The following is a 377,384-nucleotide window of genomic DNA, read 5'->3' on the forward strand; positions in this document are numbered from 1 at the left end:
GCCATCGCCAGGCAAGCCGAGGCCGAACGCGAACGGCGAGCCAAAGTCATCAACGCCGAGGGCGAGCAGCAAGCTGCTCAGAAATTGCTAGAGGCCGCCCATATCCTGGGGCAGCGGCCTGAAGCCATGCAACTGCGTTATCTCAGCACGCTGAATGTGATCGCCAATGAGAAGAATTCAACGATCGTGTTTCCATTCCCGATAGAACTCGGCGAGTTCTTCAAGGTTGCGGCAACTAAATCCAGATAGCGGTGTACAAGTGAACCGCGCCAATGCGAACGACCGTATTTGTTTGGCGAGCAGCCATAGTGGCATCGATCGTCAGGAGTTTTCTGGCGGAGGCAATAAGAGTGACCATTTTGGGTTTGCGGACCGCAACATGCCATTGCGGACGCTTGTCACAACGTGATTATGGCGGGCGGATAGCGTAGTCGCGAATGCGTTCCTGCGCTGCGAAATCCGAAGCATCTGCACCGATTATAGAGATCCATAGAATAATCAGCGACTTCGCCACCGTCGTCGAGATCTCAGTACCAGGTCCGCCTTTCTTGTAGTGTAGCAATCCAGTCTATGGCCATGACTCCTCCATTCAACCCGTAGATTTTACGGGAGATAACGGAGAAACCGTCAAGCGGCGCCGCCGTCATTTTCTCACCGTGATACCTATCGGAGAATGGGACTTTCTCCATTTGTAAATGCCGACGGAGTTTGCTGTCTGGATAGCGTGTTCCTATCGCTATGGAATTAAACGCCCCAATAAGGCACGTATTTCGCATTTCGTTTTCCCTGCTCTGGATCCGCAGGGGCTATACGTCCGAGTTTAATCGACTCTGAAGGCGATTCCTTTATCAGCTTTAGCCCGGGAAACAGTCCGAATGGCTCGGTTCTACTTCGCCATTTCCAATGGCCGTGCATCGGGCTTTAACTTGGTCTCGGCGGTTTGATATCCGCAACGGGAGCATGGACCGAAATGAACTGTGTCATGCGGAGTGTGCCAGTTTGAGCAAGGAAGGTTACGGCGTCGACGAAAACGCGAATCACGAGAACAATCCCGGCGGCCCGTCTGGTGGTCCTGTGCAAGAGCCGAGAGCTTCAGCCAAGCTAATCGTAGATCATCATCAGCAGGTTTGTTACGATTATCAAACCGATGGCTGTAAGCGACATAAAGGCAATGAGGTCATTCATCGACGGCACCCTCCGTGGAGGCGGATACGATGTAATTATAGACCTTTACGGCAATCTGGAGAAATGGTCTTTTGTCGCTGCGGCTCAAGTCGCAGTCCTGATAAAAGCCTGGCCAGATATAGATCCAAATTTGGTGTGAGATAAGGCTGGTAGTCTTTCCTGGAACTGATTCCATCACGCTTCCGTGGCAGGTCAAGATGCCAAATATCATTCGGCGAAGGCCGCTTGCGACGAAGACGTCTTGGAGTGGCTCAGCCGACCGTAGCGAAAATGCTGAAGCGGCTGGCTGTGGACGGCTATATTCAACAGCGCCGATATCGTGGCGTCTTTCTGACGGATATCGGCAAACAGCTCGCGGAACAGAGCCGTGAGCGCCATCACATAGTTGAATCATTTCTATGCGCTATTGGCATCAGTATTGAGACGGCAAGAATTGATGCAGAAGGCATCGAGCACCATGTCAGTCCGGAAACCTTGGAAGCCTTCAAGCGATTTGTCACGCGGACCATCGCTTTCTCTTGAGCCGTCTGATGGTGGAAGGTTGATGCCTTGAAGGGAATAATCCCAAGACCAGTTTGCGCGATCCGCTCGAACTGATCCGTAGGCTCAAACGGCAGTTGCAGCGGTCTCCGTGACAGCAAGCGGGACATGTGGGCAACCGAACCGAGGCACTGTTGCAATTGCGCCTCTCATTCGTCGTTGACTTCGCAGGTTATCAGAGGAGAATGTCTTTTTATGCCTCACCACGCAACATGAGGGGCGCCTACGATGACAATCGCAACGAAACTCCGGAACTATATCGACGGGCAGGGTATCGCCTACGACACCGTCGCTCATCACCGTACAGCAACAACCAGCCAGTCGGCGCGGGCGGCACGTGTTCCAGGCAGCAGGCTGGCCAAATCGGTGGTCGTGCATCACGAAATGGGGTACGTACTAGCCGTTGTTCCGAGCACGCACCGGATCGAGCTCTCCACATTGCAGGATGTGGTGGACAGGCGCCTTGGCCTCGCCTCGGAGGAGGAGGTCAGTTCGCTCTTCGCCGATTGCGACATTGGCGCGGTGCCCCCAATCGGGTCGGCCTACGATGTGCCGGTGATCCTCGACGAAAGCCTCGGCGACGCCAGCGACGTCTATTTCGAGGGCGGTGACCACAAGACACTGGTGCACGTCAGTGGACCGAACTTTCGCAGCCTCATGAAGGATGCGCGGGTCGCCCGCTTCAGCCACCTATCGTAGATGTGCGATCTTGGTCGCGCCTCGGCCGCCGACGTGGAGTTAACGCCTGTGGCGGGCCCGGGCCCGCCCAACCATTTGATCATGCCAGAAGAAGCTTGAGCGACAACGGTGGTTGCAATGATCTTGGCGCGGATCAGCGATGGTCCGCACCCAAAAGTGCGCATCAAACCACGCGTATCAGATGTCCTGAGTCCGGACACACCGTGCCAGCGACGACATAGTTGTGATGGCATTGCATGTGGTGCGTCGCCGTCGTACCGTGCAGTAGCGGAAAGTGCTCAGTACGGCCGGAGCCAAAGTCCGGTCGCGCGTTTCAACCCCGTTGAATAAGTAGTCGCGGATCATGGAACTTATCGTCGCCCTTGGCCTGATTGCCTTCAAGGTCGCGTTGTTGATTGCGATCCTCCTGCTGCTGCCCTTGCCGCTAACCTGGCTGGAACGCAAGATTGCCGGGCGCATGCAGCAGCGGATGGGGCCGATGCGGGTGGGGTGGCACGGCCTGCTGCAGCCGGTGGCGGACGGAATCAAGCTGTTAACCAAAGAGGACCACATCCCGGCAGAGGCCGACCGCTTCCTGTTCAAACTGGCGCCAATCTTGGCTCTCACCCCGCCTTTTGTGGTGTTCGTCGCGATCCCATTCGGCGAAACCGTCTCGGTCCTCGGCGCCGAGATCACACTCTACGTCTCAAACATGAATGTGGCGCTCCTTTTCGTCTTCGCGGTGATCGGGCTCGAGGTCTATGGCGTTATCTTCGGCGGCTGGGCCGCTAACAGCAAATACGCTGTCCTGGGCAGCCTCAGGACCTGCGCTCAGATGATCAGCTACGAGATCCCGATGGGATTCGCGGTCATCGGCGTGGTAATGTTGGCGCAATCCATGAGCCTCCTCGAGATCGTGCGGGCGCAAGCCGATGTCTGGAATGTCGTCTACCAACCGGTCGGCTTCTTCGTGTTCTTCGTCGCCGGACTGGCCGAAGCGCAGCGCATTCCCTTCGACCTGGCGGAAGCGGAAGGCGATCTGGGGGCCGGCTTCCATACCGAATACAGCGGTATCCGCTTTGCGTTCTTCATGGTCAGCGAATATGCCATCGTGTTGCTGGTGTCTGTCCTGGTGGTGATCCTGTTCTTCGGCGGCTGGAACGGCATACTGGTCCCCCTGCCACCGCTCCTCTGGTTTCTGCTCAAGGTCGCGTTCTTCGTCTATTTGTTTATCTGGTTCCGCTTCACTTTCCCGCGCTACCGCTACGACCAACTGATGGCGATCGGATGGAAAGTCTTGCTTCCTTTGTCGATGGCGAACATAATCATAACCGGTGTTGCTTTAGGGGCCGTAGCGGCTCCGTAGCGAGGCGGCGATGTCGCTTGCACGGGACAGAGTTGGAACATGGATCGGATGGGCGTTCTTCGCCGATCTGGCGAGCGCGTTGGCTTTGACCTTCGGCTACATGTTCTCCAGATCCGTGACCATGCAGTATCCGGACAAGGAAAAATGGTTGCCCTACCCGCGTTACCGCGGGCATCACTTCCTCACGCGCGACGACGAGGGCGAGATCAAATGCGTGGCCTGCGAACTTTGCGCACGGATTTGCCCCTGCGACTGCATCGAAGTCATTCCCTATGAGGACGACAAGGGCAGCCGGCACCCGGCAAAGTTCGAGATCGACATGGCCCGGTGCCTATTTTGCGGGCTGTGCGAGGACGCCTGCCCGGCCGACGCGATCGCGCTTGGCCAACAGTATGAGTTTTCGAGTTTTTCCTCGCGTGACCTAGTAGTCGGGCGGGACGATCTGCTCGGCAAGCCGGGCAAGGCGAGGACCGGTGGCGGTGTGGTCGCTGCGCGCCTGAACACCGAGCAAGATGTTCTCGTCGAGACGAGCGAGCGGCGGGGATACAACTGGTGGCGGAATATCCGGCGAACGTAACCGCGCGCCGCCAATCAAGCCGGAGCGCGCAAAGAGGAGGCTTAGATGCACGTCTGCCAAATCTTGAAGAGTAAGTCTCCCGAGCTCATTTCGGTCACACCAGATGAGCCGATGGTAGAAGTCCTGCGGCTGTTTCGAGACAATAACATCGGTTTCGTGGTCGTCAGCCGTTCGCCCGGGGAATGCCTGGGCACTCTGTCGGAGCGAGACTGCTGCAATGCGGTGGCTGAATACGGAACCGAGGCACCCATAATGCGGGTCGCCGACATCATGAACCGCAGTGTGGCGACCTGTTCGACAGAGGATTTTCTGCCCTTTGTGATGGCGATCATGACTGAGCGGCGCACGCGCCATGTATTGGTCATGGATGGCGGCGCCGCTGTTGGTGTGGTGAGCATCGGCGACGTGGTCAAGCACCGCCTCGACGAAGCGCTTCGCAACGAGCAGGCGCTACATGAATACATTGCCGGGACCGCTCATCACTGACGTCCCCGGCTTGAGGTTCAGACGCCGGGCACGTGTCAGTGAGCCCCGTAGTGCCTCAGCTCAGATCCCGGGTCCCGCCCCGACACCGACGACGGTGGCGATCTCGAAGGCTGCGTGCGCCTTTTGAACGTTCACCGGGCATGGATATTCGCCCCGCCGCATCAGTCCGTTGAGACGCAGGGCTCTGTAATTTTCGGGAACGAACACGAGGCCCGTGGGGAAACGCTTGTTGACCTTTAGCTGCGCGGTCAGCTCGCTTTGGGCGGATCGCACGACCACTTGATCGCCATCCGAAAGGCCTAGCTTCACGGCATCCCGCGCGCTCATCTCGACATAGGGGTCATCCGCGACCGTATTCAGGATTTCCGAGTGTTCGGACAGATATCCGTTGTGGAACAGGCAGTTGCCGGTGATCAACATGAGCCTGTCGGTTGCAATGGGGGCAAGCGGCGGGGCGAAGAACTCGCCAACTGGCGGCACACGGGACGCCTTGGTGAATGCTCCGTCAGCGCCAAGCCGGTCCTGCGTTAGCCCCTCGTAGGCCGGAACCAGCCGAGCAATCTCGTCGAAAATCTCGCGTTGAACCGATGGGCGCAACGCTTGGTTGCGAAGCGCCGCGACGAAGTCGAAGATCGCCAGATTGCCGCGCGAATCGAGGGGGGGGTCGCGGAACTTGCAGACCTTCTGGATCCGGCCTTCGTTGTTAGTGAAAGTGCCGGATTCCTCGCCATAACTCGCAGCTGGAAGCACCACATCGGCCACGCCCGCAGTATCGGTGAGGAAAGCGTCCTGTACGATCAGGAGATCGGCGGCACGAAGCGCCCGCTGCACGAATTCCCGGTCAGGATAGGACATCAGGGGGTCGCTTCCGGCGATATAGAGCGCGCCTATTCGCCCCGTGTCACAGAGCTCCAGCATGGCGTCGAAATCCGCTCCCGGTTCGGACGGGATCTCGGCGCCCCAGGCCCGCTCGAGCGTCGCGCGCGCCGCATCATCGGTGACCGCGCACAGCCCCGGCAGCACCGCCGGCAGAACTCCCATATCCCAGGCGCCCAGCTGATTGACACGGTCGAAGAGGAACTGCATCGCAAGTCCCTTGCCCAGTACGCGGAGAACCTGCAAAAGGTTGTTGAGCTGTTGCAACGTCGCGCGCGCTAGTGACGACCTCAGAAGGTCGGCGCTGACAAGCACCGTAACGCTCCGGCCCTCCAGCAGCGCTCTGGCCAGGCGGTCCGTTTCGTCACTGTTGGTGGCCGCTGTGGTCGCGCCGATCTTCGCAAGCATCTCGCCTGGCATGGCCTCACCAGCCGCCTCCACGAGACCGACCACCACCGCGGCAAGCCTCGCAGCCTCACCGCCTGGCGAAGCGCGAACAACTGCCCGGGCGTCTGCATCCAGGCGGGATGGCCGCGCAGACAGCATGAGCAACCCGGACTGCCGCCGCCGAGCGCCATCCCGCAGCAGGTATTCGGTGACCGGGTTTTCGTCGGTCACGTTGCCGCCGATGACAAGCACGCAGTCGTTGCCGATCACTTCCTCCAGCGGCGCGCGGGTGTAGAAACCCGCCACCAGTGGGCCGAGCGCATCGAAAGGCGTGGACCAGCGCGACGCGCAGTCTATGTTGTTCGTCCGGAATACCGTTCGCATCATTTTCTGGAACTGATAAAGCATCTCGTTGGGAAGGCGCGACGAGGCCAGCCCGCCCGCAGGCTTTCCCTCGACGACCGACAAGCGCTTCTGCAGGTAGTCCCCCGCTTCTTCCCAGGAAACCGGAACGAGGGTGCCATCACGACGGACCATCGGCCGCTTGATCCGATCCTGGCTCGCGACGAAATCGAGGCCGAAGCGCCCGCGCACGCAGAGGGTTTCGCGATTGACCCCGTGCTCCGCTTTCGAGCGGACCCGCATGAACTCACCCTTGCGCGTGCCGACTGTCAACTGACAGCCGGTGCCGCAATGCGGGCAGACGGTGTCGGTCTCGGCCAGATCCCAGGGCCGCGCTTTGTAGCGATAAGGAAAGCTCATCAGTGCGCCAACCGGACAGACCTCGACGCAATTGCCGCATTGGTCGCAACTCGCGAGACTGCCCTCGAAGCCGGTCACGGCGGTATCCATGCCTTTTTCAACCGTGCCCAAGGCGACCGCGCCGACCACCTCCTCGCACATTCGGACACAGCGCTGGCACTGTATGCAGCGGTTGACGTTCATGATGATGACCGGGCTGAGGCGGATGTCCTCCGAGTGGAACACACGTTTGGCATCGCGGAAGCGGCTTTCGCGGGGCCCGTACGCCATCACCATGTCCTGGAGCTCGCACTCGCCGCCCTTGTCGCAGATCGGGCAGTCGAGGGGGTGGTTGGCCAGCAGCATGTCGAGCATGGACGAGCGTGTTTCATCAATCAGCGGCGTATTCGTCCGCACGACCATTCCGTCAGTGACGGCGGTGGCGCAGGAAGGCTGCAGCCGCCGCTGGCCCTCGATCTCCACGAGGCACATGCGGCATGAGGCCAGCGCCGGCAGCCGCTTCAGATAGCAGAAGGTCGGGATGTCGATGCCTAAGCGCTCGGCAGCCTGCAGCACCGTAGAGCCCGTCTCCACTTCCAGCGTTTGTTCATTTATCGTGACACGAACCATGACTTTCTTACCGCCTTCTCCCCTGCTCTTCAGTGAAACGGGCACCTGTGCTCCTCGATATGGGCGACGAACTCATGCTCGAAATGCGTCAGTGCCGCCCGCAAACCCATAGCCGCGCCGTCGCCCAGAGCGCAGAACGTGTTGCCGAAAATGCCCTTGCAGAGCGCCTCCAGCTGTTCCAGATCGCCCGGCACCCCCTGCCCCGCCTCGACCCGGCGCAGCACTTTCACAACCCAATTCAGTCCTTCGCGGCACGGGGTACACTTGCCACAGGACTCATGGTGGAAGAATTCGATGATCCGGGTGGCGACCTTGACCATACAGGTCGAGTCGTCGATCACGATTACCCCGGCCGAGCCGAGCATCGAACCGGCGGCTGCCAGCGAATCGAAGTCCATCCCAACATCCAGCCCGTGCGCCGGAATCAGCGGCGCCGAGACCCCGCCGGGGATCACTGCCTTGATTTTGCGACCCGGCAGCGGCCCGCCGCCGCTATCTTCGATCAGTTCTCGCAGCGGTGTACCCATTGGCAGCTCGTAAAGGCCCGGCTTCCGCACCTGCCCGCTGAGACAATAGAGCTTCGGGCCGGGGCTTTTGTCGGGACCGATGTTGCGGAACCAGCCTGCCCCCCGCAGCACGATATGCGGGACGCAGGCCAATGTCTCGACGTTGTTGATCACTGTCGGGCTTGCGTAGAGCCCTTCGACTGCCGGAAACGGCGGTTTCAGGCGCGGCTGCGCTCGCTTGCCTTCGAGCGAGTCGAGCATTGCGGTCTCCTCGCCGCAGATATAAGCGCCGGCACCGCAATGGATGTGCACGACGAAATTGAAATCCGAGCCCCTAATCCGCGTTCCCAGATAACCCTTCGCATGGGCCTCAGCGATCGCCTGCTCCAGCCGCTGGATTGCCAGCGTGTATTCCCCGCGGATGTAGACATAGGCGGTTTCAGCACCGATCGCGTAGCCACTGATCGCCAGACCCTCGATCAGCTGATGCGGGTCGCGTTCCATGATGATCCGGTCCTTGAAGGTGCCCGGCTCGCCCTCATCGGCATTGCAGCACAGGTATTTCGGCTTGCCGGCACGCTTCGGCACAAAGCTCCATTTCAGTCCGGTTGGAAATCCGGCCCCACCGCGACCCCGCAGGTTGGATTCTTTGACGAGACTGATGATCTCGTCAGGCGTGTGTTCATCAAGCGCTTTCGCCAGCGCCTGGTAACCGCCGCCGGCCCTGTAGGTGGCGAGCAAATGGCCGTCCGGCACGTCCACGTTCCTCAGAAGGATCGGTTCGAACATGGCGCTACTCTCCCGGCGGCACTGTGGCGGCGAGATCAGCACCAGTCGCTTGCCCCACTGTCGCCCGCAACCTGTCCAACAACGCGTCGATCCGCGCGATGTCGAGATCGCCTTGATAGTCGTCACCGACCTGCATCACCGGGGCCATTTCGCAAGCGCCGAGGCATTCGACGGTCGAAAGTGTGAACAGCCCGTCCGGGGTGGTACCGCCCTTCGTGATTCCCAGCACTTCCTCCAGATGCCTCAGCAAATCCTCGGCGCCACGCAGCATGCAGGATACATTGTCGCAGAGTTGCAGGTGGAACACCCCCACCGGTTCGGTATGGAAGAGGGTGTAGAAAGTCGCCAGCTCGTAAACCCAGATCCGCTCGACATCGAGGATATCCGCGACCTCTTCCAACACGGGGCCGGGCAGGTGGCCATGTTCCTTCTGCGCGATCAGTAGCGCGGGCATGATCGCCGAGCGCTGGTCCGGATACCGCGCCGCCGCTGCCTTGATCTTTTCGCGCATGTTCATCGCGTCAGAATCCCTGCTACTTGTCGACCTCGCCCATCACCGGGTCGAAGCTGCCCAGCACGGCGATCATGTCCGCCAGGTACTGCGCATTGCTTGCCACAAACAGTCCCTGAAGGTTGACGAACGACGGTGCCCGCACCTTCATGCGGAACGGCTTTTCCGAACCGTCGCTGATGATGTAAAATCCGAGTTCGCCCTTTGGCGACTCGATTGCCGAATAGACCTCGCCTTTCGGCACCTTGAAGCCATAGGCCGACAGGTCGAAGTGCTGAATCAGCGCCTCCATCGAGCAATGCACCTTGTCCTTGTCCACCGGGAAAGCGATCGTCGGCATGTCGATCTGGAACGGCCCCTCGGGCATCTGGTCGAAGCATTGTTCGATGATGCGGATGCTCTCGCGCATCTCCTCGACCCGGCATTGCCACCGGGCATAACAATCGCCCTCATTGCGGGTGATGACGTTGAAGTCGAGCCGGTCGTAGATCTCATAAGGCTCGTCGCGGCGGATGTCCCAGTCGACGCCCGAAGCTCGCAGGTTCGGGCCGCTCAGGCCGAGATCGATGCCGTCCTCGGCGGAGATCACGCCAATCCCCTGCGTACGGTTCAGGAATACCCTGTTGTTTTCCACGAGCCGTTCATAGTCGCGGATCCGGTTCGGGAAGATGTCGCAGAACTCTCTGATCTTGGGGACAAAACCGTCCGGCAGGTCCTCGCGCACACCGCCGACCCGGCAGAACGAGGTGTGCATCCGTGCGCCACTGATCATCTCAAGCAGGTCCATGATCATTTCACGCTCGCGCATGGCGTAGAGCAATGCGGTCATTGCGCCGAGGTCCAGCGGCAGCGCGCCAGTGATCAGGAGATGACCGGAGATTCGCGCCAGCTCAGCCATCATCACGCGGATATATTGCGCGCGGATCGGCGCCTCGATGCCCAGGAGCTTCTCCACAGCCAGCGCGAAGGCCAGGTTGTTCGACGGCGGGCAGAGGTAATCGAGCCGATCTGTCAGCGGAAAAATCTGGGTATAGGTGAAGCTCTCCGCCAGTTTTTCGGTACCGCGGTGGAGATAGCCGATATGCGGGTCCACCCGCTTGACATATTCGCCTTCCAGTTCAAGGACAAGCCGCAGCACCCCATGCGTGCTGGGATGCTGCGGCCCGAGGTTGAGAAGCACCTCCCTGGTGTCGAGCGCTTCGCCTTCCGGCCTGCTCAGTTCCGTGACTTCGGTCATCTCAAGTTCCCGGTGAAGCGGCCTCCTTATGGAATGTTCTTGGTGGCGAGGTCGGGCTGCGTCGGCGGCGGGCCTTCGGCACCAAATGGATTCAGCTTGTCCTTGTAACCCCGGAGCGGAAAGTCCTTGCGCTGCGGAAAGCCCTCGAAGCCTTCCCACATGTAGATCCGACGCAAGTCGGGGTGGCCGTCGAACCTTATTCCGTACATGTCCCAGGCTTCACGCTCATGCCAGTTAGCAGTCCGCCAGACCGCTATCACCGACGGGACGCGCGGCGGATCGCCGAGGCGGCACTTGATGCGAACGCGCCATTTGTTCGGCAGCGAATAGAGATGGTACACGGCCTCGAAGCGCGGCATCTCAGGGTAATGATCGACTCCGCAGATGTCTGACAGGAAATTGAACCGCAGCGCCGGGTGCTCCTTGAGAAACCGGCTAAGCTCGACGATCATTTCAGGCGGAGCGGCGAAGGAATGAACACCATGTGCAAAACCAAGATCATCGATTGCCTCGCCGAAACGCTCCGTGATCGGGGCGCGATCGAGGGGCACCTCCATGCTCATCGCGCCGCAACCCTTTCCAGAGGAGTCCCCGCTAACGCCCGGGTTTTCTTGATCTTCTCCTGAAGCAAAAGGAAGCCGTGCATAAGCGCCTCCGGCCGCGGGGGGCAGCCGGGCACATGCACGTCGACCGGCACGAAGGTCTCCGCCCCCTGCACCACGGCGTAGGTGTTGTAGACTCCGCCCGATATAGCGCACGTACCCATCGCGATAACCCAGCGCGGTTCCGGCATCTGGTCATAGAGACGGAGCACGACGGGGGCGAATTTCCGCGTCACGGTGCCGGCAATAATCATCACGTCGGATTGGCGCGGCGACGGCCGGAACACCACGCCAAACCGGTCGAGATCGTAGCGCGAACAACCCGCCGCAATCATTTCGATTGCGCAGCAGGCGATACCGAACGTCTCGGGCCACAGCGCCGACCTTCGGCTCCAGCTGATGACGCTGTCGGCCGTGGTGAACAGCACGCTGTCGCGGATTGTATTGTTTACGCCTCCCATTCCAGCGCTCCCTTCAGCCATGCGTATGCGAAGCCCACGACGAGCAGCAACATGAAGACGAACATCTCGACATAACCGACCAGCCCGATGTCTTTCAGGACAACGGCCCAGGGGAACAAGAACATCGTCTCGACATCGAAGACCACCAACAGGATCGCGAGGATGAAGAACTGAACTCTGAAACGGCCTCCGGCTGCGTCGCCCGCCGGGTCCATCCCACATTCGTAGGGCATGTTCTTCGCGGGATAGGGATTGGACGGACGCAGTAGCGAGGAAACAAAAAGCGTCACGCCCGCCACCAGAACAATTCCAGCGACCATGAAAAGAACTGGCAGGAATTCCATTGCAGCTGTCATATCGCATCGCCCCGGTCATCCACCGAGGGCTTTGCTCAGGCCGCGACCGAATCCGCTCTGGACCGGTAATGCGGTCGCCCCGGGAAGTAACTTGGGCAGTCCTTTCCTGAATTGAAAGTGTATTCCGTCGGGCAGTTCATTGCAAATCCAATCGATCAGCCGCCAAATACCGACTGTTGAGCGAGTCTCAAAAACCACGCCGGGAATAGGCCAATGCCGATCGTGCCGGCGGCGGTGAAGGCGAGCGCGGCGCGGACCAATGGCGTCAGTGCCGGGTCGAACGCCCTCCCCGGCTCGCGCATGTAGATCACCATGACAATGCGGATGTAGAAATAAGCGGCGACGGCGCTCAGTAGCACTGCGATCACCGCGAGAATGACGAAGCCTCGCTCGACGAGCGCGACCAGCACGTAGAACTTGGCGAAGAACCCGGCCGTCGGCGGGATGCCGGCCAGCGAGAACAGATAGAGTAGCATCAGAAGCGCCAGCCCGGGATGCGGCTTGGCGAAACCGGAGTAGTCTTCAATAACCTCGCCGGAGATATTGCCGTTCCGCATCATGATGACGATGCCGAAAATGCCGAGATTCATGAAGGTGTAGATCAGCAGGTAAAGCATCACGCTGGCGATCCCATCCGCACCGCCAGCCACCACGCCGAAAATGGCGAATCCGGCATGGGCAATGCTTGAATAGGCCAGGAGGCGCTTGAAATTATCCTGCACCAGCGCCACGAAACTGCCGAGCGCCATCGTCACGACGGCAACGACCGCGACGACGATCCAAACGTCCGTTGCTGCGACCAGCGGGTTGAGGAACACCCGCAGGATCACCGCGAACGCCGCCGCCTTGGGGCCCACTGACATAAAGGCGGTGACCGTCGTCGGCGCGCCTTCGTAGACGTCCGGCACCCACATATGAAACGGCACCGCGCCAACCTTGAAGACCAGCCCGGCGACGATGAAGACCACGGCCAGCAGCAATCCGGGATCGAGCGGGTCGCCGGCCGCAGCCGCTGCCATTCCATCCAGCTGCGTGGTGCCCGTAAGCCCATAGACCAGCGACACACCGTAGAGGAAAATCCCCGTCGAGACCGCACCAAGGATCACGTATTTCAGCGCCGCTTCGTTCGACCGCCGCTGCTGTCTCAGATAGCCGGTCAGCACATAGGTGCACAGCACCATCAGTTCGAGGCCCACATAGATCGACAGGAGATCTGTCGCCGAAGCCATGATCATCATTCCCGAAAGCGCAAAAAGCAGCAGGACATAGTATTCGCTGCTGCCGATTCCTTCGACATCGGCGTATTTGGGCGAAAGGAGGAATGTCAGAACGGTCGCCAGGTAGAACACGACCTTGAAGAAGGCCGCGAAGCGGTCGGCAATGAACATGCCCGTGTAGGCTGGCCGCACCTCACTCGCCAGCATAAGCGTCCCTACGGCGGCAATCAGCACGATCGCGACAGAAGCCCAGACAAGGAAATGTTCCTGCCCTTTCCGCACAAACTGCCCCAGGATCAGCAGGATGCAGGCGCCAGTGACCACCACGATCTCGGGCAGGCTCGCAAGGATCGACTGAAGGAGGTCGGCGGCGGTCATTGGCCGCCCCCTTTGGCGTGCACCTGCGCCAGCAAATGCTTCACCGAGGCGTCGATGATGTTGAGAAAGGGTTTGGGATAGAGCCCGACCCAAAGCACGAAGACTGCCAGCGGCAGGATCGCAGTCATCTCGCGGGCGTTCACGTCGCGTATCTTGAACCGGGCGCCGACACTGGCCGGACCGAGCGCGACTTTCCTGTACATGCCGAGCAGATAAGCGGCGCCCAGCAATGCGCCCAAAACGGCAGCCGCACCGACGGCCAGGTTGGCAGCAAATCCTCCCGACAGCACCAGCAACTCGCCGACGAATGAATTCGTACCCGGCAGCGCCATCGACGACAGCGTGAACAGCGCAAGAAACGTCGTGTAAACCGGGGCCGCCTTCATCAACCCGCCATAATCGGCCATGCTGCGCGTATGTGTGCGCTCATAGATCAGGCCGACGAACAGGAACAACGCGCCCGTCGTCACGCCATGATTGAACATTTGCAGGATGCCGCCCTCGAGCCCGCGGAAGTTCAGCGCAAAAATCCCCAGCGTCACGAAGCCCATGTGACTAATGCTCGAATAGGCCACCAGCTTCTTCAGATCGTCCTGCGCCAGCGCAAGCAACCCGCCATAGACGATCGCAAGCGCCGACAGTACCAGCATCAGCGTCGAGTAATGCACCGACGCCTCCGGCAGCATCGGCAGCGAGAACCGCAGGAATCCGTAGGCGCCCATCTTCAGGAGCACGCCGGCGAGGATGATGCTACCCGCCGTCGGGGCCTGCACATGGGCGTCGGGCAGCCAGGTATGGACCGGGACCATCGGTACCTTGACCGCGAAGGCGATCAGGAAGGCGAAGAATAGCCAGGCCTGGACCTGGAATGGCAAATCCTGCGCTGTCAAGGCGAGTATGTCGAAGGTCTCGCCGCCGTGGAAATAGAGTACGATGACACCGATGAGGAACAGCAGGCTGCCCGCCAGTGTGTAGAGGAAGAATTTGAAGGCCGCATACACCCGGCCTTCGCCTCCCCAGACACCGATGATCAGATACATCGGGATTAGCGTCGCCTCCCAGAAGACGTAAAACAGGAACAGGTCGAGCGCGCAGAACACCCCCAGCATCAGCGCCTGCATGACCAACAGACTGATCATGAACTCCTTGACCTTTCGGTCAATCGCGACCCATGAGGCGAGCACGCAAATCCAACCTAGCAGCCCGGTCAGGAACACGAAGAGCGCGCTGATTCCGTCGATGCCGAGCGCATATGTGATCCCGAGCGCGGGCACCCACGGCCGCGTCTCGGTGAACTGCATTGCGTGGGTAGCGGTGTCAAAGCGGGCCAGCATAAGGATGCAGAGCGCGAGGTCGATGACGGTGACGGCCAGTGCCGTCCACCGCATCGCATTGTCGCTGCGCAGAAAGATCAGAAACGCTGCCCCCGCGGCGGGCGTGAAAACGATGAGACTAAGCAGCGGGAACCCCATTGCCCCCCCTACCGCCACGCCACGGCGAAGACGACGATGGCTGCGATCAACCCGACGATCATCGCCAGCACATAGTGGGTCACGACGCCGGTCTGGAGTCGTCGCAGTGCCCCGCCACCACCCAGGATCGAGCGGGCGACGCCGTTCACGACGGCGTCCACGCCGGCGATATCGATCCGCAGTCCCGTTCGTGCCGCCCCATGCAGGAAGGGCAGGACCGCGGTCTCGGATACATTGCTCACGGCTTTCTCGTAGCGCGCCAGCGGCTTCTCCGCGAGCCACATGAAATACTTCGCTCCCTTGCGGTAGAACCAGTCAGTGTCGATGCTGATTGTGTTCTCGGGGTCGAGGGACTTGAGGAAAAGCACGAACCCCAAGGCGGTGAACATCAGCAAGCCGAGGCTCTCGGTAATATGGACGCCCGTATAGGGTTGGAAATCAACCGGATAGGGCAGCAATGCATAGAGCGGCTGGGGGAACACGCCAATCGCAATGCAGAGCACCGCCGCCATGCCCATCGCAACCAACATGTTGCGGGGAGGTTCCCGCGCCTCCAGCTTCTGGTCCGAGCCGAAGAACATGTAGTACGGTAGCTTGAGTCCGGTGTGCAGGAACGTTCCCGACGACGCCATCGTCAGTGCCAGCACCACCAGCGCGCGGTGATCCTGTCCGGCCGCAGCCACCACCATCGACTTCGTGACGAAGCCCGAGAAGAATGGAAATGCCGAAATCGCGAAGGCGCCGACCATGTAGAGCGCGACAGTAAGCGGCATGGTCCTGTAGAGTCCGCCGAGCTCGGTGAGCTTTCGCCGCCCGGTGACATAGATCACCGCCCCCGCCCCCATGAACAGCAGCGACTTGTATAGGATATGCGCGAAGGCATGGCTTGCGGCCCCGTTCACCGCCATCTCGGTCCCGATCCCGATCCCCGCCACCATGTAGCCCACCTGGCTGACGATGTGATAGGCCAGGAGCCGTCGGCAGTCGTTTTCCAGCACCGCGTAGATGACACCGTAGAGCGCCATGACGGCACCGAGCCAAACCAACAGCTCGGTCCCCGGAAACGCCCGCGCCAGTACATAGACGGCGGTCTTCGTGGTAAAGGCGCTCATGAACACGGCCCCGGTGACGGTCGCCTCCGGGTAGGCGTCCGTTAGCCATGCGTTGAGCGGCGGCACTGCGGCGTTGAGGGTGAACCCGGCAAGGATCAGGTAGGCGGCGGCGCCCATTTCGCCCTCAATCGGGCCGAAGAGCAGCAAACCGGTGGCGACCCCGTGGAGAATGATGCCACCAAGCAGAACGACGCCGCCGGTGATGTGGACCATGAGGTAGCGGAAGCCGGCGGCGACCGCCTTCCGGCCGCCTTGGGCGAAGACCAGATAGGCAGAGGCAAACGCCATACCTTCCCAGAACAGGAACAGTGTCAGGTAGTCACCGGCGAATACCACGCCGAGTGCACTGCCGACGTAGATGAATGCAGCCACATGCTGCCCGGCATGCGTCAGATGCAACGCGTAGACCATCCCGATCAGCGCCATGATGGTGAAAACGGTAGCGAAGACGATACTCAGCTTGTCCACCTTCGCGACCAGGATTTCCTGCCCGATGATTTGCGCAGCGCCGTAGTTGCCCGGCTGCATCGTGAGCACGACGACGATGGCCAGCGTCGGGATCAAAAGCAGGTACGCCTTGCCGATTGGCCCTCTCAGGAAGGGGATCGGCAAGGCGCCGAGAATAAACAGCAGCGTGGGATGGACAAAGTCAGTCATAGTAGTCCTCGCGCCGCATAATCCCACCCTGATGGCCAAGGAACTTGGAAACGAAAATCAGCAGCACACAGGAGCCGAAGCCGTAGACCGCCGACCAGCCCGGCAAGCGGTCCCACAGGTATTCGGCATGTTCGCGGGGGACCAGAAAATCGGCGATGACGACCAGAACGAGCACCAGATAGAACAGCCGGCGTCGCTGGCTCGCGTATCTTTCGTCACCAAAGAAATCAACCACGCGCTCTATCATCTGACAACTCCTTGCGCTAGGGCGAGAAAATAGTCGGGGAAGACGCCCATCAACACCGACAGGATGGCCGTCGCGACCAGCGGGACCGTCATCATCGGAATTTCGCGAACAGTCGCCGGGCTTTCCTGAGACGACGTCCCGAAAAAAGCGACATAGCTGACCGGCAGAAAGTAGGCGGCGTTCAGGACCGAGCTCACCAGGATCACGATCAGGAACGCAATATCCCCCGCCTCCACAGAACCCAGCGCCAGATACCACTTGCTGACGAAGCCGGCGGTCGGCGGCACTCCAATCATGCTGAGGGAGCCGACAAAGAACGCCCCCATCGTCCAGGGCAGCCTTCGGCCAATACCGGCCATGTCGCTGATGTTCCGCTTGCCAGACGCGCAGTAGATCGACCCGGCACAGAAAAAGAGCGTGATCTTGGAAAACGCATGAGCTGCAATGTGGAGGATCCCGCCGACCATCGCGACCGGTGACAGGAGAACCGCGCCCAACACGATGTAGGAGAGCTGGCTGACCGTCGAATAGGCGAGCCTCGCCTTCAGGTCGTCGCGCGTCAGGGCGTAGATCGATGCCATCAGGATTGTGAACGATACAAGATAGGCCGTGGCGATGCCGAGGCCGAGCCCGTCCACGAGCCCTGTGCCAAAGATGTGAAACACCACGCGAAGCACGCAGAACACGCCCATCTTGACAACTGCAACCGCATGCAGGAGCGCACTGACCGGCGTCGGCGCCACCATCGCGGCAGGCAGCCAGGCATGCATCGGCATCACCGCAGCCTTGGCGAAGCCAAAGAGATAGCAGAAATAAACGACCGTCAACAGTGCCGGCGAGGCATCGACGCCAGCCAGCAGCCCGCCGGCAACAAAGTCGAGCGACCCCGCAATGTGGTAGGTCAGCGCCAGCGCGGCGAGAAGCACGCTCTTCGACGCCCCCATCAAATAGACGAGGTATTTGCGGCTGCCCGCCCATCCTTCTTCGTCTTCGTGGTGGTAAACGAGCGGATAGGTAACGAGGCTGAGCACCTCGTAGAAGATCACCAGCGTGAAAAGGTTGGCGGAGAAGGCACCCCCGACGGCCGCCGCGAGGCTGGTGGCAAAGCAAGCGAAGAATCGGGTTTGTGCGTGCTCGTTCAAGTGCCGCATGTAGCCGATGGAATAGATCGCTGCCACGATCCACAGCAGCGACGAGACCGTGGCGAACACCATGCCAAGCGCATCGACCCGGAAGGCGAAGTCTATCCCCGGCAGAATCTCGAACAGGCGTAAATCGACCGTCCCACCTGCCAGCACGGTGGGCGCCATCGAGACAACAATCGCGAACATGGCAATCGCGGCCAATGGCGAGACGACATCGCGGAGTTTCTCGCGGTTGTTCAGAAGGAGAATTGCAAGGGCCGCCAGACCTGCGACAGCGACGGCAAGCAACGGCCGGATGGATGTCACCGGGTCCAAGCCGCTATCCTTTCATCATGGTCACGTCGTCGACCTTGAGGGTGGACTTGTTCCTCACGAGGGCGACCAGGATGCCGAGGGCGACGGCAACCTCCGCCGCGGTGATTGCGATGACGAAGATCGCGAAGATCTGTCCGCGGAAATCGTGGTAGTAACGCCCGAAAGCGATGAAGTTGATGTTGACCGAATTGAGCAGCAATTCGAGCGACATCAGGACGACGAGAATATTGCGCCTGAGCAGCACGCCCGCTGCTCCTATCACGAACAGGACCACTCCGAGCAAAATGTACCACCAGAGCGGAACCATTACCCCGACTCCTTCCGTGCCAGCACGATGGCGCCGACCAGAGCCGCCAGCAGGATGACGGAGGCAACTTCAAACGGCAGGAGATAGTCGGCGAAAAGTGTTGTGCTGAGCTGCCTGATATTATCGCCGTCGCCCATAGCTGCAGGCTCCGCGACCGCAAAGCGGTCACTCCAGAGCACCAGGGCAACCATCTCGCACCCAAGCAAGGCGACCAGCACCAGAGCCGGCAGGTTGCCGCCCGGCACGAACCGTTGCAACACGGCTTCGCGCACATCGATCATCATGATCACGAACAGGAACAAGACCATGATCGCGCCGACATAGACGAAGATCTGGATGACCGCGAGAAACGGCGCTTCAAGCAGGACGAAGATTGCCGATATCTGCAGGAAGCACGCCATCAGCGCCAATGCGCTGTGAACCGGATTCCGCGCCAAGACCACCGCCAGGGCCGTCATCACGGACACCGTAGCGAACAGAAGAAAGAACCCCTGATCCATCGACGCCGAGCCTCCAACACGAACTGTTCACTCGGCGCGAGACGGGCGTATTTGAAACAGCGCCGCACTTCGGATGTGTTCACAAATTGTGCCCTAGTATCGGATTTTTCACAAGATTATTGTCATCGGCGGAGTAAATGGCCGACCTAAAGCGCAAGCTTTGCCCTGACTTCAAGAGCTCGTAAGAAGCGTCTGGTAGTCGTAGATGAAACGAACCCATCGATCGGAGGTCTTGTCGCCTAGAACGGCGGGGAGCAGAAGTGCTGCAATGAGAGCTACAAACGCGCCACCAAGAACTCGGCCTGGATTAGTTTTTGGGATCATACGTTCTTCCTAACTTCCATTTGTAAATTCTTTCTCGCGCCATGTACGACTCGTCGTCGAACACTTTCGGCATTTTTTTGAGGAATAGTTTCTTGCCAGTCATCGGAAGAGCGAAATCGAAGCATGTCAGATGTTGCCCCAAACGTTGCCTCAGAATTCCAGGACAACAAAAAAGCTCAGCAATTTCTCGCCAAGCCTTTGAAATTGTTGGTGGGCCCGGAGGGACTCGAACCCCCAACCAAGCGGTTATGAGCCGCCGGCTCTAACCAATTGAGCTACAGGCCCCACCTGAAATCAGACGCAGTGGAACTGGCCGCGCGTCTCCCGCGATCAATAACGGGAAAAATCGCGAATGCAATCCCTGACGTGGGTTACCCGGCACTCTTGTTTTGATTTCCAACGGAAATTGCAAGCAAAAGCTCAACCCTTTTCCTGTTCGGCGAGCACCAGCAAGCGGCGGGCACTTTCCTCATCGGTGATGAACACTGTCGGACGAACGAGGGCCATCGCGCCATAAAGCGCCCTGATCTTTTCCTTGCCGCCAGACGTTAATACCCGCGCCGGCACGCGTTGCACCGTGTCGATGCCTACGGACATGACGAGGTCATGGATGGGATGGTCCACCAGCCGACCGTGTTTGTCGTAAAAATGGAACAGAAGATCGCCAACGGCACCGCGTTCCGCCAGAGAAGATTGGTGGCCCTGATTAAGGAAGCCGATGTGGTAGGGCGTGCTGGAGGCCGTTTCGATAGCGCCGACACTGAGCAGAACGAGATCAAGGTCCTCGGCCATCTCGAACACGCTTTTGAGGCCGCAGCGTTCAATCAAGGCGGTTTTCGTCTCGATACTGTCCACCATGGCAGGAGCGGGAATGAGATAGCCATCGCCCTGGAACAACTGTGCGAATTGCCAGGCAAATTCCGCCGGATTAAAGCGCCGCGGCTGGCTGATTCCGCCAAGCAGCGAGATAACCGTAAAGTTCTCAAGCGCCCGTGCTTCGAGATAGGACAATGTGTTGAGAAGCGTCCGCCCCCAACCAACGCCGACGCGCATGCCATTGCTAACAATCCCGGACAGATAATCTCCCGTGGCAGCCGCTATCGCGGGGATCGGGTCGTTGTCCGGATGGGACAGTGGCGCGATGATCACCTTGTCGAGACCGAACTGTTTCTCCACCTGCCTTTCCAGTGCGACGAGATCCGAAAGATAGCCCTGGATTCCGATCTTGACTTCGTTGCGCGCCCGAGCCTCGGCCAGCATGCGCACAATGGTCACACGTCCGACGCCGAGGATTTCGGCGATCTCGTTCTGCGTCATCTGCTCGATATAGTACATCCAGGCGGCGCGCATGCGCATCCGGCTGATTTTGGTGTCCGGCTGCCCCACATCCAGAGGAGTCTTTTGGAGGCTCTTCGTCGTACCATTCGTTCGCTTGCGTCGATCGCTCAATCATCCCCCCTTTGATCGCTCCCGTTCCTTCAAAGCAGCAATGCTGCATCAAGCCAGGGCGACCTTCACACTACATCTCACGAGAATGTTGTTTAGCAGGCCAAGAAAAAAAGGTACAAACGATTATCCACCTGCGCGCAAAGGTACGCCATCATGATCCGGGATATTTCAAGCGAGATTGTCGTCAGTTTGAAAGACCGCTTGCGCGATGTACGCCACCTGATCAGGGCAAGTCGGCAAGATCGCCAGCCCGTGCCTCAGGATCTGCCCGATATCTTGTTCGGTAAGGCCGCCCGCGCCATGGACAAGGCTTTGACTGCCGCAGAGACAATTTCGATCTCCCTGGTTTCACAGGATCCGGCTGCCCATTCGACGACCATCGAAGCGCGCAGTCTCGATGTCTATTTTCCCGCTGATGCCGGCAAAGGTGAGGCGCTGTTCCGGCGCGACGTATATTACCTGACGAAGCGTATCTTGAGCGTTTTGGGATCGCATAATGCGCTCATTCACGAATCAACATTCGCATCCGTCCATGCAGCGGTGATTCGCCGTCATGCGGCTTTGTTGTTCGGCGCAAAGGACGGCGATCTGAATAACATTGCAGAGGTATGCGCCTGGCTGGCGATCGAGTTGCAATCGCAATATCAATCGGCGCATTTGCCATTGCCCGGATATGGCGGGCAGCAGCCGGATCTGGACACCCAGTATTCGTGCTTTTCCGCAATCGCCCTCGCGATCGGTCTTGCCACCTATGCGGATCATGAACCGGACGATGAAAGATTGGTCGAGAGCGCGTTGTTGGCTCTACAAGCCCGCGGGGACAAATTCGATCAGGCAATCGGCGCATCGGATAAGATAAAAGCCTTGTCCGATCTATTCGCCTTTTTGATTCCCCACCTGCCCTAGAGCAAGTTTTGTCTATTTAGAGTCGTTCTGCCGGGTGAATTCGGGCCAAATCCATGGGGCTTCGGCATCGTCCGATGGATAAACATCGGCCTCGCCAAACCCCTTGACCTTGTCCCGAATTCTCTCCGGCAGAACGACTCTAAATAGACAAAACTTGCTCTAGTTCCCAAACGCATTTTTTTGCGCGTTGAATGGATGCCGGACTCATGCTGAGTTCCGTCAGCCCCATATTGACGAATGCCGGGATGAGATCAGCGCGGCCTGCGGCTTCGCCGCACATACCGACCATGATTCCAGCCTCGACACCAGCTTTCGCCGTAAGTTCGATCGCTGCCATCACGGCCGGATGCGTCACGTCATTCAACTTTGCGACAGTCGGGTTGAGGCGATCAGCCGCCATGATGTATTGGGTCAGGTCATTGGTACCGATGGAAAAGAACGCAACCTCTTTGGCCAGCATGGGTGCAATCATGACGGCTGCTGGTGTCTCGACCATGACACCGAGGTCGAAATTCGCGTAGTCCCTCCCCTCTGCTTTGAGTTCTGCGGCACACTCGTCGATCAGGCTGCGCGTAGCGCGAACTTCGCCAAGATCCGAGACCATCGGCAACATGACCTTGATGTTGCCATGCACGGCGGCACGCAGCAGCGCACGCAATTGCGGTTTGAAAACATCCGGGCGGTCCAGGCACATCCGAATACCGCGCCAGCCCAGGAACGGGTTTTCTTCATCCGGAAAATCAATACCGGATATCGGCTTGTCGCCGCCAATATCCAGCGTACGAACGATCACAGGGTGTGGCGCGAATGCTTTGGCAAGCGTCGCGTAGGTTTCGGTCTGCAAATCTTCCGATGGCAGGTGAATGTGCCGCATGAACAGCAGTTCGGTGCGAAACAGGCCAACGCCCATGGCACCGGCTTCCTGCGCCGCTTCGATCTCCTCCAGGGAGCCGAGGTTGGCTGCGATCTCGATGATAGTGCCGTCAGCACGCCTCGGTACGATATCCTTATAAGCTTTCAACGCCTGCCTTTCCGTTTCCGCCACGCCGATTTGCGCATGGAAACGATCGGTCGTCATCTGGTCAGGATCGGGAAAGACATCACCATTATTGCCATCCAGCGCCACGCTCTTGACTTGCTGCAATTCCTGCACGGAATGTCCAAGCCCGAGAACCGCGGGGATTCCGTGCGCACGGGCAATGATCGCGACATGCGATGTAGCGCCACCATGGCCGCATATCACACCGGCAATGCGCTTCAAAGGCGCGCGGGCCAGATCCCACGCGCCGATATCGTCGGCGATCAGAATTGCACCGTTAGGGATGGCCTCGAGATTGGCATCGTCCTGCCCCAGTAGCGCGAGGCAAATCTGACGCCCGACTGCATTCACGTCGTCAGCTCGGGCATTAAGGTAAGGATCATCCATTGAAGCGAAATCCGCCGCAATTCTTGACGTAGCGCCAATGACGGCAGAAACAGCATCCATGCCTTCCTTCACCAGCGCTTCCGCAGCCTGTGTGAGTTCATCGTCACAGGCAATATCCTTGAGAGCAGCGATAATACCGCGGTCGCTTTCTGCGAGATCCGTCGCGGCCAATGACATATCCATGCGATGCTGTACGGTCGCAAAAGCCTGGGTCAGCCGGCCGGCTTCTGCCGGTATTTCGTCCGCTGCCAGCAGGCGGTTTTCATGTTTGATTTCCCCCGGGAAAAAGCCGAAGGCTGGCCCGATGGCAAAGCCTTCACTGGCAGCAACCCCGCGCAATTTGCCCGTGGCTGAGGTATTGGAATTTGTCGAGTAGGCCTTGAGCTGAACAAGCGCAGGTTCGGCAGATGCTTTTTCAGCTCGTTCCTCTTCCGCCGTGCCTGCATGCGGATCTTCAAGGTATCCGATCAGTGCCTCGATTGCCTCGATCTCATCCGCACCACTCGCCCTTACGGTAACTGTCTCGTTTTCTTTGACGCCTAGCAGCATCAACTTCACGGAACTCTTGGCACTAACGGATTTGTCGGCCTTGATCAGCTCGATATCTGATTCGAAACCCTTTGCGAGTTTGACAAATCTTGTGGCTGGCCGCGCATGCAATCCGTCATGCACCCGCACTATTGTCGAGCGTTCCATTCAAATCTCTCTTCGATAATTCATTACCCGATGGTAATCGTCGTTCCAACTTTCAACGCCGATACCAATTCAGCCGTATCGATTTCCGATGCGCAAATTTCGCCTGGGCGTTCAACTTGATCGGACCCATTGAACGTAATGACCACATGTCCAATATCTTTGACCTTCTGCCAGGCATAGTCGCCAATACCGGTGATGCTGGCAGATACATCGCCAATATGGATTACGGCCCCTACTGGCGGTGTCTCGTCAGAAGGCTGACCCTCGACAGCATGCAGGATCGAAACCTCTGCAAGCTCAGGCGGCGCGCCATCCGCAAACAGGATGACGACGCCTCCCTCGGCAAGATCCGCCACCTCAGGTCCGACGGCTATTACCCGTGTTTTCAATAGGACTGACATATGGCGAACCTCTTTTTCTTCTTATTGAACTCAAAATACGATCAGGCTGACGACCCAGGCGATAACGACAGATACAGGCCCCATGATCTGGCGACTGATCAGAACCGCCGGCACACCGATTTCGATCGTCTTGGGCTTGGCTTCACCGAGCGCCAGACCAACCGGGACAAAGTCACAACCTACCTGCGTATTATAGGCGAACAGTGCAGGCAGAGCCATTGCCGGTGAAATCGTGCCGTTGGCAATCTGCGGTCCGATAATCGCCACACCGATAACCTGAGCGATAACCGCGCCCGGTCCCAAAATCGGCGACAGGAAAGGCAGGCCGCAGATGGCTGAAAGGATCAGCAACCCGACGATATTGTTGGCAAGCGGTCCCATTGGTTGCGCCAGCACATCGCCAATCCCGGTGTAAAGGATGAAGCCGATGAGCATGGTCACAAACGCCATGAACGGCAGAACGTTGCGCACGACCTGATCGATGGTACGGCGACCGGCATTGAAGAAAATGCCGACCACGCGGCCCATGGCTCGCCCGATGGTGCTGATAAAGCCTATCAACCCACCCTCGCCTGCGTCCGACGCTGCAGACCGGCTTGCCATGGATGCGGCAAGTTCTGCGGGCGTGGGCGGCGAGTCCTGGGACGATCTTGCTCCTGCAACTGCTGCCGGTTGTGATCCATCGGCAAGTTCGATATTGGCCTCTTTTACGCCTGAAACGTAGATATCTTCCGTAATGAACTGCGCCAGGGGCCCTGCTTGGCCGACCGGCGTCAGATTGACGGTCGGAATACGTTTGCGTGGATAAACACCGCAGCGGGCCGTACCGCCGCAGTCGACGACAACTACGCCCATCTCTCCTTCAACCGGGGGCGCCTTGAAACCATCAACCGCCTCTCCGCCCGTGAGTTCTGCAATGCGGCGCGCGACAGGATGAATGCCGCCACCGGTGACGGACACGACCTTGTTACGCTCAGGCGTCAGCTGAATGACAAGCGGGCCGCCCCAACCATTACTGCCTCTGGAAATTTTTACTGCCTTATAGGTCTTTGACATTTTACTTCTCCCGCCCCGACTTAAAGTTCAATGCCCTGACGGCGTGCCATGATGGCGGTAATGCGCTCGGTCAGCATGCCCTTGAGCAGGATGACAACCAGACCAACGAGCGCGTACCAGATGGCGACGTTGATGTGATAGCCGACGGGAACCGCGCCTTTTTTCTCAAGTTCGAGAAGCGCGACGAGAATACCGCCCCAAACGAAATATTCGCCCGGGTTAATGTGCGGGAACAGACCAAGCGGCGGATGCACATAGGATACGGCTGCATCGTAGAATGCCGGCTTGTGCTTTTCTTCGAGGAACGAACCGAACGTATAAGCCATCGGGTTTGTAAGGAAGAACACGGAGAGCACGGGCAAGACGGTGTAGCGCGTCAGTGCAATACGACCCGCACCCCGGGCGATGCCATGCACGCGTTCTTCGCCGACAAGCTCCGTCAAAGCGTAGAATGCGGTCATCAGCACGACAAGCGTCGGGATGATGCCTGTGACAAATCCGGCGAAGACCTCGCCGCCCTTCTGGAAGATACCGATGAAGTATTTACCGATGTGGGTCAGCCAGCCGAGCTGCTCCTCCTGCTGGACATTCTTCAGCTTGTCCTTGAATTCCTCGACAGTGATATCACCCGTCGATTGCGCAAGCACGACAAGATCGTTGCCCGCATGCGTGATAGCTTGCTTGCCGTGGAGCGCCGCATCCGAGACCATCGATCCCGCCACCGAAATATGGTGCGCGGCGATGTCGGCATGTTGCGCCAGCATTGTTAAAATTGACATGTTCCCTCCTCCTTATCGACCGTTTTCCAAACGGCCGTCCCTATGCGTTGACTGGCTTGATCCCGATTAGACCGGGCCGTTTCGGCTCTGCCCTGGCCTTGTCTATCTGTTCGATTGCACGCTCCGCCGCCTTGGCGATATTCGGCTCTCCTAGACCTGTAATCACAGGATCGGTGCGCAATGCGTTCAGCGAGATACCCTCAAACTCCTCGCGCCGCTTGAATTTCGCAAAAACCGATCTGCCGCTCATCACGAGAAAACGTTGAACCACGAGGTCCGGCGTAACGAGAATGAGAACGATCACGCCCTTGCCAAAACGGCCGCGAACATTGCCCGCGCCAACAAAACCATCATTGTATTTGGAAGTGATGCCCTTCATCACATCGCTGTAGTGGCGCATCTGGTACCAGACGCCCAGTGATTGCAGCGCCCACAAAATCCCTAGGGCCAGCAATCCCCATTGCCACATTGCCATGTCTTCAACCTCCCAACGCCCGACCGCAAACATATGCTATGATCGAACGAAAAAATATAGAACATTTGTTTTTTGTAATGTCAATATGTATGATTTCGGTTCTGTTAAAACTTGGCTTGTGCTGCATCACAGCGTATGACGTGATACAATGAATTTAAAGGTGAGAAGGCATGGATTTTCTGTTCAGAGACGAATTGGTCCATATGCCGGATTTACGGCACCGGCTTCGCCAACTGCGTTGGTTTCGCATGGCTTTTCGCAAGAATGCCGCGTTGATTGCGGAACACTACGGTTATCAATTTGCCATCGATGAAACCAGACTGACGAAGGCTTTTCTCAACTGGGTCGAGACGGTTGAACAACAAAAGTCCTATGCGCAGATTGATCGCAAGGATTTCATCATTTTTGCTGCGGGCCTTGTGCTCAAAGAGCTTATCACCATAGGACCGGCAACAGTCCGAAGCTATCCCAAGCAGAGCAATTCGCAGCTGACAGAAATGCAGGAGATTATCGCGTTTTGGCCTGAAGGGTTCCTCTATACCAATTACTGTGTCGGCGCGATCGCGGCAATCTGCGAACAGGAATTCGGCATCGCTCCGAAGATCGACGCATGCGCTGACGATCTGCGCACATGGTGGTCGTACCGCGAGAACGTCCGCGAGATTCCAGATCAAGCGATCGCCTTTCTCGACAAGTTCCTTGGCACTGAGCCCAACTGGATCATGCCCAATCTGGCTTCGGCTCGCAGTGCCATTCAGCGCGCGCTCGTTTCGCCGAAACCAAGTAACGCTACGCTACCGAACGGCTGACTTCGGCCAGTATCCGCATGATCTTTTCACGCTGTTCGAGCTGCGGCATGTGTCCGGTCCCGGCAAAGAGATGCACAGCGATCTCACCCGGCAACCCGGTGGCGTGTGTCGCCGGGATAACCCGATCAGCTGCTCCGAAAATCACACGGACCGGAATGGTCAGGTTGGCAAGGGTCTGCCTGACATCGATGACCTGCGTTCCGTCAGCGAAAAAACGGTCGGCAACGAGCTGCTGAGCGTCGCGCAAAGCCACATTCTGCGATTGAGCCAGCGTTGCGCTGACAAATGGCTTGGTCAAAAGACTTTCATCCTGAACCAGCTGCTTCATCCACGCGACGAGGCTCGGCTCCGTACGGGCCCGGACGAACCCCGACAGAAATGCACCATTGATTTCAGCTCCAAGTCCGGCCGATGCCATCAGGACCAGCGCACGAATGTCGAGATGGCTTCGGGCAGCCACTTCGGTTGCGACCGCGCCGCCAAACGAGTGCGCCACCAGGATGATTGGTCCGGAGTGATAGGCAGCAACGGTTTGTTCAACTAATTCGGCAATCGCATGCAGATCATCCGGGATGGTGTGCGGCGAAGCGCCATGACCGGGCAGATCGATGGCAAGGATCGGATTATCCAGTGTGCCACCCCCCAGCATCGGCCTCCAGCTGTTGAGATCGGAGCCGAACCCATGAATCAGGACAAGCGGCGCCAACGCCGAATTTTTGCCTTCACGCAGCCATGCCGCGTGAAGCGGAGCACCGGCTTGAATGGCAGGTTCGCGAACCTGTACAACTGGCTTCGCAACGGCCGCACCCTGCGCAACGCCATTTTCGACATCCTTCTTCTGGATGCGTCCCTTCGGTCCAGACCCTGAAACCGACGTCAGATCAATGCCGGCTTCCTTGGCAACCCGCCGGGCAAGCGGTGTTGCACGAACTCCGTCAGCTTTGTCAGCGGTCGTTGCCGTCGTTGCAGGCGCGGTTTCTTTTGATACAGCCGCAGGCTTTGCCTCTGGCGCAACAACTGCCGGTGCATCTGCAGTGTTTGTTGGTGCCGCAGCCGCGTAGGTCTCACCTTCGGCAAAGATCCACGCTACGGCCTGGCCCACAGGAACTGTCGTCCCCTCCACCGCCGTGACATTGCGCAGAATGCCCGACGACGGTGCATCCACTTCCATCGCTGCCTTGTCAGTCTCGATTTCGAACAGCACTTGCCCTTTGGTGACAGCATCGCCATCCTTGGCGTACCAGCGCGAAATCTGGCCGCTTTCCATATCCATATCGACCTTGGGCAGGATCACCTCGACGGGCATGGCTTAACGTATCCCTTTAACGAGATCGCGAGCGCTCTTCAGAATACCGGGCACTTGCGGCACCGTCGCCTTCTCGAGCTCCGGATTATAGGGAATAGGCGTTTCCGCACCACCCAGACGAACGATCGGCGCATCGAGATAATCGAAGGCTTCGCTTTCGGCGATCATCGCGCTGACTTCTGCTCCAATGCCGAGCGTCTTCACGCCTTCATAGACGCACATCAGCTTCGATGTCTTTTTGACGCTGGCGATGATGGTTTCCTTGTCCATCGGACGTACGGTGCGCAAATCGACGACCTCGACATTGATGCCTTCTTTCTCGAGCTCACGCGCCGCTTCCAGCGCCTTGTGCACCATGATGGCCGAAGCAACGATGGTCAGGTCAGTTCCCTCGCGTACGACAGCAGCCTTGCCGATCGGCACGGTATAATGCCCCTCCGGGACGTGACCCTTCATCTTGTAGAGCAGCTTGTGCTCGAAAATCATGACGGGATCCGGGTCTTCGATGGCCGCGAGCAACATGCCCTTGGCATCATACGGCGTTGACGGCTGGATAACCTTCAGGCCAGGTACGTGACCAAACCACGCTTCAAGGCTTTGGCTGTGTTGCGCCGCCGCCCCTGTACCGGAGCCGGCGGGAAAGCGCATCACCAGAGGCACCGAGACAGCGCCGCCGAGCATATAGCGAATCTTGGCCGCCTGATTGACAATCTGTTCCATCGCCAGCGCGGCGAAATCCGAAAACTGGAACTCGAAGATCGGCCGCATTCCGGTCAAGGCCGCACCAACGGCAACGCCCGCACCGCCAAGCTCGGAGATGGGCGTATCCATCACCCGATCTTCACCGAAACGATGCACGAGGTCACCCGTCACCTGAAAAGCGCCGCCGTAGACGCCGATATCCTCGCCCATCAGAAACACGCGGTCATCGGCCTCCATGGCAATGGCCATGGCTTCCTGGATTGCCTGCGAATAGCTCAGCTCGCGGATTATCTCGTCCATTAAATTTCAACCGTGTAAACGTCGCGTGTCAGATTATCGAGCGTAGGTGATGGACTGTTCCTGGCGAATTCGATGGCCTCGGCAATCTCCGCCTCGGCGCTTGTCCGGATCGCGTCGATGTCGGCGTCGTTGACGAAACCGAATTCCTTGAGCTGATCTTCGAACAGTTGGATCGGATCGCGATTGCTGATCCAGTCTTCGATCTCTTCTTTTGTCCGGTAGCGGTTGCGGTCGCTCTTCGAATGACCACGATGACGATAGGTCTTGCACTCGATGAGGGTCGGCCCCTCACCCCGGCGCGCCCGTTCTACCGCATCGTGCGAGGCTTCGGCGACATCGGAGAGATTGTTGCCATCGACGACAACGCCCGGCATGTTGTAGGCGACCGCGCGATCAGCAACATTGGCAACAGCCGTTGAACGTTTGGTCGATGTGGACATGCCATAGCCATTGTTCTCACAGACGAAAACCACCGGCAGCTTCCAGATTGAAGCCATGTTGAGCGCTTCGTGAAATGCGCCCTCATTGTTGGCGCCGTCGCCGAAATAGGAGATGACGACCTTGCCGTTCTTCTGCTTCTTTGCGGACAGAGCGGCGCCTACGGCAATAGGGATACCGCCACCGACGATGCCATTCGCACCGAGATTGCCCTTGGAGACGTCGGCGATATGCATGGAGCCGCCACGGCCCTTGCAGTATCCGGTTTCCTTGCCGAAAAACTCGGCGAACATTTTCGAAACTTCCGCGCCCTTGGCGATGCAATGACCATGACCGCGATGCGTCGAGGTGATCATGTCATCTTCGGCGAGCGGCATGGAAATGCCGACGGCACTCGCTTCCTGACCGATGGACAGGTGCATGGTGCCGTGGATAAGACCGCGCGTATAGGACTCCTCAGCGCCCTCTTCGAAGCGGCGTATCAGATACATCTTGCGCAGTGCTTCCTTCAGCTGCTCCGGCGGATAATGCCGAAACGCGAAGGGAAGGTTGCTACCATCGTCATGGCGCTTGGCGCTTGAATTTCTGGCGGCTGCCATATCGGCACTCCCTGTCTGATTTTAGAGGCGCTTTCGAGGCTTACGCCCCATAAACCAGTTTGTCCTGGCGGGCGCGCAGTTCAACGATCTTGGAGCCTTGCGCGGGGGCGGCGTTGGCGCTGGTGATGAGCTCGCCCTTCCTGATGGCTTTCGTGACGCTGCCGCCCTGCAACAGGCCGCAGGGGATGGCACCGGCGACGCGCGCTTCGCCCGCCGCCATGATCCACGCGCGGTAGCAATATTCGCCAATCGCATCGAGCCTGTCGCCGGGTTTCAAATCCTTCTTGGCCACGGCGCAGACCTCGGCAACCGGTTTGGCCAGCGGCACCATGTCGGCCTTGCCGTAAAGCACGACGCGGGCGCAAGTCAGCGGCACTTCGAGCGAAGTCAGGTGATAGGGCCGGTGGAAGGTGAAATACGGACCCTTGCCCATCTTCAGGTCTTCCATGCGCTCCGATATGCGCGGATGCGACATGTCGGCAACGACGAACACGCCCGGGGCCACACCCTTGCCGATCGAATAGTCGACGACACCAACCCTTGAGAGCACACCGCCGTCCTTTTCCGGCACGAGCACCTTCGACAGCTGGTCGAGCGTTGCCGCTGGGCCATGCATGCCCGGCTTGTCGGGCACGAGCCCGGTGGCATTGGCGATCGCCGCCATCTCCACCATGGTCTTCGAGCCATCGACGAATTCGACCAGCATGCGCACATTCATGTGGCGGCGCCTGGCTTCTTCCTCGTAATCGTCGGGTATCGCATCGATGTTGAGCGGGTTGTTCTTGCCCTTGCCCGCGGCAACGATCGGATGGCCCATGGCCGAGACGAATTCGATCAGCTCCATGCACGAGGAAGGCTCGTCGCCGGCCCCCAGCGAATAAGTGACGCCGAGCCGGTCGGCCTCGCTCTTGAGGTACGCGCCGATGGTCACATCCGCCTCGACATTCATCATGACGAGATGCTTGCCGTGTTCCATTGCTTTCAAGCCGATCTCGGCCCCGACCGCCGGCACCCCGGTCGCATCGATGACCACATCGATCAGGTCATTCTCAAGGATCAGATCGGCATCATTGGTGACGGCGATCTTGCCGGCTTCCATCGCCGCGGTAAGCGCCGACGCATTCGACACCTCGCGCGAATGGCCTTCTTCCTGATAGGCGATGTCGACGGCCTTGATCGCGTTGGGCAAATTGAGTTCGGAAATCGCCCCGATCTCGATGCCGGGCATATGCGCCACACGCGTGACGATATCGGTGCCCATCTCGCCCGAACCGATCAGCCCGATGCGGATCGGAGGGCCCGTATCCGCCCGCGCCTGCATATCCCGCGCCAATCCCGTCAATGCAACATTCGTAGCCATCAATGCCTCCCTGTGCCGGCCTCTGATGGGGACTTCGAGGCTGGTCAATCAAGACATCGAATATTGAACATTTGTATTTTAGTCAAGACCTATGTGCAGAATGAGAACAGGAATACCGCAGGCGGATTCGACCCTCGCGGGCGCCGGTCACTCGAAGCGGTGCCCTTCCCGTTCCGGATCGCGTGCAATCTCCGCCTCCTCATCATCGTCGGGCAAGGCCTCGTCGCTTTCCTGGTATGGATTATCGTCATCTTCCTCCGAAAGTCCTGCATCTTCCGGGTCCACCTGCCGTTCACCCAGAATGGCAAGCTCATCGTCGGCTTGCATCTCCGCTTCGCCGGTTCCGATATCGTCTAAGTCCGGCGTTTCGATGGGCATATTCGATGCCGGTTCCCGGGGCTCAATACGTTCAGGACTGTTTTTGGGTTCTCTACCAGACATGTCATGCTCCTTTAGTTGCAAAGGAAACGCCTCAGAAACTGTTTGGATGCATAAAATGCATAGGTCTTCGAATGTTTTGCCTTTTGCCCTAATCCACCCATAATCACCTGCGACGCAGCAGCTCCATCTTATTCGGGGAGATATCCATGACATCGAAATTTCTGAGCCTGGCTTTTGCGACAACCGCAATGATGGCAGTGCCGTTCGCCGCATTGGCCGACGAAACACCGCGTCCACGCATTGTCGTTACTGGCGAGGGCCAAGCAGCATCAGCGCCGGACATGGCCATTATTTCATTGGTGGTGCTGCAGGAGAAGCCTACCGCGCGCGAAGCGCTGACGGCTAACAATGAAGCCATGGCCAAGGTACTCGACGCAATGAAGAAGGCAGGCATCGCCGAACGCGACCTGCAGACGTCAGGCTTCAATATCGAGCCTCGTTATGTCTACCCGGACAACAAGGATAATACACAACCGCCGGAAGCGCCGAAGATTGTTGGCTACGCTGTTTCCAACTCATTGACTGTACGCGTACGTGATCTGAAGAAGGTTGGCGACATTCTCGATCAGTCCGTGACGCTTGGCGTCAATCAGGGCGGCAACCTCACCTTCACCAATGACAAACCCGAGGCAATTGTAGAAGAAGCTCGAAAGAACGCCGTTGCAAACGCATTGGCCAAGGCGAAGACCCTGACGGAAGCTGCAGGTGTTGGTCTCGGCAAAGTGCTCGAGATCAGCGAGCAGTCATACAGCCCTCGCCCGATGCCGATGGGCCAAGCCAAGATGATGGCGGCCGCACCCGCGGATTCAGTTCCTGTGGCTGCGGGCGAAAACACCTACAATGTGAATGTCAACGTCACGTTCGAATTGAAGAATTGACCTGATCAATTCTTGGAAATGAAAAAGGGTGCCAGTCGGCACCCTTTTTGCTTATTGGCAAATACCTTACCGAATGATCGGGCAGCCTGGTGCACGGGCGAATACAACGGCAGTGCGTAGACCCCGCTTCCATCCAGTTACACGAACAACGTTGCGATTAACAACTACCCGTGGGTTGCGGATCCCCATGCGGCTTGCCTTGCTGGCAGCCTGACCCGGAGTGCAAACGCGATATGGGCGATGGCCATAGCGATATTGGACATCGACGAGTGGCGCGGAAGTTGTGCCATGCTGGACCCCGATCGGTGAGGCAAAGGCTGGTGCCGCGAACGATGTGTTTGCGCCGAGGATGGCACCGATGCTGATTGCAGCACCGACTGCAAGCAACTTGAGTGAAAGACTAGCCATATGAGCGTTCTCCTGTTTGATTGTCCGGGAATTGGGGAAGTGTTTTCAGACATTCTGAAAACCGGACAGGCGCCCTTTGTTCCACAGACGATCTGAACAAATCCTCAACGCCTCATTCACACAGCGTTCACTTGGAAATCGCTCAGGATGGCAATTTTTCCCGCATCATATGATCAAAATAATCTTCGTCCTCTTTCATTTCGTGATCGAACGCGGTGATCTTGCCACGCACCGAGATCCCGGCTTCATGGACTGTTTCGGGGTTCCCTGAAACAAGCGGATGCCACCAATAAAGATCCTTCCCCTCATCGATCAGACGGTAACCACACGTCTCCGGCAACCAATCGACTGTCCGGACGATCTCCGGTGTCAGGAATACGCAATCCGGCACCTTCTTCTTGCGATGTATATAGTCTGAACACTGGCACGTACCGGCATCCAGCAAGGTGCAAGCCACTGTTGTGAAATAGATTTCTTCTGTATCCTCGTCTTCCAGCTTATGCAGGCAGCAGCGTCCGCAGCCATCGCACAGGCTCTCCCATTGCGAGCGGTTCAGCTCGTCCAGAGTCTTCGTTTTCCAGAACGGTTCTTGAGGCATGCGGCTCAAATACATCCCGGACGCCGCCGCGTCCACGTTTTAAACATGAACGCGGGATGAACAGCGTCTTCACTTGAGATACAGGCTGCCCCTGCAATCCTTCATTCATTGCTAATCGGGATCGCACCGGACAAACGGTTGCCACAAACGGGAACAAGGTTGCGATCACAAACATTTGACGTGTTTCAACGACAAGAAACGCGAGACAGGGATGAACATGAAACGGACAGCACTCTTTTTTGCATCGACGGCGATTCTCTTTTCCTCACCGGCGGCAATGGCTGAACAAGCCCCGATTAACCGGCCCTTCATCTACTCAAACAGCAATGTACCCTCGCTAATGCTGGCACAGGCGGAAGAGACCGCGCCTCAGGCGGGAGAACCTGTCGAGGAGCTGAAAAAACACAAGGGCGGCGACCACCAGGCAGAAGAAGCAAAGAAACGTGCCGCTGATGAAACAGAAGCCGCAGCGAAGGAACAGCGGAAGGCTGAAGAGCAGGCGAAACATCAGGCCGATCAAGCCGCCAAGGCTGCCGAAAAGGAAAATGAACAGAAGGCCGAAGAGGCAAAGCGCGCTGCAAATGCGGAAGCTGACAAAGCCGCGAAACAACAAAACGCGATAGAAGAAGAAGCCAAACAGAAAGCCGCTGAAGAAGCCAAGTCTGCAAAAGCTGCCGAAAAGGAAGCGGCGCAGCAGGCCGAAAAAGCAAGAAAGGCTACCGAAGCAGAATCCGACAAAGCTGCCAAACAGCAAAAAGCTGTAGAAGAGGACGCGCGAAAGAAGGCAGCGGCAGAGTCCGATGCCGCAAAGGCGGCCGAGAAGCAAACAGCCAAGGAGGCGGAAAAGGTCAAGAAAACGACCGAGCAGGAAGCGGACAAGGCTGCTGAAGCGCAAAAAGCCGCCGAGGAAGAAGCTCGCAAGAAGACCGATAGTGCTCAGAAAGCGGCGGACAAGCAAACCGACAAGGCTGCCGAAGAAGCGAAGAAGGCAACTGATAAGGCTGCCAAGGAAACGCCGGCAGCTCCTGCACCCGATTCGCCCGCTACCGCTGAACAGCCTTCTCAGGCGGCGCCTGCAGAGCCGACCACCAAGGAAGCCAAGCCTGTCGATCCAGCTACCGGCAAAGCTGCGCAGCAGGAAGCTTCACCGTTACCGGAAAACGCTGCTCCAGCACTCGATAGCGCAAAACGGGCACCCGCGGGCGAGACTCCCGATAAACCCAAGCAAGGGCAAACAGCCGAAACACCGGCGGATCAAAAACCCGTTGCCGGGCAGCCTGCCGTCGCAGCGGCCCCGCCGAAGAATGATGCGGATGTTCAACAGGAGCTTGCTCCCGTCAAGATCGATTCCGTCCTCACCGAAAAAGGTACCCGCACCAAGGACCGCAGGCCTGATGAGCGTCCAGGAGATGTACAGGTAGTCAAGAAATTTGGAGACCGGACGGTCGTCAATATCGACAATAACGTCTATGTCGAGAGCTCCGACCGGCCACGTATGTCGCGCGACTCGAAGGACATTTATTACGAAGACTTGCCTCGTAACCGTACGAGAGAGATCATCGTTCGCGACAATGGCGTGCAGATTGTCACGATCCGCAATCGCTATGGCGATGTGATCCGACGCTCTCGCGTCATGCCGGACGGCCACGAGGTGGTGTTGACATATACGCCCGACTACGACCGCGAGGAGCGTCAGGAATGGCGTGATCCAGGTGATGACCTGCCGCCGCTCGCACTGAACATTCCCGTTCGCGAGTATATCTTGGACGCGGAAGAGGCACCTCAGGAAGAGGTGTACGATTTTTTCGAGCAGCCGCCTGTGGAACGGGTCGAACGCATCTATTCGATCGACGAGGTCAAGCGCTCGGCACGCATCCGCGACAAGGTTCGCCGCGTCGATCTCGATACAATCACCTTCCAGTTCGGCTCTGCGGATGTCGGCGAAGACCAGATCAGCCACATTGAAAGCGTTGCAAAGGCCATGGCACAAATCCTCAAGAAGAACCCGGCCGAGACTTTCCTGATCGAGGGTCACACCGACGCAGTCGGGTCCGACCAGGCAAACCTTGTCCTTTCGGACAGGCGGGCGGAATCCGTGGCCCAGGCTCTGACGAATGTCTTCGATATTCCGCCGGAAAACATGGCTACTCAGGGCTATGGTGAGCAATATCTCAAGATCAAAGCCGACGGCCCGGAACAAGAAAACCGCCGCGTCGCCATTCGCCGCATTACACCGCTGGTTGCCCCGGTAGCCAGCAACTGACACCGGCCCTCCAACGAAAAACCCGGACTTTGATCCGGGTTTTTTATGTTAGTTGCTTGAGTTAAGCTCCGTCCTGCCTATTTGTTGAGCTGAGCCCGATTGTTCAACCGGACCCTTATTTTATGAAACGTCTTGAAATCTTCGTCGAAAACATCATCCTCGCTTCGCGCTGGCTCCTGGTCGTCTTCTACCTTGGCCTTGCCGCAGCGCTTGCAATCTACGCTTTTTCTTTCGCCGGCAAGCTGGTGGACTTCGTATCCAAAGTCACCACCCTCAATGAAACCGATACTATCCTCAAAATGCTCAGCCTGATCGATGCAGCGCTGGTCGCCAGCCTCGTCGTCATGGTCATCATTTCAGGCTATGAGAATTTCGTCAGTCGCTTCGATCAAGCCGATGAAGTTCACTGGCTTGGAACAATCGATGCGGGATCGCTTAAGATCAAGGTCGCATCGACCATTGTCGCCATATCGTCGATCCATTTGCTGCAGGTCTTTCTGAATCTGACCCAGTTCAGTACCGAACAGCTGACATGGTTCACCGTGATCCACCTCGCCTTCGTGTTCTCGGCGCTGTTTCTCGCCTATATCGACAAGCTGATGGTGAAGGACAAGGGCGACAAGAAGGCCGAAGAGCCATCGCTCTGAACGAACTGCATAACAAAAAGCCCGGCACTTGGCCGGGCTTTTTATTTACAATCACACTTCAGAATATCAGCTGTCGAGGAACGAACGCAGCTTTCTGGAGCGGCTCGGATGCTTCAGCTTGCGCAGTGCCTTGGCTTCGATCTGACGAATACGCTCGCGGGTCACCGAGAACTGCTGGCCAACTTCTTCCAGCGTGTGATCGGTGTTCATGCCGATGCCGAAACGCATGCGCAGCACGCGTTCTTCACGCGGTGTCAATGAAGCCAGTACCCGCGTTGTCGTATCGCGCAAATTGGCCTGAATGGCAGCGTCGATTGGCAGAAGCGCATTCTTGTCCTCGATAAAATCGCCGAGATGCGAATCTTCCTCGTCGCCAACCGGCGTTTCGAGCGAGATCGGTTCCTTGGCGATCTTCAGCACCTTGCGCACTTTCTCAAGCGGCATGGCGAGCTTTTCAGCCAGCTCCTCAGGTGTCGGTTCACGGCCGATTTCATGCAGCATCTGGCGCGATGTCCGAACAATCTTGTTGATCGTCTCGATCATATGCACCGGAATACGGATGGTGCGCGCCTGATCGGCGATCGAACGGGTGATCGCCTGACGAATCCACCAGGTCGCATAGGTCGAGAACTTGTAGCCACGACGGTATTCGAACTTGTCGACCGCCTTCATGAGGCCAATATTGCCCTCCTGGATCAGATCGAGGAACTGCAAACCGCGGTTGGTATATTTCTTGGCAATGGAAATAACGAGACGCAGATTTGCCTCGACCATTTCCTTCTTGGCGAGCGCGGCTTCACGTTCGCCTTTCTGCACCTGATTGACGATGCGGCGGAATTCCGAGATCGAAATGGCGGTTTCCTGCGCCATGTTCTGAATTTCCGTACGCAGGTTCTTGATCGTCTCTTTTTCGTTCTTGGTATATTCTTTCCAGCCGCGCGTCGTCAGATTTGAAACAGCCTTCAACCAGTTCGGATCGAGCTCGTTGCCCTGATATTCCTTGAGGAAGTCCTCGCGACGTACCCCGTAAGATTCGGCCAGACGCAGCAGGCGCCCTTCGTTCTGAACGAGACGCTTGTTAATGTCGTAGAGCTGGGCGACCAGTGCTTCGATACGGTTCTGGTTCAGTGATAGCGACTTGACCGCCTTGATCAGCTGATCCTTGAGTTCCTTGTAGCGGCGCTCCTGGCTCGGCGACAGCGATCCGGAAGCAGCGAGGCGGTTCTCCACCTGCTGATCCTGCAATTTGCGCAGCTTCTTGTAAGTATCGGCAATAACGTCGAGCGTTTCCATGACCTGCGGACGCAGTTCGGCTTCCATCGCGGCAAGCGACAGATTTGCCTCATCATCCTCGTCATCATCTTCTTCGATGGGCGTGTCACCGCCAACATTGGTGATATCGTCATCGTCGCGGCGGCTGCGCATCCGGTCATTGGCCGCAGCAGGCTTTTCCTCCTCGACGCGCTCGATCACCGGAGCCTGTTTGGCTTCGGGACCCGCATAGGTCGTTTCAAGGTCGATGATTTCACGCAGCAGGATCTTCGACTCGTTCAGATCCTCGCGCCAGATAATGATTGCCTGGAAGGTCAGCGGGCTTTCGCAAAGACCCGAGATCATGGTTTCGCGACCAGCCTCGATGCGCTTGGCAATGGCGATTTCGCCTTCGCGCGACAACAGTTCGACCGTGCCCATCTCGCGTAGATACATGCGGACGGGATCGTCGGTGCGATCGGTCGGTTCTTTCTTGGTCGTTGTCGGCGCTACGGCAGTACCAGTCGACTCAGCGAGCTCACGGGCATCGCTTTCCTCGTCGGCGCTGTTGTCTGTTTCTTCAGCGTCCGCGTCCTGCTCGTCATCTTCGACAACGTTGATGCCCATGTCACTCAGCATGGCCATGGTGTCTTCGATCTGTTCGGAAGTGACCTCTTCGGATGGCAGAACTGCATTGAGTTCGTCCATCGTTACATAGCCGCGTTTTTTCGCGAGCTTGATCATCTTCTTGACAGCGTCATCGGAAAGGTCGAGAAGCGGTCCGTCTGGCGCGCCTTCGCGCTCGACTTCTACTTCTTCGTTTTCCTTTGCCTTCGTTGCCATATTCTATATCTCCAAGCGGTGTTCGCTTTGTTCCCCTGACGGGCGCTTTGTTCATGCATGAAAACAACGAGCGCGGCAGCGCACCGGTTCCCCTACACCATCAAGGTATAAATGATCGACTAGCCGAAATCCTGTTAATGGCGGATTAACCTTGTTATTCCGTCACGCTACATATCTGCCGAATTTGCCGGTTTTTTCGCTTTACCCGCAAACATCGACGAAATATCTTTAATTCGCGCACTCTGATTCCGTCATTATTGACCCACGTCAACCCCGACTCAACTGATTCGTGGGAAAAAAGCGAATCAATTCGGTCAAAACCCCTTGCCCGATCGCCCTGACGGTATTCCGAACCCTTCGATCAGCGCTTCAGTTGCCTGCGCATTGCGAATATCGTTCTGAATATCGAGGAGCCGGTTAAGGTTTTCATCGGTGGCTTCGCTCGCCAAGGCGGTTTCAGCTACTTTCAGCTCTTTATGTAGTGTGCTTGCGCGTTGATGCAAGTGAATCGCCTGCTTTAGCGCCTCCAAAGCGTCTTCTTCTGCCGCTTCCGCCGTCGCGGTCCACATGCGCGCACGCCGCGTCAATGCTTCCAGCGCTTCAATCAAGGCGCCATGATTGGTGTCGACCATCGCCTTGCGCATCTCTGTCCCGTTGGCGACATGATGCTCGGCCATCGCGTTGAGCATGGCCGCATGAAAGCGCTTGAGATCCGGATGGCTGAATTCAAGCCGTACCACGGTTTCGAAATCTTCCTCGATCAACCGCGGGTGATTGAACAATGTCATCAGGATAGCGGTCTCGCGTAAGGGAGGCGCTGCCGATGTGGTCTTGACCAAAACGGAACGCGCCAGACTGTCCGAGACTGCAAAACGGCCATTGGCTGCGCCGCCCCTGCCCCGTTGGCCATAACCATTCTGCTGGCCGAAACTGTTCTGGTTATTATTGCGTGGGTTGTTGTTACTGCGCTGGTTCGAACCGAAGAACTGCTGGATACGCTCACGCACATCCTGCGCATAGTGGCGCCGTACGTTTTCATCACCGATCAGCGCCGTCATCTGTTTGAGCCGCGCTTCAAGTTCGGCGCGCCGCTCCGGCGTGTCGAAGACGCCGCTCGCCGTTTCGCGCGTCCACAGCATGTCGGCAAGCGGTCGTGCATCATCGAGTACAGCCTGGAAAGCTTGCGGGCCGGAATTCTTGACCAGATCGTCAGGGTCCTTGCCTTCCGGCAGCACAGCAAAACGCAAGGAGAAGCCGGGCTTCAACACGGGCAGCGCCAAATCGATCGCGCGGTGTGCAGCCTTGATGCCCGCATTGTCGCCATCGAAACAAAGTATGGGCTCCGGCGACATGCGCCAGAGGAGATCGAGCTGATCTTCCGTCAATGCGGTCCCCAGCGGCGCGACGGCCTGGGTGAAACCGGCCTGAGCCAGGGCAATCACATCCATATAACCTTCGACGGCAATGACAGCCTTTGCCGGTTGGCCGGCCTGCGGTTGCGCCGCCTTTCTGGCACGCAAAGCGTTGAAGAGAATTTTGCCCTTGTGGAAGAGTTCGGTCTCGTTGGAATTCATGTATTTCGCGATGGCATTGGGTGCCAGCGCTCTCCCGCCAAATGCGATGATACGACCCCGCAAATCCTCGATCGGAAACATGATGCGATCACGGAAACGATCAAACGACACCGGCTTGTCATCGCCATAGACCACCAGTCCGCAGGCTTCGATCTGCTCCTTGGTGGCATTCTTCGATGCCAGGTGTTCCTTCAGCGCGTTGCGGCTCTCGGGCGCATAACCCAGACGATAGGAATGCTGCGTCGCAGCGCTCAAGCCCCGCTCTCGCAGATAAGCACGGGCCTTGGCTCCGCCAGCCGCCTGCAGCTGCTCCTCGAAGAACTTTGTCGCCATCTCCATGACGTCGTAGAGCGTGGCACGTTTCGCCTCGCGTATTTCCATTTCGGCGTCACGCGCCGGCATCGGTATGCCAGCCATATCGGCAACACGCTGCACGGCCTCGGGGAAACTCAACCCCTCGAGCTCGGTCAAAAAACGGAAATGATCGCCGGTAACGCCGCAGCCGAAACAGTGATAACGGCCCTTGCGATCCTCACAGTGGAAGCTCGGTGATTTTTCGCCATGAAACGGACAGCAGGCCCAGAAGTCACCCTTCGGCGCGTTGGTCTTTTTCCGGTCGAACGAAACGCGCGTCCCGATCACGCTGGAGATCGGTACACGCTCCCTGATCTCATCGAGAAAGGACGGCGGAAATCGCATGCGGCTCTTCGTTCTTCAAAATTGGCGCTTCGGAAGTCAGTTGGTCGGCCTGGAACTCTATCTATCAGGCTTGAACCATATTGCATTAAATAAGAACGCGGCGGAAGTCCGGCAAGCCCGTCATCCCCTGTTCATCGCGTAGAATCGCTTCTCGATGGACTCCGAGCTTTTACAAGCCGGCAAACGATTATTTGGCTGATACAAAACTGTCATAAAATTGTTACAATATGCCAAAAACGACACATTTTTTCTTAGCCGGAACATAATTTTTTCCCTTTTTGATTGATATGTTATCTTAATGAATCGCAACTAAAATCGCGTAGTTGCATTACCGTGTTTTCCGTACTCGACAGGATCATCAAAAGTGAACGGTTCCGCAATTTTGTTGCATCTGGCAGGCGCAGTAGCGCTCTTGCTGTGGGCGACACGCATGGTTCGCACCGGCGTCGAGCGGGCCTATGGCGAGCGCATGCGCCAAAGCTTGCGGGGCGTACTGCACAATCCCGTTCTCGCGGTCCTGTGGGGGCTGATGCTTTCCATCGCTCTGCAAAGCTCGACGGCCGTTAGTCTTCTGGTTGGCTCCTTTGTCGGTTCCGGCTTTGTCAGCGGTATTGCCGGACTCATGGCCGTGAGGGGCGCCGAGGTTGGATCAGCGCTTGTCGTCAAGATCCTGAGCTTCGACCTGACATTGCTGGTACCACTCTGCCTGGTGGCAGGGACCGTTATCTTCATGTCGACCGAACGAAGCAACTGGCGGCAGGTGGGCCGTATCCTCGTCGGCATCGGCCTTCTCGTGCTTTCGCTCGAAATGACCGGCCAGGCAACAGAACCTTTGCGCAACAGTGAATTACTGCCGGTGATCGTCGGATATTTGAATACCGATCCCGTTACCGCATTCCTGATTGCAGCGCTGATGACGTGGCTGTTCCATTCCAGCATCGCCGCCGTGCTGCTGCTGGTGACATTTGCCTCGCGCGGCCTCATCCAGCCGGAACTCGGGATCGTGATGATTTTTGGCGTGAACCTCGGGTCGTCCTTCATCGCACCGCTTTTGACCCGCAATGCTGCCCCGCAGACGCGTATTGTGCCGATGGGCAATCTGCTGATGCGCGGGGCTGGTTCCATCGTTATCCTGATCCTTTATCTGACTTTCAAGCCATCTGTGGCCTTCCTCGGCTCCGCACCGGCCGATCAGGTCATCAATGGCCACATCCTCTTCAACATCATCATCCTGCTTGCTGGCGTTCCCCTCTCCGCGCTTGTCCTTAAGGTTACCAAGGCTGTCGTCGCGCTCAATGTCCCAGTCGAACAACCAAAATCGCTCGATCACGCGGAACTCAGCGCTCTCGACGAAAGCGTGCTCGACACACCAAGCCTTGCGCTGGCCAATGCCACCCGCGAGACCGTGCGCGTTTGTGAGACAGTGGAGATCATGCTGCGCGGGATCATCGGGCTCTACGAGAACCCCGTTCAGGAGCGTATCGACGAATTGTCCGCCCTTGATGACAAGGTCGACCGCAAGCACGCGGCCATCAAACTCTACCTTGCCAAGCTGACGACCAAACCTCTGAGCGACTTTGAAGTCGCACGCGCTCGGGAGCTGCTTGGCGCCTGCGTGAAGCTGGAACAGGTCGGCGACATCATCGTACGCAACATGCTGGCGCTGGTGCAGAAGAAGATGGACCGGAAACTCAAATTCACCGACGAGGGCTGGCTGGAACTCAGCAACTTCCACGCCAAGGTGCTTACCAACGCGCGTATGGCGTTCAATGTTCTCGTCTCACGTGATCGGGAAACGGCCCATCAACTGGTGCTTGAAAAAGACCACTTGCGCGACCTTGAAAAGCAGAGCAGCGAGCGGCACTTCCGCCGCCTTCGTGAAGGCACGATCCGCAGCGTCGAGACGAGCTCGATTCACCTCGACACGATCCGCGATCTGAAACAGGTCAATTCGCTGCTGGCCGCCATGGCGTATCCCGTCCTCGAAGAACAGGGTCTTTTGAACACCACACGTTTGCGCGCTTTGCACAGCTGACCGTTTATGGCGTCGAGCCATCGGCGCTATCCAAAACGAAAAGGCCGTCTCACTTGTGCCAGTGTATTTCGTGTTCAATAGTCGCGATGAATGTGATTGTTGGACCCAATAAAAGCGCCCATGGCGGTACCGATCAGTAGTCCAAGAAGTACATTGCCCATGATTGCTTCGCCAACACCCGCGCCGACTGATAATCCAGCAAGCATTCCAATAATGGTAGACCAGGTTTGTTCTTTCATTTTAGCCTCCGTTTTTATTATCAATGAACGCCGCAAAGTCATTCGAGTTCCAGCGGAGCGCTGAACTAAAAATCAACAAAACGGGAAATGAACGTGATGATTTCGTTAAGATCGATGCGTGCCGATGAATACTCGGCTTATCTGGATTATTTCATTCCTGACTACGCGGCGGAAATAGCAGCCAACTACCACCTTTCACCTGTCGAATCCCGTTTACAGGCCTTGCGGGAGATTGGTGAGGATTTGCCGCAGGGTGTGGAAACGTCGGGCCAGGTGCTGCTGTGTATAATCGACAGCCTTCTAGGTGACGACAGTTTAGTCGGGTATTTCCGGTATCGGCCGGATATCCCGGCACGTTCGATCTACATAAGCGATTTCCATATTTTCGCCGCGCATCAGGGAAAAGGCTACGGCAAGGAGGCCTTGGCCGCTCTGGAATTGGGACTGTCTAAAACGGGGTTCACGCAAATCAAGTTGCGCGTGGCTGAAGACAACAAACGGGCAAAACATGTTTATGATGTTTCTGGATTTCGCGTGACAGGCGTCAATATGAGCAAAGCGATCGGATAAAAGAATGACCAATGTCGAAGAAGTGAAAAAAGGCCTGTGGGATACCGAACGAAAGCTGCTTCACCATCTAAGGGCAATTCGCCGGCGGGATCGCGACATCAAGCCTGCCGATCTCGAAAATCAGCTCACACGCGGACAAAAGATCGCCGACAAAGTTGCCGCAACGATGGGATCCTGGTCATTCATCATCATCCAGACGACAATCCTCTTTTTCTGGATTGTGCTCAACGTCACCGCCTATGTGCGGGAATGGGATCCCTATCCTTTCATACTTCTTAACCTGGCTCTGTCGTTCCAGGCCGCCTACGCCGCGCCGTTCATCATGATGAGCCAGAACCGCCAGCAGGATATCGATCGGAAGGAGGCGGAAAACGACTATCGCATCAATATCAAAGCAGAGCTCGAAATCGAATTGCTACATGAAAAGATCGAACTTCTTCACCAGAAGATCGACCAGATGCGGGAAAAGGAAGTGGTTACCCTCACGGAGGCAGTCGAGGAACTGGCAACCCAGAAGCAACCGCCTGAAGAGGCCGGTGGTACTTCCAAATAAAAAGGACCGCTGCGGGAGGAGGTGCAGCGGTCCTGATTGTAAATGTACCGCGGGAGGAGGTGCAGTACATTCATGTTGGGGTATCTGGGAGGAGAAGAACCCAACATCAATAATTTAGCACCGCACAAAAATCTGGCAACTTACAAAAATGCATAATAGCTATGCAAATTGTCGCATTGACCAGATTGATGCCGACTCACCTGTAAGAACCGCACTACGTCGAATTTCGAATTTTGCGGCGTTAGCCAGCGACTGCCGCGAAAGGCGGCCTTGGGTCAACAGTTTTTGATTTCCGCTGCTGCCAACCCTTTATGCTAGTGTTCAGGCCCGGTCATGAATTCCATGGAGGATAGTGATGGATGCAAAATCGAAACCCACCTGCCGTATTGTCAAACCCCACCACACCTATGGCGGCAAACAGGGGCTCGACTATTTCGAGGGTATCGCGGCGGAGACGGTCGGATCCACAAGCATCTGCATGCATCTTCTGACTATCCCGCCTGGCACGCGCGCCAAGGCGCATCTGCACGAGGCTCACGAAACAGCGATCTATATGCTGTCCGGCGAGGCGCATACCTGGTACGGCGATCGACTGGAGGAGCATGTCGTCGTGCACGCCGGGGAGCTTTTCTACATTCCGGCCGGCGTTCCGCATCTGCCGGCCAATCTCAGCAGTACGCCTTGCACCGCGATCATTGCCCGCAGCGACCCGAACGAGCAGGAAAGCGTTGTACTGCTGCCGGAACTGGATGCATTGGTGCCGGCTTAAGCCAACTGCGTCAAGGTTTTCCGAGGTGAAGTGTCAGGACACGGCAAGAATTTGGTCGATTGCCGCATCGAATTTTTTTGCGATCTTCTTTGACGCTTTTTCGTTTGGGTGAAGTTCATCATGCCAATTGCCCTGGCAGCAATTTCTTGCATCGACAAGATGCACCTTTGCGGACGAATCCGCGACTCCCGCCAGCAATTCATAAAACCTGTCGACGGAGTACTTCACGATCTCTTTGGCGATATCGCTGTCCCAGGCGTATCCAAGTGCCTTAAACGGTTTGCCCAGCCATGGCCCGTTGTTGCGCGGATGCGCATAGTCATATCCCTGCAGCAGGACATGGGTGTAGCCGCTTGACCAGACGTTGACGTTTTTCACCATCTGTCTGTATCCGGCTTTGAGCCCGTTCAAGATTTGTTTGAATTCGCTATCCTTGATGTAGTCACGCGGATCACTTGAGCCTCCGCCTTGAGAAAAGCGCTTGACGTACTTGGCCAGACTCCCGCCTCCAAGGAAGTCGTTGCCGCCACCTGAAAATATGAAAAACTGCCTTTGTCCCCCCGAAATCGGTTGTTTGTATTGGGGCGGATTTCTTGTAATTTCCGCGAACGTATCGCCCGGAAAACCAATATTAAGTGTGTCGTACTTTGCGGTATCTTTTGCGAGGGCGTTAACAAAGGTCATTTCGTATCCCAACGCGCTTGACTCGGGCCAGAGGATGTTGATCCAAGAATCTCCCTCGGCAAGAATCTTTATCCTGCCTCCCACCGACATTGTTGTTACGAGCTGCTCCGCAAGCGTTATGCGCCGCATTGTCCTAACGGCATCAGATGCCGAAACGCCCTTCCGCGGCGTGATCTTGAACACGAGAGCATTTTTTGGATCTGGCTCCATCTTGAAAGCCGACTTGAAATCAAGATGAGCAGCGGTTTTAGCCATGATAGTCTCCCCAAAAGCTGGCGCACCAATGACAATCCGAGGTGGACGATATGCCGTCACGGACCATTCCGCCATAACCACAACGGAAATTGAGTGAAGCTAAAGGCAAGAAGGACGATATATTGGGCTTCTCTTAGTGTCTGCAGATTCCCGAAACGCTCAAACCTTTGGTCTGCGCCGAGCATAATTCCCGCTTCACGGCATCATGAACAAAATGCCACATTTTCCTGACAATATACCTGATTGAAACAAGGTTGAGTGACCATGAAGCGCAAGTCAAAATCCCCGGAAAGCCCCCTGGACAAACACACTGTGGAAGAGCTGGAATTTCAGGAGCGTCTGATTATCAAGTACATGAAGGAGGGCATGACGCGCGAGGAAGCGGCAATGCAGGCGCTCGCCGATTTGCGGGAGAAAATGGATCGGCGCTGAACCAACGTATATTGTGACCGACTTGCTGAACCTATGTTAGGATAGCTTTCAACTATTTTGAGCCTCCAATTCAGGAGCAAACGATGAGAAAATCAGGAACAATCTTATTAACGTTGGCTTTGGCCGCTATGTTGGCGTCCGGCTCGGCAACCATATCGATGGCGCACGGCAAAACTTATGGCGCTCACAAATACCACGTGCATCGCGTTGACGGCCTCTGGCGTGCGAATGGTTATTGGTACCCACAATTTAAAGACTGCTATTTCCCGTACCGCTACGATCTTCCCGTCTATTGCGACGAATCCACTCAACGCTTTTCGAAGCGGAACGAGTGGGGACGGGGCACAAGGTTTATCAGAAAGTAAGGTAGAGCCGATTGGGTCGGCAGTTCATCGCCTTCGGATCGTACACCAGCAAGTGTCACACGAGGCGATGAACTTGCCTATTGCAGAATCTCTTTCACGATGCTGCTGGCTTTGCTGAAATCCATCTGGCCGGCATATCGTTCCTTGAGCACGTTAGGCGATTTCAGGAGGATTGAAATAGACTGCATCCTTGCTAGACAGGCTATTTTTGACCTGTTTGGTGAAGTCATCCACGAGCACTTCATCACTGTTCGTTTCGACACCGATCAACGCAGCTTCAGCCACCTCATTTGGATGGATTTTTTTCATCTCAAACCCATGGGTCATGCCGGTATCCATAAAACTGACGTGAACCCCGACAACCGCCGTTTTTTGACCTTTCAGTTCAATGCGCAAGGCATTGGTGAAGCTCCATGCCGCGGATTTTGAAGCGGAGTATGCAGCGAGCAGAGGGCGGGAGAACCATGCAGAATCGGACAAGACATTCACGATCGCACCACCGCCATTCGTGGCGAGGATGGGTGCAAATGCCTGGGTGACGGCTATCATTCCATAAAAGTTGATTTCGAAGATTTCTCGCACGTCCGTGATCATTTGAGGATCGAGGACGCTGTTGGTCAGACGAGCGATACCCGCGTTGTTTATCAGCAACGTTGTATCTTCGCAGCGCTTTGCCGCCGCCGCTATCGAAGCGCTATCCGTGACGTCGAGTTTGATCTGAATAATGTCTGGCGTGTCGGTATCAGCCGGAGTGCGGACGCCAGCATAAACTTTCTTTGCGCCGAGCCTGAGCGCCTCCGTAGCGAAAGCCAAACCAAGACCACGGTTAGCCCCAGTTACAAAAACAACGGAATCTTTGATGCGCATTTCTTGTCTCCCTGGCTTATAAAACTGAAGTCAGCACATGGCGCGAAATCTGGTCATTTCATGCAAATCTTCCGGCAACGGCAGGACGAACCCTGCAGACAAGAGGTGAGTGCTAGGGTTGGATGCCTGAAGGTGCGGGCCGTGATGCTGCTAGTTACCCGGTCTGAGCGGCATGGGCGGCACCATGGTCCCGGAAATGGCAAAGGGCAAGCGTGTTACGGTAATAGCCCTATTGCTTTCCAGTACGAGATGCCATGGACCTGTCTACTGCAGGATCTCTTTGACGATGCTGCTGGCTTTGCTGAAATCCATCTGGCCGGCATATCTTTCTTTCAGCACATTCATGCTCTTGCCCATGTCGCGCAGGCCGCTTGCACCGATTTCATCGACAACCTGCTTGGCCACATGGCGGATCTCCGCATCGCTCAACTGCTTCGGCATGAAGTCGCGAATGATCTCGATTTCCGCACGTTCCTGCGTGGCGAGTTCCGAACGATTGCCCTCTTCATAAAGCTTTGCCGACTCTTCGCGCTGCTTGATCATTTTGGCAAGAATGGAGCTTATATCGTCATTGGTTGCGGGTTCCTTGCCCGAACCCCGGTTGAGAATATCGCGATCCTTGATGGCGGACATGATCAGGCGCAGCGTCGGCACGCGGCGCTTGTCTTGTGCTTTGATGGCTGTGGTCAGTGCCGCTGCGATGGTATCGCGCATATCTAAAGCCTCCTGGTTCCGCGCACCCTAATGTTGACGGCGAACAAAGACAATGATCGCGAAATACCGATGCTGGCATGATTCCGCGAAGAGTCCTTGTGTCGCAATTGACGTTGAGCGCGGCTTTGTTTATGGACTGGGTCTTAGCCAGACATTTTGTTGTTGCTGCGGTGGGGAGCCAAGTCACCACCGCGTTCAGCCATGTCATATGGAACGTTGGACGGCGTTTTTCAACGCCGTCAACGACGCAAGCCCACGTTCAGGAGTGCCGCATGACCACCAACACAACGACAGACGCCGGTACATCGTCAAAGACCGCGGGCTGGACTGAATTCAAGCCGACGGCATTGCTGGTTCTGGCCGATGGCACCGTCATCGAAGGCAAGGGCCTTGGCGCGACTGGCAGCTGCGAAGCGGAAGTCTGCTTCAACACCGCGCTTACCGGCTACGAAGAAATTCTCACCGATCCGTCCTATGCCGGCCAGATCGTTACCTTCACCTTTCCTCATATCGGCAATGTCGGCACCAACAAGGAAGACATCGAGGATCTGACGCCGGCCAATCGCGCCGGTGCGGTTGGCGCAATCTTCAAGGCCGACGTTACCGCGCCTTCGAGCTATCGCGCTGCCGACCACCTGGATCATTGGCTGAAAGCGCGCGGCGTTATTGCTCTGGCTGGCGTCGACACGCGTGCCCTGACAGTTCTCATCCGCGAGAAGGGGATGCCGAACGCGGTGATTGCCCATGATCCGGACGGCACGTTCGATATTCCAGCGCTGAAAAAGCGCGCCGCAGCGTGGCATGGCCTGCTTGACCTCGATCTCGCCAAAGATGTCACGTCGGGGCAGAGTTCCGTTTGGACCGAGAAGCCATGGGTGTGGAACGAAGGTTTTGACGAGCAGACGGCACCGGAATTCCACGTTGTCGCCATCGACTACGGCATCAAGCGCAATATCCTGCGGCTCATCGCCGGTCTTGGTGCAAAAGTCACTATTCTCCCGGCTTCGGCAACCGCCGAAGACGTTCTGGCCCATAAACCGGATGGCATCTTCCTCTCCAATGGACCAGGTGATCCGGCGGCGACCGGCAAATACGCGGTTCCTGCCATCAAGGAGCTTATCAAGACCGACATTCCGGTCTTCGGCATCTGCCTCGGTCACCAGATGCTGGCGCTCGCCCTTGGCGGCGATACCAAGAAGATGCACCAGGGCCATCACGGCGCCAACCATCCGGTGCGAGACGACACGACGGGCAAGGTCGAGATCGTTTCGATGAACCACGGCTTTGCCGTCGATGCCGAATCCTTTCCGGATGGCGTCGAGGAAACCCACATCTCACTGTTCGACGGCAGCAATTGCGGCCTGCGTGTTGTCGGTCGTCCGGTCTTTTCAGTGCAGCATCACCCCGAAGCGTCACCCGGTCCGCAGGACTCGCATTATCTGTTCCGTCGGTTCTTCAACCTGATCCGGGAGAGCAAGGGCATGGAGACACTGCCCGAACGCGATCACGCCGCCTGATCAGGCGACGTCGTGACCGGTACTGGCCTTTAAAATCGCAAACCACTGCTGGCGATCGAGCTCGATATCCAGCGCAGATCTCATCGCGGTCAGCCGCTCGACCTTGAGACTGCCAAGAACCGGGATCAGCCGCGCTGGATGGCGCAACAGCCATGCGATCGCTATCGCCGATATGTCGGCTCCGCCGATTTCGTCTGCAACTGCATTCAAAGCCTCACGCACGCGTTGTTCCTGCACCCCATCGCCCGTGAACAGACTACCGCCACCCAGCGGAGACCAGATCATCGGCACATAGCGCAGGCGTTGTGCGTGATCGAGACCGCCGTCCGAAAGCGGCATGGTATTCAGGACTGACATCTCGATCTGGTTGGTAACCAAGGGGAAGGGCAATCGCGAAGCCAGCAGATCGAACTGCGAAGGCGAAAAATTGGAGACGCCGACTGCTCTCACCTTTCCCGCCTTGACGATAGCCTCAAGCGCTGCCGCTGTTGCATCCGCATACATCAACGGATCGGGACGATGGATAAGCAATAGATCGATATAGTCCGTATGCAGGTTCGTGAGTGAACGATCCACTGAGGCTTTGATATGTGCGGCACTCGTATCGTAGTGCTTGATCCGGTTATCGGGCCGTGCATCCGACTTCAGCATGATATCGCATTTGGTAACGAGTTCGAATGCTTCGCGCTTGCCGGCCCAGCGCTTGAGGCCGGCACCGAACGCTTCCTCAACACCGTAATTTCCATAAATATCCGCGTGATCGAAACTCGTCATGCCAAGATCGATCGCCGCAGCGATCAGCCTCGCCACGCCGCCCGCGTCGGGCTTTTCCGGTTCGTTCAGCAGGCGCCAGGCACCTAGAACCAGCCGGGACAGGGTCAGGCCGCGGGCATTGAGTGCAATACGCTTTTCATAGGACATGGAAAAAACACCTCGGTTGGAATAATCATTGCCTCGATCAGTTACGTGCGACGCACGGAACGTAAAAATGAGGAGTATCGACCATGTCGGAACAGCGCCCGCCCCTACCTCCATTTACGCACGAAACCGCGGTGCAAAAAGTCCGTGGCGCGGAGGACGGCTGGAACAGCCGCAGCCCCGAACGCGTATCGCTGGCATATACGATCGACAGCTATTGGCGCAATCGTGCAGAGTTTGTCGAGGGACGCGAGGCAATTGTGGCTTTCCTCACGCGCAAGTGGAATCGTGAACTCGATTACCGGCTGATCAAGGAGCTTTGGGCATTCACTGACAACCGAATCGCCGTTCGCTTCGCTTACGAATACCACGATGATTCCGGCAATTGGTTTCGCGCCTACGGTAATGAAAACTGGGAATTCGACGAAAACGGCCTGATGCAAAAACGGTTTGCTTGCATCAACGACCTCCCGATCAAGGAATCCGAACGCAAGTTTCATTGGGACCGCTCCGGACCACGTCCAGCCGATCATCCCGGCCTGTCAGACCTCGGACTATAAAACTGCTTATCCGGCCTCGTTCTGGGCCAACGCACCCGGAACGAGAACCTCGTCTTTGGCCAGCGATGGCTTTTCGACGCGCAGCACGAAAACAATCAGGGCGATCAGCACAAAAATCCCGCCAAGTACGTAGGGCGCGCCGCTAAAGGTGATGGATGCGCCTGGCGCGGTGAAGATCGCGAATATCTGCGTGAAGATCAGCGGCCCGATGATATTCGTTATGCTGAAGAGGCTCGTCATCGCCCCCTGCAACTCGCCCTGCTCCGATGCGGGCACTTTTGCGGAGGCGATACTGCGCATGGCCGGGTCAGCGACGCCTTCAAGGCAGGTCGCAACAATCACCACATAGACCAGCCACCCCTGCCAGGCGCTGGCATAACCGAAGAAACCGAGTGCAGCGAAGGCGAGGCCGATGACGGCCGTTCGCCATTCGCCAAATCTCGACACGATGCGAGGCAAGACGAGCCCCATCACGATTGCCGCACACAGGCCGTAGATGCCAAGTGATATGCCGATATCGCTTTCGCTCCAGCCATAGCGGTAGCTGCCGACATAGGCCCATACCGCCGGATACGACATGTGTCCGAGGGTCAACATGAAAAACACGAGCCCGAGCCACAGAATGCCTGTGTGATTGCGCATCTGTTTCAGGGCGCCAAGCGGATTGGACCGCTTCCATTCGAATTTCCGGCGATCCTTCACGGCGAGCGTTTCGGGCAAAAGGAAATAAGCGGCGACAAAATTCAGGAACGAGATCAGCGCCGCCCCGTAAAACGGTATGCGGGGCCCAAACTCGCCGAGGAAGCCGCCGATGATCGGTCCAAGAATAAAACCAATGCCGAATGCAATGCCAAGCAGGCCGAAATTCTTTGCGCGGTTTTCGTCCGTGCTGACATCGGCGATATAGGCGGAGGCCGTGGAGTAACTGCCGCCGCTGATACCTGAAAGGATTCGGCCAATCAGCAGGATGGCGAAGTTTGGCGCGAGCGCGCAAATCAGATTGTCCAATGCGAAGGTGATAACCGACGTCAGCAATATTGGCCTGCGGCCGAACCGATCGCTCAGATTCCCGATCAGCGGCGCAAAAACAAACTGCATTCCGGCATAGGCGAAAAGCAGCCACCCGCCGTAAATTGCTGCATTCCCCACATCCGTGCCGGTCAGTTCCTCAAGATACTCGGGCAGAACTGGAACGATGATACCGATGCCGATGATATCCAGCAGCAGGATCATGAAGACGAGCGTCAGGCCGCGTTTGGCCAGGATAGGGTCAATCATCGGAAAACTCGCAACTGGCGTTTATGTCCGCGATTGCGCGGAAAATCGTTGTATTGCATAGGATAACGCGAAACAATCCGTGAACATGATCAGGAAATCCGCCATTCCGCCACCAGAAAGTGCATTCTGGGCAAAATCCTCCTGACAAACCCTGTCAGATTGTGCGCAATCAGAGGCTGGGGACTCAGGTCAGGCCGCGCCAAAAATGGTGGCTTTCGAGAACCGGTGCGGAGCATACAGTATGTGAGCACCGGAAGCGGAGAAAGACGCCTTTTGCAGGCCGGCATCACCTAAATCTAGCGGGCATAGTGCGTTGGGACCGCGGTCGTGGCTTTCAATGTTTCCATCGAAACGGAGGCGGATATATCGAAGAACTCGACCTTCTCCACAAGCGCCTTATAGATGTCGTCATAGGCTTCGACGCGTGGCAGTACCAGCTTCAGGATATAGTCGATCGTCCCGGTCATGCGATGCACTTCGACGATTTCGGGAATGTCGATGATCGCCGCGCGAAACTGTTCGAGCCAACCAGCGGAATGCCGGGCTGTACGCACGATCACGAACATCGTCGTCGGCAGGCCGGCATGTGCCCGATCCAGAAGCACAACGCGCCTGGCGATATAACCCTCGTCCTCCAGACGCTGAATGCGCCGCGAACAGGCCGAGATCGAAAGGCTTACCCTATCGGCCAGATCAGAAACGGCAAGCGACGCATTTTCCTGCAGCAAATTGAGAATCTTGCGATCACGATCATCGAGCATCTCGCCTCTCCAGCAATTTCTAAGCGCATTTAGTGAATTATACGCCCGGTTTTTGTCTGCCGGCAAGGAACTTCCACAAACTTTGCGGACACTCCGCGCCCATGCCGATTTATTATCCTGCCAGTAAATCAACTCAGGGAACTTGCAATGCGTACTATCGGACTGATCGGCGGAATGAGCTGGGAGAGCACGGCGGTCTATTACCGTCAGATCAACGAAATGGTCCGGACACGTGTGGGCGGTCTTGCCTCAGCCAAAATCGCCGTGCAATCGCTGGATTTCGCCGAAGTCGTCGCGTTGCAGAAAAGCGACCGCTGGGATGAAGCGGCAGCCCTTCTCGCCGACGCAGCGAAGCGACTTGAAGGCGCCGGTGCGGACTGCGTCCTAATCTGTACCAATACCATGCATCTGGTGGCCGATGCGGTTGCGGCGTCCGTCAATGTTCCGCTCATCGATATCAGGCATGAAACCGGCCGCACCCTGAAGGCATCCGGCAAAAAGCGGCCCCTGCTTCTCGCGACGCGCTACACAATGGAACACGGTTTTTACGCCGATTACATGCGGGACCATTTCGATATAGAGTTGATCGTGCCCAATGAGATTGACCGCGCCAAGGTGCATTCGGTGATCTTCGACGAACTTTGCTGCGGTGTCGTCAAGGATGATTCCCGTCACGCGTTGGAAAAGATCGTCCAGCGCGGCAAGGATGCCGGTGCCGACTGCGTCATTCTCGGTTGCACGGAAATCTGTCTGTCCCTGACCGACGACAATCTCGCTCTGCCGGTGTTCGATTCAACGACTATTCACTCAAACGCCGCCGTGGCGCATGCGTTAGGTTTGGATTTCATGAGTGAGCAGGACGCGGGCTAACGCTCTTATCTCCCCCCTTGTGGGGGAGAAAGCGATTTCAGCATCTTAGCCCTTGCTAAGTGCTAGAAATCGCCAGAGAGGGGATTTGCTTCACTGAATTACCCCCTCACTTGGATTTTCCAAGGATTTAGCAAGGAGGCTAAATCCAGGAAAATCCTTTCTCTCCCGCAAGGGGAGAGATAATCTTGCTGTTGAGGCTCATGCGAGCTCAAATATTTCCACTAAAAGTATCGCAGCTCTCGAGCTTGCCGCTGTCGAAACCGCGTTTGAACCAGTTGGCGCGTTGAGCTGACGTGCCGTGGTTGAAACTTTCCGGCACGACATAGCCCTGCGTCCTCCGCTGGATATTGTCATCACCGATCTGCTGGGCGGCATTGAGTGCCTCTTCAAGATCGCCAGCTTCAAGTATGCCTTGCTGCTTGGTGAAATGCCCCCAGATACCGGCGAAGCAATCCGCCTGAAGCTCGACGCGCACAGACATGGAATTCGCGTCGGCTTGGCTCATGTTCTGCCGCATCGCGTTGAATTTCGGCAGGACGCCGATGAGGTTCTGTACGTGGTGCCCTACTTCGTGCGCCAAGACATAGGCCTGCGCGAAATCCCCGGAAGCGCCGAATTTCTGTTCGAGTTCGTCATAGAAGCTCAAGTCGATATAGAGCTTCTTGTCGCCGGGGCAGTAGAATGGTCCCGACGCAGCGCTTGCAAAGCCACAGGCGGAGCGGACTTGGCCGCTGAACAACACCATGGTCGGAGCCGGATAAGTCTGCCCTTCGGCTTGGAAGATGCCACTCCAGACGTCCTCGGTTTCGGCAAGAACAGTGCGTGCGAACTGCGTCATTTGATCGTCGTTCTTGACCGATGTGTCGCCGCTTGGCGCTTGACTCTGGCCGGGCACCAGCTGGCCGCCGCCTTCACCGACCAGTATCTGCATCGGATCGATGCTCGTGCAGAATTTCAGGAAGAGGAAAATCGCGGCAAGTATGACGATACCGGAAAAGCCTCCCCCGCGCGCTGTGCGAAAGCCGGAACCACCTGGAAGTCGAAAGCCACCACCGCGGCCAATACCGCCGGGAAAACCACCGCCCTCGCCGCGTTGATCTTCAACATTGTCACTCTGCCTGCGGCCCTGCCAACGCATTTCCTGTCTCCCGGTTCTTGCATCGGCACAGACGTCGATGCGCTGTAGTTCCAACAGTATAGTGCGATATTTGTTTCACGCACGGTGCTATTTTTCAACGTGTAGCTGCAGTCGATAGATAATCAATTTTCGTGACTGATTAATGCACACGATATATCTGGCCGAAAACTGCTGCGAAAAACCGCAAAATCGCGCGTTTTTGGGGTTACACAATGCGCTTCCTTTGCCTATAAGGCAGCCTTAGCCTCGCATTTGGAATTATATGCCTGCCCGTACGGTCAAAACCGTGCGGTTTTTTGTGCAGACCGCTATTGATAGGAACCGAACATGCCAAAACGCACCGACATCAAATCTATTCTGATCATCGGCGCAGGTCCGATCATCATCGGTCAGGCATGCGAATTCGATTATTCCGGCACACAGGCCTGCAAAGCACTGAAGGAAGAGGGTTATCGCGTTATCCTCGTCAACTCCAATCCGGCAACGATCATGACCGATCCGGAATTGGCGGACGCGACTTACATCGAGCCGATCACCCCGGAAGTTGTTGCCAAAATCATCGCGAAGGAGCGCCCGGACGCGCTGCTGCCGACGATGGGCGGACAGACTGCGCTCAACACCGCACTGTCGCTTCGTCGCATGGGCGTACTTGATCGCTACAATGTCGAGATGATCGGCGCCAATGCCGAGGCTATTGATAAGGCCGAGGACCGCGCGCTTTTCCGCGAGGCGATGGCCAAGATCGGTCTCGAAACGCCTAAATCCATGTTGGCCAATGCCACCGAAGTCAAGGACCACGACCGCAAGTTGCACCAGGAGCAGCGCGAAGCCGTGAAAGCCAGATATTCCGGCGCCGAACTCGACGCGGCTTTGGACAAGCTTGAGACCGAGTGGCAGCTCGGCGAAGGCGACCGCAAGCAGCGCTATGTTTCCCATGCGCTGGGCATGGCCGGTGCGGCGCTCGATCACGTCGGGCTTCCCGCCATCATCCGCCCGTCCTTCACCATGGGCGGTACCGGTGGCGGCATCGCCTATAATCGCACCGAGTTCTACGAGATTATTGGCAGCGGACTCGATGCGTCGCCGACGACTGAAGTTCTGATCGAAGAATCCGTCCTTGGCTGGAAGGAATATGAGATGGAGGTTGTCCGCGACAAGGCGGATAACTGCATCATCATCTGCTCCATCGAAAACATCGATCCGATGGGCGTCCATACCGGCGACTCCATCACCGTCGCCCCTGCCTTGACCCTGACGGACAAGGAATACCAGATCATGCGCAACGCCTCGATCGCGGTGCTACGCGAGATTGGCGTTGAAACCGGCGGCTCGAATGTACAGTTCGCAGTCAATCCGGAAAATGGCCGTCTGATCGTCATCGAAATGAACCCGCGCGTGTCACGTTCATCGGCGTTGGCGTCAAAGGCAACAGGCTTCCCGATCGCCAAGATCGCGGCGAAACTTGCCGTCGGTTACACGCTCGACGAGCTCGACAACGACATTACCGGCGGAGCCACCCCTGCTTCGTTCGAGCCTTCCATTGACTATGTCGTCACCAAGATCCCGCGCTTCGCTTTCGAAAAGTTCCCCGGCGCCGAACCGACGCTGACGACTGCGATGAAATCGGTCGGCGAAGTCATGGCCATTGGCCGCACCTTCAAGGAATCGCTGCAAAAAGCGCTACGCGGTCTTGAGACTGGTCTCACGGGTCTCGATGAAATTGCTATCCCCGGTCTTGGCGAAGGCAATGACAACAATGCCATCCGTGCCGCCATCGGTGTGCCGACACCGGACCGCCTGCGTATGGTCGGCCAGGCCCTGCGTCTTGGTCTCTCTGTCGAGGAAGTTCACGAAGGCTGCAAGATCGATTCATGGTTCCTGGAACAGATGGCGGAGATTGTCGCGACGGAAGAACGCGTGCGGGAACATGGCCTGCCGCAGGATGCGCAGAACCTGCGTATGTTGAAAGGCATGGGCTTTTCCGATGCGCGCCTTGCCAGCCTTGCCAGAATCGAACCCAGCGAAGTCACCAAGCTGCGCCACAAGCTCGATGTTCATCCGGTCTTCAAGCGTATTGACACCTGCGCCGCCGAATTTGCTTCACCGACCGCCTACATGTACTCGACCTATGAAGTGCCGTTCGCCGGAGCGCTCGCCTCCGAAGCGCAAGTCTCCGATCGAAAGAAAGTTGTCATCCTTGGCGGCGGCCCGAACCGCATTGGCCAGGGCATCGAGTTCGACTATTGCTGCTGCCATGCCGCATTTGCCCTGCGTGATGCAGGCTACGAAGCCATCATGATCAACTGCAATCCGGAGACTGTCTCAACGGATTACGATACGTCGGACCGGCTCTATTTCGAACCGCTGACAGCCGAAGATGTACTGGAGATCCTGCGCGCCGAACAGACGGCTGGAACGCTGCACGGTGTCATCGTCCAGTTTGGCGGTCAGACTCCGCTGAAGCTTGCGGATGCCCTTGAGAAAGCCGGCATCCCGATCCTCGGCACCTCCCCCGATGCGATCGATCTTGCTGAAGATCGCGACCGGTTCCAGAAGCTCCTGATCAAACTCGACCTTGCCCAGCCGAAAAATGGCATCGCCTATTCTGTTGAACAGGCCCGCACCATTGCCGGCGAGCTCGGCTTTCCGCTCGTCGTTCGCCCGTCCTATGTTTTGGGCGGCCGCGCCATGCAGATCATCCACGACGAACGCGGCCTGCAGAGTTACCTCCTCGATACGGTGCCGGAACTCGTGCCCGAGGATATCAAGCAGAAATATCCGAACGACAAGACCGGCCAGATCAACACGCTGCTCGGCAAAAACCCGCTTCTTTTCGACCGTTACCTGAGCGAAGCAATCGAGGTCGATGTCGACTGCCTCTGCGACGGCAAGAATACGTGGATTTCCGGAATCATGGAGCATATCGAAGAGGCCGGTATCCATTCGGGCGACAGCGCCTGTTCGCTTCCGGTGCACTCGCTTTCGGCAGAAACTGTTGCCGAACTCGAAAAGCAAACCGCTGCGCTCGCCAAATCGCTCAATGTCGTCGGCCTGATGAATGTGCAATACGCCATCAAGAACGGCACGATCTATGTGCTCGAAGTCAATCCGCGTGCCTCACGCACAGTGCCGTTCGTCGCCAAGACCATCGGCACGCCGATTGCCAAGGTTGCGGCGCGTATCATGGCTGGCGAAACATTGGACCAAGCACTGGCCAATTATGGCGGCAAGCCTTCGACCACGGCGCGCAAACACATCGCGGTAAAAGAAGCCGTGTTCCCTTTCGCGCGTTTCCCCGGCGTCGACACATTGCTCGGACCGGAAATGCGCTCGACCGGCGAAGTCATGGGGCTCGACTACGATTATGCCTTGGCCTTCGCCAAGTCACAGCTTGGTGCCGGTGTCGACCTGCCGCGCGACGGAACGCTGTTCGTATCGGTGCGTGACGAGGACAAGCAACGCATTCTCGCGCCCGTAAAACGTCTGGCGGCGTTGGGGTTCAAAATTCTCGCCACCGGCGGCACAGCCCGCTTCCTCGGCGAAAACGGTGTCGAAGCCCAAAAAATCAACAAGGTGCAGGAAGGCCGCCCGCATGTGGAGGATGCCATCCGCAACCGTCAGGTGCAATTGGTTTTCAACACTACCGACAGTGCCAAGGCGATCTCGGATTCGAAGTCGCTGCGCCGTGCAACGTTGATGCAGAAGGTGCCCTATTACACAACGCTGTCGGGAGCCGATGCCGTCGCCGAAGCCATCGCCGCGCTGAAGGCCGGATCGCTGGAGGTCAGACCGCTGCAGGATTATTTCCGCTGATCGTGCAGTCCGGGCGCAGTTTACGGGCCTAGACGCTGAGTAAGCTGGCCTCCGCGGTGATTGAACACGACCAAACGGCTGTGGTCAAACGCCTGCAATACCCTCTTCTTCCAGTCCATGGCCGGATGGATCGCTGACGAAATGCAGCACCTTGGAGAAGACATGGTCGTTTTTGTCCTCGCGCCCGATATGGACAACTGTTGATTTGGCCAGGTCATCGCGCAGCACAGCGGTAACCCGTTCGTAGGCGTCCTTCTCCATACCATCCAGCGCCTCATCGATTACGACCCAGGTCGGTTTATGCAGTTTGAGCCGCGCGAAAGCGAGAGACTGCTGTTCATCGTCACTCAATTCCCTGTCCCAGCGTGCCTTGAAGTCGAGCATCGGTTCGAGACGGGTCAAGCCCAGCTCGTGTAGCGCCGAAACTAGTTCCTCATCGGAAAATCCATCTTTACCGACAGGGTAGGACATCGCCTCACGCAGGCTGCCCGGAGGGAAATACGGCAGGCGCGGCATGAAAAGGATGTTGGTGTTGCCGGGCAGACTGACTGTGCCTGCCCCCCACGGCCAGAGGCCCGCCATGGCACGAAAGAGCAGGGTTCTGTCGATCCCGGGTTCGCTCGTGATCAACACACGCTCGCCCTCCTTGACCACGGCCTTCTTCTCCTTCAGGCGAACCGTCTCGCGCGGGGCGGTGATCTTCAGTTTGTCAAGGACGATCTGGTTTGTCTCTGACTGCGTGAACTTGATCCGTTGTTCGACGCTGTTGTTGATGTCGGTCGCCTGCACGGCCTGCCGGAACGAGGTCACGCGCAACAGCGTGGCACGCCAGTCGGCGATGGCGCCGAAATTATTGACGAACCATTTCAAGGCATCATGCACCTGGTTGAACGCGCCGATTGCCGCCATCAAACCGCCAAAGGACAGGTTTCCAGCAAAGTAGACAGGTGCTGCCACGAGAATGGGCGCGACAATGGTGATCCAGCCATAACCGGACGTGACCCAGGTCAGCTGTGTCAGCGCCGTAACCAGCAAGCGGATTGCCGCGAGGAGGCTGTCGATATCAAAGCCAATCCGGCGATTCTCGTCAGCCTCTCCCCTATAAAGCGAGATGGCATCGATATGCTCGTTGACTCGCATCAGCGAGAAACGCAGCTCGGACTCTTTCTGGTAGCGGTCCGCATTGTACCGGATCAATTTACGTCCGACGAGCCAGCTCAGCCACGATGCAGAGGCGGCATAAAGGATAGCTGCCCAAACCATGTAACCAGGGATGGAAAAGCTATAACCATAGACATTGAACACGAAACCACTGGAAAACGTCCATAGCACGCCGATGAAGCTCACCAGCAATATCGTGGCCTGCAACAATCCAAACCCGAGATCAGTCGACATTTCCGAAAGATGCCGCGCATCTTCATGCAGACGCTGGTCGGGGTTGACGCCAATTGGTCCAGAATTTGAAAGTTTGAACGCCCGGCGCGGTTCCAGCCATTCACCGACCAGATCGCGGGTCAGTCCCTCGCGCAGCTTCAACCGCGTCATCTGGTTCAGCCAGGTTTGTGCGACGTTGAAAACGAGAAGAACCGAAGCGATTGCGAAAAACACCATCAGCTGGTCGACAAATGCCGGGAAATCACGTCGCGACAATGAATCGTAAAAAGGGACATTCCAGCGGTTCAGCAGTACCTGGCCCGCTGATGTGACGATGATGATACTGACGACGCCGAGAATCATCAGAATCAGCCGATTACGGACCGGCGATATCCAGTAGATATCCAAAATCACGCGCAACTGGGAGAGCAGCCCTGCTTCCACTTCGCCCGCGACGGAGGTAGCTGTGGATCGGCTTGGTTTCTGCTCCGCCATGAGTCACCCCCCGTGGACGACCGCGATTCGGCCAGTTCACATTAGCATCTACTATGAAAACACGTCGGACAGTGTGCTGAAATTCAACAAGGAATGTAGGGCCAAAATTTGCCTATGCAACCCGCCGCACTTAACCCTGACGATAAACCCATTCCAATATGGCTTGTTTTGGGGCAAATTCTGTCATATGTAATCCGCATCGATTTTATCGGTCGAGTGACTTTGCGACCTGCGTAACCTGTTGCGCTTCCTGATGAACTCCATTGCATAGGTTCGATTCCCTGGGCCGCAAATGTGCTTGCTGCCTGTCTTATATATCTGAAAGGAATTTCCCATGGCTACGGGAACAGTGAAATGGTTCAACGGCACCAAGGGCTACGGTTTCATCCAGCCTGATACTGGCGGTGCAGACGTATTCGTCCATATCTCCGCTGTTGAACGCGCAGGTTTGCGCGGTCTCAATGATGGCCAGAAGGTCAATTACGAGATCGTACAGGACCGTCGTTCGGGCAAGTCGTCCGCTGACAACCTTAGCGTTGCTGGCTAATCCACATACGGGAATCGTCTGATTTCTGAACGCACAAGAGTTTAAAAGGCGGGATTTATCCCGCCTTTTTCGTTTTCAGTCTGGCAGCCATGTGATCGGAACGTGGCCCTCGTCGCCCGCGACGCGGCTCAGCCATTTTGCCACGGATGGATAGGCGGCGAGGTCGTATCCGCCGCGATTGGCTTCGTGGGTATAGGCATAGAGTGCTATATCGGCGAGGCTGATATGACTGCCTGTGAAATACGGCGTCTTCTGCAGTTGGTTTTCCATTACAAGCAATGCCTTGTTGCCGCCTTCCAGTGTTGCCGCCAGGCGCTCGGGCGTCGCATCCTTTGCCCGCTCCGGATAGACTAGCAACGCCCGGCGAACGGCGATATTCGGCTCATGCGTGTATTGTTCGAAGAACAGCCATTGATACATCAAGGCGCGCTCGTACGAATCCTCGGGAACAAAGCGACTGCCTTCCGCCAAATGAAGCAGAATGGCATTCGATTCTGCAAGAAACCGTCCGTCGTCGAACTCGAGCAACGGCACCTTGCCGTTTGGATTCTTCGCCATGAATTCAGGTTTTCGGGTTGAACCATCGGTTGAAGAAATCGAAATGTGCTCGAAAGGCATCGCCAATTTCGCCATCAAAAGCCGCGGCTTGTAGCAGTTTCCTGAATCAGGCTGTGAATAAAGTCTTGGCATGGTAGCGGTCTCCTGAGAGCGTCGGTGCGGGCACACAAATGACGGCTTGGTTGGCGGGCGACTATTCCCACGACGAGCCGATATGTCCAATCATTTTGATTGAAGCATCCTTCAAACATTGCTGATGTATTCGGCATTCGATGCCACACCCTGCACAGAAACTGCATAATGTGAAGTCCCGCAAGTATGCTTTTGCTTGCGATTCGGCCGCCATTGCGACATAGCAGGCCCGCAAACCCGTTTCAGGAGAACGATACCATGGCATTCCTCGCAGACGCCCTTTCCCGTGTGAAGATTTCCGCAACCATTGCGATCACCCAGAAAGCACGCGATCTGAAAGCCGAGGGCCGTGACGTCATCTCGCTGTCCGTTGGTGAGCCGGATTTCGACACCCCTGACAATGTCAAGGACGCTGCCATCGCAGCCATTCGGCGCGGCGAGACCAAGTACACCCCGGTATCCGGCATTCCCCAATTGCGCGAAGCAATTGCCCGCAAGTTCAAGCGCGAAAACGAGCTCGACTACAAGGCAAGCCAGACGATCGTTTCGACCGGCGGCAAACACGTCATCTACAACGCATTGCTCGCTACGCTGAATCCCGGCGATGAGGTGATCTGCGTCGCGCCCTACTGGGTAAGCTACCCGGAAATGGTTTCGCTATGCGGCGGAACGCCTGTCATCGTCTCCGCCATTCAGGCCAACGAGTTCAAGTTGCAGCCGGAAGATCTGGAGCGTGCCATCACGCCGAAGACCAAATGGATTATCATGAACTCACCTTCCAACCCATCCGGCGCAGCCTATAGCTGGGACGAAATGAAGAAGCTTACCGATGTCCTCGTGCGTCATCCGCATGTTTGGGTCTTGACCGACGACATGTACGAGCACCTGACCTATGGCGACTTCAAGTTCGTGACGCCAGTACAGGTTGAACCAAATCTCTATGACCGCACGCTGACAATGAACGGCGTGTCGAAAGCCTATGCTATGACCGGCTGGCGTATCGGCTATGCGGCCGGCCCGATCGAGCTGATCAAGGCCATGGATATGGTGCAGGGCCAGCAGACTTCCGGTACAAGCTCGATCTCGCAATGGGCAGCGGTAGAAGCCCTCGACGGAACACAGGCGCATTTGCCGGTCTTCAAAAAGGCATTCGAAGGCCGTCGCGATCTCATCGTTTCGATGCTCAACCAGACCAACTTCCTCGAATGCCCAAAGCCGGAGGGTGCATTCTACGTCTATCCCTCTTGCGCGGCTGCGATCGGCAAGACGGCGCCATCCGGCAAGGTCATAGAGAACGATGAGGATTTCGTCAGCGAACTGCTTTCAACGGAAGCCGTGGCTGCCGTGCATGGATCGGCATTTGGCCTCGGACCGAATTTCCGCATCTCCTACGCTACCTCTGACGCCAATCTCGAAGAAGCCGGAAAACGGATCCAGCGTTTCTGCGCCAACCTTCGCTAAGAAGATCACCAGATAAAATCGAGGGGCCTGATGGCCCCCTTTTTTTAACATTGGCAACGTGCGGGATACCGCGATAGAGCGTATCCGTCGTCGACGTAGCAGCCTGCAATTTTTTAAACATACCCCAGAAAAGAAAAGAGGCCGGACAATTGCCCGGCCTTAAGTTTTGAAGGTGCCGTTTCCGGCTATACCTCCAGAGGGGAACACTTGCGGGCGCGCAATGGGAGGAGGAGACGCACCGGCAAGTGATGTGGATATGAGCCCTTTACGCTGTCTCGCAACATCCAATTGTGCATCGCACCCATGCGTTTGGTGCATACCGGCGAAATCAAGGGAAATGTTGGAATTGCAGGTGTGAAATGTCGGTGACGCGGGCAAAATCATGCTGCAAAGCAGCACGAGATTGGAAAGAAAAACTTTTCGGAAAATGTCGAAATAGCTGGTCTAATAGGACCACGTACGCGCTTTCGAGAAAAGAAAATCTCGAAACACGTGCAATTTAGCGGCGTTTTTGATTCCCTCGGGATAGCAAAAGAACGTGTCGAAGGATGGCAATTCCATCTCCGGCAAGAGCCGGACCAGCGTTGAATCCTTTTCCACCATATAGTCAGGCAGCACGCCGATGCCGACGCCCTTTTGTATGGCGCGCTTGATCGACAGGAGGTTGTTGATCTGCAGGACAGCGGGTCTCAGATTGCCATCCGTCCGACCGATCACCTCCAGCCAGTTGAGATTGGTGAGATAGGACGGCGCAGGCTCACCGAAACTGACAATGCGATGGGTATCGATTTCCTCGATACTTTCGATCTTGCCATACTTGGCGATATAGGCCGGTGAAGCATAGACATGCATGTGCACGGTAAAGAGCCGCCGCTGGATCAGGTCCGGCTGCTGCGGCTGACGCAGGCGAATAGCGCAATCCGCGTGACGCATCGTCAGATCAAGCTCTTCGTTGTCAAAAAGCAACTGCAGTTGAACTTCCGGATAAAGCTCGATGAATTCCTGCACGCGCTCGATAAGCCAGCCCGAACCAAGGCCGACCGTTGTCGTCACGCGCAATTTGCCCGACGGCCTGTCCTTGCTCTCTGTCAGGCGAGAGCGGACATTCTCCAGCTTCATAAGGACTTCATGGGCGGTACGGTAGAGCACTTCGCCCTGCTCAGTCAGGATAAGACCGCGAGCATGACGGTGGAACAGCGGAACGCCAACATCCTGCTCAAGCGCACTGACTTGACGGGAAATAGCCGATTGCGACAGATGCAGCGTCTCGGCGGCATGGGTAAAGGACCCCGCCTCCGCTGCAGCATGGAATATTCGCAATTTGTCCCAATCAAGCGACATCGCGCAGTCTCTCCCCCATTCCGGCCACGCACATCGAGACCGGCTCTAAATTAACGGCTGCTATTCGGCAGCTTGACGCACTGGTTCCTGCGCAGCCAGCCAACGCTCGGCCTCAAGAGCTGCCATGCAGCCCATGCCCGCAGCGGTGACCGCCTGACGATAAATGTCATCCGTAACGTCACCGGCTGCGAAGACGCCCGGTACATCCGTTGCGGTAGAATCGGCTGCGGTCCAGAGATAGCCATTCGGCTTATGTTTGAGTTGCCCCTTGAAAAGCTCAACCGCCGGCGCGTGACCAATGGCGACGAAAACGCCATGGGTTGCCAATTCCGTGGTCTCGCCCGTTTTCACATTCTTCAGGCGTATGCCCGACACCGATGCAGGCATCGGCGCCTGGGCTACTGTTCCCGTAATTTCGTCTACGACGTTATCCCAGATGATTTTGACATTTTCTTTGGCGAACAGGCGGTCCTGCAGAATTTTCTCCGCGCGAAAATGATCGCGGCGATGCACGATCGTGACCGATTTGGCAAGGTTTGCGAGATAAAGCGCTTCCTCGACAGCGGTATTACCCCCGCCAACGACCACCACGTCCTTGTTGCGGTAGAAGAAGCCATCGCAGGTGGCACAGGCAGATACGCCGAATCCCATGAAGGTCTGCTCCGTTGGAATGCCTAGCCATTTCGCTTGCGCACCCGTCGCGATGATCAGCGCATCGCATGTGTATTGCGTGCCGCCGTCACCGATAAGCCGGAACGGCCGCACGGAGAGATCCACTTCCGTGATGATGTCGTGGACAATCTCGGTGCCAACATGTTCGGCCTGGATGCGCATCTGCTCCATCATCCATGGGCCTTGCACCGTATCGGCATAGCCCGGATAATTTTCCACGTCGGTCGTGATCATCAACTGGCCACCCTGCTGCAGGCCGGCGACGATGACGGGCTTCAGGTTTGCACGAGCCGCATAGATCGCCGCGGTATAACCCGCGGGACCGGAACCGATGATAAGAACGGGCACATGGCGCTGTGACATGACTAGACCTTGAAGTAATATGTGTTCGACATACAAGAGATGGCACGACCACCATGCTCTTTCAATGACTATAAAGTAGTGGTTCAGCACCCTTTGTTGCAAGGTCTTCGCTCAACATAGACGGGTTAGCCACAGCTTGTGGCGGAAGAGCGGCGTTTCTAGGAGATTTGTGGAACCTGTTTGCAACCGTAACGGGATGTGATTACACAGCATGGGGAATCGCCTATGGTGACCGCAATTCTCTTGGGACAGGATGGAATATGCCTTTGAAGGCGGATCTCGACGCGATCGACTGGAAAATCCTGAAACAATTGCAGGACAATGGCCGCATCACCAATGTGGAACTGGCGGAGCGTGTCGGCATATCGGCACCGCCGTGCCTGCGCCGTGTTCGCAAGCTCGAAGAAGCCGGCATCATCCAGGGTTATCGCGCGATCTTGAACGGCGCGATCCTCGGCCAGGATATCGTCGCATTCTGCATGATCCGCCTGCACCGCCAGTCTGATGCCGATCTGAAGAACTTCGCCGAAAAGACCAAGCATTGGACACTGGTGCGCCGCGCCTGGATGGTTTCCGGCGAGTCGGACTTCCTGCTGCATTGCGTCTCGAGTGATCTGAGTACGTTCCAGAATTTCGTCATCGAAGAATTGACTTCGACGCCCAACGTCGATTCCGTGCGCACATCCCTGACGATCCGTTCGGTCAAGAACGAACCGTTGATGGTGCTTTAACGGCGTAGCTTGTCGTAGAGGTAAAGCGTCGCGCGATACCAGGGGCGCAGGATTTCCCGCTTCAGCCTGCCAGCAAAAGTCTTGTTCTTGCCCTGAACGACCGACCCGCCGAGATCGAAATCGATCTCGCGAATGGTGATTGGCCGCGCTGACAATACGCGGACGGGATGGAGCCAGCGCATCTGGATCGTCGTATCGACAGGCCGGTCAAATCGTTCCGTTGCCGCAAGAAGCGCAATCGCCGCCTCACGTCCGACGAGTTGCATCTGCATCCCCAGTCCGGGAAGTTCCGGTTCCATGATGCTGTTGGCGCCAACGCGCGCGATTTCAATCCCCGCCTCACCTCTCGGCCAGCGGGGAAAGCGGATGTAGTCGGCCGGCTGCAACCGGTCGATCGCCAGTTGCAACTGTGCCGCGAAACCGGCATCCACCTCGACATCGTCCTCGATGATGAGACCTGCGTCGAGCTTGCGATCAACAATTGCAGCCCAAGCTTTGCGATGCGACAGAAAACAGGCGACCTCGGATTTCCGCAGTTCGAACGGGTAGTACGGACTGTGCAGCGAGCGGGCATAGACGGCGGCAATATCACCCTCGCCCATTGCGAGCGCGTCCACCGCATCGACGATCTCCGCCTTCACCGGCAAGCGCTCGACCAGTCCGCGGACATGCTCGCCGCGCTGTGCCGCGCGCTCGAGATGGATGATGAAAGCCGTAACACTCACGATTTCAACCCGGCAGCGAAAAGCTGCTCGTAGACTTCGCCGATACGGCCGGCCTCCTTCTGCAGCGGAAAGTTCTGGCGAACATGGGCAAGCGCCAGCTTCCCCGCCTCTTCACACATCTCCGGATCGGCGAGGTAAGGTGCGATCGCCTGTTCCAGCGCGAGCCCGTCACCCGCCGCAACGACAGTTCCCGTCTCCGGTTCGATCATCTCGGCATAGGCCCCGGCATCACTCGCAACCACCGCGGTCTGCGAGGCCATCGCCTCAAGCGGTGTCAAGCCGAAGCCCTCATTGCGGGATGGCGCAACGTAGAGGGTCATCCTGCGATACCAAAGGCGCACATCGGGAACCTCTCCCAGAAACAGGATACGATCGCCAAGCCCGGCTTTCGTAATCTTGTCACGGAGTGCCTGTTCAAAACTCTTGTACTCCGCAGTCGTGCGGCCAGTCATGACCGCCGTCCATTGCGGGTGCTGCGGAAGCAAATTGATCATTGCATCAACGAAGAGATCTGTGCCCTTCGAAGGCCGGATGCGGCCCGAACAACCGACCAGAAATTGCCCCGGAAGGCCCGAAGCTGCAAATCTGTCCTGATTGTCCTGCGGTGGATGAAACAGTTCGGTATCGATACCGTGCATTATGACGGCGTGGGGCACCTTCAGGAAACTACCGGACTTTCCGCTCGTGGCGATGACTGCGTCCATTCGCCGGATCAGCCATTTGGTAAAAGGCTGATGATCGCGCTGGGCGGCGGATGTAAACAACAGCCGCAACTTCATGCGCAGGACATGGCGCATGAGAATGCCGGCGATCATTTCATTGTTGCGGCGCGCGTGCCAGATACGAAATGGTCTCGTCCTCGGCTTGAACCAGAGCCCGGGGAGCGACGTCCAGCCAATGCTCGGCAGCTCCGCGGGCAATCCGGGGCCCATGGTGACAATGTTGAGACCATTGGCCCGCTGTAGCGGGATCAGTTGAATGATCGTCGAAGTGACTCCGGAAAGCTTTCGCTTGAAATTCGGAGCGATCACTTCGACGCTGCTTAGGGGCTCCTGCACGAAGTCTAGAGGAACCTGAAGCCGATGATTTCGTAAGACCGGGCACCACCGGGTGCGTTGACTTCGATCGTCTCGCCTTCGCTCTTGCCGATCAGCGCGCGTGCGATGGGCGAGGAAATGGAGATGCGGCCAGCCTTGGGGTCCGCTTCCTGATCGCCGACGATCTGATATACCTTTTTCTCTTCGGTATCCTCATCGATCAGCTGGATCGTGGCGCCAAACTTGATCTTGTCGCCTGACAGCTTGGAAATATCGATGATTTCGGCGCGTGCCGTATAATCCTCGAGCTCGCCGACCCGGCCCTCATTGTGGCTCTGGGCTTCCTTGGCGGCGTGATATTCGGCGTTTTCCGAAAGGTCGCCATGGGCGCGCGCTTCCGAGATTGCCGCAATAATACGTGGACGTTCTTCCTGCTGGCGCCAGCGCAGCTCCTCCTTGAGCTTGTCGAATCCAGCCTGAGTCATCGGGACCTTTTCCATGCCCTCTCCTTTCGTAGTCAATGTCGAACGGCGATCGATCGATGCCCCTCGACACAAAAAGAAAACGGTCGCCGAAGCTCAAGACTTCGGAACCGTTCAGTCATTCGTCCCTTAATATAGCACCGATTCCGGCGAATTCACGTAGAAAGTGGAAAATGTCGCACGTCGGGAATTTGCGCAGGCAAATCAATCTCAGAGACGCGACAATTCACGTCACTGTGAGACGACCGGATTGGCGAACTATGCACAAAATGAGTTCATATCTCGAACGACAAGGAGGATCGCCATTAATGAAACAAGGACCAAAAATTGCTGCTGCGGGTCTGTTTGCCGTCTTGATGTCGATGCCCCTGACCGCTCTCGCCAAGGATTTCAAGACTGAAACGGTGACGCTCTCTGCCGAGACGATTGCAGATGGACTTGATCATCCTTGGGGCCTCGCCTTCCTGCCCGATGGCGCGCTCATCGTGACGGAGCGCGGTGGTACCATGCGGATCGTCAAAGATGGTAAAGTATCCAAGCCCGTCGCCAATGTTCCCAAGGTCGTCGTTAGAGGCGAAGGTGGTCTGCTTGATGTCGCGCTTGCGCCGGACTTTGCCAAGAGTGGAAACATCTATTTCAGCTATGCCGAACCCCGCCAGAATGGTACCGGCACCGTCATGGCGCGCGCGAGACTCGTTCGCAATGGCGACGGGGCCGAACTCGAAAATGTCTCGGTTCTGCTATCTGTAAAGCAAAGCACCAAGGGATCGGCGCATTTTGGCTCGCGTATTCTTGTTGCACCCGATGGCAAGCTTTTCGTTACGATCGGCGACCAGGGTACAATGAAGCGCTCACAAAATTTCAGGGATGAGGCGGGCTCCATACTCCGCATCAATGCGGACGGCACCATTCCGGCGGATAATCCATTCGCTGACGGCAAAAAAGGCCTGCCGCAAATCTGGTCCAAGGGCCATCGTAATCCGCAAGGGGCTGTCTGGGATCCCGTCACGGATTCATTGTTGACCGTGGAACATGGCGCCAGGGGCGGCGATGAAGTCAATCAGCCTCAGGCGGGCAAGAATTACGGCTGGCCGGTCATAACCTACGGCAAGGACTACTCGGGCGCGAAAATCGGCGTCGGAACCCGTGCGAAGGGCTATGAGCAACCGCTCTACTACTGGGACCCTTCGATCGCGCCCTCCGGGCTCGCCGTATATGAAGGATCGATGTTCCCCGAGTGGAAGGGTGACCTTCTGGCGGGTGCCCTCAAGTTCCAGATGCTCGTTCGCCTGGACCGAGATGAGAAAGGCGCAATCAAGGGTGAGGAACGGATGCTCAAGGGCGAGTTTGGCCGCGTCCGCGATGTGCGCGTAGCGTCCGATGGCTCAATTTACCTGCTCACCGATGAGGGCGATGGGAAAATCATACGGCTGACACGCGCATAACGTTTGTAGCACCCTTGCCGCCATGAACTGCAATCGCTAGACAGCGATCAAGGCGGACCTTTGATGACCGCTCCATTTCGCAGGATTCTCATGACGCATGGACGCGCCAACACTTTGCTGCTTCTTGCCGGAGCGATCTGGGGCTTCGGCTTCGTCGCCCAGTCCAGCGCAATGGGCAGCGTCGGGCCGTTCATGTTTGTTACGCTGCGTTTTTTCCTCGCCGCCCTGACCATCATGCCGCTGGCCGTTCGCGAGGCGAAGGCTGCGCCGGTGAAATTGACGCGCGCCGATTATTACGGCTTCTTTTTCATCGGTGTTCTGCTCTTTTCCGGGGCCGCGCTCCAGCAGGTCGGCATGCAGACAACGTCCGTCACCAATGCCGGCTTTCTGACCGGCCTATATGTAGTCATGGTGCCATTCCTTGGCGTCATTCTGTTTTGGCAGTGGCCCCATCCGGTTGTCTGGCCCTGCGCCTTGACGGCGCTTGCCGGCATTTATCTGTTGTCCGGAGGACATCTCGAAGGGCTGACGGCCGGTGATTTGCTCATCGTAGCCTGCGCCATATTCTGGGCGTTGCAGATTATCTTTATCAATCGCATCGGCATGAAAAGCGGCAGACCCATAAAGTTGTCGTTGGTTCAGTTCATGGTCTGCGGCTTGCTTGGCCTCGTGGCGACATTGTCCACCGAGCGCACCGAACTTTTCTCGATCCTGGCGGCCGCGCCGGAAATCCTCTTTGCGGGGGTGATCTCGTCCGGCATCGGCTTCACGCTTCAGGTGGTTGGACAGCGCTTCACTACGGCTCCGCAAGCAGCAATCATGCTGTCTTCCGAGGCACTTTTTGCGGCGCTTTTCGGCGCAATATTGTTGGGTGAGCGCATGTCGCTTCAGGGTGTGGCAGGCTGCGCCCTCATCTTCTTCGCCATGATCGCCGTCGAACTGATACCTGCTTTGCGCAAGCGGGCCGGGGTCAGGACTCAATAATCTCAAGCCTTGAAGATCAGGGTTGCGCCGCCGGCTATCAACACAAAACCGGCTACGTGCTGCCAGGTGAAGGATTCCTTCAGGTAAAATACTGAAAACAGGCTGAACACGACCAGCGTGATGACTTCCTGCATCGTTTTCAGCTCGGCCGTCGTATAAACCGTGTGACCGATGCGGTTGGCAGGAATGGCCAGCCAATATTCCATAAGCGCAATACCCCAGCTGATGAAAACCACCAGCGTGAGCGGCGCCATCGGATATTTCAAATGGCCGTACCAGGCAAAAGTCATGAACACATTCGACGCCGCAAGCAGGAAAATCGGCATGAGGTAGGGTGAAAACAGAGATGTCATGGATGGTTTCCGGGGAGGAAGGAGAAGGAAAGACAGTTGCCGCGGTGATTGCAGCAAAATCAAGCCGGGATCAACCAGCATCGGATCACATTTTCGACGCAGGTCTTAAGAGCGACGCTGACCTTTCCTTTACAATTTGCCTCTATTTTTAGCTGCATCCGCCTGCGTAAGGGGCAAAGGGGATGTGGTGACATGAGTATTGCGTTGTCGTCCGCCGTGCGTTTTAGGCACCTTTCGATCATGCTTGTCCTTTTCGCGTCGACAGCGCTGAGCAGTTGCGGCATGGGCGATGTGCGGCGACCCATGGCGGATGTTGGCAGCGGGGACACGTCAGTTGCCAGCCAATCGCTTGCAAGCGAGGAAAGCACGCAGGTCGCTCCGGAGGAAATCCAGCAGCAAGCCGCCCCGCAGTCGGGCGAATTCGCCACACAGCAGCCCGAAGTCCTTTCCGTACCGGACGCCGAACAGCAACCGGATACATCGGATAGAATTATCGTACCGGAGGCCCCGCAAGTCGCAGAGCCGAAGCCCTACTCACTGCCGGAATCCGAACCGGCCTCCGATGACGCCGAAAGCTACGGCTATGCGGGCGGGATCAGGGATCCTATTGCGCGCAGCGAAAGTGCGCTCGCCATGTCGGGCAGTGACATTGCCTGTCGCACCCAGCTTAAACAACTTGGCGTTGTGTTTCAGGAGCGGGAACCCATCAATGACGGGGGCGTCTGCAAGATCGACCACCCGCTGACCGTGAGTGGATTCGCCAGTGGACGCATCAGGCTCAAGCCGAGTGCCACGCTGAATTGCCAGATGACACTTGCTTTCGCACGTTGGGTCAAAGGCGATCTCGCACCCTCAACGCGCCTGCGTTATCTTTCCGGTATCAACACGATTCATCAGGCATCAAGCTATTCCTGCCGCACGATGAGCAACCAGCGCGGGAGAAGCATGTCGGAACATTCCAAGGGGAATGCGCTCGACATTTCGAAAATCACGCTCAACAATGGCAAGGATATCCAGGTGCAAAAGCCCGGCTGGTTCTCATTCCGCCAGCGCGGGCTGCTCAACACGGTACGCTCGGATGCCTGCGACTACTTCTCGACGGTTCTTGGTCCCGGCTACGACCGGTTCCATCGCACGCATTTCCATTTCGATCTGATGCAACGCCGGAGCGGACATCGCGCCTGCCGCTAGTGATGAACAGGGCTGTCGGCCTTCACCTGGCCAAAATACTCCCAGATCGTGACGATGATCAGAATGCCAGTGGTGAGGGAGCCGAGCACCAATGGCGACAGCCCCCCAGCAAAAAAGGCGAGTATCACGCACAGTCCCAGACCGATCATATGAGACAGTGGCGGTCTTCCCGCGATATAGAACTTGAACAGCAGATTCCCGACCAGATAAAGCGCCGTACCACCAATTGACGTCCAGATCGTTGCGGCGTCCGAATGACCCGTCGGATGCGCGAGGATAAGCTCATCCGATACGGCAACGACGATGATACCGGCCACAAGCAGAACGTGAACATAGGTGTAGGCCATCCGGGCGATCCTGCCGGGATCGTCAGTCGCCGCAATCTTGTGATGGCCGGCCGATTGGCCGACATTGAAATAGACCAGCCACATGGCAACAGATGCAACGAAGGTCGTCAGAAATGCTGAAAAGGAGATGAAATTCCATTCCTGATCGGCGAAAGTCGCGCCGGAAACGAGGATGGACTCTCCAAGTGCGATAATGACAAACAGCGCGGCCCGCTCCGCCATGTATTCACCGTCGACATCCCACTCTCCTGTCGAAGAGGCCCCGAGGCCGAATGCCCAGAAACCAAGAGCTGGGCCCACCACTTCTATTCCCAGAGCTATTGCCCAAAAGACAAGCCGATATTCCGGTTCGGCGAAACCGCCGGCAATCCAGAATGAGCCCGACACGGCGAGCCAGATCGTGATCCGCAGGTAGTTGCGGTAATTGGCCCGATTGTGGTGTCGGAGCACCCACACCATGAAAACCGACCTGCCGAGCTGCATGAAGACGAAAGCGCAGGCGAACACCAATCCGCGGGCCTCGAAGGCAGTGGGGATCGACGTCGAAAGCACAAGCCCGGCCAGCATCAGCACGAACAACATTGTGCGCACCGGCGGTGTCGCCGGATCGAGCCAATTGGTGCACCACATCGTATAGACCCAGACCCACCAGACTGCCAAAAGGAGCAGCGCGCTTTCGACGAGCCCCTTGAGGCTGAGATCATGCAGCAGCAAGTGCGATATCTGTGTGATGGCGAAGACGAATACGAGATCGAAAAAGAGTTCGACGAAGTCGACTTTCGCGCTGTTCGCATCGCCGCGCTTGCGGGAGTAGTCTTGAATTGCTCCGAAAAAAGCCACGTTTCTGCCCCAATTTTTCATACGCTTTTTGCTCAAAATGGAATGCTTTTTACCAAAAATGGAATGCTTTTTTCCCGAAGCGGCGCAGGAATTTGATCGCCACTTAATCGCATCAGAATGAATCTGTCATCCGGTAATTGAGGAGAACGTCGCGGGAATAAGTTCTCAGCTGAGAACTTATTCCTATTCTCTCTCCTGACAAAAGGGCCTTGCCAATGTCTTTTGCGTCCCTGTTTAATGCGGTGACTCACAAAGTTGCAGGATGAAGAAAATGGCTTTCATGGACCGCTATCCGATCATCGTCACGCCACGAAAGGAAGCCTGCCGCGATTTCTGGATCCGGCACCTGGGCTTCGTCAGTGGGTTCGATAGCACCTGGTTTTGCTTGCTTTTGGCGGAAGACCAGTCCGCTTCCATCGCCTTCATGACGCCTGATCACCCCTCTGCACCACCCGGTTCCGAGAGCTTCAGCGGTATGGGCATGTGCTTTGAATTGCAGGTAGAGGATGCCAGAGCAACGTTTGAAAAAATGAACGCTACCGGTCTGAAAATCGAATATCCGTTGACGGACGAGCCTTTCGGGCAACGCCGTTTCGGGTTTCATGATCCCTCCGGTCTGTGGATCGACGTGGTCGAACAGATCGAATCAGAAGCCGGTTTCTGGGACAAATATATGATCGGCGGCTAGCGTTCGCCCGGCACTGGCGTCGGGTTGCCCTCCTTGTCGAGGGCAACCATCACGAAATCGGCGTGCGTAACGCGTTCCATCAGATCCGAGAGATAGCGTTGCGCCCAAGCCTCGACCTTCAACGTAATCGAGGTGCGTCCGACGCGGTCGATATGAGTATAGACGCACAAAGTGTCACCGATCTTGACCGGTTTTGCGAAGGCCATTTCCTTGACCGCAGCGGTCACCACCCTCCCCCTTGCCCGCTCTGCAGCCCTGATACCGCAGGACAAATCCATCTGTGCCATGACCCAGCCGCCGAAAATGTCGCCAGCTGCGTTCGCATCGGCCGGCATCGCCAGTGTACGCAGCGTCAATTCGCCGATAGGTTTGGTTTGTTCGCTCAACTGCTGCCTCCATCGATCAATGCGGATTTGCCCGCATGATGCTTTGCAGCGGCAGATTTGGAAAGGGGCCACCGCAAGAACTGTCGGAAACCCGACAGTGTGGGTCGTTGCGCGGTTTCGGCATTACACATGCTCGGGCCTAGTCTGATCGATAGTGAGCGTCCGGAGGGATCATGAAAATCACAGATGTCAAAACCTTCGTGGTTGGCAATCCGCCACCTTCTTTTGGCGGGACATGGTTTCTCTTTGTCAAACTCACGACCGATTCAGGTGTAGTCGGCTATGGCGAGGCTTACAATTCGACCATCACTCCGCAAGTAATGCGGAAGGTCGTCGAAGACGTAGCCGAGCGCTGGCTCATCGGCGAGGACCCGCACCATATCGAACGGTTCTTTCGCCGCGCCTATTCCGCCGGTTTTACCCAGCGCCCCGATGTGACGATCATGGGTGCGGTGTCGGCGCTTGAAATGGCCTGCTGGGATATCATCGGCAAGGAGGCCGACAAGCCTGTGTACGAACTGCTCGGTGGCAAGGTGCATGAACGGCTCCGCAGCTATACCTACATCTATCCCAAGCCGGAACTGGGTGAGACTTCGGCCATTTACTGGGACGCCGAAGCCTCTGCCGAGCGGGCGGCAGAATACGTCGCGCAAGGCTATACGGCGGTGAAGTTCGATCCGGTCGCCCCTTATACGTCGTTCGACCCGCGTCAACTGTCGCTGGAACAGCTTGATCTTGGTGAGAAATTCGCGCGGCTGGTTCGTGAAGCCGTCGGTTCCAAGGCCGATCTTTTGTTTGGAACTCATGGTCAGATGACCCCAACCAGCGCTGTCCGGCTGGCAAAACGTCTGGAACCGTATGATCCCCTATGGCTGGAAGAGCCAGTACCGCCGGATATGCCGGAGAATATGGGCTATGTGCAGCAGCATACGTCGATCCCGATTGCTTCCGGTGAGCGCCTGACAACGAAGTATGAGTTTCAGCGCCTGCTGGTGAACCAGGCTGCAAACATCCTGCAAATGAATCTTGGCCGCGTCGGCGGCATACTGGAAGCAAAGAAAATCGCCGGGATGGCAGAAACCTTCCACGCTCAGATTGCGCCGCACCTCTATTGCGGCCCGATCGTCGGTGCCGCCAACATTCAGATATCAACCTGCAGCCCAAACTTTCTTATTCTCGAATGCATCCAGGCTTTCGGCGGCTTCCACGCCGATATTCTGAAGAAACCGATTCAATGGGAAGACGGATATGTCGTTCCGTCGTCGGAACCGGGCCTCGGCGTGGAACTGGATGAAAAGGTGGCGGCGGCCCATGCCTATGAAGGCCACGAACTGCATCTGAACATGGGGCGTGATCCATTGATCGTATAGTCGGGACCAGGGCACGAATATTTATGTGAAACGATCGCGTCGGAACATGATTCCGCTATATTTCTCAAGCGAATATCGCCAATTATAATCTAGATCCGTTCCTCTGAAAGTTTTACCCGTGCCAATCTACATCGAGCTTGTTGGTAGCCTCGCTGCCGCGATCACAACACTGTGCTGGATCCCCCAGATCATCAAAATTGTCCGGCACCGCCAGACGGACAGCATTTCTCTCGTCACCAACGTTTCTCTCGCCCTCGGCGTTCTGCTCTGGCTGTTTTACGGAATGATGATCAGTTCATGGCCGGTCATGGCAGCAAATGGGATAACCCTCCTGCTTATTCTCACAATCCTTGGCCTTAAGCTCCGTTACGGCTGAAAGGTTGCCATTTCAGATTGAGCTGAAACCGAAAAATACAATTTCGGGTGCGTTTCGCTTACTGCAGGATATCGCCATGTTGAACAAACCACGGTTTCAACAGGCAAATCCCGGCTAAATGCACGCAATATTTCAAATCAAACTGACAGACGAAGAAGCTGCCCCAGGAGGCCACGACCGACGCTATCGTTTCCGCGACAAGTATCTCAAGATTGTTCGCGACGCGCTGGACGACTGGATCATATACTACCAACCCGCACCTCGCGCAGGTACGCGCGTTATTGGGTCGACGGGATATTTTGCGACAGCGCGAGTCACGTCCGTATATCTGTTGGCGGGTAGCCCCGGATATTACGAAGCATCGCTTGAACAATATCTCGAACTTGAAGAGACGGTGCCGTTCAGCGTCCCTGGTTTCCAGCTCGACAAGAAATTCTATTTCGAAAAGAGCATGGTGCAGTCTGACGGCAGGATGAATTCACATACGATCCAGCAGCAAGTTCGCGCCCTCTCCAATGAAGAATATAAAAAAATCGAGAGAACTGGCTTCAGAAAGAACTGGAGCGAAGAAGAAGAAGAGCTAGTGGGGACGCCTTCCTATGGTTTTGCCGAAGACCCACCGGAATCTGTCGACCGCGACCGCATACTGACATCCCGCACCTTCCGTGACCGCGTATTTCGGCAGCTTGTTGGCAAGGCCTACAATATGAGATGTGCAATGACCGGAATATCGATGCAGGCACCTGACGGCAGTTGTGAAATCGAATGCGCTCACATCCGACCCGTAAAACACCTCGGTCCAGACTCCATCAACAACGGCATTGCGCTTCTCCAATCGATTCACTGGATGTTCGATAATGGTCTGATTTCCATAGGCCCGGACTACGAAATTCTGAAATCGTCCCGCTGCAATGAACCCAAAATCGCCGGCCTGATCAACGAATCAGGAAAGATTGCTCTTCCAAAAAATAGCAGCCATTTCCCCCATCCGGAATTTCTGCGCTACCATCGCGAGCATATATTCCTCCCATAAATCTGCATTGCTCATGACAGCCTGCTGTCAGGAGAAATTTGGAAAATCCAGTTTTCATCACTCGGGTCTTTCCATTTTGCCGGACTCCCACCATATTCAACCTATGGTTAAATCTCCCGACAGATATAACGCCGACGGTTTCGGCGAAGCGCCGCAGTCTGAGCTGGAAGGCACCCCGCTTGCCGGTTCCGTCAGCGATTGGGCAAAGCAGATCACCGATGAGACAGCAAAAGCTGTATCTAAGGGAACCAAGACAAAGAAGCCGGCAAGCAAAGAGTCCAGCGCATCGCGTACGTCTCGTGGGACGTCGATTGGGGGATCGACAGACCCCAGGACGCGCGCTGCTGCGGGCCTCAACCCAGTGGCCGGACTGGATATCAATCTGGAAGACGCAGCCAGCATCATGCCTGGAGGCGCGACGGCTACCGTCGCTGCTCTATCCGCCCTGATCGAAAGTGGCAATCCGCTTTTCAAGAATGGAACCGCGTGGCAACCACACCGCCCAGCCCGGCCGGATAAATCCGAAGGTGGCATCGCCATTCGGATGGAAACGGAATTCAAGCCGTCTGGAGATCAGCCAACGGCCATCAAGGATCTGGTTTCTGGCGTCAGGGACTCTGATCAGACCCAGGTTTTGCTCGGCGTCACCGGTTCCGGCAAGACCTTCACCATGGCGAAAGTCATTGAGGAAACACAACGTCCTGCTTTGATATTGGCTCCCAACAAAACGTTGGCCGCCCAGCTTTACGGCGAATTCAAATCGTTCTTTCCGAACAATGCGGTAGAGTATTTCGTTTCCTATTACGACTACTACCAGCCGGAAGCCTATGTGCCCCGCTCCGACACCTATATCGAGAAGGAATCCTCGATCAACGAGCAGATCGACCGGATGCGCCACTCCGCCACCCGATCGCTGCTTGAACGCGACGATGTGATCATCGTCGCCTCGGTGTCGTGCATATACGGTATCGGTTCGGTCGAAACCTATACGGCGATGACCTTCGAAATGAAGATCGGCGACCGTCTGGACCAACGAGCGCTGCTCGCCGATCTCGTCGCGCAGCAGTATAAACGGCGCGACATGGATTTTACTCGAGGCTCATTCCGTGTGCGTGGCGATACGATCGAACTTTTTCCTGCCCACTTGGAGGATCGCGCCTGGCGCATTTCCATGTTCGGCGATGAGATCGAGGCAATCACTGAGTTCGATCCGCTGACGGGCCAGAAGACCGGCGACCTGCGGTCGGTCAAGATTTACGCGAACTCGCACTATGTGACGCCGCGCCCGACGCTCAATCAGGCGATAAAATCCATCAAGGAAGAACTCAAACATCGTCTGGTGGAGTTGAATGCCGCTGGCAGACTGCTCGAAGCGCAACGGCTTGAGCAACGTTGTACTTTTGACGTGGAAATGTTGGAGGCAACCGGCTCTTGCGCCGGTATTGAAAACTATTCGCGCTACCTGACCGGTCGCAAGCCTGGGGAGCCGCCGCCCACGCTGTTCGAGTATATTCCTGATAATGCCTTGGTTTTCATCGATGAGAGCCATGTAACGGTTCCGCAGATCGGTGCGATGTACAAAGGCGATTTTCGGCGCAAGGCAACGCTGGCCGAGTACGGCTTCCGCCTGCCCTCGTGCATGGACAATCGCCCGTTGCGGTTTGAGGAATGGGACGCCATGCGCCCACTGACTGTTGCGGTCTCGGCAACGCCGAGCAAATGGGAGATGGAAGAATCCGGCGGCGTCTTCGCCGAGCAGGTCATTCGCCCAACCGGCCTTATCGATCCCCCAGTCGAGGTCCGTCCAGCCAAATCCCAGGTTGACGATGTTCTTGGAGAAATTCGCGAAACGTCGGCGAAGGGCTACCGCACGCTTGTAACGGTCCTCACCAAACGCATGGCCGAAGATCTGACGGAGTATCTGCACGAACAGGGCATCCGCGTCCGCTATATGCACTCCGACATCGACACGCTGGAGCGTATCGAGATTTTGCGGGACTTGCGCCTTGGGACATTTGACGTGCTCGTGGGCATCAACCTTTTGCGTGAAGGTCTCGATATCCCAGAATGCGGCTTTGTCGCCATCCTCGATGCGGACAAGGAAGGCTTTTTGCGCTCGGAAACCTCGTTAATCCAGACGATTGGGCGTGCTGCGCGTAACATCGACGGCAAGGTCATTCTCTATGCCGACCATGTCACCGGCTCGATGGAGCGGGCGATGGCGGAAACCAATCGCCGCCGCGAGAAGCAGGAAGCCTATAACACCGAGCACGGCATTACGCCTGCCAGCATCAAGAAAAATATCGGCGACATCCTCAACAGTGTCTACGAGCGTGACCACGTTCGCGCCGATATTTCCGATTTCACCGATTCCGGCGCAATGATGGGTAACAATCTGAAGGCTCATCTCGAACATCTGATGAAACAGATGCGCGATGCCGCCGACGATCTCGATTTCGAAGTCGCTGCTCGCCTGCGCGACGAGATCAAGCGTCTGCGCGAGATGGAGTTGGCAATTTCGGACGACCCAATGGCACGGGAGGTCGAGATGGAAAGCCCGGTCACCGGCCGCACCAAGGGCAGGCACAATGCCGGGCGTGCGATGCACCGTGTGGTTACGGACGAGGGCGACAAGAATTCGCCGCTGTTCCACAAACCGCACCTCGACGAAATGGGCGGAGACACGACCCGTCACCTAGCACCCGGCGTCTTCCGCAAGAATTCGCTGGATGAGATGACCGTTGGGCGTACCGAGAAGCCGGTTATCGGCAATGTTCCTGAAAAGCCTGCCTTTACCGGTACGAACCGCAATGACCAGAAGATTATTCGCCGCGAGCGAACAGGTGCTGGTTCATATGAGGACGCTAACGATCGCAAGAAGCGACGTCCGGGCAAGACAGGACGTCCGGGGCGTTAACTCAGATTTCGTCTGCAGGTTTGCCAGAGCCAAAGAAAGCCTGGCCCGCGTCGAGAATCTCGTCGGCAAATTCCGGGTCATCCACCGCCCGCGACAAGACAACCGCACCAATGAGACCGGCCATCGTGGCCAGGGCTTTCTGGCGTTTTTTGGCTTTTGATCGGCCAGGAACCAAATCCGACAATATTTCCAGCAGCCTTTTGGTGCCCTCGGTAAATCGGGTCTGGACTGCTCCTCCTTGCCGGGCAATATCCGGCGCAAGCAACGCCATAGTACAGCTGTTTGCCAAGTCACCCTTGTGATTCTTGGCAAGATAGGACGACGTGATCGCGGCAAGCGCAACATCAGGTCCCTCTTGTGCAATTGCAGACCATTTTTCCGCCGACCGCTTCATTGCAGCGTCGCAGGATTGAGCAATAAGATCATCTTTCGATGCAAAATGGCCATAGAAGCCGCCATGGGTTAGGCCGGCATTCTTCATCACATCAGCAACCCCAATCCCGTCAAAACCTTTCTGACGAAATTGTTGACTGGCAACTTCAATGATGCGGGCGCGGTTTTCCGCTGCCTGATCTCTGCTGACACGCATGTGCAGTATCCCCGAAAAGACTATTGACAATTTATATGATTGTCATCATCAATAGTCAATAATGATGATGATCATCATCTAACTCGTGCGGATTCCCAGTTCCCGAAAGACAGCCCATGATCTCCTCCTCGCTCGCCGCTTCGCTTGCCCGCCGCAATATCCATTATAGCTGGGTCGTCATAGCCGTAACGTTTCTAACGATGCTTGTCACTGCCGCCGCCGTTGGAGCGCCCGGTGTACTGATCGTTCCGCTGGAAAAAGAATTCGGCTGGGAAACCGAGCAAATAGCCACTGCCTTTTCGATCAGGCTCTTGCTGTTTGGCTTCATGGGGCCGTTCGCAGCGGCCTTCATGAATTATTTTGGTGTAAGGAAAGTGGTTTGCGTGGCGCTGGTGCTGATCACAGCCGGCCTGTTCGCCTCCTTGGCGATGACGGAAATCTGGCAACTAATTCTCTTGTGGGGCGTCGTCGTCGGCTTCGGTACCGGATTGACCGCCATGGTTCTGGGTGCCACCGTCGCGGCCCGCTGGTTTACTGCGCGCCGGGGATTGGCTTTGGGGATGCTGACAGCAAGCTCGGCTACCGGACAGCTGGCGTTCATGCCGCTCATGGCTTCTCTCAGTGAAAACTACGGTTGGCGCACGGCGATCATGCTAATTTGCGCTCTATTGTTAATCGCCGTCACGGCAGTCTTCTTCCTTATGCGTGACCGACCTGCCGATATCGGCCTGCCCGCCTATGGAGACAAGGAGATCACGCCCGTTCCGCCAATCACAGGCGGGCTAATATCCCTCATCACCATGCCACTGCTCGCTTTGAAGGAAGCGTCGCGCTCGAGCACGTTCTGGGTGCTTTTCGCTACGTTTTTCGTTTGCGGTGCGAGTACCAACGGTCTTGTAGGCACCCATTTCGTCGCCATGTGCGGAGACTTCGGCATGGTCCCTGTAGTGGCCGCCAGCGTCTTGGCTATGATGGGATTCTTCGATTTTTTCGGCACCATTGGTTCAGGCTGGCTCTCGGACCGTGTAGACAACCGTTGGCTGCTTTTTTGGTACTATGGACTGCGCGGCCTCTCGCTGCTGTATTTGCCCTACTCCAATTTTTCTTTTTACGGCCTGTCCCTGTTTGCCATGTTCTATGGTCTCGACTGGATTGCCACAGTGCCGCCGACGGTGAAATTGGCAACCGATCGTTTCGGACGTGAAAAGGCCGGATTGATATTCGGCTGGGTTTTTGCCGGACACCAGTTGGGTGCAGCCTCGGCAGCCTATGGTGGCGGCTTTGCCCGCACCGAATACCAAACTTATATGCCTGCATTTTTCGTTGCGGGAATTCTCTGCCTGATTGCTGCGCTGCTGGTGCTGACGCTGAGTAAGCACGGCAAGGCAAACATGCTGCCAGAGCCGGTGCCAGCCGAATAGCCGATCAATTCACCTGTGAGTTTTCCAACGACGGAGCACATATCCTCCACGCGGCATGGCAAACAATGCTAAGTGATTTTGCGCATTATATCGCGCGCAGAATCACTTGAACGCTGGAGAGATGATGAAGGTCGATATCGACATGGGAGCGGCGTCAGCCGGCGCAAAAGCCATGCTCGATCTGGAAGAGCTGCTGGCAACTCGCCTGCTCGTCCAGGGCAATTCGGGTTCAGGCAAATCGCATTTGCTGCGCCGCCTGCTCGAACAAAGCGCGCAGTGGGTACAGCAATGCGTCGTCGATCCGGAGGGCGATTTCGTTACGCTGGCCGATAGATATGGCCATGTGGTCGTCGATGGTGCACGGACCGAAAGCGAACTCACCCGCATCGCAGCCCGAATTCGCCAGCATCGCGTTTCCGTCGTCCTTGATCTCGAAGGACTGGATGTTGAACAGCAGATGCGCTGTGCCGCGGCCTTTCTCGGTGGCCTATTCGACGCAGAACGCGACTACTGGTACCCGATGCTCGTCGTGGTCGACGAAGCGCAGCTTTTTGCACCGGCGGTTGCCGGAGAGGTTTCAGACGAGGCCCGCAAACTATCGCTCGGCGCCATGACCAACTTGATGTGCCGTGGCCGCAAACGTGGTCTTGCCGGTGTCATCGCCACACAGCGCCTCGCCAAACTCGCAAAGAATGTTGCGGCTGAGGCATCGAATTTCCTGATGGGCCGAACTTTCCTCGATATCGACATGGCCCGTGCCGCGGATCTTCTTGGCATGGAACGGCGGCAGGCCGAACAGTTTCGTGATCTCGCACGTGGCCATTTCGTTGCGCTCGGCCCGGCCTTGTCGCGTCGTCCATTGGCTGTGACCATTGGACCAGTAGAGACATCTGCTCGTTCGGCGAGCCCGAAGCTCACTCCGCTACCGCAGGCGGGCGAAGATGCGCGCGATTTGATTTTTACACCGCCGCCCGAAGAGCGCCGGGTGGTTGTTCGGCGCGCAGTGGCGCCCCCCACCTCCACACCGACAGCCGATATTTTGAGCCAGCTCACCCAGACCAAATTTGTGTCTGCGGCAGAAACGCCAGCACCGACACTGTTTCCCGAGATTGACGAGGCCGAGCGCAATGGCATGATCAACACGATTATGCATGAAATGCTCAACGACCCCGATGCATCTTTTCGCACGGATGCGGTCCTCTACCAGGATTTTCTCGTTCGTTGCCGCATTCGCCGCGTCCCGGGTGACCCCCTTTCTCTGCCGGCATTTCGCCGCAATCTTGCGGTCGCACGAGCTGGAATCGACGGAGAGACCGCGCAAGGTGAGCCGTGGCAGCAGGCACTTGAACTTTCAAAGAGCCTGCCGGATGACGTTCAAGGCGTTTTCTTTATCGTCGCGCAGGCCGCAGTCACGGGTAACCCTTGCCCCTCCGACGCAACATTGGCCCGCGCCTACGGCACCCATTCGGCACGCCGAGCGCGACGGCTCCTCACCTATTTCGAAGAACAGGGGCTCGTTGTAGTGCGCACCGATTTTACCGGCAATCGTATGGTTGCGTTTCCCGATCTTGGCTGTGAGACCGGCCCAGGCGATCCGAACGGTCCGGATGAAGGCGCGCAGGAACAACACGCCGCTGAATAATCAGCCAATCTCCGTCAGAAGCGGCGGCAACTCACCCAAATGTGCAATCTGACGGAAGCGAGGGGCGCCAATTGGCGTTTCGACATGTTCAAGCGCCCAGGTCAGCTCATGCGGAACGAACACGCCCCAGCTGCCTGCTTCGATTGCCGGGACAACATCCGATTTTAGCGAGTTACCGATCATCATACTCCGGGTCGCACCATCTCCGTGGCGCTTGAATATTCGCTCATAGGTGGTGGTATCCTTGCTGCTTACAATTTCAACCGCATCGAAAAAATCACCAAGGCCCGATTGCGCCAGTTTGCGCTCCTGATCGAACAAATCTCCTTTGGTTATCAGGACGAGCCTGTATCGCTCAGTTAGTTGCGCAAGAGTTTCCTGAACATGGGGCAAGGTCTCTACCGGATGACGCAGCATCTCCCGGCCTGCCGCCAGAATTTCTGCGATAACTGAGGCCGGCACGTTGCCTTCGGAGACTTCAACCGCCGTTTCGACCAGGGAAAGGGTGAACCCCTTGATGCCGAAACCATAGAGATCAAGATTTCGCTTTTCCACCGCGAGCAACCGGTTGGAAAGGTCGGTCGTGTCTACATGGGGCGCCAATAGACTGGCAAACTGATTCTCGGAGGTTCGGAAGAACTGTTCGTTTTGCCAGAGCGTATCGTCAGCGTCGAAACCGATTGTGGTGATGGAGAGAGGCATGGGGCGTGTTCACTTGTTCTTCGTCGTCATCGTCATGAATGTTTACCGGATTATGAAATCAATGGCGGGTGTCTTTTGCTAGAAATAAGGCCGTGCATTATGCCAATATGCTAACGTATCAAGGGGATCGGCAACAGGGTGTATTGCTTCAAACAACTCGGCATCGTTGCAGCATTCCTGCTACTGACATCGCTAAGGGCATTGTCAGCTGATAATCCGTCGGTTTCAGTGCCGGCGAAACCGCCAACACCAACTGTGGCCCAGATTTGCGCAGCCATAGCGACCAATGCTGATAGTCATGGCGTTCCGCGTGACTTCTTCGCCAGACTCATCTGGAAAGAGAGCCGTTTCGACGCCCAGGCAACAAGTCCGGTTGGCGCGCAGGGCATCGCACAGTTCATGCCCGGTACCGCAAAGGAGCGAAATCTCGACGATCCGTTCGACTTTGCAAAGGCTCTTCCTGCTTCTGCGGCGCTGCTGAAGGATCTGCGAACGGCATTCGGCAACTGGGGGCTCGCCGCAGCAGCCTATAATGCGGGGCCAACGCGAGTGTCAAAATGGCTATCAAGCGGTGGCTTCCTCCCTCTCGAAACCGAAGAGTATGTACTGGATATAACCGGAAAGTCGGCTGACGACTTTGCCGCGGGTACCGAAATATCGGCGCATCCGTTAAACGCTAAACTGACCTTTGATGCGGCTTGCCGGAAGCTCCCGATTGTTCGCTTTGCGACAGTTGCGATGGCCCAAATCAAGCCGAAGCCTTGGGGAATCCAGATTGCTGGCAACTTCCGTCGCGCAGCAGCCGTGGGACAGCTTCAACGCCTACGCCGCGCCTTTCCGGCCATCCTCGACAAGCATGAGGCTGTGATCAGCCGAAACCGCACAGCCATGGGGCGGCGCGGCATCTATGCGGTGCGTATAGGCGCCGACAATCGCGGCGAGGCCAACCAGATCTGTTCGCAGCTCCACAGCGCTGGTGGTGCGTGTATCGTGCTGCGTAATCGATAAAGCTGAAAGAAAAGCGGCGATTTCAACTTGCATGTCGTGATCACAAGAGGTGCTAGCGGACGAATGCCAAACGAAATTTCCTACCCCCAAGTATGTAGGTTGCAAAGCCGTTCGATATAGTCGCCTAAATGGTAGAAAAACTTTTGCTTGCCAAAAAACACTTATTCTAGCAGTCTCAAAGCGTTCGGGCATTTGCGAACACTGGAAGACTGGAAGAACGGCGCGCCGGAACCGCAAGAATACCGGGCCGGGAGTAATCCCGGCAATGATCGGCTCCTTTCCTGAATTCGAGAACTGCCTGCATGATCTCCGTTGAATGTATCTTACTGAAAACGGCACTACCAATCCCGCAAACCCGGAGGGGAACGCGGTAAGTAAGGAAAAGGAACTGAGCATGGCACAGACCGGTACGGTCAAATTCTTCAACAGTGAAAAAGGCTTTGGCTTTATCAAGCCGGATGATGGCGCAGCGGATATTTTCGTTCATATTTCCGCCGTTCAGGCATCCGGACTCACAGGTCTCGCAGACAATCAGAAGGTCTCCTTCGATACGGAGCCTGATCGTCGTGGCAAAGGACCAAAGGCCGTAAACATCGCGGTCACTGAATAATTCTAGCGGCTGGAGCCGCCACCGATCCCCGGCAGAAGTCGGGGGTTTTGCTTGGATATGCCGCGGCAGGGTCCACTTTGCCGTCCAGTGGAGTGCGCACACCTCCATGTGGTGCTTGTAATTGTAATCGTGCCTTTTTCCCGCCTCGGATTTGCTAAAATTATGTGTGCTTCTCCACTCGTCAGAATGGCGGTGGAACCATTTCGTATGAGTGCCGTTCAGCTTGCATTCATTCTGAAGCTATTAAAACAGACCTACTGCTGGAGCTCCCATGGATTCCAGCCGATATCGATCAGGCGACGCCGAAAAGCACTCGCCAAGGATGCTTCAAAGGAGGCACAAATGAACAAAGGTATGAAAATTGCCATTCTTGCTACCGCTGCATTTGCGACGGTCGCGGTTCCTCTGACATCGGCGTCCGCCGACAGCTGGCGTGGCGATCGGTACCGTCATCGCTATCATGACAATAACAGCGACGCATGGGCGGCCGGCGCTGTTGGCCTTGCAGCAGGCGCTTTGCTTGGCAGCGCACTTGCCCAACCGGCTGAGCCGATATATCGGGATTATGATGACGGCTACTACCGCCGCCCTGTGCGGGTCTATCGTGAAGTGGCCCCTCGTTACTACGGCGGCGCACAGCCCTGGTCACCTTCATGGTATCGCTATTGCGCCGACCGCTATCGCTCGTTCAATCCTGAGACGGGTACATTTCGCGGCTATGACGGACGCGATTATTTCTGCAACGCCAACTGATTTGCAATCATCCGCGTTTGACGAGCCGCCGGTCATCCGGCGGCCTTTTTATGCGTCATTCAAGAATGGGTTGGTGCGGCGTTCTTCGCCAAAGCGGCCTCCGGGGCCATGTCCGCAGATGAAACCGATGTCGTCACCGAGTGGCAAGAGCTTGGTCTTGATGGAGTTGATCAGCGCGGCATGATCGCCGCCTTCAAGGTCTGTTCGCCCCACCGAACCATTGAAGAGCACATCGCCAACATGTGCAAATTTCGCCGCCCTGTTAAAATAAACGACATGGCCGGGTGCATGACCCGGACAATGCAATACTTCAAAGATATGCGACCCGAAAGATACTGTATCACCATCGTTCAACCAGCGATCCGGCACACAATTGCGGACCTTGTCCGTGATGCCATATTTCAGTGCCTTGGATACAAGGCTGTCCAACAGAAACCGATCGGCTTCATTTGGCCCGACAATATCGACCCCAAGCGCATCCTTCATATCCATTGCACCCGCAGCGTGATCGATGTGCCCATGTGTAATCCAGATTGCCTCAATCGTGATGCCGTTTGAACGGATGGCATTCAATATTTGATCGCTGTCGCCGCCCGGATCAACGAGCACGCCATGCTTGTCCTCGCTGTCAAAAAGGATCGTGCAATTCTGCTGGAAGGCCGTGACGGGAATAATACCGGCCTGTAATTGTCCCATTTTACCAAAATCCTATGCGATACATTACTTGGAACAATATGTAGGACAATAAATACTCAAATGAAAAGGGCGGCCGTGTGCCGCCCTTGAAAACAGTTGATTTCGTTGTTGATGATATCGATCAGGCCTTTGCCATCGAATTCTTGATGAAGCCGACGATTGCAGTCAAGATGATACCACCGACACCACCGCCGGCTACCTGACCGATGATCGATCCGATATCAAGCCCGGAGGACGCCGCTGCATTTGCTACCACCTCGGCACCGCCTGCGCCAAGGAATTGCGTCAGGTAACCACCAACAAGGCCGCCGATACCACCAGCAACTGTGTTTCCGGTCGTACCGAGACTCAGGTTTTTTAGAAGACCGCCGACAATATTTCCGCCGACACCACCCGAGATAAGCTGGATAATAATAGGAAGAAGCGCTTCCATGATTGTACCCCGTCAACGTTTCAAGCCAGACTCATGCCTGACATGCAACATGATGACTAAGTTTTAATCAATGTCAAACAACTTGATACCTCATAGAGCAGGTATCAAGTTCACTTCTTCGTTTTATCCAGCTGTTACTCAGCAGCAGCTTTCTTTGGCATTACTTCTGCTGCATAATCATTCATCAGATTAGCTGCAATCTCACCAACGGTGAAACGGTAAGGACCAATTTCCGCCACCGGCGTAACTTCTGCGGCTGTCCCCGTCAGGAAGCACTGCTCGAAAGTCTCCAGTTCTTCCGGCATGATGGCGCGTTCGACAACTTCATAACCACGGCGCTTGGCCAAATCGATGACCGTCCGGCGTGTGATACCGTCGAGGAAGCAATCTGGCGTCGGTGTGTGAAGAACTCCATCCTTGACGAAAAACACGTTCGCGCCAGTCGCTTCGGCGACCTGTCCACGCCAATCGAGCATCAGTGCGTCAGCATATCCTTTTGCCTCTGCCGCATGCTTGGAGATCGTGCATATCATATATAGACCCGCTGCCTTGGACTTCGATGGCGCGGTTCTTGGGTCAGGACGGCGATATTCCGCGAGATCCAGGCGGATCCCCTTGAGTTTCTGGGCCGGGTCGAAATAACTCGGCCACTGCCAGATAGAGATGGCGACGTTGATCTTGTTTGCTTGGGCAGAAACGCCCATTGACTCGCTACCGCGCCAGGCTACGGGCCGGACATAGGCATCCTGAAAGCCTTGTTTGGCCAATAGTTTGCGGCTCGCGTCATTCAGTTCTTCAACGGTATAAGGTATTTTGAAGCCAAGAATGCGGGCAGACTCATGCAGGCGCTCAGTGTGCTCGTTGAGTTTGAATATTTCACCGCCATAAGCCCGCTCACCCTCAAAAACCGAACTGGCGTAATGCAAGCCATGGGTAAGCACATGGACCTTTGCGTCCGCCCAGCGAACGAATTCGCCGTTCATCCAGATATAACCTTCAAGCTGGTCGAATGGAACGGATGCCATGTTTTCCTCCAGGCGTTTGATTCCTGATAATTTTGCGGGTCTGATGTGTCCGCCAACTGGTCCCGATTACCAATTGGTGTACCATTGCCCACCAACACAATAAGCGGTTGAATGAGAAAAATGTCTCAGACACGCCTATTGGCTTTGCGTTTAATTCAAAATGGAGCCAACAGCTTGTCAAAAATTATCAGCAGTCTAAAATTAAGTCAACAAGACTGACGTATTTTTCAACAAGAGCGGGAACACTGTATGAAATCTTATACACCAGAGCGGCATATTGAGACAGCCCTGACCCAAAAAGATGCAAGCCAACTCGATATTATCGAGCTGTTTTTCTTCGCCTATCGCGACTTCACCGCTGATCCCGACATGATACTGGAAAAGCTTGAATTTGGCCGCGCGCATCACCGCGTGCTGTATTTCATCAATCGTAAGCCGGGGATGACCGTCGCGGAATTGCTGGATGTTTTGCAGATCACCAAGCAAAGCCTTGCCCGCGTGCTCAAGCAACTGATCGATACGGATCATGTGGTTCAGATTACCGGACCTCGCGACAGGCGCCAGCGCGAGCTCTATCCAACACCAAAGGGTCGCGAACTGGCGCTGGAACTAGCTGCACCGCAATCACGCCGTATTACCAGTGCATTGGAGCAGATCCGTGATTCCGACCGGTCAGTGATCGAGCATTTCCTTAAGGCGATGGTGAATCCCGCTCAATGGCAACAGATCGACAGTCTGCCGAAGGCAGGATAAAACAAGTTTTACGAAAAGGGAGGACGAATGTCCGCGAGAAAAGAGGAATACATTGGTGAGTGACGAACTGCTGCTTTCAGACGATGCACCGCACCTGCTCATTGTCGATGACGACACCCGAATTCGAAATCTACTGTCGCAATATCTTACTGGCAGCGGTTTTCGCATTACGGTGGCTGCCAATGCCGATGAGGCTCGGCGCAAGCTGGCCGGGATCGACTATGATCTTCTGATCCTCGACGTGATGATGCCAGGAGAAAGCGGCGTCGCCCTGACCCAGTCGCTGCGTCAGGAAAAGAACGTACCAATACTCATGCTCACGGCGCTCTCGGAGACCGACAGCCGTATTACCGGTCTGGAAGCAGGCGCCGACGATTACCTGCCAAAGCCTTTTGATCCGCGAGAGCTGATCCTGCGGATCAACAACATCCTTCGGCGTGGCGCCCCGGCTACACAAGCGAAGATCGAGCAGATTGTCTTTGGTCCCTACACATTCGTCATTGCGAAGCGTGAACTCAAGCGCTCAGGTGAAATGATCCGACTGACAGACCGTGAGCAGGATATAATGGCAATTTTCGCTGCACGCGCCGGTGAAACCGTCCCGCGTCACGAATTGACCGGACAGGAAGGCGATGTGGGCGAGCGGACGATCGACGTCCAGATAAACCGCCTGCGCCGCAAGATTGAAAATGATCCGGCAAACCCAGTTTGGTTGCAGACGGTGCGGGGCGTCGGCTATAAACTAAGCGTGGAGTAGCGATCCGCCCATTTCAATGCGCAAGCGGATACTGGATAGATGGCACCGACGGATACCGCGAAACGCGCATTGGCAGTCAGGAAGCGCCACTGGCGGCGTCGACGAAGCACATTGCTGGGCCCTTGGCGAAAGTTCACGCGCTGGTTAGCGCACTGGATGCCCAAGCGGCTCTACGCACGCTCACTGATTATCATCATCGCCCCCATGGTCTTGTTGCAATCGCTAATCGCCTTTGTCTTCATGGAGCGCCACTGGCAGACGGTGACACAACGCCTTTCGACGGCCGTTGTGCGCGACATTGCCGGTATCATCGATCTCATGGAGACTTATCCTCAAGATCCAGCCTATGAAAACCTGATCCGCATTTCGCGTGAAAGATTATCGCTCAATATTTCAATCCTGCCCGCCGATCCGCTGCCCGCACCTGGCCCCAAACCCTTCTTCTCAATTCTCGATAGTATTCTGAGCGAAGAGATCACCAAGCAGATCAACCGCCCGTTCTGGATCGACACGATCGGCGATTCCGATCTGGTGGAAATCCGCATCCAGCTCGACAACAAAGTCCTGCGGGTCTTTGCACGCCGCAGCCAAGCCTATGCATCCAACACGCTGATATTCCTTGTCTGGATGGCGGGTTCCGCCCTCGTTTTGCTTGCCATCGCTATCCTTTTCCTGCGTAACCAGATCAAGCCAATTCAACAGCTTGCCACCGCCGCCGATAGTTTCGGCAAGGGCCGTGCCGGCCCCCCAGATTTCAAACCGCGCGGTGCGGAAGAGGTACGCAGGGCCGGCGCAGCTTTTATCGTCATGCGCGAGCGTATTGAGCGGCAAATCGAGCAGCGCACAACGATGTTGAGCGGCGTCAGCCATGACCTGCGCACGATCCTGACCCGCTTCAAGCTCCAGCTCGCTCTCGTCAGCAACAGGGTCGACACGGAAGCTATGGAGCAGGACATCGAAGATATGCAGTCGATGCTGGAGGGCTATCTCGCCTTTGCTCGCAGCGAGGCAGAGGAAGAGACCGGCAACTTCAATCTGGAGCGGTTATTTGGCAAGCTGAAGGAAGAAGGAATCCTTCTCGAACGCGGCTTCACATCGAAAATCCGCGGTGAGCCGGAAATACAGGTTAGGCCGAATGCGTTCTCCCGCCTGATTTCCAATCTGGTATCGAATTCATTCCGCTACGCGAAAAACGTCTCCGTTGCTGCGGATCACCGTGACGGATGGCTGACCATAACGATCGACGACGATGGGCCAGGGATACGGAGGGAAATGCGTGATGAGGTGTTCAAGCCATTCTTCCGGCTAGATGAAGCACGTAATCAGGATTCAAGCGGAACAGGACTGGGCCTCGCAATAGCACTGGATATCGCCCGCAGTCATGGCGGGGACATTATCCTCGATGACAGCCCCGCCGGTGGCTTGAGGGCAGTTGTCAGGATTCCCGCCTAGGCAGCATGTTCGCCAATGAGCGTTTGGTTCTTCCCAACTACTGTTTCCGCGCACGTCTGCACACCGCGAAGATAGAGCGCGCATGTGGTGCGAAGCATCGAGGCAAAATTCGGAATCTCTCCTTGCGCCTGCAGAGCCTCGTCATAAAGAGTGGAGATGAACCGCGGTGTGGTCATATTCTGGCTCTCGGCAATCTCATCGAGTAGTTTCCAGAACGTTGCCTCGAGTTGAATGCTCGTCGAATGTCCGCCAATGCGTACAGAACGATTGATCTGCCGATAGCCTTGCGGATCCTGTTCTGCAAATACTTTACACATTCCAAGAACCTCCCTTCCATAGCGCCTGATGATGCTCGCCACTGATGCGCAAAGGTGGTATTTTGCGCATCAGTGCATCAGGGGCGAAAATTATTCCGCTCGTATCGCGGTGTGGTAGCCGATTGCCACCACTTCTGTTCTCCCAAGCTCATAATCGCCGACAAGCCCTGACACTGCAACAATAGTTTTCGGGCGGCGTATCGTTCGTTAGGAGGAGCTATTGGCAAAAGCCATTCATTCCATGATCCGTGTTCTCGACGAAGAGAAGTCGAGATCGTTCTATAAGTCTGCATTCAGTCTGGACGTAGCGGACAGGCTCGAGTTCGACAATTTCACCCTGGTCTATTTGCGCAACAGCGAGACGGATTTCGAACTTGAACTGACCATCAACAAGGGGCGCACCGAGCCCTACGATCTTGGCGATGGCTATGGCCATCTGGCCTTTAGCGTCGATGATCTAGACGCCGAGCACGTTCGCATGAAGGCACAGCAACTCAAGATACGCGATATCGTGGAATTCAAGCGCGAAGGCACAATGCTGGCTCGGTTCTTTTTCGTCGAAGATCCGGATGGCTACAAGATCGAGGTTTTGGAACGACAAGGCCGGTATTTGTAATACCGGCCAATGGCGTTGGAGGAACGCCATCAGCCAGCAAGGGCATCTGACGGAAATTCCCGCCGGAATGCCGATAGCAAGCAAGGGAGGAAGTCCATGGTTACCATCTTCAACCGCAAGGCGGCGGCACCGGATACGCCGGAACCAATTGAAAAACAAGGATTATCGCGACGTGATCTGTTGAAAGGCGGTACGGTCAGCCTCGGCGCCATTCTCGTCATCAGCGGCAGTTCGATTATCCATCCACAATTCGCCTGGGGTCTCGAGACATCCAATCTCAAACCAGAAACAATGGCGACTCTGATCCAGCTGGCGCGCGATATCTATCCGCACGACCATATTCCGGACCGCTTCTATGCCATCGCAGTCAAGCCCTACGACGCCAAGACAGGAGAGGACCCCAAAACCAAGAAGATGATCGAGGACGGCATTGCCGATCTCGACAAGCGGGCCGGTAAAGACGGCTATATCGGTCTCGGATGGGAAGATGACCGGCTGGCGATCCTTCGAAAAGTCGAAGACACGCCTTTCTTTCAAACAGTTCGCGGCGGACTTGTCACTGGCCTCTACAATCAGGAGGAGATCTGGCCGCTGTTTGGCTATGAGGGCGAGTCCTATTCGAAGGGCGGCTACATCGCCCGCGGCTTCGGTGACATCGAATGGCTGTGAACAGCACGCGCAATCAAAGAACTTTCAAGCTAATGGGAGGAAACCATGGCTGCACCTTTTGATCTTAAGGACGACAGTGTCGTCGTCATCATAGGTTCTGGCGCGGGCGGCGGAACGCTCGGCAACGAACTTGCACAAAAAGGCATTGATGTCGTTATTCTAGAGGCTGGTGCCCGCCACGAATATGAAGACTTCACCAACAATGAGTGGGACAGTTTCGGTCAGCTTGCCTGGGTCGACAAACGGACTACTTCCGGGGATTGGCGTGTCGCCAAGGATTTTCCCAATCTTCCCGCGTGGATCGTCAAATCCGTCGGCGGATCGACGACCCACTGGGCTGGTGCTTCTCTGCGTTTTCAAGACCATGAATTCAAAGCGCTTACCCACTATGGCAAAGTAAAAGGCGCAAGCCTGCTCGATTGGCCTGTCACCTTGGCAGAGCTTGAGCCTTACTATGCCAAAGCGGAAGACAAGATGGGCGTAACCCGCACCAACGGGATTGCAGGTCTGCCAGGCAACAATAATTTCAAAGTACTCAAAGCCGGTGCTGACAAGCTTGGCTATAAGGAGTGCCATACGGGCAATATGGCGATCAACTCCGCCGAGCGCGACGATCGCATGTCGTGCCAGCAAACCGGATTCTGCTTCCAGGGCTGCAAGTGGGGCGCAAAGTGGTCGACACTCTATACGGAAATTCCAAAAGGCGAAAAGACCGGCAAGCTTGAAGTTCGTCCTAATTCCATGGCCCAGAAGATCGAACACGACAAGAGCGGCAAGGTGACTGGCGTTCTCTACACAGATAAAGATGGCAAGCAGCAATTGCAGAAGGCTCGTATCGTCGCCGTTGCCGGCAATTCGATAGAAAGCCCACGCCTGCTACTCAATTCCGAATCAAACATGTTCCCCAACGGTCTTGCCAATTCATCCGGTCAGGTGGGGCGGAATTATATGCGCCATACGACCGGATCGGTATACGGCATATTCGAAAAACCGGTTCACATGTATCGCGGGACGACCATGGCAGGCATTATTCGCGATGAGGCCCGCCACGATCCTTCACGGGGATTTGTCGGCGGTTATGAAATGGAAACATTGTCGCTTGGCCTCCCGTTCATGGCAGCCTTTCTCGATCCCGGTGGTTGGGGACGCTCTTTCACTTCAGCGCTCGACCAATACGTCAATATGGCCGGTCTATGGATCGTTGGTGAGGACATGCCGCAGGAAGACAACCGGATCACCTTGCACAAGGACGAGAAGGACAAGTACGGCCTGCCCATCGCCAATGTGAACTTCAGTGATCACTCGAACGACATTGCCATGCGGAATCACGCTTATGAACAGGGTAAGGCTCTATATGAGGCTATTGGCGCAACCCGCGTCTTCCCGACGCCGCCTTACCCGTCGACGCATAATCTTGGAACAAATCGCATGAGCGAAAAAGCGAAAGATGGAGTGGTAAACAAGCACGGCCAAAGTCACGACATCAAGAATCTGTTCGTGTCCGATGGCAGCCAGTTCACTACAGGCGGTGCCGAAAACCCGACGCTTACGATTGTCAGTCTTGCAATTCGCCAAGCAGACTACATTGCCAAGGAGATGGCCGCGAAAACGATCTAGCGTAGAATCCTCCCGGCGGCATGACCGCTGAACCATACCATCGCATTCCGTGCGATGGTATGGTTCTCTATTGTCTAAAAGAGCTTGCCGCCGTTCGGCACGGGTTTGCTGATTGCGGCAAGGACGACGGCACCTTCTTCATCCGGAAAACCCAGCGTCAACACTTCGGACATGAACGGCCCGATTTGGCGCGGCGGGAAATTGACCACCGCAATAACCTGTCGGCCCTTGAGCTCTTCCAATGGGTAGTGCTTGGTGATTTGAGCTGATGATTTTTTGATCCCGATCTCGGGACCAAAATCGATCTTCAGCTTGAATGCGGGCTTGCGTGCTTCGGGAAAGGTTTCGGCTTCAACGATTGTACCGATGCGGATATCCACTTTCTCGAAATCATCAAAGGTAATTGTGGCCACGCTGTTCATCCTGAATGATTGTCTCAGGCCGAGCCTACTGTCTCGAACAGGATGCTGTCGAGCGATTCCCGGGCCGTCGAACCAGACCAGACAACGAACTGGAATGCTTGGAAATAGGTTTCGCAGGCATCGAGCGCACTGGAAAGCAGCACTTCGACCTGTTTGCTCGTGGGCTCGGCACCACCAGACAACAGCAGCGACTGACGATACATAACCGCGCCCTCCTGCCGCCAAAGATCAAAATGCCCCATGAGAAGCTGTTCGTTGATCAACGACAGCAAACGCATCACTTCATTGACCCGCGGCTCGCTGATCGCGATGTCGAAGGCGCAGGCCAAATGGAGCGCCTCGAAATCTTCCATCCACGAGAAGGAAATCTGATAATCGGTCCAGCTTCCCTCTACCGTTATGGCAATCTCGTCTTCTCCAGTGCGCTCGAATGCCCACTCATTGGCATGGGCCACATGCTCGATCACATCAACTGGATGTAAATCGCGCGCAATCTCTATTTCCAGAAGGCTCATTGCCATTACCTGCTAAATCGAATCTCGTATGAAGCTGCGGGGACACAGCGAACCAACCCAGAGGACACCAAACGCTTAGACCCAATGAACAGGCAGAACGCGCCAGCCGGGCCGCGGCAACAAACCTTGATAACCGCTACATGATCGCCGAAACGAATCATGCTGTAATTTCAGTGTATTGATGCTGAGTCTGAGCGCCAGTCCCCTTTTGGTCGAATGGTGGGAATGGATGTGGACAGAAGTTCGGAAAAAGATTCACGAGCTGCCTTTAACTGACTCTAAGACAACGATTTTCGGCGATTTCCACCTGTTGATAAATACTTAAGATTTATTTTGGGGATAGGCACAAGGAGCATCGAAATATCGGGTAAAGGGCAACCTGATCCCAACGTCGTTCCGCCGGCAAGCATCGAGCCTGTCGTCAAGCGTTCGTCATATCTCCGATATCCACATCATCTAGATTACCTATACCGTGTAACGCAACAGGAGGTGGCGATGACAAGCGAGCCAAATACGAAGGTAACCGCAACTCAGAAAAATGATGATGGACGGTGGTATTATGTGATTACCATCGATCAAGAAGAGGGAAACAAAGTGGGGCCCTACGACACCCAAGAAGCCGCGATCGCTGCAGGCGAGCAAAAATTGGCGGAAAGCGGTAACGCCTAAAGCACTGGATTGAAACTAAACCCGCAATTGCCGTTAGGATACCGAACAAGCTTCGTGCTTGTTCGGTATCAGGCTTTCTTCGTACGACCAGAAGCCGCTGGTTTTTCAGGAGTATCGCTCGACGCCTTGCCCTTCTGGCCTACAAGCGCCTCCAGCGCCTCGATGCGCGCAAGTAGTGCAGTGTTTTCCGCCCTCGCCCGGATAGCCATCTCGCGCACAGCTTCAAAGTCTTCGCGCTGAACGACATCCATCGTGTTGAGCAAGCGTTCGGCTTGACCGCGGAATGCGGTCTCGACTTCGCGCCGCACACCCTGAGCAGCACCCGCTGCATCGGTCACGAGCTTTGCCAGTTCATCAAGAACGCGGTTTGATCCATTGGTCATCGGCGGACACCTTTCTCGTTTCCCAATCAAATAATCGCCGCGCCTGGCGATTGCAAGCAAGTTGGCATTGGATCGGCGACGCACAAATGTTACCGGAGGAGAAACTTGACGCTGTTCTTGCCCTCGCGCATGGTCCCGCCAAATTGAATCGCGACTATGGAGTGCCTTGTGAGCGAAATACTTCTACCGACATTTGCCGCGATCGCATTTCCCAACATCGATCCCGTAATATTCACCTTGGGCCCGCTATCGGTGCACTGGTACGGCCTCGGCTATGTGGCCGGCATTCTATTTGCCTGGTGGTACGCCAAGAAGCTCATCAGCAAGCCTCGGCTTTGGGCAAACAATACACCACCGATGAAGCCTGCGGACCTAGACGATTTCGTCCTGTGGGCAGCGCTCGGTGTCGTTCTTGGCGGACGCATCGGCTATATATTGTTCTACGATTTTGCCCGTTATATTGCTCATCCGCTCGACATGTTCAAAGTCTGGGAAGGCGGCATGTCGTTCCATGGTGGCATGCTCGGCACTATTCTCGCCATGGTGCTCTTTGCCCGCTCACGCCGGATCAACGTCTACAGCATGCTCGATACGATTGCCGCAGGCGTGCCTGTCGGTCTGGGGCTTGTACGCGTTGCCAATTTCATCAACAGCGAGTTATGGGGCCGGCCGACCGATGTTCCCTGGGGCATGGTCTTCCCGACAGGCGGTCCGTTCGTGCGCCATCCGAGCCAACTCTATGAAGCAGGACTTGAGGGAATCGTATTGTTCACGGTTTTGGCTCTATTGATCTTCTATGGCCGCAAACTGAAAAGCCCGCGATTTATCGGCGGAACATTCGTTACGCTCTACGGGCTATCGCGCATTTTCGTCGAGTTTTTCCGGGAGCCAGATGCGCAACTTGGTTACCTTTATGGCAGCTGGCTAACGATGGGGATGGTGCTTTCCGTTCCTATGGTCCTCGTCGGGCTGGCATTCATCTTGTCTGCCCGCAACCCCGAGGTGGCGACCGGGCGATGAATCTCGGGCAACGCATCATCAGGCAAATCGAGGCCAATGGCCCGATGAGCGTCGCTGACTATATGGCCATGTGTCTGTTCGATCGCGACGCGGGGTATTACACAACGCGCGAACCATTCGGCAAAGATGGCGATTTCATCACGGCGCCCGAGATTAGCCAGATGTTCGGCGAACTCGTGGGTGTCTGGTGTGTCAACGCTTGGCAAGCGCTTGGGTCGCCCGAAGATTTCGTTCTCTGCGAATTTGGGCCTGGACGCGGCACACTTATGAAAGATCTCATCCGCACGGCCGACAAGATCGCACCGGATTTTATCGCTGCCGCTAAAATCCATATGGTGGAAATCAGCGAGCGGTTGACCCGGATTCAGCAAGAGACGCTAGGAAAGCACAGCGGTGCGATCGTCTGGGAAAAGAACTTTAGCGGTATAACATCCGGCCCGCTAATTACCATCGCCAATGAGCTTTTCGATGCCATCCCCTCACGTCAATATGTGAAGACGAAAGGGCGTTTTGTCGAACGCGTGCTTGCGCTCGATGCAGAGCAAAACCTTGTCTTTGCTGCCGGTTCCGGCTCGATTGAGGCAGCGCTGCTTCCGCCGGGCAATGACATCGCTCCGGAAGGGAGTATTTTCGAGATTGCTCCGGCCCGCAATGCCCTCATGCAGGAAATTGCAGCGCGTATTCATCATGAACGAGGCGCAGCGCTGTTGTTCGACTACGGACATTTGCAACCGGGCTTTGGCGATACGTTGCAAGCGCTGAGCCACCATAACTCTGTCGATGTCCTGCATATTCCCGGCGCAGCCGACCTCACCACCCATGTGGATTTTCGTGCTCTCGCGCTGGCCGCCCGCAGTGAAGGTTGTAAGACCAGTGCGATGACGCAAGGCGATTTTTTGCTGGCCATGGGTTTGCTTGATCGCGCCGGAGCGCTTGGCCAACATAAGTCGGTGGAGGTCCAGGAACAAATTGGGGTAGACGTTGAACGTTTAGTGAGCCCGGAACAGATGGGAACATTGTTCAAGGTGCTGTGTTTAAGCGATCCCGCAACACATGTTTTCCCATTCGAAGCGAAATAAATTCTGGCAATTGACTTCAATCGATTGCTCAACCACCATCCGCTCCCTTGAAAGGCATTCGGTATGACAACGTCAGACAAACCAGCACCGCTACGTTCCTCCTTGCTGGGATCCCCTGAAAAAGACCGAATCGCTCATGGTTTCTTTACTCGCAAAGGCGGCGTGTCGGACGGCATCTATCGCGGCCTGAATGTAGGCAGCGGTTCAAATGACGATCAGGATCGCGTCAAGGAGAATCGCAGGCGCGTGGCTGAATCGCTCGGCGCTCCCCTATCACAGCTTGTCACCGTCCATCAGGTTCATTCATCCGATGTCATCACCGTGACGACACCGCTAAATGGGGACAGACCCAAGGCCGACGCCATTGTGACCGCCACACCCGGCATCGTCATTGGTGCTCTTTCTGCTGATTGCGGTCCCATCCTTTTTGCCGACACCGAGGCAAAAGTGGTGGCCGCAGCGCATGCCGGCTGGCGCGGAGCCATCGACGGCATTCTCGAAAACACTGTTGACGCGATGATTGCCCTGGGCGCACATCGCGACCGGATCCAGGCTGTTCTCGGCCCAACGATCGGGCCCGACAATTACGAAGTGGGAGGAGAGTTCTATGACCAGTTCGTTGGAACTGAACCCTCTTATCGAAGGTTTTTCCGCGACTCGGCCAATAATGGTCACAAGATGTTTGACCTATGGGCCTTTATCACCACGCGGCTGGAACGTGCCGGGGTAGAAGCCTCCGGGCTTCAACAGTGCACCTACGCGGATGAGGAGCAGTTTTTCTCCTACCGCCGGACGACCCACCGCAAGGAAGCTGACTACGGCCGGCAGATATCAGCGATTACGATCACGGAGTAAGAGTATGGCCCTCCATTTCGAACCGGAAGAATTTGCTGCGCGCCGTGACCGGCTCATGATGGTCATGACCGAGCAGAAGCTTGATGCGGTCTTGCTGTTTGCCCAAGAAAGTATGTACTGGCTCACCGGCTACGACACCTTTGGCTTCTGTTTCTTCCAATGTCTGGTCGTCAAGGCAGATGGCAGCAACGTGTTGATGACCCGTTCTGCGGATTTGAGACAAGCGCGGCAAACTTCGAACATCGAAAATATCATAGTATGGGCAGACCGCGACAACGCTAATCCCGCAGCCGATTTGCGCGAACTTCTCAATGATCTCGATCTGCTTGGTTGCCGTATTGGTATCGAATACCAGACTCATGGACTCACCGCCGCCAACGGCCGGAAGCTTGACGAACAGCTAACAGCATTCGGGCAACTCGTCGACATATCAGGCATTGTCGACAAGTTGCGCGTGCTCAAAAGCCCAGCCGAAATCGTCTTTAGCCGCAGAGCCGCGGAACTGAGCGACGAAGCGCTCAATGCAGCGCTCAAACTGGTGAAAGCCGGTGCAGATGAAGGCGTGATACTTGCTGCCATGCAATCGGCAATCTTTGCAGGCGGCGGCGATTATCCGGCCAACGAGTTCATCATTGGCTCGGGTGAAGACGCGCTTCTCTGCCGTTACAAGTCCGGGCGACGCAAGCTGACCAAAAATGATCAACTGACTTTGGAATGGGCCGGCGTCTATCGCCACTACCACGCCCCGATGATGCGCACGATATTAACCGGCAAGGCATCGAAACGGCACCAGGAGCTTTATGACGCGGCACACGAAGCGCTTGAAGCTGTAGAAGCTGCGATGACGCCTGATTTCACTTTTGGCGATGTGTTCGATGCTCACGCCAAGGTGATGGAGGCGCATGAATTGACCCGCCATCGTCTCAACGCCTGCGGCTATTCGGTTGGTGCCCGCTTCACACCTTCCTGGATGGACATGCCGATGTTTTATTCCGGAAATCCCGAACGTATCCATCCCGATATGACACTGTTTGCTCACATGATCATCATGGACTCCGATAGCAATACAGCCATGACGCTGGGCCGTACCTACCTTACGACGAATGGTCAGGCGGAGCCGCTTTCCCGCCAATCTCTTGACTTGATCGTAAAATAAAACTTTTGTCTGTTTTTGCTTGCAAATGAGCACATTGGTGACTCATGACGGGGTTTGAGTAAATGAAGTCTCGCAACTCACTGACATGTGTATTCGCAGTCCTGGCCGGTCTCACACTTGCAGCGTGTAATAGTTCAGAGTCCCCTATTGGCGTCACCAAAGCTGATCTACCCCCAGCACAGGGAAGCCAGACAACACCACCCGCGCCGGGAGCCACCGCAATACCAGGCGCTTCAGCGGGCATAAATGCACAAGCAACGGCCACACCGGGCACCGGTCCCGCAACCTCGAACACAACCACAACGGCATCTGGGGCCACCCAGACCGGGAAGCCGAGCGCCCAGCCCACGGCAAAGTTGCGGTTTGCACCCATTGTTGGCGCACCTATCGCTGCGGCTACGCCACTATCGCAACGTCTGTCGGCACTTGCCAAGGAAAAAGGCATCACGCTCGGCACAGCCGGCGACACCGACAACACGCACATCATGAAGGGCTACTTTTCTGCTCTCCCCGATGGCAACCAGACGACGATCATCTACGTATGGGATGTACTTGATCCAGCCGGCACACGTCTGCACCGGATACAGGGTCAAGAAAAGGTACCTGGAGGAGGAACTGACCCGTGGAGCACCGTCCCCCCGAAGGTTATGGAAGGCATCGCTGACAAGGCTATCCAAGGTTATATGACATGGGTATCAGGCGCCAAGACGTGACATATTTACACGTTTAAGGCGATATTCTCGCTGAATTGTGTATGAATCTAGCGTGCCCGCTTGCAATGTGCGTCAGGGGCAGTAAAAGGCCCGCCATACCCTTTACTTTGGCTGCGCTCTGAAAAAGACGTGGAGAAAATACGGCATGAAACTCTTCGCGGGCAATTCCAATCGGGTTCTTGCCGAATCTGTCGCCAAATATCTCAATATCCCTCTTGGCAAGGCCAGCGTCCGCCGTTTCGCCGACCAAGAGATTTTCGTCGAGATTCAGGAGAACGTTCGAGGCGAGGACGTCTTCGTCATGCAGTCGACTTCTTTTCCGGCAAACGATCATTTGATGGAATTGCTGATCATGATCGATGCGTTCCGCCGTTCGTCGGCAAAACGTATCACAGCCGTTCTTCCGTATTTCGGCTATGCCCGTCAGGATCGTAAGCCTGGCCCACGCACGCCGATTTCCGCAAAACTAGTGGCAAATCTGATCACCGAAGCAGGTGCAAATCGCGTCCTCACACTTGATCTGCACGCTGGCCAGATTCAAGGCTTCTTCGATATCCCGACCGACAATCTCTATGCTGTTCCGGTCTTTGCCCGTGATGTTCGCGCACATTACGGCAAGTCGAATGTCATGGTCGTTTCGCCCGATGTCGGCGGTGTTGTACGCGCCCGGTCTCTGGCAAAACGCATCGATGCACAGCTCGCCATCGTCGATAAGCGACGCGATCGTCCCGGCGAGTCCGAAGTCATGAATGTCATCGGTGATGTGCGCGGCAAGGATTGCCTGTTGTTCGACGATATTGTCGATTCTGGCGGCACGCTATGCAACGCGGCCGAAGCGCTTCTTGCAAAGGGCGCGACCAGCGTCACCGCCTATATCACGCACGGCGTACTATCTGGCGGGGCCGCCGCCCGTATCGCCAGTTCGAAGCTCAAGGAATTAGTCATTACCGATTCCATTCAGCCAACCCCTGCCATTGAAGCTGCACCCAATATTCGCGTGCTGTCGATTTCCGACCTGATCGGCGAAGCCGTCTCGCGAACGGCCTCGGAAGAGTCCGTTTCCAGCCTTTTCGATTAATCTTCCGGAACTGTCTGCCCCTCAGCAAGCAACAAACTTGCACATCTGTCGCCTTTCCGTTATAGAGCCGCCATCCGCGTAGACACCCTTGGAGGCAACGCGGAATGGAGCGGTCATTTCATCCGGTTGCGGGTGAGCGTGCGACCGCTTCATGTTTTTTGAACAGCCATCCACTGGCCTCAAAAAACACTCCAGATTTGAACCTCGAAAGGAATTGCCATGAGCGAAGCATACGAGCTCAAGGCCGAGGCGCGCGAACGGGTTGGTAAGGGGTCCTCCCGGGAAATTCGCCGCAACGGTAAAGTGCCAGCTGTCATCTATGGTGACAAGCAGGCGCCAGTCTCTATTACCCTCGACTACAAGACGCTGTACTACAAGATTCACGGCGGCGGTTTCAAGACGACAATTGCCAACATCCTTCTGGACGGCAAGTCGATTCAAGTCCTTCCCAAGGACTTCCAGCTTGATCCTGTCAGTGACAAGCCAGTACACGTCGACTTCCTGCGCGTATCGGCCAAGTCCATGGTGAACGTGCATGTACCGATCCACTTCCTCCACGAGGAAGCTTCGCCTGGTATCAAGCGCGGTGGCGTACTCAACATCGTTCGTCACGATATTGAACTTCATGCCCCAGCCAACGCTATTCCAGATGCGATTGAAATCGACCTCACTGGCACGCAGATCGGCGACTCGATCCATATTTCTGCTGTTACTCTGCCTAAGGGTGTGACATCGGTTATTCATGATCGCGACTTCACCATCGCGACGATTGCAGCTCCGGCTGTTCTCGCCGCTGAGGAAGAAACGACTGAAGCCGCACCAGCGGAAACCACTGAAACGGCGGAAAAAGAAGGCGAGTAATCGTCTTGTTTATTGGGAGCTAGGCACGTGCTGCTTATCGCAGGTCTTGGCAATCCGGGCTCCCAATATGCTGCCAATCGGCATAACATTGGTTTTATGGCGGCGGATGAAATACACCGCCGCCATAGTTTTTCTCCTTGGACCAAGAAGTTTCAGGCGCTGATCGCCGATGGTACCATCGAAGGCGAAAAGACTATCCTGATCAAACCCCAGACATTCATGAATTTGTCCGGCCAAGCCGTTGGCGAGGCGATGCGTTTCTACAAACTGGCTTTAAGCGATCTCGTCGTCATCTATGACGAGCTTGATCTGACCGCCGGCAAGGTACGTGTGAAGACCGGTGGCGGCTCAGGTGGTCACAATGGCATCAAATCCATTGATGCACACTGTGGCAAGGATTATCGCCGCGTGCGCCTCGGTATTGGTCATCCCGGCGTTAAAGAAATGGTTAGCAATCATGTACTCGGCAACTTTGCCAAAGCGGACAGTGAATGGGTCGAACCATTGCTCGACGCGATTGCAACGAATGCAGGTCTACTCGCAAAAAAGGACGACGCCGGTTTTATGAACCGCGTTTCTCTGGCTCTCGGCGGAGGGAGCAAGATTGAGCGGGAAACGGGAGAAAAGCCTGTTGCAAAACCTGTCGGCCAAAGTCATATCCGGCAGGCTCGCCAGCAAAAGCCTGCTGTGAACATTCCAAAATCTGGCCCCATGGCGGATATGCTGAACAAGCTCTTCGGCAAGAAAGAATAAGGATAGCGAATTATGGGTTTCAAATGCGGCATCGTTGGTCTGCCCAATGTCGGCAAGTCGACGCTTTTCAACGCGCTGACCAAAACAGCAGCTGCCCAGGCTGCGAACTATCCGTTCTGCACGATCGAGCCCAATACGGGCGAAGTTGCAGTACCCGATCCGCGCCTGCAGGCAATCGCCAAGATCGGTAAATCGGCAAATATCGTGCCGACGCGTATCAGCTTCGTTGACATCGCCGGCCTCGTGCGTGGTGCGTCGAAGGGCGAAGGCCTCGGCAACCAGTTCTTGGCCAATATTCGCGAAGTCGACGCAATCGTCCATGTACTGCGCTGTTTCGAGGACGACGATATCACGCATGTTGAGGGACGGATTGACCCCGTGTCCGATGCCGAGACGGTCGAAACAGAGCTGATGCTTTCGGATCTCGAAAGCCTCGAGCGTCGTATCGTTCAGTTCCGCAAGCGAGCGAGCAGCAAGGACAAGGAGGCACTGACCGTTCTGCCCGTCATGGAGCAGGCGCTGGCGCTCTTGCAGGAAGGGCAGCCGGTTCGCTTTATGTTGAACGGTATTGCCTCAGAAGATTTGGTTATTCTCCAAGGATTGAACCTCCTGACATCAAAACCAGTGCTTTATGTCTGCAATGTTGGCGAAGAAGATGCAGCCACAGGCAATGAATATACGGAAGCCGTTGAGGAGATGGCGACGGGCCAAGGCGCTGAAACGGTTACTATTTCTGCTGCCATAGAAGCAGAAGTGGCGCAATTGCCGGAAGAGGAAGCGAAGGAATATCTGGACGCCATGAACCTTGACGAGCCCGGCCTCGACCGTCTCATACAGGCCGGATACAAACTCCTACACCTCATCACCTATTTCACGGTTGGGCCGAAGGAAGCCCGCGCATGGACGGTTCACCGCGGCTCGAAAGCACCGCAGGCGGCCGGTGTCATCCATACGGATTTCGAACGGGGCTTCATTCGGGCCCAGACGATCGCCTATAATGATTTCGTATCCCTTGGGGGCGAGGTGCCGGCAAAGGAAGCCGGCAAGGCGCGCGATGAAGGCAAGGAATATATCGTGCAAGACGGCGACATTATGCTGTTCAGGTTCAATACGTAAACTTCAGGCAGAAGATGAGCGAATACTCTCCCCGATACGCCTATGAGGATTTCACGATTGGCAGCGAATGGCCACTCGGATCGAAAATCGTAACGGCAGAGGAAATTATCGACTTCGCCAGCCAGTTCGACCCGCAACCTTTTCATCTCGATGAGGCGGCGGGCAAGGCGAGTATCCTGGGGGGCTTGGCTGCGTCCGGCTGGCATACCGTCTCGATGTTCATGCGCATGCTGTGCGACGCATACCTTCTCGATTCCACATCCCAGGGCGCTCCAGGAATTGACTATGTAAAGTGGACGCAGCCGGTTCTTGCTGGCGACACACTCACTGGAAAGACTACCATTCTCGACCGGCGCGTATCGAATTCGAAGCCCTCTTTAGGCTTCGTCAAGCTGCATCATTCGGTCTTCAACCAGGATGGTCTGGTTGTTTGCGAGCTCGAACATACCGCAATGTTCTCGCTAAGGGAGCCAGCCAAATGAACAGGATGGAACAGTTGGCAGGCGTCGAGCGCGACCTTGGAACACATACATTCGAGGCGGGCGAAATCATTGCATTCGCGACCAAGTATGATCCCCAGCGTTTCCACGTTGATCCGGAAGCCGCCAAGAAAAGCAACTTTGGCGGGCTCTGCGCTTCTGGTTGGCATACTACCGCCGTTTGGATGCGGTTGAACGTCGAGGACATCAGGAACGAGGTTAAATCTGCAATCGCGCGCGGCGAACAGCCTCCACAATTTGGCCCCTCGCCCGGCTTTGAAAACCTTAAATGGCTGAAGCCTGTCTATGCTGGCGATACAATCCGCTTCACACGAACAATCAACAATATTCGCGCCCTGAAATCGCGTCCAGGCTGGTCGATGATGCAGATGTCGTCAGCCGCCTACAACCAGGCGGGCGATAAAGTACTCGAATTCGACAGCGCTGCGCTCATAGCCCTGCCTGAATAGCTCTAGTGCCCTTCGAAAGCGATCAACGTCCGGACATTGACGCCAAGCGCTTCGAGCTTCCTGCGCCCCCCGAGATCCGGCAAATCGATAATGAAACAAGCGCTGACAATATCAGCGCCCATTTGCTGCAATAGTTTCACAGCGGCCTCAGCAGTACCGCCGGTGGCAATCAGATCATCAACCAATATGACCTTATCACCCGGCACGATCGCGTCGCGATGCATCTCCATCTCGTCGACGCCATATTCGAGGCTATAGGCGATACGTACGGTGTCGTGCGGCAGCTTACCCTTTTTACGAATCGGCACGAAGCCGGAAGAAAGCTGGTGTGCCATGGCGCCGCCGACAATGAAGCCTCGCGCCTCAATGCCAGCCACCTGATCGACCTTGCCACCCGCATAGGGATGGACGAGTTCATCCACAGCTCGCCGGAAGGCACGCGCATTGCCAAGCAATGTGGTGATATCGCGGAACATCACCCCTGGCTTAGGATAGTCAGGAATGCTGCGGATGGCCTCGACCAGCGTCTGCTTCAGTGGTGAATCCATCGTGTATTCCTCGTGCTGTCCGCAGCGTGCAGACAATCTACCGCCCTGCACTCAAAAGAAAAGGGCGCAGCGCGCCCTTTCAGAATCCATTGTCTTCATCGCTCAATGTTCAACGTCGGCCCAAATCCTGCGTTTGGCTACATAGACCAGACCGGCGAAGAGAACGAGAAAGACCATGACGCGGAAACCGGTCTTCTTGCGCTCTTCAAGATGCGGTTCTGCAGCCCACATTAGGAACGCGGAAATATCCTGCGAGTACTGAGACAGAGTCTGCGGCGAACCGTCATCGTAAGTCACCTGGCCGTCCTGCAGCGGCGGCGCCATTGCAAGCGACTTTGCGGAAATGAAGTATGGGTTGTAGTGCGTGCCTTCCGGGATTTGCATACCCTCCGGCGGCGTCTCGCCAAACCCGGTAAGCAGCGCATGGATATAATCCGGACCGCCTTCCTGATACTGTGTGGCGATATCGAATACGAAGCGAGGGAAGCCGCGTTCCACCGCACGCGCCTTGGCAATCAGTGAGAAATCGGGTGGTGCAGCACCATTATTGGCGGCAGCTGCAGCCTGAGCATTAGGAAAAGGCGACGGGAAGTAGTCGGAGGGCAATGCCTTGCGGGTGAACATCTCACCTTCAGCATTAGGGCCATCCTGCACTTCGTACTCTGCGGCGAACGCCTTTACCTGTGCTTCCGTATAGCCCAGTTCTTCTAGCGAGCGGAATGCAACCAGGTGCATGGAATGGCAAGCTGAACACACTTCCTTGTAGATTTTCAGACCGCGCTGCAGCTGCTGCTTGTCATAGTGACCGAACGGACCAGCGAAGGACCAGTTTACCTCGGCTGGCTCCTTGATCGGAAAGTGCGTTGGCTCAGCAGCATTGTGGGCTTCTTCGGCGGCATTGGCGGTACCGAATGCAAGCATGGTACCAAGACCGGCAGCTGCGAGACCGAGGAGGATTTTTTTCATGTTTGAGCCCTTCACGATTCTCAAGCCCTGGTTTCCGGAGCGGCAGCGACACCAGCCGGCTGGCCGCCACTCTTGGTTTTCGCAAGCACAGCTTCGGTGATCGAATTCGGCAATCGGCGTGGCGTCTCGATCAGACCAAGCAAGGGCATGATAACGATGAAGAAGCCGAAGTAATAAGCCGTTCCGAACTGCGAAAACAGTGTGTACAAGCCCTCAGCCGGACGCGATCCAAGCCAGCCAAGCATGATTGCGTTGGCAACGAAGAGCCAAAAGAAGAGCTTGTACCAGGGCCGGTAGACAGCCGAACGGACCTTCGATGTGTCGAGCCAAGGTACAATAAACAGAATGGCAATCGAGCCGAACATTGTCAGAACGCCACCGAGCTTGGAATTGATCGGCCCAATGTTAAAGGTGATGGCCCGCAGCATTGCGTAGAATGGCAGGAAGTACCATTCCGGAACGATATGGGCCGGTGTCTTCAACGAGTCTGCCTGAATGTAATTGTCCGGGTGGCCCATAAAATTCGGCAGATAGAAGACGAAATACGCGAAGAGGATAAGGAACAACACCAGTCCGAATGCATCCTTGACCGTCGCATAAGGGGTAAAGGCAACAGTATCTGTCTTCGATTTGACTTCGATGCCGGTCGGATTCGTTTGTCCGGCAACATGCAATGCCCAAACGTGCAGGACAACGACGCCTGCAATCATGAACGGCAATAGATAGTGCAGTGAGAAGAAACGATTAAGCGTAGGATTATCGACGGCAAAACCACCGAGCAACAACTGCTGGATCGGGTCGCCAATGATGGGGAATGCCGTAAAGAAGCCTGTAATGACGGTAGCACCCCAGAAGGACATCTGTCCCCATGGCAACACGTATCCCATGAAGGCGGTCGCCATCATCAAGAGAAGAATGATTACGCCGAGAATCCACAGAAGCTCGCGCGGCGCCTTGTAGGAGCCATAGTAAAGCCCGCGGAATATATGCACGTAGACGGCGAGGAAGAACATCGATGCGCCGTTCGAGTGCAGATAGCGCAGCATCCAGCCGGAATTGACGTCGCGCATGATCTTTTCAACGGAGTTGAAGGCGAGGCCTGTGTCGGCAGCGTAATGCATTGCCAGAACAACACCGGTCAAGATTTGCGAAACCAGCATGATCGCCAGTATGCCGCCAAACGCATAGGCGTAGTTCAGATTGCGTGGCACCGGATAGGCGACGAAAGAATCATAGACCAAACGCGGCAATGGTAGTCGCGCGTCGATCCATTTTTCGATGCCAGTGCTCGGCGTATAGGATGAATGTCCACCGCTCATGTCGTGTCTCCCCGTGGAACCTTAGCCGATCTTGATGACGGTGTCGGAAGTGAAAGTAAGTGGCGGGATAGGTAGATTTTCCGGTGCAGGACCTGAACGAATGCGCCCGGCAGTGTCGTACACCGAACCATGGCAGGGGCAAAACCAGCCGCCGAACTCGCCCTGCTGACCAAGAGGAATGCAGCCGAGATGAGTGCAAACACCGATCATGACCAGCCAATTTTCCTTGTCCTTTGCCGCGGCGCGATCCGTGTCAGTCGCCTGGGCATCGCTTGGCAGATTGGCATTGCGCGCAACCGGATCCTTCAGTTGGCTCAATTGGACATTCTTGGCGTCTTCGATTTCTTTCGGCGTCCTGTTACGGATGAAAACCGGCTTGCCGCGCCATTTGACCGTCAGGGACATGCCTGGCTGAACAGCAGAAACATCAACTTCGATCGACGAGACTGCCAACGTCGACGCGTCCGGTCGCATCTGGTCAATAAAGGGCCAAGCAAAAGCCCCCGCACCGACCACACCGGCCATACCTGTCGCAATATAGAGGAAGTCACGCCGTGTCGGCTCGGTCGTATCGTGTGCGCTCACGGGGCCTGTTCCTTTCCGAATAACAACGCAGCGGGAGAGTCCACATTGTCAGCACAATAGAAGACTGGCCCAAGAGCTGAGCCATGAGGAATCCCCAACATATGGCGTGGTTTCTAAGCATGTCGCTTGAGCTTGTCCAGTGAGACAGCGTCACAAGGGCAGGATGTCGCAGGGATAGACCTTGATCTTGTTCGCACCCTATAAAAACTCCTGATTGCCTCATCCAAGCCCACCGCAAATGCCGCCAGCTATGGCGAGATCGCCTTGGGCTAATTTGTCGTCGTTGGTGTTATTCTGCAGCTTCCTGATCGTCGAGACCAAGGAAACCGCCTGACTGACGTGCCCACAATCCGGCATAGATACCGTCGGCCGCAATCAACTGTTCATGACTGCCGCTTTCGACAATTTGTCCCTTGTCCAAGAGGATAAGCCGGTCGAGCGCCGCAATGGTCGACAGCCGGTGCGCGATGGCAATAACGGTCTTCCCCTGCATCAAACGATAGAGGTTGTCCTGTATCGCTGCTTCGACCTCTGAATCGAGCGCCGAGGTTGCCTCGTCCATGATGAGAATAGGAGCATCCTTCAGCATGACACGTGCAATTGCGATACGCTGGCGTTGCCCGCCAGACAGCTTGACCCCACGCTCGCCGACATGGGCGTCGAAACCGCGCCGGCCTTTGGGGTCCGATAGGTCTTCGATGAAGCTATCGGCCTGGGCATTTCTCACAGCTTGAAGCATCATCTCTTCCGACGCATCGGGACGACCGTAAAGCACGTTATCCCGAACCGAGCGATGCAAAAGCGATGTGTCCTGCGTCACCATCCCGATTTGTGCACGTAAGGAGTCTTGCGAGACCTTGGATATATCTTGACCATCGATAAGTATCCGGCCGCTTTCGAGATCGTAAAATCGCAACAGCAAATTGACTAGTGTCGATTTGCCGGCTCCGGATCGTCCAACAAGGCCGATCTTTTCGCCTGGACGTATATCCAGAGATAGACGATCTATAATGCCTGCGCCTTTTCCGTAGTGAAAGCCGATCGAATCGAAGCTGATCGCCCCTGCAGTGACTTCGAGCTCCGGCGCGTTGGGGACATCGGGTACAAGTCGCGGCAGGGAAATGGACGTGATGCCGTCTTCGACGGTGCCGATATTTTCGAACAGCGCTGACATTTCCCACATGATCCACTGCGACATGCCATTAAGGCGGAGCACAAGGCCAATGCCCACCGCTACAGCACCTACGGAGATCGCCGATCCAAGCCACAGCCAGATGGCAATTGCGCCTACCGAGAAAAGCAGCAGGCAATTCATCGCATAGAGCGAGAAGTGAAAACTGGTCACCAGCCGCATCTGCCCGTGGACCGTGTTCAAAAAGTTCTCCAATCCTTCGCGCGCATAACTCTCTTCGCGTTTCGAATGTGAGAAGAGCTTGACCGTGGCGATATTCGTGTAGCTGTCGACGATCCGTCCGGTCATCGTCGAACGTGCATCAGCCTGTCGCTCGGAAATGACTCGGATTTTCGGAATGAAATAGCGAAGCAGTCCGATATAGATAGCGAGCCAGACAAGGAAAGGCAGCATGAGCCGCAAATCCGCCGCTGCCGCGATGATCAATGTTCCGGTGAAATAGACGATGACATAGTTTAGCACGTCAAGAAGCTTCATAACCGTTTCGCGCACGGCAAGCGAGGTCTGCATAAGCTTGGTGGAAACCCGCCCGGCAAACTCGTCCTGGAAGAAGGTCATCGATTGGCGAATGAGATAGCGATGCACCATCCAGCGGATGCGCATGGGATAGTTGCCAAGCAAGGTCTGATGGATGATGAGCGAATCCACGAGTACGATGCCGGGCATGACAATCAACACGACACCGGCAATCAGCGCCAGCTTCCACCCTTCATCGGAAAGGAAGGTTTCGCGCGAATGATTGGACAGCCAGTCGACGATATTGCCCATGAAGGCGAACATGGACACTTCGAGTACAGCGATCAGCGCTGTGCAAACAGCCATAACGGCAATCCATGGCCAAGCGCCTTGGGTATAATGCAGGCAAAACGCGACGAGCGATTTCGGCGGCTCAGCGGGTTCAGCCGTCGGAAATGGTTCGAGCCTCTCTTCAAACCAGCGAAACATTGTTAAACCTCATTCATCGTCACTCCACGCCGACTCATGGAAGGCATCTCGTTGACCGAACCATATACCGACTTACGCATTGCACTCTACCAGCCAGATATTCCTGGCAATGCTGGAACCATTCTGCGCATGGCAGCGTGTTTTGGCGTCGGCGTTGATATCATCGAGCCTGCCGGATTCGATATTTCCGATCGCGCGCTGAAACGCGCCGGAATGGATTACCTCGAACAAGCCGCCCTGACACGTCATCCCAATTGGACACAGTTTCAGGAATGGCGGCTTCGGGAAAAACGCCGGGTTCTGCTTTTCTCCACCAAGGCGGCTGAGCCCTATACTCGCTTCAAGTTCGCACCCGGTGACATTTTGATGTTCGGCCGCGAATCTGCCGGTGTTCCCGATGAAGTTCATCAGGCTGCCGACGCCAGACTCATCATTCCAATGGTGTCTGGCGCCCGTTCGCTCAATCTGGCGCTCTCCGCAGCTATCGCAACCGCTGAAGCGCAACGACAGTTTTCGTTCTTTCGCTAATCTCCGCCGGCCAACTCGGCCGGCGAATTAGCAGTCGACAGTTCTGGTCAGTCGATTTGGGTCGCCTTGCCGCCTTCCCACTTGTAGAAGACGAACGCAGGCGTGTTCAGATCTCCCGTGCTGGAATAGCTGAGATCACCTGCTACCGTGGGGAATGCGTCGCCCGACTTGATCTTTGCCGCAACCTCGGATGGTTCAGCAGAGCCAGCCTTTTCAATACCTCCGGCGATCACTTGCAATGCGGCATAAGCGTTGAGTGTGAATGCTTCAGCCGGAATGTTTTTGGCCTGAAGTGCTTCCACAACCTTTGCCGCGGCAGGATTCTTGGTCGGATCGGCACTGTTGGTGAACAGTGTACCCTCTGCTGCGTCGCCGCCAATTGCCCAATATTCGGTGTTCGACAAGCCATCGGGACCGATGATCTGGGCCTTGATTCCCTGATCGTTCAACTGGCGGGCGATAAGACCACCCTCGGCATGATAACCGCCGAAGTAGATCACGTCAGCTTTTTCAGACTTGATGCGGGTGATAAGTGCGCTGTAGTCCTTTTCGCCGGCATTGATACCTTCGAAGACGACTTCGGTAACACCGCCCTTGTTAAGTACAGCCTTCAGACCGTTGGCAATACCAGTACCATACGGCGTTTTGTCGTAGACGATAGCGATGCGCTTGTCCTTGAACTTGTCGAGCATGTACTTGCCGGCAACATCAGCCTGCTGGTCATCACGGCCGCAGGTGCGAAACACAGTTTCGAGACCGCGTGTCGTGAGATCGGGAGTGGTGGCCGTAGGCGTGACCATGACGATACCGTTTTCGGCCAGAACATCCGATACAGGCATGGCGACGCCGGACGTCACCGGACCCACGACGAACTTGATGCCCTCACCAACGACCTGGTTGGCAACCGATACACCCTGCTTGGGTTCGCCCGCATCGTCGAAGATCTTCGTTACAATCTTTTCGCCCTTGATGCCGCCCGCCGCGTTGATGGCTTCGGCAGCACTCTCGACGCCATTCTTTACCTGCAAGCCATAAGCCGCGACGGGGCCGGTCACAGGTGCGATAATTCCGACGACGATGTCGGCTTTGGCAAACGACGTCATCGCCATAACGGCTGCCAACGCCACGCCAGAGATCAACGATAAGCGCATTATTTCCTCCTTGGATTTTCTTATGCGTCCGGAACGTTCTCCGGTGCTGGCAGAGTTCTACTGTCTTTGGAAATGGCTGTCAGCTGCGATCACTCGAAATTCCGCATAAATGGAAGAAAATCTGAAGAATTTTCAAAAATTGGAGTCGTTTTCGGCCGAAACAATCAAATATTTGAAAAAGAACATCAATTTTATTGTTGAATCGAGGATTTTTCGCATTTTCAATCCGCGTTCGGCAAGCGGCGCATCGTGAATTCGATGATGTCGCCAGGACGTTCATACCAGCTCTCAATTTCAGTCCAGTAAGCGGCTTTCGGATATTGCTCGAACCATTCGCGTGCCTTTTCGCGCGCCGCCAGACGCGGCAGTTTAAAGCTCTCGCGAACAAATGCACCGCGTTGCTGGCTGGGAGCTTCGCGGCTTTCCTTCAGTCTCTTTCGCAAACCGTCAAGCGGCGGTTTTGGATATTGCGATCGGGGCGCTTTGGAGACCATCTCGTATCCCTCACTGAACCCTACAATAATAAGAGTAGGTGCAGCAAAGCCGGAAAACGAGTCATTTTTTTATGGATAGGCTGAATGAACGGCAGCAACTTCCTTTTGGCTTCAAGTGGATGTGATAATGTCCAGGCGAAAAAGGATTCTTTGCCATGGACCGTCCAGATATCCCCGCCGTACTTCCCGAAGCGCTCGATGAAAAGAAAGCTGAGGCTACCGCTTGGTTTATGGAATTGCGCGACAAGATTTGCGCGAGTTTCGAGCAGTTGGAGGACGAGCTGGACGGACCGCTCTCGGACCGCACGCCGGGTCGCTTCAAGCAGACCCCATGGCAACGCGATGATGGCAAGGGCGGCGGTGGCGTTATGTCGGTCATGCACGGCCGCGTCTTCGAAAAGGTCGGCGTCCACACATCAACGGTCCATGGCGAATTTTCGCAGGAGTTTCGCAAGCAGATACCCGGAGCGGACGAAGATCCCCGTTTTTGGGCATCGGGAATCTCATTGATCGCACATCCTCAAAGTCCGTTTGTCCCTGCTGTACATATGAACACGCGCATGGTTGTAACGACGAGGCAATGGTTCGGCGGTGGTGCTGATCTCACGCCGGTTCTTGATCGCAAGCGAACGCAGGACGATCCGGATACACTGGCGTTCCACAAAGCGATGAAATTCGTTTGCGACAAGCATTCAGCCGTCGCCGATCATGAGAAGTTCAAGACATGGTGCGACGAGTACTTTTATCTTCCTCATCGCAAGGAGCCGCGCGGAACCGGTGGTATTTTCTATGACTGGCTACACTCCTCCGAAGAAAATGGCGGCTATACGGCCGATTTCAATTTCACGCGCGACGTAGGCCGCGCCTTTTCCGTAGTTTACCCCTATCTCGTGCGGCAGAATTTCAATCATGACTGGACGGATGCCGATCGTCAGGAACAACTTGTCCGCCGTGGCCGCTATGTCGAATTCAATCTGCTCTATGATCGAGGCACGATCTTCGGCTTGAAGACCGGCGGGAACGTCGATTCAATTCTCTCTTCGATGCCACCTACGGTCAAATGGCCGTGAGATAGATATTTAAGGGATCAATCCACCGCTTCATGCGTTATGCTAACCGCTGTGCGGCAAAAGCAGCCGCGCTCCTATGGGACAGAGCACGTATTCTTGCGTCCTACAACAGGGAGAGAAAGCATGAAAGAACTTCATTGCATTGTTCCCGGTTGCCAGTGGCATACACGTCACGACACCGAAGCTGAAATTATTCGCCGCGCTGCTGAGCATCTGCGTGAAACGCATGGTGAAACGGTTATCCGTGAATCAATGCTTGAAACGATCAAAGCGAATATCCAGCCGTCTAAAGGCCAGGCAGCCTGATCAAGCTTTTCCTGCATATTCAGGAATTTTGGCAAGCAATGTATCGCGCTCGAGGGTAAAGCCCGAATTAATCCAGTCATCCTCTAGCGCGCGCTGTACCTTGCCGATTTCTGGTCCTTTTTCGAGACCCGCAGCGAGCAGATCGCCGCCGCATACGGGAAACTTCGGCCGCTCGTAGCTATCGAGATATTCGAGCAATTTGGATAGATGCCCGGCTCTCATCATCGCGGCGTTATCATTGATCGCCTCGGCACGTGCAGAAACCAGGGCCAGACTGAGTCGATCACGCATGCCTTGCTGATCACTGCGATAAAGTTGTTTCGCAAATCCGCTTTCGGAAATTTCCGGTTGCGGCATTGCCGTTTCAGCCCAAGTCTCCAACCGTGCTCGCTCATTGTTGGAAAGTTTCAGCCGCGACGCCATTTCGGCGATGCGGCCGCTTTGCGGGGGTATCATGCTTGCCAGACGCAAAAGTGAATCGACCTCCCAATGAAGGTCCTGTTCGGTCTTTACCAAGGAGTGGATCGTGTCGATGCCCCACTTCTCGCTTTCGGGCAAAACTGCCGTCAGGACGCCGGCTTGCCGCATCCATAACAACGCACGCGAGGGATCCGGCGCACTCAGCAATCTCTTGAGCTCCGACCAGATGCGCTCAGCCGAGAGCCGTGTCAGTCCATCTTTCAGACGGGCGCAAGCCTTCAGCCCTTCGCTTTCAGGTCTGCCCTTCCCATACCATGCAAAAAACCGGAAAAACCGTAATATACGCAGATAGTCCTCGCGGATACGCTGCTCCGGATCGCCGATGAAGCGCAGCGTGCGGGTTTCAACATCCGCAAGCCCACCAACGAGATCGACGATGGTGCCATCCGCCTCAACATATAAGGCATTCATGGTGAAGTCGCGCCGGTTTGCATCCACCTGCCAATCGCGGCCATAGGCAACTTCAGCATGCCGTCCATCTGTCTCGATATCAGCGCGCAAAGTCGTCACTTCGAACGGTCTGCCATGCGCAATGACCGTGATCGTGCCATGGTCTATGCCGGTCGGAACAGCCTTGAATCCGGCCCCAATCGCACGCCGCAAAGTCTCCTCCGGCAAGCAGGTCGTTGCGATATCAATATCGCTGATCTTTTGACCCAGAAGCGTATTCCTTACCGCACCGCCGACAACACGCGCCCCCTCACCATCGGTAGCAAGTACGGCGAGCAGCCTTTGCAAGGACTCGTCTTTAAGCCACGAAGCATTGTCGGCAATGGAAACAGTCGCACTCAAGAATAGAGCCTCTCATAGAGTGTCCGGATGATGCCCGCAGTTACGCCCCATATGAAGCGGTCACCGAATGGCATCGTATAGTAGAACCGTTCCTTCTCCTGCCATATCCGACTTTCGCGACGATGATTGCCGGGATCCATCAGGAAAGACAAAGGCACCTCGAACACGTCGGCGACTTCAGCGGGGTTCGGTGTGAGTTCAAATGGTGGATGGACCAGCCCTAGTACCGGCGTGATCGAATAGCCGGTCGTGGTCAAGTATCGAGGCAGCCGCCCGATGACCTCCACATGGCGACCCTCAAGCCCGATTTCCTCATGCGCCTCACGTAGCGCTGCTTTCTCCGGCTCGTAATCGTCTTCCGGATCAATCGCACCACCTGGAAAAGCTACCTGCCCCGAATGCTTGCGCATATTGGCGTTGCGCAGGGTGAGGAGCACGCTTGCCTCATCGCCACGATCCACAATTGGCACGAGGACAGCGGCGTCGCGCAGGGGATTTGCTGCGATAAGCGCATCGAGTTCAGGATTGAGCAAATGATCGCCGTGATCCTGATCCAAGGTCTCATTGCCCTTCAGCGCCACACGTTGTGAGAATGCCCGGGCGGAAAAACCCTCATGCAGCGATTTGGTCAGACTCATCGGCTCAGCTTTTCCAGTTCACCCGACGGCATGATTGGGAACACACTTCCCTTTGATCGTACCGCGAACATAGGCTTTCCGTCGATGATGACTTCCTCTCCATAGCTGACCAGCTCATACATCACCGGCCGCGCCAGAAGCGCTTCGAGACGGCCTCGCACCAAGAGGTAAGGCTTTAGTCCACCGTTGACTTTATCGATAACAAACCGCAACGGATTGCCGGCGCTTACCTCGACGATATCACCAACATTTGTGCGTAGCGTCATGACCCGCGCATCCCCTTCGCCTGCCACATCAAGTTCAACCGCCAGAAAAGGTGCATCCTCGACGCGGATCCCCACCTTTTCGACTGGTGTCACGAGATAGGTCCGTCCGTCGGCGTCCTTGCGCAGGACCGTGGAGAAAAGACGCACAAGCGGCTGTCGACCAATTGGAGTGCCCATATAGAACCAGGTACCATCGGCCTTGATCTCCATATCGAGATCACCGCAAAAATCGGGATTCCATTTGTCGACAGGTGGCAGGCCCCTGCCCGGTGCAGCGGCACGCGAGATCAGCGCTTCGAGCCCTGCTGTATCCCGTAGAGTGTCCTCTGATCCTGCCATGGCCTGCCTTTTTTCCATATACGTCACGAAATAGTCAACGTTGGACCGCTTGTCAGCATGTCATAGTGACTTAGAGTCGTTTTACGCTAGAGTCATTTAAGAGAGACTCTGTGCAGATACCAGCGGTGAGGTGACCCATGACCATGATTAAACCTGAGGTACCATCCGATCCCAAGGCAATGATTGCCGAGGCTGAGAAAGCGCTGGCAGACATCTCACGGATAAAGACGGGCATCGGCACTGTCATCTTTGGACAGGAGAGTGTCATCGAACGAACCTTGGTGGCGCTGCTGGCAGGCGGACATGCACTTCTTGTCGGCGTCCCTGGCCTTGCCAAAACAAAGCTGGTGGAAACACTGGGGACTGTTCTCGGTCTTGACGACCGCCGCATTCAATTCACGCCGGACCTTATGCCTTCAGATATCCTGGGCTCTGAAGTCATGGAACAGGATGACAATGGCAAACGTTATTTTCGCTATGTCAGAGGCCCTATTTTCGCTCAATTGCTCATGGCGGACGAAATAAATCGCGCCTCACCTCGGACACAGTCGGCGCTCTTGCAGGCCATGCAGGAGTACCACGTTACGATTGCAGGCGAGCGGCACGATTTGCCACAACCGTTTCATGTATTGGCAACGCAGAACCCACTTGAACAGGAAGGGACCTATCCGCTACCGGAGGCGCAGCTCGATCGGTTTTTGATGCAGATCGATATTCTCTACCCGGAACTCGAGGCAGAACGCAGGGTGCTTCTGGAGACCACCGGTATTTCAGATGTTAGAGCGGAAAAGACAATCGATGCGGAGCGCCTGCGCGACATGCAGCACCTTATCCGCCGGATGCCGGTACCGGAAGGTGTGGTCGATGCCATTCTCAAGCTCGTCCGTTCTGCTCGTCCGGGCGCAGACAACGACATTGCAAAAAAATTCATCTCCTGGGGCCCTGGTCCTCGCGCTAGCCAGGCCCTGATGCTCTGCGCTCGGGCACGCGCGCTCTATGATGGACGGCTCGCTCCGTCGGTAGACGACGTAAAGGCTCTTGCAGAACCAGTATTGCAGCACCGGATGGCGTTGACATTTGCTGCGCGCGCCGACGGTATGAATGTACGCGATGTTATTGGCAACCTTACAAAAGTTGCTTTCTAATGGCAGCAATTGGCGCGCAGGTAACACGGGCTGACACAGGGGATGCGCTTGCGCGTGCCCGCCAGCGTGCCGCTCTGCTACCAGACCTACTCGTCGAAGCGCGTCGTATTCTCAATACCGTCAACACCGGCTGGCATGGCCGGCGGAAAAGCGGCGTTGGCGAAACTTTCTGGCAATTTCGGCCCTACGCTCAGGGTGAGGCTATCTCCCGTATCGACTGGCGCCGCTCTGCCCGCGATGATCGTACTTATATCCGCGATCAGGAATGGGAAGCAGCTCATACGGTGTGGTTATGGGCCGATCCTTCGCCTTCCATGCTCTACAAGTCCGAACAAGCCCACGTGTCGAAAGAATCGCGCGCGCTGGTCCTCGTTCTGGCACTGGACGAACTTTTATCACGCAGTGGTGAGCGGATCGGCTTCCCTGGCGTGGCGGACCCTATATCCGCCCGAAACGGTGCGGAACGCCTCGCAACCCTACTCGCCCACACGACGAACCTGCCTGCCAAGCCTGATCTGAGCAGAGTGCGGCGCTTTTCCGATGTAGTTCTCGTCAGTGATTTCCTAGAGCCCGTGGAAGATACGCTGGCCCTTCTTCAACAACTCGTTCAAGCTGGCGCCCGTGCGCACCTGATCGAGGTCTATGATCCAGCCGAAGAGGATTTTCCCTACAAGCGGCGCACCGAATTCGTTGATCCCGAAACCGGCGCGTCTCTAACATTCGGGCGTGCAGAGGATTACGCCGACGATTATCGCCGATTGTTCTATGCGCGCCGTGATGTCCTCAGCGATTTTTGCCGGCGGATTGGCTGGAGTTACACCACCAATCGTACCGATCGCCTTGCCTCCGACGCGCTCGTGTCGGTTCACATGAACATGACCGCCAATATTGGCTACGAGGGGAACGGCGCATGAATGCACTCCCTTTGGCCTTTGGTGCGCCTGCCATCCTTGCCGGACTCATCGTTCTTCCAGTCATCTGGTGGCTTTTGCGGGTGACCCCTCCCCGTCCTGTCACGGAAATATTCCCCCCGCTGAAAATCCTTGCTCAACTCCTGAAGAAGGAAGAGACACCCAACAAAAGCCCTTGGTGGTTGACGCTCCTGCGGCTGTTGCTCGCGGCGTTCGTTATTCTCGCACTGGCGGAACCTGTATGGAATCCCCGAGCTGAAACGCTGACAGGCAAGGACCCGGTTGCAATAGTCCTCGACAATGGCTGGTCGTCGAACGAGGAATGGAGTGCACGCAAGGATACAGCCGAGCGCCTGATTTCCGATGCGGAGAATTCCGGAGCGCTGATCTACATTTTGGGTACGGCCGAAAAAGCCAATACCGATATCGGACCATTCGATGCCAACGCCGCGCTAGAACGGCTCCGGGCTATGGCCGTGCGCCCAATCCCGGTTGACCGGCCGGCTGCGTTTGCGCGGTTAAAAACGGCGATTGCGAACGCTTCCGGCACGAGGCTTGCCTATCTCAACGATGGTGTCGACACGCCGCAGGCTGCGGAAGCAGTCAAGTCGCTCGAAGGTTCAGGTATCGCATCCATTATCTGGTACCAACCATCGATAACATCGCTGGTCGCTCTTCGTCAGGCCGTCAACAACGCGAATGGTCTGACTGTTCGTGCGGTACGGCCAAGCAATGATCGTGGGCAGAACGGAATTACCGTAGGCGCATTTGATGAGAAGGGCCGGCGTATTGCTGAAACCGGTTTGGTCTTTACGGCGGGCGAGAGCATAGGCGAAGCCGTCATCAACGCGCCTTACGAATTGCGCAATGACTTCCACACATTGCGGATTGACGGCGCTGCGCAGGCAGGGGCCACCTACCTCATCGATGACAACAACAAGCGAAGGCGCGTTGCGTTACTTTCCGGTTCTGACGCAGACCTTTCGCAGCCGCTGCTCTCGCCACTTTACTATATATCGCGTGCGCTCGAACCGTTTGCCGATCTGTTGCGCCCTCGTAACCCGGAACTTGTGCGCGCCGTCCCCGAACTCCTCGAACAGAAGCCCTCGGTTTTCATCATGGCGGATATCGGCAAACTACCGCCGGAGACTGAGCAAACACTTTCAGATTGGGTCAATAAGGGCGGTACGCTGATCCGTTTTGCTGGACCGCGCCTCGCAGGTAACAGTGACCAGGATCCATTGCTGCCCGTTACCTTGCGTAAAGGCGAGCGGTCCCTCGGCGGCACGTTATCATGGAAGGAATCGCAACCTGTTGCGGCCTTCCCGGAGAACGGGCCCTTCGCCGGCTTGCCAACTCCGCAAGATGTGACCGTGACGCGGCAGGTTCTGGCGGAGCCATCTTCCGACTTGTACGACAAGAGCTGGGCCAATCTGGCAGATGGTACGCCGCTCGTAACCGGCGAGACACGTGCGCGCGGTCAGCTCGTACTGTTCCACGTAACACCTGAAGCCACATGGTCAAACCTGCCGATCAGCGGCAGTTTTGTAGATATGCTGCACCGTCTCGTCTCATTGTCCAACGCGGCCGGACCATTGGCGAACGATAATGGCGCGAGTGGCTCGCGTGTCCTTCCACCCTATCTGACTTTGAATGCCGAAGGTTCGCTAGTCCCACCCAACGGCGACACCAGACCGCTCCTAATCGCGACTGGTGCTAGCCCACAGGTGAGTTTCGATAATCCTCCTGGCTTCTACGGCGTTGAGGATGCCATGACGGCCCTCAACCTTTTCAAGCCTGACGGCGAAATCAAGCCGCTGATTCGACCCGACCTAGCATTTCCGGTAACGACAGCACGCTACGCCGTGGACGAATCCTTGCCACTGCGTGGACCGCTCTTGGCAATTGCAGCACTGTTACTGGCACTGGATGCCATTGCCGTACTTTGGCTCGGCGGCCATCTGCGTCGCCGTTATCGTACGGCTGCGGCAGCATCGCTGGCCATCCTCCTGTTACCGGCCATACTTGCCCTTGGCCCTACTCCCGCGTCTGCCCAGCAGAACGACAGCAAGCCCGGTGACCAAGCGATTCTCGAGGCCGTCAATGCCACGCATCTCGCCTACGTTATAACTGGTGATGGTGCTGTGGACGATGTCAGCAAGGCGGGTCTGCTTGGCCTGTCGAAAGCTCTCTCCGACAGCACAGCTCTCGAGCCTGGTGAACCAATCGGCGTCAATCCTGCGACTGATGAACTCGCCTTCTATCCTTTGATCTATTGGCCTGTTGATGCTGCGGCAAAAATGCCGGCGCCAGAGGCGATCGCCAAGATCGATGCCTATATGCAACAGGGCGGAACGGTGTTGTTCGACACCCGCGATCAGGATGCGGCCGCGATCAATTTTGACAACTCGACAACGCCCGCCAATCAGAGGTTGCGTGACATTCTTGCCGGCCTCAACATACCACCGCTCGAGCCAGTACCGAGCGATCACGTGTTGACCAAATCCTTTTACATTCTGCAGGATTTCCCTGGCCGCTATCGCGGTAGTCCCCTGTGGGTGCAGGCTTCACTCTCGACCGAGACCCGCTCCGACCGGCCTGTGCGGGCAGGAGACGGTGTCACGCCCATCATGATAACCGGCAATGATTTTGCAGGCGCCTGGGCGACGAATGCCGAAGGATCTCCACTCTACCCGACGATCCCCAACGATCCGATGCAACGCGTTTACGCCTACCGCGCCGGTATCAACATTGTCATGTATATGCTGACCGGAAATTACAAATCCGATCAGGTGCATGTGCCTGACCTTTTGCAGCGGTTGGGGAATTAGGTCATGTATCTGTCATTGGATTTCCAGCCGCTTGTTTCAAACACGCTTCTCGCGCTTTTGCTGGTACCGCTGTTCATTCTTACGCTGGCCGGAATCTATTTTCGCCAACGCGGCAGCCTGATCCGGCTGTTGGCCGTTGCAGCATTTGCCATGGCACTCTTCAATCCGATTGTCGTGAATGAGGAACGCGAGCCGCTGAAAAGCGTCGTTGCAGTCGTCGCTGACCGCAGCCAGAGTCAGGATATCGGCAACCGCACCGCAGATACCGATGCAGCTTTGAAACAGGTTCAGGCAGAACTCGGCCGGCTACCCCAATTCGAGGTCAGGACGGTTGAAACTGGTCAAGCAACCGAAAATGATGACGCAACCTCAACACGTTTGTTCCAGGCGCTGAATGGCATTTTCCGTGATGTGCCGCCGGCTCGTATCGGCGGCGCGATCATGATCACGGACGGCCAGATTCATGATATCCCGGCCAATATGGCCGGTCTTGGTTTCAATGCCCCGGTGCATGGGCTAATCACCGGCACGCCCGGCGAGATCGACCGCCGTATCCAATTTGTCCGTGCACCGCGTTTCGGCTTGACTGGCAAGCCGCAAGAAATGACATACAAGGTGACAGCGTCGGGCGAGCCGCAAGGCGGCCGCGCGCGTGTTAGCGTGCGCGTGAACGGTGACGAGGTGAGCAATCAGGATGCTATTATCGGTCAGGAAATGCCGCTGGAGGTCACGCTACCGCGAGCAGGCGTGAACATTGTCGAAATTGTCGTCGATGCCGTTCCGAACGAACTCACGGAGGTGAACAACCGGGCAGTTGCCATGGTTGATGGCATTCGCGAAAATCTGCGTGTCCTGCTGGTTTCCGGCGAACCGCACAATGGCGAGCGCACGTGGCGCAATCTCTTAAAATCCGACGCATCTGTCGACCTTGTGCACTTCACGATTTTGCGGCCGCCCGAGAAGCAGGATTCAACCCCTATCAACGAGCTTTCGCTGATCGCTTTCCCGACCCGGGAACTTTTCGTCGACAAGATCGAGCAGTTTGACCTTATCATTTTCGATCGCTACCAGCACCGCGATGTGCTGCCGCTGCTCTATTATGACTACATCAACGATTACGTCCAAAAGGGTGGCGCACTTCTCATCGCCGCTGGTCCCGAATACGCGGGCAACATGTCGATCGCCAATACACCGCTCCTCTCGGTCCTGCCTGCGACGCCGACGGGGAACATCGAAGAAAAAGCGTTCTATCCCCGACTGAGCGACCAAGGGAAACGTCATCCGGTAACACGTGGCCTTGAGGGCAGCACGCAGGAACCCCCGCACTGGAGCCGCTGGTTCCGCGTTATTGACGTCAATCAACCCGAAGGCACAACGGTCATGGATGCAGGCGATAAGCCATTGCTGGTGCTCAATCATGTTGGAGAAGGCCGTGTAGGCATGTTCCTTTCCGACCAGGGCTGGCTCTGGGCGCGCGGCTTCGAAGGCGGCGGTCCGCATGCCGCGCTCTACCGGCGCATCGCCCACTGGCTTATGAAAGAGCCGGAACTGGAAGAAGAAGCACTGACAGCAACCGGTAGCGGCCGCAATCTGGAGATCCGCCGGCAGACCATGCAGAAGACTGCCAACCCTGCGAGCATCATCACGCCATCGGGCAAGACGAGGTCCATTCCCCTGACGGAAACCGAGCCCGGAGTCTTTACAGCTTCAGTGACGACCGATGAAATCGGCCTCTATCAGGTGGCCAATGGTGATCTGACGACGCTTGCCCATGTCGGACCGGTCGACGCACCGGAATTCAGCGATAATGTTTCCACGACCGCCAAGCTCGACCCGTTGGCACGCGAAACCGGTGGCGGAACCCGCCGGCTGCGGCCAGCCGCTGACCAAAGTGCAATCGAGGTTCCAAACATCGTTGCATCGCGCGGTATGGCGAGCGCGAGTGGCGACAACTGGATCGGGTTGCGCCCGACCAACGAAACGATCCTCAAGAGTGTCAATCGCCTGCCGCTGTTTTCAGGCTTCCTCGGGCTCGCGGCAATGATCCTGGTGCTGGGCGGCATGTGGTACCGCGAAGGCAAATAGCGCTTAATCTTGGCTTGACGCAGCGTGGTGGCGTACCCGCCCCTGCACGTCCTCCAGGGCGCGCGGCTTGAGTTCGCAGGCAAGAAACCGGGTCGGTTCCACGGGCGCGGGCATTTCGATCAGATGACGTGGTATCTGGCGAAAGCCAAAAGGCGCATAGTAAGGCTCATCGCCGACAAGGATAACCAGATGGTGGCCAGCGACGCGCGCCGCTTCCATACTGGTGCGCATCAGCGCAGCCCCGATGCCCTGATTTTTCCATGCAGGACGTACGGCCAAGGGGCCGAGAAGCAAAGCCGAAGTCGTGCCAATATGGATTGGCGTTAGCCGGACCGATGCTACCACGTGCTCTCCGTTCAACGCGACGAAGGAAAGCGCGCGATCGTGCGGGCCACCTTCACGAATCCGGTATGCGGCACGAGCGAACCGCCCCGGTCCGAAAGCTTCCTTGTTGATGTCTTCAATGGCAGCGTCATGCACCGGGTCCTCCGGGGCGTAAGTCACGACTTGGGTCAGCATGCTGAGTGTCTTTTTGAAAGGAGTGGATACGCGCCTCGAACCCTTTCGGTTGTTGGCCAATACTGGAATTCTCCGTCGCTTGGAAAGCGCCGGTCCGGGTATCATCGTCGGATGAATAGAATTCCTGCCACAAAAGTCTCCTTTTCCGTCCGCGTAACATCAAAAGAAACGGCCGTAAACCGAAAATCCGGTTTGTCCGGCAAAAAGTGACACTCTGTTCACCGGTTTGGTCATGGAACCGAGAGGAATTGAGCTTAACTGTGAGGAACAACCGAATACTGAAATCAACCAGCGCGCGGCGTGGTTCCAGGAGATGAGATGGGTTTATTGATTGATGGCGTGTGGCACAACCAGTGGTACGATACAAAGGACACTGGCGGCCGTTTCATCCGGACCGAGTCACAGTTTCGCAATTGGGTGACTGCTGATGGTAGCGCGGGACCATCAGGCAAGGCCGGATTCAAGGCCGAACCTGGTCGCTATCATTTGTATGTTTCCTATGCTTGTCCCTGGGCGCACCGCACGCTGATTTTCCGTGCACTCAAACAACTGCAGGACGTAATTTCGTTGTCAGTCGTCGACCATTACATGGGAGCGGAAGGCTGGACATTCTACGAAAAGGATGGCGCAACACCCGACCACCTCTTCGGCTATAAGCGCCTGCACGAAATCTACACGCGCGCCGATCCCAATTATTCGGGCCGCGTGACCGTGCCGGTCCTCTGGGACAAACAGCAGAAGACCATCGTTTCCAATGAATCGTCAGAGATCATTCGGATGCTCAATTCCGCTTTCAACGACTTCGGCGATGCCTCCCTCGATTTTTATCCCGAAACACTGCGCGGCGAGATCGATGAGATCAACGCGCTGGTCTATCCGAATATCAACAACGGCGTTTATCGGGCAGGCTTTGCCACGACACAAGAAGCTTATGAAGAGGCGTTTGCGCAATTGTTCAATGCGCTTGACCACGTGGAGGAACGGCTGTCCCGTCAGCGTTATCTCGTCGGCAATCGGCTGACGGAAGCCGACTGGCGCCTGTTTACCACTTTGCTACGCTTCGATCCCGTCTATGTGGGTCATTTCAAATGCAATCGCCAGCGCATTGCCGACTATCCGAACCTGTCGAACTACACGCGCGAACTGTATCAGGTGCAGGGCGTCACCCCGACAGTGAACTTGAAACACATCAAGGCGCACTACTACGGCAGTCACAAGACAATCAATCCAAGCGGTATCATTCCTGTTGGACCGAAAATCGACTATACAGTCCCGCACGATCGCGACCGTTTCTGATCGCTACCAGTCAAGCGGAACGTCTGCGCCGTCTAAAATCTCGGCAAGCCGGCGCCGGGTGGACGGTGTAGTATCCTGTGGCAGGGCTCCGAGTTTGAAAAACCCCGCTTCGGCAATCTCGCGATTGGCGATGAACGGTGTTACCTGCCGGAAAGAGCGGCAAACATAAAGCGCAACGTGATCGCGTCTTGACGCGTGCGCATTGTGATAGATGGCGAAAAGCTGCGGCCGGCCCGTCAGCTCGATATTGCCTTCCTCCATCAGTTCCTTCTTGAGCGTCTCTTCAACCGTATGGCCCGTTTCCACCCCGCCGCCCGGAAATTGCCAGCCGGGAACATAAGTGTGGCGAATGAGAAATACCGATTTCTCCTTGTCATCCAGTACAACACCGCGGGCACCAAGGGTCATGGGTCGACGAAGCAGAAAGTAGGTATGGAACAGGCGATGACGCCATTTTGAACGTTTTTCAACCATTCTGCCTGACCTTGGCCGGAACTGCTCCGGTGTGCGACGGTTGTATCACTGGATTTCGCGCCAATACTCTCATAAAGCTGAGTTGATGTTCCACCTCGCTCATATCTCCGACATACATCTGTCGCCTTTACCCGCGCTGACTTTGCGTGAACTGATCTCCAAGCGCATTACTGGCTATATCAATTGGCGATCGAACCGCAAGGGCTCGATGACAAGCGGTACACTGGATGTTCTTGTGGCCGATATGAAGGCACAGTCCCCGGATCATATCGCCGTCACCGGCGATCTCGTGAACTTGGCTCTAGATGAGGAACTGGAGACGGCACAGCGCTGGCTTAAAACACTGGGAGATCCCACTGACATCTCGGTTGTTCCCGGCAATCATGACGCGTACGTACCGGGCGCGCTGAAAAAGACACGCCGCTTTTGGCAACCATGGATGCGAGGGGACGCTCAGGCAGCGGCAAACAGCCCTGTGGAGTTCCCCTATCTTCGCGTTCGCGGCGACGTAGCGCTTATTGGCGTTTCCTCAGCGCGCGCCACCGCTCCCTTCATGGCGACCGGCGATATTCGCGAGCGGCAAGCTCGAAAACTGGGCGAACTTCTCGATGAGACAGGTAAACGCGGCCTGTTTCGGGTAATTTTGATCCACCATCCGCCGGTGCGCGGCGCCGCGCCTTCTTACAAGCGCCTGCTTGGCATCGGTCTTTTTCAGCGCACAGTTCGCGAACATGGCGGTGAATTGGTTCTCCATGGTCATACGCACTTGGCAACACGCTACGAGATTGAAGGTCCGAGTTGGAAAATACCAGTGATATGCGTCCCGTCGGCAAGCCAGAGTTTTGGTGGAAATCACAAGCCTCCCGCGGCGTTCAATCTGTTTTCCATTGCCAAAACCAATATCGGCTGGTCGTGTCATATGATTGAGCGCGGAATTGTCGACGAACAGATGAGCATCCGGACTATCCGCGAACATGACCTTCAAGTCGGCGCTGTACTTGCCCCGGTGTGACTTAAAAGTAAGGCGATAAGCGATCCCAGAAAAATGCCAGGAGCGCACCTGCACCGGCCAGGCCGCCGATGGCGAACCAGGTCAATACAGTGATCAGTTCTCTCACAACCGATCGGGAGCGACGCGTTGCGGTGGAAGAAACTACGGGCGGCCGAACCAATGTATGTTCAGTTGGCCCAGAGTTCTCATCTTCCTGATAAATGACGGCGGAGCGAAGATTGATCCTCTCCCCCTCCATCAGGCGCTGACGCTCGACGATCCGCTCGGCGATATAATTGGTAACCGCATCTGAAATCGGCTGCACGTCGGGCGATTCCGCCACCACGATCCGTCCAAGCCTCGTGTCCCGGACAAAACGATATGTCCGCCGATCACGGCCCATCATGACGTGCGACGTAGGATCGATCCACAATCTCGGCTGCTGCCCTTTGGAAATTGCGAAATCCCATTGCAGATCGTCCACAGGCACATCATCGAATACCGGCTTCAAATCATGGGCAAGAATTTCGATCCTGGCGAGGTCCGCCTCCTTCATATCGACGACGACATCGCCGCGATCGGCAGCAGCAATTTGCGCACCCCGAACGGCGTCGGCAAGTTTTCGCCGGTCATCAACGGCGGTGATCTTTTCTCGCATCTCACTCATAAGCATTTCCGGCACGAGCTAGGGTTAGAACATCATTAACCATGTGTCGCGGCCATTGCATCAGAAACTTGTCCGGAATGACTTTCGTTCCCCCGTATAAAATGAAAGGCCCCGAAGGGCCCTTCATCACTTTGCGATTATCCGGTTTGCCGCCGAGACAATGCCCTCAAGTGAGGCAGTCACAATGTTCTTGTTAATGCCCGCACCAAAAATTTTACCATCAGGATGTTCTATTTCCATATAGCTGATCGCGGCTGCATCGGAACCGTGCTGGAGCGAGTGTTCCGAATAATTCACAACCGATAATTTAATGCCGAGATAGTGCGAAAGAGCGTCAATGAATCCATCGACCGGGCCGGTGCCCCTTCCCTCAATCCGTTTCGTTTCACCATGATCGGTGATCTCCGCAGAAAGCACACGCACACCCTTGCGCTCAGTATCGGGATAGGTGTGGTGGTCGACGAATTTCAACCGCGCATCCGGCTGTTCGACATAGAGTTCCTGGAAGCGATCGTAGATTCGCTTGGACGGCATTTCCTTGCCCTCCTCGTCCGTGATCTGCTGGATGTCTTCGCGAAACTCCACTTGCATGCCGCGCGGCAAGTTCAGGCCGTAGTCGGCTTGAAGAATATAGGCAATCCCGCCCTTACCGGACTGTGAGTTGATGCGGATGATTGCTTCGTAGCTACGCCCGACATCTTGTGGATCAATCGGCAAATAAGGCACTTCCCAGAGCATCTTGTTGGCTTGTTTGATTGCTTTCATGCCCTTGTTGATCGCGTCCTGATGCGATCCGGAAAAGGCTGTATAAACTAACTCGCCGACGTAGGGGTGACGCTCCGGGATAACAAGCTGGTTGGAATACTCGTACACCTCCTTCATCCGGTTGATGTCGGAGCAGTCGAGTTCGGGATCGACGCCTTGCGTAAACATGTTCAGAGCCAAGGTAACGATATCGACATTGCCGGTGCGCTCGCCATTGCCAAACAAGGTTCCTTCGACGCGGTCGGCACCAGCCATCAGGCCGAGCTCGGTGGTTGCAACGCCAGTGCCACGATCATTGTGCGGATGCAGCGAGATGATCAGATTTTCGCGATTGTCGAGCTGACGGCACATCCATTCGATGCGATCCGCATAAATGTTTGGCGTAGACATCTCCACCGTCGAAGGCAAATTGATGATCAACTTGTTGTCGGGTGTCGGCTTGACGATTTCCGTGACCGCATTGCAGATTTCCAGTGCGACTTCGAGTTCGGTGCCCGTAAAGCTTTCAGGAGAGTATTCAAAACGATAGCCTCCGCCTGCCCTTGCCGCCATATCCGTGATCATTTTGGCGGCGTCTGTGGCAATCGTCTTGATGCCGTGAACGTCCTTGTTGAACACGACACGCCGCTGCAACTCACTGGTTGAGTTGTAGAAATGTACTATCGGTTTATGCGCGCCTTCCAACGACTCGAAGGTACGGGTAATCAACTCCGGACGGCACTGCACCAGCACCTGCAGGGAAACATCCATACCAGCGTTGCCCTCCTCCACGCACCAGCGCGCAAAGTCGAAATCTGTTTGCGAGGCTGAAGGAAAACCGATCTCAATTTCCTTGAATCCCATCTCGAGCAGCAGCGCGAACATGCGCACTTTCCTGTCGTGCCCCATCGGATCGATCAGTGCCTGGTTACCGTCGCGCAAATCGACGGAACACCAGATGGGTGCCTTCTCGATACGTTTGGAAGGCCATTGGCGATCTTTCAGATCGACCATGGGATAAGGTTCGTATTTCTTGGCCGCATAGGGCATGCCCATGTTCCGTTGGATCATGTCGGTCATTTGTTTCTCGTTTCCGGCCGATGCGCATCAAATCTGGCGCGATCTCGGCACTCTTCTTAAGTGTTACAGTTATCTTGTAAAGGAATAAGGAGCGATTGCCTGGCGGCTAATTCGACCGCCGGACGCTCCTCTTAACGAGCCCGGCGATCGCCAGTAAGGTTAAGAAGAAGCGGAAGGAGAAATGCGCGATTGGTCACGCCCGCGGAAGCGGACTGAGCAAATGACTTTGAGGTCGGGCGCGTTTTCATGGCCGAACAATTAAACGACTGTCAGGCCGGATGCAAGAGGAATGCTAGTTCTTCTTCAGCTCAGCCGTCGCACCACCAGCCAGCCATTCACTGACGACTCTCACATCGTCCTTGCCCAATCCATGATCGGACTTGATCGAACGTGCTTCCACGCGAGCACCGTGCGAGCGGAGCAAGTCCTCAAGGGCAGGCGCATAGGGTGCATAGAGCTGATCGGAAGCGCCGGAAACGGTCAACACGCGGGCATTGGCAAGATTAGCCTCGATTGTCCCCGTCAGGACCGGCATAGAACGTAAGAGTACTGCCTGTTTCACCAAATCCGGGTAGAGCATCATCACGGCATTGACCAAATTGGCGCCGTTGGAATACCCGAGAAACGTCGTGCGATTGGGATCGAATTTGTATTCCCGCGTGACCTGCTTCAGAAACTCAGCAAAAGCCTTTGCTTCAGATCGAATACCCTGCTGGTCGAAACTGATGGGTGTTAGCCGGCGATACCAGCGGTTCGAACCATCCTGCACTACACGCCCCCGCACGGCGAGCAGAAGAGCATTCGGTGCGATCTTGGAAGCAAAGGAAACGAGGCTCGTCTCGTCCTGGCCTGAGCCATGCAGGAGAACCATTGTATCTCCGCTCTGAACCTCCGGACGGTAGATTCGGTACTTGAAAGTAAGATCCTCATGGAGCGCACCTTCACTCTGGGGGAGAATGTCACCCTTGGTCGCTTTCTTCACAATAGTTCCACTGCCTGTTGCTCCGAGGCTAATCGGCACCGCTTTTACCGGTGTCTGCGAATTTGCCTGACCCTTCTGCGGGCAGGCGTCTCCGGTGCTATTTTTATCGACGTCGGGCTGTGGATCAATCGTATTTAACAACACTTCCGCTTTACCGGACTGCAGCTTGTCGCAATCTGCAGTATTGCGCGCGCTAGCCGGATACGCGGCAACGATCATCGAGAGCCCGGCTAATAGTCCATAAAGATAAGGTTTACCCATAAGTTAATCCTGGCAGTTAAAGGTTAACTAAGATTGTAAACAGCCGCGGTCATCCGCTCGGCGCTGCCATGCGCTTTGGCCGCTCGATCCTCAAAGGGAACTGATGCGTATCGCCAAAATTTACGGTCCCCAGACGTACGCCCCCGGCGTCGCATCGAATACGGAGAATTGCATTGCTGGGAGACATGTCACCCGGCAGCGCTTCTATGTCAACAGAATTGTAACGAAATCATGACCGACTGAAATAATCCGTTACAAAATGTTGCAGGACTGCATCGAACCATCGTCCGAGACTGAACTGAAAGTTCGTCATGGGGTGACGAAAATGGTGATTTTCGAGCACCGAAGCGCAGCGTACATTTGGGTACGTGAGCATCGGAGCACAGAAAAGCACCATTTGCAGCCCGCCATGGCGAATTTACGGTCAGTCTCTCAGGCGAAAGGAACGGCCACCGTCCCGATAGGCAGTTTCGCCTCGTCTTCGGGTTCAACATGGATGACCACACTGGCGTCCGGGATCTCTGCCATCAATGCGTTTTCGATACGGTCGCAAATGATGTGTGCATCGCCAACGCTCATGTTCGCCTCAACCACCAGATGAAATTCAATAAAGGTTACTCGCCCGGCGATGCGTGTCTTCAGATCATGAACCTCTAGAGCACCGCCGGCATTGGACGAAATGACATCGCGGATGCGCATCGTCTCTTCCGTCGCCACGCCGACATCCATCAGGCCTTGCACGGAATTGCCGACTACACTCCATCCCTGCCAAAGGATATTGAGCGCAACGATCACCGCAAGTATCGGATCGAGGACCGTCCAACCAGTCAGGATGGCGCCAACAAGACCAGCAAAAACACCAACGGAGGTCACCACATCGGTCATGATGTGCTTTCCATCCGCCTGCAATGCTGGGGATTTGTGTTTGCGCCCGCGGTTGATAAGCAAAGAAGCCCAGAACGCGTTGATGATCGATGCACCGCCGTTGATCGCAAGACCAAGCCATGGCTGTTCCAACGTCCGGGGTGTCTCCCAGGCGACCCAAACTTCGCGTAGGATCAGCAAGGCAGCGACGACAATCAGTACCCCCTCAAGCACCGCCGAGAAATACTCGGCCTTATGGTGCCCGAAGGGATGATTCTGATCGGCGGGCTTGTAGCTGACACGGATCGCCCACCAGGCGGCGATCGCAGCCACCACATTGACGATCGATTCCAGCGCGTCCGAATAAAGTGCGACAGAACCGGTCACATAATAGGCAGCGTATTTCAGCGCCAGCACGGTGATCCCGATGAAAATCGACCAGAACGCAATGCGCTGAACTGTGGTGTTTTCCGTCATGCTGCTCGTATCTTTGCCCGGCGCGGCAGGTGCGCCACGACATTCTCGATCATCCGCATACCAGCGTTATGACCGAGTGTCATGATCGATTCCGGATGAAATTGCACCGCCGCAATCGGTTCGCTTTTATGCTCGAACGCCATGATGACACCGTCCTCCGTTTCTGCGGTAACGATGAACTCGTCCGGCAGGCGAACCGGATCGGCGAAGATCGAGTGATAGCGGCCCACCGTGACTTCCTTGGGCAGGCCCGAGAAAATCTTGCCTTGCTTGGTAATGCGAATGCGCGAGGGTTTGCCGTGCATCGGAACATGCAGCTGTCGCAGCGATCCGCCATAGGCCTCGGCAAGCGCCTGCAAACCGAGGCAAACGCCGAAGATAGGAAGTTCACGCTTGCGGGCTTTCTTGATCGTCGCCTTGCAATCAAAATCTTCCGGCGTCCCGGGTCCAGGTGACAGAACCACCAGATCCGGCTTGATCCTGTCAAATATCTCCTCTGCAACCGGCGTGCGCACGGTTGTCACGCTTGCACCGGTCTGTCGAAAATAATTCGCCAAGGTGTGGACGAAAGAATCCTCATGATCGACGAGAAGAATTGACAACCCCTCTCCTACTCGAGCGACAGCGCGTTCCTCGGGCAGGACATTACTCTTGTGCGCGTCCCGCACCGCCGCAATCATCGCCGACGCCTTGAGTTCGGTCTCCGCCTCCTCCTCCTCGGGAACTGAATCATACAGCAAGGTAGCGCCTGCACGAACCTGCGCGATGCCGTCCTTGATGCGGATCGTGCGCAAAGTCAGGCCCGTGTTCATGTCGCCGTTGAAATTGACCATGCCGATGGCACCACCATACCAGGCGCGCGGGCTACGCTCGTTTTCTTCGATGAAACGCATAGCCCAGAGTTTTGGCGCGCCGGTCACGGTCACAGCCCAAGCGTGCGACAGGAATCCGTCAAATGCGTCCATATCCTCACGCAAGCGGCCCTCGATGTGATCGACGGTATGGATCAGCCGTGAATACATTTCGATCTGGCGACGCCCGATGACACGGACCGACCCTGGCTCACACACGCGACTCTTATCGTTGCGATCGACATCCGAGCACATGGTGAGCTCGGACTCATCTTTTTTTGAATTCAGGAGCTTGATTATTTGCTCGCTATCGGCGATTGCGTCTTCGCCGCGCTTGATCGTTCCTGAAATCGGGCAGGTCTCGATGCGCCGACCAACCACGCGCACGAACATTTCCGGCGAAGCGCCGACCAGATATTCGTTATCGCCCAGGTTGATATAAAACGAATAGGGCGATGGGTTGATGGCTTTCAGCCGGCGCGAAATAACCGACGGTTTGGTTTCGCAGCGCTCATAGAATGTCTGCCCCGGTACGACTTCAAAGAGATCGCCACGCATGAAGCTTTCCTTGGCCTTCTTGACCAGTTCAGCATATTCGCCTGGATTGTAATCGCCGCGTCCGGGTATCTTGTCTGTCGGCTTGAATGGCTTTGCCGCCGTATCCCGCGGGAGACCCTCGGTTGAAGCGCCGGCGAACGCATAGTCATAGCGATCGAGCCATGCCTTGGCAGCATGATGGTCGACCACTAGGATCTCATCCGGCAGATATAGGACGATATCACGCTGGTCGTCCGGACGTTTCAACTTGTACTGGACTGTATCGAACTGGAACGCCAGATCGTAACCGAACGCGCCATAAAGACCGAGATTGGCATCGTCTTCGGTAAAGAACAGACCAACAATGCCGCGCAGCACTGTGAACACGGAAGGTATGCGTGAACGCTCTTCTTCGGTGAATTGGCGGCTGGGTAGCGCAATCTCAAGTTCAAGCCTGGTCGCACTTGTACCTGTAACGAACACTTCCTCAAGCGCTTCGATAGCTTGCTTGATTGGAGCCAAAAGAACTTCGCCGCGCTTGTTCAACGCTTCAATAGTCATGTGACGACCGTTCGATGTGATCACCACCGGCGGGTCCACAATTGCCGTATCCCAACGCGTATATCGGCCCGGATATTCATAGTTTGACGAGAAGACGGCGCCGCGCCGCTCGTCGAGAGCATCTACATAGCTGTCGATAGCGCTGGCATAGGCCGTTGCTATGCGGGACCGCGTGATCGTGACACCGCCTTTGGTATCGAATATTTCCACATCGCCTTCAATTCTGTGCATCATGAATTCCCTTGTTGCATCTGGCGTTGCGGGCTTCGGCGGTCAAACAAAAAGGCCGCCCGGAAAACCCGTCGCGGCCCTGTTCCCTTTTCACAAACATGCAAAAGGCTTTAGTGGCCGCTATCAGCGAGCCCACCACCAGCCATTTGAAAGAATGCGCGTATCCATGCGGTGATTGTTAGCGTTACATTGCAGCGCTTGCAACAGCAAAAATCAGGGCTTGGACCAACGTCTAAAAGAGCCCTTCTATCAAACCATCACCATTCAGATGAATCCGTTCGGCCGAGGGAGATTTCGGCAAGCCCGGCATGGTCATGATTTCTCCGCAGATGGCCACAACGAAGCCGGCTCCGGCGGAAAGACGAACTTCCCGTACGTGCACGACATGGTTTACCGGCGCCCCCCGCAGATGCGGGTTCGTCGAGAATGAATATTGGGTCTTAGCCATGCAAACCGGAAGATTGCCATAACCAGCCTCCTCCCACTGCAGCAATTGTTCGCGCACGCTCGTATCCGCATCCGCTTCTGCGCCGCGATAGATGCGCTTGACGATAGTTTCGATCTTGTCGAACAGCGAAAGCTCATCCTCGTAGAGCGGCGAGAACTGTGCCGAACCGCTTTCAGCCAATGCAACGACCCTGTTCGCAAGCTCTTCGATCCCGGCAGAGCCTTGGGCCCAATGCCTGCATAGAACCGCCTCTGCGCCATGCGCCGCGACAAAAGCCTTTACGGCTGCAATCTCCGCATCCGTATCGGCAGTAAAATGATTGATCGCAACCACCACAGGCACACCAAACTGGCGGACATTTTCCATATGACGTCCGAGATTTGCGCAACCAGATTTGACGGCAGCGACGTTCTCTTGACCCAGATCTTCCTTTGCCACACCGCCATGCATCTTCATGGCACGGACCGTTGCGACGATCACTGCCGCCGCCGGCTTTAAACCAGCCTTTCGGCATTTTATGTCGAAGAATTTCTCGGCGCCAAGATCCGCACCAAAACCTGCCTCGGTGACCACATAGTCTGCAAGTTTCAGCGCAGTTGTCGTCGCAACGACCGAATTGCAGCCATGAGCAATATTTGCAAACGGGCCGCCGTGCACGAAGGCTGGATTGTTCTCGAGAGTCTGCACCAGGTTGGGCTGCATGGCATCCTTGAGAAGCACGGCCATGGCCTTGTCCGCCTTCAGGTCGCGGGCATAAACAGGGGTCTTGTTGAAGCGGTAGCCAATGATGATTTCGCCGAGCCTCTGTTCCAGGTCCTTCAGATCATTGGCAAGGCAAAGAATAGCCATCACCTCCGAGGCAACTGTAATATCGAAGCCGGATTCACGCGGAAAACCGTTCGCCACGCCGCCAAGTGATGACGCGATATCGCGCAAGGCCCGGTCGTTCATGTCCATGACCCGCCGCCAGGTGATACGGCGCGTATCGAGATTGAGCTCGTTGCCCCAATAGACGTGGTTGTCGATCATCGCCGCCAGCAAATTGTGAGCGGAGGTGATGGCATGAAAATCACCTGTAAAGTGCAGGTTGATGTCCTCCATCGGGATGACCTGCGCATAGCCGCCACCCGCAGCACCGCCCTTGGTGCCGAAGCATGGACCAAGTGATGCTTCACGAATGCAGACGATAGCCTTTTTCCCGATCCGATTGAGCCCGTCGCCAAGACCGACTGTCGTCGTCGTCTTGCCCTCGCCCGCCGGCGTCGGGCTGACGGCAGTCACGAGAATGAGCTTGCCATCCTTGGCACCACGCTTGGATCGGATGAACTCCGCCGAGAGTTTGGCCTTGTCATGGCCGTAGGGGGCAAGATGTTCCGGCGGAATACCGATCTTGGCGCCGATCTCCAGCACCGGCTTTTTCACCGCGGAGCGCGCAATCTCAATATCGGATTTGACGATAGCCATCGACGTCTCCTCAATGCTTCAAGAACGTCAAATAGCATCGTGTAAGCGAAATGGGGATAGCCAGAAGGGACTATCCCCAGTTGCTGAGGCCAAGAGTCTCTATTCGCCCATGGCAATCAGACTTGCATTGCCACCTGCCGCCGCCGTGTTCACGGAAACAACCTGCTCGAGTGCAAATCGTGCCAGATAGGCCGGTCCGCCCGCCTTTGGTCCTGTGCCGGAAAGGCCGGAACCACCGAAAGGTTGCGTGCCGACGACAGCGCCGATCGTATTGCGGTTGACGTAGACATTACCAATATCGAGCCGGTCGATGACCTTGGTTACTGTCGCTTCGATGCGGGTGTGCAAACCAAACGTCAAGCCGTAGCCGGTCGACGCAATCTGGTCGAGCACCTTGTCGAGGTCCTTGGCCTTCCAGCGAACAACATGCAAGACCGGGCCAAATACCTCGCGCTCCAGCGCCTCCGCCCGGTTGAGCTCTACGATATGCGGCGCGAAAAACAGGCCATCCTTCGGCGCCTCGCCCGCAAAGCGCACTTTTTGTGACTTCCGCATCGCCGCGATATGATCTGTCAGCATATCGCGCTGTGCCTGATCGATGATAGGCCCGACGTCAGTCGAAGGCAAAGAAGGATCTCCCAAGGTGAGCTCCTTTGCTGCACCCTCGATCATTTCAAGCATGTTGTCGGCGATGTCTTCCTGCAGATAGAGAATGCGCAGAGCAGAGCAACGCTGGCCGGCCGATCGGAAGGCCGACATCACAACGTCATCGGCGACCTGTTCGGAAAGGGCTGTCGCATCGACGATCATCGCGTTGAGGCCTCCTGTCTCGGCGATCAGTGGAACAATCGGACCCTTCTTCGCTGCCAGCGTGCGGTTGATCGCCCAGGCCGTGTCTGTCGAGCCGGTAAAGGCGACACCGGCGATTTCCGGATGTGAGGTCAACGCTGCCCCAACGGAACCATCGCCTGGCACATAGAGGACTGCATCTTTCGGAACACCTGCCTCATGCAGGGCGCGAATTGCCTCGTAGGCAATAAGTGGCGTCTGTTCTGCCGGCTTGGCCAAGACAGTATTGCCGGCGGCGAGCGCTGCCGTTACCTGACCCAGGAAAATCGCCAACGGGAAATTCCATGGGCTGATACAGACGAACGCGCCGCGGCCTCGATGCCGCAACTTGTTGTCCTCGCCGGTAGGCCCCGGCATGACTTTGTCCACGCCAAACTGTCTGCGGGCTTCGGCGGCGTAGTAACGGCAGAAATCCACGGCTTCGCGGATTTCGGCAATGCCATCATCGATCGTCTTGCCCGCTTCACGCGAAAGAAGATCGAGAAGGCGGTCCCGATTGGCCTCCAGAAGATCTCCCGCCTTTTCCAACGCTTTTGCCCGTGTTTCCACCGGGACACGCGACCAGGATGAGAAACCCTTGCGCGCAACACTGACGGCTTTGGCCGCCTCTTCAGCGGTCGCAAAAACCACAGTACCAACCGTCGAACCATTCACCGGAGAGACTACATCCTGCGTCTTGCCGGATGGCTTCACGCCTTCGATCAAGGGGACCGCTTTGACAGTTGTCGACGCCTTGGCAATTCCCGAGACGAGTGCAGCCAATTCCTTGCGATCACCAAGCTCGACACCGGCTGAATTGGTGCGTTTGCCATAGAGCTTTAGCGGCAACGGGATGTTCGGATGGCGATAGCCCTTGCCATCGTTCAGTTTCTCGGCCGGCCTTATCAACAACTCCGAAATCGGTATATTGTTGTCGCCAACCACAGAGACAAACGACGAGTTTGCACCGTTTTCGAGAAGACGGCGCACGAGATAGGCGAGAAGATCGCGATAGCCGCCCACGGGCGCATATATCCGGCAGGCGATCTTGTCGTTCTTCTCCGTGATCTGCTTGTAAAGACTCTCGCCCATGCCGTGCAGGCGCTGGAATTCGAAGCCACTCTTGTCGGCGCCCGCCATTTCCAGAATCATGGCCACGGTCAACGCATTGTGCGTAGCGAATTGCGGGAAGATACGCGGTCGTGCATCGAGCATGCGCTTGGCACATGCGAGATAGGACGCATCGGTCGCTGGTTTGCGGGTAAAAACCGGATAGTCGGCCAGCCCGCGCTCCTGCGCCCGCTTCACCTCGGTGTCCCAATAAGCCCCCTTGACCAGACGTACCATCATCTTGCGGTTGTGCCGCGCCGCGAGCCTGTCGATGTGATCGATCACATCAAGAGCCCGCTTCTGATAAGCCTGAATGGCAAGGCCGAATCCGTCCCAGCCATCCAGCGAAGGATCCGCAAACACCCGGTCGATCACATCGAGTGATAGTTCAAGCCTGTCAGCCTCTTCCGCGTCGACAGTGAAATTAAGATCGTAAGATTTCGCCTTTTGCGCAAGAGCCAGAAGATCGGGTACCAGTTCCGCCATGACCTGATCATGATGCGTGGCCAGATATCGCGGATGCAGCGCCGAGAGCTTGACCGAAATCCCCATGCGATCCGGTAGCTTCTTGTTGCCGGTGGCGCGGCCAATCGCGTCGATGGCGTCCGCATAGGATTTGAAATAGCCCTGCGCATCCTTCCGTGTACGAGCTCCTTCCCCCAGCATGTCGAAGGAATGGCGATAACCCTTGGCCTCATTGGTGCTGGCGCGTTTCAGCGCATCCTTGATCGTTTCACCCAGGACGAAGTGGTGTCCGAGATAGCGCATGGCCTGCTTGGTGGCGGTACGGACAGTCGGCAGGCCAATCCGTTTGACCAGCGAGGAAAGCACGCCCTCCGGAGTTTCACCCGGTTTGATGACCTTCGCTGAGAGACCCAGCGCCCAAGCGGAAGCGGACACAAACCACGTATCGCCGCTTGGCTCGTGCTCCGACCAATGACCTTGCTTCAGTTTATCCTCGATCAGCTTGTCCTGCGTTGCCGCATCCGGCACGCGCAGCAAGGCTTCCGCCAGCACCATCAGCGCCAGACCCTCGCGGGTCGACAAACCATATTCCCGCAGGAAATCCTCGACCCCACCGATACCGCTCGCTTCCTTGCGGATCGTCGTGATATATTTGCTGGCACGGGCATCGATGCGACGGTTGACATCTTCCGGCAATGTTATGGACTTAAGCAACGAGGCAACCAACGCCTGATCATCGACGGCATAAGGTGCAGAAAAATCATTGGTAGATGGCAATGGTGCGGTCATCAGGCTTCCCCTTATTGATTTTTCCCATATAATCCAAATCTACTCAGTTATTCTCACCAATGAATGTGGGAGATTACGTGTAAAAAACTACAAATGGGGAATATTTTAGCGATGAAAAATTTGGACAGCCTCGATCGCAGAATATTGCGCGAGCTGCAAAAGGATGGACGCCTGACCAACACAGAATTGTCCGAGCGGATCAGCCTGTCGCAAACCGCAACGACCGAACGGGTAAAGCGCCTGTCCCGCGACGGCTACATCCTTGGATACACGGCAAAATTGTCGCCCAAAAAGCTCGATCGCGCAATGCTTGTATTCGTCGAGATCAAACTAGATCGCACCACGCCGGACGTCTTCGCAACATTTGCCGCAGCCACGCGCCGTAACCCGGACGTGATGGAATGCCATATGGTAGCCGGCGGCTTCGACTATCTGATCAAGGCCCGCGTTGCCGACATGGAGCATTACCGGCGCTTTCTCTCCGATATGCTGCTTTCACTGCCAGGCGTCCGCGAAAGCCACACCTACGCCGTGATGGAAGAGGTCAAGGAAACGTCAAGCTTGCCGGTTTGAGCCAAAATCCTCAAACTAGCAGATCGTCAAATTGCAACCGGTGACACCACGTCATGCAACTGCACATTCGTTGCTGATCCAGACAAACAGCGTCATGAAGGCAAGGTTAGGGTGAAATCACCAGCACCGGGCCAGCGGTGTATCGGGGGAGATTGGCTGCTCCGACTGCGGCATCAGCCTTGCCAATAACTTGGAGGTGACGTGATGTGGTCTAAACCGCTGAGCATCACCCTCATTATAAAAAGAACCCGGGCTAGCTGGCAAGTTACGCTCCGGGTTCATTTTATTAGATGAGGAACGGGGGCGGGCGAACGCTCGTCCCTACTCCAATAAGAAATATATCATGTTGTGAACCCAAGTCCACTACTGCTGCAGCACCTGTTTGATATCGATCAGGTTTGAACGGACACGCAAAATATAAAAGCCCATCGTCGTCAGGTGGTTGGGCAACAGCCAGCCGCCTTCGCTGCCATTAGCGATGATCCAGGGCTTGATGTTCAAGGCCGAACGAAGCTGTCCATCCATACCATCCCACAGCGGCGTCAGGTGCTTTTCATCGAGCACCTGTTTGAAATCCAACTGAGCGGCATTCATCAGACCGTAATAGGCATAGAGCTGGCCGTAGGCGAACCAGAAACGGTCATCGGCACGCGTATCGAACCAGCCATAATTGTTGTTTTCCGAACGATCTTTCAAAATCGCTGAAGTCGCGCCGATGTCGTTGGCGATACGGTCGATGAACTGGATGAGATTGTCCGCACGCGCATCGAAGATGGCATTGCAGGACTCAAGCTTGGTGTTGAACGTACGCAAATCCTTGACCGCCGAACGATAATAACTCGGCGTCGGCGTCTTCGGACCAAATGGATTGAGGCCAAAATACCAGGCGTCTTCGGTAAATTGCAGGTTGCCGCGGGCCTTCTGCAAGTCGGCGTCGATCTGCGAGGTCCCGCGAACACGCCCAAGTGTATCGACGAGTTCAACCGCCGTACGGCGCACTGCCGAATTGATGCCGCGCTGGAACGACGCCTTGTTATCGAGGAAAGGCGTATTGTCCCAATCCACGCCGAAGAACCCGAGCTTGTACAGGAGCATGGAGGAAATCCACGCGTTTTGGTTGACGTTGAAATCTGTAAGGTCTGCGGTTACCTGCACGATGGCCGAGCGCGCGCAGGTCTTCGCTGCGCCCGTATCGGCAGCTTGCGTTGGCGAAGGAACCGGCTCTCCGACCGGAACAGTCAGGTTTTTGAAATTGTAGGACGTGATGTAATCGGGGTTGAAATTCTTCCAGACCTGCGTGTTGTAGAAGAAATAGCCGTAGAGACCGAGCCAGACCAGCACTACCAGACCGAGAACTGCCTTGAGAATAATGCCGCGCTGGCCGTACCAACGACCGGCCCAAATGAACGGCAAGAGAATGATGCCGATGACGAAGCCGATACCGCGCCCAATATAGTAGAAAATCCGGCTGAAAAAATTGATCACGGGCTCGAGCATCCTGTTCCTCGTTACTGTTCAAGTCCACAAAGCCGCTGGCGCAGCCCTTACCTGTCACTCACATAGGTTGTTTCGAGAAAATCGACAACGTGTTCCTGCGAGATAGGGAACCGGCCTGTAGAATCGGTCCAAAAGTTCCGCCTTCGCAGCAAAGAGCCGAACGCTAATTGACGAGTAGCGACAATTTTCGCCCCCACTCTACTTTACGCCAACCCATACAGCCTCTTCCTCAACCCTTCCTTATCCTTCAAATAAATTGTCTTCAGTGTCTCGACGACATGTTGCTGATAGGGAGGGCTCCAGCCTTGATAGTCCGCATAGAATGCCGGCTTGTTGAAGACATAACGCGACAGGAAATCCCACGGCACGAAATCGCTGATGAGGTGGTTGACCAGCCAGGCGTCCGGATGTCTTGGCAGGGCGCGTATGACAAGAAACCGGCGCCTCGGATCGATTTCCGCCATGTTGAGCTGCCCGGTCTGGCCGATCTCGCGCTTGACTGCATTGAGGAATGGCCATGTGCCGTCATGGTTGATCAGGCTGGCATTGGCGTGAATCCACGTCTGCAGCCAGATACGGTCGATATTGGTCAGGTCCCGCTCCGGCTCCAGTGACTGGATCAAATGGCGGATGATCATCTCGCCGCGATTTTCCAGATAGCCCGATTGCTCGATCCATGAGGCGCGCGGAATTTCAATGCGGGAAGTGGTGCTGAGAAACTGAAAGACCTGCTCGGCATCCTTGATGGAAATATAATTGACCTGCCACGGCCGCGAACGCCGGAATCCCGGCGCGGACGGATCGCCAATGACTGTCGTCGTATTGTCATCGACAAAGATGAAAACACCGCCGAAATGGCTGGTCCAGAAGGCGCGATGCCGGAATATCACCTTATCCGGCACCAGCGAATTTTCCCGGATATCACCGGTGACCTTGGCGAGTTCCACCATGCGGTTGATGAGCTCGTTGTTGCGCCAGGCGTCTGGCTCGTCTTCCAGCCTGTCGACCAGCAGCCGCAATTCCGCCGCTTGCCCCATGACGTTCTCGGCGGAAAGCACCCGGAACTCAACCTGGTTGATCGACAGAAGGTCCTCGATGTCATTGACGACCGAAACGCTATCCTCGATCTCGCCGTAGAGTACATCCTTGATCGTCAGCGCATTGATGGCGCGGGAATTGCTGGTGAAAAACTCGTACATCAGTTGCGAAGTGTTGGAAAATTGCGTGTGCACCACCGGCAAATCCGCCTGCGCGGGTGTCAAAATGATAAATCGCCGGTTGACGCCATTTGGATCGAGATAAGACGGATCCTTCAGCTCCTTGGCGATTTCTGGCGAAAAGCCGGTCCTGTCGACATTGAATTTCTTGAGTTTCGTCGTAGGAAAACCGAAGGATTTCAGCGCGCGATTATAACGCTCTATCAGGTGCGGCTGGTCGATCGTCAGCAAGCGTCCATAAATCAGCTCGTTTTCGTAGAGGAGGTCCATCAGAGGTCCCACTGCCCCTTGGCCTTGAGCGCTTCGACTTCCCGCACTGCCCGCTCGCGCAATCTCGCGTCCCGCACCATCTTGTCCACGGCCGCATCGTCGGATTTGTCGGCGTAACGGAATTCCGAATCCGCGTATCGGTTGGTTTCCTGCAGCACTATCTCCATGGTGAATGGCTTGCGCAGTGCCTCGATCATCGCCTTCTTTTCATCATAGGCCTTGTGCATGAACGTATCGGGCTTTTCGAACCATTCATCCGGAAGTTCCACATCCATCGCACGCATCTTGATTGCGTCGGTGACGTTCTTGATGGCGCGGCCAGTGAAACGTGGCTCGCGCTCCTTGATCATGTGCAGATAGGTGCCGATGTCGGACAGGGTTTTTGGCTCGCCATTGTCCTTGATGAAGCGATCAAAGACCACTTTGAGCCCCTCCTCCTGCGGCTCCGACAGTTCTTCATAGGCTGTCTCGACCGCCCGTTCGATCTGTTGCGCTTCATAAAGCTTGTGGTCGCCGAGCGGTATCTTGTGGTTTTTGCCTGCCAGCAGCGCGAAGATATCGATATAATCGTCGCGTGTCTGCGGCCCGTCGACCAGCCAGCGCGCCCCTGCCCTCTGCCTCAACGCATCGTCAACATTCTCCGGGTAGTTGGAGAACATGCCGAACGAGCAATTCCCGCGAACAACAGTGGAAGCGCCTGAAAAAGCTTCCATCAGCACGCCGGTGATCTCGTGCTGGCCCGAGGATGCCCTATCATCCGAACGCTTTGCCGCCACCTGGTCGATGTCGTCGATCGTACCGAAGCCGATCACGCGCGGATTGAGCACATTCGTCACGAATTGCTTGCAGTTCTGTCCGGACTTGCCCTGATACGACGATATCTGATCCACACCGAAGTTCTCATAGTGAAAGGCGTAACCCGCGACCTGGCAATAATCATTGAGCAGCCCGGCGATCATCTGGATCAGCGTGGTCTTGCCCGTGCCCGGCGCACCATCACCAATGAACGTGAACAGGAACCCGCCCAACTCGACAAACGGATTGAGCTGCCGGTCGAAATCATAAGCCATCAGCATTTTGGAGAGCTTCAGGGCCTGAAACTTGGCGATGTGGTTGCCGACGACTTCGTTCGGTTTCTTGAATGTCATCACCAGCGGTGCGCTTTTCTTCGATGGCGCAACATCGAACCCGTCCAGCGTGAAGTCGTCGCTGTCGAGCCGTAGATGCGTATCCTCGAAACTGCCAAGCCCGTCGAACCGTCCCTTGCGCTGCAAAAGCCCTTCGATGGCAAGCGCGGAAAAGGCCTTGGCGCGCGCCAGCATCACCTGCTCATCGCTCGCGCCGGAAATTGCGCGATCGAGACCGGCAATCACCGATTTCAACACGTCTTGCGCCGTATCGAAGACGAAATCCGACTCCCTGATATCATTGGCTGGCTCTGAATCAGCCTCGATCAATTGCGCGAGATAGGCGGCAAAGGCGAAAGCGCCAACGTAAGCCGCGGCTGACAGAAGCCGTTTGAAATGACTAGCCTCTTCGCCCTGTAACGGAGCGGAAGCATTGCGCGCCATCAGGCTTTCAAGATCACTTTGCCGGCCGAAAACATCGGCGACGGCCAGTGCTATCGCTACACCACGACGAGCCCGAAACAGCAGCGTGTGTTGGGCAATGGAAAGCATCTGATCGTCGGCACGCACAGACTGGATCGTTTTTGCAAGCTCCACCTCACGCGTCTTGCGCAATCCGCCCGTTGAAACGGTCGAAACAAAACGTCTGCCGGTACCGGCAATTTCGGTACCGGACTTTTCGCCGCTATCGAGCGAGACAAATCGCGTCACCATTGCCTGTGCGACGGCAAGATGCTTGGAGATGTCCTTCTCTTCAAGCGTGGTCAGACCGACATCCATGATCGTTCCCTCCTCATATCCCGCTAACCACTTGGCCGTTTGACAGAATGTGCGTCTGAAACCCCTTGAAGATCCCTGCCGCTTCCCCCGATGCGTACAACGCCTGATAGGCCTCATGCGGCACCAGAGCATGCTGCTCGTAATGACTGACGCCCTGCCTCGCCGCTTCGAGGTCATCAGTATTGATGTGAAACTCTTCACGCGATGGCTCCGACGACCAAAGGCCACGTTTGCCGGGTTTCTCCGCCTTGGAAAAAACTTCCTGCAAGGTCCAGGTCAGGAGCCAAGCGTCCTCCGGCTTGCGTACCCGCTCAAGAACGTCGGCAACTTTCTGATTATGCTCGGTAATTCCGGCAGTGTAGAATGGCCCGAGAACAAGCCGGCGTAGCTGCTTGGGGTGCAGTTCCGGAAAATCCTGATCGAGTGCCGTAGCGATGGTAACTGGCGACAGCGAATAGGCCGAGTTCTTCGCGGCGAAATCGTCGAAGCGGCGTGCGAGATCCGGATTGAGAAGACCGCCGACCGGCAGAGGAATCCTGACCTTGCTGTTGAGCTTGCCCTCGACCACTAGCGTCTCCACCATATCTTCGGATGAGTCCTCGATGATCGCCATGTAGATCAATGGCAAGTTCGAGGCTCCGTCGAATGCGCCCCAATGCACCACGTAAAAGGGGCGCATGGTTTTCGGGTTAACAGAAACCCGGATGGTGGTCGGGAGCAGGAAGGGGGAGAATATCTCGCCTTTGTCGACGACTTCCAGATATACCCGTTCCGCCATGGACCTTTGCAGGTCGCGCGGAAACTCGCGATTGCGCAGAATGAAATCCGCCATCTCGCCCCGAAGTGCATCCGCCGGCGGAATGGCAGCAAGCCGCACCGATGCGTCCTTCTTGTCATTTTCAAGTTCCAGAACATTCTGGAAGACAGGAAAGCCGCTCTCGGCCTTGGATATGCGAAAGCGCTCGGCAAACCCGAGCCTGTTGCGCCAGCATTCGAACGAAGCATCAAGGCGCTGCAGATATTCAGACAAAGTCTGTGCAACCAGATCATGTTTGTAGAGCGGCGAATCCTGGTTGTTCAGAAAGACCTCGAGCCCATCGAGCGCGGCGCGAATAGCGCCAAAATAGCGCTCAGCCGCCGCAAGATCCGCATCACCATTCATCGATCAGCTCTTCACGTAGTCAGCAGAGTTGTGCTTCTTCAGGACCTCTGAAAACCGCCGGGAGAAAGCATCGTCGGCCAGCTTCTTGCGACGCTGGATATCCTGCGAACTGACCATGTTCCTCTCGTGCATTTCGAGAAGATCGCCAATGTGCTTCTGCGCCGCTGCACCGACACCGGCCATGGTCTCTTCAGCTGCCGTATCCACCTTGCTACCAAGCGTATTGATCTTGTGCGCCACATCCTGTTGCGCAGCCGTTTTCAAAGAATCCTCCAGCGCTTTGTAAAGAACGATGCGCTGCTCGGTGTCGATCGACAGTTTGTTGATCAACGTACTCTGCGCCGCGATCTGGTTATTGAGTGAATCGACGAAAGTCTGGAACATCGAGGTATAGCGTTCCAGCGTCTGGCTTTCCGCAAGAAGCTCCTGTTCCTTGGCCTGGCGCTCATTATATTCTGTCGCAAGTTTCGACCGCTGACCTTCAAGCTCGGTGCGTGCGCCCTGATCTGTCGATGCCGCAATCTTGTTTTCAATATCCAGCAAGAGCGGGTTTAGTTCCTCGATTCGCTTTTGCGTCGCTTCGAGGTTGGCGATGGTGGACTTGCGCCGTTCTATGACAGTCGCAAGGCTCGCTTCAGAGGTCTTGTAGCGCTCGTCCAGAACACCTTTCTGCTCTTTCAGAATACCGACAATCCGGTCGGACTTGGAAAGAAGTTCCTGAAGATTTCCCGCAAGTGACATATTGCGGACGCGGTCTGAACGCAGGCGCTGCATCTTCTGCTTGGAGAAGATGCCGATAAACTTTTCCCAGCCGGAATAGCCTTTCATGCTTTCGAATTCGGAACCGAAAACATTGGTGGCATCCTCCAGCCCGATGATCAGCTCGGCGATATTGCCTTCCATTACCTTTTGCTGGCGTAAAACGTCGTCAATACGCGCATTTTCAATATCGAAATCGGAAGCGCCGATCTTCTCATCAGCTTTGGCGAATTTGTCGAGGACTATTGTGGACTGATCGATTTTCGTCCGCATATCGTTGACCATTGTTCTGGTCTTCTCGATCTCGGAATCGAAGTGCTGCAGACTCGCCATTTACGTATTCCCCTGATTGCCAAAATCGCCTCTCGCGACGACCGAATATAGACACGGTACATTGCGAAAAAAAGCCTACGGGAAAATGACAGGTCTCAAGGTAAACTTGCAAGCAGAGATTCGCCGCTTAAGACTTATGGACGTCCCGTTTCCTCTTCCCAATGTTTGCGGCACAGCGAGACGTATACGGATTTTTCGATTGCCACCTGGTCGCCCTCAAGCAGCGCCTCCCCTTTCGGTCCGTGACGAACAACCATTGTCGCCTTGGCGCCGCAGTGACAGATGGTGCGGATTTCCCGCAATGTATCGGCAATGGCGAGCAATTCCGCGGAACCGGGAAAGAGTTTACCCTGAAAATCCGTGCGCAGACCAAAACACAAGACCGGCAGGTTAAGGCGGTCGACCACGCGCGCCAGCTGCCAGACCTGCTCCTTGGTCAGGAACTGCGCTTCGTCGACAAACACGCAACTCAGCGCGCTTTCACCGTGGGCCTTGGCGATAAGCGCAAAAAGATCGTCTTGATCGCGATAAAGCAGCGCTTCGGCGCTGACACCCAGACGTGGGGTGATCCTTCCGACACCGTCTTCGGCATAGTGCGCAGCCGTGAACAGCATCGTCCGCATGCCGCGTTCCTGATAGTTGTAGGAAGCTTGCAAAAGCAGCGTCGATTTTCCGGCATTCATAGCCGAGTAACTGAAATAGAGTTTTGCCATCTCCCGCTTTAATCAGAGTTGGCTCTCCGCATGAACCCTTACAATCCACTCCCTTGCAACTTTTGTCGGAATATCAACAACTGTCGCTATTTGACCGGATTTATGCGCGCCTATGCTTGAATGCGTTTCCGTTTGGTGCTTGGTTCATGACATTGAAAATCCGGTAAAAACCGGAAGGGGAGAACTATCTATGAAAGTACTATCCAAACTCACCATTTCCTTGGCTTTGGTCCTTTCCGCAGGTACGGCATTCGCTGCGGAACCCGAATCCTGCAAGACAGTCCGATTCGCCGATGTCGGCTGGACTGACATCACAGCCACCACGGCTGCGACGAGCGAAGTGTTGAAGGCCCTGGGTTATTCGACCGACACGAAGGTTCTCTCCGTGCCGGTGACCTATGCTTCGCTTGGCAAGAAAGACATTGACGTGTTCCTGGGCAACTGGATGCCGACCATGTCTGCGGACGTCAAGCCATATCTCGACAACAAGACTGTCGAAGACCTCGGCCCTAATCTGACAGGAGCGAAATACACGCTCGCAGTTCCGCAATATCTCTATGACAAGGGTCTGAAAGACTTCAAGGACATAGCCAAGTTCAAGGATGATCTCGGCGGCAAGATCTACGGCATCGAGCCCGGGAATGATGGCAACCGCTTGATTCTCGACATGATTTCCAAGGACACCTTCGGTTTGAAGGGTTTTGAACTTGCTGAATCGTCCGAGCAGGGCATGCTCGCGCAGGTCGCCAAGCAGACAAAAAGCGAAAAACCCATCGTCTTCCTCGGTTGGGAGCCGCACCCGATGAACTCGAATTTCAAGCTCGCTTATCTTTCGGGCGGCGATGATGTTTTCGGCAAGGACTTCGGCGGCGCAATCATTCATACCAATGTTCGTGCTGGGTACACCACCGAATGCCCGAATATCGGCAAGCTTCTGGCCAATCTCAAATTCAATCTGCAGATGGAAAATGAGATCATGGGCAAGATTCTCGATGACGGTGAAGACGGTGCCAAGGCCGCAACCGAGTGGCTGAAAGCCAACCCGGCGATTCTGGATACGTGGCTGGCAGGTGTTACAACCTTCGACGGCAAGGAAGGCCTCCCCGCGGTCAAGGCATCGCTGGGCCTATAACAATCGCTGTCCCTGACGGGATAAGAGACCAAAGAACATGAGCTGCCCGGTGCACTGGTCGGGCTGCTCCTTTCACTTACTCTTTGTGGGGATGGTTTTGGTTTGGATTGGTTAACGCAAGACAAGATTCCGGTTGGCAGGACAGCGAAAGCGGCCGTCGATTGGCTCACCACCAATTTTGCCGGATTTTTCGATGGACTTGCCGCTGTCATGCAGGCTTTCATCGACGGCCTGATGTTTGTGCTGAAATATCCACATCCCCTGATCATGGTCGCGATTTTCGCCGCCATCGCTTACGCCCTGCGCCGGTCCATAGCGGTCACGCTTCTCACCATTCTCGGCTTTCTGTTCATCCTCAACCAGGGATACTGGCAAGAAACAATGGAGACACTGACCCTGGTGCTCTCCTCGTGCATCCTGTGCATGGGCATCGGCGTGCCCATCGGCATTATCGCCGCGCACCGGCCGAAGTTCTATGCCGCGATACGTCCTGTACTCGACCTCATGCAGACCTTACCCACCTTCGTCTATCTCATCCCCGCCATCGTCTTTTTCGGCATAGGTATGGTGCCCGGCCTGATTGCAACCGCAATCTTTGTTTTGCCAGCACCCATCCGCCTCACCCATCTCGGCGTTTCCTCGACACCCCGGCACCTGATCGAAGCGGGCGAGGCATTCGGTGCATCTTCCCGCCAACTGCTCTGGAAGATCGAACTGCCCTACGCTATGCCGCAAATCCTGGCTGGACTTACCCAGACGATAATGCTGTCGCTCTCCATGGTGGTCATCGCCGCTCTGGTCGGAGCCGATGGCCTTGGCGTTCCAGTCGTGCGCGCGCTGAACTCGGTTAACACGGCCTTGGGCTTCGAAGCAGGCCTCGTCATTGTGGTCGTCGCCATCATACTCGACCGCATATTCCGCCCCGGCAAGGAGCCAGGTGAATGACCGCAATCACACTGGATAATGTCTGTATTATTTTTGGCAAGAAGACTGACGGTTCCTTGTTTTTGGCCGACCAGGGCAAAAGCCGCTCGGATATCCAGGCTGAAACAGGCCATGTGCTTGGCGTTCACAATTGCACTCTCACTGTCGCCGAAGGGGAAATAGTCGTGTTGATGGGGCTCTCGGGCTCCGGGAAGTCGACGCTCCTGCGCGCCATCAATCGCCTTAATCCTATCTCGCGCGGCTCCGTCGTCGTTCACAACAAAGGGCGGTCCATCGATGTCGGCAAGGCTGACAAGACAACCTTGCGGGATCTGCGCAAGCACCTTGTTTCGATGGTCTTCCAGCAGTTCGGTCTCCTGCCCTGGCGTACCGTTGAAGAGAATGTCGGGTTCGGACTTGAGCTCTCGGGTGTTCCGAAAGAAGAGCGCGCGAAAGCCGTGCAGCAGCAGCTGGAACTGGTTAATCTCAAGGACTGGGCCAAGCGTAAAGTCGGCGAGCTCTCCGGTGGCATGCAGCAGCGTGTCGGCCTTGCGCGCGCTTTCGCGACAGGTGCACCGATCCTGCTGATGGATGAGCCCTTTTCAGCGCTTGACCCGCTTATTCGAACCCGCCTGCAAGATGAGCTTCTCAGTCTGCAGGAGCGCCTGAAGAAGACGATCGTTTTCGTCAGCCACGATCTCGACGAGGCCATGAAAATTGGCAATCGGATCGCCATTATGGAAGGCGGACGGATCATCCAGTGCGGTACGGCTCAAGACATCCTGCTTAATCCGGTCGATGAATATGTTGCGGATTTTGTCGCCAACATGAATCCACTTGGTGTCCTCACTGCCGCCGATATCATGGTTCCCCTTGATCGCACGCGTCCCGCCAGCAGGCCGTTTGCGGCTACGGCGCGTCCGGAAACGCCGGTACGTGAAATCATGCAAGCAATCGCGAAGAATAGTGGCGATGTGGGCGTCGTGGAAAACGGCGCATTTCTCGGGATGATCTCCGCCGATGACATCGTGCGCGGCCTGTTAAAGCACCAGAAGCACTAGTTCAGGCTACTCTTCTTCGGCATCCTCGTCGCCGGATTTCCCGGCTGGCTGCCAAGAATGAGGCACGACTTTTTTCTGCGTATTTGAATCCGTGAATATCCACCAGCCGGCATCCGTTTCGTCCCACTGACCACCCGTGGCCTTCAAGCGATCCAGCGAACGATATTGCCCGATGGACTCATTTTCCTGTCCGTCCTCGTCGGTCCAGAACACCTGAACCTTGCTGCCATCTTTCGGCGCAGTGGAGATCGGCTGCTTTTTGGTCATGTCATGCGGCCTTCTTCTTGGCCAAGCGTGCCCTGATGCTTTCTACATCGGACTTCGGCGTCGCTGCAAACAGCGTCTTCGTATAGCTGTGCTGCGGGTTGGCAAACACTTCCTCCCGCGTACCGTATTCAACGACTTCGCCGTAGTACATCACCATGACTTCGTCGGCGATGTAGCGCACCACAGAAAGATCGTGGCTGATGAAGACGTAGGTAAGATTGAACTCGTCCTGCAGATCGGCCAACAGATTAAGAACCTGTGCTTGTACCGAGAGATCCAGCGCCGAGACCGGTTCATCCAAGACAAGCAAACTTGGACTTAACATAAGCGCACGCGCAATCGCGATACGCTGGCGCTGACCTCCGGAGAACATGTGCGGATAGCGATTGTAGTGTTCAGGCCCAAGACCGACCTTCACCAGCATCTGCATCGCCAGATCGCGCCGCTCTGCAGCCGTCTTGTTGGTGTTCAACAACAAGGGTTCGCCCAGAACTTCACCAATCTTCTGGCGCGGATTAAGCGAACCATAGGGATTCTGGAAGATGATCTGCACCTTGCGGCGCATCTCCGCCGTGACGCGATCCTTGGCGATATTGATAGGCTTGCCGTCGATCAAAAGTTCGCCGGAAGTTTGCGGATCGATCAGCGTCAGTATCCGGCCGAGCGTTGACTTTCCGCAACCGCTCTCGCCCACGATGGCAAGGGTTTTGCCCTTTTCCAAAGTAAAGCTGACGCCCTTGACCGCGTGCACGGTCTTCTGCTTGCCAAACAGGCCGCCGCCGACATGATAGTCGCGGACGATATTGCGGCCTTCGAGTACGACCTCGCTCATGGCGCCACTCCTGCATTGGCGGCTTCATTCTTCATGAAATCTGCAACCGTTGACAGACGGTCGCCAGTCGCATTCTCCGGCAAGGCAGACAGAAGCGCGCGGGTGTAGGGGCTTTTGGGCGACTCGAACAGCGAGAGCACGTCGGCCTCCTCCATCTTGCGGCCCTTGTATTGAACAATCACGCGATCAGCCGTTTCCGCGACCACACCCATATCGTGGGTAATCATGATCAGGCCCATGCCATGCTTCACCTGCAGGCTGACAAGCAGATCAAGAATTTGCTTCTGGATCGTCACGTCCAGCGCTGTCGTCGGCTCATCAGCGATCAGCAGTTTCGGATTGCAGGCAATGGCAATGGCGATCATCACACGCTGGCATTGACCGCCGGACATCTGGTGCGGGAAGGAGTTCAACCGCTCTTCCGGCGCCGGGATACCCACTTGCTTGAAGAGTTCGATCGCACGCTTGCGCCGTGTCGGACCATCCATCTTCATATGGAAGCGCAGCACCTCTTCCAGCTGGAAACCGACTGTGAAGCAGGGATTGAGGCTCGCCATCGGTTCCTGGAAGATCATGGCGACGTCGCGGCCGACGATTTCTCGCCTCTGCTTGCCGGTCATGGTCAACATGTTGTGGCCGTCGAATGTCATGCTGTCGGCGGTGACGGTAGCTGTCTTCGGCAAAAGGCCCATCACGGCCAGCATGGCAACAGACTTGCCCGAACCGGATTCACCGACAATCGCCAGAACCTCACGATTATCAACCGAAAGATCGATGCCTTGCACAGCCATGAAAAGGCCAGCGTTGGTATCAAAGCCGACAGAGAGATTCTTGATTTCAAGCAGCGCCATACCTCAGCTCCTTTTCAACTTAGGATCGAGGGCGTCGCGCAGACCATCTCCAACGAGATTGATCGCGAGGACTGTAATCAGGATTGCCAGACCCGGGAATGTCACGACCCACCAGGCACGCAGGATGAATTCGCGGGCCTCTGCCAGCATCGTTCCCCATTCCGGTGTTGGCGGCTGGGCACCCATGCCGAGGAACCCGAGTGCCGCCGCCTCGAGAATAGCATTCGAGAACGACAGAGTTCCCTGCACGATCAGCGGCGCGAGACAATTCGGCAGGATCGTTTTGAACATCAAGCGAAGGTGGCCAGCACCTGCCAGTTTCGACGCAATAACGTATTCGCGGTTCTTCTCGCTCATGACCGCCGCACGCGTAAGCCGGGCAAAGTGCGGTTGCAGAACGAGAGCAATAGCGATCATCGCATTGAATAGGCCAGGCCCCAGAATAGCCACCAGCACGAGTGCGAGCAGCAGCGGCGGAAAGGCCAGGATGATGTCCATGATGCGCATGATCAGCGTATCGACCCAACCACGGAAATAGCCAGCCAACACACCGAGAATAACGCCAGTGATCATCGCGAACGTCACGACGATCAAGCCGATGAACAACGAATAACGCGCGCCGTAGATCAGGCGGGATAGCAGGTCCCGGCCCACGGCATCGGTGCCAAGCAAAAACTGCTCCTTGCCGCCCACCTGCCATGATGGCGGCGTTAGCAAAGCATCACGGTACTGTTGGTAGGGAGCATGCGGCGCGATGAGCGGACCGAATATGGCGATCAGCACCAGAAGGACGAGAACGGCAAAACCTATCACCGCGCCCTTGTTGACGCTGAAATAGAACCAGAATTCCGAAAACCGCGCCATACGGCCCGAAGTCTGGGATGAGGCGAGCGGTACGGGCGGGGAAACTTCGTTGGTCACGGGTTCCTCACTTTACGCGAATGCGCGGGTTGATAACCGCATAGAGCAGATCAACAATCAGATTGACGACCATGACGATCAGCGCCACGAGCATAAGGCCTCCCTGCACGACGACATAATCGCGGCGGGAGATGGCATCGATCATCCACTTGCCGATGCCCGGCCAGGAAAAGATGGTCTCGGTCAGGATTGCACCGGCCATGAGCAGCCCCATCTGCAAACCGATCGTCGTGATGACCGGGATCATCGCATTGCGCAGAGCATGCACGCCAATGACGCGCTTGGGTTCGAGGCCTTTTGCCCGGGCTGTGCGCACGTAGTCTTCACCCAATACCTCCAGCATCGCTGAACGAGTCTGACGGGCAATGACAGCGAGCGGGATCGTTCCAAGCACGATTGTCGGCAGAATCAGATGCGAAACAGCCGATTTGAATGCGCCTTTGCCACCTGAAATCAGGCTATCTATCAGCATGAAGCCTGTGGTCGGCTTGAAGAAATAGATGAGGTCCATGCGCCCTGACACTGGTGTCCAATGCAGTATGCCGGCGAAAAGGATTATAAGGAGAATACCCCACCAGAAGATCGGCATCGAATAACCAACGAGCGCGATGCCCATGCTCAACTGATCGAATATCGAACCGCGCTTGACTGCAGCGAAGATACCCGCCGGGATGCCGATGATAACGGCAAAGAGCATGGCGCAGATACTTAGCTCCAGTGTCGCCGGAAAAAGCGCCCGGAAATCCGCCAGTACGGGCCGCTTGCTGGCAATCGACGTGCCAAAATCTCCATGGAAAATACCCCATAAGAACGAGAAATACTGTTCCCATATGGGCCTGTTGAAGCCGAACTGGTCCATCAGCAATTGATGCCGTTCCGGCGTCATGCCGCGTTCCCCCGCAAGTGCGATAACTGGGTCGCCGGGCAACAAACGAATGAAAATGAAGGCCACAAAACTGATACCGATAAACGTCGGAATCAGCAGCAGCACTCTGGACGCGATATAGCGAAACATGGTGACCTGATAAAAATGCGGTACCGGCCGAAGCCGGTACCGCTGGAGTAAATTTACTCTGCGACGTCGACGCTGGCGAAGTTATGAACACCGAGCGGGCTCGGCACATAGCCAGATACGTTCTTCGTCATAGCTGTCGTAACGAGCGAGTGAGCAAGCGTTGCCCAAGGTGCTTCACGCTTGAATACAACCTGCGCTTCTTCATAGAGCTTGGTGCGCTCTGCCGGATCGGAGACGACAGCCGCCTTGTTGATCAAATCCGTGAATTCCTGGTTGCACCATGCAGCGCGGTTGGATGTATTAACCGCCTGGCAGGACAACAGGGTTGCGAGGAAGTTGTCCGGATCACCATTGTCGCCGGTCCAGCCGATAATGACGGCACCATCGTGCTTTGGATCGGAAGCCTGCTTCAGGTATTCCTGCCAATCGAAGGTAACAATCTCGGCCTTCACACCAACCTTGGCAAAATCCGACTGGATCAGTTCGGCAGTGCGACGGCCGTTTGGCATGTACGGACGTGCAACCGGCATAGCCCAGATCTTCATCGACAGATCTTTTACGCCAGCCTTTTCGAGTGCTGCCTTTGCCGCTTCAGGATTGTATTCGTCATCCTTGATCGACTTGTTGTAGGACCACATCGTTGGCGGGATCGGGTTGATCGCCGGTGTACCCTGACCGAGATAAACGGCGTCGACGATGGCCTTCTTGTCGATTGCCTGGTTGAGTGCCTTGCGCACTTCCGGCTTATCGAACGGCGCCTGCGTTGTGTTGTAGGCAAGCGTCGAAACGTTCAGGCCTTCTTCCTGGATGACATTCAGGTTTGTATCAGCCTTCAGGCCTTCCACATCTGCCGGATCCGGATAAATCGTCAGCTGGCATTCACCGGCCTTGAGCTTCTGCACGCGAACAGCCGCATCAGGCGTAACCGCGAAGATAAGGCTGTCGAGCTTGACCTTGCCTTTGTAGTAGTCAGGATTGGCTTCGTAGCGGATAGCAGTGTTGAGCTGATAGTCCACGAACTGGAATGGGCCCGTACCAACCGGCTGTTCGTTGAGCTTTCCCGGTGTTCCGTCAGCCATCAGCTTGTCAGCATATTCCTTGGAAACAATGGACGAAAAGTCCATGGCAAGGTTGGCAAGCATTGGTGCGTTGGGCTTGGTCAGCGTGACCTTCACAGTCAGGTCGTCGACTTTTTCCACTGACTTGATCAGCTTCGGGAAGTCCATGCCCTCAAAATATTCGTAGGAAGCGCCGTCGACATACTTGGCCCAAGGGCTGCCTTCCTTCTGGCGTTCAAAGGAAAACACCACATCGTCGGCATTTAGCTCACGCGATGGCGTGAAATAGCTTGTCGTCTGAAACTTGACGCCTGGATGAAGTTTGAACGTGTATTCCAGACCATCATCGGAGATCGTCCAGCTATCAGCGAGAGCTGGTTCAACTTCCGACGTTCCTGGCTTGAATTCCACCAGTTTGTTGAAGACGGCTTGTCCTGTCGCATCGAGTGTCTCACCACCCGTATAAAGCGCCGGATCAAAACCGCCTGGGGCAGCTTCCGAGCAAAAGACTAACGTCTTGGCTGCGGCTCCACCTGCCATCAGCCCACCTGTCAGCATTGCGAGCGCGGTCGCCGCAAGGAGTTTCTTGTAGGTATTCATCTTTTCCACCTTCAGAGGTTTTTTTGTGTTGCAGGCCCCCATGCCTACAACGAAGGTTGCATGGAAGCCTTTGCCATGTCGCAATGCAAGCAGATTTATTCGCAGTCAACCCACCGAAACGCCGATAATACTGGATTCTGGAGAATCTCTGCCTTCATGCCAAAAAAAAAGTGAAAATCCCTAAAAATCCGTCCACTGGCTTTTACTATGACGTGTCGCAGGGGGCCTCATACTTGTGCGGCAAGGAACGATTTTGACGGCAGGAAACAGTGAAACGGCTGGATAACCGACCACACCCATGCGAGAAGGCAGGAACGAGCATCGGAGACGATCATGGATACGAATGGACATGTGGCAATTGTAACAGGTGGTGGCTCGGGTTTGGGAGCAGCGACGGCCCGCGCGCTGGCGGCAAAAGGTGCGAAAGTTGCCCTTTTCGACATCAATCTTGACGCCGCGCAGAGCGTCGCAAATGAGATCGGCGGCTTGGCATTGAGTTGCAATGTGTCGAGTGCAGGTGATGCCGAGAAGGCCGTTGCGCGAGTGATCGACGAACTCGGAACGCCGCGTATTCTCGTCAACTGCGCCGGTATAGCCAATGCGGGGCGCATCGTTGGTCGTGATGGCCCACACGATCTCGATCTTTATCGGCGCGTGATCGAGGTCAATCTCATCGGTTCGTTCAATATGCTTCGGCTTGTCAGCGATGCCGCTTCAAAGCTCGATCCGCTCGAAACGGGCGAGCGCGGTGTTATCATCTCCACCGCATCCGTCGCCGCTTTTGACGGCCAGATCGGTCAGGCCGCCTATGCGTCTTCCAAAGCCGGCATAGCCGGCCTGACCCTACCCGCTGCGCGCGAACTCGCGCGTTTCGGCATTCGCGTCATGGCTATTGCGCCCGGCATTTTCGGAACACCTATGCTGCTCGCCATGCCGCAAGAGGTTCAGGATTCCCTTGCCGCCTCCATTCCCTTCCCGTCGAGACTTGGCAAGCCGGAGGAGTATGCGGCCCTGGCCTTGCATATCATTGAAAATCCGATGCTTAACGGCGAAACTATCCGTCTTGATGGCGCAATCCGGATGGCTCCAAAATGAAGAGGCAAGTTGACGCATAAATCGAATTGTGGGTTGCAACTTTTACGCGCCGGCGATGTTCTGTTAACGTCGGTCATCTAGAATCCTTGGCAGTAGTTGTCATAGGTCGCTGACACCGATTATACCCGACGAGAAAAGGTTGCAGATGTCCGTTATCAATCGTCTGGTCGTATTATTACCAGGCTTTGAGCATATGCCTGTAGAGGCCCATCATCGCCGCTTTACTCGCGAAGCGGCCAAGACAGCCCCTGTTTACGACATGTCCTTGACCCAGTCTGAACCGCTGCGCGTTTCCTCGACTGATGGCGGGATCGCGACCGGCGAATTCAGTCTGCATACTTCAGGCGAAGGCTGGTCGGCCAATACGGATTTCATCCTCTACGGACTAGGCGACATCACCCTTTTCTACGCGTCCAGAAATCCCCTAAGGCGGTTGCTAAGTGGAATTATCGCCCTGCTTGATTTTATCCTCACCGGGACGTTCTTCCGGTTTGTTGCGACGAGTTGGCGCTATGCCCTGTTTTTCGTTTATCCATTGTTGATCTGCTTTGTCATACTGGGTGCATCCTACGGCACCGGGCGTCTTGCCGCGTTGTACAACCAAACCAGCGTACCGGTCGCGCCGGCGATAGCTTTGACTACCGCCATCCTGTTGTTCTGGCTCGCTGCCTCGAAGCTCCATTTCCTGCTCCTCATGGATGACTGGACGTTCGCCCGTGATATGGCACGAGGCAAACGTCCGGATGTGATGCGGAAACTGGATCGCGTCATCGCCGATGCAGCCAATCGTATAAGCAATGCTCCACCCGGCACAGAAATCGTTGTTGCAGCTCATAGCCTTGGCGCGGTTTGCGCAATTCCGATTCTCGATGCCGCCCTTCGCCGCGAGGGTTCTCGGCGATATGGCCTGCTCACTGTTGGATCCAGTCTGTTGAAGGTAGCATTGCATCCTGCTGCTCGCACGCTGCGCGAAAGTGTCGAGACCGTTGCAAATAGCAAAACGGTCTGGATCGATGTGCAATCGCTGACGGATCCAATGAATTTCTACCAATCTGATCCCGTACGGGACTTAAAGATAAAAGATGGAAAATCGCCCATCCTGGTGAGAGTGCGTTTCCGCAACCAACTTTGCGATGAGGCATATAAATCTATTCGACGGGATTTCTTTCGCGTGCATCGCCAGTTTGTTTTCGGCGTCGAAAAACGCACCCATTACTCATGGCATGCCATTTTATGTGGCCCGGAACAATTCGCCGATGTCGCCGCATTAGGTGGCCTGCGCTGTGATCAGAACACACCTTCCCCGGCAAAACTCAATATTGCTGGAACTGCCACCACATGATCTCTCTTGTTTCTGCCGGCAAGGTCTTGTGGGTCCTTCATGTCGTTGCCTGGTATGCGCTGCGCCGTCCATTCGATCGACGCGCGCGCAAGGTGAACCTCACGGTCGATCGGCGGAAAGGCGCCGATACGGCCAGACTTGCGGTTTCCCTCACCGGCCTCGGTATCATTCCGGCAATCTACGTTGTGACAGACCAGCCACATTTTGCATCCTACCCGGCAAGCCCTACACTTTTCCTGCTTGGTATTGCCTCCGGAATTCTCTCCTTGATCATGTTCCGTCTCACGCACAAGGCGCTGGGAAAAATGTGGTCCGTATCGCTGCAGTTGAAGCAGGACCATAAGCTGATCACCACGGGCATTTACAAATATCTCCGTCACCCGATGTATACGGCGTTCTGGCTCATGGCATTGACCCAGGCGTTGCTCCTCCCGAACTATGTCGCCGGTCTGGCTGGCATTGTTGGCTTCGGCTATCTGTTTTTCTCTCGGATAGGCCCTGAAGAAGCGATGCTGCAGGAAGCATTTGGAGAGGAATATAGCCGATACCGCGCGCGCACGTGGCGTGTCCTGCCCTATGTTTACTGACAAACCGACAAAAGGTTAATCGTGCCTCCAGTATCGTTCAAAGCAATCATCGCCAGCATCGCCGTAGTTTCCCTCACAGCCTGTCAGTCAGTCCCCCAATCCACCAGCGCGATTACGGTATCGGCCTACGCTCCTGAAACACCGCAGCTCAGCTGCGCTCCGCACGGCAATCCCAATGGCTCACCGGCGAAACTGACGGCCAATCGCACGAGAATCGGTGATCCCGCCTATATCGAGTTCCGCCAGCGTTTCTCCCCCGGCATACCGAGCGGTCATCTTTACGTGGTTTTTGGACGACTGGACGCCAAAGGCAATCCGGTGACCCGCCTTTATACCGGCCTCTTCCCAAAAGGCAGCCTTGCTGGATTGTATGCCGGCGCGCTTGTCCCTATGCCCGCGGATCTGGTGCCGAGCTATGCTGACTGCCATCTCACGCCAAACGCGGCGTATCGCGTATCGCTGACCGAAAGTCAGTATCAGCAATTGCTTGGCAAAGTGCAGGAAGATCTTGCCAATCCGCCCATGTGGCGCATGTTCGGCTACAACTGCAACAACTACGCGGCGTCACTCGGTAGCGTTGCAGGATTGGTCGAGCCCGCCAATCGCGCGCAGCCGTCGTTTTCCTATATATATGCCTATATCGATGCGAACGGCGATGGGGGACAAAAAGCGGCCAGTTGACGGCGGAACCCACTGCCATTTTGTTCAGGCCAGGGGGGCTTTCATAATTTAGTCCCAATCCGGTTGGTATCAATACCGCGCCGGGACAAGTACCTACGACTCGTCCTTTGCGATCACACGATGAAAGCCGCCTACGATGAGAATAATAAGCGCCATGCTCTTGGTGTCGGCCGCCTTGGCAAGTCCGGCACGCGCTATGGACAATGGCGCTGCGGAAGAGCTGAAGCGGCTGGACCCGCAAACGCGGCTCGAACAGCGCTGTGATCTCGAGGCAATGGAGCGCATCCACAAGGATCCGGCCAAACTGGTAGCGGACGAACTGGTCGCCTATGCTTTTGAAGAACCGAAGATCAAAGGTGACAAGATCCGTTCAGGCGGCGCAGCTTTCCGGAGCAAGGGCGAATGGTACCATCTGTCCTACACCTGCGCCACGTCTCCGGACCACATGACGGTGTTGTCTTTCCAATACGCCATAGGACAAGTTATTCCCCATAGCGAATGGGCTCACCACTATTTGGTGTCCGAATAGTTCACGTGGAAATCAGTTGAGGGTGCTTGGACGATCCTGCGCCAAAAGCATCTGGCCGATCGCGTCTGCCTTCTTTGCGGTTGGCGCTTCATAGGCTAGTGCACTGGTCTGCAGAGTTCCCTCCGCCGTCGCGGCTGGCATCGTTACCGGTTGTGGAGCCGTGTACTCCATTGCCTGCGCCGGAGGATCGACTGGCACTGCTACCTTGTCGCTGGCAAATGCCATTTGGGGTGGCAAGGGAAGATCAGCCTGAGCAACAACGATCGGCTGTTGGCTGGTATCCTTCACAACACGACCTGAAGTCGCTGTGGACGTCGTTGTGGTACTCGGCGCAGCGCTGGCCATCTGCACATTGCCCCCTGCCATTCTGGTGCTGGCAATATAGGCGTTGGCAATTGCACGGCTGGCATCATTCGAAGCTATATCGGCTGAATGATAACGGTCACGCTTTTCGTAGAACGCGTTGCCGCCCGCGACGACAGTGTAATGCATGTTCTTGTAAGGGAACCGAAGACCCGCGGTATGGAAATACATAGCGTTCTTCACTTTGGGATTGCGCTCACCCTTGAGCACGGCATCCGCAGCAGCTTGCACGTCGGGCATTGCCACAGAACGCATGGGCCGAGATAGCACGCCCGGCGCGAACTGGTTTTTCTGACCAACCACACCGCAGATTGAATTTCCCCATTTGCCCGAATCGAGACGGTTCATCACCACGGTACCGACCGCGAGCAAACCTTCCTTGCTCGAGCGGTTGGACTCGAAGAACATCGCCCGTTCAAGGCATTCCTTGTCCTTCGGCGTATAGGCGTAAGAAGTAGTTTTGGTACCCGAATGCGTCGTCAGACCGGCGGATAATTTGCCTGAATTCTGGCTCGTCGTACAACCGGTGACAAGACCGGCCGCCGCAACAATGCCTATAACAGAGTGGAGTTTTCCCCTACCGACGCCGTTCACGAAGCATTTCTCATCGCTGTTAATCCTGCTGGTGAAGTTGCTGACAGATTGATGCGATTTAGGGCCAAACAATGGCAGTGATGACTATTGTGATATACGACATTACCATCCATTTGAAAATATGCAGTTATTTTATTCATTTCAACAGCAAAAAAATTTCAATAATGGCAAAATTAAGAACTTGTTTACCACATTTGCCCTAAACTTTGTGCATCTGCCCAAGCTCGTAAGGCACGCTATGCGCAATCATTCAGTCCGCTACGATACTCGCGAATCGCTTATGGCAGCGCTTGTCGAACTTATGGCGTTGCAAATTCCGGTTGAAGATGTTGCCCCGGTTTTGTGCACGATCGGACCGGTCGATCTCGATCTGCTCGCCGATTGCATGAACGATATTGGCCTTAACGACAATCGGGCGATCGCAGCCTGACATTCCCGGTCCATCCTCGCTACCTGTCTGCACAGGGCTTGTTCCAATCCGTGTGACAAACTATCAATCGGCAAGATGACCGGTTTGAGGGATGACACGTGAGCGAAAAGAAAGACGTCCTCCGCGAGATTGACGACAATGCAATACGCCTTGCGCGCACGTTGATGCGTACCGCGCGCCATGCCGTGATTGCGACGCTCGATCCGCAGTCCGGCGCTCCGATCGCCACGCGCGTGGGCATCTCGACAGATCATGATGGCGCACCAATCATCCTTGTTTCGGCCCTCGCCGCACACACACCGGCACTGCTGGCCGATCCTCGGTGCTCGCTTTTGGTCGGCGAACCGGGCAAAGGCGACCCACTCGCCCATCCACGCATGACGATAACCGCCAAGGCGCGAGAGATTGCCCGCGATACGCCGGAACACACCCGAATTGCATGGCGCTATCTTTCCCACTTGCCCAAGGCCAAGCTCTATGTAGGCCTCGGTGATTTTCGCTTTTTCCGGCTGGAACCTGAAAGCGCCAAGCTGAATGGCGGCTTTGGTCAGGCTTATCAATTGTCACCAAATGATTGGCTTAGCCTCAGTGCGGTCGGAGAGGAACTCGCCGCCGCGGAACAGGGCGCCGTCGACCATATGAACGAAGACCATTCCGATGCGATCGCGCTTTATGCCCGCTTTTATGCCAAGGCACCCAATGGCAAGTGGCGCATGACAGGTGTTGACGCCGATGGCTTCGATCTGGCCGAGGGTGACGACGTCCTGCGTGTCTTTTTCAAGGAGCCCCTGACGTCTGCCAAGGACATGCACATGACGCTCGTGTGGATGGCTGGCGAGGCCCGCGCCGGGCTTGCATCGCAGTCGTGAAAACACTGGTCCCGGAAGAGCCCGACTGGCTGCAACATCGGGTAACCCGCATCGACGATGCTGAGGATGACCGGCTTGCGCCTTACCGGAATGTGCGTGAACGGGATCTCGTCGGGCGCGAGGGCCGATTCATCGCCGAGGGAAAGGTTGTCCTCAATGTCATGTTGTCCAACCCGGCTTTCGCGGTGGAATCGCTCCTCATACTTGAAAACCGGCTTGCCGGACTGACCCAGCAGCTCAAGCTTTGCCCGCCTGATGTACCGATCTATTGCGTGTCCCGCGAGGTCATGGATGCAATTGCCGGCTTTCCCATGCATCGCGGCATCCTCGCTGTCGGCGGCCGCAACGCGCCGCATTCCATCGATGCGTTGATCGATGGAATGCCAGACAAGGCATTGGCGGTCGTTTTGTGCGGCATTTCAAATCACGACAACATGGGATCGATCTTTCGCAACGCCGCCGCTTTCGAAGCGGATTGCATTTTTATGGACGAAACCAGTTGCGATCCACTTTACCGCAAGGCCATCCGCGTATCGGTCGGCGCGGCATTGAAAGTCCCCTTTGCCAGGGAAGGATCGATCGAAACCATCGTGGCCAAACTGCAAACTGCCGGATTCGACATTTTTGCCCTCAGCCCCGCCGGCATAACCGATATTTACGATGCCAAGCCCTCGCGGCGCGTTGCGCTGCTTCTGGGCACAGAAGGCGAAGGGCTACCAAAGCTACTCTTGGAAAAACTGAAAACAGTGAAAATCCCCATGTCCGGGAGCTTCGACAGCCTGAACGTTGCGACAGCTTCGGGCATCGCACTATCGCGTTTCAGCCGTTTTTCTGGTCTCTGAAGCCGCAGTCTGCAAAGCCCGAATGCGATCGGCCAGGCTCACGATGATTTCGCCGTTTTCGCCATGGACCGGAGACATTTCGCTCTCGGCTTTCGCCAGCAGTTCGTTGACCATCGAGGTTGGCCCCTCAAGCCGCGCGACCATGGCAACAACCTGCGCTGCAAGTGTATTCATCTCTTCGCGCAAGCGCTCGGTCTCCTGCGCCTGAACCAGCGCCTGCTTGCCGCGCGGCGTGTCCAGCACAGAAGATCCCTCCTTGCGCCCTTCGGCGAGCACCTTGCGCAAACGTTCATTGATCCGTTCGATTTCCTTCTCGCGCCTTGAAAGCTTGGCCTCGCTATCGGAAATTTGCCTGAGCAGGGCATTGGAGCGCTTCTCAAGTTCGGCGCTTCGCTTGGTTTCCTGCGCCAGCGAATGCTGCACTTCCTTTATCTCTGCTTCGGCTCGTAGTCTCAGGTTGTCGCTGTCGCGCTTGTCCTGCCGGACCTCTTTCAGGTCATCTAAAAGATTGTCGATTCGGGCCGATTGCGCTGCGACTTCGATTTGAAAACTATCCGCATTCATCGCGACGCTGGACACGCGGCGATGCACGAGTTCGAGTTCAGCCGACTTTTGCTCGATCAATCGCTCATGCCCTATGATCATGGCTGCGGCTTTCTCCAGTTCCTGTTCACGATCGGCAAATGACGATCGTGACTCGGCAATCGCCGCATCGCGCGTCGCAAGTTCAGAGGTGAGGTTGCGTATGAGACGCTCTGTCTCACCGAGTTCAGCCAACTGCAGTGCAGCTTTTTCGCGGGAGCTTTCCAGCATCAACTCAAGCTTGCGCTCGGCGATCGCATGTTCGGCGCGCAGGCCATCCCGCTGGGCTTGTATCTCGTTGAGCGTCAGCGGAATCTCCGCCTCGACACGCTTGCGTGTGAGCAGTGTCGCCCGGCGCCAGATGGGCGGCGCAACCAAAAGCGCCAGCAGCACGGCGCTCAGGAATCCGAAAGCAAAATATAGTGCAGACTGGATCACGATCAGGGTCCTGTTGGATATCTATCTTGGCACAAGGTGTACTAGAGCCTTTCGTGCCTAAATAGAAGCAGTTCTGTTTCTTGGATGGCGAGACAATCCACGCGGAAGGTGGCGAGGCCGATGTTTATCCATCGCCCGATGCCGCCTGACAAAGTGGTTGGCCGCCAGCCGGAAACCCGAAGGGCCGGCAAATTCGGGCCAAATCCATCGGGCTTCGGCATCGTCCGATGGAAAGGCATCGGCCTCGCCCAACCCCTTGACCTTGTCCACGAATTCCCTCCGGCAGAACGGTACTATTTAGGCATGCAAGGCTCTACAGTCAGGCCCTGAAACGCAAAGACGCGAACTGAGAAGCTCGCGTCCCAAATGCGATACGGTTTATTTTATCAGAAAGGATTCCACGTCGCCGTCTGGGTAATCTTCAGGTAACCCACATTGACACCCAGACGTGCACCGACGCCCGTCCTGATCGGAACAAGCAGGACTTGATTCCGCTTGAGCACATTGAAACCGACCCCGGCGAAAAGATAGGCGGAACCGGCAACACCAACAAAGCGGCCGTAGAGGTTCTGCACATCATCGAGATTGTAGACGAGCATCATGACGCGCGAACCCTGTCCGCCGAAATCCCAACCGATCGATGGTCCTTGCCAAAAGGTTTTGTGATCCCCGGCATTCTTGGTGTAGAGCGAACCTTCACCGTAGGTCAGGCCGCCGATGAGAGCGCCAGATCCTTCCTCCCCGAGAACATAGCCGTTGGGCAGGCCGTAACTCTGGAAGACTTTTTCGACAGCCGTGGCGAGCCCACCTGAAGTCGATCCGAAGAACCGCTGGCCGGAATTGACGATTTCTTCCATCGTATAGGTTTCTTGCGCACGCGCCGTCTGCGCCTGGGCGACAACGAGTGACACAAGTGTCAAAATGAGGAGAAAGCCGCGGTTCAAAGACAAGAGTAGAGACGCCATCATAATTCCTTTTGGCTGTTCGCTTCTTTGCCTGACGCCTGATGCAAGGATGAGCAGATCTTGCGCCTGCTTTTAAAATCGAATTCATTTTAAGGCGCTAAACCTTGTATAAAAGTTTATGAATCGATCTTGGCATTTCAATGACTTGCAAAGAATGGCAAAAACCTTGAAATTTCAACATTTGCAGGCTCCGGCCAAGACGTTCTTGCCGATCATGATCGAGCTATGTATCCAAATAGGCCAGAAATCGGAGTGATTCGCGTGTTACTGATTCGCGGCGGCCTCTGAACCACCAGCCAATCTTCAGGAGATTTTCCCCATGACATTGCCCGTTATTCTCTCGGCAACGGACCTCGGAGCGCTCCTGAGCAGCCGCATCTGCCACGATATCATTTCACCCGTTGGCGCCATCAACAATGGGTTGGAATTGCTCGAAGAAGGCGGTTCCGATGAAGACGCGATGAGCCTCATCAAATCCAGCGCACGCAGCGCGTCTGCTCGCCTGCAGTTCGCGCGCATTGCTTTCGGCGCCGCCGGTTCCGCCGGGGTCCAGATCGATACGGGTGACGCGCAGAATGTCGCCAATGAATATATGAAGGGCGAAAAAGCCGAATTGAGCTGGGAAGGCACCCGGGTTCTGCTGCCCAAGAACAAGGTGAAGCTCTTGCTCAATCTGGTCCTGATCGCAAATGCAGCCCTGCCTCGCGGTGGCACATTGTCTGTCGCGCTGCAAACCCCGGAAACACAGCCGCGTTTTGTCCTGACATCACGTGGTCCAATGCTGCGCGTACCACCGAAATTCCTTGAACTGCACAGCGGCAAGGTTCCCGAAGAGCCGATCGATGCCCACGGCGTTCAACCTTACTATACGTTGCTGCTGGCCCAGGAAGCCGGCATGACCATCTCGATCCATGCCAGCCCCGAAGAGATTGTCTTCACCGCGGCATAGCCCATCGCGCAAGTTGTCCTAAAAATTTACCATCAACCTTGGGTATTTATTCACCCAACGGCTGGTAGTCTTGGTCATGGGGACAAACGCAACTCGGCTTTTGCGGGGAGTTTTTCAATTGCTACGCTGCATGATTGTGGATGGATCTCCTGTAGTCAGGAAGGTTGCACGGAGGCTCATCGCCAACGAAACGACCGTCGTGACGACCGCCGATACCGGCTATCAGACGATTGCCGCGTGTAGCGTTGAAATGCCCGACATCATCATCCTCGACGACGCGCTATCCGACATGCCAGCGCCGGAGATCATCAGTCAGGTGCGTGCCTTGCCGGGCGGTGAGAACAGCAAGATCTATCTTTGCCTGCCTGAGGTTGACCTAAGCCGGATCATGCGGGCAAAACGTGCTGGTGCAGCCGGATATCTGCTGAAACCATTCAATCGCGTTTCGATCACCGAAATCTTGCCGCCGGTGCCGGTCGAGGGCTGATAGCAACATTGTTGCGACGGCTTCTAGTCGAGCTTGAATCTTACGACAAAATAAAAAAGCTCCGTTCACACGGAGCCTTTTCGTTTCTCGATGTTGTCCTGGATCAGGCGATTTCACGCAGATCCGACGCATCCGGCTCACGCAGCACGTAGCCGCGGCCCCAGACCGTTTCGATATAGTTGATACCGCCGGATGCATTGTCGAGCTTCTTGCGCAGCTTGCAGATGAAGACATCGATGATCTTGAGTTCTGGCTCGTCCATACCGCCGTAGAGGTGGTTGAGGAACATTTCCTTGGTGAGCGTCGTACCCTTGCGGAGCGAAAGCAGCTCCAGCATCTGATATTCCTTGCCCGTCAGGTGAACGCGCTGGCCGGTGACTTCCACCGTCTTGGCATCCAGATTGACGATAAGGTCGCCGGTGGTGATGACCGACTGGGCATGACCCTTGGAACGGCGCACGATCGCATGGATACGGGCAACCAGTTCGTCCTTATGGAAGGGCTTGGTCATATAGTCGTCCGCGCCGAAACCGAGGCCACGAACCTTGTCCTCGATGCCGGCCATGCCGGAAAGGATCAGGATCGGTGTTTTCACCTTCGACAGACGCAGGGTCCTCAGGACTTCATAACCGGACATGTCCGGCAGGTTGAGGTCGAGGAGGATGATATCGTAGTCGTAGAGCTTGCCGAGATCGACACCCTCTTCGCCCAGATCCGTCGTATAAACATTGAAGCTTTCCGACTTGAGCATCAGTTCGATGCTCTGGGCCGTTGCACTATCGTCTTCGATTAAAAGAACCCGCATATCATTCCCCTTTTCCCGCCGCTGAAATGGGTTGCCCAAGAAACCTCGATCAGGGCAATCCCGAAGTCAGGTCGCGAAACAAGCCGTTTCCATAACGTTAAGATTGCCACCGAATGGTTAACAAAATCTAATTCCGCTTTGCAAGTGTCTTTGACTCTTGAATTAAAAATCATTGGCACCGCATTGATTCATAAGGTCAACTTACCGGTCAAAAATCATAAGGCGCAGCATCAGGTTCTGGCCTTAAGCGATTCATTCGACTCAATAAAATCGCCGTCTAAAAACTTGCCGCACTGATTTACAGAGCTTTAAGTCTTAAGGCGTATGATTAATGCTGAACGTAAAGGAAAGGTTACCAGACAGGGCAACCTTTAAGTTTTTGTTTCATTTTTCCGAAGTGATTCGGGGTGAAACGGCGCCGGATGATCGATCGCCAGCGTTTTGGCAGGATCAGAGTACTGGCTTTTGGCAGGTGTTGAGGGGGTAGTGAGTATGAAGTCGCATGAAGGTTTGGTTCGGCTGAAGCTCTTTCAGGTCAAGGAAAAGCGCCGTCAACTCGGCCAGCTTGATTTGATGATGGGCGAGTTCGAACGCATGGCTGCCGAATTGGACGCGCAGATACTATCCGAGGAAAAAAAGGCCGGCATCACCGACACCACGCATTTTGCCTATCCGACTTTTGCCAAGGCCGCCCGTCAGCGCCGCGACAATCTGTTTGATTCAATTCGCGACCTGAAGACCCAGAAGGATGATGCCGAAGCGGCTCTTACCGAATCGGAAGCAGAACTTGCCAAAGCTGAGGCACTTGAGCAGCGCGATGGCAAGCCGCGTGATATCGAAGACATTCCTGTCACCGACAAGCGGGCAATGATCGGATAGTCAGAAGACTTTTTGAGAAATCAGCTCCTGTGGGCATAGAGTTCCCAAAAGGCCTTATCTCTGCTGAACGACGTCCGCCCACTCCTCGTGCCTGAGCGATTGAGCGCGCATGAATGGGCAAAGCGGAATGATCTTCCATCCGCCCGCCCGTGCATCTTCTACCGCATGCAACGCCAGGGCCTGCCCCACACCTTGGCCACGTAACGCATCCGGCACTGCCGTATGATCGATGATGATCAGATGCGGGCTGGCGCGTGAAAAAGCCATCTCGGCCTCGTGTCCCGATACCACCGCCACATAGCGTCCGCCGCTGCCCGTTTCCTGTTTATCGATACTGATTTGATCTGCCATGCTGCACCATTCGTCATGTTTAGAGCCAGCACTCAACGCTGGCACCAATAATCAATTGTTCTTTGCCGATTTTACTTTGGTAAGGTCTGCGGCATCGCTGAGAATATGCACCGTCTCATCCAAGAGAACGTCCTTTGCATCCTTCAGCGCCTTTTCGCTCGCTATGTCTGCGCTCAAGCTGCGCTCATTGGCCTGCAGTCCGTCTTCCTGAAATACAAGATCTGCCTGTGACACGGAACCCTTGCCGTCTGCTGCCTCGCGCGCCTTCAGGCGGTTGACCTGACGCTCCCTCTCGGCACGCCGTTCGGTTTCGTTGAGTGAGATAATCCGCTTGTTGCGCAAATCATCGAGCTCATTCACGTCTTCAACGAGATCCTTGAAATCCTTGTCCGTTTTGGCGCGGGCGTCGTGACGACTCTGCAGCTCCGGCAGAACCGTTTTGATATCACCAAGGGGTTTGTAGTTCGCAGGTTTGATCTGCAGCCATGGCAGCGCATTGTCATAGCTCGACTCCCCCAGTTTCTCTTCGTCTGAGAATCCCGGCAGGACGATATCCGGCGTCACTCCGCGAAGCTGGGTGGTGCCGCCATTGATGCGGAAGAACTGCGCGACAGTCATTTTCAGCTCGCCGAATTCCGGCTTTGGATTGCGTGCTTCCTCGTCCAGATCGACCACTGTTTGCACAGTGCCCTTGCCGAAACTCGGTTCGCCAATAATGACGCCCCGGCCATAGTCTTGTATTGCAGCAGCGAAAATCTCAGAAGCCGAAGCGGAACCACGATTGATGAGCACAGCAAGCGGTCCCGTCCAGAGGGCCGTTGCGCGCTTATTGCCATTTACCCTGATCTCGCCATCTCCGTTGCGCTGCTGCAGAACTGGTCCTTTGCCTACGAAAAAGCCGGTCAGTTCGATTGCTTGCGGCAAAGAACCTCCGCCATTGTTGCGTAGATCGATGACGACGCCGTCTACCTTTTCTTTTTCGAGTTCCGCCAACAGTTTGGCGACATCGCGGCTTGCGCTCCGGTAGTCCTTGTCACCGCGCCGCCGCGCATCGAAATCTTCATAGAACGTGGGTAACGAGATCACGCCGATTTTGCGCGAGATATCGCCGTCCTTGACGATCTGAACGCTTTTTTTGGCCGCCTGCTTGTCCAGACTGATATTGTCTCGCACCAGGGTGACGAGGCGATGCTTGCCGTCAAGTCCCGCATCGGATGGCAAGATATCCAGCCGTACGACAGTATCCTTCTCGCCGCGTATCAGCTTTACGACTTCGTTAACGCGGGTGCCAACAACGTCCACCAGCGTGCCATCCTTGCCCTGGGCAACGCCGACAATTCTGTCGCCCACCGCCAGCTGGCCGGACAGCTGAGCCGGCCCCCCCGGCACCAGCTCGCGTATGGTCGTATATTCGTCGCGCTCCTGCAGTACGGCGCCGATGCCGACGAGCGAGAGTTTCATCGAAATGTCGAAATCCGATGCCGCAGCAACACCCAGATAGTCGGTATGGGGTTCGATCGAGTTCGTGTAAGCGGTCATGAATGTCTGAAAGACATCGTCACTCTTGTACTTGTAGGCCCGGGCCAGTGAGTTTCCATACCGCTTGCCAAGTGTTTCGCGTATCGTCGCCTCAGGCGTACCCGCCAGTTTCAGGCGCAGCCAATCGTTTTTCACGCGCTTGCGCCAGAGGTCCTGGCTCTCCGCCGTTGTTTTCGGCCAAGGCTCCTTGTCGCGGATGAGCGTGAACTCTTCGTTCTTACTGAAATCGAAACCAGTCTTGAGCAATTCACGCGCGTATGTAAGGCGCTCGACATAGCGCTGCTCGTAAACGTTGAAGATAGCGAACGGAATGCTCAGATCGTCGCTAAAGATGGCATCATCGATTTTGTCCCGGTTGGTCATGAATTGATCAATATCGGACTGAAGGAAAAAGAAGCGCTCCGGGTCGAGTAATTCTATGTACCGGTTCATTATTTTTTCAGACAAGGCGTCGTCCAGCGGCACCTTCTTGTAGTGGTAGTATGTCAGCACCTGCGCGCTCAAATGCGCAGCCTTGGCCTGCTCCTCCTCTGGAGCGAGCGGTGGCGGGGAGCCGGCCTCCAGCGCCTGGGCCGAGGAAACAAAGGCCAGGAAAACAAGCAGCAGTCCGAATTTTGTACGCATAAGGTGCATCAATCCAATGTTCGATCAAATCATCAAGAATCTAAATACTCTTGGTTACGGCCATCAGTTCGCCGGTACTATGTACCCTAACTATGGAGACCAGTCATGGGAAGCGTCAATCGGGTACAAGCGAATGTGATCCGGTGTGTCTTGTCGTCGCCCATGCTTGACGGGTGCCATGCATTTCCTTCATGCGTAACTGGGTTAGCCTTGGTTCGGGATCAGCATGTCGGCAAGATCGTTCATTCCCATCTTTCTCTTCATCGCCACGTTTTCGCTGGCACTGGGGATGACCATGCCGTTGATGAATGTCAGCAGGCTGTATTTCTTCGACGAGAACCCTTCGCTCCTGGGCATAATTCGATCGCTCTGGACGGGCGGCGACTGGTTGCTGGCGTCTGTCGTCGGGCTCTTTTCGGTCATTCTTCCAGTCACAAAGCTCGCCGTCGCACAATTGGCGGCAGCTCGAGTACCCGCTGCCGCTCATGTTCTGCACCGATGGATCGGCTTCTTGTCAAAATGGTCGATGCTGGACGTATTGCTGGTCGCTCTGGTGATTTTCGGCGCAAAGACGAGCGGGCTTGCCACGGCCATCGCCCAGCCGGGACTCTGGTTCTTCACCGCATCGGCAATTCTGTCGGCACTGGCAACGCACTTGATCGTGCGTGAAGAAACGATTGCATAAGCGAAGGGGCTGGCCTCGCGGCCAGCCCCTTCTATTCATGCACCATCATCTAATGACGATATTGCTGTATCCGGGTCGTTCTGAGACCAGCCAGCCCATGATCGGAGATCGAGGACTGCCAGGACAGGAACTCTTCCACCGTCAAAGTATAGCGATGGCAAGCCTCCTCAAGACTAAGAAGACCACCGCGCACAGCGGCAACCACCTCAGCCTTGCGGCGAATAACCCAACGCCGCGTGTTCGCGGGTGGAAGATCGGCGATGGTCAGCGGGCTGCCATCCGGGCCGATTACGTATTTTACTCTCGGTCGAACAAGATCGGTCATTGTACTCTCTACACTAAACTTCAAGACCTATCGCACCTGACATTACAGTCAGGGCTTTAATAATTGCCTAAACCTCGAGTCATTCTCTGGTAACTTCGGTTAATGGATCGGTCGTATTTTCGTTAAACTTTGGCCTAACTTCCAGAATTTTCGGGTTTTGACACGACCGTTACGCAAAAATCTTGTCTCAAGAAAAATTTCTCCCAAGCCACTTCTCAGAGATCGTTTGGAAAGTCGCTGCGGCGAGGCATATGATGCGGTTTTTGGGGTCGCCCTTGCGACGAGCGCAGCGTACTATTGTACGAGAGCACCGGAAGCGCAGAAAATCGCGTCAGATGGCCGTCGCAGTAGAGTTTCAAACGGTCTCTTATTGGCAAGTCCGGGTCGATGCCCTATATAGATCCGACAAAGCGCTGCGCTTATATGCCGCGACGAAAACGGATCCGCTTATGACACTGAATAATCTCGATCTGCCGGGAAGACCGGAAGACACTCGTATCGTCGTTGCCATGTCTGGCGGCGTGGATTCTTCTGTTGTGGCAGGCATCCTCAAACGCCAGGGCTATGATGTTGTTGGTGTCACCTTGCAGCTCTATGATCATGGCGCATCGACCCATCGGGCCGGTTCCTGCTGCGCCGGTCAGGATATCGAGGACGCGCGCCGCGTGTCGGAGCGCCTTGGCATTCCGCACTATGTACTCGACTACGAAGCACGCTTCCGCGAAGCCGTGATCGATCCCTTTGCCGCGAGCTATGTCAGCGGCGAGACACCGATCCCCTGCGTTTCCTGCAACCAGACCGTAAAATTCGCGGATCTGCTGCAGACCGCCCGCGATCTTGGCGCTGACGCCTTGGCGACTGGTCACTATATTCGCAGCAGTGCAAACGGAGCGCATCGTGCCCTGTTCCGTCCTGTCGATACCGACAAGGACCAGAGCTATTTCCTTTTTGCCACCACGCAGGAACAGATCGATTATCTGCGCTTCCCGCTCGGTGGTCTGACGAAACCGGAAACCCGTGCTATCGCCGAGGAGCTTGGCCTTACTGTCGCAAACAAACAGGACAGCCAGGACATCTGCTTCGTACCGCAGGGCAAATACTCGGACATCATTTCGAAACTGAAGCCGGAAGCGGCCAATCCCGGCGATATCGTCCATATCGATGGACGCGTCCTCGGCCGTCATGAAGGCATTGTGCACTACACAATCGGCCAGCGCCGCGGCATTGGCGTCGCCACCGGCGATCCGCTCTATGTCGTCCATCTCGATGCGGCCAATGCCCGTGTCATAGTCGGCCCACGCGAAGCGCTTGAAACCCGTAAGGTTTTCCTGCGCAACGTTAACTGGCTGGGTGACGACGCATTGGAAGATATTCCGGCAGGCGGCGTCGAGGTCTACGCCAAGGTTCGCTCCACACGCCCGCCGCGCCCGGCCGTCCTGCATCATCAGGCAGGCGAGACATGGGTCGAACTCGTCGATGGCGAGAGCGGTATCGCACCTGGTCAGGCCTGCGTGCTTTATTCAGACGACAGCAATACTGCCCGCGTCTTCGGCGGCGGCTTCATTGGCCGCTCCGAACGCGCCCCGCAGGCGGAAGCCATGCTGAAGCGCCTCGCCCAGCAAGGCCAGCACGCCTGATCAGATCAGTTCGATGTTGAAGGAAATGGGGGCCGTCAGGCCCCTTTTTCATGGAACTCGCGGATCGTGCCGATAATCCGGTCCTGGTCATCAGTGCTCAGATATGGATGCATGGGCAGGCACAGAATGTTCTTCGGCAATGTTTCTGAAACCGGCAAACCGCCCGGCGCGCGCATATAATGCGCATAAGCTTCCTGCAGATGCAGCGGCTTCACATAATAAATCACCGACGGAATGCCATTTGCCTGCAGGTGCGCCTTCAATACATCGCGATTCTTCGTCTCGATCGCATATTGGGCCCAGGCCGAGCGCGAACCTTCCGGCATCAATGCCACTTTGACGACATCCTTGAGGCCATTGGCATAGCGCCTGGCTATCACCTGCCGCGCTTCCATCTCGTCTTCGAGAATGGCGAGCTTTTCGATAAGTATTGCCGCCTGGATAGTATCGAGGCGCGAATTCAGGCCGATGCGCACATTGTCATATTGCGTTTCGCCCTTGCCGTGGAACAACACCGAACGCAGCAAATCAGCGAACGCCGCATCATTGGTGAACATGGCACCGCCATCGCCATAGCAGCCGAGCGGCTTGGCGGGATAGAAACTCGTCGCTCCCACATCGCCGAAGGCACCACACATGGCATTATCGCGCTTGCCACCGATAGATTGTGCCGCATCCTCGATGACGAAAAGGCTCTCGCGGGCCGCCACTGCAGACAGCGACGTATAGTCGGCGGCCAGCCCAAACAGATCGACGGGAATGATCGCTTTCGGCGCAAGTCGGCCTTCCGCGCGCACAGCGTCAATAGCGGCTTCGAGCTGCTTCACATCGATGTTGTAGGTGTCGGGATCGACATCGACAAAAACCGGCTCTGCGCCGGCCAAGGCCACCACTTCGGCAGTTGCTGCAAAGGTGAAACTCGGACAGAACACCGCATCGCCGGGACCGATCCCCTTGGCCATCAGCGGAATAAGCAGCGCGTCCGTGCCATTGGCGCAGGCGACAACGTGCTCGACACCGATATATTCGGCCAGACGTTTTTCAAACTCGGCAACTTCCGGCCCGAGAATGTATTTACCCTCACGCACAACCTTGGCGATTGCCGCGTCGAGTTTGCCGCTAATCCGTTCACGCTGCGCGCCGAGATCGATGAACTGCATCATTGCTCCATTATCAATGTCTCCGCGAATCTGCGCCGGGGAAACTGTTCGGCTACTCTATAGAAGGGCGGAGGGAGGTTCGCGAGAGTGCGCCATTTCAAAGTTTGTGCGGCCTTGTAACAACGCTTTACGTCGAGAGCAATGCGATTGCATATCGTTAATGCGTGGTTCGACAAGCTCACCATGAGGGAGGTGTGTGTGTTGCAAAGATAATCACCACCGTTGCGAAACGTGGCTCCCTGCAATCAACCCACCTCCCTCATGGTGAGCTTGTCGAACCACGCACGATCTTGATGCTGTCAGCTTTTATTATGCGCCACAGTTCCCGCGGTCAAAATCCGCAAGACGCGGATGGCTTCCTCGCCGTCCGTTTTCGGTTGCTTGCGCGTCTGGATGCTCTCGATAAAATTCTGGCACTCGCGCGTCAGCGGCATGCCCTGTGCAACCTTGACATATGTCGGCTCTTCCGTCGTCGAGGCCCACTGGCCGTCATCCTGCCAGATCGAATGCTTGTAGACGGCAAGCTTCTTGTCCCATTGCTCCATGTCGTCGAACACCGCCATCGCTTTGGTACCGACCACGGTCAGGCGGCGTTCGCGATAAGGGTTGAGCCGCGAGGCAAACAAATGACCGCGTACATTATCCGGAAAACGCAAATGCAGATGTGCGAAATCGCTTAAGTGGTCCAGCACGGCGGCACCCTCACCGCGCACCTCCAGCGGCTCGGTTTCCGTGATCGCCAGGATCATCGACAGGTCGTGCGGCGCGAGATCCCACAGCGCATCGTTCTCGGTATGGAACTTCCCGAGACCAAGCCGGTGCGAGTGGATATAGCGCACCTTGCCGAGATCGCCGGCCTTGATAAGATCGAGCAGCTTCTCGAACGCAGGATGAAACCGCAAAACGTGGCCGACCATGAAGATGCGGCCGTTGTCATGCGCCGCCTTCACGGCAGCTTCCGCGTCCGGTACCGTCAGGGCGATCGGTTTCTCGACCAGCACATCCTTGCCATTGGTGACGGCACGAATAGCCGCTTCCGCATGGAACTGCGGCGGCAGGGCCATGACGATGGCGTCGACATCCGGATGGGTGAAAAGGTCCTCGACCTCTATGTGCAAAACGTCCTGCTCGGCGGCAAAGCCGGCAGCACGATCGCTGTTCTGGTCGGAGACGGCATAAAGAGCGCCGAGGCTCTTCAATGTACGGATATGGTTGCTCCCCCAGTAACCGCAACCCAGCACTGCAATCCGTGGAGCCATCTTTTCAGCCTTGTTCATGTCGGCATCCAATATCCGTACGACGAAAAGATGACAAGTGCTGGAAGGCGTACTTCCGAGGGAATCGCCTTTCAACGTTGCATTGCTGCTGTGCGTGGTTCGACAAGCTCACCATGAGGGAGGCGAGCTGGTTGCAGAATGATCCCCAAGGTCGCAGCCGTGCTCTCTGCAATCTCCTTCTTCCCTCATGGTGAGCTTGTCGAACCACGCACAGCAGCAATGCAACCCGATGTGGTCGTTTACCGTATTCGCTGCAATTGCTCCACAAGATTGCTTGACAGCTTGTTGCCACCCCCATATATCCCGCCCCGTCCCTGTCGATTTGACAGCGCGGCCTCCCGGTTCCTTTTGCAGGCAAACCATCTATGGGCCGCGAGACATATGGGGCGAAGTAGCTCAGTAGGTTAGAGCAGAGGAATCATAATCCTTGTGTCGGGGGTTCGAATCCCTCCTTCGCTACCATTTTCCCATCGATAACTGTAGCTTTTCGCGACTTCTAATTTTTTGACAGCAGTATGGTCGACCAATTCAAGCCCGAAGGCTTGATAGAACGATGGAAGCACCCACCGATGAAAATTGTAGAGCAATCCAGGGCAGTATGAAATTGTTTTGCCGATTGGATTTGCTTAAAAACAGATGTTGAGGCGCTGCAATCGCCGCCCTTATATTTTTGATGCTGAAGGTTCAGTATGCGATCAATTGAGCCGCTCACATTCCGATGCTGATTTGTCAGAGAAGCGTCGAGACCCGGCTAACAGGCCTCAACGCAAGCTTTGACTACTACCTGCTAGCTCGTTCAAAGAATAAAGTCACTCAAACCCACTAGGTCTGACGAGTTGTGCCCGAATGTAATTCGGACGTCCACTTGACCATCACCATTTGTGTCTGCAATCAGTGAACCTAAATTGTGTGCTCCACGCCCAACGAACACCAATTCACCGATAAGCGGTTGATAGCCGCTCTGGAACTCCGTAACGACAAATGACGTAAACGTCTGCTTACCAGCTTGGTTTACGTCGGCATCAATAGCGGAGAGGTCAATTTTATCGAATTCGTCGGGGGCACCCGTATAGTGGAAATCATCTATGTTGATTGATCGAGTATCGCTCCCAAAAATAAAGACGTCGTCGCCGTATGCGCCGGGCAACTCCCCTCCTCCATACATGGTGGTCGATCCAGCGCCGGCGATAATTCTATCATTCCCAAGACCACCGTCGAGGATGTTTATTCCGGCGCCGCCAATCAACGTATCATCGCCACCCATACCCTTAAGTACGTTGTTGCCGCCAAGGCCGATGAGGATGTTGTTACCGGCATTGCCGGTGATCGTGTCATTCAGGTTGGTGCCGACAACATTCTCGAAGCCGCCGAGGATGACATCGGCTCCGGCACCACTATTACCGGCACTGAATGAAGCGCCGCCACTGGCGCTGAGCGTCAGCGTGATGCCGGCTCCCGTGGTTGCTGTCGACGATGCGTAGCTTACCGTGTCCATTCCTGCGCCACCGGTCAATCTGTCGGCACCGCCACCACCATCGATATAATCATTGCCGTTGTCGCCGTTGATGGTGTTGATGCCGGCCCCGCCATAAATCTGGTCGCTGCCGTCGCCGCCATCGAAGCGGCTTGCAACACCAAAGCCACGGCCGTCGATGAAATCATTGCCACTCAAACCGTTGACCCTGAGATTCAGATTGATACCAGCGGACAACGTGATCTCGTCATTCCCGCTGTTTGGAACCCTGGGATCGAATTCGGTGCCATTGATAACAGGCAGCAGCGGATTAATGTTCAGGTGTGACCACGTTCCGTTGTAAATGCCTAGAAGTGAAAATAATGCGGGATCCAATGCCATGATCATACACTCCCCTTCGGGCTGCACGAGCCGGTATCTCCCCCGAGGCCTGCTACCCTGCAGCCAACGCGAAATAGCCTACGCCTTTATGATGAGAACACAACCAGACCCTAGCGAAGAATACTTAATCAAAACGGATTAGATGGGCGAAATCGCGGCACTGCTTCTCTAGGCGTTTCAGTTCATCATCCGGCCACGGGCAGCTTTTTTCTGGATTGATCCTTGCCCTCGCAGCCTCATCTCTGTTTAAGGGAAGATGTTTGGGCGGCGTATGCAACATTGTTTAGGCATTCTGGGCGATTACTGGAATTAGACTGATCAAAAGAGCTATCGGGCTGTAAAAATCCAGCTAGACTTTGCCACTCGCTTGCTTCAATACTATCGCAGCGAGGGACGATGACTAAAACTTCTGGGATCCTTAATGATGCTGGAGCCGCACTCATGGTGCTGGCATCGCTTGGCGGCCTCGTCGTTTCGATCTTCAACTACTTCAATCCCGATAGCGGTATCGCCGGTGAGCCAGGAACGCTTCTGGTGATTGCGTCCACCATTCTGCTGGCCCTGTTCGGTCTGGCGCTTGCCAAGTTGAACGCTGGCTTCCTCCGGTCGTTCTTCATTGTCTCTTCTATCCTCAATATCGCCGGCACATCCTTCGCCGGATATCTCCTGCATAGTCAAACACTTGTGATCCTTATGCTCGTCAGCCTTCTTGGCTGGATTCTTCACGTGTTCAGACGGCGTCGCGCGTTTGCCTGAACCAAGCTTTTGCAATGGTGACCGACGTGATGTGGACAAAGTATCTATTGTCGGCGTTGTCTGTTGTGGCGTTGGCGGCAACTTGTGGCGAACTCCGGGCCCAGAGCGTCGAATGGAGCACCTATAATGGTGACCTTGCGGCACAAAAATTCTCGCCCCTGAAGCAGATAACCCCGCAGAATGTGGGCAATCTCGCCGTTGCCTGGCGCACGCATACTGGCGACGTTTCATCCGGCGGACCGCCTCCCGCCGGGATGCACAATCGCCCGCCAGCCTCTGGTCCGCAGGCCGATCTTCCGCCAACAGTGTGGTCGGCGACGCCGCTTTTCGTTAATGACACAGTTTATCTTGGCACGCCCTTTTACCGGATTTTTGCACTTGAACCCGATACGGGAAAGGTGAAGTGGAGCTATGATACCAATGCTGTTCTTGAAGCGCTGACGCAGCCTGACCTCAAGAACCGCGGCGTTGCTTACTGGCAGGCAGATGCCCCTGACGCTTCGCAGGCGTGCCAGAAACGCATCTATATTGGTACGATGGACGCGAAGCTGCATTCCGTTGATGCAGACACGGGCAAGCCCTGCGCCGATTTCGGCAAGGGCGGCGTCGTGGACATCAACCAGTGGAATGTTGAAAACGCCAAATGGCCACTTTCCATTCTCCAGCCTCCGACCGTCTACAAGGATTTCCTCTTCGTTGGCTGGGCCGGCAAGGACTGGGCCGACGCTGTCGATCCTCCCGGCACTGTTTTTGCGCTGGATGCACGGACGGGCGCCCTGCGTTGGACGTTCCATGCTCTGGACGCAGTGGACGCCGCGAAGAGCGGCACCGCAAACGTCTGGGCAAGCATGGCTGTCGATCGTGACCGCAACCTTTTGTTTTTGCCGGTCAGTTCGCCCAGTCCAAACTTTTTCGGCGGCAACAGGCTGGACGCGATCTCGCTCGGGACGTCTGTCACTGCGCTTGATGTGAACACGGGCAAAGTCGTCTGGTCTAGGCAACTCGTGCATCACGATATCTGGGATCTCGACACCAATTCTGCACCGACGCTGATCGATATCCAGAAGGATGGAGCGACAATTCCGGCGCTTGTGCAAACGTCCAAGCAGGGTTTCCTCTATGTCCTCAACCGCGAGACCGGCGAGCCAGTCTATCCGATCGAGGAACGTCCCTTCCCGGCTTCAACGGTACCCGGAGAGACGGCAGCGCCGACGCAGCCCTATGTGCCGCTGCCGAAAGCTGTCGTGGGAGACAAGTGGCCGGGTGTCTTTGGCTTGGCGGACATCGTGAGCTTCGGCTATTGCAGCCGCGCCGCCGCGACGTTGCGCGACGAGGGCAGGTTTACACCGCCCAGCCTTGAAGGCTCGCTGGTTTATCCGGGTACTATTGGAGGCATCGAATGGGGTGGCGGAGCGGTCGACCCGTCGACTGGCACCTTCGTCGTCAACTATTCGAGTGCAGTGCAGATCTATAAGCTGATCCCGCGCGCTGATTATGACAAGGCGGCGACTGCCGGGGGCCTGGAAACCGGCGGTTTCTTTCCGATGACCGGCGCACCTTACGGAGTCCAGCTGACGACATTCCTCAATCCTCTGGGGATGCCCTGCTGGAAGCCTCCCTATGGTTCAATTGCTGCCTACGATCTTAAAACCGGCAAGCAGCTTTGGGACGTGCCGTTCGGCCAGGTTCAGCAATACGGCTTCTATATGCCTGAGTCGTGGGGATCGATCACCCTGGGAGGCCCCGTCATTACCGCGAGCGGCTTGATCTTCATCGGCGCTTCCATGGACTCGATGGTACGTGCACTTGATCTTGCAACCGGCAAGGTGTTGTGGAAGTCTCTTGTGGCAGCTCCGGCCGTCGCGCTTCCGGCGGTTTATGAATATAAGGGCAAACAATATGTCGTGTTTGCAGCGGGGGGTAATTCGATCCTCACTCCAAAGGTCAGCGACGAAATCATCGCGTTCGCCCTGCCGAACTGACACGCCGTGCCATTGCAGCTTGGAACCGGGTTGGCAAAAGGGGCTTCGTTGATGAGACAATCCGGTTACTGGTCATTACGTCATGTCTGACGTAGCGGGCTCTTACTGGCGCAGCGGCGTTCTTGACCCGCAGGGACCGGTTGGCGCCGCACAGAATACGATTTTGCTGAACGCGACAACGATCATGCTGGCAGTGGTCATTCCGGTCATTGTGCTCACTCTCGGGTTCGCCTGGTGGTTTCGGCACAGCAACGCGCGGGCGCGTTATATGCCTGACTGGTCCTATTCGGGCCGCATCGAATTGATCGTCTGGTCGATACCCGCGATGGTGGTGCTTTTCCTCGGCGGAATCGCCTGGGTCGGCTCCCACGATCTCGATCCGGGCAAGCATATCGCTGCCAATGCCGCTCCGATCAATGTGCAGGTGGTCTCCCTCGATTGGAAATGGCTCTTCATTTATCCCGATCTGGGCGTCGCAAGCGTAAACAGCCTCGTGGTGCCGGCAGGTGTTCCGATACGCTTTCAGCTTACGTCGGCAACTGTCATGAACAGCTTTTTCGTGCCCCAGCTCGGCAGCCAGATTTATACGATGGAGGGCATGACGACGCGGCTCAATCTGCTCGCAGACAAGCCGGGAAGGTACCCGGGACTTTCGGCGCAATTCAGCGGTGAAGGCTTTTCGGATATGCGCTTTGTGGTCGATGCAATGCCCCAGCAAGCCTTCGACCAGTGGACCGCAAACACGCGCGCCGCTGGCGGGAATTTGGACAAGGCCAGCTATGCGCAGCTGGCGCGTCCGAGTTCCGCGGTAGCACCGTCCACCTTTGGGCAGGTCGAGCAAAACTTGTTCAATGATATCGTGAATGCAAACAACCCCGCATCCGGCACATCCCCCAACGGGCACCATTCGGCACCCTCAATCTCTGACGGAACCTGACATGCTTGGAAAGCTCAGCTGGGCCGCCATACCCTTTGACCAGCCCATTCCCATGATCGCATCCCTGATGGTCATATTCGCGATCTCGGCGGTGTTGCTGCTTGTCATGTGGAAAGGCTGGTGGCCTTATCTCTGGTCCGAATGGATCACCAGCGTCGATCACAAGCGCATAGGTGTCATGTATATCCTGCTTGCGCTGGTCATGCTCGTCCGGGGCTTTACCGATGCGATCATGATGCGCTCTCAACTGGCGCTGGCTGCTGGCGGCGCGCAGGGTTATCTGCCGCCGGAGCATTACAATCAGATCTTCTCGGCCCATGGCACGATCATGATCTTTTTTGTGGCGATGACCTTCATGGTCGGCCTGATGAACTTCGTCGTGCCTCTCCAACTCGGTATCCGCGATGTGGCGTTTCCCGTGTTGAACTCGGTCAGCTTCTGGTTGACGGCGGCAGGTGTGCTGCTTGTAAACATGTCACTCGTCGTCGGTGAGTTCGCGAGAACAGGGTGGCTGGTCTACCCGCCCCTTTCGGAATTGGCCTATTCGCCCGGGGTTGGCGTCGATTATTACCTCTGGGCGCTGCAGATATCCGGCGTGGGCACGCTTTTGTCAGGCATAAATCTCACCACGACCATCCTGAAGCTGCGAGCACCCGGCATGGGCTATATGAGGATGCCGATCTTCTGCTGGACAGCACTCGCTTCCAATCTACTGATCGTTGCGGCTTTCCCGATCCTGACCGCGACCTTCGCGATGCTCCTCCTCGATCGCTATCTCGGATTCCATTTCTTCACGAACGAGGCCGGCGGTAACGCCATGATGTATATCAACCTCATCTGGGCCTGGGGTCATCCTGAGGTCTATATCCTGATCCTGCCCGCATTCGGAGTTTTCTCCGAGGTCATCGCTACCTTTTCCGGCAAGTCGCTGTTCGGTTATCGCTCCATGGTCATCGCCACCATGGCAATATGCGTGCTCTCGTTCATGGTATGGTTGCATCACTTCTTCACGATGGGCGCAGGCGCGGACATCAACGGCTTTTTCGGGATCATGACGATGATCATCGCGGTGCCGACCGGCGTGAAAGTCTTCAACTGGTTGTTCACGCTTTATGGAGGCCGTCTCCGTTTCGATGCGCCGGTCTATTGGGCGCTGGGCTTCATGGTGACCTTTGTCGTTGGCGGCATGACGGGCGTGCTACTTGCAATTCCACCTGCCGATTTCGTCCTGCACAACAGCCTTTTTCTCGTGGCGCATTTCCATAATGTGATCATCGGAGGCGTGCTCTTTGGAGCTTTCGCCGGATATACGTTCTGGTTCCCGAAAGCGTTCGGCTTTAAACTGGACGAGCGTATCGGCAAGGCAATTTTCTGGTGCTGGTTCATTGGTTTTTATCTGGCCTTCATGCCGCTCTACATCCTTGGCCTGATGGGCGCGACGCGGCGGATGCAGCACTACGATGTTGCCGGGTGGCAGCCTCTGATGCTGGTCGCACTGGTTGGCGCAATCGTCATCCTCACCGGTATCGTCCTCACCGGCGTTCAACTCGTCGTCAGCATCCGCACACGCGACCAGCGACGCGATCTTACCGGCGATCCATGGGATGGGCGCACACTCGAATGGTCCACACCTTCTCCGCCTCCCGCCTGGAACTATTCCGTCTTGCCATCGGTAGACGGCCTCGATCCCTTCTGGGAAGCAAAGAAAAGTCCCAAATCCCGCCGTCAAGATGGTCCCTATCCGGAAACAATCGCAGTTCCACGCAACAGCCCCATCGGGTTCGTACTGGCATTCTTTGCCGTCATGGCCGGCTTTGCCCTGATCTGGCATATCTGGTGGATGGCTATCGCCGGATTGATAGGGGCTCTCATGACCATTCTTGCCCACGCTTGGCGCGTTTCGGACGAGGTCGAGTACATCGTTGAGAGCGAAGTGTCGCGAGCGGCCATATGAGTGCAAGTTCATCGACTCACTCAGAGGTTCGCGAGATTCCACTATCGGAACGCGGCCCCGCGCCGAGAAATGTGGTGGTCAGCTTCGGCTTTTGGCTGTTTCTCCTGAGCGACATCGTCATATTTGCGGCGTTGTTCGCGGCGTTTGCGGTGTTGTCGCATGAGACGGCGGGTGGACCTTCGGGGGACGATCTCTTCGATCGCAGCCGCGTCCTTCTGGAAACTGCTATTCTGCTCGCGTCAAGCTTCACCTGCGGACTGATGTCGTTGGCCGTCGAACAACGCAAACTCATCCCGGCCGCGAGCTGGGGCGCGGTCACATTCTTGCTCGGTGCGACCTTTGTCGGCATGGAACTGTCTGAATTCCATGGCATGATTGAGAGCGGTGCCGGACCCGATCGCAGCGCCTTCCTCTCCGCCTTCTTCACTCTGGTGGGCACACATGGCCTGCATGTGTCGGCGGGGTTGTTCTGGTTGCTGGTGATGTTCGCGCAGGTGCTGACGCTCGGTTTCCGTCCGATGGTCCTGCGGCGGCTACGCTGTTTCAGCCTCTTCTGGCACGCACTCGACATTGTCTGGATAGGTGTTTTCACAATCGTTTATCTTGGAGCCCACTAATGGCAGAACCCATTGAAACGACCGAGGATCAAGAGGCCGGTGCACCGCGCGTGGCCGGGGGAAGTTGGCAGGGTTACCTTATCGGGCTGGTCTTTGCGATCATATTGACGCTGGCTTCATTCTGGGTTGCAGGAACCGACATGATCTGGGGACCGGGTGTGCCGATCCTGCTTGCCGTATTGGCGATTGCCCAGATGGGCGTCCACCTCGTCTTCTTTCTTCACATTTCGAGCGCACCCGACAGCCTCAACAACATCCTTGCGCTGGCCTTTGGCGTCTTTGTCGTTGCCCTTGTTGTGTTCGGCTCAATGATCATCATGGCTAATCTCAATGCGAACATGATGTCGATGCCGGAACTGATGAATATGCAACGCTAGCCAAGGTCGGATGTAGCGCTCTTGCGCGGTATGAGATACTAGGATCGCGGGCGCGACTGCCATTAGCTTTAGAATGGGGTCGGGCGGGCGATTGACGTCTACCTCGCTGCCACGAACGAACGTGACCGCCCTCCTTTCTCAGAGCCCGTTTGGAAAGTCGCTGCGGCGAAGGCATATGGCGTGGTTTTCGAGAACCGGAGCGCAGCGTACATTAAGTACGTGAGCACCGGAAGCGCAGAAAACCGCGTCAGATGACCGCCGCGGTAGAGTTTCAAAATGGCTTTCAATCGAACGAGCTACTTTCCGGCACATGCGCAGCCAGTATCTTCGGGGTGCTGCTCGTCCATGGGGTGATTCGAGCAGAGCATAGGGGGACGAATGCTGACTGTTTCGTTGTTCTTGGGCGTATATCTGGCGGGAACCAGGGTTGAACAGGGTGATGCCGTCATGCAGGCCCAATTCGATCTGATGAAATTATCCTACGCCTGCAGTGACCCTCTCTACAGGACGAAGAGGGATTCCGTCAGACGCTGGGTGAGGAAGTTCGATACGGACACGACTTTCAAGGATGAGGACGTATCCAGTCTGGACAGTGGCTTGAAGAATGCCACGACCCGGCTGAGCAAGCCCATCAACAAGGGTGATTGTATCACGCTCCTCACCGAGGCGCAGGCAAAGGTAGACCAGCTGTTCGAGGAATTCAGCCGCTAGAACCTTTCAGGTTCTGTCTGAAATGCGCCTCCCTCTCCGTCCTCGGATCAAGCCCGAGGATGACGGAGAGGTCGGTCCCGTTTCTCAAACGCCATTGTGAATTGACCATGCGCGCCCCAGCGTGCAGTTTTTAGCATCGCCACTAGGGAAACCAAAACAGCGCTCCCGGCCCCCTTTATACGTCTGTTGAAAAGGCCGCGCTTTTGGAGGCAAAGATGCGACTATTCTTGATGCTCGTTCTAATGGCCTTGAGCGGCTGTGTGTCCAATGGCTCTCCGCCGGACAATGATGCCATACCACGCCGGCCGTCCTGGGCCGGAAATAACTAACAGCCAAAGTCGGCGTGACCCTCAAACTCCAAGCATCATCGTAACGTGATCGGCAAGGCGCAAGGTCAGGGCGACGATCGTCAGCGTCGGCATATCGTTGCCGCATGTCGGGAAGACCGAACTGCCGGCGATGTGCAAATTATGCATACCGTGGACTTTGCAATTCTGATCCACCACGCCAAGACGCGGATCCACGTGCATGCGCGTCGTTCCCATGTGGTGATTGCACCCGATGATGGGATGCTGCTGTCCTTCGTCCTCCTGCTCCATATCGACACGCGCCATACCCGAACCTTCGAGCTGCTCCTTCATCAATCCCAGCATGCGCCGGTGCGTGCGCTTCTCAAGATCGCCCACCCGCCAGTTCAGTTCCGCCCGGTTCAGGCCGAGACTGTCGCGTTGCCGGGAGAGTGTGACACGGCTCTCGCGATCCGGAACCGGCTCGACAACACTCTCGATCTGAAAATGATCCGATTTCGCGGCAAGCTTCAGCCTGCGATAGATCAAGGACGCCATCAGGTTGGGACTGCCACGCGCCACAGTGGCGAAGGTTCGCAACTTGATGTCCCGGTAGTTTCTCCGTTGAATTGCGCTATAGAGTTCATGAAAGCGTTCGGTGACATCGCTGTTTTCGCCTGCCCGGCACGCGCGGAAATAAGTTCGGCACTGGACCAGCTTTTCCTCCCGCTGCACGTGCTCGGCAAGGCCGAAATGGGCGCTGGCGCTGGTGCCATCCACGGCAAGCTCGGGATTGTGATACGTGTGACGCGCATCGTAAAAACGGAACGCCGCCGCGGTGCTGGACGGCATCACCTGCCCTTGGCGGATACGCGGATGTTCCATGAAATAGCGGCCCACCACATCGTGCTCGTTGCCAAGCCCAGCCGACGCCACCTTGTTCGAAAGAAGCATGAGTCGGGCGTTCTCGACACCGCCTGCAGCCAGGATAGTCCGCTTTGCCCGGACGAAAAACGGCTTCTGCGCTGACGACACAACATGGACACCCGTCACAACGGAAGCGTCATCATTGGTGGCGATCTCGGTTACGTTGGCGTTGAGAAGCACCTTGGTCGTCCTGGCAGCGGCCAAAGAAGCGCGGTAGTCGCGTCCAAACCGCGTCGGAGGGCTGAACTTGCTGACGATCGTCTCGAGCGATCCATCGTTCAACTCCAGTAACTGAACCTGTTTGGGAGAAAGGTGCTCGCGCCAGAACTGCGGTTCAAAGCTATGGTCATTGACCTTAACGAGATCGTTCGCACGGTGATAGTAGCGTTCCACTTCGGTTAGATCGATTGGCCAGCCGCTGTTTGGAACCCAATCCCTTCGCTCGAAATCGATGTCTATGAAGGGCCGTATCCACCCGCCCCAACAATTGGAGCTGCCGCCCAATTGCCGCGTCCTGGTGGCGTGAAGATCATAGTCAAGACCAACATTTTCGCTGCGATAGAGCGCTTGCGACTGAGCGTTGAACTTGAGTCCGCCGCCTTCAAGGACGCATGTTTCTATGCCGCGCCGCGCAAATTCCAAAGCAAGCGTTATACCTGCCACCCCGCCGCCGATAATGCAGATTTCCGTATGGAGTACAGATCCGCATGGAAGTTCTCTCGCATCGATAAACATACGCTTACAAGGCCCCCGTTCCCCCTGGAGTACTCTTGTGATTATACCGTTAGAATTAGCTTGAGAAAAATGCGCCACGACGGGTGAACGGCGTAGTCTCTTTGGTGGATACCCCCGTCGTTTGATTGCTTGCGATGCTCCAAAGGTGGGGCGTCTTCGCCGCCTCGATGGCGCAGTCATACTGCGACGTCCGCCCCGCCTCACAGAACCAGGAAATCCTTGGCGGGTTCGAATAATGTCGCCAAAAGTACCTCCGAATGGGGCGCTTTTGAATCTTTCCAGCGTCTGTTACACTGTTCCCATAATCAATAAAATACGGGGAACCACCATGCATCGCGGTCTGAGGTGCGGAGTTTTTCTAGCAGGGGTTGTATTTTGCGCTTTTGCAGGTGCGGTCGCCGCGGACGACAGCAATGACATCGCGACGGGGGAACGGCTGGCTGCGTTCCTGCGTGCTGGTCGCACTGTGATTTCCGGCCACCAAAAACTGATCAACGACGCATCGATAGGCGACAAGCATCTGACGGGGCAACGTGTTGCTGACGAGACGCTTGAAATCTTCGCCAAGGGAAAACCTGCGCCAGAAGACAGTTTCGATGCGGACGACAAAAAGCTTTTTGATGCCCAGGTCGCTGCCTTGCGCGAAGTCGTCGATGAGCATCAAAAGATGATCGATGTAGAGGGCGTGGGTTTCAAGGGCTTTATTCCCGCCACGTTTGCCCGCCTCGTCAATGAACGCTTCGGGGAAAAAGTCGGTGATCAGGCAAAGATGAAGGTGACAGCTCCAAAGGAACTCGTGCGCAATCGCAAAGCCCTGCCCGACCAGTGGGAGCAGCAGGTCATCGAACAGAAATTCATGTCCGCCGATTGGCCAAAAGGCAAACCCTTCGTCGAAGAGGTTCCCATGAACGGCCGTCCTGCGTTTCGCATGCTCATTCCCGAATATTATTCCGCTTCGTGCCTCAGTTGCCACGGAACACCAAAGGGGGAGATGGATATCTCCGGCTATCCGAAAGAAGGCGGTGCAGAAGGCGATCTGGGCGGTGCAATGAGCATCACACTGTTCAAATGAGCGCTTTCAATGCCATTCGGTCCCGCATCGGCCGGCTCCTGGAACGGAAGATACCACTGCGCCTCGCCTGCCTTTCGGCGGCCCTGTTGGGAGCGCTTCTTCTCAGCGTCGCCTTCATGGCCCATGACCTTCTCGACAATCAACGGCGTGTCCAGGTGGCAAACGCGCGTTTTCACATGTTCAGCGAGGCCGCCAAGGCACACAGGCATTTTGGTGAAATGCGCTATTGGCTGACCGATCTGTCGGTGAGCCTCCTGACGCTGTCGGAGCGTCGCGCCGAAACCGCAAGAACTGCCCTCGATGCGGATTTGGCGCGTATCAGGGAGTTTGCTCCCGACGCCGCCGATATGATCCAGAAGGGGGCAAAGTCCTATTACGATCAGGCGATGGAAGCCGTCGATGCCTACACCAACGACAACCGCGTCGTCGGCAACACGCGCCTCGCCGCAGCAAGAAGTTACAGCGACGAAATAGACGGCGTACTGACGGCGCTTGAAACGCGCCTCGAAACTGAAGCCGATGGTGCGCGCGATATGGCCGTCAAGACGATGCGGAATACCTTTAACCGCGCCATGATTGCCGTCAGTGCCATTACCATCGCCGGCGCGATCATGACGTGGCTGGTGCTTCGGTCCATCCTTGTTCCACTGGGCCGCGTCGACAGGGCCATGGCTCAGCTTACCGAGGGACGCGAGGATGTCGAATTGCCTCCCGAGGGTCGCGACGAGTTTGGCCGGCTCGCGACGACATTGCGTCTGTTGCGCGATGGGCAAGCAGAACGGCGCGTGCTCGAAGCCGCTGCAGAGCACCAGCGCAACACTGTCCGGACTGCGATCGAAACCATTCCCGATGGCTTTGCCTTATTCGACGCCGACGACAAGCTTGTCCTCGTGAACCAGCGGTATCTGGAGATTTTCCCCGAGACAGCGGACCTTATGACACCCGGAACCAGCTTCGAAGAAATCATGCGCGCGCAAGCGGAGCGTGGCCGGACCGAAATAGATCGTGCCGAGCGGGAGGCTTGGCTCAAGGAGGCAATGCGCCGCCAGCGGGACCCGCAAGGTACAATGGAACGGCAGTTTGCCAACGGCACCTGGATACGCGTTGCCAAGCGCAAGACGCCGGAAGGCGGTACGGTCGCGGTCTATACCGACATCACTGATCTGAAGCACCGTCAGACGGAGCTTGAGGAAGCAAAGCGCGGCGCGGAAGTCGCCAGCCAGGAAAAGAGCCGTTTCCTCGCCTCGATGAGCCACGAATTGCGCACACCCCTCAATGCAATCATTGGCTATAGCGAAATGCTGATGGAGGATGCCAGCGACTGGGGCAAGCCAGGTTTTGTTGCCGATCTCGGCAAGATCATGGGATCGGGCCGTCACCTTCTCGCATTGATCAATGATGTGCTCGATCTTTCGAAGATCGAGGCGGGCAAGATGGAGCTCTACATCGAGCCTGTCAGCCTGAAACAGCTCCTGGTCGATGTCGAAAGCACCGTTGCTCCACTGATCGCCAAAAAAGGCAATCGCCTGACGGTAACCGTATCGGTCGAGCCCGACGAAATCGAAACAGACAAGACCAAGCTGCGGCAAAACCTTTTCAATCTGCTCTCAAATGCCGCCAAGTTTACCGAGAACGATGAGATCCGGCTGTCGGTCCGGCGCTATCACGACGACGAGCGTGGCGATCTGGTGGAGTTCGCTGTCAGCGACAACGGTATTGGCATGACAAAGGAGCAACAGGCAAAGCTCTTCCAAGCGTTCGTACAGGTCGACGCATCCACCACACGCAACTATGGCGGAACCGGCCTCGGCCTCGCCATCACCCAGCACTTCATCAAGATGATGGGCGGTGCGATCGAGGTGGAAAGCAAATTCGGCGAAGGCTCGACCTTCCGGTTCACAATACCGGCAAACGGCACCATACCCCTCGCCGAGGAAACCGCTCCGCAGGCGGAGCTGCCTGATAACGCGCGGCGCGGAACCGTTCTCGTCATCGACGACGAAGCGCGGGCGCGCAAGTTCATTTCTGACACTGTCCGCAGCGCGGGCTTCAACGTCATCGAAGCCGCCGGTGGCGAAGAGGGCATGGCAAAGATGCGCAAATCGCGCCCTGACGCGATCATTCTGGATGTTATCATGCCCGGTCAGGACGGCTGGTCGGTGCTGCGCGAGATCAAGTCGGACAAGGCGCTGCGCGATATCCCTGTGATCCTTGCAACCGTCGTCGCGGATCGGGAGATGGGGTTGGCCTTCGGTGCGGCGGGCCATCTGGTCAAGCCTATCGATCCGCGTCAGCTCGTTGAAATGTTGAACGCTGTGGCAGGCGCCGGGCAGCACGACGTGCTCATTGTAGATGATGACCCGGCAACGCGGGAACTTTTCCGGCGGGTCCTCGTTCGTGAAGGCTGGCGGGTTCGGGAGGCCATCGATGGCCAGCGCGGGCTGGCGGAGCTTGAGGCAGGACGCCCCACGGTAATGGTCCTCGATTTGATGATGCCCAACATGGACGGTTTCGCGCTGCTACGGGCTATTCAGGACCGGACGGACCTCGTCGATATTCCCGTCGTCGTCGTCACATCGAAGGACCTTACCCGCGACGAACTGAATTGGCTCAATACGCGTGCGAGTGAAGTTGTCAGAAAGGGAACCAAAGGCCGCGCCGATCTGATCGCTGCCTTGAAGCGGCACGTGCCGCTCGGTGAAGATGCTTGAGGAGTTGGAATATGGTCAAGATTCTTCTCGTCGAAGACAATGAGATGAACCGCGACATGCTTTCGCGCCGGTTGGAGCGGCGGGGATATGAGGTGATTATCGCAACTGACGGCCTCGCCGGCGTCGAAGCGGCGGTGAGCAACAAGCCTGATCTTGTTCTTATGGACATGAGCCTGCCGGTCATCGACGGCTGGGAAGCTACACGGCGGATCAAGGGAAATCCCGTCACTGCCGCCATTCCTGTTATCGCCCTCACCGCCCACGCCATGGCCGGGGACCGGGAAAAAGCCATGGAAGCAGGCTGCGATGATTACGACACTAAACCAATCGAATTGCCGGCGCTCCTCGACAAGATCGCCAGACTGACCGGAGGTTGAGCGCCGGTGTCCGTTCCCAATGACATCGGCCGCCGCGCCTATATTGCCCGCCTTGTGCAGAAGATCGCCGATCCCGCACAGGCTATCCTTGGTTATCAGGAACTGGTGATCGAAGCGGTATTGGAAAACGGGCCCGCCGAAGCATTGCCCGATCTCGAGAAGGTGCTTGGCGCTGCTCGCGACCTGAACTTGCTTATCAAGCGGCTTTTGGAGATGGAAGCGTCGCAAACTGCCGGAATATTCACCGTCGATAGTGAATTGCGGCACGATTTGCGAACGCCGATGAACGCCATTCTCGGCTATTCGGAAATGGTCATAGAGGATTTCTCGGATGTTCTCGCCGCAAGCATCGTTGATGATATTGCGAAGATCATCGAGGAAAGTCGGTTCTTGCTGGAGCAGATTGATGGAAGGCTCGATGTTTTCTCCGATGATCCCGACGAAAAGCTGACAGACCATATTGACGTCACCATAGCAGCCGATCTCGCGCGGACCATTGCCGCCCGCGTGGCTCCCTCGTCCGACGAAACGGGCCGTATCCTCGTTGTCGACGACACCGCCTCGAACCGCGATCTTCTGAACCGGCGCCTCACCCGCGACGGCCATCTCGTCACTGTCGCCAGTTCCGGCGAAGAAGCGCTGCGCATCCTGGAGACGCAGGAATTCGATTTGGCCCTGGCCGATATCCTGATGCCCGACATGAACGGCATTGAACTCCTCAGCCGGCTCAAATCGCACGAACGCCTGCGCGAGATACCCGTCATCATGATTTCGGGCCTGAAAGACGATGACGCCATTATCCGTTGCATCGAGGCAGGAGCCGAGGACTATCTCCACAAGCCGATCGATCCGGTGCTGTTGCGTGCGCGCATAACCGCCTGTCTTGAACGCAGCCGTTGGCGCGAGCGCGAAAGGCGCTATCTGGCGCAGATCGAATTCGAGAAGGAGCGCGCCGACACGCTCCTTGATGCAATTTTGCCGAGACAGGTGGTGAAGCGGCTCGCCGATGGGGAAAAAGTGATCGCCGATCGCATCGATATGGCGACGATCGTCTTCGCGGATATCGTCAATTTCACGGAATTCGCGGCGCGCACCCCGCCTATCACACTGGTCCAAAGACTTGGAGAGCTGTTTTCGCGTTTTGACGAATTGGCGGATCAGCACGGTATCGAGAAGATCAAGACCATAGGTGACGCCTATATGGCTGCGGCCGGGTTGCCCGACCCGCGTCCGGACCATGCCCAGGCAGCCGTGGCATTTGCAAGGGCCATGCTGGCCGAGACGTGCCAGATGACAGGTGAGCGTCGGCTCAGCCTGCGAATTGGAATAAACTCCGGCCCCGTAATCGCCGGTCTGATTGGTCGAAAACGGTTTGTCTACGATGTCTGGGGGCACACGGTGAACGTTGCCAGCCGCATGGAATCCTGCGGGACGCCCGGACGTATCCAGATATCCCAAAGCACTTTCGACGCGCTCGGCCCGGACTTCGGCGAGTGCCACCGGGAGATCCGGGATATTCATGGGATTGGCAAGTATCCCACATACCTGCTTTTGTAACGCCGTCGCGCAGGACACCACATTCCACAGGAATCAGATGTTTGAGAAAGAAGTGAGAAGATATTTCGTCTTACCGTTCAGTGTCGCAGTTGTTTCTTTCATAACAGGTGCCGTTCTAGCGTTTGCCATCGGACGGTCAGGTGGATTTCCTGCTGGTCAGTTGCATGGCTTGCTCTTTGACTACCAGCACCCGAAGATGCTCTTCATCCGGTTTCTATTCGTGACGGCATTTTTCACTTTGGGGTCAGCATACCGTGTCTGGGCCAACGACGCGCTATTCGAGAAATACAAAGATGAACCCCAAGAGCAGCTAAAGTTGGCCTATATCGCACGCATTGTCAGTTCCGCGTCAATCGTTATCTGCACTGGGTTTATGCTGGGAGTTCTCGATGCATCTTATGCATTTTTCAAACTGCAAGCGAACTAGTCCTTTAGCCCGCGCTGGTGGGCATGCCGGGAGGAACGCTCTGTAATGTTATCCGCTCCCTCAGCCTCGGCACGGCAAAATCCATAAACGCCCGCAGTTTCAGCGGCATCAACCCCTGTCCCACGTAGATCAGGCTCACCGGCCACGGCTCTGGTTCGAATGCCTCGAGTACGATCTGCAGCTCGCCTGCCGCAAGAGCGCGGGTGGCCTGGTAAGACAAAAGCCGCGTCACGCCGAGACCCGCAACCGCCGCATCGATTGCCGCGTCGGCCGTGCTGACGCTCAGTCGCGAGTGGACCGGCACAACGACCTCCTTCTTGCCATCCATGAAAGTCCAGCTTCGCGGGGAATTCAGCCCCTCGAAGGTGATGCACTCATGGCCATGGAGGTCCTCAGGGCGCTCCGGTACGCCACGTTGCGCAAGATAGGCAGGGCTCGCATAGGCCGCACGCCGGATCCAGCCGACCGTCGTCGCGACAAGATTGCTGTCCGGCAGGTTGCCAATGCGGAGCGCGAGATCGATATGGTCTTCCACCAGATTGACTTGCCGGTCGCTGAGACTGAGCCTCAAATTGATTTCCGGATAAATCTTGAGGAATTCGATCACGACGGGGAGCACGTGAAGCCGGCCAAATACCACCGGCGCGCTCATCGCCAGATCACCCCTCGGCGTTGTGTATTCGCCCGCTGCAGTGCGTTCCGCCTCATCGACCTGCTCCAGAATGGCCTTGCTCGCCTCGACATAGGCGCGGCCGGCATCGGTCAGCGAGACATGGCGGCTCGAACGGATAAGCAAACGCGTCTTCAGATGCGCCTCAAGGTCGGAGATTTTGCGACTGACCGTGGCAAGCGGAATCCCAAGGCGGCGCGAAGCAGCGGATAGGCTTCCGGCCTCTATAACAGCAAGAAGCACGGCCATTGCATCCAGACGATCCATTCAAACCCTTCCACTTTTCGGAATGAAAACTCCAATAACCGATGTCTACAGCAATTTCATGGAAGAAACTATGTTACGCGTTCACTTATCTCAATCCTTCCGAGGAGTTGGTCATGTCATCTGGACACGCCTTTTCCAGCGACGTCGCTTTCACGCCGACCGTCAAAGCAATTCAGTCCCGCAAGGGGTCCCGCCATGGCTATGAAAGCATGGAGCAGCGTGGCTCATGGCAGACGCGTATCACGCCCGATTTGGCAGATTTCATCCACAGCCAGACCAGTATCTTCTTCGGCACGGCAAATGACGAAGGCCAGCCCTACATCCAGCACCGCGGCGGCCCGCCCGGCTTTCTGCGCGTCATCGACGATACGACCATCGCGTTCGCGGATTTTGCCGGCAACCGTCAGTACATAACCTCCGGCAACCTCGCGGATAACCCCAAGGCTTTCCTGTTTCTCATCGATTACCGCAACCGCCAGCGGGTGAAACTATGGGGTGAAGCGCGGACTGTCGAAGACGACCCAGATCTCATGCTACAGCTGATGCCGGAGGGCTACCGCGCACGGCCTGAGCAGGCGATCCTGTTCACAGTTACGGCGTGGGACATGAACTGCCCGCAGCATATCCCCATGCGTTTCGAGGCCAGCGACGTGGCCGCGTTGTTGGCCGAGCGCGACGAACGCATCAAGTCACTCGAAGCGGAGATTGCCCGCTTGCAGCCAGCTTGACGCGCACCACGTTTCCGCAAGCGCATTTAGTTTGCCAAATGGAATAGCTTTGTCTATAGTTCTCCATATGGAGAACTATTACGCGCCTCTTGATGCAGCCTTTCACGCCCTCGCTGATCCAACGAGACGGGCAGTCGTCAGTCGCCTTGTCAAGGGTCCCGCGCCGGTTAAGGAACTGGCGGAGCCATTCGACATGGGACTGCCGTCGTTCATGAAACACCTCCGAATTCTTGAGAACGACGGACTGATCAGTTCGCAAAAGGTCGGCCGCGTCCGCACCTGCTGGGTGAATACCGAGAGGCTGGCGGCCGCCGAATCCTGGCTCTCGGAACAACGTGAGCTTTGGCAGGCCAGAACGGACCGGCTTGCTGAGTATGTCGAAACCCAAATGTCCAGGAGTGTTGAAGATGCCGGCTGAAAAATTCGAACTGACCATTGCGCGTTTCATCAATGCGCCGCCAGCGGTCGTCTGGAAAGCGTGGATCACGCCTGAGCATCTGGCGAAATGGTGGATACCCGCACCCGTTGAATGCGAGGTGGTCAAGCTGGACGTCCGCCCGGGTGGTGCATTCGAGACGCGCATGCGCGAGGGTGGCGGTGAATTCCAACCGCATGTCGACGGTTGCTTTTTGGAGATTGTTCCTGAAGCCCGCCTGGTCTTTACGACGGTCCTGACGGAGGGTTGGAAGCCGGCAGAGCCTTGGCTCGCATTGACCGCGATAATATCATTTGAGGCAGAGCGCAGCGGTACCCGATACGCCGCCCGCGTGTTGCACAAAAACGCCGCGGACTCTCGAAAGCATGACGAAATGGGATTCCACGATGGCTGGGGAACTGCAATCGACCAGCTTTCAAAATTCGCCGAGCGATCGAAGTGAACCTGCGGCCGGTTCGCTACAGTACGCCATGTCTGGCGGCACGCCGGACATGGCCGCCAAGCTGCCATGCCGCTGGCTTAATTATACAGCGCTGGATTTCCCGTCTTCAAGCACTCGATCCGGCTTGCCAGGAGCGACGAGAATTGCGAATTCCCGACCCTCGAACCAATCTCGGCGATTTCGTCGAAGTCGACGTCGAGCAACAAGCCGCGTGCACTCAGCAAGGACATCACGCCTGTAACGAGCGTGCGTTCCACTGCGTAGTCCATATTGAGTTGTGCTATTTCGTCTGATTGTTCTTTGAGAATGCTAAAAAGCTGCCCCAGTTTTTCGTTCATTATTCGGTGCCCACCACGTAACCCCTGCCTGAATCATTCCAAGATTCTTGACGGAAACGTAATAGACCGTACGAGCTATTTCAGCGCCAGACCTCTAACCAATGTGGACTAGAGCTTCGGGCGACGAGCTATTTTTTCACTGTCCCGGGATCATAGTGCTGGCAATGCTTCCTTCGACATAGATATCCGCTTCCTTGGCTGCCTCGATGAACACGGACCGCGCCATGTCGCCGGTCGCACTTCCGTCCATGGCTTCTAGACACGCCAGTTGTGCGAGACCATGCAGCCGTCCGCGTTTGCCGGGCCATTCGTTCAAGAGAAATTCTGCAGCTTCCGCGACGGAGGCGATCGTGCGGAGCCTGTCGGGAAAAAGCGACTCTACTGTGACCGACCTGAAGTGAACGTTTTCCATAATGCTAGAACGCAAGGGCTCAAATTTAGGTTCCCGTTTCAAAACTTGCATCCTTGTAGCTAGTTGAACTTCGCCGTGCATTGCCTGTTTACTTCGGCGACCATGTGCTAAGTTCGCTGAAATCAAATTGGATACATTCGCCTGGTTCGCGCGGCGAATAGGCGAAAACCTTCAAATCACGACCAAGGGAGAAACGCGATGGGCCTTCGCATCAACGACACTGCACCGGATTTCACTGCTGAAACCACGCAGGGCGAAATCCATTTCCATGACTGGATCGGCGGTAGCTATGCCGTGTTGTTCAGTCATCCGAAGAATTTCACGCCGGTCTGCACGACCGAGCTTGGCTACATGGCCGGACTTGCTCCGGAGTTCGCCAAACGCAATGCCAAGATCATCGGCATTTCGGTCGATCCTGTCGAAAATCACGACAAGTGGAAGGCGGATATCAAGACGGCGACCGGGCATGAGGTCGACTACCCCCTCATCGGCGACAGGGATCTGAAGGTTGCAAAACTGTATGACATGCTGCCTGCGGAAGCTGGCGATACGTCCGAGGGCCGCACACCCGCCGACAACGCCACCGTGCGCTCCGTCTTCGTTATCGGTCCGGACAAGAAGGTGAAGATGACCCTCACCTATCCGATGACCACAGGCCGCAACTTCGACGAGATCCTGCGCGCAATCGACAGCATCCAGCTCACCGCGAAACACCAGGTTGCAACGCCGGCCCAGTGGAAGCAGGGTGAGGATGTCATCATCACCGCAGCGGTTTCGGATGAGGACGCCAACCAGCGTTTCGGCGGCTTCGAGCGCGTGTTGCCCTATCTGCGCAAGACCAAGCAGCCAAGCGCCTGAACGATACAACATGAGACCCGCCCTAACCGGCGGGTTTCATTTTTCTATCACGTTGTTCCTATTGTAATCCGCAACTCGCTAGCTGCGCGGCATAGGTACCTGCCACTGTGGCTGTTCGCCGTGCGGTGCGATCGATGCCCGGCTTGCTCCGCCACGCACCACGCGCATAGTCATTCGGACCGGCGTAGTAAGCGGCATAGAGATTGTAGGCATCGTTGAGCGGAATGCCATTCATCTGATGGCTTCTTGCGTGGTACCAGCCAATGAAACGAATAGCATCGCTGAAATCTGTACGCCGGGCTGCCCAGCGTCCTGTCTCGCGCTGATAGTCCGCCCATGTCCCATCCAGGGCCTGGGAATACCCATATGCGGTGGATGGCCGTGACCACGGAATAAAGCCAAACAATTTTGTACGCGGCGGCTTGACCCGGGCCTGATAGCCGGATTCCGTATAGATCGTCGCCATGAGGATGGGAACCGGCACGCCATATTCCGTCTCAACGCTCTTGGCCTGCTTGTACCAATTATTGAAGAAGCCGTCTCTCTGATCGAATACGGCACAGACATTGTTGGTCTGGGTTGGCGCTGTGGCGCAGCCTGTGAGCAACAACAACGCAATGAACATGATGCGGCGCATGGGCAAGTCCTTGTCTAGAGCCTTTCACCTATTCCGCAATTCCTAACGACTGGTTACCGGTTAATTGATTCGTAATCTCCTCCTTAAAATTTGATTAAAGATCGATTTAGCGCTGCGAACCTTCGCCTCTTGACCCATCCATTAATACCGTCATACAATACTACGATGAGCGACAAACATCGCTAGCGGTCTCCACCCATGCTAAAGCGGAACAATTACCATGAGCGATTTGATGCCCACTCAAACGATAGGCTTTGCAGAAACCCGCGACGGGATAAGGCTTTCCTATCGCATCGTCCCCGGGAGCGGCGAAGGCCGCTGCGTTCTCATTCATTCGCTGGCAATGGACAAGTTTTTCTGGGAGCCAACCGCGGCGGCACTCGCCGGTGCATCCGAGGTTCTCATTTATGACTGCCGCGGTCACGGCGTTTCCGGCAAGCCGGCAGGCCCCTACAGCACTGCACAATTCGCCGATGATCTCGCCGATCTCATGAACCATGTCGGCTGGTCGTCGGCCGTCGTCGCCGGTGCGTCGATGGGCGGCTGCATCGCCCTTGCCTTTGCCGCAGCCTATCCTGAGCGTGTCGACGCTCTCGGCCTCTTCGACACCACCGCCTGGTATGGGGAAAACGCGCCCGCAGCCTGGGCTGAGCGTGCGGAAAAGGCACAAAACGAAGGTCTGAAAGCGCTTGTCGGTTTCCAGAAGACCCGCTGGTTCAGCGATGGCTTTCGCGAGGCAAATCCGGACGTGGTGGAAGCCGCTGTCTCGACCTTCCTCGCCAATGAAATCGACGCCTATGTCGCGACCTGCAACATGCTCGGTGCAGCCGACCTGCGCGAAGCATTGCCGAAGTTTGACTTCCCGTGCCGCGTTCTTGTCGGAACCGAGGATTATGCGACGCCGCCGGAAATGGCACGCGTGCTCGCAGATAACATTCCCGGCGCCACGCTGACGATCCTCGAGGGCGCTCGCCATTTTACCCCGCTGGAAGTACCGGCCACCATAGCCGGCAATCTGCAGCTGCTGATCGAGGCCGCCAAGGCCTGAGGTATATAACAAGGGACGGCGCGATCACTCGCGCCGTCTGTCTTATTCCGCCGCCTTTTGGCTGGCACCACGCGGCAGATTGTACATGCCGCGTGGAAGTCCCGACAGAAACTCGACGACTTCGCCGCTGTCGATCACGTCGGCATACTTGGCGTTCATGTCGCACAGCGTCATCGCGTGGCTCGCCTCGGAACGCTCGAAGCAGCCGTCTTCGACCATCGTCACCCGCAAATTGTAGCTGAAGGCATCGACCACCGTCGCGCGCACGCAGCCACTGGTTGCGGTTCCAGCAACGATGACGCTGTCACACCCGAGCAGCGTCAAATAGCTGATGAGATTGGTACCATGGAAAGCGCTGGGCTTCTGCTTGTAGATGACGATATCGCTCGGTTCGGGCGCGATCTGCGGCATGATCTCGTTGCCTTCGCGGTTGCTGCCACCCGGTTTTTCGCCGCTGCGCTCATTCTTCCAGGCCCAACTGCCCGCGTCCCAATTGTCGGAGCGTCGCACTCCGGTTGTATAGATCACTGGCACTTCGCGGTCGCGGGCTGTTCCAATCAGGTTCTGCAGAACAGGCAGGGCATCCCAGGCGGCTTCGCCACCCGACTGGCGCCAGCGCTTGACAGATTCCAGCAGGGGCTCGCGCTTGTCGCCGCAAAACGCGTAGTTGACGTCGACGATCAGCAGTGCCGGTCGCTTGCCAAAGCCTGCCCGCGCGCCATATCCGGCAAGTTTGAACACTTCCTTGTCGCGCTCCGTCAGAAACTTGTCCCAAATTCGCTCTGCCATTGAATCTATCCTCCATCCTCTGAAAATCACGGGAAAACCATGCCATGCCGTCGCCGATCGGATGAAAACACGCTTCGTGTACCCTCCTTCCGACAAAAAGATGCCTTGGCGACTTGACTTCTCCCACAAATTTGTTTGTATGGCAAACATACATTATAACAGAATGACAAGAGAAATTAAGCTAACTGCATTTGCGTGAATGCCCGGCACGGGCGCCCTTGGAGGAGGAACTCATGATTCACAAGTCTCTTAAAACCCGTTTTGCCTGCGCTTTCGCCGGCGTAATCCTTGCATCCACCGCAATGACTTCAATAGCCAGCGCTCAAGAGGCGTGGCGCCACGGCATTGTTGAAGCCAAAGGCGATTCCGGCTTCCTCTTTCAGGCCGCAGAAGGTGGCTTCGATGACAAGCACGGCATCAACATCGACATGGTGCAATTCACCGGCGGGCCAACCGCGCTGAAGGCGCTCATCGCCGGCGATCTCGATAGTTTCGAGGCGAGCCCCGTCATTGCGCTCTCTGCATTGCATCAGGGCGCTGACGTCAAGATCATTGGCTGCGACTGGCCAGGCATGACCTATACGGTCTTTTCCGGCAAGGACATCGCGAGCGCGGCTGATCTCAAAGGCAAGACGGTCGGCGTTTCTGCACCTGGCTCGCTTCCCGATATTTTCACCCGCCTCGCGCTTGAAGCATCCGGCCTTGCCAATACGGATGTAACGTTTGCCAATGCCGGCGGCAGCGCCGATCGCGTCAAGGCAGTTGGCGGCGGCGTCGTTGCCGCTGCTGCCAGCTCAAGCGAATTCGCCGTCGATGCAGACGCCTTGAACGTCAAGCCGCTTTTGAAGGGTGTCGAGGTTACACCACAATTCCTCAAGGTCTGCATCATGACCACAGGCAAGAAGATCGCCGAGCGCCGCGAAGCGATGACCAATTTCCTCGCCGCAGAGATGGAAGGCCTCGCTCATGCGATCGCCAACAAGGATGCGATGCTCGAGGTTGCACGCAAGGTCGGTCACCTGCCCGAGGACGACAAGACCGCCGAGTTCATCTACAATGAAGCTATCGAGTACAAGGCGATCAATGCGGATCTGGCCATCCCATTGGATAAGCTGCAGTGGGTTGACGATGAAATGGTCAAGCTCAAGTTCCTCGACGGCAATGCCGATACCAAGAAGTTCGTCGATGACAGCGTACGCACCGAGGCTCTCGCACGCGTCAAGAAATAACTGGAAAAGAACATGGCCCATCTGGAAGTACAGAACATTACCAAGTCCTTTGGCACGCATCATGCCCTGGACGGTGTCTCCTTCAATGTCGAAAAGGGTGACGTCGTTGCCCTGATTGGCCCGAGCGGATGCGGCAAGACAACCGCCCTGCGCATCATCATGGGCCTGGAGACAGCCACGTCAGGTCAGGTCAAAGTCGCAGGGCGTCCTGTCTCCGGCTGTGGCCACGACCGCGGCATGGTGTTCCAGCATGCCGAATTGCTGCCATGGCGCAATACGCTCAGCAATATCGGCTATGGGCTGGAGATGAAGGGCATGAAGGAGCCTGAACTTTCCCGCACGGCGATGCACTATCTGGAACTGGTGGGCCTGACCCTGGCAAAGGACAGACGCCCGCACCAGCTTTCCGGCGGTATGAAACAGCGCGTGGGTATTGCCCGCGCCCTGGCGATCGATCCGGAAGTCCTTCTCATGGACGAACCCTTCGGCGCGCTGGATTCGCAGACACGTGAGGGGCTGCACGGCGAATTGCTTTCCATCCATGCCAAGACCCAGAAGACCATCATTTTCGTGACCCATGATCTCGACGAAGCGGTGATGCTCGCAGACCGCGTTGCGGTCATGCATGCTGGCAAGATAAGCCAGATCATTCCGATCGAACTGGAGCGCCCGCGCCTTGATATGCGCGCCATCCGCACTTCGGCGGAATATTCCAAGAAACGCACGCTGATCTGGGAAGCCCTGCACGATGCGGGCGTTTCGGCTGCAGCCTAAGGAAGAACGATGACGACAGACACAGAAATACAGGCGCCGGCCCGCGTGGAGCGCCGCGCAGGTCAGGCAAGCTGGACAAGCACTGTACCGGCATGGGTGATCACCACCATATCGGTCGCCGTAGCGACTGGTCTTTGGGAGTTCTTCGGCCGCGACGTCAATCCGTTGCTTGGTACCTACCCGAGCGCCATCATCAAGGCATTCTTCTCGATGCTGCAGACTGGCCGCCTGCAGGACGCGCTCATTCAGAGCAGCCAGCCATTCATCGTCGGTTATATCGTTGCCGCGATTGTCGGTATCCCGGTCGGGCTGTTGCTCGGCCGATACCGTATCCTCGAATCCGCCCTGGGCATCTATGTCACCGCTGGCTATGCCACCCCGCTGATTGCCCTCGTTCCCTTGCTGATCCTGTGGTTCGGTCTTGGCTTCATGGTCAAGGCCGTTGTGGTTTTTCTCCTCTCCTTCTTCCCGATCTGCATCAACACGTGGTTCGGTGTGAAGGCCGTGCCGAAAACCATGATCGAGGTCGGCACCGCCTTCTGCGCCTCGCAGACGGCCATCATGCGCGGCATCATCCTGCCGGCAACAATCCCCTACATCATGGCCGGTCTGCGTCTCGGTATCGGCAAGGCGGTCATCGGCATCGTCATCGCCGAGTTTCTCACAGCGATCTCTGGCCTCGGCGGTATCATCATCACCTCGGCGAATAGTTTCCGCACTGCCGAGATGTTCGTGCCCGTCATTCTGATCATGGTGCTCGCCGTGGCCTTGACCGCACTGGTTGGCTGGCTGGAAAAGTACGTTGCCCCATGGCAGAGCGAAATCACCGGTCACGACAGCGTCTGAAACCGCCAGCATCAGTAAACAAACCGCCGTGGGCAACCGCGGCGGTTCTTGCGTCAAAATCCTATGTTCGTCAGATATGTCGATAGAATTTGATTTCGTCGACATATTGATGCAGCGTGTCGACCCAATCGACATGTCGAAATGATGCGTCGATAAATGCGGGAAGCAGGAGTTGCCAAGAGGCAAACGGCCTCTACCTATCTGAAAGCACTCGTAGAAATAGATGTGCTTCGGGAAATCAAATCAGGACGCGAAAACCTTTTCATCAATCCAGCAATGCTAGACCTCCTGTCCGAAGGCAGTGGATCGAACGGAGCATAGTTCCGGTAGCATGATCTATCATTATTCGATCAAAGTGCCGCCGAGGTTTTCCACGGCACGGCGGGTCACGACCCCGACAAGATGCGCGCGGTAATCGGCAGGTGCGTGCATGTCGCCCATAAGATCGTTCTCATCTGGCAGCAAGCCTTTCACCGCATCCGGCTCGAACCGCGCCTGCAGCGCTTCCTCGGCTTCCATCCAGCGAAAGACGCCGGCGTTTCCGGCCCCCGTGATCGCCACATGGATATTGCCGTCGCGATGACGGGCAACGAACGCAGCTGCCAGGGCATAACGTGACGCCGGATTGCGAAACTTGGCATACCCGGCAATCTCGGGCACCTTGAACTCGATACGGACTAGAATTTCACCAGGCTCCAGCGCCGTAGTGTACAGCCCGGCGAAATATTCGGAAGCCGGGATGCTGCGCCGGTCCGTATGCAACGTCGCATCGAGCGCCAGCACGGCCGACGGGTAGTCCGCTGCCGGGTCATTATTGGCAACCGAGCCGCCGATCGTGCCGACGTGCCTGACCTGAACGTCACCGATCGAACCGGCAAGACCGCAGAGCGACGGTATGAGCGATCTGATCTTTTCCGATGCGGCGACAGTCGCATGCGTGGTTGCGGCACCGATTATGATGCGATCGGGACCAACGGTAATCCCCGAAAGTTCGGGAATGCGACGGACATCGATCAGATGGGCAGGAGCCGCCAGCCTTCCCTTCATCGTGGGGATCAGCGTATGCCCGCCGGAGAGGTAAGCGGCTTCTTCGACTTCGGAGAAAAGACTGACTGCTTCCTGCAGCGTTCCTGGCTTATGATAGGTTGTTTCATACATAGGCGTTTGCCTTCTTCATTCCGCCGCGACGGCGTGCGCCGTGCGGTGCTTTTCAGCGGCGGAGAGCACCGCCTTGATGATGTTGTGATATCCAGTGCAGCGGCAAAGATTGCCCTCGAGCTCGTGGCGAACCGTTGCTTCGTCGAGGACGCCGTCGTGACGCTCGATCATGTTGACCGATGCCATGATCATGCCGGGCGTGCAGAAACCGCACTGCAATCCGTGATGCTCATGAAAGGCCGCCTGCACATCGTGCAGCTTTTCGCCATCGGCCAGACCTTCGACCGTGGAAACCGATGCGCCCTCGATGGACGCCGCAAGTATCGTGCAGGATTTGACGGCCTTGCCATCGACGATGACCGTGCAGGCGCCGCACTGCGTCGTGTCGCAGCCGACATGTGTTCCGGTCAGGCCAAGATGATCGCGCAGGAACTGGACGAGCAACGTACGGTCTTCGACTTCCTTCGTGTGGAGTGTGCCGTTGACGGTGATGGCGACGTTGGACATGGGTTGGATACCTCTGACTATCTGGAGAACCAGCGGGCCTTGGGGCGTTCCGCTGGTGTTTCAATCGCTGCCGCCACAGCGTCAGCAGGTGCGGCGCGGGCCGCGAGGCTGGCGAAGAACTCGTCTGCGAGCTTTTTGGCCGTTGAATCGATGAGCCGGGAACCGAGCTGTGCCAGCTTGCCGCCAACCTGCGCCTTGGCGACATAGGTCAGGACGGTTTCGCCATCGACATCGGCAAGGTTGACGTCGGCGCCGCCCTTGGCGAAACCGGCGATGCCGCCCTTGCCAGCTCCAGAGATGGTATAGCTCTCAGGCGCTACAACGTTGCTCAGGGTGACTTCACCTTCAAATGTCGCTTTGACCGGGCCGATCTTGGTGGTCACGCGGGCGGTAAACCCATCCTCCAGCGAGCCTTCAAGACTGTTGCAACCGGGGATACATTCGCGCAGCGCCTGCGGGTCATTGATCAGCGCCCAGACATGTTCACGCGGCGCAGCGATGCGATATTCGCCCTTGAGATCCATCAAACTTCTCCTCTCAGTTTGCGCCGGTCACGGCCTCGTAGTGCGACAGGTCCAGATATCTCGCCGGATCGGTCAGTGGTGCCCCGGCTATGCCGTAGCGCGAGCGCAATTCGAGCACGCGCTTCATGCCTTCCGGAATAATTTTCGCATCCGGTGTCAGGCCCGATTTTGCCGACAGCAGGCTGTTCATGACAGACTGCAACGCAGCGGGCTGGATTTCCGGCATCTTCGCCTGCAAAAGCTGTTCAGCCGCCTCGCGATTTGCCGGATCAAGCGTCCAGGCAAGGCCCTTCAGGTAACCGCGGATGAACGCGCGGATAGCGTCTGGATTTTCCGCTGCCCAGGCGCGCCGCGCCGTAACCACGCCGCCCTGATAGCTGTCGTAGATCCGGGTCGACACGTCGAGCACGTTGAAGCCCGAACGACGGGCAATGCTGGTGAATGGCTCGATGGTCAAGGTCGCAGCGTGCTCTCCGCCCTTCACCGATTGCCAACGCTGCGGCGTGGCTCCAACGGGCGCGTAAGTTGCATCGTCCCGCTTCAGTCCGCCATCTTCGAACATATCGAACAGCACAAACGCAAACCCCGTCGAAAGTGCATCGAGCGCGACGGATTTGCCTTTGAGATCCGCATATTCCTTGATCTCGGGCGCCGTAACGATCGCAAGCTCGAGCTGTGTCCCGCCCATGAGCACGACATAGCCCGGATCGACCCCGGCGCCAGCAGCTCCCTGCCCCTCGCCATAAGCCACGACATTATCGAATGCGGTAAAGACGATATCGAATTCACCCGCGGCAGTCCGCTGCGCCTGCTCGACCGAGCTCCCTGTCAAAGTCAGGTCGACCGACAGGTTCTCATCGGCGAAGAACCCCTGTTCCACCGCTGCGAATGTCGGCAGGTTAGGAGCGCCCGGAAAAGCGATGATGCGGATATTGGTCTTGGTTTCGGCAGTCATTTGCGAGAAATCCTCCTAGGACGCACGAGCATCGCGCTCGCCTTTCGATTGATGAATGGCTCGCCACACCGCATGCGGCGTGACCGGCATATCGATATCGGTGACGCCGTAGTCCTTGAGCGCGTCGAGCACGGCGTTGACGACTGTCGCAAGCGCTGGCGTTGTTCCGCCTTCGCCGCCGGCCTTGATACCAAGCGGATTGGTCGGAGAAATCACTTCGGCAATCTCACACTTGAACGAAGGCATGTTATCGGAGCGCGGCATGCCATAGTCCATGAACGATCCGGCGAGCGGCTGGCCCGACGAGGCATCGACGGCGCAGAGCTCCCACATCGCCTGCCCAACCCCTTGCGCAATGCCGCCATGGGTCTGGCCATGAACGATCAGCGGATTGATGCAGCGGCCCACGTCGTCCACGGTCGCGTAGCTGGTGATGAGCACGTGTCCGGTTTCCGGATCCACTTCGACTTCGCAGATCGCTGCGCCGTTCGGAAACACCGGCGTGTGCATCTCATTGTCACGTGCCACCCGCAACGGCCCATCCTTCTCACGCGTCAGATCACCAAGCGTGAAGATATCGATCGTCTGGTTGGTACCGCGCAGCTTGAAATGACCGCTTTCGAAATCGATGGCGTCGAAATCTGCGCCGAAATGGTCCGCCGCCCGCCGGCGACCTTCCTTCAGGAGGTCCGCAGACGCCATGGCCATGACGGTTCCCGCATGGCGCATTGAACGGCCCGAATGCGACCCGCCGCCGACGCTGACGATGTCGGTATCGCCAAGGATAATCCATACCTTTTCGACAGGCACCTGGATCATGTCAGCGACCACTTGCGCGAAACTCGTTTCATGACCTTGGCCGCTCGGCTGGGTACCGATGACGACCTCGACCGTGCCATCTTGCTTGATTTCGATCTCGGCACGTTCCTTCGGTGAGCCGATGGACGACTCGACGTAGTTGGCAAAACCCCGGCCCAGCAATTTGCCGCGGCTGGCCGCTTCCTCGGCGCGCACCTCGAAGCTGTCCCAGTCGGCGAGCTCGAGCGCGCGGTCCATGTTCTTTTCGTATTCGCCGCTGTCATAGATCGAGCCGACGGCGTTGGTGTAAGGCATCATGTCCGGCGAAACGAGGTTCTTGCGGCGCAGCTCGAGCTTGTCGAAACCGAGTTCGCGCGCGGCCTTCTCGACAAGACGCTCGATCGCGTAGGTTACTTCTGGCCGGCCGGAACTGCGGTAGGCCTGTGTGCACATCGTATTGGTAAAGACGGCGCGGGCGCGCAGCGTCGCCACCGGAATGTGATAGGAGCCGGTGATGAGACCGGATCCCTTGCTAAGCGGCGAGAGCGACACGCAGCGGCCACCGACATTGCTCAGATTGTCCGCCCGCATCGCCAAGAACGTGCCTTCGCGATCAAGCGCCAGTTCAACCTTGGTGATGAGGTCTCGGCCCTGATAGTCCGTAAGAAATGCCTCGGAACGTGTTGCCGTGTATTTGACCGGCCGCCCGATCTTCTTCGATGCCCAAAGCACCAGACCGAATTCCACATAGACGCGATTGCGCGCGCCGAAATTTCCGCCGACATCGTATGAAAGCACGCGCAGATTCTTCGGCTCGATACCGAGAACCTTGGAAAGCTCACCCTTCTGGCGCACGGCGCCGCCGCTGCCGGCATAAAGCGTATAGCGCCCGGTCTCCTCGTCGAAATGACCGAGCGACGAGCGCGGCTCGATCGGTACGGCGGTCACGCGGCCGATACGGAATTCGGCTGTAACCACGTGATCAGCCGCCGCGAAGGCTGCTGCTGTCCCCGCTTCGTCGCCAAAGCTCGAGTCGATGAAGACATTGTCCGGCACCTCGTTCCACACAGCGGGTGCGCCGGGCAGCGCAGCTTTTGCGGTTTCGGTGACGTGCGGCAATTCCTCATAGTCGACAAACACCTTTTCAGCCGCATCCGCAGCCTGGGCCGCCGTCTCGGCGACCACCACGGCGACAGCTTCGCCCACATGGCGGGCCTTGTCGGCCGGGAGCAGATAATGCGGGCCCGTGAAGGGTGTACCGCCACCGGCAGCCGTCAGCTTCACGTCGAATTTCGTTGAGGGAACCGGGTTGTGCGGGATGGGTTCAAGCCCGTCGGCCAACAGATCGGCGCCGGTCAAGACTACCAGAACGCCGGGACTGGCCAGCGCTTCCGACGTGTCGATGCCGAGGATCCGCGCATGCGGGTATGGCGAGCGGACCATCGCAGCGAATGTCTGCCCGGGCAGGCTAAAATCGTCGGAAAACCGGCCCTTGCCGGTAATGAGCCGCCCGTCTTCCTTGCGCGGAAGCGGCTTTCCGACATGGCGGAACAACGCATCACGCACAAGCTTCATTTCCGGCGACAGATCAGCCGGCTCAGGCTTTTCCAGTACCGCTGTTCTATGTCCGCTCGTGCTTTTATGAAGTGGGCTTCCCATAAATCCTCTACCCTTGGCGGCTGAAATTACGCCGACGACATTCTGTTGCTCTTCGTATTAATGTATGACAGTATGTCGGAGTAATGCAATCGAAAAGATGCAATATCTTTCTGATTGGGCGGATCGCCCCTATGATTATGAGTGGGTTTTGCGCTTTTCACCTCGCCTGCACGGCATTGGAGAGACGCATCTTCGGGAGAATGAGACTTACATGACGACGCACAAGCGCAAGGCTCCATTGGACCTGCAAGAACATCTGGAACGGCTGGAAGAACGCGGCCTGCTGACGCGAATTCAGGTGCCGATCGACAAGGATAGCGAACTGCATCCGCTGGCGCGCTGGCAGTTCCAGGGCGGTCTGCCCGAATCGCAACGGCGCGGCTTTCTTTTCACCGACGTGAAAGATGCGAAGGGCGAGAAATACGATATCCCGGTTGCAGTCGGGGTCCTCGCCGCTTCGCCGGAAATCTATGCCATCGGTCTTGGCGTTCCCGAGAGCGAGATCGGCGATGTCTGGGTCAACGCCATGGAAAACCCCATCGACCCTGTCATGGTCGAGGACGCGCCATGCCAGGAAGTCGTCATCACGGGCGATGATCTCAAGCTTGAAGGCCGAGGCCTCGGCAGCTTACCGGTTCCGGTATCGACACCGGGCTTCGACAGCGCGCCCTATTTCACCGCAACGCTTTGCGTCACGCGTGATCCGGAAAATGGTATCCGCAACATGGGCACCTATCGCGCCGCGCTGAAAGCCGAAGACCGGCTCGGCGTGCGCATGGCGAGCCGCCTGTCCGGTGCCGGCGGGTATCAGCATTGGCTGAAGTACCAGAAGCGCGGCGAACCCATGCCCTGCGCCATCGTTATCGGCTGTGCCCCTGCCGTGCTGTTCACCGGACCGCAGAAGCTGCCGATTGATCAGGACGAACTTGGCGTTGCCGGCGGTCTCATCGGCGAGGCCGTTCGTATCGTCAAGTGCAAGACCATCGATCTCGAAGTACCGGCCGACGCTGAAATCGTCATTGAAGGCTTGATCGACACGGAACTCCTTGAGCCGGAAGGGCCCTTTGGCGAAAGCCATGGCCACGTCGCGCTCGAAGATTTCAACATGTCGATGCGCGTGACGGCGATCACCCGCAAGCGCAAACCCGTGCTTGTCTCGATTGTCAGTCAGGTCACGCCCAGCGAATCGAGCGTTCTCAAGCGCGTTGCCTATGAGCCGCTGTTCTTCAACCATCTGAAGAAAGTGCTCAACATCAAGGGCATCAAACGCGTTGTCATGCATGAGCCTTTGACCAACATACGCAAGGTGATCTTCCTCGAATTCGACCGCAGCGCGCCGCAATCCGAGATCTGGCGTGGCCTGCAGGGTGCCGCGATGCTTCAGGCGCAGTGCGGCAAGATCGTCATCGCCGTCTCCGACGATATCGACGCCCGCAATGCCGACGCCGTGTTCTGGTCGCTCGCCTACCGCGCCAATATGATCGATGACGTGCATGTAACGCCCTATCGCTCGGGCGGGCATGGACCGAAATCAGCAAACAAGAATGCCGAGGGCACACTTCTCATCGACGCCACGTTGAAAGCACCCATGCCGCCGCTCGCCCTGCCGGCGGAACCCTATATGGTGCGGGCCCGCGAGATATGGGAAAATCTGCAATTGCCGCCGCTCTCGCCGCAGCCGCCATGGCACGGTTATTCGCTCGGCGACTGGAGCGATGTCTGGAGTAACTTTGCCGATAAGGCTGTCAGCGGCGACTGGCGCGCCAATGGCGAAAACACTTTCTCCCGGCGTAAAGGTGGTATGAAACCCGAAACACCGGCGCGCGATATTGAAAAGAAAGCATAATCAGGCGACTATCGCCCGATTCTGATATAGTTTCAGCGCCGGCGGGGGTCGGCGCTGAGGGACAGGCAACACAACGCAGGCAGCAGCATTGCGAGGGATAAAATGAACGATCCGGTCATGGAACCATTCGGTCCGCTTACACATGAGTCTGCGCCGCTGAGAAACAAGATCACGAAGTCGCTGCGGCGCGCAATCGAGACAGGATTGCTGGAGCCGGGCACGCGTCTTGTGGAGAAAGATCTGTGCCAGCAGCTCAACGTCAGCCGCACATCGCTGCGTGAAGCGCTGCGCCAGTTGCAATCGGAAGGCATTCTTACCGACCTCAACAATCGCGGCCTTGCCGTGGTCACCGTGACGTCGGAGGACGCGGAGAATATTTATCGCATCCGCGGCGTGCTCGAACCGTTGATCGTAGAACAGTTCATCGAGAATGCGCCTGATGCAGAGGTCGAAGCCTTGAAAGCCCATTTCCTGCGTTTGAAGGAAGCTTATTTGCACGGCAATGCCGAGGAAATCGTCGCCAGCAAACGCGATTTCTATGACCGTATCTGCACCGGAGCGCGCAATCCGATTGCCTTCGGTGTCCTGAGCAAGTTGACTGTTCTTACGTCCCCGCTGCGCCGGCGTTCCGTCGTGCGTCCCGAGCGGCGCGTCCAGAGCATCGCCGAAATCGAGAAAATCGTCACTTCCATCGCCAAACGCGACAAGGCCGCTGCAAAAGCTGCTGCAGAGGAGCATGTTGCCCACTCCGCCCGCTCGGCGCTGCATGCTTCAGAGTCGGCGAACTAGTCATGCGCCGTCTCATCATCGCCATAACCGGGGCCTCCGGGGTCATTTATGGCGTTCGCGCGTTGCAACTCCTGCGCGATGTCGAAGACGTCGAGACGCACGCGATCGTCTCGCCATCGGCACTGCGCACCGCCGCCGACGAACTCGACATGAGTGCCGAGGAAATCCGCAGCCTGGGCGACAAGCTTTACAACTACCGCGATATTGGCGCCGCCATCTCGTCGGGGTCCTTCCGCACCGCCGGTATGCTCGTTGCGCCCTGTTCCGTGAAGACCTTGAGTGGCATCGCCAATTGCTACAATGACGAATTGATCGTGCGCGCTGCCGATGTCTGCCTCAAGGAGCGTCGCCGCGTCGTTCTACTGGTCCGTGAAACGCCGCTGCATGCCGGGCACATCGCGCTGATGGATCAGGCCACGCGCAATGGCGCCATCATCATGCCGCCCGTTCCGGCATTTTACAGCAAGCCAAAGACCATCGACGACATGGTCAACCAGACCGTCGGTCGCGCATTGGACCTGTTCGATATCAATCTGCCGCTCGTCAAGCGCTGGAAAGAAGACGAAACCGGCCAGCATTCGTAGGTCAGAACGGTCCTACTTGGACAAAATTTGCTCTATTGCCCGTTCCACTATTGCGATGGACTTGCGCGCTTCGGAATCCAGCGTCGAACCATGATAATAACGCACGACGAGTGGCAGGTTCTCATCGGTCGAACGGTTGCTATCGTCTGAAATCGTCGCGAGTGCCAGCCCCGCCGTTTCAAGTTCCATAAGCTCGATGCGTTCCGCGGAAAGTTCGGCAGCTTTCACGGCCTCGCGCAGGGTTTCCGTGTGTTTGTCAGGTCCCGGTTTTGGTCCGGTCTTCATGCGCTGGCGGATGGCACGCAATGGGGCAACGACATCATCGCGCCATTCGTCGACCAGCCCGATAATCTGCACTGTCTTTGCCGGAGAAAGTGCGATGGAACCATGCTTGAGCCAGGCAGCGAACAACAGCACAGGCACATCGACGCCATTGCGTTCCTGCAATGCCAGGCATGCATCGGCGACGTCGGGGGCTTTGTAAAGGCGCAGTGCGAAGTCCCATAGCCCGATATTCATGTCCTGCATGCTTTCCCTCATCGCAATTGCGGGGCCGGATGACTTGATCCGGCCCCGCTTTACCAGTTTCGCGAGCATGAAGGAAGGCAAACCCGACAATGTTGCTCGTCGGGTTCAAGCGCTCTAGGCCGTTTGCGTTGCACAAGCCTCGCAGATCGCCGCAACGTGGCGATGGTCCGTCCCGCAGCAGCCCCCAAGGATACGCATCTGCGGAAATGATCTGGTCAGCCCGTTGTACCACCGCCCGAGATCGACAGGATCTCCGGCGTCGAGCGTAACCGAATCATCGAGTTCCGCATGGCTCTTGGTCGAAGCATTCGCCTTGATGCCGCGCACGCGGTCGAGCCACGCCTCGCCCTTCTCCAGTGCATCGACGAAATGGCTCGGATGCGCGCAGTTGATCATATAGTAGGCTGGCGAACCTCCAGTTGCATCGTCCACCCGGTTGATCGCATCGCCGAGCGATAAACCGGTCACCAGTTTTCCGTCGGTCTCTACCGTGAACGAGATCACGCAGGGTACGGCATGGGTCTTGGCAGCTTTTGCAATGCCGATTGCCTCATTGTAATTTGTCAACGTATAGGCCGCGACCATGTCCGCTTCGGTTTGTGCGAAACTCTCGATCTGCGCCGCATGGTATGTTTCAGCCTCGTTGGCATTCATGTTGCCAGCCTTGTAGCCATCGCCGCGCGGTCCAATGACCCCGTCGATCACGCAAGGTGTCGCGGCGGTTTCAAACTCCCTGCGAAGTTCAAGCAGCAGATCGACCGAATCCCGGTTGATTGCGCGCAGGCCCTCGGCGTCGTAGCCGAGCTTGGCGCCCCAATCGGGGTTTGCCCGCCATGTCGGCGTATCGAGGATGAAGCCGGTGCCGTTCTCGCGGGCAATTTTGAGATAGCTGATGTAGTAGTCTTTCAGTCGCTGTCTGCCTTCCGGTGTCGCCATCAATACGAAGGATGCGAATTCGGGAAGGTCGATCCCGTCGTGAAAAATAAATGTCGTCTCCATGCCACCGTCACTGAGGAAAGTGGTCCCCTCGAGTTGCGGCAGGTTTTTGCGGTACTTGGCCATGATTATCGTCCCTTCCAAGAGTGACCGGTATGGGCTGTTTGCCTCTCCTCCCGGCATGTTCTGTTTTGCGCCTTTCAGTTGACGCAATCTAGAAACCTCATGGTCGGGTTGTTTCATATATGGAAAAAAACGAGTAAATTCAGCCGGATAGGCGATATCGTGGCGACAGAACCCTCCCCCGTGCTACACTCAAACAGCTGAAACAGTACCGGAGGTACAGTATTCCGGGGGGACAACATCATGCGCAAGGGAGACGAAACCCGCGAACGTATTCTGGAAATCGCCGAGATGTCAGTGCTGGCCAAGGGCTTCGCCGCGACCTCGATAGAGGAGATTATCGCTGAAGCGGGCATTACGAAAAGCGGGTTCTTCTATCACTTCAAGGACAAGAACGAACTCGCGCACATCATGCTGAAACGCTACGTCTGCGCCAATGACCGGGTGTTCGACGATGTTATCGAGCGCGGGCACCAACTATCGGATGATCCGCTCCAGGCGTTCCTGATCAGCCTGAAGCTCCTCGCCGAGGTCATGTCCGATCTGCCGAATGGCCACCCCGGCTGTCTTATCGCTTGCATTTGCTATCAGGAGCGTCAGTTCGACCGTGAAGTCCTGAACCTGACGGCGCGGTCAGTTGAAGCATGGAACGCCAGGTTCCGCGCCATTCTCGACAATATCGCTCTCGAGCATCCTCCGCGCGACCCGATTGATTTCGACGATGTGGCGGACATGCTCTCGTGTGTCGTTGATGGCAGCATCATCATGTCGAAGGCACTGAATGACCCTTCAAGGATCGAGCGGCAGGTCATGGCCTTCCGCAGTTTCATAAAACTGCTGTTTTCATCAACCCCGCAAATAAGGGTCCCATTGCCGAATTCCACGGGGGTCTCGGGCACGGTCAACTGATCGGGGTAGAGCTTACGCGTCGACTGTTCGCTTCAGAAAAAGCCGGCCCTCCTGATCGACCTGCGTATGCAAATCTTGATAGTCGTGAATGGTCGTATGCGCAGTCTCGATAGGGTGCTTGTGTGTGGCCGTGATCACCATCACATCGGCGCCGGCGGCGTCACCTGCCAGAATGCCCGGTACGGCATCCTCGAAGACGAGACAATCTTTCGCGTCAACGCCAAGCTTGCGCGCCGCCAGCAGGTAGCAGTCCGGATTGGGCTTGCCGACCTTGACGTCTTCGGCCGTGACGAGATTGTCCGGCACGGGAATCCCCGCTGCGGCCAACCGGCGTTTCGCCAGTTCGAGCGGCGATGAGGTGACAATCGTCCATTTTTCCGGCGGCAACGCCTTGAGGAACTCGGCTGCACCAGGCAACGGGACGATGCCCTCTACATCCAGGATTTCGGCATCGGTGATCTTGGTGGCTTCCGTTTCGGGATCGACGCCGGGCAAACCCAGCCGGCGCACCGTATCGACAGCGCGAGCGCCATGCATCGTCGGCAGGAATGTCTTGACGTCGAGCCCCTGTTCTTCCGCCCATCTTGCCCAGACGCGTTCTGCCGCCGCTGTGGAATTGATGAGCGTACCATCCATATCAAACAGGAACGCGGCGTATTTCTTGTCGAAGGCAGATGATGTTGTCGGCACGATATTTTCTTTCATCAGAGGGATGGCGACACGCCGTTAGACATTTTTGGATCTTGCCGACCCCCAGCGAAGCCCATCCATCAGCAGCGCGACAAGGCGGCGGGATCGGTCGCGCCAATCGGGCGTATCCGGCGCTGAATAAATCCCCGACAATGCCTGGGAAATATCCGATATATCGATATCGCTGCGGACGGAACCGTCGGCCACGGCAGCATCGACGAGACGCTGCAGAGCCGATGCAATCATACCGGACGTATTGGCAAATACCTCGGAATTCGCATCGAAAAGGATACGCAGGCTGTTTGCCATGCCGCGCTTTGCTGCGATGTAGTCGACGAAGCGCTGCATCCATTCGGCCAAGGCAACATCCGGAGCATTGTGCTGTGCGAGTTCTTCCGCGGCAGCGCAAAGCACCTCGACCTCCCGGCGGTACACCACTTCGACGAGATGTTCGCGTGTTGGAAAATGCCGGTAAAGCGTGCCTATACCAACGCCGGCCTTGCGCGCTATCTCTTCCAGCGAGGCGCTGCCGCCGCGCTCGGCAAATTCAATTGCAGCAATCCCGATGAGCTTTTCCCGATTTCGGCTGGCATCCGCCCGCAACCGCTTCGCGGGTGCCGATGGTTTCGCTTCCTTCAATTCGGGCAGCTCCTTATGATGCAATATTTCGGCTCCAGAGGCGATTGGGGCTTGAACCCGCTTGGCCAAGCCGCTATGTTCAAGAAACGGAGGCGCCTCCGATTATTTTGTTACCTCCGGACTAATACCCTATTTGGGGCCTGCATGTCATGTTTTTTGCGCCTTGAACGCAACTGAACGCTGGCGGCCCCGTTGGACTCTTCCCAAGCATAAGGTCGTAAACTGATAAATCTGATGGAAATGGTATGAGGTCATCTTTTCGGATACAAGGAGCAAGGGCGATGGAAATGTTTATCCATTTTCAAGTCCCTTGCGACGATGTTGCCGGGAAGATGGACCATATCCTCCGGACGCCAAAACGGCTGCAAGCTGCAATGTCGAACCGCTCGGCCAGGGGAAAGACCCCGCCCTTCGCGTCTCTCCTCGCATCTTTTTGCCGTTTCAGGCGCCATTTTCACCAGATTTATCAGTTTACGACCTAAGGAGCAGGACTCCCATGAGCAATCAAACCACCATCAATCTCGAAATCAATGGCCAGGCACATACCCTCGCCGTCGAACCGCGCGTGACACTTCTCGATGCGCTGCGCGATCATCTCGAACTCACCGGCACCAAGAAAGGCTGCGATCAGGGCCAATGCGGTGCCTGCACTGTTCATGTCGACGGCGAGCGTGTGCTTTCCTGTCTGACGCTGGCAGTTCAGGTCGAAGGCCGCGCGGTCACCACCATCGAAGGGCTGTCCGATCCCGGAGCCGAACTCCACCCCGTCCAGTCCGCCTTCCTCGAACATGACGCCTTCCAGTGCGGCTACTGCACGCCGGGCCAGATCATGTCCGCCGTTTCCTGCATCCGCGAAGGCCATGCGGGCTCCGACGATGAAATCCGCGAATATATGTCGGGCAATCTCTGCCGCTGCGGCGCCTATCCGCACATTGTCGAGGCGGTCCGCGAAGCTGCAAAGGTGATGTCATGAGAGATTTCTCCTATCTGCGCGCCGGCTCGGTCGACGAAGCGCTGAGCGCTGCGGCCATGCCCGCAACCATGCTGCTCGCCGGCGGCACCACTTTGCTCGATCTCGCCAAATGCGGTGTCAACGCGCCTGAACGGGTTGTCGATGTCACCCACCTCAAAGGTCTCGATACCATCCGTGTCGATGCCGAAGGCGCTTTCATCGGCGCCCTCGCAAAAATGAGCCGCGTCGCTGCCGATCCCGCAATCCTTGCCGGGTTTCCCGCGGTATCGGAAGCGCTCTGGCAGGCGGCTTCGGCGCAGATCCGCAACATGGCGACAATCGGAGGCAATCTTCTGCAGCGCACGCGCTGTGCCTATTTCCGCGACCCGGCAAGCTTTCCCGCCTGCAACAAACGCGTCCCGGGTAGCGGCTGCTCCGCCATGGAAGGCGTCAATCGCGGCCATGCGGTTCTCGGCACAAGCGACGCCTGCATCGCAACCTATCCGGGTGACCTCGCCGCTGCGCTCGTCGCCTTCGATGCCGTCGTGCATCTTGGCGAACGCAAGGTTCCCATCGACGATTTCTTCCTCTTGCCCGGCACCACACCGCACAAGGAACACGCCATGCAGCCAGGCGAGATGATCACTACGATCACCATCCCCGCCTCAGCTGCCGCGCGGCACTCCACTTACCTGAAGGTGCGCGACCGCCAATCCTATGAGTTCGCCGCCGCAAGCGCTGCTGTTGGCATCGAGTTCGAGGCGGATCACGAGACCATTCGCGATATCCGGATCGGTCTCGGCGGTGTTGCAACCAAACCCTGGCGCGCCCGCGCCGTCGAAGATGCGCTTCGCGGCAAGGTCGTCGAGCCGGAAACCGTCAAGAGCGCGAGCCGTCTCGCCGTCGAGGGCGCCGTTGCCCATGGCGGCAATCACTACAAGATCGAGCTCGCCCCCCGCGTCGTTGAACGCGCCATCCTGAAATCGGGAGCTTTGGCATGACCATAGTCGACACCAAAATGAAACGCGGCGACGCCTCCGACGGGTTGCTCGGCGGACGTCTTGCCCGCATCGACGGCCCGGCCAAGATCACAGGCGCCGCTGATTATGCGATGGAACACTCTCCGGAAGGCATGGTCTACGCAGTCATCGTTGACAGCACGATCGCTTCCGGCCGCGTCGTCGCTATCGATACGAGCGCTGCCGAGGCCTATCCCGGCGTTCTCGTCGTTCTGACACCGGACAACGCCTTGCCGATCAAGACCGCGACCGACTGGACTGGCGCACCGCCGCCGGCTGTTCCCTACGAGCCGCTGGCACGCGAGATCACTTTCGCCGGCCAGCACATTGCCGCTGTCATCGCCGAGACCTTCGAGCAGGCGACGGCTGCCGCAGCACTCGTCAAGGTCACGTATGAAGAGACCGCACCGATTTCGAGTTTCGATGATCCGCGGTCCGGCGAGGGCTATCCGATCGACATGATGACCAAGGAATGGGGCGACGCTGACGCTGCGCTCGCCATTGCTCCAGTCCGCATCGAGCAGGAGTACAAGACACCGCGCGAATACAACGTGCCCATCGAGCCGCACGGCCTGATTGCTCATTGGGAAGGCGATATGCTGACCCTGTGGGAGCCCAGCCAATGGATCGACGGCATGTCCCGCACCTATGCAGAATGGTTCAGCATTCCATTCGAGAACGTGCGTATGTTGTCACCCTATATCGGCGGCGGTTTCGGTTCGAAGGCGTTGCCCACGCGCTACGGCGCGGTTGCGGCCATCGCCGCAAAAATGCTCGACCGTCCCGTCAAGCTTGCCATCACGCGGCCGCAGACGTTCACCGCTTTCGGTGGCCGGCCCGCGACACGGCAGACCATCGCACTCGGTGCTACCCGCGAAGGCAAGCTGCTGTCGATCGTGCATCGCAGTGCCAACGAGACGTCGATGGACGACGTCGCGATCGAACCCTTGGGCTCGGTCACCTCGATCATGTATGCGGTTCCGAATTTTTCGTCGCGCCAGAACATCGTGCCGGTAAATACGGTCAAGCCCGGAGCCTTGCGCGCGCCCGGTGAAAACCCCAGCGCCTTCGGCATCGAATGCGCCATCGACGAACTGGCCTACGAGGTCGGCATCGATCCGCTCGATATCCGCCTGCTCAATTATGCCGAAGAGGACCCGCACGCCAAAAAGCCGTGGTCGACGCGCCGCTTGCGTGAAGCCTATGCTGCGGGCGCTGAAGCTTTCGGCTGGGCCAAACGCAGCCCAAGCGTCCGCTCCATGCGCGAAGGCAAGCAGCTGATCGGCTACGGCGTTGCCGCGGGCACGTACCCGGTTCGCCGCACGCCGGGCGAAGCCATGGTCCGCATCCTCAGCAATGGCACCATCGAGGTCGCCAGCAGCGGCATCGACATGGGTCAGGGCACCTATACGATCCTCGCGCAGACGGCGGCCGAGGCGATCGGTGTTCCCGTCGAGACAGTCGTGGTCAAGCTCGGCGACTCTTCACTGCCGCGCGCCCCTGTTGCCGGTGGTTCACAACTTGCCAACCTGATGACCGGCGCGGTGCACGTAGCAGCTCTTGCCGCCCGCGACGAACTGATCGGTCTTGCCATCAACGATCCGAATTCGCCGTTCCGCGATCTGCAGGCCAATACGCTGACCATCGAGGGCGGGCAGATGTCGTCGCCGCGTGATGCGGGTTCAAGTGTTGCCATCGCCGAGGTGATGCGACGCACAGGGCGAAATAGTATCGAGGCTCTGCGCAACACGCTGCCGGAAAACCTGCGCAACAAGGATGACCATTTCCGCAACTTCACGACGATCTCGACCATGCTTTCACCGACCGAGGGCGACTACTCCATGCACAGCTGGTGCGTGCATTTCGTCGAGGTGCGGGTCGATGTGGATTTCGGCACGGTCCGCGTTTCCCGCATGGTGTCGGCACTGGATTCGGGCCGGCTCTACAATCCCAAGCTGGCCGAAAGTCAGTGGAAGGGCGGGATCATCATGGGCATCGGTCAGGCCCTCCTCGAGGAAGGCCTTGTCGATCAGCGCAATGGCCACGTGATGAACAATAACCTCGGCGACTACCTCGTCCCGACCAATGCGGACATCCCTCATCTCGAGGTCATCTCGGTCGGCATCCCGGATACAAACGCTTCGATTCTCGGCGGCAAGGCCGTAGGTGAACTCGCCATCGTCGGCGTCGCGCCGGCCATCGCCAATGCGGTCTACCATGCCACCGGCATACGTGTCCGCGATCTGCCGATCACGCTCGAAAAGCTGATCTAGCATCCCTTCTCGGAAAAAGAAAACCCGGCACTCGTGCCGGGTTTTCTTTGTCGAACATCTTACGTTTGAGATTATGAAACGTCGGTAGTGCGGGAGACCGTTTGAGAATTCAGCCTGATGAGCGAGCTGGTGTGGTTTTCGAGACCCGGAGCGCAGCGGACTTATTGGTCCGTGAGCACCGGAAGCGGAGAAAACTGCATCAGATGGCTATCAGGCTGAAGTAATCAAATGGTCTCCTAGGCGGCGTCCTGAATGGCTGCCAGCTTCCAGTCCGAGTTGGGCTTGCGCACGAACGTCCAGACCTCGGTCGTCTGCGACGGCTGCTCTTCATCGCCCTTGACGACGCGTCCGGTCTGCCTGTCCACCATCGAATCGACGCTCTCATAGCGCATGGCGGTCGTCGCGTATTGCGCGTCGCCTTCGGCCCAGGCTTCGGCGATATCGGCCTGCAGGAGCTTCACATCGGAGACGCTGTTGCGCAGCCCGTCCGTCGCATTCTGGCCGAGCTCTTCCGCGAGGTAGGACATGGCTTCCGGCGTGGTAAGATTGCGCAGCGTGGCGTAATCCTCTTTGCCATAGGCCGTCTGCACCTCGGTCAGAAGTTTCTCGAACGCGTCGAGATCATCCTGCTTGAGGCCGATTTCATCCGATGCCGCAGCAAGGCCCGCCGAAGCATAGCCATGACTGTTACCTGCAGGAGCCTGCCCCGCCGTATTCTGGTTCGAGGCAGAACCTATCGTCGGTACGCGCATCGGCGAGACGTTCGATGGCTCTTCATCATAGGCGTTGCGTCCAAAACCTTGCGTCGGACCGGCTGCCGCCGGCGAAGACTGGCGCGAACGGAAGAAGCGCATGGCGAGCATGACCGCTCCGATCACCAATGCGATCTGCAAAAGCATGCCAAGCATGCCGGCAGCTCCACCGAAGCCATATCCGAGGAACGCGCCGAGCAGGCCGCCCAGCAGCAGGCCACCCAGCAGCGAACGGCCCATGCCGCCGAACAATCCCGGACGTTGCTGCGCCGCCGTCGGCGCCGTCGCGCCCGGCTGGTTTTGCGGCCTCGGCGTCATCGAACGCTCGATCGGCGCAGCCGGTGCCGGTGCCGTGCGCGTTGGCGCAGGTGCCTGGAAGGTACGCGAGCCGCGGCTGCCGAAACCACCGCCACCAAAACCGCCGGCGCGCCGGGCATCGGCCTCATAGACAGCGCTGAACGATACCGCCAATCCTATGACGAGTATCGCGGCTATCCGGCCAAGGCGAGAAAGGTAAAGCGGCATGCAATTGATCTCCTCTATGCGTGTCATGTGACACTTCGTCCACGCATATGGTGACCGCCAAGGTCGATTTGAAGGATCGAACGCAAATTTTGGATGAGTCTCGTTCCGATCTCACTTAACAATATCGACAATGCTGTTGTGCGTGGTTCGACGGGGCTCACCATGAGGGAGGTTGGGGATTGTATGTAGGGAGGTTGAGGATTGTATGGATGGCTACCAACCTTTGAGAGGTTGATCCCTTGCCACGCAAATCTTGGCTTCTTGCTAGGCAAATTGTGGCTCCCTGCAACCAAATCACCTCCCTCATGGTGAGCTTGTCGAACCACGCACAGCAGCATCGCAAACCTGCTCAAGCACAAAGGATCGCAGAAAACTGCATCAGATGGCCATCGGGATGAATAAATCGAAAGGTTTTAAATGCCGGCGTACCACTCGTAACCCCGATCCTCCCAAAAGCCGCCCTTGCCTCCCGCGAGGTTCTTGAAACTGTCCACGAGCTCAATTCCCATGACGTATTTGGCGTGCTTGTAGCCGAGCTGACGTTCGACGCGCAGCCGCAGCGGCGCGCCATGGGCGACTTCGAGGTCCTTGCCATTCATGCCGTAGGCAAGGATCGTCTGCGGATGCCAGGCATCGACGAGATCGATGCTTTCATAATACCGGCCGCTGCCGTCGAGTGATGGTTCTAGGTCATCGGCACAATGGAACACCGCGTAGCGGGCGCCGGGTGCAAGGCCAGCCTTTTCCAGCACGAGGCCGAGCGGCACGCCGGTCCACTTGCCGATAGCACTCCAGCCTTCCACGCAGTCGTGCCGGGTGATCTGGGTGCGCGACGGCATCGCCTTGAGGTCGGCCAGCGACAGGTTCAGCGGCGTTTTCACCATGCCGTTCACGACGAGCTTCCAGTCGGCGAAATTGTTTTCCGTCATGCGCGCATAGTCCTCGCTGTCGGGTTGCGAAGTGCCATTTGCCTTGAAGACCGGGGACAGATCAGCCTCGGAAAATTCACGTGCCAAAGTCTGCTGCGACATCAGCAATCGCTGCGCGCCCATCGTTAGCGACTCGGCTTTTTGCAGGATGTCGTTGACGGTCGTGCTTTGCACCATCGCATCACAGCCTGTGAGCAGCCCTGTTGCCGCGACACTCGAGCCGATCAGGAAACGGCGGCGGGTGAGATCGAAGCTCATTTCGACACCTCGTCTTTTTGTTCAAATTTCAGCGCGTAGTAGCCGGTGATCATCGATCGCAAATTGTTCCAGACGCCGGAAACCAGCACCATGACGATATGAACGATAACGAAGATGACGATGAGCGACGCGCTGATGAAATGGAGGGTACGGGCCGACTGCCGGCCGCCGAAGACGTCGAGCAGCCAGGGGAAGATCGCATTGAAGCCCGGCGACATGGTCAGCCCGGTAAGCACCATCAACGGCAGGATGATGAAGATAATTGCCATATAGGTCAGCTTCTGCAGGGAATTATAATGCCGCGCTTTCTCGCCCTTGGGAAACTTCAGCCGGGCATGGTCTGCTATCTCCTGCGCCAGATGGCTTGGCGTCAATTGATCCTTGGTTGGTACGATATCGCGGCGGAAATGCCGGCCGATCAGGCCATAAAGCAGATAGACCAGACCATTGATGACGAAGAACCAGGCGAAGAAGAAGTGCCAGCGACGGCCCGTCGCAAGATCTTGATAGCTTGGGATGGTGATCCAGGCGGGGAAAGCACGCGGGCTCAGTTCACCGTCCTCGGTCGAGGCGCCGAGCACACCGGTCGTATTCACTGAAAGCGAACCGATGCGTGTCACGCCCTTGATCGTATTGCCATCCTCGACAGCACCGATGGAAATGAACGAAGGGTCGGGAAGCGCATCGGCGCCGTATTGGCCCCAATAAAGATTTGGATGGGCGTTGAAGATTTGCAGGCCGCTCATAAGGAGGAAGCTCAGGCACAAGACGTTCAGCCAGTGGGTGATGCGCACCGCCACGGAATGGCGGTAGAACAAAACCTTCTTCGGCTTGGCGGTGTCGGTGACACCTGATGTGACGCTTGCCATTCGAGCCTCCATGGTACTGGAAATTGGTTGTACGTGGTTCACCCTTTGACGAGCTTGCCGCTTGTAGAACGGCGAACCACGCATAACCCAATCAAATATTAGTTTGTCGTCTTCTTCTTCGGAGCCATCGTGCCCATGGCATCAGGCTTCATCGCATCCTTTTTCGTCATGGTGCTTTTCGTCATTGTATCCTTTTTCATCGCCATTGTGTCGCATTCCTTCATCATGGAATCCTTCTTCATGGCGTCTTTTTCCATGCCGGCATGTTTCATGCAGTCAGCCTTGTTCATGGGCTTCATGGCGTCTTCGGCCTGGGCAATGCTGGCTCCAGCAAATGCTGTTGTCAAAGCGAAAGCCGAAAGCGCGATGCTGCGTGTGAGAATGTTCATGGATGTTCTCCCTTGGTTTGAATGAGACACGAATGCAAGTGTCTTCGAGTTTCAGATGCCCTTTGACATCCGCGTGATCCTGGGAACACCAGGAATGCTTGATTTATTCGGTAGCGGCGGCGAGTATCGGCCCGCCATTCGGTGTCTGTATGAGAACGGCTGTCCGCAGCCCCGGCTTGGTAGCGGGAAAAGTCACCGTCTGCGGCTTGCCGCTCCAGCTACCGACTTTGGTCAGGCTATGAACGACGTTTTTATGGGGAAGCGTGTGGCCGCTATTCTCGCCGCTTCTAACCGGCACGTTTACGGTCTGGTCATTATAGGTGACGAGCCAGATATCCGCATTGCCGCCGGGCGCCTTGCCTTCGCCGATCGTCAGGGAATGACTTTTCAAGTCCAGTCGCGGCGCGCTGAGGGTCCCTTGCGTCTTGATGAGCTGGTCCACTTCGGAAATCCTGTTGCCGACAACATCGGCGCGCCCGTTAACCACCATTTGCGGCGTGAAAGGTCCATCGCGGCCAAGCGGCGTCTCGTAGACTTCCTGGCGGTCCGTATATTCTGGCTTGGCAAAAATATCCTTCCACCCGAGACGGTCCCAATAGGTCACTCCAAAGCTTAGGGCTAGGATACCCGGGCGCTTGCTAAGCTCGATCAGATTGGCATTTGCCGGCGGGCAGGAAGAACAGCCTTGGCTGGTGAAGAGTTCGACCACGGTGAGCGGCCGCGAGGTGTCGGCATAGGCTCCACCGCCCGCGCCAAGCATGACAGTTGCGGCGGTCAATGCGATGGACACCATATGAGAGCGCTTTGGCTGAATTCCCATCATCAACTCCTGAAAACTGTGAATGATCGGTCATGTGTGCCGGTCACATCAGGGAATACGAAGGGAACCAGAAATAGGTTACAGCGATCACGGTTTGGTGATCATTCTTTGGTGGAATCCTGTTTCAAGCATTGACGTTCCGCCATGTTCCATCTCATCTGTAACCTTTATCCCGCATCGCGCGAATAAGGATTGAAACGGAGTGAATCCGGTCGAAACGCGGTTGAAAGAACTGATGCTCGCGAGCCTCGATGGCGATGCGCGGAGCTATGGCATTCTCCTGAATGACCTTGCCAGGCATCTGCGCTTCTATTTCCTCCGCCGGTTGTCGGATGCGCACAAAGGCGACGCCGACGACCTCGTGCAGGAAACCCTGATGTCGCTGCATACACGGCGCGCGACATATGAGACCGACCGGCCTTTTACAGCGTGGCTGCATGCGATCGCACGCTACAAGCTGATCGATCATTTCAGGCGAAACCGTATTCGCGCAACGGTTCCGCTCGACGATGCGGAGGATCTGTTCGCTGTTGACCAGTCCGACGCCGCAGCCGATCGCATGGATGTGGAGCGGCTACTGCAATCGGTGCCGGAAAAATCGCGGGACCTGATCTACAGGACGAAGATCGAAGGCCAGTCTATCGCCGAGGTTGCGCAAAGCACCGGACTTTCGGAAGCTTCGGTCAAGGTAGGGATACACAGAGGAATCAAGGCGATTGCAGCGAAGTTGAAAGGACGGGCAGATGACGACCGATGACCTGATCGCCCGCCTGACCGGCGAGTTGAAGCCGGTATCGCGCTTGGCCGTTCTATGGCGGGTCGTGATCGGCCTCGGCATTAGCCTCCTTGTCTCGTCCGCCATGATGTACTTCTGGCTCGGCATGCGACCCGACATGATGACGGCGGCGGGAACGATGATGTTCTGGACCAAGTTCGCCTATACGCTGATACTCGCTGTAGCTGGTGTCTGGGCGGTCAAGCGCATCGCTTATCCGCTCGGCAGCATCCGGGTCAGTCTCGCTCTGATGGCCGCGACGATCGTGGTGATGATCGTTCTCGCCATGGCGAAACTGGCGATGACACCACCTGATCAACATATGGCGATGATGACGGGCCATACGGTTGCTGTTTGTACCCGCAACATCGTCATGCTGTCACTGCCCTTGCTGGTCGGCGCGTTCTGGGTGCTGCGCGGGCTGGCGCCGACGCGCCTGACCGTTGCAGGTGCTGCGGCGGGTCTTGCCGCCGGCGCCATTGCTTCACTGGTTTACTCGTTCCACTGCGATGAAAGCGCCATGCCGTTCATTGCGGTCTGGTACACGCTCGGCATTCTGATCCCCGGCCTGATCGGCGCCATTGCCGGGCGTTTCGTGCTGCGGTGGTAGCTCTGGCTATTACCCTTGCGGAGCTTATTTTGCTACCAGCCATTCATGCTCGACCGCATTGTGGAATTTCCACGTGCGCTTTGGTCCTGCCATGACGTTGAGATAATAGAGATCGTAGCCGTGGCAGGCGGCGCAGGGGTGATAACCCTTGGGGACCATCACCACATCGCCGTCCTCGATAGCCATGGCCTCGTCCAGCGCGCGGTCATCCGTATAGACCCGCTGAAAGCCAAAGCCCTGGCGAGGGTTGAAGCGGTGATAATAGGTCTCTTCCAGATAGGACTCTGCGGGAAGGTTGTCTTGGTCGTGCTTGTGCGGCGGGTAGCTCGACGTATGGCCGCCCGGTGTGATCACCTCCACGACCAAGAGCGAATCCGCAGGCTCGTTCTCCGGCAGAATATTGGTGACGTAGCGTGTATTGGTACCCTTGCCGCGTGTCTCTTGACTGAGACCCTCCGGCGAAATTATCCTCACCGGCAATCCACCGCCAAGCCCCGGCGCCGAACAGACCGCAATTTCGACATCCGTCTCCGCGGAGACCCACCAATCGGATCCCTCCGGCAGATACACTGACCAAGGCTTGCCTTCGAAGGGCGACATGCGGTCTCCGAGCAGCCCGAGGTCCTCGCCATTGGCCGTGACTTTGCCCTTGCCCGTCACGAAGACCAGGCAGACTTCCTTGTCTTCCGTTTTTCCGCAAACCGACTGGCCGGCATCCAGCTTGTGCAAATCGAAACCGACATAGGTCCAGCCCGCTATTTCAGGCGTCACGTGAGCCACATGGCCCGGGCCTTGCATGGCCTTCAAAAGCAGTTTCGACATGGTTTACTCCTTATCGGTGCCAGCGTCTTCCGACTTGACAGTTTCCGCCGGCTCAATGGGTTCGGATGCATCGAAGATGATGAAGAACTGCCAGATCCCGTAGGCGGCGAAAGCCAAAACGATGATGCCCCAGAACGGCGTACCGGTCGCGAACTCGAAGATCGACCAGGCGATGCAGAACGCCACAACTGCAACGCGCCGCCAGAGCGGGCGAAACCAGGGGTGATTACTGTCTTTGTTCATGTTTAACCCACTTTTCAACCCTTGGGGAAACCCTGAGTCTCGACCGTATAGCCGGCGGCACTCATAACCCGCATCAGTTCCTTATAACCGACTTGCGCCATCTTGAGCGGTGGATTTTTCTTCGGATCCTGTTCGGCCTCGACCACGAACCAGCCCTCATAGCCGTAATCGGCAAACTTTTGGACGATTGCACCGAAATCCAGCGAGCCGTCACCCGGTACGGTGAAGGCGCCGAGGGCAACCGCGTCGAGGAAGGACTGCCTCGAGCGGTCCAGACCGTCGATCACCGGCATGCGGACATCCTTGACATGCACGTGGTTGATCCGCCGGTGATGATTGTCGATTGCGCGCAGTACATCGCCGCCAGCGAAGGCCAGATGGCCGGCATCCAGCAGGAGCGGAATACCCTCGCCCGAATATTTCATGAAGGCGTCGAGCTCCGGTTCGGTTTCGACGACTGCGGCCATGTGGTGATGGTAGGAGAGCGGCATCCCCTGCTGTGCGCACCATTCACCGAACTCGGTGACCTTGCGAGCATAGGCCTTCATCTCCTCGTCGCCGAGTTTCGGTTTGGTAGCCAGGGGCCTGGATCGATCGCCCTGGATCGAGCGGCCGACCTCGCCGTAGACGATGCAGGGCGCATTCACGGCCTTGAAAAGGTCGATCATCGGCTGGATGCGGTCCTTGTTCTTCGCCAGATCCTCGTCAACCAGCGTGCCCGAGAACCAACCGCCGCACAGCGTAACATCCGCCTCCCGCAGGATCGGCAGCATCACATCTGGATCGTTGGGAAATCGGCGGCCCATTTCCATGCCGGTAAAGCCCGCAGAACGCGATTGGCGAAGGCACTCCTCCAGCGAGACGTCGTCACTGAGCTCCGCGAGATCATCGTTCCACCATGCGATCGGGGACATGCCCAGTTTTGCCTTCACGTCATTCTCCATTCCGAATTGAGGTTTTGTTTTTGCCAGTCGAGAACCAGCCGTCATCACCCGGCTCTATAACCTGTCACCCCCTCTGGCCAGAGGGGTACGATCATTCGCCACGACATTTAGTTGCCGACCGACCTCAGCTTGATCGCTTCCTCATAGGCCTTGCGCTTGGCATTGACCTCGCTGCGCTGGCTGACCTCAGGCACAGCGACATCCCACCATGCACCGCCCTCTTCCGTCGAAACCAGCGGATCGGTATCGATCACCACAACCGTCGTGCGATCGTTCTGCTTGGCCCGTGCGAGAGCGCTTTCGAGTTCTGCAATCGACGCTACCTTCTCGGATATCGCGCCAAGGCTGCGGGCGTGTGCAGCGAAATCTATCTCCAGCAGGACCTCGTGTTTCGTGTCCCGAAAGAGATTGTTGAAGTTCGCCCCGCCTGTGCCCATCTGCAGCCGGTTGATACAGCCATAGCCACGATTGTCGAGCAGTACGATGTTGATCTTCTGGCCGAGCATCACCGATGTGGCGATCTCCGAATTCAGCATCATGTAGGAGCCATCGCCAATCATGACCACAACCTCATCGTCAGGCTTGGCCATCTTGGCGCCGAGCCCACCCGCGATCTCATAACCCATGCAGGAGAAACCATATTCGGCATGGTACGAGCCGGGTGCGCCTGCCTGCCAGAGCTTGTGCATTTCGCCCGGCAAGCCTCCTGCCGCGTGCAGGACAGTGGCTTCGCTGCCCATGGTTCGTTGAACGGCACCTATGACCTGCGCGTCAGAAGGCAGCGATACATTTGTCGGGCCTGTGACCTTTGCCGCAGCTCTCTGCCATTCCGCCTTGCCATTTTCGGCTTTCTCGGTCCAGCGTTTCGGAGCGCGATAGTTCTTGAGCCCGGCGGCAAGTTCGATCAGGCCCTCCCGTGCATCACCCACCAGCGGCAACGCCCGGTGCTTGGCCGCATCGAACGGCTGGATGTTGAGGCCGATAAAGGTCTTCTCGGTATTCTGGAACAATGCCCACGAGCCGGTGGTGAAGTCCTGGAGCCGCGTTCCGACCGCGAGGATGACATCGGCCTCCTGCGCCAGCCGGTTGGCTGCTGACGTCCCGGTGACGCCGACAGCCGCCATGTTGAGCGGGTGCCTGTCCGGCAGCGAGGATTTGCCGCCCTGGGTCTCGCAGACCGGAATACCGGCCGCCTCGACGAAATCGGCGAGTTCGCGGGAGGCTTCGGAATAGATGACACCGCCGCCGGCGATCACCAGCGGCTTTTCCGCCGAACGCAGCGCGCCGATTGCGGCGGCGAGCTCGCCGACATCGGGCCGCGGGCGTCTCGGTGCCCAAAGCCGCTCCTCGAAGAAGCTTTCCGGATAGTCATAGGCTTCGGCCTGCACATCCTGGCACAGGGCGAGCGTTACCGGCCCGCATTCGGCAGGGTCGGTGAGCACGGTCATTGTTCGTTGCAGCGCAGGGATGATCTGTTCCGGCCGCGTGATACGATCGAAATAGCGCGACACCGGCCGAAAGCAATCATTGGCGGAAACTGTGCCATCGCCAAAAGATTCCACCTGCTGCAGCACAGGATCCGGAACACGGTTGGCGAAGACATCGCCAGGCAAGAGCAAAAGCGGCAGGCGGTTGACATGCGCCAGCGCGGCAGCCGTCACCATGTTCGTTGCACCGGGCCCAACGGAACTCGTCACCGCCATCATGCGGCGGCGGAAAGTCGCCTTGGCAAAGGCAATAGCGGCATGGGCCATCGCCTGTTCGTTATGGGCGCGATAGGTCGGTAGTTCTTCGCGGACCTGATAAAGCGCCTCGCCGAGACCGGCGACATTGCCATGGCCGAAAATGGCCCAGACGCCCGCAAAGACAGGTACTTTCTTGCCGTCGATCACCGTCATCTGCTGGCTCAGAAACCGCGTCAGGGCCTGTGCCATGGTCAGGCGTATTGTCTTCGTCATGTCAGTCTCCTCCCGGGCTATATGCTATGCCGCTTGTTTGTTGCGGCTGGCAAGCCAGGCCTTGGTCAATTTTTCAAAACGATCGGCCATATCGTCGATCGCCGCCTCATCTGAGAGTTTGCCCGACAACCAGCCTTCCGCCGCGTCCATGAACAATGTCCGGCCGACGGCAAAGCCCTTGACAATGGGCGCCCCAGCGGTCGCGGCAAATGCTGCCTCGAGCTCGTCATGTGGCGCTTCCAGCCCAAGCAGCACGACACCGCGGCACCAGGGATCATGCTTTTCGATCACTGCCTCGATGTTCTTCCAGGCCGTCGTCGAGGCCTGCGGCTCGAGCTTCCACCAGTCCGGTTTGATACCCAGCGTATAGAGTTCTTCCAGCGCTCGCGGAATGGTGTTGTCGTCGAGCTTGCCGTGCTTGCCGGCGATGATTTCGATCAGCAGTTCGCGTCCGACCTTGCGCGCCGCTTCGAACAGCGTGCGCAACTTCTGCTGCTGTTCCAGCTTCAAATCGGCCGGATCGTCCGGGTGGTAGAAGCACAGGCACTTGATGCAATGGTCCACAGGCCATTCCGCCAGTTGCGAGCCGATATCCTGTGAAAACTCGAAGCGCAGCGGACGCGACCCAGGCAATTCCACCGGCCGTCCGAGCCAGTCGAAATTATGACGGGCGAATTCGAACATCGCCTCGCGCCCGAACTTCTCGTCAAGCAGCATTCCATAACCGTCACGGCCATCGGCGACCTTCGCCGCCGCCTTTACTGCCAGCTCCTTGAATGCGCGGATTTTGGCAGCGTCGGCACCGACCTTTTGCGCGAGATCTTCCAGCTGCACGCGATGATCGATGGCAAAGGTCATCATCGACGGTATTTCGCGCCGCCGCGTCGTCGCCCAATGCACATGGTTGATTGCCTCGTCCTTGCGCAGGGCGTGAAATTTGCTGCCATGCTTGAGGAAATATTGCAGTTCCTCGAAGGTCGGAATCTCGGGTGCGCAGAGCAGTCGCGACACCGCGAACGCACCGCATGCATTGGCCCAGGTTGCCGCTGTCGCCAGCGGTTCGCCGCCGAGCCAGCCGCGCAGGAAGCCCGACATGAAGGCATCTCCCGCGCCGAGAACGTTGAACACTTCAATCGGAAAGCCCTTGCCGACAATGCCATCCTCGAGATCGTCGGAAATCGCGCCTTCGTAAACGATGCAGCCCATCGGGCCGCGCTTCAATACGATCGTTCCGCTCGATAGCGCCCGAATGGTTTTCAACGCGCTGAGAAGATCCTCTTCACCCGACGCAATCAGCACTTCCTCTTCCGTGCCGACGATCAGGTCGCAATCGGCAAGGACGGTCTTCAGGTGGCTGGATACGGCGTCGGAGGCGATGTAGCGGCTATCGCCCTCGCTGTGTCCTGCCAGTCCCCACAAATTGGGGCGATAGTCGATATCGAACACAACCTTCCCGCCCGCTTCTTTCATCAGACGAATGGCCTTGCGTTGCGCCGCATCGGGCTTTGGCTTGGAAAAATGCGTGCCAGTGACCACGACGGCGCGCGCCGAACGTATGAATTCAGGATCGACATCGCCCTCGTCAAGCGCCATGTCGGCGCAGTTCTCACGGTAGAATATCAGCGGAAAACTCTTGTCGTTCTCGACCGAGAGGATAACAAGGGCCGACAGCCGCTCCGCATCTGTGATGATTCCGTCCGTCGCGACGCCTTCGCGTACCATCTGCTCGCGTATATACCGGCCGATCTGCTCGTCCCCCACGCGGGACAACAGCGCCGAGCGCAGACCGAGGCGCGCCGTACCGATCGCTATATTGGCAGGGCATCCACCGACCGACTTGGCGAAGGAAGTGATATCCTCGAGCCGGGAGCCGATCTGCTGGCCGTAAAGGTCGACGGACGAGCGGCCGATGGTAATGACATCGAGCGCGTGGCCCGTATCAGCTCTGTCCATGATATCCTCCCGATAGACTGATAAACTCCGGCACACGCAGGCCAGGAATTTTCCTATATGAAATAATAATTCTATCGAATCGTCAATATGGAATGTCTGTTCTTTTTCATATTCTACTACTAGACGAGACCCAGTGGCGTTGAAAATGCCCGATGCAATGTGTATATTTTGGAAGAACCATACACATCGGAGCTACCATGCGTACCAATATCGATCTGGACGATGAATTGCTTACCAAGGCCATGAAGGTGACAGGACTTTCCACCAAGAAGGCAACGGTCGAGGAAGCCTTGCGCATACTCGTGAAAAGACATGATCTGAAAAAGGTCATCGATGATCTCGCCGGCATCGGCTGGGAAGGCAATCTCGATGAAATGCGAGAAGGCCGTTTTTGGGACGATGATGGTCGTTTGGATAAATGATCGTCGTCGACAGTTCGGTCTGGATCGCCCACTATCGCAATATCGATATCGAACCTGTAAGGCGCTTCAGAGCGCTGATTGAGGTCGAGACGGTGATTATGGGCGACCTTATTCTTCTAGAACTGCTACAGGGTGCCCGCAGCGAAGCTGAGGCTGGACGGCTTGAGAGGGGCTTGCGGCAATTCGGCGTCCAATCCATGTTGTCTGCCGACACGGCAGTTCAAGCCGCGCGCAATTATCGGCATCTGCGTCGGCACGGTATAACCATTCGCAAGTCCATTGACATTGTCATTGCCACCTTTTGCATTGAAGGTGGGCACCAGCTTCTCCATCATGACCGCGACTTCAATCCGATGGCCGAACGCCTCGGACTGCAAGTTTTCTAACCTAGAAACTCCGCCGTTTCTCCGCCACGCTGACCGTCAGCGCCATGGCGAGTGCCATAGTCCCGGATAGCGACCGGAACCCGGAAAAATCCCCTTCCGCCGCCTCAAACCACACCTTGGCAGACTGGGCGAGCGGCGAGAACGCACTGTCGGTAATGGCGACGACGGGCACATTGCGTGCTGCCAGCGCCGCTGCGTGCTCGATTGTTGCCGAGGCATAGGGTGAAAAGCTGATGGCGATGGCGGCGTCGGTCGGCTGGGCAAAGGACAGGATTTCCGGATCGATACCAGCTGTCGATTCGATCAACTGGTTGCGGATTTTCAGCTTGCCGAAGGCGTAGGCCATATAGGCGGTGATCGGATAGGAACGGCGCCGCGCCAGCAGATAGATCGTCTCGGCTCCCGCCAGGATATCCACTGCGCTGGCCAACACATCCTCTTCGACATTATGCGAAATCGTCTCGATTGAATGGCTGGCCGCAGTCAAAAATCCGTTGAGGATGACGCGGTTCTTCGAAAGGCCATGCGTATCACCGCGCAGGGCTGACAGCCGCTCTTCATAGGAAACCTGCCGCTCGCGCAGCCGTTCCCGGAATACCGATTGCAGGCTGGTGAAACCGTCGAATCCGAGATGCTGGGCAAAGCGGATCAACGTCGAAGGCTGGACGCCTGCTGTCTGTGCAATGCTTGCCGCCGTACCAAAGGCAATCTCGTCGGGATTGCTTAGGGCATAGGCCGCGATCTGCGCCAGACGCTTCGGCAGCATCTCGCGACGATCGAGGATCATCGTACGCAGCGCATCGAAATCCCGCGGTAACGATACTTCATTGTCCATACTTTCCACCCGCAGAGTTTCCTCGTTGCTGCTCCTGGTCCGAGCAAAATATTTATATCAAGACGGATCAGTTATTCCATTTTCTCCTGTTATAGATTATTTCAATCGAGAACTGCAAGCGATGGGAGCAAGCGATGCTGGGTGTAGGACTGATCGGAACGGGCTTTATGGGGAAATGCCATGCACTGGCGTGGAATTCGGTTCGCGCCGTCTTCGGTGATGTGCCGGCAGTGCAGCTCGTGCATCTCGGCGAAACCAACACAGAGCTTGCCGTGCGCCGCGCCAATGAGTTCGGTTTCCAGAAAGCCTCGGGCGATTGGCGCGCGGTCATCGACGACCCGCAAGTCGATGTGGTCTCCATCGCCACCCCCAACCAATTTCACCCGGAAATGGCGATTGCGGCGCTGAAAGCCGGCAAGCATGTCTGGTGTGAGAAGCCCATGGCGCCAACATTCAGCGACGCGGAAGCCATGCTCGCCGCGGCGAAACAGTCCGGCAAGGTCGCTGCCCTCGGCTACAACTATATCCAGGGCCCGGCCATCCGTCATATCCGCAAGCTGCTTGCCGAAAAGATCATCGGCGACATCAACCATCTGCGCATCGAGATGGATGAGGATTTCATGGCCGATCCCAATGCCCTCTTCAACTGGAAGCACGAGGCCACGTCCGGATACGGTGCGCTGGATGATTTTGCTGTCCATCCCCTGTCGTTGCTGTTCACGCTGTTTGGCCGGGTTTCCCGCGTCATGTGCGATATGTCGAAGCCCTACGCCACCCGCAAGACGGCCAATGGCACGGACCGCGCGGTCGAAACCTATGACAGCGCCAGCGTCCTCATGCGTATGGAAAACGGCGTTGCCGGCACCTTGCAGGCCAATCGCTCCGCCTGGGGCCGCAAGGGCCGCATCGCTCTGCAGATTTTCGGCTCGAAGGGCTCGATTCTGTTCGATCAGGAACGCGCCAACGAGTTCCAGCTCTACGTTACCGCAGACCGCGCCACCGAACAGGGCTACCGCACCATTCTTACGGCGCCGCATCATGAGCCCTACGGCCAGTTTATCCCGGCCCCGGGCCATGGCCTCGGCTTCAACGACCTCAAGATCATCGAGTGCCGCGAGTTGATCAAGCGCATCAACGGCCAGCCCGCTCATCTGATCGAATTCGCCGACGGGCTCGAAATCGAGCGCACCGTCCATGCCATGGCGCGTTCCTATCAGGAGCAGCGCTGGGTGGATGTGCGGTAGTCTATTCTAGCGTATGAACACCGGCCTATGATGCCGATTATGTCCCCCTGTGGGAAGAAAGCGATTTCAGCATGTTGAGCCCATTGCTCAAATACTAGAAATCGCAAGAGAGGTATTGAGAGCGTTTCAGGTTTGACTGCAATACACGCCTCTCTCTCCGTCATCCTCGGGCTTGACCCGAGAACCCATTGGGATGTTCAAATCACAGCGCTTCGTTCGCTCATGCGTAGTTTAGGCTGCACTCTGGGCCCGATGATAAGCAACTAGAGCATTAGCGTGGCCATGACCCATCTTGTGCTCTGATTTTAGCGTGGAAACCATCTCCATGTGCTTCTTTTCCTTCATTTCATCCAGCATCTTCAGCCAGTGATCTATTGGCTTACCGTATGTCTTCTCAATAGAAGGAAAGTACGAAGCAGGGCCCTTCAGCTTCTTCTCTGCCGACATCTAAACCAACTCCTATCTTTGTAATCACGTTCACGCTTCTAAGACATCTAAAAGTCCGCCAGCGAAGAGATATCGGAGAGAACTCAAACCCTGATCGTCTTGCCTTCCTTCACCGACCTCACCGCTGCGTCGGCAAGCGCCAGTGCAATCAATCCATCTTCCCCGCTCGGCGCCGCCTTCGTGCCCTTCGCAATCGCGCTGATAAACGCGGCGATCTCGTTGGCGTAGGCTTCCGTATAGCGCGTCATGAAGAAATCATGCAGCGGCGGGCGGGTATAACCGCTGCCGTTGGCGATCTCGATCGACACCGGCCGCTGGTTTTCCGCCGCGACCATGCCCTTTGAGCCATGCACTTCGATGCGCTGGTCATAGCCATAGGTCGCGCGGCGTGAATTGGAGATCACACACTGCTTGCCCGAGGCCGTCGACAGGATGACGCTGACGCTGTCGTAATCGCCGAGCTCGCCGATCTTCTTGTCCACCAGCACCGACGCATGCGCGGTTACCGCAACCGGATCTTCGCCTAGCAGAAACCGCGCCATGTCGAAATCATGGATCGTCATGTCGCGGAATATGCCGCCGGAACGGCTGATATATTCCGCAGGCGGCGCGCCCGGATCGCGCGAGGTGATCGTCACCATCTCGACATCACCGATCTGACCGTCGTCGATTGCCTTGCGTACCGCAGCGAAATGCGGATCGAAACGGCGGTTGAACCCGACCATGAGCGTCGCGCCGGTTTCTCTGACAACGGCAAGGCATTCTTCGACACGCTTCACATCGAGGTCGATCGGCTTCTCGCAGAAGATCGCCTTGCCGGCCCGGGCGAACCGTTCGATCAGGTCCGCATGCGTATCGGTCGGCGTACAGATGATGACGGCATCGATATCCGAGGCTTTCTCGATCTCGTCGATGGTGCGGATTTCACAGCCATGCGCAGCGGAAAGATCCTTGGCCGCCTGTTCAAAGGCGTCGGCGACGGCAACGAGCTTCGCCTCTGGGTTCGACGTCACGGCTTTCGCGTGAACCTTGCCGATACGGCCTGCACCGAGCAGGCCAAAACGTACAGTCATTTCTTACCTCATTAAAGAAGCCCGGTGGGGGTCCCGGGCGTTATTGATTGATTTGGGCAGCAGATCCATTGTGCGTGGTTCGACGGGGCTCACCATGAGGGAGGTGAGTTGATTGCAGGGAGTCAAGACTTTGATGTTGGCCGTTACGGCCGCAACCGTTCCTGCCTTGGCGCCCTGCAAAACTCAAGTCCCCTCATGGTGAGCCTGTCGAACCACGCACATGGTCATGCACGCCTGGCTAGTATCGAGAGCACTGTCAGACTTTGCGCTTCTTCTGGCGGTATACATCCACGATAACTGCGGCAACGATGATCACGCCTTTGATGATTTCCTGGTAATAAGCATCGACCCGCAGGAACGTAAAGCCAGAGATCATGATGCCAAGAATGATCGCGCCGATCACCGTGCCGGTAATGCGCCCGACGCCGCCGGCGAGCGAGGTGCCGCCGATGACGGCCGCCGCGATTGCGTCGAGTTCATAATTGACGCCCATGCCAGCCTGCGCGGTCTGGGCCCGGGCAGCGGTAACGATGCCGGCAAGTCCAGCCAGCAATCCGGCAATGGCATACACCTTGATGAGATGTTTCTCGACATTGATGCCGGAAACCCGCGCCGCCTGCACATTGGCACCGATGGCGTAGGTGAACTTGCCATAGCGCGTATAGCGCAAGGCGATATGGAAAACGAGCGCCACCACGAGAAACACGACCACAGGCCAGATGCTCGTGCCGATGAAGTTGAACTGGTCAGTCAGGCCTGAAACCGGCGAGCCCTTGGTGTACCATTTTGCTATGCCGCGTGCCGACACCATCATGCCGAGCGTGGCGATGAACGGCGGTATCTTTGTATAGGCGATCAGCCAGCCATTGATGATACCGGCGAGGAGGCCGATGCCTAGGCCGATGCCTATCGGGATGAAAAACGGCAGGTCCGTCAAGGCGGGATAGACCGGCCGCGCCCAGGTGGAGGCCTGCGCGAAACTTGCCGCAATCATAGCCGTCATGCCCACCACCGAGCCGGAGGAAAGATCGATGCCGCCGGTGATGATCACCTGCGTGACGCCCACCGCAATGATGCCGATGACGGAGACCTGCAGGATGATGATCCGCAGGCGCTGCACATTCATCAGGAAGCTCTGGCCGGCAAAAATCCAGCCGAGTATTTCGAAAACCAGCGCAATACCGATCAGCACCAAAAGGATATTGACCTCGGGCGGCATACGCCGGCGGTGCTTGCGCCCGAGTGCCGGTGTTGTTGCCTTGGCCGTCACCTGCTCGCTTGTCATAATAAATTCCTCCAAATATTCCAGGCAGCGCTAAACAACCGTTTAAGAATTCAGCCTGACGAGTAGGCTGGTGCGGTTTTTGAGGACCGGAGCGCAGCGGACGTTGAAGTCCGTGAGCACCGGAAGCGCAAAAAATCGCATCAGTGAACCGTCAGGGTGGATTATCAAATGGTTGTTCATTTCGATGCCAGCTCCATCACCTTGACCTGCGTGGCTTCGGCGCGATCGAGGAAACCGGTAACCCGGCCCTCATGCATCACCATGACCCGGTCGCTCATCCCGAGCACTTCCGGCATTTCCGACGAGATCATGATCACGGCGACGCCCTGTTTGGCGAGTTGCGATACGAGGCGGTGAATCTCCGCCTTGGCACCGACATCGATGCCGCGTGTCGGTTCGTCGAGAATGAGGATCTTTGGATTGGTCAGAAGCCACCGGCCGATCAACACCTTCTGCTGGTTACCGCCGGAAAGGTTCTCGACCCTTTCCTCCATGTTCGGAGTCTTGACCCGCAACGTCTCGCTCATCTTGGTGCATGCTGCAGTAATGCCCTTCTCCTGGACAAACCCGTACTTGACGAAACGGTCCTGCAGCACCGCGATCTGCATGTTTTCGAGGACGTCGAGAATAAGCAGGCAGCCCGTTTCCTTGCGGTCTTCGGTGATGAAAGCCATGCCGTGGCTGATGGCCTGCGTCGGCGAAGTCATCTTGACCACCTCGCCTTTGATCTCGATGGTTCCGCTCGTCGCCGGCGTCACGCCGAAAATCGTCTCGGCAACGTTCGAGCGGCCGGAACCGACCAGTCCGGCAACGCCGAGGATTTCGCCCGCGCGTACGTCGAACGACACATTGTGGAAAACGTTTTTCAGCGAAAGGTCTTTTACCGAAAGCACCACATCGCCGATCGGCACCTCTTCTTTCGGAAACATCTGCGTGATCTCGCGCCCGACCATCATCTTGATGATATCGTCGCGCGTCACATCGGTGGAAAGATGCGTGCCGATATAACGGCCGTCGCGGAACACCGAGAACTCGTCCGCGATCTCGAAAAGCTCGTTCATCTTGTGGGTGATATAAACGATGCCGATGCCCTGTTCGCGCAGACTACGGATAATCTCGAACAGATGCGCCACCTCGCGCTCGGTCAGAGCCGACGTCGGCTCATCCATGATCAAAACATCGGATTCGTATGAAACCGCCTTGGCGATTTCTACCATCTGCCGGTTGGCGACGCTCAAATCCCGCACCTGGCTTTCCGGATCGAGTTTGATGTTCAGCCGCTCAAACAGCTCTGCGGTCATGTCGTACATCTTGCCGTGATCGACGAAGCCGAAGCCGTTCTTCGGTTCGCGCCGGATCCAGATATTCTCCGCCACCGTCATGAAGGGCATCAAATTGAGCTCCTGATGGATCATGGCGATACCATTTTCCAGCGCATCGAGCGGCGATTTCAGGCGGATCGGCAGGCCTTTCAGATGAACCTCGCCCTGATCTGGAATATATATTCCAGCAAGGATCTTCATCAGCGTGGATTTACCGGCGCCGTTCTCGCCCATCAGCGCATGCACAGTGCCGCGCTTGAGCCGGAACTGCACATTGTCCAGCGCCAGAACGCCAGGAAATTCCTTGCGGATGTTTTCGACGTTCAAGAGATATTCCGATTGCGGTATGGCGCCACTGGCGCGCACCGCTGCCATGGTCGAGGGACTGACTGCCATGATCATCTCCTCCCAGAGAGGCTCTCGTTTCAATCATACGCCAAACGTTGACGCATTCCCTCCCCCTTGTGGGGAGGGTCGGACCGCAGGTCCGGGGCGGGGTCTTTCTTGCAACGAGTAAGGCGTAGTGCGCCATCGCAAGAATGAAGGCTCAAAGGCCCCTCCCCGTCGCTTCGCTCCGTCCCTCCCCACAAGGGGGAGGGTAAAGCTCGGCGTGGTTGAAACAGAAGTCTCAATTAGACTTCTGATACTTCGACAGGTTCTCCGGCGTCACCAGTTCGAACGGCACATAGACCTTGGTCTCGACCTTTTCGCCCTTGGAGAGCTTCAGCGCCGCATCGACCGAACCCTTGCCCTGACCGGCAGCGTTCTGGAAAACTGTCACGTCGAGGTCGCCGGCAGCCATGGCGGCAAGCGCGTCCTGCGTTGCATCGACGCCGCCGATAACGACGCTGTCCATCGAGCGGCCTGCAGCCTTCAGGGCCTGGATCGCACCGATGGCCATTTCGTCATTGTTGGAGACGACCGCATCGAATTCGAGACCCGCTGAAAGCCAGTTCGTCATCAGGTCGGAGCCTTCGGTGCGCGACCAGTTGGCGGTCTGCTCTTCGACGATTTCAAGCCCCTTGCACTCGTCGGTTGCAATCACATCATGCACGTCCTTGGTGCGCTGGCGGGCGGCCTGATTGGAGAGTTCGCCCATCATCACGACGATCTTGCCCTTGCCCTTGAGCAGGCGGCAGACTTCCTTGGTTTCCAGCGTACCGGATTCAACTTCGTTCGAAGCAACGAAAGCCTGCTTTTCCGGCAAGCTGTCGACATTTGCCGGCTCGCGGTTGACATAGACCAACGGAATGCCGGCATCAGCGGCAATCTTCGACATGGCGCCGGTAGCGTCCGTGTCGACCGGATTGACGATGATCGCATCAACCTTCGAAGCGATGAAATTCTGGATCTGGCTCTGCTGTTTGGCAACGTCGTTCTGCGCGTCCTCGACCTGCAGGTTCACGCCATCAAGCGTTTTGGCATAGTCCTGCATACCATTGCGCAGGACGGTCAGGAAGTTATCGTCGAACTTCGCCATCGAGACGCCAATATTCGCGGCCGAAGCCGAACCAGCCATCAATGCTGAAACAGCCACTCCAAGCAAAAACTTTTTCATGTCTTCTCCTCCACAAATGGTGCCCCGGCTGCACCTGTTTTAATCCGGAACCCTTCATACCCCGATCCTGCCAACCCACCTTGTCCCTGGCTGGCAATATCTTGACATGAAGCGTGCGCGGCGTTTGCGCGCAAATCTTAATCTGAACACCCATTACGGAATATACGGACCGTTATGCCCAGCTTCTGAAATATTTATTCCATTTTATGCAAGGAGCGTCAAGCGGGATTTGAGAGCTATAGACCAATTAATGAGAGGCTTTAGGTTGCACTGCTGTGCAGTCTGGAAGCGGAACCTTCTGGGCGACACGCGGTTTTACTCCGTAACCGGAGACAGTCACATGCGCGTTCAAACATGGATATCGACGGCTGTTATTATCGTCCTGGCGGTCGCTGCATTTCTTTGGCTATACCCGGCCGACGATCAAACACCCGGCCAACCTGCTCCGCATGCTCTGGATCAGTCCAATTAGAGCAATTCCAGGAAAAGTATGAAGCGGTTTTCCGTAGGGAATTGCGTAAAAACAAAGAACTAGGACAATTCCGTGATACGAAGAAAAACAGAATCGTTCCAGTTCCAACACACAAAGGATCAAATAGTGAATCGCAATGGCCTGTATCTGATTATTGGAGCGCTTCTCGTCGCTGTTATCGGTCTCGGTGTCTACGCCTACCGGGAGGAAACAAAGCCCGCAGGCGTCGAACTGAAAATCGGAGAGGGCGGCGTGTCCATCCAGGAGAACTGATTCCCCGGGAATCTAAGGTCAAACCAACCCGGCTTTGATCGTGTCCATGCTGGAAGCCAGCGCTTCGGAAGGGTTTTCCAATTCCTGCACTTCCCGTGCGAACGGCTCGAATGAAAACAAGCCGGTATAACCCTGATCGATCAGTTCGCGCATCTGGCGGACATTGCCGAGCCGGTCATCCGCATCGACCAGCACCCGGTGCGGATCGCGCATTTCGCCAACCGCAAGATCAGGGTCGGCGACCCCTGAAATATGAACCATCCCAGTCATTGCCGGAAACAACTCGGGCTCGCCGGCAAGGTGGTGATGGAACGTGTCATGCACGAGTTTGAACCGGTCACGGCCGCCGACAGCCTCGATCGCTTCCACCGCCTCGCGCTTTGAACGCAGCGAACAAATCTCGAAGCCAAGCGGTTCGACGAAACCCATGAGGCCACGCTGTTCAAGGATAGGCTTCAGTGCCGTCAATGCGGTGCGCAGGTTCGCCTGACGCTCGCCATCTGTCTGGCCGGAACCATCATTGACCGGGACAAGAACCAGCGCGCTCGCACCCACATCGCGCGCGTAATCGGCAAGCTCGATCGCCTCCCGTTCGCGCTCCGGCGTCCACTGGTTGAAGCGCTGCAGCGCGTTGATCGTAGCGATGCGAACGCCTGCCGATTCAGCCATTGCCCGGACCTCTGCCGCCGGCGTCCCGTCGACGATGGCATTGCCGCCAAGGTCGTTACGGATCTCGACATCGCTGAGGCCGAGCGACTTCGCCAGCTGGAAGAATTCCGCCGGGGTCATGTTCGGCGCGGCGATATGATTGATCGCAAAGACAGGGTGAGAAATCGTGTCGCTCATCTGAATAATACTCCCGGTGGTACTTAACGCGGTCTGCGCCCATGGGTTGCCAAGAGCCCGTTTGGAAAGTCGCTGCGGCGAGACATATGGCGTGGTTTTCGAGAACCGGAGCGCAGCGTACTTAAAGTACGTGAGCACCGGAAGCGCAGAAAATCGCGTCAGATGGCCGCCGCAGTAGAGTTTGCGAACGGGCTCTAGCCGGCGCAACAATCTGTCGAAGCCGTCATTCCGTCAATCGCAGTTGTGATTAAAAAACTATCATTTCTGATAGATTCCGATGCCTGAGAAAAAGAGAGCAAGGTTTGCGGGATCCGGCGGAACTTTTGCGCAAGAATGTCCGGATTTGGCGCAAGAACATGCGAAAATGGAACATGAATCCTCGATTCCGCCGCAGGAATTTCAACCGGCGCGGGCAATTTGATTGTAGCCGCGTGTAAATGCCGCTCAGATGTTCTCTGGCAGGTAGATATCGAACGGCAAAAAGGTCTGGCCCGGAGCGTTGGCCGCGCCGCTTTCGATGGCGTGACCCATGAGCTCCGTGAGTTCCCGGCAGAGCCTTGGCAAGGGAGTTGCGATGACCATGGTGACGATTTTGTCGGCCAGCGCCGCCCGCGATTCCGGGGTGATTTCATTGACGATCATCACCGGCGGCTGTTCCAATTGCGCCTCACGAATCGCAGTGATCCCGCCTTCCATTCCACCGCCCGCCACATAGCAGCCGGCAAGGTCCGGATGGCGGCGCAGCAGCTCCGACATCGCCTCATTGGTAATCTGGCGCGTCTCCAGATTGACCATCGTGTCAAGCACGGTGAACTCCGGCGCCTCTTCACGAAAGAAGGCACGGAAACCGATTTCGCGCAGTTCATGGCCGTGAAAACGATGACTTCCAACAAAAATCGCAACTTTTCCGGATTTTTTGGCGGCTTTGGTAATCATCCAGGCTGCCGTGCGCCCGACCTTGCGGTTGTTGACGCCGACATAGCCTTCGCGAATTCCAGCGGCATGGTCTGAAAGCAGCGAAAAAACCGGGATATTCTTTGCCTTCAATTCATCGACAGCGGCCGTGATGGACGGGTGGTCCGGCGCGACCAGGCCGATCGAACGGCAGCGACCCGCCAGCGATTTCAGCTTGGCGACGATCTCGTCCGGCGCCTGTGATGCGCAAAACTCTATCGCAGGAACGCCGCGGAAATGCGACGCCTGACCGACAGCATTCTCGATCTCCCGCGCAAACTCCTGATAAAAATAATGTCCGGGTTTCTGCAAGAGAAAGCCCAGCCGGTATTCCGGCAGTTCCTGCCGCATACGCTGGCGGATCAACCCCGCCGCATGGTACCCGATGCTGTTGGCCGCCTCATATACCCGCCGCGCCGTTTCTTCGCGCACCGGCAGCCGTCCGTTCAGCACCCTGTCGACTGTCGCGACGCCCACCCCCGCAGCACGCGCCAGATCGGAGATTGTCGGCCTATTTGCCACCTCATGCGCTCCCTGATAGAATCTATCAGTCATTTATACCAATCTCTGATTGAAAATGATAGAATTTCATCATTTCAGATTGAGGCAGGTTGTTGCAACGCGTATCTTCTTCCGACTGATTGAGGGAGGTCTCATATGCAAGCAGCATCGCTCGTCATGCCGACAAGGCGGGATTACAGCCTTATCGGCCGTGACTCGCAATTGGCTGTGGAGTCGGGCCTTGCCGCGGCCGAATGGTATCACACCGACATCCCCCGCAAGCAGATGAAAGAGCTGATGAAGCGCTCTGATGGCCCGGCGATCCGCGACACTGCGATCTGGCTCGGCAGCATGCTGATTTTCGCCGGCCTTGGCGTCTATTTCTGGGGCACCTGGCTTTGCGTGCCGTTTTTCCTTGCTTATGGCGTTCTGTATGGTTCCGCCTCGGACAGCCGCTGGCATGAATGCGGCCACGGTACGGCGTTCAAGACACGCTGGATGAATGATGTCGTCTATCAGATCGCCTGCTTCATGATCATGCGCAATCCCGTCACCTGGCGCTGGAGCCATACGCGGCATCACACGGACACGGTCATCGTCGGACGCGATCCGGAAATCGCGGTCATGCGCCCACCCGATCTGTTGCGCGTCGCATTGAATTTCTTCGGTATTTTGGATGTGTGGCACGCCATGGGCGACCTCATCCGCAACGCCTTGGGAATTGTCAGCGCCGAGGAAAAGACCTTCATTCCGGAGCAGGAACAGCCAAGGGTCGTCCGTATCGCCCGCATATGGGCCGCGATTTACGTCGCCACGATTGGACTTTCGTTGTATCTCGGATCGATCCTGCCGCTGGTGCTGATCGGTTTGCCGCGACTGTATGGGGCGTGGCATCATGTCTTGACTGGACTGTTGCAGCATGGCGGGCTTGCCGACAATGTCACCGATCACCGTTTGAACAGCCGTACTGTCCTTATGAACCCGATCAGCCGGTTCATCTACTGGAACATGAACTATCACGTCGAACACCACATGTTCCCGATGGTGCCGCATCACGCGCTGCCGCAGCTGCATGCGATGATCAAGCATGATCTGCCGGCGGCAAACCCGTCCATCCTGCACGCGTACCGCGAGATGGTGCCTGCATTCCTGCGGCAGCTGCGCAACGAGGACTACTTTCTCAAGCGGGAATTGCCCCCGACAGCAAAGCCCTATCGCGACGAATTCCATAGCGAATCTGTCGCGGCAGCAGCCGAATAATAGTCCATAAACGACCGGGAGGATCGAACGATGAGCAACTGGGTGGAAGCCTGCACTTCAGACGACATTGACGAAGAAGACGTCATGCGTTTCGACCATGCGGGAAAGACCTTTGCAGTCTACCGCAGCCCCGACGATAAGTTTTTTGCGACGGACGGTCTGTGCACTCATGAACACATCCATCTCGCCGATGGGCTTGTGATGGACGAGATCATCGAGTGCCCCAAGCATAACGGCCGCTTCAACTACAAGACCGGAGAAGCCAAGGGAGCGCCGGTCTGCATCAATCTTAAGACCTATCCAGTCAAAGTAGAGGCTGGCAAAGTATTGATTCAGCTGGGATAATCGTCATGGACAGTGGAATGGTCATCATTGGCGCTGGCGAATGCGGCGTGCGCGCGGCTTTTGCCTTACGGGAAAACGGCTATGACGGCCCGGTCACTTTGATCGGCACGGAAAAACACCTCCCCTATGAGCGCCCGCCTCTTTCCAAGGAAGCGATGGTCTCGGAAGATCATCCGGCCCCGCGCACGATAGCCGCCGAATCCCTGTTTACCGAAAAGAACATCGACTTCGTGGGCAATTCAACGGCGACGTCAATCGACCGGGAAGAAAAGCGCGTCACACTGGAGGATGGCCGGAAAATCCCCTATGCGCGTCTTCTGTTTGCGACAGGTGCCATTCCGCGCCCTCTGCCCCTCGCAGCGGGCAGCAAACATTGCACCACCCTGCGCAGTTTTGAGGACGCGGTTGCCATCCGGGCAAGGTTTCAGCCGGGAGCACGCATCGTCATTGTCGGCGGCGGATTCATCGGGCTTGAACTTGCGGCCAGCGCTCGCAAGCGCGGCGCGACGGTCACTGTGATCGAGGCGCAAAGCCGCATCATGATGCGCGGCGTCCCGGAGGAAATCGCCAGGGTCATCGATACACGCCATCGCGACGAGGGCGTGACCATTCTATGCGACACCGGAATAGTCTCCTTTGCCGACGCTGCAGACAATGTTGCGATCACGCTTTCGACAGGAAACGTCATCGTGGCGGACCTCGCGATCATCGGCATAGGCGCGACGCCGGTCGCCGCGCTGGCCGAAGCGTCAGGCCTCGAAACCGGCAACGGTGTTGTGGTCAATGACTGGTTGCAGACCAGCGATCCGGATATTTATGCCGCTGGCGACTGCTGTATCTTCCCGCTCGCTGTCTACGGCGGGCGCCGGGTGCGGCTCGAAGCATGGCGCAATGCCCAGGAGCAAGGGGAGCTGGCCGCGCGCAACATGCTCGGGGCACAGGAGCCGCATCAAGCGGTACCCTGGTTCTGGTCGGATCAGTATGAACTCGGTCTGCAGGTTGCTGGCCTCGCGGACGAGGGCGTTCGAACGATCCGGCGCGACCTCGGCGATGGCGCCTTCATTCTGTTCCACCTTGCTGCCGATGGCCGTCTTGTCGCCGCGAGCGGTATTGGCCCCGGCAATTCGGTAGCGAAGGACATAAGGCTCGCCGAGATGTTGATTGCTCGCGGCGCGAGACCAGATTCGGGCCAGCTCGCTACAGCGGACGTCAAACTCAAGTCACTGCTTGCAGCCTAAGATGACCATGAAAAACCAACGACCCACCGTCGCCGACATCCTCGCGCTGAAGGGTCGGCGTCAATTGACTATGCTGCGCGTGGAAACGTTGGAGGAAGCACAGGCGGCCGAACGCGCCGGCGTAGATATGCTATCTGTCCCGCCATCACTGCTTACGCCCGAGTTTCGCGAGGCTGCGCCCTCAGTGTTCGCGGTGCCCGGGTTGGAGTATGGTGATTTCGTAACCGCAGAAGAGTACATCCGCGCGGCGTTCAAGGCGCTTAGGGCGGGCGGCGATGCGGTTTATTGCGCCGCAAGCCTCGCCACCGTACGTCGCATGCGTAACGAAGGGATCCCTGTTTGCGGTCACGTAGGGCTAATCCCGTCGCAGGCGACTTGGACCGGCGGTTTCAAAGCTGTAGGGAAAACGGCCGAAAGCGCATTCGAGGTATGGCGACAGACCAAAGCGTTGGAAGATGCTGGCGCATTCGCAGCAGAAATAGAAGTTGTGCCTGTTCCGATTGCGACAGCAATTTCCGAGCGCACATCGCTGTTCATGATTTCAATGGGCGCCGGCGCGGGCTGTGATGCGCAGTACCTGTTCGCGCAAGATGTTCTTGGCTCGAATCGCGGCCATTATCCACGTCACGCCAAGGTCTATCGGAACTTCAGCGCCGAATATGACCGCCTGCAGCAGGAAAGGGTCGCAGCCTTTGCGGAGTTTGTCGCCGATGTTCAATCGCAAGTTTATCCCGGCCCGGAACATACCGTCGGAATCCCGCAAGACGAGTTGAATCGGTTTCTAAAAGAGCTTTCAAGCAGTTAAAGGCGTTTCAAGCCTCAATTTCAACATTGCCGAGTGGCTTGGAACAGCACGCAAGCACATAGCCCTCGTCGATCTCATCGTCGAGAATACCGCCATTGTGGTCCATGTCGACCTCGCCGGAAATTTTCATAACCTTGCAGGTGCCGCAGAGCCCCGATTCACACGCCGCGGCAATGCGTATCCCCGCACCGCGTGCGGCCTTCAGGATCGTTTCGCCCGGCGCACATGCCACTTCCATGCCCGACATGGAAAAGCTGACCATCGCCGATCTCTCAACGGCCTCTGTCGATATCGCATCCATCATCGGCAACACCGGTTCGGCAGCCGGTCCGAAACTCTCCTGGTGATATCGCTTCATGTCGAAGCCGGATGCTTCGAGCATTGTGCGAACGTCGCGCATGAAGCTTTCTGGCCCGCAACAGAAGATCGTCCTGTCCTTGAAGTCCGGCGAAAGCAACGGCAACCTTGCCTCTTCAAAACGGCCGCGAATACCGGTCCACACCTGCCCCATCTCGTGTTCCTTTATAAGGAAGGCAAGCTTCAGGTTCGGCATGCAGCTGGTCAGATATTCAAGCTCCCTGCGGAAAATAATGTCGCTCGGCCGGCGTGCGCAGGTCACGAAATTGATGTCGCTTTGCGGGGCGCAATCGTGCATCCAGCGTGTCATCGACATCATCGGCGTGATGCCCGAACCCGCCGAGATAAACAGGTATTTCTCGCCCGGATGCTTGCGCATGGAGAAATCGCCAAGCGGCCCGAATGCCTTCAACCGCGCACCCGGTGTCAGATGATCTAGCATCCACCGCGCACCGATACTGCCATCCTGGGCTTTCGCCGTCACGGCAATGGTGAATGGCCGCGATGGGCTGGAAGACAATGTAAATGTGCGCAAGACGGCTTCCGGCTGCACCGGCAATTCGAACGTCATGAACTGGCCTGGCTCGTAGCGAAACCAGTTCTGATTGTCCGATTTGAACGTGAAAGTCTTCACATTGGGCGCTTCCTCGATGACCGACAGGCACTCCAGCAGATGCAGCCGATCATTCCATGGCTGCATCTGATCGAGGTGCGGATAGGTCTGAGGAAGCGTCATATTCATCATGCTACCTTGCTGAGCTTGTTATTGCCGGAAAGCCTTGTTTCCATGGAGTTGCTGTACCATTCGAGGAACTGCAGCACGCCACCTTCGTGTTCGACAGAGTATGGACCCGGTTCATAGGCAGGCGAGCGGATACCGAATGCATTTTCTTCAACGATACGGCGGTCCTGATTGTTGGTCTCGAGCCAGACATGGGTCAGTTCTTCGAGATTGTAATCGACACCTTCGACCGCGTCCTTGTGGACGAGCCACTTCGTCGTGACCTCGGTCTCGTTCGGTCCAAGCGGAAGCACGCGAAAAGAAATCGCCTGGTCGCCGAGAACATGGTTCCACGTGGTCGGGTAATGATAGAGCAGCAGCGAACCGATCTGCTGCGCGTTGACGTCATCACTGAGTTGCCTGCCGACTGCGCGCTTGCCACTGATCGTGTAGCTCTCGGCACCACTAAGCAGCGGCACGCGTGTGGCACGATACTGGCCGTCTTCTGCGATACGGAATACACTGGGGAGGCCGACTGCCTCGCACTTCTCCCAATGCGCGACCATTTCAGGATCCTCTTTGGAGCCCTGGATCCCGGTAGCGCTTGGCGCTTCCGGGAAGGTCTTGCACAGTTCCGGGTGGTTGGCGACGCAGTGGTAGCATTCGCGATTGTTTTCCCAGACGAGCTTCCAGTTGCCTTTTTCGACAATCGAACTCTGGAACGCCACCTTGGTCTCGGTCAGGCGATGCGGCGCGAGATAGGGTTCGAGCAGGGCGCGTGTCGGGCCGAAATCCGGAGCGACGGGCGCGAGGCAAATGAAGATGTAGCCGCCGACACTTTCGCAATGCACCGTTTTCAGGCTGTGCTGGCTGGCGTCGAAATCATCGCCCATCTGGCGGGCGAACAGCAAGCGGCCGTCCAGTTCATAGGTCCATTGATGGTAGGGGCAGACGAGCTTCGCCGCTGTACCCCTTTCAGCAGCACAAACGCGCGAGCCGCGATGGCGGCAGGAATTGTGGAAAGCTCTGATCTGTTTTTGGCGGTCGCGCACGATGACGATCGGATAGTCGCCAACCTGAGCCGTGAAGTAGTTGCCCGGCTTGGCCACCTCGCAATCATGGCCGATGAACAGCCAATCGCGATAGAAAATATTTTCCATGTCGAGACGGTAATAATCCGGATCGGAATAGAATGCCTGTTCAAGTCCGTATCCTGGTTTCCGGTTCCTTAGATTCCGGAGCAGTTCGTTCGTTAAGTCCATGTCGTGTCCTCGCCCTTATAGCCCGCGAAAGAACTGACTGGTGGTGAAGGAGGACCTCCGCGCAAGTCAAACGTCGCCTGCACAAAATCATGCTCCTTGATCGCCCACCGCGATCAGTCGGTTTATCTTCCTCAAGGCTGGTTTCCGGGCTCTGGAGTTGCCGTTTCCGGCTTCACGGCGCCTTCCCGGGATATCTCCCAGTGGCTGTTTTGCCGTGGTTCACTCCACTACCGTTGCGGGGGCAGCGCCGGGTTCAAACCGGCTTCCCAATTCTCCGCTCTCTCCCTGGAAAGCGGCACCTCAAGTGTCTCGATAAGAGCACTCGGCAGAACAAAAGAATAGGCGCGGAAACGACATCGCATTTACGCAAGACGACACGGCGCAATTCCGTACCGCAAAGCCCTTGTGCGTGGTTCGACGGGGCTCACCATGAGGGAGGGTGGGTTGATTGCATGAGCAAGTCGAACGAGGTGGGCACTCGTCGGCTGCTGCAGTCCTCAACCTCCCTCATGGTGAGCCCTGTCGAACCACGCACAGCAGTCTTGCCAACAGAAATCCGCTTTTAGGCTTTGTACAAATACTGCCTGATCGACTCCGGCTTCATCTCGATTGAGAAGCCCGGCAGTACCGGCGGCATATAGGCGGCATTCTGGATGTTGCACGGGTCGACGAAATGTTCATGCAGATGGTCGACATATTCGATGACTCTGCCCTCCTTCGTGCCCGACACCGCGACATAGTCGATCATCGACAGATGCTGCACATATTCGCAAAGGCCAACCCCGCCCGCGTGCGGCCAGACCGGCAGATTATATTTCGCCGCGATCAACAGCACCGCCAGCACCTCGTTGAGACCGCCCATGCGGCATGAATCGATCTGCACCACGTCGATCGCGCCCTCGGCAATGAACTGCTTGAACATAATGCGGTTCTGGCACATCTCGCCTGTGGCAACCTTCACCGGGCGAATGGCCTGCCGAATCTTGCGATGCCCGGCAACATCGTCCGGACTCGTCGGCTCCTCGATGAAGAACGGCTTGACGAAAGCGAGCCTGTTTACCCAGTCGATAGCCTCGTTGACCTCCCACACCTGATTGGCATCGATCATGAGAATGCGGTCGTCGCCGATCACCTCGCGGGCAATCGTCAAGCGGCGGATGTCATCGTCGAGATCGCGGCCGACTTTCATCTTGATGTGATTGAAACCGGCGTCGACGGCTTCCTGGCAAAGGCGTCGCAGCTTGTCATCCGAATAGCCAAGCCAGCCCGCCGAGGTTGTATAGCAAGGATAACCTGTTGCTTTCAGATCAGCGATCCGGTCTTGCTTGCCCTTCTCCGCCTTGCGCAGAATTTCAAGTGCCTCGTCGCGCGTCAGCACGTCGGTCACATAACGGAAATCGACAATATTGACGATTTCTTCAGGCGTCATCTCGCCCACCAACTGCCACACCGGTTTCCCGGCTTCCTTTGCCAGCAAGTCCCACACGGCGTTTACGACAGCACCGGTTGCGAGGTGCATCGCGCCCTTGTCCGGTCCGATCCAGCGGAGCTGGCTGTCGCCTGTGACGAAATGCCAGAAGCGGCCAGGATTTTCCTTCACCCAATCCAGTTCCAGGCCGATGACAAGGTGCTTCAGCGCCTCGATTGCGAGACAGACGATTTCATTGCCGCGCCCGATGGTGAAGGTCAGGCCATGGCCGGCAAGTCCATCCGCATCTGTGTCGAGGACGACATAGGCCGCCGAATAGTCTGGGTCCGGGTTCATCGCATCCGATCCATCGAGGCTTTGCGACGTGGGAAACCGGATATCGAAAACGCGAAGATCGGTAATGCGGGTCATAATATTACTCCTGTGGAGACCTCTAGACGGTCCAACCACCATCGATGTTGTAAGCTTGACCCGTGGTGTATGTCGCGCCGGCGAGATAGACGGCAAGGTCAGCGATCTCTTCCGGCAAGCCGAGACGCCCCATCGGCTGGCGCGCGATGAAAGCTGCCCGCGTCGCGTCATAATCGCCGCCAGCACGCATGCGCTGTTCTAGCGACGGGCTTTCGACCGTACCCGGGCAGATGGCGTTGCAGCGGATGCCCTGCGTGATGTAGTCGGCGGCCACAGCCTTGGTCAGGCCCAAGACAGCAGCTTTGGTCACACCATAGGCAAAGCGGTTCGGCACGCCCTTAACGCTGCTGGCGACAGACGACATATTGACGATCGCGCCATCCTTGCGCTCGATCATGCCCGGCAGGACGGCCCTGATCGTGCGGATCATGGCGCGGACATTGAGGTCCAGCGCGAAGTCCAGGTCCGCGTCCGGCATTTCGAGAATCGAGCCACCGTGCACAAAACCGGCACAGTTGAACAGCACGTCGATTGCACCAAGTTCGCCGATCACCTGATTGACTTCGTCCGTCTTCAACACGTCGAGCTTGCGCGGCTTGATCCCCGCCTCTTTCGGCAGCGCATCCAGCAGTTGCTGATTGATATCCGTCGCGTGCACGATTGCGCCTTCGCGGGCGAACGCAAGCACCGAGGCGCGGCCAATGCCCTGCCCTGCGGCTGTGATCAAAACCCGCTTGCCTTCAAGTTTACCGGTCATTGCAAATCTCCAATCGCTTTATGTCGCCTTGCTCTTGCGCTCGGCTATGAGAATATGGTCGGCGGCAAGCACGACCTCGTCACGTTGATTGATGACCTCGCAGCGCTCAACGACGCGTCCGCTGCCGGACCGCTTCGGGTCATCATCCTTGGCGCTGATTGTTACGCGTGTGCGGATCGTATCGCCAATGAAAACCGGCCGGACGAAGCGCAGGCGATCATAGCCATAAGAAAACGCCACAGGGTTGATCAGGCTTGCGGTCAGCCCAACGCCGATTGAAAAGATCATCGTGCCATGGGCAACGCGCTGACCAAAGGGGGTGGTCTTCGCAAATTCCGCGTCCATGTGATGCGGGAAGAAATCGCCCGTATGGCCGGCGTGGACCACGAAATCAGTCTCGGTAATTGTGCGACCGGTTGTGACACGCACATGGCCGAGTTCATAGTCCTCGAAATAGATGGCTTGTTCGGACATTCAGGCCTCCGTCTTCTGTGCGAGCGGCGTCGCCGGCGTCGCGCTGGATTGGTAGGCTGCTTCGACCAGCGCCATCGTGTGCCATGCGTCCTCGACGGAACTGACGAGTTCCTGGTCCTCGCCGCTGGCGAAGCGTTGCAGGTTTGCCATCCTTCCAACAAAAGCGTCGGGAAACCAAGCACCCTGCAAGGGGACGTTGATCCAATCGGAACCGCCCTTCGGATAAATCATCAGTTCGTCCGGCTCACCCCGCGGGTAATCGAGATTGACGCCGAGCTTTACGTAGGCCGCGCCCTCCGTGCCACTGATGCGGAATTCGCAGGCCTGGAACCTGCGCCCGAATTTGTGGTCGTGATTGACCGACAGCGCGCAGCGCACCTTGTCGCCATAGTCGAGGATCGCGCTCGTTCGCGTCTGCGCGACTTTATGGTTGGGATGGCCCAATGTCTTGGCATGGACACCAAGCGGGTTCCCGAGGATCTGCCGGATCAGGTCGATATAGTGAATCGAGTGCATGGCGATCTCGACGCGCGGCAAGCCGTCCAAAAATGGCCACAGAGACCATGGCGTATCCAGCGCGAGCCACGCATCGAAATCGATCACTTCACCAAGCCAGCCCTGCCGGATTGCGTCCTTAAGTGCGAGCATCATCGGAGCGAAACGCAACTGGAAATTGACCGCTGCGGTGATATTGCGCTCGCGGCAGATGCGAAGGATTTCGGAAGCTTCCGCAAGATCGCTGCCCATCGGTTTCTGAATCAACGCAAAGGAACCCTCCGGCAGGGCCTTCAGTATATCGGCATGACGTGAAGGTGGCGTAGCAAGATCGAAGATCGCATCCTCGACGGCGGCGGCTTGGGTAACAGAAGCATAGGCGGTGACGCCCCATTCATCGGCCAGCTTTTTTGCCTTCGCTTGATCCGGATCGAACAGCCCGGCGATCGGAAATCCGCCTTTTCTATAAGCTGGATAGTGCGCATCGCCGACGATGCTACCCGCGCCGAAGGTCACGATCGGGCGTGGTTTCGCCGCAAGCGGCCAGTTCTGCTGCAAGGTTGCGGGGTCAAAACTCATCATGCGGTCCTTCAATCGAGATGGAACACTTCTTCCATCATCGCCCACCACTCGCCTTCGGCCCGCGAATCGAGCGGCTCCTGGCACGGCATGCACACAGCCCACCATTCCTTGTTCTTCGGATTGGCAGCCATCCTGGCCATATCTGCCGCGAAATCCGTGCCGTGATATTCCCAAGTTCCAAACAAGATGTTTTCCGGCTCGCGCAGGAAGATCGTGTAGTTGCGGATGTTGCAGCTCGAGATCAGCTCGAGGATTTCCGGCCACACCGCTGCATGCAGCCGCTTGTACTCAGCGACCTTGTCCGCGTTCAGCCCGATCATCATACCCATGCGTTGCATCATGAGACCCTTATCTCGGTGGTGAATTCGTCGACGCTTCGACCTTTGACCGCATCCCAGTCCCAATCTATACCTATGCCAGGCTCTGACGGCGCAATCGCGTAGCCATTTTCGATGTGCATCTGTGTCTGGGTAAGGTCATCGAGCTGCGGAATATACTCGACATATTTGCCGTTTTGCACAGCGCAGGTCAGGCTTACATGCAGCTCCATCAGGAAATGCGGACAGACCGGCATGTCGAACGCCTCTGCCGCATGCGCCACCTTCAGCCAGGGCGTAATGCCACCGATGCGGCCGACATCGACCTGCACGATCGAGCAGGCACGCTTCTGCATGTATTCGCGGAAATGCCGGATTGAATAGAGCGACTCGCCGACGGCAATCGGCGTCTGTGTTGCCGACGAAAGCCGCACGTGACCGTCAATGTCATCTGCAGGTAGCGGCTCTTCAAGCCAGGCAAGATCGATGTCGCGCAGCACCTGTGAGCGGCGAATGGCCTCATCCAACGTGAAACCCTGATTGGCGTCGGTCATGATCTCGAAATCGGAACCAACCGCGTCACGAACTGCCGATAGCCGGTCCAGATCCTCGGAACCATGCGGGCGGCCGATCTTGACCTTGGCGCCCTTGAAGCCCTTGGCTTGCGCTTGTAGTGCGTCGTCGACAAGCGCCTGCTTCTCGATATGAAGCCAGCCACCTTCGGTAGTATAAAGCGGGCAGCGATCCTTCGCGCCACCTGCCAGTTTCCATAGCGGCAGATTCTGTTTCTTCGCGCGCAAATCCCAGAGCGCTATGTCGACGGCGGCAAGGGCAATCGCCGTGATGGCACCGATGGTCGTCGCATGGGTTGAAAATTCGAGATCGCGCCAGATCGCTTCGATCTGGTCGGCATCCTTGCCGATGAGACGCGGAGCAAGGTGATCGGACAGCAGGCGCATGACAGAAGAGCCGCCGGTGCCTATTGTATAGCTGTAGCCTGTCCCCACCGCGCCATCGCTGTCTGTAATCGTGACGATGGGGGTCTCCTGGCTGACGAAGCTCTGGATCGCGTCGGTGCGCAGCACCTTCGGCGGCAGATCCACCATGCGCAATTCGACTTTTTCGATCTTGGCCATACTACTATCCCCGCAACGTTTTGCCGGATTCAGGCGAGAACAGATGCGCCTGCGACAGGTCGAAACTGAATTTTACCACTTCACCGGCACCCATGGGACGTGGATTGAGCATGCGCGACACCCATTCACGCTGCGCCATGGTGATGAACAGCAACGTCTCGTTGCCAAGCGGTTCGGTGATTGACACCGGCAACTGCATCTCGTGCACGTCTGTCGCTTCGCCGGAATTGATGCCATGCCCGGTCGGGTAAATATCATCAGGGCGCAGGCCGAAAATCACTTTGTCGCCCGCCGCGACCTTGCTGCGGAACTCGGCCGGTAGCGGCAGGCTCTCGCCGCCGGCAAAAACCAACTTTCCGCTATCCACAGTCGCTTCATTGAGATTCATCGGCGGAGAGCCGATAAACCCGGCGACGAACCGCGTGGCCGGCCGTTTGAACACTTCCTCGGGCGTACCGACCTGTTCGATATGTCCATCGCGCATGATAACGATGCGATCGGATAGCGTCATCGCTTCAACCTGATCATGCGTCACATAGATCATCGTCGCCTGCACCCTTGCATGCAGACGCTTGATCTCGGTACGCACCTGCGTGCGCAATTTCGCATCGAGGTTGGAGAGCGGTTCGTCGAACAGGAATACGTCCGGCTTGCGAACGATCGCCCGGCCCATGGCCACGCGCTGGCGCTGACCGCCGGAGAGTTGCGACGGGCGGCGGTCCATATACTTGTCGAGATCGAGGATCGCCGCAGCCTCGTTGACCCGCGTATCGATTTCGGCTTGCGCGACTTTACCGATCTTGAGCGAGAAGCCCATGTTCTCGCGCACCGTCATATGCGGGTAGAGCGCGTAGGACTGAAAGACCATCGAAATGTTGCGTGCACGCGGCGGCAGATCGTTCACAGGCTTGCCGCCAATTTCAACGACGCCGCCGCTGATATCCTCGAGCCCGGCGATCATGCGCAATGTGGTGGATTTTCCGCAGCCGGACGGACCAACCAGCGCGATAAATTCGCGATCCTTGACCTCAAGGTCGATGCCATGGACCACATCGACATTGCCATAACTCTTGACGAGCTTTTTGAGTGTTACGGGAGCCATAACAAGTTAACCTTTCACCGCGCCGAACGTCAGTCCGGATACGAGATGCTTCTGAATGATAAACGTTAAAGTGAGCGCCGGAATAATCATGACTACCGCAAGCGCGCACATGCCGCGCCAGTCAATGGTGAACTCTGAGGTATAGTCGAGAAGGCCGACGGGCAGCGTCTTCGAGTTCACCGACCGGGTGATTTGCGATGCCAGCGCATATTCATTCCAGGAGGTAAGGAAGGCGAAGATGCCTGCCGACGCAATGCCGGGGGCGGCCAATGGAAACTCCACCTGCCAGAAAGCCTGCCAGCGCGTGCAGCCATCGATCTGCGCGGCTTCCGCCAGATCCTTCGGCACCTGCCGGAAGAAACCATCGATCAGCCAGATCGTGAACGGCACGTTCAGCGCCACGTAGATGAGGATCATTGCGAAATGCGTGTCGATGATGCCGACGCGGGCAAAAATCATGAACAGTGGCAGTGACAGTGCAATACCGGGCACAGCGCGCGTCAGCATGAAGCCCAGGAACACACCAGACTTTCCCTTGAACTTGTAACGGGCAAAAGCATATCCGCCCGCCATTCCGACGATCAGCGCAATAATTGTCGACGTGATTGAAATGATCAGGGAATTGCGGAAATATTCCCATACCGGTATGCCGCCCTGCCCTGCACCGCCAAACATGGCGCGATAGGCATCGAGCGAGATGTCGCGTGGTATCCACACTGGTGGCTTTGCCATGATCTCGACTGTCGGTCGTAGCGAACTCAAGACGATCCACAGGCCCGGCAAACAGATGACCAGCATCGCCAGGAACAGGCCGATAAAATGCGCAACTTTGAGCCAACGGCGTTTCAGACGATGAGAACTGTTCTTGTCCATCTTACCACTCCGCTCCGATTTGCTGGCGCGCGGCAGCGAGTTTTCTGAAGAAATACACGGTGAACAGGATCGAGAGCAGGATCGAGATATATGCCATCGCATTGGCGAGACCCATGCGCGCGTCGCTATAGGCCGTGCGTCCGACCAGCGTCCACAGGAGTTCGGTGCGTTTGGCCGGCCCGCCATCGGTCATGATCTTGACGATGTCATAGGCACGCGCCACGTCCAGCGATCGGATCGTCATGGCGATAAAGGCAAAAGGCATCAGATATGGCCAGGTGACGTAGCGGAATGTCTGCCACGGCGTGCAGCCATCGACCCGCGCCGCTTCCACCGGTTCCTGCGGCATCGCCAGAAGTCCAGCCAGGATCAGGATGGCGAAGACGGACGTTGAAGACCAGACCTCGGCAATGATGATTGAAAACAGCGCAAGATTGCCGTCGATCAGCCAGGGTATCGCATTGGTGGTCAGCCCCAGTGACTGCAGCGCATTGTTGACGAAACCGATATTGTCGTTGAACAGGAACTTGAACTGGAAGCCGACGAGCACCGGCGAAAACATCATCGGGAACATCATCAATGTACGCAAAATTCGCTGGCCGCGTGTCGCCTTGTTGACCAGCATGGCAAGGCCAAGGCCGAGGAACATCTCGGCGTTTAGTGCGATGGTGAGGAGCAGGACCGTACGGCCAAATGCCGCCCAGAACTCATAGTTGGTCAGAACGCTGACGTAGTTACGAACGCCGATGAATACCCAGATCGATTCCGGCTTTGTCAGCCTGAATGGCGTGAAGCTCGAATAGAGCGAAAACAACAACGGCAGCACGATAACAGCGGCAAGAACAATGATGGCAGGCAGCAGCAGAAGCGTTGGCGCTGATAGTTTGGGAAATTTCATCTGAAATATTGGCCTTCTGGACTCTGCATTTCCGCTTCGGCCCTCCCCTTGTGGGGAAGGTGGCTGCAAAGCAGCCGGGAGGGATACTACCCGTTTCTCATGTCGTGCTGATCGAAATGCCTCTTCCCGGACCTGCGGTCCCTCGCTCCCCACAAGAGAGAGGGACCGCAGTGCTTGCCACTAAAGCTTGCCGGCATCCTGAAGGATTTCCGTCGCCTTTTTGGCCGCTGTGTCGAGTGCTTCCTTCGATGTCTTGTCGCCGAGGATGGCCGATTGCAGTTCCGGATAGACGGCGTTGGAAATCTCGATCCATTCGGCCAATGGCGGAACCGGGAATGCGTTCTTTGCTTCTTCCTGGAATGCGTTAAGCACCTCGGTCTTGTAAGGATCGCCCTTGGCCTGCTCGATGTCCCATTCCCATACCGCCGTGCGCGTCGGCAAGGGGCCGGCTTTCGCCTCAAGCTTCTGGCTGTCTTCGTTGGTAAGCCACCAGACGAGCGAGGCCGCAGCGTCCTTGTGGGCGCAGGCTTCCGTCACCGAGAAGCCATGATGACCCGACCAGCCAGTGCGTTTGCCGGAAGAACCCGCGGGCGCCACCTTCACGCCAACATTGCCGGCAACTTTCGAGGATTTGGGATCGTTGAAGAAGCTTGCCCAACCCGGCCAGTCGAGATTGATGGCGATCGAGCCCGATGCAAAACCCTGGCCGAGATCGTCCCAGAGGTAATTGGTCGTGCCTGCCGGAACAGCTTTCGCCTTGTAGAGGTTGACGAACCAGTCGAGCGCCTTGACACCGGCTTCGGAGTTGAAGGCCGGCTTGCCGTCCTTGTCGATATATTCGCCGCCGTCTGCGATCAGCATTTCGTAGAAACGGCCGTTGATTGCCTCTTCCTTGCCGGCAAACTGCGTGCCGTAGAAATCCGGCGCCTTGGTGAAGAAGATGGCCTGATCGCTGACCTGCTGCCACGTATCGGGCGGCGTCAGATCATAACCGTACTTTTCCTTGAAGGCCTTCTTGTTGGCCTCATCGGCATAAATACTCTTCTGGTAATAGAGTGCGGAAACGTCGAACTGTGCGCGCGGCAGCATGACCAGTTTGCCGTCCAGCGTTGATGACTTGATGTTCGTCGGGACGAAAGCGGCGATTTCTTCCGCAGGAAGCAGCTTGTTCAGGTCGGTATAAATATCAGGATACTGCGGCGCAAATGATGAGTGGTTTGAGCCAACGCACCAGTTCAGACTGCCTGAAGCGATATCTGACTTTATCTCTTTATCGAGTTCGAAATGGTTCTTCTTCGACAGGATGTTAACCTTGGCGCCGGTCAGCTTTTCCCATTCGCCGATACGCTCGTAGAGCGGCTCATATTGCTGTCCGCCGATAAGCTTGGCGTCGATCGTTACACCGTCGAACTTTCCCGGCAGATCTGCACCAAGTGCAGCTTGCGCGCTGAAAATTGCGATGACGCCAGCCGAAACACTGACCAACAGATTTTTCATGGTTCCCTCCCGTAATCGAGTGGCCGCTCCCCGGCTCTCGCAACACCCACATATGAGCGTTTCATTCATATACAAACATTTATGCGCTTGACCGTCAAGCATGGAAACTGCTTTCCTACGAATATCGTCTTCGTATATGAGTAGGGAGCGAGGGGAGACTTGGCCATGATAGAGGACGACGACAGCGATCGTTATCGCGCGCCTGCGCTTGATAAGGGTTTGGACATTCTTGAGCTTCTTTCCGGTATCGATGGTGGCCTCACGCAAGCGGAAATCGCCAAATTCCTCGGCCGCAGCCCCAATGAATTCTATCGCATGCTCGATCGCCTCGTACGCCGCGGATATGTGACGCGGCTTGAGGGCGATCGCTATTCGTTGACGTTGAAACTGTTCGGGCTTGCCCAGTTGCACGCGCCTGTCCGCCGCCTTGCTTCCTATGCGACGCCGCTGATGCGCGAACTCGCGGTGATGTCCAAACAAGCCAATCAGCTCAGCGTTTTCGACCGCGGCGCAGCCGTTGTCGTCGCCCAGCAGGAGGCACCGGATTATTGGGGCATTTCGATTCGTGTCGGTTCCCATATCAGCCTGTTCAACACCGGTTCCGGTCATGTGCTTCTGGCATTCCGCTCCAATGAAGAGCGCGCCTTGATGATCGCCGAGTACGAGCAGCATGCGGACGATATCGCCCAACCGCCTGATTTCCGCGAACGGCTCAACCAGATCCGCGAGCGCGGCTACGAGATCATGCCGAGCGCGCAGACGGCAGGGGTCTTCAACGTTTCAGCACCTGTACTCGGCCCGGACGGAAGGGCGATTGCCGCGTTGACCTGTCCCTATATTCAGTTGCTGAATATCCCGGATGCGCCGGGCGTCGAGGATGCCCGCAAAATGCTGGTAGCCACGGCGCAGAAACTCTCGGAGCTTGCCGGGGCGGATGTCGTCCATTCGAGTGTTCTGCGCCCGGCATGAAAGGAAGCAAGCAATGCCACACATGCCGATAATCGACACCCATCTGCATCTCATTGACCAATCGGTATTGTCTTACCCTTGGTTGTCCGGCACCGAAGCGCTGAACCGTAATTTTCTTTATGAGAAATATGCAGTTCAGGCCCATCGTGTCGGAATTACTCATGCGTTGCATATGGAGGTCGATGTCGCTCCGACGGACATACAGGCGGAGACGGATTACATTGTCGGTCTCGCGAAGCGCGGCGACAGCATCATAGCCGGTGCAATTTCGGCCTGCCGTCCGGAGGAACATGGCTTCAGGGTGTTTCTAGAGCGCCAACAGATCAACCCTCTGGTAAAGGGCTTCCGCCGCGTGCTGCATGTCATGCCCGACAACCTTTCGGAAGATCCGCTTTTCCGTGAAAATATACAAAAGCTTGGCGGCACGGGGCTTACGTTCGATCTGTGTGTCTTGCCGAGACAAATTGACAAGGCGATTGCCCTCGTCGATCTAGCGCCGGACGTGCAATTCATCCTCGACCATTGCGGCGTTCCGGACATCAAGGCCGGGGCCCTCGACGAATGGCGCGGCAAGATCAGCGATATTGCCAAGCGTCCGAATGTCACCGCCAAGATTTCCGGGGTAGTGGCCTATGCGGATGCAGAGACCTGGCGCGTCGAAACGCTGGCGCCTTACGTCAATCACGTCATAGAATCGTTCGGCTGGGATAGATTAGTGTGGGGCAGCGACTGGCCCGTCTGTACGCTTGGTGGAGGCCTCGCCACCTGGGTCGCAGCAACCCATGCTCTGCTTTCAGGCTGCAGCCAGGACGAAAAGACCAAGCTGTTTTCGGGAAATGCCCGCCGGATCTGGAATTTGAACTAGCGTCCCGTCTGAATAAGCTTGCCTGTCGTATCCTCGCGCTTTACCTCTGAAACTCACGATCAAGCTTGAGATGCGGAGAACCAATGGCGGCGGAAATAAGCGGACCTGACCTTCTAAGTGTAGTCGTGCTGCTTGGGGCTGGCGTCGTCGCCGTGCCGCTGTTCAAGCGGCTCGGGCTCGGTTCTGTTCTCGGCTACCTCGCCGCCGGTCTGGTTATAGGCCCGTTCGGCCTCAAGTTCTTCTCCGATCCGCAGACTATTCTGCATGTCGCGGAACTCGGCGTTGTCATGTTCCTCTTTCTCATCGGCCTCGAAATGCAGCCGTCCCGGTTGTGGGGACTGCGCAAGAGCATTTTCGGCCTCGGCGCGCTGCAGGTCGGCGTTTGCGCACTGCTTCTTACTGGCCTTGGCATTGCCACGGGCTTTCCGGTTGCCCAGTCGTTCGTCGCGGGCGCCGGTTTCGTCCTGACCTCCACGGCAATCGTCATGCAATTGCTGGAAGAGCGCGGCGAAATCGCCACACCGCAGGGCCAGCGCATGGTTTCGATCCTGTTGTTTGAAGACCTCACCATCGTTCCGCTTTTGGCATTGGTAGCGTTCCTTGCGCCAATGAGCGCCGAAACGGCTGGAGGATTGCGCTGGACCAACATCGGCATAGGCATCGGCGCGATTGCTGGCATCATTCTCGCCGGCAAATACCTGCTCAATCCGCTATTCAGGTTCCTCGCGCAGTCGCGCGCCCGTGAAGTCATGACTGCAGCTGCTCTGCTGGTCGTTCTCGGCGCTGCCCTGATCATGCAGTTCAGCGGCCTCTCCATGGCTATGGGGGCATTTCTCGCCGGTGTGCTTCTCTCCGAATCGACCTTCCGCCACCAGCTCGAAGCCGACATCGAACCTTTCCGCGGCATTCTGCTGGGGTTGTTCTTTCTTGCCGTCGGCATGTCGCTTGATCTAAGCGTCGTCGCAGCCAACTGGAAGATGGTGCTGTTTTACGTCGTTGCATTCAAGCTGGTTAAGGGTACCGGGATATATATCGTCGCCCGGCTGCTCAGCTCGTCCAATCGGGAGGCGCTGGAGCGCGCGGTCATCATGGCGCAAGGCGGCGAATTTGCCTTCGTCCTCTACGCCGCTGCCACGGCAGTCGGCATACTCGATGGCGAAGCCAATGCCATTTTGACGGCGATCATCATCTTCTCGATGGTGCTGACGCCGCTTCTCCTTGTCGCCTTGCGATATCTCGTGCCCGAGGAAAAACAGGACCTCCAGGAGGTCGACATTGCGGAGGGCCTTACCGGCAATGCCCTCATCATCGGCTTTGGCCGGTTCGGACAGATTTCCTGCCAGCCTCTGCTGATACGGGGCGTCGACATCTCCATCATCGACAATGACGTGGAGATGATCCAGGCTGCATCACAGTTCGGGTTCAAGGTCTATTATGGTGACGGCACGCGGCTCGATATTCTCCACGCGGCAGGTGCCGGGCGAGCGCAGGCGGTGCTGATCTGCGTCGACAAGGCCGAAACAATCCTGACAATCGCCAATCTGGTCAAGGCGGAGTTCCCGATGGTCCAGATCTATGCACGGGCCTATGATCGCGGCAATACCATCGAACTCATCAAACTCGGCGTCGATTTCCAGATGCGCGAGACGTTCGAATCCGCATTGATCTTCGGCGAAAATACCTTGGTGGGCCTGGGTGTAGACCCGCAGGAGGCGGCGGACATTACGGCAGACGTACGCCGCCGCGACGCCGAGCGTCTTGACCTGCAGCTTGCCGGCGGCATTCGCGCCGGCGCCGATTTGATGAGGGGCAACGCGCCGGTTCCGGGGCCATTGATCAAGCCGCGCCAGACCGGCCGCGCGCTCAACGAAGAGACTGCGAGCGTGCTGCCCGCCGCACAAAATGCCGACGCCAACTAAGACGGGGGAAACAGTCATGCCTGAGATCGAACAAACGGCCATCACCGGCATCGTCAATTTCTGGCGTGAAGCGGGTGAAGACAAGTGGTACGTCAAAGACGAGGAATTCGACGAGATTTGCCGCGAGCGCTTTCTCCAAGATCATTTCGCCGCCGCGCGCCGCGAATATGAAGGCTGGGTCGAAACGCCCGAAGGTGCGCTGGCCCTCATGATCCTGCTCGACCAGTTCCCGCGCAATTTCTTCCGCAACACCGGGCACATGTACGCGACCGACACGCTTGCCCGCCTTTATGCAGGCCGCGCCTTGGAAAAGGGGCACGACCTGTCATTCGAGCCGAAACTGCGCGCCTTCTTCTATCTGCCGTATATGCATTCCGAGAATGTCGATGACCAGCGCCGTTCGGTAGAGCTATGCCGTGAAGGTGCCCCTGACAATCTGGAATATGCCGACCACCATTATGACATCATCCGTCGCTTCGGCCGCTTCCCGCATCGCAATGCCATTCTCGGCCGCACCACCACCGAGGAAGAACAGGCCTTCCTCGATGGCGGCGGATTTTCGGGGTAGAGGCGGCGCTGGACGCCGCCCCTATTGCATTTCCGCTTAGAGGATGAAGAATTGTTGGGTCGGATCTCCGAATAAATTGCTCACATAGAAGGAAAAATTGCCTCCCTCTTCGTCGCCGTTCACATCGCCAAAAATGACACTGTAACCCTCCAAATCTCCCCCTCCGGGGAGGAAAGCCAGCTCGCCGGGTGCGCCGGTGAGGTCCTCTACGGATTCAACCCAAACAAATGCGTTGCTGCCTTCTGTGGTGGTGTCGGCATCAATCCGGGAGAGATCGATAATATCGCCATCGCCCCGGACAAAATCTTGTATGAACGTGCGCGCGGACGACAACTCTTCAACGGAAGCGAACACAAATTGATCCGCCCCTAATCCCCCATAAAGAGTTTCATTCCCACCGGCACCAAACCCGGCATACAGCAAATCATCGCCGTCGCCACCCACGAGGGTGTCGTTGCCACCGCCACCGAAGAGTTGGTCGTTTCCGCCGCGACCGTCGAGAAGATCATTACCGTCACCACCGAATAGTACGTGATCATTTGAATCGTCGATAAGACTATCGTCGAACGCCGTCAGGCTGTATCTCTCTATACTGGACACGTTGTAGAGCCGCTCCTCACCGTCGAACGTGTACCGCATTTGGCTTGTGCTCGCAGCAGTGGCTGCAAGCGACGCGGTTCCGTCCGTTAGTTCAATGTCTACTTTGTCAGAGCGCTCATGCATGTCCATGTGGTCGTACTCTTCGACATCGCCTTCGGCGACGTTAAATAATGCGCCTTCGCCGCCTTTAATTGAAGAACCACTAGCGCCGAAACCTTCGGTGTCACTCGCAACGTAACTGTTGATGCCAGGGCCGCCATCATATTCGTTGAGTCCTTCACTCGCGTACAGAGTATCGTCTCCCTCGCCGCCAAACGACCTATCGTCGCCAGGCCCGCACTTGATAGTGTCATTGCCGGCGCCGCCTTCGATAACATCATTGCCATCGCCGCCGTCCATGAAGTCATTGCCGCCACCGCCAGACATGAGATCGTTTCCAGCGTCGCCAAACGCAATATCGTTATCATCGCTGCCGAGGAAAACGTCATTCCCATCGTTGCCATGGGTCATACTGGTTTCGTCCTGAAGTGCAGCAAAACCGGCAACCGCAGCTGCACCGCCAATGCTCAAATGATCATCGCCATGGCCGCCGATCATCGTGTCCGCGCCGCCGCCGCCATCGGCGGTAAAGCCGGCAATACTGGCCGAGCCGTCGATGACGTCAGCGCCAGCGGTGCCGACGAATTTCTCGATAGATTTGAAAGTATCACCCGCCGCATCGCCGCCGCTGCTGACCCCGCCAAGCAAGAGATGCACCGGACTTGCACTGGTGGAATAATCGGCGGTATCCAAGCCATCGCCTCCGTAGAGCTCATCTGCGCCAGCGCCACCAATCAGAACGTCGTTACCGCCCATTCCGTACAGCTTGTCGTTGTCGGCAAGTCCCGCCAGGACATTCCTGTGAATGTTGCCGGTGAGCGTATCGTGAAAATTCGAGCCGACGACATTCTCAAATCCATTGATGGAATCGCCCTGCGCATGGTTGCCCGGGCCGGAACCAGAGCCGGAGGTTGTGCCGCCACCGCTATCGTTGAGTGTCACCTTCACGCTTGAACCCGATTGCGAATAGCCGAGCGTATCGCTGCCTGTAGTGCCATCTGGCTCGTTACCACCATTCATCGCGTCACCGCCGGCGCCACCTTCGATATAGTCATTGCCGGCTTGGCCATTGAGCGAGTCGCCGCCCGAGCCGCCCTCAACAATATCCGAGCCGCCACCGGCGTTGATCGAATCGCCGCCGCCGTTGCCGAGAATATGCTCGTTGGCATTTGTACCGCTGAAGGAATCGCCCCCCGGACCAAGCGGAATTTCGATCGTGCTTGGGTCTATGCCGAGAAGTTTCAGCAAATTGTTTGTAAGAGTGATAGCCATGATAGTCCTCCCGTTCGCGCTGTGCGGGGAAGACCATCGTTTCGGGGCCCCTCACCCCTCACAACTGCGGACTACATCATACGCCTTACTGTGGATTAAATAAAGATACTTACAGAAATTGCTCTTACTCGAAATATGTAATGCAAAAGAACTATATTCCCTTAGAGAAAGACTATACGTTAACTATTGAAAACGTTGCCGTTTTGGAACTATTACACGTAAGGCTACGAATGATCGCTAAAGGCAAGTTCTGATCCGCCTCTTGAATGGCAGCCTCCAGACTGTCATTATACACGTATCTGGCACCTTTCAATTTTCACAATGACAGCCAGTCAAACAGGGACTGACCGCGCATCAATGCCGGACGATCAATCTGAAGAGCCTCCAAGTCCGGACTTGCGAAGCATGCTGACCCTGCATGCGCAGTGTCAGCAAAAAGTTCCTGCGATTTCCCCATCCCGTCATTTTGCCTGCGCCGCAGCGTCATCCGCTTGCGCCGCTGCACGCTAGATCTATTTAAGGACCCGACAGCCCTATGGACTGGACACTGGACTGGATTGCCGACCCCAACGCCTGGATTGGCCTTGCCACGCTTATCGTGCTGGAGATCGTGCTTGGCATCGACAATCTCGTTTTCATAGCGATCCTCGCCGACAAACTGCCGCCGCATCAGCGCAACCGTGCCCGACTTGTTGGCCTCTCGCTGGCCCTGATCATGCGGCTGCTGCTGCTCGCCTCAATTTCGTGGGTCATCCAGCTGACCAAGCCACTGTTCAGCGTCGCTGGACTGGATTTTGCCGGGCGCGATATCATCCTCATTCTCGGCGGCGTCTTCCTGCTGTTCAAGGGCACGATGGAGCTGCACGAACGGCTGGAAGGTCATATGTCGGCCAAGGAAACCAATGTGGCGCATGCGGTGTTCTGGCAGGTCATTGCCCAGATCGTCGTCCTCGATGCCGTTTTCTCGCTCGATAGTGTCATCACAGCGGTGGGTATGGTGAAATATCTCGAGGTCATGATGATCGCGGTCGTCATTGCCGTTGGCGTCATGATGCTGGCAGCGAAACCGTTGATGATCTTCGTCAACAAGCATCCGACCGTCGTCATTCTCTGCCTCGGCTTCCTGATGATGATCGGTTTCAGCCTGATCGTCGAAGGCTTCGGCTTCCATATTCCGAAGGGTTACCTCTATGCCGCCATCGGCTTCTCGGTCCTTGTCGAGGCCGCCAACCAGATCGGCCGCCACAATCGCGAAAAGCGTATCACCACGATGGATCTGCGCGATCGCACGGCAGGCGCGGTCCTGCGGCTGCTCGGCGGCGGACGTAGCGATGCCCCGCACTCTGATACTTTGGATGTCATTGCTGAACACAGCGCAGCGGGAGATGTCTTCCATCCGGAAGAAAAGGAAATGATCCGCGGCGTGCTCGATCTCGTTGAGCGCCCGGTCCGTTCGATCATGTCGCCACGCAATGAAGTGGAATGGCTGGATCTCGACGAGACCAACGAAGAGCTGCTCGCCGAAATCCGCACCCTCGCCCACAGCCGTGTTGTGCTTGCCCGCGGCCGCGTCGATGAATTCGTCGGCGTTGCGCTCACCAAGGATCTGCTTTTCGCCATTCTCGACGGTGGCAAGATCGATTGGGAAAAGGTGACCCGGCAGCCGCTCATCTTCCATGAAAACGCCAATGTGCTTCGCGTCATGGAACAGTTGCGGGGTTCATCGGTGCAGATGGGCGTGATCCTCGATGAGCATGGCTCGTTCGAAGGGGTGGTCACGCCAACGGATATCCTCGAAGCCATCGCCGGCGACTTCCCCGAAGAGGGTGAGGAAAGCCCGATCCTTGAGCGTTCGGAAGATGGCAGCATGGTGGTTGACGCCTATATCGACATTCGCCGTCTTGGCGGGCTTATAGATCGTGATCTGGTCGATGACGGAGACCGCTATACGACGCTCGCCGGCTATATTTTATGGAACCTCGGTCACATACCGGCCGAAGGTGAGAGGCTCACCGTCGACGATCTCGAATATGAGATCGTCGAGATGGATGGCCGCAATATCGGCAAGGTACGGATTTCGCCCACGCAAACGGCAGCGTTCATTTAGGCATCAGTTTTCCACTGTAAAACATATTTGTTGACGCCATTTTAACATCGTATACCATATCTAGTGTTCGAGGTTCTTTTGATTCTCTCGCAGGGTCAAAAGCTAAGACGGGAATACGGTGCGTTGAACCTAGCGGTTTGGCAAAGCCGGAGCTGCCCCCGCAACTGTATGCGGCGAGCATTTGTTCGATAACGCCACTGAAATGCGCCATTTCGGGAAGGCTGAGCAAATGCAACGACCCGCAAGCCAGGAGACCTGCCTCGATCGAAAGAGTCCACCGGCGGGGTGCCGGGAAGGTCGCGATCATGTGACGGAATATATCCGGCATGCCGCTTCCCCTGAACCTCTCCAATGAGTCAACCACGGGGTGAAACCATGTTCAGGCTTTTGAATATATTGAAGCGCGAGTAGTCGGACGGCGGAAGCCCTCTGAAGCATCAGCAAGTATCCCCTTTCCGATCGATATTAACGGGCAATGGCTGTTGTCCGGCCACCCTTTCTATGTCTGAAAACAACGAGGAAATCATGCACATCATCGTTTACAGCAAACCCGCCTGCGTCCAGTGCACAGCGACGACCCGGGCCCTTGATCGTCAGGGCATGGAATATGATGTCGTCGACGTGTCGGCGGACATGGCAGCATTCGAACTGGTTCAGAGCCTCGGGTACCGTCAGGTGCCTGTGGTGATCGCCGGCGAAACTCACTGGGCCGGGTTTCGCCCCGACATGATCAGCGCGCTCGTATAGGCCTATGGGCGGAATCATCTATTTCTCGAGCCAGTCGGGAAACACCCATCGCTTTGTCAGCAAGCTCGGTCTGCCCTCGACGCAGATTCCTGTCAGCCCCAAGTGCGGTGAGTGCGTGACCCGGGAACCATTTGTCCTGATCGTTCCGACCTATTCGGGTGAGGGCGGCAAGGGGGCGGTTCCCAAACAGGTGATCCGGTTCCTTAATAGTGTCGAGAACCGTTCGAACCTTCGCGGCGTCATCGCCGCGGGCAATAGCAACTTCGGTGCGACCTTCGGGATCGCAGGCAACATCATCTCTGCAAAATGCCAGGTACCCTACCTCTACAGGTTCGAGCTTCTGGGTACCGAGGACGATGTCAACAATGTCAGACACGGATTGGAACGATTTTGGACACGCTCACACTCGACTATGCTTTGAAGGGTGCTGCCGAAACAACGCTGGACTACCATGCGCTGAACGCGATGCTGAACCTCTATGACGAGGATGGAAAAATTCAGCTCGACAAGGACAGGCTGGCGGCAAAACAGTATTTTCTGCAACATGTGAACCAGAACACTGTCTTCTTCCATAATTTGCGGGAGAAGCTCGATTATCTGGTGACCGAGGGATATTATGAGCGTGAGGTGCTGGACCAGTATTCGTTCAACTTTGTCCGCGATCTCGTCGACCATGCCTATGCCAGGAAGTTTCGTTTCCCGACTTTCCTCGGCGCTTTCGAATATTACACCAGCTATACGCTGAAGACGTTCGACGGGAAGCGCTATCTTGAGCGCTATGAAGACCGCGTCTGCATGGTGGCCTTGGCATTGGCGCAAGGTAGTGAACAACTTGCCCAGGATATGGTCGATGAGATCATCTCCGGCCGCTTCCAGCCGGCAACGCCCACCTTTCTCAACGCAGGAAAGAAGCAGCGTGGCGAGCTCGTGTCCTGCTTCCTGCTTAGGGTCGAGGACAATATGGAGTCGATCGCAAGAGGCATCAATTCCGCCTTGCAGCTGTCAAAGCGCGGCGGCGGCGTTGCCCTGTCGCTCACCAATATCCGCGAGGCAGGTGCGCCGATCAAGCAGATCGAAAACCAGTCTTCCGGCATCATTCCGGTGATGAAGCTCCTGGAAGACAGTTTCTCCTATGCCAACCAGCTTGGTGCGCGGCAGGGCGCAGGCGCCGTTTATCTCAACGCGCACCATCCCGACATCATGCGCTTCCTCGACACCAAGCGCGAAAACGCTGACGAGAAGATCCGCATTAAGACGCTGTCGCTCGGCGTGGTGGTTCCAGACATTACCTTCGAACTGGCAAAGAACAATGAGGATATGTACCTCTTCTCGCCCTACGATGTGGAACGTGTCTACGGGGCGAGCTTCACTGAAACCTCGGTCACGGAAAAATACCGGGAGATGGTCGCGGACAGCCGCATCCGCAAGAAAAAGATTAAGGCGCGGGAATTCTTCCAGGTGCTGGCCGAAATCCAGTTTGAGAGCGGCTATCCCTACATCATGTTCGAGGACACGGTGAACCGCGCAAACCCGATTGCCGGACGTATCACCATGAGCAATCTCTGCTCGGAAATCCTGCAGGTGAGCGAGGCCAGCGAATATAATGATGATCTTTCCTACAAACATATGGGCAAGGATATTTCCTGCAATCTTGGCTCGCTGAACATCGCCGCCACGATGGATTCAGCCGATTTCGGCAAGACCATTGAAACGTCGATAAGGGCGCTGACCGCCGTTTCAGATATGAGCCATATTGCGTCGGTTCCTTCGGTGGAAAAGGGTAACGATGACAGCCATGCGATCGGGCTCGGACAGATGAACTTGCACGGGTATCTCGCCCGCGAACGCATCTATTACGGCTCTGAAGAAGGTGTGGATTTCACCAACATCTATTTCTACACAGTGACCTATCATGCGATCCGCGCATCGAACCGCATCGCTGTCGAGCGCGGCACGAGCTTCAAAGGCTTTGAAAACTCGAAATATGCCGCCGGCGATTACTTCGAAAAATATACCCTGAAGGAATGGCTGCCCTTGACCGAGCGGGTACGTGAACTGTTCGAGACCGCAGGCATTCACATCCCGACGAAGGAAGACTGGCTGGCATTGAAGGAAGCCGTGATGACGTCCGGTCTCTATAACCAGAACCTGCAGGCGGTACCGCCGACAGGATCGATCTCCTATATCAACCATTCGACGTCTTCGATCCACCCTATCGTTTCCAAGATCGAGATTCGCAAGGAAGGCAAGATCGGCAGGGTCTACTATCCTGCCTCGTTCATGACCAATGACAATCTCGACTACTACCAGGACGCCTATGAGATCGGGCCGGAAAAGATCATCGACACCTATGCGGCTGCGACGCAGCATGTGGACCAGGGTCTTTCTCTGACTTTGTTCTTCCGCGATACGGCCACGACGCGCGACATCAACCGGGCTCAGATTTATGCCTGGAAGAAGGGCATCAAGACTATTTACTACATCCGACTTCGGCAGATGGCGTTGTCCGGCACGGAAGTGCAGGGCTGCGTATCCTGCGCACTTTGATATTCGGGGGAACGAAATGAACATTCAAATAAAGACCAAGGCTCCCAAGACTTCCGCATCGGTGCGCGCGATCAACTGGAACCGCATCGACGACGACAAGGATCTTGAGGTCTGGAACAGGCTGACGGGAAATTTCTGGCTACCGGAAAAGGTCCCGCTATCGAATGACATCCCGTCCTGGGCGGCGCTCAAGCCGGAAGAGCAGCAACTGACTATTCGCGTCTTTACCGGATTGACGCTGCTCGACACAATCCAGACCAGCATCGGCGCGCCGAAGCTGATGGAAGATTCAATCACGCCCCACGAGGAGGCAGTCTATTCCAACATCTCCTTCATGGAGGCGGTGCACGCCCGCTCCTATTCATCGATCTTCTCGACATTGTGCTCGACCTCCGATGTCGACGACGCCTATCGCTGGTCGGAGCAAAACGAGCATCTGCAGAAAAAATCGGCGCTTATTCTCGAGCAATACAGCGATCCCGATCCTCTGAAATGCAAGATCGCCAGCGTTTTCCTTGAAAGCTTCCTGTTCTATTCCGGTTTCTATCTGCCGATGTTCTGGTCGAGCCGGGCAAAGCTCACAAATACAGCCGACATGATCCGCCTGATCATCCGCGACGAGGCTGTCCATGGGTACTATATCGGCTACAAATTCCAGCGTGGGCTGGCGCGCTTGAGCGACGAGCGCCAGCAAGCGATGAAAGAGTTCGCCTTCGAATTGCTGCTGGAGCTTTATGACAACGAGGCCAAATATACCGAAGCGCTCTATGATGGCGTCGGGCTGACCGAGGATGTTAAGAAGTTCCTGCACTACAACGCCAACAAGGCACTGATGAACCTCGGTTACGAAGCCCTGTTCCCGCCTGAGGCCTGCAGGGTCAATCCGGCGATCTTGTCGGCGTTGTCGCCCAATGCCGACGAAAACCATGACTTCTTCTCGGGTTCCGGCTCGTCCTACGTCATCGGTAAAGCTATCGCAACCGAAGACGAGGACTGGGATTTCTAGAAAAGAACGCGATCCGAGCCGCCGATTGTTCGACGGCTCGGATCGGCTTTTTCAGCCAGCCTGCATTGGCCGCCTTGGGTTTTATCCTCGGAGGCCTCTTTGGCGCTTTGAATTGATTATGGTACCGATTCACTGAAAAGCTGCGAACCAACGTGCTGCCCGCAAAAAGCCGAGATGTTATCTCTTATTCGCATCTTTCGGGGTTCGAGCCAGCAAGCGATGCTGGGCATGACCTGATATCCTCGAAAGGTGTCGACACAGATGCGCCTGTTACTGATCGAAGATGACGTGATCCTTGGATCGTCGTTGAAGAAAGCGCTGGAGAAACATGCCTATGGCGTGGATTGGATACAGGACGGGGAATCCGGGCTTGCCGCGCTTGAGGACCTGATCTTCAGCGTCGTCGTACTCGATGTCAATTTGCCGAAGCTCGACGGAATCAATGTGCTGAGAGCAGCGCGGCAAAAAAAGAACATGGTTCCGATCCTGCTGCTGACGGCGCGGGATACTCCGCTACAGAAGGTTGAAGGCCTTGATAGCGGCGCTGACGATTATCTCGTCAAGCCCTTTGATCTCGATGAGCTGCTAGCACGGCTTCGAGCGCTGATAAGGCGGCGGGACGGACGTCCGGATGTGGTCCTGAAGTGCAGAGATGTTGAAGTCGATCCTGCCGCCATGGTGGTGCGCAGCACATCGGGGCAAGTCGCGATGACCGCCAAGGAGTTTCAGATGCTGAAGCTCCTCATGGAACGCGCCGGCAAGTACGTTACGAAGAGCGATATCGAATATGCGCTTTATAGCGCTGAAAGCGCTGTAGAAAGCAATACGACGGAAGTCGTGATCTACAATCTGCGGAAGAAGCTTGGCAGCGACTTCATCAAGTCGATCCGCGGCGTGGGATACATGGTCGAGCAATGATCAGATCGACGCTGACGCGCAAACTGTTTTTCAGGATTGCGCCAACAATTTTGATTACTATCGCCCTGATCGGGGCGTTCGCCTTCCGCAGCGCCACGCGCGAAATCAACAATATCTATGACGCACAATTGATCAACGACGCGAATGTTCTTTGGACGCTGCTGGAACGCCAGGTTGAAAAGCCTGGCATTCATAAATCCAAGCAGGTCAATGATATTGATTTGGCGATGGGCAACCAGCTCGCAATGAACGAGGATGCGGATGACTATGCCGACGCCCATATGTTCCGTGCATGGAAGGACGGGGAGATTGAGGTTTTCTCGAGCACCGCATTCCCGAAGACGGTTCCCGAGCAGCGAGCGGGTTTTACAGACGTGAATTACGGCGGCGAAGACTGGCGGGTGTACGCGCTGCCAATTCCGCAAACGACGATTACCGTGGAAGTTGGAGAAAAGCTTGCCCTTCGCAAATCGCTTGTGTCAAATATTCTCCTGAACCTGTCTTTTCCATTGCTGGTCCTCTTCCCGCTCATCGCAGTCTTGATCTGGTTCGGGATCAGGAGCGGGCTCAGCGCGATGCACGGATTGGTGCGCCAAATCCGCAGTCGTTCCCCGGATGACCTGTCTGTCATTCCCGTCGATACGTTGCCGAGGGATCTTTCTCCCCTCGGCAGATCGATAAATCAGCTTCTCGGCAAGCTTGACCGCTCACTGACGGCGGAGAGGCGTTTCGCCGATCACGCTGCCCATCAACTGCGAACTCCTCAGACATCTCTCAAGTTGTTGCTCCAAATGCTGGCGAATGCCGAGAGTGAGCAGGAACGCAAGGCTATCATCGGCGACCTCGTGGCGAGTAATGAACAGGCGATGCACCTGATCGAGCAACTGCTTCGCGCCGCTCGTGTTAGCCATCAGCCGATGCTGTTGAAAAGCGTTTCGTTGTATAACACCGTGGCTTCGGTCATAGGCGAGTTCGGCAACATGATTCATCTCAAGAGACTTGAGGTTTCGCTGCACGGCGATGAAAATGCGCAGGTCAATGCGGACGAGCCTCTCCTTCGCCTGATGATTGCCAACCTCGTAGACAATGCAATCAAATACTCCCCCGTCGGCGGAACCATCGAAGCATCGATCACACCCAAGAACGAGTCTTGGCTGCTATCCATCAGCGACAGCGGGCCAGGAATAGCGGCGCAACATCGCGAAGCCGTGTTTCGGCGCTTCTACCGGGTCGATACGCCACAGGCCGAGGGATCGGGATTGGGATTGGCGATCGTTGCCGACATAATTGACCGTTTCTCCGCCACTATCGCACTGAACGCTGCAGGATCAGGCAAAGGTTTGAGCGTAGACGTGCTGATGCCGAGAGCATAGCGCGCGTCTTCAGGCGATTTCAGTTTCATTTCATTTTGGCATAATTCTGCACTCAGGCACGGCTGATAGAACCCCCGCACGATTGTGCAAGGAGTTTTTTGAATGCACGTGTTTTGCGATTTCGATGGAACGATTTCGGTCGAGGATGCGACCGATTTTGTGCTCTCAAACTTGGCCGATCCCGCATGGCAAGCCATAGAACAAGAATGGCTGGACGGCGAGATCGGTTCTGCCGAATGCATGCGCCGCCAGGTCGCTCTGATTCGCGCCAAGCAGCATGAACTCGATGATGTGCTTGAAGATGTCGTTATTGACCCGACGTTTCCCGCCTTCGCAGATTTCTGCAGCCGACACGCTATGCCGCTTACGATCGTGAGTGACGGCGTCGATTATTTCATCAAACAAATTCTCGTGCGCACCAACCTCAGCCATATTCCGGTGATCGCCAACAAGCTGACGATCGTCAATCCGGAAGGAAAGCCATCCTACCATCTGGCTTCTCCCCACGCCGATCCGGATTGTTTGTCAGCAGCGGGGGTTTGCAAATGCAGATCGCTGACACCGCGTGACTTGCGGGTCTACGTCGGTGACGGCCGCTCGGATTTCTGCGTTTCACATCAACCGGAGTTGGTCTTCGCAAAGGGGGAACTGGCTGACTACTGTTTTGCCGAGGATATCCCCTTCATTGCGTACGAGACCTTTGCCGATCTCACCCACAGCCTCAAGAGCGCTGTTCCAGGCCTGTCGGCCAATGCTCTCAGCACACCGCGCCACGCCGCCGCATAACCAACAAGCGAGAACCTGAATGAACACAAATTTTATCCTGAAGCAGCCCGAGCTCGTATCTCCGCTGCCGAACTCGGAACTCGAATTGCGTCTGCTTGAGGAAACCTATTGTTCTCACGGCGATACGGTCCATTACGCCCAGGAGCCGAGCTTTTTCGAATCGTGCGAAGGCTCGTACCTTTACGACAGCAAGGGTACGCCGTTCCTTGATCTGCAGATGTGGTATTCGGCGGTTAATTTTGGTTACCGCAACCCGCGCCTGAACGCCGCCGCACATCGGCAGCTGGACACGCTGCCTCAGGTGGCATCGCAATATCTGCACAGGGAAAAGGTCGAACTAGCGGCCATGATTGCTCAAGACGCAGAACGGAAATTCGGCACGAAAGGACGGGTTCATTTCAATGTCGGCGGCTCGCAGGCCATCGAGGATTCGCTGAAACTCGTGCGCAACTATTCAGGCGGAAAGAGCCTGATGTTCGCCTTCGAGGGCGGCTATCACGGGCGCACGCTTGGTGCCTCGGCGATCACGTCGAGCTATCGCTATCGGCGTCGTTACGGGCACTTCGGCGAGCGCGCGCAGTTTATTGAATTTCCCTATCATTTCCGTGGCCCGAAAGGCATGAGCAAAGAAGAATACGGCCACCAATGCGTGCAGAAGTTCGCCCGCCTGTTCGAGAGCGAATATAACGGCGTCTGGGATCCCAAGGCGGGCAAGGCGGAGTTTGCCGCCTTCTATGTCGAACCCATCCAGGGCACTGGCGGCTATGTCATTCCTCCCATGAACTTCTTCAAGGAGCTCAAGCAGGTGCTCGATCAGCATGGGATCATGCTTGTGGTCGATGAAATCCAGATGGGCGTCTACCGGACGGGCAAGATGTGGTCGATCGAACATTTCGGTGTCAGCCCGGACATCCTCGTCTTCGGCAAGGCAATCACCAATGGTCTCAATCCGCTTTCGGGCGTCTGGGCGAAGGAAGAAATAATCAACCCAGGTATTTTCCCTCCAGGTTCAACGCATTCTACCTTCGCCAGCAACCCGATGGGAACCGCCGTAGCACTGGAAACCATGAAAATGCTCAAGGAAGAGGATTTCGGTGCGACTATCATCGAGAAAGGCGCTTACTTTCTCGACGGACTGAAGGAGCTGCAGAAACGCCACCGGATCATCGGCGATGTGGATGGCCTCGGCCTCGCCTTGCGTGTCGAAATATGCACTGAGGATGGGTTCACCCCGGACAAGTCGACGATGGACTGGCTTTGCGACGAGGGGATGAAGGGTGATCTAAGTGTCGGCACGAACATGTACGGTCTCGTGCTGGATGTTGGCGGTTACCACAAGAATGTCATCACCCTTGCCCCCAACCTCCTGATCAGCCGCGAAGAGATAGATCTTGCCCTGACGCTGCTGGATCAGCTTTTTATCAGGGCTTCGAAACGATAGGCCGATGCAACTTCTGCTCCTCCATCTCGATGATGCGCTTGAGTTGCAGCCCGACTTCATCCGCGCCTGCCTGAACGCTGGCGCGTACGAGTTACAGGCTGAGAATGAAGGGCGGGCGATCAGGCTTTGGGGCAAAAACCCTGATTTGCATGCCGTTCGGACCAAGCTCGCGCGCAGGATGCTGCGGAGAAAGGATGCGCACCTGTGTTTCATGGGGTCGGGTGATTTTCATCACGTCACTGCGCTGCTGCTCGACGTTGCCCTCGAAAAGGATGGAAAGCCGGCCACGGTAATCCATTTCGACAACCATCCCGATTGGGTTCATTTCAAGGATGGCATCCATTGCGGCTCATGGGTCAACAGGGCATTGGAACATTCCCAGGTTCGCAAGGTCATCACTGTCGGCGTATGCAGCGATGACCTGAAGAAGCCTGAACGGAAGGGAGCAAATCTTTCGCTGCTCAAAAAAGGCAAGCTTGAGCTCTATCCCTACGATCACCCACCGAGCAGGGTCAAAAAGGAATATGGGTCGGGGTCGAGCTACCAGCAGGATTCCGGCTCGCTCAGCTGGAACACCATTGCCGCTATTGGTGAGCAAAATTTCGTCGATCGCCTCTTGTCACGGATTGAGACTGAAGCCGTCTATCTGACGATCGACAAGGATGTGCTGGCTCACACTGATGCGGTCACAAACTGGGATCAAGGCAGCATGAGGCTGCCATATCTTCTGAATTTGATAAGTGAGATAGGCTGCCGCCACCGCATTGTCGGTGCAGATGTCACCGGCGACTACTCATTTCCCGCTTATGGCGGCGGGTTATGGACGATGCTGATGAAGCACGGCGAGATTCTGCTGGATCAGCCCCGACGCCCCTCGGATGCGCGTCTTGCGACCAACATCAACTCCGCAGGCAATCACGCCCTTCTCGAAATTCTTTCGCAGGCCATGTCATGAGCGGCACCCTGACCCTGCCAATGGTGGCGCTGATCAGTTTTTGCATTGTTGCGGAAATGGCGCGTGAGGTCTGTTTCAAACAGGCCGCGCACGCTTCGACGCTTCGTCAGGCACTGGTGAAACCCGCCACCTGGGTGGGAATTGTCTTTTGGGCAGTGGAGCTGTTCGCATGGATGATGGTGCTCGAACACGTGCCGCTGTCCATCGCCTTTCCAATGATGGCGCTGAGCTATGTCGTCATCGTTGTCGCCGGAGCCTGCTTTTTCAAGGAACACGTCAATCTGCGTCACGCGGCTGGAGTTCTTCTCATCACGGCCGGCGTGACGTGCGTTGGAGCAACAGGACTATGAAACTCTTCAAACACACCAAATGGGATGCCGCTCCCGTTATCGCGGCAGTCGCTCACCTATTCTTCAATATCTACCTCATCGCCGGATTTCACAGCCGCCCGCTGTGGTTGTCCTTAGTTCTGGGGTGCGTCTACGCTGTCTCGATCTCGTGGAATATCAACAGCATCTCCCACAATTTCATTCACACACCCTATTTTGCCGCGCGCCAGCTGAACTATGCCTTCAGTCTGCTGGAATCGATCACGATCGGTTTTTCGCAGACCTACTATCACTGGATCCATATGCGCCATCATTCCGGCAACAGCGACAAGCCGAATGAAAAGGGTGAGACAATCGATTGGTTGTCGATTTACAGACACGGCAAAAACGGCGAACCGGAGAACGTTTGGAGCTACACATTCCTCAGCTTTTTTCGCGACGATATCGGCGACATTCACAGAGGCATTGCCCGCACTCGGCCGTTCGACGCGAAATGGGGCCGCTTCGAGCTTTACGCGTTCTTTGGCGTGGTCGGTCTCGCTTTGATCTATGACTGGCGGGCTGTCCTGTTCTTCGTGCCATTCTACTATTTTGGCAATTGCCTGTCGTCGCTCAACGGCTATTACGAGCATCTTCACGGCGATCCGGAAGAACCGATAGCGTGGGGGGTCAGCAGTCACAATCGTTTCTACAACTGGCTGTGGTTCGGCAACGGTTACCACGCCGAGCATCATTATCGTCCGCGCACACATTGGACAAAACTCCGCTCCTTCCACGAACAGATCGCGGACCAGCAAGAAGAAGCCGGGGTCCACGTCATCAGCACGTGCCACGCGCTGGGATTCATGGCTAAGGAAAACCGCGAGTTGGAAATATCGAATGCAGATCGCTGACCCTTTTGGATATTTCATGGAGGGCACCAACGGTAAAGGCGTCCTTCTTGTGCATGGTCTGACTGGTGCACCCACGGAAATGCGGCTTGTGGCGCGACAACTGAATCGTCGGGGCTATACGGTCTATGCACCGCTTCTCGCCGGTCATGGTGGCGATGTCTACAGGTTGCGCGGCACGCGTTGGCAGGATTGGCTGGGAAGTGTCGAGCAGGCCGTGGAGCAGTTGACCGCCTATACGAACGAGATATTTGCTGCCGGCATCTGCGTCGGTGGCAAGCTGGCGCTTCTGGCTGCCCACGAGCAGCCCGGAATGCTCAAGGCCGTGGCGATTTACTCTCCATGCTTCCTCTATGACGGCTGGAATGTGCCGTTCTATTACCCGTTGCTGTCGCGCAACATCACCTGGTTGGCACATGTCCCATTCTTGGATCGCCTGAATTTCAACGAGACTTCGGCACTCGGCGTCAAAGACCAGCGTATGCGCCGGATGATGGAAAACATGTCCAAAGAGGGCGTAATCGAGAAATTCCCCGGCAAAGGCCTGGTCGAGATGTATCGCCTCGGAAGAGCGCTCAAGCGCGAGCTGCCGCATATGATGACGCCAACGCTCATCCTGCATTCAAGGGAGGATGATCTCAGCAGCCCTGCCCATGCCCGCTATATCAGTGACCATATCGGGGCCCCGAACGAGCTTCGCTGGATCAATGACAGCTATCACATGATCCATCTCGATCGGCAGCACAGGCAGGTCGCGAATCTTACTGCCGATTATTTTGGAGTGAGCCATGTTTCAGACCGTCTCTGAATCGACGCTCCGCGGGACAAGGTTACCGGCGAAAGACAACCCGCTCGTACAAACGCGCGTTGTGAATTCCATCCGGGAAGTCGGCAAGGAAGCGTGGAATGCCTGTTTCGAAGATGAGGTCGAAGATTTCGATTGCCTTCTCGCAATCGAAGAGGCCGGGATCGAAGGTTTCGCCTGGCGCTATGTAACGGTAATTGAGAACGGGATAGTGGTCGCCGCCATGCCGGCGTTCATTACCAGTTACCAGCTTGAGACGACGTTGGAAGCAGGACCTGTGCGCCGTTTCATTCGTCGGATGCGAGGCTTCCTTCCCGGTATCCTCACGTTGAAGCTCGCGTGTCTTGGCTCGCCCTGTACGGAAACTGGCAAGCCAGGCTTTTGTGCCAACGTTCCTCCGGAACGCCAGCCTGATTTGTTGGCAAGACTTATTGCCGGGTTCGAGAAGCACGCGGACGATGAAGGTTGTTCCCTGCGGGGCGTAAAGGATATTCCTGAACCGTGTGCGCCGGCGTTTGCGCCGGTATTCGCGCAATCAGGTTTCGCTTCCATTCCCGGGCTTCCGACAGCTTGTCTTGATGTCGATTTTCACTCCATCGAAAGCTATCTGAGCCGCTTGTCCTCTGGAACCCGCAAGGACATGCGCCGGAAACTGAAATCGTTTGATCGCATCAGGATCGAGACACGAACCGAACTGGCAGACGTCATGCCGCGTGTCTTGGCTCTTTATAATGCGACACGAAACCGGAGTGAATGGCAGTTCGAAGCTCTCACCGCGGCGTATTTTGCCGGCATTCTCGACCGTATGTCCGGGAAGTCATTCTGCACCTTGTATTTTGCAGAAGACAAGCTGCTGGCGGCTAACATTCTCGTTCACAACGAAAGCACGCTGATCGACAAGTTCTTCTGCATGGACGGAGAGGAAGGGCGTGCCTACGATCTTTATTATCTAAGCTGGTTCGCCAATCTGCGGTATTGCATCGACCACCGCGTTGCCCGCTATCAGAGCGGTCAGGCCTACTACGAAAACAAACTGCGGCTCGGCAGCAGGCTCACTGCAAACACAATGTATTTCAAGCATCGGAACAGGGCCGTCCAATGGTTGCTCACACTTGTATCGCCGATGTTTGGCGTAGACGAGCCTAAGGGAGCGTCTTCATGAACGGCCAGCGCCTTTCCTGGTTCGCCATTCCGGTGCTGAACACGTTGTTTCAGATTTTCATCAAGCTTGCTGCCGATGCAGTGAGTGGTCATGCCAGCGGTTGGTTTTCCGGATCGCTTGCATCGCCCTGGCTCCTTGCGGCCATTGCAGTTGAAATCGTTTGTTTCCTGATCTGGATGCAGGTGCTGTCGGAGCTTGATCTGAGCAAGGCGTTTCCGCTTTCTGCTTTAAGTTACGTGCTGGTCCTCCTGTCGAGTTGGCTTTATTTCCGGGAACAGATCATTGTGCTTCAGTTGATTGGAAGCGCGCTCATACTTGGCGGTGTGTGGCTGATCGGGACAGCCTCCGGACGCAGCAGCCCTCAGCAAAACACGCAACAAATCAAGTTCCCGCCAGTTACGACAATGCGAGCCAGACGATGACCCAGGTCCAGTTCCAAAACTCCACTTCCGGCAGGCACACAACGCCATCGGCACTTGCCGATCGTGCATTGCATGCTGCGCTTCTTCGCATCGTCAGCACAGGTCGCCTGACTGTCACGACTTCGAAGAACAAAAGATTGTCATTCGGAGATGGCAGCGGGCCCGCGGTATCGGTGAGGTTTACCGATAGCCGGGCACAGTGGGCCCTTTTGGCCGACGCAGATATGCGGCTTGGCGAGCTTTTCATGGATGGCCGTCTTATCGTCGATGAGGGCTCCATCTATGACTTCATCGCACTGCTGTTGCGTGAAGCCCAGAACACCACTCATCCTTGGCCAGCGCGTTTCATAGACGCTCTGCGCGCCAGGTTCCGCAAGCTGAAGCAGCCCAACTTGCCCGGCCGTTCGAAGCGCAATGTCGCACATCACTATGATCTCGACGGTCGGCTTTACGAGCTGTTTCTTGACGTGGACCGTCAATATTCCTGCGCCTATTTCGAACATCCCGATCAGTCGCTTGAGGAAGCACAATTGGCGAAGAAGCGGCATCTGGCGGCTAAACTCCTGCCCGAACCGCATCAGCGGGTTCTGGATATCGGCTGCGGTTGGGGCGGTCTTGCGCGGCATATCGGTGCAAGGGTGACGAACGGCGAAGTACTGGGAATAACCCTGTCCGAAGAACAGCTTGCATATGCGCGATCATCGTTGGACCAGATGGACGATCGTGTTTCATTCGAGCTGCAGGACTATCGCCACCTGAAAGGCCGGTTCGACAGAATTGTTTCGGTCGGCATGTTCGAACATGTCGGCGCCGCGTCATACGCGACATTCTTCAAAACATGCGCAAGACTGCTTGATGATGATGGCGTCATGGTTCTCCACACGATCGGCTGTTCGTCCACGCCAGGCTTCACCACACCGTGGCTGAGCAAGTACATTTTCCCGGGCGGGTATATTCCCTCGCTCTCCGAAATTGTTCCGCACATCGAAAAAGCCGGATTGATCGTCACCGACGTGGAGGTACTGAGGCTCCACTATGCCTCCACGCTCAAAATCTGGCGGGAGCGTTTCATGGCGAAGCGCGAGGCAGCCAAAGCGCTTTATGACGAACGGTTCTGCCGGATGTGGGAGTTTTATCTGGCTGCGGCCGAGGCAGCGTTCCGATATGAGGATCTTGTCGTATTCCAGATTCAGATAGCCAAGCGCAATACTGCTGTTCCCATAACGAGGAACTACATTCGTGACGACGAGTTAAATGCAGCGAGGAATCTTCAAGCGCTTTTCCCGGCACCGTGACCCAGGATCAAAATCCGATATGGAAGGAACGGCTCAGAACAATGCCGATCGTATTCTGATTAGGCGATCCAATGTCGGTAACAATCGGGCTGTCAGCAGCATCACCGACCAGCCTGTCGAATTTATCGTAGACCAGCAAACTCGTTTTGGGATTGATCTGATAGGTCGCACCAACAACAAAGCCAACGGATTTGAACCCTGCGTCCGGCGAGAATGCGCTCAGGCTACCGTTATCCAGTGCTTCGGCACTACTTACGCGGAAACTGTTTTCCATGTACGTCGCATCGGCGAACGAGGCCCGGGGACCTGCCGAGAGCAGAAACTTGTCGCCAACCGGCTGGAACCAATCGACCGCAAAATCCGCGACAAAACCGTCATCGCTCTGAACGCCCTGCCGGGCTTCGGCTCGTATTCGCAGCCGGTTGTCGATAAGCCAATATTGTCCAAAGGCACCTACGTCGACGCTCCAGTCGATTTCGTGCACGCCGTGCACATCTGTGTGGGAACGGCTGCCTCTGATATTGGCGGCGGGTCCAAGTTCAAGCCCGCCAAGCTCTATCAAGGAGAAATCGATGCTGTCGTCTGGAGCGCTCAAACCCGCTGGTTCGTTGGCCCGGCGGATATCGAAATTCGGTACAAAGCTAAAGTCATTGTCTCCCGACCCCTCAAACGTCGGCCCGTATTCGGTTCCGGCACCCAAGGTTACAATCCAGCCCGGGTTCTCTTCGACCGTCGTGACTGCCGGCTTGTCCGCAGCGATGGACGCCGTGGCGGACGAGAGTGTTGCTAACAGACCAAACTGCAGCGTCCTTGTCAGCCACCTGACGCGCGCTCGATCGACAGGTAGCGTCATTGTACCTTCCCCATCCGACATGCTTCGCCCCACGAATTTGCATCCGACGAGACTTTAGTGTCACTAACAGACGAACGCGTCAAGATTGGCAATGATGCGGCAGTTGCCGTCGTTAGTTAGCTGCCGAGAATGGCCTTTTTGAACGTCGCGATATTGTGGTGCATCATGTCGATATAAGTTGCTGCACCTTCGTCAGGCTTGGAAAGCGCATCCGAGAACAGCGTACCGCCGACGTTTAGTTTGGTTTCGCTGGCGATCTGCTCGATCAGACGCGGATTGGTGATGTTCTCGACGAAGATTGCCGATGCCTTGTCTTCCTTGACCTGTTTGATCAGTGCAACGATATCTGCAGCCGATGCTTCCGAGTCAGTCGAAATTCCCTCGGGAGCCAGGAATTTCAGGCCATATTCATGCTGGAAATAGCCGAATGCGTCATGCGACGTGATAATCAGGCGTTTTGACTCCGGGATCGAGGCAATAGCCGCCTTTACTTCCGCCTCTGTGGCGTCGAGCTTCTTTGTATAAGCCGCCGCATTGGCCTTGTAGCTGTCGCAGTCGGTTGCGTCCGCCGTGCAGAAAGCGTCAACGATATTCTGGACATAGATCTTGGCATTGCGGATCGACTGGAAGGCGTGCGGGTCGTATGCGCCGTGCTCCTCGGTTGCCGAAGCTTCACCGGCCCCGTGATCATGATCCTCCTCGGCGCTCTTGATTGGCTCGACGCCCTTGGTCAGTTCGACGATGGGAGCCTTGGTGGCGCTCGCCTCAACGAGGCGCGGCAAGAAGCCTTCGAAATGCAGGCCGTTTACCAATACCACATCTGCCCCGGCCACCGCCACCGCATCGGACGGCTTCGGTTCATAGACGTGGGCGTCGCCGTCCGGCCCAACCAGCGTCGTCAGTGAAATCTTGTCGCCGCCAACATTTTTGGCAAAGTCGGATATGACCGTGAAACTGGAGACAACCTTCAAGGCTTCCGCCGATGCCTGGGAGTAACTGGCGGTCAGTAATAGTATAACGTTCAATCCCGTGGCGAGTTTAAGGGCCTTCATCATAGCGTTTTCCTTCTGTGCTAAGCTGTTCTGTGGCGATAGGGGCGCAGCCGGCTGTTGACGATGCCGCGTGTCCCGACGAGAATCGATCCGAGATAGATGGCCCCGGCGGACAGGATGATGGCCGGCCCGGAAGGCACGGAATAGTGGTAGGAGATTAGCAGCCCGCCTACGCAGGATACGCAGCCAATGACGATGGCCAGCGCGCACATCGGCCCGACCCGCGACGTCCAGAAACGCGCTGCTGCAGCGGGGAGCATCATCAGCCCGACGGCAAGCAATGTACCAAGGGCCTGGAACCCGCCAACGAGGTTGATCACCACCAGCGCCAGAAAGATGAAGTGCACGGGCGTGCCAATGCGGCTGACAGAGCGCAGGAACAACGGGTCGAGACATTCCGCGACAAGCCCGCGCCAGAAGATCGCGAGGGTAACTACACTGATCGCCGAGATCATGCCGATCAGGCTCAACGCCTCATTGTTGAGCGCGAGAACGGTCCCGAACAGCACATGCATCAGATCGACATTCGATCCGCGCAGCGACACGATTAAAACGCCGAGCGCCAGCGATATCAGGTAGAAAGCGGCCATGGAGGCGTCTTCCTTCTGGATCGTGAAGCGCGATACCGCACCCGCGCCTAGTGCGACGATGACACCGGCGACCAGTCCGCCAATGGTCATGGGCACGATCTGCAGCCCATAAAGCAAAAAACCCACCGCCGCGCCCGGCAGGATGGCATGCGCCATCGCATCGCCGGTCAAGCTCATGCGCCGCAGCATCAGGAAAACGCCAACCGGACAGGAACCGAGCGACAGTGCCAGCGAGCCAACAAGCGCGCGTTGCATGAAGCTGTAGTCGACAAAGGGCGCGATGAGATACTCATACATGGTCTAAGCGGCGCCCCTCTTGAGAGATGTCTGGGCCGCGGTATGATGATCGTCGGCGTGATGATGACCAACATGCGGATGAGCGTGATCGTGCGCATGACCATGGGCAGCATCATTCTCGCACCAGGGCGCGCCCTCTTCCCAAGCCTCGTGAAATTGTCTGGCCTGCAACAAATTGTCGGCGCGGAGCGTCTCGCGTGACGCACCCCAGGCGATCGGCTTGCGCGCCAGAAGCAGCGTCTCCGGGAAATGCTCACGAACAAGATCGAGATCATGTACAACGACCATGATCGTACGGTTCTCGCCGTGCCAGCGCTTGATCAGATCGATCAGGTCGCTAACGGTCTTGGCATCGATCGCATTGAATGGCTCATCAAGCAGAATAAGATCCGCATCCTGCACCAGCACCCGCGCAAACAATGCGCGCTGCAACTGCCCACCAGACAGCGTGTCAACCGGACGTTTTTCGAAGCCCGCCAATCCAACACTCATCAGCGCCTTCGAGACATTCTCGCGGTCTTCCGCTGTAAATCTGCCGAGCAGGCCACGCTTCGGCCACAAGCCAAGCGAGACGAGATCGATCACGCGCGCCGGGAAAGACCGGTCGAGTTCGGATTGTTGCGGCAGGTAGGCGATCCGCACATCTTTTTCGACAACGCATGAGCCGGACATCGGCTTGAGAACGCCGACAATTCCCTTCATCAGCGTCGACTTGCCCGATCCGTTCGAGCCGACGACCGCTGTCAGGGAGCCGCGGCGAACGCCGCCGCTTAAGTGATGAACGGCTGGATGCCTGTGATAGCCAAGCGTCAGATCGTGAAAGGTCAGGCAAGATTCAGTCATCGGACAGCCACATCTTGAAGTTGAGCATTTCGATATGTGATGTTATTACATTTGTCAACAATGGCGAATTCGAGAAGATGGGAAAATTAATGTATCCACTGGCGGAAAAGACAAATCTTTCCTATGTGTTATGGATCAACGAGGAGCCAATCGGGCAATGACCGCTACGCAAGAGCTGACAAAAAACCAATCGCTGGTTTTCAACGCGTTGGCTCGCGCCGATGGGCCGCTTAGCGCCTATACGATCCTCGACCAGCTGCGAAATGATGGCTTCCGCGCCCCGCTGCAGGTCTATCGCGCGCTAGACAAGTTGCTCGACTACGGCATGATTCACCGGCTCGAGAGCATCAACGCATTCGTCGCCTGTGCGCATCCTCATACCCATAGCCACGGCCACGGGATGATCGCCTTTGCCATTTGCGAGAAATGCGGCCAGGTCTCGGAATTCTCGGATGATATAATCACCGGCCGCGTCCGCGAATGGACTAACAGCAATGGTTTCAAGCAGTCAAAGACGACGATTGAAATCCGTGGCGTCTGTGCCAATTGCGGCACGGCATAACGAGATTACTGTTTCTTGTAGGCCTTGAGGAACATATCGACGCCAGACGTTACGGTCTTGCGTATCTGCTCCTCCGATGGCGGATTATCCATGCATCCAAACAGCCGGCGTCTCAGCATACCTGTTACCATCAGGTCGGATAGCTGGTAGGTAGCAAGCTCGGTATCTTCAATATCGAGATCGCCCGCAGCAACATGTTTGTCAAGAAACGCCCTCAAAAGAGCCTGTCCCCGCTTTGGACCATTCTCATAAAAGCTCTGGCTCATCGAGGGCATGCGCTCGGCAACGCTGATGACCACCCGTTGCGCCCGAATGACAACATCGGACGTGACCTTGAGTGACAATGCCGTACCAAAAGCAATAAGCGCGTCACGCAAGTCATGGTGGTCTTCCAGCGCAGAATAAATGCCGCTGAACAGCTTGTCGCGATAGGCAAAGCAGAGCTCCATGAAAAGTTCTTCCTTGCTATCGAAATAGACATAAATCGTCCCCTTCGACACGCCTGCTTCACGCGTTATATCGTTCATGCTCGCGGCATCGAAGCCCATCTGCGAGAAAACGCGGTCGGCGCCTTCAAGGATTTGCTGGCGCTTGGCTGGATCTTGACCAGCTGCCAATCGTCCCTGCCGCTCGTCCACAGGTATCACCGCTTCCAAGGCAGAAGCCTTTATCGATGACACGTGGGACGCCTTCGTAGATGACATTTTAATCTCGTTTCCTCATTTTCGATTCTTTTTCGAACCAATCGGTTCGATGCACTTGATATGCTCTCTCATTTGCGCTATGTCAATCATCGAACCGATTGGTTCTATCACTTTCCAGAGTGAACATCCGTAGAAAGAGCCTCATATGTCTGCGTCGAACGCCAAGAATGAAGCTGAAATCCGTCAGTTTCCAGCCCCGGCTCCTGCTTCAAAAGCGGAAGCACCAGCAAAGCCCGATGCTCCTGTAACAGAAGCACCGCAGCCTGAAGTTGCCGCCCAAGCGCCCGTCAAACCCAAGCGTTCGGCCAAGCGCTTCATATTGCCCATATTGATTGTCGCGGCAATAGGCGCTGGCGGCTGGTATGGTTATGAATACTGGACCACAGGCCGCTTCATGGTTTCGACCGATGACGCATATATCCAGGGTGACATAACGGCGATTGCTCCGAAAGTCACCGGCTATATCGACAGAATCGATGTGGTTGCCAATCAGCGCGTGAAGGCTGGCGATCCGCTGGTAACGCTGGATAATGGCGACTATACGATCGCCGAAGAGCAGGCTGAGGCTCAAATCGCGACGGAAAAGCTCTCACTCGATCGCATCAATGCGCAGATCGTTGCCGCCAAAGCTTCGCTGCAGCAGGCGCAGGCCGGCAAGCTCAATGCGCAAGCCGTCTTGACCAATGCGCAGGCAGGGTCTGTGCGCGCCAAGCAACTCCATGCCACAAGCTTTGCCTCGCAGTCTCAACTCGATGATGCAACAGCGGCTCTTGATCAGGCAAAGGCAAATATCGCCTCCGCCGATGCACAGATTGCAGCCGCTGATGCCAATGTCGGCGTGCTCGAGGCCCAGTACAAGGAAGCCGAAGGTTCCATTCGGTCGCTTGAACTTGCCAAGGACAAAGCTGCCCGCGATCTTGGCTTTACCGTCATCCGCGCTCCTGTCGATGGGGTTATCGGCAATCTCGCAGCCAAGACAGGCGATCTCGTCAGCCCCGGCCAGCGTCTCGCCGCTCTTGTTCCGGTAAACGCGCTCTATATCGACGCGAACTACAAGGAAACGCAGCTGCGTGACATCGTTGTTGGCCAGAAAGTTCAGGTAACGGTCGATGCCCTGTCCGGTGATAAATTCGAAGGCACTGTCGCCTCCATCGCCCCGGCTTCAGGCGCTGTCTTCTCGCTGCTCCCACCGGAAAACGCTACGGGTAACTTCACCAAAGTCGTTCAGCGCGTGCCGGTTCGTATCGCCCTGCCCGCCGATGCCCTGTCAAGTGGCAAGCTTCAGGCCGGCCTGAGCGTGGTCGTCGATGTTGATACCCGCACGACACCCAAGCAGTAATCCGAACTCCTGACGGGTCGAAGATCATGTCGAAAGCCACAACGATCGGAGGTCCCGGGGCACCCGCTGTTCCGGACGAACATATCGATCCGAAGAAAGCCATCGCCTTTCTGGCGATGGTGTTCGGCATGTTCATGGCCATTCTCGATATCCAGATCGTCTCGGCGTCGCTTGCCGAGATCCAGGCAGGGTTGAGCGCAAGTTCCGACGAGATCTCGTGGGTTCAGACATCCTATCTGATCGCCGAAGTCATCATGATCCCCTTGTCTGGCTTCCTCGGCCGACTGGTTTCGACACGCATCCTCTTTTCCGTTTCGGCGGCTGGTTTCACTGCCGCCAGCGTGCTTTGTGCCACGGCAACGAACATCGATCAGATGATTGTCTACCGCGCCATTCAAGGCTTCATCGGCGGTGGCATGATCCCAAGCGTCTTTGCCGCCGCTTTCACGATCTTCCCGCCATCGAAACGCTCGATCGTCTCGCCGATGATCGGCCTCGTAGCAACGCTCGCCCCGACCATCGGACCGACGGTTGGTGGCTATCTGAGCAACGCCTTCTCTTGGCACTGGCTCTTTCTCGTCAATGTTATCCCCGGCATCATTGTGGCGATTGCCGCATGGAAGTTGATCGATTTCGACAAGGGCGACCGCTCGCTTCTCAACAAGTTCGACTGGTGGGGCCTTGCCGCCATGGCAGCCTTTCTTGGCTCGCTCGAATACGTTCTCGAAGAAGGCCCACGCAATGACTGGCTGCAGGACAACGCTGTTTATTATTGCGCCATCGTCATGGTGCTCGGTGGCATCACCTTCTTCTACCGCGCCTTTACGGCGGAACAGCCGATCGTCGATCTCTTTGCGTTCAAGAACCTCAACTTTGCCTTCGGTTCGGCTTTTTCGTTCGTGCTTGGCATTGGCCTTTATGGATTGACCTATGTCTATCCGGTCTATCTCGGCCAGGTCAGGGGCTACGATGCCCTGATGATCGGTGAAGCGCTCTTCGTCAGCGGTCTCTGCATGTTCCTGACAGCACCAGTGGCCGGCTTCCTCTCCAGCCGCATGGATCCGCGTATCATGATCATGATCGGCTTCCTTGGCTTTGGCGCAGGCACCTGGACCATGACCCATCTGACGGCGGACTGGGATTTCTACGAACTGCTGATTCCGCAAATCTTCCGCGGCGTGTCATTGATGCTGTGCATGGTGCCTATCAACAACCTTGCACTCGGAACTCTGCCCCCTGCCCGGCTGAAGAATGCCTCTGGCCTGTTCAATTTGATGCGCAACCTCGGCGGTGCCGTGGGCCTCGCGGTCATCAACCAGATTCTGACCGACCGCGGTGCCATGCATTATGCCCGTCTTTCTGAAAGCGTGCATTGGGGCAATCCGGAAGCGGAAGACATGATGGCGTCGATGAGCAAGAATTTCGCATCGCATGGGCTTGATGGCAGTGCGACGGCCCTTGCCAAGATTTCCGGCATGGTTCACTTGCAGGCATCGCTGCTCTCGTTCATGGATGTTTTCTACATCCTGACCATATTGTTTGCTTCGCTCGCGGTCTTCGCTGTGATGATGCGGAAGCCGGGCGCTCCAGCTGGAGGCGGTGGTGGCGGTCACTAAGGATGCGCCGCCGCTCGTCGTAGTCATTCTGCAAGATTCTGCCCGAAACGCTTAGCCCCCTAATCTCTATCGTATTCCTCGACGTTCGGCCTTCCAGACAGCAATGTCGCAGCTTGAAAAATGCGACAGCTGTTATCCGCCGAGCTGGCGCGGCCAACTCTATTTTTGTCGTTATTGGGCCAATGGCTGTCACCGTTGCACTCGCTGCAGATTTACCATTTGGTTGAATTGCTAAGCCGCCAAAAAAGTGGTTCACTTGGCCTTACTGCTCAGGAAAAGTCTGTTCATCAGCACGTCACGTGTCTGTCATCCAACTGACACGAGACACCTATATCGGGGTTGCTGAACGTCGAAACAGAGCCAATGACGTATCGCTCAATAGGGGTTTTCAAAATGGTTGGTTACTCAAAACGCTTGCTTGCGCTGTCGACAGCTGTGCTGTTCGCGAGCACGACAATTTCATTCGCGGACGCACCGGCCGAGCTGGTTGCTGCTGCAAAGAAAGAAGGCTCACTGACAACGATCGCGCTGCCACATGACTGGTGCGCTTACGGCGATGTCGTAGCTGGTTTCAAGGCCAAGTATGGCCTTGAGGTAAACGAACTCAATCCTGATGCCGGTTCTGGCGACGAGATCGAAGCAATCAAGGCAAACAAGGACAACAAGGGCCCACAAGCGCCTGACGTTATCGATGTTGGCTTTGCTTTCGGTCCATCGGCCAAGAAAGACGGCCTGACGATGCCTTACAAGGTATCGACCTGGGACTCGATCCCGGACAACGTCAAGGATGCCGACGGCCATTGGTATGGCGACTATTATGGTGTTCTGTCGTTCCAGGTAAACACGGATATCGTCAAGAACGTACCGAAGGATTGGGCTGACCTGCTCAAGCCGGAATATGCAAACACCGTTGCTCTCGCAGGTGATCCCCGCGCATCGAACCAGGCCATTCTTGCCGTTGCGGCTGCTGGTGCATCGACTGGTGCCAAGGCTGGCGCCGATGCTGGAACCGCCGGCTTGAAGTATTTCGCAGACATGAACAAGGCCGGTAATTTTGTTCCGGTCATTGGCAAGTCCGGTACGCTTGCCCAGGGTGCAACCCCGATCATAATCAATTGGGATTACAACGCACTTTCGGGCCGCGACACGCTGAAGGGCAATCCTCCGGTTGAGGTTATCGTACCTGCATCCGGCGTTGTCGCCGGTGTCTACGTTCAGGCGATCAGTGCTTTTGCACCGCATCCAAATGCGGCAAAGCTCTGGATGGAATATCTCTACTCGGATGAAGGTCAGCTGACCTGGCTCAAGGGTTACTGCCACCCGATCCGCTTCAACGATCTTGCCAAGAACAACAAGATCCCGAAGGAACTGCTCGACAAGCTGCCTCCTGCAGCTGCCTATGAAAAGGCGATCTTCCCGACCCTCGATGAACAGGCTGCCGCCAAGGAAGTCATCACCAAGGATTGGGACAAGGTTGTTGGCGCCAACGTGAAGTAAATCCTGACCGATCGGATCCCCGTGGCACTCGCCGCGGGGATTTGGTTCTGTCAAAGCGCATTGCGCGCAATAAAATTTACGACGTGACGTGACAAGCCGCTTCCGGATTGATTGCCTGGCAGTTTGCCGGCGGCAGCTATATCTTACCCAAGAATGCGGTAACGAAAACGATGAGTGCGATTTCAGAACCCGGCGCATTGCCTCCGGTCCCCGTCCCGGCAATCGAGCGCAGACGCATGTCGCTCGACTGGCTCGGCGTTATGCCGTTCATTATCTTCGCCGTGTTGTTTTTGATATGGCCGACGATCTATCTCATCGCAGGCGCGTTTCAAGACAATGAGGGTAACCTCACCCTCGCCAACATCGCCAATCTTTTCCAGCCGTCGATCATGGCGGCCTACTGGATATCGATCAAGATTTCGCTCGCCTCGGCTCTGCTCGGTGCATTGATCGGCTTTTGCATCGCGGCTGCAATCACGCTTGGTGGACTTCCGGCTTGGATCCGTTCGCCGTTGATGACGTTTTCCGGCGTGGCATCAAACTTTGCCGGCGTTCCTTTGGCCTTTGCCTTCCTCGCCACCCTTGGACGCACCGGCCTTGTCACCTCGTTCCTGTTCAATGTGTTCGGCTTCAACCTTTACGCCCACGGCTTCAATCTTCTGAGTTTTTGGGGCCTGACCATCACATATCTCTACTTCCAGATTCCCTTGATGATCCTGATCATCACGCCAGCGCTCGATGGGCTCAAGCGCGAATGGAAAGAGGCTGCACTCATTCTCGGCGCTACCGGCCCGCAATATTGGCGCATGGTCGCCTTCCCGATCCTGTGGCCGGCATTGCTCGGAACAATCCTTCTGCTTTTTGCAAATTCCTTCGGTGCCATCGCGACAGCCTACGCGCTGACAGGATCGTCTCTCAGCATCGTTCCCATTGTGCTCTTCGCGCAAATCCGCGGTGATGTGCTGCAAGATCCACACCTCGGCTATGCACTTGCCTTCGGCATGATCGTCATTACCGGCGTTTCCAACGCAATCTACATCTGGATGCGCGCCCGCAGCGAGAAGTGGCTAAAATGAAAACGAACCGAATCTGGTCCTGGCTCGCACTCGCTTTCGGCATCATCTATTTTGTCGTACCGCTGCTCGGCACGCTTGAATTCTCTTTGCGCATGCGGCGCGGCGCCTATTCGCTCGATGCCTATTGGGTGATCCTCAGTGATCCGCGTTTCCAGCAGACGTTCGGCTATTCGATCGTCATGGCGATCGTGACGATCATCATCGGTATCGTTCTTGTTGTACCGACTGCTTATTGGGTGCGCCTCCGCCTGCCGGCATGGCGTCCCGTTCTTGAATTCATCACCCTGCTTCCGCTGGTCATTCCGGCCATCGTTGTCGTGTTCGGCTATATCCGCCTTTACAATACCGCCTCCATCCTGCCGTTGACCGGTTCGGCCATGGGAACGAATATCCTGCTCGCTTTCGGTTATACGATGCTGGCACTGCCTTACATGTACCGGGCGGTGGACACCGGCCTGGGCTCGATCGATATCAGAACCTTGACGGAAGCTGCGGAAAGTCTTGGTGCGAGCCGCGTCACCATCATGGCAAACATCATCCTTCCTAATGTCCTCGTGGCAGTGCTCTCCGGCGCATTCCTGACATTCGCGATCGTCATCGGCGAATTTACCATGGCCGCTCTGCTCAACAGGCCCGCGTTCGGTCCGTTCCTGCAGCTTATCGGGGCCAACCGCGCCTATGAGCCTGCGGCTCTGGCCGTCATCGCCTTCGCCATTACCTGGATTTGCATGGGCCTGATCCAGGTCGTTACCCGCTTCAACAAATCACTCGCCGCGACCAAGCGCTGAACGGAAGTCATACAATGTCATTCTTAACCATCAGCCATTTGAAAAAGAGCTTCGGCGCCACGACCGTTGTTCATGATTTCAACCTGAACATCGAGAAGGGCGAGTTCATCTCGTTTCTCGGACCCAGCGGCTGCGGGAAGACAACTGTGCTGCGCATGGTAGCCGGCTTCGAAACGCCGACTTCCGGCGTGATCAGCATCGGCGGAAAGGACGTTGTCAATCTCAAGCCGAACCAGCGCAATATCGGCATGGTTTTCCAGGCATACGCGCTGTTTCCCAATATGACCGTCGCGCAGAATGTTGCCTTTGGCCTCAAGGTGGCAAAGCGGCCACAAGCCGAAATCGACGCGACGGTGCATGAAATGCTGTCGCTGATCAAACTGGACCACCTTGCCGAGCGCTATCCGTACCAGCTCTCGGGCGGTCAGCAACAGCGCGTGGCGCTTGCACGAGCACTGGCCACGAAGCCGCAAGTGCTGCTGCTCGATGAACCGCTCTCCGCCCTCGACGCGAAGATCCGTGTATCGTTGCGCGAAGAAATCCGGGCGATCCAGCGCAAACTTGGCATCACCACGATTTTCGTCACCCATGACCAGGAAGAGGCACTGTCGATATCCGACCGCATAGTTGTGATGTATGAGGGCAACGCCGAGCAGGTTGGCGCCCCCTTCGAGATTTACAATCAACCAGCTTCGCGTTTCGTGGCCTCGTTCGTTGGAACACTCAATACGCTCGACGCCGTTGTTCGCGATGCAGGGTCAGGCACGATTACGATTGATGGCAAGGACATTGCAATCGACCGGACACGCCTTAACGGCCACAAGACCGGCGACAAGATTTCGCTCGCGGTTCGCCCGGAGGCTGTCAGCCTTGGCGAAGCCACTGACAAGCGCGAAACGACACTCGACGGCAAGATCAACAGCGTGCATTTTCTCGGCTCGGTCATCCGCATCCGGGCCTCGTTAGGCGAGAACACCGTGTCGTTCGACACATTCAACAATCCGAGCGCCCCGCCACCGTCTCCGGGCGAGAACGTCAAGGTTAGCCTGGCAGCCAAGGACCTGCTGGTTCTGGGGCATTAGCCGCTGCGATCATGCATCTAACGAGAAGGGGCGCCGTTAAAGCGCCCTTTTTCGTTCGGTCAGGGCTACAGGAACTACCCTGCAATCGCTTCGTTCAGTAGCTTCAACGCTGCCTTCTTGGTCAGTTTCACCGGATTGCCGCCCGCAGTCGGGTCAACGATAGCCATGTCGGCAATCAGTTCCTTCTGCTTCTTCGTCATGTCAAGGTCGGTGATCAGCCCTGGCAGCGTGTGCGGCACCTTCAGCTCCTTGCGCAGCTTGAGCACAGCTTTGGCGAAACCGTCGAAACCGCCCTTGATACCGATATAGCTGGCAAGTCTCGCGATACGCTCCTCCACCGCATCGCGGTTGAAAGCCAGCACATAGGGCATGAACACTGCATTGGTCATGCCGTGATGCGTGTCATAGATCGCGCCGATCGGATGCGACAGGGAATGGATCGCGCCGAGACCTTTTTGAAACGCGGTCGCACCCATTGCGGCTGCGCTCATCATATGGGCTCGCGCCGTCAGATCCTTGCCATTGGCATAGGCTTTAGGCAGGTTCTCGAACACCAGCCGGACCCCTTCAACAGCAATGCCGTCCGCCATCGGATGATAGCCAGGCGCGCAATAGGCTTCCAGGCAATGCGCGAGAGCATCCATTCCCGTACCCGCCGTTATGAAAGCCGGCATGCCGACTGAAAGCTCCGGGTCGGCGATGACAATCGCCGGCAAGAGTTTCGGATGAAAGATTACCTTCTTCGTGTGGGTTTCCTCATTGGTGATGACCCCGGCGCGGCCGACTTCCGAGCCTGTGCCGGCTGTGGTCGGCACGGCGATGATCGGCGCGATGGCGGCACTATTGGCGCGGGTCCACCAGTCACCGACATCCTCGAAATCCCACACCGGGCGCGTCTGACCCGCTTGAAACGCGATCAGCTTGCCGAGATCTAGAGCAGAACCACCACCGAAAGCGATGACGCCATCGTGCTTGCCCTCTTTGAAGATCGCAATACCAGCCGTCAGATTGGACTCGACGGGATTGGGCTTTACTTCAGAGAACACGCCGTACGGCACTTTGGCATCGTCGAGGATTTTCAACGTACTCGCCACCACCGGCAGCTTGGCGAGGCCGGGATCGGTGACGAACAGCGGGTTCTTGATCCCCGTCGCTTCCAGAACTTCCGGCAATTCCTTGATGCGGCCCGCCCCGAAGCGGACAGTGGTCGGATAGTTCCATTTTGAAATAAGCTGGCTCATGTCATGTCTCTTTTAAAGCTCTAGAAAGGTTGAAACTACTACTGTGCGTGGTTCGACAAGCTCACCATGAGGGAGGTAGAGTGTTGTAACGGCAATCGCCAACGTTGCAGATCTTGACATCTTGCGATCCACCACTTCCCTCATGGTGAGCTTGTCGAACCACGCACAACAGTCATGCTGATCGTTAAATCTCTTCACGCAGATGAAAGGATTTCGGCCTAGTCAAATTGCCATAGCCGATAGCCGACATCGCCGCGCCCTTGCCGGTCTCTTTGACGCCGGTCCAGACCAGCGCCGGGTCGATGTAGTCGCAACGGTTCATGAATACCGTGCCCGTCTCGATCCGGTCGCCGATATCCGCTGCGTGATCCGTGTCGGTCGTCCACAACGAGGCCGTCAGCCCGTACTGGCTGTCGTTCATCAGGGCCACCGCCTCCTCGTCATTGCGCACCTTCATGATGCCGACGATCGGACCAAAGCTTTCCTCGCGCATCACGCTCATCTGGTGATCGACACCCGTAAGCACCTCCGGCGCAAGGTAGGGTGAACCGGCCTTGTCATTGGCAACGCTCATGTTCACATGCGCTTTTGCCCCCTTGCGCAGGGCTTCCGCCTTCTGCTCGCGCACGAGATCGGCAAAGCGGGTCTGCGCCATCGGTCCCATCGTCGTTGCCGCATCGAGCGGGTTGCCGACGACATATTGCTTGGTGAGATCGATGAACCCATCGACAAACCGGTCATAAACATTCTCGTGGACATAGATGCGTTCGATGCCGCAACAGCACTGGCCGGAATTGAAGAAGGCCCCATCGACGAGATTGGCAACCGCATGGTCGAGGTTGACGTTTGGCAGTACATAGGCCGGGTCCTTGCCGCCCAGCTCAAGTCCAAGCGTCATGAATGTACCGGCCGCCGCCTTTTCGATAGCGCGTCCGCCGCCGACAGAACCCGTGAAATTCACGTGATCGATCTTCCCCGAAGCCAGCAGTTTTTCGGTTTGGGCGTGACTGAGAACGATGTTCTGGAAGACACCTTTCGGCAGGCCCGCCTTGACAAAGGCCTGGGCGAAACGCTCGCCGACGAGCAACGTCTGCGCCGCATGCTTGAGGATCACGCTGTTGCCCGCCATCAGTGCCGGAATGATCGTGTTGACCGCCGTGAGATAGGGGTAGTTCCACGGCGCGATGACCATGACGACGCCGAGCGGCACGTGCTTGATATAGCGGCGAAAGCCCGGCCTGTCGTTTTCTACGACTGGAGCCAGCGCCGTTTCAGCAATCTTGACCATGTAGCGCGTGCGTTCTTCCACGCCACCCTTTTCGCCGCTATAGCGTACCGGACGGCCCATCTGCCAGGCGATCTCCGGCACAATCTCGTCATTCATGGCGAGCAATGCGTCAAGCGCCGCCAGGCACAAGCGGCCCCGTTCTGCAATGCTCGTCTGGGCCCAGTCCGCCTGCGCTTGCTTTGCGGATTCAACAGCCGCGTCTATAGCCTTATCGGTAGCGACAGGACGTTCGGCATAGACGGAACCGTCGATCGGGGTAATCAATTTGACCGTCTCGGTCATGGCAAAACCTCTGTGTCTTGATCTTAAGGGTCTTCAATACCGTTCGAAGCCGCGATGCAACTCCCAGTCGGTCACCCGGCGATCATATTCGAATTGTTCCCACTTGGCCGTGTGCACATAGTGCTCAACCACGTCTTCACCGAGCGCTTCTTTCAGCATTTTAGAGCGACCGAGCGTATCTGTTGCCTCGCGCAGCGTCTTCGGGATTTCCCTTAAGCGCGCCCCGCCATAGGCATCGCCCTGGAATGGCTTACCCAATTCCAGCTTTTCGTCAATTCCGGCAAGACCTGAAGCGATCAGGCCGGCAAACGCGAGATAGGGGTTGAGATCGGCGCCGCCGATGCGGCATTCAATGCGGATGCCTTTGGTGCCTTCGCCGCAGAGACGGAAACCGGCGGTGCGATTATCAAGACTCCACACATTCTTGGTCGGGGCGAAAGTGCCCGCCTGAAAGCGCTTGTAGGAGTTGATGTACGGTGCGAGGAAATAGGTGAAGTCGTCGGCATATTTCAGCTGGCCCGCCACCCACTGCCGCATCAGGGGCGACATCGTGTGTTCCGCCTTCTTGTCATAGAACAGCGGCGTCTTGCCATCGGCGCTCCACAGGGAGTTGTGGACATGGCTGGAGCTTCCTGCCAGTGAATAATCGTACTTCGCCATGAAGGTGATCGCCTTGCCCATCTGAGTGGCGATCTCCTTGCAGCCGTTCTTCATGACGACATGGCGGTCCGCCATTTCCAGCGCCTCCGCATAGCGCACATTGATCTCTTCCTGACCGGGTCCCCATTCGCCCTTGGAATTCTCGACGGGAATACCGGCATCGAACAGCCCGTTGCGGATAGCCCGCATTACTGCGTCTTCCTTGGTGGTCATCTGGATCACATAATCCTGGATATAGGGCGACGCCGTATTCATGCCCTTCCAGTGCTTGCCACGGGCGGTCTCATAGGTCTCGTCAAAGAGATAGAATTCGAGCTCGGAGGCAAAGTAGGCGAGATAGCCGCGCTCCTTCAGCCGGGCGAGCTGGCGCTTCAGGATGCTGCGTGGCGAATGCGCCAGGTCCTCATGGTGATGGTGGTCGAGAATATCGCACAGCACCAGCGCGCATTTCTCCAGCCATGGAATATGGCGGATCGTGGAAAGATCCGGCTTGATGACGAAATCGCCATAGCCCTGTTTCCAGCTCGCCGCCTTGTAGCCCGGCACCGGCTCCATATCGATATCGTTGGCGAGCAGGTAGTTGCAGCCATGAGTCTCGTCGTGGGCCGACTCGACGAAATAGGAGGCGTGAAATCGCTTGCCGATCAGCCGGCCCTGCATGTCGACGAAACAGGCCAGAACGGTATCAATCTCGCCATTGTTCACACGGCGCTTTAGGTCGTCGAAACTCCAGTGTCCGGGCATATTTTTTCCTTTGAAATATCACTGCGGGTCAAAATAAAAGGGGCGACCGGCGCCAAACCGGTCGCCCCTATTCCTGAAATCAGCCTTTTTCGCCGACCGCCTTTTCCGCGGCCGCAATCACGGCTTGGCGCTTGGCGATGATGTCGCCGAGCGGCGGCCCCTGGAAGCGGCGCTTTTCGAAACCGAACCAGATAACGGCCGTCAGAATGAAGAAGCCTACGGTGATGTAGAGCGCCCAGTCGTTAGGCGGCTGGATGCCGATGATGAAGATCAGGATCATCGAAAGGATCGAGAGGATCGCAAACAGCGTGAAGATGGCGCGCCCCATGTTCCATGGACCCATCTTGTCCCATTTCGGAGTTCCCCACGCCAGGAGACCAAGCACGATCGGCACGGTGAAGGAAAGGAACAGGAAGATGACCGTGCAGGATACGACGATCGTATAGGCCGAGGTTCCTGCTACCGATACCAGCGACGAACCCCAGACGAACAGGACTGAAAGGACTGCCGATGTCCAGATCGCGGCGACCGGCGTACGGTATGTGGGGCTGACCTTGGCGAGGGCCGAGGAACCGGGCAATCCGCCGTCGCGCGAGAAGGCGAAGATCATGCGCGAGGCTGATGTCACCGTTGCGAGACCGCAGAGCAGCTGCGCAAGGAAGACGACGACATAGACGAATTCCTTGAGGCCAGTCCCGACTCGCTGATCGAATGCCCAGAAGAACACGTTCCAGCCCTGCTTGGCGGCTTCGTCCATGTTCGGGATCATCAGAACGAATGATGCAAGGAACAGGTAGCCGAAGATTGCTGACCACACGACCGACATGACCATGGCGCGCGGCACAGAATGAGCCGCCTTGATGGTTTCTTCCGACGTATGGGCTGAAGCGTCATAGCCGGTAATTGTATAAATCGGCAGCAACAGGCCAAGTGCGAACACCCACCAGTTCGAAACGGCCGGCCAGACATTGCCACCCGCCTCGCCGGAATAGTTCTGGAAGGTAAAGAGCCGGCCGAAATCCCAGGTCTCTGCCGCGAACAGGCAGACAACTGCAATCAGGATCGACCCGAAGAAGATCAGGTAACCGGAAAAGTCCGTGAGCTTGGCGGTCAGCTTGATCCCAAGGTGATTTATCAGTGCCTGAGCGCCGGTAATGATAATCAGAAAGATCGTCTGGGTCGTGATCGTGTTCTCAATGCCGAGCGTTGCACCAAACGCGCCGACAAAAAACGTCCACGTGCCGACATTGATGGCACCAAGCACGGTAATGAGGCCAAGCAGATTGAGCCAGGCAGTGACCCAGCCGGTGCCGCGATTACCGAGGATCGATCCCCAGTGATAAAGGCCGCCAGCAGTCGGATAGGCCGAACTGATCTGCGACATGGCGACCGCGAAGGTCAGCGAGACGAAACACCCCACCAGCCAGCCGATGCCGATGCCTGCCCCGCCAGCGCCAGAGGTTGCCTGCGCCAGCGAGTTGATGCCGCCGGAAAGGATGCAGATGATCGAGAAGGATACGGCGAAGTTCGAAAAGCGGCTGAGCCGCCGCTCCAGTTCCTGGGCATAACCCATGCTGTGGAGGACCTTTATGTCCTCCGATTTGTCTGTCTCAGTATAGTCTTGCTGTGTCATCACGTTCCCCTATTATTCTGGTAAGTTGCAACGTCAGATACTCGCGAGAGCGTTACTCCGTAGTTTTGTTTATGCAGTCCCCTTCTTGGCGAACCCATTGCTTTCGAACGCGATGGGTTCCACGTTCTCCCTTAGCAGCCTGGAAAGCATGACGCCCCACGCCTGTTCTTCTGATGGTGTGGTGATCAGATCGTTTCGAATCTCGATCATCACAGCCGGCAATCCAAAGGCAGAAGCGTGTCGCTCCAGTGTGTAATAGACACGGTCTGCTGGTGAATAAGGTTGGTTGATGCCGACATTGAACTCACTCAACGCCTGCAGCCCGGCAATCAATGGCGCGGCAACCCTGTCATCGGCATCATGGATGATGCCGATGTGCCAGGGGCGCTTAACTCCGCGATAGACCGGCGTGTAGGAGTGCACCGCCACGTAGATCGGATCAGGCATGCTTTTGCTTGCCCGCTCATCTGCCAGCTTCTCGATGGCCGCGTGATATGGCTTGTGCGAAAGCGCTACCCGCTGCGATTTAGCTGCTTCATCCAGATCCACATTGCCGGGAATCGTCGTCACTTCACTCAACGACGGCACGAGGTCCGGCGCGTTGAGCGGCCGGTTGCAATCGATGATGAGGCGCGACACGCAGGATTCGACCAGCGGCGCGTCGAGCTCCCGGCTCATCACCTGGCTAACGCCCAGTGCGCCGGGGTCCCAAGCGATATGTTTCTGCAAGTCGTCCGGATCGAGGCCAAGCGAGCCGAAGCCATCAGGGATGTAGTTGGAGGCATGGTCGCAAAGGATGACAAACTGTGAGCGCCCGTCGGGGTTCGATACCCGGACTGGATTCCAGTCATCCGCCACTGTCCGCGGCGTCCTTTGAGAAAGGCGTTGGCCCATCTTGCCCTCTTCGGCAACTGTATCTTACGTTACATTTTCTGTTTTTATTTCCACTCTCGTATGGTTTGATACATAACAGGCAAGATTGTCAAATCCGAAAACCGGATTTCGTGGGGAAACATCGATGACGACCAGCATTTCCGAGCTGATAGCCGAGAAAATCGACGCGATGCCCGCTTCGGAGCGCAAAGCTGCGCAGACACTGATCGCCAATTATCCATTGATAGGCTTGCGCACTGTGGCCGAGTTTTCGACTCAGGCCGGCGTCAGCTCGCCAACGATTCTCCGTTTTGTTTCCCGTCTTGGCTTCCAGAGCTACCCGGATTTCCAGGGAGCGCTGCAGGAGGAACTGGCCGCCCAGGTGCAATCGCCATGGAACCGCGCGAGCACGATCCAGACCGCGAAAGACGGCCCGGTATTCCCTCTCATGGAAGCTGCAATCGAGAATATTCGTGAGACCTTCCAGCATCTCTCGGCACAACAACTGGATGATGTGACCGATGCAATCAGCCGCAACCGCGCCCGCATCTATCTTCTGGGAGGCCGCTTCACCGATCCGATTGCCCGCTATATGGCCGCGCATCTCAAGATCACCCGACCGGGCGTGACCCATCTCACTGGCCAGGAAAGCCACTGGCGCGACCACCTCATTGACATGGGAAAGAAGGATGTCCTCGTCATCTTCGATATCCGCCGCTACCAGCAGAGCCTGATCCGCTTCGCCGAAAAGGCACAGGCACGCGGAGTGGAGATTGTCCTGATAACCGATCAATGGCTTTCGCCCATCGCCCGCTTTGCCCGTCATGTCATCGCCGGCCGCACGGCCGTACCCTCGCCCTGGGATTCGTCTGCGACGCTCTTCCTTGTGGCCGAGACCTTGATCGCAGAAGTCACGCGCAAACTGGAAAAGAGCAGTGCGGATCGTATTCGCGATATGGAAAAGCTGCGTGATAATTAGATTGTGAACACAACTAGCCATTGCCGCCGGTGCTCGTTGATATACAAATGCTCATCCCGGACCGAAGCCGTCCCTCGGACCTGAGCATCGAAATAAGCAAGGACCAAAATCATGCAGCAAGCTGACATCGGATTGATCGGCCTTGGCGTCATGGGCGCCAATCTGGCGCTCAATATCGCTGAGAACGGTTATCGCGTCGCGGTTTTCAACAGGACAGTGGCAAAGACTCACGAGTTCTACGAAGAGACTGGTAGCCTGAAAGACCAGATCATCCCTTGCGAAACATTGGAAGATCTCGCGAAGAATATCCGCGCACCGCGGCCGATCATCTTGATGGTCAAAGCCGGAGAAGCCGTCGACGAGCAGATAGCCGCGCTGAAGCCGTTCCTTGCAAAGGAAGACATCATCATCGATGCCGGCAATGCCAATTTCCACGATACGGTACGCCGTCTTGCCGAACTCGGACCAAACGATCCGACGTTCGTTGGCATGGGCGTTTCCGGCGGCGAAGAAGGCGCGCGGCATGGCCCGTCGATCATGGTCGGCGGCACACCTGAATCCTACGCCCGCATAGAGCCGGTGCTGACAGCAATTTCTGCGAAGTACCAGGGTGAATCCTGCTCCGCCCTGCTCGGTCCTGATGGTGCCGGGCATTTCGTCAAGACCATCCACAACGGCATCGAATATGCCGACATGCAGATGATTGCAGAGGTCTACGGTGTGCTGCGCGATGGCCTCGGCCTCGCTCCTGATGCCATCGGCAAAATTTTCGAGAAGTGGAATGCCGGCCCGCTGAATTCCTACCTCATCGAGATCACTGCGAAGGTCTTGGCTGCGACCGACAAGAAGACTGGCAAACCCGCAGTCGACGTCATCCTCGATAGCGCGGGCCAAAAGGGAACCGGGCGCTGGGCTGCCATCGAGGCGCAGATGCTCGGCATCCCGGCCACCGGCATTGAAGCAGCAGTGGCTGCGCGATCAATCTCGTCGCTGGTCAAGGAGCGGAGCGAAGCGTCAAAAGCCTATCGCGATCTCGGCACCGCAAAACTCGCGGATGGCGGTCAAGCGTTCATCGACGCGCTGGAAGACGGTTTGCTCGCCGGCAAGATCGCAGCCTACGCCCAAGGATTCGATGTCATGGCCGGCGCGTCGAAGGAACATGGCTGGAATATTCCGCTCGCCACCACCGCCCGTATCTGGCGCGCCGGCTGTATCATCCGCTCGCAATTCCTCGACCAGATCGCTGCCGCCTTTGAAGGCAGCGAAGGTAAAAATCTGCTGCTCGCGCCGGCCTTCGTCGAACGGATGAAAACCGGATCGCAATCGTTGCGCAAGATCGTCGCTGAGGCCGCTCTCGCAGGCCTGCCGACGCCGGCGCTGGCGGCTGCGCTAAGCTATTTTGATAGCTTCCGGCAGGCGCGCGGCACAGCTAACCTCATCCAGGCTCAGCGCGATTTCTTCGGTGCGCATGGCTTCAAACGGATCGGCGAGGAAGGCGATTTTCATGGTCCCTGGTCGGAAGCAAATTAATCATCAATCGGATTGTCTATGAGACAGCGACAGTGCATCAAGCGGGAGCCGGGTTTAACCACCCTGGCTCCCTCCACATCTGTGGGGCATGCAAACCCAACCAAATAGCCAAGCGGACGAAGACGCCGCACTGAAAGGTTAGACATGTCGACCAACGCGTACCAACATCGTTTATATTCTGCTGAACGGCCGGGAAGCCCGTTGCTTTTCGTATTCCATGGCACCGGCGGTGACGAAAACCAGTTCTTCGATTTTGGCAGACAATTGCTGCCGGAAGCTGGAATTGTTTCGCCCCGCGGCGATGTCTCCGAGCATGGCGCCGCACGCTTCTTTCGCCGGACACGCGAAGGCGTCTACGATATGGACGACCTTGCCGCACGCACCAGCGCCATGGCGAAGTTCATTCGCGCGCACAAAGACAAGGCGAAGCCATCGAAAACGGTGGCACTTGGCTATTCCAACGGAGCAAATATGATCGCCTCCGTGATGCTGTCCCGTCCCGAGCTTTTTGATGAAGCCGTCTTGATGCATCCGCTTGTTCCATGGACGCCTGAGCCGCAGCTCGGCCTTGCTGGCAAGCGCGCTCTGATCACAGCAGGAAGGTTGGACACGATCTGTCCGCCGGTTCTGACGCAGACCTTCGCAGATTATCTGATAGAGCAAGGGGTTGAGACCGATCTCGTCTGGCATTCCGGCGGCCACGAAATCCAGCAAAGCGAAGTCGCTGCCATCGAACGTTTCGTCCGCGCTACGGTGTTAAAATGAAAACCGGCCCGAAAGGGCCGGCTTTTGTCTATCGCGAGAACCGTAGCGAAACCGGCAATACCCTCATCGCATGCGATGAGCGGCGACCCCTTGGGGTCAGCAACCCATGGCACCCTTCAAGGTGGCCCGCCTTCAATTCCAGCGCCAGAAAGCGCCGGCGTTCAACCGGACCCGGCATGGCAAGGTCTGCTGTCTTCGCACCGCTGAAGCCGAAGCGTTCGTAATATTCCGGATCGCCCACCAGAATGACGGCACCATGGCCGAGCCGTGCAGCCTCTGCTGTTGCGTGCCGCATCAATGCCACGCCAATGCCCTTGCCCTTGAGTGAAGGTTCGACCGCAAGCGGTCCAAGCAGCAGCGCTCGCACGGGCTTGCCTGTCGCATCATGTCCAGCCTGGATATCCCAAAGCCGCACCGTGCCGAGCAGCGCACCATTGATCCCGCGTGCGACGAATGCCAGGCCCTCGGAGGGGAGCCGGCCGCGGCGCAGCTTTTCCGACGACTTTCGGCGGCGTCCCTCGCCCATGGCGCGGTCGAGCAAAGCTTCGCGGGCACGTTCGTCCAGCGCCGTCTCATTGCGTATGATAAAGGCCTGCGATCCGTCCGGATGCAGATTTTGTTCGATGAATTCTACTGCGCTCATTGTCTTGACCAATCAATCATAAGGGTGCGTCATCGCTGTCCGGCGAGCCGGACAACAGTCCACAACCGGGAAAGCCCGGTTAGATGACGTATGATCGGAGCGGTTCAAACCCGTTGAAAGCGACGGCAGAATACGTAGTGGTATAAGCACCTGTTCCCTCGATCAGCACCTCGTCGCCAATGGTCAGCGAGATCGGCAGCGGATAGGGGTTCTTTTCGTACATCACGTCGGCGCTGTCGCAGGTCGGGCCCGCAAGAACGCAAGGCTCGGCGAGGTCGCCATCGCGCGGCGTGGTGATCTGGTAGCGGATCGCCTCGTCCATCGTCTCGGCAAGACCGCCGAACTTGCCGATGTCGAGATAGACCCAGCGTACATTATCATTCGCGGCCTTCTTCGAGACGAGCACGACTTCAGCCTTGATGACACCGGCATTGCCGACCATGCCGCGGCCTGGCTCGATGATGGTTTCGGGCAGGCGATTGCCGAAATGCTTGCTCAATGCCTGGAAAATCGCCTGGCCATAGGCCTGGGCGGTTGGCACGTCCTTGAGGTAACGGGTCGGGAAACCGCCGCCCATATTGACCATCTTCAACGTGATGCCTTCCATGGCGAGCTTGTCGAAGACGTACTTCGCATCGCCGAGAGCACGGTCCCAAGCAGCAAGGTCCGTCTGCTGCGAACCCACGTGGAACGACACGCCATAGCTGTCGAGGCCAAGCTTCTGCGCGGCAAGAAGAACATCCACAGCCATCGCAGGCACGCAGCCAAACTTGCGCGACAGCGGCCATTCGGCACCGGCACCGTCGGTGAGGACACGGCAGAATACACGGGAACCGGGGGCAGCGCGGGCTACTTTCTCGACTTCCTCGACACAATCGACAGCGAACAGGCGAATGCCGAGCTCGAAAGCGCGCGCGATATCGCGCTCCTTCTTGATCGTATTGCCGAAAGAGATACGGTCAGCCGTCGCGCCGGCGTCAAGCGCCATTTCGGCTTCGGCGACAGAGGCCGTATCGAAATTGGAGCCGAGCGAAGCGAGCAGGCGCAGGATTTCCGGCGCAGGATTGGCCTTCACCGCATAGAAAATCTTCGATTCCGGCAAAGCCATCTCGAAATTATGATAATTCTCACGCACCACTTCCAGATCGAGCACCATGCAAGGGCCGTTCGGACGTCGGGTGTTGATGAAGTCGAGAATGCGCTGCGTAGCCATGTTAAGCTCCAATTCCATAGCGGCTGGTATGGCCGCTCAAGCGATCGCGATTTCACGGGACGCACCCTGAAAAATCGCAAGGACAAAGTGCATGAATCCGTCCCTCGTGAAGCCAGCCTTTGGAGATGCTGGTACACGCGAATGGTCATGCGGCGATGGATCAACGCTAAAGTCAGCGTCAGTCCGCTTTGTCTGCCTTGGCTTGGATGAACCCATCCGCACTACCGGCAATGAAGGTGTGCCTCTTCAGTAATTCCGGCTTATGGACAGCCGAAAGACACCAGAAAGGCCCGCACCGTCGTTGCTTCAGATGTCCTCAGCTTGGCAGTAGGCCGACAAACTGACTGGAGGGGTTAGTTCCAGGTACCATACCGTTTCCTCACCATAATGAAGATCGGCGGACACCCATGGGCACGTGCGACTTTGGGCAAGGGGCATATAAGAGGAAAGTTGTGTCCAATCAATGAAAATAATGCGGCAGGGCAAAATTTTTTATTCATTGAACAACGGGGGATAAATGCCCTAGAATCATTGAACGATGAGCACAATTCCCCCGCTAAATGCCCTTCTTGATTTACCCTTGGTTAACCTTTCGTCGGGCGATGGCCCGCTGAACGGCGAAACACTCGGCGTCAAAGACATATTTGACGTTGCCGGCATGCGTACCGGTTGCGGAAATCCGCAAAAATATGACGAATCACTGCCTCCAAGCCGGACCGCCCCTGCAGTTCAGAGCCTGTTCGATGCGGGTGCTCGCTTCATCGGCAAGACCCAGACCGACGAGCTTGCCTTCTCGATGATGGGCCAGAACACGCATTTTCCCTATCCGGTCAACCCAAAGGCTCCTGACCGCGTGACAGGTGGCTCGTCTTCAGGTTCCGTCTCGGCGGTAGCGGGCGGTCTTGCCACCATTGCCGTGGGTTCCGACACGGGCGGATCGATCCGTGCTCCCGCAAGCTTCTGCGGCCTCGTTGGTCTTCGCACGACCCACGGACGCATCTCCCTCGAAGGAACCATGCCGCTCGCGCATTCGCTGGATACGTTCGGCTGGTTCGCCAAGGACATTGCGCTCTATGAGAAGGTCGGCGCCGTTTTGCTTGGCCCGGACACTTCTGATTTCAAACTCAATCGACCGATCTTCTTTCCGCTGCTCGAACACCTCCTGCTTGGCGAAGCGGAAGATACGGCCTACCGGAACATGTATGCGATCGTCAGCGGCCATCTCGGCCATGCTCGCTCGGCGCGTCAGCCGACCGCATCCATGGACGATCTCTATTTGTGTTTGCGCCAGGTCCAGGCGTTTGAAGCGTGGAGCGAACATGGCGCATGGATTTCGGCGAAAGAGCGCAATCTCGGTCCTGCCGTCAAGGAACGTTTCGATTATGGCTCGACCATCGATCTCGAAACCTACCAGCGGCAAATGACGCGCCGCGATCTTTTTCGCAGGGAGTTGGCCGACCTTTTGAAGGATGACGGCATCATGGTCCTGCCGACAGTCCCGGGTGCGGCCCCGCTTGTCAGCACGTCTTTTGAAGACAGTCAGGCCTATCGCGAGCGCTGCGTGCGGCTATTCTGTCTTTCCGGCCTTTCCGGTTTTCCTCAGATCACCCTGCCGCTCGGCGAAGTACATGGCGCACCCTTCGGCATTTCGTTGATTGGGCCGAAAGGCAGTGACCGTGCGCTCCTCAAGCTTGGCAGAACGATTCTTCAATCGGCTGAAAGGGTCTGATGGACACGCTCACCCGCATGCGCGCTTTTATCGACGTCGTGGAAGCGGAAGGTTTTTCCGCCGCAGCGCGGAAGATCGGGCGGTCCAAGGCTCTCCTGTCCAAATATGTGCGCGAACTGGAAGATGAACTCGGAGCATTGCTCCTCAACCGCACCACGAGGCAGTTTTCGCTGACCGAAGCGGGCCACACCTACTATCAGCGCGCCAGTGAAATCCTGCGTGAGGTCGAGAGCCTGCAGGAAACGGTGCGCGAATCGAGCAGCGATATCAGAGGCCGCATCAAGATCTCGGCCTCGCGATCCTTTGCTGATGCGGACATCGGCCAATGCCTCATCGATTTCTGCGCCGAGCAGCCCGATATCATTCTCGATGTGCGGCTGGATGACCGCTTTGTCGACCTCGTCGAGGAAGGTTTCGACCTCGCCATACGCATCACCCGCATGCAGGACTCGTCCCTCATTGCCAAGCGCCTTGCCCCCTTTCGGGTCATCGCCTGCGGCACGCGTGAATTGATCGAGCGCGTTGGAAAACCTGAACGGCCGGAGCAGTTGTCCTCCCTGCCATGTATCGTGGATACCAACAATCGCTCCCGCAATACCTGGCAGTTCCAAAGAGAGAATGGGCCGTCGATTTCCGTCCAGTTATCCGGTCCAATGGAAATCAACAGCCCGCTCGCAACCCGGCGCGCGGCGCTCGCCGGGTTGGGCTTTGCCCTGCTGCCTGATTTCATTGCGCAGCCAGATATCGAAAGCGGCAAGCTGGTTTCCATCCTCGACGAATTCGTAATGCATGACGCCGGGATTTATGCGGTCTATCCGCATCGTCGTTACCTGCCGGCGAAAGTGCGGGTTCTTGTCGACTATCTGACCAAGTGGTTCAAGGACAACCGCCGCGTCTAAGCAATCATGCTGTAATAATATATCGTCCCAATTTCGCCAATTTCGCATAGTCCTCTGCGCTAACCACTAAGGGCAACTCCATGCACCAACGATTCGGGGTTTTCATCGGCGCACTGGCGGCGGGATTGACCTTCGCCACGCCGGCCTACGTGCACCCGCATGTCTTTGCCGAAGCTCGTCTGGATATCACCATCAAGCCGGACGGCACCGTCGAGAAGCTCGGTCATGTCTGGCGTTTCGACGATTTGTTCTCCAGCACTGTCCTCGTCGAATTCGACAAGAACGGCGATCTGAAACTGGATGACAAGGAACTCGCCGATCTTGCCAGCACTATCAACGAGTCGGTCTCCGAGTTCGATTATTTCCAGACCGTGCAGCTCAATGGCAAGACCATTGTCATGGCAGCGCCCGACCGTCTGATCGCCGATTTCCAGAACAACCAATTGCTGATCATCTTCGAAAGCAAGCCGAAACAGCCGCTTAAGCTCGGCAAGAAGACAAGTTTCGGCGTCTATGACCCGACATTCTACACCGCCATCGACTATGTGAATGACAGCGACATCCACGTTACCAGCGTCCCGGAAGGCTGCACCCAGAAGGTTGTGCGGCCCGATCCAGATCAGGCGATCGCCCAAAACCAGGCAACGCTGACCGATAGTTTTTTCAACGATCCCACCGGCACCAACATGTCGAAGATATTCGCCACGCGGCTTGAAATCGAATGCCCGGCGAAGAGCTAGAGCGGAGAACGTCCAAATGGAACCAGTTCTGTTTCGCGGATGGCGAGACAATCCACGCGGAAGGTGGCGAGGCCGATGTTTATCCATCGGACGACGCCGCATGACAAAGTGGTTGGCCGCCAGCCGGAAACCCGAAGGGCCGGGTGAATTTGCTCCAAATCCTTCGGGCTTCGGCTTCGTCCGATGGATAAACATCGGCCTCGCCAAACCCCTTGCCCTTGAATCAAATTCCCTCCGGCAGAACGATTCCATTTGGATGTTCTCCGCTCTAGGACGATAACATGCGGAAAAGAACCCTGTTCGGCGCACTTGCCCTCGCATTATTTTTCAGTGGCCATGCGCTGGCGCAGAAAACTTCGCTTGGCATCGGTATGAACGAGGTTGCCATGCAACCGACGGGTCCGTTCGCGGAAATCATCCTCTGGATCAACATGCAACAGCGCAGTTTCTACCTCGCCATGACGCATGCACTCAAAGGCATGCGCGAAGACCCATGGCAGGCGTCGATCCTCGTCGGCCTGTCGTTCCTTTATGGTATTCTGCATGCTGTCGGCCCCGGCCATGGCAAGGCGGTAATTTCGTCCTACATGCTGGCCAATGAAACGACGCTGAAGCGTGGCATCGTCCTCTCTTTCGCGTCGTCGATGCTGCAGGCTTTCACCGCGATCTTCGTCATCGGCCTCACCTTCCTCGTGCTACGCGGCACGACTGTCTCGATGGACGACGCCACGCATTATATGGAAATGGCGAGCTTCGTTCTGATCATCGCCTTTGGCCTGTCGCTGCTATGGCGCAAGGTGCCGGTGCTTTTCCGCCCGCGTGTCGCGCATCTGATGCCTGAAAAGATCGTGGCGGGTCACGATCACCATCACCATCATGACCACGACCACGACCACGACCACGACCATCACGATCACGGTCATTCGCACGGCGTCCACAGCCATGATCACCATGACCACGGCCATCATCACAATCACGCGGCGGGTGAGGTCTGCGAAACCTGCGGCCATTCGCATGCGCCGGATCCTGCGATGATCGCCGGTGATTTCAACTGGAAAACAGCTTGGTCGGCAATTATCGCCGTTGGCCTTCGCCCCTGCTCCGGCGCACTGATCGTCCTAACCTTCTCACTGCTGAATGGCCTCGTCCTCGGCGGCGTTCTCTCGGTCTTCGCCATGGCGCTCGGCACATTCATCACCGTCGCCATACTGGCAACGCTGGCTGTCACAGCAAAGAATGTTGCGCTACGCGTTTCCGGCGCTTCCGCGCTTTCAGGCCGCGTTCAAAACATCATCGAGATTGGCGGCGCACTGTTCATCGTGCTCTTTGGCGTCTTGCTGCTGACCGCCTCGCTGCAATATTAAGGCTGGTCATTCTCATGCTGTTTTCTGGCGCGCAGCCAGAAGACGAAAAAGAAACCCGCGACAAAGACCACGGCAAAAATCCCTGCCGCAAGTGTTGATCGTTCGCCGAGCGCCAGCATGAGCGTTGGCATCCAATAGGCGACGAAGCCAAAGCCAAGCATGATACAGGCGGCGGCGATGGCCGCATTACGGGTTTTCGGATCGGTCACGCTTGATTGGCCCTTGTTCAATGCACTCAGTGCGTTGTAGCCGCGTGGCGGTTTTATGCAAGTGCAGGGGTATTTTGAATGCAACACCATTGTGCGTGGTTCGACAGGCTCACCATGAGGGAGGTGGTGGGCTTCATCTTAATTACTAACGGTGTAGAGCCTGGCTCCCTGCAATCCACCAGTTCCCTCATGGTGAGCCTGTCGAACCACGCACAATGGTCGCGCCAGCCAATTAGGCGCTGACGACCCGAAACTCTTCTAGCCGCTTGATCTGTTTGCCATTGGCATCGAAATTATCCGGCGAAAGCCAGGCCTCGTAAGCAGCCTTCAGCGCGGGCCATTCACTATCGATGACCGAATACCACGCCGTGTCGCGGTTCTTGCCCTTCTGCACCATGTGCTGACGGAAAATGCCTTCGAACTTGAAACCGAACCGCTCCGCCGCGCGCTTCGACGGCTCGTTGGCATTGTTGCATTTCCACTCATAACGCCGGTATCCGAGCTCAAAGGCATATTTCATGAACAGGAACTGCGCTTCCGTCGCTGCAGGTTTACGCGAAATCAACGGTCCCCAATAGATATTGCCAATCTCGATCACGCCGAAAGCCGGGTCGATACGCATCAGCGTCTGACGTCCGGCCACCTTGCCGCTCGCCTTGTCGATGACAGCGAAAAACAGCGGATCCTTGCTCGCCTCGACCTTTTCCAGCCACGCCGCAAATGCTTCGCGGTCCTCCGCCGGATTTTCAAACAGGAACCTGAATCGGTCGTCCGCATCTGCAACCGACGATGCCTCGTAGAGCCCGTCGCCATGTTTCGCGGCATCGAGTGGCTCCAGCCGCACGTAGCGGCCCTCGAGCGGTTCGCGGGCCGGGAGTGGGCGTGGCGTCCAGTCTTTCAGATCGGTCATGGTGAAATCTGCTCGCTGAAATTGAGAGTATTTGACTTGTTATGCCACTCCGCACACAAAGCAGAAGTTGAAAATTGTATGTGAGACAAGAAAATGTTGCGGACCATTGCTGGTTTTGATCGTATCGGCGAGGAAAATGCCTTTGCCGTCCTCGCCCGGGCTACCGCTCTCGCCGCCGAGGGCAAGGACATCATCAATCTCGGCATTGGTCAGCCGGATTTCAAAACACCCGGCCACATCGTGGAGGCGGCGATCAAGGCGCTGAGGGACGGCCATCATGGTTATACGCCGGCGAACGGCCTGCTTGCCGCCCGCGAGGCGGTGGCGCGCCGCACACTCACGACGACAGGCGTCGAGGTCTCGCCGGAAAACGTCATGATCGTTCCCGGCGGCAAGGTCACGATGTTCGCCGCGATCCTCATCTTTGGCGAACCGGGCGCTGAAATCCTCTATCCGGATCCCGGCTTTCCGATCTACCGCTCGATGATCGAATTTACGGGTGCCAAGCCAATCCCTGTACCCATCCGGGAAGAAAATGGCTTTGCCTTCTCAGCGGAAGAGACCCTTGCGTTGATCACACCGAAGACACGGCTCCTGATCCTGAATTCCCCTGCCAATCCGACCGGCGGCGTCACGCCGAAATCCGAGATCGAAAAGCTGGTGAAAGGTCTCGAAGCCCATCCGCATGTGGCGATCATGTCCGACGAGATCTACGACGTCATGACCTACGATGGTGAGGAGCATTGCTCGCTCCTCAGCTTTCCGGAAATCCGCGACCGGTTGATCATTCTCAATGGCTGGTCAAAGACCTGGGCGATGACCGGCTGGCGCATGGGCTGGTCGATCTGGCCAAATCAGCTCTATGACAAGGTGCGCAAGCTCGCAGTCAATTGCTGGTCCTGCGTCAATGCGCCGAGCCAGTTCGCCGGTATCGCCGCCATCGACGGCCCGCAGGATGATGTGATCAAAATGTGCAAAGCTTTCGACAACCGCCGCAAGGTCGTCGTCGATGGCCTCAACAGCCTGCCCGGTATCAGCTGCGCCACGCCAAAGGGTGCGTTCTATGCCTTTCCCAACGTCAAGGAGACTGGCTGGGCGGCAAAGCAACTCGCTACGGCGTTACTGGACGAGACAGGCGTTGCGCTGATCGGCGGACCTGATTTCGGCATTCTTGGCGAAGGCTATATCCGGTTGTCTTACGCCAACTCGGAGGAAAACATCCTCCGCGCCATCGAACGTATGGATAAGTTCCTGACTAAGTAGTCGGTAGGAGACGCTATGGCAGGAATTCTTGAGCGCGGTCGCGGCAGGTTCCTGAAGCTTGAGCGACCGAGCCCCGGTTCCATACGTCTTGAGGCAACGGAGATTTGATCCCGCGCAATAAATTGCTGCTTGACCCGCGAGCGTCGAGGATTAGATAGGTCCTCATCGTTATTCCTATCTGCGCCGAACGCCGATCCTTGAGTCGCGCCGTTTGGTCTGAAAGCCATCCATGACAGAGCAAACTACCCGTCGCGCGCCCGTTGTAGTCGCGATCATGGCAAGCATGGCGATGATCGCCATCGAAGCGACGATCGTTTCAACGGCGATGCCGCAAATCGCCGCCCAGTTGGGGCAAATCAATCTTTATTCCTGGGTTTTTTCCTCGTTCTTGCTGACCCTGACCGCGACAACCGTGGTATTCGGAAAGCTGGCTGATATTTATGGTCGCAAGCCTGTGATACTCGTCGGCATTGCACTGTTTTTGTTCGCCTCGGTACTTGCCGGCTTCGCGTGGTCGATGCCGTCGATGATCGCTTTCAGGCTGCTGCAGGGTATCGGTGCTGGGGCAATTCAACCCGTCGCCATGACAGTGGTTGCCGATCTTTTTCCCGGGAACCAACGTGGCAAGGTGCAGGGCTATTTGGCAAGCGTATGGGCTTTGTCGGCCGTCGTTGGACCGCTGCTTGGCAGCATCATCATCCACAACCTTCCCTGGGCGTGGATATTCTGGATCAACGTTCCGGTCGGGCTTTTCGCAGCACTGGGGTTCATCCTTTACCTCCACGAGGAAAAGCGGGCTCGGGTCGTCTCCATCGATGTACTTGGCGCCGCACTTTTTGCCATTTCTATTTCCTCGCTGATGATTGCCTTGACCGAGATGGAAAGCGCAGTATCCGGCGAGGCTATCGCCGCGCTGTTGGTCTTCTTTGTCACGCTTGTAGCCTTCATCTGGCAGGAACGGCGTGCCGAAGCACCTATGGTTGCCCCCGACCTGTGGCTGAAACGGCCGATTGCATTCGCAAACCTGGCGGTCTTTTTCGCCAGCATGTCGATAATGGGCCTGACGACCTTCCTGCCAATGTACGTACAAACGGTGCTTAACCGCTCGCCGCTCGTCGCGGGGTTCGCGTTGACGATGCTGTTGTTGGGCTGGCCGCTGGGCGCGACGATCGCCTCACGACAGTTCGCACGCCTCGGTCTGCGACCCCTCATGGTCGCCGGCAGCCTATGCATTCCGGCCGGGACATGTCTTTTCGTCCTGCTGAACCCCTCAAGTTCAGCCGTATTGGCCGGGGCCGGTTCCCTTGTCATGGGTTTCGGCATGGGCCTGCTCAATATCGGCGCATTGATCCTGACACAGGAAAGTGTAAGCGCGCATGAGCGCGGCAGTGCTACCGCCTCGAATGTCTTTTCGCGCAACTTGGGCAGCACGCTCGGCGCAGCATTGCTTGGTGCAGTACTCTCTTACGGCCTGGCCCATACCACCAGCGGCCATTCGATAACGCCAGAGCAGCTGCGGGGCCTTTTGAATGGCACGAGTGCCGTCGCCAGTGACGCGGAAGAGATCCGTCTTGCCCTCCAGCACGCGCTGCACGCGACCTTCATCGCGATGCTTCTCATCGCCATGTTGATCGTGCCAGCCTGCCTGCTTGTGCCACGCCCCCAAGTGCATCGGGAGACCCAGGAAGCGTGAACTGCCGCCGGCGCGGCTTGGGGCTCCGGTTCCCCACACTATGCCGTGGGGACTGTTTTCGCGAGTGACATCACCCTGCGCAAGGCAAGCTGGTAACCTTCCGTCCCACATCCCACGATCACTCCATCCGCACGCACGGAAATATACGAATGGTGCCGGAAACTTTCGCGCTTGTGGATGTTTGAAATATGAACTTCGATGACGGTTCCCTCGAAGGTGTTCAAGGCGTCCAGAATTGCGATCGAAGTATGCGTGAATGCTCCAGCATTGATTATAATACCGGCTGCCTTGCCACGCGCTTCATGAATCCAATCAATAATTTCATATTCACGGTTGCTCTGGAGAAAACGGATTGACCCACCCAATTCGGTGGCGAGTTCCACGCATTGTGTTTCAACATCTGAAAGCGTTTCGAACCCATAAATCTCCGGTTGACGCTTTCCGAGCAAATTCAAGTTAGGTCCATTGATGATGTAGATGGTTTTCACGGAGATCTCCTTGGGCCAACAAATCGGGGCTATGCGTGAGGCATTCCTGCCGGACGCAAATACTTTCGAAGTGCTGCAATCCGGAAAATGGCATTTGCGGCTCCATAGCCTCGATAGCCCGTTCGCTGCACGATCTCAAAGAAGAACCCTTCCCCATAGGTCGGGCTGTAAAGCTGGAAATACTCGCCGTTTTCGTCGCGGTCGTAGAGAATATTGTGACCTTTGAGCCGGTCGGTCATGTCCGGGTCGAGACCGAAACGCGCCTCCAGATCGTCATAGTAATTGGGCGAGATACTAAGTGGTACGAAGCCATTTGCCTTGAGAGCTTCTGCAGTCGCAAAGATATCGTCAGTGGTAAAAGCCAGATGCTGAATACCGGACCCTAACGTCTCCGTTATGAAATGTCCGGCCAGAGTATTTTTGTTCTCTGCTCCGTTGAGAGTGATCCGAAGAGATCCCGCATCATTCTCCACGACCTGGCTGCGCACGATGCCGGCGGGGTCGATAATGTCGACCATAGGCGTCTTGTGGGCTTGCAATATTGACGTATAGAAGAGGAGCCATGTAGGCAGTTCTTCATACCTCATTGTCTGCGCTATATGATCGAAAGTTCGTAGGCCTGCTGACTGGGTGGGATCACCCTCAACCTGGTTGAATTCGATTTCCCAGATACGGTCGAGCGGTGACTTGTGATCAAGGAAATAGACAATGCCACCGCCGACTCCGCGAACGGCCGGCATCTCGATCTCGCCGGTATCAAGCGGCTGTTCGAACGGTTCGGCGCCCAGCGCTATGGCACGCTCTACAACGGCACGTGCATCGTCGACCATCAGTCCCATGGCGTAGGCCGACGTGCCGTGAACCGCATAGGAAGAGCTGGCAAAGCCCTTCTTCTCGGTGTTGATGACAAGGTTGATATCCCCCTGCCGAAAAACCGACACCTGTTTGGTTTTGTGTTTTGCAACTTCCTTGAAGCCGAGACATGCAATCAATGCCTGAAGCTGCGGTGCTTCTGCGCTGTCGATCGTGAATTCCACAAAGGCCACGCGTTCCACCACGCCACGTGGTGGCATCATAGGGACGGCTGACTTCTTTTCTGGCTCAGCACGTTTCACCTGGTCTTCCAGGTAGACAAGGGACCGGCGGCCATCGACAGCAATTGCTCTTGGGGAACCGCCGCGAAATTGATCGTTGAAAATTTCAAGCGACAGATACCCGTCATATCCAGTGGCGGCGACTGCTTTCATAAATTCGAGCACGGGTAGATCACCCTCACCCGGCATGTTTCGGAAATGTCGGCTCCAATAAAGCAAATCCATGTCTATCAGCGGCGCATCGGCCAGTTGAACGATGAAAATCTTCTCCTTGGGGATTGAGCGGATCGAATTGACATCAATTTTGCGGGAAAGCGTATGGAAGCTGTCGAGGATAAGGCCGATGTTCGGGTGATCGGTCCGGCGCACGATTTCCCAGGCATCACGGTGATCGTTGATGTGGCGGCCCCAGGCAAGCGCTTCATAGCCAACGCGCAGCCCGCGTTTTGCTGCTCTCTCGCCCAGCTCATGAAAATCGGCGGCAGCACGATCCAGTCCGCCAATTGCAACAGATGAAACATTCGAACAAACAAGCACGAGATCGGTGCCCATTTCCTGCATGATATCGAATTTGCGCTCGGCACGATCGAATGTGCGCGACCGAAGAGGTTCAGGCATGCCTTCGAAATCGCGAAACGGCTGAAAGAGGGTGATTTCCAACCCATGTTCCCGGATCATTTGGCCAACCTGGGCCGGACTTTCATCGAATGCCAGGAAATCGTTTTCGAAAATTTCCACCCCGTCGAACCCGGCGGCCGCGATCGCCTCAAGCTTTTGTTTCAAGTCTCCGCTGAGTGACACTGTTGCAATGGATGTCTTCATCACGAACCTCCTTTATCTGTGTGCCCGGGCCCCGATTTTATGTTCAGGCGAAAAATCCTGGCCGGTGGAACCTGATGCAACCCTGCGCCGAGCCGAATGACGCCCGCTCAACGCGCCGAACACGATGGCCGGGCCGATGGTGATACCAGGTCCGGGATATGCGCCGCCCATGATCGACTGCAGGTCATTGCCACAAGCATAGAGGCCTTCGATGACCGACCCGTCACGGCGCAGAAGACGTCCATGCTCATCCCCCACCAAACCGGTTGCCGAGCCGATGTCACCCGGCCAGAGCCGGATGGCGTAGAAGGGAGGTGCGTCCAGCGCACCAAGGCTGGGATTGGGGCCATGCGCCGGATCGCCATTGGCCTTTTCATAGACCGTCGTGCCGCGCGCGAAATCGGTATCGGCACCCGTTTTCCCGTACGAACTCATGCGCGCCAGGCTGTCCTTGAGACCTTCGGCATCGATGCCAAGCTTGGCGGCCAGCTCTTCCGGCGTTTTTCCTTCGGTGAGATAGCCGTCCGCCAGGAAAGGCCGGATACCTGCACCGCCCGGCCGGATCATACCCAATCCATATGTCTTCAGCGCTCGCGCATCTGCAACCAGATAGACCGGTATGTGGCTACCTTCCTTGTTGATGGCATACATGGCCGAAACAAAGCGGTGATAGCTCGTGCTTTCATTGACGAACCGGCGGCCGTCACGCCCGACGGAAATGATGCCGGGCTTCGATCGATCAAAGACGAAATGCGGGAAGACTGCCATCGAACCGTCCTTGCGGCGGCGGCGCGAAACCGGAGCCCAGAAGCACGGCTGCGACGCGGTCTCGCCATGAAAAGCTCCGGCCGCGAAGGCCAGGTCATGCAAAGCGCCGGTACTGCCTGGAGCGGACGGCGAGAATTCCGGTAGTGGACGCGGCAGTTTTTCCGGCCGCAACCTCTTGTGCTGGGCAAAACCGCCGGATGCCAGGATGACGCCGCCCGCAACGTCAATTTGCCGCTCGATGCCCTTCTGCCGCAATCTCACTCCGGTCACACTGGTTCCACTCATGACAAGCGAAGTCGTTTCGGTCTCCGTCAGGATGGTCACGTCGAGTTTCAGGGCCGCCATCAACATCCGCCCGATCAACGCATTGCCCATGACGAGCCTGGTGCCGCGACCATGGCGCATCTTTCCGAGGTAATAACGGGCGATCAGCTTCGCCGAATAGGCCGCCGACGTGACGGATTTCCCGAGTTTCATCAGATGGGCGATGTCATCGCGATCAACCATCATGCCGCCAAGCACAGTGAATTCCGGGATCGGCGGGCGGATCAACTTCAGGTCATCGCCAAGCGCCGCCGCCTCGAACGGCAATGGCTCCAGCGCACGTCCGAAACTCGAAGCCCCCTCCAGTTCGTACATGTAATCCGGGTGAAAGGGGCGAGCACGAAACTTTACGTCGGTCTTGTCTTCGAGAGTATCAATAACGCCAGGCCCGGCGGCAAGAAATGCATTGCGGAGCACCGCCGAACTTTGATTTCCGACAGCACGCTCCAGAAACCGCGACACTTTTTCATAACTGTCGTTTGCGCCAAGCGCGACCGAATGGCGTGTCAGAGGTATCCATGTCGTTCCCGCGGAAAAGGCAGCTGTGCCTCCAAGATGCGCGCACCTTTCGACCAGGAGCACCCGCGCGCCTTCAAGCGCCGCCGAGATCGCCGCCGACAGCCCTCCTGCGCCCGCCCCGAGGACAGCCACGTCATACGTCCGACTGGATTCGCTCAATGTCCGGTGCATGCGATTATCTCCCGCGTTTTCAGGCGGCGGATACTCAGTGATGGGCCAGAATTTCACCAAGAAACGCCCGTGTCCGCTGATGCTTGGGGGCACGGAAAAAGTTCTCGGGATCGTTCTCTTCGACAATCTCGCCGTCAGCCATGAAGATCACGCGATCGGCAACCTGGCGCGCAAAGCCCATTTCGTGGGTCACGCAGATCATCGTCATTCCGTCGCGGGCGAGCGATACCATGGTGTCGAGAACTTCCTTGACCATTTCCGGATCCAGGGCCGAGGTAGGTTCATCGAAAAGCATGGCCTTTGGCTCCATGCAGAGTGCCCGGGCGATCGCCACGCGCTGTTGCTGGCCGCCGGAAAGCTGCGCCGGGTATTTGTCTGCCTGATCGCCGATGCGAACCCGCTCGAGATATTTGCGGGCCGTGGCTTCAGCTTCGGCTCGCGACAACTTTCGCACACGCATCGGGGCGAGAATGCAGTTTTCCAAAACCGTCTTGTGCGGAAACAGGTTGAATTGCTGAAACACCATACCGACCACGCGACGCACGGCGTCGATGGCTTTTTGGTCGTTATGCAGGCTGTGCCCTGCCACGACGATCTCACCGCCATGGCTGACTTCCAGCGCATTGATGCAGCGGATCAACGTCGACTTTCCTGACCCGGATGGCCCGCAAAGCACGATCTTTTCGCCCTTTGCAACTGTCAGATTGATGTTCTTGAGCGCGTGAAAAGTGCCGTAATATTTTTCCACGTCGCGCATCATTACCATGGGCTGGGCGGTTTTGGTCTCGTTCGGATGTGTCACGGTTCTTTTCCTTTCTACCTGGAGACGCCGGCTGACATGCGCCGCTCGATGTTTCGACCCCACAGCGACAGTGGCCAGCACATGGCGAAATACATCGCACCCACAACTCCGAAGACGAGAAGCGGCCTGTAAATCTGATTGGAGACGATCGATCCGGCGCGGGTCAGTTCGATAAAGCCGACAATCGCCGCAAGCGAAGTCCCTTTCAGGAGTTGCACCAGGAATCCGACCGTCGCCGGGAGGGAGAGTTTGAATGCTTGCGGCATGATCACGTCGATCATGAGGCTGCGGGTATGAAGGCCAAGTGCCATGGCTGCCTCCGTTTGGCCCCTTGGAACGGCCTGTATTGCGCCGCGCCAGATATCACCGAGGAAGGCCGATGCGTGCGCGGTAAGCGCGATGCCGACGGCGGCCCAGGCCGGTAGGTTGAAGCCGAGCAAAGGCAGACCGAAATAGGCGACGAACAGCTGCATCAGCAGCGGCGTGCCCTGGAAAAGACCGATCCAGCCGATCGCAATCAAGCGGATCCACGTCACCGACGATACACGCATAAGTGCTACAATAACGCCGAATGCGATCCCGCCAACAAATCCCATGGCTGTCAGGACGAGCGTCCAGGCGAGGCCTTGTAACAGGTAGGCAAACTCTTGCGGTCCCATCTCGTATCCTCCTCAACGTTGCGGGTAATTGAAGGCGCGGCGGCCTATTTCAGCCAGTAGCCACATCGTGGCCAGCGAGATGACCAGATAGATCCCCGTCAGCGTGAAATAGGTTTCAAAACTGCGGAAGGTTTCCGCCTCGATACGCTGCCCGACGGAGGTCAGCTCGTAAGCGGAGATCGAAGTGCAAATCGAGGTTGTCAACGTCAGCAGGATGAACTGGCTGGACAGCGACGGATAGATCGCGCGAATTGCGGGCTTCAGAACGATGAAGCGGAAGACTTCATGTTTGTGCAGGCCGAGTGCAAGTCCAGCTTCCGTCTGCCCCGTGGGTATGCTTTCGACGCCCCCACGAATGATTTCTATGGCGTAGGCGCCGCCGTTCAAGCCGAGGGCGAGGATAGCAGTAATGGTAGGATTGAGCCTGACGCCGGCAAGAGGCAGGGCGAAGAAAATGAAGTAAATCTGGACCAGGAACGGCGTGTTGCGGATAACCTCGACAAACGCCGTTACCAGAAAGGACGGCACACGCATCTGGGCTCTGAGGATCGCAACGCCCAGCACACCGATGACTGTAGCAATGGACATGCCGGCGATGGCGAGGAACAGGGTTCCTAACGCCCCGAACGCCAGACTTTGCCACGCATCGGTGACCACGCTGAAATCAAGTGTCATTCTCTACCTCCCTGCGTTGCGCCTCAGTCCCAATCGGGTTCCCAATCGAAGCGGGTATAACGTTCGCCACGAGCAAGGCCGTGGATGGCGGCCATATCTTCGGGCGATAGTTCGAAATCGAAAATGTCCCGATTGGCGATAATGTTCTCAAGCTTGGAAGAGCGCGGAATTGCCCCGACATTTTTCTGCTGGATATGCCATCGCAGTGTGATCTGGCTCGCCGACTTGCCGTATCTGCGGCCAAGATCATTGAGGAGATCCGACGCAAAGACCTTGCCGCGCGCTATCGGCTGATAGGCATTCAGCAGCATGTCGGCCCGGCGCATGCGTGCGAGCAGTTTCTCCTGCGACAGAAACGGATGATACTCGACCTGATTGCAGAACAGCTCTGCCTTGTGCACGTCGAGTGCTTCGTCCAGAAGCGCGATGGTAAAATTGCTGACACCGATCAGCCGGGTCTTTCCCTGTGCCTTCGCGTCGGTAAATGCGGCAAGTGTCTCGCCAAGCGGAATGTCCTTGGCGGGCCAGTGAACCAGAAGCAGATCGACCTGATCGAAGCCGAGCCTGTCCAGGCTTTCATCGACACGGCGCGCGACTGTTTCCGGCGCCAAATCGTCGAACCAGATCTTGGTCGTGACAAAGAGTTCCTTTCTTGGCACGCCGCTGGCCCGCACGGCGCGGCCGACTTCTACCTCGTTGCCGTAACGGATTGCCGTGTCGATCTGGCGATAGCCGAGTTCTATCGCTGTGCGGATCGCGGCCTCACCTTCTGGGCCCTTCAGCTCGAATGTGCCGAAGCCGAGCACCGGTACCGTTTCGCCTTGAATTGTTTTGGTCATCAGATCGCTCATCGGGCACTCTCGGCAAATACGGGTTTCAGGACATTCAGTGAGGCCTGCTTCGCCCGTTCCGCCCAAACGCCGGCGACAAACCGGCCGACTGGTGACAGCTTCCTCGTCATGCCGCGGCCCTGCCCTCAGCCAGCATTTCCGAAAGTGTCACCGTTCGGTCCTCACGTGCTGCCACATCGACCGCGAGGGTCGCGGCAAGCGTCGACATGCCATCGCGGGCGGTGATAAGCGGTTGCGCCTCGCCGCGAATGACAGCGACGAAATGGGCGAGCTGGTTCACATAGGTCAGCGATCCATCGCCCGGGCGATGTTCGCGAACCAGCGGATGCTGCCAGTGATCGTTCTCGTTGGCATGGCGCCAGAGATACATGTCAGAGACCGAAAGAGCGGCCTTACGTCCTGCCAGGAACAGGCAAGGTCCGGGCTGCGTCGGATGATAGAGCGCCTGGCCCGACGTATATTCCCAGGCCCAGGGGCTGACCGCCCCGTCCGAAATCAGGAATGTGCCAAGGACGCCGTTGACGAAGCGGATCGAGATACTGGCCGTATCCTCAACCTCGAAGCCGCGCCGCGCGGACGAGGTGAAAGCGCGGATGCTTTCGATCTCGCCGACGAGATACCGCAGGACGTCTATGTCGTGAATCAGATTGATGAGAAGCACGCCGCCACCAATCTTCCTTCGCCATTCCGTGTTGAAATAATCGTCGGGCTTGTCGAACAGCGTCATACCGTTGACAGCAACGAGCGGGCCGAGTTCACCCGCATCGATTGCGCGTTTCGCGGCGCGGATGTCGGGGCTGTGGCGACGCTGATGGCCAACCAGAACCGGAACGCCTGACCGTTCCGAAGCCTCAACGATGCGGGCAGCGGCCGAAAGGCTTTCCGCAATCGGCTTCTCGATCAAGCTGGGCACGCCGCGCTCGATGCAGGCCAGTGCCGCCGGCGCATGGAGGTGGTTCGGCAGCGCTATGATCGCGCCGTCGGGTTTGGCTTCGTCCAGCATAGTGTTGTAGTCGACCCAGTGGGGAACGGACAGGCGAGCGGCCAGCTGCGCCGCTTCCGGCGACGGATCGCAGATCGCTGCAATCTGCGCGGTCGAATTCGATACCAGCAGTTCGGCATGCTCGCGGCCGATGAGGCCGGCACCCATCAGGGCAATGCGTGTCATGTTGTCATCTCCGCTATGGCGCGCAAAGCGAGTCGGTAACCGTAGGCACCGAAGCCGGCCATCACAGCCGTCGCAGTCGTCGATACAAGCGACTTGTGATAGATTGCTTCGCGCTGATGTATGTTAGAAATATGCAGCTCGATCTTTGGACCGGCGAAGGTCTTCAATGCATCGAGGATGGCAATCGACGAAAAGCTGAAACCGGCAGGGTTGATGATGATCCCGGCGGCCTCATGACGGGCCGAATGGATCGACTCGATGATTTCGCCTTCAAAGTTCGACTGGCGAAAGTCGATGGTCAGTCCGAGTTCGGCCGCATCCGCCATGCACCAGCTGCGGATATCGTCCAGCGTGGTATGGCCGTATATATCGGGCTCGCGCTCACCGAGAAGGTTGAGATTCGGCCCATTCAGAATGAAAATATTACGCATATCGAAGTTCCCTGCGGCTGATCGGGAGCGCGGCTGCGTAGAGCGGCCGCGCTCCCATTGCGTCATCACGTCAATGAAGATCGTTGCAGCCGTTATTGTACGGTGAACGGAACACCCTCTAGCTTTTCAGGGAAGTTCGGCAAATCCTCACCGAGCCACTTCTTGTTGATGGCCGCCAGACGGCCGTCAGCGCGGATCTTGTCGATGAACTGGTTGAGCCAGTCATTGATTTCCTTGTCGCCGAGCTTGGTAGTGACGCCCATCCACTGCTCGTTGAAAACGACCTTCTGCTCGAAATCATTGCCAGGAGCGGCCTTGTCCAGGTTGATCTTGTAGGTGGTGTTGCCGCCGATGGCGTCGACCTGTCCGGATACAAGCGCCTGCATATTGGAGCTGTCATCGTCGAAGCGGCGGATATTCGGAACATCGCCGAGCGCTGCCGTAATCGCCTTGTCCTGCGCTGCGCCGCGCGGCACGCCTATACGAAGGTCCTTGGCGTCCTCGATGGTCGTGATCTTGTTCTTTGCGCTGGACAAAAGAATGATCTTCAACCCGGCATAGGGCTTTGTGAACTGTACCGCCTTGGCGCGATCGGGATACATGCCCATGACGGCCATCTGCAGGTCGACCTTGCCGGTCAGAAGGTTTGGAATACGGGCAGCAACGGCGTTCGGTACGAATTCGACCTTCACGCCCATTTCTTCCCCGATGAGATTTGCCACGTCGACATCGTAGCCGATGTTTTTGCCGCCGGCATCGATGGAGCCCCAGGGCGCCTGTTCACCCATGACGCCGACGCGGATGACACCGGCTTCCTTGATCTTTTCCAGCGCCTGCGCATGGGCGTTGGATGCAGCGAGCGCCATGGTGACCCCTGCCACCATCGCAAGTGCTGTGGTCCGAAATGAAAAATTACCCAACATGAAAAGTCCTCCTCTTGTTGCCGTTGGTCAAATTTTTTGGAGCGGCAAAACTCCTCTTTTGCCATTTGGCGTCGCCAAAGGCGTCTTTCGAAGCGTCGACCCGCTCGATCTCTATATTTCTAATTCGGCCCTCGGGTTCACCTATGTGTCCAACCGCCTCAAGACGATGACGGGGATGATACTGCGATATCTTGCTCCGGATGGGCATCAGGACCTCGCTGCCATCGACCGATAGTGAGAAACAGTATGCGAAATGCCTTCGCGGAGCGGCGTAAAAGGCATTGCTCCAAGCAGCGTACGATTGTCGGTCGGAGCGATGTCTGGCGCCATCGGAACGGCCGGTCCGGCGAAATCGATCCTTGCTCCCGGAACTTCGTCCACGATCGCCGCGATCACATCGGGCACATCTTCCGTAGCGCCGCCCAATGAAATCGCGTGGGCGCCTTCAAATGACCGGGTTGCCGCTGCGGCAAAGGCGGCCGCCACGTCTGCGACAAAAACCAGATCCTGCGGACCGGAATAGCCGATCGTATAGGCATTGCCCAAAACTGCTTCGCGGCAGGCGATCGTCGGTCCGGCTGTAAGCCCAACCTCGCGGCCGGGGCCATAAACGACCGTAGGGCGCAGCCCGATGCTGGCGATGCCGGCATCGTGCCAATAGGCGCGCGCGCTGCCCTCACAGGCAAGCTTGAAGGCTCCATAGTGCGTGACTGGATAAGGTGCGGCGCCGTCATCGGGACCGAACACCGCCGCACTGCTGGCATAGGCAACACGCCGGATTCCATTGGTCTTAGCCGCTTCGAAGACGTTCAGCGTCCCGATCAGATTGACCTTGGCGCCAAGAATGGGATCGTTCTTGCAAGCCGGGGTAAGCAGTGCCGCCAGGTGAATAATGGATGAACAATCACGTGCTGCCTCGTTCAGGGCATCGCCATCGGTGATGTCGCCCTGGAACCACTCGACGCGATCCGCCTGCTCGCCGGCAATCTCCCGCAGGATCCGGCGGTCGACCGCGCGGTCGAAGATGCGGACCGCATGACCCTGCGCGGTCAGCGCCTTGAGGATCCAGCCGCCCAGGAAACCCGCACCGCCGGTGACTAATATCCGCGTCATGAGCGAGCCCTCATGTCTTCAGCCGTGAGGGAAAATGCCGTTTCATAGATATTGCTGACGGGGCCGGCCAAAACGCCGGTGGCAAGCGCCAGCCGCTCGGCCTCGGGCAAGGCGGAGTGCAAACCTGGGCTGGACGAGCCCTCGATCAGGATCACGACATCAAATCCCGTCTCGCGCATTTCCTTGCGCAACTCGGTTTCGCGTGTGCGCACGCTGGAAACCTCGTTGCGGGAAACACCGATGTGAACGCTGGAGACGCCACGCACGGCGAGAATGGCTTCGGCAAGCAACTGCGCCTTTGCCTTCAACTGCTTTTCGGCATCATTGCCCGCAAGGTCGAAGCGGATCGTCGCCATGCTGCCGCCATCGCCGTTGCCCACTGTCGCGATCGTCTCGCAGGCAACGCGCAGGAAATTCTGGAAGCTTGGCGCAATAGCTGTTGTCCAGGGCGTCGGGTTGTTGAGGCGCTCGAGATAGTCGGGTGATCGGAAGGTTTCGAGGCTTTCGCCCGCATAGATCGTACCGAAGGCGTAGCGGGACGCATTGGGCGCGTGCAAGCGCTTGCCCGTGGTGAAACCAGGAATGGACAAGCGTTCCGGCATATGTTCGCGCGTATGCCATTCAATGTAGTCCATGACAGCGCCCTCGGCGATGTCATGCCACATCACGAGAAAGGCAGAGCCCTTCAGTCCCATTCTTTTTCTCCTCCCATTCGCCTTGTCCGTTGCTGCTCCCGCTTGACAAGCAGGCCGTTTCCGACCCATGTAGGCTACTAGAATGTTAGTATGTTGCAAATGTCAAGCGCCACTTTTTGGCAAACAGACGTTCAGGGACAAGATTGGGAGACCAAATGACGGAAAAAGAAACACCACGCGTCGCAATCGTAACGGGAGGAGCAGGCGGTCTCGGATTTCCGATCGCAGCACGTCTGGCAGCGAAGGGCCACAAGGTCGCCCTCTGGGATATCAATCGCGAGAGCGTCGAGGAAGCGGCAGCAAAACTGCCCGGCGCGAAAGGTTATGTCGTCGACGTGACGGACGCAGCGGCCGTCGATGCGGCAATGAAAGAAGTCGTGGCCGACATGGGGCCGCTTGGCATTCTCGTCACCGGCGCGGGCCATAACGGCCCAGTCGAAAGCTTCGCGAAATACCCATTGGACGGCTGGCGGTTTGTCATGTCACTCAACCTCGACGCGGTTTTCATCTGCTGCCAGGCAGCGGTCCGCGAAATGCTGAAGACCGGCTATGGCCGGATCGTCAACATTGCCTCGATTGCCGGCAAGGAGGGCAATCCCAATGCAGTGGCCTATTCCGCATCGAAGGGAGGCGTCATCGCCCTGACCAAATCGGTCGGCAAGGAACTCGCAACCACCGAGATCCGGGTGAACTGCGTCACGCCTGCGGCAATCGAAACCGAGATGATGAACCAGCTGACGCCGGAATTCCGGGCCTATGTGACCGCGAAAATTCCTGTCGGCCGACTGGGCCAGGCCGATGAGGTTGCAGCGCTCGTCTCGTGGCTGGCTTCGGAGGAATGTTCGTTCTCCACGGGGGCAGTCTTCGACGTCTCCGGCGGCCGTGCGACCTATTGAGGCCTGACATGTACAAGCAGTATCCACTTTCACTCGCCTTCCTGACCGTACAGGGCTGCCCGCCACTCGAGCACGTGAAGGCAGCCGCCGGGTCCGGCTACGATATGGCCGGGCTGCGCCTGATCGCTCCGCATGGCCTGGAACTCGCCCATCCGATCGTCGGAAACACGTCCCTGATCCGGGAAATCAAAACAACGGCCGCGGATCTCGGGATATCCTTCTACGACGGCGAAGTGTTCACGCTGTTGCCGGGGACCGATGTCGAAAGCTGGTTGCCGGTGATCGAGGTAGCAGCTGAATTTGGCATGCCGGTGATGCAGATCACCTGTGAAGACCCTGACCTTTCCCGGGCGGGCGACAGGCTTGGCCGGATTGCCGACACCGCAGCACAGCACGGCATGAAGATGGCCATCGAATTCATGCGTTGGCGCTCCACCGCAACGATCCAGGATGCTGGCCGCCTTGTGGCAGCATCGGGACGCGACAATGTGGGGATTCTCCTCGACGCCTTGCACCTGTCGCGGTCCGGTGGAAGTCCTGCCGATGTCGCTGCTTTGCCGGCGGGCCAGGTTCTTTACCTTCAGCTCTGCGATGCCCCTGCCCTGCAGCCAGCCGACAATGCCGCCTGTATCGCGGAAGCAAGAACCGGGCGAATGTTTCCAGGCGACGGCGGACTGTGGCTGAACGAGCTGATGTCCGTCCTGCCGCGCGACATTACCATCAGTGTCGAGACGCCCCACAAGGGCGATTCGACATTGAGTTTCGCCGAGCGGGCCGAAAAGGGAATGGCGGCCACACGCCGTTTTCTTGACGCGCTCGAGAGCTGATGGCAACGGAGTTATTGAAGACTATTGCTTTCGTCGCGGCCTGCGTCATAGAGGACTAGCATTGCTCTGCACGATGGATGGGTACCGGCGAACATTAGGAGGACCGTAGGAATGGATCAAAGGCCACGATCCTCGCTGGGCGTTCGGGTAACCGAGAGATTGCGGCGGGCTATCCTCGATGGTGAAATCGAACTGGGCGACGCCTTGTCCGAAGACAAGCTGGCTACCACTCTCGGCGTCAGCAGAAGCCCGGTCAAAGAGGCCTTTGCGACGCTCGAACAGGAGGGATTGCTCGATGTTCGTCCCCAAAGAGGCAGCTTCGTCTTCCTGCCGACGCATGAGGACACGGTGAACCTCTGCGAATTCCGCAAGATGATTGAAATCGAGGCACTGCGGCTCGCAATGCAGAGCCGGCGCGACGAAACCCTGACAGCCATGCGTACCGCAGCGGACGACATGAATGCCGCCTGTGAAGCCGGCGACGACCTGAACAGCGCGCGCGCCGACGGGCGCTTCCACGACGCTTCGCTCGAGCATTGCGGAAATCCCTACCTCATCAATGCCTACCGGCTCGTATCGAGCAAAGTAGCCGCACTACGCTCACACCGCTCGACGCTCCCAACGCGCAAACAGGCGAGTGGCGAACATCTTGCCATTGTCGCAATGCTGGAGGCCGGAGATATGGTAAAGGCACTCGAATTGCTCAGCACGCATATTCTGATGATGTCGAAGCGATACGGCATAGGGACAGAGCCTGCGCGAAGCTCGGGAAGCCGGTCCGCCCGCAGCCCGACACTGGACCATATCGGACCGCTTATCGACTGAGCGGCCGTTGGGGTTCATCGACCGCCGCAGCGGTTCCAGCCCCGCCCCGCGTCGCCGAAAGCTTCGTAGCCGTCCGCCGTTACCGCAACCGTGTCTTCCAGCTTTATGAAACCGAGTCGCGGATGCTGCCAGGTCGTTTCGATCGACAACACCATTCCCGTCTCAAGTGCCAGACCACGATGCGTCGCTGGATACGGGATCGGCCCGTCATCGAGAAGCCGCGGTGCCTCGTGGGAAACCAGTCCCATCCCATGTGCAACGAAACTCATGCGTCCGTCCCGTTTCGCTGACATGAGCGGCGCGGTTGCCGCGAAGATATCCTGGCCGATGGCCCCACTGCGTATCGGTCGTCTGGCTGCTTGCTGTATCTCTTCGATGACTGCCAGCGCATCTTCTAGCTCTGGCGAAGGCTGGCCGAGGATGCCCATGCGACAAAGATCGCCGATGTAGCCGCGATAGTTTCCGCCAGAATCGAGCGATACGATATCGCCTTCCTGCAAACGTTGATCCGAGGGGGCACGGTTCTGGCTGGTTCCCGCGGTGATCAGGCAATACTCGAACACCAGGTCGCGTTGCACCTCCTCCCGGCGCAGAATCTCGACGATATCCTGCTTGGTCTGGCCCGGCTCTATACGGGAAAACGTCGCCGTAATGGCGTCGACCACGCGCTCCGATGCCTGCCTGAGATCAGCGAGTTCTGCGGAGGTCTTCACCGCCCGCAGCGATTCCAGAGTTTCGACGCAATCCGAAATGTCAGCATGCGGCAAACCCGCGCGAAGCACCTGAAATGCGTCGGCCGGCAGGAAACCCAGTTCCACTCCGATTGAGGATACCGGAATTCCGGAAGCCTCTATACGTTCGAGGCAGTAGTGCATCGAATCGACAGACCCCCGTGCCTTCAGGTCGAGGGTGCCCGGCCAGAAACGGCCGAGATCACGCTCGTAACCTTCGTTGGGATTGCCTATATAGGCGGCAAGATCGGGACGACCTTTGGGATAGATCAGGATTGGTAGATAGCGGCTGAGGCCGGTCGCATCCATGTAGTCGAACATGAAAAAGCGATAGCCGCCGAGCAGGTACTGAACATTGTGCTTCGACGACACGAGAAGCACGTCGAGCCCGCTCTCCTGCATCAACCGATCAAGCAATGCCGTGTCGAAAGGCGGCGCCGCTGTCGTCCGTGAAGCAATCATCGTTTCCTCCATCTTCACGCCTGGACGACCCGCAATATGGCGGCTTCAACCTGCTGCGCGTGTGGGCCGGGTCGTTCGTGCAGCGTCCAATTCGTCCATGAATGCCCGGCAGGTTTCCAGTGTCAGCTTGCTCCACTCCGATGGTCCCATGGCCGCAAGCCTGGAATGACTCGGCACCTCGACACTGACGATCAGGTTGTCGGGCAGCGCCGCTATGATGCCAGCGACATCGACGCCGCCCTCGCCCGGCAACAGCCGCTCCTGCCTTGCGGTGAACAGCAGCTCCTCCCGGCTCGCGGGAATTCCCGGCGGCGCATCACAAATCTGGAAATAGCTCATGCGGGTGGGATCGATCGCGGCGATGTCGGCAAGCGTTGTCTTGGAGCGTGCCACATGGATGAGATCGATCAGCATCTCGCCGTTTGCGCGCGCGGCCTCTGTGACGATACGGCTCGCCGTGGCCGCATTGTTCAGAGTCGTCCAGGGCGTGAATTCAAGATTGATCGTCAGGCCGAATGGCGCCGCAGCGTCGCAAAGCAAACCATAAGTTTCGGTCATCCGCGCCCCATCCGGATCGTCGCCAGCAACAACGATGGTGCGGGCACCGACTTTTGCCGACGCCTCCAGCATGGGAAGCCAAAGCTCGACCCCCGACACTCCATCAATGCGGGCAATCTCGACATCCAGTACCTTGACGCCTGTGTCGTCGATGCGCAGCAGCGTTTCGCGAAGCATGGCTGGATCGTTCATCAACGGAAAGGCTTGGCCGCCCGGCAGAGTAGGCATCATGCGGATGCCGGCCAGATCGTATCCTGCCTCGGCAGCGAATTCGATCATCTTTGGCGGGCTGGTCTCGAGCGTCATGTACGAAAGCGAATACAGCCTGCCCATGCATTTAATCCCTTGATTGTCGTCTACGAACGGTTCCAGCGGTTGAACATGCTGCCCGCACGCCACCGCATCTCTCGATACTGTTGACATACAGTACCTCATTTGACAAGCATTCCATGCAACAGGTTTGGAGGACAATTCAATGAAGGCACTGGGGTTTCTGGGAAAGGGAAGCATGGATTATGACGATGTTTCCAGCATCGACCGTGGGGAGGTCGATGCCACGAAACTAGTGCTGCCGAATTGATGGCTTGGTTTCCGATTTTTTCTGAATCCAAGACCTCCAGCCGACCACTGGACGCCCGCGGTATTTAGGGTACAACAAAACCATGAGCGAACAGGAACACGCAGGCATCAAGGCCAACAAGAACATCAACCCGATGAAGAAGAGCCCGATCAGCCGGCAGCAGTCGCTTGCCGCTATCGTGGCCGATCGGCTCAAGGCATCGATTCTCAATCGCGAACTGTCACTTGGCGAGGCACTTTCGGAGGAAAAGATTGCCGCCGCCATGGATGTCAGCCGCACGCCTGTACGCGAGGCGTTGACGATTCTGCAGTTGCAAGGATTGATTGTCATCCTGGCGCGCCGCGGCAGCTTCGTCTTCAAGCCGAACCGCGATGAACTTCATTCACTCGTGGAATATCGCCTCCATCTCGAGATGTTGGCGGCCGGCTTGGCCGTTGAACGGGCGCCCAAGGCGCTGTACGGCGCAATGATGGATGCGATCGCCGTGATGGGGAAAGCCCGCGCAGCCGACGATGCGTTGGCCTATGCCGAGGCCGATACCCGCTTCCACGACGCCATGTTCGAACACTGCGGCAACCCCCTGTTTGCCGAAGCTTTCGAAATCGCCGCTGGTCGCATCGCGGCCCTTCGCGCCCATCTCTCCGAGCAGCTTGGACTGCATCGGCAGAAAACCTTCGAAGAGCATCAGCAGATGGCGGAGGCGGTCAAACGGCAGGATATCTCGACCTTACGCGAGCTGCTCCAAGCGCATATCCAGGCGATGGAACCGAACTACGCCAGCGCGCTGGCAATCCTATAGCCGTAGCGGCGGACCGACACCGGACGTGTGGTCGGCCAGAAATGGCCTCCACAATCGCCCGGAACCGCTTCCGAAAGGTCTCAGGCGGGCGATGTAACCTTCACGTCGGCCACAGTCGCTTCGATATGATCGATGAGATTGTCCGGCAGTTTCAGGCGCCCGGCAAGCAGATCGAGATAGCCGCGCTCGGCCCGCGTTTGCGGATCGATAGCCAGACGCGAAGCGGTATAGAGTTCGACCTTCTGCGCATCGGTAACCGCCGCCGCGACCAGTCCGTCGACATCGACAGGCGAGGACAGCTCGTTTTTGAGAAACTCCTGCGTATCGCTGTTGATGCCGGAGAGTGACAGTTTCTCGATGATGCGCGCCTTTTCGGTCTCGTCCACCATGCCATCGGCACGGGCTGCTGCGATCATGGCGCGTACCAGCACCAGTGCAAACTCATGTTCACCCTGTGGCGCTGTTTCGGGGCGGAAGCTTGAATCGTCCGGCGGCGGCGCAAGCTCGCCAGTCGAAGCTTGCGTTGCTTCAGCGGGAGCCTTGCCCGACTGGTAGTTCTGATAAGCCTTGTAGGCGAGCCCGGCGACAGCCGCGAGACCGCCAAGTTTCAGGGCACTGCCAGCCACCTCACGGCCAGTGCCGGTGCCGAGAAGAATCGCAGCTAGCGCGCCAGTGGCGAGCGGATTGTCCTTGGCAAGTTGCGTCGCCTTGCCGGCCGTGTCGCGAACCGATGTTCCAACTCCGGGAACATTGCTTCCCAGGAAATCATCGAGAATCTTCTTCGGATCAAGCATGCGTCTCTCCTCATGGCTGCATGAATTGGCTCCGCTTAGTTAGGACCCGGTTCATGGCATTGCAATGACAGCAGAGGAATTTGTCAGACGCTCAGGAACCTATGTGAGCCTTCTCGCCACGCTCTTTGGCCAAGCGCACCTGCTTCTGCCGCTCGGCAAAACGGGCACGATCTTCGTCCGTGCGCTCGTGGTAGCAATTCGGACAGGAGACACCCTCTTCGAACAGCGGCGAGAGCTTGTCCTCCGGCGCAATCGGATTGCGGCAGGCGTGGCAAAGTTCCGCCTCACCCTCGATGAGACCATGGCCAACAGATACCCGCTCGTCAAAGACGAAACATTCGCCCTCCCAGCGACTTTCCTCAGCGGGCACATCCTCGAGATATTTGAGGATACCGCCCTTCAGATGAAATACGTCATCGAAGCCGAGGCCTTTGACATAGGCCGTCGCCTTCTCGCATCGAATACCGCCAGTGCAGAACATGGCGATCTTCTTGCCTTCCAGTTCCTCGCGGTGGCTCTCCACCCACTGCGGAAACTCGCGAAACGTCTTGGTCTGCGGATCGACGGCACCTTGAAACGTCCCGATCGCCGTCTCGTAATCGTTACGCGTGTCGATGACGATCGTGCCCGGATCGGAGATCAGCGCATTCCAGTCGGTCGCCGGCACATAGGTCCCGACGCTTTGCAGCGGGTCGATATCATCGACGCCCATGGTGACGATTTCCTTTTTCAGCCGTACCTTCATGCGCTTGAAAGGCATCTCGCTCGCGTATGAGTACTTCAGCTCCATCCCGGCAATGGCCGGTTCGGCCTCGAGGAAATCAACGAGCATCTTGATCGCCGCAGGCGTTCCGGCAACAGTGCCGTTGATACCCTCTGCGGCCAAAAGCAGTGTACCCTTGATCCCCTGCCCGCAGCAAAGCTTCGCCAGCGGCTCCTGCAGCGACTGGTAGTGATCCAGCCGGGCAAAGCGATAGAGTGCTGCCACCGTAAAGGGCATGTTTGAGGTATGGTCTGTCATGATCGCATCCAACTACTGCGCTAAAGCGTTAAATTCAAGGGTTTTGGGAGGAGACCGTAAGAGGCACATTTATTGTGCGTGGTTCGACAGGCTCACCATGACGGAGGCTGTTGGCTGCAAAGGTAACCACCAACGAGGCAAATTTTGACGCCCTGCAATCAACCCCACTCCCTCATGGTGAGCTTGTCGAACCACGCACTGCTGAAATGCCTGATCCAGAAAAGGTAGACAAACCGGATGCACACTACTAAATCGATTGAAGTTCCAGTCAGCGGAGAATTGAAATGACCCAGAAGACCGATCTGCTCTTACCCGTCCTCAAGGGCCAGCCGGTTATTCCGGTCATTCTCATTCAAAATCTTGCCGATGCCGTTCCATTGGCGCGGGCGCTTGCCAAGGGTGGATTGCCGGCAATCGAGATCACGTTGCGCACTGCTGCTGCTCTCGATGCCATCCGTGCCGTCGCCAATGAAGTGCCGGAGGCCATCGTCGGCGCCGGAACCATTCTCAATGCCCGTCAGTATGACGAGGCCGTCAACGCGGGTTCTCGTTTCATCGTCAGCCCCGGAGCGACACCGCAGCTCATCGAAGCCGCGCGCGACAGCAAGGTACCGCTGCTTCCAGGCGCCATCACGCCGGGCGAGATCATGTCCTTGCGCGAAGAAGGCTACACGATGCTGAAGTTTTTCCCCGCCGAACAGGCCGGCGGCGCGGCCTTCCTGAAATCCTTGTCGTCGCCGCTGGCCGGCACGCTGTTCTGCCCGACCGGTGGCGTCAGCATCGCCAACGCCAAAACCTATCTCAACCTGCCGAATGTCGTCTGCGTGGGTGGCTCGTGGGTTGCCCCGGAAGACCTGGTAAAGGCCGGAAAGTGGGACGAGATCACCAAGCTCGCAGCCGAGGCAGTGAAGCTCGCAGGTTAACGCCGGTTATGGGAGTACCGGGATGAGGCGCATTTGCAGCGCGGCCTCGATTTCGAGGTAGACTGCCTCTTCAGAAAAAATGACATCGCTGTTATCGAAGCGAGTTACGTGGAAGCCCTGACCGCGCAAAAATGTATCACGGTCCTGATCGTGCTGGATACCACTGGCTGTTGCATGCGTATCGCCGTCTACCTCAATGATAATACGTGCGGATAGCCAGGCAAAATCAGCGACATATGGCCCGATTGGTGTCTCCCGGCGAAATCGGGCCCCGCGACCGCGGAAACACCGCAGTATGTCCCACATACGCCGTTCCGCCATGGTCAACTCGCGGCGGAGCGTTTTCGCCCGCATCCTGGTTTTTGGCTAAACGTTGCTATGTGGCATGAAGAGACCCCTCCCCGTCGCTTCGCTCCGTCCCTCCCCACGAGGGGGAGGGTAAGGCGCTCAATTCTGCAGTATTTTCAAACGCCGGAATATAGGACTTTAGCGTAACGACAGGCGCGACGGTCTTACCCTCCCCCTTGTGGGGAGGGAGGCTGCGTAGCAGCAGGGAGGGGTTTTTCTTGCCGCCGTTACGATCCGTGCGTCGGATTGAACTTGGCGATCTGCAGGAATGTAACCGCCTTGCCAGTAAACTTGTTGGCGTTGGCGACCGGCAGGCTCTGCTGGAAGCCGGCCGTATAGACCGTCGTCGGGGCCGTTCGCATTTCTGCATTGCGCAGGACTGCCGGTGTCACTGCCGGTGCCGTCTCCGCGACCTGCTCGGTCGAGAGGGCGCGGTCCGGAACGTCCGAGGAAACCTGGATCGCTTTCGGAGTCTGGCCCTGTGCGGCCTGCTTGCGCGGCTTGGCGCCCTTGGCCGTCGTGATCACGCCATTGTTGAGCGCGGCAACCGGATCACCAGAGCCTTGAGCATCGAGCATCGTCCGGCGCAGTGATGGCTGCGTTTCAATCGACGCCATTTGTGTATTCTGCTGTGCAGCCGGTTTCACACGACCACCAGTTGTTCCCGGTAATGTCGGCATCTCGGGCGTCGGCTGCGAAGCGGAAACGACATTTCCATGCTCGCTATCGGCCTGCTTGATAAGCGCCTGCAGATCATCCTCCGGAGCCGGAATAACCTCTTCTTCGGCCGCCGCAGTGGCCTGAATTGCTTCGGTGACGGGACGCTGATCAGGCACAAGCGATGCAACCATCATGTCATTGCGCTTGGGCTTGTCGAAGGGTACCGGCACGAGCGCATTGGCCATTTCGGGCTGCGCCGTATCGGCAGTCGCGTTGTTGGGATTGGCCGCAATCATCTCACGAATAGCGCTGGCGCTATCCTGCGGCTGCGGTCGCGGCATCGGCAAGGCGGCGATGACAGTCGATTGATCCTCGGCAAGCGCATTGAGCGTTGACGGATCTCCCGGTGCCGGCGTCGGCGAATAGTCGGGACGGCGCAGCGGCACGGGAATCGCAAAGGCCAAGGCCCGGTTGTCTTCCGGCGATGTCGCAAGTGGCGCGTCAGGTCGCGGCGCGGTCAAAGGCGCAGGTGCACCGCGCACCGGCAGGTCCGGAGCGATCTGTTGCTCTTCGGGTTGAGGCTGGGCACGCGTTGCGACAGCCGGCGCGGCCGGTGCAGCGGTCTCACCTCCATCGGCGTCTTCGGCTATCGCGGCTGGCTTGGTCGACAGCGTCTTCGAAGGCTTGGAAGCAGTAGCGACAGCAACTTTGCTCTCACTGGTATCCTCTTCCTCATCGGCGCCACCGCCAAAGATCATGCCGAACAGTGTCTTACCACTGCGGCTCGAACTTGAGGAAGCACTCGCGACCTGAATTGCACTGCCACCATTGCGCCTGCGCGATTCATAGGCGGCGACTGCCTGGTCATAGCCGGGTAACGGCTTGCCATCGGAAGGAATATGCATGGTCTTGCCGTCGGGGAACACGGCCAGCAGTTCCCTGCGGCTCATGCGTGGCCAGTGACGGACATTGCCGACGTCGGTATGGACGAAAGGAGAGCCGGAGGTCGGATAGTAGCCAACGCCGCCAGCCTGGAATTTCATCGCTGTAACGCGAAGTGTGGAAAGCTTTACACCCGGCAGATACCAGTCCATGGCCTTGCCCAGCATGTGCTGGCTTGTCTTCGCCACACCGCGCGAACGGGAACGCAGCATGGAATTTGTGGTAGGAGAGCGATAGGCAGATACCACATTGATGTAGTCCCTGCCGCCGACATTCTGATAAATCTGCCAGACCAGATCGAAGAGGCGGGGGTCCATCTTCGTCGGCTCGTTGCGGCGCCAGTCACGCAGGAACTTGTTGAGCTTGTTCAGCCCATCCTGCTGATAACGGCCATTTCTCTTGAACGTAATCTCGGCACGTTCCTTGGTATGGATGAAATAAAGCCTGAGAGTCCTCGTCTCGGCGGAAGCCTGTGCGGATGCGAACAACATCGGCACAAAGACCATGAGGAACACAAACCAGCCGGCGCGCATAATAGAACTCGCCCACGATCTGTTGTTCTGTGCATGAATCATGTTTGACAATTTCGTCCCCAACCTTGACCGTCTTTTCCAACCCCCGAATAGCTGGATTGTCCGATTTAATGGTTAATGGTCGCTTTACTGAAGAACAAATACGTTGAGAGCATGGCGAAAACGCATATCGAATCCAGTGTTTTGTGACATGGTCAACGGGTTGTTAACAGCAGGATTAAGGCTTTTTTTCAAATGAATCCACCCCTCAAAAGTCTAAAAGTTGCTACAAAGTGGGACAAGCAAGACGGAACTGGATCAATTGCCAACCGACTCTTAAGGTTTAGCTCCTTTATCGAGGGCCTCTGATTCGCCCTCCAAACTTCAATATTCTGGTGCCAAAATGCGTTCAAAAATCAACAAATACTCGCTTGATACCGTGGTCACGGCTCCCTCCAAATCGGGCAGCACTGCTGCCGTGAAAGCCGATCAGGCAGCGCTCGGCCTGCTACCCGAATGGAACCTTGCCGATCTCTACCCGTCCACAGAAAGCAGCGAGCTCAAGGCCGATCTCAAAAAGGCTGACGAACTCGCCGTCGAATTCGAGAAACGCTGGAAGGGCAATCTCGCCGCCGAGGCGGCCGAACCGAAAGGCGGAGAGTTTGCCCAATCGATCCAAGAATTCGAAGCCCTGGAAGAACTCATCGGCAAGATCGTCTCCTTCGCCGGGCTGGTCTATGCCGGCGATACGTCCGATCCCAAACGCGCCAAACTTTACGGCGATATCCAGCAGAAGATGACCGATGCGAGCACGCATCTGATCTTCTACAGCCTGGAACTCAACCGCATCGATGACGCGATCATCGAAAAAGCCATGGCCGAAAACCCGGCCATCGCCCACTATCGCCCATGGTTGGTAGACCTGCGCAAGGACAAGCCCTACCAGCTCGACGACAAGATCGAGCAGCTTTTCCACGAAAAGTCGATTACCGGACGCGGCGCCTGGAACCGTCTGTTTGACGAAACCATGACGGCGCTGCGCTTTGAAGTGAATGGCGAGGAATTGCCGCTCGAACCGACCTTGAATCTCTTGCAGGATGCAGATGCCTCCCTGCGCAAAGCCGGTTTTGAAGCACTGGCCAAGACCTTCAAGGAAAACCTCCGTGTTTTCACGCTGATCACCAATACGCTGGCCAAGGACAAGGAAATCTCCGATCGCTGGCGTGGCTTTGAGGACATCGCCGATAGCCGCCACTTGGCCAACCGCGTCGAGCGCGAGGTGGTCGACGCCCTTTCCGAGGCCGTGCAGGACGCCTATCCGCGCCTGTCGCATCGATATTACGCGCTCAAGGCCAAATGGCTTGGCCTTGAATATCTGAACAATTGGGACCGCAATGCCCCCCTGCCGGAAACGCCGCAGGCTGTCATTTCATGGACGGACGCGCGCGAAACCGTGCTTTCCGCCTATAGTGGCTTTGCGCCGGAAATGGCCGAAATCGCCAAGGCTTTCTTCGACAAAAACTGGATCGATGCGCCGACCCGCCCCGGCAAATCGCCCGGCGCCTTCGCCCACCCGACCGTTCCCTCGGTGCATCCCTATGTGCTCCTGAACTACATGGGCAAGCCGCGCGATGTGATGACCCTCGCGCACGAACTTGGCCACGGCGTGCATCAGGTGCTTGCCGGCGATCAGGGCGCACTCATGGCTTCGACGCCGCTGACTCTCGCCGAAACTGCTTCCGTCTTCGGCGAAATGCTCACTTTCCGCTCGCTGCTTGAAAAGACCCGCGACAAACGCGAGCGCAAGGCCATGCTGGCGCAAAAAGCCGAAGACATGATCAACACGGTGGTACGGCAGATCGCATTCTACCAGTTCGAGCGCCGGGTTCACGCCGAGCGCAACAACGGCGAACTCACCTCGGACCGTATCGGTGAGATCTGGTTGGATGTGCAGAAGGAAAGCCTCGGACCAGCGGTACATTTCGGTGCCGGCTACGAAACCTTCTGGACCTATATCCCGCACTTCATCCACTCGCCGTTCTATGTCTACGCCTATGCCTTCGGCGATTGCTTGGTGAACTCGCTCTATGCGGTCTATCAGAACGCCGAAGCAGGATTTCAGGAGAAATATTTCGACATGTTGAAGGCCGGCGGCACCAAGCATCATTCCGAATTGCTTGCGCCCTTCGGCCTCGATGCGACGGACCCAGCCTTTTGGCAAAAGGGCCTTTCCGTCATCGAGGGCATCATCGACGAGCTGGAGGCGATGGACGCCGCATAATGACGACCTCCGCCCCCGTGCACACGCCCTATGATGGCTCGGCGCAACCCTTCACCATAGGGTTGCAGCAGCTCGACCTGAAAGACTGGATCGAGATCGACGACAATCTTCTCGCCTATCTCGCTGAGAAAGAACGGCTTTTTGCGCTCTACGGCGACAGGATTTTAGTCGAGGAGTCCGGAACAGGAGATGCCCAAAAGGAAGTGCTGGAACTCCTCAGCACCCATCTCGTCGAGCACTATCCTGAGATCTACTCCATCGACGGCGGGAACGTCAAAATTGCGGGATGGAACAAACCCATATCGCTCGGTGAAACGGCTATCCCCCACCTGCATCGCGCCGCAAGCCTAGTTCAGGAGGACCTTGTGTTGATGCGCAAGGACGAGACGCGCGGCTGGCATCTCGCCGCCGCCTCGCTATCGTTTCCGTCCTCCTGGACGCTTCTGGAAAAATTCGGGCGCTCCATGGACGATATCCACGCTCCTGTGCCCGATTTTGGTGCAGGCACCCGCAATGCCGGGCTGATCACCCGCATGTTCGACAATCTGCGCCCGGATCGCTCGGTCCAGCGCATGAACTGGTCGCTGCAGCCCGACGGCAATCTCTATCATCCGCTCGCCAGCCACCAGAAGGGCGCGCGCTACACTGACGAGGATATTGCAGCCCAAAGCTATGTTCGCGTCGAGCGGCAGACGCTGCGCAAACTGCCCGTATCGGGCGATATTCTTTTTACCATCCGCATTTATCTCGATCCTATAAGTGCCCTTAAGAAACACCCCGAATGCCGTAATTTAGCGGAAGCTTTTGCACGCCAGCTCGAAGCGCTAAATCCTGCGCAACTGCACTACAAAGGTATTATGACAATCCGCGACCGGCTTATCGACGCGCTGAAACGCCTATAGCCGCGTTTTAATTAACAGTAGTTCGGAATTTCACCATAAAAGAGCAACTGGTTGTTTGCTCTTTGTCACGTCTATGCTCTATGGTTTCTTTGAAGCCGCTTTCTGACGGCTGTACTCATTGATGGAGATCAAAATTAGGAGCAACAAAAAAATGGCGAAGGCTCAATGGCCTGTACATGGAGAAATTACCGGTCCGATCGTGATGATTGGTTTCGGGTCCATCGGACGGGGTACCCTGCCCCTCATCGAACGCCACTTCAAATACGATAAATCCCGCCTGATCGTTGTCGATCCCAGCGATGCCAACAAGAAACTGCTCGACGAGCGCGGCATCCGCTTCATCCAGGAAGCAGTCACAAAAGAAAATTACAAGACGCTGCTCAAGCCGCTTCTCACCGAAGGCGGCGGACAAGGCTTCTGCGTCAATCTTTCCGTCGATACCTCATCGGTCGATATTCTGCGCCTGTGCCGCAAAGTCGGCGCGCTCTATATCGATACGGTCATCGAGCCTTGGCCGGGCTTCTATTATGCCAACGACCTCGACAACGCCGACCGAACCAATTACGCCCTGCGCCAGACACTGCTTGCCGAGAAGAAGAAGCATCCAGGCGGTCCAACCGCGGTTTCGTGCTGCGGCGCCAATCCGGGCATGGTCTCGTGGTTCGTCAAGCAGGCTGTGCTTAACCTTGCCAGAGACCTGAACGTCGACCACAAGGAGCCCGCCCGCACGGATCGCGAGAACTGGGCCCGCCTGATGGACAAGGTCGGCGTCAAGGGCATCCATATTGCCGAGCGCGATACGCAGCGCGCCGGCGAGCCGAAGCCTTTTGGCGCCTTCTGGAACACGTGGTCTGTCGAAGGTTTCATTTCCGAAGGCCTGCAACCGGCCGAACTCGGCTGGGGTACCCACGAAAAGTGGATGCCGAAAAATGCCCGCAAGCAGAAGAAGGGCAACAAGGCCGCGATCTTTCTCGAACAGCCCGGCGCCGATACCCGCATCCGTACCTGGTGCCCGACAGAAGGCGCACAATTTGGCCTGCTTGTCACGCACAATGAGGCGATCTCGATCGCGGATTTCTTTACGGTGTTGGACAAGAAGGGCAAGGCCGCCTACCGGCCCACATGCCACTACGCCTACCACCCTGCCAATGTCGCGACCCTGTCGCTCGACGAAATGTTCGGGGCAGCCGGTCAGCCGCAGGCGATCCAGCACGTACTCGACGAATCCGAGATCGTCGACGGCGCGGATGAACTCGGCGTGCTGCTCTATGGCCACGACAAGAATGCCTATTGGTATGGTTCGCAGCTGACGATCGAGGAAGCCCGCAAGCTGGCTCCCTATCAGAATGCTACAGGTCTGCAGGTCTCGTCTGCGGTCATGGCAGGCATGGTCTGGGCGCTGGAAAATCCCGATGCGGGTATTGTCGAAACCGACGAGATGGATTTCCGCCGCTGCCTTGAAGTCCAGACACCCTATCTTGGTCCGCTCAAGGGTCACTACACAGACTGGACTCCCCTGGAGAACCGGCCGGGCCTGTTCAAGGAAAATCTCGATCTTGAGGACCCCTGGCAGTTCCGCAACATCCTGGTGCGGTAATATCGGAATTTAATTAGAACGGCAGCCTCTCTTGGCTGCCGTTGTTTATTTTAACCATTTCACCATCGGTTGAGCGCTCATCCCGGCCCATAATTCCGGATCTCCACTATCCTCATATCCGTGCGCCAGATAAAATCGATGAGCTGTTTGAGTGCTCGACAGGAAGCTCTTTTTGTTTCCTTGCGCACACACGTAGTTCTCGAGATATTGCATCAACTCCAGACTGACACTCTCAAACCGGGCATCTGGTGAAACATAGTTCAGCAGAATTTCCCCCTTGGCAGATGCAGATCCTACTCCGATAATTTCGCCGCCGCGTTCGGCGACAAGCACTTTCTGGTCGGCCGATTCAATCCACGCGCGAACATTTTCGACCGTTTTGTTGGCGAGCCACTGATCGAGTGTCGCCTGATCGCCTTCGTGATCGGCGATACATAGCTCCAAGATCGACCGTCGCAGCACTATACATGCCCGTTCCGTATCAGACACTGTTGCAACCCGCACAAGCATAGACTTCCCTCTAGATTCCCACATCTACCCGCGCACCAGGTATTCCAACAGACATTAGCCGGTAGAGCAAACACCCTGTACTTCGAATTTACAATTAAACTTAGGTCTTGTTTTTGCTTGATTTTCACGGCATTTAAAGAGCGAGATCCACTGGGAGATTGTCTGGATGAAACGCTTTTCGGTTGCCACCGGCACAGCAACACTGGCCCTGATCCTTTCCGGCTGTATGAGCGGCGGTGTTCAGGAGGGTGGTCCTGCGCAGACGACTCGTCCAACTGACGCCGTGCAGGGTCAATGGTTCGACACGTCGGGAGTTGCTTTCTCCAATTTCAATAACGGGGCGTTCGAAACGCGCGCCAACGATACCAAGGAAAAGCTGGCCGAGGGCAATTATCGTTTCGCCTCTGCAAATCTGATCGAGATCAACCTCCGTTCGCTCGCCCGTGGCACCCAGTCCAAGGTCAATTGTGCCCTTGTCAACGCCGCTCAGCTCAATTGCACCTCGTCATCGGGTCAGCAATTCTCGCTGACGCGCCGCTCCCCGCAAGTGGGTTAATCCAGGCAGTCGCACTCTCCTTTTTCGCCACCCTCAGGCTTGACTCGGACGGCGGCATTCCCGTGAAGTGATGAAACCATTGCCTTGTCACAATGGCGCCAAGTAGCCATGACAGCATCACGCTCAAAACGACGGAGCTCTCCATGCCAAGAATAATAGCCACCATTCTGCTAGCGACCTCAACCCTTGGCATGACAGCGGGCGCGGCGATGGCCGATTACACGCTGAATATCCTGCATATCAACGACCAGCATTCGCGCATCGAGCCGATCAACAAATATGATTCCACCTGCTCGGCCGAGGAAGAGAGCAAGAACGAGTGTTTCGGCGGCATTGCCCGGGTCAAGGCCAAGATCGATGAGCGTCGCGCCGCTCTGTCCAAGGATGGCGGCAATGTCATCGTGCTTGATGCAGGCGACGAGTTCCAGGGCTCGCTGTTCTATACGACCTACAAGGGCGATGACACGGCCGAGTTCATGAACGGCATCGGCTTCGATGTCATGGCGCTCGGCAATCACGAGTTCGACGATACGCCGGTCACGTTGGCCAAGTTCCTCGACAAGGTGAAATTCCCGGTCATTTCCAGCAACACGGAAGCTGCGGCGGATTCGCCTATCGCCGGCAAGTACAAGCCCTATATCGTCAAGGAAATCGGCGGCCAGAAGATCGGCATCATCTCGGCTCTGACCACCGATACGGCGGAAATCTCCAGCCCCGGCCCGAGCGTCAAATTTGCCGATGAGATCGAAACCTTGAGAAAACAAGCGGAGGCGCTGAAGGCCGAAGGGGTCAACAAGATCATCGCGCTCAACCACGACGGCTATCTGAAGGACAAGGAGATCGCGGCCAAAGTCGATGGCATCGATGTGATTGTCGGCGGCCACAGCCATACGCTTCTGTCCAACACCGATCCGGAAGCGCTTGGCCCCTACCCGACACTGGTCAAAAATCCTTCCGGCCGCGATGTACCCATCGTCCAGGCGAAGTCCTACTCGAAATATCTCGGCGAGCTCAAAGTGACCTTTGACGATGATGGCAATGTGACGAAGAGCGAGGGCGCGCCGATCCTGCTCGATTCCTCCGTCACACCCGACCCGGCCTTCGTTGCCCGCGTCAAGGAACTTGCCAAGCCCCTCGAAGAACTGAAGTCTCGCAAAGTAGGCGAATCCACCGGCGTGCTCGAAGCGGCGCGTGAGGTTTGCCGCTTCAAGGAATGCAGCATGGGCGATGCTGTCGCCGATGCCATGCTGGACCGCGTCAAGGGACAAGGCGTCACCATCGCCATCATCAATGGCGGCGGCTTGCGCGCTTCGATCGATGCAGGCGACGTCACGATGGGCGAAGTGCTGACGGTACTGCCGTTCCAGAACACACTCGCGACGTTTCAGTTGCGAGGCTCCGATGTCGTCGCAGCTCTGGAAAACGGCGTGAGCCAGATCGATCAGGGCGCCGGGCGCTTCCCGCAGGTTGCAGGGTTGAAATATGCCTTCGACGTCTCGAAACCGGTGGGCAGCCGCATATCCGATGTTCGGGTGATGCAGGGTGAAAGCTGGCGGCCGATCGATGTCGAGGCCACCTATGGCGTGGTCTCCAACAATTACATGCGCGCTGGCGGCGACGGCTACAAGATTTTCTCGACGAACGCCGTCAACGCTTACGACTACGGTCCGGGTCTCGAACTCGTCCTTGCCGATTATCTGGGCAAGCATACACCGTACAAGCCCTACACCGACGGCCGTATTACAGTTCTGGCACACGGCGCTTCGGCTGAAGCCAAATCTTCGGAACCCGCAACAGCTCCGAAGACTCCGGAAGCCGCCAAGCCTGCTGAAACAGCGGCTGCCGCTTCAGCAGCCAACCACCATCCTGATTCCTATACGATCAAGCGCGGGGACAATTTCTGGGACATTGCCGAAGAGATCTACGGCAAAGGTAGCGAATGGAAGAAGCTCGCCGAAGCCAATCCGGACATGAAGGCAATGAAGCTGCCGATCGGCGCCCAAATGAAAGTACCAGCGATCTAGAGCCAGTAGTTCGCACAGCCATACCGCCTATCTCCCCCCTTGTGGGGGGCGAAGGCGGGCGAGACCCGTGGCTCGCCCCCTCACCCTTCGCTCAGGCGTTGGCCACGACCGGCACCGCGCCAAGCACCTTGCGCATCAGCCCATAGTGCACGGCACCACCCGCCACAGCACCGAGCAGCCAGCCCCAATCGCCGCCATTGGGAATCATGCCGGTCGCACCAAGCACCGAAAGCCCGATCGAGAATACACTGGAGATCGCCAGAGCGATCAGCGCCCTGCTGTTCCAGCCGCCGTCGAAATAGAGCGACCCTTCCGGAGACATGGTATAGAGGTCCTCGAGCACGACCTGCTGCCGCTTCACCAGGTAATAATCGGCAATCATGATGCCAAAGATCGGACCGAGCACCGCGCCGAAAATGCTGACGAAAATGGTGATCGCGTGGGGACTGGATACGAAGAGCCAGGGGCAGACCAGCACCGAAAGGATCGAGGTAATCAATCCCCCGAGACGAAAGTTGATCTTCTCGGGAAAGAGATTGGCGATATCGTAGGCAGGTGAGACAAAATTGGCGACGATATTGATGCCCATTGTTGCGACGATAAAGGTAATCGAGCCAAGAATGACAACCCACGGATTGTTGATGCGCTCGACAATCGCCACTGGATCGAGGATCGCTTCGCCGAAGACCTGCACCGTTCCTGCAGTGACAATCACGACGATGATGGCGAACACGATGAAGTTTACCGGAAGTCCAAGGAAATTGCCGACCTTCATGGCCCTTTCGTCCCGCGAGAACCGGGAAAAGTCACCGAAGTTAAGCAGCAGAGCCGCAAAATATGCCACGATCAGCATCGACGCATTCGCCATGTGGGTGAGCGATGAGCCCTCGGCTGGTGGAGCAAGCTGCAGCGAAAGACTGGAAAACCCGGTTTGTGAAAGGATCCAGAGTGCGAGCGCGAACATCACAACATAGACGACAGGTCCGCAGAAATCGATAAACTTGCGGATTGACTCCATACCTCGCAGAAATATCAGAAGCTGGAATATCCACATGAACAGGAAGCTGAGCCAACCGAGTGTTGATAGGCCGAATATGTCGTTGTGCGTATAATCCGCAGCCGCGGGGTAAAGCGTTATCGCCAATGCCTGGACCGCCTTGGAGGCAAAATAGGTCTGCACGCCGTACCAGACGATTCCGACTATCCCGCGCAAGACGGCAGCAAGATTTGCACCCATGACGCCAAAGGACATGCGCGCTGCAACCGGGAACGGGATACCGTATTTCAGCGATGGCCGTCCTATGAGGTTCATAAGGAAATAAACTGCGGTAATGCCGACGATCATCGAAATGAGTACCTCCCAGCCGGTCAATCCGAGGAAGAACAGGCTGGCGGCAAACGTGTAACCACCAACGGAATGGACGTCCGACATCCACATCGCGAAGAGGCTGAAGGCGCCCCAAGTGCGCCCTTCCGGTGCTGTCGGCGCCAGATCCTGGCTGTAGAGCTGCGGGTGAGCGCCTGTGATGACGAGGGTGGGGGGTGTCGCATGCGGATTGCTGGCCATGGAAATCGCTTCCTTCGTCTGATGAACAAGAACGAATAATTCAACGCAAGTTCCGTGCCAGTTGAAAGCGCTGTCGGTGAGCCGGCAAAGAAGTCAAAAGTGCTGTCCTTGTGCCTGCGAAATCAGCATATTGCTGTTTTGGTGACTTATTCTTGAAAAAGACTACTCGACATGTGGCCTTTCGCACTCTTGCAATCAGCCTCGTCCTGATTAGGTTCTGTTGAGATTCGAGGTCAGGGCGCGCCGAAAATGATGATTTTCGAGAACCGGAGCGGAGTGAACTTTTGGGTTCATGAGCACCGGATCGTAGAAAAGCGCCATTTGCAGGCCGTCATGGCACGAATATCAACAGAACCTGGGTTCCACGCCCAGAAGTGGAGTGTTGCACATGGCAATTTCGGGAGGTGATCTGTCGGCGGTGGAAAAGCCGGAAGACCATCCGCGCATCGAAACATCGAAGATCGGCGTTCTCCTTGTCAATCTCGGCACGCCGGATGGCACCGACAAGACGTCGATGCGGCGCTATCTGAAGGAATTTCTTTCGGACAAGCGCGTCATCGAGTGGCCTCGCGCCATCTGGCTGCCGGTGCTCTATGGCATTGTGCTCAACACCCGCCCGAAGAAATCCGGCGCACTCTATGACAAGATCTGGAACCGCGAGCGCAATGAATCCCCCTTGCGCACCTACACCCGCTCGCAGGGTGAAAAGCTCGGCGTCGCGCTTGCCTCGCAGTCTGAGATCGTCGTCGATTGGGGGATGCGCTATGGCCAGCCTTCGATCGAACAGGCGCTGGAGCGGTTGGACAAGCAGGGCTGCAAGCGCATCCTGATGTTTCCGCTTTACCCGCAATATTCGGCAACGACGACAGCGACGGTCAATGACAAGTTTTTCGAAGCGCTCATCAAGATGCGCTTCATGCCCGCAACGCGCACTGTCCCCTCCTATCAAGACGAAGCCGTCTATATCGATGCCCTCGCGACCTCCATCGAAAAGCACTACGCGACGCTTGATTTCGAACCGGAAGTGCTGATCGCCTCCTATCACGGCATACCGCAAAGCTATTTCAAGCGCGGCGATCCCTACCCCTGCCATTGCTGGAAGACGACGCGGCTATTGCGCGAACGGCTCGGCTGGAGCGAGGACAAGCTGATCACCTGTTTCCAGTCGCGTTTCGGCCCGGAAGAATGGATGCAGCCCTACGCGGACAAGACATTGGAGAAACTCGCCAGGGAAGGCGTCAAATCCGTTGCCGTCTTCAACCCGGGTTTCGTTTCGGATTGTCTTGAAACGCTCGAGGAAATCGCGGTCGCAGGCGCCGAAATCTTCCATCACAATGGCGGCGTCAACTTCACCCATATCCCCTGCCTCAACGACAGTGAGGAAGGCATGAAGGTCATCGAGACGCTTGTCCGCCGCGAACTGCAAGGCTGGGTCTAACCTCCAAAACATTGGTTCCGCAAACCCTCGCGAGAATCAGAACTATCGTCTATCGTGCACGCGCCGGCGAGTTGTGATTATTGAAGCTGCCCATAAGGTCAGCCAGGGGAGGCCATAGATGAGCGGTTTTGACTTCACGATACCAGTACTTGTCGTTCTTGTGCTTGTGGTTCTGTTTGCGGGCGTCAAGACAGTGCCGCAAGGCTACAACTATACGATCGAGCGCTTCGGCAAATACACGCGCACCCTTGCTCCCGGCCTCAATCTCATCGTGCCGTTCTTCGATCGCATCGGCGCCAAGCTGAACATGATGGAGCAGGTGCTGAACGTTCCGACCCAGGAAGTCATCACCAAGGACAACGCGAACATCGCCGTCGATGGCATCGCCTTTTACCAGATCCTCAATGCGCCGCAGGCGGCCTATCAGGTCAGCGGGCTGCAAAATGCCATTCTGAACCTGACCATGACCAATATCCGTACCGTCATGGGCTCCATGGTTCTCGACGAACTCCTGTCGAACCGCGATACGATCAATGATCGCCTGTTGCGCGTCGTGGACGAGGCCGCGCATTCCTGGGGCATCAAGATGACCCGCGTCGAGATCAAGGATATCAATCCGCCGCAGGACCTCCTCGACTCGATGGGCCGCCAGATGAAAGCGGAGCGCGACAAACGCGCCGTCGTTCTGGAAGCCGAGGGCACAAGGGCAGCGCAGATCCTGCGCGCCGAAGGTCTCAAGCAGGCTCAGATCCTCGAAGCCGAGGGCAGGCGCGAGGCGGCATTCCGCGAAGCCGAAGGCCGCGAGCGTCTGGCCGAGGCCGAAGCCAAGGCGACGGAATTCGTTTCTGCGGCAATCAGCGGCGGCAATGTGCAGGCGCTCAACTATTTCGTGGCACAGAAATACACCGAGGCATTTGGCAAGTTCGCGACCAGCCCCAACCAGAAGGTCATCCTGATGCCGATGGAGGCGTCCGCTCTCATCGGCTCGCTCGGCGGTATCGGCGCGATTGCCCGTGAGGTGTTTGGCGACAACGCTGCGACAAACCCCACCACCCCGTCGACACCACCCGCACGCGGCCGCAGCGTTCCGGGCACTGGGTCAAATTCATGATCCTGGCGAGAGGAGGCGCTTAGATGCTGGAACGCCTGTTTTCCGAGCTTGGACCCTGGAACTGGGTGGTCCTCGGGCTGGTCCTGATGATCCTTGAAGTAGCAGCGCCGGGGATATTCTTCCTGTGGTTCGGTATCGCCGCGCTCATCGTTGGCGGGATCGCCATCCTGTTTGGCGATACCGCATGGATGCACTGGCAAATTCAGGTCATCCTGTTCCTGATCCTCTCCGTCATAGCCGTTTTCATCGGCCGCAGGCTGATCGGCGCAACCGATGTGGAATCGGACGAACCGCTGCTCAACCGGCGCGGCGAACAGCTGATCGGCCAGGTGGTGACACTGGAAGAGGCGACGGTCAACGGCCGTGGCCGGGCCCGCGTCGGCGATAGTCTGTGGCGCGTGACGGGACCCGACCTCGCAGCGGGAACGCGCGTGCGCATCACCGGCATCGATCGTGGAACGCTCGTGGTGGAGGCGGCCTGAATGGCCACGGCTCCGTTGATACCTAAGCTGCCCCTATCCTGAGCAAATCATGGAAATGCACGATCCCGACCGGAACGTTCTTTTCGGTCACGATCAGCGCGCCGATATTGTGATCGTTGAGCAGCGCCAGCGCCGCGCTTGCCAGCATCGTCGGCGGCACGGTCTTGGGTTGCCGAGTCATGATCTCGTCGACGGTCATCGTCGCCAGATTGCGGTGCAGATTGCGTGAAAGGTCGCCATCAGTGATGATCCCCGCAAGTGTCCCCTCGTCATCGAGCACGGCCACGCAGCCAAAGCGCTTGTCTGCCAGCACCTTCATCGCCTCGGGCATCGGCATTCCGAGTGGCACCAGCGGCAGCTGATCTCCACGATGCATGATCTCGCGCACATGGGTGAGACTTGCGCCGAGCGATCCGCCCGGGTGGAATGTTTTGAAATCGCCTGCCGTGAAGCCCCGCGCCTCGAGCAGCGCCACTGCCACCGCATCACCCATGGCAAGCTGCATCAGCGTCGAAGTCGTCGGCGCCAGGCCGTGCGGACATGCTTCCGTCACCCGCGGCATCAAAAGCACCACGTCGGCAGCTGTTGCCAGCGCTGAATTCTCGCCTGCGGTCACTGCGATCAAGGGAATGCGGAACCGCCGCGAATAGCTGACGATACCCTTGAGCTCCGCCGTGTCTCCAGACCAGGAAATGGCGAGAATGGCATCGTCGACGGCAATCATGCCGAGATCGCCGTGATTGGCCTCGGAGGGGTGCACGAAGAAAGCCGGCGTGCCGGTCGAAGCGAAGGTCGCAGCTATTTTCGAGCCGATATGGCCGCTCTTGCCGACGCCGGTGACGATGATGCGCCCGCGCACTCCGGCAATCATTTCGATCGCCTTGCAAAAAGCCTCGGCCAAAGGACCTTCCAGCGCACTGCTCAGCGCGGCCAGCCCGTCCGTCTCGGTTGAAATCGTCCGCTTGGCCGAATCGACGGCTGCGGTTTTGTCCAGTTCGGTATCGTTTATTGCCTGCATGGCCGCAACCGTTAACGCCTCCGCTCGCCGCTGTCCAATATTTGTTCGTGGCAGCACCATACAGCCGCGTCAGTTAGCCAGTCGTTAACCATGGCTCTTTACCATCCTTAACGTTCGAACCCGTTGGCAGATTGATTGAAACAGACTTCTCAACCACGCTTGGAAGCACCGCCATCGGGCGGCGGCTTCAGGACTGCAGTCAATGTCTGCCTGATGGCAGCGTTGCTCAGCAGCACCGTGTTTGCCTTCATCCACACAGCTCATGCCCAGCAAGCAACGCCGTTGCGCGACACCCTGCAGGACAATTCTGTGCAGGTGCAGGCGCAAAATAACAATGATTCCAATGGCTCGCCAACGACCAATACACCGAATGCCCCTCCTTCGCCAACGGATGGCGGCATTCCGTCACGACGCTACGAGCCCGTCAGTCCGGGTGCGTTGCCGCCGGATGATGACAATGGCAATCTCGGCTTGCTAGGCGTGCCGCTGGACGATGGTTCGCCGCCGTCCGGTCCTGCCGATAACAGCGGCGGCCTGAACCCGGACTCTGCCGCCCTGCCCGGCGCCGAGACCGCACCTGTACCCGCCGCGCGCCCGCTCCGCTTACGTCCCGGTGAGCGATCGCTGCTGGACGAAGAACGCGCCGATACATTCGATAACGGCCCGATCGAGCAAAACAGGGAAGCCAACCCGCCCGCAGGGCGCGCCGATCGCGACAATCTTCCGGAACCGGCGCTCGAACGCCGTATCATCCGGCCCGATCCGGAGCCCTTCGCGCCGCTCGGTATCAGGGCTGGTATCGTGACGCTCCGCCCCTCCATCAGCACCGGACTGCGCGCCACCACCAATGCCGACGGCAGCTCGGACGGCAGCGCTGCGCTCTTGTCGGAAACGCGCCTTCGCGCCCGCGCCACCACGGATTGGGCGCGCCACTCGGCCTGGCTCGATTTCGATGGCACCTATGACAAGACGATTTCAGGCGAGGAGTATTCCGCCCCGAATGTCGGCCTGCGCGGCGGCATGCAGCTCGACCTTGGCGAACGCACCACCGTAGAGGGCGAGGCTGGCTACCGCTACCGGCAGGAAGACCCGAGCGCACCGACAACCATTGTCGGCACCTCGAACCGGCCCGCCGTCCAGGAGCTCGATGGCAGTCTGGGTGTCCGTAAGGAATTCGGCAAGTTCTTCGCGGACGTGAAGGGCAATGTCGATCGTACTGTCTATGGCAATGCAGAATTCTCCGATGGCTCTGTCGTCAGCCAGAAAGACCGAAACAACACTTTTGCCAGTATCGCGCTGCGCGGTGGCTTCGAAATGTCCCCGGCCATCAAGCCTTTCGCCGAGGTTGAAATCGGCAAGTTGATCTATGACGAGAAGGAAGATTCGAACGGCTTCCAGCGTTCCGGCGTTCGCACAGGCCTGCGCGGCGGTGTCGAGGTCGACTTTGCCGAGAAGCTGGCGGGAGAATTCGCGCTTGGCTATCTGCGTCAGGGCATAGACGACGACCGGCTTTCGCCGGTGGATGGGCTCAGCATCGACGGCGCTCTAAAATGGTCACCGCAGCGTGGAACCGATGTGGATATAGGTCTGCTCACCCGCGTCGAAGGAGCCACCGCACCCGGCGATAGCGGCTCGATTTTCTACGAGGGCACAGTCGGCATCAAGCGGCAGGCGCGCGCCAATCTCGATCTCAAGGCAACGCTGATTGCGTCGCTGCGCGACAACAAGGACGGATCGGGCTGGGACAAGGGCTTTGGCGCTGAAATCGGCGCGACCTACTGGTTCAATCGTTTCTTCGGCTTTGATATCAGCGCCCGGCACGAATTCACCCGCAGCGACGTTGAATCGCGCCAGACCGATGAAACCAGCATTTTCATGGGCGTGACGCTGCAGCGGTAGTGAATGATCGGGCTTGGCGAAATCTGGTTAAGGAAGGCGCTGTGCGTGGTTCGACAAGCTCACCATGAGGGAGGTTGAGGATTGCATGAATAGCCGCCAACCCTGCAAAACTTGACTCCCTACAATCAACCGACTTCCCTCATGGTGAGCTTGTCGAACCACGCAAAAGTGAAACTGTCCAAGAGTTTATTGGGACCGCTGATAGACAAAATCTGCTCTAGATAACGGCTTCAATGAGAAAAGGACCGCGGCGCTTCAAGACGCTATCCAGAAGGTCGTCGAACTGCTCACAGGAACTGACGCGAGCGGCCTCTACCCCCATTCCCTTTGCGATCGCGACCCAATCCAGCGACGGTTGATCGAGATCAAGCATCCGCCGCGCATTCTCCCCGATTTTTCCAACCCCGACCTTCTGCATTTCCATATGCAGGACAGCATATGTGCGATTGGAAAAAATGATCGTGACGACGTCAAGATTTTCACGGGCCTGTGTCCAAAGTCCCTGCAAGGTGTACATGGCGCTTCCATCCGCCTGCAGGTTAAAGACCTTCCTGTCCGGACAGGCTATTGCTGCGCCAGTCGTCAGGGGAATACCGATGCCTATTGCCCCACCTGTCGTCATGAGGAAATCGTGCGGGGCGGCATATGCAGACAGAGCAAAGAAGCGCCGGGCAGACGTGATCGCTTCGTCACAAACGATCGCATTCTCGGGCAGCTTTCGCGCCACCATCACGGCGATTGCGTCGTCGGTCAGCTCTCCCGTTGGAACCGGCTCGTCTGGCATCGCGCTTGACCGCAGCGGTGACTGCGTCCGTTTCACGCCCAGTTCATCACGAAGAGCTTCCAGCGCTCCTCTCAAATCCTCACCGTGCGTCGCCAGGGCCATAACTCGGCAATCATTGTGTACAAGGCGACCGGGCTTGCCGGGATAGGCGAAAAAGGCCACCGGTTCCGTGGCTCCAACGAGGATCAGCACGTCTATATCGCTCAGGAGTTCGATTGCTGCATCAATCGGATAAGGGATACGGGTCGGAGCGACACGGCCGGCGCCGCGCGCCATTCGCGCGACGCCAACCTCCCCGAAAAGGCGAACATTTCTCGCCGCAGCGATCTGCCCGGCAACCTCGAGGCCGTCGGGCTGGGCAGCGGTACCGCCGACCAGAATCCCCACTCGGCCGGGTGCACCGCGGATGGCATCCGCAATTCCCCGCACCCTGTCGGTTGGAACAGTGGGCGGGGCCGGAAGCACGACCTTATTCGGCAACACTGCCGCAGCGTCACCCCATGCGGCATCGGCAGGCAGGATCAACGTTGCGATGCCGGCTGGCACGAGTGAGGCGCGATAGGCTGCCTCGGTCGCGGGACCAACATCGGCCGGACCACTGATGCGATAAACCCAGTTCGACATTGGCGCCGCCAGGCCGTCGATGTCTGTGGTGAGCGGTGCATCAAATGGAAGATGATAGGAGGCATGATCGCCCACGACATTTATCATCGGTACACGGGCGCGCCGGGCATTGTGAATATTGGCAAGACCATTTGCCAGGCCCGGACCGGTGTGGAGCAATGTTGCGGCAGGACGGCCAGTCATTCGGGCGTAGCCATCGGCCGCCCCCGTGACCACACCCTCGAACAGGCCAAGTACACAACGCATCTCGGGCTTGCGATCGAGCGCCGCGACGAAATGCATTTCTGACGTGCCAGGATTGGCGAAACACACCTTTACATCATTGGCCAGAAGTGTGTCGCAAAGCGCATCTGCCCCATTCATTGCCATGCTCCCCCAAGCCCTTGCAAATACGATGCGCTGTGCAGAATAGACGCGGGTAGGCAACCCGGCAAGCCGCCAGGGGAGCGATATTTGATATCCCTCCCCTCGGGCCTCGATCAGCCCTTCTTTGGCTGGATCGTCTTCAGCATATTGCCGATATTGTCGATGACGCCATTGCGGATATCCTCCCGCCACAGTGCAAATGCGACGTTCGCCTCGACAAAGCCTTCCTTGGAGCCGGTATCGTAAGTTCTGCCCTTGAAGTGATAGCCGAAGAAATCCTGCTCTTTGGTCAGCTTCAGCATGGCGTCGGTGAGCTGGATTTCATTGCCGGCGCCGCGTTCCTGATTTTCGAGGATGCTGAAAATTTCCGGCTGCAGGATATAGCGGCCATTGATATAGAGATTGGAGGGAGCCGTGCCTTTGGCCGGCTTTTCCACCATTTGCGTCAGTTCGAAGCCGTTGCCGACAGGTTTGCCCTGACCGACGATGCCATATTTGTGCGTCTCTGCCGGATCGCATTCCTGCACCGCGACGATATTGCCGCCCGATTGATTATAGAGCTCCACCATGTCCGCGAGACAGCCATTCTTTTCCGGCTGCATGATCATGTCTGGCAAAAGCAGCGCGAAAGGTTCGTCACCGACAATGTCGCGTGCGCACCAGACCGCATGGCCGAGACCCATCGGCACCTGCTGGCGGGTAAAACTCGTCGTTCCGGGACCAGGCTGGATTCCCTGCAACTCATCCAGCAGAGCGGTCTTGCCGCGTTCCGACAGGGTTTGATAGAGCTCGTACTGAACATCGAAATAGTCTTCGATAACCGCCTTGTTGCGGCCCGTTACGAAGATGAAATGTTCGATACCGGCCTCGCGTGCCTCGTCCACCACATACTGAATGACCGGCTTGTCGACGACCGTCAGCATTTCTTTCGGAATGGATTTTGTAGCTGGAAGGACACGGGTGCCAAAGCCCGCAACTGGAAAGACGGCCTTACGTATCTTCTTGGCTTCGGACATCATTACCTCGTTACTGATTACGATTGATATTGCGGGAATTTCCTCGATAGACTTTTTTGTCCCAAAGACCCAAAATGCACAGGTCTGTAAAATAAATAATCGTTGCCGGTGTTAATGTAGGCAATGGCGGTGCGTTTGCCCATGCATGGTAAACCAATTCCTAACTTTGACGTGCGTAATTTATCCTTTGACCCAAAATGACGGAAATGAGGAAAGACATGATCGGGGGTTTAGCAACGTTTTCCAAACATGCGCTGATCGTTGCCGCAGCAGCAGGCATCGCTTTTGCAGGTGCGATCAATAATGCGGCTGCCGATGCAAAGTTCCAGAGCTGGATCGCGGATTTCCGTGGCACTGCACTGAACAGCGGCGTTTCGGCTTCCACATTTAACCGTGCCTTTGCCGGCGTCACCGAAATCGATCCGGAAGTCCTGCAGAAAGCCCAGTCCCAACCGGAGTTCACCGAACCTGTCTGGGGCTATCTCGACAATCGCGTCAACGAACAATCCATCGCAACCGGCCGCGAGATGTCGCGAAAGTATAGCCGCTGGCTCGGCGCTATCGAAAAGTCATTCGGCGTCGATCGCAATATCCTTCTCGCCATCTGGTCGATGGAAACCAATTTCGGCGAGATCATGAAGCGCGACGATGTGATGCGTGACGCCGTCCGCTCGCTCGCCACCCTCGCCTATGCCGATCCGCGCCGGGCCAAATATGCCCGCACGCAGTTGATCGCCGCGATGAAGATACTGCAGAAAGGCGATATCGATCGCGGCCATCTGACCGGTTCATGGGCGGGCGCCCTGGGGCACACCCAGTTCATTCCGACAAGCTACCTGGCCTATGCCGTCGATATGGATGGCAATGGCAAGCGCGACATCTGGAATTCTGTGCCTGACGCATTGGCCACCGCTGCCAATCTGCTGCACAAGAATGGCTGGCAGCCCGGTCAGACGTGGGGTTATGAAGTCGTTCTGCCGGCTGGCCGCAAATTCCCGTCCGGTTCACGCACAATTGCCGAATGGCAAAGCATTGGCGTCGTTCGCGCCAACGGCAAGGCTTTTCCGCGCGGTGGCGAAAAGGCAACGTTGAAGGTACCGGATGGGCGCGGAGGCCCTGCGTTCCTGATGACACGCAATTTCTACGTTCTGAAGAACTACAACAATGCGGATAAATATGCGCTTGGCGTCGGCCTTCTGGCCGATCAGATCGGTGGCTCTTCCGGGTTGCGTCAAGAATGGAATCGTCCCTTCACGCCCATTACCATGAAGGAGCGCGAAGAATTGCAAAATCACCTGCGCGAACTCGGCTATTATGACGGAAAGGTCGACGGCAAGATCGGTGATGGCTCGCGCAACGCGATCCAGGCGTTCCAGAAGCAGATGGGCCTGGATCCCGACGGCCACCCGAGCATGGAAGTGCTGACGGTGATAAGGAAGAAGTAGAGCGAACGTCTCAGGCCGACCTGCAAAACGGCGGTGATGGTTCGACAGGCTCACCATGAGGAAGGTGGGTTGATTGCAGGGAGTGAAGAAATTGCAAGGTTGCCGATTATCGATGCAGTCCACCAATCGCCCTCATGGTGAGCTTGTCGAACCACGCAATGCTTTTTCACCCCTGTTGCTTTCATTTGTTCTCGCCCTTGCCGCCACCCTCGTCTTCACCGAAACCGCCTCTGCCCGCACAATCCTCGACATGCTGTTCGGACCGCGCCAGATATATCGCGAAAATACGGACCGGCTCATTGAAGATGGCAACGGCAGGAGGGTTCGCCCGCCCGCCCGAAACCGCCCGATCAAGCGGGCACGACCGCGTTCCGCAGCACCCCAAGCCTCTGCCCGGCCGAGCACTACGGTGAAAGAAGCCGCTATTCCCGAGAAATTGCCGGACGCCAAGACAGTCCTCATTGTCGGCGACTTCATGGCAAAGGGCCTTGCGGAGGGTCTCGATGAAGCATTCATCGATTCGCCAGGCGTTCGCGTCGTTGATAAAAGCGATGGTTCCTCTGGCTTCGTCCGCGATGATCATCGCGATTGGCCGGCGACGATCGGCGGTGTGATCGAAGCCGAAAAGCCTGCGGTCGTCATCATGATGGCGGGCGCAAACGATCGCCAGCAATTTGCCGATGGCCAGACGCTGTTGAGCGATGAGTGGGACAAGGAATATCAGGCGAGGATCAACGCCTTCCTCGAAGCCGTCAAAAAAACCGGCCGTCCGGTCGTGTGGGTCGGTCAGCCCTCCTACAAGACCAAGAGCATGACCAATGATGTGCTGGCCTTCAACGAGCTCTATCGCAATGCGACCGAAAAAGCCGGTGGCACATTTGTCGATGTCTGGGATGGGTTCGTTGACCAGAGCGGCAGTTTCACCCTGTCGGGTTTTGACATGTCCGGCCAGACGGCGCGACTGCGCAACAATGACGGTATCGGCCTGACGCCCGCCGGCAAACGCAAGCTCGCATTCTACGTGGAGAAGCCCTTGCGTCAGATGCTGGGCAATGCAACCTCCCCCAACATTGCTGCAATCAAACCGGGTGCACCGGTGCAGGCGCTTCCCGGGACGCCGCAGGCTCCCGTGAAGGTCGACCGGCTTGCCCCGATCAGCCTCAATGATCCCGAACTCGATGGCGGTACCGAACTTCTCGGCGCCGCGCCGCGCGGTGCCCCAGTGCCGGAAAAATCCGCGCGAGACCGGCTGGTCATCGACGGAGTAGCACCGGAAAGTCAGCCGGGTCGGGTCAATGATTTTTCCTGGCCGAAGCAACCGGATGCAACTCCGACTACCGGCGCCGTGCGTTGATTAGAGGTTCTCGTTTCCTGCAAAGTTCTTGCGTGGAATGGTGCGGTTCCTGCGCATGAATCGTCGAAACTGATGCAAGAATCATCGAATCTGGCGCAAGAATTTCAACCGGAACGGGAATTCTAGTTGTCCCGGGTTGAAAACTCTTATCGCGGCAGCACCGAGGCACCCATCAGCGCCGCGTCAATGGATTGCGCCGCCTGACGGCCCTCGCGGATCGCCCAGACCACCAGTGATTGCCCGCGACGCACGTCACCAGCCGTGTAAAGCTTGTCGATGCTGGTGCGGTAATTCTTGTCATCCGCTGCAACCGAACGGTTACCACGGCGATCGGCTCGCATGTCGAGCGAACCTGCCAGTTCCTTGACGATTCCATCTTCGAACGGACCGGAAAAACCGATGGCGATGAATGCCAGATCGGCCTTGATGAAAAAATCTGTGCCGGCGATCGGCTTGCGCGCTTCGTCGACTTCGCAGCACTTGACGTGGGTCAACGTGCCATTTTCACCAATGAATTCAAGCGTTGCCACCTGGAATTCGCGGTCGGCGCCTTCGGCTTGGGAGGAAGATGTGCGCATCTTTGTCGCCCAATATGGCCAAACGCTGAGCTTGTCTTCCTTCTCCGGAGGCTGTGGACGGATGTCGAGCTGCGTGACCTTCACCGCACCCTGACGGAACGCAGTGCCGACGCAGTCGGATGCCGTATCGCCACCGCCGACAACCACGACGTGCTTTCCCGAGGCAATGATCGGATCGCTCGGCCATGCCACGGATTCGATATTCTCGCGGCCAATGCGGCGGTTCTGCTGGACGAGATAGTGCATGGCGTCGTGAACGCCTTCGAACTCGCCGCCAGGGATACCCGCAGGACGCGGTGTTTCCGCTCCGCCGCAGTATAGCACCGCGTCATAGGTGTCGATAAGCTCTTGAATTGGCTTGTCTATCCCGACGTTGACCCCGCAGAAGAACGTAACGCCTTCGCCCTCCATCTGGGTGACACGGCGATCGATGAAGTGCTTCTCCATCTTGAAATCAGGGATCCCGTAGCGAAGCAAACCGCCCGGCCGGCTCTCGCGTTCATAGACATGAACCTCATGTCCGGCCCGCCCCAGTTGCTGCGCAGCGGCCAACCCTGCCGGCCCCGAACCGATGACCGCGACGGTCCTCCCGGTCTTCGAAACAGCCGGCTGCGGAATGATAAAGCCCTTTTCATAAGCCTTGTCGGCGATCGCCTGTTCTATCGTCTTGATCGAGACCGGCACATCTTCGAGGTTGAGCGTGCAGGCCTCCTCGCACGGCGCCGGACAGATTCTTCCGGTAAATTCCGGGAAATTATTGGTGGAATGCAGGTTTCTGATCGCCTCATCCCAATTGTCGTTGTAAACGAGATCATTCCAGTCCGGAATCTGGTTGTGAATCGGGCAGCCCGTCGGCCCATGGCAAAACGGAATTCCGCAATCCATGCAGCGTGCCGCCTGCTTTTTGACCTCGCCGTCCGACATGGGAATGGTGAATTCCCTGAAGTGCCGTATGCGATCCGACGCAGGCTGATATTTGCCGACCTGCCGGTCGATCTCGAGAAAACCTGTAACCTTACCCATAAAACTGTTCCCATGCTGAGCGTCGCCGCGGCAACGCTCCAAGCGTAAAGCATTGATATTATTCGGCTGCGACACCCATCCGCATGCGCTCCATGTCTTCGAGCGCGCGGCGATATTCGACCGGCATGACTTTCACGAATTTCGGCCGGAAGGTTTCCCAATTGTCGAGAATTTCCTTGGCGCGGCCCGAACCCGTATAATGCATGTGGTTTGAGATCAGCTGCACCAGACGCTCTTCATCGTGACGGGTCATATTGCCCGAAACGTCAACGCGTCCCTTGTGCATAAGATCGCCGCCATGGTGATGCAGCTTCTCGAGGATGTCGTCCTCTTCCGGAACCGGTTCGAGCTCGACCATCGCCATGTTGCAGCGCTGGGCGAAATCGCCTGCTTCATCAAGCACATAGGCAACACCGCCCGACATGCCTGCCGCAAAGTTGCGCCCAGTCTGGCCGATAACCACGACGACGCCGCCGGTCATGTACTCGCAGCCATGATCGCCTGTACCTTCGACGACTGCGATAGCGCCGGAGTTGCGGACAGCGAAACGCTCGCCGGCCACGCCGCGGAAATAGGCCTCGCCCTCGATAGCGCCGTAAAGCACGGTATTGCCGACAATGATCGAGTCTTCCGGCACGATTTTCGTGTTCTCCGGCGGACGAATGACGATGCGGCCGCCGCAAAGACCCTTGCCGACATAATCGTTGCCGTCGCCGATCAGTTCGAACGAAATGCCGCGCGCAAGGAACGCCCCGAAGGATTGCCCAGCAGTTCCGGTGAACTTGACGGAAATCGTGTCCTCTTTCAGGCCCTTATGGCGGTAACGCTTGGCGACTTCACCCGACAGCATTGCGCCAGCGGAGCGATCGACGTTTTTGATCCCCATCTCGATCTTGACCGGAATCTTGGTTTCAAGCGCAGTCTTGGCCTGCTCGATCAGCTTGCGGTCGAGAATATCGACAATCGGATGGTTCTGCCGTTCGGTCCAGCGTGTCTTTTCCTCAGGCGCTTCCGGCTTGTGGAAGATGCGTGTGAAATCAAGACCCTTGGCTTTCCAGTGATCGATCATCTCACGCTTTTCGAGAAGCTCGGCCTTGCCGACAATCTCTTCAAGCTTGGTGTAGCCCATCTCTGCAAGGAACTGCCGCACTTCTTCCGCCATATAGAAGAAGAAGTTGATGACATGTTCCGGCGTACCCTTGAAGCGCTTGCGCAAAACCGGATCCTGCGTCGCCACGCCGACCGGACAGGTGTTGAGATGGCACTTGCGCATCAGGATACAGCCCGTTGCGATCAGAGGAGCCGTAGAGAAGCCGAACTCGTCGGCGCCAAGCAGCGCACCGATGATGACGTCGCGGCCAGTCCGCAAACCACCGTCCACCTGAAGGGCAATACGCGAGCGAAGACCATTGAGCACCAGCGTTTGCTGTGTTTCAGCCAGCCCCATTTCCCATGGACTGCCCGCATGCTTGAGCGACGTCAGCGGCGACGCGCCCGTTCCGCCGTCATAACCGGAAATCGTGATGTGATCGGCACGCGCCTTGGCAACACCGGCCGCGACAGTTCCGACGCCGACTTCCGAGACGAGCTTGACCGAGACATCCGCCTCCGGATTGACGTTTTTCAGATCGTAGATGAGCTGCGCCAGATCCTCGATGGAATAGATGTCATGATGTGGCGGCGGCGAAATCAGACCGACGCCAGGGGTGGAATGCCGGGTCTTGGCGACAGTCGCATCGACCTTGTGACCAGGCAGCTGACCGCCTTCGCCGGGCTTGGCACCCTGCGCGACCTTGATCTGCATCATGTCGGAATTGACGAGATATTCCGTCGTCACACCAAAACGGCCGGATGCTACCTGCTTGATCGCTGAGCGCTCGGGATTTGGCTTGCCATCGGGGAGCGGATAGAAGCGATCCGGCTCCTCGCCGCCCTCGCCGGTGTTCGACTTGCCGCCGATCCGGTTCATGGCAATGGCCAGCGTCGTATGCGCCTCGCGGCTGATTGAACCGAAGGACATGGCCCCTGTCGAGAACCGCTTGACGATGTCTTTGGCAGGCTCGACCTGATCGATCGGGATGGGCTTGCGGCCGCTATCCGACGCCATTTTGATCTTGAACAGGCCGCGGATCGTCTGTGCCTGCGCCGACTGGCTGTTCACCATGTCGGAATATTCCTTGAACGTCGCCGGCGATTCAGTCCGCACGGCGTGCTGCAGCTTTGCGACTGCGTCGGGCGACCAGAGATGCGCCTCCCCGCGGATGCGATAGGCATATTCGCCGCCGACCTCAAGCGTACTCATCAGCACGGGATCATTGCCGAACGCGTCGCGGTGCCGGCGAACAGTTTCCTCCGCGACCTCTTCCAGGCCCACACCTTCGATCATGGTTGCGGTCCCGAAGAAATACCGGTCAACAAATTCGGATTTGAGGCCCACCGCATCGAAGATCTGCGCACCGCAATAGGACTGGTATGTGGAAATGCCCATCTTGGACATAACCTTCAAAATGCCTTTGCCAATCGACTTGATGTAACGCGAGACGATTTCGCGCGAGTCGACTTCCGGCGGAAACTCGCCGCGCTTGTGCATGTCTAGCAACGTGTCGAATGCCAGATAGGGATTGATCGCTTCCGCACCATAGCCGGCAAGGCAGCAAAAATGATGCACTTCGCGCGGCTCACCGGATTCGACGACAAGGCCTACCGATGTGCGCAAGCCTTTGCGGATCAAATGGTGATGGACTGCGGCGACAGCCAGCAACGCGGGGATCGGGATGCGATCCGGTCCCACCTGACGATCCGACAGGATAATGATGTTATAACCGCCATGCACTGCTGCTTCGGCGCGGTCGCAAAGCCGCTCGACCGCACCGGCCATGCCGGCCATGCCCTCTTCGACGTTATAGGCGGTGTCCAGTGTCTTTGTGTCGAAGCGATCTTCCGTGTGTCCAATCGAACGAATCTTTTCCAGATCGCCATTGGTCAGGATCGGCTGGCGCACCTCAAGCCGCTTGCGGCGCGATGTGCCCACCAGATCGAAGATGTTCGGACGCGGGCCGATGAAGGACACAAGGCTCATCACCAGTTCTTCACGGATCGGGTCGATCGGCGGGTTGGTGACCTGCGCAAAGTTCTGCTTGAAGTAGGTGTAAAGCATCTTCGACTTGTCAGACATCGCCGAGATCGGTGTGTCCGTACCCATCGAACCAATGGCTTCCTGGCCCGTAGTCGCCATGGGCGCCATCAGGATACGCGTGTCTTCCTGAGTGTAGCCGAAAGCCTGCTGACGATCGAGAAGACTGACATCCTTGCGCAGCGCGCGTGGTTCCACCGGGCTCAATTCTTCCAGAATGAGCTGCGTGTTCTTCAGCCACTGCTTGTAAGGATGGCGGTTGGCGATCTCCGACTTGATCGTGTCATCTGAAACGATCTCGCCCTTTTCCATGTCGATCAGCAGCATGCGGCCTGGCTGCAGCCGCCACTTCTTGACGATCTTTTCTTCCGGGACGGGCAGAACCCCGGCTTCCGATGCCATGATCACAAAATCATCATCGGTGACGAGATAGCGCGCCGGGCGCAGTCCGTTGCGGTCGAGAGTTGCGCCAATCTGGCGGCCGTCAGTGAAGGCAACCGCTGCCGGACCATCCCATGGCTCCATGAGCGCCGCGTGATATTCGTAGAACGCCTTGCGGTCATCGGCCATAAGCTTGTTGCCGGACCATGCTTCCGGGATCAGCATCATCATCGAATGGGCAAGCGAGTACCCGCCCTGGAACAGGAACTCCAATGCGTTATCGAAGCATGCCGTATCCGACTGGCCTTCATAAGAGATGGGCCAGAGCTTGGAAATATCGTTGCCGAAGTACTCGCTGTCGACCGAAGCCTGCCGCGCCGCCATCCAGTTGACGTTGCCGCGCAGCGTGTTGATTTCGCCGTTATGCGCCACCATGCGATAAGGGTGCGCGAGCTTCCATGACGGAAACGTGTTCGTGGAAAACCGCTGATGCACCAGCGCCACCGCGCTTTCGAAACGCGGATCCTTCAGGTCTTTGTAATAGGCGCCGACCTGATAAGCGAGGAACATGCCCTTGTAGACGATCGTGCGCGCCGACATGGAAACGACGTAGAAATCGCTCTCCCTGCCGCCATTCTCCTGATAGATGCGGTTCGAAATCACCTTGCGCAGAACATAGAGGCGACCCTCGAAATCCTCGTTGGTTTCAATGTTGGGGTTACGGCCGATAAAGACCTGCCGGTGGAATGGCTCTGTCGCAGCAATGTGGGGTGCTTTGGACAAGGACGAGTTGTCGACGGGAACATCGCGGAATCCGATAAGCGACTGTCCTTCGGACGCGATAACTTCGGTGATCACCGCCTCGATATGCGCACGCTCTTCAGGGTCCTGCGGCATGAATAGATAGCCGACGGCATAGTGGTTGACAGGAGGAAGCTCGACGCCTTTTTCGGCCCAGTCGGCACGGAAGAAGGCATCCGGGATCTGCACGAGCAGCCCGGCACCATCGCCCATCAAAGGATCCGCGCCCACAGCACCGCGATGAGTGAGGTTTTCGAGCATGAACAGCCCGTCCTCGATGACCTTGTGCGACTTCACGCCCTTCATATGCGCGATGAAGCCGACGCCACAGGCGTCATGTTCGTTGCGCGGGTCGTAAAGGCCTTGTCGGACCGGAAAACCTGACGATTTATTGGTTTTGACCGCACGATTCTGTACGGCCTGAGCGAGTTCAGTCGTTACAGATGGCGTCAAATCCGACATCGTCAATTCCTCCGTTTGGCGCCCTCGGTGGGCGGTAATATCTCCTGCTGCGCCACGCGTCTCTTAGACGCGTAAAGGACGCAACAGCATTTTAATTTTGCGGATAATCCTTTTCAAAAACCGTTTCGGTTTTTGGGATTATCCGCAGGAGACGGAATACCATAATTCCAGTCCCGCTTCATGCGGCATATCTTCCGGTGCGGGTTGCGGTCACCATTATAAGGACGGAAGCGCCTGCTCACCATCCTTGCTCTCAGTTCGCACAAATAGGACAGCAATGCTGTCTTATTATCGTATGCCAGAATTATTCCAAACAAACAAGATGGAAAAGCAAAAAATATCACCATCCGACGAAATATCATTGCTCAAAACGCTTCAAAAGTATGCCGTTAGTTTCAAAACATGCGGTTTCCCCTAAAAGTTTAAGGATAAACAGCCACTTCCACATGGATAGCACCCGCTGCTCCCTTTTCACCAGCAGATGAAAGGCGTATGCGTGTCCGCGTCAGTGGAAAATCGTAAGGTCGACTATGCATTTTGTTTCCGATAATTGGGCCGGAGCCCACCCGAAGATTGCCGAGAGTTTGAGCAAACATACGGTTGGCTTTGCCGCCGCCTATGGCACAAGTGCTCTCGACAAAGCGGTCGCACAGACGTTCAATGAGATATTCGAGCGAGAGGTTGCGGTTTTTTTCGTTGCCACCGGCACGGCCGCAAATTCACTAGCGCAGGCCGCCATTGCGAGACCGGGCGGCGTTACATTCGCCCATCGGGAGGCTCATCTCATCGAAGATGAGGGCGGCGCACCAAGTTTCCTCACCGGCGGCGCGCGTTTTCAGGCGATCGACGGCGCCGTCGGCCTCATGCATATCGACAACTTGAAAGCAGCGATAAAAGGCTTTGCGCCCGGCAACGTGCATGCCGGCCAGCCAATGGGCGTCTCGATCACCCAATCCAGTGAAATCGGTACACTTTATGAATTGAGCGAAATTGCAGCCATTTCAACTCTTTGCCGCGAGAATGGCTTGCCGCTGCACATGGACGGCGCGCGCTTTGCCAATGCGCTTGTGTCACTAGGCTGCTCGCCTGCAGACATGACTTGGCGTCAGGGCGTTGAAATACTTTCCTTCGGAGGCACCAAAAATGGCTGCTGGTGCGCCGAGGCACTTGTATTTATGAACCCGACCCATGCGAGAGAGATGCCGTTCATCCGCAAGCGGTCCGCACAGCTTTTCTCCAAGTCCCGTTTCATAGCCGCACAGTTCGAGGCGTATTTCGCTGATGGGTTATGGCTGGAGCTTGCCGCCCATGCCAATGCAATGGCAGCGCGCCTCGCCGATCATATTAAAGCGTCGAAGAAGTTGCGGCTCGCCTGGCAACCTCGCGCAAACGAGGTCTTCGCAATCATGGCAAAGGACATGTCGACGAAGCTGCATGAAGCCGGCGCTGTCTTCTACGACTGGAAGGCCCCGCACTCTGAAAGAAATCTGGTCGGGGAAAACGAAACGCTTGTGCGGCTCGTCACCAGCTTTGCGACGACCCCGCAAGAAATCGACCGGTTTGGCGACCTGATCGCATAAAAAAGCGGCGCAAAACTGCGCCGCTTCTTCTCACTCGTTACACCAACCGCTTAGTGCGTGGCTTTCGCCTCGATCTGCTTGGCTTCCTTGTCGGACAAGGAAGTGACAGCGATCTTGCGCGGCTTCATCTCTTCCGGAATTTCGCGCTTGAGTTCAATGTGCAAAAGGCCGTTTTTCAGGCTCGCACCACTGACTTCGACGAAATCGGCAAGATGGAAGCGGCGCTCGAAAGCGCGCGAGGCGATACCGCGGTAAAGCGTTTCGGCCTTTTCATCAGACTTCTCTACAGCCTTCTCGCCCGTCACCTTGAGCTGGTTGCGATGTGCCTCGATCTGGATCTCGTCCTCCGAGAACCCGGCAACAGCGATGGTGATGAGATAGGTGTTATCGCCAGTCCGCTCAATATTATAAGGCGGATAGGTCTGGGCACCTTCTGGCTGGGCCAGACTGTCGAGAATGGTGAAAAGCCGGTCAAAACCGACGGTTGAACGGTAGAGTGGGGAAAAATCAACGTGACGCATGTTTAAGCCCTCCTTCAGAGCGACAATGTTTGCGTGTTTTGGCTCTCGGTAGAACTCCCTTTGTGGCAAGTTCCGTCGAACCAGCGACCCCGATATGGCGGTCACGGAAATTATCTGGTTAGCCCAGGAGCGGATTTCAAGAGGTTACAAAGTGTGGCTGTGGATGAACGCAAAATGAACATCATCTTCGGAATACGTTCACGTGGATGTGACTATAAATGCACCAAGGTTGGAAACGAACCGATACTACAAAGGATACGATAATGAAGAAAACCGTCCTCGCACTTACCGCTGCAGCACTTCTCGTTACCGGGTTTGCTGCTTCGGCAATGGCCGACAGCCGCTATTACCGCGCTGACGCGGCCGCCGAATATCTTGACGACAGCGGTGGCGCCGATGGCTATTTCGTTCAGGAACGCCGCTACTATGATGGCGAGAGCCGCCGCTATTATCGCGATGATCGTCGCGAACGGTTTGGTCCCCGCGACGTCGCGCGCATGCTTGAGCGCCGTGGTTTTCGCGTCCGTGACGTGAACTTCGAGCGTGGACGCTATTTCGTACGCGCTGCACGTCGTGGCGATCCGGTCCTTGTCGTCGTTTCGCGCGATGGAGATATTCTGGAAACCCGCCGGATGGGCGGTGATCGTTATCGCGATCGTCGCGAAAGCGGTTTCAGCATCGAGATAAACCCGGCTTACTGAGTATAAAAGCCGAATTCGTTCCGGGTGTAACGTCCCTTCCATCCGGAATGAACTGACCGGAAGCTCTCAGGCGAGTTTCCGGTCATTCTTTTTCTAGTGCAATCCCAGGAAAAGTGGGAACCGGTTTTCCGTCCGGGATTGCGTAAAACAAAGAAGTTAGAGCAATTCCGCGATTCGAAGAAAAACGGAAATGCTCTAACTGCGGTTTGACCTTTGCAGCGCCACATTTTATCACAGGCAGAGACTATTGGCGGCGAGGAATTGACCAGACCAAATGATCAGACCGCTTGTCGAAACTTCATCCAATCCTATCCCGTCCGGTACACGCGTTGATTCGCTCAATCTTCGCGACGGCAAGGAACTCCGCTATACCATCACCCCGGCCAGTGCCCAGCCTGCGCAGGGCACAGTCATCATCCTGCACGGCCGTAATGAGTGCATCGAGAAATATTTCGAGACGGTCCGCGACGTCGCTAACCGTGGCTTTACAGTTGCGACATTCGACTGGCGCGGCCAGGGTGCATCCAGCCGGCTCCTGCGAAATGCCGCAAAAGGCTATGTAAAAAGCTTTGACGACTACGCGGTCGATTTCGAGCAACTGTTCGAACATGTCCTCCTGCCCGATTGCCGCGGGCCATTCTACATCCTGGCTCATTCCACCGGAGCGCTTGCGGCCCTGCTAGCCGCCCCAGCCCTTTCGAATCGCATCCGCCGGATGGTCCTGATCGCGCCGCTATTGGATATCAATGGCAGCCGCGCCAGAAAGACGATTGCGCGGGTTGGCGCGAACACACTTCGTTATGCAGGACTTGGCCGGGCCTACATGCTGGGGGGGCCGCACCAGATAAGGCCATTTGACTTCAATGAAGTAACGTCCGATGCGGCGCGTTACCTGCGCAATTGCGAGATTCTCGAAAAAGCGCCAGAACTCGCTATCGGTGGGCCCACGGCAAGCTGGATCGTCGCAGCCGCCAAAGCGATCAAAAAGATCAGTCGGCCGGAATTCATCGAAACGATCCGGATCCCCATGCTGATGGTTGCAGCGGGAGCCGACAGCGTCGTCTCCACTCCGGCGATCGAGCGTTATGCCTTGCAACTGCGCAATTCCACATTGCTGACAATAGATGGCGCCAAGCATGAAATCCTTCAGGAGAAGGATTTCTATCGCGAGCAATTCTTTGCCGCGTTCGACGCCTTCATTCCTGGCACCGGCAGCGAGACGGAATAGAACATCAACGGTTAAGCAATTCCAGAGTCTTGGCGTGCAGTTCGGGCGTCGCAGCAGCAACGATATCGCCGGCCTTCTCCGCCGGACCTCCATCCCACGTGGTGATCACACCACCGGCCTTTTCGATGATCGGAACAAGCGCCACAATGTCATATGGATGCAGGCCGGTTTCGACAACGAGATCGACGAAGCCGGCAGCAAGCATGGAATAAGCGTAACAATCCGTGCCGTAGCGCGCGAGCCGCACGCATTGTTCGACCCGATCATAGGCGGCGCGCTGCTCATCCTTGAACATTGCCGGCGTGGTCGTAAACAGTGTTGTCTCGGAAAGTTCGGTGGTTTTCCGCGTTTCGAGGCGGCGAATACCACCCGGACCCTCGTACCATGAAGCGTCACCGTCACACATGAACAGCTCATTGGTAAACGGTTGAGCCATGAGCCCCGCCACTGCATCCCCGTCGATGGTAAGACCGGCCAATGTTCCCCATACAGGAATACCGGAAATGAACGCGCGGGTGCCATCGATCGGGTCGATCACCCAGACATGCGAATGATCGAGGTTTTCGCCGCCGAACTCTTCGCCGAGAATGCCGTGATCCGGGAAACTGGCGTTGATCAGTTTGCGAATCGCCTTTTCAGCCTCTCGGTCCGCCTCTGTAACGGGATCAAAACCTGCCTGATATTTGTTGTCGATGAGCGAAATCGTGCGGAATCGCGGCAATGTCTGCTCTGCTGCAACACCGGCGATTTGCTTCAAAAAGGAAAGTTCAATGACCAAAATAGCTCCTCACGATTAAAATATCCTCATTTTCCTGCGGCGTAGGCGAATTTATTGCATTTTTTTTAGGCAACTAATAATGGTGCCCAAAAAAACATACAAAACACTTGACATTTGTGCGGCGCAGCATAGATTGGTGCATGGACAGGGCGACCTGTCTATGCCCTCCTTGGGCGTTTCCTCCCTAGACTTGGGCCGCGCTTACGCGCGGTCTTTTTTTGTTTAAAAATCTGCTGCTGGTAAGACGCTATTCGGCAGCAAGCGGCTTATCCAGGAAGTAGAAATCCGGCAGCGACACGATATCTCGTAGAAAAAGTGCAATATCCCGCTGCAGCTGATCGAAGCCTGCCTTCTTTTCGTAACTGTGTTCGTTGAGGTAAAGACCACGATTGACCTCGATCTGCAGGGCATGAAACTGCTTCAGTGGCCGCCCGTAGTGCTCGGTGATATAGCCGCCCGCGTAGGGTTTATTGTGGGCGACCACATAGCCCATCTCCCGAAGCAACTGGATCGCTGCGTTGGCAAGCTCCGGCGCACAACTCGTGCCAAACCGGTCACCGATGATGAAATCCGGGCGCATACCGCTTTCCGGAAAACGAATGCCTGTCGGCATTGAATGGCAATCGACAAGAACGCCATAGCCAAAACGTTCGCGCGTTTTGACGAGAGTATCTCCGAGGAGCGCGTGATATGGCCTGTAGATTGTTTCAATGCGGCTCAGCGCTTCATCGATGTGGAGCTTATGCGCATAGATTTCCTGCCCCTCGCCGACAAGGCGCGGAATTGTGCCCAGACCACCCGCAACCCGGGCGGAATGTCCGTTGGCGTATGAGGGCAGCGGTTCAAAAAACATTTTGGCATCGAGCTCGTAAGGCTCGCGATTCACATCGAGATAGGCCCGTGGGAAATGTGCCGCCATCAACGGTGCGCCGATCATGACTGCCGAAGCAAACAGCTGATCGACAAAGCAGTCTTCCGAACGCCGGATCGTGTGCGGATCGAGTTGCGATTGCTGCAGGAAGGCGGCCGGATAATATCGTCCACTATGAGGTGAGTTGAAAACGAACGGAATGCGTTGATCGGACGGTTGCCGCAATTCGTAAGGCAGGCTGTCAGGAAAATCACGCTCGGCCGTCATCGCTCACTTCGAAGGTTCACTACTGTTTATGGTACCACTCTAGATCAAGTTTCCTTCAGATGGAATTGATCAACGGTCTACCATGACCAACTTTCTGACGTATGCAAGTTACACCTGTTGGGGTGCTTTTCCCGCGAAACGGCACCTCGACTTTTGCAGCGTTCACGCTTATTTCTAGCAAATCATTCACGCGATCTTTACCAAAAAAGCGTTTCTTGAATCGTGATGGACGCTGATCTGGGGATGATCGGGTGCTAACCAATTCGGACGGACTGATGAAGAGAATCCTTCTTGCGGAAGATGACAATGATATGCGGCGCTTTCTGGTCAAGGCGCTGGAGAAAGCGGGATATCACGTCACGCATTTCGACAATGGCGCCAGCGCCTATGATCGATTGCGCGAAGAGCCGTTTTCACTGCTTTTAACCGATATCGTCATGCCGGAAATGGACGGTATCGAGTTGGCGCGCCGCGCTTCGGAAATCGATCCCGACCTGAAGATCATGTTCATTACCGGCTTTGCTGCCGTGGCGCTCAATGCCGATTCGAAGGCTCCGAAAGACGCCAAGGTGCTTTCCAAGCCCTTCCACCTGCGCGATCTTGTCAATGAAATCGAGAAAATGCTCGTCGCAGCCTGATAGGCGGCGGCATTCGTTCCTTCTTGTGAAGAAAGCCTGACAAGTTCTCCCCACAGCTATTGACGGAGCCAATTCAATATGGTGTATGCGCCCGTCAGATGGGCGTGTAGCTCAGCGGGAGAGCACTACGTTGACATCGTAGGGGTCACAGGTTCAATCCCTGTCACGCCCACCATCTGACCCTCAAAAATCATTGACTTAGCGATCTCCTTTGCCGTCACAACCAGCCTCAAATGCCAAGTGCTCTCGGCTTGGGCCGCCGAAAAGTATTGTAATCGATTGCGTAAGCCTCGATCCTTCTTAACTTTTAACTTTCGTGGCGCTTTTTTTGCTGTTCGTCTAAGAACCGAGCCCAGCATCCAGCCAGGAAAGCGCAAAGAGTTGTAGCTAGCATGATGTACAGCGTGACAATGATTGCATTTCGTTCCGTAACCGCGGCTGCGGTGATGGAAGAAAAGATAGCGCCGCCGGCAACGGTGACCGCGCCCGCAAGCCCCGCCGTACTGCCCGTCAATCCCGCTCGAACGGACATCACGCCTGCATTCGCGCTGGGGCTTGTCAGGCCATTGCCGATCCCGATGAAGACGCATGGACCGAACATTGCGAGGGGGTGATTGAGGCCCAAGCCCAGGAGCGCCAAGGCGACAATGGGACCGATCAAGGCTGTTACACGGCCAACCAGAATCATCGCGGTTGAGGAATGGATTTTGGCGTACCGGCCTGACAGAAAACTTCCGAGCATATAACCAGCAGTTATGCTCCCCATGTACATTCCAAGCGTTACAGGTTGAATGTCGTAGGTTTCCTTTGCTGCTAGCGGCGCACCAGCCATCAGCGCATAAAATGTGCCAACCGAGAACGCCAAGCAAAGGGAGTAGGACCAAAATAGCGGAACCGCTAGAACCGATACATACACCTTCACTTGTTCACGAAATGTCTGCTTCGAACTCTGATTGGTTTCGCTGAGACGAAAGAAACACCATATAAACAGGACGCCTCCCGCAACGGCCAGCAACCAGAAAATCACTCGCCATCCGAACCATTGGTCGATTGAGCCGCCAATAGTTGGTCCAACCAAGGGCGCTATCGCAGCAGTCATTGCCACGTATCCTATGCGGCTTGCTGCAAATTCCTTGCTGGATGTATCTCTTATAGCGGCCATTGAAAGCGGATAGGCAGAGGTGATTGTCGCTTGAAGAAGGCGAGAGACCAAAAACGACCATATGTTGGTCGCGACTGCGCATCCGATAGAGCCAATGATAAAGAGCCCTAGGCACGTCAACAATACTGGTCTTCGACCATACCTATCGGAAAGCGGCCCAGCCACCATCTCAAAAGCAACACTCGCAGCCGTATATCCCGCCAGGGAGAGCCCGACGACGGCGTAGTCGGTTCTTAAGTCGCTCGATATAGTTGGCAGCGACGGCAAAAATATACTCAGGGGGAGCAACGACAAGCCGCATAGGAGCGACATGGTCAGAAGGCCAGGATGCTGTTTCAAACTGCTTCTTGCTTCAGTAAATGCCATTAAATATCACCTTTAAAAATTAACAGCCTGTGCTCTCGACCGGATTATGCTTCACCCGGGTCCCACCATGGTGAGATCCCAGGGACCCTGTACTACGCCGCTGCTAAGTGACCCACAGACAGAACAACGTTACCGTCGTCGATCGCTTGTTTTGCAATCTTGCCGCCAACACTCAGGACAATGAGATGCTTGTTTCCCGCTATCTCGTTCATTCGATCGCAGAACGGACAAGGTTTCCACCGACCAGCCGCTGTAGCAAACAATATGGAGTTGCCCCATAAAAACCGGACAGGATCAGATTTCTGTTTGACGGTTCAAGAACTCACGCGGCGACTGATACCCTAATGCCTTGTGCGGGTG

The 377,384-nt window shown here is 56.8% G+C and carries 360 protein-coding genes, 3 tRNA genes, 3 pseudogenes and 2 riboswitches; of the genes and pseudogenes, 178 read left to right on the top strand and 188 right to left on the bottom strand.

Translation table 11 applies throughout. The annotated features are described in order from the left end of the window. From FHS21_RS07050 to FHS21_RS07075, 6 genes and pseudogenes are all read left to right on the top strand, one after another. Nucleotides 1-249, top strand: a pseudogene (locus tag FHS21_RS07050) (slipin family protein); the annotation flags it as partial. A gap of 1,170 nt (nucleotides 250-1,419) precedes the next feature. Next, a pseudogene (gene mntR / locus FHS21_RS07055) lies at nucleotides 1,420-1,707 on the top strand (manganese-binding transcriptional regulator MntR); the annotation flags it as partial. Nucleotides 1,708-1,953: 246 nt separating this feature from the next. Continuing rightward, entirely contained in the window at nucleotides 1,954-2,424 is a 471-nt protein-coding gene (locus FHS21_RS07060; protein ID WP_112531745.1) for an aminoacyl-tRNA deacylase, read from the top strand. A 343-nt stretch (nucleotides 2,425-2,767) separates the two neighbouring features. Continuing rightward, a complete protein-coding gene (gene nuoH, locus FHS21_RS07065) occupies nucleotides 2,768-3,769 on the top strand; it encodes an NADH-quinone oxidoreductase subunit NuoH (RefSeq protein WP_112531744.1) in 1,002 nt (333 codons plus the stop codon). A 10-nt stretch (nucleotides 3,770-3,779) separates the two neighbouring features. Next, complete coding sequence (locus FHS21_RS07070; protein ID WP_112531743.1) at nucleotides 3,780-4,346, top strand: NADH-quinone oxidoreductase subunit I; 567 nt, start codon at nucleotides 3,780-3,782, stop codon at nucleotides 4,344-4,346. 45 nt (nucleotides 4,347-4,391) lie between these two features. Continuing rightward, nucleotides 4,392-4,832: a CBS domain-containing protein gene (locus FHS21_RS07075; RefSeq protein WP_183661531.1), complete on the top strand. Its 441-nt coding sequence runs from the start codon at nucleotides 4,392-4,394 to the stop codon at nucleotides 4,830-4,832. Between the two features lie 60 nt (nucleotides 4,833-4,892). Here FHS21_RS07075 and nuoG read toward each other — a convergent pair whose 3' ends face one another. The 17 genes from nuoG to FHS21_RS07160 form a co-directional block, all read right to left on the bottom strand. Then, nucleotides 4,893-7,466 (bottom strand): NADH-quinone oxidoreductase subunit NuoG, encoded by a 2,574-nt coding sequence (gene nuoG / locus FHS21_RS07080; protein WP_112531741.1) that lies wholly within the window; start codon nucleotides 7,464-7,466, stop codon nucleotides 4,893-4,895. A gap of 29 nt (nucleotides 7,467-7,495) precedes the next feature. Continuing rightward, entirely contained in the window at nucleotides 7,496-8,761 is a 1,266-nt protein-coding gene (gene nuoF, locus FHS21_RS07085; protein WP_112531740.1) for an NADH-quinone oxidoreductase subunit NuoF, read from the bottom strand. A gap of 4 nt (nucleotides 8,762-8,765) precedes the next feature. Next, nucleotides 8,766-9,278 carry an NADH-quinone oxidoreductase subunit NuoE gene (gene nuoE / locus FHS21_RS07090; RefSeq protein ID WP_112531739.1) on the bottom strand — a complete coding sequence of 171 codons (513 nt, stop codon included), beginning with the start codon at nucleotides 9,276-9,278 and terminating at the stop codon, nucleotides 8,766-8,768. Nucleotides 9,279-9,294: 16 nt separating this feature from the next. Then, a complete protein-coding gene (gene nuoD / locus FHS21_RS07095) occupies nucleotides 9,295-10,509 on the bottom strand; it encodes an NADH dehydrogenase (quinone) subunit D (protein WP_112531738.1) in 1,215 nt (404 codons plus the stop codon). A 26-nt stretch (nucleotides 10,510-10,535) separates the two neighbouring features. Next, a complete protein-coding gene (locus tag FHS21_RS07100; RefSeq protein WP_112551855.1) occupies nucleotides 10,536-11,072 on the bottom strand; it encodes an NADH-quinone oxidoreductase subunit C in 537 nt (178 codons plus the stop codon). Further along, entirely contained in the window at nucleotides 11,069-11,572 is a 504-nt protein-coding gene (locus FHS21_RS07105; RefSeq protein WP_112531736.1) for a NuoB/complex I 20 kDa subunit family protein, read from the bottom strand. Before FHS21_RS07105 ends, FHS21_RS07100 begins: the two co-directional genes overlap by 4 nt. Further along, nucleotides 11,560-11,928 (bottom strand): NADH-quinone oxidoreductase subunit A, encoded by a 369-nt coding sequence (locus FHS21_RS07110; protein WP_246410909.1) that lies wholly within the window; start codon nucleotides 11,926-11,928, stop codon nucleotides 11,560-11,562. The genes FHS21_RS07105 and FHS21_RS07110 overlap by 13 nt, the downstream gene beginning before the upstream one ends. 155 nt (nucleotides 11,929-12,083) lie before the next feature. Continuing rightward, entirely contained in the window at nucleotides 12,084-13,523 is a 1,440-nt protein-coding gene (locus FHS21_RS07115; RefSeq protein ID WP_183661532.1) for an NADH-quinone oxidoreductase subunit N, read from the bottom strand. Continuing rightward, entirely contained in the window at nucleotides 13,520-14,995 is a 1,476-nt protein-coding gene (locus tag FHS21_RS07120; protein ID WP_112531734.1) for an NADH-quinone oxidoreductase subunit M, read from the bottom strand. The genes FHS21_RS07115 and FHS21_RS07120 overlap by 4 nt, the downstream gene beginning before the upstream one ends. Before the next feature lie 8 nt (nucleotides 14,996-15,003). Next, nucleotides 15,004-16,764, bottom strand: a complete 1,761-nt coding sequence (locus FHS21_RS07125; RefSeq protein ID WP_183661534.1) for a Na(+)/H(+) antiporter subunit D — start codon at nucleotides 16,762-16,764, stop codon at nucleotides 15,004-15,006. Next, nucleotides 16,757-17,011, bottom strand: a complete 255-nt coding sequence (locus FHS21_RS07130) for a hypothetical protein (RefSeq protein ID WP_112531732.1) — start codon at nucleotides 17,009-17,011, stop codon at nucleotides 16,757-16,759. The genes FHS21_RS07125 and FHS21_RS07130 overlap by 8 nt, the downstream gene beginning before the upstream one ends. Further along, complete coding sequence (locus tag FHS21_RS07135) at nucleotides 17,008-18,471, bottom strand: monovalent cation/H+ antiporter subunit D family protein (RefSeq protein ID WP_112531731.1); 1,464 nt, start codon at nucleotides 18,469-18,471, stop codon at nucleotides 17,008-17,010. Before FHS21_RS07135 ends, FHS21_RS07130 begins: the two co-directional genes overlap by 4 nt. A gap of 4 nt (nucleotides 18,472-18,475) precedes the next feature. Then, nucleotides 18,476-18,778 carry an NADH-quinone oxidoreductase subunit NuoK gene (gene nuoK / locus FHS21_RS07140; protein ID WP_112531730.1) on the bottom strand — a complete coding sequence of 101 codons (303 nt, stop codon included), beginning with the start codon at nucleotides 18,776-18,778 and terminating at the stop codon, nucleotides 18,476-18,478. Continuing rightward, a complete protein-coding gene (locus FHS21_RS07145) occupies nucleotides 18,778-19,278 on the bottom strand; it encodes an NADH-quinone oxidoreductase subunit J (protein WP_183661536.1) in 501 nt (166 codons plus the stop codon). Before FHS21_RS07145 ends, nuoK begins: the two co-directional genes overlap by 1 nt. Before the next feature lie 171 nt (nucleotides 19,279-19,449). After that, nucleotides 19,450-19,602 (bottom strand): hypothetical protein, encoded by a 153-nt coding sequence (locus tag FHS21_RS07150; protein ID WP_183661538.1) that lies wholly within the window; start codon nucleotides 19,600-19,602, stop codon nucleotides 19,450-19,452. A 208-nt stretch (nucleotides 19,603-19,810) separates the two neighbouring features. After that, a tRNA-Ile gene (locus FHS21_RS07155) sits at nucleotides 19,811-19,887 on the bottom strand. Nucleotides 19,888-20,022: 135 nt separating this feature from the next. Continuing rightward, on the bottom strand, nucleotides 20,023-21,051 hold the full coding sequence (locus FHS21_RS07160) for a sugar-binding transcriptional regulator (RefSeq protein WP_376772071.1): 1,029 nt from the start codon (nucleotides 21,049-21,051) through the stop codon (nucleotides 20,023-20,025). Between the two features lie 153 nt (nucleotides 21,052-21,204). Between FHS21_RS07160 and FHS21_RS07165 the strand changes: the two genes are divergently transcribed. Then, on the top strand, nucleotides 21,205-21,957 hold the full coding sequence (locus FHS21_RS07165) for a hypothetical protein (protein ID WP_112531728.1): 753 nt from the start codon (nucleotides 21,205-21,207) through the stop codon (nucleotides 21,955-21,957). A gap of 139 nt (nucleotides 21,958-22,096) precedes the next feature. Here FHS21_RS07165 and ptsP read toward each other — a convergent pair whose 3' ends face one another. From ptsP to FHS21_RS07190, 5 genes are read right to left on the bottom strand one after another with little or no spacing between them, the layout of a single operon-like run. Continuing rightward, entirely contained in the window at nucleotides 22,097-24,079 is a 1,983-nt protein-coding gene (gene ptsP, locus FHS21_RS07170; protein WP_112531727.1) for a phosphoenolpyruvate--protein phosphotransferase, read from the bottom strand. Between the two features lie 23 nt (nucleotides 24,080-24,102). Next, on the bottom strand, nucleotides 24,103-24,480 hold the full coding sequence (locus tag FHS21_RS07175) for a PTS glucitol/sorbitol transporter subunit IIA (protein ID WP_183661540.1): 378 nt from the start codon (nucleotides 24,478-24,480) through the stop codon (nucleotides 24,103-24,105). Between the two features lie 30 nt (nucleotides 24,481-24,510). Beyond that, complete coding sequence (gene srlE, locus FHS21_RS07180; RefSeq protein WP_112531725.1) at nucleotides 24,511-25,536, bottom strand: PTS glucitol/sorbitol transporter subunit IIB; 1,026 nt, start codon at nucleotides 25,534-25,536, stop codon at nucleotides 24,511-24,513. 20 nt (nucleotides 25,537-25,556) lie between these two features. Continuing rightward, entirely contained in the window at nucleotides 25,557-26,315 is a 759-nt protein-coding gene (gene srlA, locus FHS21_RS07185) for a PTS glucitol/sorbitol transporter subunit IIC (protein WP_112531724.1), read from the bottom strand. 40 nt (nucleotides 26,316-26,355) lie between these two features. Next, entirely contained in the window at nucleotides 26,356-26,790 is a 435-nt protein-coding gene (locus FHS21_RS07190) for a transcriptional regulator GutM (RefSeq protein ID WP_112531723.1), read from the bottom strand. 170 nt (nucleotides 26,791-26,960) lie between these two features. Here FHS21_RS07190 and FHS21_RS07195 point away from each other — a divergent pair, with 170 nt between their 5' ends. Further along, nucleotides 26,961-27,599 (top strand): hypothetical protein, encoded by a 639-nt coding sequence (locus tag FHS21_RS07195; protein ID WP_112531722.1) that lies wholly within the window; start codon nucleotides 26,961-26,963, stop codon nucleotides 27,597-27,599. On the opposite strand, the gene FHS21_RS07200 is transcribed toward FHS21_RS07195, so the two are convergent. From FHS21_RS07200 to FHS21_RS07220, 5 genes are all read right to left on the bottom strand, one after another. Next, nucleotides 27,580-28,905 carry an acetoin dehydrogenase dihydrolipoyllysine-residue acetyltransferase subunit gene (locus FHS21_RS07200; protein ID WP_112531721.1) on the bottom strand — a complete coding sequence of 442 codons (1,326 nt, stop codon included), beginning with the start codon at nucleotides 28,903-28,905 and terminating at the stop codon, nucleotides 27,580-27,582. The two genes, FHS21_RS07195 and FHS21_RS07200, sit on opposite strands and share 20 nt — an antisense overlap. A gap of 3 nt (nucleotides 28,906-28,908) precedes the next feature. Beyond that, complete coding sequence (locus tag FHS21_RS07205; protein WP_112531720.1) at nucleotides 28,909-29,907, bottom strand: alpha-ketoacid dehydrogenase subunit beta; 999 nt, start codon at nucleotides 29,905-29,907, stop codon at nucleotides 28,909-28,911. Beyond that, a complete protein-coding gene (locus tag FHS21_RS07210; RefSeq protein ID WP_112531719.1) occupies nucleotides 29,907-30,944 on the bottom strand; it encodes a thiamine pyrophosphate-dependent dehydrogenase E1 component subunit alpha in 1,038 nt (345 codons plus the stop codon). Before FHS21_RS07210 ends, FHS21_RS07205 begins: the two co-directional genes overlap by 1 nt. A 40-nt stretch (nucleotides 30,945-30,984) precedes the next feature. Continuing rightward, a complete protein-coding gene (locus tag FHS21_RS07215; protein WP_183661542.1) occupies nucleotides 30,985-32,304 on the bottom strand; it encodes an NAD(P)H-dependent oxidoreductase in 1,320 nt (439 codons plus the stop codon). Nucleotides 32,305-32,451: 147 nt separating this feature from the next. After that, a complete protein-coding gene (locus FHS21_RS07220; RefSeq protein WP_112530732.1) occupies nucleotides 32,452-32,745 on the bottom strand; it encodes a hypothetical protein in 294 nt (97 codons plus the stop codon). Nucleotides 32,746-32,933: 188 nt separating this feature from the next. Here FHS21_RS07220 and FHS21_RS07225 point away from each other — a divergent pair, with 188 nt between their 5' ends. Continuing rightward, the gene (locus FHS21_RS07225; RefSeq protein WP_376772079.1) at nucleotides 32,934-33,623 is read left to right on the top strand and encodes an SIMPL domain-containing protein; all 690 of its coding nucleotides are present in this window, start codon (nucleotides 32,934-32,936) and stop codon (nucleotides 33,621-33,623) included. Between the two features lie 66 nt (nucleotides 33,624-33,689). On the opposite strand, the gene FHS21_RS07230 is transcribed toward FHS21_RS07225, so the two are convergent. Next, on the bottom strand, nucleotides 33,690-34,031 hold the full coding sequence (locus tag FHS21_RS07230; protein WP_162701956.1) for an antifreeze protein: 342 nt from the start codon (nucleotides 34,029-34,031) through the stop codon (nucleotides 33,690-33,692). 142 nt (nucleotides 34,032-34,173) lie between these two features. Then, nucleotides 34,174-34,629 (bottom strand): YcgN family cysteine cluster protein, encoded by a 456-nt coding sequence (locus FHS21_RS07235; protein ID WP_112530765.1) that lies wholly within the window; start codon nucleotides 34,627-34,629, stop codon nucleotides 34,174-34,176. 217 nt (nucleotides 34,630-34,846) lie between these two features. Between FHS21_RS07235 and FHS21_RS07240 the strand changes: the two genes are divergently transcribed. Together FHS21_RS07240 and FHS21_RS07245 are read left to right on the top strand one after the other, a co-directional pair. Then, a complete protein-coding gene (locus tag FHS21_RS07240) occupies nucleotides 34,847-36,892 on the top strand; it encodes an OmpA family protein (protein WP_246410911.1) in 2,046 nt (681 codons plus the stop codon). 122 nt (nucleotides 36,893-37,014) lie between these two features. Further along, nucleotides 37,015-37,539: a TIGR00645 family protein gene (locus FHS21_RS07245; RefSeq protein ID WP_112530730.1), complete on the top strand. Its 525-nt coding sequence runs from the start codon at nucleotides 37,015-37,017 to the stop codon at nucleotides 37,537-37,539. A 66-nt stretch (nucleotides 37,540-37,605) separates the two neighbouring features. Here FHS21_RS07245 and rpoD read toward each other — a convergent pair whose 3' ends face one another. Continuing rightward, nucleotides 37,606-39,633 carry an RNA polymerase sigma factor RpoD gene (gene rpoD / locus FHS21_RS07250; protein ID WP_112530729.1) on the bottom strand — a complete coding sequence of 676 codons (2,028 nt, stop codon included), beginning with the start codon at nucleotides 39,631-39,633 and terminating at the stop codon, nucleotides 37,606-37,608. Nucleotides 39,634-39,947: 314 nt separating this feature from the next. Next, a complete protein-coding gene (gene dnaG, locus FHS21_RS07255; RefSeq protein ID WP_112530728.1) occupies nucleotides 39,948-41,906 on the bottom strand; it encodes a DNA primase in 1,959 nt (652 codons plus the stop codon). A gap of 364 nt (nucleotides 41,907-42,270) precedes the next feature. On the opposite strand from dnaG, the gene FHS21_RS07260 reads away from it, so the two are divergent. Further along, nucleotides 42,271-43,941, top strand: a complete 1,671-nt coding sequence (locus FHS21_RS07260; protein ID WP_112530727.1) for a Na/Pi cotransporter family protein — start codon at nucleotides 42,271-42,273, stop codon at nucleotides 43,939-43,941. A 74-nt stretch (nucleotides 43,942-44,015) separates the two neighbouring features. On the opposite strand, the gene FHS21_RS07265 is transcribed toward FHS21_RS07260, so the two are convergent. Continuing rightward, nucleotides 44,016-44,222, bottom strand: a complete 207-nt coding sequence (locus tag FHS21_RS07265) for a YMGG-like glycine zipper-containing protein (RefSeq protein ID WP_505483633.1) — start codon at nucleotides 44,220-44,222, stop codon at nucleotides 44,016-44,018. Between the two features lie 45 nt (nucleotides 44,223-44,267). Here FHS21_RS07265 and FHS21_RS07270 point away from each other — a divergent pair, with 45 nt between their 5' ends. From FHS21_RS07270 to FHS21_RS07280, 3 genes are all read left to right on the top strand, one after another. Further along, the gene (locus FHS21_RS07270) at nucleotides 44,268-44,750 is read left to right on the top strand and encodes a GNAT family N-acetyltransferase (protein ID WP_246410912.1); all 483 of its coding nucleotides are present in this window, start codon (nucleotides 44,268-44,270) and stop codon (nucleotides 44,748-44,750) included. Nucleotides 44,751-44,754: 4 nt separating this feature from the next. After that, nucleotides 44,755-45,303 carry a DUF1003 domain-containing protein gene (locus FHS21_RS07275; protein WP_112530725.1) on the top strand — a complete coding sequence of 183 codons (549 nt, stop codon included), beginning with the start codon at nucleotides 44,755-44,757 and terminating at the stop codon, nucleotides 45,301-45,303. 355 nt (nucleotides 45,304-45,658) lie between these two features. Next, nucleotides 45,659-46,072, top strand: coding sequence for a cupin domain-containing protein (locus FHS21_RS07280; RefSeq protein ID WP_112530724.1), 414 nt, complete (start codon nucleotides 45,659-45,661; stop codon nucleotides 46,070-46,072). Nucleotides 46,073-46,105: 33 nt separating this feature from the next. On the opposite strand, the gene FHS21_RS07285 is transcribed toward FHS21_RS07280, so the two are convergent. Further along, nucleotides 46,106-47,011, bottom strand: coding sequence for an SGNH/GDSL hydrolase family protein (locus FHS21_RS07285; protein WP_112530723.1), 906 nt, complete (start codon nucleotides 47,009-47,011; stop codon nucleotides 46,106-46,108). 264 nt (nucleotides 47,012-47,275) lie between these two features. On the opposite strand from FHS21_RS07285, the gene FHS21_RS07290 reads away from it, so the two are divergent. Then, the gene (locus FHS21_RS07290) at nucleotides 47,276-47,443 is read left to right on the top strand and encodes a hypothetical protein (RefSeq protein WP_162701954.1); all 168 of its coding nucleotides are present in this window, start codon (nucleotides 47,276-47,278) and stop codon (nucleotides 47,441-47,443) included. A gap of 518 nt (nucleotides 47,444-47,961) precedes the next feature. Here the strand turns inward: FHS21_RS07290 and FHS21_RS07295 are convergent. Together FHS21_RS07295 and FHS21_RS07300 are read right to left on the bottom strand one after the other, a co-directional pair. Then, nucleotides 47,962-48,675: an SDR family oxidoreductase gene (locus FHS21_RS07295; protein WP_112530722.1), complete on the bottom strand. Its 714-nt coding sequence runs from the start codon at nucleotides 48,673-48,675 to the stop codon at nucleotides 47,962-47,964. A 264-nt stretch (nucleotides 48,676-48,939) separates the two neighbouring features. Then, on the bottom strand, nucleotides 48,940-49,389 hold the full coding sequence (locus FHS21_RS07300) for a GatB/YqeY domain-containing protein (RefSeq protein WP_112530721.1): 450 nt from the start codon (nucleotides 49,387-49,389) through the stop codon (nucleotides 48,940-48,942). A gap of 272 nt (nucleotides 49,390-49,661) precedes the next feature. Here FHS21_RS07300 and carA point away from each other — a divergent pair, with 272 nt between their 5' ends. Then, nucleotides 49,662-50,906, top strand: coding sequence for a glutamine-hydrolyzing carbamoyl-phosphate synthase small subunit (carA, locus tag FHS21_RS07305; protein ID WP_183661551.1), 1,245 nt, complete (start codon nucleotides 49,662-49,664; stop codon nucleotides 50,904-50,906). Here carA and FHS21_RS07310 read toward each other — a convergent pair whose 3' ends face one another. Beyond that, nucleotides 50,907-51,827, bottom strand: a complete 921-nt coding sequence (locus tag FHS21_RS07310; RefSeq protein ID WP_112530720.1) for an aldo/keto reductase — start codon at nucleotides 51,825-51,827, stop codon at nucleotides 50,907-50,909. It lies immediately after the preceding gene. Between the two features lie 83 nt (nucleotides 51,828-51,910). Here FHS21_RS07310 and FHS21_RS07315 point away from each other — a divergent pair, with 83 nt between their 5' ends. After that, nucleotides 51,911-52,384, top strand: a complete 474-nt coding sequence (locus FHS21_RS07315; protein WP_112530719.1) for a nuclear transport factor 2 family protein — start codon at nucleotides 51,911-51,913, stop codon at nucleotides 52,382-52,384. 6 nt (nucleotides 52,385-52,390) lie between these two features. On the opposite strand, the gene FHS21_RS07320 is transcribed toward FHS21_RS07315, so the two are convergent. After that, the gene (locus FHS21_RS07320) at nucleotides 52,391-53,662 is read right to left on the bottom strand and encodes a TCR/Tet family MFS transporter (protein WP_112530718.1); all 1,272 of its coding nucleotides are present in this window, start codon (nucleotides 53,660-53,662) and stop codon (nucleotides 52,391-52,393) included. A 296-nt stretch (nucleotides 53,663-53,958) separates the two neighbouring features. Further along, nucleotides 53,959-54,423 (bottom strand): Lrp/AsnC family transcriptional regulator, encoded by a 465-nt coding sequence (locus tag FHS21_RS07325; RefSeq protein ID WP_112530717.1) that lies wholly within the window; start codon nucleotides 54,421-54,423, stop codon nucleotides 53,959-53,961. 147 nt (nucleotides 54,424-54,570) lie between these two features. Between FHS21_RS07325 and FHS21_RS07330 the strand changes: the two genes are divergently transcribed. After that, nucleotides 54,571-55,293 carry an aspartate/glutamate racemase family protein gene (locus FHS21_RS07330; RefSeq protein WP_112530716.1) on the top strand — a complete coding sequence of 241 codons (723 nt, stop codon included), beginning with the start codon at nucleotides 54,571-54,573 and terminating at the stop codon, nucleotides 55,291-55,293. A 208-nt stretch (nucleotides 55,294-55,501) separates the two neighbouring features. Here FHS21_RS07330 and ypfJ read toward each other — a convergent pair whose 3' ends face one another. Next, on the bottom strand, nucleotides 55,502-56,431 hold the full coding sequence (gene ypfJ / locus FHS21_RS07335; protein ID WP_112530715.1) for a KPN_02809 family neutral zinc metallopeptidase: 930 nt from the start codon (nucleotides 56,429-56,431) through the stop codon (nucleotides 55,502-55,504). A 327-nt stretch (nucleotides 56,432-56,758) separates the two neighbouring features. On the opposite strand from ypfJ, the gene carB reads away from it, so the two are divergent. Next, nucleotides 56,759-60,244, top strand: coding sequence for a carbamoyl-phosphate synthase large subunit (carB, locus tag FHS21_RS07340; protein WP_183661558.1), 3,486 nt, complete (start codon nucleotides 56,759-56,761; stop codon nucleotides 60,242-60,244). An 84-nt stretch (nucleotides 60,245-60,328) separates the two neighbouring features. Here the strand turns inward: carB and FHS21_RS07345 are convergent, their stop codons facing one another. Beyond that, nucleotides 60,329-62,113 (bottom strand): ABC transporter ATP-binding protein/permease, encoded by a 1,785-nt coding sequence (locus tag FHS21_RS07345; RefSeq protein ID WP_112530713.1) that lies wholly within the window; start codon nucleotides 62,111-62,113, stop codon nucleotides 60,329-60,331. Between the two features lie 334 nt (nucleotides 62,114-62,447). Between FHS21_RS07345 and FHS21_RS07350 the strand changes: the two genes are divergently transcribed. After that, complete coding sequence (locus FHS21_RS07350; RefSeq protein ID WP_106718517.1) at nucleotides 62,448-62,660, top strand: cold-shock protein; 213 nt, start codon at nucleotides 62,448-62,450, stop codon at nucleotides 62,658-62,660. Between the two features lie 75 nt (nucleotides 62,661-62,735). On the opposite strand, the gene FHS21_RS07355 is transcribed toward FHS21_RS07350, so the two are convergent. Further along, entirely contained in the window at nucleotides 62,736-63,350 is a 615-nt protein-coding gene (locus FHS21_RS07355; protein ID WP_112530712.1) for a glutathione S-transferase family protein, read from the bottom strand. Nucleotides 63,351-63,608: 258 nt separating this feature from the next. On the opposite strand from FHS21_RS07355, the gene FHS21_RS07360 reads away from it, so the two are divergent. Continuing rightward, a complete protein-coding gene (locus FHS21_RS07360; protein ID WP_112530711.1) occupies nucleotides 63,609-64,811 on the top strand; it encodes a pyridoxal phosphate-dependent aminotransferase in 1,203 nt (400 codons plus the stop codon). Between the two features lie 444 nt (nucleotides 64,812-65,255). Here the strand turns inward: FHS21_RS07360 and FHS21_RS07365 are convergent, their stop codons facing one another. Together FHS21_RS07365 and trxB are read right to left on the bottom strand one after the other, a co-directional pair. Beyond that, entirely contained in the window at nucleotides 65,256-66,152 is an 897-nt protein-coding gene (locus FHS21_RS07365; protein WP_112530710.1) for a LysR family transcriptional regulator, read from the bottom strand. 60 nt (nucleotides 66,153-66,212) lie between these two features. After that, nucleotides 66,213-67,187, bottom strand: a complete 975-nt coding sequence (gene trxB, locus FHS21_RS07370) for a thioredoxin-disulfide reductase (RefSeq protein WP_112530709.1) — start codon at nucleotides 67,185-67,187, stop codon at nucleotides 66,213-66,215. 260 nt (nucleotides 67,188-67,447) lie between these two features. Between trxB and FHS21_RS07375 the strand changes: the two genes are divergently transcribed. After that, nucleotides 67,448-67,918, top strand: coding sequence for an Lrp/AsnC family transcriptional regulator (locus FHS21_RS07375; RefSeq protein WP_112530708.1), 471 nt, complete (start codon nucleotides 67,448-67,450; stop codon nucleotides 67,916-67,918). Here the strand turns inward: FHS21_RS07375 and FHS21_RS07380 are convergent. Genes FHS21_RS07380 through greA form a run of 3 tightly spaced genes read right to left on the bottom strand, consistent with a single transcriptional unit; the run spans nucleotide 67,915 to nucleotide 70,180 of the window. Then, entirely contained in the window at nucleotides 67,915-68,643 is a 729-nt protein-coding gene (locus tag FHS21_RS07380; RefSeq protein WP_183661560.1) for a glycosyltransferase family 25 protein, read from the bottom strand. The two genes, FHS21_RS07375 and FHS21_RS07380, sit on opposite strands and share 4 nt — an antisense overlap. Beyond that, nucleotides 68,640-69,701 carry a glycosyltransferase family 4 protein gene (locus FHS21_RS07385; protein WP_112530706.1) on the bottom strand — a complete coding sequence of 354 codons (1,062 nt, stop codon included), beginning with the start codon at nucleotides 69,699-69,701 and terminating at the stop codon, nucleotides 68,640-68,642. The genes FHS21_RS07380 and FHS21_RS07385 overlap by 4 nt, the downstream gene beginning before the upstream one ends. A gap of 5 nt (nucleotides 69,702-69,706) precedes the next feature. Continuing rightward, the gene (gene greA, locus FHS21_RS07390; protein WP_112530705.1) at nucleotides 69,707-70,180 is read right to left on the bottom strand and encodes a transcription elongation factor GreA; all 474 of its coding nucleotides are present in this window, start codon (nucleotides 70,178-70,180) and stop codon (nucleotides 69,707-69,709) included. Nucleotides 70,181-70,470: 290 nt separating this feature from the next. Here greA and FHS21_RS07395 point away from each other — a divergent pair, with 290 nt between their 5' ends. Beyond that, nucleotides 70,471-71,607, top strand: coding sequence for a PQQ-dependent sugar dehydrogenase (locus FHS21_RS07395; RefSeq protein ID WP_112530704.1), 1,137 nt, complete (start codon nucleotides 70,471-70,473; stop codon nucleotides 71,605-71,607). Nucleotides 71,608-71,670: 63 nt separating this feature from the next. Continuing rightward, a complete protein-coding gene (locus FHS21_RS07400) occupies nucleotides 71,671-72,591 on the top strand; it encodes a DMT family transporter (RefSeq protein WP_312879851.1) in 921 nt (306 codons plus the stop codon). 2 nt (nucleotides 72,592-72,593) lie between these two features. On the opposite strand, the gene FHS21_RS07405 is transcribed toward FHS21_RS07400, so the two are convergent. Then, complete coding sequence (locus tag FHS21_RS07405) at nucleotides 72,594-72,944, bottom strand: DMT family protein (protein WP_112530703.1); 351 nt, start codon at nucleotides 72,942-72,944, stop codon at nucleotides 72,594-72,596. A gap of 192 nt (nucleotides 72,945-73,136) precedes the next feature. Here FHS21_RS07405 and FHS21_RS07410 point away from each other — a divergent pair, with 192 nt between their 5' ends. Next, nucleotides 73,137-74,135 (top strand): extensin-like domain-containing protein, encoded by a 999-nt coding sequence (locus FHS21_RS07410; RefSeq protein ID WP_112530702.1) that lies wholly within the window; start codon nucleotides 73,137-73,139, stop codon nucleotides 74,133-74,135. Here the strand turns inward: FHS21_RS07410 and FHS21_RS07415 are convergent. Continuing rightward, a complete protein-coding gene (locus FHS21_RS07415) occupies nucleotides 74,132-75,322 on the bottom strand; it encodes a low temperature requirement protein A (RefSeq protein WP_312879852.1) in 1,191 nt (396 codons plus the stop codon). The genes FHS21_RS07410 and FHS21_RS07415 overlap by 4 nt on opposite strands. Nucleotides 75,323-75,593: 271 nt before the next feature. On the opposite strand from FHS21_RS07415, the gene FHS21_RS07420 reads away from it, so the two are divergent. Beyond that, nucleotides 75,594-76,010 (top strand): VOC family protein, encoded by a 417-nt coding sequence (locus FHS21_RS07420; RefSeq protein WP_112551545.1) that lies wholly within the window; start codon nucleotides 75,594-75,596, stop codon nucleotides 76,008-76,010. On the opposite strand, the gene FHS21_RS07425 is transcribed toward FHS21_RS07420, so the two are convergent. After that, a complete protein-coding gene (locus FHS21_RS07425) occupies nucleotides 76,007-76,345 on the bottom strand; it encodes an acyl-CoA thioesterase (protein ID WP_112530761.1) in 339 nt (112 codons plus the stop codon). The genes FHS21_RS07420 and FHS21_RS07425 overlap by 4 nt on opposite strands. A 224-nt stretch (nucleotides 76,346-76,569) precedes the next feature. Here FHS21_RS07425 and FHS21_RS07430 point away from each other — a divergent pair, with 224 nt between their 5' ends. From FHS21_RS07430 to uvrB, 4 genes are all read left to right on the top strand, one after another. Then, nucleotides 76,570-77,766, top strand: a complete 1,197-nt coding sequence (locus FHS21_RS07430; protein WP_112530699.1) for a mandelate racemase/muconate lactonizing enzyme family protein — start codon at nucleotides 76,570-76,572, stop codon at nucleotides 77,764-77,766. A 118-nt stretch (nucleotides 77,767-77,884) separates the two neighbouring features. After that, nucleotides 77,885-78,142, top strand: coding sequence for an SWEET family sugar transporter (locus FHS21_RS07435; protein WP_112530698.1), 258 nt, complete (start codon nucleotides 77,885-77,887; stop codon nucleotides 78,140-78,142). Between the two features lie 394 nt (nucleotides 78,143-78,536). Beyond that, nucleotides 78,537-79,175: an HNH endonuclease gene (locus FHS21_RS31310; RefSeq protein WP_183661562.1), complete on the top strand. Its 639-nt coding sequence runs from the start codon at nucleotides 78,537-78,539 to the stop codon at nucleotides 79,173-79,175. A gap of 103 nt (nucleotides 79,176-79,278) precedes the next feature. Beyond that, entirely contained in the window at nucleotides 79,279-82,092 is a 2,814-nt protein-coding gene (uvrB, locus tag FHS21_RS07445) for an excinuclease ABC subunit UvrB (RefSeq protein WP_112530696.1), read from the top strand. A 1-nt stretch (nucleotide 82,093) separates the two neighbouring features. On the opposite strand, the gene FHS21_RS07450 is transcribed toward uvrB, so the two are convergent. Next, nucleotides 82,094-82,681, bottom strand: coding sequence for a TetR/AcrR family transcriptional regulator (locus tag FHS21_RS07450; RefSeq protein ID WP_112530695.1), 588 nt, complete (start codon nucleotides 82,679-82,681; stop codon nucleotides 82,094-82,096). A 116-nt stretch (nucleotides 82,682-82,797) separates the two neighbouring features. Here FHS21_RS07450 and FHS21_RS07455 point away from each other — a divergent pair, with 116 nt between their 5' ends. Then, a complete protein-coding gene (locus FHS21_RS07455; protein ID WP_112530694.1) occupies nucleotides 82,798-84,102 on the top strand; it encodes an MFS transporter in 1,305 nt (434 codons plus the stop codon). Nucleotides 84,103-84,226: 124 nt separating this feature from the next. Then, nucleotides 84,227-85,744, top strand: a complete 1,518-nt coding sequence (locus FHS21_RS07460) for a helicase HerA domain-containing protein (protein WP_183661672.1) — start codon at nucleotides 84,227-84,229, stop codon at nucleotides 85,742-85,744. Here the strand turns inward: FHS21_RS07460 and FHS21_RS07465 are convergent, their stop codons facing one another. Further along, a complete protein-coding gene (locus FHS21_RS07465) occupies nucleotides 85,745-86,446 on the bottom strand; it encodes an HAD family hydrolase (RefSeq protein WP_112530692.1) in 702 nt (233 codons plus the stop codon). Nucleotides 86,447-86,584: 138 nt separating this feature from the next. On the opposite strand from FHS21_RS07465, the gene FHS21_RS07470 reads away from it, so the two are divergent. From FHS21_RS07470 to FHS21_RS07480, 3 genes are all read left to right on the top strand, one after another. Continuing rightward, on the top strand, nucleotides 86,585-87,454 hold the full coding sequence (locus tag FHS21_RS07470) for a transglycosylase SLT domain-containing protein (RefSeq protein WP_112530691.1): 870 nt from the start codon (nucleotides 86,585-86,587) through the stop codon (nucleotides 87,452-87,454). A gap of 394 nt (nucleotides 87,455-87,848) precedes the next feature. Continuing rightward, a complete protein-coding gene (locus FHS21_RS07475) occupies nucleotides 87,849-88,064 on the top strand; it encodes a cold-shock protein (RefSeq protein ID WP_106718536.1) in 216 nt (71 codons plus the stop codon). A gap of 342 nt (nucleotides 88,065-88,406) precedes the next feature. Then, the gene (locus FHS21_RS07480) at nucleotides 88,407-88,817 is read left to right on the top strand and encodes a BA14K family protein (protein WP_112530760.1); all 411 of its coding nucleotides are present in this window, start codon (nucleotides 88,407-88,409) and stop codon (nucleotides 88,815-88,817) included. 48 nt (nucleotides 88,818-88,865) lie between these two features. Here the strand turns inward: FHS21_RS07480 and FHS21_RS07485 are convergent, their stop codons facing one another. The 3 genes from FHS21_RS07485 to FHS21_RS07495 all read right to left on the bottom strand — a co-directional run bounded on the left by FHS21_RS07485 (nucleotide 88,866) and on the right by FHS21_RS07495 (nucleotide 90,971). Continuing rightward, entirely contained in the window at nucleotides 88,866-89,513 is a 648-nt protein-coding gene (locus FHS21_RS07485) for an MBL fold metallo-hydrolase (RefSeq protein WP_183661564.1), read from the bottom strand. 121 nt (nucleotides 89,514-89,634) lie between these two features. Then, nucleotides 89,635-89,946, bottom strand: coding sequence for a hypothetical protein (locus FHS21_RS07490; RefSeq protein ID WP_112530689.1), 312 nt, complete (start codon nucleotides 89,944-89,946; stop codon nucleotides 89,635-89,637). Between the two features lie 134 nt (nucleotides 89,947-90,080). Beyond that, complete coding sequence (locus FHS21_RS07495) at nucleotides 90,081-90,971, bottom strand: branched-chain amino acid aminotransferase (RefSeq protein ID WP_112551543.1); 891 nt, start codon at nucleotides 90,969-90,971, stop codon at nucleotides 90,081-90,083. Between the two features lie 249 nt (nucleotides 90,972-91,220). Here FHS21_RS07495 and FHS21_RS07500 point away from each other — a divergent pair, with 249 nt between their 5' ends. The 3 genes from FHS21_RS07500 to FHS21_RS07510 all read left to right on the top strand — a co-directional run bounded on the left by FHS21_RS07500 (nucleotide 91,221) and on the right by FHS21_RS07510 (nucleotide 93,933). Next, entirely contained in the window at nucleotides 91,221-91,724 is a 504-nt protein-coding gene (locus FHS21_RS07500) for a MarR family winged helix-turn-helix transcriptional regulator (RefSeq protein WP_183661566.1), read from the top strand. A 52-nt stretch (nucleotides 91,725-91,776) separates the two neighbouring features. Further along, nucleotides 91,777-92,481: a response regulator gene (locus tag FHS21_RS07505; protein ID WP_112530686.1), complete on the top strand. Its 705-nt coding sequence runs from the start codon at nucleotides 91,777-91,779 to the stop codon at nucleotides 92,479-92,481. A gap of 156 nt (nucleotides 92,482-92,637) precedes the next feature. Further along, nucleotides 92,638-93,933 (top strand): ATP-binding protein, encoded by a 1,296-nt coding sequence (locus FHS21_RS07510; RefSeq protein ID WP_376772080.1) that lies wholly within the window; start codon nucleotides 92,638-92,640, stop codon nucleotides 93,931-93,933. On the opposite strand, the gene FHS21_RS07515 is transcribed toward FHS21_RS07510, so the two are convergent. Beyond that, nucleotides 93,930-94,250, bottom strand: a complete 321-nt coding sequence (locus FHS21_RS07515; protein WP_112530685.1) for a ribbon-helix-helix domain-containing protein — start codon at nucleotides 94,248-94,250, stop codon at nucleotides 93,930-93,932. The two genes, FHS21_RS07510 and FHS21_RS07515, sit on opposite strands and share 4 nt — an antisense overlap. 220 nt (nucleotides 94,251-94,470) lie before the next feature. On the opposite strand from FHS21_RS07515, the gene FHS21_RS07520 reads away from it, so the two are divergent. The 3 genes from FHS21_RS07520 (at nucleotide 94,471) to FHS21_RS07530 (ending at nucleotide 97,152) form a co-directional block, all read left to right on the top strand. Beyond that, the gene (locus FHS21_RS07520; protein ID WP_112530684.1) at nucleotides 94,471-94,866 is read left to right on the top strand and encodes a VOC family protein; all 396 of its coding nucleotides are present in this window, start codon (nucleotides 94,471-94,473) and stop codon (nucleotides 94,864-94,866) included. 96 nt (nucleotides 94,867-94,962) lie between these two features. After that, complete coding sequence (locus tag FHS21_RS07525) at nucleotides 94,963-95,535, top strand: gluconate 2-dehydrogenase subunit 3 family protein (RefSeq protein WP_183661567.1); 573 nt, start codon at nucleotides 94,963-94,965, stop codon at nucleotides 95,533-95,535. A gap of 45 nt (nucleotides 95,536-95,580) precedes the next feature. Then, nucleotides 95,581-97,152: a GMC family oxidoreductase gene (locus FHS21_RS07530; RefSeq protein WP_112530682.1), complete on the top strand. Its 1,572-nt coding sequence runs from the start codon at nucleotides 95,581-95,583 to the stop codon at nucleotides 97,150-97,152. A gap of 74 nt (nucleotides 97,153-97,226) precedes the next feature. Here FHS21_RS07530 and FHS21_RS07535 read toward each other — a convergent pair whose 3' ends face one another. Next, nucleotides 97,227-97,574, bottom strand: coding sequence for a tRNA-binding protein (locus FHS21_RS07535; protein WP_112530681.1), 348 nt, complete (start codon nucleotides 97,572-97,574; stop codon nucleotides 97,227-97,229). A 14-nt stretch (nucleotides 97,575-97,588) separates the two neighbouring features. Continuing rightward, complete coding sequence (locus FHS21_RS07540) at nucleotides 97,589-98,089, bottom strand: type III secretion system chaperone family protein (RefSeq protein WP_112530758.1); 501 nt, start codon at nucleotides 98,087-98,089, stop codon at nucleotides 97,589-97,591. Between the two features lie 495 nt (nucleotides 98,090-98,584). Between FHS21_RS07540 and FHS21_RS07545 the strand changes: the two genes are divergently transcribed. Beyond that, nucleotides 98,585-98,758, top strand: a complete 174-nt coding sequence (locus tag FHS21_RS07545) for a hypothetical protein (RefSeq protein ID WP_162701950.1) — start codon at nucleotides 98,585-98,587, stop codon at nucleotides 98,756-98,758. 68 nt (nucleotides 98,759-98,826) lie between these two features. Here the strand turns inward: FHS21_RS07545 and FHS21_RS07550 are convergent, their stop codons facing one another. Beyond that, complete coding sequence (locus FHS21_RS07550) at nucleotides 98,827-99,141, bottom strand: accessory factor UbiK family protein (protein ID WP_112530680.1); 315 nt, start codon at nucleotides 99,139-99,141, stop codon at nucleotides 98,827-98,829. Nucleotides 99,142-99,297: 156 nt separating this feature from the next. Between FHS21_RS07550 and lgt the strand changes: the two genes are divergently transcribed. The 11 genes from lgt (at nucleotide 99,298) to FHS21_RS07605 (ending at nucleotide 108,721) form a co-directional block, all read left to right on the top strand. Continuing rightward, nucleotides 99,298-100,161, top strand: coding sequence for a prolipoprotein diacylglyceryl transferase (lgt, locus tag FHS21_RS07555; RefSeq protein WP_210283416.1), 864 nt, complete (start codon nucleotides 99,298-99,300; stop codon nucleotides 100,159-100,161). Continuing rightward, nucleotides 100,158-101,240: a class I SAM-dependent methyltransferase gene (locus FHS21_RS07560; protein ID WP_112530679.1), complete on the top strand. Its 1,083-nt coding sequence runs from the start codon at nucleotides 100,158-100,160 to the stop codon at nucleotides 101,238-101,240. Before lgt ends, FHS21_RS07560 begins: the two co-directional genes overlap by 4 nt. Nucleotides 101,241-101,303: 63 nt before the next feature. Next, complete coding sequence (pgeF, locus tag FHS21_RS07565; protein WP_112530678.1) at nucleotides 101,304-102,095, top strand: peptidoglycan editing factor PgeF; 792 nt, start codon at nucleotides 101,304-101,306, stop codon at nucleotides 102,093-102,095. 4 nt (nucleotides 102,096-102,099) lie between these two features. Beyond that, nucleotides 102,100-103,251: a M24 family metallopeptidase gene (locus tag FHS21_RS07570; protein WP_112530677.1), complete on the top strand. Its 1,152-nt coding sequence runs from the start codon at nucleotides 102,100-102,102 to the stop codon at nucleotides 103,249-103,251. Between the two features lie 62 nt (nucleotides 103,252-103,313). Then, nucleotides 103,314-103,964 carry a hypothetical protein gene (locus tag FHS21_RS07575; RefSeq protein WP_112530676.1) on the top strand — a complete coding sequence of 217 codons (651 nt, stop codon included), beginning with the start codon at nucleotides 103,314-103,316 and terminating at the stop codon, nucleotides 103,962-103,964. A gap of 145 nt (nucleotides 103,965-104,109) precedes the next feature. Continuing rightward, nucleotides 104,110-105,042, top strand: a complete 933-nt coding sequence (locus tag FHS21_RS07580; RefSeq protein ID WP_114430386.1) for a ribose-phosphate pyrophosphokinase — start codon at nucleotides 104,110-104,112, stop codon at nucleotides 105,040-105,042. Nucleotides 105,043-105,261: 219 nt separating this feature from the next. Then, nucleotides 105,262-105,903 carry a 50S ribosomal protein L25/general stress protein Ctc gene (locus FHS21_RS07585; RefSeq protein ID WP_112530674.1) on the top strand — a complete coding sequence of 214 codons (642 nt, stop codon included), beginning with the start codon at nucleotides 105,262-105,264 and terminating at the stop codon, nucleotides 105,901-105,903. Nucleotides 105,904-105,930: 27 nt separating this feature from the next. After that, nucleotides 105,931-106,656 (top strand): aminoacyl-tRNA hydrolase, encoded by a 726-nt coding sequence (pth, locus tag FHS21_RS07590; RefSeq protein WP_112530673.1) that lies wholly within the window; start codon nucleotides 105,931-105,933, stop codon nucleotides 106,654-106,656. Nucleotides 106,657-106,668: 12 nt separating this feature from the next. Further along, the gene (gene ychF / locus FHS21_RS07595) at nucleotides 106,669-107,772 is read left to right on the top strand and encodes a redox-regulated ATPase YchF (protein ID WP_112530672.1); all 1,104 of its coding nucleotides are present in this window, start codon (nucleotides 106,669-106,671) and stop codon (nucleotides 107,770-107,772) included. A gap of 14 nt (nucleotides 107,773-107,786) precedes the next feature. Next, complete coding sequence (locus FHS21_RS07600; protein ID WP_112530671.1) at nucleotides 107,787-108,254, top strand: MaoC family dehydratase; 468 nt, start codon at nucleotides 107,787-107,789, stop codon at nucleotides 108,252-108,254. Continuing rightward, nucleotides 108,251-108,721, top strand: coding sequence for a MaoC family dehydratase (locus tag FHS21_RS07605; RefSeq protein WP_112530670.1), 471 nt, complete (start codon nucleotides 108,251-108,253; stop codon nucleotides 108,719-108,721). Before FHS21_RS07600 ends, FHS21_RS07605 begins: the two co-directional genes overlap by 4 nt. Nucleotides 108,722-108,723: 2 nt before the next feature. On the opposite strand, the gene FHS21_RS07610 is transcribed toward FHS21_RS07605, so the two are convergent. The 5 genes from FHS21_RS07610 to FHS21_RS07630 all read right to left on the bottom strand — a co-directional run bounded on the left by FHS21_RS07610 (nucleotide 108,724) and on the right by FHS21_RS07630 (nucleotide 114,276). Next, nucleotides 108,724-109,269, bottom strand: coding sequence for an adenine phosphoribosyltransferase (locus tag FHS21_RS07610; protein WP_112530669.1), 546 nt, complete (start codon nucleotides 109,267-109,269; stop codon nucleotides 108,724-108,726). 102 nt (nucleotides 109,270-109,371) lie between these two features. Beyond that, nucleotides 109,372-110,235 carry a cytochrome c1 gene (locus FHS21_RS07615; RefSeq protein WP_112530668.1) on the bottom strand — a complete coding sequence of 288 codons (864 nt, stop codon included), beginning with the start codon at nucleotides 110,233-110,235 and terminating at the stop codon, nucleotides 109,372-109,374. Between the two features lie 20 nt (nucleotides 110,236-110,255). Continuing rightward, entirely contained in the window at nucleotides 110,256-111,554 is a 1,299-nt protein-coding gene (locus tag FHS21_RS07620; RefSeq protein ID WP_112530667.1) for a cytochrome b, read from the bottom strand. A 21-nt stretch (nucleotides 111,555-111,575) separates the two neighbouring features. Beyond that, entirely contained in the window at nucleotides 111,576-112,139 is a 564-nt protein-coding gene (petA, locus tag FHS21_RS07625) for a ubiquinol-cytochrome c reductase iron-sulfur subunit (RefSeq protein ID WP_112530666.1), read from the bottom strand. Nucleotides 112,140-112,428: 289 nt separating this feature from the next. Continuing rightward, a complete protein-coding gene (locus FHS21_RS07630) occupies nucleotides 112,429-114,276 on the bottom strand; it encodes an ABC transporter ATP-binding protein (protein WP_112530665.1) in 1,848 nt (615 codons plus the stop codon). Nucleotides 114,277-114,312: 36 nt separating this feature from the next. On the opposite strand from FHS21_RS07630, the gene FHS21_RS07635 reads away from it, so the two are divergent. Next, nucleotides 114,313-114,804 (top strand): tRNA (cytidine(34)-2'-O)-methyltransferase, encoded by a 492-nt coding sequence (locus FHS21_RS07635; protein ID WP_112530664.1) that lies wholly within the window; start codon nucleotides 114,313-114,315, stop codon nucleotides 114,802-114,804. Nucleotides 114,805-114,851: 47 nt separating this feature from the next. Here FHS21_RS07635 and FHS21_RS07640 read toward each other — a convergent pair whose 3' ends face one another. Together FHS21_RS07640 and FHS21_RS07645 are read right to left on the bottom strand one after the other, a co-directional pair. Continuing rightward, nucleotides 114,852-115,955 carry an ABC transporter substrate-binding protein gene (locus FHS21_RS07640; RefSeq protein WP_112530663.1) on the bottom strand — a complete coding sequence of 368 codons (1,104 nt, stop codon included), beginning with the start codon at nucleotides 115,953-115,955 and terminating at the stop codon, nucleotides 114,852-114,854. A gap of 221 nt (nucleotides 115,956-116,176) precedes the next feature. Continuing rightward, nucleotides 116,177-116,449: a hypothetical protein gene (locus tag FHS21_RS07645; RefSeq protein WP_112530662.1), complete on the bottom strand. Its 273-nt coding sequence runs from the start codon at nucleotides 116,447-116,449 to the stop codon at nucleotides 116,177-116,179. Between the two features lie 155 nt (nucleotides 116,450-116,604). On the opposite strand from FHS21_RS07645, the gene hemF reads away from it, so the two are divergent. Continuing rightward, a complete protein-coding gene (gene hemF / locus FHS21_RS07650) occupies nucleotides 116,605-117,519 on the top strand; it encodes an oxygen-dependent coproporphyrinogen oxidase (protein WP_112530661.1) in 915 nt (304 codons plus the stop codon). Between the two features lie 123 nt (nucleotides 117,520-117,642). After that, nucleotides 117,643-117,825, top strand: a complete 183-nt coding sequence (locus FHS21_RS07655) for a DUF1059 domain-containing protein (protein ID WP_112530660.1) — start codon at nucleotides 117,643-117,645, stop codon at nucleotides 117,823-117,825. Here FHS21_RS07655 and FHS21_RS07660 read toward each other — a convergent pair whose 3' ends face one another. The 3 genes from FHS21_RS07660 to FHS21_RS07670 are packed head-to-tail and all read right to left on the bottom strand — an operon-like array spanning nucleotide 117,826 to nucleotide 120,358. Then, a complete protein-coding gene (locus FHS21_RS07660; RefSeq protein ID WP_112530659.1) occupies nucleotides 117,826-119,097 on the bottom strand; it encodes a CCA tRNA nucleotidyltransferase in 1,272 nt (423 codons plus the stop codon). Continuing rightward, a complete protein-coding gene (locus tag FHS21_RS07665; protein ID WP_112530658.1) occupies nucleotides 119,094-119,735 on the bottom strand; it encodes a CoA pyrophosphatase in 642 nt (213 codons plus the stop codon). Before FHS21_RS07665 ends, FHS21_RS07660 begins: the two co-directional genes overlap by 4 nt. Then, nucleotides 119,732-120,358 (bottom strand): DUF1285 domain-containing protein, encoded by a 627-nt coding sequence (locus tag FHS21_RS07670; protein ID WP_112530657.1) that lies wholly within the window; start codon nucleotides 120,356-120,358, stop codon nucleotides 119,732-119,734. Before FHS21_RS07670 ends, FHS21_RS07665 begins: the two co-directional genes overlap by 4 nt. Nucleotides 120,359-120,477: 119 nt before the next feature. Here FHS21_RS07670 and FHS21_RS07675 point away from each other — a divergent pair, with 119 nt between their 5' ends. Genes FHS21_RS07675 through FHS21_RS07690 form a run of 4 tightly spaced genes read left to right on the top strand, consistent with a single transcriptional unit; the run spans nucleotide 120,478 to nucleotide 127,312 of the window. Continuing rightward, on the top strand, nucleotides 120,478-121,485 hold the full coding sequence (locus FHS21_RS07675) for an AAA family ATPase (protein WP_112530656.1): 1,008 nt from the start codon (nucleotides 120,478-120,480) through the stop codon (nucleotides 121,483-121,485). Continuing rightward, nucleotides 121,485-122,399 carry a DUF58 domain-containing protein gene (locus FHS21_RS07680; protein ID WP_112530655.1) on the top strand — a complete coding sequence of 305 codons (915 nt, stop codon included), beginning with the start codon at nucleotides 121,485-121,487 and terminating at the stop codon, nucleotides 122,397-122,399. The genes FHS21_RS07675 and FHS21_RS07680 overlap by 1 nt, the downstream gene beginning before the upstream one ends. Then, the gene (locus FHS21_RS07685; protein ID WP_112530654.1) at nucleotides 122,396-125,227 is read left to right on the top strand and encodes a DUF4159 domain-containing protein; all 2,832 of its coding nucleotides are present in this window, start codon (nucleotides 122,396-122,398) and stop codon (nucleotides 125,225-125,227) included. The genes FHS21_RS07680 and FHS21_RS07685 overlap by 4 nt, the downstream gene beginning before the upstream one ends. A gap of 9 nt (nucleotides 125,228-125,236) precedes the next feature. Then, nucleotides 125,237-127,312: a hypothetical protein gene (locus tag FHS21_RS07690; protein ID WP_183661676.1), complete on the top strand. Its 2,076-nt coding sequence runs from the start codon at nucleotides 125,237-125,239 to the stop codon at nucleotides 127,310-127,312. Nucleotides 127,313-127,315: 3 nt separating this feature from the next. Here the strand turns inward: FHS21_RS07690 and FHS21_RS07695 are convergent, their stop codons facing one another. Then, entirely contained in the window at nucleotides 127,316-127,831 is a 516-nt protein-coding gene (locus tag FHS21_RS07695; RefSeq protein WP_112530756.1) for a GNAT family N-acetyltransferase, read from the bottom strand. 318 nt (nucleotides 127,832-128,149) lie between these two features. Here FHS21_RS07695 and FHS21_RS07700 point away from each other — a divergent pair, with 318 nt between their 5' ends. Further along, nucleotides 128,150-129,127, top strand: coding sequence for a glutathione S-transferase family protein (locus FHS21_RS07700; protein ID WP_112530652.1), 978 nt, complete (start codon nucleotides 128,150-128,152; stop codon nucleotides 129,125-129,127). A 3-nt stretch (nucleotides 129,128-129,130) separates the two neighbouring features. Here the strand turns inward: FHS21_RS07700 and FHS21_RS07705 are convergent, their stop codons facing one another. Further along, the gene (locus FHS21_RS07705) at nucleotides 129,131-129,601 is read right to left on the bottom strand and encodes an NUDIX domain-containing protein (RefSeq protein WP_112530651.1); all 471 of its coding nucleotides are present in this window, start codon (nucleotides 129,599-129,601) and stop codon (nucleotides 129,131-129,133) included. Nucleotides 129,602-129,686: 85 nt separating this feature from the next. On the opposite strand from FHS21_RS07705, the gene FHS21_RS07710 reads away from it, so the two are divergent. Beyond that, nucleotides 129,687-130,613 carry a metallophosphoesterase family protein gene (locus tag FHS21_RS07710; protein ID WP_112530650.1) on the top strand — a complete coding sequence of 309 codons (927 nt, stop codon included), beginning with the start codon at nucleotides 129,687-129,689 and terminating at the stop codon, nucleotides 130,611-130,613. A gap of 1 nt (nucleotide 130,614) precedes the next feature. Here the strand turns inward: FHS21_RS07710 and FHS21_RS07715 are convergent, their stop codons facing one another. From FHS21_RS07715 to putA, 7 genes are all read right to left on the bottom strand, one after another. After that, the gene (locus FHS21_RS07715; protein WP_112530649.1) at nucleotides 130,615-131,259 is read right to left on the bottom strand and encodes a hypothetical protein; all 645 of its coding nucleotides are present in this window, start codon (nucleotides 131,257-131,259) and stop codon (nucleotides 130,615-130,617) included. 126 nt (nucleotides 131,260-131,385) lie between these two features. After that, on the bottom strand, nucleotides 131,386-133,083 hold the full coding sequence (leuA, locus tag FHS21_RS07720; RefSeq protein ID WP_376772072.1) for a 2-isopropylmalate synthase: 1,698 nt from the start codon (nucleotides 133,081-133,083) through the stop codon (nucleotides 131,386-131,388). A gap of 292 nt (nucleotides 133,084-133,375) precedes the next feature. Then, a complete protein-coding gene (locus tag FHS21_RS07725) occupies nucleotides 133,376-134,326 on the bottom strand; it encodes an alpha/beta hydrolase (protein ID WP_112530648.1) in 951 nt (316 codons plus the stop codon). Nucleotides 134,327-134,758: 432 nt separating this feature from the next. Further along, the gene (locus tag FHS21_RS07730; protein WP_112530647.1) at nucleotides 134,759-135,667 is read right to left on the bottom strand and encodes a cation diffusion facilitator family transporter; all 909 of its coding nucleotides are present in this window, start codon (nucleotides 135,665-135,667) and stop codon (nucleotides 134,759-134,761) included. Beyond that, nucleotides 135,664-137,847, bottom strand: a complete 2,184-nt coding sequence (locus FHS21_RS07735; RefSeq protein ID WP_183661679.1) for an anthranilate synthase — start codon at nucleotides 137,845-137,847, stop codon at nucleotides 135,664-135,666. The genes FHS21_RS07730 and FHS21_RS07735 overlap by 4 nt, the downstream gene beginning before the upstream one ends. A 232-nt stretch (nucleotides 137,848-138,079) precedes the next feature. After that, the gene (locus tag FHS21_RS07740; protein WP_112530645.1) at nucleotides 138,080-139,759 is read right to left on the bottom strand and encodes a formate--tetrahydrofolate ligase; all 1,680 of its coding nucleotides are present in this window, start codon (nucleotides 139,757-139,759) and stop codon (nucleotides 138,080-138,082) included. Nucleotides 139,760-139,858: 99 nt separating this feature from the next. Continuing rightward, nucleotides 139,859-142,951 carry a bifunctional proline dehydrogenase/L-glutamate gamma-semialdehyde dehydrogenase PutA gene (putA, locus tag FHS21_RS07745; RefSeq protein ID WP_112530644.1) on the bottom strand — a complete coding sequence of 1,031 codons (3,093 nt, stop codon included), beginning with the start codon at nucleotides 142,949-142,951 and terminating at the stop codon, nucleotides 139,859-139,861. Between the two features lie 111 nt (nucleotides 142,952-143,062). Here putA and FHS21_RS07750 point away from each other — a divergent pair, with 111 nt between their 5' ends. Continuing rightward, complete coding sequence (locus FHS21_RS07750) at nucleotides 143,063-143,524, top strand: Lrp/AsnC ligand binding domain-containing protein (RefSeq protein WP_112530643.1); 462 nt, start codon at nucleotides 143,063-143,065, stop codon at nucleotides 143,522-143,524. A gap of 363 nt (nucleotides 143,525-143,887) precedes the next feature. Here FHS21_RS07750 and FHS21_RS07755 read toward each other — a convergent pair whose 3' ends face one another. The 6 genes from FHS21_RS07755 to FHS21_RS07780 form a co-directional block, all read right to left on the bottom strand. Next, entirely contained in the window at nucleotides 143,888-145,021 is a 1,134-nt protein-coding gene (locus tag FHS21_RS07755; RefSeq protein WP_112530642.1) for a DUF2333 family protein, read from the bottom strand. A 203-nt stretch (nucleotides 145,022-145,224) separates the two neighbouring features. Continuing rightward, the gene (locus tag FHS21_RS07760) at nucleotides 145,225-146,508 is read right to left on the bottom strand and encodes a DUF6638 family protein (protein WP_183661571.1); all 1,284 of its coding nucleotides are present in this window, start codon (nucleotides 146,506-146,508) and stop codon (nucleotides 145,225-145,227) included. Continuing rightward, the gene (locus tag FHS21_RS07765; protein WP_112530640.1) at nucleotides 146,508-148,415 is read right to left on the bottom strand and encodes an AAA family ATPase; all 1,908 of its coding nucleotides are present in this window, start codon (nucleotides 148,413-148,415) and stop codon (nucleotides 146,508-146,510) included. The genes FHS21_RS07760 and FHS21_RS07765 overlap by 1 nt, the downstream gene beginning before the upstream one ends. A 13-nt stretch (nucleotides 148,416-148,428) precedes the next feature. Continuing rightward, complete coding sequence (locus FHS21_RS07770) at nucleotides 148,429-149,577, bottom strand: hypothetical protein (RefSeq protein ID WP_112530639.1); 1,149 nt, start codon at nucleotides 149,575-149,577, stop codon at nucleotides 148,429-148,431. A 3-nt stretch (nucleotides 149,578-149,580) separates the two neighbouring features. Continuing rightward, nucleotides 149,581-150,669, bottom strand: a complete 1,089-nt coding sequence (locus tag FHS21_RS07775; RefSeq protein WP_112530638.1) for a coiled-coil domain-containing protein — start codon at nucleotides 150,667-150,669, stop codon at nucleotides 149,581-149,583. 134 nt (nucleotides 150,670-150,803) lie between these two features. Continuing rightward, on the bottom strand, nucleotides 150,804-151,382 hold the full coding sequence (locus FHS21_RS07780; protein WP_183661573.1) for a thymidine kinase: 579 nt from the start codon (nucleotides 151,380-151,382) through the stop codon (nucleotides 150,804-150,806). A 190-nt stretch (nucleotides 151,383-151,572) separates the two neighbouring features. On the opposite strand from FHS21_RS07780, the gene FHS21_RS07785 reads away from it, so the two are divergent. From FHS21_RS07785 to choV, 3 genes are all read left to right on the top strand, one after another. Further along, entirely contained in the window at nucleotides 151,573-152,514 is a 942-nt protein-coding gene (locus FHS21_RS07785; RefSeq protein ID WP_112530636.1) for a choline ABC transporter substrate-binding protein, read from the top strand. A gap of 102 nt (nucleotides 152,515-152,616) precedes the next feature. Further along, the gene (gene choW, locus FHS21_RS07790; protein WP_112530634.1) at nucleotides 152,617-153,459 is read left to right on the top strand and encodes a choline ABC transporter permease subunit; all 843 of its coding nucleotides are present in this window, start codon (nucleotides 152,617-152,619) and stop codon (nucleotides 153,457-153,459) included. Beyond that, the gene (gene choV / locus FHS21_RS07795; RefSeq protein ID WP_112530632.1) at nucleotides 153,456-154,499 is read left to right on the top strand and encodes a choline ABC transporter ATP-binding protein; all 1,044 of its coding nucleotides are present in this window, start codon (nucleotides 153,456-153,458) and stop codon (nucleotides 154,497-154,499) included. The genes choW and choV overlap by 4 nt, the downstream gene beginning before the upstream one ends. A gap of 6 nt (nucleotides 154,500-154,505) precedes the next feature. Here the strand turns inward: choV and FHS21_RS07800 are convergent, their stop codons facing one another. From FHS21_RS07800 to FHS21_RS07825, 6 genes are all read right to left on the bottom strand, one after another. Then, entirely contained in the window at nucleotides 154,506-154,766 is a 261-nt protein-coding gene (locus FHS21_RS07800; protein WP_112530630.1) for a hypothetical protein, read from the bottom strand. Nucleotide 154,767: 1 nt separating this feature from the next. Beyond that, entirely contained in the window at nucleotides 154,768-155,598 is an 831-nt protein-coding gene (locus FHS21_RS07805; protein WP_112530628.1) for an ABC transporter ATP-binding protein, read from the bottom strand. After that, on the bottom strand, nucleotides 155,595-156,449 hold the full coding sequence (locus FHS21_RS07810) for an ABC transporter ATP-binding protein (RefSeq protein ID WP_112530626.1): 855 nt from the start codon (nucleotides 156,447-156,449) through the stop codon (nucleotides 155,595-155,597). Before FHS21_RS07810 ends, FHS21_RS07805 begins: the two co-directional genes overlap by 4 nt. A gap of 3 nt (nucleotides 156,450-156,452) precedes the next feature. Further along, a complete protein-coding gene (locus tag FHS21_RS07815) occupies nucleotides 156,453-157,313 on the bottom strand; it encodes an ABC transporter permease subunit (protein ID WP_112530754.1) in 861 nt (286 codons plus the stop codon). A 64-nt stretch (nucleotides 157,314-157,377) separates the two neighbouring features. Beyond that, the gene (locus FHS21_RS07820) at nucleotides 157,378-158,385 is read right to left on the bottom strand and encodes an ABC transporter permease subunit (protein WP_112530624.1); all 1,008 of its coding nucleotides are present in this window, start codon (nucleotides 158,383-158,385) and stop codon (nucleotides 157,378-157,380) included. Between the two features lie 53 nt (nucleotides 158,386-158,438). Beyond that, on the bottom strand, nucleotides 158,439-160,043 hold the full coding sequence (locus FHS21_RS07825; RefSeq protein WP_112530753.1) for an ABC transporter substrate-binding protein: 1,605 nt from the start codon (nucleotides 160,041-160,043) through the stop codon (nucleotides 158,439-158,441). A gap of 333 nt (nucleotides 160,044-160,376) precedes the next feature. Between FHS21_RS07825 and FHS21_RS07830 the strand changes: the two genes are divergently transcribed. The 5 genes from FHS21_RS07830 to FHS21_RS07850 all read left to right on the top strand — a co-directional run bounded on the left by FHS21_RS07830 (nucleotide 160,377) and on the right by FHS21_RS07850 (nucleotide 164,277). Further along, nucleotides 160,377-161,138, top strand: coding sequence for an SDR family NAD(P)-dependent oxidoreductase (locus tag FHS21_RS07830; protein WP_112530622.1), 762 nt, complete (start codon nucleotides 160,377-160,379; stop codon nucleotides 161,136-161,138). Nucleotides 161,139-161,283: 145 nt separating this feature from the next. Next, a complete protein-coding gene (locus FHS21_RS07835; protein WP_183661575.1) occupies nucleotides 161,284-162,480 on the top strand; it encodes a hypothetical protein in 1,197 nt (398 codons plus the stop codon). Beyond that, nucleotides 162,477-163,067, top strand: a complete 591-nt coding sequence (locus tag FHS21_RS07840; RefSeq protein WP_112530618.1) for a protein-S-isoprenylcysteine O-methyltransferase — start codon at nucleotides 162,477-162,479, stop codon at nucleotides 163,065-163,067. The genes FHS21_RS07835 and FHS21_RS07840 overlap by 4 nt, the downstream gene beginning before the upstream one ends. 21 nt (nucleotides 163,068-163,088) lie before the next feature. Next, complete coding sequence (locus tag FHS21_RS07845; RefSeq protein ID WP_183661578.1) at nucleotides 163,089-163,748, top strand: hypothetical protein; 660 nt, start codon at nucleotides 163,089-163,091, stop codon at nucleotides 163,746-163,748. Nucleotides 163,749-163,884: 136 nt separating this feature from the next. Continuing rightward, nucleotides 163,885-164,277: a DUF930 domain-containing protein gene (locus tag FHS21_RS07850; RefSeq protein WP_112530615.1), complete on the top strand. Its 393-nt coding sequence runs from the start codon at nucleotides 163,885-163,887 to the stop codon at nucleotides 164,275-164,277. A gap of 12 nt (nucleotides 164,278-164,289) precedes the next feature. Here FHS21_RS07850 and FHS21_RS07855 read toward each other — a convergent pair whose 3' ends face one another. Further along, nucleotides 164,290-165,234 carry a cell wall hydrolase gene (locus tag FHS21_RS07855; protein WP_312879854.1) on the bottom strand — a complete coding sequence of 315 codons (945 nt, stop codon included), beginning with the start codon at nucleotides 165,232-165,234 and terminating at the stop codon, nucleotides 164,290-164,292. Nucleotides 165,235-165,472: 238 nt separating this feature from the next. Between FHS21_RS07855 and FHS21_RS07860 the strand changes: the two genes are divergently transcribed. The 3 genes from FHS21_RS07860 (at nucleotide 165,473) to FHS21_RS07870 (ending at nucleotide 167,375) form a co-directional block, all read left to right on the top strand. Then, a complete protein-coding gene (locus FHS21_RS07860; protein ID WP_158482220.1) occupies nucleotides 165,473-165,664 on the top strand; it encodes a hypothetical protein in 192 nt (63 codons plus the stop codon). A 98-nt stretch (nucleotides 165,665-165,762) separates the two neighbouring features. After that, nucleotides 165,763-166,533, top strand: a complete 771-nt coding sequence (locus FHS21_RS07865; RefSeq protein WP_112530611.1) for a HugZ family pyridoxamine 5'-phosphate oxidase — start codon at nucleotides 165,763-165,765, stop codon at nucleotides 166,531-166,533. Continuing rightward, on the top strand, nucleotides 166,530-167,375 hold the full coding sequence (locus FHS21_RS07870) for a TrmH family RNA methyltransferase (RefSeq protein WP_312879855.1): 846 nt from the start codon (nucleotides 166,530-166,532) through the stop codon (nucleotides 167,373-167,375). The genes FHS21_RS07865 and FHS21_RS07870 overlap by 4 nt, the downstream gene beginning before the upstream one ends. On the opposite strand, the gene FHS21_RS07875 is transcribed toward FHS21_RS07870, so the two are convergent. Both FHS21_RS07875 and FHS21_RS07880 read right to left on the bottom strand, forming a co-directional pair. After that, on the bottom strand, nucleotides 167,343-168,395 hold the full coding sequence (locus FHS21_RS07875; RefSeq protein ID WP_112530609.1) for a coiled-coil domain-containing protein: 1,053 nt from the start codon (nucleotides 168,393-168,395) through the stop codon (nucleotides 167,343-167,345). The genes FHS21_RS07870 and FHS21_RS07875 overlap by 33 nt on opposite strands. Nucleotides 168,396-168,781: 386 nt before the next feature. Continuing rightward, the gene (locus tag FHS21_RS07880) at nucleotides 168,782-169,360 is read right to left on the bottom strand and encodes a DUF1134 domain-containing protein (RefSeq protein WP_112530605.1); all 579 of its coding nucleotides are present in this window, start codon (nucleotides 169,358-169,360) and stop codon (nucleotides 168,782-168,784) included. 319 nt (nucleotides 169,361-169,679) lie between these two features. Between FHS21_RS07880 and chpT the strand changes: the two genes are divergently transcribed. After that, complete coding sequence (gene chpT, locus FHS21_RS07885) at nucleotides 169,680-170,309, top strand: histidine phosphotransferase ChpT (RefSeq protein ID WP_112530603.1); 630 nt, start codon at nucleotides 169,680-169,682, stop codon at nucleotides 170,307-170,309. Nucleotides 170,310-170,427: 118 nt separating this feature from the next. Further along, the gene (locus FHS21_RS07890) at nucleotides 170,428-170,796 is read left to right on the top strand and encodes a response regulator (protein WP_112530601.1); all 369 of its coding nucleotides are present in this window, start codon (nucleotides 170,428-170,430) and stop codon (nucleotides 170,794-170,796) included. Between the two features lie 103 nt (nucleotides 170,797-170,899). Here the strand turns inward: FHS21_RS07890 and ctrA are convergent, their stop codons facing one another. Further along, nucleotides 170,900-171,601 carry a response regulator transcription factor CtrA gene (ctrA, locus tag FHS21_RS07895; RefSeq protein ID WP_112530599.1) on the bottom strand — a complete coding sequence of 234 codons (702 nt, stop codon included), beginning with the start codon at nucleotides 171,599-171,601 and terminating at the stop codon, nucleotides 170,900-170,902. Between the two features lie 492 nt (nucleotides 171,602-172,093). Between ctrA and FHS21_RS07900 the strand changes: the two genes are divergently transcribed. Beyond that, nucleotides 172,094-172,480 (top strand): flagellar export protein FliJ, encoded by a 387-nt coding sequence (locus tag FHS21_RS07900; RefSeq protein WP_112530597.1) that lies wholly within the window; start codon nucleotides 172,094-172,096, stop codon nucleotides 172,478-172,480. A 54-nt stretch (nucleotides 172,481-172,534) separates the two neighbouring features. Here the strand turns inward: FHS21_RS07900 and FHS21_RS07905 are convergent, their stop codons facing one another. Both FHS21_RS07905 and FHS21_RS07910 read right to left on the bottom strand, forming a co-directional pair. Further along, complete coding sequence (locus FHS21_RS07905) at nucleotides 172,535-172,831, bottom strand: GNAT family N-acetyltransferase (protein WP_112530595.1); 297 nt, start codon at nucleotides 172,829-172,831, stop codon at nucleotides 172,535-172,537. Between the two features lie 51 nt (nucleotides 172,832-172,882). Then, entirely contained in the window at nucleotides 172,883-174,994 is a 2,112-nt protein-coding gene (locus FHS21_RS07910) for a carboxy terminal-processing peptidase (protein WP_183661580.1), read from the bottom strand. A 226-nt stretch (nucleotides 174,995-175,220) separates the two neighbouring features. Here FHS21_RS07910 and FHS21_RS07915 point away from each other — a divergent pair, with 226 nt between their 5' ends. Continuing rightward, a complete protein-coding gene (locus FHS21_RS07915; protein WP_183661582.1) occupies nucleotides 175,221-175,679 on the top strand; it encodes a paraquat-inducible protein A in 459 nt (152 codons plus the stop codon). Nucleotides 175,680-175,728: 49 nt separating this feature from the next. On the opposite strand, the gene sciP is transcribed toward FHS21_RS07915, so the two are convergent. Then, nucleotides 175,729-176,004, bottom strand: a complete 276-nt coding sequence (sciP, locus tag FHS21_RS07920; protein WP_091878079.1) for a CtrA inhibitor SciP — start codon at nucleotides 176,002-176,004, stop codon at nucleotides 175,729-175,731. A gap of 449 nt (nucleotides 176,005-176,453) precedes the next feature. Here sciP and mnmA point away from each other — a divergent pair, with 449 nt between their 5' ends. Beyond that, nucleotides 176,454-177,641 carry a tRNA 2-thiouridine(34) synthase MnmA gene (gene mnmA, locus FHS21_RS07925; RefSeq protein WP_183661584.1) on the top strand — a complete coding sequence of 396 codons (1,188 nt, stop codon included), beginning with the start codon at nucleotides 176,454-176,456 and terminating at the stop codon, nucleotides 177,639-177,641. Between the two features lie 35 nt (nucleotides 177,642-177,676). Here the strand turns inward: mnmA and FHS21_RS07930 are convergent, their stop codons facing one another. After that, nucleotides 177,677-178,801: a DegT/DnrJ/EryC1/StrS family aminotransferase gene (locus FHS21_RS07930; RefSeq protein WP_112530748.1), complete on the bottom strand. Its 1,125-nt coding sequence runs from the start codon at nucleotides 178,799-178,801 to the stop codon at nucleotides 177,677-177,679. A gap of 299 nt (nucleotides 178,802-179,100) precedes the next feature. After that, a complete protein-coding gene (locus tag FHS21_RS07935) occupies nucleotides 179,101-180,060 on the bottom strand; it encodes a Gfo/Idh/MocA family protein (protein WP_183661681.1) in 960 nt (319 codons plus the stop codon). A gap of 403 nt (nucleotides 180,061-180,463) precedes the next feature. On the opposite strand from FHS21_RS07935, the gene FHS21_RS07940 reads away from it, so the two are divergent. Further along, nucleotides 180,464-180,540 (top strand) — tRNA-Met (locus tag FHS21_RS07940). A gap of 334 nt (nucleotides 180,541-180,874) precedes the next feature. On the opposite strand, the gene FHS21_RS07945 is transcribed toward FHS21_RS07940, so the two are convergent. Beyond that, nucleotides 180,875-181,933: a calcium-binding protein gene (locus FHS21_RS07945; protein ID WP_183661586.1), complete on the bottom strand. Its 1,059-nt coding sequence runs from the start codon at nucleotides 181,931-181,933 to the stop codon at nucleotides 180,875-180,877. Between the two features lie 396 nt (nucleotides 181,934-182,329). Here FHS21_RS07945 and FHS21_RS07950 point away from each other — a divergent pair, with 396 nt between their 5' ends. The 7 genes from FHS21_RS07950 to FHS21_RS07980 all read left to right on the top strand — a co-directional run bounded on the left by FHS21_RS07950 (nucleotide 182,330) and on the right by FHS21_RS07980 (nucleotide 189,267). Continuing rightward, a complete protein-coding gene (locus FHS21_RS07950; RefSeq protein WP_183661589.1) occupies nucleotides 182,330-182,689 on the top strand; it encodes a hypothetical protein in 360 nt (119 codons plus the stop codon). 29 nt (nucleotides 182,690-182,718) lie between these two features. Beyond that, nucleotides 182,719-184,671: a pyrroloquinoline quinone-dependent dehydrogenase gene (locus FHS21_RS07955; protein WP_246410944.1), complete on the top strand. Its 1,953-nt coding sequence runs from the start codon at nucleotides 182,719-182,721 to the stop codon at nucleotides 184,669-184,671. Between the two features lie 82 nt (nucleotides 184,672-184,753). Continuing rightward, a complete protein-coding gene (gene cyoA / locus FHS21_RS07960; protein WP_183661593.1) occupies nucleotides 184,754-185,608 on the top strand; it encodes a ubiquinol oxidase subunit II in 855 nt (284 codons plus the stop codon). Between the two features lies 1 nt (nucleotide 185,609). Then, nucleotides 185,610-187,562, top strand: a complete 1,953-nt coding sequence (cyoB, locus tag FHS21_RS07965; RefSeq protein ID WP_183661595.1) for a cytochrome o ubiquinol oxidase subunit I — start codon at nucleotides 185,610-185,612, stop codon at nucleotides 187,560-187,562. Then, nucleotides 187,559-188,179 (top strand): cytochrome o ubiquinol oxidase subunit III, encoded by a 621-nt coding sequence (gene cyoC / locus FHS21_RS07970; RefSeq protein ID WP_112530582.1) that lies wholly within the window; start codon nucleotides 187,559-187,561, stop codon nucleotides 188,177-188,179. Before cyoB ends, cyoC begins: the two co-directional genes overlap by 4 nt. Next, entirely contained in the window at nucleotides 188,179-188,556 is a 378-nt protein-coding gene (cyoD, locus tag FHS21_RS07975; RefSeq protein ID WP_112530580.1) for a cytochrome o ubiquinol oxidase subunit IV, read from the top strand. Before cyoC ends, cyoD begins: the two co-directional genes overlap by 1 nt. Before the next feature lie 378 nt (nucleotides 188,557-188,934). Further along, nucleotides 188,935-189,267, top strand: a complete 333-nt coding sequence (locus FHS21_RS07980; protein ID WP_112530578.1) for a hypothetical protein — start codon at nucleotides 188,935-188,937, stop codon at nucleotides 189,265-189,267. Between the two features lie 350 nt (nucleotides 189,268-189,617). Here FHS21_RS07980 and FHS21_RS07985 read toward each other — a convergent pair whose 3' ends face one another. Continuing rightward, complete coding sequence (locus FHS21_RS07985; protein ID WP_312879856.1) at nucleotides 189,618-191,396, bottom strand: FAD-dependent oxidoreductase; 1,779 nt, start codon at nucleotides 191,394-191,396, stop codon at nucleotides 189,618-189,620. 148 nt (nucleotides 191,397-191,544) lie between these two features. On the opposite strand from FHS21_RS07985, the gene FHS21_RS07990 reads away from it, so the two are divergent. From FHS21_RS07990 to FHS21_RS08010, 5 genes are read left to right on the top strand one after another with little or no spacing between them, the layout of a single operon-like run. Then, nucleotides 191,545-192,288, top strand: a complete 744-nt coding sequence (locus FHS21_RS07990; protein WP_112530575.1) for a Tll0287-like domain-containing protein — start codon at nucleotides 191,545-191,547, stop codon at nucleotides 192,286-192,288. Continuing rightward, the gene (locus tag FHS21_RS07995; protein ID WP_183661599.1) at nucleotides 192,285-194,999 is read left to right on the top strand and encodes an ATP-binding response regulator; all 2,715 of its coding nucleotides are present in this window, start codon (nucleotides 192,285-192,287) and stop codon (nucleotides 194,997-194,999) included. Before FHS21_RS07990 ends, FHS21_RS07995 begins: the two co-directional genes overlap by 4 nt. 11 nt (nucleotides 195,000-195,010) lie before the next feature. Further along, a complete protein-coding gene (locus FHS21_RS08000; protein WP_112530571.1) occupies nucleotides 195,011-195,376 on the top strand; it encodes a response regulator in 366 nt (121 codons plus the stop codon). 6 nt (nucleotides 195,377-195,382) lie between these two features. Then, nucleotides 195,383-196,933, top strand: coding sequence for an adenylate/guanylate cyclase domain-containing protein (locus FHS21_RS08005; protein ID WP_112530569.1), 1,551 nt, complete (start codon nucleotides 195,383-195,385; stop codon nucleotides 196,931-196,933). A 37-nt stretch (nucleotides 196,934-196,970) separates the two neighbouring features. Beyond that, nucleotides 196,971-197,360 (top strand): hypothetical protein, encoded by a 390-nt coding sequence (locus FHS21_RS08010; protein WP_112530567.1) that lies wholly within the window; start codon nucleotides 196,971-196,973, stop codon nucleotides 197,358-197,360. Nucleotides 197,361-197,364: 4 nt separating this feature from the next. Here FHS21_RS08010 and FHS21_RS08015 read toward each other — a convergent pair whose 3' ends face one another. Further along, nucleotides 197,365-198,297, bottom strand: coding sequence for a LysR family transcriptional regulator (locus FHS21_RS08015; RefSeq protein ID WP_183661601.1), 933 nt, complete (start codon nucleotides 198,295-198,297; stop codon nucleotides 197,365-197,367). 113 nt (nucleotides 198,298-198,410) lie between these two features. Here FHS21_RS08015 and FHS21_RS08020 point away from each other — a divergent pair, with 113 nt between their 5' ends. The 3 genes from FHS21_RS08020 (at nucleotide 198,411) to FHS21_RS08030 (ending at nucleotide 199,903) form a co-directional block, all read left to right on the top strand. Then, entirely contained in the window at nucleotides 198,411-199,025 is a 615-nt protein-coding gene (locus FHS21_RS08020; RefSeq protein ID WP_112530563.1) for a pyridoxamine 5'-phosphate oxidase family protein, read from the top strand. A 67-nt stretch (nucleotides 199,026-199,092) separates the two neighbouring features. After that, nucleotides 199,093-199,443: an ArsR/SmtB family transcription factor gene (locus tag FHS21_RS08025; protein WP_112530562.1), complete on the top strand. Its 351-nt coding sequence runs from the start codon at nucleotides 199,093-199,095 to the stop codon at nucleotides 199,441-199,443. After that, on the top strand, nucleotides 199,433-199,903 hold the full coding sequence (locus FHS21_RS08030) for an SRPBCC family protein (RefSeq protein ID WP_112530560.1): 471 nt from the start codon (nucleotides 199,433-199,435) through the stop codon (nucleotides 199,901-199,903). Before FHS21_RS08025 ends, FHS21_RS08030 begins: the two co-directional genes overlap by 11 nt. A gap of 77 nt (nucleotides 199,904-199,980) precedes the next feature. Here the strand turns inward: FHS21_RS08030 and FHS21_RS08035 are convergent, their stop codons facing one another. Together FHS21_RS08035 and FHS21_RS08040 are read right to left on the bottom strand one after the other, a co-directional pair. Beyond that, the gene (locus tag FHS21_RS08035) at nucleotides 199,981-200,241 is read right to left on the bottom strand and encodes a hypothetical protein (protein WP_112530558.1); all 261 of its coding nucleotides are present in this window, start codon (nucleotides 200,239-200,241) and stop codon (nucleotides 199,981-199,983) included. A gap of 136 nt (nucleotides 200,242-200,377) precedes the next feature. Continuing rightward, nucleotides 200,378-200,695, bottom strand: a complete 318-nt coding sequence (locus FHS21_RS08040; RefSeq protein WP_246410915.1) for a DUF982 domain-containing protein — start codon at nucleotides 200,693-200,695, stop codon at nucleotides 200,378-200,380. 156 nt (nucleotides 200,696-200,851) lie between these two features. On the opposite strand from FHS21_RS08040, the gene FHS21_RS08045 reads away from it, so the two are divergent. Next, nucleotides 200,852-201,511, top strand: coding sequence for a peroxiredoxin (locus FHS21_RS08045; RefSeq protein ID WP_112530554.1), 660 nt, complete (start codon nucleotides 200,852-200,854; stop codon nucleotides 201,509-201,511). 58 nt (nucleotides 201,512-201,569) lie between these two features. On the opposite strand, the gene FHS21_RS08050 is transcribed toward FHS21_RS08045, so the two are convergent. Continuing rightward, the gene (locus FHS21_RS08050; protein ID WP_112530552.1) at nucleotides 201,570-202,148 is read right to left on the bottom strand and encodes a transglycosylase SLT domain-containing protein; all 579 of its coding nucleotides are present in this window, start codon (nucleotides 202,146-202,148) and stop codon (nucleotides 201,570-201,572) included. Nucleotides 202,149-202,368: 220 nt separating this feature from the next. On the opposite strand from FHS21_RS08050, the gene FHS21_RS08055 reads away from it, so the two are divergent. Next, on the top strand, nucleotides 202,369-203,196 hold the full coding sequence (locus tag FHS21_RS08055) for an alpha/beta fold hydrolase (RefSeq protein ID WP_246410917.1): 828 nt from the start codon (nucleotides 202,369-202,371) through the stop codon (nucleotides 203,194-203,196). Between the two features lie 42 nt (nucleotides 203,197-203,238). Here the strand turns inward: FHS21_RS08055 and FHS21_RS08060 are convergent, their stop codons facing one another. Then, nucleotides 203,239-203,985, bottom strand: coding sequence for an isochorismatase family protein (locus FHS21_RS08060; RefSeq protein WP_183661604.1), 747 nt, complete (start codon nucleotides 203,983-203,985; stop codon nucleotides 203,239-203,241). Between the two features lie 233 nt (nucleotides 203,986-204,218). On the opposite strand from FHS21_RS08060, the gene FHS21_RS08065 reads away from it, so the two are divergent. The 4 genes from FHS21_RS08065 (at nucleotide 204,219) to FHS21_RS31475 (ending at nucleotide 207,155) form a co-directional block, all read left to right on the top strand. Next, a complete protein-coding gene (locus tag FHS21_RS08065; RefSeq protein ID WP_162701944.1) occupies nucleotides 204,219-205,214 on the top strand; it encodes an ABC transporter substrate-binding protein in 996 nt (331 codons plus the stop codon). Nucleotides 205,215-205,226: 12 nt separating this feature from the next. Then, nucleotides 205,227-205,988: an ABC transporter ATP-binding protein gene (locus FHS21_RS08070; protein WP_112530546.1), complete on the top strand. Its 762-nt coding sequence runs from the start codon at nucleotides 205,227-205,229 to the stop codon at nucleotides 205,986-205,988. Nucleotides 205,989-205,997: 9 nt separating this feature from the next. Next, entirely contained in the window at nucleotides 205,998-206,834 is an 837-nt protein-coding gene (locus FHS21_RS08075) for an ABC transporter permease (RefSeq protein ID WP_183661606.1), read from the top strand. Nucleotides 206,835-206,990: 156 nt separating this feature from the next. Continuing rightward, nucleotides 206,991-207,155, top strand: a complete 165-nt coding sequence (locus FHS21_RS31475) for a hypothetical protein (protein WP_376772075.1) — start codon at nucleotides 206,991-206,993, stop codon at nucleotides 207,153-207,155. Nucleotides 207,156-207,176: 21 nt separating this feature from the next. Here the strand turns inward: FHS21_RS31475 and FHS21_RS08080 are convergent, their stop codons facing one another. Genes FHS21_RS08080 through FHS21_RS08100 form a run of 5 tightly spaced genes read right to left on the bottom strand, consistent with a single transcriptional unit; the run spans nucleotide 207,177 to nucleotide 212,435 of the window. Beyond that, the gene (locus tag FHS21_RS08080) at nucleotides 207,177-207,992 is read right to left on the bottom strand and encodes an FAD binding domain-containing protein (RefSeq protein WP_112530542.1); all 816 of its coding nucleotides are present in this window, start codon (nucleotides 207,990-207,992) and stop codon (nucleotides 207,177-207,179) included. Between the two features lie 15 nt (nucleotides 207,993-208,007). Further along, nucleotides 208,008-208,499 carry a (2Fe-2S)-binding protein gene (locus FHS21_RS08085; protein ID WP_112530540.1) on the bottom strand — a complete coding sequence of 164 codons (492 nt, stop codon included), beginning with the start codon at nucleotides 208,497-208,499 and terminating at the stop codon, nucleotides 208,008-208,010. A 17-nt stretch (nucleotides 208,500-208,516) separates the two neighbouring features. Beyond that, entirely contained in the window at nucleotides 208,517-209,023 is a 507-nt protein-coding gene (locus FHS21_RS08090; protein WP_112530538.1) for an SRPBCC family protein, read from the bottom strand. A gap of 13 nt (nucleotides 209,024-209,036) precedes the next feature. Then, nucleotides 209,037-209,978 carry an ABC transporter substrate-binding protein gene (locus tag FHS21_RS08095; protein ID WP_112530745.1) on the bottom strand — a complete coding sequence of 314 codons (942 nt, stop codon included), beginning with the start codon at nucleotides 209,976-209,978 and terminating at the stop codon, nucleotides 209,037-209,039. 15 nt (nucleotides 209,979-209,993) lie between these two features. Continuing rightward, complete coding sequence (locus FHS21_RS08100) at nucleotides 209,994-212,435, bottom strand: xanthine dehydrogenase family protein molybdopterin-binding subunit (protein WP_112530536.1); 2,442 nt, start codon at nucleotides 212,433-212,435, stop codon at nucleotides 209,994-209,996. Nucleotides 212,436-212,646: 211 nt separating this feature from the next. On the opposite strand from FHS21_RS08100, the gene FHS21_RS08105 reads away from it, so the two are divergent. The 3 genes from FHS21_RS08105 (at nucleotide 212,647) to FHS21_RS08115 (ending at nucleotide 215,654) form a co-directional block, all read left to right on the top strand. Continuing rightward, nucleotides 212,647-214,281 carry a UbiD family decarboxylase gene (locus FHS21_RS08105; RefSeq protein WP_112530744.1) on the top strand — a complete coding sequence of 545 codons (1,635 nt, stop codon included), beginning with the start codon at nucleotides 212,647-212,649 and terminating at the stop codon, nucleotides 214,279-214,281. Nucleotides 214,282-214,383: 102 nt separating this feature from the next. Beyond that, entirely contained in the window at nucleotides 214,384-215,070 is a 687-nt protein-coding gene (locus FHS21_RS08110) for a GntR family transcriptional regulator (RefSeq protein WP_183661608.1), read from the top strand. A 2-nt stretch (nucleotides 215,071-215,072) separates the two neighbouring features. Then, a complete protein-coding gene (locus FHS21_RS08115; RefSeq protein ID WP_112530533.1) occupies nucleotides 215,073-215,654 on the top strand; it encodes a UbiX family flavin prenyltransferase in 582 nt (193 codons plus the stop codon). Between the two features lie 12 nt (nucleotides 215,655-215,666). On the opposite strand, the gene FHS21_RS08120 is transcribed toward FHS21_RS08115, so the two are convergent. Together FHS21_RS08120 and FHS21_RS08125 are read right to left on the bottom strand one after the other, a co-directional pair. Then, a complete protein-coding gene (locus tag FHS21_RS08120; RefSeq protein WP_112530531.1) occupies nucleotides 215,667-216,182 on the bottom strand; it encodes a TIGR02444 family protein in 516 nt (171 codons plus the stop codon). A gap of 114 nt (nucleotides 216,183-216,296) precedes the next feature. Continuing rightward, nucleotides 216,297-217,244: a homocysteine S-methyltransferase family protein gene (locus FHS21_RS08125; RefSeq protein ID WP_183661610.1), complete on the bottom strand. Its 948-nt coding sequence runs from the start codon at nucleotides 217,242-217,244 to the stop codon at nucleotides 216,297-216,299. A gap of 240 nt (nucleotides 217,245-217,484) precedes the next feature. Here FHS21_RS08125 and FHS21_RS08130 point away from each other — a divergent pair, with 240 nt between their 5' ends. Further along, a complete protein-coding gene (locus FHS21_RS08130; RefSeq protein WP_112530527.1) occupies nucleotides 217,485-218,150 on the top strand; it encodes a TetR/AcrR family transcriptional regulator in 666 nt (221 codons plus the stop codon). Between the two features lie 12 nt (nucleotides 218,151-218,162). On the opposite strand, the gene FHS21_RS08135 is transcribed toward FHS21_RS08130, so the two are convergent. After that, complete coding sequence (locus FHS21_RS08135) at nucleotides 218,163-218,855, bottom strand: HAD family hydrolase (protein WP_112530525.1); 693 nt, start codon at nucleotides 218,853-218,855, stop codon at nucleotides 218,163-218,165. Nucleotides 218,856-218,876: 21 nt separating this feature from the next. Beyond that, nucleotides 218,877-219,503, bottom strand: coding sequence for a TetR/AcrR family transcriptional regulator (locus FHS21_RS08140; protein WP_183661612.1), 627 nt, complete (start codon nucleotides 219,501-219,503; stop codon nucleotides 218,877-218,879). 472 nt (nucleotides 219,504-219,975) lie between these two features. On the opposite strand from FHS21_RS08140, the gene FHS21_RS08145 reads away from it, so the two are divergent. From FHS21_RS08145 to FHS21_RS08155, 3 genes are read left to right on the top strand one after another with little or no spacing between them, the layout of a single operon-like run. Beyond that, complete coding sequence (locus FHS21_RS08145; RefSeq protein WP_112551870.1) at nucleotides 219,976-220,452, top strand: (2Fe-2S)-binding protein; 477 nt, start codon at nucleotides 219,976-219,978, stop codon at nucleotides 220,450-220,452. After that, nucleotides 220,449-221,432, top strand: coding sequence for an FAD binding domain-containing protein (locus tag FHS21_RS08150; RefSeq protein ID WP_183661614.1), 984 nt, complete (start codon nucleotides 220,449-220,451; stop codon nucleotides 221,430-221,432). The genes FHS21_RS08145 and FHS21_RS08150 overlap by 4 nt, the downstream gene beginning before the upstream one ends. Further along, nucleotides 221,429-223,723, top strand: a complete 2,295-nt coding sequence (locus tag FHS21_RS08155; protein WP_183661615.1) for a xanthine dehydrogenase family protein molybdopterin-binding subunit — start codon at nucleotides 221,429-221,431, stop codon at nucleotides 223,721-223,723. The genes FHS21_RS08150 and FHS21_RS08155 overlap by 4 nt, the downstream gene beginning before the upstream one ends. 236 nt (nucleotides 223,724-223,959) lie before the next feature. Here the strand turns inward: FHS21_RS08155 and FHS21_RS08160 are convergent, their stop codons facing one another. From FHS21_RS08160 to FHS21_RS08180, 5 genes are all read right to left on the bottom strand, one after another. Beyond that, the gene (locus tag FHS21_RS08160; protein ID WP_112530516.1) at nucleotides 223,960-225,000 is read right to left on the bottom strand and encodes a Tim44 domain-containing protein; all 1,041 of its coding nucleotides are present in this window, start codon (nucleotides 224,998-225,000) and stop codon (nucleotides 223,960-223,962) included. A 413-nt stretch (nucleotides 225,001-225,413) separates the two neighbouring features. Continuing rightward, complete coding sequence (locus FHS21_RS08165) at nucleotides 225,414-226,187, bottom strand: molybdopterin-binding protein (RefSeq protein WP_112530514.1); 774 nt, start codon at nucleotides 226,185-226,187, stop codon at nucleotides 225,414-225,416. Beyond that, complete coding sequence (locus FHS21_RS08170; protein WP_112530512.1) at nucleotides 226,184-227,056, bottom strand: cytochrome b/b6 domain-containing protein; 873 nt, start codon at nucleotides 227,054-227,056, stop codon at nucleotides 226,184-226,186. Before FHS21_RS08170 ends, FHS21_RS08165 begins: the two co-directional genes overlap by 4 nt. Before the next feature lie 98 nt (nucleotides 227,057-227,154). Further along, nucleotides 227,155-227,445 carry a pentapeptide MXKDX repeat protein gene (locus FHS21_RS08175; protein ID WP_112530510.1) on the bottom strand — a complete coding sequence of 97 codons (291 nt, stop codon included), beginning with the start codon at nucleotides 227,443-227,445 and terminating at the stop codon, nucleotides 227,155-227,157. A 103-nt stretch (nucleotides 227,446-227,548) separates the two neighbouring features. Then, complete coding sequence (locus FHS21_RS08180; RefSeq protein ID WP_112530508.1) at nucleotides 227,549-228,265, bottom strand: DUF1223 domain-containing protein; 717 nt, start codon at nucleotides 228,263-228,265, stop codon at nucleotides 227,549-227,551. 202 nt (nucleotides 228,266-228,467) lie between these two features. Here FHS21_RS08180 and FHS21_RS08185 point away from each other — a divergent pair, with 202 nt between their 5' ends. Beyond that, on the top strand, nucleotides 228,468-229,022 hold the full coding sequence (locus FHS21_RS08185; protein ID WP_112530506.1) for a sigma-70 family RNA polymerase sigma factor: 555 nt from the start codon (nucleotides 228,468-228,470) through the stop codon (nucleotides 229,020-229,022). Beyond that, complete coding sequence (locus tag FHS21_RS08190) at nucleotides 229,009-229,650, top strand: NrsF family protein (RefSeq protein ID WP_112530504.1); 642 nt, start codon at nucleotides 229,009-229,011, stop codon at nucleotides 229,648-229,650. The genes FHS21_RS08185 and FHS21_RS08190 overlap by 14 nt, the downstream gene beginning before the upstream one ends. A gap of 24 nt (nucleotides 229,651-229,674) precedes the next feature. On the opposite strand, the gene iolB is transcribed toward FHS21_RS08190, so the two are convergent. The 5 genes from iolB to FHS21_RS08215 all read right to left on the bottom strand — a co-directional run bounded on the left by iolB (nucleotide 229,675) and on the right by FHS21_RS08215 (nucleotide 235,570). Beyond that, a complete protein-coding gene (iolB, locus tag FHS21_RS08195; protein ID WP_183661617.1) occupies nucleotides 229,675-230,472 on the bottom strand; it encodes a 5-deoxy-glucuronate isomerase in 798 nt (265 codons plus the stop codon). A gap of 3 nt (nucleotides 230,473-230,475) precedes the next feature. Continuing rightward, complete coding sequence (locus tag FHS21_RS08200) at nucleotides 230,476-230,715, bottom strand: DUF3329 domain-containing protein (protein ID WP_112530500.1); 240 nt, start codon at nucleotides 230,713-230,715, stop codon at nucleotides 230,476-230,478. A 14-nt stretch (nucleotides 230,716-230,729) separates the two neighbouring features. Next, nucleotides 230,730-231,647: a myo-inosose-2 dehydratase gene (gene iolE, locus FHS21_RS08205; protein ID WP_112530742.1), complete on the bottom strand. Its 918-nt coding sequence runs from the start codon at nucleotides 231,645-231,647 to the stop codon at nucleotides 230,730-230,732. A 119-nt stretch (nucleotides 231,648-231,766) separates the two neighbouring features. Beyond that, nucleotides 231,767-233,617, bottom strand: coding sequence for a 3D-(3,5/4)-trihydroxycyclohexane-1,2-dione acylhydrolase (decyclizing) (gene iolD / locus FHS21_RS08210; RefSeq protein ID WP_183661619.1), 1,851 nt, complete (start codon nucleotides 233,615-233,617; stop codon nucleotides 231,767-231,769). 24 nt (nucleotides 233,618-233,641) lie between these two features. Then, nucleotides 233,642-235,570 carry a bifunctional 5-dehydro-2-deoxygluconokinase/5-dehydro-2-deoxyphosphogluconate aldolase gene (locus FHS21_RS08215; RefSeq protein ID WP_112530496.1) on the bottom strand — a complete coding sequence of 643 codons (1,929 nt, stop codon included), beginning with the start codon at nucleotides 235,568-235,570 and terminating at the stop codon, nucleotides 233,642-233,644. Nucleotides 235,571-235,767: 197 nt separating this feature from the next. Between FHS21_RS08215 and FHS21_RS08220 the strand changes: the two genes are divergently transcribed. Both FHS21_RS08220 and vapC read left to right on the top strand, forming a co-directional pair. After that, the gene (locus tag FHS21_RS08220) at nucleotides 235,768-235,992 is read left to right on the top strand and encodes a type II toxin-antitoxin system VapB family antitoxin (RefSeq protein WP_112530495.1); all 225 of its coding nucleotides are present in this window, start codon (nucleotides 235,768-235,770) and stop codon (nucleotides 235,990-235,992) included. Further along, nucleotides 235,989-236,378, top strand: a complete 390-nt coding sequence (gene vapC, locus FHS21_RS08225) for a type II toxin-antitoxin system VapC family toxin (protein ID WP_112530493.1) — start codon at nucleotides 235,989-235,991, stop codon at nucleotides 236,376-236,378. The genes FHS21_RS08220 and vapC overlap by 4 nt, the downstream gene beginning before the upstream one ends. Before the next feature lies 1 nt (nucleotide 236,379). Here the strand turns inward: vapC and FHS21_RS08230 are convergent, their stop codons facing one another. Beyond that, a complete protein-coding gene (locus FHS21_RS08230; protein WP_112530491.1) occupies nucleotides 236,380-237,213 on the bottom strand; it encodes a MurR/RpiR family transcriptional regulator in 834 nt (277 codons plus the stop codon). 134 nt (nucleotides 237,214-237,347) lie between these two features. Here FHS21_RS08230 and FHS21_RS08235 point away from each other — a divergent pair, with 134 nt between their 5' ends. Beyond that, entirely contained in the window at nucleotides 237,348-238,457 is a 1,110-nt protein-coding gene (locus FHS21_RS08235; RefSeq protein ID WP_183661621.1) for a Gfo/Idh/MocA family protein, read from the top strand. A gap of 231 nt (nucleotides 238,458-238,688) precedes the next feature. On the opposite strand, the gene FHS21_RS08240 is transcribed toward FHS21_RS08235, so the two are convergent. The 5 genes from FHS21_RS08240 to FHS21_RS08260 all read right to left on the bottom strand — a co-directional run bounded on the left by FHS21_RS08240 (nucleotide 238,689) and on the right by FHS21_RS08260 (nucleotide 244,142). After that, the gene (locus FHS21_RS08240; protein ID WP_112530487.1) at nucleotides 238,689-238,904 is read right to left on the bottom strand and encodes a DUF4287 domain-containing protein; all 216 of its coding nucleotides are present in this window, start codon (nucleotides 238,902-238,904) and stop codon (nucleotides 238,689-238,691) included. 83 nt (nucleotides 238,905-238,987) lie between these two features. After that, the gene (iolG, locus tag FHS21_RS08245) at nucleotides 238,988-239,977 is read right to left on the bottom strand and encodes an inositol 2-dehydrogenase (protein WP_183661622.1); all 990 of its coding nucleotides are present in this window, start codon (nucleotides 239,975-239,977) and stop codon (nucleotides 238,988-238,990) included. Between the two features lie 256 nt (nucleotides 239,978-240,233). Next, nucleotides 240,234-241,262 carry an ABC transporter permease gene (locus FHS21_RS08250; protein WP_183661623.1) on the bottom strand — a complete coding sequence of 343 codons (1,029 nt, stop codon included), beginning with the start codon at nucleotides 241,260-241,262 and terminating at the stop codon, nucleotides 240,234-240,236. 176 nt (nucleotides 241,263-241,438) lie between these two features. Next, nucleotides 241,439-242,980 carry a sugar ABC transporter ATP-binding protein gene (locus FHS21_RS08255; RefSeq protein ID WP_112530741.1) on the bottom strand — a complete coding sequence of 514 codons (1,542 nt, stop codon included), beginning with the start codon at nucleotides 242,978-242,980 and terminating at the stop codon, nucleotides 241,439-241,441. A gap of 232 nt (nucleotides 242,981-243,212) precedes the next feature. Further along, the gene (locus tag FHS21_RS08260; protein ID WP_112530481.1) at nucleotides 243,213-244,142 is read right to left on the bottom strand and encodes a sugar ABC transporter substrate-binding protein; all 930 of its coding nucleotides are present in this window, start codon (nucleotides 244,140-244,142) and stop codon (nucleotides 243,213-243,215) included. A gap of 340 nt (nucleotides 244,143-244,482) precedes the next feature. Between FHS21_RS08260 and FHS21_RS31155 the strand changes: the two genes are divergently transcribed. Both FHS21_RS31155 and FHS21_RS08265 read left to right on the top strand, forming a co-directional pair. Continuing rightward, nucleotides 244,483-244,614, top strand: coding sequence for a hypothetical protein (locus tag FHS21_RS31155; protein WP_281386032.1), 132 nt, complete (start codon nucleotides 244,483-244,485; stop codon nucleotides 244,612-244,614). A gap of 126 nt (nucleotides 244,615-244,740) precedes the next feature. Next, nucleotides 244,741-244,887 (top strand): hypothetical protein, encoded by a 147-nt coding sequence (locus FHS21_RS08265; protein WP_183661624.1) that lies wholly within the window; start codon nucleotides 244,741-244,743, stop codon nucleotides 244,885-244,887. Between the two features lie 18 nt (nucleotides 244,888-244,905). On the opposite strand, the gene FHS21_RS08270 is transcribed toward FHS21_RS08265, so the two are convergent. Together FHS21_RS08270 and FHS21_RS08275 are read right to left on the bottom strand one after the other, a co-directional pair. Next, complete coding sequence (locus FHS21_RS08270) at nucleotides 244,906-245,733, bottom strand: TIM barrel protein (protein WP_210283424.1); 828 nt, start codon at nucleotides 245,731-245,733, stop codon at nucleotides 244,906-244,908. Between the two features lie 444 nt (nucleotides 245,734-246,177). Further along, a complete protein-coding gene (locus tag FHS21_RS08275) occupies nucleotides 246,178-247,209 on the bottom strand; it encodes a LacI family DNA-binding transcriptional regulator (RefSeq protein WP_183661685.1) in 1,032 nt (343 codons plus the stop codon). A 135-nt stretch (nucleotides 247,210-247,344) separates the two neighbouring features. On the opposite strand from FHS21_RS08275, the gene FHS21_RS08280 reads away from it, so the two are divergent. Genes FHS21_RS08280 through FHS21_RS08295 form a run of 4 tightly spaced genes read left to right on the top strand, consistent with a single transcriptional unit; the run spans nucleotide 247,345 to nucleotide 250,836 of the window. Continuing rightward, the gene (locus FHS21_RS08280; protein ID WP_162701943.1) at nucleotides 247,345-248,448 is read left to right on the top strand and encodes a fatty acid desaturase family protein; all 1,104 of its coding nucleotides are present in this window, start codon (nucleotides 247,345-247,347) and stop codon (nucleotides 248,446-248,448) included. 30 nt (nucleotides 248,449-248,478) lie between these two features. Next, nucleotides 248,479-248,793 carry a MocE family 2Fe-2S type ferredoxin gene (locus tag FHS21_RS08285; protein WP_112530477.1) on the top strand — a complete coding sequence of 105 codons (315 nt, stop codon included), beginning with the start codon at nucleotides 248,479-248,481 and terminating at the stop codon, nucleotides 248,791-248,793. A gap of 5 nt (nucleotides 248,794-248,798) precedes the next feature. After that, nucleotides 248,799-250,031, top strand: coding sequence for an NAD(P)/FAD-dependent oxidoreductase (locus FHS21_RS08290; RefSeq protein WP_112530475.1), 1,233 nt, complete (start codon nucleotides 248,799-248,801; stop codon nucleotides 250,029-250,031). 7 nt (nucleotides 250,032-250,038) lie between these two features. Then, entirely contained in the window at nucleotides 250,039-250,836 is a 798-nt protein-coding gene (locus FHS21_RS08295) for a 3-methyl-2-oxobutanoate hydroxymethyltransferase (RefSeq protein WP_183661687.1), read from the top strand. Nucleotides 250,837-250,843: 7 nt separating this feature from the next. Here FHS21_RS08295 and FHS21_RS08300 read toward each other — a convergent pair whose 3' ends face one another. The 12 genes from FHS21_RS08300 to FHS21_RS08355 form a co-directional block, all read right to left on the bottom strand. After that, complete coding sequence (locus FHS21_RS08300; protein WP_162701957.1) at nucleotides 250,844-251,935, bottom strand: FAD-binding oxidoreductase; 1,092 nt, start codon at nucleotides 251,933-251,935, stop codon at nucleotides 250,844-250,846. Next, a complete protein-coding gene (locus FHS21_RS08305) occupies nucleotides 251,935-253,176 on the bottom strand; it encodes an aromatic ring-hydroxylating oxygenase subunit alpha (protein ID WP_183661625.1) in 1,242 nt (413 codons plus the stop codon). The genes FHS21_RS08300 and FHS21_RS08305 overlap by 1 nt, the downstream gene beginning before the upstream one ends. Nucleotides 253,177-253,294: 118 nt before the next feature. Continuing rightward, nucleotides 253,295-253,494, bottom strand: a riboswitch (cobalamin riboswitch). Between the two features lie 244 nt (nucleotides 253,495-253,738). Continuing rightward, nucleotides 253,739-255,016 (bottom strand): L-fuconate dehydratase, encoded by a 1,278-nt coding sequence (locus FHS21_RS08310; RefSeq protein ID WP_183661626.1) that lies wholly within the window; start codon nucleotides 255,014-255,016, stop codon nucleotides 253,739-253,741. Between the two features lie 22 nt (nucleotides 255,017-255,038). Then, nucleotides 255,039-255,773 (bottom strand): SDR family oxidoreductase, encoded by a 735-nt coding sequence (locus FHS21_RS08315; protein WP_112530469.1) that lies wholly within the window; start codon nucleotides 255,771-255,773, stop codon nucleotides 255,039-255,041. Nucleotides 255,774-255,791: 18 nt separating this feature from the next. Beyond that, nucleotides 255,792-256,247, bottom strand: coding sequence for a MaoC/PaaZ C-terminal domain-containing protein (locus FHS21_RS08320; RefSeq protein WP_112530467.1), 456 nt, complete (start codon nucleotides 256,245-256,247; stop codon nucleotides 255,792-255,794). Beyond that, nucleotides 256,248-257,321, bottom strand: coding sequence for a Gfo/Idh/MocA family protein (locus FHS21_RS08325; RefSeq protein ID WP_183661688.1), 1,074 nt, complete (start codon nucleotides 257,319-257,321; stop codon nucleotides 256,248-256,250). An 11-nt stretch (nucleotides 257,322-257,332) separates the two neighbouring features. Next, nucleotides 257,333-257,662: an L-rhamnose mutarotase gene (locus FHS21_RS08330; RefSeq protein WP_183661689.1), complete on the bottom strand. Its 330-nt coding sequence runs from the start codon at nucleotides 257,660-257,662 to the stop codon at nucleotides 257,333-257,335. Further along, nucleotides 257,662-258,777, bottom strand: a complete 1,116-nt coding sequence (locus FHS21_RS08335; RefSeq protein ID WP_112530464.1) for a mandelate racemase/muconate lactonizing enzyme family protein — start codon at nucleotides 258,775-258,777, stop codon at nucleotides 257,662-257,664. The genes FHS21_RS08330 and FHS21_RS08335 overlap by 1 nt, the downstream gene beginning before the upstream one ends. A gap of 4 nt (nucleotides 258,778-258,781) precedes the next feature. Then, nucleotides 258,782-259,879, bottom strand: coding sequence for an ABC transporter ATP-binding protein (locus FHS21_RS08340; protein WP_112530462.1), 1,098 nt, complete (start codon nucleotides 259,877-259,879; stop codon nucleotides 258,782-258,784). A gap of 6 nt (nucleotides 259,880-259,885) precedes the next feature. After that, nucleotides 259,886-260,752, bottom strand: coding sequence for a carbohydrate ABC transporter permease (locus tag FHS21_RS08345; RefSeq protein WP_183661628.1), 867 nt, complete (start codon nucleotides 260,750-260,752; stop codon nucleotides 259,886-259,888). A 1-nt stretch (nucleotide 260,753) separates the two neighbouring features. Next, on the bottom strand, nucleotides 260,754-261,650 hold the full coding sequence (locus FHS21_RS08350) for a carbohydrate ABC transporter permease (RefSeq protein WP_112530458.1): 897 nt from the start codon (nucleotides 261,648-261,650) through the stop codon (nucleotides 260,754-260,756). 180 nt (nucleotides 261,651-261,830) lie between these two features. After that, a complete protein-coding gene (locus FHS21_RS08355; protein ID WP_112530456.1) occupies nucleotides 261,831-263,147 on the bottom strand; it encodes a type 2 periplasmic-binding domain-containing protein in 1,317 nt (438 codons plus the stop codon). 165 nt (nucleotides 263,148-263,312) lie between these two features. On the opposite strand from FHS21_RS08355, the gene FHS21_RS08360 reads away from it, so the two are divergent. From FHS21_RS08360 to FHS21_RS08375, 4 genes are all read left to right on the top strand, one after another. Beyond that, nucleotides 263,313-264,116 carry an IclR family transcriptional regulator gene (locus tag FHS21_RS08360; protein WP_210283428.1) on the top strand — a complete coding sequence of 268 codons (804 nt, stop codon included), beginning with the start codon at nucleotides 263,313-263,315 and terminating at the stop codon, nucleotides 264,114-264,116. 13 nt (nucleotides 264,117-264,129) lie between these two features. After that, nucleotides 264,130-264,981: an amidohydrolase family protein gene (locus FHS21_RS08365; RefSeq protein WP_112530454.1), complete on the top strand. Its 852-nt coding sequence runs from the start codon at nucleotides 264,130-264,132 to the stop codon at nucleotides 264,979-264,981. An 83-nt stretch (nucleotides 264,982-265,064) separates the two neighbouring features. Next, complete coding sequence (locus FHS21_RS08370) at nucleotides 265,065-266,900, top strand: monovalent cation:proton antiporter-2 (CPA2) family protein (protein ID WP_112530452.1); 1,836 nt, start codon at nucleotides 265,065-265,067, stop codon at nucleotides 266,898-266,900. Between the two features lie 16 nt (nucleotides 266,901-266,916). Next, nucleotides 266,917-267,468: a DUF924 family protein gene (locus FHS21_RS08375; protein ID WP_112530450.1), complete on the top strand. Its 552-nt coding sequence runs from the start codon at nucleotides 266,917-266,919 to the stop codon at nucleotides 267,466-267,468. Nucleotides 267,469-267,504: 36 nt separating this feature from the next. Here FHS21_RS08375 and FHS21_RS31160 read toward each other — a convergent pair whose 3' ends face one another. Then, entirely contained in the window at nucleotides 267,505-269,439 is a 1,935-nt protein-coding gene (locus FHS21_RS31160) for a calcium-binding protein (protein WP_162701942.1), read from the bottom strand. 535 nt (nucleotides 269,440-269,974) lie between these two features. Between FHS21_RS31160 and FHS21_RS08385 the strand changes: the two genes are divergently transcribed. From FHS21_RS08385 to FHS21_RS08460, 16 genes are all read left to right on the top strand, one after another. Next, nucleotides 269,975-271,546 (top strand): TerC family protein, encoded by a 1,572-nt coding sequence (locus FHS21_RS08385; protein ID WP_112530446.1) that lies wholly within the window; start codon nucleotides 269,975-269,977, stop codon nucleotides 271,544-271,546. Nucleotides 271,547-271,599: 53 nt separating this feature from the next. Then, a riboswitch (cobalamin riboswitch) is annotated at nucleotides 271,600-271,823 on the top strand. Between the two features lie 248 nt (nucleotides 271,824-272,071). After that, a complete protein-coding gene (nrdH, locus tag FHS21_RS08390) occupies nucleotides 272,072-272,293 on the top strand; it encodes a glutaredoxin-like protein NrdH (RefSeq protein WP_112530733.1) in 222 nt (73 codons plus the stop codon). Between the two features lie 4 nt (nucleotides 272,294-272,297). Next, nucleotides 272,298-272,714: a class Ib ribonucleoside-diphosphate reductase assembly flavoprotein NrdI gene (gene nrdI, locus FHS21_RS08395; protein WP_112530444.1), complete on the top strand. Its 417-nt coding sequence runs from the start codon at nucleotides 272,298-272,300 to the stop codon at nucleotides 272,712-272,714. Further along, a complete protein-coding gene (gene nrdE, locus FHS21_RS08400; RefSeq protein ID WP_183661629.1) occupies nucleotides 272,684-274,840 on the top strand; it encodes a class 1b ribonucleoside-diphosphate reductase subunit alpha in 2,157 nt (718 codons plus the stop codon). Before nrdI ends, nrdE begins: the two co-directional genes overlap by 31 nt. A 16-nt stretch (nucleotides 274,841-274,856) precedes the next feature. Continuing rightward, a complete protein-coding gene (nrdF, locus tag FHS21_RS08405; RefSeq protein WP_112530440.1) occupies nucleotides 274,857-275,846 on the top strand; it encodes a class 1b ribonucleoside-diphosphate reductase subunit beta in 990 nt (329 codons plus the stop codon). A gap of 261 nt (nucleotides 275,847-276,107) precedes the next feature. Continuing rightward, nucleotides 276,108-276,764, top strand: coding sequence for a response regulator transcription factor (locus FHS21_RS08410; protein ID WP_112532675.1), 657 nt, complete (start codon nucleotides 276,108-276,110; stop codon nucleotides 276,762-276,764). Beyond that, a complete protein-coding gene (locus FHS21_RS08415) occupies nucleotides 276,761-278,137 on the top strand; it encodes a sensor histidine kinase (protein WP_183661631.1) in 1,377 nt (458 codons plus the stop codon). The genes FHS21_RS08410 and FHS21_RS08415 overlap by 4 nt, the downstream gene beginning before the upstream one ends. Nucleotides 278,138-278,239: 102 nt before the next feature. Beyond that, entirely contained in the window at nucleotides 278,240-278,923 is a 684-nt protein-coding gene (locus tag FHS21_RS08420; RefSeq protein ID WP_183661632.1) for an MtnX-like HAD-IB family phosphatase, read from the top strand. A 19-nt stretch (nucleotides 278,924-278,942) separates the two neighbouring features. Continuing rightward, the gene (locus FHS21_RS08425) at nucleotides 278,943-280,364 is read left to right on the top strand and encodes an aspartate aminotransferase family protein (RefSeq protein WP_183661633.1); all 1,422 of its coding nucleotides are present in this window, start codon (nucleotides 278,943-278,945) and stop codon (nucleotides 280,362-280,364) included. Between the two features lie 4 nt (nucleotides 280,365-280,368). Continuing rightward, complete coding sequence (locus FHS21_RS08430; protein WP_112532671.1) at nucleotides 280,369-281,319, top strand: arginase family protein; 951 nt, start codon at nucleotides 280,369-280,371, stop codon at nucleotides 281,317-281,319. Then, the gene (locus FHS21_RS08435) at nucleotides 281,316-281,669 is read left to right on the top strand and encodes an EamA family transporter (RefSeq protein ID WP_112532670.1); all 354 of its coding nucleotides are present in this window, start codon (nucleotides 281,316-281,318) and stop codon (nucleotides 281,667-281,669) included. The genes FHS21_RS08430 and FHS21_RS08435 overlap by 4 nt, the downstream gene beginning before the upstream one ends. Then, entirely contained in the window at nucleotides 281,666-282,541 is an 876-nt protein-coding gene (locus tag FHS21_RS08440; protein ID WP_112532669.1) for a fatty acid desaturase family protein, read from the top strand. The genes FHS21_RS08435 and FHS21_RS08440 overlap by 4 nt, the downstream gene beginning before the upstream one ends. Then, nucleotides 282,528-283,346 (top strand): alpha/beta hydrolase, encoded by an 819-nt coding sequence (locus FHS21_RS08445; RefSeq protein ID WP_112532668.1) that lies wholly within the window; start codon nucleotides 282,528-282,530, stop codon nucleotides 283,344-283,346. The genes FHS21_RS08440 and FHS21_RS08445 overlap by 14 nt, the downstream gene beginning before the upstream one ends. Beyond that, nucleotides 283,327-284,505 carry a peptidogalycan biosysnthesis protein gene (locus FHS21_RS08450; RefSeq protein WP_183661634.1) on the top strand — a complete coding sequence of 393 codons (1,179 nt, stop codon included), beginning with the start codon at nucleotides 283,327-283,329 and terminating at the stop codon, nucleotides 284,503-284,505. Before FHS21_RS08445 ends, FHS21_RS08450 begins: the two co-directional genes overlap by 20 nt. Continuing rightward, on the top strand, nucleotides 284,502-284,927 hold the full coding sequence (locus FHS21_RS08455; protein WP_112532666.1) for an EamA family transporter: 426 nt from the start codon (nucleotides 284,502-284,504) through the stop codon (nucleotides 284,925-284,927). Before FHS21_RS08450 ends, FHS21_RS08455 begins: the two co-directional genes overlap by 4 nt. Then, the gene (locus tag FHS21_RS08460) at nucleotides 284,924-286,222 is read left to right on the top strand and encodes a cyclopropane fatty acid synthase (protein ID WP_112532665.1); all 1,299 of its coding nucleotides are present in this window, start codon (nucleotides 284,924-284,926) and stop codon (nucleotides 286,220-286,222) included. Before FHS21_RS08455 ends, FHS21_RS08460 begins: the two co-directional genes overlap by 4 nt. A 7-nt stretch (nucleotides 286,223-286,229) precedes the next feature. Here the strand turns inward: FHS21_RS08460 and FHS21_RS08465 are convergent, their stop codons facing one another. The 4 genes from FHS21_RS08465 to aztA all read right to left on the bottom strand — a co-directional run bounded on the left by FHS21_RS08465 (nucleotide 286,230) and on the right by aztA (nucleotide 289,857). After that, nucleotides 286,230-287,075 carry a MipA/OmpV family protein gene (locus tag FHS21_RS08465; protein ID WP_183661635.1) on the bottom strand — a complete coding sequence of 282 codons (846 nt, stop codon included), beginning with the start codon at nucleotides 287,073-287,075 and terminating at the stop codon, nucleotides 286,230-286,232. Between the two features lie 116 nt (nucleotides 287,076-287,191). Further along, entirely contained in the window at nucleotides 287,192-288,130 is a 939-nt protein-coding gene (aztC, locus tag FHS21_RS08470) for a zinc ABC transporter substrate-binding protein AztC (protein ID WP_112531635.1), read from the bottom strand. A 17-nt stretch (nucleotides 288,131-288,147) separates the two neighbouring features. Continuing rightward, nucleotides 288,148-289,014: a zinc ABC transporter permease AztB gene (gene aztB / locus FHS21_RS08475; protein WP_112531636.1), complete on the bottom strand. Its 867-nt coding sequence runs from the start codon at nucleotides 289,012-289,014 to the stop codon at nucleotides 288,148-288,150. A 3-nt stretch (nucleotides 289,015-289,017) separates the two neighbouring features. Further along, entirely contained in the window at nucleotides 289,018-289,857 is an 840-nt protein-coding gene (gene aztA, locus FHS21_RS08480; protein ID WP_112531637.1) for a zinc ABC transporter ATP-binding protein AztA, read from the bottom strand. 157 nt (nucleotides 289,858-290,014) lie between these two features. On the opposite strand from aztA, the gene FHS21_RS08485 reads away from it, so the two are divergent. Then, the gene (locus tag FHS21_RS08485) at nucleotides 290,015-290,419 is read left to right on the top strand and encodes a Fur family transcriptional regulator (protein ID WP_112531638.1); all 405 of its coding nucleotides are present in this window, start codon (nucleotides 290,015-290,017) and stop codon (nucleotides 290,417-290,419) included. A 5-nt stretch (nucleotides 290,420-290,424) separates the two neighbouring features. On the opposite strand, the gene FHS21_RS08490 is transcribed toward FHS21_RS08485, so the two are convergent. Then, complete coding sequence (locus FHS21_RS08490) at nucleotides 290,425-291,123, bottom strand: TetR/AcrR family transcriptional regulator (protein ID WP_112531639.1); 699 nt, start codon at nucleotides 291,121-291,123, stop codon at nucleotides 290,425-290,427. Nucleotides 291,124-291,268: 145 nt separating this feature from the next. Between FHS21_RS08490 and FHS21_RS08495 the strand changes: the two genes are divergently transcribed. The 6 genes from FHS21_RS08495 to FHS21_RS08520 all read left to right on the top strand — a co-directional run bounded on the left by FHS21_RS08495 (nucleotide 291,269) and on the right by FHS21_RS08520 (nucleotide 298,521). Then, nucleotides 291,269-292,462, top strand: coding sequence for an HlyD family secretion protein (locus tag FHS21_RS08495; RefSeq protein ID WP_112531640.1), 1,194 nt, complete (start codon nucleotides 291,269-291,271; stop codon nucleotides 292,460-292,462). Between the two features lie 26 nt (nucleotides 292,463-292,488). Next, a complete protein-coding gene (locus FHS21_RS08500) occupies nucleotides 292,489-294,078 on the top strand; it encodes a DHA2 family efflux MFS transporter permease subunit (protein ID WP_112531641.1) in 1,590 nt (529 codons plus the stop codon). Nucleotides 294,079-294,471: 393 nt separating this feature from the next. Then, on the top strand, nucleotides 294,472-295,575 hold the full coding sequence (locus FHS21_RS08505) for an ABC transporter substrate-binding protein (protein ID WP_112531706.1): 1,104 nt from the start codon (nucleotides 294,472-294,474) through the stop codon (nucleotides 295,573-295,575). A gap of 170 nt (nucleotides 295,576-295,745) precedes the next feature. Then, complete coding sequence (locus FHS21_RS08510; protein ID WP_112531707.1) at nucleotides 295,746-296,651, top strand: ABC transporter permease; 906 nt, start codon at nucleotides 295,746-295,748, stop codon at nucleotides 296,649-296,651. Then, entirely contained in the window at nucleotides 296,648-297,439 is a 792-nt protein-coding gene (locus tag FHS21_RS08515) for an ABC transporter permease (protein ID WP_112531642.1), read from the top strand. The genes FHS21_RS08510 and FHS21_RS08515 overlap by 4 nt, the downstream gene beginning before the upstream one ends. A 14-nt stretch (nucleotides 297,440-297,453) precedes the next feature. Then, complete coding sequence (locus FHS21_RS08520; protein ID WP_112531643.1) at nucleotides 297,454-298,521, top strand: ABC transporter ATP-binding protein; 1,068 nt, start codon at nucleotides 297,454-297,456, stop codon at nucleotides 298,519-298,521. A gap of 74 nt (nucleotides 298,522-298,595) precedes the next feature. Here FHS21_RS08520 and FHS21_RS08525 read toward each other — a convergent pair whose 3' ends face one another. The 5 genes from FHS21_RS08525 to FHS21_RS08545 form a co-directional block, all read right to left on the bottom strand. Continuing rightward, a complete protein-coding gene (locus FHS21_RS08525) occupies nucleotides 298,596-299,762 on the bottom strand; it encodes an iron-containing alcohol dehydrogenase (RefSeq protein WP_112531644.1) in 1,167 nt (388 codons plus the stop codon). 184 nt (nucleotides 299,763-299,946) lie between these two features. Further along, entirely contained in the window at nucleotides 299,947-301,332 is a 1,386-nt protein-coding gene (locus tag FHS21_RS08530) for an aldehyde dehydrogenase family protein (protein WP_112531645.1), read from the bottom strand. Nucleotides 301,333-301,365: 33 nt separating this feature from the next. Continuing rightward, on the bottom strand, nucleotides 301,366-302,736 hold the full coding sequence (locus FHS21_RS08535) for a glutamine synthetase family protein (RefSeq protein ID WP_112531646.1): 1,371 nt from the start codon (nucleotides 302,734-302,736) through the stop codon (nucleotides 301,366-301,368). A 79-nt stretch (nucleotides 302,737-302,815) separates the two neighbouring features. Further along, a complete protein-coding gene (locus tag FHS21_RS08540; protein ID WP_112531647.1) occupies nucleotides 302,816-304,369 on the bottom strand; it encodes an amino acid permease in 1,554 nt (517 codons plus the stop codon). 69 nt (nucleotides 304,370-304,438) lie between these two features. Beyond that, nucleotides 304,439-305,263 (bottom strand): N-formylglutamate amidohydrolase, encoded by an 825-nt coding sequence (locus FHS21_RS08545; RefSeq protein WP_112531648.1) that lies wholly within the window; start codon nucleotides 305,261-305,263, stop codon nucleotides 304,439-304,441. A 124-nt stretch (nucleotides 305,264-305,387) separates the two neighbouring features. On the opposite strand from FHS21_RS08545, the gene FHS21_RS08550 reads away from it, so the two are divergent. The 3 genes from FHS21_RS08550 (at nucleotide 305,388) to FHS21_RS08560 (ending at nucleotide 308,516) form a co-directional block, all read left to right on the top strand. After that, nucleotides 305,388-306,221: a MurR/RpiR family transcriptional regulator gene (locus tag FHS21_RS08550; RefSeq protein ID WP_106714460.1), complete on the top strand. Its 834-nt coding sequence runs from the start codon at nucleotides 305,388-305,390 to the stop codon at nucleotides 306,219-306,221. 111 nt (nucleotides 306,222-306,332) lie between these two features. Beyond that, nucleotides 306,333-307,751 (top strand): NADP-dependent phosphogluconate dehydrogenase, encoded by a 1,419-nt coding sequence (gnd, locus tag FHS21_RS08555; protein ID WP_112531649.1) that lies wholly within the window; start codon nucleotides 306,333-306,335, stop codon nucleotides 307,749-307,751. 144 nt (nucleotides 307,752-307,895) lie between these two features. Then, nucleotides 307,896-308,516, top strand: a complete 621-nt coding sequence (locus FHS21_RS08560; protein WP_183661637.1) for an alpha/beta hydrolase — start codon at nucleotides 307,896-307,898, stop codon at nucleotides 308,514-308,516. A gap of 28 nt (nucleotides 308,517-308,544) precedes the next feature. Here FHS21_RS08560 and FHS21_RS08565 read toward each other — a convergent pair whose 3' ends face one another. Together FHS21_RS08565 and odc2 are read right to left on the bottom strand one after the other, a co-directional pair. Continuing rightward, entirely contained in the window at nucleotides 308,545-309,159 is a 615-nt protein-coding gene (locus FHS21_RS08565; protein ID WP_112531651.1) for a GNAT family N-acetyltransferase, read from the bottom strand. A 79-nt stretch (nucleotides 309,160-309,238) separates the two neighbouring features. Continuing rightward, nucleotides 309,239-310,372: an ornithine/lysine decarboxylase gene (gene odc2, locus FHS21_RS08570; protein WP_112531708.1), complete on the bottom strand. Its 1,134-nt coding sequence runs from the start codon at nucleotides 310,370-310,372 to the stop codon at nucleotides 309,239-309,241. Nucleotides 310,373-310,910: 538 nt separating this feature from the next. Between odc2 and FHS21_RS08575 the strand changes: the two genes are divergently transcribed. The 4 genes from FHS21_RS08575 to FHS21_RS08590 all read left to right on the top strand — a co-directional run bounded on the left by FHS21_RS08575 (nucleotide 310,911) and on the right by FHS21_RS08590 (nucleotide 315,104). Continuing rightward, entirely contained in the window at nucleotides 310,911-312,101 is a 1,191-nt protein-coding gene (locus tag FHS21_RS08575) for an amidase (protein WP_183661639.1), read from the top strand. Further along, nucleotides 312,101-313,000 (top strand): LysR family transcriptional regulator, encoded by a 900-nt coding sequence (locus FHS21_RS08580; RefSeq protein WP_112531653.1) that lies wholly within the window; start codon nucleotides 312,101-312,103, stop codon nucleotides 312,998-313,000. Before FHS21_RS08575 ends, FHS21_RS08580 begins: the two co-directional genes overlap by 1 nt. 80 nt (nucleotides 313,001-313,080) lie before the next feature. Continuing rightward, complete coding sequence (locus FHS21_RS08585) at nucleotides 313,081-313,740, top strand: DUF1007 family protein (RefSeq protein ID WP_112531654.1); 660 nt, start codon at nucleotides 313,081-313,083, stop codon at nucleotides 313,738-313,740. A 281-nt stretch (nucleotides 313,741-314,021) separates the two neighbouring features. Further along, nucleotides 314,022-315,104, top strand: coding sequence for a nickel/cobalt transporter (locus tag FHS21_RS08590; RefSeq protein WP_183661641.1), 1,083 nt, complete (start codon nucleotides 314,022-314,024; stop codon nucleotides 315,102-315,104). Here FHS21_RS08590 and FHS21_RS08595 read toward each other — a convergent pair. Continuing rightward, nucleotides 315,101-315,313 (bottom strand): hypothetical protein, encoded by a 213-nt coding sequence (locus FHS21_RS08595; protein ID WP_112531709.1) that lies wholly within the window; start codon nucleotides 315,311-315,313, stop codon nucleotides 315,101-315,103. The genes FHS21_RS08590 and FHS21_RS08595 overlap by 4 nt on opposite strands. 232 nt (nucleotides 315,314-315,545) lie before the next feature. Continuing rightward, nucleotides 315,546-316,223: a GNAT family N-acetyltransferase gene (locus FHS21_RS08600; protein WP_112531657.1), complete on the bottom strand. Its 678-nt coding sequence runs from the start codon at nucleotides 316,221-316,223 to the stop codon at nucleotides 315,546-315,548. Between the two features lie 93 nt (nucleotides 316,224-316,316). Here FHS21_RS08600 and FHS21_RS08605 point away from each other — a divergent pair, with 93 nt between their 5' ends. Both FHS21_RS08605 and FHS21_RS08610 read left to right on the top strand, forming a co-directional pair. Then, nucleotides 316,317-317,486 (top strand): pyridoxal phosphate-dependent aminotransferase, encoded by a 1,170-nt coding sequence (locus tag FHS21_RS08605; protein WP_183661643.1) that lies wholly within the window; start codon nucleotides 316,317-316,319, stop codon nucleotides 317,484-317,486. A gap of 229 nt (nucleotides 317,487-317,715) precedes the next feature. Next, nucleotides 317,716-319,179, top strand: a complete 1,464-nt coding sequence (locus FHS21_RS08610; RefSeq protein WP_183661645.1) for an MDR family MFS transporter — start codon at nucleotides 317,716-317,718, stop codon at nucleotides 319,177-319,179. 38 nt (nucleotides 319,180-319,217) lie between these two features. Here the strand turns inward: FHS21_RS08610 and aroQ are convergent, their stop codons facing one another. The 10 genes from aroQ to FHS21_RS08660 form a co-directional block, all read right to left on the bottom strand. Next, nucleotides 319,218-319,667 carry a type II 3-dehydroquinate dehydratase gene (aroQ, locus tag FHS21_RS08615; RefSeq protein ID WP_112531660.1) on the bottom strand — a complete coding sequence of 150 codons (450 nt, stop codon included), beginning with the start codon at nucleotides 319,665-319,667 and terminating at the stop codon, nucleotides 319,218-319,220. A 29-nt stretch (nucleotides 319,668-319,696) separates the two neighbouring features. Further along, nucleotides 319,697-321,583: a bifunctional sugar phosphate isomerase/epimerase/4-hydroxyphenylpyruvate dioxygenase family protein gene (locus FHS21_RS08620; RefSeq protein WP_183661647.1), complete on the bottom strand. Its 1,887-nt coding sequence runs from the start codon at nucleotides 321,581-321,583 to the stop codon at nucleotides 319,697-319,699. 12 nt (nucleotides 321,584-321,595) lie between these two features. After that, complete coding sequence (locus FHS21_RS08625) at nucleotides 321,596-323,365, bottom strand: FAD-dependent oxidoreductase (protein WP_183661649.1); 1,770 nt, start codon at nucleotides 323,363-323,365, stop codon at nucleotides 321,596-321,598. Between the two features lie 34 nt (nucleotides 323,366-323,399). Beyond that, the gene (locus FHS21_RS08630) at nucleotides 323,400-324,131 is read right to left on the bottom strand and encodes an amino acid ABC transporter ATP-binding protein (protein WP_112531710.1); all 732 of its coding nucleotides are present in this window, start codon (nucleotides 324,129-324,131) and stop codon (nucleotides 323,400-323,402) included. Nucleotides 324,132-324,181: 50 nt separating this feature from the next. Beyond that, nucleotides 324,182-324,826 carry an amino acid ABC transporter permease gene (locus tag FHS21_RS08635; RefSeq protein WP_112531663.1) on the bottom strand — a complete coding sequence of 215 codons (645 nt, stop codon included), beginning with the start codon at nucleotides 324,824-324,826 and terminating at the stop codon, nucleotides 324,182-324,184. Between the two features lie 12 nt (nucleotides 324,827-324,838). Further along, nucleotides 324,839-325,501 carry an amino acid ABC transporter permease gene (locus FHS21_RS08640; protein WP_112531664.1) on the bottom strand — a complete coding sequence of 221 codons (663 nt, stop codon included), beginning with the start codon at nucleotides 325,499-325,501 and terminating at the stop codon, nucleotides 324,839-324,841. 23 nt (nucleotides 325,502-325,524) lie between these two features. After that, nucleotides 325,525-326,340, bottom strand: coding sequence for an aldo/keto reductase (locus FHS21_RS08645; RefSeq protein ID WP_183661651.1), 816 nt, complete (start codon nucleotides 326,338-326,340; stop codon nucleotides 325,525-325,527). 118 nt (nucleotides 326,341-326,458) lie between these two features. Continuing rightward, on the bottom strand, nucleotides 326,459-327,520 hold the full coding sequence (locus FHS21_RS08650) for a Gfo/Idh/MocA family protein (protein WP_183661653.1): 1,062 nt from the start codon (nucleotides 327,518-327,520) through the stop codon (nucleotides 326,459-326,461). After that, on the bottom strand, nucleotides 327,517-327,951 hold the full coding sequence (locus FHS21_RS08655; RefSeq protein ID WP_112531666.1) for a type II 3-dehydroquinate dehydratase: 435 nt from the start codon (nucleotides 327,949-327,951) through the stop codon (nucleotides 327,517-327,519). Before FHS21_RS08655 ends, FHS21_RS08650 begins: the two co-directional genes overlap by 4 nt. A gap of 92 nt (nucleotides 327,952-328,043) precedes the next feature. After that, nucleotides 328,044-328,874, bottom strand: a complete 831-nt coding sequence (locus FHS21_RS08660; protein ID WP_112531667.1) for a transporter substrate-binding domain-containing protein — start codon at nucleotides 328,872-328,874, stop codon at nucleotides 328,044-328,046. Between FHS21_RS08660 and FHS21_RS31480 the strand changes: the two genes are divergently transcribed. Next, a complete protein-coding gene (locus FHS21_RS31480) occupies nucleotides 328,873-329,109 on the top strand; it encodes a hypothetical protein (RefSeq protein ID WP_183661654.1) in 237 nt (78 codons plus the stop codon). The genes FHS21_RS08660 and FHS21_RS31480 overlap by 2 nt on opposite strands. Here FHS21_RS31480 and FHS21_RS08670 read toward each other — a convergent pair. Continuing rightward, a complete protein-coding gene (locus FHS21_RS08670) occupies nucleotides 329,082-329,987 on the bottom strand; it encodes an NAD-dependent epimerase/dehydratase family protein (protein ID WP_183661656.1) in 906 nt (301 codons plus the stop codon). The genes FHS21_RS31480 and FHS21_RS08670 overlap by 28 nt on opposite strands. Continuing rightward, complete coding sequence (locus FHS21_RS08675; RefSeq protein WP_183661659.1) at nucleotides 329,984-330,682, bottom strand: hypothetical protein; 699 nt, start codon at nucleotides 330,680-330,682, stop codon at nucleotides 329,984-329,986. The genes FHS21_RS08670 and FHS21_RS08675 overlap by 4 nt, the downstream gene beginning before the upstream one ends. A 155-nt stretch (nucleotides 330,683-330,837) precedes the next feature. Between FHS21_RS08675 and FHS21_RS08680 the strand changes: the two genes are divergently transcribed. The 3 genes from FHS21_RS08680 (at nucleotide 330,838) to FHS21_RS08690 (ending at nucleotide 333,230) form a co-directional block, all read left to right on the top strand. Further along, nucleotides 330,838-331,578: an SDR family NAD(P)-dependent oxidoreductase gene (locus FHS21_RS08680; RefSeq protein ID WP_112531671.1), complete on the top strand. Its 741-nt coding sequence runs from the start codon at nucleotides 330,838-330,840 to the stop codon at nucleotides 331,576-331,578. Nucleotides 331,579-331,586: 8 nt separating this feature from the next. Then, nucleotides 331,587-332,405, top strand: a complete 819-nt coding sequence (locus FHS21_RS08685) for a sugar phosphate isomerase/epimerase family protein (protein WP_162702037.1) — start codon at nucleotides 331,587-331,589, stop codon at nucleotides 332,403-332,405. Nucleotides 332,406-332,516: 111 nt separating this feature from the next. Continuing rightward, nucleotides 332,517-333,230, top strand: a complete 714-nt coding sequence (locus tag FHS21_RS08690; protein WP_112531673.1) for a GntR family transcriptional regulator — start codon at nucleotides 332,517-332,519, stop codon at nucleotides 333,228-333,230. A gap of 14 nt (nucleotides 333,231-333,244) precedes the next feature. On the opposite strand, the gene FHS21_RS08695 is transcribed toward FHS21_RS08690, so the two are convergent. Beyond that, on the bottom strand, nucleotides 333,245-334,423 hold the full coding sequence (locus tag FHS21_RS08695) for a M24 family metallopeptidase (protein WP_246410920.1): 1,179 nt from the start codon (nucleotides 334,421-334,423) through the stop codon (nucleotides 333,245-333,247). 45 nt (nucleotides 334,424-334,468) lie between these two features. Continuing rightward, nucleotides 334,469-335,314, bottom strand: coding sequence for a sugar phosphate isomerase/epimerase family protein (locus tag FHS21_RS08700; protein WP_183661660.1), 846 nt, complete (start codon nucleotides 335,312-335,314; stop codon nucleotides 334,469-334,471). A gap of 329 nt (nucleotides 335,315-335,643) precedes the next feature. Between FHS21_RS08700 and FHS21_RS08705 the strand changes: the two genes are divergently transcribed. Then, nucleotides 335,644-336,360: a GntR family transcriptional regulator gene (locus FHS21_RS08705; RefSeq protein WP_183661661.1), complete on the top strand. Its 717-nt coding sequence runs from the start codon at nucleotides 335,644-335,646 to the stop codon at nucleotides 336,358-336,360. An 80-nt stretch (nucleotides 336,361-336,440) separates the two neighbouring features. Here the strand turns inward: FHS21_RS08705 and FHS21_RS08710 are convergent, their stop codons facing one another. Both FHS21_RS08710 and trhO read right to left on the bottom strand, forming a co-directional pair. Continuing rightward, nucleotides 336,441-337,154 carry a tellurite resistance TerB family protein gene (locus tag FHS21_RS08710; protein WP_183661662.1) on the bottom strand — a complete coding sequence of 238 codons (714 nt, stop codon included), beginning with the start codon at nucleotides 337,152-337,154 and terminating at the stop codon, nucleotides 336,441-336,443. Nucleotides 337,155-337,245: 91 nt separating this feature from the next. Continuing rightward, nucleotides 337,246-338,175, bottom strand: a complete 930-nt coding sequence (gene trhO, locus FHS21_RS08715; RefSeq protein ID WP_183661663.1) for an oxygen-dependent tRNA uridine(34) hydroxylase TrhO — start codon at nucleotides 338,173-338,175, stop codon at nucleotides 337,246-337,248. 284 nt (nucleotides 338,176-338,459) lie between these two features. Between trhO and FHS21_RS08720 the strand changes: the two genes are divergently transcribed. Continuing rightward, complete coding sequence (locus FHS21_RS08720; protein WP_112531678.1) at nucleotides 338,460-339,098, top strand: 2-dehydro-3-deoxy-phosphogluconate aldolase; 639 nt, start codon at nucleotides 338,460-338,462, stop codon at nucleotides 339,096-339,098. 6 nt (nucleotides 339,099-339,104) lie between these two features. Here FHS21_RS08720 and FHS21_RS08725 read toward each other — a convergent pair whose 3' ends face one another. Together FHS21_RS08725 and mepK are read right to left on the bottom strand one after the other, a co-directional pair. Further along, a complete protein-coding gene (locus FHS21_RS08725; RefSeq protein WP_281386051.1) occupies nucleotides 339,105-339,452 on the bottom strand; it encodes an endonuclease domain-containing protein in 348 nt (115 codons plus the stop codon). Nucleotides 339,453-339,673: 221 nt separating this feature from the next. Beyond that, on the bottom strand, nucleotides 339,674-341,581 hold the full coding sequence (gene mepK / locus FHS21_RS08730) for a peptidoglycan L,D-endopeptidase MepK (RefSeq protein WP_512699164.1): 1,908 nt from the start codon (nucleotides 341,579-341,581) through the stop codon (nucleotides 339,674-339,676). 382 nt (nucleotides 341,582-341,963) lie between these two features. Between mepK and FHS21_RS08735 the strand changes: the two genes are divergently transcribed. The 3 genes from FHS21_RS08735 (at nucleotide 341,964) to FHS21_RS08745 (ending at nucleotide 346,340) form a co-directional block, all read left to right on the top strand. Next, on the top strand, nucleotides 341,964-343,841 hold the full coding sequence (locus FHS21_RS08735) for a M3 family oligoendopeptidase (RefSeq protein ID WP_112531679.1): 1,878 nt from the start codon (nucleotides 341,964-341,966) through the stop codon (nucleotides 343,839-343,841). Continuing rightward, entirely contained in the window at nucleotides 343,841-344,743 is a 903-nt protein-coding gene (locus FHS21_RS08740) for a heme-dependent oxidative N-demethylase family protein (protein ID WP_112531680.1), read from the top strand. Before FHS21_RS08735 ends, FHS21_RS08740 begins: the two co-directional genes overlap by 1 nt. A 151-nt stretch (nucleotides 344,744-344,894) precedes the next feature. Then, entirely contained in the window at nucleotides 344,895-346,340 is a 1,446-nt protein-coding gene (locus FHS21_RS08745; protein WP_183661664.1) for a homospermidine synthase, read from the top strand. 45 nt (nucleotides 346,341-346,385) lie between these two features. Here the strand turns inward: FHS21_RS08745 and FHS21_RS08750 are convergent, their stop codons facing one another. Then, the gene (locus FHS21_RS08750) at nucleotides 346,386-346,829 is read right to left on the bottom strand and encodes a GNAT family N-acetyltransferase (protein ID WP_312879857.1); all 444 of its coding nucleotides are present in this window, start codon (nucleotides 346,827-346,829) and stop codon (nucleotides 346,386-346,388) included. A gap of 187 nt (nucleotides 346,830-347,016) precedes the next feature. Here FHS21_RS08750 and omp10 point away from each other — a divergent pair, with 187 nt between their 5' ends. Beyond that, nucleotides 347,017-347,406 carry an outer membrane lipoprotein Omp10 gene (gene omp10, locus FHS21_RS08755; protein WP_112531683.1) on the top strand — a complete coding sequence of 130 codons (390 nt, stop codon included), beginning with the start codon at nucleotides 347,017-347,019 and terminating at the stop codon, nucleotides 347,404-347,406. A 143-nt stretch (nucleotides 347,407-347,549) separates the two neighbouring features. Next, nucleotides 347,550-349,430, top strand: a complete 1,881-nt coding sequence (locus FHS21_RS08760) for a 5'-nucleotidase C-terminal domain-containing protein (RefSeq protein WP_112531714.1) — start codon at nucleotides 347,550-347,552, stop codon at nucleotides 349,428-349,430. 91 nt (nucleotides 349,431-349,521) lie between these two features. Here FHS21_RS08760 and FHS21_RS08765 read toward each other — a convergent pair whose 3' ends face one another. Further along, on the bottom strand, nucleotides 349,522-350,997 hold the full coding sequence (locus FHS21_RS08765; protein WP_112531684.1) for an NCS1 family nucleobase:cation symporter-1: 1,476 nt from the start codon (nucleotides 350,995-350,997) through the stop codon (nucleotides 349,522-349,524). Between the two features lie 388 nt (nucleotides 350,998-351,385). On the opposite strand from FHS21_RS08765, the gene hemH reads away from it, so the two are divergent. The 3 genes from hemH (at nucleotide 351,386) to FHS21_RS08780 (ending at nucleotide 354,028) form a co-directional block, all read left to right on the top strand. Then, a complete protein-coding gene (gene hemH / locus FHS21_RS08770; protein WP_183661665.1) occupies nucleotides 351,386-352,435 on the top strand; it encodes a ferrochelatase in 1,050 nt (349 codons plus the stop codon). A 118-nt stretch (nucleotides 352,436-352,553) separates the two neighbouring features. Beyond that, nucleotides 352,554-353,546, top strand: coding sequence for an SPFH domain-containing protein (locus FHS21_RS08775; RefSeq protein WP_112531686.1), 993 nt, complete (start codon nucleotides 352,554-352,556; stop codon nucleotides 353,544-353,546). Between the two features lie 23 nt (nucleotides 353,547-353,569). Further along, nucleotides 353,570-354,028 (top strand): NfeD family protein, encoded by a 459-nt coding sequence (locus FHS21_RS08780; protein WP_112531687.1) that lies wholly within the window; start codon nucleotides 353,570-353,572, stop codon nucleotides 354,026-354,028. 22 nt (nucleotides 354,029-354,050) lie between these two features. On the opposite strand, the gene FHS21_RS08785 is transcribed toward FHS21_RS08780, so the two are convergent. Further along, nucleotides 354,051-355,046: a KpsF/GutQ family sugar-phosphate isomerase gene (locus tag FHS21_RS08785; RefSeq protein ID WP_112531688.1), complete on the bottom strand. Its 996-nt coding sequence runs from the start codon at nucleotides 355,044-355,046 to the stop codon at nucleotides 354,051-354,053. A 135-nt stretch (nucleotides 355,047-355,181) separates the two neighbouring features. Between FHS21_RS08785 and FHS21_RS08790 the strand changes: the two genes are divergently transcribed. Beyond that, nucleotides 355,182-356,945, top strand: a complete 1,764-nt coding sequence (locus FHS21_RS08790; protein WP_183661667.1) for an outer membrane beta-barrel protein — start codon at nucleotides 355,182-355,184, stop codon at nucleotides 356,943-356,945. 217 nt (nucleotides 356,946-357,162) lie between these two features. Here the strand turns inward: FHS21_RS08790 and FHS21_RS08795 are convergent, their stop codons facing one another. After that, on the bottom strand, nucleotides 357,163-358,716 hold the full coding sequence (locus tag FHS21_RS08795) for an acetolactate synthase large subunit (protein ID WP_112531690.1): 1,554 nt from the start codon (nucleotides 358,714-358,716) through the stop codon (nucleotides 357,163-357,165). 116 nt (nucleotides 358,717-358,832) lie between these two features. Continuing rightward, nucleotides 358,833-359,735 (bottom strand): UTP--glucose-1-phosphate uridylyltransferase GalU, encoded by a 903-nt coding sequence (gene galU / locus FHS21_RS08800; RefSeq protein ID WP_112531715.1) that lies wholly within the window; start codon nucleotides 359,733-359,735, stop codon nucleotides 358,833-358,835. A 305-nt stretch (nucleotides 359,736-360,040) separates the two neighbouring features. Here galU and FHS21_RS08805 point away from each other — a divergent pair. Beyond that, nucleotides 360,041-361,180, top strand: a pseudogene (locus FHS21_RS08805) (lytic murein transglycosylase); the annotation flags it as partial. A gap of 112 nt (nucleotides 361,181-361,292) precedes the next feature. Continuing rightward, a complete protein-coding gene (locus FHS21_RS08810; protein WP_112531692.1) occupies nucleotides 361,293-362,534 on the top strand; it encodes an SGNH/GDSL hydrolase family protein in 1,242 nt (413 codons plus the stop codon). A 146-nt stretch (nucleotides 362,535-362,680) separates the two neighbouring features. Here the strand turns inward: FHS21_RS08810 and FHS21_RS08815 are convergent, their stop codons facing one another. Further along, nucleotides 362,681-364,135: a glutamate synthase subunit beta gene (locus tag FHS21_RS08815; protein ID WP_112531693.1), complete on the bottom strand. Its 1,455-nt coding sequence runs from the start codon at nucleotides 364,133-364,135 to the stop codon at nucleotides 362,681-362,683. A 58-nt stretch (nucleotides 364,136-364,193) separates the two neighbouring features. Beyond that, nucleotides 364,194-368,912 (bottom strand): glutamate synthase large subunit, encoded by a 4,719-nt coding sequence (gene gltB, locus FHS21_RS08820; RefSeq protein WP_183661668.1) that lies wholly within the window; start codon nucleotides 368,910-368,912, stop codon nucleotides 364,194-364,196. 530 nt (nucleotides 368,913-369,442) lie between these two features. Here gltB and FHS21_RS08825 point away from each other — a divergent pair. Further along, nucleotides 369,443-370,492 carry a threonine aldolase family protein gene (locus FHS21_RS08825; protein ID WP_183661669.1) on the top strand — a complete coding sequence of 350 codons (1,050 nt, stop codon included), beginning with the start codon at nucleotides 369,443-369,445 and terminating at the stop codon, nucleotides 370,490-370,492. Nucleotides 370,493-370,542: 50 nt separating this feature from the next. Here FHS21_RS08825 and FHS21_RS08830 read toward each other — a convergent pair whose 3' ends face one another. Next, nucleotides 370,543-371,013, bottom strand: coding sequence for an Hsp20 family protein (locus FHS21_RS08830; RefSeq protein ID WP_112531695.1), 471 nt, complete (start codon nucleotides 371,011-371,013; stop codon nucleotides 370,543-370,545). A 263-nt stretch (nucleotides 371,014-371,276) separates the two neighbouring features. Between FHS21_RS08830 and FHS21_RS08835 the strand changes: the two genes are divergently transcribed. Together FHS21_RS08835 and FHS21_RS08840 are read left to right on the top strand one after the other, a co-directional pair. Further along, nucleotides 371,277-371,714: an antifreeze protein gene (locus tag FHS21_RS08835; protein ID WP_112531696.1), complete on the top strand. Its 438-nt coding sequence runs from the start codon at nucleotides 371,277-371,279 to the stop codon at nucleotides 371,712-371,714. A gap of 274 nt (nucleotides 371,715-371,988) precedes the next feature. After that, complete coding sequence (locus FHS21_RS08840; protein WP_112531697.1) at nucleotides 371,989-372,942, top strand: alpha/beta fold hydrolase; 954 nt, start codon at nucleotides 371,989-371,991, stop codon at nucleotides 372,940-372,942. Nucleotides 372,943-372,946: 4 nt separating this feature from the next. Here the strand turns inward: FHS21_RS08840 and hisN are convergent, their stop codons facing one another. Beyond that, nucleotides 372,947-373,720 (bottom strand): histidinol-phosphatase, encoded by a 774-nt coding sequence (gene hisN / locus FHS21_RS08845; RefSeq protein WP_112531698.1) that lies wholly within the window; start codon nucleotides 373,718-373,720, stop codon nucleotides 372,947-372,949. A 247-nt stretch (nucleotides 373,721-373,967) separates the two neighbouring features. Beyond that, nucleotides 373,968-374,858 (bottom strand): N-formylglutamate amidohydrolase, encoded by an 891-nt coding sequence (locus FHS21_RS08850; protein WP_112531699.1) that lies wholly within the window; start codon nucleotides 374,856-374,858, stop codon nucleotides 373,968-373,970. A gap of 275 nt (nucleotides 374,859-375,133) precedes the next feature. Here FHS21_RS08850 and cpdR point away from each other — a divergent pair, with 275 nt between their 5' ends. Together cpdR and FHS21_RS08860 are read left to right on the top strand one after the other, a co-directional pair. Continuing rightward, nucleotides 375,134-375,496: a cell cycle two-component system response regulator CpdR gene (cpdR, locus tag FHS21_RS08855; RefSeq protein ID WP_008124673.1), complete on the top strand. Its 363-nt coding sequence runs from the start codon at nucleotides 375,134-375,136 to the stop codon at nucleotides 375,494-375,496. A 100-nt stretch (nucleotides 375,497-375,596) separates the two neighbouring features. Next, nucleotides 375,597-375,671, top strand: a tRNA-Val gene (locus tag FHS21_RS08860). Nucleotides 375,672-375,803: 132 nt separating this feature from the next. On the opposite strand, the gene FHS21_RS08865 is transcribed toward FHS21_RS08860, so the two are convergent. After that, entirely contained in the window at nucleotides 375,804-377,024 is a 1,221-nt protein-coding gene (locus FHS21_RS08865) for a multidrug effflux MFS transporter (RefSeq protein ID WP_210283429.1), read from the bottom strand. Nucleotides 377,025-377,384 lie beyond the last annotated feature (360 nt).

Origin of the sequence: Phyllobacterium trifolii (assembly GCF_014192095.1) — a bacterium.
In the GTDB taxonomy this organism is placed as follows: Bacteria; Pseudomonadota; Alphaproteobacteria; order Rhizobiales; family Rhizobiaceae; genus Phyllobacterium; species Phyllobacterium trifolii.

Bases quoted from the DNA above. Each gene is read 5' to 3' on its own strand.
- FHS21_RS07060 (WP_112531745.1), top strand. From the start codon at position 1,954: ATGACAATCGCAACGAAACTCCGGAACTATATCGACGGGCAGGGTATC.
- nuoH (WP_112531744.1), top strand. From the start codon at position 2,768: ATGGAACTTATCGTCGCCCTTGGCCTGATTGCCTTCAAGGTCGCGTTG.
- FHS21_RS07070 (WP_112531743.1), top strand. From the start codon at position 3,780: ATGTCGCTTGCACGGGACAGAGTTGGAACATGGATCGGATGGGCGTTC.
- FHS21_RS07075 (WP_183661531.1), top strand. From the start codon at position 4,392: ATGCACGTCTGCCAAATCTTGAAGAGTAAGTCTCCCGAGCTCATTTCG.
- nuoG (WP_112531741.1), bottom strand. From the start codon at position 7,466: ATGGTTCGTGTCACGATAAATGAACAAACGCTGGAAGTGGAGACGGGC.
- nuoF (WP_112531740.1), bottom strand. From the start codon at position 8,761: ATGTTCGAACCGATCCTTCTGAGGAACGTGGACGTGCCGGACGGCCAT.
- nuoE (WP_112531739.1), bottom strand. From the start codon at position 9,278: ATGAACATGCGCGAAAAGATCAAGGCAGCGGCGGCGCGGTATCCGGAC.
- nuoD (WP_112531738.1), bottom strand. From the start codon at position 10,509: ATGACCGAAGTCACGGAACTGAGCAGGCCGGAAGGCGAAGCGCTCGAC.
- FHS21_RS07100 (WP_112551855.1), bottom strand. From the start codon at position 11,072: ATGAGCATGGAGGTGCCCCTCGATCGCGCCCCGATCACGGAGCGTTTC.
- FHS21_RS07105 (WP_112531736.1), bottom strand. From the start codon at position 11,572: ATGGGAGGCGTAAACAATACAATCCGCGACAGCGTGCTGTTCACCACG.
- FHS21_RS07110 (WP_246410909.1), bottom strand. From the start codon at position 11,928: ATGACAGCTGCAATGGAATTCCTGCCAGTTCTTTTCATGGTCGCTGGA.
- FHS21_RS07115 (WP_183661532.1), bottom strand. From the start codon at position 13,523: ATGACCGCCGCCGACCTCCTTCAGTCGATCCTTGCGAGCCTGCCCGAG.
- FHS21_RS07120 (WP_112531734.1), bottom strand. From the start codon at position 14,995: ATGGGGTTCCCGCTGCTTAGTCTCATCGTTTTCACGCCCGCCGCGGGG.
- FHS21_RS07125 (WP_183661534.1), bottom strand. From the start codon at position 16,764: ATGACTGACTTTGTCCATCCCACGCTGCTGTTTATTCTCGGCGCCTTG.
- FHS21_RS07130 (WP_112531732.1), bottom strand. From the start codon at position 17,011: ATGATAGAGCGCGTGGTTGATTTCTTTGGTGACGAAAGATACGCGAGC.
- nuoK (WP_112531730.1), bottom strand. From the start codon at position 18,778: ATGGTTCCGCTCTGGTGGTACATTTTGCTCGGAGTGGTCCTGTTCGTG.
- FHS21_RS07145 (WP_183661536.1), bottom strand. From the start codon at position 19,278: ATGGATCAGGGGTTCTTTCTTCTGTTCGCTACGGTGTCCGTGATGACG.
- FHS21_RS07150 (WP_183661538.1), bottom strand. From the start codon at position 19,602: ATGATCCCAAAAACTAATCCAGGCCGAGTTCTTGGTGGCGCGTTTGTA.
- FHS21_RS07165 (WP_112531728.1), top strand. From the start codon at position 21,205: ATGATCCGGGATATTTCAAGCGAGATTGTCGTCAGTTTGAAAGACCGC.
- ptsP (WP_112531727.1), bottom strand. From the start codon at position 24,079: ATGGAACGCTCGACAATAGTGCGGGTGCATGACGGATTGCATGCGCGG.
- FHS21_RS07175 (WP_183661540.1), bottom strand. From the start codon at position 24,480: ATGTCAGTCCTATTGAAAACACGGGTAATAGCCGTCGGACCTGAGGTG.
- srlE (WP_112531725.1), bottom strand. From the start codon at position 25,536: ATGTCAAAGACCTATAAGGCAGTAAAAATTTCCAGAGGCAGTAATGGT.
- srlA (WP_112531724.1), bottom strand. From the start codon at position 26,315: ATGTCAATTTTAACAATGCTGGCGCAACATGCCGACATCGCCGCGCAC.
- FHS21_RS07190 (WP_112531723.1), bottom strand. From the start codon at position 26,790: ATGGCAATGTGGCAATGGGGATTGCTGGCCCTAGGGATTTTGTGGGCG.
- FHS21_RS07195 (WP_112531722.1), top strand. From the start codon at position 26,961: ATGGATTTTCTGTTCAGAGACGAATTGGTCCATATGCCGGATTTACGG.
- FHS21_RS07200 (WP_112531721.1), bottom strand. From the start codon at position 28,905: ATGCCCGTCGAGGTGATCCTGCCCAAGGTCGATATGGATATGGAAAGC.
- FHS21_RS07205 (WP_112531720.1), bottom strand. From the start codon at position 29,907: ATGGACGAGATAATCCGCGAGCTGAGCTATTCGCAGGCAATCCAGGAA.
- FHS21_RS07210 (WP_112531719.1), bottom strand. From the start codon at position 30,944: ATGGCAGCCGCCAGAAATTCAAGCGCCAAGCGCCATGACGATGGTAGC.
- FHS21_RS07215 (WP_183661542.1), bottom strand. From the start codon at position 32,304: ATGGCTACGAATGTTGCATTGACGGGATTGGCGCGGGATATGCAGGCG.
- FHS21_RS07220 (WP_112530732.1), bottom strand. From the start codon at position 32,745: ATGTCTGGTAGAGAACCCAAAAACAGTCCTGAACGTATTGAGCCCCGG.
- FHS21_RS07225 (WP_376772079.1), top strand. From the start codon at position 32,934: ATGATGGCAGTGCCGTTCGCCGCATTGGCCGACGAAACACCGCGTCCA.
- FHS21_RS07230 (WP_162701956.1), bottom strand. From the start codon at position 34,031: ATGGCTAGTCTTTCACTCAAGTTGCTTGCAGTCGGTGCTGCAATCAGC.
- FHS21_RS07235 (WP_112530765.1), bottom strand. From the start codon at position 34,629: ATGCCTCAAGAACCGTTCTGGAAAACGAAGACTCTGGACGAGCTGAAC.
- FHS21_RS07240 (WP_246410911.1), top strand. From the start codon at position 34,847: ATGAAACGGACAGCACTCTTTTTTGCATCGACGGCGATTCTCTTTTCC.
- FHS21_RS07245 (WP_112530730.1), top strand. From the start codon at position 37,015: ATGAAACGTCTTGAAATCTTCGTCGAAAACATCATCCTCGCTTCGCGC.
- rpoD (WP_112530729.1), bottom strand. From the start codon at position 39,633: ATGGCAACGAAGGCAAAGGAAAACGAAGAAGTAGAAGTCGAGCGCGAA.
- dnaG (WP_112530728.1), bottom strand. From the start codon at position 41,906: ATGCGATTTCCGCCGTCCTTTCTCGATGAGATCAGGGAGCGTGTACCG.
- FHS21_RS07265 (WP_505483633.1), bottom strand. From the start codon at position 44,222: ATGACTTTGCGGCGTTCATTGATAATAAAAACGGAGGCTAAAATGAAA.
- FHS21_RS07270 (WP_246410912.1), top strand. From the start codon at position 44,268: ATGAACGTGATGATTTCGTTAAGATCGATGCGTGCCGATGAATACTCG.
- FHS21_RS07275 (WP_112530725.1), top strand. From the start codon at position 44,755: ATGACCAATGTCGAAGAAGTGAAAAAAGGCCTGTGGGATACCGAACGA.
- FHS21_RS07280 (WP_112530724.1), top strand. From the start codon at position 45,659: ATGGATGCAAAATCGAAACCCACCTGCCGTATTGTCAAACCCCACCAC.
- FHS21_RS07285 (WP_112530723.1), bottom strand. From the start codon at position 47,011: ATGGCTAAAACCGCTGCTCATCTTGATTTCAAGTCGGCTTTCAAGATG.
- FHS21_RS07290 (WP_162701954.1), top strand. From the start codon at position 47,276: ATGAAGCGCAAGTCAAAATCCCCGGAAAGCCCCCTGGACAAACACACT.
- FHS21_RS07295 (WP_112530722.1), bottom strand. From the start codon at position 48,675: ATGCGCATCAAAGATTCCGTTGTTTTTGTAACTGGGGCTAACCGTGGT.
- FHS21_RS07300 (WP_112530721.1), bottom strand. From the start codon at position 49,389: ATGCGCGATACCATCGCAGCGGCACTGACCACAGCCATCAAAGCACAA.
- carA (WP_183661551.1), top strand. From the start codon at position 49,662: ATGACCACCAACACAACGACAGACGCCGGTACATCGTCAAAGACCGCG.
- FHS21_RS07310 (WP_112530720.1), bottom strand. From the start codon at position 51,827: ATGTCCTATGAAAAGCGTATTGCACTCAATGCCCGCGGCCTGACCCTG.
- FHS21_RS07315 (WP_112530719.1), top strand. From the start codon at position 51,911: ATGTCGGAACAGCGCCCGCCCCTACCTCCATTTACGCACGAAACCGCG.
- FHS21_RS07320 (WP_112530718.1), bottom strand. From the start codon at position 53,662: ATGATTGACCCTATCCTGGCCAAACGCGGCCTGACGCTCGTCTTCATG.
- FHS21_RS07325 (WP_112530717.1), bottom strand. From the start codon at position 54,423: ATGCTCGATGATCGTGATCGCAAGATTCTCAATTTGCTGCAGGAAAAT.
- FHS21_RS07330 (WP_112530716.1), top strand. From the start codon at position 54,571: ATGCGTACTATCGGACTGATCGGCGGAATGAGCTGGGAGAGCACGGCG.
- ypfJ (WP_112530715.1), bottom strand. From the start codon at position 56,431: ATGCGTTGGCAGGGCCGCAGGCAGAGTGACAATGTTGAAGATCAACGC.
- carB (WP_183661558.1), top strand. From the start codon at position 56,759: ATGCCAAAACGCACCGACATCAAATCTATTCTGATCATCGGCGCAGGT.
- FHS21_RS07345 (WP_112530713.1), bottom strand. From the start codon at position 62,113: ATGGCGGAGCAGAAACCAAGCCGATCCACAGCTACCTCCGTCGCGGGC.
- FHS21_RS07350 (WP_106718517.1), top strand. From the start codon at position 62,448: ATGGCTACGGGAACAGTGAAATGGTTCAACGGCACCAAGGGCTACGGT.
- FHS21_RS07355 (WP_112530712.1), bottom strand. From the start codon at position 63,350: ATGCCAAGACTTTATTCACAGCCTGATTCAGGAAACTGCTACAAGCCG.
- FHS21_RS07360 (WP_112530711.1), top strand. From the start codon at position 63,609: ATGGCATTCCTCGCAGACGCCCTTTCCCGTGTGAAGATTTCCGCAACC.
- FHS21_RS07365 (WP_112530710.1), bottom strand. From the start codon at position 66,152: ATGTCGCTTGATTGGGACAAATTGCGAATATTCCATGCTGCAGCGGAG.
- trxB (WP_112530709.1), bottom strand. From the start codon at position 67,187: ATGTCACAGCGCCATGTGCCCGTTCTTATCATCGGTTCCGGTCCCGCG.
- FHS21_RS07375 (WP_112530708.1), top strand. From the start codon at position 67,448: ATGCCTTTGAAGGCGGATCTCGACGCGATCGACTGGAAAATCCTGAAA.
- greA (WP_112530705.1), bottom strand. From the start codon at position 70,180: ATGGAAAAGGTCCCGATGACTCAGGCTGGATTCGACAAGCTCAAGGAG.
- FHS21_RS07395 (WP_112530704.1), top strand. From the start codon at position 70,471: ATGAAACAAGGACCAAAAATTGCTGCTGCGGGTCTGTTTGCCGTCTTG.
- FHS21_RS07400 (WP_312879851.1), top strand. From the start codon at position 71,671: ATGACCGCTCCATTTCGCAGGATTCTCATGACGCATGGACGCGCCAAC.
- FHS21_RS07405 (WP_112530703.1), bottom strand. From the start codon at position 72,944: ATGACATCTCTGTTTTCACCCTACCTCATGCCGATTTTCCTGCTTGCG.
- FHS21_RS07410 (WP_112530702.1), top strand. From the start codon at position 73,137: ATGAGTATTGCGTTGTCGTCCGCCGTGCGTTTTAGGCACCTTTCGATC.
- FHS21_RS07420 (WP_112551545.1), top strand. From the start codon at position 75,594: ATGGCTTTCATGGACCGCTATCCGATCATCGTCACGCCACGAAAGGAA.
- FHS21_RS07425 (WP_112530761.1), bottom strand. From the start codon at position 76,345: ATGCCGGCCGATGCGAACGCAGCTGGCGACATTTTCGGCGGCTGGGTC.
- FHS21_RS07430 (WP_112530699.1), top strand. From the start codon at position 76,570: ATGAAAATCACAGATGTCAAAACCTTCGTGGTTGGCAATCCGCCACCT.
- uvrB (WP_112530696.1), top strand. From the start codon at position 79,279: ATGGTTAAATCTCCCGACAGATATAACGCCGACGGTTTCGGCGAAGCG.
- FHS21_RS07450 (WP_112530695.1), bottom strand. From the start codon at position 82,681: ATGCGTGTCAGCAGAGATCAGGCAGCGGAAAACCGCGCCCGCATCATT.
- FHS21_RS07455 (WP_112530694.1), top strand. From the start codon at position 82,798: ATGATCTCCTCCTCGCTCGCCGCTTCGCTTGCCCGCCGCAATATCCAT.
- FHS21_RS07460 (WP_183661672.1), top strand. From the start codon at position 84,227: ATGAAGGTCGATATCGACATGGGAGCGGCGTCAGCCGGCGCAAAAGCC.
- FHS21_RS07465 (WP_112530692.1), bottom strand. From the start codon at position 86,446: ATGCCTCTCTCCATCACCACAATCGGTTTCGACGCTGACGATACGCTC.
- FHS21_RS07475 (WP_106718536.1), top strand. From the start codon at position 87,849: ATGGCACAGACCGGTACGGTCAAATTCTTCAACAGTGAAAAAGGCTTT.
- FHS21_RS07480 (WP_112530760.1), top strand. From the start codon at position 88,407: ATGAACAAAGGTATGAAAATTGCCATTCTTGCTACCGCTGCATTTGCG.
- FHS21_RS07485 (WP_183661564.1), bottom strand. From the start codon at position 89,513: ATGGGACAATTACAGGCCGGTATTATTCCCGTCACGGCCTTCCAGCAG.
- FHS21_RS07490 (WP_112530689.1), bottom strand. From the start codon at position 89,946: ATGGAAGCGCTTCTTCCTATTATTATCCAGCTTATCTCGGGTGGTGTC.
- FHS21_RS07495 (WP_112551543.1), bottom strand. From the start codon at position 90,971: ATGGCATCCGTTCCATTCGACCAGCTTGAAGGTTATATCTGGATGAAC.
- FHS21_RS07500 (WP_183661566.1), top strand. From the start codon at position 91,221: ATGAAATCTTATACACCAGAGCGGCATATTGAGACAGCCCTGACCCAA.
- FHS21_RS07510 (WP_376772080.1), top strand. From the start codon at position 92,638: ATGCCCAAGCGGCTCTACGCACGCTCACTGATTATCATCATCGCCCCC.
- FHS21_RS07515 (WP_112530685.1), bottom strand. From the start codon at position 94,250: ATGTGTAAAGTATTTGCAGAACAGGATCCGCAAGGCTATCGGCAGATC.
- FHS21_RS07525 (WP_183661567.1), top strand. From the start codon at position 94,963: ATGGTTACCATCTTCAACCGCAAGGCGGCGGCACCGGATACGCCGGAA.
- FHS21_RS07530 (WP_112530682.1), top strand. From the start codon at position 95,581: ATGGCTGCACCTTTTGATCTTAAGGACGACAGTGTCGTCGTCATCATA.
- FHS21_RS07535 (WP_112530681.1), bottom strand. From the start codon at position 97,574: ATGAACAGCGTGGCCACAATTACCTTTGATGATTTCGAGAAAGTGGAT.
- FHS21_RS07540 (WP_112530758.1), bottom strand. From the start codon at position 98,089: ATGAGCCTTCTGGAAATAGAGATTGCGCGCGATTTACATCCAGTTGAT.
- FHS21_RS07545 (WP_162701950.1), top strand. From the start codon at position 98,585: ATGACAAGCGAGCCAAATACGAAGGTAACCGCAACTCAGAAAAATGAT.
- FHS21_RS07550 (WP_112530680.1), bottom strand. From the start codon at position 99,141: ATGACCAATGGATCAAACCGCGTTCTTGATGAACTGGCAAAGCTCGTG.
- lgt (WP_210283416.1), top strand. From the start codon at position 99,298: ATGGAGTGCCTTGTGAGCGAAATACTTCTACCGACATTTGCCGCGATC.
- FHS21_RS07560 (WP_112530679.1), top strand. From the start codon at position 100,158: ATGAATCTCGGGCAACGCATCATCAGGCAAATCGAGGCCAATGGCCCG.
- pgeF (WP_112530678.1), top strand. From the start codon at position 101,304: ATGACAACGTCAGACAAACCAGCACCGCTACGTTCCTCCTTGCTGGGA.
- FHS21_RS07570 (WP_112530677.1), top strand. From the start codon at position 102,100: ATGGCCCTCCATTTCGAACCGGAAGAATTTGCTGCGCGCCGTGACCGG.
- FHS21_RS07575 (WP_112530676.1), top strand. From the start codon at position 103,314: ATGAAGTCTCGCAACTCACTGACATGTGTATTCGCAGTCCTGGCCGGT.
- FHS21_RS07580 (WP_114430386.1), top strand. From the start codon at position 104,110: ATGAAACTCTTCGCGGGCAATTCCAATCGGGTTCTTGCCGAATCTGTC.
- FHS21_RS07585 (WP_112530674.1), top strand. From the start codon at position 105,262: ATGAGCGAAGCATACGAGCTCAAGGCCGAGGCGCGCGAACGGGTTGGT.
- ychF (WP_112530672.1), top strand. From the start codon at position 106,669: ATGGGTTTCAAATGCGGCATCGTTGGTCTGCCCAATGTCGGCAAGTCG.
- FHS21_RS07600 (WP_112530671.1), top strand. From the start codon at position 107,787: ATGAGCGAATACTCTCCCCGATACGCCTATGAGGATTTCACGATTGGC.
- FHS21_RS07605 (WP_112530670.1), top strand. From the start codon at position 108,251: ATGAACAGGATGGAACAGTTGGCAGGCGTCGAGCGCGACCTTGGAACA.
- FHS21_RS07610 (WP_112530669.1), bottom strand. From the start codon at position 109,269: ATGGATTCACCACTGAAGCAGACGCTGGTCGAGGCCATCCGCAGCATT.
- FHS21_RS07615 (WP_112530668.1), bottom strand. From the start codon at position 110,235: ATGAAAAAAATCCTCCTCGGTCTCGCAGCTGCCGGTCTTGGTACCATG.
- FHS21_RS07620 (WP_112530667.1), bottom strand. From the start codon at position 111,554: ATGAGCGGTGGACATTCATCCTATACGCCGAGCACTGGCATCGAAAAA.
- FHS21_RS07630 (WP_112530665.1), bottom strand. From the start codon at position 114,276: ATGTTTCGCTGGTTTGAAGAGAGGCTCGAACCATTTCCGACGGCTGAA.
- FHS21_RS07635 (WP_112530664.1), top strand. From the start codon at position 114,313: ATGGAAGGCATCTCGTTGACCGAACCATATACCGACTTACGCATTGCA.
- FHS21_RS07640 (WP_112530663.1), bottom strand. From the start codon at position 115,955: ATGCGCTTATCGTTGATCTCTGGCGTGGCGTTGGCAGCCGTTATGGCG.
- FHS21_RS07645 (WP_112530662.1), bottom strand. From the start codon at position 116,449: ATGGTCTCCAAAGCGCCCCGATCGCAATATCCAAAACCGCCGCTTGAC.
- hemF (WP_112530661.1), top strand. From the start codon at position 116,605: ATGGACCGTCCAGATATCCCCGCCGTACTTCCCGAAGCGCTCGATGAA.
- FHS21_RS07655 (WP_112530660.1), top strand. From the start codon at position 117,643: ATGAAAGAACTTCATTGCATTGTTCCCGGTTGCCAGTGGCATACACGT.
- FHS21_RS07665 (WP_112530658.1), bottom strand. From the start codon at position 119,735: ATGAGTCTGACCAAATCGCTGCATGAGGGTTTTTCCGCCCGGGCATTC.
- FHS21_RS07670 (WP_112530657.1), bottom strand. From the start codon at position 120,358: ATGGAAAAAAGGCAGGCCATGGCAGGATCAGAGGACACTCTACGGGAT.
- FHS21_RS07675 (WP_112530656.1), top strand. From the start codon at position 120,478: ATGACCATGATTAAACCTGAGGTACCATCCGATCCCAAGGCAATGATT.
- FHS21_RS07680 (WP_112530655.1), top strand. From the start codon at position 121,485: ATGGCAGCAATTGGCGCGCAGGTAACACGGGCTGACACAGGGGATGCG.
- FHS21_RS07685 (WP_112530654.1), top strand. From the start codon at position 122,396: ATGAATGCACTCCCTTTGGCCTTTGGTGCGCCTGCCATCCTTGCCGGA.
- FHS21_RS07695 (WP_112530756.1), bottom strand. From the start codon at position 127,831: ATGCTGACCCAAGTCGTGACTTACGCCCCGGAGGACCCGGTGCATGAC.
- FHS21_RS07700 (WP_112530652.1), top strand. From the start codon at position 128,150: ATGGGTTTATTGATTGATGGCGTGTGGCACAACCAGTGGTACGATACA.
- FHS21_RS07705 (WP_112530651.1), bottom strand. From the start codon at position 129,601: ATGGTTGAAAAACGTTCAAAATGGCGTCATCGCCTGTTCCATACCTAC.
- FHS21_RS07710 (WP_112530650.1), top strand. From the start codon at position 129,687: ATGTTCCACCTCGCTCATATCTCCGACATACATCTGTCGCCTTTACCC.
- FHS21_RS07715 (WP_112530649.1), bottom strand. From the start codon at position 131,259: ATGAGTGAGATGCGAGAAAAGATCACCGCCGTTGATGACCGGCGAAAA.
- leuA (WP_376772072.1), bottom strand. From the start codon at position 133,083: ATGACCGACATGATCCAACGGAACATGGGCATGCCCTATGCGGCCAAG.
- FHS21_RS07725 (WP_112530648.1), bottom strand. From the start codon at position 134,326: ATGGGTAAACCTTATCTTTATGGACTATTAGCCGGGCTCTCGATGATC.
- FHS21_RS07730 (WP_112530647.1), bottom strand. From the start codon at position 135,667: ATGACGGAAAACACCACAGTTCAGCGCATTGCGTTCTGGTCGATTTTC.
- FHS21_RS07735 (WP_183661679.1), bottom strand. From the start codon at position 137,847: ATGCACAGAATTGAAGGCGATGTGGAAATATTCGATACCAAAGGCGGT.
- FHS21_RS07740 (WP_112530645.1), bottom strand. From the start codon at position 139,759: ATGGCTATCGTCAAATCCGATATTGAGATTGCGCGCTCCGCGGTGAAA.
- putA (WP_112530644.1), bottom strand. From the start codon at position 142,951: ATGACCGCACCATTGCCATCTACCAATGATTTTTCTGCACCTTATGCC.
- FHS21_RS07750 (WP_112530643.1), top strand. From the start codon at position 143,063: ATGAAAAATTTGGACAGCCTCGATCGCAGAATATTGCGCGAGCTGCAA.
- FHS21_RS07755 (WP_112530642.1), bottom strand. From the start codon at position 145,021: ATGCTCGAGCCCGTGATCAATTTTTTCAGCCGGATTTTCTACTATATT.
- FHS21_RS07760 (WP_183661571.1), bottom strand. From the start codon at position 146,508: ATGGACCTCCTCTACGAAAACGAGCTGATTTATGGACGCTTGCTGACG.
- FHS21_RS07765 (WP_112530640.1), bottom strand. From the start codon at position 148,415: ATGGATGTCGGTCTGACCACGCTTGAAGAGAAGGACATCTCCAAGCAT.
- FHS21_RS07770 (WP_112530639.1), bottom strand. From the start codon at position 149,577: ATGAATGGTGATGCGGATCTTGCGGCGGCTGAGCGCTATTTTGGCGCT.
- FHS21_RS07775 (WP_112530638.1), bottom strand. From the start codon at position 150,669: ATGGCGAGTCTGCAGCACTTCGATTCCGAGATCGAGAAGACCAGAACA.
- FHS21_RS07780 (WP_183661573.1), bottom strand. From the start codon at position 151,382: ATGGCAAAACTCTATTTCAGTTACTCGGCTATGAATGCCGGAAAATCG.
- FHS21_RS07785 (WP_112530636.1), top strand. From the start codon at position 151,573: ATGAAAGTACTATCCAAACTCACCATTTCCTTGGCTTTGGTCCTTTCC.
- choV (WP_112530632.1), top strand. From the start codon at position 153,456: ATGACCGCAATCACACTGGATAATGTCTGTATTATTTTTGGCAAGAAG.
- FHS21_RS07800 (WP_112530630.1), bottom strand. From the start codon at position 154,766: ATGACCAAAAAGCAGCCGATCTCCACTGCGCCGAAAGATGGCAGCAAG.
- FHS21_RS07805 (WP_112530628.1), bottom strand. From the start codon at position 155,598: ATGAGCGAGGTCGTACTCGAAGGCCGCAATATCGTCCGCGACTATCAT.
- FHS21_RS07810 (WP_112530626.1), bottom strand. From the start codon at position 156,449: ATGGCGCTGCTTGAAATCAAGAATCTCTCTGTCGGCTTTGATACCAAC.
- FHS21_RS07815 (WP_112530754.1), bottom strand. From the start codon at position 157,313: ATGGCGCGGTTTTCGGAATTCTGGTTCTATTTCAGCGTCAACAAGGGC.
- FHS21_RS07820 (WP_112530624.1), bottom strand. From the start codon at position 158,385: ATGTTTCGCTATATCGCGTCCAGAGTGCTGCTGCTGATTCCGACGTTT.
- FHS21_RS07825 (WP_112530753.1), bottom strand. From the start codon at position 160,043: ATGAATACCTACAAGAAACTCCTTGCGGCGACCGCGCTCGCAATGCTG.
- FHS21_RS07830 (WP_112530622.1), top strand. From the start codon at position 160,377: ATGGATACGAATGGACATGTGGCAATTGTAACAGGTGGTGGCTCGGGT.
- FHS21_RS07835 (WP_183661575.1), top strand. From the start codon at position 161,284: ATGTCCGTTATCAATCGTCTGGTCGTATTATTACCAGGCTTTGAGCAT.
- FHS21_RS07840 (WP_112530618.1), top strand. From the start codon at position 162,477: ATGATCTCTCTTGTTTCTGCCGGCAAGGTCTTGTGGGTCCTTCATGTC.
- FHS21_RS07850 (WP_112530615.1), top strand. From the start codon at position 163,885: ATGAGAATAATAAGCGCCATGCTCTTGGTGTCGGCCGCCTTGGCAAGT.
- FHS21_RS07860 (WP_158482220.1), top strand. From the start codon at position 165,473: ATGCGCAATCATTCAGTCCGCTACGATACTCGCGAATCGCTTATGGCA.
- FHS21_RS07880 (WP_112530605.1), bottom strand. From the start codon at position 169,360: ATGGCGTCTCTACTCTTGTCTTTGAACCGCGGCTTTCTCCTCATTTTG.
- chpT (WP_112530603.1), top strand. From the start codon at position 169,680: ATGACATTGCCCGTTATTCTCTCGGCAACGGACCTCGGAGCGCTCCTG.
- ctrA (WP_112530599.1), bottom strand. From the start codon at position 171,601: ATGCGGGTTCTTTTAATCGAAGACGATAGTGCAACGGCCCAGAGCATC.
- FHS21_RS07900 (WP_112530597.1), top strand. From the start codon at position 172,094: ATGAAGTCGCATGAAGGTTTGGTTCGGCTGAAGCTCTTTCAGGTCAAG.
- FHS21_RS07905 (WP_112530595.1), bottom strand. From the start codon at position 172,831: ATGGCAGATCAAATCAGTATCGATAAACAGGAAACGGGCAGCGGCGGA.
- FHS21_RS07910 (WP_183661580.1), bottom strand. From the start codon at position 174,994: ATGCGTACAAAATTCGGACTGCTGCTTGTTTTCCTGGCCTTTGTTTCC.
- FHS21_RS07915 (WP_183661582.1), top strand. From the start codon at position 175,221: ATGTCGGCAAGATCGTTCATTCCCATCTTTCTCTTCATCGCCACGTTT.
- sciP (WP_091878079.1), bottom strand. From the start codon at position 176,004: ATGACCGATCTTGTTCGACCGAGAGTAAAATACGTAATCGGCCCGGAT.
- mnmA (WP_183661584.1), top strand. From the start codon at position 176,454: ATGACACTGAATAATCTCGATCTGCCGGGAAGACCGGAAGACACTCGT.
- FHS21_RS07930 (WP_112530748.1), bottom strand. From the start codon at position 178,801: ATGCAGTTCATCGATCTCGGCGCGCAGCGTGAACGGATTAGCGGCAAA.
- FHS21_RS07935 (WP_183661681.1), bottom strand. From the start codon at position 180,060: ATGGCTCCACGGATTGCAGTGCTGGGTTGCGGTTACTGGGGGAGCAAC.
- FHS21_RS07945 (WP_183661586.1), bottom strand. From the start codon at position 181,933: ATGGCATTGGATCCCGCATTATTTTCACTTCTAGGCATTTACAACGGA.
- FHS21_RS07950 (WP_183661589.1), top strand. From the start codon at position 182,330: ATGACTAAAACTTCTGGGATCCTTAATGATGCTGGAGCCGCACTCATG.
- FHS21_RS07955 (WP_246410944.1), top strand. From the start codon at position 182,719: ATGTGGACAAAGTATCTATTGTCGGCGTTGTCTGTTGTGGCGTTGGCG.
- cyoA (WP_183661593.1), top strand. From the start codon at position 184,754: ATGTCTGACGTAGCGGGCTCTTACTGGCGCAGCGGCGTTCTTGACCCG.
- cyoB (WP_183661595.1), top strand. From the start codon at position 185,610: ATGCTTGGAAAGCTCAGCTGGGCCGCCATACCCTTTGACCAGCCCATT.
- cyoC (WP_112530582.1), top strand. From the start codon at position 187,559: ATGAGTGCAAGTTCATCGACTCACTCAGAGGTTCGCGAGATTCCACTA.
- cyoD (WP_112530580.1), top strand. From the start codon at position 188,179: ATGGCAGAACCCATTGAAACGACCGAGGATCAAGAGGCCGGTGCACCG.
- FHS21_RS07980 (WP_112530578.1), top strand. From the start codon at position 188,935: ATGCTGACTGTTTCGTTGTTCTTGGGCGTATATCTGGCGGGAACCAGG.
- FHS21_RS07985 (WP_312879856.1), bottom strand. From the start codon at position 191,396: ATGACTGCGCCATCGAGGCGGCGAAGACGCCCCACCTTTGGAGCATCG.
- FHS21_RS07990 (WP_112530575.1), top strand. From the start codon at position 191,545: ATGCATCGCGGTCTGAGGTGCGGAGTTTTTCTAGCAGGGGTTGTATTT.
- FHS21_RS07995 (WP_183661599.1), top strand. From the start codon at position 192,285: ATGAGCGCTTTCAATGCCATTCGGTCCCGCATCGGCCGGCTCCTGGAA.
- FHS21_RS08000 (WP_112530571.1), top strand. From the start codon at position 195,011: ATGGTCAAGATTCTTCTCGTCGAAGACAATGAGATGAACCGCGACATG.
- FHS21_RS08010 (WP_112530567.1), top strand. From the start codon at position 196,971: ATGTTTGAGAAAGAAGTGAGAAGATATTTCGTCTTACCGTTCAGTGTC.
- FHS21_RS08015 (WP_183661601.1), bottom strand. From the start codon at position 198,297: ATGGATCGTCTGGATGCAATGGCCGTGCTTCTTGCTGTTATAGAGGCC.
- FHS21_RS08020 (WP_112530563.1), top strand. From the start codon at position 198,411: ATGTCATCTGGACACGCCTTTTCCAGCGACGTCGCTTTCACGCCGACC.
- FHS21_RS08025 (WP_112530562.1), top strand. From the start codon at position 199,093: ATGGAGAACTATTACGCGCCTCTTGATGCAGCCTTTCACGCCCTCGCT.
- FHS21_RS08030 (WP_112530560.1), top strand. From the start codon at position 199,433: ATGCCGGCTGAAAAATTCGAACTGACCATTGCGCGTTTCATCAATGCG.
- FHS21_RS08035 (WP_112530558.1), bottom strand. From the start codon at position 200,241: ATGAACGAAAAACTGGGGCAGCTTTTTAGCATTCTCAAAGAACAATCA.
- FHS21_RS08045 (WP_112530554.1), top strand. From the start codon at position 200,852: ATGGGCCTTCGCATCAACGACACTGCACCGGATTTCACTGCTGAAACC.
- FHS21_RS08050 (WP_112530552.1), bottom strand. From the start codon at position 202,148: ATGCGCCGCATCATGTTCATTGCGTTGTTGTTGCTCACAGGCTGCGCC.
- FHS21_RS08055 (WP_246410917.1), top strand. From the start codon at position 202,369: ATGAGCGATTTGATGCCCACTCAAACGATAGGCTTTGCAGAAACCCGC.
- FHS21_RS08060 (WP_183661604.1), bottom strand. From the start codon at position 203,985: ATGGCAGAGCGAATTTGGGACAAGTTTCTGACGGAGCGCGACAAGGAA.
- FHS21_RS08065 (WP_162701944.1), top strand. From the start codon at position 204,219: ATGATTCACAAGTCTCTTAAAACCCGTTTTGCCTGCGCTTTCGCCGGC.
- FHS21_RS08070 (WP_112530546.1), top strand. From the start codon at position 205,227: ATGGCCCATCTGGAAGTACAGAACATTACCAAGTCCTTTGGCACGCAT.
- FHS21_RS08075 (WP_183661606.1), top strand. From the start codon at position 205,998: ATGACGACAGACACAGAAATACAGGCGCCGGCCCGCGTGGAGCGCCGC.
- FHS21_RS31475 (WP_376772075.1), top strand. From the start codon at position 206,991: ATGCGGGAAGCAGGAGTTGCCAAGAGGCAAACGGCCTCTACCTATCTG.
- FHS21_RS08080 (WP_112530542.1), bottom strand. From the start codon at position 207,992: ATGTATGAAACAACCTATCATAAGCCAGGAACGCTGCAGGAAGCAGTC.
- FHS21_RS08085 (WP_112530540.1), bottom strand. From the start codon at position 208,499: ATGTCCAACGTCGCCATCACCGTCAACGGCACACTCCACACGAAGGAA.
- FHS21_RS08090 (WP_112530538.1), bottom strand. From the start codon at position 209,023: ATGGATCTCAAGGGCGAATATCGCATCGCTGCGCCGCGTGAACATGTC.
- FHS21_RS08095 (WP_112530745.1), bottom strand. From the start codon at position 209,978: ATGACTGCCGAAACCAAGACCAATATCCGCATCATCGCTTTTCCGGGC.
- FHS21_RS08100 (WP_112530536.1), bottom strand. From the start codon at position 212,435: ATGGGAAGCCCACTTCATAAAAGCACGAGCGGACATAGAACAGCGGTA.
- FHS21_RS08105 (WP_112530744.1), top strand. From the start codon at position 212,647: ATGACGACGCACAAGCGCAAGGCTCCATTGGACCTGCAAGAACATCTG.
- FHS21_RS08110 (WP_183661608.1), top strand. From the start codon at position 214,384: ATGAACGATCCGGTCATGGAACCATTCGGTCCGCTTACACATGAGTCT.
- FHS21_RS08115 (WP_112530533.1), top strand. From the start codon at position 215,073: ATGCGCCGTCTCATCATCGCCATAACCGGGGCCTCCGGGGTCATTTAT.
- FHS21_RS08120 (WP_112530531.1), bottom strand. From the start codon at position 216,182: ATGCAGGACATGAATATCGGGCTATGGGACTTCGCACTGCGCCTTTAC.
- FHS21_RS08125 (WP_183661610.1), bottom strand. From the start codon at position 217,244: ATGGCCAAGTACCGCAAAAACCTGCCGCAACTCGAGGGGACCACTTTC.
- FHS21_RS08130 (WP_112530527.1), top strand. From the start codon at position 217,485: ATGCGCAAGGGAGACGAAACCCGCGAACGTATTCTGGAAATCGCCGAG.
- FHS21_RS08135 (WP_112530525.1), bottom strand. From the start codon at position 218,855: ATGAAAGAAAATATCGTGCCGACAACATCATCTGCCTTCGACAAGAAA.
- FHS21_RS08145 (WP_112551870.1), top strand. From the start codon at position 219,976: ATGAGCAATCAAACCACCATCAATCTCGAAATCAATGGCCAGGCACAT.
- FHS21_RS08150 (WP_183661614.1), top strand. From the start codon at position 220,449: ATGAGAGATTTCTCCTATCTGCGCGCCGGCTCGGTCGACGAAGCGCTG.
- FHS21_RS08155 (WP_183661615.1), top strand. From the start codon at position 221,429: ATGACCATAGTCGACACCAAAATGAAACGCGGCGACGCCTCCGACGGG.
- FHS21_RS08160 (WP_112530516.1), bottom strand. From the start codon at position 225,000: ATGCCGCTTTACCTTTCTCGCCTTGGCCGGATAGCCGCGATACTCGTC.
- FHS21_RS08165 (WP_112530514.1), bottom strand. From the start codon at position 226,187: ATGAGCTTCGATCTCACCCGCCGCCGTTTCCTGATCGGCTCGAGTGTC.
- FHS21_RS08170 (WP_112530512.1), bottom strand. From the start codon at position 227,056: ATGGCAAGCGTCACATCAGGTGTCACCGACACCGCCAAGCCGAAGAAG.
- FHS21_RS08175 (WP_112530510.1), bottom strand. From the start codon at position 227,445: ATGAACATTCTCACACGCAGCATCGCGCTTTCGGCTTTCGCTTTGACA.
- FHS21_RS08180 (WP_112530508.1), bottom strand. From the start codon at position 228,265: ATGGGAATTCAGCCAAAGCGCTCTCATATGGTGTCCATCGCATTGACC.
- FHS21_RS08190 (WP_112530504.1), top strand. From the start codon at position 229,009: ATGACGACCGATGACCTGATCGCCCGCCTGACCGGCGAGTTGAAGCCG.
- iolB (WP_183661617.1), bottom strand. From the start codon at position 230,472: ATGTCGAAACTGCTTTTGAAGGCCATGCAAGGCCCGGGCCATGTGGCT.
- FHS21_RS08200 (WP_112530500.1), bottom strand. From the start codon at position 230,715: ATGAACAAAGACAGTAATCACCCCTGGTTTCGCCCGCTCTGGCGGCGC.
- iolD (WP_183661619.1), bottom strand. From the start codon at position 233,617: ATGACGAAGACAATACGCCTGACCATGGCACAGGCCCTGACGCGGTTT.
- FHS21_RS08215 (WP_112530496.1), bottom strand. From the start codon at position 235,570: ATGGACAGAGCTGATACGGGCCACGCGCTCGATGTCATTACCATCGGC.
- FHS21_RS08220 (WP_112530495.1), top strand. From the start codon at position 235,768: ATGCGTACCAATATCGATCTGGACGATGAATTGCTTACCAAGGCCATG.
- vapC (WP_112530493.1), top strand. From the start codon at position 235,989: ATGATCGTCGTCGACAGTTCGGTCTGGATCGCCCACTATCGCAATATC.
- FHS21_RS08230 (WP_112530491.1), bottom strand. From the start codon at position 237,213: ATGGACAATGAAGTATCGTTACCGCGGGATTTCGATGCGCTGCGTACG.
- FHS21_RS08235 (WP_183661621.1), top strand. From the start codon at position 237,348: ATGCTGGGTGTAGGACTGATCGGAACGGGCTTTATGGGGAAATGCCAT.
- FHS21_RS08240 (WP_112530487.1), bottom strand. From the start codon at position 238,904: ATGTCGGCAGAGAAGAAGCTGAAGGGCCCTGCTTCGTACTTTCCTTCT.
- iolG (WP_183661622.1), bottom strand. From the start codon at position 239,977: ATGACTGTACGTTTTGGCCTGCTCGGTGCAGGCCGTATCGGCAAGGTT.
- FHS21_RS08250 (WP_183661623.1), bottom strand. From the start codon at position 241,262: ATGACAAGCGAGCAGGTGACGGCCAAGGCAACAACACCGGCACTCGGG.
- FHS21_RS08255 (WP_112530741.1), bottom strand. From the start codon at position 242,980: ATGGCAGTCAGTCCCTCGACCATGGCAGCGGTGCGCGCCAGTGGCGCC.
- FHS21_RS08260 (WP_112530481.1), bottom strand. From the start codon at position 244,142: ATGAAAAAGTTTTTGCTTGGAGTGGCTGTTTCAGCATTGATGGCTGGT.
- FHS21_RS31155 (WP_281386032.1), top strand. From the start codon at position 244,483: ATGCGCGTTCAAACATGGATATCGACGGCTGTTATTATCGTCCTGGCG.
- FHS21_RS08270 (WP_210283424.1), bottom strand. From the start codon at position 245,733: ATGAGCGACACGATTTCTCACCCTGTCTTTGCGATCAATCATATCGCC.
- FHS21_RS08280 (WP_162701943.1), top strand. From the start codon at position 247,345: ATGCAAGCAGCATCGCTCGTCATGCCGACAAGGCGGGATTACAGCCTT.
- FHS21_RS08285 (WP_112530477.1), top strand. From the start codon at position 248,479: ATGAGCAACTGGGTGGAAGCCTGCACTTCAGACGACATTGACGAAGAA.
- FHS21_RS08290 (WP_112530475.1), top strand. From the start codon at position 248,799: ATGGACAGTGGAATGGTCATCATTGGCGCTGGCGAATGCGGCGTGCGC.
- FHS21_RS08295 (WP_183661687.1), top strand. From the start codon at position 250,039: ATGAAAAACCAACGACCCACCGTCGCCGACATCCTCGCGCTGAAGGGT.
- FHS21_RS08300 (WP_162701957.1), bottom strand. From the start codon at position 251,935: ATGAATATGACGCTTCCTCAGACCTATCCGCACCTCGATCAGATGCAG.
- FHS21_RS08305 (WP_183661625.1), bottom strand. From the start codon at position 253,176: ATGGACTTAACGAACGAACTGCTCCGGAATCTAAGGAACCGGAAACCA.
- FHS21_RS08310 (WP_183661626.1), bottom strand. From the start codon at position 255,016: ATGACCCGCATTACCGATCTTCGCGTTTTCGATATCCGGTTTCCCACG.
- FHS21_RS08315 (WP_112530469.1), bottom strand. From the start codon at position 255,773: ATGACCGGTAAACTTGAAGGCAAGCGGGTTTTGATCACAGCCGCAGGG.
- FHS21_RS08320 (WP_112530467.1), bottom strand. From the start codon at position 256,247: ATGTCCGAACAAGCCATCTATTTCGAGGACTATGAACTCGGCCATGTG.
- FHS21_RS08325 (WP_183661688.1), bottom strand. From the start codon at position 257,321: ATGAGTTTTGACCCCGCAACCTTGCAGCAGAACTGGCCGCTTGCGGCG.
- FHS21_RS08330 (WP_183661689.1), bottom strand. From the start codon at position 257,662: ATGCAACGCATGGGTATGATGATCGGGCTGAACGCGGACAAGGTCGCT.
- FHS21_RS08335 (WP_112530464.1), bottom strand. From the start codon at position 258,777: ATGGCCAAGATCGAAAAAGTCGAATTGCGCATGGTGGATCTGCCGCCG.
- FHS21_RS08340 (WP_112530462.1), bottom strand. From the start codon at position 259,879: ATGGCTCCCGTAACACTCAAAAAGCTCGTCAAGAGTTATGGCAATGTC.
- FHS21_RS08345 (WP_183661628.1), bottom strand. From the start codon at position 260,752: ATGGACAAGAACAGTTCTCATCGTCTGAAACGCCGTTGGCTCAAAGTT.
- FHS21_RS08350 (WP_112530458.1), bottom strand. From the start codon at position 261,650: ATGAAATTTCCCAAACTATCAGCGCCAACGCTTCTGCTGCTGCCTGCC.
- FHS21_RS08355 (WP_112530456.1), bottom strand. From the start codon at position 263,147: ATGAAAAATCTGTTGGTCAGTGTTTCGGCTGGCGTCATCGCAATTTTC.
- FHS21_RS08360 (WP_210283428.1), top strand. From the start codon at position 263,313: ATGATAGAGGACGACGACAGCGATCGTTATCGCGCGCCTGCGCTTGAT.
- FHS21_RS08365 (WP_112530454.1), top strand. From the start codon at position 264,130: ATGCCACACATGCCGATAATCGACACCCATCTGCATCTCATTGACCAA.
- FHS21_RS08370 (WP_112530452.1), top strand. From the start codon at position 265,065: ATGGCGGCGGAAATAAGCGGACCTGACCTTCTAAGTGTAGTCGTGCTG.
- FHS21_RS08375 (WP_112530450.1), top strand. From the start codon at position 266,917: ATGCCTGAGATCGAACAAACGGCCATCACCGGCATCGTCAATTTCTGG.
- FHS21_RS31160 (WP_162701942.1), bottom strand. From the start codon at position 269,439: ATGGCTATCACTCTTACAAACAATTTGCTGAAACTTCTCGGCATAGAC.
- FHS21_RS08385 (WP_112530446.1), top strand. From the start codon at position 269,975: ATGGACTGGACACTGGACTGGATTGCCGACCCCAACGCCTGGATTGGC.
- nrdH (WP_112530733.1), top strand. From the start codon at position 272,072: ATGCACATCATCGTTTACAGCAAACCCGCCTGCGTCCAGTGCACAGCG.
- nrdI (WP_112530444.1), top strand. From the start codon at position 272,298: ATGGGCGGAATCATCTATTTCTCGAGCCAGTCGGGAAACACCCATCGC.
- nrdF (WP_112530440.1), top strand. From the start codon at position 274,857: ATGAACATTCAAATAAAGACCAAGGCTCCCAAGACTTCCGCATCGGTG.
- FHS21_RS08410 (WP_112532675.1), top strand. From the start codon at position 276,108: ATGCGCCTGTTACTGATCGAAGATGACGTGATCCTTGGATCGTCGTTG.
- FHS21_RS08415 (WP_183661631.1), top strand. From the start codon at position 276,761: ATGATCAGATCGACGCTGACGCGCAAACTGTTTTTCAGGATTGCGCCA.
- FHS21_RS08420 (WP_183661632.1), top strand. From the start codon at position 278,240: ATGCACGTGTTTTGCGATTTCGATGGAACGATTTCGGTCGAGGATGCG.
- FHS21_RS08425 (WP_183661633.1), top strand. From the start codon at position 278,943: ATGAACACAAATTTTATCCTGAAGCAGCCCGAGCTCGTATCTCCGCTG.
- FHS21_RS08430 (WP_112532671.1), top strand. From the start codon at position 280,369: ATGCAACTTCTGCTCCTCCATCTCGATGATGCGCTTGAGTTGCAGCCC.
- FHS21_RS08435 (WP_112532670.1), top strand. From the start codon at position 281,316: ATGAGCGGCACCCTGACCCTGCCAATGGTGGCGCTGATCAGTTTTTGC.
- FHS21_RS08440 (WP_112532669.1), top strand. From the start codon at position 281,666: ATGAAACTCTTCAAACACACCAAATGGGATGCCGCTCCCGTTATCGCG.
- FHS21_RS08445 (WP_112532668.1), top strand. From the start codon at position 282,528: ATGCAGATCGCTGACCCTTTTGGATATTTCATGGAGGGCACCAACGGT.
- FHS21_RS08450 (WP_183661634.1), top strand. From the start codon at position 283,327: ATGTTTCAGACCGTCTCTGAATCGACGCTCCGCGGGACAAGGTTACCG.
- FHS21_RS08455 (WP_112532666.1), top strand. From the start codon at position 284,502: ATGAACGGCCAGCGCCTTTCCTGGTTCGCCATTCCGGTGCTGAACACG.
- FHS21_RS08460 (WP_112532665.1), top strand. From the start codon at position 284,924: ATGACCCAGGTCCAGTTCCAAAACTCCACTTCCGGCAGGCACACAACG.
- FHS21_RS08465 (WP_183661635.1), bottom strand. From the start codon at position 287,075: ATGACGCTACCTGTCGATCGAGCGCGCGTCAGGTGGCTGACAAGGACG.
- aztC (WP_112531635.1), bottom strand. From the start codon at position 288,130: ATGATGAAGGCCCTTAAACTCGCCACGGGATTGAACGTTATACTATTA.
- aztB (WP_112531636.1), bottom strand. From the start codon at position 289,014: ATGTATGAGTATCTCATCGCGCCCTTTGTCGACTACAGCTTCATGCAA.
- aztA (WP_112531637.1), bottom strand. From the start codon at position 289,857: ATGACTGAATCTTGCCTGACCTTTCACGATCTGACGCTTGGCTATCAC.
- FHS21_RS08485 (WP_112531638.1), top strand. From the start codon at position 290,015: ATGACCGCTACGCAAGAGCTGACAAAAAACCAATCGCTGGTTTTCAAC.
- FHS21_RS08490 (WP_112531639.1), bottom strand. From the start codon at position 291,123: ATGTCATCTACGAAGGCGTCCCACGTGTCATCGATAAAGGCTTCTGCC.
- FHS21_RS08495 (WP_112531640.1), top strand. From the start codon at position 291,269: ATGTCTGCGTCGAACGCCAAGAATGAAGCTGAAATCCGTCAGTTTCCA.
- FHS21_RS08500 (WP_112531641.1), top strand. From the start codon at position 292,489: ATGTCGAAAGCCACAACGATCGGAGGTCCCGGGGCACCCGCTGTTCCG.
- FHS21_RS08505 (WP_112531706.1), top strand. From the start codon at position 294,472: ATGGTTGGTTACTCAAAACGCTTGCTTGCGCTGTCGACAGCTGTGCTG.
- FHS21_RS08510 (WP_112531707.1), top strand. From the start codon at position 295,746: ATGAGTGCGATTTCAGAACCCGGCGCATTGCCTCCGGTCCCCGTCCCG.
- FHS21_RS08515 (WP_112531642.1), top strand. From the start codon at position 296,648: ATGAAAACGAACCGAATCTGGTCCTGGCTCGCACTCGCTTTCGGCATC.
- FHS21_RS08520 (WP_112531643.1), top strand. From the start codon at position 297,454: ATGTCATTCTTAACCATCAGCCATTTGAAAAAGAGCTTCGGCGCCACG.
- FHS21_RS08525 (WP_112531644.1), bottom strand. From the start codon at position 299,762: ATGAGCCAGCTTATTTCAAAATGGAACTATCCGACCACTGTCCGCTTC.
- FHS21_RS08530 (WP_112531645.1), bottom strand. From the start codon at position 301,332: ATGACCGAGACGGTCAAATTGATTACCCCGATCGACGGTTCCGTCTAT.
- FHS21_RS08535 (WP_112531646.1), bottom strand. From the start codon at position 302,736: ATGCCCGGACACTGGAGTTTCGACGACCTAAAGCGCCGTGTGAACAAT.
- FHS21_RS08540 (WP_112531647.1), bottom strand. From the start codon at position 304,369: ATGACACAGCAAGACTATACTGAGACAGACAAATCGGAGGACATAAAG.
- FHS21_RS08545 (WP_112531648.1), bottom strand. From the start codon at position 305,263: ATGGGCCAACGCCTTTCTCAAAGGACGCCGCGGACAGTGGCGGATGAC.
- FHS21_RS08550 (WP_106714460.1), top strand. From the start codon at position 305,388: ATGACGACCAGCATTTCCGAGCTGATAGCCGAGAAAATCGACGCGATG.
- gnd (WP_112531649.1), top strand. From the start codon at position 306,333: ATGCAGCAAGCTGACATCGGATTGATCGGCCTTGGCGTCATGGGCGCC.
- FHS21_RS08560 (WP_183661637.1), top strand. From the start codon at position 307,896: ATGTCGACCAACGCGTACCAACATCGTTTATATTCTGCTGAACGGCCG.
- FHS21_RS08565 (WP_112531651.1), bottom strand. From the start codon at position 309,159: ATGAGCGCAGTAGAATTCATCGAACAAAATCTGCATCCGGACGGATCG.
- odc2 (WP_112531708.1), bottom strand. From the start codon at position 310,372: ATGGCTACGCAGCGCATTCTCGACTTCATCAACACCCGACGTCCGAAC.
- FHS21_RS08575 (WP_183661639.1), top strand. From the start codon at position 310,911: ATGAGCACAATTCCCCCGCTAAATGCCCTTCTTGATTTACCCTTGGTT.
- FHS21_RS08580 (WP_112531653.1), top strand. From the start codon at position 312,101: ATGGACACGCTCACCCGCATGCGCGCTTTTATCGACGTCGTGGAAGCG.
- FHS21_RS08585 (WP_112531654.1), top strand. From the start codon at position 313,081: ATGCACCAACGATTCGGGGTTTTCATCGGCGCACTGGCGGCGGGATTG.
- FHS21_RS08590 (WP_183661641.1), top strand. From the start codon at position 314,022: ATGCGGAAAAGAACCCTGTTCGGCGCACTTGCCCTCGCATTATTTTTC.
- FHS21_RS08600 (WP_112531657.1), bottom strand. From the start codon at position 316,223: ATGACCGATCTGAAAGACTGGACGCCACGCCCACTCCCGGCCCGCGAA.
- FHS21_RS08605 (WP_183661643.1), top strand. From the start codon at position 316,317: ATGTTGCGGACCATTGCTGGTTTTGATCGTATCGGCGAGGAAAATGCC.
- FHS21_RS08610 (WP_183661645.1), top strand. From the start codon at position 317,716: ATGACAGAGCAAACTACCCGTCGCGCGCCCGTTGTAGTCGCGATCATG.
- FHS21_RS08620 (WP_183661647.1), bottom strand. From the start codon at position 321,583: ATGAAGACATCCATTGCAACAGTGTCACTCAGCGGAGACTTGAAACAA.
- FHS21_RS08625 (WP_183661649.1), bottom strand. From the start codon at position 323,365: ATGCACCGGACATTGAGCGAATCCAGTCGGACGTATGACGTGGCTGTC.
- FHS21_RS08630 (WP_112531710.1), bottom strand. From the start codon at position 324,131: ATGGTAATGATGCGCGACGTGGAAAAATATTACGGCACTTTTCACGCG.
- FHS21_RS08635 (WP_112531663.1), bottom strand. From the start codon at position 324,826: ATGGGACCGCAAGAGTTTGCCTACCTGTTACAAGGCCTCGCCTGGACG.
- FHS21_RS08640 (WP_112531664.1), bottom strand. From the start codon at position 325,501: ATGACACTTGATTTCAGCGTGGTCACCGATGCGTGGCAAAGTCTGGCG.
- FHS21_RS08645 (WP_183661651.1), bottom strand. From the start codon at position 326,340: ATGACCAAAACAATTCAAGGCGAAACGGTACCGGTGCTCGGCTTCGGC.
- FHS21_RS08650 (WP_183661653.1), bottom strand. From the start codon at position 327,520: ATGACACGCATTGCCCTGATGGGTGCCGGCCTCATCGGCCGCGAGCAT.
- FHS21_RS08655 (WP_112531666.1), bottom strand. From the start codon at position 327,951: ATGCGTAATATTTTCATTCTGAATGGGCCGAATCTCAACCTTCTCGGT.
- FHS21_RS31480 (WP_183661654.1), top strand. From the start codon at position 328,873: ATGAAAAGTCCTCCTCTTGTTGCCGTTGGTCAAATTTTTTGGAGCGGC.
- FHS21_RS08660 (WP_112531667.1), bottom strand. From the start codon at position 328,874: ATGTTGGGTAATTTTTCATTTCGGACCACAGCACTTGCGATGGTGGCA.
- FHS21_RS08670 (WP_183661656.1), bottom strand. From the start codon at position 329,987: ATGACGCGGATATTAGTCACCGGCGGTGCGGGTTTCCTGGGCGGCTGG.
- FHS21_RS08675 (WP_183661659.1), bottom strand. From the start codon at position 330,682: ATGGGACTGAAGGGCTCTGCCTTTCTCGTGATGTGGCATGACATCGCC.
- FHS21_RS08680 (WP_112531671.1), top strand. From the start codon at position 330,838: ATGACGGAAAAAGAAACACCACGCGTCGCAATCGTAACGGGAGGAGCA.
- FHS21_RS08685 (WP_162702037.1), top strand. From the start codon at position 331,587: ATGTACAAGCAGTATCCACTTTCACTCGCCTTCCTGACCGTACAGGGC.
- FHS21_RS08690 (WP_112531673.1), top strand. From the start codon at position 332,517: ATGGATCAAAGGCCACGATCCTCGCTGGGCGTTCGGGTAACCGAGAGA.
- FHS21_RS08695 (WP_246410920.1), bottom strand. From the start codon at position 334,423: ATGATTGCTTCACGGACGACAGCGGCGCCGCCTTTCGACACGGCATTG.
- FHS21_RS08700 (WP_183661660.1), bottom strand. From the start codon at position 335,314: ATGGGCAGGCTGTATTCGCTTTCGTACATGACGCTCGAGACCAGCCCG.
- FHS21_RS08705 (WP_183661661.1), top strand. From the start codon at position 335,644: ATGAGCGAACAGGAACACGCAGGCATCAAGGCCAACAAGAACATCAAC.
- FHS21_RS08710 (WP_183661662.1), bottom strand. From the start codon at position 337,154: ATGCTTGATCCGAAGAAGATTCTCGATGATTTCCTGGGAAGCAATGTT.
- trhO (WP_183661663.1), bottom strand. From the start codon at position 338,175: ATGACAGACCATACCTCAAACATGCCCTTTACGGTGGCAGCACTCTAT.
- FHS21_RS08720 (WP_112531678.1), top strand. From the start codon at position 338,460: ATGACCCAGAAGACCGATCTGCTCTTACCCGTCCTCAAGGGCCAGCCG.
- FHS21_RS08725 (WP_281386051.1), bottom strand. From the start codon at position 339,452: ATGCGGGCGAAAACGCTCCGCCGCGAGTTGACCATGGCGGAACGGCGT.
- mepK (WP_512699164.1), bottom strand. From the start codon at position 341,581: ATGCGCGCCGGCTGGTTTGTGTTCCTCATGGTCTTTGTGCCGATGTTG.
- FHS21_RS08735 (WP_112531679.1), top strand. From the start codon at position 341,964: ATGCGTTCAAAAATCAACAAATACTCGCTTGATACCGTGGTCACGGCT.
- FHS21_RS08740 (WP_112531680.1), top strand. From the start codon at position 343,841: ATGACGACCTCCGCCCCCGTGCACACGCCCTATGATGGCTCGGCGCAA.
- FHS21_RS08745 (WP_183661664.1), top strand. From the start codon at position 344,895: ATGGCGAAGGCTCAATGGCCTGTACATGGAGAAATTACCGGTCCGATC.
- omp10 (WP_112531683.1), top strand. From the start codon at position 347,017: ATGAAACGCTTTTCGGTTGCCACCGGCACAGCAACACTGGCCCTGATC.
- FHS21_RS08760 (WP_112531714.1), top strand. From the start codon at position 347,550: ATGCCAAGAATAATAGCCACCATTCTGCTAGCGACCTCAACCCTTGGC.
- FHS21_RS08765 (WP_112531684.1), bottom strand. From the start codon at position 350,997: ATGGCCAGCAATCCGCATGCGACACCCCCCACCCTCGTCATCACAGGC.
- hemH (WP_183661665.1), top strand. From the start codon at position 351,386: ATGGCAATTTCGGGAGGTGATCTGTCGGCGGTGGAAAAGCCGGAAGAC.
- FHS21_RS08775 (WP_112531686.1), top strand. From the start codon at position 352,554: ATGAGCGGTTTTGACTTCACGATACCAGTACTTGTCGTTCTTGTGCTT.
- FHS21_RS08780 (WP_112531687.1), top strand. From the start codon at position 353,570: ATGCTGGAACGCCTGTTTTCCGAGCTTGGACCCTGGAACTGGGTGGTC.
- FHS21_RS08785 (WP_112531688.1), bottom strand. From the start codon at position 355,046: ATGCAGGCAATAAACGATACCGAACTGGACAAAACCGCAGCCGTCGAT.
- FHS21_RS08795 (WP_112531690.1), bottom strand. From the start codon at position 358,716: ATGAATGGGGCAGATGCGCTTTGCGACACACTTCTGGCCAATGATGTA.
- galU (WP_112531715.1), bottom strand. From the start codon at position 359,735: ATGTCCGAAGCCAAGAAGATACGTAAGGCCGTCTTTCCAGTTGCGGGC.
- FHS21_RS08810 (WP_112531692.1), top strand. From the start codon at position 361,293: ATGCAGTCCACCAATCGCCCTCATGGTGAGCTTGTCGAACCACGCAAT.
- FHS21_RS08815 (WP_112531693.1), bottom strand. From the start codon at position 364,135: ATGGGTAAGGTTACAGGTTTTCTCGAGATCGACCGGCAGGTCGGCAAA.
- gltB (WP_183661668.1), bottom strand. From the start codon at position 368,912: ATGTCGGATTTGACGCCATCTGTAACGACTGAACTCGCTCAGGCCGTA.
- FHS21_RS08825 (WP_183661669.1), top strand. From the start codon at position 369,443: ATGCATTTTGTTTCCGATAATTGGGCCGGAGCCCACCCGAAGATTGCC.
- FHS21_RS08830 (WP_112531695.1), bottom strand. From the start codon at position 371,013: ATGCGTCACGTTGATTTTTCCCCACTCTACCGTTCAACCGTCGGTTTT.
- FHS21_RS08835 (WP_112531696.1), top strand. From the start codon at position 371,277: ATGAAGAAAACCGTCCTCGCACTTACCGCTGCAGCACTTCTCGTTACC.
- FHS21_RS08840 (WP_112531697.1), top strand. From the start codon at position 371,989: ATGATCAGACCGCTTGTCGAAACTTCATCCAATCCTATCCCGTCCGGT.
- FHS21_RS08850 (WP_112531699.1), bottom strand. From the start codon at position 374,858: ATGACGGCCGAGCGTGATTTTCCTGACAGCCTGCCTTACGAATTGCGG.
- cpdR (WP_008124673.1), top strand. From the start codon at position 375,134: ATGAAGAGAATCCTTCTTGCGGAAGATGACAATGATATGCGGCGCTTT.
- FHS21_RS08865 (WP_210283429.1), bottom strand. From the start codon at position 377,024: ATGGCATTTACTGAAGCAAGAAGCAGTTTGAAACAGCATCCTGGCCTT.